400 protein-coding genes, 1 tRNA gene and 4 pseudogenes (2 of these 405 only partly in view) are annotated in these 461373 nt (G+C 71.8%); 231 read left to right on the top strand and 174 right to left on the bottom strand.

The annotated features are described in order from the left end of the window. Nucleotides 1–230: the 3' end of a site-specific tyrosine recombinase XerD gene (locus ACIA8L_RS26390; protein WP_395908987.1), read on the top strand. 703 nt of this gene lie to the left of the window's left edge; only the last 230 of its 933 coding nucleotides appear in the window; the start codon falls outside the window, past its left edge; its stop codon occupies nt 228–230. Between the two features lie 212 nt (nt 231–442). Further along, on the top strand, nt 443–1009 hold the full coding sequence (locus ACIA8L_RS26385; protein WP_395908986.1) for a TetR family transcriptional regulator: 567 nt from the start codon (nt 443–445) through the stop codon (nt 1007–1009). A gap of 10 nt (nt 1010–1019) precedes the next feature. On the opposite strand, the gene ACIA8L_RS26380 is transcribed toward ACIA8L_RS26385, so the two are convergent. The 4 genes from ACIA8L_RS26380 to ACIA8L_RS26365 all read right to left on the bottom strand — a co-directional run bounded on the left by ACIA8L_RS26380 (nt 1020) and on the right by ACIA8L_RS26365 (nt 4894). Further along, nucleotides 1020–1211, bottom strand: a complete 192-nt coding sequence (locus ACIA8L_RS26380; protein ID WP_395908985.1) for a hypothetical protein — start codon at nt 1209–1211, stop codon at nt 1020–1022. A gap of 240 nt (nt 1212–1451) precedes the next feature. Beyond that, nucleotides 1452–2666: a hypothetical protein gene (locus tag ACIA8L_RS26375; RefSeq protein ID WP_395908983.1), complete on the bottom strand. Its 1215-nt coding sequence runs from the start codon at nt 2664–2666 to the stop codon at nt 1452–1454. Beyond that, the gene (locus ACIA8L_RS26370; RefSeq protein WP_395908982.1) at nt 2596–3225 is read right to left on the bottom strand and encodes a SigE family RNA polymerase sigma factor; all 630 of its coding nucleotides are present in this window, start codon (nt 3223–3225) and stop codon (nt 2596–2598) included. Before ACIA8L_RS26370 ends, ACIA8L_RS26375 begins: the two co-directional genes overlap by 71 nt. A gap of 367 nt (nt 3226–3592) precedes the next feature. Further along, a complete protein-coding gene (locus tag ACIA8L_RS26365; RefSeq protein ID WP_395908981.1) occupies nt 3593–4894 on the bottom strand; it encodes a protein kinase in 1302 nt (433 codons plus the stop codon). 175 nt (nt 4895–5069) lie between these two features. On the opposite strand from ACIA8L_RS26365, the gene ACIA8L_RS26360 reads away from it, so the two are divergent. From ACIA8L_RS26360 to ACIA8L_RS26340, 5 genes are all read left to right on the top strand, one after another. After that, nucleotides 5070–6011: a ParA family protein gene (locus ACIA8L_RS26360; RefSeq protein WP_395908980.1), complete on the top strand. Its 942-nt coding sequence runs from the start codon at nt 5070–5072 to the stop codon at nt 6009–6011. A gap of 37 nt (nt 6012–6048) precedes the next feature. Next, the gene (locus tag ACIA8L_RS26355; RefSeq protein WP_395908979.1) at nt 6049–7077 is read left to right on the top strand and encodes a segregation and condensation protein A; all 1029 of its coding nucleotides are present in this window, start codon (nt 6049–6051) and stop codon (nt 7075–7077) included. A gap of 329 nt (nt 7078–7406) precedes the next feature. Further along, the gene (gene scpB / locus ACIA8L_RS26350) at nt 7407–8261 is read left to right on the top strand and encodes an SMC-Scp complex subunit ScpB (RefSeq protein WP_395909050.1); all 855 of its coding nucleotides are present in this window, start codon (nt 7407–7409) and stop codon (nt 8259–8261) included. After that, a complete protein-coding gene (locus ACIA8L_RS26345; protein WP_395908978.1) occupies nt 8248–9048 on the top strand; it encodes a pseudouridine synthase in 801 nt (266 codons plus the stop codon). Before scpB ends, ACIA8L_RS26345 begins: the two co-directional genes overlap by 14 nt. A 181-nt stretch (nt 9049–9229) precedes the next feature. Then, nucleotides 9230–10192: a helix-turn-helix transcriptional regulator gene (locus tag ACIA8L_RS26340; RefSeq protein WP_395908977.1), complete on the top strand. Its 963-nt coding sequence runs from the start codon at nt 9230–9232 to the stop codon at nt 10190–10192. Nucleotides 10193–10200: 8 nt separating this feature from the next. Here the strand turns inward: ACIA8L_RS26340 and ACIA8L_RS26335 are convergent, their stop codons facing one another. Then, a complete protein-coding gene (locus ACIA8L_RS26335; RefSeq protein WP_395908976.1) occupies nt 10201–10761 on the bottom strand; it encodes an NADPH-dependent FMN reductase in 561 nt (186 codons plus the stop codon). 89 nt (nt 10762–10850) lie between these two features. On the opposite strand from ACIA8L_RS26335, the gene ACIA8L_RS26330 reads away from it, so the two are divergent. The 3 genes from ACIA8L_RS26330 to der all read left to right on the top strand — a co-directional run bounded on the left by ACIA8L_RS26330 (nt 10851) and on the right by der (nt 13480). Next, on the top strand, nt 10851–11363 hold the full coding sequence (locus ACIA8L_RS26330; protein ID WP_395908975.1) for a MarR family winged helix-turn-helix transcriptional regulator: 513 nt from the start codon (nt 10851–10853) through the stop codon (nt 11361–11363). A gap of 75 nt (nt 11364–11438) precedes the next feature. Further along, complete coding sequence (gene cmk, locus ACIA8L_RS26325; protein WP_395908973.1) at nt 11439–12110, top strand: (d)CMP kinase; 672 nt, start codon at nt 11439–11441, stop codon at nt 12108–12110. Then, complete coding sequence (gene der / locus ACIA8L_RS26320) at nt 12107–13480, top strand: ribosome biogenesis GTPase Der (protein WP_395908971.1); 1374 nt, start codon at nt 12107–12109, stop codon at nt 13478–13480. The genes cmk and der overlap by 4 nt, the downstream gene beginning before the upstream one ends. A gap of 12 nt (nt 13481–13492) precedes the next feature. Here der and ACIA8L_RS26315 read toward each other — a convergent pair whose 3' ends face one another. The 9 genes from ACIA8L_RS26315 to ACIA8L_RS26275 all read right to left on the bottom strand — a co-directional run bounded on the left by ACIA8L_RS26315 (nt 13493) and on the right by ACIA8L_RS26275 (nt 20806). Beyond that, nucleotides 13493–13984 carry a peptidoglycan-binding protein gene (locus ACIA8L_RS26315; RefSeq protein WP_395908969.1) on the bottom strand — a complete coding sequence of 164 codons (492 nt, stop codon included), beginning with the start codon at nt 13982–13984 and terminating at the stop codon, nt 13493–13495. Nucleotides 13985–14077: 93 nt separating this feature from the next. Further along, nucleotides 14078–14362, bottom strand: coding sequence for a hypothetical protein (locus ACIA8L_RS26310; protein ID WP_395908968.1), 285 nt, complete (start codon nt 14360–14362; stop codon nt 14078–14080). 96 nt (nt 14363–14458) lie between these two features. Further along, the gene (locus ACIA8L_RS26305) at nt 14459–15940 is read right to left on the bottom strand and encodes a ferric reductase-like transmembrane domain-containing protein (protein ID WP_395908967.1); all 1482 of its coding nucleotides are present in this window, start codon (nt 15938–15940) and stop codon (nt 14459–14461) included. After that, entirely contained in the window at nt 15940–16677 is a 738-nt protein-coding gene (locus ACIA8L_RS26300) for a RibD family protein (protein WP_395908966.1), read from the bottom strand. The genes ACIA8L_RS26305 and ACIA8L_RS26300 overlap by 1 nt, the downstream gene beginning before the upstream one ends. 4 nt (nt 16678–16681) lie before the next feature. Continuing rightward, nucleotides 16682–17314 (bottom strand): GTP cyclohydrolase II, encoded by a 633-nt coding sequence (gene ribA / locus ACIA8L_RS26295; protein ID WP_395908965.1) that lies wholly within the window; start codon nt 17312–17314, stop codon nt 16682–16684. An 11-nt stretch (nt 17315–17325) separates the two neighbouring features. Next, a complete protein-coding gene (locus ACIA8L_RS26290) occupies nt 17326–18354 on the bottom strand; it encodes a YbhN family protein (RefSeq protein WP_395908964.1) in 1029 nt (342 codons plus the stop codon). 55 nt (nt 18355–18409) lie between these two features. Then, entirely contained in the window at nt 18410–19438 is a 1029-nt protein-coding gene (locus ACIA8L_RS26285; protein WP_395908963.1) for a glycosyltransferase family 4 protein, read from the bottom strand. Then, on the bottom strand, nt 19435–19833 hold the full coding sequence (locus tag ACIA8L_RS26280; RefSeq protein ID WP_395908962.1) for a 6-pyruvoyl trahydropterin synthase family protein: 399 nt from the start codon (nt 19831–19833) through the stop codon (nt 19435–19437). The genes ACIA8L_RS26285 and ACIA8L_RS26280 overlap by 4 nt, the downstream gene beginning before the upstream one ends. 1 nt (nt 19834) lies before the next feature. Further along, the gene (locus ACIA8L_RS26275) at nt 19835–20806 is read right to left on the bottom strand and encodes a zinc-binding alcohol dehydrogenase (RefSeq protein WP_395908961.1); all 972 of its coding nucleotides are present in this window, start codon (nt 20804–20806) and stop codon (nt 19835–19837) included. A 108-nt stretch (nt 20807–20914) separates the two neighbouring features. Between ACIA8L_RS26275 and ACIA8L_RS26270 the strand changes: the two genes are divergently transcribed. The 6 genes from ACIA8L_RS26270 (at nt 20915) to ACIA8L_RS26245 (ending at nt 30668) form a co-directional block, all read left to right on the top strand. Then, nucleotides 20915–21625, top strand: a complete 711-nt coding sequence (locus ACIA8L_RS26270; RefSeq protein ID WP_395908960.1) for a CDP-alcohol phosphatidyltransferase family protein — start codon at nt 20915–20917, stop codon at nt 21623–21625. Further along, nucleotides 21625–23277, top strand: a complete 1653-nt coding sequence (locus tag ACIA8L_RS26265) for a sulfatase-like hydrolase/transferase (RefSeq protein WP_395908959.1) — start codon at nt 21625–21627, stop codon at nt 23275–23277. Before ACIA8L_RS26270 ends, ACIA8L_RS26265 begins: the two co-directional genes overlap by 1 nt. 123 nt (nt 23278–23400) lie before the next feature. Beyond that, on the top strand, nt 23401–24666 hold the full coding sequence (locus ACIA8L_RS26260; RefSeq protein ID WP_395908958.1) for a glycoside hydrolase family 3 N-terminal domain-containing protein: 1266 nt from the start codon (nt 23401–23403) through the stop codon (nt 24664–24666). A gap of 130 nt (nt 24667–24796) precedes the next feature. Then, nucleotides 24797–26980, top strand: a complete 2184-nt coding sequence (locus ACIA8L_RS26255) for a helix-turn-helix domain-containing protein (protein WP_395908957.1) — start codon at nt 24797–24799, stop codon at nt 26978–26980. Next, nucleotides 26980–27543, top strand: a complete 564-nt coding sequence (locus tag ACIA8L_RS26250) for a hypothetical protein (RefSeq protein ID WP_395908956.1) — start codon at nt 26980–26982, stop codon at nt 27541–27543. The genes ACIA8L_RS26255 and ACIA8L_RS26250 overlap by 1 nt, the downstream gene beginning before the upstream one ends. Then, on the top strand, nt 27540–30668 hold the full coding sequence (locus tag ACIA8L_RS26245) for a helicase HerA domain-containing protein (RefSeq protein ID WP_395908955.1): 3129 nt from the start codon (nt 27540–27542) through the stop codon (nt 30666–30668). The genes ACIA8L_RS26250 and ACIA8L_RS26245 overlap by 4 nt, the downstream gene beginning before the upstream one ends. A gap of 1 nt (nt 30669) precedes the next feature. On the opposite strand, the gene ACIA8L_RS26240 is transcribed toward ACIA8L_RS26245, so the two are convergent. Next, nucleotides 30670–31053, bottom strand: a complete 384-nt coding sequence (locus tag ACIA8L_RS26240) for a YccF domain-containing protein (RefSeq protein ID WP_395908954.1) — start codon at nt 31051–31053, stop codon at nt 30670–30672. A gap of 42 nt (nt 31054–31095) precedes the next feature. Here ACIA8L_RS26240 and ACIA8L_RS26235 point away from each other — a divergent pair, with 42 nt between their 5' ends. Both ACIA8L_RS26235 and ACIA8L_RS26230 read left to right on the top strand, forming a co-directional pair. Beyond that, on the top strand, nt 31096–31833 hold the full coding sequence (locus ACIA8L_RS26235) for an FtsK/SpoIIIE domain-containing protein (RefSeq protein WP_395908953.1): 738 nt from the start codon (nt 31096–31098) through the stop codon (nt 31831–31833). 153 nt (nt 31834–31986) lie between these two features. After that, nucleotides 31987–33846 (top strand): choice-of-anchor P family protein, encoded by a 1860-nt coding sequence (locus ACIA8L_RS26230; protein ID WP_395908952.1) that lies wholly within the window; start codon nt 31987–31989, stop codon nt 33844–33846. 42 nt (nt 33847–33888) lie between these two features. Here ACIA8L_RS26230 and ACIA8L_RS26225 read toward each other — a convergent pair whose 3' ends face one another. The 6 genes from ACIA8L_RS26225 to ACIA8L_RS26200 all read right to left on the bottom strand — a co-directional run bounded on the left by ACIA8L_RS26225 (nt 33889) and on the right by ACIA8L_RS26200 (nt 39877). Further along, the gene (locus ACIA8L_RS26225) at nt 33889–35091 is read right to left on the bottom strand and encodes a pyridoxal-dependent decarboxylase (RefSeq protein ID WP_395908951.1); all 1203 of its coding nucleotides are present in this window, start codon (nt 35089–35091) and stop codon (nt 33889–33891) included. After that, a complete protein-coding gene (locus ACIA8L_RS26220; protein WP_395908950.1) occupies nt 35088–35990 on the bottom strand; it encodes a hypothetical protein in 903 nt (300 codons plus the stop codon). The genes ACIA8L_RS26225 and ACIA8L_RS26220 overlap by 4 nt, the downstream gene beginning before the upstream one ends. Next, a complete protein-coding gene (locus ACIA8L_RS26215; RefSeq protein WP_395908949.1) occupies nt 35983–37443 on the bottom strand; it encodes an APC family permease in 1461 nt (486 codons plus the stop codon). The genes ACIA8L_RS26220 and ACIA8L_RS26215 overlap by 8 nt, the downstream gene beginning before the upstream one ends. Before the next feature lie 385 nt (nt 37444–37828). Next, a complete protein-coding gene (locus tag ACIA8L_RS26210; RefSeq protein WP_395908948.1) occupies nt 37829–38281 on the bottom strand; it encodes a hypothetical protein in 453 nt (150 codons plus the stop codon). A gap of 86 nt (nt 38282–38367) precedes the next feature. Next, nucleotides 38368–39666, bottom strand: coding sequence for a condensation domain-containing protein (locus ACIA8L_RS26205; RefSeq protein ID WP_395908947.1), 1299 nt, complete (start codon nt 39664–39666; stop codon nt 38368–38370). Between the two features lie 10 nt (nt 39667–39676). Next, on the bottom strand, nt 39677–39877 hold the full coding sequence (locus ACIA8L_RS26200; protein WP_395908946.1) for a hypothetical protein: 201 nt from the start codon (nt 39875–39877) through the stop codon (nt 39677–39679). Between the two features lie 389 nt (nt 39878–40266). On the opposite strand from ACIA8L_RS26200, the gene ACIA8L_RS26195 reads away from it, so the two are divergent. From ACIA8L_RS26195 to ACIA8L_RS26155, 9 genes are all read left to right on the top strand, one after another. After that, nucleotides 40267–41265: a hypothetical protein gene (locus tag ACIA8L_RS26195; protein ID WP_395908945.1), complete on the top strand. Its 999-nt coding sequence runs from the start codon at nt 40267–40269 to the stop codon at nt 41263–41265. Between the two features lie 92 nt (nt 41266–41357). Further along, on the top strand, nt 41358–42041 hold the full coding sequence (locus ACIA8L_RS26190; RefSeq protein WP_395908944.1) for a VWA domain-containing protein: 684 nt from the start codon (nt 41358–41360) through the stop codon (nt 42039–42041). A 135-nt stretch (nt 42042–42176) separates the two neighbouring features. Further along, nucleotides 42177–44741 carry a CHAT domain-containing protein gene (locus ACIA8L_RS26185; RefSeq protein ID WP_395908943.1) on the top strand — a complete coding sequence of 855 codons (2565 nt, stop codon included), beginning with the start codon at nt 42177–42179 and terminating at the stop codon, nt 44739–44741. Nucleotides 44742–44750: 9 nt separating this feature from the next. Further along, nucleotides 44751–46760 (top strand): hypothetical protein, encoded by a 2010-nt coding sequence (locus ACIA8L_RS26180; RefSeq protein ID WP_395908942.1) that lies wholly within the window; start codon nt 44751–44753, stop codon nt 46758–46760. A 122-nt stretch (nt 46761–46882) separates the two neighbouring features. Beyond that, nucleotides 46883–49861, top strand: a complete 2979-nt coding sequence (locus ACIA8L_RS26175) for an AAA family ATPase (protein ID WP_395908941.1) — start codon at nt 46883–46885, stop codon at nt 49859–49861. 29 nt (nt 49862–49890) lie between these two features. Next, nucleotides 49891–52464, top strand: a complete 2574-nt coding sequence (locus ACIA8L_RS26170) for a caspase family protein (protein ID WP_395908940.1) — start codon at nt 49891–49893, stop codon at nt 52462–52464. Nucleotides 52465–52538: 74 nt separating this feature from the next. Further along, the gene (locus ACIA8L_RS26165) at nt 52539–52766 is read left to right on the top strand and encodes a hypothetical protein (RefSeq protein ID WP_395908939.1); all 228 of its coding nucleotides are present in this window, start codon (nt 52539–52541) and stop codon (nt 52764–52766) included. Nucleotides 52767–53127: 361 nt separating this feature from the next. Continuing rightward, complete coding sequence (locus ACIA8L_RS26160; protein WP_395908938.1) at nt 53128–54141, top strand: hypothetical protein; 1014 nt, start codon at nt 53128–53130, stop codon at nt 54139–54141. Between the two features lie 101 nt (nt 54142–54242). Beyond that, the gene (locus ACIA8L_RS26155) at nt 54243–54461 is read left to right on the top strand and encodes a hypothetical protein (RefSeq protein ID WP_395908937.1); all 219 of its coding nucleotides are present in this window, start codon (nt 54243–54245) and stop codon (nt 54459–54461) included. A gap of 16 nt (nt 54462–54477) precedes the next feature. Here the strand turns inward: ACIA8L_RS26155 and ACIA8L_RS26150 are convergent, their stop codons facing one another. From ACIA8L_RS26150 to ACIA8L_RS26125, 6 genes are read right to left on the bottom strand one after another with little or no spacing between them, the layout of a single operon-like run. Beyond that, nucleotides 54478–55293, bottom strand: a complete 816-nt coding sequence (locus tag ACIA8L_RS26150; RefSeq protein WP_395908936.1) for a class I SAM-dependent methyltransferase — start codon at nt 55291–55293, stop codon at nt 54478–54480. A 52-nt stretch (nt 55294–55345) separates the two neighbouring features. Then, nucleotides 55346–56137, bottom strand: coding sequence for an ABC transporter ATP-binding protein (locus tag ACIA8L_RS26145; RefSeq protein WP_395908935.1), 792 nt, complete (start codon nt 56135–56137; stop codon nt 55346–55348). 46 nt (nt 56138–56183) lie between these two features. Next, nucleotides 56184–56960 (bottom strand): ABC transporter permease, encoded by a 777-nt coding sequence (locus ACIA8L_RS26140; RefSeq protein ID WP_395908934.1) that lies wholly within the window; start codon nt 56958–56960, stop codon nt 56184–56186. Further along, entirely contained in the window at nt 56953–57756 is an 804-nt protein-coding gene (locus ACIA8L_RS26135) for a class I SAM-dependent methyltransferase (RefSeq protein ID WP_395908933.1), read from the bottom strand. The genes ACIA8L_RS26140 and ACIA8L_RS26135 overlap by 8 nt, the downstream gene beginning before the upstream one ends. A gap of 2 nt (nt 57757–57758) precedes the next feature. Further along, the gene (locus ACIA8L_RS26130) at nt 57759–58781 is read right to left on the bottom strand and encodes an ABC transporter substrate-binding protein (RefSeq protein ID WP_395908932.1); all 1023 of its coding nucleotides are present in this window, start codon (nt 58779–58781) and stop codon (nt 57759–57761) included. A gap of 44 nt (nt 58782–58825) precedes the next feature. Further along, nucleotides 58826–59950 (bottom strand): ABC transporter substrate-binding protein, encoded by a 1125-nt coding sequence (locus tag ACIA8L_RS26125; protein ID WP_395908931.1) that lies wholly within the window; start codon nt 59948–59950, stop codon nt 58826–58828. A gap of 432 nt (nt 59951–60382) precedes the next feature. Here ACIA8L_RS26125 and ACIA8L_RS26120 point away from each other — a divergent pair, with 432 nt between their 5' ends. The 7 genes from ACIA8L_RS26120 (at nt 60383) to ACIA8L_RS26090 (ending at nt 66848) form a co-directional block, all read left to right on the top strand. Then, entirely contained in the window at nt 60383–62884 is a 2502-nt protein-coding gene (locus ACIA8L_RS26120) for a nitrate- and nitrite sensing domain-containing protein (RefSeq protein ID WP_395908930.1), read from the top strand. Nucleotides 62885–62964: 80 nt separating this feature from the next. Beyond that, nucleotides 62965–63372 (top strand): roadblock/LC7 domain-containing protein, encoded by a 408-nt coding sequence (locus tag ACIA8L_RS26115; protein ID WP_395908929.1) that lies wholly within the window; start codon nt 62965–62967, stop codon nt 63370–63372. Between the two features lie 12 nt (nt 63373–63384). Continuing rightward, complete coding sequence (locus ACIA8L_RS26110; protein ID WP_395908928.1) at nt 63385–63750, top strand: DUF742 domain-containing protein; 366 nt, start codon at nt 63385–63387, stop codon at nt 63748–63750. Beyond that, a complete protein-coding gene (locus ACIA8L_RS26105) occupies nt 63731–64300 on the top strand; it encodes a GTP-binding protein (protein WP_395908927.1) in 570 nt (189 codons plus the stop codon). Before ACIA8L_RS26110 ends, ACIA8L_RS26105 begins: the two co-directional genes overlap by 20 nt. A 108-nt stretch (nt 64301–64408) precedes the next feature. Next, complete coding sequence (locus tag ACIA8L_RS26100; RefSeq protein WP_395908926.1) at nt 64409–64750, top strand: YciI family protein; 342 nt, start codon at nt 64409–64411, stop codon at nt 64748–64750. Beyond that, a complete protein-coding gene (locus ACIA8L_RS26095) occupies nt 64747–65964 on the top strand; it encodes an RNA polymerase sigma factor (RefSeq protein WP_395908925.1) in 1218 nt (405 codons plus the stop codon). The genes ACIA8L_RS26100 and ACIA8L_RS26095 overlap by 4 nt, the downstream gene beginning before the upstream one ends. Then, nucleotides 65961–66848, top strand: a complete 888-nt coding sequence (locus tag ACIA8L_RS26090) for an LD-carboxypeptidase (RefSeq protein WP_395908924.1) — start codon at nt 65961–65963, stop codon at nt 66846–66848. The genes ACIA8L_RS26095 and ACIA8L_RS26090 overlap by 4 nt, the downstream gene beginning before the upstream one ends. Here the strand turns inward: ACIA8L_RS26090 and ACIA8L_RS26085 are convergent. The 14 genes from ACIA8L_RS26085 to ACIA8L_RS26020 are packed head-to-tail and all read right to left on the bottom strand — an operon-like array spanning nt 66838 to nt 78454. Beyond that, the gene (locus tag ACIA8L_RS26085) at nt 66838–67326 is read right to left on the bottom strand and encodes a nuclear transport factor 2 family protein (protein WP_395908923.1); all 489 of its coding nucleotides are present in this window, start codon (nt 67324–67326) and stop codon (nt 66838–66840) included. The genes ACIA8L_RS26090 and ACIA8L_RS26085 overlap by 11 nt on opposite strands. Beyond that, a complete protein-coding gene (locus ACIA8L_RS26080; protein WP_395908922.1) occupies nt 67323–68303 on the bottom strand; it encodes a zinc-binding dehydrogenase in 981 nt (326 codons plus the stop codon). The genes ACIA8L_RS26085 and ACIA8L_RS26080 overlap by 4 nt, the downstream gene beginning before the upstream one ends. Nucleotides 68304–68314: 11 nt before the next feature. Then, nucleotides 68315–68605 (bottom strand): hypothetical protein, encoded by a 291-nt coding sequence (locus ACIA8L_RS26075; protein WP_395908921.1) that lies wholly within the window; start codon nt 68603–68605, stop codon nt 68315–68317. A 2-nt stretch (nt 68606–68607) separates the two neighbouring features. Beyond that, complete coding sequence (locus ACIA8L_RS26070) at nt 68608–69684, bottom strand: ABC transporter substrate-binding protein (RefSeq protein ID WP_395908920.1); 1077 nt, start codon at nt 69682–69684, stop codon at nt 68608–68610. Between the two features lie 26 nt (nt 69685–69710). Further along, a complete protein-coding gene (locus tag ACIA8L_RS26065; RefSeq protein ID WP_395908919.1) occupies nt 69711–70601 on the bottom strand; it encodes an ABC transporter permease in 891 nt (296 codons plus the stop codon). Further along, complete coding sequence (locus ACIA8L_RS26060; protein ID WP_395908918.1) at nt 70598–71407, bottom strand: ABC transporter ATP-binding protein; 810 nt, start codon at nt 71405–71407, stop codon at nt 70598–70600. The genes ACIA8L_RS26065 and ACIA8L_RS26060 overlap by 4 nt, the downstream gene beginning before the upstream one ends. A 10-nt stretch (nt 71408–71417) precedes the next feature. Further along, a complete protein-coding gene (locus ACIA8L_RS26055) occupies nt 71418–72146 on the bottom strand; it encodes an SDR family oxidoreductase (protein WP_395908917.1) in 729 nt (242 codons plus the stop codon). Further along, nucleotides 72137–72763, bottom strand: coding sequence for an isochorismatase family protein (locus ACIA8L_RS26050; RefSeq protein ID WP_395908916.1), 627 nt, complete (start codon nt 72761–72763; stop codon nt 72137–72139). The genes ACIA8L_RS26055 and ACIA8L_RS26050 overlap by 10 nt, the downstream gene beginning before the upstream one ends. Then, the gene (locus tag ACIA8L_RS26045; RefSeq protein ID WP_395908915.1) at nt 72760–73788 is read right to left on the bottom strand and encodes a Gfo/Idh/MocA family protein; all 1029 of its coding nucleotides are present in this window, start codon (nt 73786–73788) and stop codon (nt 72760–72762) included. Before ACIA8L_RS26045 ends, ACIA8L_RS26050 begins: the two co-directional genes overlap by 4 nt. Before the next feature lies 1 nt (nt 73789). Then, the gene (locus ACIA8L_RS26040) at nt 73790–74674 is read right to left on the bottom strand and encodes an amidohydrolase family protein (RefSeq protein ID WP_395908914.1); all 885 of its coding nucleotides are present in this window, start codon (nt 74672–74674) and stop codon (nt 73790–73792) included. Nucleotides 74675–74677: 3 nt separating this feature from the next. Next, complete coding sequence (locus tag ACIA8L_RS26035) at nt 74678–75460, bottom strand: enoyl-CoA hydratase/isomerase family protein (RefSeq protein ID WP_395908913.1); 783 nt, start codon at nt 75458–75460, stop codon at nt 74678–74680. Next, complete coding sequence (locus ACIA8L_RS26030; RefSeq protein ID WP_395908912.1) at nt 75457–76620, bottom strand: acyl-CoA dehydrogenase family protein; 1164 nt, start codon at nt 76618–76620, stop codon at nt 75457–75459. The genes ACIA8L_RS26035 and ACIA8L_RS26030 overlap by 4 nt, the downstream gene beginning before the upstream one ends. Then, nucleotides 76620–77618, bottom strand: coding sequence for an acyl-CoA dehydrogenase family protein (locus ACIA8L_RS26025; protein ID WP_395908911.1), 999 nt, complete (start codon nt 77616–77618; stop codon nt 76620–76622). Before ACIA8L_RS26025 ends, ACIA8L_RS26030 begins: the two co-directional genes overlap by 1 nt. Next, on the bottom strand, nt 77615–78454 hold the full coding sequence (locus tag ACIA8L_RS26020) for an enoyl-CoA hydratase/isomerase family protein (protein WP_395909048.1): 840 nt from the start codon (nt 78452–78454) through the stop codon (nt 77615–77617). Before ACIA8L_RS26020 ends, ACIA8L_RS26025 begins: the two co-directional genes overlap by 4 nt. 54 nt (nt 78455–78508) lie before the next feature. Here ACIA8L_RS26020 and ACIA8L_RS26015 point away from each other — a divergent pair, with 54 nt between their 5' ends. From ACIA8L_RS26015 to ACIA8L_RS26005, 3 genes are read left to right on the top strand one after another with little or no spacing between them, the layout of a single operon-like run. After that, the gene (locus ACIA8L_RS26015; RefSeq protein WP_395908910.1) at nt 78509–79384 is read left to right on the top strand and encodes a hypothetical protein; all 876 of its coding nucleotides are present in this window, start codon (nt 78509–78511) and stop codon (nt 79382–79384) included. Further along, entirely contained in the window at nt 79381–82758 is a 3378-nt protein-coding gene (locus tag ACIA8L_RS26010; protein ID WP_395908909.1) for an indolepyruvate ferredoxin oxidoreductase family protein, read from the top strand. The genes ACIA8L_RS26015 and ACIA8L_RS26010 overlap by 4 nt, the downstream gene beginning before the upstream one ends. Next, nucleotides 82755–83570, top strand: coding sequence for a FadR/GntR family transcriptional regulator (locus tag ACIA8L_RS26005; protein ID WP_395908908.1), 816 nt, complete (start codon nt 82755–82757; stop codon nt 83568–83570). The genes ACIA8L_RS26010 and ACIA8L_RS26005 overlap by 4 nt, the downstream gene beginning before the upstream one ends. Nucleotides 83571–83758: 188 nt before the next feature. On the opposite strand, the gene ACIA8L_RS26000 is transcribed toward ACIA8L_RS26005, so the two are convergent. Continuing rightward, nucleotides 83759–84382 (bottom strand): GGDEF domain-containing protein, encoded by a 624-nt coding sequence (locus ACIA8L_RS26000; RefSeq protein ID WP_395908907.1) that lies wholly within the window; start codon nt 84380–84382, stop codon nt 83759–83761. Nucleotides 84383–84636: 254 nt separating this feature from the next. Between ACIA8L_RS26000 and ACIA8L_RS25995 the strand changes: the two genes are divergently transcribed. Continuing rightward, nucleotides 84637–84840, top strand: coding sequence for a DUF397 domain-containing protein (locus ACIA8L_RS25995; RefSeq protein ID WP_395908906.1), 204 nt, complete (start codon nt 84637–84639; stop codon nt 84838–84840). 13 nt (nt 84841–84853) lie between these two features. On the opposite strand, the gene ACIA8L_RS25990 is transcribed toward ACIA8L_RS25995, so the two are convergent. Both ACIA8L_RS25990 and ACIA8L_RS25985 read right to left on the bottom strand, forming a co-directional pair. Next, nucleotides 84854–85660, bottom strand: a complete 807-nt coding sequence (locus ACIA8L_RS25990) for an SAM-dependent methyltransferase (RefSeq protein ID WP_395908905.1) — start codon at nt 85658–85660, stop codon at nt 84854–84856. Between the two features lie 43 nt (nt 85661–85703). Beyond that, complete coding sequence (locus tag ACIA8L_RS25985) at nt 85704–86525, bottom strand: helix-turn-helix domain-containing protein (RefSeq protein ID WP_395908904.1); 822 nt, start codon at nt 86523–86525, stop codon at nt 85704–85706. Nucleotides 86526–86693: 168 nt separating this feature from the next. On the opposite strand from ACIA8L_RS25985, the gene ACIA8L_RS25980 reads away from it, so the two are divergent. The 5 genes from ACIA8L_RS25980 (at nt 86694) to ACIA8L_RS25960 (ending at nt 90638) form a co-directional block, all read left to right on the top strand. Next, entirely contained in the window at nt 86694–87182 is a 489-nt protein-coding gene (locus tag ACIA8L_RS25980; RefSeq protein ID WP_395908903.1) for a SigE family RNA polymerase sigma factor, read from the top strand. A gap of 29 nt (nt 87183–87211) precedes the next feature. Continuing rightward, nucleotides 87212–87982, top strand: a complete 771-nt coding sequence (locus ACIA8L_RS25975; RefSeq protein WP_395908902.1) for a hypothetical protein — start codon at nt 87212–87214, stop codon at nt 87980–87982. Between the two features lie 126 nt (nt 87983–88108). Beyond that, entirely contained in the window at nt 88109–89095 is a 987-nt protein-coding gene (locus ACIA8L_RS25970; RefSeq protein ID WP_395908901.1) for an endo alpha-1,4 polygalactosaminidase, read from the top strand. 21 nt (nt 89096–89116) lie between these two features. Then, nucleotides 89117–89662: a SigE family RNA polymerase sigma factor gene (locus ACIA8L_RS25965; protein WP_395908900.1), complete on the top strand. Its 546-nt coding sequence runs from the start codon at nt 89117–89119 to the stop codon at nt 89660–89662. After that, nucleotides 89655–90638, top strand: coding sequence for a hypothetical protein (locus tag ACIA8L_RS25960; RefSeq protein ID WP_395908899.1), 984 nt, complete (start codon nt 89655–89657; stop codon nt 90636–90638). The genes ACIA8L_RS25965 and ACIA8L_RS25960 overlap by 8 nt, the downstream gene beginning before the upstream one ends. Here the strand turns inward: ACIA8L_RS25960 and ACIA8L_RS25955 are convergent. After that, the gene (locus ACIA8L_RS25955) at nt 90610–91602 is read right to left on the bottom strand and encodes a LacI family DNA-binding transcriptional regulator (protein WP_395909047.1); all 993 of its coding nucleotides are present in this window, start codon (nt 91600–91602) and stop codon (nt 90610–90612) included. The two genes, ACIA8L_RS25960 and ACIA8L_RS25955, sit on opposite strands and share 29 nt — an antisense overlap. A 215-nt stretch (nt 91603–91817) precedes the next feature. Here ACIA8L_RS25955 and ACIA8L_RS25950 point away from each other — a divergent pair, with 215 nt between their 5' ends. Then, nucleotides 91818–97163, top strand: coding sequence for a GH92 family glycosyl hydrolase (locus tag ACIA8L_RS25950; RefSeq protein ID WP_395908898.1), 5346 nt, complete (start codon nt 91818–91820; stop codon nt 97161–97163). Nucleotides 97164–97211: 48 nt separating this feature from the next. Here the strand turns inward: ACIA8L_RS25950 and ACIA8L_RS25945 are convergent, their stop codons facing one another. Continuing rightward, complete coding sequence (locus tag ACIA8L_RS25945) at nt 97212–98705, bottom strand: BTAD domain-containing putative transcriptional regulator (RefSeq protein ID WP_395908897.1); 1494 nt, start codon at nt 98703–98705, stop codon at nt 97212–97214. Between the two features lie 149 nt (nt 98706–98854). Between ACIA8L_RS25945 and ACIA8L_RS25940 the strand changes: the two genes are divergently transcribed. Together ACIA8L_RS25940 and ACIA8L_RS25935 are read left to right on the top strand one after the other, a co-directional pair. Beyond that, nucleotides 98855–99625 (top strand): hypothetical protein, encoded by a 771-nt coding sequence (locus tag ACIA8L_RS25940; protein ID WP_395908896.1) that lies wholly within the window; start codon nt 98855–98857, stop codon nt 99623–99625. A 113-nt stretch (nt 99626–99738) separates the two neighbouring features. Further along, nucleotides 99739–100671: a hypothetical protein gene (locus ACIA8L_RS25935; protein WP_395908894.1), complete on the top strand. Its 933-nt coding sequence runs from the start codon at nt 99739–99741 to the stop codon at nt 100669–100671. A 52-nt stretch (nt 100672–100723) separates the two neighbouring features. Here the strand turns inward: ACIA8L_RS25935 and ACIA8L_RS25930 are convergent, their stop codons facing one another. Then, entirely contained in the window at nt 100724–102055 is a 1332-nt protein-coding gene (locus ACIA8L_RS25930) for a ricin-type beta-trefoil lectin domain protein (protein ID WP_395908892.1), read from the bottom strand. Nucleotides 102056–102340: 285 nt separating this feature from the next. Between ACIA8L_RS25930 and ACIA8L_RS25925 the strand changes: the two genes are divergently transcribed. The 4 genes from ACIA8L_RS25925 to ACIA8L_RS25910 are packed head-to-tail and all read left to right on the top strand — an operon-like array spanning nt 102341 to nt 105496. Beyond that, nucleotides 102341–102886, top strand: a complete 546-nt coding sequence (locus ACIA8L_RS25925; RefSeq protein WP_395908890.1) for a TlpA disulfide reductase family protein — start codon at nt 102341–102343, stop codon at nt 102884–102886. Continuing rightward, a complete protein-coding gene (locus tag ACIA8L_RS25920) occupies nt 102883–104745 on the top strand; it encodes an ABC transporter ATP-binding protein (protein WP_395908887.1) in 1863 nt (620 codons plus the stop codon). The genes ACIA8L_RS25925 and ACIA8L_RS25920 overlap by 4 nt, the downstream gene beginning before the upstream one ends. Beyond that, on the top strand, nt 104742–105308 hold the full coding sequence (locus ACIA8L_RS25915; protein ID WP_395908885.1) for a S26 family signal peptidase: 567 nt from the start codon (nt 104742–104744) through the stop codon (nt 105306–105308). Before ACIA8L_RS25920 ends, ACIA8L_RS25915 begins: the two co-directional genes overlap by 4 nt. Continuing rightward, the gene (locus tag ACIA8L_RS25910) at nt 105305–105496 is read left to right on the top strand and encodes a hypothetical protein (RefSeq protein WP_395908883.1); all 192 of its coding nucleotides are present in this window, start codon (nt 105305–105307) and stop codon (nt 105494–105496) included. The genes ACIA8L_RS25915 and ACIA8L_RS25910 overlap by 4 nt, the downstream gene beginning before the upstream one ends. On the opposite strand, the gene ACIA8L_RS25905 is transcribed toward ACIA8L_RS25910, so the two are convergent. The 3 genes from ACIA8L_RS25905 to ACIA8L_RS25895 all read right to left on the bottom strand — a co-directional run bounded on the left by ACIA8L_RS25905 (nt 105463) and on the right by ACIA8L_RS25895 (nt 108226). Beyond that, nucleotides 105463–106977: a diguanylate cyclase domain-containing protein gene (locus ACIA8L_RS25905; protein ID WP_395908881.1), complete on the bottom strand. Its 1515-nt coding sequence runs from the start codon at nt 106975–106977 to the stop codon at nt 105463–105465. The genes ACIA8L_RS25910 and ACIA8L_RS25905 overlap by 34 nt on opposite strands. Before the next feature lie 72 nt (nt 106978–107049). Beyond that, a complete protein-coding gene (locus tag ACIA8L_RS25900; protein WP_395908879.1) occupies nt 107050–107628 on the bottom strand; it encodes a dihydrofolate reductase family protein in 579 nt (192 codons plus the stop codon). A 10-nt stretch (nt 107629–107638) separates the two neighbouring features. Next, nucleotides 107639–108226 (bottom strand): dihydrofolate reductase family protein, encoded by a 588-nt coding sequence (locus ACIA8L_RS25895; RefSeq protein WP_395908877.1) that lies wholly within the window; start codon nt 108224–108226, stop codon nt 107639–107641. A gap of 122 nt (nt 108227–108348) precedes the next feature. On the opposite strand from ACIA8L_RS25895, the gene ACIA8L_RS25890 reads away from it, so the two are divergent. After that, nucleotides 108349–111180: a helix-turn-helix transcriptional regulator gene (locus tag ACIA8L_RS25890; RefSeq protein WP_395908875.1), complete on the top strand. Its 2832-nt coding sequence runs from the start codon at nt 108349–108351 to the stop codon at nt 111178–111180. Nucleotides 111181–111184: 4 nt separating this feature from the next. Here ACIA8L_RS25890 and ACIA8L_RS25885 read toward each other — a convergent pair whose 3' ends face one another. The 3 genes from ACIA8L_RS25885 to ACIA8L_RS25875 are packed head-to-tail and all read right to left on the bottom strand — an operon-like array spanning nt 111185 to nt 114079. Next, nucleotides 111185–111640 (bottom strand): hypothetical protein, encoded by a 456-nt coding sequence (locus ACIA8L_RS25885; RefSeq protein WP_395908873.1) that lies wholly within the window; start codon nt 111638–111640, stop codon nt 111185–111187. Nucleotides 111641–111644: 4 nt separating this feature from the next. Further along, on the bottom strand, nt 111645–112235 hold the full coding sequence (locus tag ACIA8L_RS25880; RefSeq protein WP_395908871.1) for a molybdopterin oxidoreductase family protein: 591 nt from the start codon (nt 112233–112235) through the stop codon (nt 111645–111647). Continuing rightward, complete coding sequence (locus tag ACIA8L_RS25875) at nt 112124–114079, bottom strand: molybdopterin-dependent oxidoreductase (RefSeq protein ID WP_395908869.1); 1956 nt, start codon at nt 114077–114079, stop codon at nt 112124–112126. Before ACIA8L_RS25875 ends, ACIA8L_RS25880 begins: the two co-directional genes overlap by 112 nt. A 225-nt stretch (nt 114080–114304) precedes the next feature. Between ACIA8L_RS25875 and ACIA8L_RS25870 the strand changes: the two genes are divergently transcribed. Genes ACIA8L_RS25870 through ACIA8L_RS25850 form a run of 5 tightly spaced genes read left to right on the top strand, consistent with a single transcriptional unit; the run spans nt 114305 to nt 119903 of the window. Beyond that, nucleotides 114305–115924, top strand: coding sequence for an ABC transporter substrate-binding protein (locus ACIA8L_RS25870; RefSeq protein WP_395908867.1), 1620 nt, complete (start codon nt 114305–114307; stop codon nt 115922–115924). A 57-nt stretch (nt 115925–115981) separates the two neighbouring features. Continuing rightward, nucleotides 115982–116983, top strand: coding sequence for an ABC transporter permease (locus tag ACIA8L_RS25865; RefSeq protein ID WP_395908865.1), 1002 nt, complete (start codon nt 115982–115984; stop codon nt 116981–116983). Continuing rightward, the gene (locus tag ACIA8L_RS25860; RefSeq protein WP_395908863.1) at nt 116976–117884 is read left to right on the top strand and encodes an ABC transporter permease; all 909 of its coding nucleotides are present in this window, start codon (nt 116976–116978) and stop codon (nt 117882–117884) included. Before ACIA8L_RS25865 ends, ACIA8L_RS25860 begins: the two co-directional genes overlap by 8 nt. Next, nucleotides 117884–118927: an ABC transporter ATP-binding protein gene (locus tag ACIA8L_RS25855; protein ID WP_395908861.1), complete on the top strand. Its 1044-nt coding sequence runs from the start codon at nt 117884–117886 to the stop codon at nt 118925–118927. Before ACIA8L_RS25860 ends, ACIA8L_RS25855 begins: the two co-directional genes overlap by 1 nt. Next, nucleotides 118920–119903: an ABC transporter ATP-binding protein gene (locus tag ACIA8L_RS25850; RefSeq protein ID WP_395908859.1), complete on the top strand. Its 984-nt coding sequence runs from the start codon at nt 118920–118922 to the stop codon at nt 119901–119903. The genes ACIA8L_RS25855 and ACIA8L_RS25850 overlap by 8 nt, the downstream gene beginning before the upstream one ends. On the opposite strand, the gene ACIA8L_RS25845 is transcribed toward ACIA8L_RS25850, so the two are convergent. Beyond that, nucleotides 119900–120133, bottom strand: coding sequence for a hypothetical protein (locus ACIA8L_RS25845; RefSeq protein ID WP_395908857.1), 234 nt, complete (start codon nt 120131–120133; stop codon nt 119900–119902). The two genes, ACIA8L_RS25850 and ACIA8L_RS25845, sit on opposite strands and share 4 nt — an antisense overlap. A gap of 17 nt (nt 120134–120150) precedes the next feature. Next, a complete protein-coding gene (locus ACIA8L_RS25840) occupies nt 120151–121737 on the bottom strand; it encodes a cellulose binding domain-containing protein (protein ID WP_395908856.1) in 1587 nt (528 codons plus the stop codon). A gap of 171 nt (nt 121738–121908) precedes the next feature. Between ACIA8L_RS25840 and ACIA8L_RS25835 the strand changes: the two genes are divergently transcribed. Together ACIA8L_RS25835 and ACIA8L_RS25830 are read left to right on the top strand one after the other, a co-directional pair. After that, the gene (locus ACIA8L_RS25835; RefSeq protein ID WP_395908854.1) at nt 121909–122766 is read left to right on the top strand and encodes an ABC transporter ATP-binding protein; all 858 of its coding nucleotides are present in this window, start codon (nt 121909–121911) and stop codon (nt 122764–122766) included. Next, nucleotides 122763–123560 (top strand): ABC transporter permease, encoded by a 798-nt coding sequence (locus ACIA8L_RS25830; RefSeq protein WP_395908852.1) that lies wholly within the window; start codon nt 122763–122765, stop codon nt 123558–123560. The genes ACIA8L_RS25835 and ACIA8L_RS25830 overlap by 4 nt, the downstream gene beginning before the upstream one ends. Nucleotides 123561–123598: 38 nt before the next feature. Here ACIA8L_RS25830 and ACIA8L_RS25825 read toward each other — a convergent pair whose 3' ends face one another. After that, the gene (locus ACIA8L_RS25825; protein ID WP_395908850.1) at nt 123599–123745 is read right to left on the bottom strand and encodes a hypothetical protein; all 147 of its coding nucleotides are present in this window, start codon (nt 123743–123745) and stop codon (nt 123599–123601) included. Nucleotides 123746–123921: 176 nt separating this feature from the next. Between ACIA8L_RS25825 and ACIA8L_RS25820 the strand changes: the two genes are divergently transcribed. Together ACIA8L_RS25820 and ACIA8L_RS25815 are read left to right on the top strand one after the other, a co-directional pair. Then, nucleotides 123922–124491, top strand: coding sequence for a bacterial transcriptional activator domain-containing protein (locus ACIA8L_RS25820; RefSeq protein WP_395908848.1), 570 nt, complete (start codon nt 123922–123924; stop codon nt 124489–124491). Between the two features lie 188 nt (nt 124492–124679). Beyond that, the gene (locus ACIA8L_RS25815; protein WP_395909046.1) at nt 124680–126758 is read left to right on the top strand and encodes an MMPL family transporter; all 2079 of its coding nucleotides are present in this window, start codon (nt 124680–124682) and stop codon (nt 126756–126758) included. A 74-nt stretch (nt 126759–126832) separates the two neighbouring features. Here the strand turns inward: ACIA8L_RS25815 and ACIA8L_RS25810 are convergent, their stop codons facing one another. Both ACIA8L_RS25810 and ACIA8L_RS25805 read right to left on the bottom strand, forming a co-directional pair. Continuing rightward, nucleotides 126833–128287, bottom strand: a complete 1455-nt coding sequence (locus tag ACIA8L_RS25810; RefSeq protein ID WP_395908846.1) for an ATP-binding protein — start codon at nt 128285–128287, stop codon at nt 126833–126835. Further along, a complete protein-coding gene (locus tag ACIA8L_RS25805; RefSeq protein WP_395908844.1) occupies nt 128284–128967 on the bottom strand; it encodes a response regulator transcription factor in 684 nt (227 codons plus the stop codon). Before ACIA8L_RS25805 ends, ACIA8L_RS25810 begins: the two co-directional genes overlap by 4 nt. A gap of 287 nt (nt 128968–129254) precedes the next feature. Here ACIA8L_RS25805 and ACIA8L_RS25800 point away from each other — a divergent pair, with 287 nt between their 5' ends. Then, nucleotides 129255–129749: an RICIN domain-containing protein gene (locus ACIA8L_RS25800; protein ID WP_395908842.1), complete on the top strand. Its 495-nt coding sequence runs from the start codon at nt 129255–129257 to the stop codon at nt 129747–129749. Between the two features lie 444 nt (nt 129750–130193). On the opposite strand, the gene ACIA8L_RS25795 is transcribed toward ACIA8L_RS25800, so the two are convergent. Then, a complete protein-coding gene (locus ACIA8L_RS25795; RefSeq protein WP_395908840.1) occupies nt 130194–130349 on the bottom strand; it encodes a hypothetical protein in 156 nt (51 codons plus the stop codon). A gap of 209 nt (nt 130350–130558) precedes the next feature. Here ACIA8L_RS25795 and ACIA8L_RS25790 point away from each other — a divergent pair, with 209 nt between their 5' ends. The 26 genes and pseudogenes from ACIA8L_RS25790 to ACIA8L_RS25665 all read left to right on the top strand — a co-directional run bounded on the left by ACIA8L_RS25790 (nt 130559) and on the right by ACIA8L_RS25665 (nt 164432). Beyond that, the gene (locus ACIA8L_RS25790; RefSeq protein ID WP_395908838.1) at nt 130559–132676 is read left to right on the top strand and encodes a glycosyltransferase; all 2118 of its coding nucleotides are present in this window, start codon (nt 130559–130561) and stop codon (nt 132674–132676) included. After that, nucleotides 132673–133965: a nucleotide disphospho-sugar-binding domain-containing protein gene (locus tag ACIA8L_RS25785; protein ID WP_395908836.1), complete on the top strand. Its 1293-nt coding sequence runs from the start codon at nt 132673–132675 to the stop codon at nt 133963–133965. Before ACIA8L_RS25790 ends, ACIA8L_RS25785 begins: the two co-directional genes overlap by 4 nt. Nucleotides 133966–134437: 472 nt before the next feature. Then, complete coding sequence (locus tag ACIA8L_RS25780) at nt 134438–134725, top strand: hypothetical protein (protein ID WP_395908834.1); 288 nt, start codon at nt 134438–134440, stop codon at nt 134723–134725. Then, complete coding sequence (locus tag ACIA8L_RS25775; protein WP_395908832.1) at nt 134716–134985, top strand: hypothetical protein; 270 nt, start codon at nt 134716–134718, stop codon at nt 134983–134985. Before ACIA8L_RS25780 ends, ACIA8L_RS25775 begins: the two co-directional genes overlap by 10 nt. 37 nt (nt 134986–135022) lie before the next feature. Continuing rightward, nucleotides 135023–136966: a phage tail sheath family protein gene (locus tag ACIA8L_RS25770; protein ID WP_395908830.1), complete on the top strand. Its 1944-nt coding sequence runs from the start codon at nt 135023–135025 to the stop codon at nt 136964–136966. A 30-nt stretch (nt 136967–136996) separates the two neighbouring features. After that, a complete protein-coding gene (locus tag ACIA8L_RS25765) occupies nt 136997–137497 on the top strand; it encodes a phage tail protein (protein WP_395908828.1) in 501 nt (166 codons plus the stop codon). A gap of 9 nt (nt 137498–137506) precedes the next feature. Then, nucleotides 137507–138361, top strand: coding sequence for a hypothetical protein (locus tag ACIA8L_RS25760; RefSeq protein ID WP_395908826.1), 855 nt, complete (start codon nt 137507–137509; stop codon nt 138359–138361). Nucleotides 138362–139450: 1089 nt separating this feature from the next. Continuing rightward, the gene (locus tag ACIA8L_RS25755; RefSeq protein ID WP_395908824.1) at nt 139451–140290 is read left to right on the top strand and encodes a DUF4255 domain-containing protein; all 840 of its coding nucleotides are present in this window, start codon (nt 139451–139453) and stop codon (nt 140288–140290) included. Beyond that, nucleotides 140287–142434 (top strand): ATP-binding protein, encoded by a 2148-nt coding sequence (locus ACIA8L_RS25750; protein WP_395908822.1) that lies wholly within the window; start codon nt 140287–140289, stop codon nt 142432–142434. Before ACIA8L_RS25755 ends, ACIA8L_RS25750 begins: the two co-directional genes overlap by 4 nt. After that, the gene (locus tag ACIA8L_RS25745; RefSeq protein WP_395908820.1) at nt 142431–143150 is read left to right on the top strand and encodes a hypothetical protein; all 720 of its coding nucleotides are present in this window, start codon (nt 142431–142433) and stop codon (nt 143148–143150) included. The genes ACIA8L_RS25750 and ACIA8L_RS25745 overlap by 4 nt, the downstream gene beginning before the upstream one ends. 34 nt (nt 143151–143184) lie before the next feature. Next, complete coding sequence (locus ACIA8L_RS25740; RefSeq protein ID WP_395908819.1) at nt 143185–143739, top strand: hypothetical protein; 555 nt, start codon at nt 143185–143187, stop codon at nt 143737–143739. Further along, nucleotides 143736–144845 (top strand): phage late control D family protein, encoded by a 1110-nt coding sequence (locus tag ACIA8L_RS25735; protein ID WP_395908817.1) that lies wholly within the window; start codon nt 143736–143738, stop codon nt 144843–144845. Before ACIA8L_RS25740 ends, ACIA8L_RS25735 begins: the two co-directional genes overlap by 4 nt. Further along, complete coding sequence (locus ACIA8L_RS25730; protein WP_395908815.1) at nt 144845–145714, top strand: phage baseplate assembly protein V; 870 nt, start codon at nt 144845–144847, stop codon at nt 145712–145714. The genes ACIA8L_RS25735 and ACIA8L_RS25730 overlap by 1 nt, the downstream gene beginning before the upstream one ends. Continuing rightward, nucleotides 145714–146100: a hypothetical protein gene (locus tag ACIA8L_RS25725; protein WP_395908813.1), complete on the top strand. Its 387-nt coding sequence runs from the start codon at nt 145714–145716 to the stop codon at nt 146098–146100. The genes ACIA8L_RS25730 and ACIA8L_RS25725 overlap by 1 nt, the downstream gene beginning before the upstream one ends. A gap of 2 nt (nt 146101–146102) precedes the next feature. Next, nucleotides 146103–146465, top strand: a complete 363-nt coding sequence (locus tag ACIA8L_RS25720; RefSeq protein ID WP_395908811.1) for a GPW/gp25 family protein — start codon at nt 146103–146105, stop codon at nt 146463–146465. A 34-nt stretch (nt 146466–146499) separates the two neighbouring features. Next, nucleotides 146500–148062, top strand: a complete 1563-nt coding sequence (locus ACIA8L_RS25715) for a baseplate J/gp47 family protein (protein ID WP_395908809.1) — start codon at nt 146500–146502, stop codon at nt 148060–148062. Between the two features lie 4 nt (nt 148063–148066). Then, entirely contained in the window at nt 148067–150085 is a 2019-nt protein-coding gene (locus tag ACIA8L_RS25710) for a hypothetical protein (protein ID WP_395908807.1), read from the top strand. A 16-nt stretch (nt 150086–150101) separates the two neighbouring features. Continuing rightward, nucleotides 150102–152366, top strand: a complete 2265-nt coding sequence (locus ACIA8L_RS25705; protein WP_395908805.1) for a DUF6519 domain-containing protein — start codon at nt 150102–150104, stop codon at nt 152364–152366. Nucleotides 152367–152378: 12 nt separating this feature from the next. Then, on the top strand, nt 152379–155030 hold the full coding sequence (locus ACIA8L_RS25700; protein ID WP_395908804.1) for a VWA domain-containing protein: 2652 nt from the start codon (nt 152379–152381) through the stop codon (nt 155028–155030). Between the two features lie 15 nt (nt 155031–155045). Further along, a complete protein-coding gene (locus ACIA8L_RS25695) occupies nt 155046–157508 on the top strand; it encodes a DUF4157 domain-containing protein (RefSeq protein WP_395908802.1) in 2463 nt (820 codons plus the stop codon). Further along, on the top strand, nt 157508–160291 hold the full coding sequence (locus ACIA8L_RS25690; RefSeq protein ID WP_395908800.1) for a hypothetical protein: 2784 nt from the start codon (nt 157508–157510) through the stop codon (nt 160289–160291). The genes ACIA8L_RS25695 and ACIA8L_RS25690 overlap by 1 nt, the downstream gene beginning before the upstream one ends. 277 nt (nt 160292–160568) lie before the next feature. Then, nucleotides 160569–161315 carry a BTAD domain-containing putative transcriptional regulator gene (locus tag ACIA8L_RS25685; protein WP_395908798.1) on the top strand — a complete coding sequence of 249 codons (747 nt, stop codon included), beginning with the start codon at nt 160569–160571 and terminating at the stop codon, nt 161313–161315. Between the two features lie 188 nt (nt 161316–161503). After that, a complete protein-coding gene (locus ACIA8L_RS25680; RefSeq protein WP_395908796.1) occupies nt 161504–162481 on the top strand; it encodes a glycoside hydrolase family 25 protein in 978 nt (325 codons plus the stop codon). Nucleotides 162482–163451: 970 nt separating this feature from the next. Continuing rightward, nucleotides 163452–163649 (top strand): annotated as a pseudogene (locus tag ACIA8L_RS25675) (cold-shock protein); the annotation flags it as partial. A 36-nt stretch (nt 163650–163685) separates the two neighbouring features. After that, nucleotides 163686–163877 (top strand): annotated as a pseudogene (locus ACIA8L_RS25670) (cold-shock protein); the annotation flags it as partial. Beyond that, entirely contained in the window at nt 163866–164432 is a 567-nt protein-coding gene (locus ACIA8L_RS25665) for a cold-shock protein (RefSeq protein ID WP_395909045.1), read from the top strand. The pseudogene ACIA8L_RS25670 and the gene ACIA8L_RS25665, both read left to right, overlap by 12 nt. An 816-nt stretch (nt 164433–165248) precedes the next feature. Here the strand turns inward: ACIA8L_RS25665 and ACIA8L_RS25660 are convergent. Further along, nucleotides 165249–165944, bottom strand: coding sequence for a DUF4145 domain-containing protein (locus ACIA8L_RS25660; protein WP_395908794.1), 696 nt, complete (start codon nt 165942–165944; stop codon nt 165249–165251). Nucleotides 165945–166718: 774 nt separating this feature from the next. Here ACIA8L_RS25660 and ACIA8L_RS25655 point away from each other — a divergent pair. Further along, nucleotides 166719–168296, top strand: a complete 1578-nt coding sequence (locus ACIA8L_RS25655; RefSeq protein ID WP_395908792.1) for a pentapeptide repeat-containing protein — start codon at nt 166719–166721, stop codon at nt 168294–168296. Between the two features lie 259 nt (nt 168297–168555). Here ACIA8L_RS25655 and ACIA8L_RS25650 read toward each other — a convergent pair whose 3' ends face one another. Both ACIA8L_RS25650 and ACIA8L_RS25645 read right to left on the bottom strand, forming a co-directional pair. Continuing rightward, nucleotides 168556–168981, bottom strand: coding sequence for an NUDIX hydrolase (locus ACIA8L_RS25650; protein WP_395908790.1), 426 nt, complete (start codon nt 168979–168981; stop codon nt 168556–168558). An 838-nt stretch (nt 168982–169819) separates the two neighbouring features. Further along, entirely contained in the window at nt 169820–170599 is a 780-nt protein-coding gene (locus ACIA8L_RS25645; protein ID WP_395908788.1) for a GntR family transcriptional regulator, read from the bottom strand. Between the two features lie 142 nt (nt 170600–170741). On the opposite strand from ACIA8L_RS25645, the gene ACIA8L_RS25640 reads away from it, so the two are divergent. From ACIA8L_RS25640 to ACIA8L_RS25580, 13 genes are all read left to right on the top strand, one after another. Beyond that, complete coding sequence (locus ACIA8L_RS25640) at nt 170742–171608, top strand: hypothetical protein (protein ID WP_395908786.1); 867 nt, start codon at nt 170742–170744, stop codon at nt 171606–171608. 103 nt (nt 171609–171711) lie between these two features. After that, the gene (gene ssb, locus ACIA8L_RS25635) at nt 171712–172176 is read left to right on the top strand and encodes a single-stranded DNA-binding protein (protein ID WP_395908784.1); all 465 of its coding nucleotides are present in this window, start codon (nt 171712–171714) and stop codon (nt 172174–172176) included. Nucleotides 172177–172181: 5 nt separating this feature from the next. Then, nucleotides 172182–173054, top strand: a complete 873-nt coding sequence (locus ACIA8L_RS25630; protein ID WP_395908782.1) for an FtsK/SpoIIIE domain-containing protein — start codon at nt 172182–172184, stop codon at nt 173052–173054. A gap of 32 nt (nt 173055–173086) precedes the next feature. Further along, nucleotides 173087–173554: a hypothetical protein gene (locus tag ACIA8L_RS25625; RefSeq protein ID WP_395908780.1), complete on the top strand. Its 468-nt coding sequence runs from the start codon at nt 173087–173089 to the stop codon at nt 173552–173554. Between the two features lie 166 nt (nt 173555–173720). Next, entirely contained in the window at nt 173721–175100 is a 1380-nt protein-coding gene (locus ACIA8L_RS25620; protein ID WP_395908778.1) for a hypothetical protein, read from the top strand. Then, nucleotides 175097–175774: a hypothetical protein gene (locus ACIA8L_RS25615; protein ID WP_395908776.1), complete on the top strand. Its 678-nt coding sequence runs from the start codon at nt 175097–175099 to the stop codon at nt 175772–175774. The genes ACIA8L_RS25620 and ACIA8L_RS25615 overlap by 4 nt, the downstream gene beginning before the upstream one ends. Next, the gene (locus ACIA8L_RS25610) at nt 175771–176160 is read left to right on the top strand and encodes a hypothetical protein (RefSeq protein ID WP_395908774.1); all 390 of its coding nucleotides are present in this window, start codon (nt 175771–175773) and stop codon (nt 176158–176160) included. The genes ACIA8L_RS25615 and ACIA8L_RS25610 overlap by 4 nt, the downstream gene beginning before the upstream one ends. 14 nt (nt 176161–176174) lie before the next feature. Next, nucleotides 176175–176453 carry a hypothetical protein gene (locus tag ACIA8L_RS25605; protein WP_395908772.1) on the top strand — a complete coding sequence of 93 codons (279 nt, stop codon included), beginning with the start codon at nt 176175–176177 and terminating at the stop codon, nt 176451–176453. Continuing rightward, the gene (locus tag ACIA8L_RS25600) at nt 176450–177517 is read left to right on the top strand and encodes a DUF2637 domain-containing protein (RefSeq protein ID WP_395908770.1); all 1068 of its coding nucleotides are present in this window, start codon (nt 176450–176452) and stop codon (nt 177515–177517) included. The genes ACIA8L_RS25605 and ACIA8L_RS25600 overlap by 4 nt, the downstream gene beginning before the upstream one ends. Before the next feature lie 101 nt (nt 177518–177618). After that, nucleotides 177619–177969, top strand: coding sequence for a hypothetical protein (locus ACIA8L_RS25595; RefSeq protein WP_395908768.1), 351 nt, complete (start codon nt 177619–177621; stop codon nt 177967–177969). Further along, on the top strand, nt 177963–179564 hold the full coding sequence (locus tag ACIA8L_RS25590; RefSeq protein ID WP_395908766.1) for a DNA cytosine methyltransferase: 1602 nt from the start codon (nt 177963–177965) through the stop codon (nt 179562–179564). Before ACIA8L_RS25595 ends, ACIA8L_RS25590 begins: the two co-directional genes overlap by 7 nt. Before the next feature lie 9 nt (nt 179565–179573). Further along, on the top strand, nt 179574–181280 hold the full coding sequence (locus tag ACIA8L_RS25585) for a replication initiator (RefSeq protein ID WP_395908764.1): 1707 nt from the start codon (nt 179574–179576) through the stop codon (nt 181278–181280). Between the two features lie 440 nt (nt 181281–181720). Further along, nucleotides 181721–183247 carry a LacI family DNA-binding transcriptional regulator gene (locus tag ACIA8L_RS25580; protein ID WP_395908762.1) on the top strand — a complete coding sequence of 509 codons (1527 nt, stop codon included), beginning with the start codon at nt 181721–181723 and terminating at the stop codon, nt 183245–183247. 107 nt (nt 183248–183354) lie between these two features. Here ACIA8L_RS25580 and ACIA8L_RS25575 read toward each other — a convergent pair. Continuing rightward, nucleotides 183355–183428 (bottom strand) — tRNA-Pro (locus ACIA8L_RS25575). Between the two features lie 108 nt (nt 183429–183536). On the opposite strand from ACIA8L_RS25575, the gene ACIA8L_RS25570 reads away from it, so the two are divergent. From ACIA8L_RS25570 to ACIA8L_RS25555, 4 genes are all read left to right on the top strand, one after another. Beyond that, on the top strand, nt 183537–183932 hold the full coding sequence (locus ACIA8L_RS25570) for a VOC family protein (RefSeq protein WP_395908761.1): 396 nt from the start codon (nt 183537–183539) through the stop codon (nt 183930–183932). A 64-nt stretch (nt 183933–183996) separates the two neighbouring features. Further along, on the top strand, nt 183997–184287 hold the full coding sequence (locus ACIA8L_RS25565) for a hypothetical protein (protein ID WP_395908759.1): 291 nt from the start codon (nt 183997–183999) through the stop codon (nt 184285–184287). Continuing rightward, complete coding sequence (locus tag ACIA8L_RS25560) at nt 184284–185075, top strand: hypothetical protein (RefSeq protein WP_395908757.1); 792 nt, start codon at nt 184284–184286, stop codon at nt 185073–185075. Before ACIA8L_RS25565 ends, ACIA8L_RS25560 begins: the two co-directional genes overlap by 4 nt. Beyond that, nucleotides 185066–185521 (top strand): hypothetical protein, encoded by a 456-nt coding sequence (locus ACIA8L_RS25555; RefSeq protein WP_395908755.1) that lies wholly within the window; start codon nt 185066–185068, stop codon nt 185519–185521. Before ACIA8L_RS25560 ends, ACIA8L_RS25555 begins: the two co-directional genes overlap by 10 nt. A 331-nt stretch (nt 185522–185852) precedes the next feature. On the opposite strand, the gene ACIA8L_RS25550 is transcribed toward ACIA8L_RS25555, so the two are convergent. Beyond that, the gene (locus ACIA8L_RS25550; protein WP_395908753.1) at nt 185853–187217 is read right to left on the bottom strand and encodes a diguanylate cyclase domain-containing protein; all 1365 of its coding nucleotides are present in this window, start codon (nt 187215–187217) and stop codon (nt 185853–185855) included. Nucleotides 187218–187404: 187 nt separating this feature from the next. Here ACIA8L_RS25550 and ACIA8L_RS25545 point away from each other — a divergent pair, with 187 nt between their 5' ends. Together ACIA8L_RS25545 and ACIA8L_RS25540 are read left to right on the top strand one after the other, a co-directional pair. Further along, nucleotides 187405–189303, top strand: coding sequence for a diguanylate cyclase domain-containing protein (locus ACIA8L_RS25545; protein ID WP_395908751.1), 1899 nt, complete (start codon nt 187405–187407; stop codon nt 189301–189303). Nucleotides 189304–189518: 215 nt separating this feature from the next. After that, nucleotides 189519–192176 (top strand): discoidin domain-containing protein, encoded by a 2658-nt coding sequence (locus tag ACIA8L_RS25540; protein WP_395908749.1) that lies wholly within the window; start codon nt 189519–189521, stop codon nt 192174–192176. A gap of 45 nt (nt 192177–192221) precedes the next feature. On the opposite strand, the gene ACIA8L_RS25535 is transcribed toward ACIA8L_RS25540, so the two are convergent. The 4 genes from ACIA8L_RS25535 to ACIA8L_RS25520 are packed head-to-tail and all read right to left on the bottom strand — an operon-like array spanning nt 192222 to nt 196007. Further along, a complete protein-coding gene (locus ACIA8L_RS25535; RefSeq protein ID WP_395908747.1) occupies nt 192222–192857 on the bottom strand; it encodes an acVLRF1 family peptidyl-tRNA hydrolase in 636 nt (211 codons plus the stop codon). 2 nt (nt 192858–192859) lie between these two features. Continuing rightward, nucleotides 192860–193609: a hypothetical protein gene (locus ACIA8L_RS25530; protein ID WP_395908745.1), complete on the bottom strand. Its 750-nt coding sequence runs from the start codon at nt 193607–193609 to the stop codon at nt 192860–192862. Continuing rightward, a complete protein-coding gene (locus ACIA8L_RS25525) occupies nt 193584–194084 on the bottom strand; it encodes a hypothetical protein (protein ID WP_395908743.1) in 501 nt (166 codons plus the stop codon). Before ACIA8L_RS25525 ends, ACIA8L_RS25530 begins: the two co-directional genes overlap by 26 nt. A 9-nt stretch (nt 194085–194093) precedes the next feature. Beyond that, complete coding sequence (locus tag ACIA8L_RS25520) at nt 194094–196007, bottom strand: MFS transporter (RefSeq protein WP_395908741.1); 1914 nt, start codon at nt 196005–196007, stop codon at nt 194094–194096. 182 nt (nt 196008–196189) lie between these two features. Between ACIA8L_RS25520 and ACIA8L_RS25515 the strand changes: the two genes are divergently transcribed. After that, complete coding sequence (locus ACIA8L_RS25515) at nt 196190–197215, top strand: LacI family DNA-binding transcriptional regulator (RefSeq protein WP_395908739.1); 1026 nt, start codon at nt 196190–196192, stop codon at nt 197213–197215. A gap of 227 nt (nt 197216–197442) precedes the next feature. After that, complete coding sequence (locus ACIA8L_RS25510; RefSeq protein ID WP_395908737.1) at nt 197443–199704, top strand: putative bifunctional diguanylate cyclase/phosphodiesterase; 2262 nt, start codon at nt 197443–197445, stop codon at nt 199702–199704. A 21-nt stretch (nt 199705–199725) separates the two neighbouring features. Here the strand turns inward: ACIA8L_RS25510 and ACIA8L_RS25505 are convergent, their stop codons facing one another. After that, nucleotides 199726–200226, bottom strand: coding sequence for a Rieske (2Fe-2S) protein (locus tag ACIA8L_RS25505; RefSeq protein WP_395908735.1), 501 nt, complete (start codon nt 200224–200226; stop codon nt 199726–199728). Between the two features lie 193 nt (nt 200227–200419). Between ACIA8L_RS25505 and ACIA8L_RS25500 the strand changes: the two genes are divergently transcribed. Beyond that, complete coding sequence (locus ACIA8L_RS25500; RefSeq protein WP_395908734.1) at nt 200420–201043, top strand: LuxR C-terminal-related transcriptional regulator; 624 nt, start codon at nt 200420–200422, stop codon at nt 201041–201043. After that, nucleotides 201040–201990, top strand: coding sequence for a sensor histidine kinase (locus ACIA8L_RS25495; protein ID WP_395908732.1), 951 nt, complete (start codon nt 201040–201042; stop codon nt 201988–201990). Before ACIA8L_RS25500 ends, ACIA8L_RS25495 begins: the two co-directional genes overlap by 4 nt. Nucleotides 201991–202009: 19 nt before the next feature. On the opposite strand, the gene ACIA8L_RS25490 is transcribed toward ACIA8L_RS25495, so the two are convergent. Beyond that, nucleotides 202010–202666: a polysaccharide deacetylase family protein gene (locus ACIA8L_RS25490; protein ID WP_395908730.1), complete on the bottom strand. Its 657-nt coding sequence runs from the start codon at nt 202664–202666 to the stop codon at nt 202010–202012. A 177-nt stretch (nt 202667–202843) separates the two neighbouring features. Next, entirely contained in the window at nt 202844–203839 is a 996-nt protein-coding gene (locus tag ACIA8L_RS25485) for a LacI family DNA-binding transcriptional regulator (protein ID WP_395908728.1), read from the bottom strand. Between the two features lie 109 nt (nt 203840–203948). On the opposite strand from ACIA8L_RS25485, the gene ACIA8L_RS25480 reads away from it, so the two are divergent. From ACIA8L_RS25480 to ACIA8L_RS25460, 5 genes are all read left to right on the top strand, one after another. Then, complete coding sequence (locus ACIA8L_RS25480; RefSeq protein ID WP_395908725.1) at nt 203949–205292, top strand: extracellular solute-binding protein; 1344 nt, start codon at nt 203949–203951, stop codon at nt 205290–205292. Further along, nucleotides 205289–206137, top strand: coding sequence for a carbohydrate ABC transporter permease (locus ACIA8L_RS25475; protein ID WP_395908723.1), 849 nt, complete (start codon nt 205289–205291; stop codon nt 206135–206137). The genes ACIA8L_RS25480 and ACIA8L_RS25475 overlap by 4 nt, the downstream gene beginning before the upstream one ends. Continuing rightward, complete coding sequence (locus ACIA8L_RS25470; RefSeq protein WP_395908721.1) at nt 206134–206940, top strand: carbohydrate ABC transporter permease; 807 nt, start codon at nt 206134–206136, stop codon at nt 206938–206940. Before ACIA8L_RS25475 ends, ACIA8L_RS25470 begins: the two co-directional genes overlap by 4 nt. 6 nt (nt 206941–206946) lie before the next feature. Further along, nucleotides 206947–210789: a glycoside hydrolase family 38 C-terminal domain-containing protein gene (locus tag ACIA8L_RS25465; protein ID WP_395908719.1), complete on the top strand. Its 3843-nt coding sequence runs from the start codon at nt 206947–206949 to the stop codon at nt 210787–210789. 100 nt (nt 210790–210889) lie between these two features. Further along, nucleotides 210890–211537, top strand: coding sequence for a hypothetical protein (locus ACIA8L_RS25460; protein WP_395908718.1), 648 nt, complete (start codon nt 210890–210892; stop codon nt 211535–211537). On the opposite strand, the gene ACIA8L_RS25455 is transcribed toward ACIA8L_RS25460, so the two are convergent. From ACIA8L_RS25455 to mmsA, 6 genes are all read right to left on the bottom strand, one after another. Next, on the bottom strand, nt 211534–212910 hold the full coding sequence (locus ACIA8L_RS25455) for a hypothetical protein (RefSeq protein WP_395908716.1): 1377 nt from the start codon (nt 212908–212910) through the stop codon (nt 211534–211536). The two genes, ACIA8L_RS25460 and ACIA8L_RS25455, sit on opposite strands and share 4 nt — an antisense overlap. Then, nucleotides 212907–213395, bottom strand: coding sequence for a SigE family RNA polymerase sigma factor (locus ACIA8L_RS25450; protein ID WP_395908714.1), 489 nt, complete (start codon nt 213393–213395; stop codon nt 212907–212909). The genes ACIA8L_RS25455 and ACIA8L_RS25450 overlap by 4 nt, the downstream gene beginning before the upstream one ends. A 180-nt stretch (nt 213396–213575) precedes the next feature. Beyond that, nucleotides 213576–214766 (bottom strand): ROK family protein, encoded by a 1191-nt coding sequence (locus ACIA8L_RS25445; RefSeq protein ID WP_395908712.1) that lies wholly within the window; start codon nt 214764–214766, stop codon nt 213576–213578. Nucleotides 214767–214838: 72 nt separating this feature from the next. Next, nucleotides 214839–215954 carry a substrate-binding domain-containing protein gene (locus ACIA8L_RS25440; RefSeq protein ID WP_395908710.1) on the bottom strand — a complete coding sequence of 372 codons (1116 nt, stop codon included), beginning with the start codon at nt 215952–215954 and terminating at the stop codon, nt 214839–214841. 76 nt (nt 215955–216030) lie between these two features. Continuing rightward, on the bottom strand, nt 216031–217329 hold the full coding sequence (gene mmsB, locus ACIA8L_RS25435; protein ID WP_395908708.1) for a multiple monosaccharide ABC transporter permease: 1299 nt from the start codon (nt 217327–217329) through the stop codon (nt 216031–216033). After that, nucleotides 217326–218885: a multiple monosaccharide ABC transporter ATP-binding protein gene (gene mmsA, locus ACIA8L_RS25430; protein ID WP_395908706.1), complete on the bottom strand. Its 1560-nt coding sequence runs from the start codon at nt 218883–218885 to the stop codon at nt 217326–217328. Before mmsA ends, mmsB begins: the two co-directional genes overlap by 4 nt. A 295-nt stretch (nt 218886–219180) precedes the next feature. On the opposite strand from mmsA, the gene ACIA8L_RS25425 reads away from it, so the two are divergent. Next, nucleotides 219181–220416, top strand: a complete 1236-nt coding sequence (locus ACIA8L_RS25425; RefSeq protein WP_395908704.1) for an ROK family transcriptional regulator — start codon at nt 219181–219183, stop codon at nt 220414–220416. Between the two features lie 5 nt (nt 220417–220421). Here the strand turns inward: ACIA8L_RS25425 and ACIA8L_RS25420 are convergent, their stop codons facing one another. Both ACIA8L_RS25420 and eda read right to left on the bottom strand, forming a co-directional pair. After that, the gene (locus ACIA8L_RS25420) at nt 220422–221519 is read right to left on the bottom strand and encodes a sugar kinase (RefSeq protein WP_395908702.1); all 1098 of its coding nucleotides are present in this window, start codon (nt 221517–221519) and stop codon (nt 220422–220424) included. Next, nucleotides 221516–222160, bottom strand: coding sequence for a bifunctional 4-hydroxy-2-oxoglutarate aldolase/2-dehydro-3-deoxy-phosphogluconate aldolase (gene eda / locus ACIA8L_RS25415; protein WP_395908700.1), 645 nt, complete (start codon nt 222158–222160; stop codon nt 221516–221518). The genes ACIA8L_RS25420 and eda overlap by 4 nt, the downstream gene beginning before the upstream one ends. A 29-nt stretch (nt 222161–222189) precedes the next feature. Here eda and ACIA8L_RS25410 point away from each other — a divergent pair, with 29 nt between their 5' ends. Further along, entirely contained in the window at nt 222190–222933 is a 744-nt protein-coding gene (locus tag ACIA8L_RS25410; RefSeq protein WP_395908698.1) for an IclR family transcriptional regulator, read from the top strand. A gap of 270 nt (nt 222934–223203) precedes the next feature. Here ACIA8L_RS25410 and ACIA8L_RS25405 read toward each other — a convergent pair whose 3' ends face one another. Both ACIA8L_RS25405 and ACIA8L_RS25400 read right to left on the bottom strand, forming a co-directional pair. Then, nucleotides 223204–224169 carry an LLM class flavin-dependent oxidoreductase gene (locus tag ACIA8L_RS25405; RefSeq protein WP_395908696.1) on the bottom strand — a complete coding sequence of 322 codons (966 nt, stop codon included), beginning with the start codon at nt 224167–224169 and terminating at the stop codon, nt 223204–223206. Between the two features lie 111 nt (nt 224170–224280). Beyond that, nucleotides 224281–225150: an LLM class flavin-dependent oxidoreductase gene (locus ACIA8L_RS25400; protein WP_395908694.1), complete on the bottom strand. Its 870-nt coding sequence runs from the start codon at nt 225148–225150 to the stop codon at nt 224281–224283. A gap of 413 nt (nt 225151–225563) precedes the next feature. On the opposite strand from ACIA8L_RS25400, the gene ACIA8L_RS25395 reads away from it, so the two are divergent. From ACIA8L_RS25395 to ACIA8L_RS25385, 3 genes are read left to right on the top strand one after another with little or no spacing between them, the layout of a single operon-like run. After that, entirely contained in the window at nt 225564–226739 is a 1176-nt protein-coding gene (locus tag ACIA8L_RS25395) for an AbfB domain-containing protein (protein ID WP_395908692.1), read from the top strand. Between the two features lie 29 nt (nt 226740–226768). Further along, the gene (locus tag ACIA8L_RS25390) at nt 226769–228994 is read left to right on the top strand and encodes an MMPL family transporter (protein WP_395908690.1); all 2226 of its coding nucleotides are present in this window, start codon (nt 226769–226771) and stop codon (nt 228992–228994) included. A gap of 10 nt (nt 228995–229004) precedes the next feature. Beyond that, the gene (locus ACIA8L_RS25385) at nt 229005–230282 is read left to right on the top strand and encodes a low temperature requirement protein A (protein ID WP_395908688.1); all 1278 of its coding nucleotides are present in this window, start codon (nt 229005–229007) and stop codon (nt 230280–230282) included. A 138-nt stretch (nt 230283–230420) separates the two neighbouring features. On the opposite strand, the gene ACIA8L_RS25380 is transcribed toward ACIA8L_RS25385, so the two are convergent. Beyond that, nucleotides 230421–231290, bottom strand: coding sequence for a type 1 glutamine amidotransferase (locus tag ACIA8L_RS25380; protein WP_395908686.1), 870 nt, complete (start codon nt 231288–231290; stop codon nt 230421–230423). 224 nt (nt 231291–231514) lie between these two features. Between ACIA8L_RS25380 and ACIA8L_RS25375 the strand changes: the two genes are divergently transcribed. Next, on the top strand, nt 231515–232006 hold the full coding sequence (locus tag ACIA8L_RS25375) for a DinB family protein (protein WP_395908684.1): 492 nt from the start codon (nt 231515–231517) through the stop codon (nt 232004–232006). Here the strand turns inward: ACIA8L_RS25375 and ACIA8L_RS25370 are convergent, their stop codons facing one another. From ACIA8L_RS25370 to ACIA8L_RS25360, 3 genes are all read right to left on the bottom strand, one after another. Next, entirely contained in the window at nt 232007–233335 is a 1329-nt protein-coding gene (locus tag ACIA8L_RS25370) for a condensation domain-containing protein (protein ID WP_395908682.1), read from the bottom strand. Between the two features lie 420 nt (nt 233336–233755). Continuing rightward, a complete protein-coding gene (locus ACIA8L_RS25365; protein WP_395908680.1) occupies nt 233756–233968 on the bottom strand; it encodes a DUF397 domain-containing protein in 213 nt (70 codons plus the stop codon). Nucleotides 233969–234004: 36 nt separating this feature from the next. After that, on the bottom strand, nt 234005–234856 hold the full coding sequence (locus tag ACIA8L_RS25360; protein ID WP_395909043.1) for a helix-turn-helix domain-containing protein: 852 nt from the start codon (nt 234854–234856) through the stop codon (nt 234005–234007). Nucleotides 234857–235052: 196 nt separating this feature from the next. Between ACIA8L_RS25360 and ACIA8L_RS25355 the strand changes: the two genes are divergently transcribed. The 3 genes from ACIA8L_RS25355 to ACIA8L_RS25345 all read left to right on the top strand — a co-directional run bounded on the left by ACIA8L_RS25355 (nt 235053) and on the right by ACIA8L_RS25345 (nt 237949). After that, a complete protein-coding gene (locus ACIA8L_RS25355) occupies nt 235053–235691 on the top strand; it encodes a GPP34 family phosphoprotein (RefSeq protein WP_223095356.1) in 639 nt (212 codons plus the stop codon). A gap of 50 nt (nt 235692–235741) precedes the next feature. After that, nucleotides 235742–237268 (top strand): APC family permease, encoded by a 1527-nt coding sequence (locus ACIA8L_RS25350; protein ID WP_395908677.1) that lies wholly within the window; start codon nt 235742–235744, stop codon nt 237266–237268. Nucleotides 237269–237334: 66 nt separating this feature from the next. Then, nucleotides 237335–237949: a GNAT family N-acetyltransferase gene (locus ACIA8L_RS25345; protein WP_395908675.1), complete on the top strand. Its 615-nt coding sequence runs from the start codon at nt 237335–237337 to the stop codon at nt 237947–237949. Between the two features lie 89 nt (nt 237950–238038). Here the strand turns inward: ACIA8L_RS25345 and ACIA8L_RS25340 are convergent, their stop codons facing one another. Continuing rightward, entirely contained in the window at nt 238039–238584 is a 546-nt protein-coding gene (locus tag ACIA8L_RS25340) for a hypothetical protein (protein ID WP_395908673.1), read from the bottom strand. Between the two features lie 161 nt (nt 238585–238745). Here ACIA8L_RS25340 and ACIA8L_RS25335 point away from each other — a divergent pair, with 161 nt between their 5' ends. From ACIA8L_RS25335 to ACIA8L_RS25325, 3 genes are all read left to right on the top strand, one after another. Further along, complete coding sequence (locus ACIA8L_RS25335) at nt 238746–239885, top strand: type III PLP-dependent enzyme (RefSeq protein ID WP_395908671.1); 1140 nt, start codon at nt 238746–238748, stop codon at nt 239883–239885. Nucleotides 239886–239937: 52 nt separating this feature from the next. Then, on the top strand, nt 239938–242343 hold the full coding sequence (locus ACIA8L_RS25330) for a penicillin acylase family protein (RefSeq protein WP_395908669.1): 2406 nt from the start codon (nt 239938–239940) through the stop codon (nt 242341–242343). 290 nt (nt 242344–242633) lie between these two features. Beyond that, nucleotides 242634–243977: an EAL domain-containing protein gene (locus ACIA8L_RS25325; RefSeq protein WP_395908667.1), complete on the top strand. Its 1344-nt coding sequence runs from the start codon at nt 242634–242636 to the stop codon at nt 243975–243977. A gap of 8 nt (nt 243978–243985) precedes the next feature. On the opposite strand, the gene ACIA8L_RS25320 is transcribed toward ACIA8L_RS25325, so the two are convergent. The 3 genes from ACIA8L_RS25320 to ACIA8L_RS25310 are packed head-to-tail and all read right to left on the bottom strand — an operon-like array spanning nt 243986 to nt 246416. Then, on the bottom strand, nt 243986–244651 hold the full coding sequence (locus ACIA8L_RS25320; protein WP_395908665.1) for an ankyrin repeat domain-containing protein: 666 nt from the start codon (nt 244649–244651) through the stop codon (nt 243986–243988). Further along, nucleotides 244648–245274 (bottom strand): response regulator, encoded by a 627-nt coding sequence (locus ACIA8L_RS25315; RefSeq protein ID WP_395908663.1) that lies wholly within the window; start codon nt 245272–245274, stop codon nt 244648–244650. The genes ACIA8L_RS25320 and ACIA8L_RS25315 overlap by 4 nt, the downstream gene beginning before the upstream one ends. Next, nucleotides 245271–246416: a sensor histidine kinase gene (locus ACIA8L_RS25310; protein ID WP_395908661.1), complete on the bottom strand. Its 1146-nt coding sequence runs from the start codon at nt 246414–246416 to the stop codon at nt 245271–245273. The genes ACIA8L_RS25315 and ACIA8L_RS25310 overlap by 4 nt, the downstream gene beginning before the upstream one ends. On the opposite strand from ACIA8L_RS25310, the gene ACIA8L_RS25305 reads away from it, so the two are divergent. Continuing rightward, a complete protein-coding gene (locus ACIA8L_RS25305; RefSeq protein ID WP_395908659.1) occupies nt 246334–246894 on the top strand; it encodes a heme-binding protein in 561 nt (186 codons plus the stop codon). The two genes, ACIA8L_RS25310 and ACIA8L_RS25305, sit on opposite strands and share 83 nt — an antisense overlap. 41 nt (nt 246895–246935) lie before the next feature. Here the strand turns inward: ACIA8L_RS25305 and ACIA8L_RS25300 are convergent, their stop codons facing one another. The 3 genes from ACIA8L_RS25300 to ACIA8L_RS25290 form a co-directional block, all read right to left on the bottom strand. Next, entirely contained in the window at nt 246936–247553 is a 618-nt protein-coding gene (locus ACIA8L_RS25300; protein ID WP_395908657.1) for a hypothetical protein, read from the bottom strand. 22 nt (nt 247554–247575) lie between these two features. After that, nucleotides 247576–248484, bottom strand: a complete 909-nt coding sequence (locus tag ACIA8L_RS25295; RefSeq protein ID WP_395908655.1) for a lytic polysaccharide monooxygenase — start codon at nt 248482–248484, stop codon at nt 247576–247578. A 71-nt stretch (nt 248485–248555) separates the two neighbouring features. Further along, nucleotides 248556–249365, bottom strand: coding sequence for an SAM-dependent methyltransferase (locus ACIA8L_RS25290; protein WP_395908653.1), 810 nt, complete (start codon nt 249363–249365; stop codon nt 248556–248558). 61 nt (nt 249366–249426) lie between these two features. Here ACIA8L_RS25290 and ACIA8L_RS25285 point away from each other — a divergent pair, with 61 nt between their 5' ends. Then, nucleotides 249427–250332: a diacylglycerol/lipid kinase family protein gene (locus tag ACIA8L_RS25285; RefSeq protein ID WP_395908651.1), complete on the top strand. Its 906-nt coding sequence runs from the start codon at nt 249427–249429 to the stop codon at nt 250330–250332. 85 nt (nt 250333–250417) lie between these two features. Continuing rightward, complete coding sequence (gene otsB, locus ACIA8L_RS25280) at nt 250418–251245, top strand: trehalose-phosphatase (RefSeq protein WP_395908649.1); 828 nt, start codon at nt 250418–250420, stop codon at nt 251243–251245. A gap of 203 nt (nt 251246–251448) precedes the next feature. Here the strand turns inward: otsB and ACIA8L_RS25275 are convergent, their stop codons facing one another. The 4 genes from ACIA8L_RS25275 to ACIA8L_RS25260 form a co-directional block, all read right to left on the bottom strand. Beyond that, nucleotides 251449–252405, bottom strand: coding sequence for an ARPP-1 family domain-containing protein (locus ACIA8L_RS25275; RefSeq protein ID WP_395908647.1), 957 nt, complete (start codon nt 252403–252405; stop codon nt 251449–251451). Continuing rightward, nucleotides 252402–253631, bottom strand: coding sequence for a hypothetical protein (locus ACIA8L_RS25270; RefSeq protein WP_395908645.1), 1230 nt, complete (start codon nt 253629–253631; stop codon nt 252402–252404). Before ACIA8L_RS25270 ends, ACIA8L_RS25275 begins: the two co-directional genes overlap by 4 nt. A gap of 87 nt (nt 253632–253718) precedes the next feature. Next, the gene (locus ACIA8L_RS25265; protein WP_395908643.1) at nt 253719–254207 is read right to left on the bottom strand and encodes a DivIVA domain-containing protein; all 489 of its coding nucleotides are present in this window, start codon (nt 254205–254207) and stop codon (nt 253719–253721) included. A 22-nt stretch (nt 254208–254229) separates the two neighbouring features. Beyond that, the gene (locus ACIA8L_RS25260) at nt 254230–254619 is read right to left on the bottom strand and encodes a hypothetical protein (RefSeq protein WP_395908641.1); all 390 of its coding nucleotides are present in this window, start codon (nt 254617–254619) and stop codon (nt 254230–254232) included. A 306-nt stretch (nt 254620–254925) separates the two neighbouring features. Between ACIA8L_RS25260 and ACIA8L_RS25255 the strand changes: the two genes are divergently transcribed. Together ACIA8L_RS25255 and ACIA8L_RS25250 are read left to right on the top strand one after the other, a co-directional pair. After that, a complete protein-coding gene (locus ACIA8L_RS25255; protein WP_395908639.1) occupies nt 254926–255084 on the top strand; it encodes a hypothetical protein in 159 nt (52 codons plus the stop codon). After that, nucleotides 255072–255272, top strand: a complete 201-nt coding sequence (locus tag ACIA8L_RS25250) for a hypothetical protein (protein ID WP_395908637.1) — start codon at nt 255072–255074, stop codon at nt 255270–255272. Before ACIA8L_RS25255 ends, ACIA8L_RS25250 begins: the two co-directional genes overlap by 13 nt. 16 nt (nt 255273–255288) lie before the next feature. Here the strand turns inward: ACIA8L_RS25250 and ACIA8L_RS25245 are convergent, their stop codons facing one another. Both ACIA8L_RS25245 and ACIA8L_RS25240 read right to left on the bottom strand, forming a co-directional pair. Beyond that, on the bottom strand, nt 255289–255660 hold the full coding sequence (locus tag ACIA8L_RS25245; protein WP_395908635.1) for a VOC family protein: 372 nt from the start codon (nt 255658–255660) through the stop codon (nt 255289–255291). Nucleotides 255661–255670: 10 nt separating this feature from the next. Then, a complete protein-coding gene (locus tag ACIA8L_RS25240; protein ID WP_395908633.1) occupies nt 255671–256678 on the bottom strand; it encodes a hypothetical protein in 1008 nt (335 codons plus the stop codon). Between the two features lie 89 nt (nt 256679–256767). Here ACIA8L_RS25240 and ACIA8L_RS25235 point away from each other — a divergent pair, with 89 nt between their 5' ends. The 5 genes from ACIA8L_RS25235 to ACIA8L_RS25215 all read left to right on the top strand — a co-directional run bounded on the left by ACIA8L_RS25235 (nt 256768) and on the right by ACIA8L_RS25215 (nt 263118). Further along, complete coding sequence (locus ACIA8L_RS25235; protein ID WP_395908631.1) at nt 256768–257292, top strand: PadR family transcriptional regulator; 525 nt, start codon at nt 256768–256770, stop codon at nt 257290–257292. Further along, nucleotides 257289–257975: an ABC transporter ATP-binding protein gene (locus ACIA8L_RS25230; protein ID WP_395908629.1), complete on the top strand. Its 687-nt coding sequence runs from the start codon at nt 257289–257291 to the stop codon at nt 257973–257975. Before ACIA8L_RS25235 ends, ACIA8L_RS25230 begins: the two co-directional genes overlap by 4 nt. Further along, entirely contained in the window at nt 257972–260149 is a 2178-nt protein-coding gene (locus ACIA8L_RS25225) for an ABC transporter permease (RefSeq protein WP_395908627.1), read from the top strand. The genes ACIA8L_RS25230 and ACIA8L_RS25225 overlap by 4 nt, the downstream gene beginning before the upstream one ends. A 248-nt stretch (nt 260150–260397) precedes the next feature. Next, a complete protein-coding gene (locus tag ACIA8L_RS25220; protein WP_395908625.1) occupies nt 260398–262377 on the top strand; it encodes a DUF262 domain-containing protein in 1980 nt (659 codons plus the stop codon). Between the two features lie 27 nt (nt 262378–262404). After that, nucleotides 262405–263118: an NAD(P)H-binding protein gene (locus ACIA8L_RS25215; RefSeq protein WP_395908623.1), complete on the top strand. Its 714-nt coding sequence runs from the start codon at nt 262405–262407 to the stop codon at nt 263116–263118. A gap of 142 nt (nt 263119–263260) precedes the next feature. On the opposite strand, the gene ACIA8L_RS25210 is transcribed toward ACIA8L_RS25215, so the two are convergent. The 3 genes from ACIA8L_RS25210 to ACIA8L_RS25200 form a co-directional block, all read right to left on the bottom strand. Continuing rightward, nucleotides 263261–263683, bottom strand: a complete 423-nt coding sequence (locus ACIA8L_RS25210) for a hypothetical protein (RefSeq protein WP_395908621.1) — start codon at nt 263681–263683, stop codon at nt 263261–263263. Continuing rightward, on the bottom strand, nt 263680–264600 hold the full coding sequence (locus ACIA8L_RS25205; protein ID WP_395908619.1) for a ParA family protein: 921 nt from the start codon (nt 264598–264600) through the stop codon (nt 263680–263682). Before ACIA8L_RS25205 ends, ACIA8L_RS25210 begins: the two co-directional genes overlap by 4 nt. 392 nt (nt 264601–264992) lie before the next feature. After that, nucleotides 264993–266252 carry a hypothetical protein gene (locus ACIA8L_RS25200; protein ID WP_395908617.1) on the bottom strand — a complete coding sequence of 420 codons (1260 nt, stop codon included), beginning with the start codon at nt 266250–266252 and terminating at the stop codon, nt 264993–264995. Between the two features lie 284 nt (nt 266253–266536). Between ACIA8L_RS25200 and ACIA8L_RS25195 the strand changes: the two genes are divergently transcribed. Both ACIA8L_RS25195 and ACIA8L_RS25190 read left to right on the top strand, forming a co-directional pair. Beyond that, nucleotides 266537–267160, top strand: coding sequence for a DUF1707 domain-containing protein (locus ACIA8L_RS25195; RefSeq protein ID WP_395908615.1), 624 nt, complete (start codon nt 266537–266539; stop codon nt 267158–267160). A gap of 45 nt (nt 267161–267205) precedes the next feature. After that, nucleotides 267206–267862 carry an SIMPL domain-containing protein gene (locus tag ACIA8L_RS25190; protein WP_395908613.1) on the top strand — a complete coding sequence of 219 codons (657 nt, stop codon included), beginning with the start codon at nt 267206–267208 and terminating at the stop codon, nt 267860–267862. Nucleotides 267863–268125: 263 nt separating this feature from the next. Here ACIA8L_RS25190 and ACIA8L_RS25185 read toward each other — a convergent pair whose 3' ends face one another. The 9 genes from ACIA8L_RS25185 to ACIA8L_RS25145 form a co-directional block, all read right to left on the bottom strand. Further along, the gene (locus ACIA8L_RS25185) at nt 268126–268968 is read right to left on the bottom strand and encodes a siderophore-interacting protein (RefSeq protein WP_395908611.1); all 843 of its coding nucleotides are present in this window, start codon (nt 268966–268968) and stop codon (nt 268126–268128) included. Between the two features lie 20 nt (nt 268969–268988). Then, on the bottom strand, nt 268989–269378 hold the full coding sequence (locus ACIA8L_RS25180) for a MerR family transcriptional regulator (protein WP_395908609.1): 390 nt from the start codon (nt 269376–269378) through the stop codon (nt 268989–268991). 292 nt (nt 269379–269670) lie between these two features. Continuing rightward, the gene (locus ACIA8L_RS25175; RefSeq protein WP_395908607.1) at nt 269671–270084 is read right to left on the bottom strand and encodes an XRE family transcriptional regulator; all 414 of its coding nucleotides are present in this window, start codon (nt 270082–270084) and stop codon (nt 269671–269673) included. A gap of 78 nt (nt 270085–270162) precedes the next feature. Next, complete coding sequence (locus ACIA8L_RS25170; protein ID WP_395908605.1) at nt 270163–271335, bottom strand: MAB_1171c family putative transporter; 1173 nt, start codon at nt 271333–271335, stop codon at nt 270163–270165. After that, on the bottom strand, nt 271322–271816 hold the full coding sequence (locus ACIA8L_RS25165) for a hypothetical protein (RefSeq protein ID WP_395908603.1): 495 nt from the start codon (nt 271814–271816) through the stop codon (nt 271322–271324). The genes ACIA8L_RS25170 and ACIA8L_RS25165 overlap by 14 nt, the downstream gene beginning before the upstream one ends. A gap of 41 nt (nt 271817–271857) precedes the next feature. Further along, the gene (locus ACIA8L_RS25160; RefSeq protein ID WP_395908601.1) at nt 271858–272499 is read right to left on the bottom strand and encodes a hypothetical protein; all 642 of its coding nucleotides are present in this window, start codon (nt 272497–272499) and stop codon (nt 271858–271860) included. Between the two features lie 88 nt (nt 272500–272587). Continuing rightward, entirely contained in the window at nt 272588–274141 is a 1554-nt protein-coding gene (locus ACIA8L_RS25155) for an FAD-dependent monooxygenase (protein ID WP_395908599.1), read from the bottom strand. Nucleotides 274142–274224: 83 nt separating this feature from the next. Next, nucleotides 274225–277017: an AAA family ATPase gene (locus tag ACIA8L_RS25150; RefSeq protein WP_395908597.1), complete on the bottom strand. Its 2793-nt coding sequence runs from the start codon at nt 277015–277017 to the stop codon at nt 274225–274227. Nucleotides 277018–277034: 17 nt separating this feature from the next. After that, nucleotides 277035–278990 (bottom strand): anthranilate synthase family protein, encoded by a 1956-nt coding sequence (locus ACIA8L_RS25145; protein WP_395908595.1) that lies wholly within the window; start codon nt 278988–278990, stop codon nt 277035–277037. Between the two features lie 89 nt (nt 278991–279079). Here ACIA8L_RS25145 and ACIA8L_RS25140 point away from each other — a divergent pair, with 89 nt between their 5' ends. The 6 genes from ACIA8L_RS25140 to ACIA8L_RS25115 are packed head-to-tail and all read left to right on the top strand — an operon-like array spanning nt 279080 to nt 284572. Beyond that, nucleotides 279080–279877, top strand: coding sequence for a 2-amino-3,7-dideoxy-D-threo-hept-6-ulosonate synthase (locus ACIA8L_RS25140; protein WP_395908593.1), 798 nt, complete (start codon nt 279080–279082; stop codon nt 279875–279877). A 17-nt stretch (nt 279878–279894) separates the two neighbouring features. After that, a complete protein-coding gene (locus ACIA8L_RS25135; RefSeq protein ID WP_395908591.1) occupies nt 279895–280992 on the top strand; it encodes a 3-dehydroquinate synthase II family protein in 1098 nt (365 codons plus the stop codon). Then, nucleotides 280992–281729, top strand: a complete 738-nt coding sequence (locus tag ACIA8L_RS25130) for an amidohydrolase family protein (protein ID WP_395908589.1) — start codon at nt 280992–280994, stop codon at nt 281727–281729. The genes ACIA8L_RS25135 and ACIA8L_RS25130 overlap by 1 nt, the downstream gene beginning before the upstream one ends. Beyond that, on the top strand, nt 281729–282982 hold the full coding sequence (locus ACIA8L_RS25125) for an AMP-binding protein (protein WP_395908587.1): 1254 nt from the start codon (nt 281729–281731) through the stop codon (nt 282980–282982). The genes ACIA8L_RS25130 and ACIA8L_RS25125 overlap by 1 nt, the downstream gene beginning before the upstream one ends. Further along, the gene (locus ACIA8L_RS25120) at nt 282963–283949 is read left to right on the top strand and encodes an FAD-dependent monooxygenase (RefSeq protein WP_395908584.1); all 987 of its coding nucleotides are present in this window, start codon (nt 282963–282965) and stop codon (nt 283947–283949) included. Before ACIA8L_RS25125 ends, ACIA8L_RS25120 begins: the two co-directional genes overlap by 20 nt. Then, a complete protein-coding gene (locus tag ACIA8L_RS25115) occupies nt 283946–284572 on the top strand; it encodes an isochorismatase family protein (protein WP_395908581.1) in 627 nt (208 codons plus the stop codon). The genes ACIA8L_RS25120 and ACIA8L_RS25115 overlap by 4 nt, the downstream gene beginning before the upstream one ends. Nucleotides 284573–284606: 34 nt before the next feature. On the opposite strand, the gene ACIA8L_RS25110 is transcribed toward ACIA8L_RS25115, so the two are convergent. Both ACIA8L_RS25110 and ACIA8L_RS25105 read right to left on the bottom strand, forming a co-directional pair. Continuing rightward, the gene (locus tag ACIA8L_RS25110) at nt 284607–285260 is read right to left on the bottom strand and encodes a class F sortase (RefSeq protein WP_395908578.1); all 654 of its coding nucleotides are present in this window, start codon (nt 285258–285260) and stop codon (nt 284607–284609) included. Continuing rightward, nucleotides 285260–285772 (bottom strand): hypothetical protein, encoded by a 513-nt coding sequence (locus ACIA8L_RS25105; RefSeq protein ID WP_395908575.1) that lies wholly within the window; start codon nt 285770–285772, stop codon nt 285260–285262. Before ACIA8L_RS25105 ends, ACIA8L_RS25110 begins: the two co-directional genes overlap by 1 nt. 242 nt (nt 285773–286014) lie before the next feature. Between ACIA8L_RS25105 and ACIA8L_RS25100 the strand changes: the two genes are divergently transcribed. Together ACIA8L_RS25100 and ACIA8L_RS25095 are read left to right on the top strand one after the other, a co-directional pair. Beyond that, nucleotides 286015–289659, top strand: coding sequence for a choice-of-anchor D domain-containing protein (locus ACIA8L_RS25100; RefSeq protein WP_395908573.1), 3645 nt, complete (start codon nt 286015–286017; stop codon nt 289657–289659). A 41-nt stretch (nt 289660–289700) separates the two neighbouring features. Continuing rightward, entirely contained in the window at nt 289701–290870 is a 1170-nt protein-coding gene (locus ACIA8L_RS25095) for a PQQ-dependent sugar dehydrogenase (protein ID WP_395908571.1), read from the top strand. On the opposite strand, the gene ACIA8L_RS25090 is transcribed toward ACIA8L_RS25095, so the two are convergent. Beyond that, nucleotides 290788–291891 (bottom strand): response regulator transcription factor, encoded by a 1104-nt coding sequence (locus ACIA8L_RS25090; protein WP_395908569.1) that lies wholly within the window; start codon nt 291889–291891, stop codon nt 290788–290790. The genes ACIA8L_RS25095 and ACIA8L_RS25090 overlap by 83 nt on opposite strands. A 161-nt stretch (nt 291892–292052) precedes the next feature. Between ACIA8L_RS25090 and ACIA8L_RS25085 the strand changes: the two genes are divergently transcribed. Continuing rightward, nucleotides 292053–292550, top strand: a complete 498-nt coding sequence (locus tag ACIA8L_RS25085) for a hypothetical protein (protein WP_395908567.1) — start codon at nt 292053–292055, stop codon at nt 292548–292550. A gap of 229 nt (nt 292551–292779) precedes the next feature. Further along, nucleotides 292780–293958, top strand: a complete 1179-nt coding sequence (locus ACIA8L_RS25080; RefSeq protein WP_395908565.1) for a hypothetical protein — start codon at nt 292780–292782, stop codon at nt 293956–293958. Here the strand turns inward: ACIA8L_RS25080 and ACIA8L_RS25075 are convergent. The 3 genes from ACIA8L_RS25075 to ACIA8L_RS25065 are packed head-to-tail and all read right to left on the bottom strand — an operon-like array spanning nt 293955 to nt 297141. Continuing rightward, nucleotides 293955–294902: a carbohydrate ABC transporter permease gene (locus ACIA8L_RS25075; protein WP_395908562.1), complete on the bottom strand. Its 948-nt coding sequence runs from the start codon at nt 294900–294902 to the stop codon at nt 293955–293957. The genes ACIA8L_RS25080 and ACIA8L_RS25075 overlap by 4 nt on opposite strands. A gap of 8 nt (nt 294903–294910) precedes the next feature. Continuing rightward, nucleotides 294911–295882, bottom strand: a complete 972-nt coding sequence (locus tag ACIA8L_RS25070) for a carbohydrate ABC transporter permease (protein WP_395908560.1) — start codon at nt 295880–295882, stop codon at nt 294911–294913. Next, nucleotides 295879–297141 carry an ABC transporter substrate-binding protein gene (locus tag ACIA8L_RS25065; RefSeq protein ID WP_395908558.1) on the bottom strand — a complete coding sequence of 421 codons (1263 nt, stop codon included), beginning with the start codon at nt 297139–297141 and terminating at the stop codon, nt 295879–295881. The genes ACIA8L_RS25070 and ACIA8L_RS25065 overlap by 4 nt, the downstream gene beginning before the upstream one ends. Nucleotides 297142–297475: 334 nt before the next feature. Between ACIA8L_RS25065 and ACIA8L_RS25060 the strand changes: the two genes are divergently transcribed. The 5 genes from ACIA8L_RS25060 (at nt 297476) to ACIA8L_RS25040 (ending at nt 302535) form a co-directional block, all read left to right on the top strand. After that, on the top strand, nt 297476–297781 hold the full coding sequence (locus ACIA8L_RS25060) for an STAS domain-containing protein (RefSeq protein WP_395908555.1): 306 nt from the start codon (nt 297476–297478) through the stop codon (nt 297779–297781). A gap of 55 nt (nt 297782–297836) precedes the next feature. Next, entirely contained in the window at nt 297837–298271 is a 435-nt protein-coding gene (locus ACIA8L_RS25055) for a hypothetical protein (protein ID WP_395908553.1), read from the top strand. 81 nt (nt 298272–298352) lie between these two features. Further along, nucleotides 298353–299111 carry an ABC transporter ATP-binding protein gene (locus ACIA8L_RS25050; RefSeq protein ID WP_395908551.1) on the top strand — a complete coding sequence of 253 codons (759 nt, stop codon included), beginning with the start codon at nt 298353–298355 and terminating at the stop codon, nt 299109–299111. Continuing rightward, complete coding sequence (locus ACIA8L_RS25045) at nt 299108–301408, top strand: FtsX-like permease family protein (protein ID WP_395908549.1); 2301 nt, start codon at nt 299108–299110, stop codon at nt 301406–301408. Before ACIA8L_RS25050 ends, ACIA8L_RS25045 begins: the two co-directional genes overlap by 4 nt. 77 nt (nt 301409–301485) lie before the next feature. Then, nucleotides 301486–302535, top strand: coding sequence for a cation diffusion facilitator family transporter (locus ACIA8L_RS25040; protein ID WP_395908547.1), 1050 nt, complete (start codon nt 301486–301488; stop codon nt 302533–302535). Nucleotides 302536–302557: 22 nt separating this feature from the next. Here ACIA8L_RS25040 and ACIA8L_RS25035 read toward each other — a convergent pair whose 3' ends face one another. Beyond that, nucleotides 302558–302917: a VOC family protein gene (locus ACIA8L_RS25035; RefSeq protein WP_395908544.1), complete on the bottom strand. Its 360-nt coding sequence runs from the start codon at nt 302915–302917 to the stop codon at nt 302558–302560. Between the two features lie 474 nt (nt 302918–303391). Here ACIA8L_RS25035 and ACIA8L_RS25030 point away from each other — a divergent pair, with 474 nt between their 5' ends. Then, on the top strand, nt 303392–305989 hold the full coding sequence (locus tag ACIA8L_RS25030) for a putative bifunctional diguanylate cyclase/phosphodiesterase (protein ID WP_395908542.1): 2598 nt from the start codon (nt 303392–303394) through the stop codon (nt 305987–305989). An 11-nt stretch (nt 305990–306000) separates the two neighbouring features. Here the strand turns inward: ACIA8L_RS25030 and ACIA8L_RS25025 are convergent, their stop codons facing one another. Next, nucleotides 306001–307080, bottom strand: coding sequence for a cellulose binding domain-containing protein (locus tag ACIA8L_RS25025; protein WP_395908540.1), 1080 nt, complete (start codon nt 307078–307080; stop codon nt 306001–306003). A 115-nt stretch (nt 307081–307195) separates the two neighbouring features. Between ACIA8L_RS25025 and ACIA8L_RS25020 the strand changes: the two genes are divergently transcribed. Genes ACIA8L_RS25020 through ACIA8L_RS25005 form a run of 4 tightly spaced genes read left to right on the top strand, consistent with a single transcriptional unit; the run spans nt 307196 to nt 310826 of the window. Further along, nucleotides 307196–308116, top strand: coding sequence for a hypothetical protein (locus ACIA8L_RS25020; protein WP_395908537.1), 921 nt, complete (start codon nt 307196–307198; stop codon nt 308114–308116). 9 nt (nt 308117–308125) lie between these two features. Continuing rightward, a complete protein-coding gene (locus ACIA8L_RS25015) occupies nt 308126–309295 on the top strand; it encodes a sensor histidine kinase (RefSeq protein WP_395908535.1) in 1170 nt (389 codons plus the stop codon). Continuing rightward, on the top strand, nt 309292–309933 hold the full coding sequence (locus ACIA8L_RS25010) for a response regulator (protein WP_395908533.1): 642 nt from the start codon (nt 309292–309294) through the stop codon (nt 309931–309933). Before ACIA8L_RS25015 ends, ACIA8L_RS25010 begins: the two co-directional genes overlap by 4 nt. A 38-nt stretch (nt 309934–309971) precedes the next feature. Next, complete coding sequence (locus ACIA8L_RS25005; RefSeq protein WP_395908530.1) at nt 309972–310826, top strand: hypothetical protein; 855 nt, start codon at nt 309972–309974, stop codon at nt 310824–310826. 12 nt (nt 310827–310838) lie between these two features. Here ACIA8L_RS25005 and ACIA8L_RS25000 read toward each other — a convergent pair whose 3' ends face one another. Continuing rightward, nucleotides 310839–311540: an alpha/beta fold hydrolase gene (locus ACIA8L_RS25000; protein ID WP_395908527.1), complete on the bottom strand. Its 702-nt coding sequence runs from the start codon at nt 311538–311540 to the stop codon at nt 310839–310841. Nucleotides 311541–311606: 66 nt separating this feature from the next. Between ACIA8L_RS25000 and ACIA8L_RS24995 the strand changes: the two genes are divergently transcribed. Beyond that, nucleotides 311607–312602 carry a helix-turn-helix transcriptional regulator gene (locus tag ACIA8L_RS24995; RefSeq protein WP_395908525.1) on the top strand — a complete coding sequence of 332 codons (996 nt, stop codon included), beginning with the start codon at nt 311607–311609 and terminating at the stop codon, nt 312600–312602. Here ACIA8L_RS24995 and ACIA8L_RS24990 read toward each other — a convergent pair. Next, nucleotides 312550–313344 (bottom strand): ROK family protein, encoded by a 795-nt coding sequence (locus tag ACIA8L_RS24990; RefSeq protein ID WP_395908523.1) that lies wholly within the window; start codon nt 313342–313344, stop codon nt 312550–312552. The two genes, ACIA8L_RS24995 and ACIA8L_RS24990, sit on opposite strands and share 53 nt — an antisense overlap. 75 nt (nt 313345–313419) lie before the next feature. On the opposite strand from ACIA8L_RS24990, the gene ACIA8L_RS24985 reads away from it, so the two are divergent. After that, nucleotides 313420–315780 carry a ricin-type beta-trefoil lectin domain protein gene (locus tag ACIA8L_RS24985; protein WP_395908521.1) on the top strand — a complete coding sequence of 787 codons (2361 nt, stop codon included), beginning with the start codon at nt 313420–313422 and terminating at the stop codon, nt 315778–315780. A gap of 3 nt (nt 315781–315783) precedes the next feature. Here the strand turns inward: ACIA8L_RS24985 and ACIA8L_RS24980 are convergent, their stop codons facing one another. Then, nucleotides 315784–316542 (bottom strand): alpha/beta fold hydrolase, encoded by a 759-nt coding sequence (locus tag ACIA8L_RS24980; protein WP_395908519.1) that lies wholly within the window; start codon nt 316540–316542, stop codon nt 315784–315786. Nucleotides 316543–316590: 48 nt separating this feature from the next. Between ACIA8L_RS24980 and ACIA8L_RS24975 the strand changes: the two genes are divergently transcribed. Next, nucleotides 316591–317208, top strand: a complete 618-nt coding sequence (locus ACIA8L_RS24975) for a TetR/AcrR family transcriptional regulator (RefSeq protein ID WP_395908516.1) — start codon at nt 316591–316593, stop codon at nt 317206–317208. On the opposite strand, the gene ACIA8L_RS24970 is transcribed toward ACIA8L_RS24975, so the two are convergent. Next, nucleotides 317209–318306, bottom strand: a complete 1098-nt coding sequence (locus ACIA8L_RS24970; RefSeq protein ID WP_395908514.1) for an RICIN domain-containing protein — start codon at nt 318304–318306, stop codon at nt 317209–317211. It lies immediately after the preceding gene. Nucleotides 318307–318537: 231 nt separating this feature from the next. Between ACIA8L_RS24970 and ACIA8L_RS24965 the strand changes: the two genes are divergently transcribed. The 8 genes from ACIA8L_RS24965 (at nt 318538) to ACIA8L_RS24930 (ending at nt 331262) form a co-directional block, all read left to right on the top strand. Next, the gene (locus tag ACIA8L_RS24965) at nt 318538–319290 is read left to right on the top strand and encodes an ROK family protein (RefSeq protein ID WP_395908512.1); all 753 of its coding nucleotides are present in this window, start codon (nt 318538–318540) and stop codon (nt 319288–319290) included. Between the two features lie 36 nt (nt 319291–319326). Beyond that, entirely contained in the window at nt 319327–321360 is a 2034-nt protein-coding gene (locus ACIA8L_RS24960; RefSeq protein WP_395908510.1) for an alpha/beta fold hydrolase, read from the top strand. 6 nt (nt 321361–321366) lie between these two features. Beyond that, complete coding sequence (locus ACIA8L_RS24955) at nt 321367–322461, top strand: nucleotide disphospho-sugar-binding domain-containing protein (protein WP_395908508.1); 1095 nt, start codon at nt 321367–321369, stop codon at nt 322459–322461. Between the two features lie 51 nt (nt 322462–322512). Then, nucleotides 322513–323244 (top strand): ABC transporter ATP-binding protein, encoded by a 732-nt coding sequence (locus ACIA8L_RS24950; RefSeq protein WP_395908505.1) that lies wholly within the window; start codon nt 322513–322515, stop codon nt 323242–323244. Between the two features lies 1 nt (nt 323245). Next, nucleotides 323246–325639, top strand: coding sequence for an FtsX-like permease family protein (locus ACIA8L_RS24945; RefSeq protein WP_395908503.1), 2394 nt, complete (start codon nt 323246–323248; stop codon nt 325637–325639). Nucleotides 325640–325813: 174 nt separating this feature from the next. Next, nucleotides 325814–326881 (top strand): sensor histidine kinase, encoded by a 1068-nt coding sequence (locus ACIA8L_RS24940; protein ID WP_395908501.1) that lies wholly within the window; start codon nt 325814–325816, stop codon nt 326879–326881. Beyond that, nucleotides 326878–327543 carry a response regulator gene (locus ACIA8L_RS24935; protein ID WP_395908499.1) on the top strand — a complete coding sequence of 222 codons (666 nt, stop codon included), beginning with the start codon at nt 326878–326880 and terminating at the stop codon, nt 327541–327543. The genes ACIA8L_RS24940 and ACIA8L_RS24935 overlap by 4 nt, the downstream gene beginning before the upstream one ends. A gap of 173 nt (nt 327544–327716) precedes the next feature. Then, entirely contained in the window at nt 327717–331262 is a 3546-nt protein-coding gene (locus tag ACIA8L_RS24930; RefSeq protein ID WP_395908497.1) for a choice-of-anchor D domain-containing protein, read from the top strand. Nucleotides 331263–331319: 57 nt separating this feature from the next. Here ACIA8L_RS24930 and ACIA8L_RS24925 read toward each other — a convergent pair whose 3' ends face one another. Further along, complete coding sequence (locus ACIA8L_RS24925; RefSeq protein ID WP_395908494.1) at nt 331320–332408, bottom strand: hypothetical protein; 1089 nt, start codon at nt 332406–332408, stop codon at nt 331320–331322. Between the two features lie 181 nt (nt 332409–332589). Between ACIA8L_RS24925 and ACIA8L_RS24920 the strand changes: the two genes are divergently transcribed. The 6 genes from ACIA8L_RS24920 (at nt 332590) to ACIA8L_RS24895 (ending at nt 341132) form a co-directional block, all read left to right on the top strand. Next, nucleotides 332590–333789: an ROK family protein gene (locus tag ACIA8L_RS24920; protein ID WP_395908492.1), complete on the top strand. Its 1200-nt coding sequence runs from the start codon at nt 332590–332592 to the stop codon at nt 333787–333789. Between the two features lie 40 nt (nt 333790–333829). Further along, nucleotides 333830–334321 (top strand): SigE family RNA polymerase sigma factor, encoded by a 492-nt coding sequence (locus ACIA8L_RS24915; protein ID WP_395908490.1) that lies wholly within the window; start codon nt 333830–333832, stop codon nt 334319–334321. After that, the gene (locus ACIA8L_RS24910) at nt 334318–335469 is read left to right on the top strand and encodes a hypothetical protein (protein ID WP_395908488.1); all 1152 of its coding nucleotides are present in this window, start codon (nt 334318–334320) and stop codon (nt 335467–335469) included. The genes ACIA8L_RS24915 and ACIA8L_RS24910 overlap by 4 nt, the downstream gene beginning before the upstream one ends. A 125-nt stretch (nt 335470–335594) precedes the next feature. Continuing rightward, nucleotides 335595–336821, top strand: coding sequence for a TIR-like protein FxsC (locus ACIA8L_RS24905; RefSeq protein WP_395908486.1), 1227 nt, complete (start codon nt 335595–335597; stop codon nt 336819–336821). 8 nt (nt 336822–336829) lie between these two features. Further along, nucleotides 336830–340768 (top strand): FxSxx-COOH system tetratricopeptide repeat protein, encoded by a 3939-nt coding sequence (gene fxsT / locus ACIA8L_RS24900; protein ID WP_395908484.1) that lies wholly within the window; start codon nt 336830–336832, stop codon nt 340766–340768. 16 nt (nt 340769–340784) lie between these two features. Then, nucleotides 340785–341132 (top strand): hypothetical protein, encoded by a 348-nt coding sequence (locus ACIA8L_RS24895; RefSeq protein ID WP_395908482.1) that lies wholly within the window; start codon nt 340785–340787, stop codon nt 341130–341132. A gap of 100 nt (nt 341133–341232) precedes the next feature. On the opposite strand, the gene ACIA8L_RS24890 is transcribed toward ACIA8L_RS24895, so the two are convergent. The 3 genes from ACIA8L_RS24890 to ACIA8L_RS24880 form a co-directional block, all read right to left on the bottom strand. Beyond that, nucleotides 341233–341616 (bottom strand): hypothetical protein, encoded by a 384-nt coding sequence (locus tag ACIA8L_RS24890; RefSeq protein WP_395908480.1) that lies wholly within the window; start codon nt 341614–341616, stop codon nt 341233–341235. Nucleotides 341617–341707: 91 nt separating this feature from the next. Next, entirely contained in the window at nt 341708–342181 is a 474-nt protein-coding gene (locus ACIA8L_RS24885) for a hypothetical protein (RefSeq protein ID WP_395908477.1), read from the bottom strand. Between the two features lie 16 nt (nt 342182–342197). Beyond that, nucleotides 342198–343889, bottom strand: a complete 1692-nt coding sequence (locus ACIA8L_RS24880) for a RyR domain-containing protein (RefSeq protein WP_395908475.1) — start codon at nt 343887–343889, stop codon at nt 342198–342200. Nucleotides 343890–344129: 240 nt separating this feature from the next. Between ACIA8L_RS24880 and fxsT (ACIA8L_RS24875) the strand changes: the two genes are divergently transcribed. Continuing rightward, nucleotides 344130–347699, top strand: coding sequence for an FxSxx-COOH system tetratricopeptide repeat protein (gene fxsT / locus ACIA8L_RS24875; protein ID WP_395908472.1), 3570 nt, complete (start codon nt 344130–344132; stop codon nt 347697–347699). Nucleotides 347700–347708: 9 nt separating this feature from the next. On the opposite strand, the gene ACIA8L_RS24870 is transcribed toward fxsT (ACIA8L_RS24875), so the two are convergent. Further along, nucleotides 347709–348575, bottom strand: coding sequence for an alpha/beta fold hydrolase (locus ACIA8L_RS24870; protein WP_395908469.1), 867 nt, complete (start codon nt 348573–348575; stop codon nt 347709–347711). 58 nt (nt 348576–348633) lie between these two features. On the opposite strand from ACIA8L_RS24870, the gene ACIA8L_RS24865 reads away from it, so the two are divergent. From ACIA8L_RS24865 to ACIA8L_RS24855, 3 genes are all read left to right on the top strand, one after another. Further along, the gene (locus ACIA8L_RS24865) at nt 348634–349803 is read left to right on the top strand and encodes an FxsB family cyclophane-forming radical SAM/SPASM peptide maturase (protein ID WP_395908466.1); all 1170 of its coding nucleotides are present in this window, start codon (nt 348634–348636) and stop codon (nt 349801–349803) included. Beyond that, nucleotides 349800–351524, top strand: a complete 1725-nt coding sequence (locus ACIA8L_RS24860; protein WP_395908464.1) for an HEXXH motif domain-containing protein — start codon at nt 349800–349802, stop codon at nt 351522–351524. Before ACIA8L_RS24865 ends, ACIA8L_RS24860 begins: the two co-directional genes overlap by 4 nt. 245 nt (nt 351525–351769) lie before the next feature. Continuing rightward, nucleotides 351770–351967, top strand: coding sequence for a hypothetical protein (locus tag ACIA8L_RS24855; protein ID WP_395908462.1), 198 nt, complete (start codon nt 351770–351772; stop codon nt 351965–351967). A gap of 99 nt (nt 351968–352066) precedes the next feature. Here ACIA8L_RS24855 and ACIA8L_RS24850 read toward each other — a convergent pair. The 9 genes and pseudogenes from ACIA8L_RS24850 to ACIA8L_RS24810 form a co-directional block, all read right to left on the bottom strand. Further along, nucleotides 352067–352525, bottom strand: a pseudogene (locus tag ACIA8L_RS24850) (transposase); the annotation flags it as partial. After that, complete coding sequence (locus tag ACIA8L_RS24845; protein ID WP_395908460.1) at nt 352526–354961, bottom strand: RNA repair domain-containing protein; 2436 nt, start codon at nt 354959–354961, stop codon at nt 352526–352528. A 41-nt stretch (nt 354962–355002) separates the two neighbouring features. Beyond that, nucleotides 355003–355179 (bottom strand): hypothetical protein, encoded by a 177-nt coding sequence (locus ACIA8L_RS24840; protein WP_395908457.1) that lies wholly within the window; start codon nt 355177–355179, stop codon nt 355003–355005. A gap of 55 nt (nt 355180–355234) precedes the next feature. After that, complete coding sequence (locus ACIA8L_RS24835; RefSeq protein ID WP_395908454.1) at nt 355235–355588, bottom strand: cupin domain-containing protein; 354 nt, start codon at nt 355586–355588, stop codon at nt 355235–355237. After that, the gene (locus ACIA8L_RS24830; RefSeq protein WP_395908451.1) at nt 355585–356586 is read right to left on the bottom strand and encodes a Gfo/Idh/MocA family protein; all 1002 of its coding nucleotides are present in this window, start codon (nt 356584–356586) and stop codon (nt 355585–355587) included. Before ACIA8L_RS24830 ends, ACIA8L_RS24835 begins: the two co-directional genes overlap by 4 nt. Continuing rightward, entirely contained in the window at nt 356583–357890 is a 1308-nt protein-coding gene (locus tag ACIA8L_RS24825) for a mannitol dehydrogenase family protein (protein ID WP_395908448.1), read from the bottom strand. Before ACIA8L_RS24825 ends, ACIA8L_RS24830 begins: the two co-directional genes overlap by 4 nt. Beyond that, nucleotides 357878–359161: an enolase C-terminal domain-like protein gene (locus ACIA8L_RS24820; RefSeq protein ID WP_395908446.1), complete on the bottom strand. Its 1284-nt coding sequence runs from the start codon at nt 359159–359161 to the stop codon at nt 357878–357880. Before ACIA8L_RS24820 ends, ACIA8L_RS24825 begins: the two co-directional genes overlap by 13 nt. Beyond that, nucleotides 359158–360597, bottom strand: coding sequence for a glucuronate isomerase (gene uxaC / locus ACIA8L_RS24815; protein WP_395908444.1), 1440 nt, complete (start codon nt 360595–360597; stop codon nt 359158–359160). Before uxaC ends, ACIA8L_RS24820 begins: the two co-directional genes overlap by 4 nt. Next, a complete protein-coding gene (locus ACIA8L_RS24810) occupies nt 360590–361834 on the bottom strand; it encodes a Gfo/Idh/MocA family protein (RefSeq protein WP_395908442.1) in 1245 nt (414 codons plus the stop codon). Before ACIA8L_RS24810 ends, uxaC begins: the two co-directional genes overlap by 8 nt. A 167-nt stretch (nt 361835–362001) precedes the next feature. On the opposite strand from ACIA8L_RS24810, the gene ACIA8L_RS24805 reads away from it, so the two are divergent. Genes ACIA8L_RS24805 through ACIA8L_RS24780 form a run of 6 tightly spaced genes read left to right on the top strand, consistent with a single transcriptional unit; the run spans nt 362002 to nt 367137 of the window. After that, nucleotides 362002–362982: a LacI family DNA-binding transcriptional regulator gene (locus ACIA8L_RS24805; protein ID WP_395908439.1), complete on the top strand. Its 981-nt coding sequence runs from the start codon at nt 362002–362004 to the stop codon at nt 362980–362982. Between the two features lie 38 nt (nt 362983–363020). Then, a complete protein-coding gene (locus tag ACIA8L_RS24800; protein WP_395908436.1) occupies nt 363021–364316 on the top strand; it encodes an ABC transporter substrate-binding protein in 1296 nt (431 codons plus the stop codon). A gap of 13 nt (nt 364317–364329) precedes the next feature. Further along, nucleotides 364330–365301 (top strand): carbohydrate ABC transporter permease, encoded by a 972-nt coding sequence (locus tag ACIA8L_RS24795; RefSeq protein WP_395908434.1) that lies wholly within the window; start codon nt 364330–364332, stop codon nt 365299–365301. After that, a complete protein-coding gene (locus ACIA8L_RS24790) occupies nt 365298–366146 on the top strand; it encodes a carbohydrate ABC transporter permease (protein WP_395908431.1) in 849 nt (282 codons plus the stop codon). Before ACIA8L_RS24795 ends, ACIA8L_RS24790 begins: the two co-directional genes overlap by 4 nt. Before the next feature lie 5 nt (nt 366147–366151). Then, on the top strand, nt 366152–366739 hold the full coding sequence (locus ACIA8L_RS24785; protein WP_395908429.1) for a hypothetical protein: 588 nt from the start codon (nt 366152–366154) through the stop codon (nt 366737–366739). Then, nucleotides 366739–367137, top strand: coding sequence for a hypothetical protein (locus ACIA8L_RS24780; protein ID WP_395908427.1), 399 nt, complete (start codon nt 366739–366741; stop codon nt 367135–367137). Before ACIA8L_RS24785 ends, ACIA8L_RS24780 begins: the two co-directional genes overlap by 1 nt. Before the next feature lie 70 nt (nt 367138–367207). Here ACIA8L_RS24780 and ACIA8L_RS24775 read toward each other — a convergent pair whose 3' ends face one another. From ACIA8L_RS24775 to ACIA8L_RS24765, 3 genes are all read right to left on the bottom strand, one after another. After that, nucleotides 367208–367690 (bottom strand): RloB family protein, encoded by a 483-nt coding sequence (locus tag ACIA8L_RS24775; protein ID WP_395908425.1) that lies wholly within the window; start codon nt 367688–367690, stop codon nt 367208–367210. Beyond that, nucleotides 367687–368937, bottom strand: coding sequence for an ATP/GTP-binding protein (locus ACIA8L_RS24770; RefSeq protein ID WP_395908422.1), 1251 nt, complete (start codon nt 368935–368937; stop codon nt 367687–367689). The genes ACIA8L_RS24775 and ACIA8L_RS24770 overlap by 4 nt, the downstream gene beginning before the upstream one ends. A 67-nt stretch (nt 368938–369004) precedes the next feature. Further along, nucleotides 369005–369346 (bottom strand): hypothetical protein, encoded by a 342-nt coding sequence (locus ACIA8L_RS24765; RefSeq protein WP_395908419.1) that lies wholly within the window; start codon nt 369344–369346, stop codon nt 369005–369007. Between the two features lie 251 nt (nt 369347–369597). Between ACIA8L_RS24765 and ACIA8L_RS24760 the strand changes: the two genes are divergently transcribed. The 6 genes from ACIA8L_RS24760 (at nt 369598) to ACIA8L_RS24735 (ending at nt 375986) form a co-directional block, all read left to right on the top strand. Continuing rightward, the gene (locus tag ACIA8L_RS24760; protein ID WP_395908417.1) at nt 369598–371589 is read left to right on the top strand and encodes a polysaccharide deacetylase family protein; all 1992 of its coding nucleotides are present in this window, start codon (nt 369598–369600) and stop codon (nt 371587–371589) included. Between the two features lie 10 nt (nt 371590–371599). Continuing rightward, entirely contained in the window at nt 371600–372796 is a 1197-nt protein-coding gene (locus tag ACIA8L_RS24755) for a sensor histidine kinase (protein ID WP_395908414.1), read from the top strand. Continuing rightward, the gene (locus ACIA8L_RS24750) at nt 372793–373458 is read left to right on the top strand and encodes a response regulator (protein WP_395908411.1); all 666 of its coding nucleotides are present in this window, start codon (nt 372793–372795) and stop codon (nt 373456–373458) included. Before ACIA8L_RS24755 ends, ACIA8L_RS24750 begins: the two co-directional genes overlap by 4 nt. A 72-nt stretch (nt 373459–373530) precedes the next feature. Next, nucleotides 373531–374214 carry a class I SAM-dependent methyltransferase gene (locus ACIA8L_RS24745; RefSeq protein ID WP_395908409.1) on the top strand — a complete coding sequence of 228 codons (684 nt, stop codon included), beginning with the start codon at nt 373531–373533 and terminating at the stop codon, nt 374212–374214. A 61-nt stretch (nt 374215–374275) separates the two neighbouring features. Further along, a complete protein-coding gene (locus tag ACIA8L_RS24740; protein ID WP_395908407.1) occupies nt 374276–375067 on the top strand; it encodes an alpha/beta fold hydrolase in 792 nt (263 codons plus the stop codon). A 61-nt stretch (nt 375068–375128) separates the two neighbouring features. Beyond that, the gene (locus ACIA8L_RS24735) at nt 375129–375986 is read left to right on the top strand and encodes a helix-turn-helix transcriptional regulator (protein WP_395908405.1); all 858 of its coding nucleotides are present in this window, start codon (nt 375129–375131) and stop codon (nt 375984–375986) included. A gap of 212 nt (nt 375987–376198) precedes the next feature. On the opposite strand, the gene ACIA8L_RS24730 is transcribed toward ACIA8L_RS24735, so the two are convergent. The 3 genes from ACIA8L_RS24730 to ACIA8L_RS24720 are packed head-to-tail and all read right to left on the bottom strand — an operon-like array spanning nt 376199 to nt 378925. Continuing rightward, nucleotides 376199–377224: a nitronate monooxygenase gene (locus ACIA8L_RS24730; RefSeq protein ID WP_395908402.1), complete on the bottom strand. Its 1026-nt coding sequence runs from the start codon at nt 377222–377224 to the stop codon at nt 376199–376201. Nucleotides 377225–377236: 12 nt separating this feature from the next. Beyond that, nucleotides 377237–377980, bottom strand: coding sequence for a vancomycin high temperature exclusion protein (locus ACIA8L_RS24725; RefSeq protein ID WP_395908398.1), 744 nt, complete (start codon nt 377978–377980; stop codon nt 377237–377239). A gap of 24 nt (nt 377981–378004) precedes the next feature. Beyond that, entirely contained in the window at nt 378005–378925 is a 921-nt protein-coding gene (locus ACIA8L_RS24720; protein ID WP_395908397.1) for a carbohydrate kinase family protein, read from the bottom strand. A gap of 82 nt (nt 378926–379007) precedes the next feature. On the opposite strand from ACIA8L_RS24720, the gene ACIA8L_RS24715 reads away from it, so the two are divergent. Together ACIA8L_RS24715 and ACIA8L_RS24710 are read left to right on the top strand one after the other, a co-directional pair. Next, the gene (locus tag ACIA8L_RS24715) at nt 379008–381032 is read left to right on the top strand and encodes a substrate-binding domain-containing protein (protein WP_395908394.1); all 2025 of its coding nucleotides are present in this window, start codon (nt 379008–379010) and stop codon (nt 381030–381032) included. After that, the gene (locus ACIA8L_RS24710) at nt 381022–382380 is read left to right on the top strand and encodes an extracellular solute-binding protein (RefSeq protein ID WP_395908392.1); all 1359 of its coding nucleotides are present in this window, start codon (nt 381022–381024) and stop codon (nt 382378–382380) included. Before ACIA8L_RS24715 ends, ACIA8L_RS24710 begins: the two co-directional genes overlap by 11 nt. Here ACIA8L_RS24710 and ACIA8L_RS24705 read toward each other — a convergent pair. From ACIA8L_RS24705 to ACIA8L_RS24685, 5 genes are all read right to left on the bottom strand, one after another. Further along, the gene (locus ACIA8L_RS24705) at nt 382368–383456 is read right to left on the bottom strand and encodes a helix-turn-helix domain-containing protein (protein ID WP_395908389.1); all 1089 of its coding nucleotides are present in this window, start codon (nt 383454–383456) and stop codon (nt 382368–382370) included. The two genes, ACIA8L_RS24710 and ACIA8L_RS24705, sit on opposite strands and share 13 nt — an antisense overlap. Before the next feature lie 161 nt (nt 383457–383617). Beyond that, nucleotides 383618–384682 carry a hypothetical protein gene (locus tag ACIA8L_RS24700; RefSeq protein WP_395908386.1) on the bottom strand — a complete coding sequence of 355 codons (1065 nt, stop codon included), beginning with the start codon at nt 384680–384682 and terminating at the stop codon, nt 383618–383620. A gap of 361 nt (nt 384683–385043) precedes the next feature. Continuing rightward, nucleotides 385044–385703, bottom strand: coding sequence for a response regulator (locus ACIA8L_RS24695; RefSeq protein ID WP_395908383.1), 660 nt, complete (start codon nt 385701–385703; stop codon nt 385044–385046). Continuing rightward, nucleotides 385700–386797 carry a sensor histidine kinase gene (locus tag ACIA8L_RS24690; protein WP_395908380.1) on the bottom strand — a complete coding sequence of 366 codons (1098 nt, stop codon included), beginning with the start codon at nt 386795–386797 and terminating at the stop codon, nt 385700–385702. Before ACIA8L_RS24690 ends, ACIA8L_RS24695 begins: the two co-directional genes overlap by 4 nt. 30 nt (nt 386798–386827) lie before the next feature. Continuing rightward, nucleotides 386828–387349 (bottom strand): hypothetical protein, encoded by a 522-nt coding sequence (locus ACIA8L_RS24685; protein WP_395908377.1) that lies wholly within the window; start codon nt 387347–387349, stop codon nt 386828–386830. Nucleotides 387350–387427: 78 nt separating this feature from the next. Here ACIA8L_RS24685 and ACIA8L_RS24680 point away from each other — a divergent pair, with 78 nt between their 5' ends. Further along, nucleotides 387428–387910: a GNAT family N-acetyltransferase gene (locus ACIA8L_RS24680; protein ID WP_395908375.1), complete on the top strand. Its 483-nt coding sequence runs from the start codon at nt 387428–387430 to the stop codon at nt 387908–387910. On the opposite strand, the gene ACIA8L_RS24675 is transcribed toward ACIA8L_RS24680, so the two are convergent. Together ACIA8L_RS24675 and ACIA8L_RS24670 are read right to left on the bottom strand one after the other, a co-directional pair. Continuing rightward, nucleotides 387848–391051, bottom strand: a complete 3204-nt coding sequence (locus ACIA8L_RS24675) for a BTAD domain-containing putative transcriptional regulator (RefSeq protein ID WP_395908372.1) — start codon at nt 391049–391051, stop codon at nt 387848–387850. The genes ACIA8L_RS24680 and ACIA8L_RS24675 overlap by 63 nt on opposite strands. Before the next feature lie 33 nt (nt 391052–391084). Next, on the bottom strand, nt 391085–391465 hold the full coding sequence (locus ACIA8L_RS24670) for a hypothetical protein (protein WP_395908369.1): 381 nt from the start codon (nt 391463–391465) through the stop codon (nt 391085–391087). A 30-nt stretch (nt 391466–391495) separates the two neighbouring features. Here ACIA8L_RS24670 and ACIA8L_RS24665 point away from each other — a divergent pair, with 30 nt between their 5' ends. Both ACIA8L_RS24665 and ACIA8L_RS24660 read left to right on the top strand, forming a co-directional pair. Next, a complete protein-coding gene (locus tag ACIA8L_RS24665) occupies nt 391496–392314 on the top strand; it encodes a haloalkane dehalogenase (protein ID WP_395908366.1) in 819 nt (272 codons plus the stop codon). Beyond that, the gene (locus ACIA8L_RS24660; protein ID WP_395908363.1) at nt 392311–392691 is read left to right on the top strand and encodes a PPOX class F420-dependent oxidoreductase; all 381 of its coding nucleotides are present in this window, start codon (nt 392311–392313) and stop codon (nt 392689–392691) included. The genes ACIA8L_RS24665 and ACIA8L_RS24660 overlap by 4 nt, the downstream gene beginning before the upstream one ends. 52 nt (nt 392692–392743) lie before the next feature. Here ACIA8L_RS24660 and ACIA8L_RS24655 read toward each other — a convergent pair whose 3' ends face one another. After that, nucleotides 392744–394804: a M4 family metallopeptidase gene (locus tag ACIA8L_RS24655; protein ID WP_395908360.1), complete on the bottom strand. Its 2061-nt coding sequence runs from the start codon at nt 394802–394804 to the stop codon at nt 392744–392746. A 368-nt stretch (nt 394805–395172) separates the two neighbouring features. Here ACIA8L_RS24655 and ACIA8L_RS24650 point away from each other — a divergent pair, with 368 nt between their 5' ends. Then, on the top strand, nt 395173–396618 hold the full coding sequence (locus ACIA8L_RS24650; RefSeq protein ID WP_395908358.1) for a bis-aminopropyl spermidine synthase family protein: 1446 nt from the start codon (nt 395173–395175) through the stop codon (nt 396616–396618). After that, nucleotides 396615–397817, top strand: a complete 1203-nt coding sequence (locus tag ACIA8L_RS24645) for an MFS transporter (protein WP_395908356.1) — start codon at nt 396615–396617, stop codon at nt 397815–397817. Before ACIA8L_RS24650 ends, ACIA8L_RS24645 begins: the two co-directional genes overlap by 4 nt. On the opposite strand, the gene ACIA8L_RS24640 is transcribed toward ACIA8L_RS24645, so the two are convergent. Continuing rightward, nucleotides 397768–398334 carry a TetR/AcrR family transcriptional regulator gene (locus ACIA8L_RS24640; RefSeq protein WP_395908354.1) on the bottom strand — a complete coding sequence of 189 codons (567 nt, stop codon included), beginning with the start codon at nt 398332–398334 and terminating at the stop codon, nt 397768–397770. The two genes, ACIA8L_RS24645 and ACIA8L_RS24640, sit on opposite strands and share 50 nt — an antisense overlap. 81 nt (nt 398335–398415) lie before the next feature. Between ACIA8L_RS24640 and ACIA8L_RS24635 the strand changes: the two genes are divergently transcribed. Then, a complete protein-coding gene (locus tag ACIA8L_RS24635) occupies nt 398416–400584 on the top strand; it encodes a glycoside hydrolase family 3 C-terminal domain-containing protein (RefSeq protein WP_395908352.1) in 2169 nt (722 codons plus the stop codon). Here ACIA8L_RS24635 and ACIA8L_RS24630 read toward each other — a convergent pair. Both ACIA8L_RS24630 and ACIA8L_RS24625 read right to left on the bottom strand, forming a co-directional pair. Continuing rightward, nucleotides 400568–400981 carry a protein phosphatase gene (locus ACIA8L_RS24630; RefSeq protein ID WP_395908350.1) on the bottom strand — a complete coding sequence of 138 codons (414 nt, stop codon included), beginning with the start codon at nt 400979–400981 and terminating at the stop codon, nt 400568–400570. The genes ACIA8L_RS24635 and ACIA8L_RS24630 overlap by 17 nt on opposite strands. Beyond that, nucleotides 400978–403467, bottom strand: coding sequence for a serine/threonine-protein kinase (locus ACIA8L_RS24625; protein ID WP_395908348.1), 2490 nt, complete (start codon nt 403465–403467; stop codon nt 400978–400980). The genes ACIA8L_RS24630 and ACIA8L_RS24625 overlap by 4 nt, the downstream gene beginning before the upstream one ends. A 240-nt stretch (nt 403468–403707) precedes the next feature. On the opposite strand from ACIA8L_RS24625, the gene ACIA8L_RS24620 reads away from it, so the two are divergent. Both ACIA8L_RS24620 and ACIA8L_RS24615 read left to right on the top strand, forming a co-directional pair. Then, complete coding sequence (locus ACIA8L_RS24620) at nt 403708–404262, top strand: hypothetical protein (protein ID WP_395908347.1); 555 nt, start codon at nt 403708–403710, stop codon at nt 404260–404262. A 29-nt stretch (nt 404263–404291) separates the two neighbouring features. Next, a complete protein-coding gene (locus tag ACIA8L_RS24615; protein WP_395908345.1) occupies nt 404292–404618 on the top strand; it encodes a PadR family transcriptional regulator in 327 nt (108 codons plus the stop codon). Nucleotides 404619–405006: 388 nt separating this feature from the next. On the opposite strand, the gene egtD is transcribed toward ACIA8L_RS24615, so the two are convergent. From egtD to ACIA8L_RS24580, 7 genes are all read right to left on the bottom strand, one after another. Beyond that, nucleotides 405007–405978: an L-histidine N(alpha)-methyltransferase gene (egtD, locus tag ACIA8L_RS24610; RefSeq protein ID WP_395909042.1), complete on the bottom strand. Its 972-nt coding sequence runs from the start codon at nt 405976–405978 to the stop codon at nt 405007–405009. Nucleotides 405979–405980: 2 nt separating this feature from the next. Beyond that, the gene (gene egtC / locus ACIA8L_RS24605) at nt 405981–406733 is read right to left on the bottom strand and encodes an ergothioneine biosynthesis protein EgtC (protein WP_395908343.1); all 753 of its coding nucleotides are present in this window, start codon (nt 406731–406733) and stop codon (nt 405981–405983) included. Continuing rightward, nucleotides 406733–407980: an ergothioneine biosynthesis protein EgtB gene (locus ACIA8L_RS24600; RefSeq protein WP_395908341.1), complete on the bottom strand. Its 1248-nt coding sequence runs from the start codon at nt 407978–407980 to the stop codon at nt 406733–406735. The genes egtC and ACIA8L_RS24600 overlap by 1 nt, the downstream gene beginning before the upstream one ends. Beyond that, nucleotides 407973–409181 carry an ergothioneine biosynthesis glutamate--cysteine ligase EgtA gene (gene egtA, locus ACIA8L_RS24595; RefSeq protein WP_395908339.1) on the bottom strand — a complete coding sequence of 403 codons (1209 nt, stop codon included), beginning with the start codon at nt 409179–409181 and terminating at the stop codon, nt 407973–407975. Before egtA ends, ACIA8L_RS24600 begins: the two co-directional genes overlap by 8 nt. 84 nt (nt 409182–409265) lie before the next feature. After that, nucleotides 409266–410282 (bottom strand): hypothetical protein, encoded by a 1017-nt coding sequence (locus ACIA8L_RS24590; RefSeq protein ID WP_395908337.1) that lies wholly within the window; start codon nt 410280–410282, stop codon nt 409266–409268. Continuing rightward, nucleotides 410275–410763: an RNA polymerase sigma factor gene (locus ACIA8L_RS24585; RefSeq protein ID WP_395908335.1), complete on the bottom strand. Its 489-nt coding sequence runs from the start codon at nt 410761–410763 to the stop codon at nt 410275–410277. Before ACIA8L_RS24585 ends, ACIA8L_RS24590 begins: the two co-directional genes overlap by 8 nt. A gap of 31 nt (nt 410764–410794) precedes the next feature. Next, the gene (locus ACIA8L_RS24580; RefSeq protein WP_395908333.1) at nt 410795–411241 is read right to left on the bottom strand and encodes a DUF3307 domain-containing protein; all 447 of its coding nucleotides are present in this window, start codon (nt 411239–411241) and stop codon (nt 410795–410797) included. Nucleotides 411242–411392: 151 nt separating this feature from the next. Here ACIA8L_RS24580 and ACIA8L_RS24575 point away from each other — a divergent pair, with 151 nt between their 5' ends. Further along, the gene (locus ACIA8L_RS24575; RefSeq protein ID WP_395908331.1) at nt 411393–412331 is read left to right on the top strand and encodes a sulfotransferase; all 939 of its coding nucleotides are present in this window, start codon (nt 411393–411395) and stop codon (nt 412329–412331) included. Here ACIA8L_RS24575 and ACIA8L_RS24570 read toward each other — a convergent pair. After that, the gene (locus ACIA8L_RS24570; RefSeq protein WP_395908329.1) at nt 412294–413568 is read right to left on the bottom strand and encodes an MFS transporter; all 1275 of its coding nucleotides are present in this window, start codon (nt 413566–413568) and stop codon (nt 412294–412296) included. The genes ACIA8L_RS24575 and ACIA8L_RS24570 overlap by 38 nt on opposite strands. Before the next feature lie 51 nt (nt 413569–413619). Between ACIA8L_RS24570 and ACIA8L_RS24565 the strand changes: the two genes are divergently transcribed. After that, on the top strand, nt 413620–414546 hold the full coding sequence (locus ACIA8L_RS24565) for a GNAT family N-acetyltransferase (protein WP_395908327.1): 927 nt from the start codon (nt 413620–413622) through the stop codon (nt 414544–414546). On the opposite strand, the gene ACIA8L_RS24560 is transcribed toward ACIA8L_RS24565, so the two are convergent. The 3 genes from ACIA8L_RS24560 to ACIA8L_RS24550 all read right to left on the bottom strand — a co-directional run bounded on the left by ACIA8L_RS24560 (nt 414509) and on the right by ACIA8L_RS24550 (nt 417357). Next, entirely contained in the window at nt 414509–415105 is a 597-nt protein-coding gene (locus ACIA8L_RS24560) for an FMN reductase (protein ID WP_395909040.1), read from the bottom strand. The genes ACIA8L_RS24565 and ACIA8L_RS24560 overlap by 38 nt on opposite strands. Next, a complete protein-coding gene (locus ACIA8L_RS24555) occupies nt 415102–416187 on the bottom strand; it encodes an LLM class flavin-dependent oxidoreductase (protein ID WP_395909038.1) in 1086 nt (361 codons plus the stop codon). The genes ACIA8L_RS24560 and ACIA8L_RS24555 overlap by 4 nt, the downstream gene beginning before the upstream one ends. A 318-nt stretch (nt 416188–416505) precedes the next feature. Continuing rightward, a complete protein-coding gene (locus ACIA8L_RS24550) occupies nt 416506–417357 on the bottom strand; it encodes a helix-turn-helix domain-containing protein (RefSeq protein ID WP_395908325.1) in 852 nt (283 codons plus the stop codon). A gap of 69 nt (nt 417358–417426) precedes the next feature. On the opposite strand from ACIA8L_RS24550, the gene ACIA8L_RS24545 reads away from it, so the two are divergent. The 4 genes from ACIA8L_RS24545 to ACIA8L_RS24530 all read left to right on the top strand — a co-directional run bounded on the left by ACIA8L_RS24545 (nt 417427) and on the right by ACIA8L_RS24530 (nt 421073). Continuing rightward, a complete protein-coding gene (locus ACIA8L_RS24545; protein WP_395908323.1) occupies nt 417427–418419 on the top strand; it encodes a hypothetical protein in 993 nt (330 codons plus the stop codon). Between the two features lie 62 nt (nt 418420–418481). Continuing rightward, on the top strand, nt 418482–419489 hold the full coding sequence (locus ACIA8L_RS24540) for an ATP-binding cassette domain-containing protein (protein WP_395908321.1): 1008 nt from the start codon (nt 418482–418484) through the stop codon (nt 419487–419489). Beyond that, on the top strand, nt 419486–420283 hold the full coding sequence (locus ACIA8L_RS24535; RefSeq protein WP_395908319.1) for an ABC transporter permease: 798 nt from the start codon (nt 419486–419488) through the stop codon (nt 420281–420283). Before ACIA8L_RS24540 ends, ACIA8L_RS24535 begins: the two co-directional genes overlap by 4 nt. A gap of 4 nt (nt 420284–420287) precedes the next feature. Beyond that, on the top strand, nt 420288–421073 hold the full coding sequence (locus ACIA8L_RS24530) for an ABC transporter permease (protein WP_395908317.1): 786 nt from the start codon (nt 420288–420290) through the stop codon (nt 421071–421073). Here ACIA8L_RS24530 and ACIA8L_RS24525 read toward each other — a convergent pair. Further along, complete coding sequence (locus ACIA8L_RS24525; protein ID WP_395908314.1) at nt 421052–422251, bottom strand: hypothetical protein; 1200 nt, start codon at nt 422249–422251, stop codon at nt 421052–421054. The two genes, ACIA8L_RS24530 and ACIA8L_RS24525, sit on opposite strands and share 22 nt — an antisense overlap. Before the next feature lie 57 nt (nt 422252–422308). Here ACIA8L_RS24525 and ACIA8L_RS24520 point away from each other — a divergent pair, with 57 nt between their 5' ends. Then, nucleotides 422309–423418: an LCP family protein gene (locus ACIA8L_RS24520; protein WP_395908312.1), complete on the top strand. Its 1110-nt coding sequence runs from the start codon at nt 422309–422311 to the stop codon at nt 423416–423418. Here ACIA8L_RS24520 and ACIA8L_RS24515 read toward each other — a convergent pair. Beyond that, nucleotides 423415–424104: a GNAT family N-acetyltransferase gene (locus tag ACIA8L_RS24515; RefSeq protein WP_395908310.1), complete on the bottom strand. Its 690-nt coding sequence runs from the start codon at nt 424102–424104 to the stop codon at nt 423415–423417. The two genes, ACIA8L_RS24520 and ACIA8L_RS24515, sit on opposite strands and share 4 nt — an antisense overlap. A gap of 59 nt (nt 424105–424163) precedes the next feature. On the opposite strand from ACIA8L_RS24515, the gene ACIA8L_RS24510 reads away from it, so the two are divergent. From ACIA8L_RS24510 to ACIA8L_RS24490, 5 genes are all read left to right on the top strand, one after another. After that, complete coding sequence (locus tag ACIA8L_RS24510) at nt 424164–424721, top strand: TetR/AcrR family transcriptional regulator (protein ID WP_395908308.1); 558 nt, start codon at nt 424164–424166, stop codon at nt 424719–424721. A gap of 31 nt (nt 424722–424752) precedes the next feature. After that, nucleotides 424753–425001 (top strand): hypothetical protein, encoded by a 249-nt coding sequence (locus tag ACIA8L_RS24505; RefSeq protein WP_395908306.1) that lies wholly within the window; start codon nt 424753–424755, stop codon nt 424999–425001. A gap of 107 nt (nt 425002–425108) precedes the next feature. After that, nucleotides 425109–426545, top strand: coding sequence for an NADP-dependent phosphogluconate dehydrogenase (gene gndA, locus ACIA8L_RS24500; protein ID WP_395908304.1), 1437 nt, complete (start codon nt 425109–425111; stop codon nt 426543–426545). 879 nt (nt 426546–427424) lie between these two features. Beyond that, nucleotides 427425–428279 carry an IS110 family transposase gene (locus ACIA8L_RS24495; RefSeq protein WP_395909036.1) on the top strand — a complete coding sequence of 285 codons (855 nt, stop codon included), beginning with the start codon at nt 427425–427427 and terminating at the stop codon, nt 428277–428279. Then, complete coding sequence (locus ACIA8L_RS24490; RefSeq protein ID WP_395908301.1) at nt 428276–428764, top strand: hypothetical protein; 489 nt, start codon at nt 428276–428278, stop codon at nt 428762–428764. The genes ACIA8L_RS24495 and ACIA8L_RS24490 overlap by 4 nt, the downstream gene beginning before the upstream one ends. 323 nt (nt 428765–429087) lie before the next feature. Here ACIA8L_RS24490 and ACIA8L_RS24485 read toward each other — a convergent pair. From ACIA8L_RS24485 to ACIA8L_RS24475, 3 genes and pseudogenes are all read right to left on the bottom strand, one after another. Next, nucleotides 429088–429220: pseudogene (locus ACIA8L_RS24485) on the bottom strand (IS3 family transposase); the annotation flags it as partial. 29 nt (nt 429221–429249) lie between these two features. Further along, nucleotides 429250–430281 (bottom strand): LacI family DNA-binding transcriptional regulator, encoded by a 1032-nt coding sequence (locus tag ACIA8L_RS24480; RefSeq protein WP_395908300.1) that lies wholly within the window; start codon nt 430279–430281, stop codon nt 429250–429252. 59 nt (nt 430282–430340) lie between these two features. Next, on the bottom strand, nt 430341–431390 hold the full coding sequence (locus ACIA8L_RS24475; RefSeq protein WP_395908297.1) for a LacI family DNA-binding transcriptional regulator: 1050 nt from the start codon (nt 431388–431390) through the stop codon (nt 430341–430343). Between the two features lie 294 nt (nt 431391–431684). On the opposite strand from ACIA8L_RS24475, the gene ACIA8L_RS24470 reads away from it, so the two are divergent. The 6 genes from ACIA8L_RS24470 to ACIA8L_RS24445 all read left to right on the top strand — a co-directional run bounded on the left by ACIA8L_RS24470 (nt 431685) and on the right by ACIA8L_RS24445 (nt 440992). Then, complete coding sequence (locus ACIA8L_RS24470) at nt 431685–432608, top strand: carbohydrate ABC transporter permease (RefSeq protein ID WP_395908295.1); 924 nt, start codon at nt 431685–431687, stop codon at nt 432606–432608. Continuing rightward, on the top strand, nt 432605–433426 hold the full coding sequence (locus ACIA8L_RS24465; protein ID WP_395908292.1) for a carbohydrate ABC transporter permease: 822 nt from the start codon (nt 432605–432607) through the stop codon (nt 433424–433426). The genes ACIA8L_RS24470 and ACIA8L_RS24465 overlap by 4 nt, the downstream gene beginning before the upstream one ends. A 2-nt stretch (nt 433427–433428) precedes the next feature. After that, nucleotides 433429–436089 (top strand): family 78 glycoside hydrolase catalytic domain, encoded by a 2661-nt coding sequence (locus ACIA8L_RS24460; RefSeq protein WP_395908290.1) that lies wholly within the window; start codon nt 433429–433431, stop codon nt 436087–436089. Then, complete coding sequence (locus ACIA8L_RS24455) at nt 436086–437345, top strand: ABC transporter substrate-binding protein (protein WP_395908288.1); 1260 nt, start codon at nt 436086–436088, stop codon at nt 437343–437345. The genes ACIA8L_RS24460 and ACIA8L_RS24455 overlap by 4 nt, the downstream gene beginning before the upstream one ends. Nucleotides 437346–437412: 67 nt before the next feature. Continuing rightward, a complete protein-coding gene (locus ACIA8L_RS24450) occupies nt 437413–438642 on the top strand; it encodes a glycoside hydrolase family 1 protein (protein ID WP_395908285.1) in 1230 nt (409 codons plus the stop codon). A gap of 61 nt (nt 438643–438703) precedes the next feature. Continuing rightward, the gene (locus ACIA8L_RS24445) at nt 438704–440992 is read left to right on the top strand and encodes an alpha-L-rhamnosidase C-terminal domain-containing protein (RefSeq protein WP_395908283.1); all 2289 of its coding nucleotides are present in this window, start codon (nt 438704–438706) and stop codon (nt 440990–440992) included. 126 nt (nt 440993–441118) lie between these two features. Here the strand turns inward: ACIA8L_RS24445 and ACIA8L_RS24440 are convergent, their stop codons facing one another. Next, complete coding sequence (locus ACIA8L_RS24440) at nt 441119–442801, bottom strand: glycoside hydrolase family 27 protein (RefSeq protein WP_395908280.1); 1683 nt, start codon at nt 442799–442801, stop codon at nt 441119–441121. Between the two features lie 227 nt (nt 442802–443028). Here ACIA8L_RS24440 and ACIA8L_RS24435 point away from each other — a divergent pair, with 227 nt between their 5' ends. After that, nucleotides 443029–443832: a class I SAM-dependent methyltransferase gene (locus ACIA8L_RS24435; protein WP_395908278.1), complete on the top strand. Its 804-nt coding sequence runs from the start codon at nt 443029–443031 to the stop codon at nt 443830–443832. Nucleotides 443833–443850: 18 nt separating this feature from the next. Here the strand turns inward: ACIA8L_RS24435 and ACIA8L_RS24430 are convergent, their stop codons facing one another. Then, the gene (locus tag ACIA8L_RS24430; RefSeq protein ID WP_395908276.1) at nt 443851–444759 is read right to left on the bottom strand and encodes an MBL fold metallo-hydrolase; all 909 of its coding nucleotides are present in this window, start codon (nt 444757–444759) and stop codon (nt 443851–443853) included. Between the two features lie 177 nt (nt 444760–444936). Between ACIA8L_RS24430 and ACIA8L_RS24425 the strand changes: the two genes are divergently transcribed. Beyond that, complete coding sequence (locus ACIA8L_RS24425) at nt 444937–447111, top strand: discoidin domain-containing protein (RefSeq protein ID WP_395908274.1); 2175 nt, start codon at nt 444937–444939, stop codon at nt 447109–447111. A gap of 106 nt (nt 447112–447217) precedes the next feature. Then, nucleotides 447218–448255, top strand: coding sequence for a LacI family DNA-binding transcriptional regulator (locus ACIA8L_RS24420; protein ID WP_395908272.1), 1038 nt, complete (start codon nt 447218–447220; stop codon nt 448253–448255). Nucleotides 448256–448279: 24 nt separating this feature from the next. Here the strand turns inward: ACIA8L_RS24420 and ACIA8L_RS24415 are convergent, their stop codons facing one another. After that, entirely contained in the window at nt 448280–450340 is a 2061-nt protein-coding gene (locus tag ACIA8L_RS24415; RefSeq protein WP_395908269.1) for a phosphocholine-specific phospholipase C, read from the bottom strand. 83 nt (nt 450341–450423) lie between these two features. Between ACIA8L_RS24415 and ACIA8L_RS24410 the strand changes: the two genes are divergently transcribed. Then, complete coding sequence (locus ACIA8L_RS24410) at nt 450424–451629, top strand: PQQ-binding-like beta-propeller repeat protein (RefSeq protein WP_395908266.1); 1206 nt, start codon at nt 450424–450426, stop codon at nt 451627–451629. A gap of 198 nt (nt 451630–451827) precedes the next feature. Here ACIA8L_RS24410 and ACIA8L_RS24405 read toward each other — a convergent pair whose 3' ends face one another. Then, entirely contained in the window at nt 451828–452100 is a 273-nt protein-coding gene (locus ACIA8L_RS24405; protein WP_395908263.1) for a GlsB/YeaQ/YmgE family stress response membrane protein, read from the bottom strand. Nucleotides 452101–452213: 113 nt separating this feature from the next. Here ACIA8L_RS24405 and ACIA8L_RS24400 point away from each other — a divergent pair, with 113 nt between their 5' ends. From ACIA8L_RS24400 to ACIA8L_RS24390, 3 genes are all read left to right on the top strand, one after another. Next, the gene (locus tag ACIA8L_RS24400; protein WP_395908260.1) at nt 452214–453707 is read left to right on the top strand and encodes a CehA/McbA family metallohydrolase; all 1494 of its coding nucleotides are present in this window, start codon (nt 452214–452216) and stop codon (nt 453705–453707) included. A 160-nt stretch (nt 453708–453867) separates the two neighbouring features. Further along, nucleotides 453868–454497 (top strand): hypothetical protein, encoded by a 630-nt coding sequence (locus tag ACIA8L_RS24395; RefSeq protein WP_395908258.1) that lies wholly within the window; start codon nt 453868–453870, stop codon nt 454495–454497. 4 nt (nt 454498–454501) lie between these two features. Continuing rightward, nucleotides 454502–455374 (top strand): TIGR03560 family F420-dependent LLM class oxidoreductase, encoded by an 873-nt coding sequence (locus tag ACIA8L_RS24390; protein ID WP_395908255.1) that lies wholly within the window; start codon nt 454502–454504, stop codon nt 455372–455374. A gap of 76 nt (nt 455375–455450) precedes the next feature. Here the strand turns inward: ACIA8L_RS24390 and ACIA8L_RS24385 are convergent, their stop codons facing one another. Further along, nucleotides 455451–456341, bottom strand: coding sequence for an SAM-dependent methyltransferase (locus ACIA8L_RS24385; RefSeq protein WP_395908252.1), 891 nt, complete (start codon nt 456339–456341; stop codon nt 455451–455453). 189 nt (nt 456342–456530) lie between these two features. On the opposite strand from ACIA8L_RS24385, the gene ACIA8L_RS24380 reads away from it, so the two are divergent. From ACIA8L_RS24380 to ACIA8L_RS24370, 3 genes are all read left to right on the top strand, one after another. Beyond that, the gene (locus ACIA8L_RS24380; protein ID WP_395908251.1) at nt 456531–457529 is read left to right on the top strand and encodes a LacI family DNA-binding transcriptional regulator; all 999 of its coding nucleotides are present in this window, start codon (nt 456531–456533) and stop codon (nt 457527–457529) included. Between the two features lie 160 nt (nt 457530–457689). Next, the gene (locus ACIA8L_RS24375; protein WP_395908248.1) at nt 457690–459888 is read left to right on the top strand and encodes a ricin-type beta-trefoil lectin domain protein; all 2199 of its coding nucleotides are present in this window, start codon (nt 457690–457692) and stop codon (nt 459886–459888) included. Nucleotides 459889–459917: 29 nt separating this feature from the next. After that, nucleotides 459918–461373, top strand: the 5' portion of a protein-coding gene (locus tag ACIA8L_RS24370; RefSeq protein WP_395908245.1) for a carbohydrate-binding protein. Its footprint extends 737 nt past the window's final position; 1456 of the gene's 2193 nt are visible here — the first part of the coding sequence; it begins with the start codon at nt 459918–459920; its stop codon lies off the right edge, out of view.

The following is a 461373-nucleotide window of genomic DNA, read 5'->3' as shown; positions in this document are numbered from 1 at the left end:
TGCGCAAGGCCGCCGAACGCGCGGGCCTGCCGGTCGACGGCTCGTCGGGAGTGTCACCGCACACGCTGCGTCACTCGTTCGCCACCCATCTCCTCGACGGCGGCGCCGACATCCGGGTCGTGCAGGAACTGCTGGGCCACGCTTCAGTGACGACTACGCAGGTGTACACGCTGGTGACCGTCGACCGCCTACGCGAGGTGTACGCCACGGCCCACCCACGCGCACGTTAAGCCGAGCACTCGGTCCCAGCCACGCGCACGAGCGGTCGGACACTCCGTCCGAGCCGAGCGCACGTTCCGTCGGCCGCCTGGCGCATGTTGAGCTGAGCACTCCGTGCTGCCCACGATAAGTCGGGAGCTCCGTGCCATGACTTATCGGACATATCACGATTTATCGTGGTTGAATTTGTCAGGCCAACGCTTGTTGGCTTATCGTCGTCGGCATGACTGGTCGCCGCTCCGACGCCACGCGGGCGGCGATCCTGCGGGCCGCTCGGGTCCGGTTCGCCGAGGACGGGTATCAGCGGGCGACGATTCGGGCCATCGCGGCCGATGCCTCCATCGATCCGTCCATGGTCATGCGGTACTACGGCAGCAAGGAGCGTCTTTTCGCGGCCGCCGTCGACATCGATCTGCGGATGCCGGACCTCGCGGGGCTGCCGGCCGGGCGGATCGGGCCGGAGCTCGTCCGGCACTGGGTGCGGCGCTGGGAGGATGACCCGACCGGCGATGTGCTGCTGACGCTGCTGCGCTCGGCGGCCACCGACGACACCGTCGCGGAGCGGGTGCGGGGCGTGTTCCAGCAGCAGATCGTGCCGGTCGTGCGGAAGCTCAGCGGGGCCGGGGAGGCGGAGGCCCAGGAGCGGGCCGGGCTGCTGGCGACGCAGATGCTCGGCCTGGCGATGTGCCGGCACATTCTGCGCATCCCGCCGGTCGCGGCGATGACGACGGAGCAGGTGGTCGAGCGAGTGGGGGCGACCGTGCAGCGGTACCTCACGGCCGCCCTCTGATTTTCGCTCGTTACTTGTGGCGGTTGTACATCTTCGGGGCCTTCGGGTTGCTGCCCTTGCCCATGCCGCGGCCGCCGGCGCCACCGTGGCCCGGGTAGGTGCGGTTGGCCTGGGCGCGGCGGAGGGCCTCGAGCGGGTTGGTGGGCTCGGTGTCGTCCGGGGTCTCGGTGGTGTCGTTCGGCTCGTCGTTCACGGCAGGCATGAGCGTCTCCTTCGCGGGACTGACTGCGACTATGCGCCGATCCGGGGCGCGTGAACAGGCTGCGGCCGCGCGAGAGCACGAAGCGGGAGGTGAAGAACCCACAACGGGGGCCGTCGAGCGGCACCGGGATCAGCGGTGGGGCGACGGCACGCGCGGCGTCAATGGGCTCAGAAACGCATGCCACAACGGTAGCAGCACCCCGGCCCCGCGCGCACGCGAGTTCTCCGGGGTGCCGCTGCGCTACTCGAACACCTTCGTGGCCGGGGGCCAGCTCTCCGCGTTGTCCAGGTTCTGCGGCTTGATGCTCAGCGTGATCTGGGTGAGCTGGGCACCGGACGGATTCTTCAGGCCCACGGTCGACGCGACCGTGTAGGCCGAGCCGCTGTCCAGGAACTTGGTGCAGTGCTGCCGGTCCGGCTCGCATTCCAGCCGGCCGGCCAGCTTCGAGTTGCCGTCGCCGCGACCGACCGCGAGCGTGAGGACACCGATGTTGTCGAAGTCGTACGGCTCGATGATGGGCAGGCGGGCCGGGGTGGGACTCAGCCGCACCGCCGAAACGATCTCGCCCTCATCGAGCAGGTCGCGGCCGTTGCTCACCGCCACCAGCTGATAGCCCCGGACCGGGCTCGCGGTCTGGAACGCGACCGGGAACGGCCGCGGCGCGGCGGGTGACAGGCCGTCGGCGATCGCGATCAGGTCGTCGAGCGGAGGTACGTCCTCCCAGCTCGACCAGTAGATCGCCGCCCACGCCCCGTCCATGTACTGCCAGGCCAGGGTCGGCACCATCTCGCCGTGGTCCATCGCACCCTTGCCGGCCAGGGGTGGGCCGGACGGCGAGGTGGAGCCGCTGCCGGCGTAGGCGAGCAGCGCCACCTGGCCGTGGGGCAGCTGGAGCTTGTCGCCGCCCTTCTCGAACACGGCGGGGTCGAAGGCGTCCGGGCGGTACACGACCAGGCTTCCACCAGGGGTCAGGTCGGCGATCCGGCTGGGGGTCGCCCCCGGGGCCCCGGTGCGGTTCGTCACCGACGGCTGGGCGGCGGTCTGCGCCGGCGACGGATCGAGGAAGAGGCCGCTGCCGCTGATCGCGGACTCCTGATAGGCGACGGTCACCACATCGGGGTCGCTGACCTGGTAGCTCGGGGTCTGATAGCCCTTGTACGTCGTGGTGAACGGTGGCGCCGCGGCGAACGCCGTCGGGGCCGGTGAGGCGGCGCTGGGCAGCGAGCTCGGGTCGACGGCCGGGCCCAGCGCCGCCGGCCCGCCCGCGAACATGAACGCCGCGGTCACCGCCGCGATCGCCGTGACCACGCCACCGCCGGCCGAGGAGAGCAGGGCGTTACGCCGGCGGCGCCGCACCAGATGCCGGCCCGCGGCGGTGATGTCGTCAACGCTGAGCCGCGGTGGCGGCGCGTCGTCCCGGACCGACGTCAGCAGCGTGCGCAGATCCCGTTCCATGCCCTTCCCTCCCATCCAGCTCGTGGCCGACACCCTTTGCAGTGCCCTCCGAAAGGTCGTCCGAGACGCGGAGCTCTTCCGTGCCGAGCAGCGCTCGGAGCGCGGTGAGCCCGCGGGCGGTCTGACTCTTGACGGTCCCCGGCTGGCGGCCGAGCACCTCGGCGGTCTCCTCAACGCTCAGCCCCTCGTAGTACCGCAGCACCAGCACGGCGCGCTGGCCGGGTGCCATACGAGCGAGGGCCGCGCGAATCCGGAGCCGTTCGTCGACCTGATCGGCGTGGTCCGGTCCGGGCAGCTCGGGCAGCGCATAGCCGGCCGAGCGCTCCCGACGCCGCCAGGGCCGCCGCGACTCGTCCACCAGTGCGTGCACGATCGCCCGCCGCACGTACGCCAGCGGTGTGTCGACCTTGGTCCAGCGCACGTACAACTTCGCGAGCGACGCGGCCACCGCGTCCTCGGCGGCGTGCCAGTCCCCGCACGTCAGGTAGGCGAGCGAGCGCAGACCGTCGAATCGCGCGGTGACGAATTCGCGGAAGTGCGCCTCGTCGTCTTGGTTCACCCGTTCGGGCTCCCTTCGTCCGGGGGTAGACGGCACTGCCCGGGGAAGGGTTGCACACGATCGGGGGAATTTTCGTCGGCCGTTTGCCCGGTTTCCTGGCGTTTCACGCCGCGCTCGGTGATCAACGGCGATATGTCCGGCACCGCCGCGCCCCACTTCGCTCGGCGTATCGGACATGTCGCCTGTCGGGGTATAAATCCGAAAAGTCGTGGACACGAAGTGTTCGGACTTTTCGGTCCACGCCGCCGGCATCGGCATGCGGCCGGGCCGGCATCGGCATGCGGCCCGGCCGGCAATGGCATGCGGCCTGGCCGGCAGCGGCATGCGGCCTGGCCGGCAGCGGCATGCGGCCTGGCCGGTGGTGGGGTCAGGCGTTGCCGCCCACCACGATCGTCGCGTCCACGGAGGCCGGGGGTGGAGTGGCCGGGCCGGTGGTCGGCGGCGGCGGGGTGGTGGGTCCGGTCTTGTCCGGGGTGGGGGAGGCCGGGGGCTGGGTGCCCGGGGCCGGCGAGCTCGGCGGGGCGTTGTTGGTCGGGCTGGCCGGGGCCGTCGAGGTGGTCGGCGTCGCGTTGTGGGAGGCGCCCGGGTTGGCCGGGGCCTTGTTGGTGGCGGACGGCGTGCCGGCCGGCGACGACGGGGGCTTCGCGTCGGGAACCTTCATGTCGAAGACGTCGCGGGACAGGGCGACGATGGCCAGCACCACGCCGGTGATCAGGGCGATCGCGGCCAGGGTGGCGACGATCGGGACCCAGGCCGGGCGGCGGGGCTTCTCGTCGGGGTCGCGCGCGGGCGGGGTGACGATGACGGTCGGGGCGGCGGCGCGGACCGGGGCGGCGATCGGGTCCTCGATCGTGCCGTTCTGGGCGGCGCGGGCGGCCGAGGCCATGGCGGCCGCGGTCGGGTAGCGGTCCTCCGGGGACTTCGACATCGCGCGTTCGATCAGGGCGCGGATGGCGGCGGGGAGGGTTTCCGGGAGTGGGGGCGGCTCGTCCTGCAGGTGCTTGAGCGCGATCTCGAGGGGCGAGTTGCCGTTGAACGGCGGGGCGCCGGTGACGCAGTGGTACGCGACCACGCCCAGCGCGTAGATGTCCGCCGACGGGGAGATCGGCCGGCCCGACGCCTGCTCCGGGGACATGTACAGCGCGGTCCCGATGACGGCGTTCACCTTCGTCACCGAGGTGACGTCGGACGAGCGGGCCACGCCGAAGTCGACCAGGGTGACCTCGCCGGAGTCGCTGACCAGGAGGTTGCCGGGCTTCACGTCGCGGTGGATGATCCCGCGCTCGTGGGCGGCGTGCAGGGCGTCGGCGGCCTGGGCCACGATGTCCAGGGTCGTGCCAACGGGCAGGCTGCCGTTCGCGTTGATCAGCTCACCCAGCGGGTGACCGTCGACGAAGGCCATGACCAGGAACAGTGTGCCCTCTGGCGTCTCGCCGTAGTCGTAGACGCCGACGACGCCGGGGTGGCCGATGGAGGCCATGATCCGGGCCTCGGAGCGGAACCGCCGGCCGAACTCGGTGTTGCTCATGTGCCCGGGCAGCAGCACCTTCACGGCCACGGTCCGGCCGAGCGTCTTGTCGGTGGCGCGGAACACCTGCCCCATGCCACCGCTGGCGATGAACTCGTCGAGGCGGTACCGGTCGCCGAGCACGTCCCCTGGTCCCAACACGGCAATGACCGTACCCAACGATGAGCTTCGCGACACGCCGGGCGCGCGGCGCGATATGTAGCCCGTGGGGACGGTACAGTCGGGCAACGGCTGACTCGATCCCCCCAACAAGGCCGGCGCCGATTTCGGCTCCCCCGGGTGGAGACAATGCCGTCGGGAGGGGCGAAGACCAGCGATGACAGGCATGGGCAGCCAGGCGGAGTCGTGGACCACGACGATGCGCGCCGAGCAGGAGCGGGCTTCGCTGGACCTCGGCGCTGAGCTGGGGCCGGCCGACCCGACGGCCTACACGATGCGCAAGCCGATCCCCGAGCCGATGCCGATGGACCGGCACGGCCCGGCGCGGATCATCGCGATGGCCAACCAGAAGGGCGGCGTCGGCAAGACCACGTCGACCATCAACCTCGGGGCGGCACTGGCGGAGTACGGCCGGCGGGTGCTCCTCGTCGACTTCGACCCGCAGGGCGCCCTCTCGGTCGGCCTCGGCGTCAACCCGCACAACCTCGACCTCACGATCTACAACGTCCTGATGGACTCCGACGTGACGGTCGAGGACATCCGCATCAAGACGGACATCGCCGGCCTGCACCTGCTGCCGGCCAACATCGACCTGTCGGCGGCCGAGATCCAGCTCGTCACCGAGGTCGCCCGCGAGATGGCCCTGGCCCGGGTGCTGCGGCCGGTGCTCAAGGAGTACGACTACATCCTGATCGACTGCCAGCCGTCCCTCGGCCTGCTGGCGATCAACGCGCTGACCGTCGCGCACGGCGTCATGATCCCGCTGGAGTGTGAGTTCTTCTCCCTCCGCGGCGTGGCACTGCTGCTCGACACCATCGACAAGGTGCGCGAACGGCTCAACTTCGACCTGGAGCTCGAGGGCATCCTCGCGACCATGTACGACAGCCGGACCACGCACTGCCGCCAGGTCCTGCAGCGCGTCGTGGAGGCGTTCGGCGACAAGGTGTACCAGACCGTCATCACGAAAACCGTGAAGTTCCCGGAGTCGACGGTCGCCGGTGCGCCCATCACGACCCTCGACCCGTCGTCGTCCGGGGCCCGCAACTACCGGCAGCTGGCCCGTGAGGTCATCGCCCAGGCGGCCGAGCGGCGGCTGTAGTAGCGGCTTTTCGCAGTTCGTGCGCTAGGTTCTTCGGGTGACTGAGCCGGTGGTGGAGACGCCTGCGGTCGTGGCGGCCGCGGAGGCGCCGGACCCGGTCGCGCCCGATTTGTCCGCCGAGCCGGTCGCCGCCCTGCCGGTCGCGGCCGAGACGACCGGCTTCAAGGTCAAGCTGTCCAACTTCGAGGGCCCGTTCGATCTGCTGCTCCAGCTGATCGGCAAGCACAAGCTCGACGTCACCGAGGTCGCGCTGCACACGGTGACCGACGACTTCATCGTCTACATCCGGGCGATGGGCGACGCCTGGGACCTCGACGAGGCCTCCGAGTTCCTGGTGATCGCGGCGACCCTGCTCGACCTCAAGGCGGCCCGGCTGCTGCCCTCCGCGACGGTCGAGAACGAGGAGGACCTCGCCCTGCTCGAGGCCCGCGACCTGCTGTTCGCGCGGCTGCTGCAGTACAAGGCGTTCAAGGAAGCGGCCGCGCACATCCAGGGCCTCGAAGCCGTCGGCTCGCGCCGCTACCCGCGCGCCGTCTCCCTCGAACCCCGCTACGCCGAGGCCCTCCCCGACCTGGTCCTGCACGTCGGGCCGCAGCGGCTGCTCAAACTCGCCGTCAGAGCGTTCACGCCCAAGGTGCCGCCGGTCGTCTCGGTCGCGCACATCCACCAGGTCCGCGTCAGCGTCCGCGAACACGCCAACCTCCTGCGCGACCGGCTCATGGAACAGCGCGAAGCCACCTTCACCGCGCTGTGCATCGACTGCGAGACGACCCTCGAGGTGGTCGCGCGATTCCTGGCCCTGCTCGAGTTGTACCGCGAGAACCTCGTTAACTTCGAGCAGCCCCAGGCCCTCGGGGAACTGCTGGTCCGCTGGACGGCCACCGAGGACGCCAACGTGGAGATCCAGGTCGACGAGTTCGAAGGCGCCCCCGCCGACGCCAAGCCCGCCGGTGACACGCCCGAGACCGACGCGCCCGAATTGGCGGATGCCGGGGATTCGTTGGATGCTTCGGAGCCGGACCCGGACGACGAGGGCCCGGACCTGGACGACGAGGTGGAATCGTGAGCGCCGAGGACGAGAAGCCGACGGGCTCGCTGGCCGACCAGGCCGCGAGCTGGGTGCCGCCGTGGGCCCGCCCGAAGGCCGAGGCCCCGCCCCAGTCGTTCCCGGAGCTCCAGTGGCAGTCCGACGACGCCGCCAAGGGCGAAGAGCCAACCGCGGAAGAGCCGGCGTCGGTACCTGACACAGCCGCGGACCCTCAACTAGACCTCGAGACCGAGGCGCCACCAGCACCCGAGCCGGCACCGGCATCTGCAACCGGCACGGAGCTCGAGCCACCCGCCGCCGGCGAGGACGAGCCCGAAGCGCAGCCGGTAGCGGAATCCGCAACTCTCGTGGAGCTTGAGCCGGCCGTAGGAGTCGCGGAGGAGCCCGAGCCCGAAGCACGGCCGGCGGTGGAATCTGAAACTCTAGTGGCGCCTGAGCCGACCGTCGGAGTTGCGGAGGAGCCCGAACCCGAGCCTGAGCCCGAGTCCGCGAAATCTGATGGCGGGGCTGACGGTCAAGTTGAGCTTGAGGCTGCGCCCCAGACGCCCCAGACGCCCCAGACGCCCCAGACGCCCCAGACGCCCCAGACGCCCCAGACGCCCCCGGAGTCCAAGGCTTTGCCCGGTGTCGCGGCGGCGGCCGAGAACGTGGAGATGGGGGATGCCGAGCTTCGGGCGGCCCTCGAGGCCATCCTCCTGGTGGTTGACGAGCCCACCGGTGAAGTGATGCTCGCCCAGGTGCTCGATCAGCCGGTCGAGCGGGTGGTGCGGGCGCTGGAGGCGGCCTCCGAGCAGTACACCCGAATGGGGTTCGGCTTTGATCTTCGGCGGGTGGCTGGGGGGTGGCGGCTCTACACGCGGCCCGAGTATGCGAGTTATGTCGAGAAGTTCGTGCTCGACGGGCAGCAGATCCGGCTCACGCAGGCCGCGCTGGAGACACTCGCTGTAATCGCTTACAAGCAGCCTGTTACGCGGTCGCGGATCTCGGCCATCCGCGGTGTGAACTGTGACGGGGTTGTCCGTACGCTGGTACTGCGGGGGCTGATCGAAGAGATCGGCAGTGAGCCGGAGAGCGGTGCGTTCCTGTATCGCACGACCTCGCTGTTCCTGGAGAAGCTCGGGCTCAACAGTGTTGAGCAGCTGCCCCCGCTCGCCCCGTTCCTGCCCGACGACATAGATGAGATCGCCGATGCCCAGCGTTGACCCGTCCGTAGAGTCCGAGTTCGAAGGTTCGGCGTTCGACGCGCCGCCCGACGCGGTGCCGCCACGCAACGAGGAGCGGCTGCAGAAGATCCTGGCCGCGGCCGGGCTGGGGTCGCGGCGGGCCTGCGAGCGCATGATCGACGCCGGCCGCGTCACCGTCAACGGCAAGGAGGCGACGCTCGGCGACAAGGCCGACGCGTTCCGTGACGCCATCCACGTCGACGGGTCGCGGCTCATGACCGACACCCGGATGGTGTACATCGCGCTGAACAAGCCGGCCGGGGTCGTCTCCACGATGGACGACGAGAAGGGTCGCAACGCGATCTCGGACCTCGTGCCGAACATCAACACGCGGGTGTTCCACGTCGGGCGGCTCGACCAGGAGTCCGAGGGCCTGCTGCTGCTGACCAACGACGGCGGGCTCGCGCACAAGCTGATGCACCCGTCGTATGAGGTCACGAAGACCTACCAGGCCGAGATCCCCGGTCCGGTGCCGCGGTCGATGGGGCGTGAGCTCAAGGCCGGCATCACCCTCGAGGACGGGCCGGTGAAGGTCGACTCGTTCCGGGTCGTCGACGCCTACGGGAAGGTCGCGCTGGTCGAGGTCGTCCTCCACGAGGGGCGCAACCACATCGTGCGGCGCATGTTCGAGGCGGTCGGGCACCCGGTGCAGCGGCTCATCCGCACCCAGATCGGGCCGATCCGGCTCGGTGACCTGCGGCCCGGGCGGACCCGGCACCTCAATCAGGGCGAGATCGGGGCCCTGTTCAAGGCGGTCGGGGAGTAGTCGCGGCCGGCGTGGCGGCGCTTGCCACGGACTGACATCAGAGCACGTGGCAGGGGTGCAGGGGGCGGCGAGCCCCTTGCCCGGGGCGGGAGCGAAGCGGCCTCGGAATCCCCTGCCTTCTGCTTGTCGGCTTTTGCTTTTCAGGACTGATCCTGTCCGCTTCCTGCAACATAATCGGTGCATGCTCGAGACTTCGGCGCGGTTGCTGACGTTGCTGTCGCTGCTGCAGGCGCGGCGGGACTGGCCCGGGCAAACGCTCGCCGACCGGCTCGAGGTGAGCCCGCGCACGGTGCGGCGGGACGTCGATCGGCTGCGTGAGCTCGGCTACCCGGTGCAGGCCACCCGCGGCCCTGACGGTGGGTATCGGCTCGACGCCGGTGCGGATCTGCCGCCGCTGCTGTTCGACGACGATCAGGCCGTCGCGGTCGCGGTGGCACTACAGACGGCGACCATGTCGGTGCAGGGCGTTGAGGAGGCGGCGCTGCGGGCGCTCGCCACGGTTCGCCAGGTGATGCCCGCCCGGCTGCGCCACCGGGTCGACGCGCTGCAGGTGACGCGGGTGCCGAAGAGCTCGTGGCGCGAAGGGGACATCGACGCCGAGCAGCTCCTGGCCATCGGGACCGCCGTCCGGAGCCGGGAGGTGTTGCGGTTCGACTACGCGGGGCGACGGGAGATGGTCGAGGGGGACGGGCCGCCGCGCCGGGCCGAGCCGCACCACCTGGTGACGTGGGGCGGGCGGTGGTACCTCGTCGGCTGGGACCTCGACCGCCAGGACTGGCGCACGTTCCGTGTCGACCGCATGACGCCGCGTACGCCGAACGGGCCGCGGTTCGCCCCGCGCGAACTACCCGGCGGAGACATCGCCGGCTTCATCGCGGAGCGGTTCGAGCGGCACGATCCCTGGCCGTGCCGGGGCACCGCCGTCCTGCACGTGCCGGCCGCGGCCGCCAACGAGTGGATCCGCGGGCAGGGGCTGGTCGAGGACGACGGCCCGGATCGCTGCCGGGTGACCGCCGGGTCCTGGTCGTGGACCGGGCTGGCGGCCTGGTTCGGGATGTTCGGGCACGACTTCGAGCTGGTCGGGCCGCCGGAGCTGCGCGCGGCCGGTGCCGAGCTGGCCGCGCGCTTCTCCAAAGCGGTCTAGCGAAAGACCTAGCCTTTGCGGACCGTTTCGAGGGCCTTGCCCCACGCGATCGTCTGGTCCAGGACCGTGTTCAGCGTGGTCTCGTGCTGCGGGCCCGGCTTGAAGGTGCTGAAGTTCTCGAAGTCGTGGAAGAGCGACAGCGCCACCTGGGCCCGCACGTCCGCGATCTGCAGCTCGGCCGCGATGAGCCGCAGGTGCTCCACGGCCCGGGTGCCGCCGGCGGAGCCGTAGCTGACGAAGCCGGCCGCCTTGTTGTTCCACTCGGCGTAGAGGAAGTCGATCGCGTTCTTCAGCGCGCCGCTGGTCGAGTGGTTGTACTCGGGCGTGACGAAGATGTACGCGTCGAACTCCGCGATCTTGGCCGACCACTGCTTGGTGTGGTCGTTGGCGTACTGCCCGAACGACGGCGGGGCGGCCTCGTCCAGGTGCGGCAGCTTGTAGTCGAGCAGGTCGACGAGCTCGAACTCCGCGTCCGTGCGCTTGCTCGCGATGTCGTGCACCCACTTGGCCACGGCTTCGCCGTTACGGCCCGGGCGGGTGCTGCCGAGGATGATCCCGACCTTCGTCATGATGGTTCCTTCACGCATAGGGTGACGTGTCACCGAGACCATAGCTCACGCGCAGGGTGATGTGTCACCCATGGCCGTAGACTTCGGGTGTGACGGATGCCCCTCATTGGCTCGACGAGCGCGAGCAGCGGGCCTGGCGCGCCTTCAACACGCTCAACTCGGAGCTCCAGCGGCGCACTGCCCGGCAGCTGCTGCGGGAGACGGGGCTCACGCTCTCCGAATACCTGGTGCTCTCCAGTCTGTCCGAGGCGCCCGGCGGCCGCCTGCGGATCTTCCAGCTGCGCCTGGCCGCCGACTGGGAGAAGACCCGCCTCACGCATCAGATCACCCGGATGACGGCCCGCGGGCTGGTCGCCCGGGAGCCGTGCGCCGACGACCCGCGCGGGGCGTTCGTCGTGCTGACCGAGGCGGGCTGGGAGGCGGTCACGGCCGCGGCCCCGCGCCATGTGGCGCACGTGCGGCACTGGTTCTTCGACGCGCTGCGCCCGGAGCAGGTCGACGCGCTGCTGGAGATCGCGCAGACGGTGCTCGCCCGGCTGCCCGAGGCCGACAAGACCATGGGGGAGCCCTGTATGCCCGATTCGTGCGCCCCTTGTGAGTAGCGCCTCCCGTGGGCGGTGGTCATCGGCGGGTCAAGTACTGTTTTGCAGGGCTTCATCGAGTCAGAGGAGACGGACGTGCACGACGAGGGCCGGCAACTGGTGATTGCCGTCGACGGGCCGTCCGGCTCCGGCAAGTCCACCATCTCCCGCCGGGTCGCCCAGGCGATCGACGCGCGTTACCTGGACACCGGGGCGATGTACCGCGCGGTGACCTACGCGGTGCTGCGTGACAACGTCGACCTGGGTGACGCCGACAAGATCGCCACGGTCGCCGAGGTCGTCGAGCTGACCATCGGCACCGATCCGACCACCCCGCACATCAGCGTCGACGGCGTCGGTGTCGACCGCGAGATCCGCGGCCCCGAGGTCACCGGCGCGGTCTCGGCCGTGTCCGCCGTGCCGGCCGTGCGCCGCCTCCTGGTGGACCGCCAGCGCGAGATCATCGCCGAGTCCGACCGGATCGTCGTCGAAGGGCGCGACATCGGCACGGTCGTCGCCCCCGACGCCGACCTGAAGGTCTACCTCACCGCCGACGCCGAGGAGCGGGCCCGCCGCCGCAGCTCGGAGAACGCGACCAGCCAGGCCGCCACCGCGGCCGACCTCGCCCGCCGTGACCGCCTCGACTCCACCCGCGCGGCCGACCCGCTGCGCCGGGCCGATGACGCCGTCGTGCTCGACACGACCGCGCTCGGCATCGACGAGGTGGTCGAGCGGCTGCGACGCATGCTCGACAAGGTGACCGCATGAACGAAGTGTCAGAGGACGTCTTCGACGAGTCGGTGGACACGGACGAGGACGTCGAGTTCGCCCTGCCCATCGTCGCCGTCGTCGGCCGCCCCAACGTCGGCAAGTCGACGCTGGTCAACCGGGTTCTCGGGCGCCGCCAGGCGGTCGTCGAGGACGTCGCCGGGGTGACCCGCGACCGGATCGCCTACGACGCCGAGTGGACCGGCCGCAACTTCACCATCGTCGACACCGGCGGCTGGCTCCCCGACGCCCGCGAGCGGGCCAAGGCCATCGCCACCCAGGCCGAGATCGCCGCCCAGACCGCCGACGTGGTCCTCTTCGTCGTCGACGCCACGATCCCGCCGACCGCCGACGACGAGGCCGCCGTCCGCATGCTCCGGCGCAGCGGCCGCAAGGTCATCCTCGTGGCCAACAAGGTCGACAACGAGCGCCTCGAGCACGAGATCTCCAGCCTGTGGGGCCTGGGGCTGGGGGAGCCCTTCCCGGTGTCGGCCCTGCACGGGCGCGGTTCCGGGGACCTCCTCGACAAGATTCTCGAAAACCTTCCAGAAGCCCGCCCGGTGACACCGCGAGAGGCCGGCCCGCGCCGCATCGCCCTCGTCGGCCGCCCCAACGTCGGCAAGTCCTCGCTGCTCAACAAGCTGGCCAAGGAGGAGCGGGCGGTCGTCGACTCGGTCGCCGGCACCACGGTCGACCCGGTGGACAGCCTGGTCGAGTTCGGCGGCGAGACCTGGCACCTGGTCGACACGGCCGGCCTGCGCAAACGGGTCTCGCACGCCAGCGGCACCGAGTATTACGCCTCCCTGCGCACCAACGCCGCCATCGAGGCCGCCGAGGTTGCCATCGTCCTGCTCGACGCCGGCGAGGTGATCTCCGAGCAGGACCAGCGGATCATCACGATGGTCATCGAGTCCGGCCGCGCCCTGGTCGTCGCCTTCAACAAGTGGGACCTGGTCGACGACGACCGCCGCTTCCAGCTCGCCAAGGAGATCGACCGCGAGCTGCGCCGCGTGCCCTGGGCCATCCGCGTCAACGTGTCGGCGCTGACCGGCCGCGCGGTCGACAAGCTCGCCCCCGCGCTGCGCACGGCCCTGACCAACTGGGAGCGCCGGGTCCCGACCGGCCAGCTCAACCAGTGGCTGACGGCCCTGGTCCAGGCCACCCCGCACCCGATCCGCGGCGGCCGCGCCCCCCGCGTGCTGTTCGCCACCCAGGCCGGCGTCTCCCCGCCGAAGTTCGTCCTGTTCACGACCGGCGTCCTGGACCCGGGCTACGTCCGCTTCGTGGAGCGCAAACTCCGCGAGGAGTTCGACTTCACCGGCACGCCCATCCACATCACCGTCAAACCGCGCAAAAAGAACAAGAAATAGCCGGGGGTACTGTCAGCAGACCTCCACGGCGGCCGCGTGCTGGATGCCGACCACGAACTCCAGCGCGCCCAGCGCACTCCAGGTCTGCGCGCCGACGACACCGTCGGCCCCGATCCGCGCCCACGCCTGAAACGCGCGCACCGACGCCTCCGTGTTGCCCCCGAACTCCCCGTCGACACCCTGCGGGGTGGTCTTCCAGAGCTCGGCCGCGCCCATGGTCAGGATCGTCTGCAGGTTGCGCACGACATCGCCCTCGTCGCCGCGCCGCAGGACCGGCATCGGCAGCCCGCTCGGCAGCGCCTCCCAGGTGGCCGCGTCCACGACCCCGGTGACCGCCAGCCCGGCCTGTTGCTGAAACTCCTTGGTCGCGGCCTCGGTCGCCGGCCCGAAGTCGCCGTCGACCTCGAGCCCGAGATTCGGCGTGCGCCGCAGTCCTCGCTGCGCCTGCGCCACCGCCTCGCCCGTGTCACCGCGCCGCACCGTCGGCATCCCTGGATTGGCCATGATGATCAGCCGCCTTCCTCAAGGCTCGGCTGTGCCCGAATTCCATCGAAGCCTGTCTACATCTTGATCGGCTTCGTGTCCAGAGTGGTCCGCTCAGGTGCGCTCGGTCTGCAGGCGGTCGGCGAGGACCGTCAGCTTGTCGGCGTGGTGCTCGATGGCGCGGATCATGCGGCGGTCGTCGTCGGCCTCGGCCCGGTCGGCCAGGATCTCGGCGTAGCCGCGGATGGGGGCCAGGCCCGAGCGCAGGATGAACGACAGGTCGTTGTTCATGATGTGGTGCAGGTCGGCCGGCTCCGGATGCGGGCGGCTGCGGCGCGGCAGCAACGCTTCCGCACCCGCGGCGAGCACGACAAGTACCACGAACACGGTGAGCGCCAAAGTCGTGCCCTCTCGATCGCCGCCGGCTGTCGGAGCTGACTTCGGCGCCGGCGGCCCGTCCGTGAGCACCGGCACCGAAGCGCACCCGGCCGGTGACTAGTCCGCCATCGCGAACACCTCGGCGTGCAGCTGCGTCTTCGGTACCCCCAGCTGGCGCAGCGTCGCCAGGACGGCGTCGGTCATCGCGGTCGGGCCGCAGACGTACACGTCGCGCTGCTTGATGTCGGGGACGACGGCCAGGAGGTGCTCCGGGCTCAGCGGGGCCGGCGTGGTGTCCCTGGTGCGGCCGGTGACCAGCTGCAGCTTCGCCCGCCGGGTGACGGCCAGGTGCCGCAGCTCGCTCAGCAGCGGGGCGTCGGCCTCGGAGCGGGCCCGGTACAGCACGATGATGTTGCCGTCCAGGGACTCCATCAGGGACCGGATCGGCGTGATGCCGACGCCGCCGGCGATGAGCAGCGAGGCCGACTTCATGCGGTGCCGGCTGGTGAAGGCGCCGTATGGCCCCTCGACGAACACGCGCGTGCCGACCTTGAGCTTGCGCAGGCCCGCGCTGCCGCCGCCGACGGCCTTGGCGGTCAGGCGGAGGCTCTGGCCGTCCGGGGCCTTCGACAGCGACCACGGGTTGACCTGCCACCAGCGGGTCGGGGTGAGGAAGCGCCACAGGAAGAACTGGCCCGCGTCCAGCGGCATCTTGTCCAGATCCCGGCCGGTGACATACACCGAGGTCACGTCGTCGGACTCGGCCACGATGTCGGAGATGCGCAGCCGGTGGCGCAGGTTGCGATACAGGGGCAGGAGCACCCGGCCGGCGACGAACAGCCCGATGGCGACCGTCCAGAGCAGCCACCAGTACACCTTCGCCCAGGTCGCGGGCTGCGAGATCGGGTTCTCGATGGTCTGGTGGACGATGGCGAAAGCGACAACGGCATAGGTTCCGAGGTGTACCGCATGCCAGAGCTCGTAGGGCAGCCGGCGGCGCATGAACCGGGTCGAGGCCAGGACCACGACCAGCAGGACGGTGCCCGAGATGATGCCGGCCAGGGTGCCGAGCGAGCCCAGCCACTTGTCCTTGAGCGTGTCGAAGGGCCAGTGATTGATCCGGGCGTACGCCCACGACGCGAGCGTGGCATGCACGATGATCGTCCACGCGAGCGTGATCCCGACCCACCGGTGCCAGACGGTGAGCTGCCCCATGCCGAGCCGCCGGTCCAGCCACGGCACCCGCGCGACCAGCACCAGCTGCAGGGCCAGCACGACGGCCGCGTGCAGGCCCAGGAACCGGCCCACCGACAGCATCAGGCTGGGCGCGTCGGAGGCGGTGAAGAACAGCACCTCGACCACGATCGCGTTGGCGATCGCCACGGCCAGCAGTGTGAACGACGCCCGCTGCGGGCCGGTGCCGCTCCGCGGCCGCCGGTGGCTGCGCACGCGCTCGGTCACGGCGGCCCGGGGGTCGGGCGTGCGCACCGGCGGCAGGGCTCCGGTGAGCACCGAGATCGACGAGCCCCGGTCCGGGACCGCACCGAACGTGGCCGGTGGGGGCGGGGAGCTCGGTGCGCGGCGCGGCAGGGGGTCCATCAAGCCTCGAATCGGTCGGAGAGGGCGTAGCGAAGCAGTACCACGTCATCCATGCGCCGTACATCCACCATCGTCGCCCGGTTGCCGGGGTGCCACGGAAACTGCCCGTCGCCGACGAACCTCGGTGCCCGCCCGTCGCCGACGAAGAACGGTGCGACGACCAGCTGCAGCTCGTCGACCAGTCCCGCGGTCAGGAACATCGTATGGACCGTACTGCCGCCCTCGACCAGCAGCCGCCGCACCCCCCGGCCGGCCAGATCCTCCAGGGCCCGTTCGAGGTCGACGGGCTCGCCCCCGTCGACGACCTCGGCCCGGCCGCCGAGCCGGGTCCGGTTGCGCCGGGCCGTCTTCGTCGCGCAGTACACGATCTTGTCCGTGTCGCCGTCGGTGAAGAACCGCGACTCCGGGTCGACGTCGCCGTGCCCGAAGATGGCGACCTTGACCGGCTGCGGCGACAGCCCGTGCTCGGCCCGCTGCTCCCGCCGCTCGGGCGCGCGCACCAGCAGCCGCGGGTTGTCCCGGCGGATCGTGTTGGCCCCGACCAGGATCGCGTCGCAGCCGGCCCGCATCGCGTCGACCCGGTCGAGGTCCTCGCTGTTGGACAGCACCAGCCGCTCGTCGGTGGCGTCGTCGAGGTAGCCGTCGAGGGACATCGCACAGCTCAGCACCACATACGGCCGGGCCTTCGGGGTCACCGCCGTATTTTCCATCCAGTTGTGCAGTTCAGGGGCGAGCATCAGGTCACCGGGCCGCGGCCCGGCTCGCCTTGGCCGCCAGGTAGCTCGCGTTGGCCGGGCTCAGGAAGATGCCGGTCGGGACCACGCTGGCCACCGTGACGCCGAGGGTGTCGAGCTGGTCGGCCTTGTCCGGGTTGTTGGTCAGCAGCCGGATCCGCTGCACGCCGAGCGCGTCGAGCATCTGGGCCGCGGCCGAGTAGTCGCGCTCGTCCTCGGCGTGCCCGAGGGCCACGTTGGCCTCGAAGGTGTCGAGGCCGGTGTCCTGCAGCGCGTACGCGTCGAGCTTCGAGTAGAGCCCGATGCCGCGCCCCTCCTGCCGCAGGTACAGCAGGAACCCGCCGGCCTCGGAGATCCGCTCGATCGCCTCGCGCAGCTGCGGCCCGCAGTCGCACCGCTCACTGCCGAAGATGTCACCGGTCAGGCACTCGCTGTGCAGGCGCACGAGCGGCGCGGCGCCCCCGCCGGCGGCGCGGCTGACCGCACCCGCCCAGTCACCGAGCCCGAACGCCACGTGTTCACGGCCGTCGACCAGGCCGTGGAACGAGAACAGGCGGGCGGTGGTGGAGTATCCGTCGAGGAGCCGCAGCGGCACGGTCACCTGCGTGCGCATGGTTGCCCCGGGCAATGTCTCGAACATCGTTCTCCTCTTCAGCTGGCTACTGTGCGTCGGCGGAAGAGCAGGACCGCGACGCCGGGAAGACTGGCTACCAACACCAGTACCCCGTAGACGGTCGCGGTTGCGACCCCCTGGTCGGCGGTGAGCCCGGCGGCGGCGAAAGCCCAGGCCGCGACGCCCTCGCGCGGCCCGAACCCGCCGATGTTGGCGGGGATTCCCATCGCCAGCAGGGCCAGGAGCGTGAGCGGCAGCAGCTGCGCCGCCGGGACGGTGAGGCCGGCGGTCCGCGCGGCCACCAGGAACGTGACGAGGTGACCGCCGACGGCGACCACGGAGAAGCACACGACGCCGGGCCAGACGCGCCGGGACAGCAGCACCTCACGCACGTCGGTCCGCATGGTCCGCACCGCCTGCCGCCACCACCGCGGCCCGCGCCGCCCGGCGACGAGCGCCAGCACGACGACGACCACCGCGACCGCTCCGGCGACGGCGGCGATCCGGGGCATGAACGGCCGCACCGGCGAGGGCAGTGCCAGCAGCAGCGTCAGCGCGAGGGCGATCTGCACGACCTGCCCGGCGCTGCGCTCCCACACGACGGCCCGGATGCCGCGGGACACATCCCCTTCCGCGCGGCCGTGCCCGACGGCCCGGTCGACGTCGCCGAGCACCCCGCTCGGCAGCGTCGAGTTGATGAGGCACGCCCGGTACAGCTCAGCGGTCGCGGTCCGCAGCGGCAGCCGCAGCCCCAGCCCGCGGGCGACCAGCCGCCACCGCCAGGCACACGCCACGATCGTCGCCCCGCCGACACTCAACGCGGCGAGGACCGCCCACGCGTCGATCAGCTTGAGCCCGGCCAGGAACGGCCCGCTCCCGAGCCGCCAGACCAGCATCCCGAGCACCGCCACGCCGCCGACCGTCTGCACCAACCCCCAGTTGACCCGCCGCCCGGCCTTCGCCGTCCTGGTCCCTGGCCTGTTCGTCTCCGGCGTCTCCGCCTGCGCCGGCGCAGCGTCGGCCGGCACCTCGGCGGATGCGGGCGCGGGCGCGGCGGCGGTCGGCATGGCGGACTCCTTCCGGACGATCTCTTGTTTCATACGCCGCCCGGCCTGATCCGGTTCAGTTCCGCGCTGCCAGCACGGCGGAGACCTCGCGGGCGGTGACGTTCCAGTCGGTCAGCGTGGCTCGGCGGGTGCGGGCGGCGGCGCGGAGTCGTTGCCGCAGGGCGGCGTTGGTCAGCCAGCGGTGGAGGGCTTCGGCCAGGGCGTCCGGGTCGTCGGGTGGGACCAGCCAGCCTGGTGGAGCGGCCACGCCGATCGCGTCCGGTAAGCCCTTCGCCGTCGTGGCCAGGACCGGGATGCCGCGGGCCAGGGCTTCTACGGCGACCATGCCGTAAGTCTCGCCGCGGGACGGGTGGATCAGCAGATCCGTGCTCTCGTAGTAGGCGTCCAGGTCGGCGGGGGTTTTCGGGCCTGCGAGGCGGATGCGATCCGTCAATCCGAGCGCGCTGATCCGGGTGGTGAGCGCGTTGACGAAAGCGCGGTCGCGGTCCAGGGCGCCGACCAAGGTGCAGGTCCAGGTGGTGTCGGTCAGCTGTCCCAGGGCTTCCACCAGGACGTCGTGACCCTTGTGCGGGCCCACCACGGCTACGCACAGGAAGGCTCCGGCGGCCCCCGAGCCGGGCGCCGGCGGGGCCGGGGCCACACCTGGTGTGACGCTCACCGAGGCCAGGCCGTAGAGGTCGGTCAGGCGGCGGCTGCTCCACGGGCTGGTCGTGATGATGGCGGCGGCCGACCGCAAGGCCCTCAGCTCGGCGGGCCGGGCGGCCTGGTCGACGTCGCCGAACGGCATGTGGACCAGGACGATCAGCCGCAGCCGGTGCGCGTGCGCCTCCAGCACCGTCGGCGTGCAGGACGCGATCAGGCCGTCCACCAGCACCGATGAACCTTCCGGGAGGGCGGACAGGAGCTGGTCCAGGGCCGTTCGCTCGGCCGGAGCGGGAGCCGGCCAGGCGCCCGCGGCTGGAAGTTCGCGCACCTTCCAGCCCAGGTCGGCCAGCCCCGTGCAGAGCTCGCGGTCGTAGCGGTTGCCGCCACTGGGGGTGGCGGGATCGTCGATGTCGTTCGGGAGGACGGCGAACAGCGTCACAGATTTCGCTCGTACGTCGCCCAGGCCACGTGGGACTCGCGGAGCGTGACGGCCAGCCGCTCCAGGCCGCTCGCGCCCGGCCCCAGGGCACCGGTCCTGATCCGGTCGGCCAGGCGGTCGGCGACGACCGCGGCCAGCATCTCGGTCGACGTGTTGGTGCCCGCGAAGTCCGGTTCGTCGTCGAGGTTGCGGTAGTTCATGGCCGACAGGACGTCCTTGAGCTGCTCGGACGCGAGGCCGATGTCGACGACCAGGTTGTCCGCGTCGAGCTGCGGGCGGAAGAAGGACACGTCCACCACGTAGGTCGCGCCGTGCAGCCGCTGGGCGGGGCCGAAGACCTCGCCGCGGAAGCTGTGGGCGATCATCATGTGGTCACGGACGGTGAGGCTGTACACGTCACTCGCTCCTGTCGTAGGTGATCAGATGGCACAGGGCCGGCAGGCTGCCGTCGGCCAGGCGGGGGAGGACCGCCGGAAGATCCTCGAACATCGAGCGGCCGGTGATCAAGGCGTCGAACGCCGGGTCCCGCAGCAGGCGCAGGGCCAGGGCCAGCCGGTCGGCGTAGCCGCGGGTGCCGCTGCGGGCCGGGGACACGGTGCCGACCTGGCTGCTGCGGACCGTGAGGCGGCCCGAGTGGAAGGCGCCGCCGAGCGCGAGGGTGACCGGGCGGTCGCCGTACCAGCTCAGCTCCAGCACCGTACCCTCCGGGCGGAGCAGCTCGAGGGCGCGCCGCAGGCCCGGCTCGGTGGCGCTGGCGTGCACGACCAGGTCGCGGCCGGGCGAGGCGGCGTCCGGGTGGGCGAACGTCACACCGAGGGCGGCGGCGATCGGCTCGCGGGCCGGGTCGGTGTCGACCAGCTCCACCTCGGCCCCGGGGAAACGGGCCAGGAGGGCGGCGACGCTGCAGCCGACCATGCCGGCCCCGACCACCGTGACCCGGTCGCCGAGCAGCGGGGCCGCGTCCCACAGCGCGTTGACCGCCGTCTCGACGGTGCCGGCGAGAACTGCCCGATTGGCCGGAACGTCCTCGGGTACGAGGGTGACCGACCCGGCCGGCACGACGTACTCGGTCTGGTGCGGGTACAGGCAGAACACCGTCCGCCCGGTCAGCTCCGGCGGGCCCGCCGCCACGACCCCGACATTGAGGTAGCCGTATTTGACCGGGTATGGGAAGTCGCCGTCCTGGAACGGCGCGCGCATCACGCTGTGCTGGTCGGGCGGGACGGCCCCGGCGAAGACGAGCGTCTCGGTGCCGCGGCTCACACCCGAGTACAGCGTCCGGACCAGCACCTCGTCCTCACCCGGCGCGGGTACCTCGACCGGGCGGATCTCCCCGCCGGACGCGGTCGTCCAGAACGCTTTCGCCATCTGCTCCTGCTCTCTGTTGGTGGAATGCGATCGAACCGATCCGCCGCCTTGAGCGTATGCACTCACGAGTTCATGGTCAGCCAGCACAGCCTCGTAGACGGAGCGATGATGCCGAGCGTTCGAACGGGTCCCACCATCGGACTGATCTTCCACTTCGCGGTGCTCAACGTCCTCGCGGGGACCGTCGGGCTCGGTACCGCGGGCTGGGTGGTCGGCTTCACGAGTGGTGTCGTGACCTTCATCGCGCTCGGGCACGGCCTGCAGCGCTCCGGCGCGGAGGCGTTCGGGGCGGCGAACTGGGTGACGCTGCTGCGGGCCGGGCTCATCGGCGGCATCGCGGCCCTGACCGCGGACTCCTTCACGCAGCCCGTGTCGATCTCGGTGCTGGTCACGCTCAGCGCCGTCGCCCTGGCGCTCGACGCGGTCGACGGGAACGTGGCCCGGCGCACCGGCAGCTGCACCCCGCTCGGCGCGCGCTTCGACATGGAGACCGACGCCTGGCTGATCCTGGTGCTGAGCGCGTTCGTGGCCGAGTCGGTCGGGGCGTGGGTGCTGGCGATCGGGCTGATGCGGTACATCATCGGCCTGGCCACCGTGCTGGTGCCGTGGCTGCGCGGCCCGGTGCCGCCGCGCTACTGGCGCAAGGTCGTGGCCGCGATGCAGGGCGTCACCCTCGCCGTCGCCGCCTCCGGGCTGCTGCCGCTGTCGGTGACGACGACCGTGGTCGCGATCGCGCTGCTGTTCCTGGTCGAGTCGTTCGGGTCCGAAGTGCTGTGGCGCTGGCGGCGGCAGTCGCTCACGGTCGCGGCGGCCTCCTGATGGCGCTCGACGTCGACGTAGCTCCACCCGTCCCGGCCGCGGTGCCGCCGGAGCCGAAACGGCACCGGGTCCGGCAGGTCCTGGTGTGGATCGGGACACTGCTCGGCACGGCGGTGGTGCTGTTCACGCTGATTACGCCCGATCGGCTCACGCAGTACACCCTCGGCGGCTTTGTTCGAATCCCCATCGAGGGGCTCCTGCTGGTCGCGCTCTTCCTCGCGACCCGCGGCTGGGCCCGCACCCTCGTCCTGGTCGTCGCCGGGGTGGTCCTCGGCCTGCTGTTCATCATCCGGCTGTTCAATCTCGGCTTCTACACCGCACTGTCGCGGCCGTTCGACCCCGTGCTCGACTGGGTCCTGCTCCAGCCGGCGTACGGGCTGGTCAGCTCGTCCCTGGGCCAGCCGGCCGCGATCCTGGTCACCGTGATCCTGGGCCTCGTCATCGTGGCCGTGCCGGTGGTCATGACGCTGACGCTGCGGCGGCTGGCGAAGCTCGCGGTGCGCCACCAGGTGGCCGTCACGCGGGCCACCGCCGTGCTCGCCGTGGCCTGGGCGGTGTGCGGGGTGCTGAGCCTGCAGGCCGCCTCCGACGGTGCCGTCGCCGCGATCGGGACCCAGGTCTCGCTGGTCCGGCGGGACATCAACGACGGGGAGAAGTTCGGCCAGCAGGCGCAGGTCGACGCGTTCCGCGACGTGCCGGGCTCGCAGCTGCTCACCGGTCTGCGCGGCAAGGACGTGCTGCTCACGTTCGTGGAGAGCTACGGGCGCGACGCGGTGCAGAACCCGCAGTACGCCCCGCAGGTCAACGCCGTGCTCGACGAGGGCACGCGGAAGCTCCAGTCGCTCGGGTTCGGGGCCAAGACGGCGTTCCTGACCTCGCCGATCACCGGCGGCGGCAGCTGGATGGCGCACGAGACGCTGCTGTCGGGCCTGTGGGTCGACAACAACCAGCGCAGCTCGTCGCTGCTGGCGGGCGACCGGTTCACCCTCAACGCGGCGTTCCGGCGGGGCGGGTGGCACGTCGGCGGGATCTTCCCGGCCAACGACCGGGACTGGCCCGAGGGGAAGTTCTTCCAGTACCACGACCTCTACGACTCGCGGAACATGGGCTACAAGGGCCCGAAGTTCAGCTACGTGCCCGTGCCCGACCAGTTCACCCTCGCGGCGTATCAGCGGCTCGAGCGCCAGCCCGGCCACCAGCCCACGTTCACCGAGGTCCCGCTGGTCTCCAGCCACGCGCCGTGGACGCCGATCCCGCAGCTCGTCGGCTGGGACCAGGTCGGCGACGGCACCGTCTACAACACGATGAGCACCGACGGCGACCCGCCGGACGTGGCCTGGCGGACGTCCGACAAGATCCGGACCGCATACCGCAATTCCATCGTGTACTCGCTCAGCTCCCTCATCTCCTACGTGGAGACCTACGGTGACGACAATCTCGTCCTCGTGTTCCTGGGCGACCACCAGCCCTCGCCGATCATCGTCGGCGACACGGCCAGCCACGACGTCCCGATCACGATCGTCGCGAAGGACCCGAAGGTCCTCGCCAAGATCTCGAGCTGGAACTGGCAGGACGGGCTGCGGCCCAAGGACGGCGCGCCGGTGTGGCGGATGGACCAGTTCCGCGACAAGTTCCTGACCGCGTACCGCTGACGGTTTCGCTTTCTGACGGTGCACCGCTGACGGTTTCGCCGATGGGCGGGTCTGGCGGGGCTTGCGTATTGTCGTGAGCGCCTGCCTTGTTGCCCTGCTTGCCCTGTGGATGGAGTCGAACGGATGCCGAGAGGAACGCGCCGGTTTGCCGAGCGCGGGAGGATCGGGCCGTTCCCCGCGTGGGCGGTCGTGGCGTTGGTCGCCGTGGTGCTGATCGGTGGCGGGGTGGCGTTCGCGGTGTCTGGTTCGTCCGACAATTCCGACAATTCGGATAAATCCGGAAAGCCGCCTGTGAATGCCGCGCCGGGGCAGAGCGCACCGCCACCCGTGTCCTCGGCCGCGGCCGCCGGCTGCGCCGAGCAGCTGGTGGGCAAGCTGTCCCTGGAACAGCAGGCGGCGCAGCTGCTCATGATCGGAACGCCGCTCAGTTCGCCGCTCGGGGCTGCGCAGACGATCCAGAAGTACCATATCGGCGGCATTTTCTTGGCGGGCCGCTCGTCCGCCTCCGCCGCCACCCTCCGCCAGCAGATCGCGCAGCTGCAGGACGCCGCCAAGCAGAACGGTGGCACAGCCCTGCAGATCGGCATCGACCAGGAGGGCGGCCAGGTCCAGACGCTCAAGGGCGACGACTTCCCGGCCATCCCGACCGCCGTCAACCAGGGCAAGCTGGACAACGCCACGCTGAAGGCCCGCACCGCCGAGTGGGCCGCCCTGCTCAAAGGCATCGGCATCACGATCGACCTGGCGCCGGTCGCCGACGTGGTCCCGGCCGACGTCGGCAAGAACAACCCGCCGATCGGCGGCTTCGAGCGGCAGTACGGCTCCACCCCCGACCCCGTGGCCGACGACGTCGCCACGGTGGTGCAAGCAATTCAAGGCGCGGGGGTACTGACAACGCTCAAACACTTCCCAGGCCTCGGCCGGGTCCGCGTCAACACCGACACGTCGACGGGCGCCCAGGACGCCGTCATGACCACCGACGACCCGTTCCTGAAGCCCTTCAGCAGCGGCTTAACCGCCGGCTCGGCCGCGGTGATGATCTCCTCCGCGACCTACCCGAAACTGGACGCGAAGAACGTCGCCGCCTTCTCCCAGCCGATCGTCACCGGCCTGCTCCGCGAGAAACTCGGCTTCAACGGCCTGGTCCTCTCCGACGACCTGGGCGCCGCCGTGGCCGTCGGCTCGACCCCGGTCGGCCAGCGCGCCGTGAAGTTCATCCAGGCCGGCGGCGACATGGCCCTCAGCGTCCGCCTGGCCGACGCCGCCCCGATGACCGAGGCCTTGGTCACGGCCGCGAAGGCCGACCCAGCATTCGCCGCCCGCGTGAAGCAGTCCGCCACCCGCGTGCTGCAGAGCAAGATCCAGGCCGGCCTCGCCTCCTGCGGCTAAGTTGCCGATAGCCGGAACGGGTGGCCCGAACGGCTCGCCCGTCCTGACGGTTGTCGATGCCATTCCCAACCGTCCGTCAGTAGCGTGACGTCCACATCGGTGGTCCACCCGCGAGGGCCGGCGATTGGGGGTGAGCCCGCTGACGCCCGAATCAATGTTCGACCCCGCCCGCGCCCGGACGAGAGCCGAGCTCGGTGCGGCCCTGAACGCCCTGCGCGACACCCGGGGACTCTCGCTCACCGAGATCGAGCGAAGAACCCGGGACCGGCCGCTGCCGCTGAAGAAGACCACGATGAGCGCGGCACTCAACGGCCGGACCCTGATCAGTGCCCGAATCCTGCTGGCCCTGCTCGTTGTCTGCGACGTTCCGGAGCCATCGCATCGGCCATGGCTGGACGCGCGGCAACGGATCGGGGCCGCGGAACGGCGCATAGCCGCGCGCCGGTCCACCCTGGACCGGTTCGACGCCGCGCTGCCCCGGGCCTTGGGCATCCACAGCGCGATCGTGGACCGGGCGGCCGACGACCTTCCCACGTACGTCGAGCGCGACTTCGACTTCCTGCTCCGGGCCGCGCTGGCCACCGACAGCACGAACCGCGGCCGGTTCGTGGTGCTCGTCGGCGGTTCGTCGACCGGGAAGACCCGCTCGCTGTACGAGGCGGTCCTGGAAGTCGCGCCGAACTGGTGGCTCGTCCTGCCGGGCAAGACGGAGGAGCTGCTGCAATTTCGGCATGAGCCACCCAGCCGGACCGTCTTCTGGCTCGACGAGCTCCAGCTCTACCTGGGCAGCCGCCCGCACCTTTCCACAGACTGCATCCGCGGCCTCCTGAGCAAGCCCAACATCGTCGTCGGCACCCTGTGGCCGGACCAGTACGACGCACGGAGCACGCTCGGCGTGCGCGACACGGACGAGGCCGCCGACGTGCGCCGCCTGCTGCAGATCGCCACCATCATCGACGTCCCCGACGCCTTCACCCAAGCGGAGTTGCACGACGCCGACCACAAGGCGACGAGGGACAACCGGATCCGGATCGCGCTCGACACCACCGACGCCGGGGTGACCCAGGTCCTGGCCGGCGGGCCCGCCCTCGTGCGCGCCTGGGTCAATGCCCCCAATGTCTACGCCAAGGCGATGATCACCGTGGCGGCCGACGCGCACCGGCTCGGCGTCCAGTCGCCGCTGAACGAGGACACGCTGGCCGCGGCCATGTTCGGCTATCTGCCCGGCCAGTACCGCGTCGCAGCGCAGGATGTGTGGCTGGGGCAGGCCCGGCCGCACGCGACCCGGCCGTTGCGCGGCGACGTGGCGCCGCTGCGGAGGATGGACGACGGACGGCCCGGGACGTTCGCCGGGTACATCGTCGCCGACTACCTCGCCCAGCATCTGGGCCGGCACCGGCGGACGGAGCGCGTGCCGCACGAGGCCTGGCACGCGCTCGTCACCCAGCTCAAACGCCCCGCCGACCTGCGCCGGCTCGCCGACAGCGCCACCGCCCGGCTCCGATTCGTCTACGCCGAGACCGCACTCGAACGGCTCGCCAATGATTTCTACGACGGAGCGGCCGCGACCGAACTCGCCCAGCTCCTGATCCGCCAGGACCGGTTCGAATCGGGGATCCGGATCCTGCGCTGGCGCCTACAGACCGACCCGCGGGACCGCACCGCGGGCTGGCACCTCATCCGGGCCCAGGAGCTCTGGGACCAGGTCGAGCGGCTACGCCCGGCCGCGGCCGCCGATCCGGCGGTCCGGCAGCGCCTCGACGACATCCTGGCCGACGGCGGTGTCCTCGACGGCCTGCGCCAGCGCGCCGCCACCGGCGATATGCCCGCCGGCGAGGACCTGGTTGACCGCCTGGTCCACCTTGGCCGCCTCCGTGAGCTGGAGGAACGCGCCAACCATGGCCAGACCTACGCCGCCGAGGCCCTCGCCGACCTGTACCTCGCGCGCGGCGACCTCGACCGGCTCGAGGCCCGCGTCCGCGCCGGCGACCAGGCCGCGAACCTGCGCCTGTCGAAGGCCCACGCCGGCGACGTCCACCCCGTCGGTGACGCGTCCCAACTGGCCGCGCTCCGGACCGCGGCCGGAACGGACCCGGAGGCGGCCCGCCAGCTGTGTGCGCTGCTGTTCGCACTGCGCGACGTGGCCGGCCTGCAGGCCGAACTGGAGGCCGGCACGCTCGGCGCGGCCGACCGGCTGCTCGCCCTCTACACGGCCGACGAGCTCAAGACCCCGGCGCAGGTGGCTTATCTGCGCGCTTTCGGCCTGTCCGCCGACGGAACGCCCCTCCCACCCCCGATCCGGAAGGACCATTGATGTCTGACGAACTGACCCCGACGGACTACGCGTTCCTCATCCTCCTGCAGCTCGCGGGCGGCGAGATCTCGAACACCGAAATGGCCAAGGCCCACGGGGTCCGGCTGCTCCGCGACAATTACGGCCCGCTCAACGCGATCGGTTACATCGAGTCCGACACCAAAAGCCGGCCGTACAAGCACAGACTGACGTCAGAGGGCCGGAAGGTGCTGCAGGGCCCGTTGCCAGTCGCGGCAAAGGCGATGCCGGTTTGGATCGCCCTGGCCGCCCTGCATGCCTCCTACCTGCCGGTGGTTCCCCAAGACCTGGAGCGGCGGATTCGATCGGCCTACATCGAACTCGCCGCCGAGCCTGGTGCGTGGGTGAGCCTGACCCGGCTTCGGCCACTGTTCGGCGATGTGTCGAAGGGCGACCTGGACGTGGCTCTCGAGCGCTTGTATGACGCTCCGAACGTCCAACTCGAGCCCGAGGCCAACCAGAAGACGCTCACTCCAGAAGATCGTCGTGCGGCCGTGCGGATCGGCGGCGAACCCAGGCATCTCTTGGCGATCGGCATGCGATGAACAAACAAGAACGCGCCGCCCTTGCCGCCCTTCGGTTGAACTGGGCGCCGGTGCCCGACGACGTGTGGAGGCAGTCGCCGCTGCACGTCAACGGCCTGCACGGGGATGTGGCGGACGAACTGCTGGCCGGCTTCGATGATGCTGAGGCCAGTTCCGGTCCCAGCGCAATGAGCCTGGCCATGCTGGGCCGGCGTGGCTCCGGCAAAACGCACATGCTCGGCTGGCTCCGGGAACGTGTACAGGCCAGGGGCGGATATTTCTTCCTGGTCAGCCTGCTCGATGAACAAGGTTTTTGGCCCAGTGTGCTGGCGTACATGCGGCAGAGTCTGGTCCGGCCGGTCCCGGGTAGCGAGACGACCCAGCTGCGTCTTTTGCTGCGGAGGCTGACCTCCCGTATCGGAGCGCCACGGGCGGCCCGCCGGGCGGTGATGGGAGAGACCGAGCTGACTCGCGAGGCATTGGAGGCATTCATCAAAGGGCTCCTGGCGTCCTATTCCTATGAGGCGGGTCAGAGCCGGGACACAGCGCGCGCGTTGGCCCTCAGCGCCTCCACCAAGCCCGAGCACCGCGACATCGCCGATAGCTACTTCATCCCGAGCGATGAGCCGGTCGACGGCGAGCTCGTCTCCTGGGGCATCCGGCGCCGGCATACTGCGGAGGACATCGTCAACGAGCTGTCGCTGCTGTTGGCCCTCACCGGTCCATCGGTGATCGCGGTGGACCAGATCGACACACTGGTCGCCCAGTCTCACCTCAGCGGCGATCTGTTGCGCAATACCGACGCACCGGCCGCCTATAGGCAGGCGATTGCCCTCGAGAGCGTCGCCGGTGGGCTTCTGCTCCTGCGGGAGCGAACTCGCCGGACGCTGACCGTCGTGGCGTGCCTGCCCAATACCTGGACACTCATCGATAGACGAGCGACGAACACTGTCGCCGATCGGTTCCGCACTACCCCGGTGCTCCAAGGCGTCATTGACGCGCGTCTCGCTCGGGAGATTGTTGAGCGACGATTCACCGATCGCTACAAAGAGCTGCGGTTCACTCCGCCCTATCCGACCTGGCCGGTCCGGCCGACGGCGTTCTCCGAGGCCGGCAAATACACGCCACGCCAGCTCCTCATCGAGATCGACAGCCACGTCCGGGCTTGCCTGAGATCGGGCGATCTTCGAGAGCTGAAGCATCTGAACACGATCCAAGACGTTGAGCCTGGAATCGCGGTCCCGGTGACGCCCGAGGCCTCCGACGAGGTGCATGAGCGGTTTGAGGAGCGGTTTGAGGAGTTGCGGCGTCGGGCTGAAGTCGCGGCGGCGTTGGACGGGGCTACCGAGGATTCGGTGTTCCCGGAGTTGCTGGCCGCTGGGCTCACGGCGTGGATTCTTGAGCATGGGGAAGGGGCTGAGGTGTTCACGCTCGACCCGCCGCCCAGTGCCAATCCCGACCTGCACGCGCGGCTGCGGCGGACGCTCGACGAGGGGACCGAGGACCAGGTGCACTGGTGTTTCCGCGCCGTCAGCGACACCCATCAGGCTATCGCGGCACTGAACCGGTTCCGCCGGGCGAAGCGGGCCGCCGGGCTCTCCGCAGACGTGCCCAAGCGCAAGCTGATTCTGGTTCGCAACGGGGCCTGGTCGGCCGGGGCGAAGACGCAGGAGGAGGTCAAGGAATTTCATCGGGCCGGTGGGCTGACCCTCGGCGTCGACGATGCGGATCTGCGGACGCTCTGGGCGCTGCGGGAGTTGCTGCGCGACGAGAGCCCGACGGAGTTGCAGGCGTGGCTGGTCAAGCGGCAGCCGACGGCCGAGGTCGGGTTGTTCCGGCAGGCGCTGGGCGATGCCGACCAGTGGGACGAGGCGGAGGCCCGGGAGCGGGTGGCGCTGCGGGCGGCCGAGCCGGTCGCGGCGGAGATTGTGGTCGGCCGTGACGAGGACGGTGGGCGGCCGGTTCGGGTGCCGTTGGAGGCGTTGCGCAAGCACGTCGCCATCTTCGCCGGGTCCGGGTCCGGCAAGACGGTGCTCATCCGGCGGCTGGTGGAGGAGTGCGCGCTGCACGGCGTGTCGGCGATCGTGCTCGACCCCAACAACGACCTGGCCCGGCTCGGCGATCCGTGGCCGGAGGCGCCGGAGGCCTGGGGGAGCGGGGACCGTGAGCTTGCCGCCGAGTATCTGGCCGGGACCGAGGTCGTGGTCTGGACGCCACGCCGGGAGGCGGGGCGGCCGCTGAGCTTTCAGCCGCTGCCGGACTTCGGGGCCGTGCGTGGCGACCCGGACGAGTTCGCCGAGGCGGTCGAGGCGGCGGTGGCGGCCCTGGCGCCGCGGGCCGGGCTCGGTGGGCGCACGACGAAGGCGCACCTGGGCCTGGCGGTGCTGCGCAAGGCGACGGAGCACTTCGCCCGCCAGGGCGGCCGTGACCTTCCCGGGCTCATCGGGCTGCTCGCCGAACTGCCCGACGGGGTCAGCGGCCTGGCCGACGCGGACAAGATCGCGGCCGGCCTGGCGCAGTCGCTCACTGCGGCCATGGACAACGATCCCATGTTCGGGGGCCGCGGCGCGCCCGCCGACCCCGGCGTCCTGCTCACCCCGGCGCCCGGGAAGCGGGCCCGGATCTCGGTGATCAGCCTGATCGGGCTGCCGTCCGAGGAGGCCCGGCAGGGGTTCGTGAACCAGCTGCAGATGGCACTGTTCGCCTGGATCAAGAAGCATCCGGCGCGGAACCGGCCTTTGCTCGGCCTGTTCGTGATGGACGAGGCGCAGACCCTCGCACCGTCGGGCGCGATGACCGCCTGCACCCAGAGCACCCTGGCGCTGGCCGCGCAGGCCCGCAAGTACGGTCTCGGCCTGATCTTCGCCACCCAGGCGCCGAAGGGGCTGCACAACCGGATCGCGGGCAACGCCACGACCCAGTTCTACGGGCTCTTGAACGCGCAGGTGCAGGTCGACGCGGCGCGGGAGCTGGCCCGGGTCAAGGGTGGCGACGTACCGGAGGTCGGCGGCCTGAAGACGGGACAGTTCTACGTTGCGGTGGAGGGGGAACCGCCGCTCAAGGTCCGCACGCCCCTGTGCCTCAGCCATCACCCGGCGGCGCCGCTCACGACCGAGGAGGTCGTCGAGCGGGCCGGGCGGCGCTGACTCAGTCGAGGTCGACGACCTCGCGGCCGAGGGGCCAGAAGGCGACCGGGACCAGCTTGAAGTGGGCGATGCCGAACGGGATGCCGATGATGCTCACGCACAGGGCGATGCCGGCCGTGATGTGAGTCAGGGCCAGCCACCAGCCGGCGACGATGACCCAGATGATGTTGGCTGCGCCGGTGATGGCGCCGCCGCCGCCGTTTTTGGCCTGGACGGTGCGGCCGAACGGCCAGAGGGAGTAGATCGCCAGGCGCCAGGATGCGATCGCGAACGGGATCGTGATCACCAGGACGAAGCAGATCAGGGCGGCCAGGGCGTAGCCCAGGAACAGGACCAGGCCGCCGCCGAAGATTACCCACAGGACGTTCAGGACGAAGCGAATCACACTCAGATCATCGCGTACCGCCGCAATGTCTATGCTGTGGCGGTGCTCGAGGTGCCGATCGGGGTCGCGGCCGACAAGCGGCCGGTCGCATTGTCACTCCAGCATGCGCTGGTCGTCGGGGCGACCGGGTCCGGGAAGTCGGAGCTGCTGCGGGCGTTCGTGCTGCGGCTGGCCGAGCGCTACCCGCCGGACGAGGCGGTGGTGCTGCTGGTCGACCACCACGGCGGGGCCACGTTCCGCACCTTTGCGCGGCTGCCGCACCTGGCCGGGCTGGCCGTCGAGATGTGGGCGCCGGGTGACGTTCCAAGGCTGGCGACGGTACTGCGGGACGAGTTGATCCGCAGGCAGACCGTCGGTCCGAAGCCGGAGCTGGTCGTCGTCATCGACGAATTCACCGAGGTGCTCACGAGTGACCCCGAGTTCGTCCACACGCTCATCGCGATCGGGCGGGTCGGGCGGTCGCTCGGCGTGCACCTGGTCATGGCCGGCCAGCGGTTCGACGCCGGGCGGCTGCGCGGGCTGGACACGTACCTGGCGAACCGGATCGTGCTGCGGATGTTCACGGCGGCCGAGTCGCGGCTCGTGCTCGGCACGGATGACGCCTTCGCGCTGCCGTTCGAGGCGGGGCTCGGGTTCCTGGTGCGCGGGGCGGAGGCGCCGGTGCGGTTCAAGGCCGAATACGTCCCCGATCTGGACGCCCGGCTCGGCGCCCTCGTCGCCGGGCGGGTGCGCGAACGTCCGCTTCTATACACGTCCACGAATGGTGGATTGAATGAGTGAGTGGCCAACGCATTCATAAACTCGCAGGGATGAATTGGTACGGCGGCCCAGCGCTGCCCGTACAAGAACCACTTCGATCGCACAAGTGCTGGCCCCGCGCACAATCGCATTGCTTGACTCTTCTCGGGTTTGCCGAACCACGAGGAGGAGCACGTGTCGTACCCCCGCAAAACGGCATCCGTCGCGGCGCTGGCGCTGGCCGCCGGCGCCCTTGTCGCATTCACCCCCGTCGCGGCAATGGCCGCGCCCGGCGTCACTCCGGGGTTGGTCAACCTGGCCCTCGGGCCCGGGCAATCCGCGGACGTCGCCAAACATGTGGAGACGGCTCCCGTACCGCCGAAGCCGGACATCGTGTTTCTGGCCGATACCACCGGCAGCATGTTCGACCCCATTGCCGACGTGCGGGCCAACGCCGGCTCGGTCATGGGTCAGATCGCCGCGGCCCAGCCGTCCGCGCAATTCGGGGTGGCCGAGTTCAAGGACGTCGACGACTCGGCGCCGTTCACGGTCCGCCAGGACATCACCGCCGACCAGGGCGCCGTGCAGGCCGGGATCGACCAGTGGTCGGCCGACGGCGGTGGCGACCTCCCCGAGGACCAGCTCAACGCGCTGTACAAGCTGTCGACGGGGGCCGTGAACTTCCGCACCGGCGGCACCCGGATCATCGTCATCTTCGGCGACGCGCCGTCGCACGATCCGAGCATCGGCCACTCCCTGGGTGACACGATCGCCGCCCTCAACGCCGCGCACATCCGGGTCGTGGCGGTCGATGTCGGCGGGATGAACGCCGGCGGCCAGGCCGAGGCCATCACCTCCGGTACCGGCGGCGTGTACCTGCCCAATGTGCCGGCCGGCGAGGTCAGCGCGGCGATCCTGGCCGGCATCTCGGCGATCACGGTGAAGGTCGCACCGTCCACCTTCGACTGCGGCCCGAGCCTCGCGGTCACGTTCGCGCCGGCCGAGCGCACCGTGGACAGCGGGGCCACCGCCGACTTCACCGAGCACGTCGCGGTCGCCCCCGGTACCCCGGCCGGCACCTACCAGTGCAAGGTCGACTTCAAGGTGGACGGCATGAGCCAGGGCGCCGCGTTCGTGGAGACGATCGCGGTCGTCGTGCGCAACCTCAGCATCAACGACGTCTCCGTCAACGAGAACGCCGGCACCGCGAGCTTCACGGTCGCCCTGAGCGGGCCCGCGTCGCCGCTGCCGGTGACGGTGCAGTACGCCACCGCGAACGGCACGGCCACCGCCGGCGCCGACTACACCGCGACGAGCGGCTCGCTCACGTTCGACCCGGGCCAGACCAGCAAGGCCATCGTCGTGCCGATCGTCAACGACACGACCGACGAGCCGGCCGAGACCTACACGGTCGCGCTGGCGAATGCGAGCGGCGCCGGGATCGCCGACGGCAGCGGTCTCGGCACGATCGTCGACGACGACCGCAACGGCACGTTCTCGTGCACGTCGCGGGTGCTGCGGGTCGGGCCGCTGACGTCGCCGGCCGCGAACCCGGCGAACGTCCCGTGCGCCGACGACGCCAAGACCGCCGCCTCGCTGTCGCTGACGTCCGGGCTCGTCACAGTACAGTCGACGACCTTGAATGCCACGACGGCGCTCACGCCGGACGATCTGACCACCGCGCCGGCGGCCGGTGACAACGGCACGGCCACCGCGTCGGTCCAGACGGTGAAGATCACGGTGGCCGGCCTGACCCCGACGACGATCGAGGTCGGCGTCATCCAGGCCAAGGCGTCGGCCACCTGCGGCAGCGGCGGGACGGCGACCTTCGCCGGCTCGTCGTCGATCGCCTCGCTGAAGATCAACGGACTGGCGGTCCCGGTCGGCAGCGCGCCGCTGACCGTGCCGCTGGTCGTCGGCTCGCTGAAGCTCAACGCCACGACGACGACGGCGACGAGCGTGACCCAGGAGGCGCTCGCGCTGCACCTGCCGGGGACGGACGTGGTGATCGCCTCGGCCCACGCCGACGTGGAAGGCAACCCCTGCCGCGTCTGACACTGTGAACGGAAGGGCGGGCCGGCCTCCGGTCCGCCCTTTTCAGGAGGCCAGGGCGTCCGGGACGAGACCGACGCCGGAGGCGACCCCGAGGGCGTTGTGCAGATCGGTGACGAACCGGTCGACGCGTTCCCGCGGAACCCCCGGCATCAGTACCGCGTGTGCGTTGCCGAGCTCATCGGTGGCCAGGGGCCAGCGTTCCAGCAGCGGCTGCGGCGGCCGCGGGAAGACGACGGTGAACGCCCGGGACTGCGCCCGCCAGGCCGGCCAGCCGATGCCGCGCAGCTGCTGCTCCAGGTAGCGGGCCAGGGCGCGGGCGTTCTCGGCCCGGATGCGCAGGCCCGGGCGGCCCCAGTAGCGCAGCAGGTACCACAGCCACAGCGGTGCGTGGCCCGAGCGGGAGCCGGTGATGGTGCTGTCCGGGGCGGCGGTGTACGTGATGTCGCCCCGGTCCGTATGGCGGTCCGCGAGGGCGACCACCACCCCGCACGGAAACGGTGTCGCCAGGAACTTGTGGCCGCTGACGGCGATGCTGTGGGCGCCGTCGGCGAAGGTGAACGCGGGCCGGCCGATCGGGTCGTCCAGGCCGAGCGGGACGCCGGCGAGGGCGGCGTCGGCGTGGACCCAGCGCTGGTCCGCGTCGACCCCGGCGGCGTCGAGGGCCCGGCCGATGCGGGCCACGTCGTCGATCGCCTCGGTCATCGTGGTACCGACCGAGGCCACGACGATGACGCCGGTGCCGCGCCGGTGCCGCTGGTGGCGGACCACGGCCGCGTGCAGCAGGTCGTAGCGGATCTCCCCGACCGCGTCGGTGGGGATGACCCGGACCCGCATGCGCAGCAGCTCGGCCGCCTTGGCCACGCTGTAGTGCGCGGCCGCCGAGCAGTAGACGGTCGGCGCGGCCAGCTGCCGCCGGGCCTGCCACAGCGCCCAGTGGGTGCTCTCGGTGCTGCCGGTGGTGACGTACCCGTGCCGGTTGTCCAGCGGCGCGTCGAACAGGTCGGCCAGGAACCCGATGACCTCGTACTCGAGGTGCTTGGTGTGCATCCGGTAGGCGCCGCCGGGCGCGAACGGATGCCCGACGTTGTTGAGCAGCAGGCGCTCGAACGGCGCCAGCGGGCTCATGTCGGGCAGGTCCGTCGCGCCCGGGAAGCCGAGGTCGTAGTCGCGGTGCTGGAGCAGGTCCGCGTGTAACTGGTCCAGCCGGCCGAGGACGGTCGGGTCGCCCGGCAGGAGGGGGTTCATCGGGGCCGCGATCCGTGGTCGATGATCCGGCCGATCTCGCCCATCCACCGCCACACGTGGTACATGGGGTCGGACTCGGGCGTCTCGGCGATGGCCGGGTTCCAGCGCCAGTGCATGCTCGGCGTGCCGTACTGCAGGTTGCCGTCGCGCACCGAACACTCCACGGTCATGGCGTTGAACTGCTGTTCGCCGCCGCGGTCGAGGACCAGCATCGTGCCGTCGATGAGCCGGGCGTAGCAGCGCCCCGGCAGGTCGGCCTCGCTGCGGGCGGTGCGCTGCGCGGTCGGCCAGTCGCCGTAGGGCGTGTCCAGCGTGACCACCCCGATGCCGGCGAACACGGCCTGGCCGGACATGTCGTCGGTCTTGTTGCACATGTTCGTGCGCGGGTCGAACCGCGGGTCACCGGCGAAGCCCTCGCGGGCGTGCTGGGCCAGGCCGTAGAGCAGGTGCGGCAGCGACGCGGCCTCGTCGTCGGCGAGGAAGATCCGGGTCGCGGTCCGCAGCTGGTCGTAGAGCTGGCCCGACGGTTCGCAGTAGAACAGCGCCATGCCGTGCGGGGCGAGCGGGTCGCGGCGCCGGCGCTCCCAGGCGTGCCGGGCGTGCAGGAACGAGAAGCGGCGCAGCCGGGCCACGATCGCACCGCGGTAGGTGGGCGTGATGTCCACCGTGGGCGGGGCCGGGGGCTCATAGGCGCTCGGGCCCGGGCCCGGCGGCTGTGAGTGCCGGGGGCCCGGAATACGCGGCTCGGCCTCATACGGGTACCCCTGCGAAGGCGGTTGCACTTCACTGGTGCGCTCGATGGCCCACCACGGCACCCCGGAGGAGTCGCGGGGGTTCTGGTTGGGCTGCGGGCTCTGCGGATTCCAGTCCGACGACATGGTTGCGCGCGGCTCAGACATCGAGGTCCTGGAGGCGCTGGTCGAGCACCCGCAACGGGTCGGGCCGGCCCTTGCCCACCTCGGCCAGCACCGATGCCCGCCGGGCCCGCATGGTGAAGCCCCAGACGACGCCGACGACGATGGTGAGCACGACCGCGGCCGGGATGATGGCCTGCGCCGGGGAGTCGTCGGCGATCGCCAGCAGCGACGACAGGTGCGACACCATGATGGCGAGGACGCCGACGCCGCCGATGACGCCGAGCGAGGGGAGCACGGTCGTGGTGAACAGGCCCTCGGTGCTGCCGCCGCCGCGGCGGTAGAAGCGGATCGCGCCGGCCGAGATGAGCACCAGCATGACCAGGATGCCGACGGCGCCGGCGGCGGAGAACCAGGTGAAGATGACGCCGATCGGGTCGGCCCCGGCCGCGGCGAACAGGCCGACGACGACCAGCGCGGAGATGCTCTGCACGATCGAGCCGCCGGTCGGCGCGCCCTGGGCCCGGCCGCTGGTGCCGGTACGGGCCAGCCAGGCGGGCAGGACGCCCTCGCGGGCCATGGCGAAGAGATACCGCGCGATCGTGTTGTGGAACGAGAGCATCGCCACGGTGACGCTGGTGACCAGCAGGAGGGTCGCGAGGAGGCTCAGGCCGCTGCCGTACCACTGGTCGAAGAGCCCGAACGGCAGGCCGGCGTCCGGGTCGGCGGCGGTCGCGGCGATCTTCTGGTCGCCGACGGCGACCGCGAGGGCCCAGGCCGAGAAGCCGTAGAACAGCGCCATGAACAGCACGGCGGCCAGGGTCGAGCGGCCGATGCTGCGGCTGGTGCGGACCTCTTCGGAGTAGGCCGGGGCGGTGTCGAAGCCGATGAAGGCGGCGATGCCCAGCGCGAACGCGCCACCGATGCCGGGCGCCCAGAGGCCGCTGACGCTGATCGGCGCGGTGGTGATGGAGCCGCCGAACGGGTGCGTGAAGCTCGCGATGTCGAACAGCGCGATGACGGCGAGCTCGACGCAGAGCACGGAGCCCACGACGAACGCCGACAGCGAGACGTGCAGCAGCCCGCAGACCGACACGATGAGCCAGATGAGCGCCGACCACAGCAGCCAGGGGCCGCCGACCAGGCCGGCGATCGTGACACCGATCAGGCCGTACAGGCTCATCTGGATCGCGGAGTAGAAGACCAGGGCGAGCGCGCCGCCGGTGAGGCCGGCGACGGGCCCGAAGGCGTGCGCGAGCAGCGCGTAGGCCGGGGCGGCGTGCGGCACCGTGCGGGACATGGCCACATATCCGACCGCGAGCAGCCCGAGCAGGCCGCCCAGCAGCGGGAAGGTCAGCGGCGTCGCGGTGAGTCCGGTCGCGGCGTAGGTCGCGACGATACCGCCGGCCAGGACGGCCATCGGGGAGCTCGCGCCGACCTGGAAAAGCCAGACGCCGCCGCCGCTCATCTTGCGGCGGGTGAGGCCCTGCGTCGTCACCGAGGACCTCCGTCCACAGTGGTCTTGACCTGGGCATACGTGGGCGCGGATGTTGCGGAAGGACGCATCGCGGCGCGTTCTCCAGTTCCAGGCTGGGGGCCGAAAAGCATCCGACCACGGCAGTCAATGTGATAAATGTCGCTGCGCAGTCTATCGGTGTGGATCTCGAACCGGATACCTAGCTGAACCGAGGGGAATTTCACATTGCGCGCCGCCATGATCACCATCTGTCGACCTCGATGTTCGCCAAGTGGAGATCCTTTGTCGAGTCGGCGATCCGATCGGAAAACCGGTACGAACGTCGATCAAAGGAGTCCGTCCGACGGGAACATGCCCAAGATCCAGCTGAATAATCAGGGGTCTCGAACCGTCTCCGCGAGGGTCGCTACTCGTCCAGCCAGTTGAGCGTGCCGGGCTCGACCGGCGGCGGCTGCGGTGGCTTCGGCGCGAGCGGCGCGAACACCGGGCGGCGGGGCGGCGGCGGTGGCAGCGGGGGCGGCTCGGGAGCGGGCTCGGGCTCTTCGTACTGGTCGTACTGCCACGGCTCGGCGGTCTCGAACTCGAAGCCGTCGACGGGCATCGCCTCGACCCGGATCCGGGTGACGGCGGGCGCGGGGGTGCGCAGCGGGCGCAGTGACAGGCGCGGTGCCGCCGGCCGGGGCGGCGGTGCCACCGGCGGTGCGGCCGGCGGTGGTAGTGGTGGTACCGGCCGGTTCGTCGACGGCGGCCGGCTGAACACGCCGGCGGCGGTCTCGCGGGTGACGAACTGGTCGCGCACGGGCCGGGGAGGATCGGCGGCTTCCCGGTCCTCCTCGCGGTGTCGCCTGAACCTGACCACGCGCGGCACCTCCTCGGCGTCGGTTTCGGCGTGAGGCGTGGTGGCTTGCCCTGATGTACGGACGCGAGCCGTGCCGGGATCAGGGGTTACGCGACCTCGCTGACCGTGACCGCTTCCATACCGCGCACGACGGCCTCCAGCATCGCCGGCGGGATGTGCCCGGTGTCGCCGCAGATATCCAGGTCAACGGTGTGCGGGTCGGCCTCGATGGTCAGGAACAGGCGCTCGTTGGGCCGGTCCTGGCGGGCGATCCAGGCGAACGTCGACTCGCCCGCGGCGGCCTGAAAGTTACCCGGCTCGGCGTCCACGCTCGGCGCCCGCCGGTCATTGAAGTAGCACGCTATGTCGATCGGCGCACCGCGCTCCGCACCGACCCGGGCGATGAGCGCGTCCAGGTCGTCAGGGTCGAAATACGCGTGTTTGTACGCCACGAGCGTGCGCTGCCCCGTGAGTTGGACGGCCTCGGCGAACGGCCGGTCCGCGACGTCGAGGACGCACAGGGCGGGCTGGCTGACCGGGCTCACCGACTCCGCGAGCGCCCGCCGGAACCGGTTGTTCACCACCACCCGCACGACCACGGGATGGATGCCGGTCGTCTCGGCCAGAGCAACCGCGAAAGCCGTCAGCAGTACTGTCGAACGGTCGGCCCCGGTCCGGCGAGCGATCTCCTCCGCGGCCAGGTGCAGCGCCCGCGACCGGAACCGGGCCTGCCAGTGCCGGGGCGTGCGGGCGTCGACCGGCCCCGGGAAGCGCTGCGGGTCGATGGCCCGCAGGACCTTCTCCCAATACCGCAGCGCCGCCGCCGACTGCCGCCGCCCCGCGTCCGACGCCTGCCACTCGGCCTGCTCCAGCGGCGACATCGCGGTCGGCTCGGGCAGTGCCTCGCCCGCGTGCCACTTCGCGACCTCGCCGGCCAGCACGAGGCCCCCGAAGCCGTCGTTCACCAGGTGGCACACGACGGTGACCTGGTGCGTGAGGACGCCGTCGCGACGGATCACCGCGGTCCGGACGGGCCAGTCGCGTTCGAAGTCGAACGGGGTGTCGTGCAGCCGCCGGCTGACCCGCGCCGCCACGGCCTCGGGCTCCTCGGCGCCGGCGTCGACGACCTCGAGCTCGACCGCCCCTTCGGCCGCGAGGACCTGCAGCGGCGGACGGCCCTCCCGCCGGCGCAGGCGGGTCCGCATCGACGGGAAGCGTTCCATGATGAACCGCAGCTCGGCCGCCACGTCGTCGAGCGTGCGGCCGGGCGGCAGGGGCAGGACGATGCCCATCGGCATCCAGGTCTGCTGGCGCACCATGCCGCCCCAGAGCTCGCGCTGGCCCCAGGACAGAGCGGCGGTACCGCTGCCAGGTCCTTGAAACGACACCACGATCGACTCCGCCATTCACGGGAGTCTACGTGGGCGCGCTCCCACGGTCGGTTTCCACCTTCGCGTTGTTGAGCTCGCGGAGGCGTTGAATGCGCTCCGTCAGGTCGGCCGTTATCTCGTCCGGGTCGGCTCCGCCCTCGATCGCGTCGGACCGCGCGGTGCGCAGCTCGCGGTGCAGCAGTTTGGCGAGCCGGTCGTCCGGCGGGTCCGCAGCGTGGGAGGCCATGCACTCATGCTGGCAGATCCCCGGCGGCGTGGGCACGTCCCGCGCGCCATCCCGCCCGCTGATCGAGTTGTGCACGAACGGCTCGCGCGCCCGGCCTTTCGGTCATCGACCGCCGCCGACGCCATTGCCGGAACCGGTGTGGCCTGCACCGGATCTGGGAGCGGTCCCGGACGGGGTCGTTCGTTCGCCAACGACCGATCCGGAGAATCGGGGGCGGCACTGGCCCGTATCGGTGCGCTCACCGTCCGGAAGGATGAAACCGGCCCGGCTGACTGTGCGCGCATGCACCGAAACGGCCCGTGCATTCTGAAAAGGCGGAATGCCAGACTGGGCTCGCCATTCACCAGGCAATACCCACCAACTCCGACCGCGTGTCGAAGGGATTCGCCATGCCTCGATCCGGGGTGGCCACGGCCGACGAGATCCGCCGACTGGCCCGGCACGGCGAGCTCGCCGTGAGCGTCGCGAACGCCGACTCGCAGGAACGGCACCGGCTCGTCGGCGGCACCTACAGCGTCGCGTTCCCGGTCGTCTACAGCGGCCTGACCCGCGGGCTGGAGAAGCGCCGCGGCCACAACGGCTGCGCGATCTCCGTCCGCCACCTCACCGCCGACTGCCTCGACCGGTTTCAGGACGACGTCGAAGCGGTGGTGCACGACGTGGTGCGCCGGGCCGTCGAGCCGATCGCCGACCTCGACGCCTGGATCGGCGGCCTGCTCACCTCGGCCACCGTCGACGGCCACCGGCGCCGCCGCGGCGCCATCGGCGCCCTGCAACGCCCGCGGCCGCCGAAGTGGCTGGTCGCCGCGATCGGCGCCGACCGGTGGCTGGTGCACCTGGCCGTGCAGATCCTCGTGTGGGCCGGCCACCCGTCGACCGCCGGCGCCGAGGTCTGGCCCACCGCGACCTGGGCCGAGGAGCGCGCGCTCATGACCGGCGACTGGGGCGCGGTCGCCGACGTCCACCGCGACATCGACACGGTGCTGCGGGCGATGCGGACCCGGCCCGCGTGGTACGAGCGGTACGTCGAAGGCCCGCTCGGCCACAAACGCGCACCCGTCCCGTGGTTCGAGCCCGAGACCGTCGACGGGACGGCCGAGCGCGCCCTCGACCTCGTCGGGGCCGGGGAGCGGGATGAAGTACACCTGCGGGATCTGGCCCATGAGGCGATGACCGCGATCCAGGCCCGGCTGCGCTCCGGCGAGGACGCCCCGGCCGCCGTGGCCGACGTCGTCGAGCTCGTCTTCGGCAGCGGCGGCCGCCCGTCGATCGATCGGCTGCCGTTGGACGCGGACCTCGGCGGCGAGCACGTCTCCCGGATGATGCGCGACCGCGCGGCCCGCGACCGCATCACGGCCGCCGTCCTGACGATCCTCGCCGACCTCTGAGTTTCCTCCTGGCTGTTTCCGATCCGTCAGTGACAGCTCGGCGGGTGCTGCCGCATCCGCCCTGTGACGGCGAAGGAACGCCAGGAGGAACTATGCGGGAACCATCCGAACTGATCACGATCTTTCCGGTGTTTTTGCTCGTCGACGTCAGCGTCTCCATGGCCGGTGCGCCGATCGAGGCGCTCAACAAGGCACTGCCCGAGATGCGGCGGGAACTGCAGTCCGCGCCGACCGTCGGCGAGACCGTCCGCATCGCCCTGGTCACCTTCTCCGACGAGGCCCGCACGGTGATCCCGCTGTCCGACCTCGCCCACACCGAGATCCCCGAGGTGCTCATCGAGGGCGGCACCAACTTCGCCGCCGGGCTGCGCGGCGTGCGCACCGCCATCGAGGCCGGGCTCGGCGCCCTGCCGAAGGGGACCCCGGTGTACCGCCCGGTGGTCTTCTTCATGAGCGACGGCGCCCACCAGGCCCGCGAGGACTGGGGCCCGGCGCTGCAGCAGCTGCGCGACCCGCACTGGCGGTTTCGCCCGGAGGTGGTGAGCTTCGGCTTCAACGCCGCCCAGGACGACGCCCTGCGCCAGATCGCGACGAAGTTCGCCTTCCGCGCCAAGGACGCCGACCCGGCCACCCAGGTCCGCGCCATCATGACCGCCCTGACCGGCACCATCGCCACCACCTCGGCCGGCTTCCGCGACGCCACCCGCGCGGGCGGCGCCCTCCACCTGGAAACCCCGCCCGACCACTTCACCCAACTGCCGCCCTTGACGGTCTGACCCCCGCCCGACGACTTCGCACCAGACGACTTCGCGCCCGGGCGCCGACGAGGGGGCGGCACCCGGGGCGGCGGGAGCGGTCCGTCAAGGATTGATGTGAGTGATGCGCGCGGGTTTGGGCGTAGCGACGAGGATGTGGCCGCTGCGGTTGTCGAGCTGCGGCGGATGGCGGTTGAGCGGCCCGAGCGGGGGTTGCGGGCGGCGGCGCTGGTCGGGTTCATCATGGGGGCGGAGCCGGGGCGGATGACGGCTCGGATCCGGCACCTCGACGAGTTGCTGGAGATGACGGCGGGGCGGGTGCCGGAGACGCCGGAGTGGGTGCGGGTGCGGGGCTGTGCCCGGGCCATGGCGCTCATGTCGGCGGTGGCCGAGCATCGGGTCACGGATCTGGGCTGGGCGCTGCGGCGGCTGGACGAACTGCGGGTCGAGGCGGACGGGCAGCCCGGGGCGGAGCAGCTGTTCGCCATGGCTCGGGCCGGGCTGGAGACGCAGCAGGCCATGGCCGGGGGTGACATCGCCGCGATCCGGGATCTGCCCGCCACCATCGCGAAGATGCGGGCGGGGGCGGCCGGGAACACGGCGGCCGAGGCCATCGGGGTGGTGCTGGGCAAGGCGGCCGAGGTGGCGGCGGCTCAGCAGCGGGGGGAGGACTTCTTCGGGCCCCTGGCCGAGCTGCGGGCGGCGGCCGATGCGCTGCCGGAAGGGCATCACCTCCGGGAGCTGGTCGAGCAGATGACCTCGCTCATCGGTGAGCCCGGACCGGGCGGGCCGCAGAGTCCGGCCGGTGGGTCTGACCCGGCCCTGGTGCACGCCGCGGCCGGTGGGCGGTTGTTCGACGGTGGGGCCGAGACCGACCTGGGCCGGATCGACCTCGGGATCGAGGAGTTCCGGCAGGCCCTCGCGGTGTCGGGGGCCGGACCCGGGCAGCGGGCGTTCTTCCTGTTCTCGCTCGCGCTGGGGCTGCTGCGGCGCAGTGAGCTGACCAACTCCCTGGCCGACCTGCGCGAGGTCGAGGAGCTCGTCCAGCAGGCCCTCGTGGCCGCGGGCGGGCCGCAGCACCAGCTCTGGCCCGAGCTCAACGAGATGCTCGCGCACACCCGGCAGCGGCTCGGTGCCGAGAGCTCGCGCAAGCAGGCCCTCGAAGGGCTGCGGGCGCACACCTGGCAGGTGCTGGTGCAGTCGGACCTGCCGGCCCGCAACACCGCCGCCCGGGACGCCGCCACGAACGCCGTCGACGTGGCCCGGCTGTGCATCGCCGAAGGCGACCCCGACGACACCATCCAGGCCCTCGACGCCGGCCGGGGGCTCGCGCTCTACGCCGCGACCGCCACCGCGGACGTCAGCGCCCGCCTGGCCGCGGCCGGGCTGTCCGACCTCGCCCGGCGGTGGCGGGCGGCGGCGGCCCTGGGGCCCGAGCGGGTGCCGGCGGGCCTGCGGCGGGAGGTGCTGGCCGCGCTCGGCGAGCACGACGCGGCCGGTGGGCTGCTCGACCCGCCGAAGCCGGCCGAGATCCGCGACGCGCTGCTCGCCCTCGATCTGGACGCCCTGGTGTACCTGCTGCCCGGTGCCGCACCCCACCCCGGCCACGCCATCATCACCACCGCCGCGGGCGAGTCCGGCATCATGCCGCTGCCCAGCCTCATGCTCGGCTCCGGCCTGGCGGTGGAGGCCGACCTGGCCGCGCTGCGCGTCCGCGGCCTGACCGACCGGGACCTGGCCCCCACCGACACCGACCGGCTGGTCGGCGGGGTGAGCCGGCTGTGCGACTGGGCCTGGCGGGCCGCGATCGGGCCGCTGCTGGAGCGGGGTCTCACCGGCGTCGGGGTGGACCGGACGCTCCCGCGCGTCGTCCTCGTGCCGGTGGGCGAGCTGGCCCTGATTCCCTGGCCGGCCGCCCGGCGACCGAGCGACGGCACCTACGCGGTCGAGCTGGCCGAGTTCTCCCAGGCCGCGTCCGCGCGGATGCTGTGCCACTCGGCCGGGCTCGCGCCCGTCCCGCCGTCACCGGTCGGGCTGGTCGTCGGCGACCCCGACACCGAAGGGCACGGCATTGACCTGCCGGCGGCGCGGCTGGAGGCGTTCGCCGTGCAACAGACGTTCTTCCGGGCCGGGCGATACCTGGGGCGCCGGCCCGATCTGAAGGCCAACGCGGGCGGGACGGGTACCGCCGGGCAGGTCCGATCGTGGTTGACCGACACCGGGCCGGCCGCCGGGGCGATGCTGCACCTGGCCTGCCACGGCCTGATCCGGTCCGACCCGGGCGCGGCCACGTCCTACCTGCTGCTGGCCGGCGGGGAGCGGCTGGCCGCGGAGGAGCTCGCCGGCCTGATGGCGGCCGCCCCCGCGCGGGCCGTCGGCCTGGTGGTGCTGGCCGCCTGCCGGACCGGGCAGTCGATGTTCGGCTACGACGAGGCCTACAGCCTGGGCACCGCGTTCCTGGCCGGCGGGGCCCGCACCGTGCTGTCGACCCGGTGGCCGATCCCCGACCTGGCCACGTCCGCGCTGATGTTCATGTTCCACCGGTACCGGGTGGTCGGCGGGCTTCCGCCGCGGGCGGCGCTGCGGGCGGCCCAGCTGTGGATGGTCGATCCGGGTCGCGAATGGCCGCCCGAGATGCCGGCTCCGCTGCGCCGGGTGCTGGACCCGGCCCACCTGCCGAAGGTGGCCGCCTGGGCCGGCTTTGTCCACTGGGGACAGTGAGGAGCGATCATGACCGACGCGATGGACGCGCTGCGGGACGACCTGCGCGGCCTCGAAGGGGCGGCCCGGACGCGCCCGCTGATGGAGCTGGGCCGGCTGCTCGCCGACGACTACTGGCGCAAGGGGCCCGGCTCGCCGGCCGCGCTGCCGTCGCTGCACGAGGCGGTGGACGTGCTGGACGAGGCGTACCAGTACCTGGACCCGGCCGACGTCCTGCGCGGCAACGTCGCCGGCATGCTCGGCGGCCTCTACGCGGTGCGGCACGTGGCCCACGCCGGTGCGGTCCAGGATCGCGAGCGGGGCATCTTCCTGCTGGAGGAGACCCTGTCGTTCCCGACGCTGCCGGCAGTCCTGCACAACTTCTCCCGGGTGTACCTCGGCCAGCTGTACATGCGCCGCGCGATGGACTCCATGCAGGGCGAGGCCGTCATGCAGGCGATGCTCACCGGCCGGCCGCCGGCCACGGCCGCCGACGCCGACCGCGCGGTCGCCTGCTTCCGCGCGATCCTCGACGCGCCCGTGCGCAACGCCGAGCTCATCAAGGTGGCGGAGGCGATGCTGACCGCGGCCGAGGCGGTGCAGACCCTGATGGGCGGCTTCGGCGGCGGCCCCGGCGGCTTCGACCTCGGCCGGATGATGGCTGCCGTGGAGCGCATGCAGGGCCTCCAGCAGCAGGCCGCGGGCGCCGGCGGGGTGCCGTTCATGCCGTCCGTGCCCAACATCTTCGACGCCGACGACCTCGCCCGCCGCGACCCGCTGGACCGCCCGACGACCGTCATGACGGGGGCGGTACCGGCGCCGGAGTTCGTCCCCAAGCCGCGCCCGGCCCCGGTGGCAGTGGACGTCGACGGCGCCCGCCGGGACCTGGCCGCGCGGCTCGACCGGGCCGGTGGCGCCCGCGCGGCGCTGGACTCGGCCGGGCCACCGGACCTCGACGACCTGGTCGCCCTGGCCACCACGGTCGTGCACGGCGGCGGCACCGGCGCCGATCGGGTGCGGCTGGCGCTCGTCCTGCACCTGCGCGCGGTCGCGGCCGAGGACGACGAGTGGGGCGGCGCGGCCCAGGACACCGAAGCGGCGGCGGAGGCGCTGGCGGCGGCCGGGGCGGTGCCGGACGGCGACGTGGAGCTGGCGCTGGAGCTGGCCGCGCGGCTCGGACGCCCGCAGCTCGCGGCCGGTGCGGTCGCGCCGGTGGCCGCGGCGCTGCGGACGATCGGGGCCGGGGCACTGGTGCTGCCGCTCGGCGGGCGCGTGCTGGTCGTGGACGCGGCGACCGGCGGGGTGGCCGCGGCGCCGGCCGAGCTGCCGGAGCGGATCGTCGTGGTGGGCGACGACGCGGCCGGCTGGGGCGGCGACCGCGTGGTCTCCACCGTGGCCTCGCTCGCGCAGCTGGTGCGCCTGGCCGCGCGGGCGCCGCGGCCGGTGACCGGCGACGCCGTGTTCGTCGCCGACCCGCGCGGGGAGCGGGGCGGCCTGGAGTGGGCGAGCGTCGAGACGATGCTGCTGCGGCGGCTGCTCTATCCGCGCTCGATCGGGCTCGGGCACACGGTGGAGTACGTCGACGGCCCGGGTACCGCCGACGAGGTGCGGGCCCACCTCGGCGCGTCGATGCTGTTCCTCGGCTGCGGGATCGCGCCACCGGGGGTGCTGCGGCTGGCCGGGCCGACGGAGCTGGACCTGACCACCCTGACCGGCGCACCGAGCGGCGGCCTGGCCATCCTGCCGCCGCTGGAGGGGTTCCCGGCCGTCGCCGACGCGCTGCTGGCGGCCGGATTCACCGGCGTCGTCGGGTGGCGCCGCCCGGTCCCGGCCCCGGTCGCCACGGCGCTGCTGTTCCTGCTGCACCTGCGACTGGTCGACGACGGGCTCGCGCCGGCCGAGGCGGTCCGGGCGGTGCGGGCCCACGTGTGCGCGGCCGACCCGAAGCCGGTGCCGGGCCTGCCCGATCACCACGCGGCCACCCTCGCCGCCGGGGACGCTTCGGAATATCTCGACGATTTCGAGTACCGCGGAATCTGAACGCTTGTCCCCGACGGGCAGCCGGAATGGCTCGTCCGTTCGGTGCGAAGGTGGCGATGACCGAGGGTGGGCCCGGCCGCGCGCAGGATGACAGGTGCCGGAAGCCGCGAAAGGATGGCCCCATGACGGGACCCAGCCAGATCTTTGTCGGCCGGGACTCCGAGTTGGCGCAGCTCGAGGCGAGCCTGGCCGATGCGGTCGCCAACCGGCCCGCGACCGTCATGCTCGGCGGCGAGGCGGGCGTGGGCAAGAGCCGGCTGCTGCGGCGGTTCGTGGAGGTGGCGCGGGGGGAGCGGTACGGCGCCTTCGTGCTCGTCGGCCGCTGCATGGACCTGGCCGGGGGCGCGGTCCCGTACGCGCCGCTCGTGGACGCGCTGCGGCGGGCCCGGGCCGGCGGGGCCGAGGCGCTGAGTCTCGGCGGGTCGGCCTACACCGCGCTGTCCGGGCTGATCGCGGACTTCACCGGGGAGCAGCCGGCCGTCGGGGCGACCGCGCCGGGCGGGTCGCAGCTGCAGGTGTTCGGGGCGGTGATGCGGCTGCTGGAGCAGGTCGGTGAGCAGGCGCCGGTGGTGCTGATCTTCGAGGACGTGCACTGGGCCGATCCGTCGACATTGGACCTGGTGGCGTTCCTGACGCAGGCGAAGTCGGCCGAGCGGCTGCTGCTGGTGTGCAGCCACCGCACCAACGACCGGCACGGCAACGCGCGGCTGGCCACGCTGCTGGCGGAGCCGCAGTTCGGGCTCTCCACGACGCCGATCGAGCTGGGCCGGTTCAGCCGCGACGAGCTGCGCGCCTTCCTGACCGCGGCCGGTCCGGCGGTGCCGTCGCGCTCGGAGGTGGACCAATACTTCCAGCTCTCCCAGGGCAATCCGCTGTTCGCGGCCGAGCTGCTGCGCACCGGCGCGACGGCGGCCCCGGGGGCGGCCTCGGTGCCGGAACGGCTCCGCGCGATCGTCCTGTCCCGCTATCAGGAGCTGTCGCCGGACGCCCAGCAGCTGATGCGGGTCGCGGCCGCGGCCGGGCAGCGCATCGGCGGGCCGCTGCTGATGGCCACCAGCGGGCTGCCACCGCAGCGGCTGCTGGAGGCGCTGCGCGAGTGCGTCGACGGGCACGCACTGGTCGTGGACCGGGCCGACGGCAGCTACGTGTTCTGGCACGCGCTGCTGCGCGAGGCCGTCTACGAGGACCGGATCCTGCCGCTGGAGCGGGCCCTGCTGCACGCCCGGATGGCCGAGGCGATCAGCGCCGACAACGACCTCGGCCAGGTCGCCGGCCTGACCGCGAAGGCCGCGCTGGCCTACCACTGGTATCAGGCCGGGCGGAAGCGGGAGGCCCTGGCGGCCGCGATCGACGCGGCCGAGGCGGCGGTCGACGCGCGGGCGTATCACGAGGCGCTGCTGCTGTACCGCCGGGCCGTGGAACTCTGGCCGAAGGTGGCGGAGCGGGACCGGCCGGGTGTCGAGTGGACCCGGCTGCTGACCGACGCCGCGGACGCCGCCCGCTGGGCCGGTGCGGTCGCCTACGCGGTCACCCTCATCGAGGCGGCGCTCACCGCGGAGCCGGGCGCGGAGCTGTGGGAGCGGCTCGGCAGCTACCGGTGGGAGGCGGGCGACTATCCGGGCTCGGCCGAGGCCTACGAGCGGGCGGCCGCGCTGATGGAGGGCCGCCCCGGCGGGACGGTCATGGCCCGGGTCCGCAACGGGCAGGCGACCGCCGCGCTGCACGACGACCGCTGCACCGAGGCGCGCGACCTGGCCGACACGGCCCGGGCGATGGCGGCCGAGGCCGACGACCGGGCCACGGAGAGCCGGGCGCTGGGCATCGCCGGGCTCGCCCTGGCCCTGCTGGGCGAGCCGGAGGAGGGCGTCGAGCGGCTGCGGGAGTCGATCCGGATCGCCCAGGCCATCGAGCACCTCGAGCACCTGTTCCGCGGCTACGCCAACCTCGGCGTCGCCCTGGAGATCGCGGGCCGGCTGCGGGAGTCGGTCGACATCGCCATCGAGGGCCGCAACCACGCCAAGCGGCTGCGGCTCGACCGGGCCAAGCAGGGCGCCGTGCTGGCCAACAACGCGGCCGCGACCCTGGTGCTGCTGGGCCAGTGGGACGAGGCCCTCGACATCATCGTCGAGGAGCTGGCCGACCGGCCCGTCAGTGAGACCCTGTTCCTGCGCCTGACCCTCGCCGACATCCAGGTCGCCCGGGGCCAGTTCGACGCGGCCCGGGCCACCCTCGGCGAGATCGGCGGCCAGGCCTCGCCCCGCTTCGGCGGGCTGCGCGCGGTCTGCGCGGCCGAGCTGGCCTACTGGGAGCGCCGACCCGCCACCGAGGTGCTCGCCCGCGTCGACGAAGGTCTCGCGGCCCTGGAAGGCGCGCAGAACCCGGCCGTGCGGCTGCAGCTCTACGCGGCCGGCCTGCGCGCCCGCGCGGACGAGAGCGACGCCGGGTTCCGCCCCGGCAGTCCGGGCTCCCGGGAGCCGGCCCGCGGGCACGCGGCCGAGCTGCTGCGCCGGGCCGAGGCCGAGGCCACGCCGGTCGCCCGCGCGCTGCCCGAGGTCCGGGCCCTCATGGCCTGGTGCGAGGCCGAGCGGGACCGGGCCGCCGGGATCGCCACCCCCGAGCTCTGGGCCGCCGTCGCCGCCGCCTGGGACGAGTTCGGCCGCCCCTACCCGGCCACCTACGCCCGCTGGCGGGCCGCCCTCACGGCCTGGCAGAAACAAGACCGAAGGACGGTCCGGGGGTACTGCCGGCAGGCCCTCGCCACCGCCGACGACCTCCGCGCCCGGCCGCTGGTGGCCCGGCTGGAGGAGCTCGCGAAGGCCGCCGGGTTCGACCCGCGCCCGCGCGACCCGGAGGCCACCACGGCCCCCACCGGCCAGGCGGCCGCGCCCGCGCGCCCGCCCAACCCGCTCACCCCGCGGCAGCGCGAGGTGCTGCTGCTCGTCGAGCGCCCGCTGAGCGACCGCAAGATCGCGCTGGAGCTGGGCCTCTCGGTCAAGACCGTCAACCGACACGTGAGCGACGCCATCACCAAGATCGACGGCGCCGCGGACCGTCAGGATGCCGTAAGGATCGCGCGGCAGCGCGGTTATCTCGACGACTAGCCACGGCGGCTACTGCAGAGGGGAACATCGTGCGGCGGACGGCATTGCTCATCGGCGCGCAGACCAGCGGACTCACCGGTGTCGACTTCGACGTGCAGTCGATGGCCGGTGCGCTGGAGCGGCAGCGGTTCACGACGGTCACGTGCACCGGCCCCCAGGCCACCCGGGACGGCATCATCGCCGCCTACGACCGCCTGATCGACGGGGCCGGGCCGGACGACGTGTGCTTCGTCTACTACAGCGGCCACGGCGGCCTGGTCCGGCCGCCGGTCGACGACCCGGACGGGCCGGACGGACTGACACTGCCGGAGCGGCAGTTCATCGTGCCGAGCGACTTCGAGGAGACCAAGGACGGCGACTTCCGCGGGATCACCTCGATCGAGCTGTCGGTCAAGCTGGCCGAGCTGACCCGCCGGACCGGAAACGTCGCGGTCGCCTTCGACTGCTGCCACTCCGCGCACATGACCCGCGATCTGGACCTGCGGCCGCGCGCCCTGCTGCACTCGACGCACTACGACGCGATCGGGGAGCACCTCGCCGGGCTGGAGCGGCGCGGCCTGCGCAAGATCGCCCGCGACCTGGAGGGCAACCGCGAGGCCGTGCGTCTGATGGCGTGCGAGCCGCAGCAGTCGGCCTACGAGTACACCAACGCGAAGAGCGTCCGCACCGGCGTCATGACGGAGTCGCTGGTGCTCGCCCTCGACGAGGTGGGCGCGTTGCCGGTCACCTGGTCGACCGTGGCCGAGGTGGTCCGGCGGCGGGTGACCACGCTTGTCGCGGCCCAGTGGCCGGCCGTGGAGGGGCCCTCCGGGCGGCTGCTGTTCACCACCGAGGAGCTCGGCGCGCTCGCCTCGCTGCCGGTGGTGCCGCGCGGGCGGGACGAGATCGAGCTGCGCGGCGCGGCGCTGCTCAACGTCCAGGTCGGCGACGAGTTCGCGATCATGCCGGCCGGCGCGGAGCGGGCCGACGACGCGACGAAGCTGGCCGACGCCGAGGTCACCGCGCTCGGGCCGATGACGGCGATGGCGACGCTGCGGCCGGTCGCCGGGCGCGTCGAACCGGCCCGGCTGTCGAACGACACCGGCCTGCCGGAGGGCGTGCGGGCGCACCGGACCCGGTCGCTGGCCCCGGAGCTCCCGGTGCGGCTGCCGGACGCGGGGTCGTTCGCCGCCGACCTGCGCCGGGCCGTCGAGTACAAGGCTCTGGTGCGGGTGGCCGCACCGGGGGAGGAGACCACGGTCGAGGTGCGCGCGGACGCGGAGGGCCGGATCGCTGTGCACGACCGGATCGGGCGGCTGCACCCGTGGTACGTCGCCACCGAGGCCGGCATCCTGGACGTCGCCGACAACCTGCAGCGGCTGGCGAAGGCCACCGCGCTGCGGACCCTCGGCGACAGCGAGGCCGTCCGCGAAGGGTTCGACCGGGTCACCGTCGAGTGGGGCCGGGTCGTCGACGGGCAGATGGTGCCGGCCGAGCCCTCGGGCAGCGTGGTGTACGTGGGCGAGAAGGTCTACGTGCGGGTGCGCAACGACACCGACGAGAAGGTCTACGTCTCCCTCGTCGACATCGGGCTCACCGCCCGGATCACCCTGCTGACCTCGTCCGACACCGGCGGCATGCGGATCGGCCCGCACCGGGAGTACATCTTCGGCCGCGACGCCTTCGACAACTCGGTGCCGGGCGTGGCCCCGGACTGGCCCGTCGGCCTGGACACCGACGCCGCCCGCCCGGAGCTGATCCTGGCCATCATCACGGCCGAGCCGCTCGACGTGTCGATGCTGGAGCAGCTGCCGATGCGCGAGGCCAAGAAGCAGCTGGTGCCGTCCGGCGGCTCGAGCCTCGAGCAGATGCTCACGCAGCTCGGGACCGGCGAGACCCGGGACCTGCGCAACCGGCCGCCGAGCATCCGCTACGCCGTGCGCGGCATCGACTTCACGCTCAGCCCGGCCCGGCCGCCGGCGCCCGAGGCCGGTGGCTTCCTGGTCGACGACCGGCCCGAGCCGTCGGTGCGGATGTTCGTGCCGCGCGGGCCGGCGCAGCGGTCCCGGCGGGTCGCCGTGCGCATCGACGACCTGGTGGTGCACAAGAACAAGGCGCTGTTCGGGGCCGACGTGCGCCTCGACGCGCTGGTGCTGACCGGCGGCGACAAGCCCGACGAGCCGGTGTACCACGTGCGCACGGAACGGTTCCCCAACGTCCGCGACGGGGATCGGCTGCCGCTGGACCAACTGCTCATGTATCACGGCCCGGCCACCGACTTCCTCGACCTGGCGGTCTGGGTCACCCGGGACACCTCCGGCAGCCTCGCACTGAGCGACATGCTGCGCCAGGAGTTCACCAGCCACGATGTGCAGGTGGCGGGGGTACAGCTGGCCAGTCTCGCCCTCACCGCGCCGCACGCCGCGCTGGCGGTGGGTGCGCTCGGTGCGGCCACCGTCATCGGCAACGTGGCCTACAAGCTGCTCCTGGGCGTGACCGGGACCAGCATCGGGCTCTACCGCACGTCGCTGCTGGCCCACGAGGACTTCGGGATCGGGCCCGTGCCGCACTTCCGGCACGCGCAGGACGTCTCATTCGCCTTCAGCGTCACCGACGTGTCCTGAAGCCGGCCGGACCCGGGCCGGCTGTCCGTCAGGAACACGCGTAAGGACATGACCCCCACCGAAGGGAGACAGCCGTGAGCGGCAAGCAGCTTATCGTCGGGGACTCGCACTGGGGCATCGCCGACGAGGACGCGTTCGAGGTCGCGAAGAAGGTCCAGGACGCGTTGGCCAACGGCACCGTGGCCGACCTGGACCTGCTCAACGACGCCGGCCAGCCGGTCAAGGTCTTCTTCAACGGCAAGGTCGTGGCGACCGCCGTCATCGACAACGGCGGCGACCCGCGGCCCAGCGAGTACTCCTGATCCTGCTTCCCTGACGCAGGCGGCGGCCCGGGCATCCTGCGAGCCCGGGCCGTCGTTGTCCCACCCCCGCAGGGCCGGTTGCCCACTACCCAGCCCGGTACCGGCGCCTGTCCGATTTGCCGGAATTGATAGCCTTCTCGGCTCGGTCCGGCCTGGGTAGTTCTTCCCGACGAATGCGGCCCGGAATCTCCCTAACCTCATCGCCATCACAGCGATTCCCGGTTAGGCCCCGCCGGCCCTCGCGGAATTCCCGGCCACCAATTGCTCAGCGTTGCGCGCACCGGCCAGAAGGTGCGCTGATGCACGCTGCCCGAAACACCTTCCCCCGGCGGGGCGGACCGGCATGCCGAAGGAGCACGCCGTGCACGTCCACAACATCAGTTACGGCGACTGTCTGCTGCGCGAGCTGGCCAGTTCGGGGCGGCTCGCCGACTACTACGAGGCGGCGCCGCCGGCCGTGCGCCGCCAGCTGCACCGGGCGGCCTTCCCGATCGTCGGGCCGATCGTCTTCCAGCGCATCACGCGGCGGGTCGAGATCAAGCGCGGCCACCTCGTCTGCGCGGGCTCGATCGACCGGCTCGAGCCGGAGTGCCGGGATCGCCACCACGACGACGTCGAAGCGGTCCTCTTCGATCTGTTCCGCAAGGCCCGCGTCCCGGTGGCCAACCTGGAGGGGTGGATGGTCGGCCGGCTCAACGCGGCGACCGTGGACGCCCACCGCCGCCGCCGGGGCGACCGGGGCGGGCTGCAGAAGGTCCGGGTGCCGCAGTGGGTGATCAAGGGCCTGGCCGGCGACGCGTGGCTGACAATCCTCGCCCACGAGCTGCTGACCTGGGTCGGCGTGGCCGCGACGGCCGGCACCGACCTGTGGCCGATCGACGCGTGGGTCGAGCGGCGGGCCCGGGAGACCGGCGACCACCGCTCGGACGAGCGGACCGTGCGGCAGGAGATCGAGACGGTGCTGAGCGTGATGCGCAAACGGCCCGGATGGTACTGCGACTACGTCGAACGCCCGCTCGGGCGCAAACAGGCGCCGGTGCGGGCGGTGCCGGCCGCGCTGCGGGACACCCCGGGGCGCCCGGAACGCCCGCTGCCACTGGTCGAGCGGCACGACATCGACGAGTCCTACCTACTCGACCTGGCCGCGCTCGCGATCGACGCGCTGCGCCGGCGCCTGCGCCGGGGCGAGGACCCGCGCGCGGTCGTGACCGAGGTGATGACGCTGGTCTTCGGCGACCAGACGGGGGCCGACGAGCTCGACCTGATCCCCGGCACCGGCTCCCTCACCACCCAGGCCGCGGAGCTGGTCGCCGACGCGGCCACGGTCGACCGGGTGGTCGCGATGGCCCTGGAGCACCTCGGCCTCGCCGACTGAAGGACCGCCCACGACGCCTTGCTGACGGACCGCTTTGATCACCATCCGGTCCGTCAGCAAGGAGGGTGCCGCAAACAGCGTCGAATCGTGGGGGGTGGCCGGTGGAGCCGCAGCGTTTGGCCGAGCTGAAGGAACTGTTGCTGCGAGAACTGCGCGCCGCCTGCTCAGCGGCGATCGCCCGCGGCGCCGGACCGGACGAGGTCGCGGCCGACCTGGCGGCCCGGGTGCGCCGGCTGCGCGTGGTCGGCGCCCGGCTGGCCCGCCCCGACCGCCATCAGGTGCCCCACCGGGCGAACCGGCGCCGGCGCTCAGGCCGGTGACGGGCCGTCGCCGGGGCTACGGCTTGACGGCGAACGCGCCCACGAACGACGGGGTCCAGACGACGGCCTCGCGGGCGACCGCGTCGGCCCGGATCCGCTCGGCGAGGGTGTCGACGTCAAGCGCCTCGGCCACGCCGAGCTTGACGGTCAGCGGCGCGAGGGCCCGGGCGACCTCGGCGAGCCAGGTGTATCCGCCGAAGGCCGGCCCGCCGCCGGTGACCGCCTCGTCGCGCATGATCGGCGGTGGCAGGCCGGCCGCGAGGAACGCGCCGAACAGCTGGCGCCCCATCCGCACCTGCGTCCCGGCGCGGCGGAAGGTCTCGATCACCGTCCGGCCGGTCTCGTTCCACAGGGACGTCTCCGGCAGCGAGCGGCTGGCGACGGCCGGGTCGAGGTCGAGCTCCTGGAAGACGATCAGGCCGCCCAGCCGGACCCGGTCCACGATCCGGCGCAGGGTGTCGGCCGGGTCCGCGCGGTACATCAGGACCAGTCTTCCGACCGCGGCGTCGAACCCTTCGCCGAGCTCGGCGCTGCGCTCGTCGCCTTCGACGAAGCGCACGTTGCCCAGTCCGAGCGCCTCGGCCCGGCCCCGGGCGACGTGCAGCGCGTCGCCGTCGACGTCGACGCCGACCACTTCGCCTTCGGGGCCGACCAGCTCGGCGGCGAGCAGGGCGACGTCGCCGCTGCCGCTGCCGAAGTCGAGCACCCGCATGCCCCGCGCCAGGCTCGCGGCCCGCAGGAGGCGTTCGGTCAGGCCGCGCAGGAACAGCGCCTGGCGGGCGAGGCGGTCGTACTCGTCCCGCGTGCGCGCCAGGGCATAGGCCGGGTCCACCGCCTCAGCGTGGCACCGCCGGCGAGATCGACACACTCGGTTGATCGGATGTTCAGCGGGGCGAGCCGGGGATGTGCAGCGGGGCCGGGGCGTCGGTGGCGTGCAGGAGGTCGGTCAGCTCGGCCACGTGGGCGGCGACGTCGGTCAGGTGGGCGTTGTGGCCGAACGAGCGCGGGCGCGGGATGTCGACGGTGATGATGCGCTGCACCCGGCCCGGGCGGTGGCTGAGCACCGCGACGCGGTCGGCGAGCAGCACGGCCTCCGGGATGGAGTGGGTGACGAAGACGGTCGTCGGGCGCATCTCCATGTGGACCTGCTGGAGCTGCCCGGCCAGCTCCTCGCGGGTCAGGGCGTCGAGGGCCGAGAACGGCTCGTCCATGAGCAGGACGCTCGGGCGCTGGATGAGGGCCCGGCACAGGGCGACCCGCTGCTGCATGCCGCCGGACAGCTCGTGCGGGTGGCGGCGGTGGAAACCGGCCAGGCCGACGGCGTCGAGCAGGGTGCGGGCCCGGTCGCGGTCCGGCGGGTGGACGCGGCCGCGGATCTCCAGCGGCAGCAGCACGTTGGCCAGCACCGAGCGCCACGGCAGCAGGGCCGGGCGCTGGAACATCAGCGCGACGTCCGGCCGGGGGCCGGTGACCGGCCGGCCGCCGACGGCGACCTCGCCCGCGGTCGGGCGCAGCAGCCCGGCCACCAGGCGCAGCAGGGTCGACTTGCCGCAGCCGGAGCGGCCGATGACGGCCAGGAACTCACCGGCCGCGATGGTCAGGTCGATCGACCGCAGCGCCTCGACGTCGCCGGAGCGCGTGCGGAACGTCCGGGAGGCCCCGGAAAATTCGATCATGGTGTACTCCCCCCGATACTGCGCAACAGACCCACCCGAACCAGACCTATGCGGTGATCGCGCGCGCCCACGGCAGCAGCAGCCGCTCCAGGCCCACGACGAGGTAGAACAGCACGATGCTCAGGGTCGCCAGCAAGGTGATGGCGGCGAACGCGAGCGGGGTGTCCAGCGAGGCGCCGGACAGCACGACGACCGAGCCGAGCCCGCCGTTGGGGCTGCTGATCTCCGCGACCACGGCCCCGATGACGGCCAGCGAGATGCCGAGCTTGAGCCCCACGAAGACCTGCGGCAGCGCCCAGGGCAGGCGGACCTTCAGATAGGCCTGCCACCACGACGCCGACAGGGAGGTGGCCAGCTCGCCCAGGTCGGCCGGGGTGGACGACAGCCCGGCGGCCGCGGCCACGACGATCGGGAAGAAGCTGATCAGCACGACCATGACGAGCTTCGGGCCGGGGCCGTAGCCGAGCCAGACGATCAGCAGCGGCGCGAGCGCCACCTTCGGGATCGAGTTGAGCGCGACGAGCAGCGGCAGCGTGGCCCGCTCGATCGCCCGGGACGCGGTCAGCAGCACCGCGATGAGCAGGCCGGCGACGAGCGCGATCAGGAAGCCCAGGCCCGTCATCGCCAGCGTCGCCCAGGCCTCCTTGAGCAGATACTCGGGCTGCGCCCGGAACGCCTCGACGACGTCCGGGGGTGACGGCAGGAAGAACGACCGGATGTCGAAGAGCGCGGTCACGCCCCACCACAGGCCCACGGCGGCCACCACCCCGGCGAGGGGCAGGGCCACCGCGGTCCAGCGGGGCGCGCCGCGCTCGTCAGGCATGGCGGCCGATGGTGGAGTAGGTGAAGTGGCTGCGCACCACCAGGCGCGGGTCCTGCACGGCCGCGTAGAGCCGCTCGATGTGCCCCTCGGTGAACCCGGCCGCGATGAACTCGTCCCGCAGTTGGGCCACGTTGACGGCCAGGAGCACCGCGCCGGGCGAGCCGCCCGGCCAGGAGCCCGCGCTGATCTCGGTGTCGACGTCGACCAGCCCGTTGGCGAGCATGGTGCGGTGCACCCGGGCGGCCCAGGTCGGGTCGTTGCCCCGGCCGGGCAGGACGGTGTTGACCAGCGTGTCGCGGTACTGCTCGATCAGCTCCGCCGTCTCGTCGTCGGGCGCGGCGAGGCAGAGGTTGCCGAACTCGGTCGCCCAGTCCTCGATGAACAGCGCCCCGCCCGGGGCCAGGGCGGCCGCGAGCCGGGCGAGGACGGCCTCGCGCTGCGGGATGTGCAGCAGCACCAGCCGCGCGTGGATGAGGTCCCACGGCCCGTCCGGCACCGGCTCCGTCACCAGGTCGTGCTGGTGGACGCGAAATCCGGCGTCCGGCGGGATGTGCCGGACGTTGAGGTCGGTCGCGAGGACGTCGCCGGTCGGCCCGGTCAGCTCCGCGAGCCGGCGGGCGACGCTGCCGCCGCCCGCACCCACTTCCAGGCAGCGCTTCCCGGTCAGGTCGCCGAGGGAGCCGAGCCGGGCGAACGTGAACTCGTCGAGGATCCCCGACAGGTGGCTGTGCCGGCCGACGCTCTCGGGGTCGTCGTTGTTGAAGGAGTACCGGGAGGGTTCGAGTTCGGTGGTCACGCTCAGGCCTTCGGGGTGATCGCGAAGTCGACGATGGAGTCCGGGGTCAGGCCGGCCGGGATGAGCTCGGAGGCCTGGAGGGTGGCGATGGCCCGGGCGACGCGCTCCTGGTCCATGGCGCCGATCGCGCTGCCGGAGGTGACGTACGGGGTCATCAGCGTGATCTCGCCGACGGCGGCCGTGATGTCGGCGGCCGGCTGCGCCTTCTTGAGGATCTGGGCGGCCTCGTCCGGGTGCTCGATCGTGTACTTGAGCGCCTTGAGGGAGGCGTCGCGGAACCGCTTGGCCAGGTCCGGGTTCTCCTTGGCGATCTTCGCGGTGGTGATGATGCCGTTGCCGTAGAGGTCGCCCAGGAACTTGCTGTAGGGCAGCACGACGGCCTTCTTGCCGCCGGCCGCCTTCTCGATGCCCTTGGAGCCGATGAGGAACGTGCTCAGCGCCTGGACCTGGCCGCCGGCCAGCAGCGCGGGCAGCTGGGCGGGCTGGGCGTTGACCCACTGGATCTTGGTGGCGTCGATGCCGGCCAGCTTGGCGTAGCCGGGGAACAGCAGCTGGTTCACCGAGCCGGTGGCGGCGCCGAGCTTCTTGCCCTCCAGGTCCTTCGGCGCGGTGATGCCGCCGCCCTCGAGCGCGACGATCGACACGAGCGTCTGCTGGTGGATCGCGGCGATGGCCCGGAAGTCCTTGTACTCGCCCTTGCCCGCGAGGATCCACGCGCCGATGAGGTCGAGGTTGGCGAACTGGGCCTTGCCGGACGCGAGGCCCTTGAGGTTCTCGCCGGTGGCCGCGCCGAGCTGGATGTCGACGTCGAGGCCGGCCTCCTTGAAGTACCCCTTCTCCTGCGCCACCCAGGCGAACGCGTCGCGGCCGACCGCGCCGAACGCCGTCAGGTAGGTGACCTTGTCCGGCGCCTTGTTCTCGGCGGCCGGCGTCGTGCTGTTGTCCTTCGTGTCCGACGAGCACCCCGCCACGCCGATCAGGACCACGGCGAGTGCCGAGGCGAGCAATGCGCGATAGCGCTTCACGGTCTGACCCCCATCAGAAATTGAGCTGGTTATTGAACGCTCGACTAACCCAGCAGCCGCCAGCGGCCGCCGCGCGCCTCGAGCATCGCGAGGGATTGCGGCGTGAGCCCGGAATGGTTGTCGGGTGTAAATCGAATGGAGCCACTCAGCCCGTCGACCTGTGCTGTTTCCAGCCGGGTCCGCAGTGTGGCCCCGTCGGTCGCGTCCGACTGGGCCACGGCATTGGCGATGAGCTGCAAAGCGTCGGCCGCGAATGACGCGTGCCCGTGATACGTGCCGTAGCGGGACGTGTAGTCCTGGAACCATTGCCGTCGCGCCGCCTTCGCGGGCGTGGTCGCGATGACATCGTCGATGGCCAACGTCGGCGTGAAGACCATGGAGGTACTGTCGCTGCCCGCGAACGGCCCGCCGAGGAAGAGGTCGCCGGCCGCGGCCGCGTCGAGGTAGACCTGGCCGTGGTAGCCCCCGGCCCGCACGGCGCCGACCGCGAGGGCCGCCTGCTGCGGATAGGCCCAGATCACGACCGCGTCCGGGGCGCCGGTCAGCGCCGAGCGGGCCGCCTTGGACAGGTCACTCTCGGCCGGGCCGTACTGGCCGCGCCCGACGATCTTGGCCCCGGTGATCTTGCCGGTCTCGCGGGTCAGGGCGTCCGAGCCGTGCCGGCCGTAGGCGTCGTCGCTGGACAGCAGCGCCACCTTGCGCTGGCCGGCCCGGCCGAGCTCGCCCGCCAGCACGAGGGCGTCGTCGTCGGCGCTGGGTGCGAGCCGGAAGATGTACTTGCGGTCGGCCGCCGGCGCGATGACGTCCGCGACCGGCGTCAACGCGATCGTCGGCACCTGCCGCTCGTTGATCACCTTGGCCGCCCCGCTGGTGCAGTCGGCGCAGGTCCCGGTGATGATCGCGGCCACCTCCGGGTCCGCGGTGAACGCGGTGATCTGGGTCAGCGCGGTCGCGGGGTCGCCGCGGTTGTCCTGGACCTTCACGGTCAGCCGGCGGTCACCGAGCAGCCCGCCGGCGTTGATCTGCGCGGCCCTGAGCTCCAGGGCCCGCTGATAGGCCACGCCGATGTCGGCCGCGCTGCCGGAAAGTTCCAGGCTGGCCGCGACGACGATATTTGTCTGACCTTTTGCATTTACTGATGTGCATGCGCCGGTCGATGCCAGGGACATCGCTGCCAGCATCGCCGCGAGCAGGCGCCAGCGCCGCAACTCGATTCCCCTCGATCGAAGTCCGTTCGTTCGGATGCGCACCTTGCCATCCCGGACGAGGGGTGGTCAAGGGGCATGAAATACGCATCCAAGTGACGTTGCTGAATCTCGTGTTAACGGCTTGTTGCGATTACCCAGGGACCGAACCGTGATCTACTCAGTGGTAATAGTGAATGTGCTGGTCCGGTGGTTGATCCACTTCGCGGGGCCGGTCGGCGGCGGCGGGAAAAAGGCGGACGGGGTTTCCGCAGCGGTGACGTTCATGGTGGAATGCCCTGTCCTGCGCCTCGGTCTCGTGGTGAGTCCGGCCCCCCGGCCGGGATCGACCAGCCCGACCGCCGCAGCCGCCGGGACGGTCATTGGCGACCCCACACGATCACGCGGAGATTGCTCATGCCCGCTTCGAAGAGGCCTGCCGGTGGCGGCTTCCGGTTCCGCCCGCCGCGGCTGGCCGATGCCCGGATCCGGTCCAAGCTCGGCCTGATCCTGCTGGTACCGCTCCTGGCGATCGTCACCCTCGCGGTGCTGCGACTGCAGGACGCGAGCAGCCGGGCCGGTGACGCCGACACGGTGGGCGACCTGACCCGGCTCTCCGCCGACGTGTCCGCGCTCGCTCAGGAAGTACACCTGGAGCGCATGGACGCCGCGGCCCTGCTGTCGGCGCCCGACGCGAAGGCCGACGCCTACAACCGGCAGATCGTGCGGACCGACGCCGCGGTCGCCGGCTACACCCAGCGCCGGGCCACCCTGGGCGACGTACCGCCGGGGGTCGGCGACCGGCTGGAGCGCATCGACGACCAGCTGGAGGTCCTCGCGGCGATCCGCAAGGACGTCGGTGACCGCCAGAGCGTGTCGGTCGCCGAGGTCCTGCTGCGCTACGGGGTCGTCGCCGAGGACCTCGTCTCCTTCCGTGAGGCCGTGGCCCAGGTGCGCACCGACCAGTCCCTCGCCGACGAGCTGCGGGCGGCCGCGGCGTTCTCCAAGGCGAAGGCCCGGGTGTCGGAGCAGGAGGCGGTGAGTTACGCCGCGCTCAAGTCCGGCACCGTCGACTCCCATCAGCTCTCCGCGCTCGTGGCCACGCTCACCGGCCAGCAGGAGGCGTTCGTCGCGTTCTCGCTGTCGGCCAGCGTGCCCCAGCGCCGGATCGTCGACTCCGCCATCGCCGGCGACGCGACCCAGATGGCCGACGATCTCACCGCGACCATCCAGCGCACGGCCGGCCAGGCGCCCACAGTGGACGCCGAGGACGCCGTGGCCGTCTTCGGTGCCGTCAACGACCTGATGCGCTGGACCGAGGCCCGCCTCGACGAGCAGCTCATCGGCGACGCCGCCGAGATCGGCTCCACGGTGCGCCGCCAGGTCGTCATCGAGTCGGCCGTGCTGTTCTCGATCCTGGCCCTCGTCGTCGGCCTGGCGTTCGTCACGGCCCGCTCGATGATCCGGTCGCTGCGCCGGCTGCGCCAGACCGCGCTCGGCGTCGCCGAGCACGACCTGCCCGAGCTGGTGATGCGGCTGCGCGACGCCCAGACGGTCCGGGAGCGGTCGCCGCAGGAGATCGCCGAGCAGATCCGCAACCCGGCCGGGTTCGACAGCAAGGACGAGATCGGCGAGGTCGTGCGCGCGTTCGACACCGTGCACCGCCAGGCCGTCCGGGTCGCGGCCGAGCAGGCCGTGCTGCGCAACAGCGTCTCGGCGATGTTCCTCAGCCTGGCCCGGCGCAGCCAGACGCTGGTCGACCGGATGATCGGCCAGCTGGACCGGATCGAGCGCGGCGAGGAGGACCCGAAGCGGCTGGCCCAGCTGTTCCAGCTCGACCACCTCGCCACCCGGATGCGCCGCAACGACGAGAACGTCCTCGTGCTGGCCGGGGCCGACACCGCGCCGCCGCGCCGCCAGGACGCCCCGCTCATGGACGTGATCCGGGCCGCGCAGTCCGAGATCGAGCTCTACGAGCGCATCGAGTTCGGCGAGCTCGACGACGGCGTCTTCGTCGCCGCACCCGCCGTCAACGACGTCGTGCGGCTGCTGGCCGAGCTCATGGACAACGCGACCCGGTTCTCGCCGCCGCACGCGCCGGTCATGGTGTCGGGGCAGCGCGTCGGCGACCGCACGATCGTCTGCGTCGACGACCGTGGCCTGGGCATCCCGCGCGAGTCGCTGGCCGACTTCAACCGCCGGCTGTCCGAGCCGGCCCCGGTCGACGTCGGCGCGTTCCGGCTCATGGGCATCGCCGTCATCGGCCGGCTCGCCGCCCGGCACCAGATCCTGGTGCAGCTGAGCCCGAACGCGAGCGGTGGCACGACGGCCGAGGTCATGCTTCCGGGCTCGGCGTTGGTCATGCAGCGCCCGTCACTGCCGGCCCGGCGCCCGGCCGCCCCGCTGCCGGAGCGGCCGCAGGTGTCGATCCCGCAGCCGCCGCCGGCGATCCAGCGCCCGCAGCCGCCGATCCTCCCCGCGGCGATGGTGAGTGCGCCGATCGCGACGGCCGAGGACGACACGACGGAGCTGCCGATCTTCCGCGAGATCGAGGAGACCTGGTTCCACGAGCGCGGCCACAGCGTCATGGCCGGCCCGGAGCCCGAGCCGGTCTCCGCCGCGGCGGCCGCCGACGGGACGGGCATGTGGCGCACCCGGGCCGACGACGGCTGGCGGGCCGCGGCCGCGGCGCAGAAGCCGCGCTTCCAGGGCAGCACCGAGTCCGGCCTGCCCATCCGCGCGCCGCAGGCCCAGCTGGTGCCGGGCGGGGTGCCGGAGAAGCCGACCAAGCTCAAGCGGCCCAGCGCCGAGGAGCTGCGCGGCCTGCTGTCGTCGTATCAACGGGGAGTCCAGCGCGGACGGCAGGCCGGCGGGGCCGGGCCGAACCGCGCCCAGGCAACGGAGGAGAAGCGCACATGACCGGTGCGGAGCGCAGCGGAGGGGCCGGTCATCATGGGGGCAGCTCGGACGTCGGGCGGCCGGAGCGAAGCGGAGGTCGCATGACGGGGTCCGGGGCACTGGAGAGTTTGAGCTGGCTGCTCGACAGTTTCGCCGCGCCGCTGGACGGGGTCGCGCACGTCATCGCGGTCTCGGCCGACGGGCTGCTGCTGGCCGCGACCGGCGAGCTCCCGCCGGACCGGGCCGAGCAGCTCGCCTCCATCACGGCGGGCCTGGTCAGCCTCACCTACGGCGTGGCCCGGCACTTCGAGGGCGGCGAGGTCCAGCAGACGATCGTGCACATGGAAGCCGGCTACCTGATCCTCATGGCGATCAGTGACGGCTCCTCGCTCGTGGTGCTGGCCGCCCGCAGCTGCGATGTGGGCCATGTGGGCTACGAAATGGCGTTGCTGGTCGAGCGGGTGGGCCAGTCGCTGGTGTCACCGCCGCGCGAGACCGTGTCCCCGTAAAGGCGGGCGGGGATGGCTGGCGGCGAGGACGACCCGCGCGGGGCTCTCGTGCGTCCCTACGCGGTGACCAAGGGCCGGACGGAGCCCACGCAGGAGATCGCGATCGAGGCGCTGATGCTGACCATGCAGCGGGGGGTGGAGGCGAGTCGTTACGCGGGCCGGGACTGGCAGTTCATCGCCGGTCTGTGCGCGGACCGCCCCCTGTCGCTGGCCGAGATCGCGGCGAGCATGCGCGTGCCGCTCGGCGTCGCCCGTGTGGTGGTGGCCGACATGATCACGGAGGGCATCCTGACCCTCCACGAGCCGCTCGAGGCCGGGGACACCCAGGAGCGGATCAACGTATTGGAAAGGGTTCTCATTGGACTCCGCAACCTCTGAGCGGGCCACCGCGGTGAAGATCATCATCGCGGGCGGCTTCGGCGCCGGCAAGACCACGATGGTCGGCGCCATCTCGGAGATCACCCCGCTGACGACCGAGGCGGTCATGACCGTGGCCGCCATGGACGTGGACGACCCGGCCGGCGTGCCGCAGAAGACCACGACGACGGTGGCGATGGACTTCGGCCGCATCACGATCGCCTCCGACCTGGTCCTGTACCTGTTCGGCACCCCCGGCCAGACGCGCTTCTGGTTCATGTGGGACGAGCTGGTGTTCGGCGCGCTGGGCGCGGTGGTCATCGTCGACACCCGCCGGATCGAGGACAGCTTCGCCGCGCTGGACTTCTTCGAGCACCGCCGCCTGCCCTACCTGGCCGCGGTCAACTGCTTCGACGGCGCCCCGCAGTACGAGGCGTCCGAGGTCCGCCGGGCCCTGGCGATCTCCAGCCACGTGCCGCTCGTGCTGTTCGACGCCCGATCGCGGGAGTCGGTGAAGCAGACGCTGGTCGCCGTGGCCGAACACGCACTGTCACTGATCGCCACCGGCTAAGTTCTCCTGGAGGAATTTCGGTCGTGTCTGTCGGATCGCGCCGGCGCCGTTCGTAGGTGGGGTGACGGCGGCCCGACGGCGGCCGCGCGACGACAGGAGATGGTTGCGATGGCGCAGTACCTGATGTCCGTGCTCACCGACTCGACCGAGCTCGCCACCGACGCGGAGGCGGCCGCGATCGACGCCTTCAACGCCGGCGAGCTGCAGGCGAAGGGGCACTGGGTGTTCGCCAACGGGCTGGCGGCGCCGAGCAGCGCGACCGTGGTGGACGCCCGGGGCGGGGAGCCCGTGTTCACCGACGGGCCCTACGTGGAGACCAAGGAGTTCATGATCGGCTTCTGGATCATCGAGGCGGCCGACCTGGACGTGGCGCTGCGGCTGGCCGCGCTCGGCTCGAAAGCGTGCAACCGGCGGATCGAGCTGCGGCCGATCCTGGGCCCGGCCGAGTGACCGACGTCGGTGCGGTGATCGCGCGGGTCCACCGGGAGGAGTGGGCCCGGGTGGTCGCCACCCTGGCCCGGCGGATCGGGGACCTCGACATCGCCGAGGAGATGGCGGCCGAGGCGTTCGCGACCGCCGTCGAGCGGTGGCCCGCCGACGGGGTCCCGCCCAACCCCGGGGCCTGGCTCACCACCACCGCCAACCGCAAGGCCATCGACCGGCTGCGGCGCGAGGTCCGGCGCGAGGAGAAGCACCAGGAGGCGATGATGCTGGCCGGAACAGACGCCCCCGAGCCGGTCGGCGTCATCGACGACGACCGGCTCCGGCTGGTGTTCACCTGCTGCCACCCGGCGCTGGCCATGGAGACCCGGATCGCGCTGACCCTGCGGATGGTCGGCGGGCTCACCGTGGCCGAGATCGCCCGGGCGTTCCTGGTCCAGGAGCCGGCCATGGGCCAGCGGATCACCAGGGCCAAGGCGAAGATCAAGGCCGCCCACATCCCGTACCGCGTGCCCGACCGCGAGGACCTGCCGGCCCGGGTCAGCGGGGTACTCGCCGTGCTGTACCTCATCTTCAACGAGGGCTACCTGGCCTCGGACCCGGACCGGGCGATCCGGGCCGACCTGACCGCGGAGGCGATCCGGCTGACCCGGCTGGTCCGCGAGCTGCTGCCGGACGACGGCGAGGTGACCGGGCTGCTGGCGCTGATGCTGCTGACCGAGGCCCGCCGCCCGGCCCGGGTGTCGGCCGGCGGGGACCTGGTCGCGCTCGACGAGCAGGACCGCGGCGCGTGGGACCGGGAGCTGATCGCCGAGGGCCACGCGCTGGTCCGGGCCCGGCTCGCCACCGGCCGGGCGCCCGGGCGCTACCAGGTGCTGGCGGCCATCAGTGCGGTACACACCGATGCCGCCGACGCCCGGGACACCGACTGGTCCCAGGTCCTCGCGCTCTATGATCTGCTGGTGCGCCTCGACCCCTCACCGATCGTGCGGCTCAACCGGGCGGTCGCGGTCGCCGAGCTCGACGGGCCCCAGGTCGCGCTGGCCGAGGTCGACGGGCTGCCGCTGGGGGGCTATCACCCGTTCCACGCCACCCGGGCCGACCTGCTGCGCCGGCTCGGCCGCCGCGACGAGGCCCGGGCCGCCTACGACCGGGCGATCGCGCTGGCCGGCAACAACGCCGAGAAGGTGGAGCTCACCCAGCGCCGGGACCGGCTGCGGTGAAGCTGGCCGCCGGGGACGCCGTCGCCATCATCGCGCCCGCGTCGCAGCTGACCGCCAAGAATCGCGAGCTGCTGCCCCGCGCCGTCGACCTGCTCGAGTCCTGGGGCCTGCGGGTGCGGGTGGCCGTCGACCACGGCCACCGGTTCTACCTGGCCGGCCCCGACACCGAGCGGGCCGGTCACCTCGGCGCCGTCCTGGCCGACCCGGACGTGCGGGCCGTCTTCTGCACGCGCGGCGGCTACGGCACCACCCGCCTCCTGCGCCGGCTGACCGGCCCGGTCACCGAGAAGGTCGTCGTCGGCTGCTCCGACATCACCGCGCTGCACGCCTACCTGGCGGTGCACCACCCGGCGGTCGTGTCGATCCACGGCCCGAACGTCGCGACCCACCAGCTCCTCGACGACACCCCCGACGCCGAGGCCAACCGGCGCAGCCTGCACGCGGCCCTGTTCGACCGCGGTTATCGGCTGACCGAGCCGGTCGAGCCGCTGCGGCCCGGCGTCGCCACCGGCCCGCTGGCCGGCGGCTGCCTGACCCTGCTGACCGCACTGCTGGGCACCCCGCACATGCCGGACCTGAGCGGCCGCCTCGTGTTCCTCGAGGACGTCGGCGAGGTGCCGTACCGGATCGACCGCCTCCTGACCCAGCTGATCGACGCCGGCGCCCTCGACCGGGTCACCGGCCTCGTCTTCGGGCGGATGCACGAGTGCGCGGACCCGTACAACGACATCCGCGACGTGATCGCGGACGTGGTCGGCCCACTCGGCGCGCCGGTCGGGTTCGGACTCGGCAGCGGCCACGGCCCGGTCAACCTGTCGCTGCCCCTCGGCGCCCGCGCCGAGCTGGATGCCGATGCCGGGGTGTTCACCGTGGTCACGGACTGATCAGGCGGTCCCGGAGCCGGTAGATGTGGTCCTCGCGGTCGCGGCTGCCTTCCGGGCCGGGCGCCTCACGGGGGACGAACCGGTCGGCGCGGGTCCACTCGCGGGAGGCGAACCGTTCCAGGATCCGCCACTCGCCGTCGCGGCGCTCCAGGACGTCCACGAAGCGGAAGCCGCTGGTGAAGTTCAGCTGCGGGTCGTCCGCGGGCGGGCCCCAGTGCACGGCCATCCCGTACGTCTCCGCCAGCGCCCGCTCCCCGACGACCTCGACGAGCTGGTTCCCGACCAGGTGCATGGTCCCGTCGAAGCCGCGCAGTTTCGGCTCCACCCAGGCGACGTACTCCTCGATCGGCCCGTCGAACCCGGTGTGGTGATCGACCCCACCGGGGTGGTAGCAGTCGCGTACGAGGTCCATGTCCAGCCGGTCGATGCCCCGGCAGTACCGGTATACCAGCTCGCGGATCGCCTCTTTGTCACTCATGCCTCGACTACCACCTTCAGCTGGCCCGCCCTCGGTGTGGCGGCGCGGTCGTAGGCCTCCTGGACGCTGGTCATCGGCAGGCGGTCGGTGACGTACGCGTCGAGGATGGCCGGATGGTCGTGCAGGTACTCCTGGGCCAGCCGGAGGACCCGCGGCCGGTCCTTCGTCGTGCCGGCCTTCAGCGTCAGGTCCTTGCGGAAGAACGCGTGCATCGGCACCGGGTACACCAGGTCGTCGGGGACCCCGAAGTAGTAGACCAGGCCGCCCACCGCGGCTGCCTCGATCGCGCAGGTCAGGGTGCCCACCTGGTGGCCGATCGCCTCCACCACGATCTCCGGGCGGTCGTCCGGGCCCAGCGAGGCGGCCCAGCGGTCGCAGGCGGCCTGGACGAACTCGTCGACGCCGAAGCGTGGGGCGGTGTCGGTGCGGTTCAGGCGGTCCACGCCGACCACGTGGGCGCCGCGGGTCTTCAGGACGTGGCTGAACAGCATGCCGATCGGGCCCAGGCCGAGGACGGCGACCCGGCGGCCGCAGACGTCGCCCATTCGCTCCACGGCGTAGATGGCGCAGGCCAGGGGCTGGGCGACGATCGCCTCCGCGGGGGGAAGGCGGCCGTCGTGCGGTACCAATGAATCGCCTTCGGTTATGCACAGCTCGGCGATGGCATCCTGGGCCAGGGCCCAGCCGACCACGGTCACGCCGGGCTCGAAGCCGGGGTGGCGGGAGGCGACGACATCGCCGACGACCTCGTGCATCGGGCAGCCCGGGCCCGGTGGCGCGCCGTCCGGATGGTTGCCGAGGCCGCCCCGCAGCTGCACGGCCCCCTTGAACAGGGGCATATCGCTGCCGCAGATCGCGCCGGCGCGCACCCGCAGCAGCACCTCGCCGGGGGCGAGGGCGGCCACGAGCGGCGCCGGCACGCGCACGTGGGCGAACGTCGACGGAGCCACCAGTTGGGCCGCCCACATGTCGGTCATCACGAAACTCCTTACGTGCGCATCGAGTCGACGTACTTGCGGATGACCTCGATGCCGTCGAACAGCTCGGTGAACGTCCATTCGCGCTCCGCGTCCGGAGCCGCCCGCAGCAGTGCGAGCAGCTCCTCCTCGCTGTCCGCGTTGGCGACGATCAGCCGGCCGCCGCCGGCCATCGAATACAGGCCGTCGAAGGTGCCGTCGGCCAGCCGGGCCGTGATCCAGTCGACGGCCTCGGCGGCGATGCGCAGGCCCAGCCGGGGGTCGACCGGGCCATGGTGGCCGACGGCCAGGAACTTGCGCATCGCTACGCCGATACCGCGGTCGACCGCGGGGTGTCATCGAAGATCTGCGCGTCGGTCAGCGGCTTGTCGAAGTTCACGATGCCGCCGATCTGGGCCCAGGCGGTCTCGATGGGGGAGATGTTGGCGACCGGGAACTTGAAGTCGGGGTCGAACACCAGGCTCGACGGGCCGGTCAGGGCCGCGTCGGTGGTCTCCATCGCCTTGATGAGCCCGGCTCGGACCTCCTGGTTGCTGCGGTAGTCGCCCTGCAGGTAGGTGCGGGTGGTGCGGACCAGGGCGCGCAGCACGGCCGCGGCCACGTCGGGCTTCGCGGTGCGGATCTTGCCCATCCAATAGCTGGTGATGGAGGCGGTGAAGGGGATGATGAGCTTGTGTCCGGACTTCTCGGCGGTACTCCAGACCGGGTCGCTGAGGTTGCCCGCGTCGACGGAGCCGGAGTCGAGGCCGGCCAGCAGGTCGGCCCCGCCGAGCGGGACGATCGTCACGTCCTTCACCGTGAGGTTGCAGGTCTTGAGGTAGGCCGCGAGCTCCACCACGGCCGGCGAGCCGAGCCCGGTGGCCGAGCCGGTCGACACCTTCTTGCCCTTCAGGTCGCAGGCGGTGAACGTCCCGTCCGGCTTGAGCAGGGACTTGCGCACGTAGTAGCCCTGGTGGTTGGCCGACGTCCAGCCGACGCCGCCGCCGATGCCCTTGATGTCGGCGCCGCCCGCGATGGCATTGAACAGGCCGGCCGAGGGGGCCGCCGGGGCGAAGTCGATGTCGCCCTTCTGCATCAGCACGACCAGGTTGTTGGTCTGGACGAGCTGGATCTTGATGTTGATGTTCTCCTTCTTGAACTCGCCGAAGTACTCGGCGAGCAGCAGCGGTGCGTACGCCTCGATGTTGCGGAAGGGGATCGAGGCGTTGACGGTGACCTCAGTCGGCAGCGGCTTCGGCGCGGGGGTGTTCGGGCCGGTGGGGCCGGCGCTGAGCGCGGTCGTGGGCTGGTTCGCGGTCGGGGCGGCGGCCGGGGTGTCGCTGCCGTCGCCGCAGGCGGTCAACAGCAGGGCGGCGGCGGCGACCAAAGCTAATCGACGCATGGCGGGGTGTCCTTTCCAACAACGAGTCACAGAAGGTTGCGGTCGCCGCCCTCGATCTCGACGCGAGCCCAGGGCAGCACGAGCAGGGAGATCCACTTGACGATGTTCGACAGCAGCAGGCCCATGAGCGCGACGGCGACGATCCCGACGTACATGCGGGGGGCCTGGAAAAGTGTCCAGGAGTACCAGATGAGGTAGCCGATGCCCTGGTTCGCCTGGGTGAACTCGACGCCGACCATCATGAGGACGGCGACGCTGATCGACATGCGCAGGCCGATGAACATCTGCGGCAGCGCGGCCGGGAACATCACGTGCCGGAAGGTCGGCCACGGCCCCGCGTTGAAGCTCTGCGCGACCTCCCGGTGCCCGGGGCTCACGGCCAGGAACGCGGTCATCGTGCTGACCCACATGAAGAAGAAGACCGTCATGCCGATGGCCACGTTCAGGGCGGTGTCGGTGAGGCCGAAGATGAGTAGCAGCAACGGAAACACGGCCAGCTTCGGTACCGTGTACAGCGCCGACAGCAGCGGCTCGAGCGTGGCTCGAACCCAGCGCGAGGCACCGAGCGCGACCCCGGCGGCCACGCCCGTCACCACGCCCATCGCGCAGCCGATGAGCACCCGGGTCAGGCTGACCCACAGGTGCTTGAACAGTTCGCCGCTCTTGATGAGCTCGAGCGCGGCGGCCCAGACCTTGGTCGGGGCCGGGAAGAACAGCGGGTTGACGGCGCCGCTGGTGGCCGCGATCTGCCACAGCACGAACAGCAGGATCGGGGCGCCGAAGCCGAGCGCGATCTCGATGACGCGGCGCCGGCGGCGGCGGACCGCGGCCCGCTCGGGCGTCGCTGAGGCCTCGCGCCGCACCAGCCGGGCCCCGTCCGCCGCGGGCCGGTCCACCGGCGTTGTCACCTGGGTCATGTCGACTCCTTTCCGGCCGCGAGGGAGGCCTGGACCTCGTCGCGCAGCACGTCCCACACGTCCTGGTGCAGGGCCGCGAACTCGGGCGTGCCCCGCAGGTCGCCGGCGCGGGGCCGGTCGAAGGGGACGGTGATGTCGGCGACCACCCGGCCGGGCCGGGCCGACACGACGACGACGCGGTCGCCCAGCACGAGGGCCTCCTCGAGGCTGTGCGTCACGAAGATGACCGTGCGGCGGTCCTCCTCCCAGACCTTGAGCAGGACCTCCTGCAGTACCACCCGCATCTGGGCGTCGACGGCCGCGAACGGCTCGTCCATGAGCAGGATCTGCGGTTGTACCGCCAGCGCCCGCGCGATCGCGACCCGTTGCCGCATGCCACCCGACAGCGTCGCCGGATAGGCCTTCTCGAAGCCGGCCAGCCCCAGCCGCCGGATCCAGTCGGCCGCCCGTGCGTTGGCCTCCTTGCGCGGCACCTTCGCCAGGTCCAGCCCGAACCGGACGTTCGCGAGGACCGTCTTCCACGGCAGCACCCCGTAGTCTTGGAAGACCATCGACGTCGCCGCCCGGCCGTCGTCGAGCCAGAGGTCGAGGGTGCCCGCGGTCGGCGGCAGCAGGCCGTTGACGATGCGCAGGAACGTCGACTTGCCGCAGCCGGACGGCCCGACGAGGCAGACGAACTCGCCGTCGCGGACGGTCAGGTCGAGCGGGCCGAGGGCCTGCACCTTGCTCTTGCCGGAGATGAACTGCCGCTCCACCCCGTTCGCGCGCAGTTTGGTGGCGGTGTCCGGCCGCGTCTTCGCGTCCACGGTCCTCCTTTCAGCCGAACCACTGGCCGGCGTTGACGTCGAGGGTCTGCCCGGTCACGCCGGCCGACAGAGGGGAGCCGAAGAAGGCGACGACCGCGGCCACCTCGCGGGCGGTCACGAACCGGCCCAGGCAGGTGCCGGCCTCGGCGTCCCGGCGGGCCTGCGGGTCGGCGAAGAACGCCTCGAGGTTGTCGGACTCGATGTAGCCGGGGACCACGGCGTTGACCCGGATGCCGGCCGGGCCGAGCTCGCGGGCCAGGACCTGGACGAGGGTGAGCATCGCCGACTTCATCGCCGCGTAGATGCCGGACCCGGGATGGGGCCGCCGGGCCGAGATGGAGCTGATCAGCACGACCGAGGCCGAGCGGCCCCGCATGCGCGGCAGCAGTTCGTACAGCAGGTTGGTGGCCGACAGGATGTTGCCGTCCACGGCCGCGTGCCAGTCGGCGGCCGTGCGCTCGCCCAGCGAGCCGAGCGGCGGGCGGGTGAACGCGTTGTGCACCAGGACGTCGACGGCGCCGATCCGCTCGGCCGCGGCGGCGCACTGGGCCCGGTCGGTCAGGTCGGTGGGCAGGCGCAGCACGCCCGGCGTCAGTTCGGCCGCGACCTCGTCCAGGTGAGCGGCGTTGCGGGCCAGGAGGGCCACCTCGGCTCCGGCGGCGGCGAACGTCAGGGCCAGCTCGCGGCCGAGGCCCGGGCCGACCCCGGCGATCGCGGCGCGGCGTCCGGTCAGGTCCATGCGGCCACCACCTCGTCCACTGTGGACAACCAAGCCAGATGGCGCAGGCTGTAGCGCAGGACGTCGGCCGCGTAGTCGGGCGGGGAGCCGGCCACGGCGTCGGCCGGGACGACGACGTTGTACCCGAGCCCGATCGCCTCCACCGACGCGCCCAGGATGCCCATGTTCAGTGACACCCCGACCAGCACGACCGTGCGGATGCCGAGGCCGCGCAGGGTTGCGTCGAGCTCGGTCGCGGTGAACGGGGTGACGCCGTGGTGCCGCTCGACCACGACATCCCCGGGCTCCGGCCCCAGCTCCGCCAGGACCTGGGCCGAGACCGAGCCGATGTGCAGGTTGGCGCCAGGCACCGCCTCGGCCCGGCGCAGGATCGGCGCGTTGGCCCCCGCGGGGCGGCCGCCGGGGCGGTGGGCGACGGTGGCGTGGACGACGGCGACCCCGGCGGCGCGGGCGGCCTTGAGCAGGCGGGCCACGGCGTCGATGCCGCCGGCCGCGCGGAGCTGGTCGCCGAGGTCGGGCACCAGGCTCTCCGGCCCGACGATGCCGCGCTGGAGCTCCATGGTCAGCACTGCGGTGTCCGCGGGCCGCACGAGATCGGGATCGAGCGTTCGGCTCATCTGGGCACCTCGATCCAGCGGCGTTGCGCGGCCGACGTTTCGATCGCCTCGATGACGCGGAGCACGGCCGAGCCGTCAGCGAACGATGCCGGTCGGGGGAAGCCCGGTGTGGGATGATTGAGCCATCGCGCGAGACCTGTGTAGGCGGCGATCTCGTGCGGGGTCCAGGGGCGCGGGCCGACGTCCGTGGGGCGGACCACTTCGGGCGTGAGCCGGCGCGTGCCGTCCGTGGTGGCAAGGTATGCGTCGCCGTCCACAATGGATAGCGTGCCGGTGGTCCCGGCGACCCGGGTGACTTCCGCCGGCTCGCCCCAGACCGCGGCGCATTCCTGGAGCACGCCGGCCGCGCCCGACGGAAACGACAACATGGCGCTGTATCCGTCGTCAGCGGCGCCCGTCGAGCGGGGCACGGCCTGGCCGAGGGTCGCGGACACGGACACGATCGGACCGAGCCAGAGCTGGAGCTGGTCGATCAGGTGGGTGCCGTTCGCGCGCAGCCACCCGCCGCCCCGGGCCGCGTCGAACCACCAGCCCGGGGCGGGCGCGTCGGCGGCGGCGAGGATCGGATAGGAGCGGATCACCGTGGCCGTGTGCGGGCGGCCGATCAGGCCCGAGGCGATCGCATCCCGGACCGCCTCGACCGCCGGGTCCCAGCGGAACTCGGTGCCGACCAGCGCGACCAACCCGGCCGCGGTGGCTGTCTCCGTGAGTGTCTCGGCCTCGGCGGCGGTCAGAGCCAGGGGCTTCTCGCAGATCACGTTGCGACCGGCGGCTATGGCCAGGGCGGCCAGTTCGGCGTGGGTGTCGGGCGGGGTGGCGATGGTGACGACGTCGGCCTCGGTGACATCCAGGGCGGCTCGCAGGGAGTCGAAGGAGGCGGGCACACCGAGCCGGGCGGCGCGGCGGGTGGTGCGCTCGAGGTCGGTGCCGACCAGCGCGGCCACCTCGAACCCGGCCGCGCGCAGGGCCGGCACGTGCACGCGCAGGCCGAAGCCGGTGCCGCAGACGATCGCCCGGCGGCCCATCTCAGGCCCCCTCCTTGGCGAGGCCGAGGACCTTCAGCGCGTTGGTGCGCAGGAACTTCTCCCACACGTCGTCGTGCAGGGGGAGGTCGTCGAGCTCGGTGAAGATGCGCTCCAGGGACAGGCCCATCGGGAAGTAGCCGGCGTAGAGGACCTTGTCGGCGCCGCGGGTGTTGGCGAAGTCGACGATCGCCTTCGGGTAGTAGCGGGGGGCGAAGGCGCTCGTGGAGTAGTACAGGTTGGGCCACTTCAGCAGCAGCTTCACGGCCAGGTCGACCCACGGCTCGCAGCCGTGCCGGGTGACGAACTTGAGCTCGGGGAAGAACCAGCAGACCTCGTCGATGAGGGCGACGTCCTGGGCCGCGAACGGCACCCGAGGGCCGGGCACGCCGGCGCAGACGAAGATCGGGATGTCGAGGTCGACGCAGGCGGCGTAGAGCGGGTAGAAGCGCTTGTCGTTGATCGGCACCGGCGGGTTGCAGCCGCTGGGCATCGCGCTGGCCGCGACGACGCCGAGCTCCTCGACGGCCCGGCGCAGTGCGCGGACGCCTTCCATGCCGGCGTTGGGGTCGACCGGGAACGACCCGAGGAACCGGCCCGGGTGCTCACGCAGGGCCGCGACCGCGAGCTCGTCGTCGAAGCTGACGGTGATCATGCCCCGCTCGACGCCCCAGCGGTCCATCTCCAGGAGCACGGCCTTGGCCCCGTCGGCGCTGAACCGCTGGCCGGGCAGGTCCTTGTACATGTACTCGGCCGGGAACCGGTACGTCTCCCGGCTCTCCTTGTCGCGCAGCTGGCTGCCGAGGAAGCGGCGCCAGCTGTCGTCGCCGCCGCCCTTGGGGATCCCCATCATCAGGTCGACGACACCGATGTCAGTCGGTCTTGGCATCGCTCACCGCCCCCGGAAGACCGGGTCGCGCTTCTCGGCGAAGCTGCGCAGCCCCTCGGCGCTGTCCTCGGTCCACACGTTCATGGCGACGGCCATCTCCTCCCGGTCGAACGCCGCGACGCGGTCCGCGTCCAGCGAGTGGTTGAGCAGGCGCTTGGCCAGGCCGATGGCGACGGTCGGGCCGGCCGCGAGCCGGGCCGCGAGCTCGCCCGCGGCGGCGTCGAGCTCCGCGGGCGCCACGACCCGGTGGACGATGCCGAGCCGTTCGGCGTCGGCGACGGACAGGTCGCCGCCGAGCAGCAGCAGCCGTTTCGCGGTGTGCAGCCCGAGGATGCGGGGGAGCAGATAGGCCGCCCCGGCGTCGGGCACGATCCCGCGGGTGATGAACAGCTCGGCGAAGCGGGCCTGCTCGGAGGCGACGATGAAGTCGGCGGCCAGGGCCAGTTGGGCGCCCATGCCGGCCGCGACCCCGTTCACGGCGGCGATGACGGGCTTGGGGCAGTCGAGGACGGCGGCGATGAGCGCCTGGGCGCTGCGGACGCCGGCTGCGGTACCCCCGACGACTTTGGCTTTTGGCACTGCCGTGCCGGTGAGGTCGCCGCCCGCGCAGAAGGCCCGCCCGGTGCCGGTGAGGACGACGGCCCGGATCTCCACCGTCGAGGCGGCCTCCGCGAGCAGCGCCATGACCTGTTCGCGCTGGGGCGGGCCGAGGGCGTTGCGCTTCTCCGGGCGGTTGAACACGATCCGGGCCACGCCGTCCGCGACGGAATACAGGATGTCGGTCATGACCGGCTCCGGGGCAGGCCCAGGTGGCGCTCGGCGATGATGCCGCGCTGGATCTCGCTGGTGCCGGCGTAGATGGTGGTCACGACCGAGTGGCGGAACTCATGCTCGATCCAGCCGTCGGCGGGCGCCCCGGTGCCGTGCCCGGCCAGCAGCCCGTCGGCGCCGAGCACGTCCTCGAACGATGCCGCGGCCCGCGTCAGCGCCTCCGAGCTGAACAGCTTCGCGAGGGAACCCTCGGTGTGCGGGAGGACGTCCTGGGCGGTGAGCCAGGTCATGCGGTACCCCATCAGCCGGCTCACCTCGAGGTCGGTGGCGGCCCGGGCCAGGGCCGCGCGGACCTCGGGCCGCTCGATGGGCCGCTGCCCGTCCGGGCCGGGGGTGCGGGCCCAGTCGGCGGCCCGGCCGACCAGGTGCAGCAGGGCCCCGGCCGCGGCCGGCTGGCGCTCGAAGGCGAGGGCGACCATCATGACGTCCCACCCGCCGTCGACCTCGCCGACGCGGGCGCGGTCGGGGACCCGGACACCTTCGTAGAAGGTGGCGTTGGTGCGTTCGCCGCCGAGCGTGGGCACCGGGCGGATCTCGACCCCGGGGGCGTCGAGGGGGACCAGGAACATGGTCAGGCCGCGGTGCTTGGGCACGTCGGGGTCGGTGCGGGCGAGCAGGAAGACGTGGCTGGCCTCGTGGGCCATCGTGGTGAACATCTTCTGGCCGTCGATGACCCAATCGTCGCCGTCGCGGACGGCGCGGGTGCGGGCGGCGGCGACGTCGGAGCCGGAGTCCGGCTCCGAGTAGCCGAGGCTCATGAGGGCGCGGCCGCTCAGGATGGCCGGGATGACCTCGCCGCGCTGCTGCTCGGTGCCGACGATCTGCAGGGTCTTGGCGACCAGCTCGGAGATGAGCCAGCCCTCGATCGGGATGCCGGCCCGGGCGAACTCCTCGTTGAGGGTGGCCATCTCGAACGGGTCGCGGCCCTGCCCGCCCTGCTCGACCGGCCAGGCCGCGGCCAGCCAGCCGCGCTCGGTCATGGCTCGGTGCACGTCCCAGCTGTGCAGGGTGCCGGAGTCGTGGACGGCGGCCGACGTGTGCGGGGGGAGTGCCTTGAGGAACTCGCGGACCTCGGTGCGGAAGCGCTGCTGCGCCGGCGAGAGCTCGAAGTCCATCAGGCCCGCCCCTCGTCGACGTCGGCCAGGGCGAGCTCCACGACGGCGTCGGCCGCTGCCCGCTCGCCGCCGCCGAGCAGGTCCAGGGCCTTCGCCCGGCGGAAATACAGCTGGATGTCGTACTCGCTGGTGTACCCGTATCCACCGTGTGCGTGCAGGGCCCGGTCGGTCGCGCGGCGGGCGGCCCGCCCGGCGAAGGCGACGGCCATCGCGGCCAGGCCGCGTCGGCGACTGCTGCCCGAATCCGCGGCCCAGGCGGCCTCGAAGACCAGCAGCTCGGCCCCGTCGACCAGGGCGGCGGCGTCGGCCAGCTGGTGGGCCAGGGCCTGGAAGGAGCCGATGGGCCGGCCGAACTGGTGGCGGGTCTTCGCGTAGTCGACGCCGAGGTGCAGCCCCGCCGCGGCCACGCCGGTCAGCGCGGCGGCGGTCAGGACTCGCCAGTCGGCCAGGGCGTCCGCGAACGGCTCGGCCGCGTCCGGCTCGGCCGCGAGGACCGTCGCGTCGGCCAGGTCCACGTGGCCGAGGGCCAGCCCGGCCAGGGTCTGCTTCGGGCACTCGACGGCGGAGCCGGGCCGGGAGGCCACGATGAGCCCGTCGTCCCAGGCGATGACCCGGTCGGCGACCGCGGCCCAGGGCGCGGTGCGGGCGATCCCGGCCATAGCCGGCCGGGGCGCGAACGTGACCAGGCCGGTGAGGTCGGTGCGGCCGAGGCGGTCCAGCAGCCGGGTCGCGACCAGGGTCTCGACGAGGGGGGCGGAGGCGAGCGCGGACCCGGCGGCCCGGGCCGCGACGGCCAGGTCGCTCAGCCCGGCCGGGTCGGCCTCGCGGGTGCTGGCCAGGTGCGGGAACCCGAAGTCGCCGAGCACGGACCACAGCTCGGGGTCGAAGCCGAGCGGCTCGGCGGCCCGGACCCGGTGCGGGTCGCAGTGGTCGGCCAGCAGTTCGGTGAGGCCGGCGCGGAGGTCGAGCTGGTCCGGGGTGAGCGCGAAGTCCATCATCGGAGCCGCCACTTCGGCCGGTCGCCGGTGCGGAACGTCTGCTGGCCGGCGGCGATGGCGGCCGGGTCGGTGCCGGCCGCGACGAGGGCGTGGGCGACCCCCAGGGCCTGTGCCGGGCCCAGGTCCGAGCCGGTCCAGATGGAGCGCAGCGTCGCCTGCACCGCCAAGGGGGGCAGGGCGGCGATCGTCGTGGCGACAGTACCGGCGCAGGCTCGAAGCTCGTCCGGCGGCACGACCTCGGACACCAAGCCGATCTGCAGGGCGCGGGCGGCCGACATGCGCTCGGCCGAGCCCAGCAGGGTCAGGCGCAGGACCTCGCCCAGCGGCATCCGGCGCAGCAGGTGCAGCGGCTCGAACACGGCCGGCATCCCGAACGTCGTGTGCGGGTCGAAGAACGTGGCGGTGTCGGCGGCGACGATGATGTCGGCCTCGCCGAGCAGGTAGAAGGCGCCGCCGCAGGCGATGCCGTTGACCGCGGCGACGACCGGTTTCCACAGGCCGCCCGACTTGGGCCCGAGGAACTCGCCGACGTCCGCGCGCAGGAACGGGCTGGCCGCCTGCAGCAGCGGGTCCCGGTCGGCGCCGGCCGCCTCCATCCCGGCCCGGTCGTAGCCGGCGGTGAAGGCCCGGTCGCCCGCGCCGGTGACGACCACGACCCGCACCTCGTCGTCCAGCCGCAGCCGCGTCCACAGCCCGGCCAGCTCCCGCAGCATCGCCTCGTTGAAGGCGTTCAGCACCTCGGGCCGGTGCAGCTCGACCCACGCGACCCCGGCGTCGACGGAGACCCGGAGCGTCGAGTACGCCGGGCCCGCTTCCGAAAGTGGTGTGTTGTGCATCACAGCGCGAAGGTTATAAGGTTATATCCTTAGCGTCAAGGGAGGTGGTCTTCGGTGTTCACCGATGAGGAGCTGCGCGAGCTGTCGCGCTCGCCCCGGGCCCGGCTGGAGCGGGCCACCGCTCCGGCTTCGATGCGCGACGAGCTGGCCGCGCTGGAGCGCGAGCATCTGGGCCAGCGCGACCGCTACCTCGACTGGGTCTCGACGATCCTCGCGACCGCGGCCGAGCGCCACGGACCTCCGGGCCTGCGACTTCTGACCAAACGTACGCTTGTTTTCTTCGCCGCTTACCCGGGCGTCGAGCCGGTGCTGGCCGAGCCGCCGCCCCCGATGGCCGGCGAGGTGGCCGCCGCGGCCGACATCGAGCGCGCACTGGCCATCTTCGACCGGCGCGAGGCCGAGTGGCGCTCGGTCATCGACGTCCTGCGCGACTGGCTCTCGGCCCTGCTGTCCGAGGTGTACTCCCAGTGGGGCCCCGACGAGCTGGAGGCCTTCCATCGCCGGCGCGGGGAGGACTCGCTGCGCGGCCTCATGGCCGACATCGAGCGGCCCGCTGAGGAGCGCCTGCTCAACCTGGTCCGCCTCCTGCGGGGGCACTTCACCGAGCTCGAGGTGAGCCAGGACGACGAGAAGTTCACGATCGTCCAGGACCCCTGCGGCACCTGCGCCCGGCAGGTCCTCGACGGCCGGTTCGCGGCCGGGCTCGGCCTGGCCGTCGTCGCCGACGAGCACCCGGTGACCTGGGGCGGGCGGCCCACTACCATCTACCGCACGCACGTGCCGATCTGGCACGTCGAGATGGCCCGCGAACGGATCGGCGCGCCCTGGCCGGTCAACCTGTGCCCGTCCGGCCTGGACGGGGGCGCCTGCACCATCCTGCTCTACAAAAACCCCAGCGACGCAGCGACGAAGGGCCCGAGACTCCCATGACCGACGTGGTGAGCCGGCCCTCCGGCTACCGGCTCGAGGACCGCTACGACGCCGAGGACGGCACCGTCGTCCTCACCGGCACGCAGGCGATCACCCGCATCCTCCTGGACCGGCGCCGGCTCGACGCGGCGGCCGGGCGGCGCACCGGCGGCCTCGCCTCCGGCTACCCCGGGTCCCCGCTCGGCGGGCTCGACCTCACCCTGCACCGGGCCGCGCAGACCCTCCAGGCGCAGGACATCCGGCACGTGCCCGGCGTCAACGAGGAACTGGCGGCGGCCGTCGTGTTCGGCACCCAGCAGCCCTCGCCGGGCGGCCTGCGCGACGGGCTCCAGGGCATTTTCGGGCTCTGGTACGGCAAGTCGCCCGGCGTGGACCGCTGCGGCGACGCGTTCAAGCACGCCAACCAGTTCGGCACCGACCCGCTCGGCGGCGTCATCGCAGTGGCCGGCGACGACCCGGGCGCGAAGTCCTCGTCGCTGCCCAACCAGAGCGAGACCGCGTTCTACGACGCGCTCATGCCGGTGCTCGTGCCCGGCTCCACCCAGGAACTGCTCGACTACGGGGTGACGGGCCTGGAGCTGTCGCGGTACTGCGGCTGCTGGGTCGGGCTCAAGGTGGTCACCAACGTCGCCGACTCCGTCGGGTCGGTGAACCTCGACCCGGGCCGGCTGTCACTCGTCCGACCCGAGCTGGAGATCGACGGCGAGCGGTGGGAGCACCGGCAGCGCCTCGAGCTGGTGGCCACGATCCTCGTCGACCGGGAGCGGGACCTGCTCGAGCGCCGCCACCTCGCGGCCGTCGCGTTCGCCGCCGCCAACGGCCTCAACCGCATCGAGGGGGCCCGGGCCGGCGCGCGGATCGGGATCGTCGCCGCCGGCAAGACCTACTACGACGTCCGGCAGGTGCTGGCCGACGTCGACCTGGAGGCGCGCGGGATCCGGCTGCTGAAGCTGGGCATGATCTACCCGCTCGACCCGGCGATCGTGGAGCGCTTCGCCGACGGCCTCGAACACGTCGTCGTCGTCGAGGAGAAGCGCGACTTCATCGAGTCGGCGCTGCGCGGGGCGCTGTACTCGACCCCGCACCGCCCGACGATCGCGGGCAAGCGGGACCGGGACGGGCGGCCGCTCGTGCCCGCCTCCGGCGAGCTCACCGTCGACCGGCTCAAACCGATCCTGCGCCGCGAACTCGGGCTCCCCGTGCCGGTCAAGGTGCCCTCGAAGGGCCCGATCGCGCTGCCGCTGCTGAACCGCACCTCCGCGTACTGCAGCGGCTGCCCGCACAACCGCTCCACCGTCCTGCCCGCGGGGGCCGTCGTCGGCGGCGGGGTCGGCTGCCACGGCATGTCCTACTTCGACCCCCGGCTCACCTCCAACCAGAAGCTGCCGGTCGTGCCGATGGGCTCCGAGGGTGTGCCGTGGATCGGGATGGCCCCGTTCGCGCGGACCCGGCACATCTTCCAGCAGCTCGGCGACGGCACGTTCACCCACTCCGGGCTGCTCGCCATCCGGGCCTGCGTCGCGTCCGGCGTGAACATCACGTTCAAGCTGCTGTACAACGGCTACGTCGCGATGACCGGCGGCCAGGAGATCGCGGGCGGGATGCCGGTCCCGGCGATCACCCGCGAGTTGGCGGCCGAGGGCGTCAAGCAGATCATCGTCTGTGCCGACGACCCGTCGCGCTACCGCGGCGTGCGCGACCTCGCCCCGGGCACCGTCGTGCTGCCCCGCGCCGAGGTACTGCCCGCGCAGGAGCGCCTGGCCGCCGTCCCCGGCGTCACCGTGCTCATCTACGACCAGGTCTGCGCGGCCGAGGCCCGCCGCCTGCGCCGGACCGGCAAGCTGCCGAAGCCCGACCGCCGGGTGGTCATCAACGAGCGGGTCTGCGAGGGCTGCGGCGACTGCGGCGTGCAGAGTAACTGCCTCTCGGTCCAACCGGTCGACACCGAGCTCGGCCGCAAGACCCGCATCCACCAGACGTCGTGCAACTCGGACTTCAGCTGCCTCGACGGCGACTGCCCGTCGTTCGTCACCGTCCGCGCTGTCGCAACCGGACCGAAACGCCGCCGCGCCAAGGTGGAGGAGCCACCCGCCGAGCCGGCCGGCAAGGCGGTCGTCGGCGACCGGACCTACGGCATCTACCTGGTCGGCATCGGTGGCACCGGCGTCGTGACGGTCAACCAGGTCCTGGCCACCGCCGCCCGGCTCGACGGGCTGCACACGGCCGGCCTGGACCAGACCGGGATGAGCCAGAAGGCCGGCGCCGTCGTCTCCCACCTGCAGATCGGCTCCGGCCCGGTGCAGTCCCGCACCGCCGCCGTTTCTGACGGTCAGGCCGACCTGTTCCTGGTCTTCGACGCGCTCAGCGGGGCCGCGCCGCAGCACCTGGCCCGGGCCGGCGCCGAGCGCACGGTCGCGATCGTCGGCACCTCGCTCACCCCGACCTCGGCGGTCGTGACGAACACGGCGATCGGCCTGCCCCCGGCCGGCGAGCTGCTGGAGCGCATCCGGGCCGCGGCCGCGCGCACCACCGCGGTCGACGCGGCCGCCCTGAGCCGGGAGCTGCTCGGCAACGAGGCGACCGCCAACGTCCTGCTGCTCGGGGTGGCCTACCAGGCCGGGGCGGTGCCGCTGACGGCCGCCTCGATCGAGGAGGCGATCCGGCTCAACGGGGTCGCGGTCGACGACAACATCGCCGCGTTCCGGGCCGGGCGCCACCACGTGTCGTCGCCGGTCGCGGTGGAGGCGGCGGTGCAGCCCTCGGCCCTCGACCCGTCGAAGGGCGCCCGCGCGGTCGCGGCGAAGCTGCTCGACGCGGCCGGGCTGCCGGCCGCCGTGCGGGAGATCGCCGAGCCGCGGGCGGCCGAGCTGTTCGACTACCAGAATGCGCGACTGGCCGAGCGCTACGTGGCAGCGGTGCGCGAGGTCGCCGCCGCCGGTCCCGTGGACGTGACGCAGGAGTTCTCCCGGTATCTCTTCAAGCTGCTGGCGTACAAGGACGAGTACGAGGTGGCGCGGCTGCATCTCCAGGTCGACCACGGCAGCGGGGCGCGGTACCACATCCACCCACCCTTCCTGCGGGCGCTCGGTCTGCGCCACAAGCTCGCCCTCGGCCCCTGGATCCGGCCCGTGTTCGGGGTGCTGCGGGCGATGCGTCCGGTGCGCGGCACCGCCTTCGACCCGTTCGGCCGGGCCGTGGTCCGCAAGGTGGAGCGGTCACTGCCCGGGGAATATGTGGAAGCCATGCTCGCCGCCCTGCGCGCCGGCGACCACGAACGGTGCCTGACCGTGGCGCGGGCCCCGGACGTCGTCCGCGGATATGAGAGCATCAAGCTGGCCAATGTCGCCGAGTTCCGGGCGTTGCTGGCGGCGTGATCGAGGGGGACAACGTGGCGGAGGGCCATGGGATCAAGGGGCCGCTGGTGGCGCGGCGCCGGGTCGGGGAGCGTCTCGCCGACGAGCTGCGCGACCGGATCCTGCGCGGCGAGCTGACCACGGACAACGGGCTGCTGAAGCAGGACGAGCTGTTCGAGGAGTACCGGGTCAGCATGCCGTCGGTCCGCGAGGCCATGCGCACGCTGGAGACCGAGGGGCTGATCACCATCCGGCGCGGCAACCGCGGCGGCGCCGAGGTGCACCCGCCGCAGATCGAACGGGCCGGCTACGTCTTCGGCCTCGTCCTGCAGTCCCGCACCATCAGCGTGCAGGACCTGGGCCTGGCCGTCCGCCGCCTCGACCCGATGTGCGCCGAGATGTGCGCGACCCGCCCGGACCGCCTGGAGACCGTGGTCCCCGCGCTGCGCGAGATCCACGAGCGCACCGAGGCCGGCGTCGGCGACTTCGCCAAGTTCGTGGCCTGCATGCGGGAGTTTCACGAGGCGCTGGTCCGCAACTGCGGCAACCAGACGTTCGAGCTGCTCGTCGGCATGCTCGAGGGTTTGTGGTACGCGCACGAGCAGGAGTGGGCCGCGCACGCGGAGCTGCAGGGCGACCTGCCCGGCACCGAGGCGACCCGGCGCAGTATCGAGAGCCACGCCGAGCTGATCCGGGCCATCGAGCAGGGCGACGGCCCGGGTGCCGCGATCCTCGCCCGCCGCCACCAGGAGGACACACAGCCGCAGGCGAACCTCGGCGTCGACCCCGCCGTGGTGGTCAACGCTCAGCTCATCCGCCCGCCGGATTACTGAGACCCGCGGGCGTCACCCGCCCGCGGCCGGGGTATCGACCCGCACGGTCTCCAACGGCGTCCCCGGCTCGCCGAACATGCCGCCGGGCCTTCGCACGGCCAGTGCGACGCCGCCGTCCGCGGACTGTGACAGTGATGGTTGTGCTTGGGGTTGGCGGGTACGTAGCAGGCCCACGTGAGGGTGGGGCCTCAGTCCCACACGATGTTGGAGCAGTAACGGTCGGCCTTGGCCCGATACATGGCCAGGTCGGCGCGGCGCAGCAGTTCGGCGATCGCCGCCGGGCCGTCGCTGGTGGTCGCCACCCCGATCGAGGCCGTGACCCGCAGCTCGCGGCCGTCGATGACCATCGGCTCGGCGATCGCGGCGGCGATGGCGCCGACCCGGGAGGACCAGTCGCAGCCGTGGCCGGGCAGGGAGGACTCGGTCAGGATGGCGGCGAACTCGTCGCCGCTCAGGCGGACGGCCAGGTCGTCGCCCAGGCAGTGGGACAGCCGGCGGGCGACCGTGCGCAGGACGTCGTCGCCGATCGCGTGGCCCCACTGGTCGTTGATGGGCTTGAAGCCGTTGAGGTCCAGGACGGCGACCGCGCACCGGCCGCCGCTGCTCAGGAGGGACGGGCCGACGTTGATGAGCATCCGTCGGTTGGCCAGGCCGGTGAGGTCGTCGTGGTTGTTCTCCCACCACAGGGCGGCCCGTTCGGACTGCAGGGAGGCGACCTGGGCCCGTAACGCCATGAGCTCCGCCTGCACCTGATCGGCCTCCGAGGTCGCGGCGGCGGCCAGGATCGTGTCACTGAAGACGTCCACTGACATGCCCCCTCACCGCAGTGACGTGTGGCCGATCTCGCACATCATCATGGCGCCGGATCTTCCGGCGTGCAAGATTTCACGATGGAAGTCTTCCAGGTGACATCTTGGCGCCGACGCTTGATCAATTACGCTCGGTGCGCAAAAATTTCACCGCGAAAGAAGAAGCGGCATTGGTACTGCAAATTTTGAGCGTCTTGCCCGTTTTGACGGCACCTGACGCTGATTCGAGTTACAGCCCGTAAGGAAGGATCACCACGATGCTCAGCGACAGGGACTGGATGATGTCGAGCAGGTCGACCGGCAACGGTGGCAGCTGCGTCGAGGCGCGCCGCCACGCGGGCCTGATCGAGGTGCGCAACAGCAAGCGGCCCGAGGAGAGCACGGTCCTGTTCACCATCGAGGAGTGGGACTCGTTCCTGGACGGCGCGAAGAAGGGCGAGTTCGACCAGCTGCTCGGCTGATCGGCCAGGGGGATCAGACCTTGCGGGCGACCCCGGCCCAGACGCCGCCGGGCCCCAGGGGCGTCACGTCCGTGACCGTGGCCCCGGCCTGCCACTGCTGTGCCCACACGACACCGGGCTCGACCAGCTCGAGGCCGGCGAAGAGCCGCTCGACCTCCGCGCGCGTGCGGACCGTGCCCGGGGTCGAGGTGCGGCGCTGGTAGACGTTCTCGTCGATGGTGCTCCGGTCGATCAGCGCGAAACTTTCCGTCCCCGTGTGCGACAGGACGACGAAGCTGCCCGCCGGCAGCGCGGCCACGAACCGCTCGGCGACCCGGTCGGCGGTCGCGTGGTCGGGGATGAAGTGCAGGATCGCGGCCATCAGCAGGCCGATCGGCGCGTCGAAGTCGAGGGTCCGGCGCACGTCCGGGTGGCCCAGCACGGCCTCGGGGTCCTGCACGTCGCCGCGGATCGCGACCGCGTGGCGGTCGCCGCCGAGGATGTCGATGCTCTCGGCCACCGCGTCCGGGTCGATGTCGACGTAGACGACCCGGGCGTCCGGGTGCGTGCGCCGCGCGACGGTGTGCACGTTGTCGACGGTCGGGATGCCGGAGCCGAGGTCGAGGAACTGCCGGACGCCGGCTCCGGCCACGTGCCGCACCGCGTCGACGACGAACGCCCGGTTGGCCCGGGCCGCGTCGCGCAGCGACGGGTACTGCCGCAGCACCATGTCCGCGGCCGCGCGGTCGGCCTCGAAGTTGTGGATGCCGCCGAGGAAGTAGTCGTACATCCGCGCGGCCGTCGCCGCCTTGCGGGCGGTCCGCGAATTGTTGTCCTGCATGCCGGTCATCCCCGCCCGTCCGGTCGCCGTGGTGCCGTCGTCGTCATCGGTAGTCCGCGATCGGGATCGCGGCCGCGCAGATCAGGTCGAAGATCCGCCGGTATTCGGCGACCTCCGCGTCCTCTTCCAGATACAGGGCGCCGAGGTGCGACTCGAGGTAGACCACGTCGGGGTCCTCGGGGTCCTCGAAGTCCATGATGCGAAACGCGCCCGCCATCGCCGCGTGGGCGCCCGCCGTCCACGGCAGCACCAGCACGTCGATGTGGTCCTGCTCGGCCACCTCGCGCAGCTTCTCGATCTGCGCGGCCAGCACCGCCGGCCCGCCGACCTGCCGGCAGAGCACCCCCTCGCCGAGCACCGTGACCAGGCGGGGCTGGGGCTCGCGGGCGGCCAGCGCGGACTGGCGCTGCATCCGCAGCTTCACGTGCCGGTCGGCGGCCTCGGCCTCCACGGCCTGCTCGGCGCCGTATATGGCCCGCGCGTACTGCTCGGTCTGTAACTCCCCGGGGACCACTTCACCCTCATAGGTGCAGATCCGCCGCGCGCTGGCCTCGAGCCCGACGTAGAGCTTGAACCAGTCCGGAATGACCGGGTTGGCGTCCCACCACTCCTCCTGGGAGGTGCCGAGCGCCAGGTCGGACAGGGCCTCGGTGATGCTGTCGTCGACGCCGTATAGCCAGCACAGGGCCCGCACGTTGGCCACGGTCACCGGGACCTTGCCGGTCTCGATACGGTGCAGCGTCGGCTCGGAGATGCCGAGCTTGGCCTCGGCCACTTCGCGCCGGCTCTTCCCGGTCGCCACCCGTAACCGTGTCAGCCTGCGGCCGAGTGTGCGACGAACGACCCGCTGACCGGTGACCGGCATGCTCCCACCTCCGCCGCGCACGCTACGAAATCGACCGGATGCTGCGGGCAACACCATACCCCCGGGAGATCCGCTCCGCGAAACACCTCCTGCTCAGGTGTGCAACCTTCCGGCCGGGGTGTCCGAGTCGTACGGAATGGAAGCCATCGACACCCCCTGGGAGGCGCCTTGCCCGACCTCGACGAGGAGTTCCACGCCTACGCCGCCGCCCGGCTGGAGCGCTGGCGCCGCGGCGCGTATCTGCTGTGCGGCGACTGGCACCTGGCCGACGACCTGGTCTCCGAGGCCGTCATCCGGCTGCACCGGCACTGGGCCAAGGTGCGCCGGGCCGACAACGTCGACGCCTACGCCCAGACGATCCTGACCCGCTGCTGGCTGACCGAGCGCGGCCGCGGCTGGCGGCGCCGGGAACGGTCCACGGCCGAGCTGCGGCACCCGGCCTACCAGCCGCCGGACGAGCGGATCGTCGACCGGCTGCCGCTGGCCGAGCTGCTGCGCGCGCTCGGGCCGCGGCAGCGGGCCGTGCTGATCCTGCGCTTCTACCTCGACCACTCGGTCGAGGAGACGGCCGAGATCCTCGGCATCACGACGGGCACCGTGAAGAGCCAGTGTGCCCGCGCCATCGAGCAGCTCCGGTCCGACCGGGTGACGCCATGACCCACGACCCGCGATCCGAGGGAGAACCCATGCAGCGACTGTTCGACGAGCTCATCGGCACGCCGCCGCCGGCCGCCATCGACACCCGGGCCCTGGTCCGCCGGGACCGCCGCACCCGGGCCACCTACCGCGCGATCGGCGCCACCGCGACCGCCGGCGCCCTCGGCATCACCGCGGTGCTGGTCACCGGCACCGGCGGCCCGTCCGGCGCACCGCCGGCACCGACCGCACCGCCGGCGGCGGTGGGCTCCCCGAAGCCCGCCCCGGTGGTCAGCACCGACACCCGCTTCGAGCTGACGTCGGCCACCCGGGCCGAGGCCGAGCAGAGCGCGGCCAAGCTCGCGGCGGCCCTGGACGACGCCGTGCGCACCGCGGTCCCGGGCGCGGCCTGGGTGCCCGGCCCCGGCCTCGAGGTCACCGTCATCGACTACGTCTCCCCGCCCGGCTGGTACGGCGCCAGTGATCTGCGCGTCGACGGGCACAGCGGCGGCCTGACGGCCATGGCCCACACCGTGCCCGGCTTCGACGGCACCTGCGCGACCCTGCCCGCGCCGTTCTACCCGAAGGGCCGCGAGCCCAAGACGCCGCCACCGCCGCGGCCGTGCCAGGACGTGAAGACTCCGGGCGGCGCGCCGGCCGTCGTGCTGACCGGCGACCCCGGCCCGGGGCAGCGGTTCGAGCTGCGGACCCGGCTGCCGGCCGGCCGGGTCCTGACCCTCGTCGTGACCGGCGAGCCGCCCGTGCTCACCGTCGACCAGGCCCTGCACGTGGCCCAGGCGGTGACCGAGCGGATCCGCTGACGCATTGACGCGTGGGTACGTTGCGTGACGTACCCATAGCTGAAAGAAGTTCTGATTTCCCGGCAGCGGGCGGGCGGCTCCACCGCGTTCATGAGGCGGAGTCAACCCGAGCCGAGGAGTCATCGCATGGGGTTTCGCATCAAGCTCGCTCTGGCCGTGACGGCGGCGGTGGCCGTCGCCGTCGCGGTCGGCATCGGCACCGCCGACGCGAGCACCCGCCGGCATTGGTGGGGCGGCGACCGATACCCGCAGCCGAAGCCGACGGCCAGCGCCTCGCCGGCCGCGACCCGCACGACGGGCGCGCCCGCGCCGACCGCCGGTGCGAGCCGGACCACGTCGGCCCCGCCGTCCGCGACCCGGACGGCGACGCCGGGCACCACGGCCGCCGGCACGTTCGCGCCGCCGCCCGCCAACGCCGGGTTCGACTACCAGATCGGTGGCCCGTACACGCCCCCGGCGGGCGTGGGTGTCGTGAGCCGCGACCATGACGCGAGCCCGGCCGCCGGGCTGTACAACATCTGCTACGTCAACGCCTTCCAGGCCCAGAGCGAGGCGAACTCCTGGTGGAAGTCCAACCATCCGGAGCTGCTGCTGCACGACGCCAAGGGCAACCTGGTCATCGACAAGGACTGGAACGAGATCCTGCTGGACTTCTCGACCGACGCCAAGCGGGCCGCGCTCACGGCGATCGTCGGCGGCTGGATGGACGGCTGCGCGAGCAAGGGCTTCAAGGGCGTCGAGCCGGACAACCTGGACTCGTGGACCCGCTCCGGCGGCCTGCTGACCAAGACACAGGCCGTCGCCTACGCCCAGTCACTGGTCGCCTACGGCCACGGCAAGGGCCTGGCCGTCGGGCAGAAGAACACCGCCGACCTGGGGGCCGCGAGCGCCCGGCAGATCGGGTTCGACTTCGCGGTGGCCGAGGAGTGCGCCGACTACAACGAGTGCGGGGACTACACCGCGGTGTACGGCAACCACGTCATCGTCATCGAGTACAGCCAGAGCCAGTTCACGAAGGCCTGCAACAGCTACGGCAGCACGCTGTCGATCGTGCTGCGTGACGTGGACGTCACCACCCCCGGCTCCGGTTCGTACGTGTTCAAGACCTGCTGAGCCGCGCTATACAGGGCGACGATGATTTCCCGCGAGGTGACGAGCTCGGACCTGGCGGCCGGCGCGGACGCGCGCCGGCCGGAGGGCTTCGACGACTTCGTGCGCCTCCGCGGGGCCGCGCTGCTGCGCTTCGCCTACGTGCTCTGCGGTGACGCGCACCTCGCCGAGGACATCGTGCAGGAAGTGCTCGCCCGGATGCACCCGCGGTGGGGGCGGGTCACGGTGATGGACAGCCCCGAGGCCTACGTGCGGACCGCGATCGTGCGGCAGTTCCTGTCCTGGCGCCGGCGGCGCTCGGCGGGGGAGGCGGTCGTGGCGGAAGTACCGGAGCCGCCCGGTCTTGACGAACCGCAGCAGCGGGTGCTCGCCCGCGACCAGATGTGGCAGCTGCTGGCCGGGCTGCCCCGGTCCCAGCGGGCCGTGCTCGTATTGCGGTTCTACTGCGATCTGCCGGACGCGGACATCGCGGTGCTGCTGGACTGCCGGGAGACGACCGTACGGTCACAGGCGGCGCGGGCCCTCGCGCGGATGCGCACGATGCTCGGGGAGGTGCACGGCGATGGATGAGCTGGACCGGCTGCTCGCGCAGACCTTGCACGGCGCCGCCGACCGGGCCCCCTCCGACGCCGGGCTGCTGACCGGCGTGCACGGCCGCGCCCGCCGCCACCGCCGCCGCAAGGTCGCCACGGTGCTCTCGGCAGCGGCCGCCGCGCTGGCGCTCGGCATCCCCGCGGCGGTCGGGCTCGCCGTCCGGCCCGACGTGCCCGCGCCGCCGGCCGCGGTACCCACGACAGCCGCACCTTCGGAGTCGGCGACGGCGGCGGCGATGCGGCTGTCAGCGGGCTACACGGCGCCGGCGTTTCCTTACACACTCCCGGCCACCAACGGCATGCGGGCGCCCATAGCGTGGATGGACGGCGGGAACCTGGTCGCGTTCTTCGAGGCGATCGACATCCGTCATCACTCCGACACGACCGTCACCGTGTCGAGCCGCCGGCCGGCGTTCACGACAGCGGGGACCGAGACGCAGCGGACGGTCCGGGGGCACGCCGGCACGCTGCGGACCGTCGACGTGCAACCGGCGAAACAGCTGACGCTGTATTGGCCGGAGTCCTCGACCCAGTGGATCACACTGGCCACCGATGACACGTACACACCGCAGCAAGTCGTAGCCTTGGCCAACTCGCTGACGGCCGCGTCCATTGCGGTGTCGCCGCCGTTCGAGCTGGACCTCAGCCCGGCCGGCTTCAGCACGGAGACGGTCAGCTCGTCGACGATGAGCTTCCGTGATGCGGGCGGTGCGCAGTTCCGTGTCGTGCTGTACAAACGGCGCGCATTGCAGCAACCGAACCAGACCGTCGGCGCCTACAAGGCGCAGCTCACCCGCGACGCGGACGGCGCGACCCTGGACGTGGACGTCACCGACTGGACCGCCACCCTGCGGGTGACCGCGGCCGCCGGGCTCAATGTCAGCGATGCCGACCTGCTCCGCTTCGCCGCCGGCGTGCACGTCCTCAACCGTTCGGACCCGGCCGACTGGTGAGGCCGCGGGCGACCAGCTCGGTGGGGAGCACGACCGTGCGCGGCCACGACCGGTCGCCGTCGATGCGGCGGAAGAGCAGCTCGGTGGCGGTCCGGGCGAGGGTGCGGGTGTCATAGGCGATGACGGTCAGCGGGTACGGCACCAGCCGGGCCAGCTCGAAGTCGTCGAAGGCGAGCAGGGCGGCGTCGCTGCCCCGGCGGTGGAGCTCCTCGATCACGCCGAGGGTGATCCGGTTGTTGAGGCTGAAGAAGGCCGTCGGCGGGTCCGGCCGGTCGAGGAGCTCGGCGACGACGCGGCCGGCGGCGGACGGGTCGCGCACGCCGTCGCGGACCAGCCGGTCGTCGTAGGGGGCGCCCGCCTCGACCAGGGCGTCCTGGGCACCGTCGAGGCGCTCGCGCATCGTGTAGACGCCGATGGAGTCGAGCAGGACGGCGATGCGGCGGTGCCCGGCGGCGACCAGGCCGCGGACGCCGTCGCGGGCGCCGCCGCGGTTGTCGAGCAGGACCGTGTCGGCGCGGAGGTTGCCGGGCGGGCGGTCCAGGAAGACGACGGGGGTGCCCTGCTCGACCTCGACCCGCAGGAAGGAATGGTCGTGCCCGGCCGGCACGACCAGCAGCCCGTCGACCCGGCGGGCGCACAGGTCGCGCAGGAGCTGCTGCTCGCGGGCCGGGTCCTCCTCGGAGCTGGCGATGATGAGCATCGTGTCGCGCTGCCGGGCGATCTCGGCGGCGGCCCCGGCGATCGTCGCGTAGAACGGGTTGGCGATCTCCTCGATGAGCAGCCCGACGGTGGCCGTGGCCTGCCCGGAGCGCAGCGAGCTGGCCAGGTGGTTGCGCCGGAAGCCCAGCTCGGCCACGGCCGCGAGGACCCGCTCGGCGACCTCGCGCTGGACGTAGGGCGCGTCGTTCACGACTCGGGACACGGTTTTCAGGCTCACCCCGGCCCGGGCGGCCACGTCCGCCATCGTGGGGCGCTTGGCGCGGCCCGAGTCGCTCGTCACGCGACAGACGATAACGGCCCGGCGGCCATCCGTGACAACGTTGGCAGAAATTCGGTGTTCACATGGCTGGATATTGACAACGTTGTCACACGGCGACAGGCTGGCCCTCGCCACCGGGCGTCCCCTGCGCCCGTGCTGAACCGTGGAGTTCCCGCATGAGAACGCTAGCAGCGCTTTCGATGGCAGCCGCGACACTGCTGCCCATCGGCCTGCTCGTCGCCGCCAACACGGCGAGCGCGGCCGCACCGCCCGGAGACTTCGCCTCCTCGTTCGAGACCACCGACCCGCAGCCGGCCACGACCACCGTCGAGACCAACGCCAACGGCCAGCCGATCCAGGGCAACCTCTCCGGATCGAGCCCCAACGGCCTGCCCGGCAGCCTGCTGGCCCAGGTCGCCGCCGTGACCGCCAGTGCCGAGAACCCGCCGAACGAGGTCGCGGCCCGGCTCGCCGACGGCAACCCGTCGACGAAGTGGCTGGCCTTCAACCCGACCGGCTGGGCCACCTACCAGCTCAAGGCTCCGGCGGCGGCGGTGAAGTACTCGCTGACCTCGGCCAACGACGCGGCCGGGCGGGACCCCAGGGACTTCACGGTGCAGGGGTCGAACGACGGCAGCCAGTGGACCGACCTGGACCGGCGCACGGGCCAGACGTTCAGCGGCCGGTTCGCCACCAACACCTACAGCTTCGCGAACACCACCGCCTACTCCTGGTACCGGCTGAACGTCACCGCCAACTCGGGTGACTCGCTGGTGCAGCTGGCCGACTGGGACATCAGCGACGGCACCGACACCCGCCCGCCGGCCACGCCGATGGTCAGCGTCGCCGGAGCCGGGCCCGTCAGCGGGTACAACATGAAGCCCAACGCGGGCTTCACCGGCCTGGCCTCGCTGCGCTACTCCGGCGGCGCCGAGGCCGACGGGCGCTCGTTCGCGACCAACCGGCTCTTCGACGTGAACATCCCGGTCGGGCCGAAGACGCGGCTGTCCTACAAGATCTTCCCGGAATACACCGGGCAGGACGCGCAGTACCCGTCCACCTACGCCGCCGTCGACCTGCACTTCACCGACGGCAGCTACCTCAGCGCGAAGTCGCCGCTCGACCAGCACGGCTACCCGCTGACCGGGGCCGGGCAGGGCGCGTCCAAGGTGCTCTACGCCGACCAGTGGAACGCGGTGCAGTCCGACATCGGTACGGTCGCCGCCGGCAAGACCATCGACCGCATGCTGCTGGCCTACGACAACCCGCAGGCCACGGCCGCGACCCGGTTCCAGGGCTGGGTCGACGACGTCACCGTGACGGGCACGGCGGCCGCGATCGACGGCGCCGACCGGACCAACTACGTCGACACCCGGCGCGGCACCAACGCCTCGGGCTCGTTCTCGCGCGGCAACAACCTGCCGATCACCGCGCTGCCGAACGGCTTCAACTTCTTCACGCCGGTCACGAACGCCACGTCGGACTCGTGGGAGTACGAGTACCAGCGGGCCAACAACGGCGCCAACCTGCCCACGCTGCAGGGCCTCGCGATCTCGCACGAGCCGAGCCCGTGGATGGGCGACCGCAACCAGATGTCGGTCATGCCGGTCGCGGCCGGCGGCAACCTCACCGGCGACCCGGCCAGCCGGGCGCTGTCGTTCAGCCACGCCGACGAGACCGCGCAGCCGGACCTCTACCGGGTCAGGACCGGCAACGGCCTGACCGCGCAGGTGACGCCGACCGACCACGGCGGCGTCATGCAGTTCACCTACCCGGCCGGCCAGACCAGCGGCAGCCTGGTGTTCTACAACGGCTCTTTCGCGTTCGGCAGTGAAGGCACTGCCGCCACCTTCACCGGCTGGGTCGACAACGGCAGCGGCCTGTCCGCCGGCCGCAGCCGGATGTTCGTCGCCGGTACCTTCGATCGCGCGCCGACCGCCACCGCGGCCACATCGGCCACGTTCGACACCTCGGCCGACGCCACCGTGACGATGCGGATCGCGACCTCGTTCATCTCGCTGGACCAGGCCCGCAAGAACCTGGCGCTGGAGGTCACCGGCCGCGGCTTCGAGCAGCTCCACGCGGCCGCGACCGCGGCGTGGAACGACCGGCTCGGCCGCATCGACGTCCGCGGTGCGAGCGAGACGCAGCTGGTGACGCTGTACTCGAACCTGTACCGGCTGAACCTGTACCCCAACTCGCAGTCGGAGAACACGGGCACCGCCGCCGCGCCGCACTGGCAGTACGCCAGCCCGGTCTCGGCCCCGACCGGCTCGTCGACCGCGACGAACACCGGTGCGAAGCTCGTCGACGGGCTCATCTACGTCAACAACGGCTTCTGGGACACCTACCGCACCGTGTGGCCGGCCTACACGCTGCTCTACCCGGACGTCGCCGCGAAGATCGCGGACGGATTCGTGCAGCAGTACCGCGACGGCGGCTGGATCGCCCGCTGGTCCTCACCGGGGTACGCCGATCTGATGACCGGTACCAGTGCGGATGTCGCTCTGGCGGAGGCGTATCTCAACGGGGTGGCGCTGCCGGACGCGATGAGCGCGTACAACGCGGCGGTCCGGGACGCGACAGTAGTTTCGACGCAGAGCGGCGTCGGCCGCAAGGGCATCCAGACCTCGCAGTTCCTGGGCTACACGCCGACCTCGACCGGCGAGTCGGTGTCGTGGGCGCTCGAGGGGTACATCAACGACTACGGCATCGGCAACATGGCGGCCGCTCTCGCGAAGGACCCGAAGACGCCGAAGGCCGACCGGGACCGGCTCGAGGAGGAGTCCGAGTACTTCCTGCAGCGGGCCCGCAACTACGTCAACCTCTTCGACCCGGCCAGCAAGTTCTTCCAGGGCCGCGACGCCGCCGGCAACTTCCTCAACGGCAACCCCCTCGATTGGGGCGGCGTCTACACCGAGACCGACGGCTGGAACTTCGCCTTCACCGCCCAGCAGGACGGCAACGGACTGGCCAACCTGTACGGCGGCCAGGACGGTCTGCGCCAGAAGCTCGACGAGTTCTTCGCGACGCCCGAGAAGGCCGACCACCCCGGCGGCTACGGCGGCACCATCCACGAGATGCTCGAGGCGCGGGCGGTCCGGATGGGCCAGCTCGGCATGAGCAACCAGCCGTCGCACCACATCCCTTACATGTACGACTACGCCGGCGCCCCGGCCAAGACCCAGGCGATCGTGCGGGAGCTGCTGCAGCGGCTCTACGTCGGCAGCGAGATCGGCCAGGGCTACCTGGGCGACGAGGACAACGGCGAGATGTCGTCCTGGTACGTCCTGAGCTCCCTCGGCCTCTACCCGCTGCAGGCCGGCTCGTCCAACTGGGCGATCGGCTCACCGCAGTTCACGAAGATGACCGTGCACCGCGAGAGCGGCGACATCGTGGTGAACGCGGCGAACAACTCGACCAAGAACGTCTACGTGCAGGGCGTCAAGGTCAACGGTAAGAAGCAGAAGGACGTCTCCATCGACTCGGCCGTGCTGACCCGCGGCGGCACCATCGACTTCGACATGGGCTCGAAGCCGTCCTCCTGGGGCAGCGGCAAGAACGACGGCCCGCCGTCGCTGACCCGCAACAACGACCGGCCGCAGCCGCTGCAGGACACCACCGGCCCGGGCCTGGGCACCGCCACCGCGACCGGCGGCGTGGACGCGGCCAAGCTCTTCGACGACTCGTCGGCCACGCAGCTGACGTTCGCCACCGCCACGCCGCAGATCACCTGGGTGTACCGCGGCGGCAAGCAGAAGCCGACCTACTACACGATCACCTCGGGCGCCGGCCCCGGCGACCCGGCCGACTGGAAGCTGCAGGGCTCGAAGGACGGCACCAACTGGACCACTGTGGACACCCGCACCGACCAGGTGTTCACGTGGCGCGACCAGACCCGGCCGTTCCAGATCGAGCACCGCGGCAACTTCACCCAGTTCCGCCTGGTCGTCACCAGGACGGTCGGCGGCGCGCAGACCAACCTGGCCGAGATCGAGCTGCTGCGCGGCGGCGACGTCGAGCTCGGCGGCGGCGACGTCACCGTGACCCCGGCGGCCACGGTGCCGGCGACGTCCGGTGCCGCGATCTCGGTGCCCCTGGCCACGGTCACGGGCGGGACGGCGACCGCATACCAGGCGAGCGTCGACTGGGGCGACGGGACGCCGGCGACGACCGGCACCGTCACCCTGAGCTCGCGGGCGGTGTACAGCATCAGCGGTTCGCACACCTACGCCCAGCCCGGCTACTACCAGGCCGCCGTCACGGTGACCGACGGCGGCAGCCAGGACTCGGCGACGGTCGGCGTCGACGTGGCCTACCGGCCCGCGTCGGGGCTGCCGGCCGCGTCCGACACCGTCTGCATCGGTGACGAGGGCGTCCTCGCGGCCAACTGCGACGCCAAGAACTGGGCCTACTCCCGGGCCGCGCTCGCGGCCGGGGGCGTCACCCAGGGCGTCGCGAAGGACGTGCCGGGCACGGCGCTGCACTTCACGCTGCCGGGCACTCCGGCCGGGCAGCCGGACAACGCCACCGGCAACGGCAAGACGGTCGTGCTCGACCTGCCGGCCGACGCGAAGAGCATCTCGTTCGTCGGCGCCGGCACGCAGGGCAACCAGTCCACGACCGGCACGGCGACGTTCAGCGACGCCACCACGGCGAGCATCCCGATCCAGTTCAGCGACTGGACCCTGGGCGGCAACCCGAACGGCACGCCGTCCTACGGCAACATCGTGGTCGCGAAGACCGCATACCGGCTGCAGGGCACCGGCCGGGACGGCGCGCAGCCGTTCCTGTTCGCCACCGCGCCGTACCAGATCCCGGCGGGCAAAACGCTCGTGTCGGTAACCCTGCCCACGCAGACCGGTGACCCCGGCTCGGCGGGCCGGATTCACGTGTTCGCCATCGCCGACGACGGCACCCCGCCGCCGGCGCTGGCCACCACGGCTCCCCAGAACCAGACGGCGACGGCCGGCCAGGCCTTCACGGCCGCGCTCGGCACGGTCACCGCCGGTGTTCCCGACGCGAGCGGCTACCACGCCCGCGTCCAGTGGGGCGACGGCACGGTGCCGCAGGACGCCACCATCGGCGCCGGCGGCGCGATCGGCGGCCGGCACACCTACGCGGTGCCGGGCACGTACACCGCCCACGTCACCGTCTGGGACAGCCGGTCGAGCACGACGCTGACGTTCACCGTGACGGTGGGCGGCGGCAAGCAGCCCGGGCTCTCCTCGCGGGCCGCGGTCACGGCCGACGCCGAGGTGGTCACCCCGGCCGCCGGTCCCAAGCCGCAGATCACGCTGTCGGCCACCGAGGGCGGGCGCGGCACCGCGCTGGTCCTCGACGCCTCCGGGTTCAAGCCCAACGAGGCGGTCACCATCACCTTCGGCAGCTACACGCTGACCGTTCGCGCCGACGCCCGCGGCATCGTCTCGGCCGCGTCCTTCAGCGTGCCGGCCAACGCCGCCGTCCCGAGCTCGGCCGGCATCCAGCTGGCCGGCGCCGACTCGAAGATCCGGGTCGAGGTGCCGTTCACGGTCACCTACTGATCCGCGTCTGATCCGAGGCCGCCGGTGGGTTCGCCCACCGGCGGCCTCTCACTGCGTCGGCACGGCCACCAGCGTGTCGTGCAGCGCCCGGGCCACCTGGCGCGGGATGAGGTTGCGGGTGACCAGCTCGTCGACCGAGGCGAGCGAGCCGCGGTGGTAGCGGTCGTCCAGGATCCGCCGGGCCGCCTCCGGCCCGATGCCGGGCAGCGAGGCGATGACGATCTCCGGAGCGGTGTTGACGTCGACCAGCCCGCCGTCGTCGAACGCGCGGGGCAGGTCGGGCCGGCCGATGCGCAGCTCCCGTGCGATGCCCGGGTGGTGGCTGACCAGCTGCCGAGCCTGGTCCCGGCGGACCTTCTGGGACAGCGCGAACACGACCGACGGGTCCGGCTCGCTGTCGGCCCGGCGCGGGCTGATGGTCGCACCGGCCGCGATGCCGCCCACCATCGCCACGATGAGGGCGAGCAGCCCGACGTCCGCCCACGGGCCGGGGTCCTCCTGCGGGCCGTCGGCCTCCATGCCGTACGCGAAGAGGACCACCAGCGAGAGCAGCCCCAGCGCAACGCCGCCGAGCTTCCAGCTGCGCCGGCGGGCCGCGAAGATCGTGACGGTGGCCCAGCTGCCGACCCCGAGGGTCAGCACCGGCACGACCAGGGCGACGACCCGGATCACCCAGTACCGCACCTGAGCCGACTGCGCCGGCGGGGGCGGGGGCGGCATGAGCGGCGCGACCGGCTGAGCCATCACCGGCCCGGCCAGCGCGGGGTCCGCGCGCAGGATCGCTCGGTGCAGCTCCTGGAGCCGCTCGCCGGGTTCGACACCGAACTCGTCGGCGAACAGCTGCCGGGCGGCGCGGAAGGCGGCCAGAGCCTCCGGCTGGCGGCCGCACCGGTAGAGCGCCAGCATCAGCTGGTATCGCAGCTCCTCGCGCAGCGGGAACTCGGCGACCAGCTCGGCCAGGCGCGGGGCGAGTGGCACGTGGTGGCCCAGGCGCAGCTGCAGCCCGGCCCAGGCCTCCAAGGCGCTCGCCCGGCCCTCGGTCAGCCGGTCGCGGGCCGCGTCGAACAGGGCGCCGGACAGCCCGGCCAGCGCCGGGCCCCGCCACAGTCCCAGGGCTCGCACCAGCAGCGCGCCCGCGTCGGCCGGCCGCCCCGCCGCCAGCATCGCGTGGGCCTGGCGCACCAGGCCGTGGAAGACGTCGGCGTCGAGCCGGTCGGGGCCGACGGAGAGCTGATAGCCGGCGTCGGTCAGCGTGAGCAGGCTGCCCGGGCTACGCGGCGACCGGTCGGGCTCCAGCACCCGCCGCAGCCCGGCGACGTACTTCTGGACCACGTTGGCGCCGTTCTCCGGCGGTTCGTCGGCCCACACGGCGTCGACGATCCGCTCCGTCGGGACCGGCCGGTTCGCGTTGATCAGGAGGGTGATCAGCACCGCCCGCTGTTTGGCCGGGCCGAGATCCAGTTCGGTGTCGCCGCGCCAGGCGCGCACCGGCCCGAGCATCTCAAAGCGTGGCAACTCCGGCTCTTCCGGTGTCACGGTCATCGTGACCTCCCCCTGCGACGCCGGAGAGTGTACGACGGCAGCGTGATGGCAGTGGGCGGCAGTGCGGCGGCAGCCGGTCGGCAGTGCGCTCGCGGCATGATGTCCCGGCGGCGGCCCGCCGCGTCTCCCGCACTGCCTGAGAGGGACGAATGCTGTCCAGATCCATCGTCGGCCCGCTGCTCGGCGCCACCCTGCTCGCCCTGCTGGCCGGCTGCTCGGTCACCGGAGGGGCCGATGACACCCCACCGGCGGCGTCCACCTCGCCCGCCGGGTCGCCGCCGCCGAAGGCCACGGCCCTCCTCGCCGCCGCGGTCACCAAGACCACCGGGGTCAGCCTGAAGCTGGTCCTCGATGGCGGCACGGCCGACGAGGACGTGTCCGGCAGCTACGACGCCACCCACAAGATCGGCACGATCGCGCAGACGACCGGCACCGACAAGATGACGGTCACCGTCACCCCCGACGACCTCTACCTGGCCGGCCTGAGCGACTTCAAGGGCAAGACCATGCACCTGAAGATCACGAAGCTGGACCCGAAGAGCCCCCTCGCCGTCTTCGCCGACCTGCTGACCCCGCTCACCCTGCTGACCGGCGTCAAGGACGCGAAGGCGACGGCGCCGAACACGTTCAGCGGCACCCTCGACCTGACGAAGGCCCAGGCCACGGCGACCGGCGCGAAGAAGTTCCTGGAGTCGGTGGTGACCATCGCGGCGGCCAAGGCGAGCGCGGTGAAGTTCACGGCCGCGGTCAACGCGGAGGGCTACCTCACCGACTTCACCGCCACCCTGCCCGGCATCGACGACGGCAAGGACGGCGACTACACGGTGAAGTTCTCCGACTTCGGCGCGAAGGTCAGCCTCACGAAGCCGACCGGCTCGAAGGTCGTCGAGGCCCCGTCCGCGATGTACACCGCCCAGTGAGGCCAGTGTGCGCATCGGCGACACGGGGCGCCGATGCGCACACCCGCGCACACCAGCGTTCACTCAGCTTCACCGCACGCGGATTCAATCGATACTCGTCGTAGCGTCGGGGGATGACTGGACGCAATCTCGTCGCGGTCCTGCTCCTGGCCGCGCTGGTGGTCATCCCATCAACGGCCGCGACCGCCGTGGCGCCGTTCACCGTCGGCGCCACCACCTCCGTCAACGACACCGTCGGCAGCGGCAACACCTGCGCCGGCTTCCTCGACGAACGGGGCCACCTCGGGCCCCTCGCCATCCGCCGGGTGTTCACCGCCAACGGCTCACCGCCGACGGCCGACGCCGTCAACTGCCAAGTGCAGCAGGGCGGCATCCTCTGGTACTCCTTCAAGACCTCCTGCACCCCGACCGGCGTGGCCGCGGGCCTGTGCGACAGCGAGATCCAGGCGATCGCGACGGCGATGCCGGCCGGCAGCTACCTGACCTACTTCCACGAGCCCGAGGACGACATGACCGGCGTGCAGTTCGTCGCCGCCTTCACCCGGGTGTACCAGCAGGTCAAGGCCGTCAACGCGGCCGTGAAGGTGGTGCCGGTGCACATGTCGTACCAGTGGCGGGCCGGCTCGACGAAGGTGACGAACAACGGCACCGGCGGGGATCGCGAGGTGCAGGACTGGATCGTCCCGCCGGCCTACGCCGACGCGTACGGGTTCGACCTGTACTGGCAGGCCAGCACCCGCGGCAGCGAGCCCGACGACCCGGTCAGCGTGGGCCTCGACCCGCGGATGATCCGCTGGTACAACGCCTTCGGCACCCAGGGCCGCCCGCTCGCGCTGGCCGAGTGGGGCATCGACGACGACCAGGGCGTGCGGGCGTCTCGCGGGCCGGCCATCCGGGCCTCGCGGACCTGGCTGGCGACCCACGGGTTCACGGTCATCGGCTACTGGCAGCACGACAACTGGTATCTGGGCACGGTGGCCGGCCCGCCCGGCAGCTACGCCGACCCCGACGGCGTGGCCGCCTACAACGAGCTCACCGCGCCCTGACACCGGTGCGGGCGGCCACTGCGCTCGAGTGGCCGCCCGCCGGCTCACGAGCTCAGCGGTGCCACTTCTGGTTGCTGGCGCCGTTGCAGGTCCACAGGTGCAGCTTCGAAGCGTTGGCGGTGGCCACGTCCTTGACGTCCACGCACTTGTTGGCCTGGGTGTTCACGAGATCCCCGGCCGCCGTGAGGGTGAACTTCTGCGCGCCGGTGCCGTTGCACGTCCACAGCTGCACGACCGTGCCGTCGGCCGTCCCGCCGCCGGACGCGTCCATGCACTTGCCCATCGCGCCCACGGAGCCGTCGGCGTTGAACGTCCACTGCTGCGCGTTGGTGCCGTTGCAGTCCCAGATCTGCAGCTGGTTGCCGTCGACGGCGTTGGCCGAGGGGATGTCGATGCAGCGGTTGCTGCCGTTGCCGACGATCGCGCCGCTGCCGCCGGTCGACCCGCACGCCGGCGCGGTGTCGAACGTGTCGGTGAACGTGTTGCCCGCGGCCCGGTAGGCGGCGACCTGGGCGGTGGCCTGGGCCGGCGACAGCACCTGGTTGCGCGCGAACAGGAACCAGTCGACCTGCTGGTTGTAGGTCGCCGTGCCGCCCGAGTGGGTGGCGGTGTCGATGAACCACAGGTTCCAGTTCACGGTCATCGTCTGGCGCGGGTAGAACTTGCCGGAGTGATCGCCGACCAGGGTGCCGTCGATGTAGTACTTGACGTGCCCGCCGGCCACCTGGACGACCAGGTCGTGCCAGCCGTCGTAGCTGCGGCGCTGCTCGGAGTGGGTGTTGTCGGCGACCCACGGGTCGGGCTGGTAGGTGTACCAGCTCGTCTGGTAGTTGATCGGGCCGGTCTCGCCCCAACCGCCGTTGGGCAGGTACTCGGAGAAGTCCAGCTCGCTGTAGGTCGGGTCCATGTTGCCGTTGAGCGGGCTGATCGCGAAGAACGTCTCGTTGACGTGGTCGCCGTCGTTGCCACTGGCGGGCGCGTCGGCGAAGCGGATCCGGCTGGCGTAGGTGCCCTCGAAGTAGCGCTTCTGCGCGGAGAGGACCTCGGCCTGCCGCGTCCCGGCGCCGGTGCCGTCGGTCGACGCGGTCAGCTGCATGACCTTCTGCCCGGCCGACGTCGGGAACGTGATCTGGGCCGGCGACCAGGTCGCGCCGGGGACGCCCGGGCCGCCGGCGTTGCCGCGCGGCACCCAGCCGTGTCCGGTGAACCCGCCGTCGCTCGACGAGGCGTAGTTGAAGTCGTCGAACACGTTGCCGCAGCTGTTGGCGGCCGCGTCGGCCTGACCGGCGGTCATGACGCCGACGACGACGGCACCGGCGGCGGTGGCGAGCACGAGCGCGGCACCGGCCAGCAGCGAGCGTGGCGGGGCATGGTTGATGGGCATGGCGGACCTCCCGGGGACACTCCGATGGCGGTCGGAATTTTCATCGACGATCGATGTCCATGAAAAATAGGCCCGTCGATGGCGCCCGGTCAACGGTCAAAGTCAGGGGTAAGATCGCTTTAAGGCCGCCGTTAAGGGCGGGCGGGCGCGCGAGCTGCCGCCGGACACTGCCGCAGTTCTGCCGGTGCACCCGGCCGGCCGGTCCTGACCTGCGGTTTCTTGGCCGAGGTGGGCTCAAGTCGACGTTCAGTGATGGACCCGGCGGCCCCGCGTAGCGTCCGCGGCATGGTGTATCTGACCGCCGGCCTCGTGCTCGTCGGGGCCGTCTCGCTGCTGAACCTCGTGCTGCTGATGGGCATCCTCCGGCGGATGCGCCAGGGCGAGGCCGCGGCCGCGCCCCGCGGCCCGCAGTCGCCGCCGGCCCTGGTCGAGGCCGGGAGCATGCCCGACGCGTTCGCGACCGTCACCGACGAGGGCGAGCCGGTCGACCGGGAGACGGTCGCGGGCGGCCTGGTCGGGTTCTTCACCCCGACCTGCTCGGCCTGCCACGAGCGGATGCCGGACTTCCTGGCCTACGCGGCCCGCAACGGGTTCGGCCGCGACCGGGTGTTCGCCGTCGTCGTCGGGAAGCCGGACGAGGTGACCGCGATGCGGGCCGAGCTGGCGCCGGTCGCCCGGATCGTCCAGGAGCCGCACGGCGGGGCCGCGATGTACAAGGCGTTCGGGGTCTACGGGCTGCCGGCCTACGCCCTGCTGGACCACAACGGGGTGGTCGTCGCCTCCTCGTCGCTCCTGACGGACTTCCCGGCGCTGGTGGGCGGGGCCAGGTGAGACCGGCGGCCCGCATCGGCCCGGCCGGCCCGGCCCGCCTGGGGCCCCGGGTCGCGCTCGGGCACGCGCGGGCCGCGTTCGCGCTCGCCTGGCGGGCCGCGCCCGGGTGCGTCCTGAGCCTGGTCGCCCTGGCCGCCGTCGGTGCGGCGGCGCCGGTGGCCACCGCCTGGCTGCTCAAGGGCGTCCTGGACCGGCTGGGCGGCGCGGGGGCGGGGTGGCCGGTCCTGCTGCCCTTCGCGGCCGGGCTCGCGCTGACCGCCCTGGTGAGCGGCGCCCTGCCGCACGCGACCCGCTACGCCGCGGCCGAGCTGGAGCGGCGGGCCGGGGTCGAGGCCCAGGCCGGGCTCTACGCCGCCGTCAACGCGCTGCCCGGCCTGGCCCGGCTGGAGAGCCCCAGCTTCCAGGACCGGCTGCTGCTGGCCGAGCGGGCCTGCAAGGGCGGCCCCGGGCTGCTGGTGACCAGCGCCCTGGTCCTGGCCCAGGCCCTGCTCACCGCGGCCGGGCTGCTCGTGTCGCTGGCCTCGCTCAGCCCGCTCGTCGCGGTGATCGTGCTCGTGTCGGCAGTACCCGTGATGTGGGTGCAATTGTCGTTGAGTGGAGCGCAGGCCGCCCTCATGTGGCGGGTCGGGCACGGTCAGCGACGGGAGTTCTTCTACGCCCGGCTCCTCGGCCTGCCGAACGTGGCGATGGAGGTCCGGCTGTTCGGCCTCGGCGACTTCTTCGGCCGCCGGATGCTCGCCGAGCTCTCCGCCGTCAACGCGGCCAACCGGGCGCTGGGCCGGCGCCAGCTGCGCTCGCAGGGGGCCCTCGCGCTGCTGGCCGCCCTCGTCGGCGCGATCGGGCTGGCGTGGTCGGTCGCGCGGGCGGCCCGCGGGGACGGCAGCGTCGGCGACGTGTCGATGTTCGTCGCGGCGCTGGCCGGTGTGCAGGGCGGGCTCTCCGGTGCGGTGCAGAGCGCGAGCGGGGTCCACCAGGCGCTGTCGCTGTTCGATCACCTCCGCGCGGTCCGCGCCGCCCCCGCCGACCTTCCGCTGGCCCGGTCGCCGCGGCCGGTGCCGGCACTGCGGCACGGCATCGAGCTGCGCGACGTCTGGTTTCGTTACGACGAAGAGCAGCCGTGGGTACTGCGAGGCGTCGACCTGTTCATCCCGAGTGGACAGACCGTGGCCCTTGTCGGGCTGAACGGGGCCGGCAAGTCCACGCTCGTGAAGCTGCTGTGCCGGTTCTACGACCCGTCGCGCGGGTCGATCGCGTGGGACGGCATCGACCTGCGCGACCTGGACCCGGCCGACCTGCGGCAGCGGATCGGCGCGCTGTTCCAGAACTTCGCCGAGTACGACCTCAGTGCGGCCGAGAACATCGGGGTCGGCGACCTCGGCTCGCTCGGTGCCGCGCACGTGATCGAGGGCGCGGCCCGCCGGGCCGGGGTGCACGACGTGCTCAGCGGGCTGCCGCGCGGATACGACACACTGCTGACCCGGATCTTCCTGCGCGGCGCCCCGGACGACGACCCGCAGGCCGGCGTCATGCTCTCGGGCGGGCAGTGGCAGCGGGTGGCCCTGGCCCGGGCCCTGCTGCGGGACGGCCGCGACCTCATGATCCTGGACGAGCCCAGCGCCGGACTCGACGCCCGGGCCGAGCACGAGGTGCACACCGCCCTGCGGCAGCGGCGGGCCGGCCGCACCACCCTGCTCATCTCGCACCGGCTCAGCGCGGTCCGCGACGCCGATCGCATCGTGGTCCTGGACGGCGGCACGGTCCTCGAGGACGGCCGCCACCCGGACCTGATCGCGCTGCGCGGCCGCTACGCGGAGCTGTTCGAACTGCAGGCCCGCGGCTACGTGGAGCAGCCGGCATGATGCTCGCCGCCGCCGCCGTCGCTCTCGCCGTGCTGACCGCCGCGCTGCTCCTGCTGCGCCGCCGGCTGCTGTTCGTCACCGTCGCCGGGCTGAGCATGCAGCCGACCCTCGAGCACGGCGACCGGGTCCTGGTCCGGCGGGTGCCCCTCGACGCGGTCCGTGCCGGCCGGCTGGTCGTGCTCACCGAGCCGGACGAGGGCACGTTGATGGTCAAACGGGCGGCGGCGGTACCCGGAGATGCGGTGCCCCGCGCCTCCTTCGCCGCCCTCGTCGACTCGACGGACCCGGTCGTGCCGCCCGGCCGCCTGGTTGTCCTGGGCGACAACGCCCGGCTCAGCCGCGACTCCCGGCACCTGGGCTACCTGCCCGGCTCCGCGCTGGTGGGCGTGGTCATCCGGCAGTGGCCGGACCGGGGGTCGCTGGAGTCGCCCGCGGTTCTTGAGGCTCCCGGGGCTTTTTCTCAGGCTCCCGGGGCTTTTTCTCAGGCTCCCGCGGCGCGCGTCGCCGCGGGCCGGCCGCCGGCACCGGGCCGGCGGATCGGGTCGGAAGGAGGGTCAGAATGATCAAGGCTCTGGAGCGCATGGGTGAGCGCATGCTCGGCCGGGTGCTGCCCAACGCCACCGCGAAGGCTTTCTGCACGCCGTGGTCGCAGTGCGTGTACTGCGGCGGCAGCTGCTACCGCGAGGTGTACCACGCGGCCGACTGCTCGACGGACTACTACGCCTGCTGCGACCACTCCAGCCACTGCTGATCGGCTGACGTGACCGGTTCGGGCTGACGGGCCTCGTCCGCGGCGGCCTGCTTGCGTGCGACCTTCTCCGCGTACATCGCGGCGTCGGCCATCGCGAGCAGGCCGTCCGGGCTCGGGCGCTCCAGCGGCCCCCACACCGCGAGCCCGACGCTGACCCCGAAATGCATGGCCTCGCCGTGCCACCGGACCGGCTCGGCGGCCAGCCCGCGCAGCCGGTCGGCCAGGTCCCGGGCGCCCCGCTCGTCGGCGGCCCCGGTGGCCAGCACGACGAACTCGTCACCGCCGAGCCGGGCCGCGACGTCGCCCGGGCGGACGGCCGCCGACAGCCGCCGGGCGAACTCGACGAGCACCCGGTCGCCGGCCGCGTGCCCGTAGCGGTCGTTCACCTGCTTGAAGCCGTTGAGGTCCATGTAGACGACCACCGGCCCGAACCCGGACGCGCGCAGCAGCTCCAGCTCCAGCGCGGCCCGCAGCGCCGTCCGGTTGGCCAGCCCGGTGAGCTGGTCGTGGTCGGCCTGGTGGACCAGCGCGGCCCGGATCCGCTCCTGCTCGCGCACGACGGTCACGAACCGCACCAGGACGAACGACGTCAACAGCGCGATCGACACCAGCAGCGACACCCGGCCGATGACGGTGCCGAACGAGTGCAGACCGGTCACCGTCGGCAGCACCACCAGCGCGATGCCCAGGAACACCACCCGGGCCGGGTGCAGCCGCTGCTGGGCCGCCGTCGTGTCGGGCCGGGCCACCCGGGCCGCGTCGCGGTGCACGACGGCCGCCGCGAGGAGGCTGTTGGCCAGCAGGAGCAGCCCGTCGAACCGGTCGGCCTGGCCGGAGCGGGACAGATCCGGGAACAGGATGGGCAGCAGCGAGATGCTGACGTCGCCGATGAGGGTCAGCGTCAGCGCCGAGACCAGGTAGCCGGCCGGGCCGCGGGTCGAGCCGGGCGCGAACACCAGGATCGCCGTGGCCGCGAAGAACATCACGTCGCCGAACGGGTACGCCGCCCCGACGAACATCCCCAGCGACAGGTGCTGCTCCTCGGCCGCCGGCAGGATCAGGAACTGCCAGAACAGCCAGGCCACCACCGTCGTGAGGGCGGCCGCGTCGAGCATCCCGTCGCGCAGCCGCCCCGGTGCCCGCAGCCGCACCAGCTTCATCATGCCGATCACCAGGAAGGGGTACCCGGCCAGCCACAGGACGTCGGACGGGGAGACGTCACCGAGCGGGCCCACGATCCGGCTGAGCACGTCGTAGAGGACGTCCCCGGCCAGCCAGACGGTCAGGGCGCCGGCGACGAACCGGTAGGCGGCCCGGCTGGGCCCGGCGATGCTCCGCAGGCCCAGCCAGGCGCACGCCACCACGGCGGTGAAGCCGATGAGGTACGCGATGTGTGCGGCGGTGGTGCCCGGCGCGAACACGGACACCGACCCCGCGACCGCGGCGAACACTGGCACCGCGGCGGCCGGGACACGTCTCATGCGCCGCCTGTCGGCCCCCACCGCCCCGGGGTGAGCTCTTGCCCCCGCAGGTCGTTTGCCGCACGGCAAGGATCACGCGAGGGTGTAGCGGAGCAGGACGCTGTCCGAGCCGTCCAGCGGGCGGCACCCGGCCCGGGTCAGGCCGGCCACCGGCCCGGTGAACGCCGGCGTGCCGGTGCCGAGCGCGGCCGCGCCGACGATCAGGTGCAGCTCGTCGACGAGCCCGGCGGCCAGCAGCGCGTTCCAGGTGACGCGGCTGCCGAACGTGACGACGTCGCCGTCGACGCTCGCCTTGAGGCGGCGCACGTGCGCGGGCGCGTCGCCCCGGCGCACCACCGTGGTCCGCTCCCGCCAGGGTGCGACGTCGTCCGGCGTGAGCGCGTCCGACGCCACCGTCACCGGGATCGTGCCGTAGCGGACGCCGAACTCCCGGTGGACGGCGCCGGCCTGAGGATTATCGGCCTGGGCGGGCCAGAAGCCCATGAACATGCGGTACGAGTTCGCGCCCAGCAGCAGCGCGTCGGCGGCCCGCAGGCGCTCCAGGTTGTACCGGTCGAACGCGGCGTCCATCGGCAGGACCAGCGGGTTGCCGGCCGCGTCGGCGGTGAAGCCGTCCAGGGACATGATGTTGCAGACGATGAGGCGACCCATGACCGTCCTCCTATCGCTCGTAGATCAGGCACAGGGCGCCGCTGTCGGCCGGGGTGCTCTCGACCAGCCGCCACGAGGCCGCCGGGCCGTCCGCGAACAGCCGGGCCCCGCCGCCGACCAGCTCCGGGCACAGCGTGATGCTGAGCCGGTCCACCTCGCCGGCGTCCAGCAGGGCCTTGATGACGCTGCCGCTGGCCAGGACGATGATGTCGCCGCCGGGGCGGGTGCGCAGGTCCTTGACGACCGTGGCCGGGTCGGCGCCGGCCAGCCGGGCGTTGCCCCATTCGAGGTCGGTCAGCGTGGTCGAGAAGACGACCTTCTCCACGCCGTCGAGCCACTGTGCGAACGCCCGGTCGTCCGGGTGGGCGTTCTCGTCGCCGGCGACGGCGGGCCAGAAGCCGGAGAAGCCCTGGTAGTTCTTGCGCCCGAGCAGGGCGGTGGTGGCCGGGGCGGTGACCTTCACCATGTGGGCCCGGGCCACCGCGCTGAGGGCGTGCGGGACGATCCAGGCCATGTCGTACTCGCCGCCGCGGCCCGAGACGCGGCCGTCGAGTGACAGGGCGATGTTGGCGACGACGCGCCGGTGCTGCTGTGTCATCGTTCGTGAGCTCCTCGTTCGGGTGCGGTCCGGTCGTTGCCCAGGTACCTTCTCCCGCGGGGCGGCCCGGTGTCGTCGCCAGACCTGATGACATCGGGACCGGGAATCGGAGGTGGCGGGGCATGGCGGTGGTCAGTCCGGTGCTGGTGGGCCGGGCGGCGGAGACCGCGGCGCTGCGCCACGCCTACGAGCGCGCCCGCGCGGGGCGGCCGGTGACGGTGCTCGTCAGCGGCGAGGCCGGGATCGGCAAGAGCCGGCTGGTCGCCGAGGCGTTCGCGGGCGGCCCGTTCGTGGTGACCGGGGCCTGCCTGGAGCTCGGCGCCGGGGCCGCGCCCTATGTGCCGTTCGTCGCGATCGTGCGCGACCTCGTGCGCCGGCTCGGCCGGGACGCGGTCCGGGCCCTGCTGCCGCCGGACGCCTCGGCCCTCGGCGACTGGCTGCCGGACCTGGGGCCGGCGCCGGCCCGCTACCCCCGGACCCGGCTGCTGGAGGAGGTTCTCGCCCTGGCCGGCCGGGTCGCCGAGAGCCGGCCGCTCGTCCTCGTCGTCGAGGACCTGCACTGGGCCGACGCGTCGACGCGGGAGCTGTTCGCCTACCTGGCCCGCAACCTCGCCGGGCCCGTCCTGCTCGCCGGCACCGTGCGCACCGGCGGGCGCACCGACCGGCGGCTGTTCGCCGAGCTCGGCCGCCGCCCCGACGTCGTGTCGATCGCGCTCGGGGCGCTGGGGCCGGCGGACGTCGCCGAGCTGCTGGCGGCCGTCGACGGGCGGCCCGCGGACCCGGGGCGCAGCCGCCGCGTCCACGGCCGCAGCGGTGGCAACCCGCTGTTCGTGGAGGCGCTCAGCGAGGGCGAGGGGGCGCCGGCCGACGATCTGCGGGAGCTGCTGCTGGCGCGGGTCGCGGACCTGGCCGAGCCGGCGGCGGAGCTGCTGTCGGCACTGGCGGTTGCCGGTGGGGGTACCGCCGAGGCCGTCCTCGCCACCGTCAGCGCTCGGCCCGATCCGGCGCTGCGCCGCGGCCTGCGCGAGCTGACCGAGCGGCTCCTGGTGAGCGCGCGCGATGACGAGTACACCATCCGCCATGATCTTCTTCGGGAGGCGGTGTATGCCGCTCTGCTGCCGTCGGAGCGCCGCCTCCGGCACCGGGGGTTCGCCGCCGCCCTGGCCCGGCACGCGCCCGCCGATCCGGCGCTCGCCGCGCACTGGGCCGCCGCCGGTGAGCCTGACGCCGCGGTGCCGGCCGCCTGGCACGCCGCCGCCCGGGCCGCCCGCCAGCACGCCTACGACGAGCAGCTGCACCTGCTCGGCCTGGTGCTGGAGCAGTGGGAGCGGGCCGCCGACCCGGCCGGGCTGATCGGGGCCGACCACGGCGCCGTCCTCGAGCTCGGCGCCCGGGCCGCGTTCGCCGCCGGGCGGAGCGCCCGCGGGGTCGCGCTGAGCACCGCCGCCCTCGACGCGCTCGACCCCGGCGTGGAGCCCGAGCGGGTGGCCGGCCTGCTGGGGCTGCGCGGGCGGCTGCGGCAGCGGGTCGACGGCACCGGCGCCGAGGACCTGGCCGCCGCCCTCGCGCTGCTGCCCCCGCACGCCCCGCCGGCCCGCCGCGCCCGGCTGCTGTCCGCGCTCGCGTTCGTCGGGGTCGGGGCCCACCGCCGCGCCGAGAGCCGCGCGCAGGCCGCCGAGGCCCTGCGCATCGCCGACGAGCTCGACGACGACGCCCTGCGCGCCCCGGCCCTGCTCGTGCTGGCCACACTGCGCGGCGCCGACGGCGACCCGGACGGCGCGAGCGCGGACTTCGCCACCGCCCGCCGCCTGGCCCGGGACACCGGCGACGAGCACACGTTCCTCACCACGTTCCAGTGGGAGGCCCTCATGCTGGGCGCCGCCGGCCGCTACGGGCCGGCCGCCGAGCTCGCGATGGCGGGCCGGGCGGCGGCCGAGCGCCGCGGCCACGGCCGGTCCCGGGGCACCATGCTGGCCGTCGCCGAGGCGCTGAACCGGCGGGCGCTGGGGGAGTGGGACGCGGCCGGGGCGGTGCTCGAGGCGGGCCTGGCCGCGGAGCCGCCGCCGCTCTATGCCGCCGCCCTGCGCCTGATCGGCGCCGACATCGCCCGCGCCCGCGGCGAGACCGACCGCTTCGAGCTCCTGCTGCGCCGGCTGGTCGAGTTCGCCCGGCACGCCCGCGCGGCCGACGACATCAAGTCCGACATCGCCATCCTGCGCCTGGAGTGGGCGGCCGGGCGCGGCGAGCTCGACGCGGCCGAGGCGATCCTGGCCGAGCACCTGCCGGCCGCCCGCGAAACCTGGCTGCCGGCCCAGGCGCTGGGCCTGGCGCTGGCCGGGGCGCGCCTGCAGCGGGCCCGCCGGGCCGCCGCCCCGCGCAACCGGAAGGTCGCCGCCGCCGTCAGCGCCCGCCTGGCCGAGCTGGGGGCGTTGGCCGCCGCGGTGCCCGGGCCGGACGCCGGTCGGCTCACGGTCGCCGCCGACGACCTGGCCTCCTGGGACCGGGCCGCCGCGGCGTGGCGGGCCCTCGGCCACGTGCACGAGACCGCGCTCGCGCTGACCGAGGCCGCCGGCTGCGCGCTCGCGTCCAACAACCGCGCCGGCGCCCGCTCCCGGCTGCGCGCGGCCCGCGACCTGGCGGCCGGGCTGCGCGCGGCGCCGCTGCTGGAGCGCATCGACGACCTGGCCCGCCGCGGCCGCCTCGACGACCTCACCGCGGTTCCCGCCTCGGCGCGGTCGGCGCCGGCCGGGTTCGGGCTGACCGCCCGCGAGCTCGACGTCCTGCGCGTGCTGGCCCGCGGCCGGTCCAACGCCGACATCGCGGCCGAACTGTTCGTGAGCGTCAACACGGTCAACACGCACGTGGCCCGCATCCTGGCCAAGCTCGGCGTCGCGACCCGCACCGAGGCGGCCGCGAAGGCCCACGCGCACGGCCTGGCCGGGCTCGCCGGCTGACGGCTCAGGCCACGACGAGGGCCTGCGGGGCGGCCTGCTTCATCCGGGTGCGCAGCCACCGCAGCTGCACCGCGGTCTCGCCCTCGCAGCCCCGCACCACCTGCTGCAGCCGCTCGTCGCGGACCCCGCGGGCGGCCTGCCCGACCACGGTCCAGCAGATGTCGCACTCGGCCGCCATGAGGTACAGGTCCTGCAGGTCGCGCAGCAGGCCGATGCCGCCGGTGCGGGTGCCGCCGAACAGCTCGGAGTGCAGCCGGTCGGGCTCGTCCGGGGCCTGCTCCCGGTAGCGGCGGGCGAACGGTTCGAGCCGCTCGGCGTGCTCGTCGCACTGCTGGGCCAGGCGCTCGCACAGGTGACGGACGTCGGGCTCGTCGGCGTGGGCCGCGGCGACCTGGCGGAACGCGTCGGCGAGGTTGGTCTGCGCCCGGTGCAGCAGGCCGAGGTAGTGCGCGAGGTGCATGATGTCAGACCTCCTGGAGCACGGACGTGGCCTCGGCGTCGGCGCCGCCCGCGGTCGGTGGCACGGCCGCGTCCACGGGTGCGCTGCCGCCGACGGTGGGGGCCGGGGCCGGGCCGTGACCGTTCTCGAGCTTCGCGACGCGGACCGCGGCCACCTTGAACAGCGGCTGTTTGGAGACCGGGTCCCAGGCGGTGATGGTCAGCTCGTTCGCCGCCCGCGGGACCCGGTCGGCGCGCTCGACGTCGAAGTACCCGTAGTGGAACGGCACGAACACCACACCGGGGCGCACGTGCCCGATCCGGGCCCGGGCCTGGATGCCGCCCCGCGGCGAGGACACGCCGACGAGGTCGCCCTCGGCGATGCCGAGCCGGTCGGCGTCGGCCGCGTTGAGCTCGACCCAGGCGTCGGGGGCGGCCGCGTCGAGCTGCGGGGCGCGGCCGGTCTTGGTGCGGGTGTGGAACTGGTAGACGGTGCGCCCGGTGGTCAGCAGCAGCGGATATTCGTCGCTGGTGACCTCCGGCGACGGCTGGTAGTCCGTGGCGTGCAGGAACGCCCGGCCGCCGGGGCCTTGGCGCGGTACTCCGGCGGCGTGCACTCGGCCCCGGTGACCAGGTCGTGGCCGTAGGTCTCGCAGTAGTCGGGGTCGGTGTTGAAGACCCCGTCGGTGTAGAGGCGCTCGGTGCCCTCGGGGTTGGCCGCGTCGCACGGCCACTGGATGCCGCTGCCGCCGCGCAGCTTGTCGTAGGTGATGCCGGTGTAGTCGCACGGGCGCCCGGCCGAGCACCGCTTCCAGGCCTCGAACGCCTCCTCCGGGCCCTTCCACCGGATCAGCGGATCGCCGTCGCGGTCCCGGAAGTCCATCCGGCGGGCGTAGTCCAGGAAGATGTCCAGGTCGGAGCGGGCCTCGCCGGGCGGCTCGACGGCCCGCTCGCTGAGGTGGACGGTCCGGTCGACGCTGGTGAAGGTGCCGAGCTTCTCGCCCCACGTGGCGGCCGGCAGGACCACGTCGGCCAGCTCGGCGGTCTCGGTCAGGAAGAGGTCCTGCACGACGACGAACAGCCCGGGGTCGGCGAGGATGCGCCGGACCCGGGACAGCTCCGGCAGCGACACCGCCGGGTTGGTCGCGCTGATCCACAGCAGCTTGACGGAGCCCTGCTCGGCGTAGCGGAAGATCTGCATCGCGTGGGTCGGCGGCGCCCAGTGCGGGATCGTGCCGGGCTCCACGTTCCACAGCTCGGCGAGCTCGCGGATGTGCTCCTCGTTGTCCCAGTTGCGCAGGCCGGGCAGGTCGCCGTCGGCGCCGGACTCGCGGGTGTTCTGCGCGGTGGGCTGGCCGTTCATCTGGTAGATCCCGGCGCCCGGCCGGCCGATCTGGCCGCGCAGCAGGTGCAGGTTGTTGACCGCGCACGCCGCCGCGGTGGCCTGGTTGGACTGGTAGAAGCCCTGCAGCACGGTCGACAGCAGCCGTTCGGAGGTGCCGAGCAGCTCGGCCGCGCGCTCCACGTCGGCGGCGGGGATGCCGCAGATCTCGGCCACCCGCCGCGGCGGATAGCCCTCGACGGTCTTGAGCAGCTCGTCGAAGCCGATCGTGTGCGCGGCGACGTAGGCCTCGTCGTGCCGGCCGCGCCGGATGATCTCGCGGAGCAGCCCGTTCATGAGAGCCAGGTTGGTGCCGCTGCGCACGGCCAGGTGCAGGTCGGCCTCCCGCGCCACGGGGGTGCGGCGCGGGTCGACGGCGAGCATCGCCGGCGGGTCGGTGCCGCGGCGCCGGTCGAGCATCCGCATCCACAGCACCGTCTGCGTCTCCGCGACGTTGTGCCCCCACAGCGCGATCGCGTCGCACTCGTCGACATCGGTGTAGGAGCCGGGCTGCCCGTCGGTGCCGAAGCTGGCCTTGAGCGCGGCGGCGGCGGTGGCGGTGCACAGGCGGGTGTTGCCGTCCATGTGTGGAGTACCGATGCCGGCTTTGCCTATGACACCGAGGGTGTAGTACTCCTCCAGGAACAGCTGGCCGCTGGTGTAGAAGCCGAAGTGGCCCCAGCCGCCCGGCCCGCCGAGCAGCTCCTTCGACCGGGCGACGATCCGGCCCATCGCGGTGTCCCAGTCGGTCTCGACGAGCCGGTCGCCGTCGCGGACCAGGGGCCGGGTGAGCCGGTCCGGGCTGTTGTTGGCCTGCCAGCCGTAGAGGTCCTTGGGGTCGAGCCGGCCGTGGTTGACCCGGTCGGCCGCGCGGCCCCGGACCCCGGCGATGCGCCCGTCCTTGACGGCGATGTCCATCGCGTCGCCGTTGGAGTGCAGCACCGACGCGCTCTGATGCCAGCCGTCGACGTCGTCCTCGGCCAGGCCCGGCCGCAGGTAGGTGTCGACCCGCACCGGCCACCGCTGACCGGCCGCGTACGGCGTCCGCGGCCCCCAGGGGTCGGCGATCCGATCAACCATGGCGTACCTCCGGGACTCCGCTACCCGGGTGCCACACCGCCAAACGACAGCCCGACGATCGAGCGCCGCCGGATTGCTGGGCAGCAACTTTTGCGTCCATGGGCGCCAATGTCTTCATGATCGGTATAAGTATCGATTTGGTTACGGGGAGGGGCCGTACGCATTGATCCGTGTCACAGTTTTGGCCATTCGCGCGACCCGTCGTTCCCACAAGGAGACCTGTCGATGCCTGCGAGAAGTGGCCTGATCGTGGCCTTTGGTGCGTCCGTGCTGATGATGATGATGTCCGCGTGCGGCGGTGGTGATCCGGCGCCGGCCACCTCCGGGGGCGGCGGGGACATCAAGGACGGCGGTGAGTTGCGGGTCTACATCAGCGAGCCGCGGCACCTCGTCTCCACCACGACGACCGAGACGGAGGGCAGCGCCGTGGCGCGGTCCATCTACTCGGGTCTCATCAACTACGGCAACGAGGACTACAAGATCAACAACGTGATGGCCGAGTCGATCACCTCGACCGACAGCAAGACCTTCACGGTCAAGATCAAGGACGGCTGGAAGTTCCACAACGGCGAACCGGTCAACGCCGACGCCTACCTGCGCGCGTGGAACATCGGCGCCTACGCGCCCAACGCGCAGACCGGCTCGCACTTCTTCGAGCGGATCGACGGCTACGCCGACCTGCAGGGCACCGCGCCCAAGGCCAAGGAGATGTCCGGCCTGAAGAAGGTCGACGACACCACCTTCACCATCACGCTGCGCCAGGCGTTCGCGGGGTTCCCGGTCATGCTCGGCTACACCTCGTTCATGCCGATGGCCAAGGCCTGCGCCGACGACCTGAAGGCGTGCGACGAGGCGCCGATCGGCAACGGCGCGTTCAAGATGGACGGCAAGTGGGAGCACAAGCAGCAGATCAAGCTGGTGCGCAATGAGGACTACAAGGGCGACAAGGCCCACCTGGACAAGCTGACCTTCAAGATCTACGACAAGATCGACACGGCGTACAACGACATGCTGGCCGGCAACATCGACCTCATGCCGCGGCGCGTGCCGCCGACGAAGATCGCCGACGCCCGGGCCAAGTTCGGCACCCGGCTCATCGAGCAGCCCAGCCCCAGCTACACCTACCTCGGCGTGCCGGTCTACGTCGACGCCTACAAGAACAAGCTGCTGCGGCAGGCGATGTCCCTGGCCATCGACCGCAAGGCCATCGTCGACGCGGTCTACCAGGGCAGCTACACGCCGGCCAAGAGCTTCTCGCCGCCCAACTTCCCGGGCGGGCGGGACAACACGTGCAAGTTCTGCGAGTACGACGTGGACAAGGCCAAGCAGCTGCTGAGCCAGGCCGGCGGCTGGCCGGCCGGCAAGAAGGTCGAGCTGTGGTTCAACGCCGGCGCCGGCCACGAGACGTGGATGCAGGCCATCGGTGACCAGCTCAAGCGCAACCTGGGCATGGACTACGAGCTCAAGGGTCAGCTGCAGTTCGCCGAGTTCCTCACCACCCGCGACGCCAAGAAGTTCACCGGCCCGTTCCGGGGCAGCTGGACGCCGGACTACCCGCTCAACGAGAACTACCTCAAGCCCCTGTACGGCACCGGCGGCTCCTCCAACGGCCCCGGCTACAGCAGCACCGAGTTCGACAAGCTGATCGACATCGGTGACAACGGCAAGTCGCTCGAGGAGGCCGGCAAGCTCTACGGCGCGGCCGAGGACCTCCTCGCCGAGGAGATGCCGGGCATCCCGCTCTGGTACGAGAAGACCGCGATCGTCTACGCCGACGGCGTCACCGGCGTCGCGTACAACGGCATCCAGGGCATCGGTTACGCCAAGATCGGCTTCAAGAAGTAGCGCCCCGTCCGGGCCGCCCGCAGCCGGGCGGCCCGGACGCACATCCGGAGGTCTTCATTGGGGCGCTATCTCGCGCGCAGAATCCTGCAGTTCATCCCGACCCTGCTCGGCGCGTTGTTCATCCTGCACTACCTCATGACGCTGGGCATCCAGCTCAACGGCGACCCGGCCCGGGCCGTCTTCGGCGACCGCACGCCCACCGAGTCCCAGCTGCGCGCGATGCAGGAGCTGTTCGGCACCGACGACCCGTGCTTCCAGCGCACCGGCGACCCGTGCCTGGGCGTGTTCGTCGAGCGCCTGGGCAACATGGCGCACGGGGACTTCGGCGTCGACTCGCGCGAGCGGCCCGTGCTGACCCTCATCGCCGAGCACGCCCCGATCACCGCCCGGCTCGCGCTCATCGCGATCCTCATCGAGCTGCTCGCCGGCATCACCGCCGGGGTGCTGGCCGGGCTGCGCGGCGGGAGCTTCTGGGACTACCTCGTGAAGATCTCCACCACCCTGCTCATCTCCATCCCGATCTTCGTGCTCGGCTCGCTCAGCCAGCTCTACCTGGGCGTCGAGTTCGGCTCGTGGCTGCGGCGCAGCGGCGTCTCCTCGGCCCTCTCCGACCCCTTCTCCATCGCCTATCGCCCCGAGAAACCCTGGTCCAGCCTCCTGCTGCCCGGCCTGGTGCTGGCCACCCTCGCCCTGGCCACCACCGCGCGGCTGACCCGCACCAGCCTCATGGAGAACCTGCGCGGCGACTACGTGCGCACCGCGACCGCGAAAGGGCTCACCCGCGGCCGGGTCGTCGGCGTGCACGCGCTGCGCAACTCGCTCATCCCGGTCGTCACCAACCTGGGCATCAGCTTCGGCGGCCTGCTCGCCGGGGCCGTGGTCACCGAGGGCATCTTCAACATCCGGGGCATCGGCGGGCTGGTGTTCGGGGCCGTCCGCTTCGGCGAGGCCGCCACCGTGGTCTCCGTCGTCACCATCCTGGTGCTGGTGTACCTGCTGTTCAACCTCATCGTCGACGTGCTGTACGCCGTCCTGGACCCGAGGATCCGCCTTGACTGAGCAAGTGGAGTCGGTCGTCGGCAGCGACCCGGGCGCCGAAACCGGCATCGAGCGCAACGCGAGCCTCTGGGCCGACGCGTGGCGCGACCTGCGGCGGCGCCCCATCGCCATCCTGTCGTTCGTGGTCATCCTGCTGGTGAGCTCGATGGCGGCGGTACCGGGCCTGTGGACCCGGGCCGACCCGCGGGACTGCGACATCCGGCTGAGCAAGGTGAAGCCGAACGCCGCACACATCTTCGGCACCAACGAGCTGGGCTGCGACTACTACGCGATGACGATCCACGGCGCGCGGGCGTCCATCATCGTCGCGCTGTTCGCCACCGCGCTGGTCGTGCTGGTCGGCGGCCTCGTGGGCATGACCGCCGGCTTCTACGGCCGGTGGGTCGACTCGCTGCTGTCCCGGGTCACCGACATCTTCTTCGCGCTGCCGTTCCTGCTCGGCGCGCTGGTCTTCCTGTCGATGCTGCGCACCCAGTCGGTGTGGACGGTGGTGCTGGCGTTCGCCGCGCTGGGCTGGCCGACCCTGGCCCGGATCGTGCGGGCCAGCGTGCTGGCGACGAAGAACATGGACTACGTCCAGGCGGCCCGCTCGCTCGGGGCGAGCGACCGACGGCTGCTGCTGCGGCACATCCTGCCCAACGCGGCGGCCCCGGCCATCGTCGTGGCGACCATCGCCCTCGGCGGCTACGTCGCGGCCGAGGCGACCCTGTCCTACCTGGGCATCGGCCTGCAGCCGCCGACCATCTCCTGGGGCATCATGATCGCGCAGGGGGAGGGCTGGGTGACGTCGGGCTATCCGCACCTGCTGCTGTTCCCGGCCGCCTTCCTGTCGGTCACGGTGCTGGCGTTCATCCTGCTCGGCGACGCGCTGCGCGACGCCCTCGACCCGAAGCTGAGGTGATGGGCGTGTCCGACCTCTCCGCAGTACCAATGGAGGTCCTTCCGGGGCTGGACCCCGGCGCCGATCTCCTGGACGTGCGCGACCTGAAGGTCGAGTTCCGCACCCGCGACGGTGTGGCCAAGGCGGTCAACGGCGTCAGCTTCACCGTGCGCCCGGGCGAGACTCGGGCCATCCTCGGCGAGTCCGGCTGCGGCAAGAGCGTCACCGCCCAGGCGGTCATGGGCATCCTGGACACGCCGCCGGCCCACGTCACCGGCGGCGAGGTCCGCTACCGCGGGGTCGACCTGCTGAGGCTGCCGGCCGAGCAGCGCCGGCGCATCCGCGGCAACCACATCGCGATGGTCTTCCAGGACGCCCTGTCGGCGCTCAACCCCGTGTTCACCGTCGGCTTCCAGATCGGCGAGCAGTTCCGCAAGCACCGGGGCATGTCCCGCGCCGACGCCAAGCGCCGGGCGATCGAGCTGATGGACCAGGTGCGCATTCCGGCGGCGAAGCAGCGGGTGAACGAGTACCCCCATCAATTCTCCGGCGGTATGCGTCAGCGCGTGATGATCGCCATCGCGCTCGCGCTCGACCCCGACGTGCTGATCGCCGACGAGCCGACGACGGCGCTCGACGTCACCGTGCAGGCGCAGATCATGAGCCTCCTCGGTGAGCTGCTGCGCGACCGGCGGATGGGCCTGGTGCTCATCACCCACGACATGGGCGTGGTCGCCGACGTCGCCGACGACATCTCGGTGATGTACGCCGGGCGGATCGTCGAGGAGGCGCCGGTCCACGACATCTACGCCCGCCCGGCCCACCCCTACACCAAGGCGCTGCTCGAGTCGATCCCGCGGGTCGACGTGCAAGGGCGGCGGCTCAACGTCATCAGCGGGCTCCCGCCCACGCTGACCCGGGTCGCGCCCGGCTGCGCGTTCAACCCGCGCTGCCGCTACGCCCAGCCGGTCTGCCGCGAAGACCCCCCGCCACCCCTGTACGACGTCGGCCACCGGCGCACCAGCGCCTGCCACTTCCACGCGGCGGTGACCGGCGATGCCTGAGGTCGTGCTCGAGGTCAAGGACCTGGTCAAGCACTTCCCGCTGACCCGCGGGGTCGTCTTCAAGCGCCAGATCGGCGCCGTGCACGCGGTCGACGGCGTCAACCTGACCCTGCACCGCCACGAGACGCTCGGCCTGGTCGGCGAGTCCGGCTGCGGCAAGTCGACCCTCGCGAAGCTCATCATGGGCCTGGAGCGCCCGACGTCCGGTGAGATCCTGGTCCAGGGCCGCCCGCTGACCAAGACCGGCCGGCGCAACATCCAGATGGTGATGCAGGACCCCTACACGTCGCTCAACCCGCGGATGACGGTCGGCGACATCGTCGGCGAACCGTTCCAGATCCACCCCGACGTGGCTCCCCGCGCCGACCGCCGGCGCCTGGTCGGGGAGCTGCTCGAGCTGGTCGGGCTCAACCCGGACCACATCAACCGCTACCCGCACCAGTTCTCCGGCGGCCAGCGCCAGCGCATCGGCATCGCCCGCGCCCTGGCCCTGCGCCCGGAGATCATCGTGTGCGACGAGCCGGTCTCCGCGCTCGACCTGTCGATCCAGGCCCAGGTCATCAACCTGCTGGAGCGGCTGCAGGAGGAGCTCGGCCTGGCCTACATCTTCATCGCCCACGACCTGTCGGTGGTCCGGCACATCTCCGACCGCGTCGCCGTGATGTACCTCGGGAAGATTGTCGAGGCGGGCGCGGACACCGACATCTACGACCACCCGACCCACCCCTACACGCAGGCCCTGCTGTCCGCGGTACCGGTGCCCGACCCGGCCCGGCGCGGCCGGCGCCACCAGGTCATCCTCGAGGGCGACGTGCCGTCGCCGGCCGACCCGCCCAGCGGCTGCCGCTTCCGGACCCGCTGCTGGAAGGCCGCGGAGGTGTGCGCCGAGCAGGAGCCGGCCCTGGAGGTCCGGGCCGGCTCCGCCCATCCGAGCGCGTGCCACTTCGCGGAGGGCCGCGACGTCGTGCACGCCTAAGCGCTGAGGCCGCCGTCGCCGTCGACCTTGGTGTCCATGATGCCGTCCTCGTCGAGGTCGACCATGGTGACGTTGACGGCGCCGTCACCGTCGCTGTCGAGCTGGAACAGGTCCGCCTTGCCGTTGCCGTCGGTGTCGATGGCCAGGACGTCGTTGCGCCCGTCCCGATTGGTGTCGACGGCCAGCAGCTCGACGCGCTGATCGCCGCGGGTTTCCACAGAGTCGGTCATGCGCGGCATCCTACGGCTCAGCCCTTGGCGCAGGCGGCGCCGTTGAGGGTGAACTGCGCCGGCACCGCGTTCGTGCCGGTGTAGGACGCCTGGAAGCCGAACTGCGTGTTGCCGCCCGCGGGGATGGTGGCGTTGTAGGACGCGTTCGTGGCCGTCAGCGCGGTGCCCGACTGCGTGACGGTCGCGTTCCAGGCGTTGCTCACCGTCTGGTTGCCGGCGAAGGTCCACTTGAGCGTCCAGCCGGTGATCGGCGCGGTGCCCGTGTTGGTGACCGTCACGGTGGCGGTGAAGCCGGAGCCCCAGTCGTTGGGGGTGTATCCGACTTTGCAAGCACCGCCGGCCGGGGCCGAGGGCGACGATGAGCGCGAAGGCGAGGCCGAGATCGACCGGGACGGCGAGGGGCTGCTGGAGGTCGGGGGGTTGCCCCCGCTCTTGGAGACCATGTACGCCGAGTGCGCCTTGAACACCGACAGCTCCGGCGCCCCGTGCTTGACGCTGTAGTTGTCGCCGCCGGCCTGGGCGTCCGGGAACCACCAGAAGGCGCTGCCGGCGACGTCCTGGGTCTGCAGGTCGTTGTAGATGGACGTCCACCAGGTGCTGCGGTCCACGCCCATGGTGTTGAACTCGCCGAGGAAGAACGGCTTGCCGACCACGTTGTGCGAGTCGGCGACCCAGGCGTTGATCAGGGTGATCGTCTGGGCCAGGGTGAGGTTGGCCCAGCTCTCGTTCGGATACGGGTGCGCCGAGGTGAAGTCGATGTACGGCGACTGCTGGATCGCGACGAACGGGTTGCCCTCGTCGCCACCGAAGCCGTACTTGGTGCCGTGGCCCTCCAGGCCGGCGTCGACCATGTGGTTGCCGTCGATGCCCTTGATGTAGGAGGCCATGGTGTCGACCCACTTGCGCAGGGTGGTCCCGTTGACACTCTCGGACGTGCCCTGGCCCTCGTACCGCGGCTCGTTCATCAGCTCCCACGCGAACACGGCCGGGTCGTCCTTGTACTTGACGCCGGTGTAGTGGTTCGTGCGGTTGAGCGCGTACGACACGTAGTTCTTGTACTGCGTGAAGCAGCCCGGGCACGCGGACTCGTTGAAGAAGCGCCATCGGTTGGCCTGCCCCGTGCCCAGGCCCTCCCACGACAGCCGCGTGTCGATACCGCCGTACGCCTCCCAGTAGTTCTCGAAAACGGGAATCACGCGGATGTTGTGCTGCGCGGCCGAGTAGAGGATGTAGTCGAACTCGGCGAACTGCTGCTCGCTGTACACCCCCTTGCTGGGCTCGAAGCCGTGCCACTGCTCGTGGTCGAACATCCACGTGCGCAGTACCGTGACCCCGTCGGCGGCCATCTCGGCCATGTGGTTGTCGATGCGGGCCTTGTCCATCCACTGCGTCTCGGTGTCGCCGTAGCTGCCGCCGTAGGTGAACGTGTCGTAGACGTTGGCGCCGGCGAAGTAGTACGTGTGCCCGCCCAGGCAGAAGTGGATGCCGCAGCGGCTGACGAACCCGGCGGTGGCCGCGGATGCCCGCACGAGCGGCACCACGACCAAGGCCGCGATCAGGGCGGCACAGGCCGCGACGACGAACGCGAACCGGGACTTGTGCATGAGGGTTGCGCCTCCTGGTGTGGGCTACTGAACCGCTTCAGTAGGCCTACGCCGCACGTCCGTCGTCAACGAACGGGCGGCCGCGGCCCCCGCCACCTGTCCGGCGGGCCTGAAAGTTCCCCGGCCGCATCCACCGACCGGTTGACCCGCGGGGGTCGCGCGGCGGCCACGATGGCGATCGTGACCGATGCATATGCCATCGAGGCCAAGGGCCTGCGCAAGACCTACGGCGCCCACCAGGCGGTCGACGGGCTCGACCTCACCGTCGAACGGGGCGAGGTGTTCGCCCTGCTCGGGCCGAACGGTGCCGGCAAGACCACGACCGTCGAGATGCTGGAGGGCTTCCGCCGGCGCAGCGGCGGCGAGGTCCGGGTCCTCGGCGTCGACCCGCAGCGCCGCCCGCTGGACTGGCGCTCCCGGATCGGCATCGTGCTGCAGTCCACCGGCGAGTTCGAGGAGCTCTCGGTGCTGGAGGTGGTCCAGCATTTCGCCAGGTACTACCCGAACCCGGACCGGCCGGACCGGGTGATCGAACGGGTCGGGCTGCAGGAGAAGCGCAAGGACAAGGCCAAGGTGCTTTCCGGGGGGCAGCGCCGCCGGCTCGACGTGGCGCTGGGCATCATCGGCCGGCCGGAGCTGCTGTTCCTCGACGAGCCGACGACCGGCTTCGACCCGCAGGCCCGGCGCGAGTTCTGGGACCTGATCCGCGACCTCGCCGCGGGCGGGACCACGATCCTGCTCACCACGCACTACCTGGACGAGGCGGAGACCCTCGCGAACCGGGTCGGCGTGATCGCCCGCGGCCGGCTGATGGCGGTCGCCACGCCGGCGACGCTCGGCGGCCGGGGCAGCGCGGCGGCGAAGGTCCGCTGGACCGCCCCGGACGGCCCGCAGGAGCACGACACCGACACCCCGGCCACGTTCGTGGCCGACCTGGTCACCCGCTTCGGCGGCGAGGTGCCGGAGCTGACGGTCACCCGGCCGTCGCTGGAAGACGCGTACCTCTCGATGATTCAGGAGCCGGCATGACCCTCACGCTGCGTCTCGGGCTGCTGCGCAGCGGCCTGGAACTGCGCCAGTTCTTCCGCGGCCGGGAGTCGGTCATCTTCTCCTTCGCGCTGCCGATCCTGCTGCTGGTCGTGTTCGGCTCGGTCTTCGGCGGCGTCGACGTCGCGCCCGGGGTGACGCTGACGCAGTACTTCGTGGCCGGCATGATCGCCGCCGCGCAGCTCACCAACGGCTTCCAGACCCTCGCGATCCAGATTCCGATCGAGCGCGACCGGGGTGTGCTGAAGCGGCTGTACGGTGCGCCGATGCCGGCCGGCTCGTACTTCATCGGCAAGGTCGTGATGGTCTACCTCGTCGGCCTGGGCGGCTGCGCCCTCATGCTGGCCATCGCGACCGCGTTCTTCCACGTGTCGCTGCCGTCGACGGGCCGGCAGTGGTTCACGCTGCTGTGGGTGTCGCTGCTGGGCATCGCCGCCTGCACGCTGTGCGGGATCGCGTTCTCGTCGGTGCCGCGGGAGGCCAAGCGGGCGCCGGCCGTGGTCACCCCGGTCGCGCTGGTGCTCCAGTTCATCTCGGGTGTCTTCTTCGTGTTCACCGACCTACCCGGGTGGATGCAGCAGGTCGCCGCGGTGTTCCCGCTGAAGTGGATGGCGCAGGGCATGCGGTCGGTGTTCCTGCCGGACGCGTTCGCCGCGAACGAGCCCGCCGGCTCCTGGGAACTGGGCCGGGTCGCCGTCGTGCTCGGCGCGTGGGTGGTCGCCGGGCTGGCGCTGTGCCTGCTGACGTTCCGCTGGACCGGCCGGGAGGACAACTGACCAAAGCATTTTTCGCAGTGGTACCGGTGGATCGCCGATCAGCCTGAGAGCGTCACCACGTCCGGCGCCAAGCCGATCCGGCCGGTGATCCAGCGGTGGAACAGCACACAGCCGGCCACGTCCGGATCGTTGCGCCCGGCGCAGTTGGCGGCCCCGCTGTCGAGGCCGACCACCCGGAGCGTCATCCACACGACGCCGGTGTCGCATCCCCGACCCGGGCCCGATCCACCTGCGCCGGCCGGAGGTGCTGCGCCGGCTCGACGACGCGAGCGCCCGGCCCGTGACGCTGGTCTGCGCGGGACCCGTCTACGGGAAGTCGGCGCAGCCGCCGGGACACGCTGCTGGCGCAGGCCGCGGACGCGTGGCTGGCGACCGGCGCCGGCTGGGCACCCGGACCAACGCGTACCTGCGGGTCCGCCTGTCCGGGGCACTGTCCACGGTGCGCGCCGTCCTGGACCCCGGCCGGCGCTTCCCGGCGGACCACTTCATCGGGGCCGACAAGACGAGCATCGGCCTCGGCGCCCTCGACGTCGAGGTGCTCGCCTTCCTGCGGGCCACCGGCGACGCGCTGCGCGGCGGGGACGGCTCCGGCCGGCGGGAGGCGCTGCGCGACGCGGCGACCGGATACCGCGGCGACTTCCTGCACGAGGACCCGTACCTCGACTGGGCCGCACCCCTTCGCGACCAGGCCCGGGCCCGGTACCTGCATGTGGTGCGCGCGCTCGCCGAACTCGCGCTCGCCGCGGCCGACGTGGACGAGGCGGTGGAGCACCTGCTGCGCCTGCTCGAACACGACCCCTACGACGAGGCCGCGCACCTGCGGCTGATGGCGGTGCTGCGGGACGCGGGACGGCACGGTGAGGCCCGCCGCGCGTACCGCCGCTACGTCCTGCGGATGACCGACCTCGGTGTGACCCCGGCCCGGGGCTGAGCGTTCGTGCGCCTGATCGGCCGACCAGCCGGAGCGCCCTTCTCACGGTCGTCTCAGATTCGCTCGGTAGGAAGTCCGCATCAGACAAGGGATGTACCGCATGGAGGAGGCTCGTGATGGCAGTCGACGCAGCGCCGTCCGCCGCGAGGCCGGCCGGTCGGTTGGCCGGCCGGTGGGTGCCGTGGTTGGTGATCGGCTTGTGGGTGGTGCTGGCGGCGGTCATCGTGCCGCTGAGCGGAAAGTTGAGCTCGGTCACCACGGACCGGGCCGTGGACACCCTGCCGGCCGGGGCCGAGTCCACGAAGGTGGCGGTGCTGGAGGACAGCCTCCCTGGCGGCGAGGACAACACGTTCGTCTTCGTGTACCACCGCGCCGGGGCCATGACGGACGCCGACCGCGCGACGGTCGAGCGGCACTACGACACCCTCACCAAGCGGTACCCCCCGAAGATGGCGGCCCCGGCCGGTGAGGACGGCGACGGCCCACCGGCGCGACCCTCCACCGACGGCCGGGCGATGATGTTCACCCTCGACGTGAGCACGACCTACGGCGCACCGGAGACCCTCGTCGGCCCGTTGCGGGACGCCGCGAAGGACCGCCCCGCCGGCCTGGAACTCGACGTGACCGGTCCGGCCGCGATCGACGGCGACATGGACGCCGTCTTCGACGGCATCGATCTGCAGGTCTTCCTCACCACGGTCATCGTCGTCACGCTCCTGCTCATCCTCACCTACCGCAGCCCGGTGTTGTGGTGCATCCCGCTGGTCGTCGTGACCGCGGCCGCATTGACCTCGATGGCGACCGTCTACCTGCTCGTCAAGGGCTTCGGCATCGTGATCAACGACCAGAACTCGGCGTTGCTGACGATCCTGGTCTTCGGCGTCGGCACGGACTACGCGCTGCTGCTCATCGCTCGATATCGGGAGGCGCTGCACCACCACGAGAACGTCCGGGTCGCGATGGTCCACGCGCTGCGCGGCGCGGCGCCGGCGATCGTCGCGTCCGCCGCCACCGTGGTCGCCGGCCTGCTCTGCCTGCTCGTCGCGGACCTGAACAGCACCAGCGGGCTGGGCCCGATCGGTGCGGCCGGCATCCTGTGCGCGCTGGTGGCGATGCTGACGCTGTTCCCGGCGGTACTGGTGGTGCTCGGCCGGTGGATCTTCTGGCCGGCCATCCCGCGGTTCAGCACGACCGTGGTGGAGAAGCCGGGACTGTGGGGACGGCTCGGCACCACCATCAGCCGCCGCCGGTGGGTGGCGACGCTCGGCTCGCTCGGCATCCTCGGCGTGCTCGCCGCCGGGCTGTCGGGCAACACCGGCGCCTTGCGGGAGCAGGACCAGTTCCTGTCCGCGCCGGAGTCGGTCACCGGCTTCGCCGTGCTCCGCCAGCACTTCCCGGAGCTCGGCGGTCAGCCGATGACGATCTTCACGCGGCCGGCCTTCCAGGAGCGGGTGCTCGACGTCGTCAAGGGCACTCCAGGCGTGGCCATGGCGATGCCGGGTCAGACCAAGGGCGGCTGGTCCGACATCTCCGTGTTCCCGAAGGACGCACCGGACACGGTCGCGGAGTACGACACGATCAAGCGGGTGCGCACCGCCGTGCACGCGGTGCGCGGGGCGGAGGCGATCGTCGGCGGCCCGAGTGCGGAGAACCTCGACACCGAGGTGACCACCAGCCGCGACGAGCGGCTGGTGATCCCGCTGGTGCTGACGGTCGTCCTGATCGTCCTCGGGCTGCTGCTGCGCGCGATCGTGGCCCCGCTGATCCTGATGGCCACCGTGGTCGTCTCGTTCGCCGCCGCCTTCGGCGGCAGCGTGTTCGTCTTCGACACGATCCTCGGGTTCAAGGGCATCGACTACGCGGTGCCGCTGCTGGCATTCCTGTTCCTGGTGGCGCTCGGCGTGGACTACAACATCTTCCTGACCAGCCGGGCCCGGGAGGAGACCGTCCGTCTCGGCACCGGCGACGGCATGCGCAAGGCCCTCTCGGCCACCGGCGGTGTCATCACCTCGGCCGGCCTGGTCATGGCGGCCACGTTCGCGGTCCTCGTCTCGCTCCCGCTGGTGATGCTGGTCGAGGTCGGGTTTCTGGTCGCCTTCGGCGTGCTGCTCGACGCCCTGCTGGTGCGGTCGGTCCTGGTGCCCGCGCTCACCCTGCTGATCGGCCGGCGGATCTGGTGGCCGAGCCGGCTGTCCCGCCCGCCGGCGGAGCCGCCGAGCGGGCGGCCCGCGCCGGCCGGCGACGAGGAGCCCGCGCTGCAACGGTGAGCGCGGCCGCGGGGGTCGCTTCGTGGGCCCGGCGATCGCCGCCCGTTGATGCTGACCCGCCCCGACGGGGCGGGTCAGCGCGCCGGGGTGTCCTTCCCGCCGGTGCGCCGCGGCATCGGGGCCGCGGGCGTGCCCGCGGCCGGAAGGTCGACCCGCAGCAGCGCGCCACCGCGGGCGGAGCGGGCGACGGTGGCCCGGCCGCCGTGGGTGTCGACGACCCGCTGCACGATCGACAGCCCCAGACCGGACCCCGGCAACGCCCGGGCGCTGTCGGCCCGGTAGAACCGGTCGAACACCCGCGGTACGTCGGCGGCGTCGATGCCCGGCCCGGCGTCGTCGACCTCGAGCACGGCCGAAGCGCCCTCGGCCCGGAGCCGGACCTGGACCGGCTGGTCCGCGGGGGACCACTTACCGGCGTTGTCGATGAGGTTGAGGACCGCCCGCTGGAGCGCGGCGGGCCGCCCGCTCACCCACACGGAGGTCACGTCGAGCGCGATCTCGATGTCGGGCACGCGGGAACGTGCCCGGGTCGCGGCGGCCACCACCACGTCGGCGAGGTCGAGCCGCTCGGTGCTCTCGTCGCTGACATCACCGCGCGCCAGGTCGGTCAGCTCGGCGGCCAGGGTGCTCAACTCGGCCACCTGGGCGCCGAGATCGTTGAGCAGCCGGGTCCGGCTCTCCGCCGGCAGCGCGGTGTCCAGGGTGCCGCGCCGATCGAGCCGGATCAGCAGCTCGACGTTGAGGCGCAGGCTGGTGAGCGGGGTCTTGAGCTCGTGCGCGGCGTCCTCGGCGAGCAGCCGCTGGGCCTGCCGGGAGTCCCGGAGCGCGGCGAGCATGTCGTTGATCGACCGGATCAGCCGCCGGATCTCCCCACCGCCCTCATCCGGGATGCCGGCGTCGAGGTCCCGGGTGTGCGCGACGTGTGCCGCGGCGTCGGCCAGCCGGTCGATCGGGGCCAGCCCCGTCCGCGCCACGGCCCGCCCGACGAGGGCGCCGCCGGCTACGCAGAGCAGCCCGATCAGCAGCATGCCGAACCCGAACCGGTTGATGGGGCTGTCGTCGGCGGCCCGGGCCACCTGGACCGCGCCGTCGCCCACCCGCAGCGTGTAGATGAGGTAGCCGTCGTCGTCGGTGTCGACCGACTCCATCAGGTCGCCCGACGCGCCCTGGGCCACGCGCCGGGCCTGCTCGCTGACGGGCGGCAGCGCGGGTTGGCCGGCCGGCGTGCGGGCCGAGCCGTCGGGCCGGATGACCCGGACCAGCCGGCCGGGTCCGGCGTACGGCGGCAGCTGGACCTGCGCCAGGCCGGCGCGCTCCGCGTCCGTCGCCAGGGTGCGGGAGTCGGCGCGTAGCTGCTCCTCGACGGTGCCCCGCAGCTCACGGTCCAGCAGCTGGCTGGCCACCTGGAAGGCCACGAACACGCTGACCGCGATGGCGGTCGCCGCGATCACCGTCAGCCTGGTCCGCAGGGACCGCCGGCGCCACCATCGGGTCAGCCGGCGCGGGGCCCGGCGGGCGCGCCCGCTCACGGAGGGGTCTCCCGCAAGGTGTATCCCAGACCGCGCAGCGTGTAGATCATTCGTGGCTCGCCTTCGGCCTCCATCTTGCGGCGCAGGTAGCTGACGTACACCTGGAGGTTGTTGGCGGTGGTGCTCATGTCGAAGCCCCAGATCGCCTCGAACAGCGCGTCGCGCGTCAGGACCCGGGTCGCGTTGCGCACGAGGACCTGCAGGAGGGAGAACTCGGTCCGGGTCAGGCGCAGCGTCCGCCCGTCCCGCCACGCTTCGAAACGGTCGGGATCGAGCCGGACGCCGGCGTATGACAGGATGTGCGACTCCCCGTCGACCGGCGCACTGCGGCGCAGCAGGGCCCGCACCCGGGCCAGCAGCTCCTCGGTGGCGAACGGCTTGGGCAGGTAGTCGTCGGCGCCGGCGTCCAGCCCCGCGACCCGGTCGGAGACCTGGTCCCGGGCGGTGAGCATCAGCACCGGCAGACCCCGGCCGGCGGCCCGTAATCGCCGGCAGGTCTCCAACCCACCGAGGCGGGGCATCATCACGTCGAGGATCAGCAGATCCAGCGGGTCACCGCCGGCCCCACCGACTCCGTCGAGCACGGCGAAACCGTTGGCGACAGTGACGGTGTCGTAACCCTCGACCTGGAGCACCCGCTCCAGCGACTCACGGATGGCCGCGTCATCGTCCGCGATCATGATTCGCACGTCGGCCCGCCCCCTTCCAGCCGATGCCTTTGCCGCTCATGGTTCCCGATCAACCTGAGGAAAGGCTTAGCGGCCGGCCGGCCCGGGCGCCACGGCGGCGCGGGCGTCATTACTCCCAAAGCCGATCGGTGTCAACACCGCTTTAGCGTTTGTATAGTGGGTTTTCTCCGTATAGATTCGCCCCGATGCGACGGAGGTCAATCGGGTGGCGGCGGTTCAGCATGCCATTGTCACCCCGGCTCCGCCAATCCCGCATTCCGAACTACGGGGAGAATTACATGCGTTTGATCCGCTACGGCGTTGCCATTCTGGCCGCGCTTGTTCTGGCCGTCGTTGCCAGCAGTTCTCCGGCGGCCGCCGCCACGCAGTATTTCGTATTCCACAGCGGCAATGGCGTTGCCAACGGCAAGTGCCTCGACTTCCACGCCGCCACCCTCAAGGTGCAGATGTACACCTGCAACAGCACCATCAACCAGTACTGGTACGTCGAGAACACCTCCACCTCCGGGCGGGTCGTGCTGCACTCCAAGAACGGCGGGAAGTGCGTCGACGCCTGGCAGGGTGCCAACGTGCAGCTGGTGGCGATCGGCTGCGACGGCACCACGACCCAGCAGTGGAATCTGCACGTGAAGGGCAGCGGCTACGACACGTGGGAGAATGTCGCCTTCCCCGGCAAGTGCATGGACATTCACACCGTCGGTTCGACCATCATCACGCAGCTGTACACCTGCAACAACACGGTGTCGCAGTATTGGCTTCCGATCAGCGCCTGAGCAGCCTCCCACTCGAGGAGCCCGGCCCCGCGGGGGCCGGGCTTTTCCTTTGCGCGGCGGAGCGAATGGCCCGAGCGGTAAAGGCGCTCTCAAGTCCGAAGCGCACGAGGTGCTCCGGCACGTATGCCGCAGCGATCGGGCTGCGCACGGTCCAGCCGAGGTTCCGGTACAGTTCGCGGCCGTCGTCCGTGGCGACGAGCACCCCGGTATGCATGCCAAGGTCGGTCAGTGTCTGGCCGTCAGCCGTTGGCAGTACATATCGGATGCGATGACCAGCGCTGCCCACATCGAGGCGCCAACCGCCGCCGACGGCCACTGGTTTCGCGATGCGGCGGGACACGGCCCAGCCGTGGACCCACTTGCAAGAAGCCCGCCCAAGCGCGTGACACCGGGGGCGCTCAGGACCTGCAGGCGGCCGGCTGAAGCGGTTCAACCCTGCTCTGATCAGTCGGTGTCACCGGGCGTCGACCGGTGAGCGGCGTCGCGGTCCTCGGTCTCACGATCGGCGTCGTCGGTGGCCGCGGCGTCCTCAGGATCGGGGACGCGGCTGGGAAACCACAACGCGAGCGGGCCGAGGGCACTGGTGAAGACGGTGAACATAGCGCTCCCTACGACGGCAATGTCACTGTCCCCGGTTCGGCATGGGTGCGTCCAACATCGACGCAGTGAAGCTCCACGGGGCCTCAGCAGCGGTGGTGTGGGCCGGGCCGGCGCCGGCGGAGCGCTCGGGCGTGACGTAGTTGACATCGCGCATCCGCCCGGCCCCGCCGATCCGAAACCCTTGGCGACTGAAGCGAGAGGGATTGTCTGTGAATACCGTGCACTCGGCGCCGGTCAAGTCAGCGCTCGATCGGCTACGAACCGCGCCCTCCATCGTCGACGTGCTGAACATCGCCGAAGACCTGGACCGCGCGGTCGCGGACAGTACCGGCAGCGACACCGTGCGGTTGCTGGCCCAGGCCATCGACGATCCTTCGGATGAGCCGACAGGTATCGCGGCGGTGCACGCACTCGGCCGAGCCTTCGACGACGAAGCGGACGCGGCGCTGTCCGAACTGCTGTCCCACCCGCGGGCGTGGGTCCGGGAACACGCGGCGTGGGCGCTCAGTTCACGGCTGCCGCGACTCGACGCGATCGGCCGCCTGGTGGCCGTCGTCAGAGCCGGTGGTTTCTCCGGCGTCCTGGCCCAGCGCACGCTGGAGACGTGGTCGGCCGCGGCCGCCGAGCACGTAGCGCTCGCCGTCGAGGGCGCGCTCGCCGCCGCGCAGGAATCGGCGGTACGGGCCCGGCTGGTCGAGACCCTCGGTCTGGTCCCGGGTCCGATCTCCGGCCGGGCACTGCGGCAGGTCGCTGCCCGCGGCGACGAGTTCGAGCTCGTGCGGATCGCCGCCGTCGGTGCACTCGGTGACCGCACCGCCGACAGGTCCGCGGCGGCCGTCCTGACGCAGCTGGCGGCCGGGCCGGGGCTGCTGGCGGATACGGCCCGGCTGGCGGTCGCCGATTGCACACCCTCGGTGCCGGCGCCCGGCGACGGCCTCACGATCGCCCAGTTGTTCCTGCACGCCGACCTCGACCGCCAGCTCACCTGGACCGGCAGGGGAGACAACGGCGGCATCGCCACGCTGCTCGTGCGGCTCGGCGACGCGCTGGAGCAGCTGCCGGATGTGCGACGGGTTCTGACGCTGTCGCGGGGCAGCCTGGCCGATGCCGCCACGGCGGCCGCGGATCTGCCGCGGGCCGGCCATCACCTGCTGGCCGTGCCGATGCCGTCCGACGCGCGAGACATCGCCGCAGCGTGGCCGGCGCGGGTGACGGTGCGTCGGTACATCCGCCGCTTGTTGCGGGCCGGCGCCCCGGTCGACGTGCTGCACCTGCGCATGGCCGACGTGGGGACGCTCGTGGCGGCCGAGGTTGCGAAGGAACTGAACATCCCGGTCGTGTTCACCCTGGCCCCGGACCCCCACGCGGTGATCCGCGCGCTGGAGCAGGACGGCGGGCTGACCCGCACGAACTTCGGCGAGGCCGACGAACGGGAGCACTTCTGGTTCCGGGCCCGGCTCGTCCGCCGCCTGGCGCAGAGCGCCGACCGGGTGGTCCTGCTGCCCCGCCCGCAGTTGCGGTCCGCCCTCCAGGACCTGCTCCGGCTCGACGTTGTGGACGACCCGCGGTTCACCGTCGTGCCGGAGGGCATCGACCTGTCCATCACGGATGCCGCCCGGGCCGCCGCGACCGGCCCCGTCACCCCCGCGCTCGCCGAGCTGGACCAGCTGGTCGCCGCGCTGCCGGCCGAGCGGCTGGGGTTGCCGCTGGCCGTCAGCGTCGGTCGCCTGCACCGGGTGAAGGACATGCCGGCTGTCGTGGCCGCCTGGGCCGGGGACGCCGAACTGCGGGCCCGGTGCAACCTGCTCATCGTCGGCGGTGACCTCACCGATCCGTCCCCGGAAGAGCAACGGGAACTGGGTCGCATCACCGCGGCGACGGGCGGCCGGCAACCCACTGACGGCCTCATCCTCGCCGGGCATCGCCCGCATGCCGTCGTCGCGTCCTGGCTCGCGGCCGCCCGTACCGGCCGCCCCGGGCTGGTCGCGCCCGGCGGCATCTACGTCAGCGGCAGCGTCAAGGAGGAGTTCGGGCTGGCCATCCTCGAAGCGCTCGCGGCCGGCCTGCCGGTCGTCGCCAAAGCGGCCGGCGGCCCCGCGACCTACATCGACGACGGCGTCACCGGCGTACTGGTGGACGGCACCGGCCCGCACGAGCTGGCCCGGGCCATGTACCGCACGCTCGACCTGGCCACGGCCGTGAACACCGATGCGCGGGCCGCCGGGGCGTACCAGATGGTGCGCGACCGCTTCGCCGTGCAGTCCATGGCCGGGGCACTCGTCGAAGTGTACCGTGCCGCCGCCCCACGCACCCGGGTCGTGGCATGACGCTGCTGGTGATCAGTCCGGACTATGCTTCGCACCTGCTGCCCCTGGCCACCCTGGCCACCGCGTGGAGCGACGCCGGCGAACGAGTCGTCGTCGCGACCGGACCGGCCACAGACCACATCGTGCGATCGTTCGGCTTCACCCGCGCCGATCTCCGGCTCGGGCGAGGCTCCAATCCCGGGGTGATCCGCGCCGAACAACAACCGGCCGGCGAGGACGACGCCCTGCGTGGATTCTTCGCCGCCACCGCCGCCGGCATGGTCGCCGCGCTGCAGTTCCAGGCCGACGCACGCCTGACCGACCTGCTGTGGCAGCCGATCGACACCGCGCGGGCCGTCCTGCGCATCCTCGAGGCGGTGCGACCCGACCAGATCCTCGTCGACCACCTCGCCTTCACGGCCAGGCTCGCCCTCACCGCGAGCGCCACCCGCTACGCGGACGTGGTCCTCGGCCATCCCACCGCCCTGGTCGTCGCCGGCGAGCTCTACGGCTACCCGACAGCCTGGCCGGCCGTCATGCAACCGGCCGAAGCCGCTCTTGACGCACTCCGGCGCCGCAGCATCGAGGTTCGGGAACAGTTCACCGCCGGCTGGAACCAGGCGCTGCACACCCTCGACCCGGGGGCAACGGCCGTCGACGACGCCTTCGCCACGGCCGGACCCGACCTCCTGCTCAACTATCCCGAAAGCCTCCATGACCCGGCGCGCACCGCACTGCTCCCGCCGCACACGTTTCTCGGCTCGGCCGTCCGCAGCGAAACACCTGATGCCGACGTCACCGCCTGGCTCGACCATGATGATCCGCGACCGATCGTCTACGTCAGCTTCGGCAGCTTCCTGTCCGCCCGCAGCGACGTCCTGGCCCGCGTGGTGACCGCCCTTGCCCCACTCGACGTGCGGGTCGCCCTGGCCACCGGCTCCGCCGAGACCGCCGCCTGGGGCACGTTGCCGCCGCACTGGCTGGCCCGCGAACACCTTCCGCAGGTGGCTGTCCTGGACCGCGCCGCGCTCGCGGTGACCCACGGCGGCAACAACAGCGTCACCGAAGCCCTCAACTGTGGTGTCCCCCTGCTCGTCCTGCCGTTCTCGACGGACCAGTTCGCCGCCGCCGCCGCCATCGAGCGCGCCGGGCTGGGACTGGCGCTCGACCCGAACACCGCCACCGCCGAAGCATTAGGTACCGCTATCAACGCGATGTTGCGCAGCGATGCGGCCGCCGCGGCCCGCAAGCTCGGCATTGAACTCCGCGCCCGTCCAGGTCGCGACGTCGCACGCGCCGCGCTCACCTGACCGGCCTCAGGGCCTGGTGCCGTCGAAGGTGACGGGAAGGTGGCGGGGGCCGCGCAGGACCGGGTTGGGCCGGTACGGTGGCGGGTCGCTGCGCAGTCGCGGATTGTTCGGTCGGCCCAGGCGTGGAAGCGCGGCTCGTCGGCGACCGGGACGCCGAGCAGGCGGCAGATGGCGGTCACCGGCAGTGGGCAGGCGAAGTCGTCGACCAGGTCGGCCTCCGTACTCCCGGCCAGACCATCGACGGGGCGGTTGTCGACCGGTTGTCGACGGGTTGTCGACGTGTGCTGGCACGGTTGCCGTGTGCTGAGATTTCGGGACCAGGTGCTGCTGGCGCTGAGTGGCCCGGCGGTGTTGGGGTCGGTGCTGCCGCCGCCCGGTGGCGCCGGCCGGGCGTTTGTGCGGAGCGTGTCGGCGGCGGGCGGCGGCCTCTCCGGGGCGCGTTTCGACGCGTCGCGGGCGTGGTGGTGCGGGGGTGGAGCTGCGGCGTTCGCTGTTCGACACCGATCGCACCACCGGGACGTGGACCCGCACGGTGCCGGGCTCCCCCCGCGCGCATGCGTGTGACGTGGTGCTGCTCGCGATGACAACCGCGAACAGCCTCGCGTTCGGCCGTGAGCTGGTCGCCTCGACGGGATCCGTGCCGATTGTCGCGCTGAACACGATGCTCCATTCCCCCCGGGCGGTTGCCGACCGTGGCGTTCCAGTTCTGGATTCATATTTCACGGCCGGGAAACCGGCGAGGAGATTGTCATGCCGATAAAGATCAGAAGCCTGCTTACCTCCGGTCCGGTCTGGGTACCGCTGGCCACCGGCAGCAACCTGCGGCTGTCCCCGGGCGAGCTCTCCGCGGACCTCCCGGATGTCGCGGTCGCCGGAAGTGCCGCAGTGGACGCCCAGCGGCAGCGGGGCGTGATCGACGTCGAGCCGGTCTCGGATGTCGCCGACGGCGCCACGGTGGGCACCGAGAAGGCGGCCGCCGAGCCGGCCAGGACGCGCAAGCAACCCGATTCCGCCGGGTGATCCGTCACCTGTCCGACAACGATAGGAGGAAAGCACCATGCCGACGCTGACCTATCCGGGCGTCTACATCCAGGAGATTTCCGGCGGGGTAAGGCCACTGGACGTCGCCAGCACCTCCACCGCCGCATTTGTCGGGCTCACCGAGATGGGCCCCGCCGCGGCGACCCGGGTGACCAGCTGGACCGAGTTCCAGCGGACCTATGGCTCGTACATCATCGACAGCTTCCTCGCCCACAGCGTTTTCCAGTACTTCAACAATGGTGGCCGCCAGTGCTACATCGTGCGGGTCACCCGCTCGAACGCGACGGTCGCCAGCCTGACCATGAACAACCGGGGCGGGGCGGCCGGCCTGGTCTTCTCGGCCAAGAACGCCGGCGTGTGGGGCAACTCGCTGGCGTTGCAGATCGAGAACGGCACGCTGGACCCGAACAACGAGTTCAAGGTCAGCGTCCGCCGGCAGGCCGACCCGGTGGTGCTGCCGCCCAACTTCAAGGACATCACACCGCTGGAGGTCTTCGACAACCTCAGCATCGACCCCGCCGCGCCCAACTACGCGGTGGCCGTGCTCGCCCGCGACTCCACGCTGATCAATCTGCAGGTTCTGTCGGCCAACAACAGCAGCGCCCAGAACGGGGTGCACCGCGGGGACTTCATCCCGAACGCCGCGCTGCCGCTGGGCGGCAACGTCAACCTCCAGGTCAATGTGGACAACGACGGGTTCCAGCAGGTGACCCTGTCGGGCCTGGCTACTACCAGCACCACCCTGTCCGACGTCGCGACCGGCATCAAGAACGCCGTCAAGGCCCTGGTCAAGAAGAAGACCTCCACCCCGGACGCGGCGTTCGGCAGCTTCGACTGCGTGGTGGAGACGATCGCCGGGCTGTCCCGCCTGGTCCTCAAGTCGGGCACCAGCAGCGAGACCTCATCGGTGCGAGTGCAGGCCGCCCCGGACCACGACGCGACCGCGCAACTGCGGCTCGGCGCGGCCTTCGGCGGTCAGTCCGAGGACGGCCGGGCGGTGCGCCGTCCCGCCACCGCCGACGCGCTGCAGATCGGTGACGCGGCGCTCGCCCCGCCGGTCACGGTCGTCGTGGCGGGCAGCGACGGCACCGGGGCGCTGGCCGAGTCGGCCTTCAGCGATACCTTCAGCCGCCTCGACAACGTGACCGACTTCAGCCTGCTGGCCGTGCCGGGGGAGAGCACCCCGGCGATGATGAGCCAGGGCATGGACTACTGCGGCCGGCGACCGCTGCAGGACGTGTTCTACATTGGAGAGACCGGTCCCGACGTCCTCACCACCGCGGCCGCGGCCGCCTTCCGCAACGGCTTGACCACTGCCAACTCCTACGGCGCACTGTACTTCCCGTGGGTCAAGGCGCAGGATCCGACCGGCCGTTCCCAGGAACCCATCCTGCTACCGCCCTCGGGCTACCTCGCGGGGCTCTATGCCCGCATCGACGCCTCGCGCGGGGTGTGGAAGGCCCCGGCCGGCATCGAGGCGAGCCTCAGCGGCGTGGTTGGGCTGGCCGCCGAGCTCAGCGATGTGCAGCAGGGCAACCTGAACCCGATCGGCGTGGACGTCATCAGGCGGTTCCCCGGCGCGGGTGTGGTGGCCTTCGGCGCGCGCACCATCACGTCGGATGCGGCCTGGCGATATATCCCGGTCCGCCGGACGGCCATCATGCTGCGGGTCAGCATCTACACCGGCATCCAGTTCGCGGTCTTCGAACCCAATGACGAGCCACTGTGGTCCCAGCTGCGGCTCACGATCGGGTCGTTCATGATGACCCTCTTCCGGCAGGGCGCGTTCCAGGGGTCCACGCCCTCGCAGGCGTTCTTCGTCAAGTGTGACGCCGAAACGACCACGCAGGCCGACATCGACGCGGGAGTGGTCAACGTCCTGGTGGGCTTCGCGCCGTTGAAGCCGGCCGAGTTCGTCGTGGTCAAAATCAGCCAGAAGGCGGGACTGGCGTCCGGATAACGGCGACGCCCGAGGAAGGGAGAGCGGCCGATGGCCAGGTTCACCGTGAACAGCACCCGGTTCGACCCTTACATGGGATTCCGGTTCCAGATCAAGATAGATGGCAAGCCGGTGGCCGGGCTCAACAAGTGCAGCGCGCTGAAGAAGAGCACCGAGGTGACCCCCTGGTACGAGGGCGGGGACGCCAGCGGGCCGCACCAGATCCCGGGAAAGACGAAGTACGACCCGATCACCCTGGAAGCGGGCGTCACGCAGGACACGACGTTCGAGGAGTGGGCCGACAAGGTCAACAACTTCACCGGCGACGCGGCGATGTCGCTGGCGACCTTCCGCAAGGACATCAGTATCGAGGTCTTCAACGCCCAGGGGGCGAAGGTGTTGGCGTACAACGTCTTCCGGGCCTGGGTGTCGGAGTACCAGGCACTGCCGCAGCTGGACGCCAGCAGCAACGCGGTGATGATCAGCACCATCAAGCTGGAGAACGAGGGCTGGGTGCGGGACACCTCGGTGACCGAGCCCAAGGAGACGTAGGAGGGGTCGATGGGCCTGCTGCCAGGCGGATACTGGGACGCCACCGGGCGGCTGCATCGCGAGTTCGAGCTGGCGGTTCTCACCGGACGGGAGGAGGAACTGCTCGCCACCACTCGCGGGCGCAGCGCCGCGCTGGTGACCGAGGTGCTCAGCCGGTGCGTGTCGCGGTTGGGTGACATCAGCCCGGTTCCACCGGCGGTGGCCCAGCGGTTGCTCGTCGCGGATCGGCAGTATCTGCTGCTCGCGCTGCGTCAGGCGAGCTTTGGCGACCGGGTCCAGGCCAACCTGATCTGCCCCTGGCCGGACTGCGGCGAGCGGGTGTCCGTCGACTTCTCCATTGTGGACGTCCCGGTTTACCCGGCCGAGAATCCGGCCCCGGTGCACACGATGACGCTCGCGCAGGGGCAGGAGGTCAGTTTCCGGCTGCCCACTGGTGCGGATCAGGAGGAACTCTCCGAGGGGCTGGCGGACAACGAGGCACAGACGCTGACCCGGTTGTTGACCCGGTGCGTGCAACGCATCGGCCCGACCGGCCCGCCGAGCGAGCGGCAGATGGCCGAATTGCCGGCGGCGGATCGGTTGGCGATCGAGGAGCGCATGCGGCAGGTGGCGCCCCGGGTGGAGCAGACGATTGAAGCCAAGTGCGCCGAGTGCGGCCGCACGTTCGTGGCGCCCTTCGACATTCACCGGCTCTTCTTCGGTGAACTGCGCACGGACGCCAACCTGCTGTACCAGGAAGTGCACTATCTGGCGTACCACTACCACTGGAGCGAGCGCGACATCATGGACATGAACCGTGACCGGCGGCGCACGTACATCGAGTTGCTCGCGGACGCGATCGAGGTGTTGAACGGTGACACCTGACGGCTATTTGCGCGAGATACTGGCGGACGGCGTCCGGCCGTTCCAGCATCGCGCCGGGGTGTGGGAGCTACTGGGCCGGCCGGACGAGACAGGGGTGCGGGTCAGCTTCGGATCGGCCCTCCCACGCTCGGGTCGCCCCTATCGGCGGCGGTCTTCCGCCGCTGCGCAGGAAGTCCAGGCGGCGCCAGGCGGAGTGTGGTGGCGGCAGACGACGGACGGCTTCTCCGACCGGCCGGGTTCAGTGTCCAGTATGGATGGGCAGTGGATGGCCGGCGGCACTGGCTCGGCGGCGCGGCGAGGGTCGGTGGGGTACCGCGAGCGGTCGTCCGGCGAACCGGTGGGGTCGGAGGCGGAGCCGTCCATGATCATTCCCGGGGTCACGAGCCGGCGACAGGTGCCGCCAATCACGGCCGTCGACGCCGGTGGCACGGTCGATCCCGCCAGCTCTGCGTTTCGGCATGAAGACGAGACCGAGGTACTGCGCCGCACGGAAGCCAATCCCGTTGCGGCGGCGGCGAGAGATGGTGCGGCCGCGCCGTCGGATCGACGGCAGGCGCCGAACGCAACGGCCATGCCGCCCACCGTGGACAGTACACGAGCGATAGGCCCGGGAAGTGATCACCGAGCCCCACTGGAGCACGCCGCGAGCGGGTCGGCTGGTACTTCCACGACTGGGCCAACTCGGCCTTCTGCGCCAAAGACTGCGACGTGGCCGGGAAGGCCTCCGGCGCCTGTGGCGGCGCGGGCATTGGTCATTCGCGCCGAACCGGAAGCGGCCGACGTACAGGTGCCGGCGACTGCCTCGCCGATCCCAGTGCCTGACGAATCGATCTCAATGGGTGACTTGCCGGCGTCGCTAGCTGGCTGGTCGGTCTCGGCGATGGATCCGCCGGCTGCCGCTCCGCGGCCAGCGGATCCGGGGACACGACCGTCGGCTCCGGCGGCGCAGGAGGCACCAGCGGCCCCAACGGCTCCCGCGGCGCCGGCGCAGACGGTGGTGGTCCGGGAGGCTGCGGTCGATGCTGGCGTGGCCGCGTTCTGGGAGCGCCGCTACCTGGGCCGGTTGAGCCTGCGCCCGGGAGTCCTGCGATGAGCGCCGCGACGGCGATCGGCATGGTCAGCGCCTCGCTGCGCAGCCTGCTGGTCGGCGAGATGCGTATCGACCCGGCGGTGGACGTGACCATCCTGGCGCCGGATGAGGTGGGTGGCGCCCGACGCGTCAACCTGTTCCTCTACAAGGTCGCCGAGAACTCGTTCCTGCGCAACGAGGACTGGACGGTCAGGCCCGGCGCGCCCAACCAGCTGGTGCCCGCGCCGCTCTCGGTCAACCTGTACTACCTCCTGACGCCGTACGCCCCCAACGACCCAGTGGAGGGCAACGCGACCGCACACAAGATCCTCGGCGAGGCCATGCGGGTGTTCTTCGAGAACGCGGTGGTCCCGAAGACCTACCTCGACCCGGGCCTGCTCGATGCCCGCGAGCAGCTCCAGATCACCTGTAACGCGCTGGACCCGGAGGAGCTGAGCCGGCTGTGGACCACCTTCGCGCAGCCGTTCCGGCTCTCCGTGCTGTACCAGGTGCACACCGTGCAGCTGGACCGGCTGCCGGCGAGCCAACGTCCGATGCCCAAGCGGGTACGGCGGGTCGGTGTCCCCGACATCCGCTCGCCGCTGAACGCGCCGGCCGCGGTGGAGATGATGCCGGCCGGCGGCCCGGCCGGCACGGTGCTCACCTTCACGGGCACGCATCTGGCCGGCTGGCGGGCCGGCGTGTCCCTGGGCTCGCACCCGATCCTGGCCGGTCAGCTGCTGGCCGATGACGAGTTCACCGCAACGCTCCCGGCCGACCTGCCGCCCGGCTTCTACGACCTGCGCGTGGACGTGGCCGGCCTGTTCCGCCGGACGTTCCTGTTCGAGGTGACACCATGACCGCGCCCGCTTTCCGGGACAACCTGGAGCACCTGGCGGCCGAACTGATCCGGCTGGACATGCTGATCCGGCTGCTGCTGGACGCGGCGGACCGGCTGAGCGCGGCGGCCCCGCAGGCGCAGGCGAACCGGGCCATGTACATCACCCGCGACGAGGTCGAGTGGCTGCTGACGACCGGGCCGGCCGCCGAGGTCGGCGCGCCGGGTGGACGGCCGGCGGTGGAGCTGTTCTCGGCGGAGCTCGACGCCCGGGTGCGGCGCAGCCTGGCCGCCGGGGTGGAGCTCCGGCTGCCGCTGCTCGGCCGGCTGTTCGGGCTGTCCGAGCTCGAACAGCTGGCGGTCCTCGTCTGCCTGGCCCCGGAGCTGCGGCGCAAGTACGACCGCCTGTACGCCTACCTGCAGGACGACATCACCCGCCGGCGCCCCAGCGTCGATCTGGCGCTGGAGTTGCTGTGCCCGACCGAGCGGCAGCGATGGGCCGCCCGGGGCGTCTTCGGCGCCACCGCGACCCTGTTGCGGGCCGGCATCCTGCGGACGGTGGACGACCCGCAGAGCCCGTCGGGCTCCTCGGGCCTGGCCCAGTTTCTCGCGCTCGATCCCCGGATCTGCCAGTTCCTGCTCGGCATCGACCAGCTGGCCGCTCCGCTGGCCGGGCATGCCCGGTGGGTACCGGCGTCGAGCGCGCCGCCGGCGGCCCAGGCGGACCCGGCCACCACCGATCGCCTGGTGCGGCTGGCCGGGCACAGCCTGGCCGGCGGCGAGGGCGGGCGCGGGCTGGTGTGCTATCTGCACGGGCCGGCCGGTGCGCTGGAGCTCGCCGAGGCCACGTGCCGGCGACTGGGTGTCGGGCTGGTGAGCCTCGACCTCGCCACCCTCGGCGCGGATGCCGAGGAACTGCTGCGGCTGGCCCTGCGGGAAGGGCTGCTGTGCCAGGCCGCGGTGCACGTGGCGGGCGCAGACCTGTTGCTGCAGGATGCCGTTCGGCCGATGCTGGCATCGCTGACTGCCGGTGTATCGGACTTCGGGTGGCTGGTCTTCCTCAGCGGAGAGTCTCCCTGGACCGCCGTCGACGCGTTTGCCGTCGCGCCGGTCGAGGTCTCGTTGCCGGATCCGGACCGTAGCGCCGCGCTGTGGCGGCAGCACCTGGCCGGGTACACCACCGAGGCAGCCGCCTGGGCCGACAACCTGGCCGCCCGGTTCCGGCTGCCGCCGGCCACGATCCAGGCCGCGGTCCGCCTGGCCGACGATCAGCGCCTGATGGATCACGACGGGCCGGCGCTCACGCTGGCCGACGTATCCGCCGCGTGCCGGCACCTGTCCAACCAGAACCTTCGGGAGCTGGCCACCGTGGTCCACCCTAGATACGGATGGGCCGATCTGGTACTGCCGGCGGACCGGGTGGCCGCGCTGCACGACATCTGCGACCAGGTCCGCCATCACCACCGCGTGTTCCACAGCTGGGGATTCGGCGCGAAGGTCGGTCACGGCCGCGGCCTGAGCGCGCTGCTGACGGGACCGCCCGGCACCGGCAAGACAATGGCCGTCGAGGTGATGGCCGCCGACCTCGGGCTGGACGTGTACAAAGTGGACCTGTCCGGGGTGGTCAGCAAGTACATCGGGGAGACCGAGAAGAACCTGGCGCGGGTGTTCGCGCAGGCCCGGTCCGGCAACGCGGTCCTGTTCTTCGACGAGGCCGACGCGCTGTTCGGCAAGCGCACGGAGGTATCCGATGCGCACGACCGGTACGCCAACATCGAGACGAGCTATCTGCTGCAGAAGATGGAGGAGTTCGAGGGCCTGGTCGTGCTCGCGACCAACCTGCGGCAGAACCTGGACGAGGCGTTCACGCGACGAGTCCGGTTCATCGTGGAGTTCCCCTTTCCCGATGCGGACAGCCGGCGGCGCATCTGGCGGACGCTGGTGCCGCCGGCGGCGCCGGTGGCGGTGGACGTCGACTTCGCCGCGCTGGGCCACGAGTTCGCGGTCGCCGGCGGAAGCATCAAGAACATCGTGCTGAACGCGGCCTTCTTCGCCGCGGCCGACGGCGGCGTCATCGACCGGCGGCACATCCTCAACGGCACCCGCCGCGAGTTCCAGAAGATCGGCAAGCTCTGGCCCTATGACAGCAAGGCGGTCCCGTCATGAGTAGTGGATTCCCGAACCGGCCCAGGATCCTGCGCGGTGCCTTCGTGGAGTTCGGGCTCAGCGTGCCGCCGCTGTTCGTGGTGTTCCAGTTCAACCCGGTCCAGCTGACCCGCAACCGCGCACTGACGTTCGCGTTTCCCGGCGCGGCGGGTTCGGGCTCCGGCGGCGATCAGTCCGCGACGGTGCCGCAACGCACCGCGCGCGAGTGTCGCGCCGAGGTATCCAACCTGCGTGACCTGCAGAAACAGCAACTTGTCACGGTGGGCGACCAGACGATCGGGTTCGACATCAGGCTGGATGCCACCGACAAGCTCAACGACGGTGACACCCTCACCGGGCAGTTCGGGATCGCACCGCAGATCGCCACGCTCGAGCAGATGGTGACCCCGAAAGAGGAGAGCCTGCTCGGTACGGCGGTGGACACCCTGCTGGGCGGGAACTCCGGGTTCAGCTTCACCCGCAGCGCCAACCCGCCGATGATCCTGTTCATCTTCGGGCGTCAGCGGGTGTATCCGGTGAACATCAACGCGTTGAATATCACGGAGACGGAGTTCAGCGCGAGCCTGAACCCGATCCGGGCCACGGTCTCGGTCAACCTCACGGTGATCGAGGGCAAAAGCGCGCCGTACGTCTACACCAAAGCCACGACCGAGGTGATGTCGGTGCTCAACCTGGCCAACGTCGCCGACATCGCCAACGTCGTCATTCCGGGGTGAGGCCATGTTCAGCGATCTATCGCGCTACCGCGCGGTGCCGGACGTCGTGACGCCGGACCCGCGTGGACGAACGCTGGCGGCCAAGGACATCCGGCCGCTGCCGGTGGTGACGGGTGTCTTCACGCACACCGTCGCGGCCGGCGACCGGCTGGATCAGCTTGCCGCCACGTACTACGACCAGCCCCAGGAGTACTGGCATATCTGTGACGCCAATCCGGATTTCCTGTCGCCGCTGGCGTTGCTGGGCCGGGACGTGGTGGTCGTGACCCGGTTCCCGCTTGTCGCGCCGACAGGCGATGTCGCATGGGCGGCCCTGCTGGACACGCTGTCGGGGACCGTCGGCGTGCGCGACGTCGCCGTGTCCGACGAGGTGGTGCTGGCGGCCCAGACCGAGCAGCTCAACGGCGCGCCCCGCACGGTGTACCGGCAGCAGTACCGCCGAGCCGTGCTCGTCACCCACAATCGGGTCAGCATCGACGCGCGGGCTTTGCGCAACGCGATCATCGCGACCGGCCTGGCGGTCGGTACTCCGGTGGAGGGTGGCCAACTGGGCCGGCGGATCGTCATTCCCGCGGCGGTGGAGGGATGACCGGCACCCGGCCGGACAACCTGCGCATCGAGGTCGACGGCAAGGCACTCACGGATCTGCACTGCGACCTGATCAGCCTCGAGGTGGAGCTGGACGAGGAGTTGGCCGGGATGTTCCGGCTGACCCTGGCGCTGCGGCAGAAGGCCAACGGTTCGTGGCTCTACCTGGACGACCCGCGCTTCGCGATCTGGCGCAGTGTGGCGGTCACCGCCGGCCTCAAAGGCAACACCCGGCGACTCGTCAGCGGCTACATCACCCATCTGCGGCCCGACTTCGGCGCCGGGCTGGAGCAGTGCCGGGTCGCGGTCTGGGGGATGGACGCCAGCGTGCTGATGGACCGCGAGGACCGGCTCAAGGACTGGCCGGGCAAGTCGGACAGCGACATCGCGACGGAAGTGTTCAGCCAGTACAAGCTGACGCCGAAGGTCACCCGGACCGAGGTGATCCACGACGACAAGGTGTCCACCATCATCCAGCGGGAGACGGACATCCGGCTGCTCAAGCGGCTGGCCTTGCGGAACGGGTTCGAGTGTTTCATCGACGGCGACACCGGCTACTTCCGGCCGCCCGCGGTGGATGACGCTCCGCAGCCGGTGCTGGCCATCCAGTTCGGCAAGGACACGAACATCAACAAGCTCAGGCTCGCGGTCAACGCATTGACGCCGACGACGGTCACCATGACCCAGCTGGATCGCGCCACCGGCCGGATCAACCAGACCACTGTGGACACCAGCAAGCAGACGCGCCTGGGAGCCAGGCCCGCCGGCAGTTACCTGAACGCGAAGGTGCGGTCCGGCGGTATCCACATCGGACAGACGGTGACCACGGGGCAGCACGAGATGGACGTGCTGTGCCAGAGCCTGTTCGACCAGGGGGAGTGGTTCGTCACCGGGGAGGGTGAGGTGTCGGCCAACCGGTACGGCAGCGTGCTGATGCCGCGCGCAACGGTGACCGTGAAGGGCGTCGGTGCCCCGTACAGCGGCGTCTACTACGTCAGCCATGTCACGCACCGGTTCACCGCGACCGGGTACACCCAGCTGTTCCGGATCAAGCGCAACGCGCTGATGCCCACCGGGACCGAGAACTTCAGGTCGGGAGGCCGATGATGGAGACGGGTGCGGGCGCGTTGAGTCTCGATCGGGTGGTCGCCGGTCTGGTGGAGAAGGTCGAGCGCCGCTTCTTCGGCAAGTACCGCGGCATCGTGGTGGAGAACGAGGACCCCTACCGGCTGGGCCGGCTCAAGGTCAAGGTGCCAAGCGTGCTGGGCCGGGACGTGGTCACCGGCTGGGCCACGCCCTGCGCCCCGTACGGCGGCGCGGTGGATCGGGGTTTCCTGTTCATCCCGGAGCGGGAGGCCCAGGTGTGGGTCGAGTTCGAGGAGGGTGACCTGGAGTTCCCGATCTGGGCCGGCACCTTCTGGACCGGATCGAGCCCGGACAACACCCCGGTGCCCAGGCCGCAGGCGGCCGACGGCCAGGAAGAACAGCAGGCGCAGGACCCACCGACTCGCAAGATCATCAAGTCGGCGAAGGGGCACACCATCCAGTTCGAGGACAAGGACTCGGCGGAACTGGTCACCATCGTCGAGGCGGTCAACGGCAACGTGATCACCATGGACAAGCAGGGGATCGCCATCACGTCGGCCGACGGGCACACGATCACGCTGGACGGCTCGGGGATCACCGTCACCGATGGGAAGAACAGCGGCAACGCGATCACCATGTCCGGCGGCGGGGTGGTCGTGAAGACCTCCGGCACCCAGGTCGCGATCGGCAGCAGCGGCGTGCAGGTCGGCGGGTCCGGGGCCACCGAACCGTTCGTCCTGGGCAACAAGTTCGCGGCGAACGTCCAGGCGTTCATCAGCGCGCTGTCGACCCACACGCACATCGGCAACCTGGGCGCGCCGACCTCGCCGCCCGCCCCTCCGCCGATGACCCTCCAGGTTCCACTGTCGACCAAGCACAAGGTGGAGTGATGTCGCTGTCGGCCGGTACCGTCGATGCTGATTCGGGGATGGCCCTGGCCATCTTCACCCAGGTCGACCAGCTGCTCTCGCCGCCGCTGCAGGCGTCGGTGGACGGCGCCAGCGCGGAGGCCAGGCCGGCCGCGCAGGCCGCCCTGGACGCGGCGCGCGGCGGGTGGCGCAAGCTCGCCTTCGCGGTCGCCAAGGGCGTCGTCGAGCACCTGGTGAGCAACCTCGAGATCAGTGGCGTGACCGTCTCGGGGTCGGTGAGCCTGCCGGTCAGCGGTAACACCGGCAGCACCGCCGCGCCGACCGCGCACACGCACACGGTGGGCATCACGCCGTCCGCCACGGTGACGCTGACCCAGAACAACGGCGGCACCGGAAGGGTGAGCTGACCGTGGCGACCACCTTGCGGTTTCCGTTCAGCGCCAACAGCGCCGGCGCGATCGCGGTCGAGCTGGACGAGGACGCCCAACTGCGCGGGAAGGTCATCCAGGTGCTGTTCACCGCCCCCGGGGAGCGGGTCAACCAACCCGAGTTCGGCTGCGGCCTGTTCAACCTGGCCTTCGACCCCAACAACACCATCATGGCCGCGGCCACCGAGTTCTCCATCGGCCAGGCGCTGAGCCGCTGGCTCGGCGACGAGCTCGTGGTGGGCGCGGTGGGCGTGCGGTCACTCGACGAGCAGGTGGCCGTCGAGGTCGCCTACGTGCGGCGCAAAGACCTTTCCCGGCAAGCGGTCCGGGTCCAGTTCAAGTAGGCGCGGCGAAGCGGACACGGAAGGACGGCGGGTCATGGCTGACATCATCCAGGTACACGGGCAACCGGTCATCGACTACATGGCTCGCGACTACGAGAGCCTGCTGCAGGCCATGCGCGAGCAGATACCGACGAAACTGGCGGAGTGGACGGACTTCGCCAACGAGGCGGACTTCGGCAACGTGCTGCTGCAGCTGTTCGCGCACATCGGCGACATCCTCAGCTACTACCAGGATCGGGTGGCCAACGAGAGCTTCCTGGGCACCGCGCGGACCCGCCGCAGCGTCATCGAACACCTGCGGCTGATCGGCTACGAGCTGGGCACCGCCGCGCCCGCGGCCGCCAGCCTGCGGCTGAGTGTGCCCGGCACGGTCTCGGATGTGGTCACCATCAAGAAGGGCGACGCGTTCGCCACGATGAGCCAGCAGGATCGGTCGAGCGTCCGGTTCGAGTACAGCCGCGAGGCGCCACTGACCATCGACTTCGGCGCGATCGCCGCCAGCCAGCCGGGTGGCCGCAAGCTGTTCTCCGGCATCCCGGTGGAGGAGGGTCGCCTCATCAGCGGTGAGGTGCTCGGCGCCTCCGACGGCAGCCGCAACCAGCACTTCACCCTGGCGCACGCCGGCTTGATGCTGAACCCGACGAGCCAGGCCCAGCAGGCCGGCCGGGACCTGGTCGTCTCGACGCAGCTGGCCGGCACCATCGACCAGTGGACCCGGCGGGACAGCCTGGCCTTCAGCCAGGCCGGCCAACTGGACTATGTGGTCCTGATCGACGAGGACGACCGGGCCGCGGTCATCTTCGGCGACGGTGCACTCGGCAAGGTGCCGCCGGCGGGATCGACCATCACCGCGACCTACCGGGTCGGGGGCGGGGTGGCGGGCAACGTCCCGCCCGACACCGTGCAGATCATCGTCGAAGCGCCGCAACTCGTCGGGCTCGGCGCCCAGGTCACCAATCCGGGCGCGGCGACCGGCGGCGCGGAGCGGGAAGACATCGCGCACGCCGTCCAGCACGCTCCGGCGGTGTTCCGGTCCCTGCGGCGGGCGGTTACCGCCGCCGACTACGAGGCGCTCGCCCGCAGCTACAAGGGTGTGGGCAAGGTGCGGGCCGTCGGCACCGGCTGGAACCGGGTGACCCTGTACGTCGCACCCGAGGGCGGCGGCAAGGTGAGCGACACGCTGGAGGCCGGCCTGATCGGCTTCTTCGAGGACAAGCGCCTGCTCAACCAGGTCGTGGAGATCGCCGACGTTGACTACGTGCCGATCTACGTGACGGCGCAGCTCGCGATCGAGAGCTTCTTCCTGCCCAACGACGTGGTCGCCCAGGTCCAGCGGGCGGCGGCCGACCTGCTGGCCTTCGACCGGGTCAACTTCAGCCAGACGGTGTACCTGAGCAAGTTCTACGAGGACATCCAGAGCGTCCCGGGCGTGATCTTCCTGAACATCATCGAGTTCCGCCGAGGCGACGAGCCGCCGCTGCTGGTCGAGCCAAGCGGCACGATCAAGCTCGGCCCCAACGAGGTCCCGGTCATCCCGGGCGACCCGGCGTTCCAGGCGGGCCTGCGGGTCGACGTCATCAGCCAGGCCGGGCGGTGACACCATGCGACTGACCAACCTCACCGCCGTCGCGCACTCCGGCGGCAACCGGATCGACCTGAGCTGGACCTACCCCGACTCGGCCCAGCATCCCGGCGTGCGGGTGGTGCGCCGCGAGGACAGCCACCCGGTCGACGTCGACGACGGCGTCCAGGTCGCGGGCGGCGCCGGCATCACGTCGGTGTCCGACCTCGGTCTGCAGGGAGAGCGGGTCTACTACTACTCGCTGTTCCCCTTCAGCGGCGATCCGCCGAAGGACGACCCGGATCCGCACGGCCGGGCCAGCGCCATGGCGCTGTCACCCTATGACTTCGGTGGCCAGATGTACGCGCTGCTGCCGGCCATCTATCAGCGATACGACGCCGACCGGCTGCCGGCTGCGGGCACCGTTGCGGAGGCCGACAAGGACAAGGGCGAGTTGCGGCGCTTCCTCGACCTGCCCGGTGCCGAACTGGACCGGCTCTACAGCCTGGCCCGCGCGGCGCTGGACCTGACCGATCTGGACCGGGTGGACGGGCGGCTGCTGCCCCTGCTTGCCCAGTGGATCGGCTGGCGGACCAACTTCGGCCTGGCGGTCGGCGCGCAGCGCGGCGAGATCCGGTTCGCGCCGCGGATCTACCAGACGGTGGGCGGGGTGCCGGCGCTGGACGCGACGGTGGCGCGGGTGACCGGCCTGGCCAACAGCACCAAGGAGTTCGTGCACAACGTCGCGCGCAGCAACGAGCCGGAGCGGCTCAACCTGTGGTCGGCGGTGCGCGACCCGGCCGGAAACTGGGCGGCACCGGCACTCGCCTCGGTGAACTTCGCCTACGACGGGCGACCGGCCGCGGTCCGGGATACCGACGGCTCGGCGCTGTTCTTCTACCACACCCGCCGGGAGCACGGCTGGGACATCTGGGCCAAGCCGTACACGACGGCGGACGGCTGGGGGGCGAGCCGGCCGGTGGTCGACCGGCCCGGCGTCGACAAGAACCCGGCAGCCGCCCTGCAGGGCGACAAGCTGTGGCTGTTCTGGCAGAGCTACGACACCGAGCTGCGGCGGTGGCAGGTCTGGGTCGCCACCCGCGCGGGAGGCGTCTGGTCACCACCGGAGGTGTTCGGCGACAAGGACACCCCGCGACGGCTCCCGGCCGCCGTGGTGGACAACGCCGGTGGGCTCTGGCTGTTCTGGCTGGAGCGGCTGGCCGGGATCTGGCAGCTGCGGTACAACCGGAACAACGGCACGGGGTGGCTGGACACGCCGCAGACCATGCCGCTGGACGGCGGGGTGGCGCCGCGAGTCGAGGACGACCTGTTCGTGCTCTTCCACCCGACCAGCTCCGCCGGGCGGCTCTGGCTTTTCTGGGCGCGGCAGGAGCCCGGTGGACCGGCCGGTCAGACCCGGTGGCGCATCGTCTACCGCGTCAAGCAAGCGTTGGACCCGCGGGCGGCGGACTGGTCACAGATCCGCCCGCTGCCGAAGAGCGGATCGGGTGGGTACCACGACCGGCAGCCGGCCGCGTTGCTGGCCGGCGGCGGCAACATCGAGCTGTTCTTCAGCTCCACACAGGACGGTGGCTGGGGCGTCAGCCGCAACCTGCTGACCACCAGCTCGGTCACCTGGGGCAGTAACGAGCGGCTCGGCACCGGGGCCTACACCCGGCGGGCCCCGCTGGCCTTCGACACCGGCGCGGGCACGCTGCTGGCGTACCGGTCGAACCAGAGCATCGCCTACGGCAGTGACGTGTACGGAGCCACGCACACCTTGGACAACCGGTACGCGGGATCGACCACTGTGGACAGCACAGCGCAGCCCAAGCGACTCCTGTTCGGCAAGCTCGACGACTTCCAGACCTACACCTACGACACCGGATCGAGCGGCCGGCGCAACGACGACAACCGGATCGCCCGCGACACGGTCGGCGTGTACCTCGGCCCGACCAAGGCTGTACCGCAGGTGACCGACGAGGCGATCTCCCGGCTGGCCGGTGTGCTGGCCGACTACCTACCGGTGACCGCGCGAGCGGTCTTTGTCAAGCCGTGACACTCAAGAGGACTCCATGGGCGACTTCTCGCGCGACACATTCGACAGGGTCAAGCACTACGTCGGCGTCCGGCTGCAGCAGGGTGTGCCGCTGGTGGATGCCGACTGGAACGAGCAGGAGGACATCCGCCGCTACGAGGTTCAGGCATTCCTGAAGTGGTTTGTCGGCGACGGGGTGCCGTTCAACAACGACGGCTTCCGGATCGATCCGCTCGCCGGCGGCGGCGTCAACACGATCCGGCTCACCGCGCCGGCGGCGGGCGCGGGCCGGTCATCGGTCACCGTGGACGTCGCCGCGTCCTCCGCGGCGGCGGCGCTCGGCTTCACGAACAACAACCGGCGGGCGGCGCGCCTGTCGGCGGCCGCGCAGCTGACCGGTGACGCGACCCAGCCGTTCGCTCTGAGCGCGGGGATGACCCTCAAGGTCACCGCGGAAGGGGGCGCGGCGCAGACCGTCACGTTCGCCGCCGCGAGCTTCGCGAACATCGCCGCGGCCACGGCCGCGGAGGTGGTGGCCGTGCTCGGTGGCGCGCTGACCGGCGTCACAGCCTCCGCCGGGGCCGGCGACGACTTCATGGTTTTCGGCGGCAGCGGGACTGCGGAGACCGCCGGGCGCTGCCTGGTGGACGGCCGCGACGCGGTGCTCGAGGACCGGCTGTCCTATGCCGCGCAGCCGCTGTATACGAATACCGCGTTGGCGACCGCCTGGGGGGTGCCCCCGGTGGCGGCGTTGTCGGCGCCATCTACTGGTACCCGCACCGACCTGGTCTATCTCGACGTGTGGGAGCGGGAGGTCACCGCGGCCGAGGACGACTCGCTGATCAACCCGATGATAGGGGTGGAGTCGGCCGTGCGGCTGCGCCGGGAGTGGGCCGTGCGGGTCCGGCCGGGCAGCCTCCAGGCGCCACAGCCCGCCGACGGCGACTTCCTGACCGGCCACTCGTACCTGCCGCTGGCCCAGCTGGCCAGGACGGCCGGGGTCACCGCCATCCTCGGCGGCGCGCTCGCCGATCAGCGGGCCCGCAGCCTGCTCATGCCGCCGAGCACGCTGATCGAGGACGTCATGGGTTTCGGGTCGCTGGCGGCGTACCGGCGCGGCGAGAACCGACCGGCGATCAGCCTGCGCGTGGCGATCAACGCGCTGCTCGCCGGGCAGCTGCCGGCCAGCCAGGAGTTGGCGGTGTCCCCGGCCGCCGGCTTGGACACGCTGGGCAGGGCGAGCCTGATCGACCAGGCCGGCGCTCTGGTCGCCATCTGGCATTCGCCGCGCGTCAGCGCCACCAACACCAACGGCCTCAACCAGATCATCGCGGCCCGTCTCGACCCGGCCCACGTCGACCAGGGATTCACCACCGTGCCGGCGATCACCGGCGGCAACACCGTCCACATCGAGCCGTCGGCGGTGCTGCTGCCGACCGGGGAGATCCTCGTCGCCTACCAGACCGGCAACGTCGAGGCCGCGGGTAGCGACGTGGTGATGAAGCGCGGCACGCTGGCCAATCTGCCCGGCGCGGCCCAACAGGATGTGGCGACGACGACCGGGGTCGCCGACCAGCTGGCCCGGGTCGCGCTCGCCGGGGACCACGCGGTGTTCTTCACCCACCAAGGTGGCACTGCGGGGCCGAAACAGTGGTTTTACAAACGCTACCGGCACACCGACAGTACCTTCATCGATGCCCTGCCGGTGCAGCTGTCCACCGGCGCGGCAATTTCGCCACGCGATCTGCACGCGGCGGGTGCCGGGGGGAAGGTCTTTGTGGCCTGGGCGGACAACACGGGCCTGCAACTGCGGCGGTTCAACCCAATCCCCGCCACGAGCAACCCGCTGGATCCACCGGTCATCGACTTCCCGGGATCGTTCACCGCGACCGGCACCTTGGAAATCTTCGTGCTGGCGATCAGCGATACCGCGGCGATGGTGTTCTACAACGACGGCGCGGGGCTGTCGATCGCCTCATGCACCTCCTCGGGCAACTGGACCTCGACGCGGCTCGCCGACACCGATGCCGGTGACGGCCAGCCGGCCGCGGTGCGCGACCAGGACGGCACCGTCTACCTGGTGAGCAGCCGGCCGAACGATGCCGACCCCAATCTGACGCTCCGCCGGCGCAACCCGATCAGCGGCCAGTGGGGCGCGCCCCAACGGCTGACCTTCAACTCGGCATCGGACATCAAACCGCATCCATTCATCATCCCGGGCCTGGGCCTCTGGGTCCTGTGGAACAGCAATCGAAACGGGGATTTCGATCCGTTCTACCGCCGGATCATCACCGCTATCTGAGGGGAGTGGGCCATGGCGCCCAGCATCGATCCACTACTACCGAACCAGACGAACCGCATCCACGAGGCCAGAGCGTTCATCGCCGGCTTCGACCTGACCATCCAGGCCACCGAGACGAAGACGCTCACGGTGACCTATCCGTCGGGTGGTCCGGGCCGGACCATCAAGCTCGTGCACATCCAGGTCCAGCCGGCGCAGCGGGTCCAGTTGCCGATCCCGGTGCCGCTCGGCACCGACACGTTCACCGGCACGCTGTCGCACTATGGCATCGACGCCTCCGAGGCCACCCTGCCCAATGGCGACATCGAGCTGGGCATCAGCATAACCGACAACGGCGGTGGCACGGTCACGAACGAGTCGTGGGAGCTGCAGGCCAGCGCCAACGATCCCGCGGAGTGGTCGGTGACGCCCGACGCGATCGGCGGCATGCCCATCACCTGGGTCGCCTGCGACCCGGTGGCCGAGCTGAGCGTGGCCCCGAACGTGCTGGAGGAGCAGACCGTGCGGCTGCACGCGACGCCCGCCGACCAGAACACGATCAGGCCGGCGCCGGGCAACAACTCTCCGACGCCGAACTTCACGGCCGGCTACACCTGGCGGCAGGTGTCCGGTGCGATCCCGCTGAACGACCTGAACGGCAACGTCGGCGTCACCACGCCGGACACGTTCAAGGACGTGACGACACCCGGCGTGTACGAGCCGGTCGGCGCCGGGCTGACCGTCACGACGCAGTTCAGCGACGACCAGAATCTCTACCCTGGCTTCTTCCGGAACGTGAGCCCGGTGACGACGATGACGGTCTCCCAGCGTCCGCAGCTGCTCGTCCTGGTGATCGACCGCTCCGGCAGTATGGCGTCGGAGAACCGGTTCGAGAACGCGAAACTCGCCTGCCGGTCGCTGGTGCACCTGTTCTACGGGCTGCGCAGGGGCGTCAACCCCGACGACCGGGTGGCCATCGTGGCCTTCGAGGACGAGCAAGCCGGGTTCCGGGGCGGCGAGCCGTCCAAGCGCATCCAGGCGTTGCTGGAGTTGAGCCCGCTCGAGGTGGCCAAGGACGCCGTCGAGCAGGACACCATCGACTTCGGGGCGCCCGGCAACAGCACCCCGATCGGCGACGGACTGCTGTTCGCCCTCGACCTGCTGGTCCACCACGCACCGGTGGTCGACCAGCGGTACACCTGCATCGTGTGCACCGACGGCCAGGACAACTCCGGTACCTCGCCGCTGGACCCCGCCCAGGCGACCAACGGCGCCGTCGCCCTGGCGAACAGGCTCACCGACGTCCGCAGGGCCGTGCTGGCGAACATGACGCTGGGCGCGATCGCGCTCGGGCCCACGGCGGACCAGGAACTGCTGAAGAAGCTCGCCACCCTGCCGGTGGAGCGGTTCGCGGAGTTCCCCTTCGTGCTCGACTCGGCGGACCTGGCCAGCAAGTTCGGCGACATCCTGGCCAACACGCAGAAAGTCAACGCGCTGATCAAGTCGAGCGCGGCGCCGGCGGACGCCCCCGACAGCGCCCCCGTCCCTGCCGGCAACGCGGTGTACTTCCTCACCGACGCCACCGCCGACCGGCTGGTGGCCGCGGTAACCCCAGGTAGCGACGAGACAGCGTTCAGTGGCAGCATCCAGCTCGCCAAGCACGACGGCGCCGACTACGTCGCGGTCCAGGACGGTCAGGAAGACAAGGTCCACTACCTACAGTCGCTGTCGGACCGGGCGGTGTTCGTGGAGAAGCTGCCCGAGTTCGACCACCGGACCGTCGGCCACTGGCGGATGATCCGGGGTGCGGACGTGCACAGCACGCAGCCACTGGACCCGACCGAGGTACTGGCCTACGTGGACCTGCACCTGCTCGCGGACGTGCTGCTGGACCAGCCCTCCTACGAGACCGGCGACCGCATGGTCCTGACGGTCCGGATCCGGCACGACAACAACGTGGTACTGAACGCCAACGTCCGGGCCGAGCTGACCGCACCGGCGGCCGGGCTCGGTGAGGAGCTGTCGGCCCTGGCCGAGGTGTTCGTCCCCGAGCCCGCCGCTGCGACGAGCCTCGACGCGGGGGACCTGGACACGCCGACCCTGCGGGAACAGCGCATCCGGGATCTGTTGCGGTACCGCAACTGGCACACGCTGCCGCAGTGCGAGCCGGCCGGCCTGTTCGTGGACCACACGGACCGGCTGTTCGACCGCGACGGCGAGGGCAACTACACGAACACCTTCGCGCAGGTCTTCAAGGAAGGCACCTACAACTGGAAGCTGTTCATCGACGGGCTCGACATTGACGGCAACCCGTTCACCCGGACGCTGGAGATCTCCACCTTCGCCTCGATCAAGGTCGACCCGCGGGCCACCACGACCAAGGTCACCAAGATTCGCAACCACCCCAGCGGGCAGCAGGCCGCCCGGGTGATCATCACGCCGCAGGACCAGCGGCATGAGCGGCTCGGCCCGGGCAAGGACGAAGAGGTCGTCTTCGCGTTGCGGGACGGCACCTTCGAACACGTCCTGCAGCATCAGCCGGCGCCGGTCTTCGCTGACGGCACCTACCAGCGGGTGGTGCTGTACACACCGAAGCAGCGGCCCACCCTCCAGGTGCGGGCCGCCGGGGTACTGCTGCCGATGTTCGACGTGCGCCGGCAGCTGACCGGCCCGGATCGCGACTGAGCCGGCGAGGTCGACGTGGCCGGATACGAGAGGGTGGCCCCGCCGGTGCGGGACCGGCCACGGATCGGCTCGCTGGACTCTCCGGGCGCCCGGCGCACGCCGCCGCACCGCCCGGAGACGCCGAGCAGCCCGCAGCGGCTGCTCGGCAACCGGCTGGTCACCGAGGTCGGCGCGGTACTGCAGCGGTGCGCAGAGCACGCCTGCCCGCCGGACGGCTGCGATCCGGACCTGCAGCGGCATCCGGAGACGGGGTCGGCGGCGGGCCGCGACGGCGTGCCGGACAGTGCTCGGCAGGCGGTGAACGGGACCGGCGCGCCGCTGGACGCGCACGTCCGCGCGATGCTGGAGCCGCGCTTCGCCACCAGCTTCGCCGACGTCCGGGTCCACACCGACGCCCACTCCACCAGACAGGTCGCGGCGGCGGCGTACACCATGCGGCGGGATATCGTCTTCGCGCCGGCGCGGTATGCCCCGGACACGCCGGCCGGGCTGCGCCTGCTCGCCCATGAGCTGACCCATGTGATCCAGCAGCGCGGCGGTCCGGCCGCGCCGCAGCGCGGCGGTGGGATCAGCCGGCCGACCGGCGCCGATGAGTGCGAGGCCGACGCGGTCGCCGATCGGGTGCTGGCCGGGCGACCGGCCGGGCCGGTGCTGGCCGCGCCGGCCGCGATGCAGCGGTCCATCGACGCCGACCCGATCGAGATCATCAAGCCGGACGCGCAGGTGTGCCTGGTCCACCTGCACGGCGATGAGGGCAACTCGCGGCAGGTGGCGAGCCAGTTGCAGGCGTCGTTCTGCGCGAACCTGGTGGATCTGCCCAGCCACGACCGGAACATCACCGTGACCGGCCTGCCGGGCGGCGGCACCACGTCGTTCGATCCGAATCGGGTCTTCACCCCGGCGGGCATCGCCGGGCCCGCGTTCGAGGCGACGGGCGCCACCGACAAGCAGGCCAAAGCCGCCGCACCGCAGGTCACGGCCTGGGTCAACAGCAAGCTGATCCCGGCGATCAGCCGGGGCCGCGGCGGCGGCGGTAGTTCGCTGACCGACGGAAAGCTGCCCGTTGTGGCCTTCCACAACAACTCCGGGCTGGTGATCACGCAGTACGCGCCGAAAGGGAAGGAAGCGACCGCCACGGAAATCCACCCCGACCGGCTGCGCGGCGGTGCAACCGCGGGCCCGGTGCCGACCAATCCCAGCCGGCTGCCGGCCGGTGCCGCCGGGCACCCGCACCCGAGCGACTACCTGCTGGTGACCGATCCGCGGGACCTGGCGACGTTCCGCCCGACCTTCAACGTGGTGCTCCAGGACGACATCGCCGCCGCGCCCGGCAAACCGGGAGCGCCCGGCGCCGTGCGTGATGACGGCTCGCTGTCGGTGGCCCTGCGAAACGATCGCTATGTCAACATCGAGGCCTTCGGCAAGAAGTTCACCGGCAAGACCGATCCGCTGTTCGTGGACAACCTGGACGCCGGCACCGACGTGCTGACCGGTCTGGGCATCCCGCGACTCTGCGCGGCCCCGGCCGGCCCGTCGAGCGCCCAGCCGACGGGCGGGCCAGAGCGCAAGCCGGAGCTCGAGCGGGTAGCTGCGCAGAACGCGACGCTCCCGCTCCCGCTGCCCCGCGAGCCGGTACCGGCGCCGGCACCCAAAGGCTGCCAGGTCTTCGCCGACCAGAGCGCCCTCGACGCGGAGAAGGCACACTTCGCCACCCTGCTCGCCGGCATGGCCGACATCGACGTGATCGAGTGGCTGATCGGCGTCACCCCGCCGCCGCCGTCGGTGACCAAGACCGTGGACGCGCAGCGCGACTGCATGCTCGCCGCCTTACGCAGGGCCGCCAAGGCACCCGGCTCTTCGATCAGCATGACCGCGCTCAAACCAGAACGCTCCGGGTACCGCGGCTTCAGCGCCCAGGAAGGCATCTGGTCCCGCAAATTCGCCTTCACCAAGGGACAGGGGACGTTCGGGCAGATCACCGCCGACACTCGGCGACGCTGCCCGGCGCTGGGGACCGCGGCCGAGTGGAATCCCGACCTGCCCGCCCACCGGACCTGCTGGGCCGGCCTGAGCGACGACCAGAAACAGCAGGAAATCATGCGTACGTCGAGCGGGCCCGGCATTTCCCGGCACCACTGGGGCACGGATGTGGACCTGTGGAGCGTCTCGCCCGGCGACTTCGTTGCCGGTGCGTCGCTGGCCGACGAGTATGCCTGGCTGGCCGCCAACGCGGCCACCTATGGGTTCATCCAGACCTTTACCCCGATGTCGACGTTTATGCGGCTCGGCTACACCGAGGAGCGCTGGCACTGGTCGTACTATCCGGCGGCGCAGGCACTGCTGGAGTGGGCGGACGCACACCGGGCGGCGGTGGGCGCCCGGTTGACGGCGCAGTGGGGCGGCCGGCCCGAGTTCAGCTTCCTGCGCGCGCACTGGCAGGAGTTCGTGTTCAACGTCAACCAGGCCGGACATTTCTGATGGGCGACTTCGCGGCCGAGCAGGTCCGCACGGCCGAGGCGGCAGGCCCGCGCGATCGCGCGCCGGCGGGCCGGCAGTCCACGGCGCTCACCCGGCTGCAGCGCGGCGTCGGCAACCAGGGCACCCAGCGCATCCTGCAGGGCTCCGCGCCCACGCTCAAGGCGGGTGACGACATTGTCGTGGTGGTCTACGCCAACCCCACCGACACCGCCCCACAACCGCGATTCTCGCGGACGTACCGCCTCGATGCGAGCGGCGCGATAGCGGTCGGTGGCAGCCGTGATGCGGTACCCGTCGACGTGCATGGTCTTTCACCACAGGACGCGGCGCAGCGGATCGCCGATCGGCTGGTCGAGGCGGAGCTCTTCCGCGGACCGCGGGTGTGCGTGACGGGGCCCGGCATGACCGCACCGGCGTGTGCGGACGCGAAGACCGCGATGCGTCCGGACACCTCCATCGCCTACGACAACTTCGTCGCGTACATCCGGCCCTTCACCCAGCCCGCCGATGCGATCCAGCGCTATCACCAGTGGATCGAAGACCATCGGGATACCCCGGAATTCACCCGGACAACGCCCGCGGAGCTCTGGGCGCAGAGCCAGCGGCCCGCGGAGCAGGCCGGCGAATCCGAGGCACAGCGATGGAGCCGCTTCATGAAGGACCGGCTGGCGCTGGACGCGAAGCTGCCGGCGCCGGAGCGGGCACCGGCCGCGCAGACCATGCGGCGGTTTCAGGACTGGTACGACAAACACCACCGGGACCCGGACTTCGCGAAGGCCGACCCGGCCACGGTCTACGCGGACATCGCCATCGCGGTCATCAAGGGCGAGGTCGAGGCGGCGGTCATGCAGAAGGTGGCCGCGAACGCGCGGGCGGCCGCCGACTCGCCCGAGGTATGGCGGGCCCGGGGCGCGAAGTTCGACGAGTTCTTCGCGCTCGGCCGCAAGTTGTGGGGCTACTCGGCCCGCCGGTTCCCGTACTCGATCCCGATCGACTCGGAAGGCAAGGACATTCTCGTCACCGGCGACCCGGCGCTGCAGGCGGTGCTGGACGCGCTGGCCGCCGACCTGACCCGCTGGGCCGGCGAGCACCTGGCCGACCCGGACTTCCTGCGGAGCTCCGCCGAGCGAGTGCTGACCGACCTGCTGCACGACGGGTACGCGGACCTGATCGCGCTCGCGCGGACCAGACCGGAGCAGCACGAGACGATCGACCGGCACGAGATCCTGGCCCGGACGGCGCTGGCCGCGTTCGGCGAGTCGGTCGGCACCGTGCTGCTCACGGTCGCGCTCGTCGGCGCGTTTGTCGGCGCCAACATCATCACGGGCGGCACGGCCACGGTGCTCCTGCTCGGGCTCGGGGCCTACGGCGGCGTCCGGTCCTACCTGGACCGACGTGAGGAGATCGAGAACTCCGGCTACAACGTCTCGGTGCCGGAGTCCATGCTGGACTCGGTCGGCGACGTGGTCGGGGCCAGCCAGCTCATCGAGGGCCTCACCGGCCAGCGCCTCGGCACCGGGCGGCCGCTGAGCAGTGTGGAGCGATCGAACCAGCTCGGGGCCGGCGCCGGGAACGTCGCGACGATCTTCCTCGGCAGCCGGGCCTACCGGGCGGGCGAGGCGCTGGGGCAGCGGGTGCGGTTGAACCGGCGGGCGCTCGGGCCGGGCGGTCCGGAGCCCGACGCCGGTTCCGGCGGGACGAACCGCAATCTGCCGGTCCTGGACCCGGCGCCCCGGGTCCGCACGGTGGCGCCGGGCGTCATCGAGGTCTACCAGCTGGGCCGGCCCGGGCTGGTGCGGATCACCGAGCACGGCTGGGAGGTGTTCGCGCGGGCCGGGGACAGCCGGCCGATCCTGGCGGAGCGGTGGGTCGAGGGTCAGCATCCGCCGGTCAGTCCCGAACTGCTCAAGCAGGCGCCAGTCCTGGCGGATGTGCGCGCCGTCGCCAAGGTGTCGCTGGGGGGTCGGCTGTTCGGTGTGGGAGTGACCGCCGAGGGCTGGTTCGTGTATTCGCCGGGCACTGGTACACCGGTGCTGTCGGGGCGCTTCGGCCCGCGGGTGTCCCGCACTCCGCTGTTGTCCGCGCCGACGCCGACGACGACCCTGACGGGGCGACCGCGATCCACCGTTTTCGTACCGGGTCTCACGTCGAGCCCGGACTTCGCTGCCGACACGATAGGTGAACTCCGGATAACGGGGCCGCGGATACCATCCGATGTGGACGATCTAGCCGATGTCGAGCTGCGCATCACCGCCATCGGGTCGGACGGCGCCCGCGGCAGCGTCGTACGCCGTTGGAACCGGGCGACCAACACCTTCACCTATGTGGAGGCGGACCTGACCGGGCTGCCGAAGTTCGTCCCGACGACGCCGGAGTTGGTGCCCGGCGAGGGGACGCCGCTGGAGGCGTACCTGACACTGCGGTTGATGAACGCGTTTATGCGCCTTGGCGCGGACTTTTCCGGGGCGCGGGAGGTTCGCCTGGAGAACATCACCAACGTGCCCGCCGTCGCGCAACTGGCCGAGGCGCTCATGAAGGACAAAAACGTATCGATGGATGTCGCGCTGCGTCAGACCAAGACGGTCCAGTACGCCGAGAATGCGATCATCCAGAGCGGCGGACGGATCACCAACGCGAGAATCGAGGGCGGCGAGCTCATTCGGTGGGATGTGTTCGCGAAGAACGAGAACCTGTCCCGGCTGCCGCAGCTGCCCCCGGACCTGCTGGTGCGCTGGAAATACCGGGTAATTCTGACCGTCGAGCCGGCGGCCGGCGGGCGCTGACCCGAACCGTTCACGAAGGCGGTCGTGGTTCATGGCCGATGTGGCGGAGCTGAGATTTCCGTCAATTTAAGTCAGGTTCCGACGATCTTTTGGAGTTGGCGCTCGGTGGGTTCGATCGAACCCACCGAGCGCCTGCCTATCTGGGCTGCCGCCGATTGGCCGGCCGCTTTTCGCGGCCCAGTCGGTATTCCGACTGGAGTGGCAAACGGCACGTGTTGGAACGCCCAGGAATTGATTGTCAAGAACGCTGAATCTTGGGGGAGATGTGCGATCCGACATGGTGGTGGAATGGCGGGTGCTCGGTCCGTTCGAGTTGGTGGTCGACGGCCGCCCGGTGCATCTGGGCGGCCCGAAGATCCGAGGGGTCATGGCCCGGCTCGGGATCGTTGCGGGACAGACGGTCAGCGTGAGCGCGCTCGTGTCAGAGCTCTGGGGGGAGCGGGCGCCGGCCGACGCGCACCGTACTGTGCGCACCTACATCTCCCGGTTGCGCCGGGCGTTCGTGCGGCGCGGCGTCGCGGCGGAGGGGTTCCTGCTCACCCGGCCGTCGGGCTACGAGGTGCGGGTCGACCCGATGCTGTACGACGCGGCCCGGTTCCAGCGGCTCGTGGCTGAGGGCCGGCGGGAGAGCGATCCCGAGGCGGCGGCCGGGCGGCTGGGTGCCGCGTTGGCCCTGTGGCGTGGCGACGCTCTCGCGGAGTTCGCCGAGCTGCCTGCGCTCGCCGCCGAGGGGCTGCGGCTGGACCGGCTGCGGCTGGCGGCGGTCGAGGACCGTATCGATGCGTTGCTGCGCGCCGGTTATGGTGCCGACGTGGTGGGGGAGTTGGAGTCACTGGTGGTGCTCAACCCGACGCGGGAGCGGTTGTGGGGGCAGCTCATGACCGCCCTGTATCGCACCGGGCGTCAGGCGGAGGCGCTCGCTGCTTTCCGTACGGCCCGTGGGCTGTTGATCGGTGAGTACGGTGTGGAGCCTTCGCCGTGGTTGAGCGAGGTGCACCGGCGGGTGCTGCGGCAGGCGGCGTAGCGGTTGTCGACCGGTTGTCGAAGGCCTGTCGATGTGTGCTGGCACGGTTGCCGTGTGCTGTCGATCGCGTTCCGGCTGGTGCTGCACCTGCTGAAGTGTGTGAACGACCGGTCCAGCCGCACCCGCTCCATTCCTGCCCGCCGGCGAACCCGCCGCGGGTGTTTCGCACGCCCAGAAAGGCCAAACCGGTGACCATCTTCGGCGTCGACATCGCCGGCTCCTACCAGGCCGGCATCAACATCCACCAGCTCAAGAACGAGGGCTACGCCTTCGTCGCGTGCAAGGCAACCGAAGGCACCACCTACCAGGCGCCGCACTTCGACGAGTGGATCCCGGCGATCAAGGCCGAAGGCATGATTCCCGGCGCCTACCACTTCCTCCGCAACAGCGACGGCGCGGCACAGGCCAGGTTCTTCCTGGCCCGTCTGGCGAAGCACGGCGGACCGGCGGGAATGCTCGTCCAGCTCGACTGCGAGGCCGACGCGAGCTGGGCCGTCGTGCAGGCGTTCGTCGCCGAGTGGAACGCCAGGACGGGCAGCTACCCGTTCGCGTTCTACACCGGCGACTGGTGGCTCCAGCCGCGTGGCTGGAACGTCGCCTCCCTCACCCCGTATCTGTGGGCCGCGCCGAACCGCGGCTACACCGACTCGTACACCGGCGACACCGCCAACGACTGGAACGCCGGCTATGGCGGGTTCACCCGCATGTCCATCGACCAGTTCACCGCCAAGGGCACCGCCGGCGGCATCCGTGGCAACGTCGACATCGACGCCGTCCGTGACCCGGCCGTCCTGGCCACGTTGGTCCGCGGCGCCGGCCCAGTCCCGGCACCGAAGCCCTCGACAGGTCTGGCGGTCGACGGGCAGCTCGGCCCCGCCACGGTTCGCCGCTGGCAGCAGGTGATGGGCACTGTCCAGGACGGCGTCATCACCCAGCCGCCGGGGCGGTCGTCGTTGGTGGCGGCCGTCCAGCGGCACCTCAACTCGCACATCGGGGTCGGGCTCACGGTCGATGGGCAGGGCATCCGGCAGGACGGCCATACCGTCTCCCTGACCACCCGGGCGCTGCAGCGATACCTCGGCACCCCACAGGACGGCGTGCTGTCGCTGCCGTCGTCGGAGTGTGTGAAGGCGCTCCAGCGGCGGCTCAACGAGGGGCGCTTCTGAGATGATGGACACGTGTGCGCCGGCGATCTTTGAAGTGCCCGTCGAGCGTACCGATGTTCGTCCGTGCGAGGTGGACTGCTGTTGGTGATCACAGTACGGGCGTACGTGTCGGCGCGGTGTCGTGATCATCCACAGTGGACTGTGTAAGTGGATCTTTGGAACGGGGCGAGTAGAGGGTTCGCTGAGCGGCGTGCTGGCTGCGGGAACCGTGAAACCGCAGGTCAGTGTCGTACCCGGGGCGGATCTCCGCAGGCGTTGGCGTGTTGCCCGTGACCGTAGAGCTGCAGGTCAAAGCGGTGGCGGAGGGCAAGCGTACGCCCGTGCGGGACAAAACTCGTGTCGTGTGACGATCGCTACATCGACGGGCGACAACAGAAAAGGCCAGCTGGGCTGGCCTTTTCCTCCGTCGGGACAGCGGGATTCGAACCCACGACCCCAGGATGCTCGTCGCGTTCTAGGCATGGCAGCTCGACGGGGTGATTTGTCAACGAACATCTGATGCGCCGGGTGGGCGGACGGTAGCTCCGGTGGAGATCATCTTCCTGTGGTGTAGTGGATCTTGTCGGGCAGTGTGCGGTTGGCGCATTGCCTTTGGCCCGCGGCATACCGGGCCACCTACCAGCTCGCGGCCGCGACACCGGTGATGGCGCAGCCATCTTCGCGACGAGATGGCCGCCCGGGCCCGCGTCCAGACCCCCGCAACTCCGGGCTGCGCCAGGCAGGCGTCGCCGCCCGCGATCGTGGGCAGGCGGCCGCGCGGCAGGCGAGCTGGTGGCGGTGTCGACCTCTACCGCGCACCGCCTACAACACAGCCACGCCAGCCCGGAATAGCCCCGAGCGACCGCCATCCGCGTCCTGGCCGGCTACGACCTCCTGATACCGGCTGACCGTGGCCGGTCCCGGTGGTCCCAGGCACGACGCCGTGAGCGAGACTGGGAGCAATGCCGCTTCTACAACCTGGAGCTTTCCTATGCCGCAGGGGATCGTCCGCTGGTTCGACGCCGAACGGGGGTTCGGCTTCCTCGCGCCTGAGGACGGCTCGCCAGACATGTTCGTGCACGCCTCCGAGATTGTGGGTGAAGGCGGCCCGAAGGTGCTCCGCGAGGGCCAGGCCGTCGAGTTCGAGGTCGGCGAAAACGACCGCGGTCCCCAGGCGCTGCGCGTCCGCGTCACCGCCGAGCAGGCCGCCGGCGGCGCCGTGGGCCTGCTCGGCACGGTCAACTGGTACGAGCCGGCCAAGGGGTACGGGTTCGCCTCGCCGGACGGCGGCGGCGTCGACATCTTCGTGCACAGCTCGGCCATCGTGACCGGCGGTGTGGTCAGCGACGGGCAGCGGGTGGCCTTCGTCGTCGTCGAGGGCGAGCGCGGCCCGCAGGCCGCGCACGTGATCCCGCTCGGTCCCGGGGCCGGCCTGTCCGCCACGGCAGGCGGTGCCGACGGGGCGGACGGAACCGTCTCCTGGTATGACGAGGACAAGGGCTTCGGCTTCATCGCTCCCGACTCCGGCGCCGGGGACGTCTTCGTCCACGCCCGGTCCCTGGTCGAGGGCCTCACCTGGCTGGCCGAGGGCGATCGCGTGGCGTACGAGGTCGTCAGCGGCGACAAGGGCCCGCAGGCCCGCGATGTGCAGCTGGTCCGAGGGGTCGAGCCGGTACCGCCACCGCGACGGCCGGCGCCGGTCGGTCCGGCACCCGCCAGGAGGGAGTCGCCGTCACGGGGCGTGCCCGCACGCGCGGGCGAGGGCGTCGTCGCACGTTACGACGGCGACCGCGGGTTCGGGTTCATCACCCCGGACGCCGGAGGTGACGACCTGTTCGTCCACGTGTCCGTGGTTGCGGGGTCGGAACCGCTGCAGCAGGGCGACCGGGTCCGGTACACGGTGCGTCAGAGCGACCGGGGCCCGCAGGCCGGCAGCGTAGAGCGCCTCCGAGGCGCTCCTGCTCGCACTTGATGGTGCGGGTCTGATTCGACGGCTGGCCCAGTTAACTCTCATGCCGCCGATCGTGCGTGCCGGCCCGTCCGCGTCGGTCACGCGGGGCGACGAACGTCGAAGCCCTGCGGGCCGAGGATGCCGGCTACGCAACGTAGCCGCGGCGGGCGCTGTGTCCTTCGTGATCGGATGGGTTCGCTGTCTGTCGCGGAGGGCAGCTGTACGCGTTCGTCAGTCGCGTGGGCGTGGTCCTGCACGGTGCTGAGGCCCATGACTTGGACGACAGTCTCCGGACCGCGCTCTGCATTGGAAGATCACCGTACGGGCGTACGTGTCACAGATGTGTCGTGATCATCCACAGTGGACTAGCGGCGCCCCATTGCGATAAAGGGGCCGTTTCACAGATGGGCGTCAACAAGGAGCAGCCGCGAAATTCCTGCTCAACCGGCATTTGCCCGACGGCCACGGCGCCTGTGCTGGTGAACGCGTGCCTGCGCTCTAACGGGTCTGGACGAGATCAACAGGCCATCTGTCAGCGGTTTCGCCGAACAGTACGCGCGTACGTGCAAAATCTAGTGTCATGACACCGGCACTACATCGACCGCAGTCAGCAGAAAAGGCCAGCTGAGCTGGCCTTTTCTCACGTCGGGACAGCGGGATTCGAACCCACGACCCCTTGACCCCCAGCACCGTTCGCGGATGTTTGCCACGTGGTCATCGGTCAATACGCGCTGGTCGTGCCGATGGTGGTTGTTGGTTTGGAGAGGTGCGTTCTGGGCGTACACGCAAGATCGTCTCCCAAATATCTCCCAGGGCGTGGCCACGACGCCCGTCCAACTACGGCGCCGAACTTGTCGTAGCGTCCCGTCTGCCGACCTGGTCTCGCGCCGCCTGCGGCAGGCTGTTGTAGAGGGACTGAGCGTGCTTCGGGACGCTGACCATCTGATCAACGACTACGTTGATGAGTCTGAACAAACCAGGAAGCAATGCGGGATCGTCATCCACATTGATCTGCCCCGGATGGACAGCGTGATTGCCGACCACTCGAAGGACATCCATGGCCTGTTGAATCTGCGGATGAAGACCCTTTTGTACGAGCCGTCCTATTTTAGTATTGATGTCGCCGGAACCTGGCTCAAGGTGGTCCACGATCATCTGCAGGACAAGACGCAACAGAGCCGCAGCACTGCGTTTGGATACGCGTGCGACGAGTCGAGCCTCTTCATATACGTCTCGGGCGGCAGTGGGCATGTCGTCGGCCGGCGGCTCCCCGACGGCGCCCATCGGGTAGGCCATGACCATCCCGCTGCCGTTGTTAACCCAAAAGATCGGACGACGGCACGCGTGGCAGCGGTTGGCTGTCCAGCCTTCGATCCACGAATGGCTGCCCACCGTCTCCAGCTCCCAGAGGATGCCGCCGCTGGGCTGAAGCGCGTATGTTGCGCAATCTGCATAAGGACACACGAAGCTCGGCTTACCCGCGTCCGGTACGCCGCGCTGCGCCTGGTCTTCCCGATCCGCTTCAGCTGTCACCGGAACATCGTCCCACCGAGGGCAACCGAGTTGGTGCACGGTCGATCCTCGGAAACCGTTCGGACGACCGCGGCAGCGGTGGAGCGTGGGCTTTCGAAGGACTCTTCGTCCCGAATTAAAGGCCAATCCGGCAAGTCCGCCTGCAGGCTTGTCATTTCTGCTGGTGGCGCTGTTGGTCCTTGTCGGTCTGGCGTGGTCTGTGAAGGGGATGGAGAGGGCGTCTGCTCCAGAGCCGCTCCAAGGCGGGCCGCTCGCGCTCGACGCCTCAACATCCGGGTCCAGGGCCGGAGGTCCTGGCCGCCGCAGGCGGAATCGCAGTTCCTCTCTCAAAGCTCTCCCCTCAGGTCGTTCTTCCCGTCGCGTGGGCTTTGCCCTGTCGTGCCGTGCCTGCCCGGTCACGGTGGAGCGCCCCGCTGGACGAACGACCGTGACCGGGCAGGCACGGTGTGGCTGCCTTCGGTACGCGACGGGAAGTGCGACCGAACCCCGCTCCTGCGTCTTCCCGGAGCGTCGGGTCCAGGTGCCGGAGGCCCTGGCCGCCGGAGGCCGACTCCCGGGTGCAGGGCCGGAGGTCCTGCCCGCCGGAGGCTGGAGAGATCGGAGCGCGGACCTGGCAGCGAGCGGAGCGAGCGGTGTCTGGCGGGAGCGACGGGTTGTGCCCTCGATGGACCCGAGTTCCAGGATGTCGGTCTCATTTGGCGTGTTGACGGTGACTGCTCGGATGACCACGTTTGGCGCAGCGGTTGGCCACTTTCGTGGACCATGGTGGTCACAATGACGGTCGTGGCGTCTCTGAAGCATCTATGGCCTGCGCGTCGAACCGTCGATGCGGTTGTCCGCCCGGTTAAGTCGGATGACGAGCCGCTGCGTCCGATGCCGTTCTGGCCGGTCATGGCCGTAGTGGTGGGGGTCGTGCTGGCTGGTGGTGGGCTGGCAATGTGGCTCATCGGGGTGTGGACACCGATATCGGCGAGTCCAGCCAATGTGGCGAATCTGGAGTCGTTGAGGCTTGATCGGATCAAGACGGGGTTGACCGTTGCGGCTGGTCTGGCTGCTGGGGCGACGCTGTTGATGACGTTGCGTCGGCAAGCGCTGAGTGAGCGGGCGCAGCGACAGGCGGAGAGGGCGCAGCGCTTCGCTGAGGAGGCACAGCGGTTCGCTGAGGCTGATGCGTTGGAGCAGCGGACGACCGCGTTGTATGTGGCGGCGGCGAATCAGCTGGCCAGCGACAAGGCCGCGGTGCGGCTGGCTGGCTTGTACGCGTTGGAGCGGTTGGGTCAGGATGATGCAAAGTTGCGGCAAACGGTGGTTGACGTGTGGTGCGCCTATCTACGGATGCCATTCGAGCCACCCCTCGAGGTATTGCGACGCAGTGTGAAAGGTTCCCCGGCGTCTCTAGCGGCGGACGCCGAAGTCCTGGACCCTCCCAAGGATGCGGAGCGTCGCCAGGAGCTTGAGGTTCGCCGGACTGCCCAGCGGCTACTCACCACCCATCTCAAGGTTGGTTCGTATCGTGGCCCGTACCGCGAGACTTCGGATAGCCGGTATTGGTTTACCGGCGACGGCGCTCGGCTCGACGTAGATCTCACTGGGGCGGTACTGGTCGACTGCAGGCTGGAAGGCTGCTGGGCGAACCAGGTGAGCCTTAGCGCGGCGCAGTTCCACGGCTATGCCGACCTGAGTGGGGCGCAGTTCCATGGCGTTGCCAATCTGATCGGGGCGCAGTTCTACAGCCCCGCCAACCTGCGCGGAGCGCAGTTCCACGGCATCGCCCACTTGGGCGGCGCGCAGTTTTACGGCTCCGCCGAGCTGATCGGGGCGCAGTTTTACAGCGATGCCAACCTGATTGGGACACGGTGCCATGACGATGCATTCCTGGGCGATATCCAGTTCCACGGCAACGCATACATGATCGAGGCGCAGTTCGACGGCCCCGTTGATCTCAGTGCGGCGCGGTTCCACGGCTCCGGCAATCTGAGCGGAGCGAAGTTCCACGGTCCCGCTTACCTGAGCGAAGCGCAGTTTCACGGTGACGCTGACCTAGGCGGGACGGAGTTCTACGCCTACGTCGACCTTCGTAAGGCGCAGTTTTACCGCGCCGTCGACCTGGGCGGGGCGCAGTTCTACGGCCGCCCCAACCTGAGCGGGGTGCAGTTTCACGGCGAAGCCGACCTGAACGAGGCGCTGTTGGAAGGCGACGCCATCCAAGACGCAAGTGCGACATCGAAGGCGCAGTTGCCCGCGGGCTGGAGGCTGTCAGATCGTCCTGCGCCAGTCGAAGGCTTGTTTATGGTCGAGAAGCTAGGATCAGGTGACCAGCGCGAAAGCGATGTCGACGATCCAACCACTTAAGCTACGAGAACCACGAAACGTAGCTTCGTATCCTCGGATGCCCAGCCTCGACCCGCCTGTCGAGCGCTGGGCATCGTCGTGCCGGCCGGGGTGCGCGCGGTCCGCCGGGGCCGCCGCGCCGGGAGCGAAGCGGCGAGGCGCGGCGAGTTCCGAGCGGTCCGCGCAGCGGCCGAAGGCCGCCTTGAAGACGTATGGAAAGTTTGCGCCCGGACCGCTGGTACGGCTGTGAAGCAGTGAGCGGGATTGGGTCTGTCGCGGGCTAAGGCTCGGACAGGAGTTGGACGCCGTCGTGCAGCCGTACGGCTACCTCGCCGCTGTCGAGGGCGTCGAGCACTCGGACGGCGAAGGTCTCGGTCATGCCGGTGGCGACCCTGTCCGGGGACCACCATTCGACGGCGGTGCTCTCGTCGGTGGTCTGTTCCCGGCCGCCGATCGGTCGGCCACGGAACACGAGAGCAACTACTCCGCGCTTGACGTTCTTGTAGACGCCAGTGAGGCGGTCTACTTCGATCAGGAGTCCGGTCTCTTCCTCGACCTCTCGTCGGACGCCAGCGGGGATGGACTCGTCGATTTCAAGTACCCCGCCTGGGATCTGCCACTCGCCGTTGTCGCGTCGCTGGATGACCAGCACGTGGCCGATTTCGTTCGTGACGACAGCGGCGACGCTTACTGAGTGCAGGGTCATTGCGTCTCCTCGCTAAACAGGCATGTGGCTATCGTGGCGTCGTCGTGGCGCTTATGCCGGGTGTAAGCGCGTCCGTCCGGGTCGGTGCGTTCGGCGGCTCTCACCGTACGTATAAGTTCGGCTGGTCCAGACTCGGTGACCAGGTCGAGCAAGGCCGACCAACTGAGCAAGCTGTAAGGATCTACGGCGCATGAAGCCCCGTCACTCATGAGAGCAGCCCGGCGCAAACGTGCTGGTCCGGATGTGGGGACTTCACCGTGGATGGCTTCAAACGCTGCCTGTGGGTCAGCTGCAGCTATCCAATACCCGTCCGGGCGATTGGTGAATTGATACTTCCCCGGAGTCGAGGCGAGAAAGCCTCCGGCCGCAGCAGGATAGGTCTGGCCGGCCGATGTAATCGGCTGCTGACGCAACCGCTGGATCGTGGCCTGGATTCTGTTGTCTGAGATGACCGTAACGTCAGCACCGGTGTCGAGGACGATTGAGCTGTCGCAAAGCACTAGATATTCGACCCGGCCGTCGCAGACCTTCAGAGCACACACGGTGGACGCTGGAGTCCCGGGATGGGTCAGATCGCATTGCTGGCCGTGGTCGCCCCGAACTGCGTCTATTGCGTCGGCTAACAGCTGGGCAAGCGTACGCCCAGGTGCAGCGACATAGCCTGCGCATAGGCGTGCCGAAAGGCGGCGTACGTACCAAGCCGGTCCGTGCACACAACCGCTGGTCGCGTCCGCTAGTTGTGTCACTCCGTCGAACACCACGACCAAATCGCCGATGGCGAGCGCATAGTCCTCGTTAGGCCGGCCGGGTGCGGCTGCCGTCGCGAATCGAACCTCCATCACGATGGACCTGCGGCTAGATCGTCGTCCCAATCATATCGGAGCGTCCACAGTGCGCCGGGCATAACGTGAATGCAGACCTCTACGGGTCGGTCGCCCTCGGCATACGCGACATGCCAGATCTCAAAGACCGGCTGATTCGCGTCAAGTTGTAGTGTCTGCTGCTCGGCGTCGTTGGGCAGCCGAACTGTAACGTCCTCGGTGAAGCGCACGGGAGCATAGCCGAGGTCAGCGAGACGCGAGTAGGACCCGCCCTTTCCGGCGTCCTCTCGCAGTAGGCTCCCGTCGCCCTTGACTATTGTCCAGGGAAAGTAGGAGTCGGCCATCTGAGTTGGCTCGCCATCTGCGTAAAGCACACGCCGCCGAACGAGAGTGTCCGCACCTTTGCGCAAACCCAGGATTTGCGCGACACGCTCTGGGCTACCAACCCGGCCGATCTCGCGGTATTTAGTGGTCGATGTCAAGTTAAGCTTGCGGACCTCTACCTCGCCGGCCCCGGTGCCGAGGCTGCGAGCGGCGTAGCGACGTTTGGCGTCTCGCATGATGCGCGGGAAACTCCGCACGTAAGTGCCCAGACCACGTCGGACTTTCACGTCCCCTGAGGCGCGAAGCAGCGTCACTGCTTTGTTGACTGTCACTCGCGACACGCCAAGTTCGTCAGCGAGGCGAAGCTCGCTCGGCAACGGGCTCCCCAATGGGTAGACGCCACGTTCGATCCGTTTGCGAAGTTCGTCCGCAATCTGTCCGTATTGCGACTTCGGCGCCTCGATCGCTGCCACTCGTCTGTCCTCGACTAGTACGACGTCTTACACCACACCCTACGCGTGCCGAGGTGGAGCACATGCAATTGGGGATGTAAGACGTCTTGCGTCTCATGGGAGCAGGCCGTACCGTCGATGTAAGACGTAATACATCCTCTGCATGGGAGTACTGATGGCGCTCGGGAAGCTGTTCGGTGCGCGTCCGGTGACGGCGATGGCGGTGGTGGAGCCGCAGGTGGCGGCGTCGTATGCGCAGCGTGCACGGACGACGGTGATGGTGGCGTCGCCGTTGGCGGTGCTGCTGTCGTGTGCAGCGTTCGCCTCGGCGCACGTGGGTATGCCGGGGCTGCTGCTGGGGGTGCCGCTCGGTTTGGCGCTTGGCCTGGTGTCCGGTCTGACGGTGTTGTTGTGGCCGATCCTGCGGGCGGTGTGGTGGTGGGCACTGGAGCTGTCGGTGTTCAACGGTCTGCTCGCGGTCTGGCTGTGGGTGTCGCAGTGGCTGGCGTGGTGGGGCGGTCTCGCGGTCCTGGTTCTGGTGTCGGTCGGTCTTGGTTTGATCGGCGCTGTCCGGCGGGGTCTTGCGGCGGCGGCGTGGTGTGCGTGGGATCGGCATCGGCTGCGGTTGTCGTTCGCGCGGATTGTGCGGGCGACGGGCCGGGGTGGGATGCCGGTATATCCGCTGATGTTGTGGGCGCGGCCGACGCTGGCCGGCGAGCAGGTGTGGGTGCTGCTGCGTCCGGGTCTGGATCTGGGCGATCTGGAGGGTAAGACGGGCAAGCTCGCGGTCGCGTGCTGGGCGTCGGAGGTACGGGTGTCCCGGGCGTCGGAGCGGTCGGCGGCGCTGTTGCGGATTGATGTGACGCGCCGGGACCCGCTGACGGCGGTGGTCAAGTCGCAGCTTGCGGAGCTGTTCGCGGGGCTGCGGAAGCCGAAGGTCGCCCCGGATGGCGGCTTGGAAGGCCTTGCCCTCGACTTCGATCAGGTTCCTGATCCGGCGCCGGTGGTAACGGGCCGGGCTCGCCGCTGACCGCTTCCGTCGTGCCCGGCCGAGGGAGTTCCGGGTGTGGCGGTGGCCGCCAGTGGTGGCGACCAGGGCTGATGGCCCGACTCGACGATCTAGGGAGTGTGTGATGTCGGGAGAGATTTCGGTGACGGTGGTCGGGAACCTGACCGCTGACCCGGAGTTGCGGTTCCTGCCGGATGGCAAGGCGATGGCCCGGTTCTCGGTGGCGTCGACGCCGCGCCGGTTCGATCAGAAGACCGGCGGCTACGCCGACGGGAAGGCGACGTTCATGCGCTGCACGGTGTTCGGGCCGATGGCGGAGCACATGGCGGAGTCGCTGAACAAGGGCACGCGGGTGGTGGTGTCCGGCAGGCTGGAGCAGTCGCAGTGGCAGACCGACGAGGGTGACAAGCGCTCGGCGATCGGGATGCTGGTTGACGAGATCGGCCCGTCGCTGCGGTTCGCCACGGCGAAGGTGCAGAAGCTGACCCGGTCCGGTGGTGGTGACGGGTTCGTGCCGTCTGACCCGCCGGATGACCCGTGGAACTCGGCCGCGCCGGCCGGGGCCAGCACAACGCTGCGGGCGGTGTGAGGGCCGTGAACCTGCGGACGGTCTGGCGTCGCCGCAGTAGTGGTGCGGTCTTTCCGGACCGTGACCTGTCCATCTTCGACCCGGTCGAGCTCGGGATCACTGATGTCGGTGCCCGCAAGCGGGTGCTGTTCATCTACCGCAACATGCTCATCGGTGGTGAGCCGGGCGGTGGGAAAAGCTCGCTGCTGAACCTGGTCGTCGCGTATGCGGCGCTGTGCATGGACTGCACGCTGGTCCTGCTGGACGGCAAGCAGGTCGAGCTGGGGCAGTGGGAGTCATGCGCGTCGGCGTTCGTCGGCCCGGACATCGACGCCGCCCTGGCCGTGTTGCAGCGGCTGCAGACGGTGATGGACAACCGGTACCGGTGGCTGCGGTGGCACCTGCGCCGCAAGATCAAGCCACGCGACCAGTTCAAGCCGATCCTCCTCGCCATCGACGAGATCGCCTACTTCTCCGCGACGGTCCTCGACAAGACCAAGCGCGAGATGTTCAGTGCGCTGCTGCGGGACCTGGTCGCCCGGGGCCGCGCGATCGGGATCATTGTGGTCGCGGCGACGCAGCGGCCGTCGTCGGACATCATCCCGACGTCGCTGCGGGATCTCTTCGCGTGGCGGGCGTGCTTCCGCACCACCAATGACTCCTCGTCGGACATCGTGCTCGGGCACGGCTGGGTCAGCCGCGGCTGGAGCGCGAACACGATCAGCCCGCAGAACCAGGGCTGCTGCCTGCTCATCGCTGAAGGTGGCAGCCCGGAACTGCTGAAAGTCGCGTGGCTCGACGACGACGAATGTGCGGCGATCGCCGCCTACGCCGCCGAGCTGCGCGGTGTCCTCGACAGCACCGAGGTCCGGCCGAAGCTGACGGTCGTGGCCGCATGACCCCCGAAGCGTCAACCCGGAATGGAGCAATGATGAGCAAGCGTCTTCCCGCGCAGCGGCCGCCGGTGCGCTACGTGGCGTACCCGGACGTGGCACGGCGCACGCCGGGACAGGATCAGGAACTGCTGCAGCTGCTGGCGGCGCAGGCGGTCAGCAACGGCGCGGTCAACATCGAGATTGCCGCGACGGTGCAGCGCCGGGTGCAGGCCATGGAACGCCGGGATCAGGAGCAGCGTGCCGCGTACCAGCGGTGGCTGCTGCGGCGGGCGGAGATCGACCGGCAGGACCGGCGCACGCAGATGCTGCTGCTCGGCGGCGGCGCGGTCGTCGCGGCAGCGGTCCTCGGCGGTGCCGGGTTCGTGCTGTACCTGGTCGCGCACGCGGCGGCGTCGCTGGCCCTCGGTGTGCTGGGCGCTGTCGTGGCGGTGGTGCTGCTCGGCGCGGCCGTGACCGGGGTGGGCCGGCGCTGCATCACGGTCGTGAACCACTGGCACGAGTGACCGGGGTGGCCGCTTCTGTGCGGGCCGTGCCCCAAGCGGTACGGCCCGGGCGGTGGCCGCCACAGACGGTCTGACCGACGACACCAGTAACGCCCTGGAAAGCACCTGATGCCGCCGGTTCCCAACCACCACACAGCCATCCCGAACAGGAAGGGAGGTGGCTGCCATGCAGCCTACCCAAAACACGCCCGAACCCCGGGCAACCCACCCGACCCGCCGTCTCGACGGCAAGCCGGAGACGCCCGCCGACATCCGCTTCTTCGCCCTGCGCGAGTCCGGCTACACCGGTTGGATCGACCAGGACGGCTATGCGGTTCCGGACTCGAACCCCGCCTGCCCTGACTGCAACGGCCCGACCGTCTACCGGATGGGCAAAGCGGTCCTGTGCTGGTCGTGCACCCACCGGGAGCCGAATTTCGTCGCCCCCGCCGCGCAGGTGTGCACGTCGTGCGCGCTGCGCCACGGGCCGGACCAGCCGTGCCTGTACGACACGTGCAGGGACTGCGGCGTCTGGTACGACGAGCTGTTGCCGTCCCCGACGTGCAACCCGTGCGTCACACCGCCGCCGGTGTTCGACAAGCAGGCCGCGGCCCCGGTGGTGCAGACCCTGCAGGACGCGCAGCTGTACCTGCGGCGGCACGGCTGGATGCAGGGCGGGTACTACGACGGCACCTGTCGGCGGTTTACGCCTGCGGCGTGTCTGGTCGGTGCGGTCGGCATCGTCTGCTACGGCGGACCGGTCGACGCTCCGGCGCTGATGTTCGACGATCCGGGTTTTGGCTCGTTCGAGGCTGCGGTCGGGTTCCTCGACGTGTACCTCGGGCGGCGGTTCGGCCTCAACGTCTACGACTATAACGACGTCAAGGGCCGCAGCGCGGCTGAGGTGCTCGCCATGCTCGACGACGCGGCTGCGGCTGCACGGTCGGGGATGTTCCCGATGTGCTGTGACCGGTTCATGGCCGCCGGCGCGTCGCAGGGCTACCCCGACGACCTTCAGGTCGGGTGCCTGGGCGAGGCGGAGCCGTTCGTGTCGGTCGTGCACGTGTGCAGCGTCTGCGGCGTGGAGGACGAGGTCGAGATCACCGACCCGGACATCCGTGAGCGGCTCGTCGCCGAGTACCGCACGCGGGCGGCTGCAGTGTTCCACGACGGGCACGCGCCCGGCACGTCCGACGACTGCGACGCGTGCGATGTGTGGTGCTACTGCACGGCGGACTTCGCGTGTGTCAACCACGGCGGTCCTTCTGTGGCCCTGCTGATCGACACCTTGCCGCAGTACAGCGACACGGAGCAGATCACCGTCGACGGTGAACTCGCCTACCTCGACGAGCGCATGTCGCATCAGGGTCGGCCGTGGCTGACGGCGACGCTGCACACCAGCGACGGGCTTGTGCCGCTGCAGGTCTGGCCTGTGGCGTATGAGCGCCTGTGCGGCGTGCTGACGTTGGGCCGTCACGTGACGGTGTCCGGCACGGTGGACAAGCGCAGCGAGTCCGCGCACCTGCGGGTCGCCGACGTCGTACCCGGTCAGGGGGCGACGGCATGAGCAAGAACACCGTCAAGCCGGGTTTGACGCCGCGCCGTGCCAAGCGTGCGAAGCGGGTCGTCGAGAACGACGCGTTCGACGCGTTCGCCCGGCGCATCCTGCGCGCTTACGCCCGGCGGGTCGCCGCTGGCGACATCGAGGCCCTGGCCGGTCTGAGCATGCTGTCGTCCGAAGTGGACGGTGTGCTGCGTCAGGCGGTCAACGGTTTGCGTAAGGCGAATCCGCCCTACTCGTGGGACGACATCGGGAAGCGGCTCGGGGTCACCCGTCAAGCCGCGCAGATGCGCTTCGGCGCCAAGGATGATCGTCTCGAACTGGACCGGCGTCTCATCGAGCCGGGCCTTGCCCTGACGGTAGCGGCTCTGGTCGACGTATGGATCGACCACTTCCCCGGTACTCCGGCCACAGAGCTGTGCCCGGGCTGTGGATACCGCTACCAGGTGGGGGAGTTCGACTGCCCGAGCATCGCAACGGCTCGTCCGCTGCTGCGCCGTCGACACGGCCAGAACCCGGACGAGTTCGCTCGGCTGACCGATGCCCTCAAGGCCTACCTGCTGAAACCGAAGTCGGTTCACCCGAACCGCACCACGGTCAGGCAGCCGGCCGCTCTCGCGTCCTGTCCTGACCGCGGACCAGACCTGTTCGACCTTCTCGGAGAGGACACGACGCGATGACTGCTGACAACCTCGATAACCCGGCACCGGCCGTGGTGATCGTCCATCGGCTGGGCGAGTACCTGCTGGACCTCTACGTCCTGGCTGACCGGGTCACCGGCCGTCCGGGCGCGTCCGAGGTGCTGGACGACCTGGCCTCGGATCTGGAGGACCGTCTCGCCCCGGTGCTGGATCGGCTCGGGCTCGTGCAGCGGATGATCCCGGCTGGCGCTGCGTGCGTTCAGGCGTGGTCCGAGCTGCAGCTGGGTCTGGCGAACCTGTACTGGGACGCGACGCAACTTCTGCGGTGCCCGCATGGCGTCGATGACGTATGTCAGGCGAGCGCTGTGCTTGCCCGGATGTTCGACGCCGCTGTCACGTGCCTGCTCTGGCCCGGTGGCGCCTGATGGGTGTCGTCGGTGTGATCTATCTGCTGCATTTCGACCGGCCGTTCGGCCACGCCCGGCATTACACGGGCTGGACGAAGGACCTGGCGGCTCGGCTCGCCGAGCACGCCACCGGTCGTGGTGCCCGTCTCCTCGCGGCTGTTCACGCCGCTGGGATTCGCTGGGAACTGGCCCGTACCTGGACCGGGACCCGCAATGACGAACGGGCGCTGAAGCGCCAGGGCGGTGCTTCGCGCCGTTGCCCGCTGTGCGGTGTCAAACCGCGCCCGGGTACGGAAGGCGCCTGCCGATGAACCCGCAACGCGGCCGTAACTGGGCCTACACCGGAGCGACGCTCGGCGGGACGGTCTCCATCGCCGCGAACGTCGCGCACTCCTACATCGCACCGTCCGGTGCTGGTGCCGGCTGGTCTCCGGAGTTCGGAGCCGTGATCGGCGCTGTCTGCTGGCCGGTGTTCCTGTTCGTCGCCGTGGAGATCCTCACCCGGGTGGCGTGGCCACACGGCTGGATCTGGCACGTCGTGCGCTGGGTCGGGCTCCTGCCCGTCGCCGGTGTCGCGGCACTGGTGTCCTATCGGCACCTGTCCGGGCTCCTGGAGCACTACGGCGAAGAACACGTCGTGGTGTACCTCGGCCCCGTCGCGGTCGACGGACTCATGGTGATGGCCACCGCCGCCCTGCTGGCGACCGGCCGTCGCGAACCTGCCCACGTGGGAACCGGCGAACGTGCCGCAACGCAGCACACCGACCCGGTACCCGCACCGTCGATGGCACCCGTCATCGACGCGAACCCGATCCCGAACCCGACTCCTGCTACTCCGATTCCTGCGATTCCGGCCACGGTGGTGGCAGCACAACCCGCCGTCACCCCGGCTCCTTCTTTGCGACTGTCCATTCCGGACGACACACCCTCCGACCCGGTCGTCACTGATGGCCTGGCCCCGGCTGTGCCGGTGCCGCCGACCCCGGCGGACCTGAAGGCCCGGATCACCAAGGCCCCCGCCGCCCCGACGGCTCCGGCCGCCGAGCCCGCCCGGCCTGCCCGTGTCGACCGTCCCGAGCCTGCCGCGCAGGCCGCGACGGCATGGCAGTTGGCACCGCCCGCCACCGACATTGTCACCAGGCCTGGCGCTGCCCAACTGTCACTGCCGATCGTGGACCCGCAGCTGCTGGCCCAGGTCCGGGAGCTCGCGGAGCAGTACCGGACGCAGCACGGCATCCCGATCACCGCCGGTCAGCTCGCGGTCCGGCTGCGGATCAAATCCGATCTCGCCGCTCAGGCCCTCGCCGCGCTCGACGATGCCGCCGCACCGGAGTCTCCGGCCGTCAACGGCCACCAGGTTCCGGCATCCCGGTGATGACGTCCCGACTCTGACGCGTCGTGCCCGAAGCGAACCCCGCTTCGGGCACGGCCCGGTCCTGTTCTGACAAATTTCGCTGCCTTCGGAGGCATCTGCTCATGTCGCACATCACGATCACGCTATCCACCGAGCTGGTCCCGGCGGTCCTCGGCGAGCCGTTCGGGCCGCACCTCGCGGTTGTGCCTGGCGTCTCCCTGGACTGCACCGGCCCGACCATGCAGGTCTTCTATCACGGCGACTGGTCGGTCACGCACGTGCCCAGCGGTCAGCCGCTGGTACAGGCGGACCGTGTCGACCTGGCCCGGACCGTGGCGGCGAGTCTCGCCGAATCCGGGATCGACTGGAGCCGCCCGTTCCTGGACCTGCGCGCCGACCGCGCGGTCCGGGACACCATGGACGCCATCTGCGCGACGCTCTTTCCCGCCGGGCGATCGGCAGCGGGATGCTGACCGTCGCGGACTACTTCTGCGGGGCCGGCGGCTCCTCAACCGGCATGGAACAGGTCCCGGGTGTGCGGGTGGTGATGGCCGCCAACCACTGGCAGCTGGCCGTGGACACCCACAACGCGAACTTCCCGCATGCCGACCACGACCGGGAGGACATCACCCGGATCGATCCCCGCCGTCACCCGCGCACCGACCTCGGCTGGTTCTCGCCGGAGTGCACGAACTGGTCGGTCGCGAAAGGTAAGCGGTGCGACTACGACGGCCGACCGGTCCAACTGGACCTGTTCGGCGACGATCCCGAGCCGCTGCCGGACGAAGCGGCGCAGCGGTCCCGGATGCTGATGCAGGACGTGCCCCGGTTCACCGAGGTCCACCGCTACCGGGCGGTGGTCGTCGAGAACGTCACCGACGTGCTCAAGTGGGAGCACCTCAGCGAGTGGCTGCGCCGGATGACCAATCTCGGCTACCGGCACCGGATCGTCATTCTCAACAGCGCTTTCGCCACGATCCTCGGCCCGGGTGCGCCGCAGCTGCGTGACCGGGTGTTCTTCGTCTTCTGGCGGGACACGTACCGGACCCCGGACTTCGGCAAGTGGACCCGGCCCCGGGCATGGTGTGCCCGCTGCGGTGACGTGGCCGGTGTCTACACGGCGAAGCCGGGACCGCGGCGCATCATGCGCTACGGCGCCCAGTACGTCTACCGCTGCCCCAACGCCACGTGCCGGGGCCGGGCGGTGCAACCGTACGCGCTGCCCGCCGCCGCCGCGATCGACTGGCGGGTTACCGGGCAGCGCATCGGCGACCGGGCCACACCGCTGAGCCCGAAGACGATGGCCCGCATCGAAGCGGGCTTGCGCCGTTACGCCCGCCCGATCACGGTCGAGGCGGCCGGGAACACCTTCGAACGGCGGCCCGGCGTGCGGACCTGGCCGGCCACCGCCCCGCTGACCGTGCAGACCACCACAGCGACGAAGGGCCTGGCCTGCCCGCCGCTGCTGGTCCCGTGTGGCGGCGGACGCAACGAGACCGTCACCACCGTCGACACACCGATGCGGGCCAGGACCACCCGTGAGATCGAAGGCGTGACCACGGTTCCGCTGGTGGTGCCGGTGGAAGGCCGTGACGGCAAGCAGGCCCGCCCGGCCGACGCCCCGCTGCGGGCGCAGACGGCCCGGGCGGAGAACGCGCTCGTGGTGCCGCTGCGCGGGCAGAACGCCAGCAAACCCGCCGGGACCGACCCGCTTGATGCGGTCACGGCCAGCGGCAATCATCACGGTCTGCTCACCCCGGAGCTGCTCTACTGCTACGACTCCGGCGACGTGCGCGAACTCGCCGTGCCCCTGCCCGTGCAGACCGCGGTGCAGGGCGACGCGGTCCTCGGCGGCGCCGTCGTGGCCGAGGACTGCACGTTCCGGATGCTCGGCGTGGACGAGATCCGCGCCGGGATGGCGTTCACCCCCGGACACATCCTGCTCGGCGGCTCCAACCGGGCCAACGTGCGGATGCTCGGCAACGCCGTCACCCCGCCAGCGGCCCGCGACCTCATCGCCGCGCTTGTCGAGGCCATCACCGGCGACCCGATCGACCTTCCGGCCTGACCAGAACCGATGACAGCCGACCTGCTCACCAGCCAGCAGACTCAGGAAACCCTGAGCCTGCTGGCCCGGTCGCATGACGTGCGGCTGCAGGCCATCGGCCGCGCCGCCCGCCCCGACTTCGAAGACTGGCTGTCCCACGTCCGCCCGGCCGCCGCCTGCGCCCGCCCGATCCGCCTGGCCGGGACGATGGAACGCATCGAGGCCGAGACCGGCCGCCTGCTGTCCCGGGAGTTCACCCGGGACCTGCCCGACGGGGTCATCTACAAGGCGTGCGGCAACCGCCGCGCTATCGTGTGCCCCGCCTGCTCAGCCCGGTACAAGCGCGACGCCTACCAGATCATCCGGGCCGGCCTGGTCGGCGGGCGCGGCGTCCCCGAGGACGTGTCCGCGCATCCGGCGGTGTTCCCGACGTTCACCGCCCCAAGCTTCGGCGAGGTCCACACCCGCCACGTCAAACGGCACACCTGCGGCGGCCGGCACCGCTGCGACTGCCGCCCCGACCCCTGCCACGCCCGCCGCGAACTCGTGCTGTGCCCGCACGGGCGGCGCCTGGTCTGCTTCGCCCGCCACGAAGTCACCGACGCGATCCTCGGGACCCCGCTGTGCCTGGACTGCTACGAATACGACGGCCAAGCCGTCTGGAACGCCTTCGCCGGGCAACTGTGGGCCCGCACGACAACCACGATCCGTAAGTTCCTGCGCCGCCGCGCCCGCGACCGTGGCATCGACTTCCCGATGGTCCAGACCGCGGACGGGACGTTCCGGGAAGTGGACCCGTTCCGGCTGTCGTTCGGCAAAGCCGCCGAGATGCAACGCCGCGCCGTGGTCCACTTCCACGCCATCATCCGCCTCGACGGCGTGGACCCCGACGATCCGGCCGCGATCGTCCCGTCGCCACCGGAGTTCACCGCCCGGGATCTGGTCGACGCGGTCGCGCACGCCGCCTACGTGACCGGCGTGCGGACCCCGCCGCACCCCGCCCGGCACAGCGGCTGGCCGATCCGCTGGGGCGAGCAACTCAAAACCAAAATCGTCACCGTCGGCGCGGACGGCCAGGTCACCGACGAACAGGTCTCCAACTACCTGGCCAAGTACGCCACCAAAGCCACCGAGGACGCCGGGTTCAGCGCCGGACGCCTCACCGCGACCAGCATCGACCTGTACGCCGACCCGGACGGCGACCACGTCGCTCGGCTCCTCGACGCCTGCTGGCGCCTCGGCATCTCCCGCTGGCCTGCTCCGGTCCAGGGCCCTCGGTGCCCCGGCCCGTGCGAGCATCGCACCTGTGCCCGGGCGTTCACCCCGCCGCTGCCCGCTCAGCCCGTCAGCGGCCCAGTGTGCGACACCGGCTGCGGCCATCTGAGTTGCCGCCTGATCCGCAACACCAGGCAGGACCCCGCCGCCGTCTTCGCCCGGCTGCGCCGCTGGGCCCACATGCTCGGATTCGGCGGGCACTTCCTGACCAAATCCCGCCGCTACTCCTTCACCTTCGCCATCCAACGCGAACGCCGGATCGTCTTCCGCCGCACCGAAACCTCCGGCCCGGCCACCGACCGGCCCGACGACACTCCGACGGTTCTGGTCGTCAACTTCCTGCAGTTCGTCGGCGCCGGATGGCACACCACCGCCGACGCCATGCTCGCCAACACCTCCGCCGCACTCGCCCGGGAACACCACGAAGCCGCCCTCGCAGACCTCGCGGCCCTGGCCGCATGAACATCGATTCCCCGTCAAGCCCGCCTTGACACCAGACCCAGCGGAAGGAAGTGCACGACATGCAACAACCGGCGGGGGCACCCGGACGCGACACAACCGCGTCAGCCCCTCTGCTGTACACGGCGGCCGAAGCAGCGCTGCAGCTGCGCTGCTCGGCCTGGTGGCTCAAGAAAGAGGCCCGGGAGGGCCGCGCCCCGCACACATTTATCGGCGGCAGCTACAAGTTCACCGCCGAGCACATCGCCGCGATCGTCCGACTGCACGAGGTCGCCGCGAGCAAGGGCCGTCCGGTCGTTGCTCCGGTGGGCCCGGTTCGCCGGACGCCTGCGCCGTCGTCGAGCCCGGCGCGGCTACTGCAGGCGCGGGCGCCTCGGCGGCCCCGGGGCGGGGCTGGCGGCGGCCGGGCTGCGGCGTGACTCGGGCAGGAGAGGAGCAGGGACGTGGGTTTCGCTGAGAAGCGCGGGGACTACTGGCGTGCGCGGTACAAGCTGTCATCGGGCAAGTACGGCACGGTCCAGGACGAGGACGGCGCGACGGTGCGGTTCCGGACGCGTCGTGCCGCTGAGCAGGCGGCCGATGCGGAAGAGGTGAAGGTCCGGGAGGGACGGCGCCGGCCTGCGGTGAACGCATCCATGCTGTTCATCGACTATGTGAACCGGTGGTATGCCGAGCAGGATCTGGCTGCGTCGACGATGCAGACGTACCGGCGGCATATCGAGGCCCACATCTTGCCGGAGTTCGGGCACCTGACGATGGCCGAGCTCGAACGTGATGGGCGGGCGGCCATCGTCGAGTGGGAGCGGGCGGGGCGTGCCGACTACGCGACCCTGACCGTGCAGGGGTGGCGCAGGGTGTTCCACGTCATCCTCGCCGATGCGGTCCGCGAGGGTCTGCTGCCGTTCAACCCGGCTTCGCGACCACGGGGCCGAGGCCGGGTCGCCGGGCGGTCGCAGGCACGGGCACCGGAGAAGACGATCACGAATGCGCTCGGGGTCGTGCTCATCGCGGAGCGGATGGCATTGCTGTCCGGGCGGGACGACGAGTTCGTGGCGACGGTCGGCATGGGGTTCTCCGGGATGCGCTTCGGCGAGACGGTCGGCCTGGAGGCGGAGTTCGTGCGGCCGGGCGCGATCCGGGTGGAGTGGCAGTTGCACGAGCTGGACGACGGGGTGTTGCTGCGTTGCCCGCCCAAGGACGACTCGTACCGCACCATCGCCGTGCCTTCGTGGCTGACCGCGCTGCTGCGCGAGCAGATCGACCGGGCCGGCCCGAAGCCCTGTTCCTGCCACGGCCGGACCTACGTGTACCGCGGGCACCGGCCGCCGCGACAGGGAGCCCGGCAGGTAGGGCCACGGCTGACGGACGTGGGACGCCGGGCCGGGGTGTCGGCGGGCACGGTGTGGAATGCGCTGCATCGGCGCGACCAGGTCGCGGACGCCACCCTGCAGCGGGTGGACGCGGCGGTGGCGGAGCTGGGCTACCTGGTGGGCAGCCTGCCGGACGGGCCGACCGCGCCGCACTGGCGCCGCAACGGGTTCGCCACGTGGCTGTTCGGGCCGGCCGTCTCGGGCTGGTATCCGGCCAAGGCTCCGTCTCCAGCACGGCCGGTGCCGGTGCTGGCCGAACCGTGGCCGGGTGTGCCGATCCGGGGGCGTAACGCCGCTAACCGGGCTGACGCCTGCTGGGTACCAGTCGCGCGGGACCTGACACCGCATGGGCTGCGCCACACCTACAAGACGCTGATGCTGGGACTCGACACGCCGCGCCCGCTGATGGACCTACACATGGGGCACGCGAAGAAGACGGTGTCGGACGCCTACGACCATGTCACGGCGGACATGGTGGCGCGGCTGCTGGAGGGCCTGACCGTACTCTGGCAGAACGCTTTGGCGGCTCGCCGAGCGATGCATCCGAGGTCACCGGTCGCGGTGCTGGACCGCTTGCTCGGTGAGGAGAGCCCGGCGTGATCACCACGACAAGATCGTCTCCCAGAATTCTCCCCGGGAGTGTCAGAGAACGACAGAAGCCGATCTCCTGTTTGCAGAAGACCGGCTCTGACCTGCGATTTCTCCGGTCGGGACAGCGGGATTCGAACCCACGACCCCTTGACCCCCAGTCAAGTGCGCTACCAAGCTGCGCTATGTCCCGGTGCACCGCGCGTTCCCGCGTGGCAGCCGCTACAGCCTAGCCTATGCCCCCGCCCCCCGGCCACGCAGTATCCCCCTCCCGCGCGGTGAGGGTCGTTACGCTCCTGGGATGCATCTTGAGCTGGTCACCATCGTGGTTGACGAGTATGACCCGGCGGTTGAGTTCTTTGTCGGGGTGCTTGGGTTTGAGCTCGTCGAGGATTCGCCCTCGACGACCAGTGTTGGGGGGCGGGCCAAGCGGTGGGTGGTGGTGCGGGCTCCTGGGGCGCGGACCGGGATTCTGCTCGCGCAGGCTGATGGGGAGCGGCAGCGGGCGGGGGTGGGGGAGCAGGCGGCTGGGCGGGTTGGGTTCTTTTTGCGGGTTGAGGACTTCGACTCCGCTTATCGGAGGCTGGTTGCGCACTCTGTGGTGATCGAAGAGTCACCGCGCGTAGAAGCTTACGGCAAGATCGTGGTCTTCCGGGATATTGCCGGGAATCGGTGGGACCTGCTCGGACCCGCTTAACAAGTCCGCAAAAGGGGCAAATCCTCGTGGCCAAGGTGGCGGGAGCGGGCCTAGTGTCCGGCCTGTGCTTGGTGTGGAGTTGTTGGAGCTTTGGCGGGCGGGGCGGGTGCAGCTGCCGGCGCTTGCGCACGTATACGACGTTGCTGTTCGAGAGCTTGAAGGTGTTGCGCATGACGATGCTGACTGGGTGACGTTGCGGCGGGAGTTGGCGGGGGTGCTTGACTCGGCCGGGCGGCAGGTGCTCGAGGCCGGTGTTGCGGTCTGCGTTGCGGTGGCTCGGTATGCCGACGCCGATCGGGTCGCCGGGGTGGAGTTCGCGCGACTGCGGGGCGATGCCAGCCGGAGTCAGTTGTGACCTACGAGATGCTCATGCGGCACGCCGAGGACATGCGGGTGGCGGCGGTTGCTGTCGCCATGGGTGGGCGGCCGGCTGGGGATCGGGCCGTCGTGGAGCGGGAGTTCGCTGACCTTCCGGCTGCGTTTCGGCCGCTGCTCGGGCTGCCCGATCCGGCCAAGTACGACCCGCGGATCGAACGGCTCGCGGGCGTCCTCAGTGGACTGTCGACCGGCGGTGGGGAGCAGCGGGCCAATCCGGGGCTGCGCGACCTCACCAACGTGTTGCGGAACTGGACCGGGGAAGCGGCCGAGCGGTTCCGGGGCGGCTTTCTCGAGCCGTGGCCAGCCTTCATTCGCAACCAGTACACCATCGGCGTCGTGCTGCGCAAAGCGCTCGAAGCGCAGCGCGAGATCTGGGAACTCGCGCGCCGGGACGCGGATCAGATCGGGGAGCAAGGGCTCAAAGCGATGCGAGCTTCCGGCGACTGTACCCGCACAGAATGGACGATCACCTTCACCGTCGTCGCCTCGGTTGCCGCTGTGGCCGCGGTGCCGATGACCGGTGGACTGGCGCTCGCGGCGGGTGGCATCGCCGGGCTGGCTCAGGTCGCGGCGGCGACCGGGCCCGCCGAAGCGCCCCAGACCACGTTCAGCGCCGACGACCCGGTGGAGGTGGCCGACCGCATCCGGGAGGCCATCACCCAGCTGCGGCAGCACATTCACGAGCGGTGGGACGCGACGGCGGCGGCGCTGCGCGCGACGACACGCACCATCCAGAATGAGCCGGAGTTGTTCGGATGGCAGTGAACGTCGACGCCACGCTCGTGGACGACACCGTCAAAGTCACCCTCCGCGGGGCGGTGAGCCAACGCGACCTCGAGGGGCTGGCCCGGACGCTGTGGGCCCGCCGGACGAAAGCGTTCCTGCGGCAGGCCGGCCTGACGCATGAGCCGCCGCCGCAAGGGTGGCGGGCCGAGGCCTACGTCAGACGACGAGCTCGGATGGTCGCATGTGGACAGTCGAGCGGTATTCGCATCCAGGTCCGAGGTATGCGCGCCTGGAACGTCACCATCATCGGACCCGTAACGGAAGCAGTCATCGAGGAGGCGGCCAATAACCTGATCCGAGACCAGCGCGAGAAAGTCGCGGCGCTCAAACGAACGATATGGCAATCGCCGGGAGACCTCGCCGCACGACGACGGGCCCAACCACGAACGGCGTCAGCGCAGGGCCACAACGCCGGACAGCGCTGAGCGGGTGGCGTTGGGCGGTGTTGGGCGGTGCTGGGTGCAGGGCTGCAACGCCGAGCGCCGTCGAGCGGGCGGCGTCGGGCGCGGGGCTGCAACGCCGAGCGCCGTCGAGCATCGGCGGCGTCGAGCGAGCGGCGTCAGGCGGGCGAGCCGCGTCGGGCGGGCGAGCCGCGTCGGGCGGGCGGCGTCGGGCGGGCGAGTGGCGTCGGGCAGGCGGCGTCGGGCGGGTGGCGGCGGCGTCCGGCGGGCGAAGTCCGGGTGCGGGGCGGCAACGTCGAGCGCCGTCGAGCGCCGGCGGGTAGACGGCGTCGGGCGCGAAGGGCACAACGCCGCGTCAGACCTCGGCCGTTGCTATGAGTGGGGAGCCGAAGACCGCCAACCGGCCCCGGCCGGCCTGTTTCGCGGTCTGCAGGGCGGCGTCGGCGTCGTGCAGCAGCTGGTCGATCTCGGCGTGGTTGCGCCAGGCCGCGATGCCGATGCCGGCCGACGGGGACAGCGGCACGCCGGCGACGTTGAGCGGGCCGGCGATCGCGGTCTGCAGGCGGGCGGCGACCAGGACCGCGTCGCCGGTCGAGCCCATGCCGTCGAGGATCACCGCGAACTCGTCGCTGCCGAGGCGGGCCGGTACGTCGGCGCCGCGGAGGGTGTCGCGGAGGCGTTGGGCGACGGCGGCCAGGAGCTGGTCGCCGACGGCGTGGCCGTAGGTGTCGTTGATCTTCTTGAAGCCGTCCAGGTCGATCAGCAGGACGGCCAGCGGGCTGCCGCGGCGGGCGCGGGCCATGGCCCGGTCGAGGTGTTCGCGCAGCAGCTGGCGGTTGGCCAGGCCGGTCAGGGTGTCGTGGAACGCCTGGTACTGCAAGGCGGCCGCCCGTTCGGCGCACGCCAGGCCCAGCGCGGACTGCGCGGCCAGCGCCGCGATCGCGGGGCGGGCCTCGTCGGCGAGCGGGCCGGCGACCAGCGTGCCGTAGAGGACGTTCGACACCCGGAGTTCGAAGCCCTGCGGGCGCAGCGCGACGACACCGGCCGGGGCCGGGCCGGTCGCGGCGGTGACCTCCCCGCCCGGGGTGATCATGGCGGCCCACGCGCCCGGGGCCCCGGTCATCAGGTCGACCGCAGCCTCGACCGCGTGCCGGCTCACGACGTTGGCGTCGGTGGTGATGCCGAGCGACGCGCCGAGCCGGGCGAAGACCCGCTCCCGGGCGACCGCGCGCTCCTGACGCCGCGTGGTTTCGGCGATCACCGCGGTGAAGAGCGCCAGTACCGGTACCCCCGGAGCCTGTCGCAGCATGTGCAACAGCGCGTCCGGCTCGGTCAGCGCGACCACGGTCGTGACGGCGGCCAGCACGGCGACGGTGTACACCAGGACCTGCGGCCACGCTCCGTACAGCCCGCGATACGCCACGAGCACGCACGTCAGCCCGAGCGTGCCGGTCCATTCGCGCACCCCGAGCCCGATGACGCCGAGCGCGACCGCCTCAAAGACAAAGGACCAGAGCGGGAAACTGCCTCGGGGGTACCGATACAGCCACCACGATCCGAGCAGCACCGCGGCACCGGCCGCCGCCAACCGGGCCGGCCCGGCCGAGCCCGCGGTGAGCACCCGCGGTAGCACCAGCATCAGGCAGAACACCCCGAACACCAGGAACAGCCAGCGGATCCGCCCGTCCAGTGCCCCGGGCACGCCGAACCGTCCGCTCATGTCAGCCCGATCGGCCGCGGAGGCGCGAAGGTGAGCAAGGTGTACTGGCCAGTGCCCAGCACGGGACGCTACCCTGTCCGCACTGCCCGCGATCAATGGGCGATACCGCTCATCTCGGCCCTGGATCGGCCGAAGGTATAGCGGCCGGATTTCCGCACGGCCGGTGGTGAAGGCGGTGATGCGGGCGGTGAGGATCAGTCGGCTCATCGCCGTGTACGCACCCCTGTTCGCGATCGCCGCCGGCTGGGCCCTGTTCCGGCTGGCCGGCTTCGAGGGGGCGCTGTTCCTGGGGTGGCTGCCGGGGGCGGCCGGGATCGCGGTCGGCGGCGTCTACCTGCTGGCCGCGGCCAACGCGCCCGGGCTCGCACCGGCCGGTCGCCGGTTCTGGCGCCTGCTGGCCGTGTCGGCGCTGCTCATCGCGCCGGCGACGGGGCCGTTCACCGAGGCCAGCCTGGGTGGGCGCAAGAGCGGCCCGCTGCTCTACGCCGCCGTCGGCCTGCTCGCCGTGGCCCTGCTGCTGGTGCTGTGGGCGCTGCTGCGGCTGCCGGCCCGGGTCCGCGGCCGCTCCGGCTGGCTGCGGCTGGGGCTCGACGCGGCCACCGTGCTCGTGTGCTCGGCGACGTTCCTGTGGCAGTTCGTGCTGCGCGGCATGGCCGGCGCGCCGCTGCCGAAGGTCCTCGGCCTGGTCGTGCTGAGCGTGCTGTGCCTGCTCGCCGTGCTGGCGGTGGTGAAACTCCTGCTGGCGGGTACCGCCGCCGTCGACTCCCGGGCCCTGTGGGCGCTCGCGCTCGTGGTCCTGATCGGCTCGGTCGGCTCCGCGCTCGTCCCCGTCCTGTCCGACCCCCGCTTCGCCGGCCTGTCCGATCTGGTCACCATGTGCGAGGCCCTGATGGTCGCGATCGCGGGCCTCCTGCAGTTCCGCCGGGCCGGTTTTGTTTCGGGGGTACTGACTGAGCGCCGTCGCCCCTATTCGGTCCTGCCATACCTCGCCGTCGCTGCGGTGAGCCTGCTCCTCGTGGCGGTCAACGTCGGCGGGGCCGGCACGCTGCCCGTCGTCGTGGGCGCGGTCGCCGCCACCGGCATCGTCGTCGCCCGGCAGCTGCTCGCCTTCCGCGACAACGACGAGCTGGTCCGCTCGCTGCGCGACACCCAGCGGCTGCTGCACGAGCAGGCCACCCACGACGCGCTCACCGGCCTGCCCAACCGGACCCTGTTCAACGAACGGCTCGGGGGTGCGGCCGGGGCGATCCTGATCGACCTGGACGACTTCAAGGCGGTCAACGACACGCTCGGCCACCCGGTCGGCGACGGCCTGCTGGTCGAGGTCGGCCGCCGGCTGCGGGCCGCAGTCCGCGAGACGGATCTGGTGGCCCGGCTCGGCGGCGACGAGTTCGCCGTCCTCACCACCGACCCGCAGCCCGGCGACGTGGTGGCGGAGCGGATCCTGGCCGAGCTGAGCGCGCCGGTGCACACGCACGGTCACGTGCTCACCGTGACCGCCAGCGTGGGGGTCGCGGCCCGGGGCGCCGGCGACGACGCGCAGGCGCTGCTCCGCCACGCCGACATCGCCATGTACGCGGCGAAGCGGCGGGGCAAGGGCACGCACGCGCAGTACACCCCGGATCTCAGTGGTTTGCTCATGACACCGGAGTCCCGTCGGGCCGATCTCCGGCGGGCGATCGCGGCGAGCCGGCCGCCGTGCACGCTCGAAGTGGGGCGGGCCGCGCTGGTGTCGCCCGGGTTTCCGGCGGAGCTGGCGGACCTGCTCGCGGCGGCCGGCCGGACACCCGACGGGCTCACGCTGGCGATCCCGGCGGCGCAGCTGGCCGACGACGGGGCGGTGCGCCGGGCCATGGACGAGCTGCGGGCGGCCGGGGTCGGGCTGGCCCTGGACCACACGGGCACGGGCACGGTCCGGCTGGACCTGCTGACCGCGCTGCCGTTCACCGCCGTGATCGTCGACCCGCTCCCGGCGGACGACGACCGGACCCGGGCCTTCGGGGAAGCCGCGGCCCAGTTCGCGCGGGATGCGGGCATCGACTACCGGGTCCGATCCGAGGCCTCGGTCCTAGAGAGCGCTCTCTAGATTTTCAGTTCCGGAACCGCCGACCTCTTGACACCAGGGCTGCTGGGGATGACGCTCGTGGTTGGAGAGCGCTCTCCCAACCCCACCCCGGTTCCCGGGCCGCCCGTTCCCGGTCTCGTGAGCCTGACACCCCGGCTGCCGGAACACAAGGCCCGTCGCCGCACCCCCGCGGAGACGGTCCCGGGCTGCCGCCATGCCCTGAATCAGGAGCAGAGATGCACACCGCCGCACCGCCAACGGCGAACCACCGCCGCCGAAATCTGATCATCGCCGCCATCGCCGCGTTCGTGGTCCTGGCGACGTACGCGATCACGACGACCCTGTCCGCCTCGGCCGCCGACACGCTGATCTCGCAGGGCAAGCCGGCCCTGTCGTCCGCCGACGAGAACGCCGGCACCCCCGCGTCCGCCGCGTTCGACGGCAACACCACCGGCACCCGCTGGTCCAGCCCGTTCACCGACCCCCAGTGGATCCGGGTCGACCTCGGCGCCAACGCCACGATCTCGCAGGTGAAGCTGTTCTGGGAGGGTGCCTACGGCAAGTCCTTCCAGATCCAGACCTCGCCCGACGGCAACACGTGGACGAACGTCTACTCGACCACGACCGGCACCGGCGGCACCCAGACGCTGAGCGTGACCGGCAGCGGGCGGTACGTGCGGATGTACGGCACGGCCCGGGGCACCGGCTACGGCTACTCGCTGTGGGAGTTCCAGGTCTTCGGCTCGTTCACCGGCACCAACCCGACCGGCGGCCCCTGCAACACCGCCACCAACGCGGCCCAGGGCAAGACGGCGACCGCCTCCAGCACCGAGAACGCCGGCACCCCGGCCTCCGCGGCCGTCGACGGCAACGGCGGGACCCGCTGGTCCAGCGCCGCGAGCGACCCGCAGTGGCTGAGCGTCGACCTCGGCTCGGTCCAGTCGATCTGCCAGGTGACCATCAACTGGGAGGCCGCCTACGGCAAGGACTTCCAGATCCAGACGTCGACCGACAACGCCGCGTGGACGACCATCAAGTCGGTCACCGGTGGCACCGGCGGCAACCAGGTCCTCAGCGGCCTCAGTGGATCCGGGCGTTACATCCGGCTGTACGGCACCGCCCGCGGTACCGGCTACGGCTACTCGGCCTGGGAGTTCATCGTGAACACCGGTGGCAGCGGCCCGACCAGCACCTCGCCGTCGCCGAGCACCAGCCCGACCCCCAGCACCAGCACCGGCCCGCAGCTGCCGGGCGGCGGTGACCTCGGCTCGAACGTCATCGTCTTCGACCCGAGCCAGTCCTCGGCCACGATCCAGGCCAAGCTGGACCAGGTCTTCACCCAGCAGGAGACCAACCAGTTCGGCACCGAGCGGTACCAGCTGCTGTTCAAGCCGGGCTCCTACAGCGGCCTGAACGCGCAGATCGGCTTCTACACGTCGATCAACGGCCTCGGCCAGAACCCGCAGGACGTGCAGATCCACGGCGACGTCACCGTCGACGCGGGCTGGTTCCAGGGCAACGCGACCCAGAACTTCTGGCGCTCGGCCGAGAACCTGTCGGTCTACCCGGTCTCCGGGGTCGACCGCTGGGCCGTCGCCCAGGCCGCGCCGTTCCGCCGCATGGACGTGCACGGCGGCATGACCCTCGCCAGCCCGAACTGCGGCTGGGCGTCGGGCGGGTACATCTCCGACTCGCGGGTCAGCGGCAACATCAACCCCTGCTCGCAGCAGCAGTGGTTCACCCGGGACTCCACCATCGGCAGCTGGAACGGCTCCGTGTGGAACATGGTGTTCTCCGGCGTGCAGGGCGCCCCGGCGCAGAGCTTCCCGAACCCGCCGTACACCACCCTGCCCACCTCCCCGGTGACCCAGGAGAAGCCGTACCTCTACGCCGACGCGTCGGGCTACCGCGTCTTCGTCCCGTCGCTGCGCACCAACAGCAGCGGTGCGACCTGGATCAACGGCCAGACCCCGGGCACGTCGCTCCCGCTCAGCCAGTTCTACGTGGCCAAGCCGGGCGTGAGCGCGGCGACGCTGAACCAGGCCGTCGCGCAGGGCCTCAACCTGCTGTTCACGCCCGGTGTGTACCACCTGGGCTCGACGGTGAACATCAACCGGGCCGGGACCGTGGTCCTGGGTCTGGGCTACGCGACGATCGTGGCCGACAACGGCGCGCTGCCGATGCAGGTCGGTGACGTCGACGGGGTCAAGATCGCGTCGCTGCTGTTCGACGCGGGCCCGACGAACTCCCCGGCGCTGCTGCAGGTCGGCCCGACCGGCGCGTCGGCGAGCCACGCGGGTGCCCCGAACCTGATCTCCGACGTGTTCCTGCGCGTCGGTGGCGCGGGCGCGGCGAAGGTCACCAACGCCCTGGTCGTGAACAACAACAACACGATCATCGACCACATCTGGGCCTGGCGGGCCGACCACGGCGCGGGAGCGGGCTGGACGTCCAACCCCTCCGACACCGGGCTCATCGTCAACGGCCAGAACGTGACCGCGTACGGCCTGTTCGTCGAGCACTTCGAGAAGTACAACGTGATCTGGAACGGCAACGGCGGCAAGACCATCTTCTTCCAGAACGAACTGCCCTACGACCCGCCGTCGGCCGCCGCCTGGTCCCACGACGGGATCACCGGCTACGCCGCCTACAAGGTCGCCAACAATGTCACCTCGCACGAGGCGTGGGGCATGGGCAGCTACTGCGTCTTCACCAGCGACGAATCCATCGCCGCCTACCACTCGTACGAGACGCCGGTCAACGCCAACGTCAAGTTCCACAACATCCTGACCGTCTCGCTGGGCAAGGGCTCCATCACCCACGTCATCAACGACACCGGTGATGCCGCGCTGCCGAGCGCGGTCGTCCCGCACAACGTGATCAACTTCCCGTAAGACCGTCGATGTGGAGCGGGCCGTCCTCCGGGGCGGTCCGCTTCGCTATGGCACCAGGTGGATGCGCACCTTGCGGGCGGCGACCGCGGCCTCCTCGAGGACGACCAGCCGGGGCTCGGCCACCTCGAGCAGCCGCTCGTGGCGCAGGGCGGCCAGCGGCGCGAGCCGGCGGTCCTCCAGGATCGCCTCGACCGTCCCGCGGTCGCCGCCGCAGACGAGCGCGGCCAGGGTGGAAGCCTCGGGCAGCAGGACCCGTTCGGCGATGTCGGCGGCCTTGGCGGCGACCTGATCGGCCTGGTTGTCGCGGCGGCGGGCGTAGCGCTGCTGCGACCAGCCACCGGCGGCGGTGCGGCCGTGCACGTGGAAGCGTTCGACCTTGGAGGACGTTATGGCGGTACCGTCGGCGATTCCCGCTGCCATCGCGCCCTTGCGCGCGAGGAGGAGCCCGATCCGGGGCGGGGTGGCGATGCCGGTCAGCAGCGCGTCGATGTCCGCGACCGCGCCGAGGCCCGGCGGCGGGTGCAGGGTCGCCGTGTCACCGTTGTTGAGCCCGGTGAGCACCAGCCCGGACTCATCGGCGCCCTGATGGCGCCCGTAGAAGCCGTCGAGCCAGCCGCGCAGCCGCTCCGGCGAGATCTCCACCCAGCGGCCACCGCCGGCGGCTGGTTTGGCCGTCACCATGCCTACAAATCTGCCACAGGCTCCGCGCGGACCAGCAGCACCCGCAGCTCCAGGCCCTTCATCAGCCAGGACGCCCCGAAACCGGCGACGGCCAGGGTCTCGCCGATGAGCAGCGAGTAGTCCGCCAGCCAGCCGGTGAGCTCGGTGACGACGATGAACACGACCGCCACCCCGATGACCGCCGCGCACGCGAAGTGGAACCGCCGCCAGAACGCGGGTGAGCGCCGCCCCCGCAGCTGTGTCCGGTTGCCTTCCCGGACCCCGAAGTAGAAGCTGATGACCCCGAGGCCCGCGATGAAGACCGCCGCGCAGGTGTAGTGCACGATCGCCACCGGCGTCTCACCCAGCCGCTCCTGCAGCGGGGTGAGCGGCAGCGCCGACCCTTCGGGCCGGTCGGTGCAGAACAGCGCGACCCCGAGCGCGGCGACCCCGGCGACGTTGCTGAGCAGGTTGTCCAGGTTGTGCTCGAACGCCTTGTAGGTGACCAGGAACAGCCCGGTGACACACATGGCCCCGACGAACACGTCCCGCAGCCCGGTGTAGAAGTACTCGCTGAGCGACCCCCTGACCGGGCCGCCTTCCAGCAGCGCGTCCCCGCCCACCAGCAGGACCGGCAGGGCCAGCCCGATGAACCCGATGACGGCCCGCATGAGCAGGTAGGAGCGCAGGTAGAGCACGCCCGCGTCGGGGTGCTCCAGCCGCTCGGCGCTCGGCCGCGGTGGCCCTTCAGTCTGCGGATCCAGGTAACCCACGGGACTCATGATGCGGCACGGACATCGCCCGGGCGTAGTACGTGACCTCAGCGACATGGTGGACGACCTCCCGCAGCGTCCACGTCCCGGGATCGGGCCGCTCGTCCAGCACCTCGGCCGCCGTCCGGGCGAGGGTGGCCCGGTAGGCGATCGCCAGCCTGGTCAGCCGGCTGGTCGCCTCGTCCAGGTCGGTCTCGGTGAACCGCGCGAAGTCGGCGTGCGTCGTGACCGCCCGCCCGTGCCAGTGGTCGGGCAGCGGCGCGATCCCGGCCAACCGGCACTCGATCTCGGCGAGGTGGTCGACGAGGTGATCGGCGACCCGCCGAAGCGCCTTGTGCGGCGTCCACGCGTTCCCGTCGAAGCGGACCGGCCGCCCGTCCCACCCCAGCCACCCCGCCGCCAGGCCCAGCACCTCCTGGACGGCGGTGTCGATCAGCGTGGTGACATCGGCGTCGGTGACATCCGGATACTCCATGCCGCGACGCTAACGGCGTGACCGTTCGGCCCCGGCCGAACCTTCCGCCGCCTCCTCTGCGTGCTCCTCCACGGGCTCCGCCGCCGGATCGCCGTCGCCGCCCGGGCCGGGCAGCGTCTGGACGATGAGCACGTCGCAGGAGGCGGCCTTGACGATGTCGCCGGTCACCGAGCCGAGCAGGGTCCCGGCGACCGCTCCCATACCGCGGTTGCCGACCACGATCAGGTCGGCCCGGTGCAGGTCGGCGGCGTCGACGATGGCATGGGCCGGGTCACCCGGGAGGACCAGCCCCTCGGCCAGCCGGACCCGGGCCGTGTTGACGCGCTCCCTGGTTTCGGCGAGCACCTGCCGCCCGTGCTCCTCACCGCGGACCTGACCGGCCCGGGTGTCACCCGGCGCCGTCAGCGCCAGGCTGGCTTCCTGGCGGGCGGTCATGGGGTTGTAGACGGTCGCGATGATCAGCTCGGCCTCGGACGCGGCCGCGACCTCGGCGGCCCGGTCCACCGCGCGCAGCGCCGACGGTGAGCCGTCCGAGCCGACCAGCACCCGGCCATAGCCCATGATCTGGCGGAAGGTCAGCGGCACCACCGGGGACTGCCGCTTCGGAGGCCGGATCCAGGTCATGGCCACGGCCGCGAGCAGGAAGAGCGCGCCCGAGAACATCAGGGCGTTGCGCGGCTCGTCGCCCAGGAGGTGCTTGAAGATCCAGCCGAACGTCACCGTCTGGATGATCATCGGGACCACGATCATCATGTTGACGATGCCCATGTAGACGCCGTAGCGCTCCTTGGGCACCATCGAGACCACCATGATGTAGGGCACCCCCATCATGGAGGCCCAGGCGATACCCAGCCCGATCATGGGCAGGATCAGCAGCCACTGGCTGCCGATGTGGGGGAAGACGAACATGGCCGCCGCGGCGAGCCCCAGGGCGAGGGTGTGCACCCACTTCGCGCCGTACTTGCGGGCCAGTCCGACCAGCAGGAACGCGGTGGAGAAGGTGACGATGTTGTACAGCCCGTTGGCGAGGCCGTTGACCCCGACCGCCTGGGCGTAGAGCGCCTTGTCGTCCTCGGTGGCCCCGAAGATGCTGCGGACCAGGCTGAGCGAGGCGAACTGCCAGTAGATCACGATGGCGTACCACTGGAACATGTACACCAGCCCCAGCTTGTGCAGCGAGGCCGGCATCGCCCGCACGGCCGCGACGATGTCGCCGATCGCGTTGCCGTGCTCCCGCTTCTGCCGCAGCTGCTCGAGCTCGGCCGGCGTCGGCGGATTCTCCTTGGTGCTCAACGTCGTCACCAGGATGGAGCCGATCGAGCAGACCGCGCCGAGCCAGAACGAGATGAACACCCAGTATGGGATGCCGGCGTCGGTGGACCCCGACAAGAGCTTCTGGAACACCCACAGCGACAGGTTCGCCAGGGTGATGCCGAAACCGGTGAAGAAGGACTGCGTCAGGAAACCCTTGGCCAGCTGCGAGTCGGGCAGCTTGTCGGCCAGGAACGCCCGGTAGGGCTCCATCGCGGTGTTGTTGCTGGCGTCCAGCAGCCACAGCAGCAGCACCGCCATCCACAGGGCGGCGGCCATCGGGAAGAGGAACAGGCACACCGCGCAGCCGATGGCACCGAGGAGGAAGAACGGCCGCCGTCGGCCCCATCGCGGGCTCCAGGTGCGATCGCTCAGCGCCCCGATCAACGGCTGGATCAGCAGCCCGGTGATCGGACCGGCCAGGTTCAGGATCGGCAACTCGTCCGGGCTCGCGCCGATGAAGGTGAAGACCGGGTTCACCGCCGTCTGCTGCATCCCGAAGCTGTATTGAATGCCGAAGAACCCGGCGTTCATCAACAGGATCGCTTTGCTGGTCATCAATGGCTTGCGCGCGTGCTGGGCTTCCGCCGGGCGTTCCGCGATCGCTGTCATGGCAGCCTCCACTGCAGCGTGGGGCACCGCTTTCCGGCCTCGCACGGCGGCGGAAGCGGGCGTGTGGCTGACGGTACTCACGCTGGAAAGGCTGTCAATAGTGCCAATTACCGGGCATTTTGCCGATAGCGCTTCCGGAAACGCTTCCGCCACTGTTCCGTGCGAAGTACTACGTTCGCACCATGCCATCAGCACTGCCGACGATCTCGGATGTGGCGCAGCGGGCGGGCGTGGGAATCGCGACCGTGTCGCGCGTGCTGAACGGCGGTCAGGTCCGGCCGCAGACCCGGACCCGGGTGCTGGCGGCGATCGAGGAGCTCGGCTACCGGCCCGCCGACAACGCACGGTCGCTGGCCCGCGGCCGCCGGGAGACGCTCGGCGTGATCGTGCCGTTCTTCACCCACCCCTCGGCCGTGCAGCGGCTGCGGGGCGTGCTCGAGGTGATGGGCGACGATCCGATCCAGGTGGTCGCGTTCAACGTCGCCACCGTGGAGCAGCGCGACCGCCAGCTGAACCAGCTGCGAATGCTGGAACGCACCGCCGGCGTGATCATCGTCAATCTCTGGCCGAGCGACGACGACGTCGCGGCCCTCCACCGCGCCGGCATCGCGGCCGTCCTGCTCGACGCCGAACACCCCGACCTGACCCGCATCACCGTCGACGACGTGCACGGCGGCGAACTCGCCACCGACCACCTGCTGAGCCTCGGCCACACCCGCATCGCGTTCATCGGCGACGAATGGCCGGCCGGCTACGGATTCCGCTCGTCCGATCGCCGCCACCAGGGCTACGAACGCGCCCTGCACCGGGCCGGCGTGGCGGTCCGGGCCGAGTACCTCCGGCAGGGCCCACACGGCCGCGACACCGCCCACCGCCTGACCCGCGAACTGCTGGCGCGGCCCGAGCCGCCGACAGCGATATTCGCGGCCTCCGACACCCAGGCGCTGGGCGTGCTGGAGGCGGTCGCCGCAGCCGGACTCCGGGTGCCGCAGGACGTCTCGGTGATCGGCTTCGACGACCTCGAAATCGCCCCGTACGTTGGTCTCACGACGATCCGCCAGCCCCTCGAACACAGCGGCCGCCGCGCCACCGAACTCCTGATGCGCTCCCTGCGGACCGGCCACGACCCGATCGAGGAACGCCTGCCGCTCGAACTGATCGTCCGCCACACCACACAACGGCTCCGCGCGGGCTCGATCGGCCGGTGATCAGGGCTCAGCGTGTGGGGTTGTGTTGTCGGTGCGGAGGATGGGGCAGTGGTGGGTGCCGGGGCGGCTGCGGCCGTGATCCTTGCCGGGCGCTGAGAGCATCGCAGGGGGTGCAGGGGGCGGGAGCCCCCTGCCCGGGGCGGGAGCGAAGCGGCTCCGGAATCCTTGGAATCTTGGGTTTGGTTCATAAAAGCCTCGGTTTTGCCGATCTCGGCGGCGTGGAGAGGGTGGCGCCCTGGCGACCGACGCGGCTGCTGATCGCGGCCTCGGTTCTGGCGCTGCTGGCCGAGGGGTGGTTCGCGGTCGGGTTGGTGCGGCCGACGCCGGCGGCGGTCAGTTGGATCGCGGTGCCGTGTGCGGTCGGGTTCGGGATCGCCGGCTGCCTGCGGGCCGCGGCGGCGCCCGGGATCGCACCGGGGGCGGCGCGGTTCTGGCGGCATGTCGCGCTCGCGATGGCGTTCATCGGGCTCGGTGCGCTCAGCAACGGGGTCGACATGATGCGCGGGATCGCTCGCACCGGGCATGTCGGGTCGTTGACCGCCGGCATCTACGTGGGCGGCCTGGTGGTGCTGCTGTGGGCGATGTTCCGTATTCCCGGCGCCCAGCGGACCCGCGGCGAGTGGCTGCGCTTCGGGCTGGACTGCGGGACCGTGCTGGTCACCGTGGCCACGTTCGCCTGGCACTTCCTGCTCAGCGACTGGCAGACGTGGTCCGGCGGCAACGTCACCGGCGTGCGGGCCGTGGTGGCGCTGCTCGGGTGCGTCGCCGTGTGCGTGTTCGCGTTCGTGAAGATCGCGTTCACCGGCACCGGGCCGCTGGATCGGCGGGCGCTGTATCTGCTCGCCTCGGCCGGCGCCGTCGGCGGCCTCGGCGGGGCCCTCGCGCCGCTGCTCGGGCCGCGGCCCTACCTCAACGGTACCCCGATCCTCCTGCCCATCACCTGCCTCGTGCTGACGATCGCGGCCGACCGGCAGCGCCGCGCCGCCCGGGTCGTCCCGCCGACGCCGCGGCAGCGTGAGCGGCCCGGGTTCGTCTCCTACGCGGCCGTCTCCGCCACCTGCGTGCTGCTGCTCACCGACGCCTGGACCCACGGCGCGGACATCCTCGGCGTCGCCATCGGCGCCGTCGTGCAGGTGCTGCTGGTGGCCGCCCGCCAGGTCACCGCCCTGCGCGACAACGCCGGGCTGGTGCGCTCCCTCGCGTGGCAGGCCGGGCACGACTCGCTCACCAGCCTGGCCAACCGGCGGCTGCTCACCCAGCACATCGCCGACGTCCTGGGGCTGGGGGAGCGGGTCGCGGTCGCGCTGGTCGACATCGACGACTTCAAGGCCATCAACGACGACCTCGGCCACACCACCGGCGACGCGCTGCTGCGCGCGGCCGCGGCCCGGCTCGACGAGCTGCACCGGGGCACCTTCGTGGCCCGCCTCGGTGGCGACGAGTATGCCCTGGTCTTCCCGGCCGATGGCGAGGCCGGCGCCCTGCGCGTCGTGGGTGCCGTCGCCGCCGGCCTGCGCCGCCCCCTCGACGCGGCCGGGCACGCGCTCGTCGTGGAAGCGAGCATAGGAGTGGCGGTCGGCGGACCCGATGCGACCGCCGACGAGCTGCTGCGCCGGGCCGACGTGGCCATGTACGCGGCGAAGGTCCAGGGCAAGGGCCGCCAGGTCGCCTACGACCCGGCGATGGACCAGCGCGGCGCCGAGCAGGCCCGGGTCGCGGCCGAGCTGCGCACCGCCCTCGATCAGGGGCAGCTGCGCGTGTTCTACCAGCCGATCGTGCGCCTCGACGACGGCGGCCCGGTCGGGGTGGAGGCCCTCGTACGGTGGGAGCACCCCGAGCGCGGCATGATCCGGCCCGACCTGTTCATCCCGGCCGCCGAACGCACCGGGCTCATCGTGCCGGTCGGGCAGTGGGTGCTGACCGAGGCGCTGCGGCAGGCCGCGCGGTGGCGGCGGGAGCTGGGGCCGGAGGCGCTGCGGTACGTCTCCGTCAACGTCTCCCCGCGCCAGCTGCGCGAGACCGGGTTCGCCGCGACGCTGCACGACGAGCTGCGGGCCGCCCGCCTGCCACCGGACTGCCTCATGGTCGAGGTGACGGAGACGGCGGTCTTCGACGGCGGCTCCGCCCTGGACGAGCTGCACGCGGTGAAGGCCCTCGGGGTGCAGGTCGCCCTCGACGACTTCGGCACCGGCCACTCGTCGCTGGGGCTGCTGCGCACCTGCCCGGTCGACGTGCTCAAGGTGGACAAGTCCTTCGTGGACAACGTGACCGACGCCGGTGAGCGCTCGGTCATCGCCGAGGCCCTGATCGGGATCGCCGACGGGCTGCGGCTGCGCGCGGTGGCCGAGGGGGTCGAGACCGAGGAGCAGGCGGCGGCGCTGCGGCGGCTGGGGTACCAGTACGCGCAGGGTTACCACTACGGCCGCCCGGTACCGGCGGCCGAGCTCACGACCCTGCGCCGGGCCGCCCAGCCGGTCGGGCGGCCCTGACGCGGGGTCCCACGGCCTCCGTCACTCCATGCGCATGATGGTGGTGCCGTCGATCTCGGACTTGAGCTCCTTGAGCCCGCTGGGCGTCGGCCCGGAGATCTTCGCGCCGTCGGCCGGGTTGAACTTGGAGGCGTGCGCCGGGCACAGCACCACACCGTTCTCCGGCGCCTTGACGAGCACGCCCTTGTGCGGGCAGGCGGCGTCGAACACCTTGAAAGTTCCACTCACCGGCTGCACGATGAGCACCCCGTTCTGCACGACCCCGCCGCCGACCGGCACCTCGCCGGTCTGGCCGACCGGGCCGGTCCTGGCGCTCGCGCCCGTGCTCGCGCCGGCGTTCGCGCCCGTGCTCGCGGGCGGCTTCCCGGCCGCCTGCTCGGCCGGGGGCGCGGCGGGTGTGTTCGCGGTGGCGCCGTCATCGCCGCAGGCGGCCAGGAGCGAGACGGCTCCCAGTCCGCCGATCCCGGCGAGCAGGGCCCGCCGGTGGGCGCAGAGCGCCGGTTGCACGCGGTCTTCGGTCATTGCCACGATGTCCCTTCGGTGTGCGGGCAGGGCACAGCCCGCCACCGCTCTGTGGCGCGCTTTTGTTGAGGGCTTGGCAAGACTACATAGACATATGGAAGATTATCTAGACATTCGCTCCGGTGAACTGCCGCGGAGCGCGCTTTGCGCACCGCCTCGCGAAAGTTGCAGATCCGCGGAGTAGAAACGAGGGGTGACGACCTGGCGGATCCTGCTGGCCGACGACCATCTCGTCGTACGGGCCGGTCTGCGGGCACTGCTCGCCGCCGATCCGCGCTGCCACGTCGAAGGCGAGGCGGCCGGACTCGCCGAGCTGCGGGCGGTGGCGCACCGGCTCCGGCCCGACCTCATCGTCCTCGACCTGAGCTTCGGGGCCGACAGCGCGCTACCGGTGCTGCCCGAGCTGCTCGCGGCCGACCCGCCGCCGCGGATCGTGGTGCTCACCATGCACGACGACGTGTCGTTCGCGCGTGAGGCGTTCGCCGGGGGCGTGCACGGATACGTGCTGAAGGAGGCCGCGGCCGACGAGCTGCTGCGCGCGGTCGAGACCGTGATGCACGGGTCGGTGTACGTCGACGCGGAGCTCGGGGCGCGGCTCGCCCGCAGCCGGCCGGGGCCCGCCGACTCGCTCAGCCCGCGGGAGCGCGACGTGCTCGCGCTGCTCGCCGCCGGGCACACCAACGCCGAGGTCGCGCAGCGGCTGGCGGTCAGCCTGCGCACCGTGGAGACGCACCGGGCCAGCCTGCGGGCCCGGCTCGGCCTCGGCAGCCGGGCCGAGCTGGTCGCGGCCGCGCACCGGATGGGGCTGCTGCCGTGACCCGGGTGGCCGCCCTCACCGCGGTCGGTGTGGTGCTGCTCGGCACCGCGATCGTGCTGGAGCTCGGCGGGCTCGCGCCGCGGGCCGAGCTGTGGGCCGGTGCGGCCGCCGGCGGGGCGTTCCTCCTCGCCCTGGCGGTCAGCCCGCGCCGGTCGGCGGTGCGGGCCCGGCTGCTGGTGGCGGCCGGGATCGCGGCGCTCATCGCGGTCGCCGCGCTGTGGCAGGGCCGCCGGCGGCCCGCCCCGGAGGTACTGCTGCTGCTCATCCCGGTCGCGCTGCTGTTCGCGACGGCCGGGCTGGCGCTGCGGGAGGCGGCCCTGGAGCGGCGGCGGGCGCGGCTGCGGGAGGCCGGGTCGCGGCTCGACGGGGCCGAGGCCGAGCGCCGGCGGTGGGCCCGGGAGCTGCACGACGACACGCTGCAGGAGCTCGCCGCGGTGCAGGTGCTGCTGGCGGCGGCCGGTGGCGGCCCGGCGGTCGGGGAGGCCCGGGAGATCGTCGGGCGGCAGATCCAGTCGCTGCGCCGGCTCATCGCCCAGATGCGGCCCCTCGCGCTGGACGCGCTCGGGCTGGCGGCCGCCCTCGAGGACCTGGCCCGCAACGCCCGGGACCGCGACGGGGTCGACGTCGAGGTGGCGGTCGACGGGCTGCCGCGGCTGCCGCCGGGCGCGGAGACGGCCGTGTACCGGATCGTCCAGGAGGCGCTGACCAACGCGGTCCGGCACGCCGGGGGCGGCCGGGTGCGCATCGAGGCCGCGGCGCACGGGGGCGGCGTGCGGGTGCTGGTGCGCGACGACGGCCCGGGGGAGCCCGCGGGCGGGTTCGCGGCCGGGCACGGCCTGCTCGGCATGCGGGAGCGGGCCGAGCTGCTCGGCGCTGAGCTCTTCGTGGGTGCGGACGATGCCGGGGGTACTGTGGTGCGCCTGGATCTGCCGCCTCAGCTGACGTAGTCCTCCAGGGACGCCGGGGTCAGACCGGCGTCGGCGATGGCCTTGAGCACGGCCAGGAAGTCGTCGACGAACGCGGGCCGGAAGTGCATGAGCACGATGTCGCCGGCTTGACCTTCGACCCGGCCTGGTAGTGCACGACGCCCTTGTCCGTCGTCTCCTTCCAGAAGAACGCGGCCTTCATCCCGCAGTCGTGCACGACCCGCAGCGTGGTGGCGTCCTTGTCGCCGAACGGCGGCCGGAACAGCAGCGGCCGGCGGCCGTAGAGGCGGCCGAGATCGTCGGCGGAGCCGCAGATCTCGTGCTTCTGCGCGTCGTAGGACTTGCCCTTGAGCTCCGGGTGGCTGATCGTGTGCGCCTCGATGACGGCACCGGCCTGTTGCAGCCGCGTGAAGTACCCCGGGTCGTCCTTGATCGCGTTGATCTCGAGGAACAGGGTGATCGGCACGTGCGCGGCCTTGAACAGCGCCAGGGCGTGCGGGTCCTTGGTCCAGCCGTCGTCGATGGTGATGAACGCGACCGGCTGCGTGGTCGGGATCGCGCTGTACCAGCCGGCCGAGTTGCCGGCCGGGACGGTGACCGGCTGCGGGGCCGGGGCCGGCGGGAAGTGCGGGATCCGGGCCAGCGACGCAGGGCTGAGCCCGGATCCACCGGCCGCGTCCGGATCTGAAGCCGACATCGACGGACCGGGCCGCCCCTGGGCTTGCGCCTCGCCATGGGCCGCACACCCGGTCGCGAGCAGTGCCACGGCGACTAACACCAGGAGTCGTGACCGCACCGCCCAAGCATCGGGGGTACCGCGATGCCCGGCCTCGGTACCGGCCCGCACGACGGTTGCGGGTTTCCCGCAAGGTCCTCAGGCACCGCCACGCGTGACGACCGTCGTGGGCAGGACCACCCGCCGCGGCGGGCCGCCGACGCCGCCGATCCGCGCGAACAGCAGGTCCGCGGCCCGCGCGCCCAGGGCGGCGGCGTCGTAGGTGACAAGCGTGACCGGCGTCGGCAGCAGGTCGGCCAGCTCCAGGTCGTCGAAGGCCGCCACCCCGGTCGCGCCGCCGTGCTCGCGGACGGCGTGCAGTACCCCCACCGCCATGCGATTGTTGTCGGCGAACACGGCGTCGGCTCCGGCCGGGCCGCGCAGCAGCTCCAGGGCCGTGGCGTGGGCGTCGGCGACGGTGTGCACGCCGACGTGGACGAGGGCCGGGTCGGCGGCGACGCCCGTGGACCTGAGGGCCTGGCGATACCCGGCCAGCCGGCGCGCGCCCGTGCCGACCGAGGGGTCGCCGCCGATGTAGGCGATCCGGCGGTACCCCAGGGAAAGCAGTCGCAGCACGGCATCGCGGGCGCCGCCGTGGTTGTCCAGCACCACGGAGTCGGCCGCCACCCGGGGCGGGGCCCGGTCGATGAACACGATCGGGGCCCAGGCGGTGAGCTCGTCGTGCAGCTCGCGCTGCGCGTGGGCGGTCGGCACGACCAGGAGGCCGTCGACCCGGCGGCGCAGGACCAGGTCGTGCAGCAGGTCGCGTTCGGCCTCGAAGCTCTGCCGGGTGCTGCCGACGACGAGCATGTGCCGGTGATGCCGGGCGACCTCCTCGGCGCCGCGGGTGATGCCGGACCAGAACGGGTTGGCGACGTCCTCGATGACCAGCGCGACCGTGTGCGTGGTCTGCCCCGGGCGCAGCGTGCGGGCCGACTCGTTGCGGCGGAACCCCAGCGCGGCGATGGCCCGCTCGACCGCCTCGCGGGTCTCGGCGCGGATGTACCGCTCGTGGTTCACCACCCGCGAGACCGTCGCGACGCTCACGCCGGCCGTGCGCGCGACGTCGTGCATGGTCGGCCGCCGCTGCGACATATCGAGCTCCCTCTCTTGACGAAGGGTACCGTACCTGATTACGTTTTCTGAAAACGTTCTCATAGACGTTGATCTCTTGAACCAGGTCCGCCACCTGGGGAGGTAGCCCATGTTCAAAAGAGGAGCCGTTCTCGCCCTACTGCTCGCCACGGCCACCGGATGTGGCTCGTCAAGTGGCGACGACGCCAAGACCATCACCGTCGCCTACCAGAAGTTCGGCGCCTTCATCCAGCTCGACGACCAGCTCAAGCGGGTCAAGGGCGAGTACGAGGCGGCCCACCCCGGCTACACCGTGAAGCTGCTGCCGATCGAGGCGACCGAGAACGACTACTACACCAAGCTGTCGCTGATGAACCGCTCGCCGAAGACGGCGCCGGACGTGCTGTACGAGGACACATTCCTGGTCAACACCGACATCGCGGCCGGGTTCCTGGCGCCGCTGGACGCCGAACTGGCCGGCTGGGCCGACTGGGGCCAGTTCAGCGACGCGGCGAAGAGCGCGGCCAAGGCCCTCGACGGCAAGACCTACGGCGTGCCGATGGGTACCGACACCCGCGCCCTGTACTACAACAAGGACCTGTTCAAGCAGGCCGGCCTGCCCGTGCCGTGGGCGCCGAAGAGCTGGGACGACATCCTGGCCACGACCCGCACGCTCAAGGCGAAGCTGCCCGGGGTCATCCCGATGAACGTGTACTCGGGCAAGGCCGCCGGCGAGGGCGCCACCATGCAGGGCTTCGAGATGCTGCTGTACGGCACGAAACACACCCTGTACGACGAGAGCTCCAAGCAGTGGGTCGTCGCGAGCCCCGGCTTCAACGACTCGCTCGGCTTCATCAAGACCATCTTCAGCGAGCGGCTGGCCCCGCAGCCGCAGGACGCGCTCGACCCCAACTGGGGCACCCGGGTCTCGACGGAGCTGATGCCGACCGGCAAGGTCGCGATCAACCTCGACGGGTCGTGGCTGTCCAGCACCTGGCTCGACACCGGCAGCAAGCCGTGGCCGCAGTGGAGCACGGTCCTCGGCCAGGCCGCGATGCCGACCCAGCACGGCGAGGCGCCCGGCACGACCAGCATGTCCGGCGGCTGGGTGCTGTCCGTCGGCGCGCACACGAAGGACAAGAGGGCGTCGTTCGACTTCGTGACGACGATGCTCAACAAGGACAACACGCTCGCGTATGACATCGCCGCCCAGCAGATCGCGGAACGGGCGGATGTGGCGGCCGATCCGAAGTACCAGAGCGCGAATCCGGCTCTCGGGTTCTTCACGGATCTGGTGAAGGTCACGCATTTCCGGCCTGCGTATCCGGACTATCCGCACGTGTCCGACGCCATTCAGGTCGCGATGGAGTCGGTGATGACCGGGCAGGCCACACCGGAGCAGGCGGCGAAGACGTTCGCGGACAAGGTGCGGGCGGACGTCGGCGGTGACGACAAGGTGACGACGGCGTCATGAGCCGGGCCTTCGCGGCGCGGGCGCTCGCGTATGCGCCCGCGCTGCTGCTCATCGGCGTCTTCTTCGCCGGGCCGGTGCTGTGGAGCTTCTACAGCGCATTCACCGACCTCGCGCTGACCGGGACGTCGCAGGTGCGGTTCGTCGGCGCCGACAATTTCGTCACCATGTGGCACGACAAGCAGTTCTGGAACTCTCTCGAACTCACGCTGATGTTCGTCATCGGCTCCGCGGTCATCGGCCAGAACACGCTCGGGCTGCTCATCGCGCTGCTGCTGAAGAGCGCCGGGCGGGTGTCCCGGGCCGTCGTCACCGGCATTGTCGTGGCCGCGTGGACGGTGCCGGAGACGGTGGCCGGGTTCTGCTGGTACTCGTTCCTGTATCGCGAGGGCACCCTCAACGCGCTGGGGTTCGACCAGAACTGGCTCTACACCGCGCCGATGTTCGCGGTGACCCTCGCCAATGTGTGGCGCGGCACGGCGTTTTCGATGCTGGTGTATCAGGCCGCCCTGGACGACGTCCCGCCGGAGCTGCACGAGGCCGCCGCGGTCGACGGGGCGTCGGTGTGGCAGCGGCTGCGATACGTGACCATTCCGCTGATCCGCCGCTCGATCGTCAGCAACCTGATGCTCATCACGCTGCAGACCCTGGCGTCCTTCGGCCTCATCTACGTGATGACGAAAGGCGGACCCGGGGACCGCAGCCAGACGACGCCGATCTACATGTACCAGGAGTCGTTCCAGTTCTACAAACTCGGCTACGGCACCGCGATGGCCCTGGTGCTACTGCTCATCGGCGCCATCTTCTCGCTCGTCTACGTGCGCGTCATCCGGCTGGAGGACGCATGAGAATCGCGGCCCGGGCGGTGCTCGCGGGCGTCGCCGTACTGTTCCTGCTGCCGTTCCTGTGGCTGCTCGTCGCCTCGGTCCAGCCCGGCGCCGCCCTGTCGGCCCACATCGACTGGCACTTCACCACCCGCAACTTCGCCGACGTGCTCGACGCCGACACCGTGTTCGTCCCGATGCTCAACTCGCTGATCATCTCCGGCGGCACCGCGCTGCTGACCGTGGCGGCGGCGGTCCTGGCCGCGTATCCGCTGTCGCGCCACCGCAGCCGCGCCGGCCGGGCCCTGCTGTACACGATCCTGTTCTCGACCTGCCTGCCGATCACCGCCGTGATGGTCCCCGTCTACACGCTGTACAGCCGGTTCGAGCTGACCGACAATGTCCCCGCGCTCATCCTGTTCATGGCGGCGTCGTCGCTGCCGTTCGGGATCTGGATGATGAAGAACTTCATGGACTCCGTCCCGGTGGAATTGGAGGAGGCCGCGTGGACCGACGGCGCCGGCTGGGCCCAGTCGCTGCGCCGGATCGTCCTGCCGCTCATGGTGCCCGGTGTGACGGTGGTCTTCGTGTTCACGTTCGTGCTGCAATGGGGCAACTTCTTCGTCCCGTTCATCCTGTTGCAGGCCCCCGAGAGCCAGCCGGCCTCGGTCACCATCTACACGTTCTTCTCCACCTACGGCCAGGTCGCCTACGGGCAGCTCGCGGCGTTCGCGATCCTCTACACGGCGCCGGTCGTGCTGATGTACTCGGTGTTGTCCAGGGTGTTCGGCGGGGCGTTCAGCCTCACCGGCGCGGTGAAGGGTTGAGCTCGCATGCGCATTGAGAACACTGAACTCTTCATCGGCGACCGGCAGATCGTCCAGGTCCTCGACGTCTCCGGCCCGGCGACGATTCGCGGCTCCGGGGTGTTCGGTTCCGGGGTGTTCGGTTCCGGTGCCGGGGAGGTTCCCGTTTCGGTTGATGCGCCACCGGGGACCGTCATTCCCATCACGGTCGAGGCGGGCGGCGAGACCGGACAGGCGGACCTCATCGTGGCCGAGCCGGGCTGGACGGTCTGGATGGTCTCCCATTTCCACTACGACCCGGTGTGGTGGAACACGCAAGCCGCCTATACCGCCACCTGGGCGCCGGGCGGGGAATTCCGCGCGGACTTCCAGCGCACGGGCTTCGACCTCGTTCGATTGCATTTGGAGACCGCGCGCCTGCACCCCGAATACAAGTTCGTCCTGGCCGAGCTGGACTACCTCAAACCGTACTGGGACGCCCACCCGCAGGACCGGGCCTACATCCGCCGCCTGCTCGCCGAGGACCGCCTCGAGCTCGTCGGCGGCACCTACAACGAGCCCAACACCAACCTGACCCTGGCCGAGACGACGATCCGCAACTTCCGCTACGGCATCGGCTTCCAGCGCGACGTCGTCGGCGGCGACCCGCGCACCGCCTGGCAGCTCGACGCGTTCGGGCACGACCCGAACTTCCCCGGCCTCGCCGCCGCCGCCGGCCTGGACTCGTCGTCGTGGGCGCGCGGCCCGTTCCACCAGTGGGGGCCGATGCAGACCACCCACCACCCGGGCGAGAACGGCTGGGGCGACCCGACGACAATGCAGTTCGACGCCGAGTTCGAGTGGCTTTCGCCCAACGGCCTCGGGGTGCTCACCCACTACATGCCCGCGCACTACTCCGCCGGCTGGCACATCGACGCCCAACCGACCCTGGAAGGCGCCGAGCAGAACATCTACCAGCTCTTCCTCCTGCTGAAACAGGTGGCCCGGACCCGCAACATCCTGCTGCCGGTGGGCACCGACTACAGTCCGCCGGCGAAATGGGTCATCGACGTCCATCGCGATTGGAACGCCCGCTACACCTGGCCGCGTTTTCTGTGCGGGCTTCCAAAAGAATTTTTCGCGGCGGTACGTCTTGAGGCCCGCGATTTCACGGCGCAGACGCGTGACATGAATCCCGTCTACACCGGCAAGGACGTGTCGTTCATCGACACCAAGCAGGCCCAGCGCCACGCCGAGGCTCTGCTCACGGACGCGGAGCTGTTCGCGACGCTGGCCTCGCTGAGGGGTGCGCCGTTCCCGCACGAGCGGGTCGACATGGCGTGGCGGCAGCTCGTGTTCGGCGCCCATCACGATGGGATCACCGGTTCGGAGTCGGATCAGGTGTACCTCGATCTGCTCACCGGGTGGCGGCAGGCGCACGACCTGGCCTCCGGTGTGCTGGACGAGGCGTTGTCCGCGCTTGTCGGTTCGGTTGGTGACGGTTCCGCCGGCGACGTCGCGGCCGGTGGCGGATCACCTCGGGTGGTCGTGTTCAACCCCTCGTCGTGGCCGCGGACCGATGTCGTGCGGGTGGGTTCGCTGGAGTTCCTGGCTGATGACGTGCCGGGGGTCGGGTACAAGACGTTCGAGCTCGATGCGGTGTCCACTGTGGATGGTGCGGGTTGGCACATGCGTTCGAACGTTGGTAGCATTGCCAACGAGTGGTTTCGGGTCACGGTCGACGGGGCGCGCGGCGGGGCCGTGTCGTCCATTGTGGATCTCGCCGGCGGGCGGGAGTTGATAACTGCAGGAACGGTCGGCAACGAGCTGCTCGTCTACGACGAGTATCCCGCACACCCGCAGGTGCACGAGGGGCCGTGGCACCTGCTGCCCAAGGGGCCGCCGAAGGTGGGATCGGCGCAGGCTCCGGCGTCGTCGGTCACCGTCGAGACGGGGCCGCTGGGGGAGCGCGTGACCGTCACCGGGGTTGTGGGGCCGGTGCGATACACGCAGCGGCTCGTGCTGTGGCGCGGGGTCAACCGGCTCGACGTGCGGACCACACTGGACGAGTTCGACGGGTCCGACCATCTCGTCCGGGTCCGCTGGCCGGCCGCGATCGCCGGCGCCCTGCCCGTCAGTGAGGTCGGCAATGCGGTCGTCGGGCGGGGCTTCGGGCTGATCGACGTCGACGCCGACCCGGCGCCGTGGACGCTCGACAACCCGGCGCAGCACTGGTTCGCGCTGTCGTCGACGGCCAGGATCCGCGTCGGCCCGCACACCCGGGCGATCGGCGTCGCGGAGATCATCGGTGGCGGGGCGGCGGCCCGGGACCTGGCCCTGGCGCTGATCCGGCGCGGGGTGACGGCCACCTGCTCCGACACGGCCGGGCCGCGCTACGGTTCCCTCGCCGTAGACTCCAACCTGCCCGACGTGCGGATCCGCATCGAGGAGGGTGCTGGTGCGGACGCGGACGCGGACGCGGCGGCGGCGCGGAGCTGGGTGCCGGCCGAGCGGCCGCTGACCGCGGTGTGGACGCCGAACGCCGACCTCACCGGCGATCGGGACCTGCCCGTGCTCGTGCTGGCCGCGGCTGAGGTGGCGGCCGTCTGCGCCGAGCTGGCAGCCACCGGGGAGATCACGGTGGCGTCGGGGGAGTCGCCGGACCCGGATCTCGACGACTACACCTTCGGGATCGTCAACCGGGGCCTGCCGGGGTTCGCCGTCGATCCCAGCGGCGCGCTGCACCTGTCGCTGATCCGGTCCTGCACGGGCTGGCCCTCCGGCGTGTGGATCGACCCGCCGCGGCGGACCGCACCCGACGGGTCCAACTTCCAGCAGCAGCACTGGACCCACGTGTTCGACTACAGCATCGTCGCCGGGGCCGGGGACTGGCGCGCCGCCGGGCTCGTCGCCGCCGGGCACGCCGTCAACCATCCGATGCACGCCCGGCTCGCCCCGCCCGGGCCGGCCGCCTCGGCGCGGCTGGTCGACGTCACACCGTCCACTGTGGTGCTGACCGCGCTCAAGCCCGCCGGCGACCCGCTCGCGTCCGGTGCGGTGCCGGAGCCGGTGTCCGACGTCGTGGCCCGCTACTACGAGTCGACCGGCGCCCCGGCCGAAGTCCACATCGGACTGCCGGTGCCGGTGACCGCGCGGCAGCCCGTGGACCTGCTGGAGCGGCCCGTCGACGGCGGGTTCACCCTGGACGGGGCCGGGATCGGGCAGGTGCGGCTCACCGTCGATCGGGTCCTGGCCGCGGCCGAGCCGGTGAGGGCGCCCGCATACGCGCGGTACTGGCTGCACAACACCGGGCCGGCGCCCATCGGCAACATGCCGGTGTCCGTGCACATCGCCGCCGACGGGCTCACCGTGACCGGGACCGTCTCCTCCGACCTCGTCGCCGACGCCACGGCCGGGACCGTCACCTTCGACGTGCCCGACGGCTGGACGGTCTCCCCGCCCGCGGTGGCCTACGACCTGCCGCCCGGCGGGTTCGCCGAGTTCACCGCCGTGGTCATGCCCGCCCCATCGCCGGCGCCGGGGGAATACCGGATTCGGGCCTCGCTGCCCTCCGGGGTCTACGACGTGGCCCGCATCCCGCTCGGAGGCGGCGGCGAGGAGCTGACCGGGGCGCTGTCGCCGTCGGCGCTGCGGCTGCACCGCGGGGAGTCCGCGGTCGTCCGGCTCGAGACGTCGGCCGTCGGCGCCGAGATCCACCTCATCGGGCCCTGGCACACGTGGGAGCTCACCCCGGCCGTCACGGCCGCCGGGGAGTTCACGGTGCGGGTGCCCGACGAGCACCCGCCGGGCACCTGGTGGGTCCTGGCCCGCATCGCCGACGCCGGCCGGCTCCACTACACCGAGCCGATCACCGTGACGGTCGAGCCATGAGCGCGGGTGTCGCGGTCGCCGCAGCCGCCGCCGTCTTCGCCGCCGTCTTCGTCTTCGCCGTCTACGTCGGCGCGGAGCCGATCACCGTGACGGTCCGGCCATGAGCGATGGTGTCGCCGTCGCGGCCTATGTCGGCGCGGAGCCGATCACCGTCGCGGCCGTCGAGGAACGGCTCGCCGCGATGCGCTCCGGACCGTACGCGGCCCGGCTGCCGCACCCGGGCAGTGCCGAGGGCCGCAACCTGCGCCGCTGGCTGGTCCAGCTCCTCGCCACCACCGCCGTGCTCGACCAGGAGGCCGCCCGCCTCGGCCTGCCCGCGGGTGGTGCGCCGACGTCCAGCGGAGCAGCTCCTCGACGGCGACCGGCAGCCGCGTCGGCTCCCGGCGCGGCCGCTCCCAGCGGTCCCGCGCCGCCGGCCGCCGGGCCGCCCGACCTGGCCCGGGCACTGCGGCTCGGGGGTGTCGCGGCGTCGGCCGCGGCCGCCCACCCCGGCGTGTACGCGGCCGTCACCGCCGCCGTGACCGTCGACGAGGCCCAGGCCCGCGACTACTGGGGCCGCAACCGTGACCGGCACCCGGGGCCGTTCCCTTCGTGCCGGGCCGAGATCGAGGACCTGCTGCTGCGGGCCGCCCGCGACCGGCACTTCACCCGCTGGCTCGACGGGCGCTGCGCCGAGCTGGTCCGGTTGTCGCCCGGGTTCGAGCACCCCGGCGACCCCGCCCAGCCCGACCACACGCACCACCATTAGTCCCAGTCGGAGATGATCGGCTGGCCGGCGATGAAGCTGTCGGCGTTCGCGGGTTCGGCGACCCCGGTCGTGGCCAGGACCTGGCCGGTGCTGTCGAGCGCTTCGACGGTGAGCGTCGCCGGGACCTTGGCCAGGACCACGCCGACGCCGCCGGTGAGGGTGACCCGTGGGTCCTGGCCGCCGGTCACCCGCAGTTCGGTGGCGGCCGGCGGGGCGACGACGAGCAGGCGGTCGGCCAGCTCGAGGTTCTTGTCGGCGGGTAGACGTACCACCACCAGGGCATCGCTCTTGGTCGCGGCGGTCGTGAGCGACGCCGGTGGGAACGACGGATCGGCGGGGCGGGGCTCGCCGTGCACGGTGGAGATCGGGTAGGCGTCGCCGTGGCCGGTGACCGCGCACACCTGCGCCGAACCGTCGGCGAGCATCCCGAGCTCGACGACCGTCGGGCGGGTCTCGCCGGGCGGGGTGCCGCCCCAGAGGATGCGCCGGGAGCGCACGTCGAGGCCCACGTTGTCCGGGCAGCCCCACAGCACCTCGCGGACCATCGCCGGGTCGGCCGTCCCGCGTTCGGTCGGCGGCGAGTCGCCCTTCCTGGTGCCGGTGACCATGTCCTGGAAGCCGACCTCGCGCACCACGCCGGCGCAGGTGACCTGAAACAGCCAGGAGGCGGCCGGCCGCTCCAGGAAGTCGCCGCCGGCGGTCCAGGTGTGCTCGACCGTGCCGTCGGCCCGCACGGTGGTGGTCGCCGCCGACTGGATGGCGCACCCGGGGGGAGCGAGGGCGATCGTGTACCTGTCCTGCTTCCCGATCACCGCGAGCGGGAACAGCCCGCCCACCTGGGAGCCGAACTCGCCGGTCGCGAGGGCCGACACCGGCGCGTCCAGCGGCCCGGCCGACGAGACGAACAGCAGCTCGCGGTCGTTGTGGTAGGCGACGCCGAAGGACCACTCCCCGGCGATCCTGACCACGAACAGCACGGTGATCCGGTCGAGGTCGGCCGGTGCCCCCCAGTGCGCGCGGGCCTGGTCCATCGCCGCCGCCACGTTCGTGACCAGCCGCGGGTCGTCCTTGGCGGCCTGCCCGCGGACCGGGGCGTCGAGGATCTGCCGGGTCCACGGCGTGAGCGGGACGATGGCCTCCTGGTAGTGCCCGTAGTTGTCGGTCGGCGGCGGGCTGGGGGCCGGCCCGGCCGGGGCGAGGGCCTGCACGCCGAGCAGCGCGGCGACGACGGCGGCGGCGAGCCCGGCGCCGCTCCACCGCCAGGCCCGGCGCCGGTGCCGGCGCAGCAGCCGGCCGTAGGGGTCGGGGGCGGGCCGCACCTCGGCGACCGAGCGCGCCATCTCCTCGCGCAGCCGCGTTTCCAGGTCGCTCATCGCCCGCTCCTCTCGCCCGACTCCAGCAGGGCCCGCAGCCGTGCCAGCCCGCGCGAGGCCTGGCTCTTCACCGTCCCGGCCGAGCAGCCGAGGATCGCGGCCGTCTCCGCCTCGGAGAGGTCCTCCCAGTAGCGCAGCACGAGCACGGCCCGCATCCGCTCCGGCAGCCGCCCGAGCTCCGCGACCAGCGCCGAGCGCTCCGTCAACGCCCCGGCGGGATCGCCGCCGCCCCCGGCCGGCTCCGGCGGCTCCGCGCTCAGCCGCTCCCGCCGCAGCGCCCGCCACCAGCTCGTGCGCTGGTTGACCATGGCCCGCCGCAGGTACGGCATCGGCTCCGCGACCCGGTCGAACCGCGGCATGATCTTCAGCAGCGCGCTCTGCACGAGGTCCTCCGCGGCCGCCGGGGCCCCGGTCAGCAGATACGCGGTGTGCAGCAGCTCCGCGTATCGCATGCGCACGAATTGTTCAAAGCCCTCACCCGGCACCCCGCCGCCTCCCGTCCGGACGCTGTCACAGCATGCACGCCGCAGCGGTACGAAACGTTGAGAGGCAGTTCGGCGAGCAGCTCCTCCGCCGCGTCCGGTCCGGCGGGTCGGCTACGGCTCGTCGTTCGCGTTCGCGCACGCCTTCAAACGCACCCACGGCACCGCGCCCGGGGCGTTCCGTCAGAGCTTGGCGGCGTAGAGCGGGTCGGCCAGGAGCGATTCGAAGGCCAGCTCGGCCGCGCCGACCAGGGGTGCGTCGGCGCCGAGCTGCGGCGTGTGCAGGGCCACGTGGGCGCGGCACGCCGGGAGGGCCATCGTGTAGAGGCGGTGGCGGACGTGGTCGGCGGCGGAGAGGTACAACTCCCGCAGTGTCCCGCCGAAGACGACGACCGTCGGGTTGAAGATGTTGACCAGGTTGGCCACGCCGAAGCCGAGCCAGTCGGCGGCGTGGGCGACCGCGGCCCGCGCCCCTTCGTCGCCGTCCTGGGCGGCGATGACGGTGGCCGCCACCGCCGCGCCCGCGGTCGGCACGGTGCGGCCGGCCAGGTGCAGCAGGGCCCGCTCGCCGATCTCGGTTTCCCAGCAGCCGCGGGAGCCGCACCCGCACAGCCGCCCGCCGGGGTTGACGACCATGTGGCCGACCTCGCCGCCGTGCCCGCCGTAGCCGGTGATGCGGCGGCCGCCGGCGATGATGCCGGCGCTGATGCCCGCGTCGCCGTGCAGGTAGATGACGTTGTCGGCGCCGGCGGCGGCCCCGCGGGTGTGCTCGGCGAGGGCGGCCAGGTCGGCCAGGCCGCCGACGAACGGGCCTGCGGCCGGGGCCAGGTGCGGCGCCAACGCCGAGGCCAGCGCCGGTTCGATCGTTTCATCGGCCCAGCCGAGGTGGTGCCGCACGGACGCGGAGACGGCCAGGCCGGAGCCGACGAAGACGGCGTCGGCGGCGTCGATCACGACCGAGTCCTGCAGCTCGGCGACGAGGCCGGCCAGGGCGGCGAGTGTCGGGGCCGGGTCGGTGCCGCCGGGGCGGGCGGCGGTGCGCTCGTCGAGGATCCGTCCGCCGAGGCCGACACGGGCGGCTCGGAGCCGGTCCAGTTCCAGGCTCATGGCGTATCCGTAGACGCGCGACGACCGCGGCCGGACCACGATCGACGGGCGGCCGGCGCGGCCGGTCTCGTGCGGTACCCCCTCGTCGATCAAACCGGCGGTGGCCAGGTCGGCGGTGAGTGCTCCGATGGTGCTGCGGTTGAGGCCGAGCCGGTTCGTCAGCTCCGCCCGCGAGGTGGCACCGCGGACGTGAATGTAGCGGAGCAGGGCCCCCAGGTTCTGCCGGCGCACCGACTCCTGCGGGCTGCTGCTGGTGGAGGAGGACACGCTTCTACGCCTCCAGAACGAACGTGGGTCCCCGGAAAGGTGCTCCGGGGACCCACGATGCTGTTGCCGGTGTTACTTGGTGAGCGGCGAGAGCTTCGGGTCGTTGGCGTAGGCCTCGGCCGCGTTCGCCTTGGTCACGATGACCGGCGGGAGCAGGTACGAGGGGACGATCTTGACACCGTTGTTGTAGGACTTGGTGTCGTTGACGTCCGGCTCGGAACCGGCCTGCAGCTTCTTGACCATCTCGATCGTCTGGGCAACCAGCTTGCGGGTGTCCTTGTTGATCGTGGAGTACTGCTCGCCGGCCATGATGCTCTTGACCGACTCGACCTCGGAGTCCTGACCGGTGACGACCGGGACCGGCTTGCCGGCGGCCTTCACCGAGGTGATGATCGCGCGGGCCAGGGTGTCGTTCGGGGAGAGCACGCCGTCGAGGGTCTTGCCGCCGGTGGCGTAGGTCGAGGTCATGATGGTGTCCATGCGGGCCTGCGCACCCTCGGCCTTCCAGCCCTGGATGGCGGTCTGCTTGACGTCCTTCTGGCCGGAGCCGACGACCAGGTCGCCCTTGTCGATCAGCGGCTTGAGCACGTCCATGGCGCCGTTGAAGAAGACACCGGCGTTGTTGTCGTCCGGCGAGCCGGAGAACAGCTCGATGGTCCACGGGCCGGTCGGCTTCTTGGCCTTCATGCCGTCCAGCAGGGCCTGGCCCTGCAGCTGGCCGACCTTGAAGTTGTCGAACGCGACGTAGTAGTCGAGGTCGGCGGTGCCGGTGATCAGGCGGTCGTAGGCGATGACGACGGCGCCGGAGTCCTTGGCCTGCTTGACCTGGGTGCCCAGCTGCGCGGCGTCGGTCGCGCCGATGACGATGACCTTCGCGCCCTTGGTGATCATCGAGGAGATCTGCGACTGCTGGTCGGCGACCGTGGTCGACGCGCCGGCGTACTGCACGTCGCCCTTGAAGCCGGCGTCCTTGAGGCCGTTGGTGAAGAGGTCACCGGCGAGGACCCAGTTCTCCGAGGTCTTCGACGGCAGGGCGACACCGATCGTCGCGTCCTTGGCGAAGCCCTTGGCCGCGCCGGACGTGCCGGTGGAGGCGTCGTCGCGGTCGCTGCTGCCGCACGCGGCGGTGCTCAGCGCAACCAGCGCGATGGCGCTGACCGCGAGGCTCCTGGTGAGGAACTTGCGCATGGCTTTGAAAGCCCTTTCTTTCGGGATGTTACTGGGGATAGGGGCGTCGTGCCGCCAGGGTGCGCGGCGAGGTGTTTCAGCCGCCGACGGGAGCCTTGATTGACTCCTGGCCGGCTTGGTTGGGCGCGGCCGGATCGGTGTTCTCCTGCCGCTGGAAGGGGCGCATGATCGATCCGATGATCGAGAACCGCCCCTGGCTCTTGTTGTAGACGTCCAGCGCGACGGCGAGCAGCAGGAACAGGCCGCGGATGATCTGCTCGCGGTCGGTGCCGATGCCGAGCAGCTGCAGGCCGTTCTTCAGCACGGCCATGACCAGACCACCGACGATGGCGCCGCTGACGGTGCCGATGCCGCCGGCGACCGCGGCGCCGCCGATGAAGACGGCCGCGATGGCGTCCAGCTCCCAGCTCAGACCGTCCTGCGGGCCGGAGGCACCGGAGCGGGCCACGAAGATCATGCCGGCCAGCGCGGCCAGGATCGACATGTTCATGATGACGAAGAAGTTGACCTGGCGCAGCTTGACGCCGGAAAGCTCGGCGGCGCGGGCGTTGCCGCCGACGGCGTAGATGTGCCGGCCGCCGGGCGTGTTGCGGGTGTAGAACGAGTAGGCGAGGACCAGCGCGGCCAGGATGCAGCCCGAGATCGGGAAGCTGGTGCCGACGCGGCCGCCGGCGAAGCGCAGCGTCGCGAAGACGATGACCGCGACCATGATGGCCATCCGCAGCACCGACACCCACATCGGGGTCGGCTCGGCGTCCATCTGCCGGCGGGTCTTGCGGGACTGGAACTCCCGCCACACCACGGCCAGACAGGCGACCAGACCCAAGAGCAAGGTGCTGTTGTTGTACCCCGTGTTGGGGCCCCACTCCGGGAGGTACCCGGCGCCGATCTGGGTGAAGGCCTTCGGCACCGCGACGGTCTCGGCGTTGCCGGTGTACTGGTTGGCGCCGCGGAAGATCAGCATGCCGGCCAGGGTGACGATGAAGGCCGGGACGCCGATGTAGGCGACCCAGAAGCCCTGCCACGCACCGATCACGGCACCGACGCCGAGGCCGATCAGGATGCCGACCCACCACGGCACGCCGCCGTCACGCATCGCCTTGGCCACGATGATGCCGACGAACGCGGCCACCGAGCCGACCGAGAGGTCGATGTGGCCGGCGACGATCACCATGAGCATGCCGATGGACAGCACGGAGATGTATGCGTACTGCTGGGTCAGCGAGATCAGGTTGCCGGAGTTGAGGGTCAGCCCGCCGGTCCAGATCTGGAACAGGATGATGATCGCCACGAGGGTGAAGATCATCGTGAACTGGCGGGCGTTCGAGGTGGTGCCCCCGAACAGGTTCTTCTGCAGGTCCTTGAGTCGGCTCATCGCGTCGGCATCTTCTTCGTTGAGGTCATCTGCTTCATGAGGAGTTCCGGGTTGGCCTCGGCGCGCGGGACGTCACCGGTGATGGTGCCTTCGAACACGGTGTAGATGCGGTCACACAGGCCCAGCAGCTCGGGCAGCTCCGAGGAGATGACGATGACGCCCTTGCCCTGCTCGGCCAGCCGCTGGATGATGCCGTAGATCTCGTACTTCGCACCGACGTCGATACCGCGGGTCGGCTCGTCGAGGATCAGCAGGTCGGGGTCGGTGAACATCCACTTCGCCAGGACGACCTTCTGCTGGTTGCCGCCGGAGAGCTTGTTGACGCCCTCGTCGACGGTCGGCGCCTTGACCCGCAGGGCCTTGCGGTACTCCTCGGCGACCTTGTGCTCGGCGACCTCGTCGATGACACCGTGGCGGGTGATCTTCGACAGCTTGGCCGCGACCGTCGAGGTCTTGATGTCGTCGAGGAGGTTGAGCCCGATCGACTTGCGGTCCTCGCTGACGTAGGCCAGGCCGTGCCGGATCGCCTCGGCCACCGAGCGCAGCTGGATCTCCTGGCCGTCCTTGAAGATCTGCCCCGACTGGTAGACGCCGTAGGAGCGACCGAACAGGCTCATCGCCAGCTCGGTGCGCCCGGCGCCCATCAGGCCGGCGAAGCCGACGATCTCGCCGCGGCGGACGTTGAAGTTGGAGTGCTTGCAGACCAGGCGGTCGGCCGCGATCGGGTGGCGGACCGTCCAGTCGCGCACCTCGAAGAAGATCTCGCCGATCTTCGGCGTGTGGTCGGGGAACCGGCTCTCCAGGTCCCGGCCGACCATGCCGCGCACGATCCGGTCCTCGTTGACGCCCTGGGCGCCGACCTCGAGCGTCTCGACCGTCTTGCCGTCGCGCAGGATCGTGATCGAGTCGGCGACGTCCTCGATCTCGTTGAGCTTGTGCGAGATCATGATCGAGGTGATGCCCTGCGCCTTGAACTCACGCAGCAGGTCGAGCAGGTGCTTCGAGTCGTTCTCGTTGAGCGCCGCGGTCGGCTCGTCGAGGATCAGCAGCTTCACGTGCTTCGCGAAGGCCTTGGCGATCTCGACCAGCTGCTGCTTGCCGACGCCGATGTCCTTGATGAGGGTGTCGGGGTCGTCGCGCAGGCCGACCTGGGCCAGCAGCTCGTGGGCCCGCCGGTTGGCGCCCGTCCAGTCGTAGGAGCCGTTCCTGCGGGGCTCGTTGCCCAGGAACAGGTTCTCCGTGATGGACATGTGCGGCACCAGGGCGAGCTCCTGGTGGATGATCACGATGCCGGCCTTCTCGCTGCCCCGGATGTCGCTGAAGCGGACTTCCGAGCCCTGGTAGAAGATCTGGCCGTCGTATGAACCGTATGGGTACACGCCGCTGAGAACCTTCATCAGCGTCGACTTCCCGGCGCCGTTCTCTCCGCAGATCGCGTGGATCTCGCCCTCACGGACCACCAGGTTGACGTCGGCGAGCGCCTTGACGCCCGGGAACTCCTTGGTGATCGACCGCATCTCGAGCAGGATCGGTGCGTCGCTTCCCGGGCTGCTCATGAGGCGAGCCGCCTTGTCACCGACATCATGTTGCCTCCGAGGGGCTGTGTCGCCAGCCAGGTTTGTTGTGACGACCAACTTATTGCAAGTGTGGCGACCCTGCCCAGTCCCGTCCGTTGTTTCTTGGTAACAATCCGGCAATGATCTAGCACCCGGGCGGTCGCCGCAGCCGTCCGGGAAGCGCTCTCACGTGTCCGGGATGTTAGCTGCGCGTGTCGGACTCTAAATCCAATTGCTTTACTAAGTCAACGGCGCAGGGCATCATGTAGGTAACGGTACGTAGGCAGGAGGCTGGGTGCGGCAAGTCGGGACAAATCTCCCCAAGGTCGGGCAGTACAACCGGGCGGTCGTGCTGGACCAGATCCAGCTGGCCGACGGCACCAGCCGCGTGGAGATCGCTGAGCACACCGGCCTCACGCCGCAGACGGTCTCCGGCATCGTGCGCCGGCTCATCGACGAGGGAATCGTCCGCGAGGACGGCGCCCGCTCGTCCAGCGGCGGCAAACCGCGCACCGTCCTGCGCATCAACGCCGACGCCGGCCGGGCCGTCGGCCTGCACTTCGACCCGGTCGAGCTGGCCTGCGTGGTCGTCGACCTGCTCGGCCGCCCGCTGGTCACGGCCCGCCGCCCGACCCCGGCCGACATGGACCCGGCCAAGGTCACGGCCGCGATGGCCGGCCTGGTCGGCGAGGTCCTGGCCGAGGCCGGGGTGGCCCGCGACAGCGTCCTCGGCCTCGGGCTGGCCGCGCCCGGGCCGATCGACCAGTCGCTCGGCGAGGTCATCTCGCCGCCGCAGCTGTCGGACTGGACCCGGGTCCCGCTCAAGCAGATGGTCGCCGACGCCACCGGCCTGCCGGTCACGCTGGACAACGACGCGACCGCCGCGGCGATCGGCGAGCGCTGGGCCGGTGCCGGCCGCGGGGTGGCGAACTTCGCCTACTTCTTCCTCGGCACCGGTGTCGGTGGCGGTCTCGTCCTCGGTCACCAGGTCCACCGGGGCGGCTCGATGAACGCCGCGGAGTTCGGGCACACCTCGGTTACGGAGAGTGGCCCCGACTGCTACTGCGGCAACCGCGGGTGCCTCGAGAGCCTCATCAACCCGGCGGCGCTCGTCGCCGACGCCCGCTCCCGTCTGGCGGCTGGCGGTGAGAGCGCTCTCACGAGGGCCTTCAACCGGGCACCGTCCACTGTGGATCACCAGGCCCTTTGTTACGCGGCCGCGGCGGGCGATGCGCTCGCCGCGGAGGTCATCGGCACGGCCGCCGAACGCCTCGCCGCGGTGGCCGTCAACGTCGTCAACATCGTCGATGTCGAGCTGATCATCCTGGGCGGCCACGGCATCCGGCACGTGGAGACCCAGTTCCGCCAGGCGGTCGTGCGGGCCCTGGGGGAGCGGGCCATCGCCCGGCGCATCCGCACCGTCGACGTGGCCCTGTCACCCCTCGGCGACGACGCCGCCGTGATCGGCGGCGCCGCCCTCGTCCTGCACGCGACCTACTCCCCGCAGGTCTCGTCGCTCCTGGCCGGGTGAGCCATTTATCGCTGTACCCTCGCGCCGGCGCCCTTCACCAGGGCCTCGACCTCTTTGAGACTGGCCATCGACGTGTCGCCGGGCGTGGTCATGGCCAGCGCGCCGTGCGCGGCCCCGTACTCCACCGCCGTCCGCAGCTCCCCGAACGTCATCAGCCCGTAGATCAGCCCCGACGCGAAGCTGTCGCCGCCGCCGACCCGGTCCAGGATCTCCAGCGCCGGCCGGTGCGTGGCCTCGGCGAAGTCCCCGTCGGCCCAGGCGATCGCGCCCCAGTCGTTCACCGTGGCCGTGCGCACGCCCCGCAGCGTCGTCGCGACGACCTGGAAGTTCGGATACGCCTCCACGGCCGCCGCGATCATCGTCCGGAAGTTGGCCGACTCGAGGGCACCCCCGCCGTGCAGATCCGTCTCGGGCACCTCGAGGCCGAGCGACGCCGTGAAGTCCTCCTCGTTGCCGATCATCACGTCGATCAGCGGGGCCAGGCGGCGGTTGACCTCGCGGGCCCGCTCCTGACCGCCGATCGCCTTCCACAGGCTCGGCCGGTAGTTGAGGTCGTAGGAGATCACGGTGCCGTGCCGGCGGGCCGCGGACAGACACGCCTCGATGACGTCCGGCGTCGTCTCCGACAACGCCGCGTAGATCCCCCCAGTGTGCAGCCACCGCACCCCGAGCGTGCCGAACAGGTGCTCCCAGTCCACATCGGACGGCTGCAGCGCACCGGCCGCGGTGTGGCCCCGGTCCGACACGCCGACCGCGCCGCGCACACCGAAGCCGCGCTCGGTGAAGTTGAGGCCGTTGCGGACCGTCCGGCCGATCCCGTCATACGGAACCCACTGCACGAACGTCGTATCGACGCCGCCCTGCAGGATCAGGTCCTCCAGCAGCCGGCCGACCTCGTTGTCCGCGAACGCGCTGATCAGCCCGGTGCGCAGCCCGAAGCAGCGGCGCAGGCCGCGGGCCACGTTGTATTCGCCGCCGCCCTCCCACGCGCGGAACTGCCGGGCGGTGCGGATGCGCCCCTCGCCCGGGTCGAGGCGGAGCATGACCTCGCCGAGCGAGATCAGGTCGTAGCGGCACTCCTCGGCCGGCCGGACGGCGATCACAAAACCTCCAGGGCGGCTTTGGTACGGGCGGTGACGGCGGCCCAGTCCCGGGCGGCGAGCAGCTCCGGGGCGACCATCCACGTGCCACCGACGGCGAGCACCGATGTGACCGCCAGATACGAGGCGAGGTTCGCGGTGTTGACCCCACCGGTCGGGATGAACCGGACATTGCGAAAAGGTGCGGAAAGCGCCTTCAGCATCGGTACTCCACCCAGCTGCTCGGCCGGGAAGAACTTCACGATGTCCAGGCCGGCGTCAAGCGCCTGCATGATCTCGGACGGCGAGGCGACACCCGGAAACACCGGCACGCCCCTGGTCTGCGCCCGTGCCACCACGGTCGCGCTGAAGCCGGGGCTGACGATGAACTGCGCGCCGGCGTCGACAGCCTGGTCGACCTGGGCGGCGGTGAGCACGGTCCCCGCACCCACGAGCATCCCGGGCCGCTCGGCCATGGCCGCGATGGCGGCGGCCGCGGCGGCGGTCCGGAACGTCACCTCGGCACAGCCCAGCCCACCGGCGACGAGCGCGTCAGCCAGGTCCGAGGCGTCGGCGGCATCCTCGAGCACGACAACGGGCACGATCTTCTTGGCGGCGACAACTTCAACCACGGGGGTCTGTTCAGTATGATGAACGTCGGTCACATATGTGACCATAGTGCACCGGAGGTCGCGTGACCACACCCGTGAAGTCCGCCGACCGGACCCTGGACATCCTGGAAGCCCTGGCCGCCGCGGGCCCGTCGACGCTGTCCGAGCTGACGAGGAGCCTGGACATCCCGAAGAGCAGCCTGCACGGCATCCTGCGCACGATGACCGCCCGCGGCTGGATCGAGGCGACGGAGACCCGCTTCCGCCTGGGCCTGAAGGCACTCCAGGTGGGCGCCGCCTACCTGGACGCCGACGACACGGTGGGCCTGCTGTCCGGCATCCTGGACGACCTGGCCGCCAGGTTCGGCGAAACCACGCACCTGGGCCGCCTGGACGGCCCCGACATCACCTACGTGGCCAAACGCGAATCGGTCCACCCACTGCGCCTGTACTCCGCGATCGGCCGCCGCCTGCCCGCCCACGCGACCGCCCTGGGCAAGGCGCTGCTGGCCACCCGCCCGCCGGCCGAGGTGGACGCCCTGCTCCCGACCCCACTACCACCCCTGACCCCGCACACGATCACGGACCGCGCGGCCTTGCACGCCGAACTGTCCGAAATCCGGGCCCGCGGCTACGCCGTGGACCGCGAAGAAAACACCGAGGGCATCGTCTGCATAGCCCGCACCGTCCCCATACGCGACCCGATCACCGACGCGATCAGCCTGTCCATCCCCAGAACGAGAATCGCCCCGTCCACAGTGGACGAGATAGCGACCGCCCTGGAGGAGGCCGTGAGCAAGGCTTCCAGCGCCAAGCGTTTCCTCTAGGACCTGCCCGACAGTGCCACGCCGGTCGGCTGAGCCAAGGCGTTCCGTGCGTGGCGCGGGGAGGTCGGCTACCGAGGTCGTATCCGGCCGTTGCAGCGCTCCGCCCGATGTGTGCGCAGCGCCTGGTGTGGCCCGACCGCGCAGCGTCGCCGGCTCGCCGGCCTCGCCGGCCCGGCCCCGGCGAGGGATCGGGGCCCTCCGCAGCGTTACCTTGGTTGCGAAACAGGCCACAGCCCGCAGCCGGTCCGAGCCCTACCGAGGTCGGCTCCGTCAGGGCAGGACCGAGGCCAGCCGGGCGAGGGCCGCAAGCGGGTCAGGCTCAGCCGGAATCAACACACAACTGGTCGCACCGGCGGCCTGCCGATCCGCGATCTGCCCCCACACTTCCTCGGCCGTCCCGGCCAGCGCCAGCGCCCGCACCCACTCGTCGGGCATCGTCGCGGCAAACTCCGCCCGGCTCCCCGAGGCCTGGCGGTGCCGGGCCAGGTCGGCCGCGAAGGGCAGCGGGGCCAGATGCGGCGCCCAGTCCGCCTCCCCGATCCAAGCCAGCCCCGGCCGCACGAGATCACGAGCCGCCCGGCCATCGAGCCCGACGGCCGCGGCGTCGTACGTGATCACCTCCGGCGCGCCGACACCCGAATGCTCAGCCGCCGCGGCCATGCGCTTGATGGACTCCGCGACGTACGCCGGCGCCGCCGGCTCGGCCAGCAACAGCCCGTCCGCCACCGCCCCGGCGACCGCGATCGACTTCGGCCCGCGCACGCCCAGGACGACCGGCGGCGCCACCGCCGGTACCTCCCCGATGGCGACCCCTTCGACGTTCACGTACCGCCCCGCCGCCGGCCCTGGCTCACCCCGCAGCAGCGTGCGCACGGCGACCGTGAACTCGCGCAGCAGGGTGAGCGGGCTGGCCGGGTGGGCGCCGACCGACCGCATCCAGTCGGGCATGCCGTGCCCGATGCCGGCGATCAGCCGGCCCGGGAACAGCTGGCCCAGCGTGGCGAGCTCCATCGCGGCGAACGCGGCGTTGCGGGCCCCGGCCGGCAGGATGCCGATGCCGACCACGATCCGTGACGTGGCGGCGAGCACCGCTCCGGCCTGGGCCACCCCGCCGCGGAAGCCGAGATCCTCCACGACCCAGAGTTCGTCGAACCCGAGCCGTTCGGCTTCCCGGGCGTAGGTCAGGACCTGGTTCGCGGGCAGGTCCCGCGGGAGCATCACCCCGACACGCGCCATCGCTGAACCTCGCCTGCCTTCTGCATGAGGAGAACGAGGCGTGCTCGGATTGAACAACACAGTGCGGGTCCGGTGCCGCCGTTCCGTCTCTCAACACCGTAACAGATGAAACTAATTCGCACTTTCGCCCATCACGCGCTGCGACAATCCCTCACTCGCCGTGTTCGCCAAGGTTTCTACCTGGTCGGGGTGGTCGGCGTAGCAGTACAGGATCAGTTCGTCGGCGCCGAAGGCAGCGTACGCGGCTACGGTGTCGGCCAGCTGGGTCGGGGCGCTGATCGGGGCGCCCCAGCCCTCGCGGCCGGTGAACGCGTAGTACGACGCTGCGGCCGCTTGGGCTCGGTCGGCGGTCGCGGGGGTGGCGGCGTTGATCTGGCACACCAGGCGGGGGCGGCCGGGGCGGTCGGCGGCGGCCCATTGGTCCTGCACGGTGCGTACCAGGCCGCCGGCCCACTGCAGCGGGGCCGCGCACAGGAAGCCGTCCGCGAAGCGGGCGACCCGCGCCAGTGCTTGTGGTGCGAAGCCGCCGATCAGGATGGGTGGGCCGCCGGGGGTGGCGGGGGTCGGGCCGATCGGGGTCTGTGGATAGGGCGCGCCCGACCAGATCGTCCGCAGGTCGGCCAGCATCTCGTCCATCAGCGCGCCCCGCCGCCGCAGCGGCACGCCGACGGCGGCGTGGTCGTCGGCGCGGCCGCCGATGCCCACACCCAGCGTGAACCGACCCCCCGACATGCGGTCCAGGGTGGCCACCTGTTTGGCCAGGACGGCCGTCGCGCGCAGCGGGGCCAGCAGGACCTCGGTCTGCAGCCGGATGCTCGTGGTGGCCCCGGCCAGGACGGACAGGGCGATCAGCGGCTCGGGATTGTCGTACGTGAGCCGGTCCAGCAGCGCGACGGAGGCGAATCCGGCCGCCTCGGCGCGGCGGGCCCACTCGGGCAGGCGCGCGGGGTCGCTGATGGGCAGGCCAAGACCGATTTTCATGATTCGGTACTCCCAGAGAGTGAAGATGGGCAGCAAACAGCGCTGTCGCCACCTCCTCCCCGCGACTGCTGCGAATCGCAGCCGGCCGACGACGCCTCTATCGACGAGGCCGGTGCCGCCCGAGGGGTCCCGAGCCCACCTGCGACGTCCATCCAGGGCCCGGAATTCGGAGTTCCGCCGAAAGCCTACCCCAACCCACAGCGGCGACTCCAACACACGGCGGCGACTCCAACGCACGGCGGCGGCTCCAACGCACGGCGGCGGCTCCAACGCACGGCGGCGACTCCAAACGCACAGCGGCGAACCCTGCGACCCAGCAGCCGACCCCACGACACAAGCAGCCCTACAAGATCACACAAAATTCAAATATTTACAACAATGAAACGAACGCATAGCTTCACGCCATGCGCCGGATGTTCACGAAACCTCTGCTCACCGTGCTCGCCGCGACCGCCGCCACCGTCGCGGCGCTGCTGGTCGCGCCGGCCGCGGCCCACGCCGAGTCCAACGGCGGCGTGCGGGTCATGCCGCTCGGCGACTCGATCACCGACGGCTTCAATGTGCCCGGTGGGTATCGGATGAACCTGTGGCGCGCCCTCGCGAACGCCGGGCACCCGGTGGACTTCGTCGGCTCGCAGTTCAACGGGCCGGCCGACCTGCCCGACCACGACCACGAGGGGCATCCGGGCTGGCGGATCGACGAGGTCGACGCCAACGCGTCCGCCTGGGTCGGCGGCACCGCCCCGCGCAGCGTGCTGATCCATCTCGGCACCAACGACGTGATCCAGAACTACAACCTCAGCGGCGCCCCCGCGCGGCTGTCGGGGCTCATCGACAAGGTGCGCGCGGCCGCGCCGAACGCCGACGTGTTCGTCGCGTCGATCATTCCCCTCGCCGACGCGGCGCGGGAGGCCAACGCCAGTGCGTTCAACGCCGCCCTGCCCGGGATCGTGGCCGGCAAGGGCGCGAAGGTGCACTTCGTCGACATGCACGCCGCGCTCACCCCCGGTGACCTGGCCGACGGCGTGCACCCCACCCGCGGCGGCTACGACAAGATGGCGGCGCGCTGGGCGTCGGCGATGGCGGCCGTGCCCGGTTCGGCCGGCGACGACGGGAACGCGACCACGCTGCCCGCGAACTCGTACATCTCGCTGCGGGCGACGACGGCCTGCTGCACGACCCGGTACGTCCGGCACCAGAACGGCCTCGGCTACACGGAGGTGGTGTCGGCGGCCGGCGACGCGCTGCTCAAGCAGGACGCCACCTGGAAGGTGGTGGCCGGGCTCGCCGGTGGCTGCTACAGCCTGCAGTCCCGCAACTTCCCGGCCTATTACCTGCGCCACCAGAACGGCCGAGTCAAGATCAGTGCCGATGACGGTACCGCCCTGACCCGCGCCGACGCGACCTGGTGCCCGAAGACCGGGTCCGGTGGCGTGCGCCTGGCGTCCTGGAACTTCCCGGGCTCCTACCTGCGCCACATCAACGCCGAGCTCTGGCTGGCGACGCCGGGCGGCACCGCGGCGCAGGACGGCACCGGCAGCTTCGTCCCCGACATCACGTGGGCCGTCGCATCACCCTGGGCACCATAGGGAGCGCTCCCAATGAGAAGCTGTCAAGCATGGCTCTCGGGGTGGTGGCGAGGATCGGGCGGTTCTGCTTCCGGCACCGGTGGACGGTCATCGGGGTGTGGCTGGTCGTGGTCGTGCTGGGCGGGCTCACGTTCGGGCCGGTCTTCAGCGCGATCGCGGACCCGGGCACCCCCAAGCACGTCGAGACGTTCGAGGGCATGGACGCGATCGCGACCGGGGACGGCTCCAGCGGCACCGTCATCGGTCTCGTCGGCGGCGTCGACCCGCAGGCCCCGGCCGTGCGCACCGCGATCGACACGGCCGCCGCCGACCTCGGCCGCTCGGCCGGCGTGACGTCGGTGGCCACCCCGTATTCGGTCGAGCCGGCCAGGGCGCCCGCATACCTGGCCACCGACCAGCGGGGCCTGCTCGTGGTCGTGGCCCTGGAGAAGCTGGACCGCGGCGATCGCGACAAGGTCCTCGACGCGCTGCGGGACCGGCTGCACAAGGTCGACGGGGATCTCGACGCGGCGGGGGTGCCGCAGGCGACGGTCGAGGTCGGCGGCAACCCGATCCTCAACGCCGACCTGCGGGCCGCGCAGCAGGGCGACCTCGGCCGGGCCGAGCTGATCTCGCTGCCGCTGACCCTCGTCGTGCTGGTGTTCGTGTTCGGCGGGCTGGTCACGGCCGGGCTGCCGGTGCTCGCGGCCACGGTGTCGGTGGCCGCCGCCATGCCGCTGCTGTGGCTGTTCAGCCGGGTCACCGACCTGGACCCGAACGTCGTCACGGTGGTGACGCTGCTCGGCCTCGGCCTGTCGATCGACTACGGGCTGCTGCTCGTCGCCCGCTACCGGGAGGAGGTCGCGGCCGGCTTCGAGCCGCAGGAGGCGATCGGCCGGGCCTGGGCCACGGCCGGCCGCACGATCTTCTTCAGCGCGCTCACCGTCGCCGCCGCCCTGTCCGGCCTGCTGATGTTCTCGATCCACCAGCTCAGCGCGCTCGGCGTGGGCGGCGTCTCGGTCGCCGTGGTGGCGATGCTGGCCGCGCTGACGTTCACGGCCGCGCTGGTCGGCGTCCTGCACAAACGGATCCGGCCCAAGGCGGCCAAGGCCCGCGACCCCGACGCGGCCAAACCGCGGGAACACGAGGCGGGCGAGCAGCGCGACGACGAGCGGGGCTTCTTCGCGGCCCTGTCCCGGTTCGTCCAGCGCCGCCCGGTGCTCGTCGCCGCCGGGGCCACCGTCCTGCTGCTCGCGGCCGGCGCGCCGCTGCTCGGCGCCACGATCAAGCTGCCGAAGCTGGAGGGTGTGCCGCGCAGCATCGAGTCGGCCCGGGTCGCCGACGAGCTCGCCGCGCGCTACGGCCGCACCTACAAGCCGGTGGTCACGGTCGTGGCCCGCACCGATGCGGCGTCCCTCGACGCGTATGCCGCCCGGTGGACGTCCGACCCCGCGGTCGGCGGCGTCCAGCCCGCCAAGCCGGCCGGCGACGGGGTCGCGACGGTCGACCTGACCCTCAAGGGCGGCTCCCAGGACCAGGCCGCGAAGGACCTGGTGCACCGGCTGCGCGCCGACCGTCCCGCCGGCGTCCAGTCCTGGGTGATCGGCGACGCCGCCACGCTCGTCGACCTGGTCGGGCTGATCGTCGATGACCTCCCAGGGGCCGTCACCGTGACCCTGATCGCGATGATCCTGCTCCTCTTCGCCATGACGGGCTCTGTGGTGGTACCGGTGAAGGCCGTTCTTGCCAATGTCGTTTCCCTGGGAGCGACGTTCGGTGTCATGGTCGCCGTGTTCGAGCACGGCTGGGGCTCGGGCGTCCTGCACACGCTCACCACCGGCGGGCTGGACCCGTTCGTCGTCGTGATCGTGTTCGCGTTCGCGTTCGGCCTGTCCATGGACTACGAGGTGTTCCTGCTCGGGCGGATCAAGGAGTATGTCGAGCGCGGCGACGACACCGACACCGCCGTCCGCCGCGGCCTGCAGCACACGGGCCGGATCATCACCTCGGCCGCGCTGCTGATGGTCGTCGTGTTCGCCTGCTTCGCCGCCGCCGACCTCGGCCAGATCGAGCAGGTCGGGCTGGGCCTGCTGACCGCGGTCGTGATCGACGCGACGGTCGTGCGCTGCCTGCTGGTGCCGGCGACGATGACGCTGCTCGGGCGGTTCAACTGGTGGGCGCCCGGACCGCTGCGGCGCCTGCACGACCGCGTCGGCCTGCGCGAACACCCCCTGCCCGCACCGGCCCCGGATCGGGAAACCGTCACCGTCGATTAGGGTGACGATCATGTCCGAACCCGCCGCGGCCGCCGCACCGGCCGAGGAGCGCCACGCGACCTGGCTCGAGCTCTTCTTCGACCTGGTCGTCGTGGCCGCCGTCGCCCAGCTCGCGCACCTGCTGCACGAGGACATCACCTGGGAGAAGGTGCTGGTCTTCGGCGTCGCCTACTACGCGATGTGGACGGTCTGGACCACGTTCACGCTCTACGCGAACGTCACCGGGGTCCGCACCCGCCAGCGCTCGATGCTCCTGGCGATGTTCGGCATCGCCGTCATGGCCGCGTCGGTCCCGCTGATGGAGCACGGCGAGGTGCACGCGTTCGTGATCGCGTACATCGCGTGCCGGATCCTGGCCAACATCTCGTTCAACCGCACGAACCGGCTCATGACCGAGTGGCCCACCGCCCAGCAGGCCGCCGGTCTCATCCCGTGGTTCGCCTCCCTGGGCGACTACGAGGACGAGCGGGTCCGCTACGGCCTGTGGATCACCAGCATCGTCCTGGACGTCTTCTTCTCCGTCGTGCGCTCCCGCGACCCGAAGGCCCTGCTGGAGGAGGAGCGCAGCGAACGGGTGCGGTCCCTGCGCCGCCACCACCGCGAGCGCGAGGTCGGCCGGGTCCTGCAGCTCCAGGCGGCCGACCCGGACCGCCCCCACCTGGGCGAACGCCTGGGCCTGTTCGTCATCATCGTCCTGGGTGAGGCGGTCGCCCAGCTCGTCAACGCGGCCGCCGACGTCACCGGTGACGTCGGCCAGTGGCGCCGGCCCGAGTTCACGGTCCTCGTGCTGGGCTTCGGCCTGCTCGTCGCCCTGTGGTGGCTGACGCTGCGCTACGGCCCGAGCTCGGCCCCGACCTACGGCGTCCGCGTCTTCGCCCTGCGCCTGACGATGCCGGCGCACTACCTGACCACGGTCTCGATCGTCGTCATCGCCGCCGGTCTGGGCTCCCTGGCCGCCCACCCCGAGGGTCACGTGGAGCCGTCGGCCCGGATCGTCCTGTGCACGGGCGCCGCCCTGTACTTCCTGACCGCCACGGTCCTCGGCGCCCGCGGCGGCGCGCCCTGGCGCTGGGTCCTCGGCTGGGGCGTGCCCTCGGTCCTGGTCTGCACGGCCGCTGCGGTCTTCGCCGGCCCCCTGCGGGCCTGGGCCCTCCTGGCCGTCGTCCTGGCCACGGCCCTGTGGCACATCGCCTACCGCCGCGTCTCCGGCGGTGCTACCTCAGCCGAAGCGGACGACGACCCGCCCGAGATTGCGCCGGGCGGCCACGAGGTCGAGGGCCCGGTTTAGCTCGGCGACCCGCATTCGCGCGGGAACTCCGCCCTGCCGCCCGATCCGGTCACGGCCACCACGCGGTCGCTGCCGAGCGCTCGGACCAGCCGCACCGCGAGGTGCCCGACCCCGCCGGCGGCCAGCTGGGCAACAGGTCTAGCCGTGCAGCGCGCCGATCGCCGGTGGGGACAGGACCGGGGCGATGTAGTAGCGCATCCAGTTGTCCAGCAGCGTGCGCATCCGGGCCCGGATCTGGGCGTCGGCCCAGTCCAGGGATTCCAGGAAGGCGGCGTAGTCGGCGTCGGACGGGCCCAGCTGGCCCTCGGCGACGAGCTGCCGGCGGCGGACCTTGGCCAGGGCGGCGACCACGCCGGCGGTCATCTCCGGGTGGAACTGCAGGGTGCGGGCGGTCGCGCCGATGGCGAGGGCCTCGTTGCGGTAGGCGCCGTAGGCCAGCTCGGTCACCGGGCCGAACTCGCTGACCGCCGGCACGTCGTAGACGACGTCGACGTGTGACGTGAACGTGTCGAACGCGTCCGGCAGGCCGCGGAACAGCGGGTCGCGGCGGCCGGCGGGGGTGAGGGTGAGGCGTTCGATGCCGAAGCGGCGGCCCTGGTGGCCGACCTTCGACAGGGCACCGGCGATCTCCGCCTTGGCCTGGTGCGACCAGCAGATGTGCAGCTCGGGCACGCCGCGGCGCTGGGCCGTGGCCAGGAACTCCTTCGTGCGCCGGATCCACGGCAGCTCCTCGTAGGAGGAGTGCCCGGAGCCGCTGCCGATGATCCCGTGGGCCTCGATCGTGTCGGGCAGTGCCTCGCCGTCGGCGACGTTGACGCAGTGGATCTGGTCCGGGTCCAGCCGGGTGACCTCGGCGATCCAGTCGCGGTATGGCGTCAGGCCCATCTCCCGGAGCGGCGCCTGCTCCTGCATGTTGAGGAACAGCAGCCGGCACCGCTGGCGGACGTGGAGCGGGCGCCGGGCGCCGGTCAGCCGTGCGGCACGGTGGTCGATGGCGTGAGCCGTCATGCTGGGCATCGCCTCCACGGCGGATCGTCGGCTGGGTCGGGGCCGATTGTGGAGCATAGCCCTAAGGTTGCGCTTCGGTTTCCGCAAATACCCGATAGGCGGAACAGTCCTGACAAGACCTGACGTCACCCGACCGCGGGCCGCGTCCGGCCTGCGTGGCGGGCGGTCCACGGGAGCTGTATTGGACCTGCGGGTCGGCCGGGCGGGCCGGTACCGTGGCCGCCGTGGATCAATGCGTGGAGTGCGGCTTCGGCTACACCGCCCGGGCGGACGAGGTACCCCCGCGGCTTCGTGGTCTGGCCGGCCGGTTCACGGAGGCACTGGCCGGTGTGCCCGACCTCCGGCGGCGGCCCGCCCCCGAGGTGTGGTCGGCGCTGGAGTACACCTGCCACGTGCGCGATGTGCTGCGGGTGCAGCGGGAGCGCCTGGACCTGGCGCTGCGCACGGACGTCCCCGAGTTCGCGCCGATGGGCCGCGACGAGCTCGCCGTGACGGCCGCGTACAACCGGCAGGAACCGGCGGCCGTCCTCGACGCGCTCGGGGCCGCCGCGGAGGTTCTCGCCACGGCGTTCGCCGCGCTCGGGCCGGCGGAGCTCGCACGGACCGGGCTGTATCCGTGGCCGCATCCGGTCGCGCGCACGCTGCTCTGGCTGGGGCAGCACACCGTCCACGAGGGCGAGCACCACCTCATGGACGTCCGCCGGCAATGGGGCTGATCACACCAGTGCGAGGGCGTGGTTCACGATGAGGTCCTCGATGCCGTAGAGGAAGCGCTCCATGTCCGGGCGGGGCAGTACCGCCGCATCGGCCGTCATCGCCAGCTCGAGGCTGCCGGGGGCGTCCTGGACGTCGAGGGCGAAGGTGGTGCCGGGCCGCGGCGCGTGCTCGACGGGCCAGGTCAGGGTCGTGCGCTCGCGGGCCGCGGTGAGGGGCTCGGCGGCCGGGCGGGCGTAGCCGAGGATCGGCATCAGCCCGCGGACGTCGTTGACGAAGCAGGAGTGGTCGGCCGGGGCGCCGAGGCCGGCGATGTCCCGGCCGAGGGCGAGCTTGTCGTAGTACGCGTGCCGCTGGGCCGACAGGGCCGCGCCGAACGTGCGCCGGACCAGGTCCGCGAAGTCCGCCCCGGACTCGGGCAGGAGCAGCAGGCCCTCCTGCGCGATCGTGTTCACGGCGCCCGCCATCCCCGGCCGGAACCGGTTGTTGACCACGACCTGGAACACGGCGTCGGGCGCCCCGCCGAGCGCGCCGGCCGCGGCGGCCGTGGCGGCGAGCAGGACCGCGCTCTGGTTGACCTCGAGGCCGGCCGCGACCCGGTCCAGGGCGAGGCCGAGGGCGGGGGAGTTGAGCACGGCGTTGGGGAACGCGGCCGAAGGTGGGCGCTCAGCCCGATGCACCGTCCGGGCCGGGAACTGGCTGGCCGGGCCGCGGGTGAGCTTGTCCAGCCAGGCCCGGCGGGCGGCGGCGTCGCGGCGGCGGCCCTTGTCCGACGTCTGGAACGCGGCCTCCTCCAGGGGCTGGGTCCGCTCGCCGGCGGCGAGGGGCAGCCCGGCGGCGAGGGCGGCGGCGTCGGCCAGGAGGGTGCGCAGGCCCCAGCCGTCGGACGCGGTGTGGGCGAGGGACAGGATGAGGTACCGCACCCGCCCGCCGCTCGTCACGACCCCGGCCCGGATCGGCAGGTCCCGCTCGGCGTCGAACGGCCGCCCCTGCAGCTCGGGGTAGAGGGCGTAGGCGGTCTCGACGACGTCGCCGGGCGCGCACTCGCGGGTGTGCAGCGGCACCGCCCCGGCCGCGGCGACGACCTGCTCGAGCCGGTCGCCGTCCCAGCGCAGGGTCGTGCGCAGCGAGTCGTGCCGCAGCAGCAGCGTGCGGATCAGCTCGGCCAGCCGGTCGGGCGGCAGCGGCGGGTCGATCGGCAGGCCGCCGCTGACGTTGTATCGCGCCGCGTCGTCCCCGAGCGTGCGCACCACGTCCCAGATCGCGCTCTGCCCCCAGGTCGCCGCCCCGGTCCCCGATCGCGCGCCCCCGAAGGCGACCTTCGACTCCACATGTGCAGTCTCATATATCGATACGAAGGTTGTCGACGTCCGTCCAAAGCCCATATACCGGGCAGCAACCCATGTGGCGGGCTGTCCGGCTCGTCGGTCCTTACCCTGAGCGACCCGTCCGGTGGTGGTTGGGTAGAAATCGCAGATGCTGCGAAACGGCGTGCTGGGCACGGGCCAGGATAAGCAATAGCATCGATGAGTCCAATTGTGGAGGACCGATGCTCGCGCACCGGCCCTCCGTTATCGCGCCGTCAGGCGTACCGGTTCGACCATGGCACGGTGTAGTGCCATGAGCGGCGAGTCGACGTGCCTGGCACGGTGCCGTCATTCCTGGCGGCGCTGTGTCAATGTGGCACGGCGATCTGCCGTTGCACAATTCAATGACGGTGTTCGCAGCACCGCCATCGATCTAGCACGTCGTTAGTGGGCGGAATCGAAGCGACCGAGCTTCGTGCCGTCCACGAACGACGCCCAATCCACGGGCGTGAATGTCAAAACCGGCCCCGTGGGATTCTTGCTGTCGCGGACCCCAATTTCTCGGGAGACGACCGCGACCTCCACACAATTCGCGCCGCCGTTTCCGTTGCTGCGGCTGCTCTTACGCCAGGCTGCGTTCTGAAAATGCGTTGCCATGCATAGCACCTCCTCCCCGGCGGAATTCCCCAGCCGTCAGAGGCCGTCGAGCAGGCGCTTGATCATGCCGACCGACTCCTCCTCCGTGAGTGCTCTCGTGCTGAGGCGCTCGAACTCGACCCGGTAACGCTTGACCTCTGCAGGCTGCTCCTCGTAGTAGTCCCCGGCAAGTCCTTCGAGGTAGACGACGTCCAAGTGGGCGACGTCGGGGAACTCCAGCAGTGCGACCGAACCGCCCAGGAACGCGTGTTGACCAGCGTCATAGGGCAGCACCTGCAGCGTGACGTTGGGCAGAGCAGTGGCGTCTATGAGCCGTTGCCACTGGTCACGCATGACCTCCGGGCCACCGATGAGCCGGCGGACCACGGCCTCGTCAACGATCGCCCAGAAGTTTAGCGGTGATACCCCGGTCAGGCGGCGCTGCCTGGTCTTTCGCAGCTCGACCCGGCGGTCGTTGGCCTCCTGGGGGTCGTGGCTGCGGCCGGTGTCGATGAGCGCGCGCATGTAGGCCTCGCTCTGCAGCAGCCCGGGCAGCACGATGGGCTCCCAGACCTTGGCCGAGGAGGCGTCGGCCTCCATGCCCACGAAGTTGCCGGGCCGCATGACGTCCTTGTAGTCCGTCCACCAGCCGCGCTGGCGGGCCAGCCGGGCCAGGGTCATGAGGGCGTCGCGGTAGTCGCTGTCGGCCACGCCGTACAGCGTCAGAAGATCGTTGACATCCCGGGGAGTGACCGGCACCCGCGCGTTCTCGATGCGGGTGACCTTGGCTGAGTGCCATTCGAACTGGCGCGACACGGCTTCCTGGGTAAAGCCGGCGTCTTCGCGGCACTTCTTCAACTCGGCGGCCAGCCGACGACGGCGAAGTGTAGGCCCCTCGTCGACAGCCACCGGTCCCTCTTCGGGTGTTCTGGTGGTGTCCGTCTGCACGTCCGCGATCCTATGCAATTTGTGGTTGGCTCATACTCCGAGTCTAGTACTCGTTGCACTACGCGCAGTGCTTGGTACATGATGCTGGGGACATCGAGGATGAACCTCCATTCATTCATGATCTCCTTTTGCCTAGTGCCGGGGAGCGTGATTTGCAGTGCTGGCCAACAGCTACTACCTGATTGCCCACGACGATCGGACCGGACGCACCCGGCTGCACCCCAGGGCGACCGGCCTCGGGCTCGCGGCGGGGCTGCTCGGCGAGCTCATGCTCTTCGGACGCCTCCGGGCCATGACCGGCGATCTCTACGTCGTCAGCCACGAGCCGCCGGGCGACTCCCTCTGCCACACGCTGCTCGACCTGCTCGTCGCCCAGCCGCAGCACAAGGAGATCCGGACCTGGCTCGCCTACCTGTCCCAGGACGCGGCCGACCAGGTCGGTGAGCGGCTCCTGCGGGCCGGGGTGGTCGAGCCGGTGACGAAGCGCAAGCTGCTCGGCGCGCAGACCCTCTACATGCCCGTCAACCCGGACCAGCGCAACGCCGCGGCCTGGGAGTCGATCCGGCTGGCGGAGGCGCTGGGCCGGCGGCGCTCCATGAACCTCTCGGACCGGGTGCTCGTCGCGCTCGTCGTGGCGACCGGCCTGACGCGCTACGTGTTCTTCAGCCCTCAGCAGCAGCGCGACTGCATGCAGGCCATGCCCGGGATCCTCAGCTCGCTCCCCGACGACCTCGTTCAGCTCGTGCAGTACACCGAAGCCGCGGTGGGTTCAGCCCTCGCCGCCGGCCGCCGGTAGTCCGCCGCACCACCACGGGCCCAGCAGGCCCGCGTGAGGAGAGACGAACCATGGCGCGTACGACCATGACCGGGCCCGACATCGTCGCGCGCGGACTGGCCAACAACCGGCTCGGCGTGCCGTCGGTGGTGTTCTTCGGCGTCGCCGGCGCCGCACCCCTGACGGTCATCCTGGGCTCGATCTCCACGATCTACGCCGTCGTCGGCAACACCGCCGTCCCGCTGGTCTACTTCGTGGCCGCCCTCGTCCTGTCCCTGTTCACCGTCGGCTTCGTGGCCATGAGCCGCCACATCGTCAACTCCGGCGCCTTCTACAGCTACATCAGCCACGGCCTCGGCCGGATGATCGGGGTGGCGGCCGCGTTCATCGCGCTGCCCGCCTACGCGGCCATGCAGATCGGCCTGCTCGGCCTGTTCGGGGTCGTGGCCCAGAGCATCCTGTTCGCCAGCGGGATCAACGTGAGCTGGTTCGTCTGCTCGCTCGTCGGCTGGTTCCTGGTGGCGATCCTCGGCGTGCTCTGGGTCGACCTGAGCGGCAAGGTCCTCGCGGTCCTGCTCACCGTCGAGATCGCGATCGTGCTGATCTACGACTTCGTCATGCTGGCCCACCCGCACGGCGGCCGGGCCGACTTCCAGGCGCTCAACCCGGCCCAGCTGGCCACCCCCGAGGTGGTCGCGATGCTGGTGCTGGCGATCGCGGGCTTCGTCGGCTTCGAGGCCACGGTCGTGCTCTCGGAGGAGGCCAAGGACCCGAAGAAGACCATCGGCCGGGCCACCCACTGGGCCGTGCTGCTGCCCGGCCTGCTCTGCGGCGTCTCGGCGTTCGCGATGTCCAGCAACGCCGGCGACATCGTCGGCGAGGCCCGGGCCGACACCACCAACCTGGTGTTCAACCTGGTCACGCCCTACGTGCCGGAGGCCCTGGTCAACATCGGCTACATCCTGTTCCTCACCAGCGTGTTCGCGGCGATGCTGGCCTTCCACACCTCGGTGACCCGCTACCAGTTCGCGCTCGGCCGCGAGCGGGTGCTCCCGCGGATCTACGGCTCGGCGCACCCCCGCACCGGCGCCCCCATCGCGGGCTCGGTGACCCAGAGCGTGATTGCGCTCATTGTGCTGATTCTGTACTTCGTGACGAAAACCGACCCATTGGTGCATCTCTTCGCGTGGATGACCGTGGCCGGTGGGCTCGGGGTGCTGATGCTCATGTGGGCCACGTCGGCCGCGGTGGTCGGCTTCTTCCTGCGCAACCGGCGCCGGGAGAACGTCTGGCGGGCCCGGATCGCGCCGCTGCTGGCGTTCCTGCTGCTGACCTTCGTGCTGCTGGCCACCGTGATCGGCCTCGGCGACCTGCTGCAGGTCGACGACGACTCGCCGTTCAACTGGCTGTTCTCCACCATCTACGCGCTCTGCGCCCTCTTCGGCATCGGCTGGGCCGCGATCATGCGCGGCACCCGGCCGGATGCCTACGCCGGGATCGGCCGCGGCACCGAGGGCTTCGTGGCGGCGGAAAGCGTCTTCGGGCGGCCCACAAGGCCGCACCGCGTCACCGCCGACGTCGCACACCATGCGGCCTGAACCGGCACCGTCCACCGGCCGTTTCGTTGAGTAGAGCCCCGCACGGCTCGTTCGGGAGAGGATCACATGACGCACGCCATTCAGGACGTGGTCGTCCGTGACATCGATCCGGTCGGCTCCGAGGAGATCACCGACGTGCTCGTCGCGGCGATGAGCGACGGGGCGGTCGCCCGCTGGCTGATGCCGGCCGACGCGCTGCGCCGCCAGTCCAGCCCCGAGTACTTCGCGATCTTCGCCGAGCACGCGGTGCACCACGGCGAGGTGTACGCCAGCGTCGACCCCATCGACGGGAAACTTTCCGGGGTCGCGCTGTGGTTCCCGCTGACGCACGTCATCCCGGCGCCGGTCGACTACGACAGCCGGCTCAAGGACGTCGCGGGATACGCATACGACCGCGTGTGCGAACTCGACGCGGCATTGGAGGCCGAACACCCGCTCGGGCCGCACCACTACCTGGCGTTCGTAGCGGTGCGGCCCGACCGGCAGAACCTGGGAATCGGCAGCGCGCTGCTGGCCCGGCACCACGCCAGGCTCGACCGCGCCGGCCTCCCCGCATACCTGGAGGCGAACGATCCCCGTAATCGCGAGCTGTACCTGAGGCACGGCTATCAGAGCCGCCGTCCGATCATGCTGCCGGACGGCCCCCCGGTTTGGCCCATGTGGCGGGAACCGTTGCTGTAAAAGGGATGAGCGCGGCTGCGATGCTGCTCTGCTCTGAGCAGGACCCCCGACAGGTCCAGCCACGTCGAGGTGCAAGCTGTTCCGGCGCGTTAAACCGCCGGAAACTCATACAACCAGAACTGTTGCTCGTCGATTCGCTGAGCTTTCACATCGCCGGAGAGGCGGTGGAGCATCAGGCGGACGACGCGGGACATGCGCCGCACCTCGTCGGTTCGGCTGCAAAAGTCGAGGGCGATGAGACCGTTCTGCGCCGCTGCGGTCAGGTACATCGCGGTTACCAGCTCGCCGAATGCCGTGGCCGCCCGGGTGTCCGCCTGGGTGGCCACGAAGCCGCAGTACCAGATGCGCTTCTCGGTGAAGTGCTCCGGCCAGCGGCGCTGGAAGTACGGCGGTGAGATGAGCGGCACCGCGTCCAGCTGGTTGGTGTAGATCGAGACGCCCCGTACCGTGTCGTCGTCGTCGAGGCACAGGTACTTGTGCACCCTGGGGTCGTCCATCACGTCGTCGAACTCGTTGCGGTACATCAGGTGGCGCTGGACGGCCAGCGCGTTGAGCTCGGCGAATGCCTCCGAGTAGAGTGTCCACGCCTCTTCTCGCAGGTCACCCTGCACCAGATCGACAATCTTGACGTTCATGTCGAGCACTCCGATCGCCGTCGGCTGGGCACGTGGTTGGGTCGTAACCCAAAAGTCGATCAACATTTTTCGATCGATGGTGTATTGAGAGTAGTCCAAGAGTCACCGAGTGCAATATGGTGACTTCATTCCGTCGCCATCCGCGATCTTCGGGAGGGTCCATGGACCGCCTCGACGCCTTCCCGCCCCCCGCCGAGCTGGTCATCGATCTTGATCGGGTGGCCGCCGCGTATCGCGAGCTCACCGCCGCGCTGCCGGGCGTGGCGGTGCACTACGCGATGAAGTGCAACCCCCATCCGGAGATCCTCGCCCTGCTCCAGGCCCTCGGCGGCCGCTTCGAGATCGCCTCCGCGACCGAGCTCGACGCCCTGGTCGCGATCGGCACCGACCCCGCGACGGTGCTGTCGAGCAATCCGGTCAAGCCGCTGCCGCACATCGCCCGTCAGCACGCGGCCGGGGTGTGGCGCTTCGCCGTGGACTCCGAGGACGAGCTGGACAAGCTCGCCGTGGCCGCGCCCGGTGCGGCCGTCGTGGTGCGGCTGGCCGCGCACCAGATCCGCAGCGGGGTGCCGAGCGAGGGCAAGTTCGGCATTGACGCCGATCAGGCCGTCACGCTGATGCTGGCCGCACGCGAGCGCGGGCTGATCCCCTACGGCGCGGCCTTCCACGTCGGCTCGCAGATGCTGCTGCCGCACGCGTGGCGGGCGCCGCTGCGGGCCGTGGGGTACGTGATGTCTAAATTGGCGGCCGAAGATCTGTTCTTGCAAATGGTGAACCTCGGCGGTGGTTTTCCCGCGAAGTACACCGGCAAAATCCCGCCGCTGGCGGACTACGGCGCGACGATCGGCGCCGCCCTGCGCGATCTTCCCTACCCGGTTTCGGCGGTCTGCGAGCCGGGCCGGGCCCTCGTCGCGGCGGCCGGAACGCTGCGCACGACCGTGATCGGCACCGCCGTGCGGGGCGGCCGGCGCTGGGCGCACCTCGACGTGGGCGCCTTCAACGGGCTCATGGAGAGCCTGGAAACCGGCAATCAGCTGCGGTTTCCCGTCTCCGACTCGCGGGCCGGCGCGGTCCGCGACCGGTTTCACCTGACCGGGCCGACGTGCGACAGCCAGGACACGATCATGTTTGACGTGGAATTGTCGGCGGATCTTCGCGCCGGTGATCAGGTGTACATCGGCGGCACCGGTGCATATACCACTGTCTATGCATCGAGATTTAACGGTTTCGATGCTCCGGTGCAGCGCTGTGTGACTGGTGTGGCCATTGAAACCAGTGATGACGCTGCGTACTGTGGTTGACGCGCTCAGTTCCAACGGGGCTTCATCATTCGGCCGCTCCAACGGAGGAATAGTGTCCCGAACCCGCCGGGTCGTCACCGCGCTCGCCTCAGCGGCGCTGTTATCCACCGCCGTCGTCGCCGTCAGCGCCAATCCGGCCCTCGCGGCCGCCGATCAGGTCGCCGCCGGCGGATACGCCGCCGTCATCAAGCGCACCTCCTACGGGGTGCCCCACATCACCGCGTCGAACGTCGGCTCCGTCGCCTTCGGGCAGGCCTGGGCCTACGCCGAGGACCGCTTCTGCGACCTCGCCGACCAGATCGTCAAGGTGCGCAGCGAGCGCTCCCGCTACTTCGGCCCCGGCCCGGACGACGCCAACCTCGCCACCGACTTCGCCTACGCCAACCTGGGCGTGATCGAGCGGGCCCAGGTCCAGGCGGCCACGATGACCGGCGACACCCGCGACATGGTCAACGGGTTCGTGCGCGGCTACAACGCCTTCCTCGCCAACCGCGGCGCGGCCCGCGTGCCCGGCTGGTGCGCCGGCCAGCCGTGGGTCAAGCCGATCACGGCCGTCGACCTGCTCGCCTACGACCGCGACATCGCCCTGCTGGCCAGCGGCGGCGCGCTGATCTTCCCGATCGCGGCCGCGACGCCCCCGTCGACCGCCGCCCTCGCGGTGTCGAAGCAGCAGGTGAAGGACGACGTCGCCCAGCTGATGGACCAGAGCAGCGCCGTGTCCAGCAACGGCTGGGCCCTCGGCGCCGACAAGTCGCAGACCGGCAAGGGCATGCTCATCGGCAACCCCCACTTCCCGTGGGAGGGCGAGCTGCGCTTCTGGGAGTCGCAGCTCACGGTGGGCAGCAGCCTCAACGTCTACGGTGCGAGCCTCGGCGGCCTGCCCGGCGTGCAGATCGGCTTCACCGACAAGGTCGCGTGGACGCACACGGTCGCGGCCGGTGCCCGCTACACGTTCTACTCGGTGAACCTGGTGCCCGGGCAGCCGACGCGATACACCGTCGACGGCGTCCCCGAGGCGATGACCGGCAAGAGCGTCACCCTCCAGGTCAAGCAGCCGGGCGGCACCCTGGCCCCCGTCACCCGGACCATGTACTCGACGCGCTACGGCCCGGTCCTGGACCTGTCGGCGATCGACCCGTCGCTCGGGTGGAACGAGTTCTCCGCGATCACCTACCGCGACGCGAACATCGACAACGACAAGCTCATCCCGACCTGGCTGGCCATGGCCCGGGCCACCGACACCAACGGCCTGCGCAACGCCATCGCCGCCAACCAGGGCATCCCGTGGGTGAACACGATCGCCACCGACTCGGCCGGCAACGCGTTCTACACCGACTCCTCGCCGACGCCGAACCTCTCGCCGGCCTCGATCGCGGAGTGGGCGAGCAACCCGCTCGGCCTGCTCGACGGCAGCAACAGCGCCAACGCCTGGGTCAACGAGCCGGGCGCCCGCTCCCCGGGCCTGGTGCCGTTCGCCCGCCAGCCGCAGCTGACCCGCCGCGACTACGTCTTCAACTCCAACGACAGCCACTGGGTGCCCAACGCCAACCAGTTCCTGACCGGCTTCACGCCGCTGCAGGGTCCGGAGGGCACGCCGCTGAGCGTGCGGACGCGGCAGAACGCGAAACTGATCAACAGCAAGGCCAAGTTCGCCCTGGCCGACCTGGGCCCCACGATCCTGTCCGGTGACACCTACACGGCCTCGCAGCTGGCCGCCTACACCGTCTCGGCCTGCCAGGCCCGCGGACACACACCGGTCGTCGTCGACGGCACCGCTGTCGACATCGCCCCCGGGTGTACCGTGCTGGCGGCCTGGGACAAGCAGATGGAGCTCGCCAGCCGGGGTGCCGTGCTGTGGCGCGAGACCATCGGCGCGGTGGTCGCGGCCAACCCCGGCGCGCTCAACGAGGCCGGACCGCTCTTCGGCGTCCCGTTCAACCCGGCCGACCCGACGCGCACCCCGCGCGGCGCACCGGCCTCCCCGAACGAGATCCTGGCCGGCCTGGCCCGCGGCATGCAGCGGATGCGGACGGTGGGCCTGCCGCTCAACGTGCAGATGTCGCAGATGCAGTACACGATCAAGAACGGCGTCAAGATCCCGGTGCCGGGCTCCACCGAGAACCTCGGCATCGCCAACATGGCGCAGTATCAGGTCGCCCCCGGCACGTCGCTGGAGCCGTTCATGGACCCGGGCACGTTCGTGCCCGGCAGCGACCTGACCGACAAGGGCTACGTGGTCAACTACGGCACCAGCTTCCTGCTGACCCTGGCCTACACCAGCAGCGGCCCGTCCGCGAAGTGCATCCTCACCTACAGCGAGTCCGGTGACCGCGCCTCGCCCAACTATTCGGACCAGACGCAGCTGTACTCGCAGAAGCGGCTCCGCGACTGCTCGTACTCGGCCGCGGCCATCAGCGCCGACACCAAGTCGGTCGAGGTCATCGCGGCCACCGCCTGATCGCGCGCTCAGCCTGTGACCCCGGGGCACCCACCCGGGGTCACGGCGTGAGCGTTGCGTAATCTTCACCTCGCTCGATGTTTGCGGAGACCCACCCCTGAGCTGCTCGGCTGGTTTGCCAGTGGATCAGGGCTTAAGGTGTGTCGCGGGGGCACATGGCGGTGTCGAGCCGGGAGGTTGGCATGCAGGCCCAGGAATGGCCGAGTGTTCCTCCCGCCGCTACCACTTCTTCACCCTCCGTGTCGATCCCAGCACAGGCATCGCTGCGGCCGTCGTCGTTCCGCTCCCGCGTGACGCGCACGCTCGCCTCGCGCAATGTGCTGCGTGCACGCCGTACCAATGCCGCCGTCCTCGGTCCTGAGGACGACACCGTCGAGGTCACTCCGTTGGGGATGCACGACGAGCACGCGGGCGCCACCGGCACCCGCGCGGCCGTGCTCGAGCTGGCGTTCCGCGAGTCCGACTGGACCATCGAGCGCATCCTGGCCGAGCGGGCCGTCGAGCCTCTGTTCCAGCCGATCGTCGACCTGCGCGACCTGCGCCCGGTCGGCGTCGAGGCCCTCGCCCGCGGCCCCGTCGGCAGCCCGCTGTGGCGGGCCCGCGACCTGTTCACCGCCGCGATGGCCGCCGGCCGCCTGGCCGAGCTCGACACCCTGTGCGCCGAGCGCGCCCTGGAGACCGCCCACGCGCACGAGGTCCCGCTGGTCTTCGTCAACGCCGAGCCGGCCGTGGTCGACCAGCCACTGTCCGAACGCCTCGAGCGGCTGATGCGCGACGCCCCGTTCCGGATGATCCTCGAATACACGGAGCGCGCCCTCGCCGCCCACCCGGCCGCCCTCCTCCAGTTGGCCGCCGCGGTCCAGTCCCACGGCCACGGCCTGGCCCTGGACGACGTCGGCGCCGACCCCATGTCGCTGGCGTTCCTGCCGCTGCTGGAGCCCGAGGTCGTGAAGCTCGACCTGCAGCTCCTGCGCACCCCCCACGCCGCCCGCACCATCGAGGTGGTGGCCGCGGTCAACGCGGTCGCCGAGCAGACCGGCGCCACGATCGTCGCCGAGGGCATCGAAACCCCGCAGGACCTGGCCAACGCCCGCGCCCTGGGCGCGAACTGGGGCCAGGGCCTGCTGTTCGGCGGCCCCGGTCCGCTGGCACCCCAGCCGTTCGCGGACGCCGGGGCGCTGCGCCGGTCCCGCCCGCAGCTCCACCTCCCGACCGGCACCCCGTTCGAGGCCGCCGCGGCCCGCGGCCGGTCCCGCCCCGCCACCCCCGAGATCTTCACCACCCACCTGGAGCACGTCCTGCGCCGGGCCGGCGACGGCGCCGTCGTCCTGGCCCGCTGCACCAGCCCCGACACCGCCCGCACCTGGCTGCCGGCCCTGACCACCCTGGCCGAGCGGGCCGCGTTCGTCGGCCTGGTCGCACCGCTGCACCCGGCGTCGGTGGGTCCGGGGGTACGGTTCGCACTCGGCGGCAACGCCCCGGTGGAGGAGTGCGCACTGGTGGTGGTGGCGCCGCGCTACACGGCCGCGGTCAGCGGCCGCGGCTCGGCGGCGGCGCTGGAGTTCGCCCACACCGAGGACCGCGCCCTGGTCACCGAGATGGCCCGGATCATCCTGCAGCAACTGCCCCGCTGACGGCCGGGTCAGCGGGCGAGGACGGCGACGATCTCGGCGTAGCCGCGGTCGCGGGCGTGCTGCAGGGCGTCCACCCCGTCCTTGTCCGGCTGGTGGACGTTCGCGCCGGCGTCGAGCAGAATCCGCGCGATCTGCTGGTATGCGGCCGACCCGTCCCCGAGCAGGACGCACTCCAGCAGCGCCGTCCAGCCCAGGTTGTTGACGTGGTTGACGTTGATGCCGGTCCGCACGACGCGGCGGACGTACTCGACGTGGCCGCGTTCGCTGGCCGGAATGACCGAGACCCCGCCGTAGCGGTTCACGACGGTCAGGTCCGGCCCGGCCGGGAGCAGCGCCTCCAGCATGGCCACGCTGCCGGTCACGCCGGTCACGAGCCACGGCGTGTCGTGCCGGTCGTCGAGCGCGTCCGGGTCGGCGCCGGCCGCCACCAGCACGCGCGCGGCCTCGACGCGGTCGTTGGCCGCCGCCAGCAGGAGCGCCGTGCGCCGGTGCTCGTCGCGGGCTTCGAGGTCGGCGCCGGCCGCCAGCGCCGCGCGGACGCCCTCGGTGTCGCCGGCGGCCGCGGCGGTGAGCAGGTCGGCGGTCATAGTGCCCTCCGGGGCCGGAGCCGGGGCGGAGCAGGCGCCCAGCGCGAACAGGAACGACAGCAGCAACGGCAGGGATCGGCGTCTCACCGGCGGATCAGCTTCCGTTCGACGGCGGCGTGGACCGCGGCGGTGCGCGAGTCGACGCCGAGCTTCGTGTAGATGTGCACCAGGTGCGTCTTGACCGTGGCCTCGCTGATGAACAGCGCTCGGCCGATCTCGCGGTTGGAGCGGCCCCGGGCGAGCAGGCCGACGATCTCGATCTCCCGGGCGCTGAGCGTGTCCTGCGGCCCGCGCAGCCGGTTCATGAGCCGGGCGGCGATCGGCGGCGACAGGACCGTCTGCCCGGCCGCGGCGGCATGGACGGCCCGGAACAGCTCCTCGGGCGGGCAGTCCTTCAGCAGGTAGCCGGTCGCGCCGGCCTCGACCGCGCGGACGATGTCGGTCTCGGTGTCGTAGGTGGTCAGCACCAGCACCCGGGGCGGGTCGGGCAGCGCGCGGAGCCGGTCGGTGGCCACGACCCCGTCGACGCCGTCCCCGAGCTGCAGATCCATCAGGACCACCGCGGGGCGCAGGGCGGCCGCCAGCCGGACCGCGTCGTCCGCGGTCGCCGCCTCCGCCACCACCTCCAGGTCCGCCTGGCCGCTGAGCAGCGCCAGCAACCCGGCCCGCACGACGGGATGGTCGTCGACCACCATCACCCGCAGCGTCATGCCGCCTCCCGGAATTTGAGGTGTACCGCGAGCGCCGTGCCCTCGCCGGGCGCGCTCTCGACACTGACCGTGCCACCGAGCCGGGCGATCCGCTCGCGCATGCCGGTGAGCCCGAACCCGCCGGTGACCGCGGCCGGGTCGAAGCCGGCGCCGTCGTCGTAGACGTCGAGCATCACCTCGTCGTCGCCGTAGGTCAGCGTCACCGCGGCCTGCCCGGCCCCCGCGTGCGCCCCGACGTTGGCCAGCGCGCTCTGCGCCACCCGCAGCAGCGCCACCTCGTAGTCCAGGTCCAGCGCGAGCGGCGCGCCGGTCACGGTGAAGCGGACGGCCGTGCCGGTGTCGCGTTCGGCCGCCGCGCACAGCCGCGACAGCGCCTCGGTCAGCGTCGCGTCATCGAGCGCGGGGGAGGCCAGGCCGCGCACGAACCGCCGGGCCTCGGCCAGGTTGTCCCGCGCCGTGGCCGCCGACGCCCGGACGTGCGCCCGGGCCTGGTCCGGGTGGGCCGTCCAGTCCCGGTCGGCCGCCTGCAGCAGCAGGTTCATGCTCGACAGCCCCTGGGCCAGGGTGTCGTGGATCTCCCGGGACAGGCGGGCCCGCTCGGCCAGCGCGCCCGCCTCCCGCTGGCTGCGATCCAGCTCCTCCCGCGCGGCGACCAGCTCGTCGAGGGCCAGCCGGCGGGCCCGGTTCTGCCGGTCCAGCTCGAGGAAGACGGCCGCGGTCAGCACGGCGACGCCGGCCGGGCCGAGCAGCAGGCTCAGGTCGAACCGGTCGGCCAGCCGGACCTGCGCGATGACCACCGCGGCGGTGAGCAGCGCGACCAGCGGCCAGATCGCTCGCCGCGGCAGCTGGAGCAGCCCGGCGAAGAACAGCGGGATCGCGCACCAGGCGAAGCTCGGCGCGGCGAAGACCAGCGCGAGGAACGCGCCCGTCAGGACCGCGAAGCGGATCACCGGAGCCCGGTTCGTCAGCTCGTTCAGCAGGAAGGCGCTCAGCAGCACACCGGCCAGCAGCAGCGGACCGGCGCTGCCGGCGTCCCACCCGTGGTAGGCGATGTAGCGGGTGCTCGAGGCGGTCAGCAGCAGCAGGCCCCGCCGCCGCCGTCTCGCCCTGGCCGCCGGCGCCGCCGGAGCCGCCGCCGTCATCGGCGTCACCGGCCTGACGGTCAGCGCGAACGCGGCCCCCGGTACCCCCGCCGCCGTTGCCTCGAAGAACGTCACCGTCGACAACCGGTCGCTGTCCATCGACGCCGCGGTCAAGGCCGCGCAGGCCGCGCTGAAGGCCGCCGAGCAGGGCGGCCACCGCGTCACGGTCGTCGTGCTGGACCGCGCCGGAACCGTCCAGGTCGAACTCAAGGGCGACGGCGCCGGCCCGCAGACCGCCGAGTCCGCCCACCGCAAGGCCTTCACCGCGGTCTCCTTCGGCCAGCCCACCTCCGTCCTGGCCGGCCGCGTGACCGGCGGCGGCGCCACCCTGCGCGACATCCCCGGCACCCTCTTCCTCGCCGGCGGCGTCCCGATCACCGTCGACGGCCAGCCCATCGCCGCCATCGGCGTCGGCGGTGCACCCAGCGGCGACCTCGACGAGCAGTACGCCACCGCCGGGGCCGCCACCCTGCGCTGAACCGGACCGCATGGGGCGATGGCCGTGGCGGCGGTCGAGGGTCACGGGGTGCTCTGGGGGACTTCCGTGTGCAGGATCGCGTCGCGGTGGGTCACGCCGGGGCCGGTGATGGTGAGTTTGAAGTCGCCCGCCCGGCTGGGGGTGTCCACGCTGAGGCGGTGGCCCGCGGGGATGGTCAGGCCCGGTGCGCGCAGGCGGTCCGGGCCTTTCGCGGCGGAGTCGCAGTCGCCGCTCAGGCCGAGGCAGACGGTGACCGGGGCGCCGGTGGTGTTGTACAGCGTGAACCGCGCCTCGGTGCTCGTGCCGTACCAGTCGTCGCCGAACCCGTCGGCGACGATCTGCGCCTCGGCCCGGGGCACGTAGAGCCCGACCGCGACCAGGGCGACGATCACGAGCAGCGCGGCGGCCGTGAACCAGGGTGTGTCCGCGTCGGCCCACAGTGCCCGGGCTATCAGGAGCACGACGGCGACGCCGACGATGACGAGCAGGACGTGGAGGTTGTGCACCCGCGCCGGGGTCCGGTACGGGCCGGCGCCCTCGTCCGGCGGCACGACCAGGCTCCACCGGAACACGCATCCGCCGCACACGACGAGCACGCCCAGGCCCGCGATCCAGGCAAGAGCCGCATCGACTGCGCTGTTACCCGCCCCCCGCCCCATGCCTCGAGAATAGCGACGAAGGTCAAACTCGCCGGCGCCGCCGCAGGAAGAACGCGCCCGCGGCCAGCGAGAGGGCGAGCACCCCACCGGCCCCGGCGAGGACCGGCGTCGAGGTGATCTCGGACGCGGCGGTGAGCGGCGGCGGGCTGCTCGACGGGGCCGCCCCACCGGAGCTGGGCGCGGCATCGGCACCGGCGGCGTTCGCGATGGCGGCGGTGGGGTTGCCGGCGTCGGTGGGGGCGGCCAAGGGGGAAGCCGCCCGTGACGTGCTGCTGCCGGCGGAGGTGGTGGTGGCGGCGGCCGCGAAGACCACGTCGGAGCACGAGTAGTACGTGTCCTCGGTGCTGGTGTTCTGCCAGATCGTGTACATCACGTGCGGGCCGGACTTGCCCTTGGGCAGCGTCGCCTTGATCGTGTAGGCCTTGTTCTGCAGCGGCGGGTCGGTGGCGGTCGCGAACGGTACCGTCTCCAGGTCCGACCAGCGAAGCGTCCGGCTCGGCGAGTAGCCGTCCTTGGTCAGGTAGATGCGGAAGCTGCCCTGGTGCGGGATCCGCTCGGCGTACTGGAACGTGAAGGCCGCCCCGGCGGTGAGCTTCGTCGCGGGCCAGTCGGTGCGGGCCAGGTCGAGGCCCTTGTACGCGGCGATACCCCCGCTGCACAGCCGGCCGTCGGGGATGACCTGCCGGTCGCGGCCGTCGACGTTCGCCACCCGGATGTTGTCCCAGTCGGCGACGTCGGCCCCGGCCGCGACCGCGGCCTTGCACGCGGCGGAGCTCTTCTGCTGCGCCGTGCCCGCGCCGCACGCGTACGCGCGGCTCACCGGGTTCGACGGCGCGCCGTGCGCCTGCGCCGCGGCCGGCAGCAGGGCCGGCGACCCCAGGGCGCCGAGCAGCGACGCGGCGATCACGGCCGACGTACGGCGTACGGTCATCCAGGCAGCCCCAACCCTCGAGTCATCCGCCGGGTGGTACGGGCGGCGGGGCCCCAGGGTTCAGCCGGAAGTCAGCGGATGCGGGCGACCGCGCCGAAGCAGGCGACCTCTTCGGCGGACGGCCGCGGGCCGGGGACGTCGGCCGCGTGCCAGTGGGCGACGGACTCGATCCCCGGCGGGACCAGGTCGAACGCCGAGAGCAGCTCCGCGAAGCGGGCGCCGGTGCGGGCCTGGAAGCGGCCGTCGGCGTTGTTGCGGGTCAGCGTGGCGATGACCTCGGGCGGGAGAAACTCCCAGGTGGCGTGGGACGCGACCAGGTAGCTGCCCGGGGCCAGGGCCGACGTGAGCCGGTCGATGATCTCCTGCGGGTGCTCGTCCTCGCGGATGAAGTGCAGGACCGCGACCAGCAGCAGCGCGACCGGCTGGGACAGGTCGAGGGTGGCCGGCAGGTCGGGGTGGGCCAGGATCGCGGCCGGGTCGCGCAGGTCGCCGTCGATGTAGGCGTTGGTGCCGCCCGGGGCGCTGGTCAGCAGGGCGCGGGCGTGGGTGAGGACGATCGGGTCGTTGTCGACGTAGACGACGCGGCTCGACGGGTCGACCGACTGGGCGATCTCGTGCGTGTTGTTGGGCGCGGGGATGCCGGTGCCGATGTCGAGGAACTGGCGGATGCCCTGCTCGGCCAGGTAGCGCACGGCCCGGCCCATGAAGGCGCGGTTCTCCACGGCCATGAGCTTCACGCCCGGCATGGCGGCGGCGATCGCGTCGCCCGAGGCGCGGTCCGCGGCGAAGTGGTCCTTGCCGCCGAGCCAGTAGTTGTAGCGCCGGGCCGGGTGCGCGACGCTGGTGTCGATGCGCGGGCGGGCGTCGTCCGTCGTGTCCATCAGGTCACCATCGTAGCCACCAGCGCGTGCACTCGGTCAATGCCGTGGTTACGCTCGCGCCGTGAGCGCGGTGGATGCGGTGCGAGTCGCGGTGGTGGCGCACCGGAAGAAGACGTTCGGCGGCGGGCTGGCCGAGCTGCGGCGGGAGCTGGAGCGGGCCGGTGTCGAGACCGTCGACTGGCGTGAGGTACCCAAAAGTAAAAAGGCGCCCAAGCAGGTCCGCCAGGCCGTGGACGCCGGTGCGAATTTGATCTTCGTGTGGGGCGGGGACGGCATGGTGCAGCGCTGCATCGACGCCCTGGCCGGGTCCGGCGCGCAGGACGTCACCGTCGCGATCCTGCCGGCCGGCACCGGCAACCTGTTCGCCTCCGCGCTGCGCATCCCCCGCGACGTCCGGGCGGCCGTGGACATCGGGCTGCGCGGCGGCCGCCGGCAGTACGACCTTGGCCGGATCGACGGGGAGCACTTCGCGGTGATGGCCGGGGCCGGCTTCGACGCCGAGCTGTTCGAGGACGCCGACCGGGGCATGAAGCGCCGCGCGGGCCGCTTCGCGTATTGGCGCACCGCCCTGCGCCACGTCGGCGACGCGCCCGTGCACACGATCGTGCACCTCGACGACGAGCCGTGGTTCGAGGGACCGGCGACGTGCCTGCTCATGGGCAACATCGGGACGATCTCGGGCGGCATCAAGGCCTTCGACGACGCCAGCCCGTTCGACGGCCGGCTCGAGGTGGGCGTGACCACGGCCCGCGGCGCGCTGCAGTGGGCGCGCACGATCGGGACCATGGCGACGGGCCGCACGGACCGTTCCCGGTTCGTCAAGATCGGCAGTGCGTCGCGGGTGTACGCCGAGTTCGCCGAACCGGTCCTCCTGGAGCTGGACGGCGGCGCCCGCAAGCGCGTCAAGCGCCTGGAGGCCGAGGCGGTCCCGGCCGCGGTCACCCTCGCGGTGCCGGCCCCGAAGTGAGATCCGCACCCGGTGTGACGGGTCGGCATGTGACGTGGACCCGGGTGGCCGGATTCTGACGCATTCGTCCGGTAGCCTGGCGTTCATGGTGCTGAGGACCCCCGATTCGGAGGCCGGCGCCGCCGGGCTCACCGCGATCCTGGAGCAACCCCAGGAGGCGTCGCTGGCGTTCGACTTCGACGGCGTGCTGTCGCCGATCGTGGCCGACCCGGGCTCCTCCCGGCCCTATCCCGGGGTCGTGGCCGCCCTGGGCCGCCTCGCCGAGCTGGTCGGCTCGGTTTCGATCATCACCGGGCGGCCGGTCGCGGACGTGCTGCGGCTCGGGGATCTCGGGGAGCTGGCGGTGCTCGAGCATTTCTCGATCTACGGGGTCTACGGCATGCAGCGGTGGGACTGGGCGTCGCGCTCGGTCGTCTCGGAGCCGGTGCCGGCCGGGGTGGCGGCGGCGCGGGCCGAGCTGCCGGCGGTGCTGGACGGGGCCGGGTTCGGCGGGGTGTCGATCGAGGACAAGGCGATGTCGGTGGCGGTGCACACCCGCCGCGCGGACGCGCCGCACGAGGCGTTCGCGGCGCTCCGGGAGCCCCTGGCCGAGGTGGCGGCGCGGCACGGGCTGGCGGTGGAGCCGGGCCGGATGGTGCTGGAGCTGCGGCCGCCGGGGATCGACAAGGGCCACGCCCTGGAGTCGATCGTGTCGGCGCATCGGGTGCGCGCGGTCGCCTACTTCGGGGATGATCTCGGCGATCTGGCCGCGTTCGACGCGGTGGAGCGGCTGCGGGAGACCGGTGTCTTCGGGTTGAAGGTGTGCAGCGGCTCGGATGAGGTGCCGCGCCTGGCGGAGCGCGCGGATCTGATCGTCGACGGCCCGCCGGGTGTGCTCGAGTTCGTGGAAGGTCTGAACGAGCGCTTGAAGTGAACTGCGCCCCGGTCCGAATCGGGCCGGGGCGCACTTCGTATGCGGGCAGGCGGCCAGCGCCGTGGCGACATTTGAGCGGTTCCATCGCGTGCTAGCGCAATTCCGTTTGAACCCCGATGTGGAATCGGAGGGGCTACCGCCGGGCCTGGCTCAGTCCCGCATGGCTTCTATTCCACCGCCGGATCCGCTTGCGGTCAAAGCATTTACGCCGCCGCTGCGAACAGCGACGCGTAGACGAGCCGCTCGCCGTCGGTGACGACCTGACCGGCGACCGTGCCGCTGTCCACGGTGGACAGTCGCAGGCCGAGGTACTGCTCCTCCTCGACCAGCTCGCCCGGCGGCCACGGCGCCGCCGCCAGCCAGCCCCGGACCTCGTCGGCCCGGTCCCGCCGGCGTCCGGCGAGCTCGGCCCGCAGCCCGTCGACGCTGCCGGCGCGCAGCGGTGCCTCGGCCCGCTCCGGTGCGGCGCTGAACCACGCGGCCGGCCCGTAGGCGAAGCAGACCAGCGCGGTCCACACGTCGGCGAAGTACTCCGGGTCGGGCGCGATCTCGACGCCCGCGAGGGTGTCGCCGACGAAGAAGAGCGCGCCGAGCTGCCCGTCCAACCGCTCCAGCCGGCTCTGGTACTGCGTGAGCCCGGCCCGCTGCCGCGTGAGCACCTGCTCGAGGTGGCCCCGCGCCGGCAGGCCGTAGCGCCGGTTGAACGTGGCGATGTCGCCCCACAACTTGCTGAAGTTGGCCGTGGTCCGCAGCCGCAGGGCCGCGGCCCGCAGCTCGACGGGGAGCACGAAGAACCACTGGTCGTCGCGGCCGGCCAGGTATCCGCCCTGCGACTCCTGCACGCAGCAGGCGTCCTCGAACCGCAGCGTCTGCCCGGCCGCGATGAACGCGGACCGGCACAGGGCGTGGTTCTGGGCGGCGTCCTGGATGTAGCCGACGTGCAGGGGCACGATGGCGACTCCGGACGCGGCCGGGTTGGCCAGTTCGACCTGGCCGTAGGTGACGACCCGGCCGAGCTTGAGCCCGTGCCGCGGTGGCACGATCCCCGGGTAGGCGGGTCCGAAGACGGGCACCATGGTGAGCGCACCCGCCCGCTGCGGCTGGCCGAGCCGGTATCCCGACCCGTCGACCGCGCGCGGCAGCATGTCGAGCGCGTTCATGGCAGTACACCTTCCAATATCTTCTCGATCGCGGAAAGCCGGCGCCGCAGCTCCAGCCCGACCCAGCGGTCCGCCTCGGCACCGTCCACATGGGACAGTGTCCAGAGCACGAGCGGGGCGAGGTCGGCCGAGTGCCAGAAGGTCCGCAGCGGCAGCCCGTCGGCGGCCCGCCGCAGCGTCAGGTCGTCGGCCCGCCCGAACACGGCCTGGCAGAACACGACCGGCGCCGCGACCCCCGCACCGGGCAGGGCGGCGGCGACCCGGGCGAGGTCGCCGGGGTATACGTTCTCGTAGCCGTCCGACGCGACCGCGATGACGTCCGGCGCGGTGGCGGCCGCCTCGAGCACAGCGCCGGCGAGGTCGGTGGCACCCGCGGGCATCGACCCGCCGGTGGGGATGACGACGAGCCGCGAACAGACCCGCTCGAGCACCATCCGGAGCGCGCTGACCTGCGAGAACACCGCCCATTCCCGGCTGCCGTAGCCGCGCATGGAGGCCGAGCTGTCAACGACAAGCGCGAGCTTTCCATGGTACTGCGGCATCCCGTCGGTCAGCACCCGCACGTACTCGTCAGCCGCCGCCGCGAGCTCGGCGCTGGCCCCGCCCCGGTAGAGGTGCACGAGCGCGGCCGCCGGCTCACCCCGATTGGTGGCGGTGACGGTATCCGGTCGCTCCCCGACCAGATCGAGGTCAGCCCCCGCCGCGGGCAGCACGGCATCCACAGTGGACCGCGCGTAGAGCGCGACGGCCGACCCGCTGGCATACCGCCCCCGAGCCGTAGCCTGGCCGAGCGCGTGCTCGAAGCAGTCGACCGCCATCTTCCGCCGGGCCGCGACGATAGCGGCCGCCTGCGGATGCTCGAACAGCAACGCCAACGTGGCCCGCGTGACATGCCGATGATTGGCCCGCCGCCGCCGAGCCGCCAGCAGCACGGTGAGCACATCAGCCGGCGGCAGCCCGAGTACGAGAACCCGGACGACCCGATTGAGGGTACTGCGAACACCCGGCTCGACCCCGCCCCAGGAGGCGGTCAGCAGCCGCAGCAACACCCGGGCCCGCTGCCCGGCGGAGACGCCCGGCATGAGCGCACCGAGCGCGTACCGCTCCGGATCAGCGAGATGGGCCGCGACGTGAAGCTCCTCGTCATCCCAGACGACCGCCCCACCACGAGGCACCCGCAGCACCCCGTCATGGCGCCGCAGATGATGCACGAAGATGTTGGTCACGCCACCGAAGATAAGCGCGAAAAAATCGGTGGATCGACACGTTTTCCATGTGCTCCATCCCCGCCTCCGGTGACTACAGCCCACGGGCTATGCGAGTTCCCGCGCTGCCTGTCGCAGGAAGAGGTCGACCTGCTGGCGCGAGTAGCCGCGGAACGTGACCGGGAAGGCCGCTCGGCGCACGGCCGCCGCGGTCTCGGCCCGGGTGGTGGCGCTGCCGGAGGTCAGGGCCTGGTTGACCCGTTGTACCAGCCGGTCCACGGCGGCCGCGTCGTAGCCGCGCAGGGTGACCTCGAACTCCGCCACGGGTGCCGGCGAACCGGTCGCCGTGTGCGGGCCCGGATCCGCGCCGGGTGCGCCCGCAAGCTGCCCGGTCAATGTTGCGATCGCGCTGTCGACCTGGGCTCGGTCGAAGCCGCGCAGTACGACGGGCAGGTTCGCTCGGCGCAGTGCGGCGGCCGCATCCGCCCGTGCACCGGCGTCGGTGGACGTGAGGGCGGTGACGGCCGGGGCCAGGAGGGCGTCCACGGCTTGCGGGTTGTATCCACGCAGTACCACGGAGAATGTATAGGCGGTCATCGACCCAGTGTTGTGGACCCGGTCAAACGTCGCCGCCGGTCGGATGGCGGTCGGCTTCGGCTTCCCGGACCCGGGCCCGGTTGATCTTCGCGTCGAAGCGGGCGTGGCGGTCGATCAGGGCCTGCCGGTCGATGTCGATGTATGCGCGGTCGGCCGGGTCGTAGCGCATCGGCAGGACGGAGCCGACGGTCTCGTCCTGCAGCAGGAAGTGCGTGCGCTCGACGCGGGTGATGGTCGTGGTGTGGCCGTCGCCGAAGTGCACGCGCAGCCGGAGCTTGTTGTTGGGTCGGACCACGCCGCTCGCCCAGCCCCACGGGCGGGACTCCAGCACTGTCGCATCGGCCTCGGCGCCGTGGCGCATGATCCGGCGGTGGCGCGGCAGCAGGCGTAGCGGCCACGGACGATATATCACCGGCCAATCGTAGGAGCCGCGCCGGCGTCCTGCCGCCGGCGTGACCGGGACCGGACATCCCGTACCCCGTGAACGCCGGCCGATCGGGTGTCGACGTCGGGTCGCCCTGGTCTCGGGGTTCGCGCGCCGGGGTCGCGCCGTCTGCGCCTGCGTCCGCGCCGTCTGCGCCTGCGTCCGCGCCGTCTGTGCTCGCGTCCGCGCCGTCCGCGTCCGCGCCGCCTGCCTCAGCGCCGGTCGGTGGTACGGGGTCGGTGGCGTCGGTGCGGACATTCGTGTGCTGTTCGACGGGTCGCCGCTGCTGCGTCGGTGGTGTTCGCCGACGCCGACGGGCGGATCGCGGTCGGCCGGGATGCGGTGCACCTGGCCCGTGCCGTGCCGGAGCGGTTCGAATCGGCGCCGAAGCGCTGCATCGACGGCGGGCACCTTTGCTGCTCGGCGACCGGGAGCACGCCGTGGCCGACCTGATCGCGGGGGTGCCGCGCCGGGTCGTGGACGAGGCGCGGCGGACGGTGGACGGGCCATGTCGCGGCCGGTTACGTCGCGGAGGACGGCTGGGCGGCACCGCGCCGCACCGTGCGATCGCGGTGGACCCGATGACGCTGGAGTGGCCGGAGACGGTCGTGGCCGAAGGCGTGCTCGTCCTGCCCCGCTAGAGCCCCGCCGCGGGTGTCAGTTGATCGGTGGGGCCCAGCCCGGCCGGGGGATCAGGCAGAACGGGTGGCCGGCGGGGTCGGCGAAGACGTGGTCGCCGGGGAGGGGCCGGGCGCCCAGGTCGAGTACGGCTTCGGTGGCGGTGGCGAGGTCGTCGACCATGACGTCGTGGTGCAGCTGCTGTGGGACGTCCGGGGCGGGCCAGGTGGGTGGGCGGTGGTCGGGTATGCGGCGGAACGCGATGCCGGAGGTGGTGTCGTCCCGCGCGACGACGACGAAGTCGCCGCCGTCGTAGGTGATGGGCCGGTCCAGCAGTGCGCTCCAGAAGCGCGCCGACGCGGCCGGGTCGGCGCAGTCGAAGATCAGGTGGTGCAGCCGGCCGATGGGCATGGCGTCCCCCTCACGTGGTCTTCAGCGAAGCGGTCACGGCGCGGGGGAGGAGGCGCAGTTCCCGCTTGTACTGCGGTGTCCGGATCGCCTTGCGGACGCGGTCGAGGGTCGCCTGCTCGCCCATCGCCGGCCACAGCGAGAACAGTAGCCAGTCGCGGGTGCGCATGGTGGCGCGGTCGGTGGACGGGTCGACGGCGATGATGCGGTCGGCGAGTTCGTCGAGGTACGGGTGGTTGCGTTCGGGGTCCTTGCCGCTGGCCTGCCGGACCGCTTCGGCCAGGAGGGTGAGCTGGTCCAGCTCCGGCAGCCCGGGGGTGGCGGCCAGGACCCGGCGGAGGCCGTCGACGTCGGCGCCGAACGCGGTGAACGCGTACATCGCGAAGGCCGGTCCGAGCCGTCTGTCGGCGGTCAGCGCGAGCGCCGCCTTCCAGCCCGCGGTGCGGGCGACGCCCTCGACCAGGCGGCGTTTGAGGGCGGCCAGGCCGTGGCGGTCCTTCGTCGCCGCGTAGTACTTCCAGCCGGCCAGGAAGCCGGCGGCGTCGCCCCGGTCGGCCAGCGCGGCGGCGATGTCGCGGTGGCCCTTCCAGGCGGTGCCGCCGGCGATCCGGTCGGCGGCGGCCCGGGCGGCGGCGATGTCGTCGGCGGCGAGCCGGTTGAGTACCTGCTGGCGGCCGATGCCGCAGGCGGGCGGCAGGTGCGGCCGGAGCGTGTCGGCGTCGTCGTCGGTGAGGGCGCCGATCGCGAGCAGCGCGCAGGCGGCGTCGGCGAAGTCGAACACGCCGCGCCGGCGGAGCCGGTCGACCTCGACGCGGTAGGGCTGCACCGGCCCGAGCACCCGCAGGACCGTCATCGGGCCGTCGCCGTCGGCCGGGAGGCGGGCCTCCAGTTCGCGCAGCACGGCGTCCCGGGGCCCGACCAGCGCGGCCGGCGTCGGGTAGGGCGGGCTCAGGGACGCCGTGCGCTCCGCGTCGGGCACGGCCGCGGTCAGGGCCTCGACCAGGACGTCGACCAAGGTCATGACACGGCAGTCTGGCATACGACGCCCGGCGGCTCCGGTATCACCCGGGGGTATATACGCGGTGTATATCCGCAGTGTATGTTGTCGGCATGAGTGTTCCCCTGACCCTGCTGGGCCTGCTCGAGCGGGAGCCCAGCCACGGATATGACCTCAAGCGCGACTACGACGCGTTCTTCGGGCGCGGGCGGCCGCTGCCGTTCGGGCAGGTCTATTCGACGCTCGGCCGGCTCGCGCGGGACGGCAAGGTCGTCATCTCCGAGGTCGAGGCCGGGGAGGGGCCGGACCGGAAGCGATACGTCATCACCGAGCTCGGCGCGACCGAGGTCGACGCCTGGCTCACGCAGCCCGTCGAGCCGGAGCCGCACCTGCAGACAGTGCTGTTCTCCAAGGTGATGCTGTCGCTGATGCTCGACCGGCCGGCGGGGGAGTACCTCGACATGCAGCGGGCCGCGCACCTGCGGCGGATGCGGGAGCTCCACGAGATCAAGAAGGGGGATGATCTCGTGGAGGCCCTGCTGGCCGACCATGGGCTGTTCCATCTCGAGGCCGACCTGCGCTGGATCGAGCTCACCGTGGCCAGGCTGGACCACCTCGCCGGGCTGGTGCGGCGATGAGCACCCTGATCGAGGCCCGGGACGTGCACATGGCGTTCGGCGAGACCCCGGCGCTGCGCGGGGCCGAGTTCGACGCCGGGCCCGGCGAGATCGTCGCCGTCATGGGGCCGAGCGGCTCCGGCAAGACGACGCTGCTGCACTGCCTGGCCGGGATCCTGGTGCCGGGGCGGGGCGAGGTCATCTTCGACGGGCGGCGGATCGACCGGCTCGGCGAGCACGAGCGCAGCACGCTGCGGCGGGAGCGCTTCGGGTTCGTGTTCCAGTTCGGGCAGCTGGTGCCCGAGCTGACCGTCGAGGAGAACGTCGCGCTGCCGTTGCTGCTCGGCGGGGCACGGCGCGGGCCGGCCCTGCGCGACGCGCGGGGCTGGCTGGAGCGGCTCGGGCTCGGCGGGCTGGAGCGGCGCCGGTCCGGGGAGCTCTCCGGTGGCCAGGCCCAGCGGGTGGCGCTCGCCCGCGGGATGATCAACCGGCCGCGGGTCCTGTTCGCCGACGAGCCGACCGGGTCGCTCGACTCGCTCACCGGCGAGCTCGTCATGGACCTGCTGGTGGCGGCGGCGCGCGAGCACGGCACCACCGTCGTGCTCGTCACCCACGAACCGCGCGTCGCGGTCTATGCCGACCGGGAAGTCATCGTCCGGGACGGCCTCGTGCACGCCCTCGCCGCCGGGCCGGGTCGCTCGTGATCCGGTTCGGCCTGCGCCTGGCCCTCGCCGGTGGGCGGGAGGCGGTGCTGCGCTTCGTCGTGCTCGCCGTCGCCGTCGCGCTCGGGACGGCGCTGCTGCTCAGCACCGTCGCCGGGGTCCGCGCCCTGGACGCGCAGACCGGGCGGGGCGCCTGGCTGCGGGGCACGCAGGCCGCCGCCGGTGCGCCGAGCGGCGACCCCGTCGTCTGGTCGGGCCGCGAGGACCGCTTCGGCGGCCGCGGCATCTGGCGGATCGACGTCGGGCTCAAGGGGCCCAACCCGCCGGCCGTGCCCGGCATCCCGCGGCTTCCCGGCCCCGGCGAGTACTACGTCACCCAGGCCCTGCACGACCTCATCGCCACCAACCCGACCGACCAGCTGGCGGCCCGCTTCACCGGGCACGAGGTGGGGATCATCGACGCGTCGGCGGTACCGTCGCCGGATGCTCTTGTCGCCGTTCTCGGCCGCACCCCGCACGAGGTCGGCGGCATCCCGGGGGCCCGCGAGGTCACCGCGGTGTCCAACCGGCCGCTGCGGCTCCCGGTCGCGGCCCTGGATCTGATCCTGTCCGTGATCGCCGGCGGGCTGCTCTTTCCCCTTCTGATCTTCATCGGCACCGCCACGCGGCTGTCCGCCACCCGGCGAGAACAGCGGTTCGCGGCCATGCGCCTCATCGGTGCCACGCCGCGCCAGGTGACCCAGCTGGCCGCCGTCGAGTCGGCCGCGGCCGCCGTCGTGGGCACGGCCGTGGGTTTCGCGCTCTTTCCGGCATTGCGACAAGCGATGGCGGCGGTACCGCTCACAACCGAGCGTTTCTTCACCGACGACCTCTCGCCCGGCGTCGTCGGCTACGTCCTCATCGCCCTGGGGATCCCAATCGGCGCCGCCGTCGCCGCGGCCCTGGCGATGCGCCGGGTGCGGATCTCCCCGCTCGGGGTGGTCCGGCACGTCACCCCGAAGCCGCCGCGGGCCTGGCGGCTGATCCCCGCCACCGCCGGCCTGCTGGAGCTGGCCTACTTCATCGGCCGCCGCCCCGAGACCTCCAACGGGCAGACGGCCGCGTTCCTGCCCGGCTTCCTGCTCGTCATGGTCGGCCTGGTGATCGCCGGCCCGTGGCTCACCATGGTCGGCGCGAGCCTGCTGGCCCGCCGCGCCCGCCGCCTCCCGGCCCTCGTCGCCGCGCGGCGCCTGGCCGACAACCCGCAGGCCGCGTTCCGCTCCATCAGCGGCGTGATGCTGGCCCTGTTCGTCGTCAGCGTCGCCACCGGCGTCATCGGCACGATGAACTTCGAGCGCGGCGTCCACTACGGCGCGCTCGAATCGATGACGCTCGTGCAGTACGCCGATAGAAGCGGCATCCCGGCCTCCGTCGGCTCACCCGAGCGGCTGCGCTCCGTCGAGGGTGTGACGTTCGCCGTCGCGCTGCCCGACAACCCCGACGACGGCCCGAACAGTCCGTCCAACCTCATCGCCTGCGCCGACCTGGCCGCCATCCCGCAGTACGGCCGCTGCGCGCCCGGCGCCGAGTACGCCCAGATCTGGGGCAACCTCGTCGGGTTCGACCGCATCCGCACCGGTGTCGGCGCGGACACCGTCTGGCCGGCCTCCCCGGTCACCGCCGAGCAGGCCAAGACGCTCACGGTCGACACGTTCGTCCTCGGCGTCGACGGCAGCGCCGCCGGTCTCGAGCGGGCCCGGACCGCGCTCGAGCTGCTGTATCAGGACTACGGGGTGCCGCCGCTCACCGAGGTCGAACGCGGCAGCGACTCCCGCAGCCAGATGATGCTCTTCCAACGCCTGGCCGACGTCATCATGCTGTTCAGCCTGCCGATCGCCGGCTGCAGTCTGGCCGTGAGCGTGGCCGCGGGTATCGCCGACCGGAAGCGCCCCTTCAGCCTGCTGCGCCTCACGGGAGTACCGATGCGGGCTCTGCGTTCTGTCGTTGCTCTTGAGTCGGTGGTGCCGCTGCTGGCCGCCACCGTCCTGGCCGCCGGCACGGGCTTCCTCGCGGCGCAGCTGTTCGTGCGGGCGCAGCTGCACTACGACCTGAAGGCCCCGGACTGGACGTACTACGCGTTGACCGCCGCCGGCCTGGCCGTGTCCCTGGCCATCATCGCCGCCACCCTGCCCCTGCTGCAGCGCGTCACCGGCCCGGAGACCGCCCGCAACGAATAAGGCTGTGCTTCCGAAAAGCGCGAGGGGGAGGCGTTGCCTCCACCCACACCCCCGCACAATCGCCGCCCGCGGCGGCCGGCCGCGCGGGGCTGAGGCACAGACCTGTCTCGGCCCCGCGCATACGTCGGCCGGCAACGGGCATCGCCGGAATGCAACGTCTTTCGGCCGGAAAGCCTTGCCGGACCGTCCCTCCCGGGCCGCGCGACCGGGCGCTACCGTGCCCGCCGCGCCCCGGGAAGGATTGTCTGATGCACATCGATCAGGCGACGTTCCAGGTCGGCGAGCTCATGAAGCGGGTCAGCCGCAAGGAGATCCGCCTGCCCGAACTGCAGCGCAGCTACGTCTGGCGCCCGACGCAGGTGGCCAAGCTCGTCGACTCGCTCTATCGCGGGTTCCCGTTCGGGTCGCTGCTGTTCTGGCAGTCCGACGAGGCGCCGGTGACCCGCGAGCTGGCCGTGGCCGGGACGGTCGAGCAGCCGCAGCAGCCGCCGGTGTACCTCCTCGACGGGCAGCAGCGCCTCACATCCCTGCACCGCGTCTTCCACGACCACCCCGAGGCCCAGATCGTCTTCCACGTGGAGAAGGAGCGCTTCCAGAACCAGAGCGCGGCCACGTCGGTCGACCCCAACTGGATCAAGGTCCACGACCTGTTGAACGGGGCCTCGATCTTCGGGACGATCAAGCGGTTGCGGGAGGCGAACTGCGAGCTGGACGACCGCGAGGTCGAGCGGCGCATCATCGGGGTTCGTACGCTGGGGGAGCGGACCTTCCACGTGGAGACGCTGCGGGAGTGCAGCTACCAGGACGTCTCCGAGATCTTCGTCCGGGTCAACAGCGCCGGCCGCCACCTGAGCCGGGCCGACCTGGCGATGTCGACGTTGTCCGCGAAGTGGCCGGGCGTGCTGGACAAGTTCCAGAAGGAGGCCCTGCACTGGCTCGGCGTGGGGTATGCCGACCTGGACGTGGATTTCCTGACCCGGGCGTTCGCCGGGGCGTTGTTCGGCGGCGGGATGTCGTCGTGGTCGGTCAACGATCTTTCCCGGGTCGACGAGGCCGACCTGGCGAAGGCGTGGGCGACGGTGCAGCGCGGGCTCAAGGATCTGGTGCCGCTGCTTCGCTCGAATCTGAGACTCACGCGTTCCGAACCGCTGCCCTCGCTGAGTGTCCTGATCCCGCTGATCGTGCTGCTCGGCGAGCGCCCCGACCAGCCCATCGGCGGCCAGAACGCCAACGCGCTGATCTACTGGCTGCTCATCGCCACCGTCCGGGCCCGCTATTCCACGTCGTCCGACACGAATCTCACCCGGGACATCGCCGCCGCCCGCAAGCCCGAGCCCGCCCGCGAACTGCTGCGCAACCTCGGCGTCCTGCAGGCGCAGCCGGCCATCACCGCCGACTCCCTGGCCGGGCGCTCGAAGGAGAGCCCGTACTTCTTCCTCAGCCTGCTCGTCGCGCAGCGCAACGGGGCCCGGGACTGGTGGTACGCCACCGAGATCATGCCGGGGGAGAAGGGCGACCACCAGCTGCAGTACCACCACGTCCACCCGGTGGCGACGCTCGACCGCTACGACAAGGGCGAGATCAACGACCTGGCCAACCTCGCCTTCATCTCCCGCCGGGCCAACCTGAAGATCAGCGATCGCTCGCCGGTCGACTACTTCCCGACGGTCGAGGAGCCTGACCTCATCGCCCACTACATCCCGCTGGGCGCCGAGTTGCGCGCGGCGGAGGCGTTTCCGCGGTTCCTGGCCGAGCGGCGGCGGATGCTGGCCGCGGCGATGACCGCGCTGCTAACCTCGTTTCGTCCACAGTGGATCGACCAGGTGCCGAGCGTCCCGGCCACGTCGAGCGACGGGTACAAGCTGACGATGGTGTACTACGGCAGCGTCTGGAAGCCCGGTGTGCTGCTGTTCCGGGCGTCCGGGGCGGGTGTCACGTGGAGCGGGTCGGCCGAGATGCAGGATTTCGAGGACGTGATCGTGGCCGCGGCCACCCGGGGCAATCCCGGGGACGTGGTGATCAACGGGGAGTCGGTGCCCGTGCAGGTGGTCGAGGACGCGATCGAGGTGCCGATCGGGCCGTTCCTCGTCTCCGGTACCGCGGCCGAGTGGCTCGACATCCTGGCCCGGGAGAAGGCGTCCATGCAGTCGCCGCTGCGGATGCCGGCCGTGGAGGACAAGCCGTGGGCCGGCGAGCGGATCGCGCTGCCGGCCAGTAGCACCGACTGACGGATTGCCTTCCCGGCGGATTGGGCAATGGAGCCTGAGGCGATCTACGGGGAGGGCCGACATGTTCGTGGTGACCGGGGCCGGTGGGAACGTGGGCCGGGAGGTGGTCGCGGAGCTGCACGGGCGGGGGTGGCGGTGCGGGCGCTCGTGCGGGACCCGGCGTCCGTGGCGGCGCCCGAGGGGGTCGAGCTCGTCCGGGGCGACCTGGCTGATCCGGCCGCGCTGGGCCCGGCGATGGAGGGGGCCGATGCCGTTTTCCTGCTGCCCGGATACCCGGGGCTGGCCGCGGCGGCGCGGGCGGCCGGGGTGCGGCGCATCGTGCAACTGTCCGGTGGGTCGGCCGGGTCGGCGGACCGCTCCAACGCGGTGACCAGCTACATGAACGACGCCGAGGCCGAGATGCGCGACAGCGGTCTGGAGTGGACCGTGCTGCGGCCGGCCGCGTTCATGTCCAACGCGCTGCGGTGGAACGAGCAGATCCGGGGCGGCGTCGTGCGACTGCCGTTCGCGGACGTGCCGCTGGCCACCGTGCACCCGCGGGACATCGCCGCGGTCGCGGCCGTCGCCATGACCGAGGACGGGCACCAGTCGATGATCTATCGGCCGACCGGGCCGGTCGCGCTGTCGCCGCCGGAGCAGGTAGCGATCCTCGGCGAGGCCCTCGGGCGCTCGCTGCGGTTCGAGGCGCAGCCGAACGGCGAGGCGCGGCGGGAGATGCTCACGACCACGCCGGCCGCGTAACGTCGCGGCGTTCTTCGACTTCTACGTCAACGGCTCGATCGACGAGACCACCGTGCGCCCGGCCGTCGAAGACGTCACCGGCCGGACGCCGCGGACGTTGCGGGACTGGGCGCGGGAGAACGCCCACCGGTTCGGGTGACGGTCAGCTGTCCCAGCTGCTCGCGAAGACGGATGCGGGGCGGTTGAGCAGGCCGGCAGTACCCGCGGCGATGTTCTTGCGCAGTTGGGCTTTTGACTTGGCGCCCTTCGACGTCACCGGCGGGCCGATGCGGTCGGCCAGTTCGCGCAGCTTCGGGAGCGGGAGGTCCTTGTCGCGGGCGATCAGGTAGCGCTCGACGTCGTCCTCCTCGGTCATCGCGCGGATGTCGGCGACGACCGCGTCGAGGTCCACTCCGGCCTTGGCCGGCTTCGCCGAAGGAGCGGTGGCGGGGGTACTGCCGGCCGCCCGGAACTCGACCTGGGCCCGGCCCTCGGCCAGGGCGGTGAGCTGCTCCTCGCTGAGCGTGCCGAGGAGACGGCCGATCTCGTTCAACGCGAGCGCGGCCAGCTTGGGGGAGGGGGTCACGGGGTCAACCTTCCGAAGAACGTGAGCAGTTCGTCGACGCAGTCCTGCAGATTGGTGCGCACCTCCGGGGCCACCCCACCGGCGAGGATGGTGGGCACGCCATACCGGCCGGCCGCCGCGTACTCCTTGTTGCGGTCCCGCACGAGCGTCTGGAAGACCGGCACGCCGAGCGCGGCCACCTCGTTGATGTATTGGGCGTGCACGTCGATGGGGTGGCCGTTGTACCACTGCACCATCGTGAACAGGACGGCGACGCGGGGCATGCGCATCTCGGGGGCCTCGTCCGGGGCCGCCTTGCGGTGGTGGTTGAAGTCGCGGGTCAGGTCGAGCAGGCGCTGACCCATGACCTGGATCGCCTCCGTCGACAGGAAATCGGGCCGGGCCGGCATGACGAGCATGTCGGCGGCGATGGTGGCCATCTTCGTGGTCAGCGAGAAGGCGGGGGCGCAGTCGACGAGGACGACGTCATACTTGGAGAACACCGGATCGGCGAGGTCGTCGGCGAGCCGCCGGTGCAGGGCCACGAACTTCGCGGGCCGGATGTTGCCGGTGCCGTCCACGGCCCCCGGGATCAGGCTCTCGGAGCTCACGATCAGCGGGTCCGACGGCACCAGGTCCAGCCACCCGCCGTGCTTGCTGACCAGTGCGTTGCACCGGGCCGGGCTGAACACGATGTCGGCCAGGATCTGCGCCCGATGCTTGTCCGGCGCCCGGAACCACGCGCCGATCGTCTGCATCCCGTTGAGGTAGGTCTGCGACTCCTCGACGGTGAAGAACGACTTCGTGAGGCTGGCCTGCGGATCGAGGTCGATCATCAGCACTTTCTGCCCGCGCGCGGCGAGCCCGGCGCCGAGGTTCGCCGTGACGGTCGTCTTGCCCACGCCGCCCTTGTTGTTGACAACGGCCACGATCCGCACGCCCACCACCTCCGCAACCGACTCACACCAAGACAGGACGCTAGAGCAATCCCGCCCGCCCCGGCACCGGCCCGCGGCCCCCTCACGTCACCCGTTCGACGACCCCGATCGATCCGCCCGCCCGATGCATTCCGGCTGTGCTCGCGAGAAGCGCGGGCCGCGCGCGGTTGAGGCCCGCCAGGGCCGAGCTTCTTCCTTGCGCTCGGCGGAGTCGGAAGGGAGGCGCCCCGGCGCCGACCGCGGCCTCGCGGGAGGAGCGGACCGCGAGTTGTGCGGACCCGAGCAATGCAATTGCTCCGGCTCTTCCGTCTTCCTGCTCTTCCGCCTTCGGCGGGCTCGGAACGCGAACGACCGCCGCGCAGACGCGCGGCGGTCGCTGGTGGAGCCAAGGCTCAGGCCTGGTCCGGAGACTCCTCGCGGCGCGCGTCCTGGGCGTTGTGGCTGTCCGGCTGGGTCGGGAGCTGCTCCGGGACCTGGCGCATCGGCGCCGGGGCCGGGACCTTCGGGTACTCGCCCGTGTCCGCGCCACCGCCCGCCGCGGCCGCCATGACGGCGGCGGCGGCCAGGTCGGCCACGCGCTTCGCCTCGCGCTGGACGCGGGCCCGGACCTCCTTGGCGTGCCGCTCGGCCGAGTCGGCGGCCTGGCGGGCGTGCTCGAGGCGGGTCAGCTCGCTGGTGAGGCTCTGCTTGGTGTCGGTCAGGCGCTGCTGCAGCTGGGTGACCTCGCGGCCCAGGGTCGTGGACTCCTGGCGGGCCTCGCCGAGCTGGGCCTGGGTCGTCTCCAGGTCGGAGCGGAGCTGCGCGAGGGTCTTCTGCCGGCTCTGGATGTCCGTCTGCACCACGGCCAGCTGCTGCTGGTGGCGCTGGTTCTCCTCGTCGGCGCGCTTGCGGATGTCGGCGGCGTACTTCTGCGCGTCCGCGTGCAGCGCCGCGTTCTTCTGGTCGGAGGCCTGCTTCTGCTCGCCGATCTCGCGGTCGACGGCGGCCTTGATCTCCTCGATCTCGCGCTGCGCGGTCGCCTTCCACTGGGCCAGCTCCTGCTGGGCCTGGGCGCGGCCGGCCTTGACCTCCTGGAGCACCTGCTGGCGAGCGGCCTCGGCGAGGGCGTCGGCCTCGGACCGGGTCTTCTCCATGTGCTCGACGCTCTGCTCGTGGACCCGCTTGGCCTCGGCCTCGGACGCCTCGCGGGCGGCCTCGCCCTCGGCGACGAGCTTCTCGGCCCGCTCCTTGGCCTCGGCGAGCAGCTTCTCGGCGCTGGCCTGGTGCTCGGCCGCCTTCTGCTCGGTGTTGTCGATGATCACGCCGGCCTGCTTCTCGGCCAGGGCGAGGATCTGGTCGACCATCGGGCCGAGGTGGCGGAAGGAGGCGCGGTCGACGCGGGCGGGCCGCTGCCGTACCTCGTTGAGCTCCGCCTGCAGCTGCTTGAGCTGCGAGGTCAGGTCCTGCACCTGATTGGCGAGATCCTGGGCCTGGCTGCCGGCGCGCTTGCGGTCCGTCGTCAGGTTGGCGATCTGCCGGTCGAGCTGGTTGAGATACTGGTCCACCTGGCGTTTGTCGTAGCCCCGGACCTGCTGGGTGAAGCTGGGCCGCGCCTCGGCCCCGTCGCGCTGCGTCAACAGATCCCCGCCGTGGGTCATGAACGGATCCTCCATACGATCGGGAAGCTTTGACGCCGCCGCTGACGGACGGTGGCGGCGTACGGGTCCGCCAGCACATCCAAAACGCTACCGAGCCCCTAGCGCAAGTCTTCGCTTGGCTAAGGGGTTCTTTCGGGCAGGATATGTCGCGAGACCGTTTTATACCGTTTTTTCACTACGTGTCGCGACCGCTGTGGACAATCAGTCACTCTTCCGGCACTCAGCGTGGCGACATGACGCACCGTTGCAGTAAGGCCACGGTTGTACTGCCAACCTGCGTACGGCCTACGCTGTTCGCCATGGCCGACCTCCCCGAGCGCCTGGACCCACGACAGCTGCGTGCCTCGGACGCCGACCGGGAACGCGTCGCCGAGGTCCTGCGGACCGCCGCCGCCGAGGGTCGCCTCGACCTGGACGAGGTCGACGAGCGGCTGCACACGGTGTACTCGGCCCGCACCTACGCCGACCTCGAGCCCGTGCTCCATGACCTGCCCGCCGCCGGCTCCACCCCGCTGCCCCTGCCGCTGCCCGACAACCAGCCGTCCCGCCCCGGCGAGGCCCCCGCGACCGGTTCGGCCACAGCGGTCATGAGCGGCTTCACCCGCCGCGGCCCATGGATGGTGCCGCGAGTGTTTACGGGCATCGCGTTCTGGGGTGGGGGTACAGTCGACCTCCGCGAAGCCCGCATGCTCCACGGCGAGGTCACGATCCGAGCGTTCGCGATCATGGGCGGCATCACCGTCATCGTCCCGGAGGACGCCGAGATCCACGTCACCGGCACCGGCATCATGGGCGGCTTCGCCCACGACGCCTCCGGCCCCGGCCGCCACGGCGCCCCCCGCATCCACATCACCGGCCTCGCCTGGTGGGGCGGCGTCAACATCGAACGCCGGCGCCGCAAACGCCGCACCCCGGACGCGTAGCCCGCCACCGCCAACCCCCCGACCATGAGCCCTACGCTGTCGGGCATGACGACGGTTGCGGTGCGCGGCGAGGCGGTGCGTGAGGTCGACCCGGAGCTGGCCGAGTTCACGGTGGTGGTGTCGGCGCGCGACAAGGACCGGGACACGACCCTCGGGCGGCTGCGGGAGCGGGCCGAGGCACTGCGGCAGCTCCTCGAGGGCTTCGGCGAAGCCGTCGAAAAGCGAGAGACGGGAATGCTGCATGTGTACCCCGAGAGCTCAGGCAAGCGCGGGGAGCGGATCACGGGGTACCACGGCAGCGTCTCGACAACCGTCACCGTCACCGACTTCACCGCCCTCGGCGAGCTGATGCTGACGGTGGCCGGCCAGGACCAGGCGCAGACGCACGGCCCGAGCTGGTCGCTGCGCCCCGGCAGCCCCGTACACGCCGAACTGCGCCGCGAGGCGGTGGCGGCCGCGATCGCCCGGGCCCGGGAGTACGCCGACGCCCTCGGAGCCGAGGTCGTGGAACTCGTCGAGCTGGCCGACCCGGGCCTGGGCCGCTCCGAGGGCATGCAGTCGCACGCGGTCGGCTACGGAGGGGGCATGCTGCGCGGCAAGTCCTCCGGCGGTGGGTACGCCGAGCTCCAGCTCGACCCCCAGCGCCAGCGCGTCGAAGCCACCGTCGAGGCCCGCTTCACCATCACCGCGCCTGTGCTCTGACCGCTGAAGCCGGACCCGCCTCGAACGTGCGCCGGCTCGCCCCGCCCCACGCCCGCCGCAACGCGCAGCCAGCGCCGAACCCCGCTCGTGCTCCGCCGAACCCCGCTCGTGCCCCGCCGCGCGACTGGACGCTCGGCACCGGCTGGATGGCTGTCGACGCGCAGGCTCGCCCGGCCCGCGACCCGGTCCTGCTACGAGACGCTGATCGGTGCGGCCGGCCTGTGTGGAGCGTGCCGGCGGTGCGGCGAGCCGGTGCGGGCCCGCTACGAGAAGGCGGGCTCCTGTTCGGCTTCGATCTGGGCGTTCCAGTCGCGTTTCGAGGCCTGCCAGCCGTCCTCGTCGTGGCCGAGCCGCCAGTAGCCGGACACGGACATGCGTTCGCGGGGCAGGTTGCGGTCGACGCGGAGGTACCGCCGCAGCTCCTTCACGAAGGTCGCCTCCCCATGGACGAACGCGTGCGCCTGCGAAGGGTCGGCCGGGAACGGGGCGGCGAGGACGGCGGGCACGAGGGCGGAGCCGACGGGGCCGTGGCCGCGGTGCAGCCAGGTGACGCCCGGAATGTCCTGGCGGTCGGCCAGGTCCGCGACCTCGACGAACGCGTGACAGGCGGCACCCTCCGGCACGTACGGCATGGCGGCCGCGATGGCCGGCAGGGCGCTCTCGTCGCCGGCCAGCAGGTGCCAGCCGGCCTGCGGGTCGGGTGCGTAGGCGCCGCCGGGGCCGCCGAACCGCAGTTCGTCGCCGGGCTGGGCGCGGACGGCCCACTGTGCGGCCAGGCCCGTGTCGCCGTGCAGGACGAAGTCGAGCGTGATCTCGCGGCGGATCGGGTCCCACTCGCGGACGGTATAGGTACGGGTCACCGGCCACAGCTCCCGCGGCAGCGTGGCCCGGGCGGTGGCGGCGTCGAACGGCTGCGGGTAGTCGACCCCCGGGCGCGGGAACATGAGCTTCACGTAGTGGTCGGTGAAGCGGCCCGCGTCGAACCGCGCGAGTCCTTCACCACCGAGCACGACGCGGTGCATGTTCGGGGTCACGCGCTCGGCGCGCACAACCCGGCCGGAATGGGTCACGGGTGCGGGCCGCGACGGCCCGGGATCGGACGACACATGAATGAGGGTAGTCTCGCCTAACCTCGATTGCCCGTGTGATCCCGACCCTGTTTCAGGGGGCAGGTGGCCTGGGCGAGTTCGCGCTCCACGACACCGCGGACGGCCACCAGGCGCGTGATGCACCCGTCGAGGTCGGCGAGCTTCCGCCCGAGCGCCTCGATCGAGGCCGGGCACTCGGCGCCGGACGCGCGACCCGAGCGCAGGCACTCCACGAACGGCCGGGTCTCCTCCAGGTTGAAACCGATGTCCAGCAGCGAGCGGATCTCGCGGACCAGTCGCAGGTCGGACTCGTCGTACTCGCGGTAGCCGTTCCCCGCCCTCCGCGCCGCGATCAGTCCGTGCTGCTCGTAGTAACGCAGGGCCCGAGCACTGGTCCCGGCCCGCTCCGCCAGCTCCCCGATCCGCATGCCGCTCACGCTAAACCCTGACGCCCATGTCAACGCCAGCCATGCTCCAGCGCGGCGGTACGAGCGCTCCGCCCGGTCAAGCTAAACCCTGACGCCCGCGTCGACGCCAGCCAAGCACCAGCGTCGTCGTGCGTCGCTCGTTGAACGGTCGCCGTGGAACGCGACGGTCCTCAAGGTCTGCGGGCCGTAGTAGTTCGGGACGTGCGCGAAAGGCGCAAAACGTACACGGGATCGCGTGCGTGGGTGGGTGGGTGGAGGGTGCTTGGCGGGAGCGGGGGAGCCTGGGGGAGGCCTACGGGTCGGGGGAGAGGCCTTCGATGCGGCGGGCGTGTTCGATCATGCCGTGGATGGCTTCCAGGCTTGGGGCGGACAGGCCGGCGGCTCGTAGGGCTACCGAGCGGACCGCGCTGTCGCGCAGGGCGGCCAACAGGTCCAGTTGGTCCTCGATGCGGCGGACGGTGGCGGGGTCGTCGTCCAGGAAGTAGGCCGCGTTCACGCCGAAGAATTCGGCCAGCGCCTCCAGGTGACGCTTCGTGGGGTTGTCGCGGGTGCCCTTGCGCAGTTGCCACACGTACGTGTGCGAGATCATCACGCCGCGCTCGCGGATGGCCGCGGCTACCTCCTCGTACGTGTACTCGCCGCGGCCGGCCGGGTGGACCGTGCGGAACAGGCGGTCCAGTTTGGCCGCGAGTGTCGTGTCGCTCATCGCATCAACCCTTGACAATCCCACCGGTTGGATGGAAATCTCCATCATAAGCTCAGATTTACGAGCACGGGGCGCCCATCAACTCACGTTTACGGCTGAGGGTGCATCGGGTGGATCGTTGTGGCCGGGTCGCCTGATCGGCGCCAGCTCGGGGGTGGCCACAACGTTTCCGGCCCGCAGCAGCTCGCGGGCCTGCTCGGTGAGGCTGGTCTGAGCGTCCGCGGGCGGCTGCCGGTCCACCGTCGCGGCCATCCGGCGGCCCAGCAAACCCACACCCTCGGCCGGGTCGCGCCCCGAGACACCCTCGGCCGGGTCGAGCTCCGAAGGACCCTCGGCCAGGCCCTGCTCCCACTGGGCGTCGCGGATCTCGATGATCCGGCGATACAGGCGCAGGTCGACCCCGCGAAGCGTCAGCAGGTCCGCTAATCGGCTCGGCGGGTCGCCGAGGACCACGTGCGGCGTCGCGGAAACCGAACGCAGCCACAGCGGCCGCAGCCGCTGCAGCGCCGAGTAGTGCGCCACCCACCGGCCGATCCCGCCCAGCGCCGGCAGCAGCGCCCCGGCCGCGAAGGCCAGCAGCATCGCGGCCAGCAGGGCCCGGCTGGTGCTCTCCCAGACCGGCCCGTTCATCAGGTCGCTGCCCACGGCATTGGTCACCTGGAACGCGACCCGGTTGAGGATGAACAGCAGGCCCACGAACGGCGCGACGGTCAGCAGCCGCAGCCCGACCCGCATGAGGCCCGGCGCGGCCCGCTGCGCCGCCGGGTGGAACAGTGCCACGCAGCAGGCCAGGCCGACGAACAGGCCGAACTGGGTCAGCACCCCGTAGGCGGTGACCAGCGGCGTGCCGGCCTGCTCGGCCACGAAGTCGCCGTGCTCGGGGCTGCGCGGCACCAGCAGGAAGATCACGACCATGGCCACGGCGGCCGCGCCCAGGAGGCCGTAGGCCCAGCGGCGCAGGTTGGGGCGCTCGGCGACCGGGCCCGGCATCAGGCTGGTCAGGTGCACCATGGCGGCGGACGCGGCCGCCGTTGTGAGCGTCTTTCCGGGTACTGCGATGTCGGGCACGTGCAGCAGACTGTCCGCCGCGAACGCGATCTCCCGCCGGTTGATCGTGAACGAGAGGGCGACGAACAGCGCGACCAGCCGGATGGCCCGGCCCCGGGGCGGCTGGGGAGTGACGAAGCGCCAGATCGTGAACGCCCAGAAGGCGGTCAGGACCATGAACTCGAGGGTGTCAGCGAACGCCATTGGCCGGTCCCGGGATGAGCATCTCGCTGAGCCCCTGCAGCAGCGGGTCGTCGGAGCGGGGCAGCGGGGCGCTGCGCAGCGCCTGGCCGCTGATCATCGTGGCGATCATCTCGGCGACCTGCTCCTGGGGCGCCGAGTAGGTGGAACGCATGAGGACCCGGGCGATCGTCGACGGGTCCAGGTCCGGCAGCACGAGACCGGGCGCCCGGTGGTCGCACAGGATGTGCCCGATCTCGTGGAGGATGATGTGCCGCCGGTGCAGCGGGTCGGTGCCCGCGGCGTAGAAGACGTGGTCGGCCTGGTCGGTCGCGAGCCACAGCCCGCACGGCGCCCCCATCGGCGCGGGCTGTGGATGCAGGTGGAGGTCGCGGCCGCGGCGCGCGGCGACGTACGACAAGAACACGGACAGGTCGAAAGGTTCAGGAACCTCGATGTCCGCGATCAGCCGCCGGCACTCCCGCTCAAGCCGCCGCAGTCGCACGCCGCCAGCGTAGCCGCCACCGGCCACGCGGCGAAAAGCCGTTACGCAGCGCGACGGAGGTGTTCGGTCAGCTGCGCCACGGCCCGCACCGCGGTGATCCGGCCCTTGCGGATCAGCATGAGGTCCTCGACCGCGCACACCGGCGGGGTGTGCCCGAGGGCGGCGGCGAGCTGCGGGTGGGTCCGCGACCACTTGGTCAGCGACTCGCAGACCTGCGCCTCCAGGGCCTCCGGGGTCAGCGGCCCGAGGGCGCCGAGGCCGTTGACCATGCGCTCGCGGAACGGCCAGTAGGACCAGACCTTGGTCTCGTCGAGCAGCTGGGCGACCGCGTCGGTGCGCCGGTAGTACATCGCGACCTGGATCGAGTCCGTGTAGTCGTCGTCGATGAACGCGCTGACCAGGGGGTGGCGCGCGTGGGCGCCGGCGACTTCGTAGAACGTGCTGCGGCTCCCGTTGGGTGCGGCCGCATCCACGATGCTCTTCCACGTGAGCTGGCTCGCGGGGACGGTGGCGACCAGGCTCGCGACGGCGTCGAAGTAGACCGTCTTGGTCCGCCAGTGGCTGCGCTTGGCCGTCGGGTTGGCCGACAGCCGCTTGTGCCACCGGCTCACGACGGTGTTCGCGAGTTCCTTGCCGAAGTCCGGGGTGGCCGTGGGGTGCGGCGCCAGGGTCGTCATGCTCATCGGCCTGTCCTGTCGTCGGGTTGCGGAACGGGATTGCCAGGGGTCCTCAGAGCGTCGCCGCCAGGGATGCCCGGCGGCCATCACGTATTCACGTGGTCTTGCCGCTGACCAGGTCGAGGACGGCGTCCCAGTCGGCCGGCACGGTGTCGGCACACCACGCCACGTGCCCGTCCGGGCGGACCAGGGCCAGCGGCCGATCCCACTGGGAGCGGACGCTCTCGTCGGCCACCGGCAGGTGGGTCACCGGGATGCCGCGCCGGGCCGCCGCCGCGGCCAGCCGGGCCCCGGCCAGCTCGCCGGTGAGGTCGACCAGGGTCAGCTCGCGGCCGAACCGGTCGGCCAGGGCCTCGCCGCCGTCCAGCCGCGCGGCCGGGGCGCGGCCGCCGGACCGGACCCGGCTCCCGGCCAGCACCCCGGAGCCGGCGAGCGCACCCGCGTCCGGGCGGTGCGCCTCCTGCCGCAGCACCCCGGCCAGGATCTCGGGCGCGGCCCCGGCGGCGCTGAGCCGGCCGAACCGGCGGCGGGTCTCCAGGGTCCGGGCCACGAGCTCCCGGTCGAGCAGGGCGCTCGGCCGCCGCTCCGACTCGTAGCTGGCCAGCAGCCCCGGGCCGGCCCAGCCGTTGATCGCCGCGGCCAGCTTCCAGCCCAGGTCGACGGCGTCGGCCAGGCTGGTGTCGGCGTGCTCGCCGGCCGGGTGGAAGCGGTGCGCGGCCTCGCCGGCCAGGAACACCGGGCCGCGCCGGTACGCCACGGCGACGGCGAGCGCGTCGTCCCACTGGGCCACGCCGAGGATCTCCGGCACCTCCAGGCCCTCGCCGAGCCGGGCCCGCAGCATCGCGACCGGGTCGGTGCTGACCGGCTCCTCGGGCGCGACCGGCAGGTGCGCGACCCAGCTGTCGCCGTCGCCGTGCGCCGCGTCGCCGACCCGCCCCAGCCAGGCCGGGCCGCCGGCCCACCCCAGCCAGACCGGCTCACCGACCCGCTCCAACCAGACCGAGCTGGTCACGCCGCCGACGATCACGGCGACGGGGGTGCCGTTCTTGGCCGGCAGCCGCGGGTCGGTGCTGCGGAAGAACACCGAGCAGTGCCGGGCCGGGCGGCCGAGGCTCTCCATCGGCACCTCGAGACAGCGCCGCACCGTGCTCTGCGCACCGTCGCAGCCGACCAGGTAGCGGGCCGGCACCGCGTGCCGCACGCCGGCCGCCCCGTCCAGGATGGTGGCCACGGCCCCGTCCGGCTCGACCCGCAGCCCGGTGAACGTCCAGCCCTCGCGCAGGTCGACGAGCGGGTGCCCGCGCAGCTCGTCGCGCAGGCGCCGGGTCAGCTCGGCGGCCGGGATGCGGTGGTCGGCGCCGGTGCCGGGCGGCTGCGGCGAGACCAGGACCGGTTCGTCGTCGAGGCGGGTGCGCCACTCGACGTCCTCCGGCTCGGCCGCGCCGGAGCCGTAGCGCCGCACCAGCCCGGCCAGGCCGAGCCGCCGTAACAGGCCCATCGCGTGCCCGGTGAGCCGGTCGACGCCGGGGTGGCGGGGCGGTGCGACGGCCCGCTCCACGACCAGGGAGGGCACGTTGTGGCGGGCGAGCTCCAGCGCGAGGACGGCGCCCGTGGGGCCGGCCCCAACTATCAACACCTGAGTCGTCACCGGACGTTCCCCCATCGAATCGACCCTTGGCGACGCCTTCGTCGCCAAGGGTCATGCTCGGGGCCGGGGACCGCCCGCCGATATCACGTAATCAAGCGATCCCGGTTGACGAGGTTGGCCAGCTCGACGCGCCCGCGCAGCTCCAGCTTGGTGAAGATCTTGCGCAGGTGGCTGTCGACGGTGTGCCGGGACAGGTGCAGGGCGCTGGCGACCTGCCGGTTGGTCATGCCCTCGGCGACCCGCAGGGCGACGTTCTGCTCGGCCTTGGTGAGCTGGTGCAGCGGGGAGTTGGGGCGGAACACGGCTCTCCCGGTGGGTGCCTTGGGGCCGCCGAGGCTGAACTCGAGGCGGCGGCGGGCGCGTTCGGCGCGGCAGTCGGTGACGATGGCGATGGCCTCGCCGGCCCAGGCCCGGCCGTTGGCCTCCTCGGCGGTGTTGAGGGCGGCGTCCTCGAGGGCGCCGGCGAGGGCGAGGCGGCGGGGGGTGCGGCGGAACCGTTCGACGGCGCCGCGCAGCAGCCAGGGGTCGCCGGTGAGGACGCCCTCGGCGTGGTCGGCCGCGGCGGCCAGGGAGAGCTGGCCGGGGTTGCGCCCGGCGAGGGCGCGGGCGGCGGCGACGACGGTGCGGGCCTTGTCCTCGGCCCCGGCCCGGATCGCGATGTGGACCAGCGCGGGGGCGGCGGTCGGGTCCTGCGCGATGAGGACGGGCCGGTCGGGCAGGGCGTCGATCAGGCCGGACAGCACGGTCAGGGCCTTCTCCGGGCCGGCGATGGCCTCCTGCAGGACGCCTTCGGGCCAGTCGATGTCCTCGGGGGCGCAGGTGGTGCCGGCGGCCATGCGCCGGTGCATGTGGGCCAGGTGGGCCTGGGCCTGCGGGAGGTCGCCCTGCAAGACGGCGAGCCGGGTCAGCTGCCCGAGCAGGGGTACCGCCAGTGCGTAGGCGGTGAGATTGAGTGCGACGGCGACTCCCGCTTCCGCCTCGGCGACAGCGTCGTCGAGCCGGCCGCGGGCCGTGAGCAGGGCCGCGTGATAGTAGTGCCAGAGGGGGGTGGACCAGGCGGTGCCGAGGCGTTCGGACTCCTTGCGGCCGCGGCGGTAGGTGGCCTCGGCCTCGTCGAAGCGGTCGAGGGCGGCCTGGGCGTCGCCGAGCCAGATCCGGGGGTGGCGGTGGGCGGCGTCGCCGCGGACCTTGTCCGCGATGCCGGTGGCGTGCTCGGCGTGGGCGTAGGCGTCGTCGAGGCGGCCCTGGGCCTGTGCGACCAGGCTGCGGCCGGTGAGCCCGAACACGGAGGCGGCGTATTCGCCGGTGGCCAGCCCGGCGGCGGCCGCGGCCGCGCCGTCGGTGTCGGCGCCGGGCAGGTCGCCGTGGTAGAAGCGGGCGTGCGCGCGGATGGCGTGCAGCTTGGCCCGCACCGACTCGGGGCCGTCGGGGACGGTGAGGCCCTGGTCGGCGTACTCGACCGCGATCCCGTTGTGCCCGGCGTGCTTGAACGCCTCGGCCAGCCCGAGCATGAGGGTGGCCTCGGTGCGCGGGTCGAGCCCGGCCCGCAGCGCGGTCTCGCCGAGGTCCTGGGCCTGTTCGAGGCGGCCGGCGGAGGCGAGCAGCCCGACGGCGTCGGCGACGAGCGGGACCCGGCCCGGGTCGCCCTCGCCGATCACCTTGAGGGCGTGCACGATCAGGTCGGCGGCGGTGCTCGGCGCGGCCGGCGCGACCTCCAGGGCCGACTCGTGCAGGATCGTCACCGCTTCCCGGCGGCCCGTCCGGCCGGTCTTGAGCAGGTGCTCGGCCACCTCGAGGGCCGGGCGGCCCTCCTCCCGGGCGATGGCCGCGGCCTGCCGGTGCAGGACGGTCGCGACCGCGCCGCCGAGGGTGCCGTAGACGGCCCGGCGGACCAGGTCGTGGACGAACTCGAGCTCGCCGTCGCGCTCGATGAGCACCCGGGCTTCCTTGGCCTCGCGGACGTGCTTGAGCAGGGTCGTCGGGGGCCGGTCGAGCAGCTCCCCGACGGCCTCGACGGAGAACGGCCGGCCGAACACCGCCCCGGCCTGCAGCAGCTCCTGGGTGTCGCTGGACAGCCCGTGCAGCATCTGGTCGACGATCGTGATGAAGCTCGACGGCAGCTCCTCGCCGACGACCGTGGCGACACCGTCGGCGACGACCAGCTGGCCGGTCCGGTGCAGGGTCCGGACCAGCTGCTCGACCTGCAGCGGGTAGCCGTCGCAGCCACTGGCGAGCGCGAGGACCGTGTTGTCAACGTCCGCCCCCACGACTTCGACGCACAGCTGGCGCACCGCTTCGTCGTCCAGGGTGCCGAGCGTGACCTGCTCGTGGCCGTCCCTCGTGAGCCGTTCCATCAAGTGCTGTCCGGGGGTACCGGCCGGGGCCGGGCGATGCAGGAAGAGCCAGTGGACCGGGGACGAGGCGAGGGCGGGGACGAGCTCGGCGACGGCCAGGGCGGACAGCTCGTCCATCCACTGGGCGTCGTCGATGGCGATCACGATCGGCCGCTGGGCCGCGTAGTCCTCCAGGGCCGCACCGAGCCGCTCCAGGGTCCGGTACTGCGCGTCGCCCTCCTCTCGCAGCCAGCCGATCGCGGGCTCGGGCGGCCGCAGCTGCTGCAGCGTCGACGCGAGGGTGATCAGCGGGGCGGCCCGGTCGAGCTCGAACGCGGCCCGGGAGGCGATCGAGACACCGCGCGCCTCCGCCCACGCCGTCGCCGCCCGCATGAGGTGGGATTTGCCGATACCGGCCGCGCCGGTCACGATCGTGCAGCCGCCGAAACCGTCCGCGGCGCCGGACACGGCCGCACGCAGGACGGACAGCTCACGATCCCGCCCGAAGGTCCCGACGGGGTCCGGTCGCGTCAGCAGAATCACCTCATGACGTCAGACGTTTATGCGGGGAACAGCCAGGTTCCCGATTGCGATCCGCGATGATTCTCGCGGCCCTTGAAGATCCACTTGAACAGCCATTCGGGGGACCCTGACGGACCCGGACGGCATCCTCCATCGGCCCGATATTGTGCTGGTCCCGGCCCGCTCGGCGGTGCGACCAGGATTTCAGCCAGCAGGCGCCGCAGAATCTCCGGCCCGTGCTCGGTCAGCACCGATTCGACGTGGAACTGTATTGACCGCGCTCGTCCGATACGCATTGCGTGCACCGCGCCGGTGTGTGCATCCCGCAATATCCCAATTGGTTCCGTTGATCGATTACTGACCGTGGCTACATGAATAGATTTCACTCGATGTCCGGGTATGTCCGTCGCAGTCTCGCACATCGCGGCGAAGGTGTTGTAGAAGCCGACCTGACCAAAACCGGTGATATTTCGCGGCTCGCCCTGGGCCGGTCGGTCGAGGCGGCGGATCGGCAGCCCGAGCTCGTCCGCGAGGACCTGGTGGCCCAGGCAGACGGCGAGAGTCGGGGTCCGGTCGGCCAGGAGCCGCCGGGCGATCGTGTGCAGGCGGTCGATCCGGGGGTCGCTGCGGTCGCGGGGATCGCCGGGCCCGGGACCGAGGACCACGGCGTCGTAGCCGTCGCGGAGGTCGGGACCGATGTCGACCCGCAGGCCCAGAGCTTCCGTGAGCCGGGCCAGCATCGCGGTGAAGTCGTCCTCGTTGTCGACGATCAGGATCCGGCCGTGCAGCGGCGGGAGGTCGATCGGGCGGCCGAGCCAGAACGGGGACAGGCCGGCGTTGCGGCGGCGGAGGGCGCGCTCGACGTTCGGGAGCCTCGGCGGCACCGCCGCGATCCGCTCGCCCCACAACGCGCTCAGGAGGGCGGCCGCCTTCGCGCGGGTCTCGGCCGCCTCGGCGGCCGGGTCGCAGTGGCGGACCAGCGTCGATCCGACGCCGATCGTGACGGAACCGTCCGGTTCGATCTCCGCGGTGCGGATCAGCAGCGCCGAGTCCAGGGCGCCGGGGGCCAGCAGCGCGATCGCCCCGCCGTAGTAGCCGCGGCCGGTGCCCTCCCGGGCCGCGATGGTCCGGCAGGCGGCGGCCAGGGGGCTGCCGGTGACCGTCGGGGCGGGCAGGGTCGCGCGGAGGACCTCGGCCGGGCCGAGGGTGGTGGGGCCGTCGATGATGTACTCGGTGTGCGCCAGCCGCGACATCGGCCGCAGCCACGGGCCGCGCAGCCGGCCGCCGCCGTCGCAGATCCGGGCCATGGTCTTGAGCTCCTCGTCGGCGACCATGTACAGCTCCTCGGTCTCCTTGCGGTCGGCGAGGAACCGGCGCAGGCCGCGGGCCGTCGGGCCGCCGGGTGGGTAGCGATAGGTGCCGCTGATCGGGTTCATCGCGGCGATCCCGCTGTCGAGGCGGGCCTGCGACTCCGGGGTCGCGCCGAGCAGGGTGCGGCCGCGACAGTACACCAGGAAGCTCCAATAGGTTCCCCGCTCGGCCCGGAGCAGCCGTTTGAAGGCCGCGAGCCCCGTGCTGGGGCCGTAGCGCTCGATCCGGGCCCGGTAGGTGCGCCGGATGACGAAGTTGGAGCCGATGCCACCGCCGATGTCCTCCTCGACGACGGATCTGACGGTCTTCTCGTAGTCGGCGTCGCTGGTGTCGAAGTCGCCGGTCATCCGCGTCTCGCAGTCCGGGAGCAGGGCGAGGACCTCCGCCACCGGCAGCGACTCCGACCAGGTGACCGCGAAGGCCAGCAGCGGCGCCCCGTCGTCGACGCACGCTAGGCCGCGCTCGGCGATCGTCCGGTACGGCAGGGCGGCCACCACCTCGCCCTCGACGCACTCGGGGAGTTCGTCGAGCGCGGTGCCGGTGCGCAGCTCGACGCGATCGTTACGGCAGATCAGGGCGTAGGAGTCGGCGCCGGCGATGCGCCGCAGCCACGGATGCGTCATGGTCGTCACCGTCGCAGCGGGCGCGGAAGGGTGGCCACTACCCATTGAGGTAGTGGGGCGTGTACCGGGCCGCGCTTAGCGTTCGATGCGTGGTTCTCAATGACTGCTTCGCCCGCCGGGTCCGCCTGGACCGGTTGTACCGCAACGGCTCCGGCGGCCTCCTGATCGTACCGCTCGATCATCCGATCAGCGGCGACCCCATCATCCACAGTGGACTGGGTGGCGGCCTCGACCGGCTCGTCGGCGAGGTCGCGGCCAACGGCGCCGACGCCGTGGTGCTGCACAAGGGCGCCGTCCGGCAGGTCGACCCGCAGCGGTTCCGCGACCTGTCCCTCATCGTCCACCTCTCCGCCGGCACCGGCCTGACCGCCGACCCCGACGCCAAGGTCCTCGTCTGCTCGGTCGAGGAGGCGCTGCGGATGGGCGCGGACGCGGTCAGCGTGCACGTCAACGCCGGGTCCCGGACCGAGGCGCGGCAGCTGGCCGACCTGGCCGCGGTCAGCGCCGCGTGCGCGCGATGGGGCGTGCCGCTGCTGGCGATGGTGTACGCCCGCGGGCCCGACATCGCCGACGGCCGGGCCCCGCGCCTGGTCGCGCACGCCGCCGCCATCGCCGCCGAGCTCGGCGCCGACCTCGTCAAGACCGCGATGCCGCGGACCCTGGCCGACCTGGCCGAGCTGACCGCCGCGAGCCCGATCCCGGTCCTGGCCGCGGGTGGCGACGCCCGGGACGCCACGGCCGCCCTGGCCCACCTGGCCGACGCGATGCGGGCCGGCGCCGGCGGGGTCGCCGCGGGCCGGCTCGTCTTCAATGCCGCGGACCCCGGCGCTGTCGTGCGCCGGCTCGCCGCCCTCGTCCACGACCGCATTCCGGTGCACAGCCGGTGATAAGGAGTACCCCCGACATGAAGCAGTGCTGGCTCGACCTCCGCTCCGCCGATGCCCTCCGATCCGCCCTGTGTCAGGAGGCGATCCACCGGCGCTTCGACGCCATCGTCGCCGCCGACCCGGCCGACCTCGCCGGCCTCCCGCCGACCGTGCTCCGGGTGCTGCTGCCCGGCCCGGACCTGCCGGAGACGTTCGGGGACGCCGATCTCGTCCTGGTCGATCCGGCCCGGCACCCCGTCGCACCGGCCGGCATCCCGACCGGCACGTACATCGAGGTCTCCGACGCCGCGACCCTCGAACTGGCGTGCGCGAGCGTGACCCGCGACCCGTACACGGTGCTGCGGTTCACCGACCCGACCAACATCCCCCTGGAGATCGTGCTGGCGGCGGCGGCCGACGCCAAGGGGGTCGTGATCACCACCATCGAGAAGGCCGCCGACGCCCCGGTGTTCCTCGGCGTCCTCGAGCACGGCCCGGACGGGGTCATGCTGGCCCCGCAGGCCCCCGGTGAGGCCGGCAGGCTCAAGGACGCCGTCGAGCAGCGGACCCCGGACCTGGAGCTCACCGAGCTCACCGTCACCGCCATCACGCACGCGGGGATGGGGGAGCGGGCCTGCGTCGACACGTGCACCTACCTGACCCAGGACGAGGGCATCCTCGTCGGTTCGCGGGCCAAGGCTCTTGTCCTGTGCGTGAGCGAGACCCACCCGCTGCCGTACATGCCGACCCGGCCGTTCCGGGTCAACGCCGGCGCGATCATGTCGTACACGCTCGCCGACGCGGAGCACACGCGATACCTGAGCGAGCTGCGGGCCGGCAGCACCGTCCTGGCCGTCGGTGTCGACGGGCGCACCCGCCCCGCGGTCGTCGGCCGGGTGAAGATCGAGACCCGGCCGCTGCTGTCCATCGACGCGGTGGCTTTCGCGGCCGACGGCGGCCCCGGCGAGGAGGTCAACGTCATCGTCCAGGACGACTGGCACGTGCGCATCCTCGGGCCGGGCGGGGCAGTGCTCAACTCGACCGCCCTGCGGCCCGGCGACAAGATCCTCGGGTACCTCCCGCGCCGCGAGCGCCACGTCGGGTATCCCATCGACGAGTTCTGCCACGAGCAGTGATGTTCGACTTCCATGCCCGGTTGACACCGGGCCCGGGCGCGACCGAGGCCCTGCTGACCGCCCTCGACGAGGCCGGGGTCGAGCGGGCCGCGGTCTGCGCGGGCGGGATCATCGGCCTCGACCGGCTCTCCGTGCAGATCGTCGACGGCGGCCGCAGCAAGGCCCTGGCCGACAACGCGGGCGTGCTGCGGGCCTGCGAGGCGTCGGGCGGGCGGCTCGTCCCGTTCTTCTTCGCCGACCCCTACCGCGACACCGCCGGCTACGCGGAGGCCGCCGACCGGTACCGCGGCCTGGAGATCTCTCCGGCGGTGCACGGGTTTCGGCTCGACGACCCGCGGGTCGACGCGCTCGTGCGGGTCGCGGCCCGGCACCGCCACCCCGTGTATGTCGTCTGCCTGGGCCGCCCCGGCACCCGCACCGAGGACCTCGTCGTCCTCGCCGGCCGGCACCCGGACGTCACGTTCGTCTCCGGCCACTGCGGCCACACCGGCCTCGACGCGGCCGGGCTGAGCCTGGTCGCCCCGATGCCGAACATCGCCGTCGAGCTCTCCGGCTGCTTCACGGCCGTGGCCCGGCTGGCCGTCAGAAGACTGGGCGCGCACCGGGTGCTCTTCGGCACCGAGCATCCGTTGCAGCACCCGACGGTCGAGGTCGCCAAGCTGCGCGCCCTCGGCCTGCCCCCCGACGAGCTGGCGCTTGTCGCGTCCGGCAACGCGGATCGAATCCTGGAGTGTTGATGGAACTGCCCCAGATCGGCGACTGGCACGACTTCGCGGGCCTCGAGCGCCTCCAGCAGGACCGGCTCCCCGCGGTGCTGGCCGCGGCCGAGCGCTCACCCTTCTACCGCAAGCGCGGCATCTCCGCGCTGCCCGAGCAGCCGCTCACGACCAAACACGATCTGCGCGAGGGCTACCCGTTCGGCCTCCTCGCCTGCGACCGCGCGGACCTGGCCACGTATCACGAGTCGAGTGGCAGCAGCGGTGAGCCGACGGCCTCCTACTACACCGAGGCCGACTGGCTCGACCTGGCCGAGCGCTTCGCCCGCAAGTGGACCGGCATCACCCCCGGCGACACGATGCTGGTCCGCACCCCCTACGCCCTGATGATCACCGGCCATCTGGCGCACCGGGCGGCGCGGCTGCGCGGAGCGACCGTCGTGCCCGCTGACAACCGTTCGCTGGCCACACCGTACAGCCGCGTCGTGAGGCTTCTGCACGACCTCGGGGTCACGCTCACCTGGTCGCTGCCGACGGACACGCTGCTGTGGGCGGCGGCCGCGCGGGTCGCCGGGTATCGGGACTTCCCGGCGCTGCGGGCCCTGTTCGTCGGTGGCGAGCCGGTCTCGCGGGCGAAGAAGGCGCGGATCGGGCGGATCTGGGGGGCGCCGGTCGTGGAGGAGTACGGCGCCACGGAGACCGGCACCCTGGCCGGCGAGTGCGAGCACGGCGCCATGCACCTGTGGGCCGACCGCGCCGTCTTCGAGGTCCAGGACCCGGCGACGGGGGAGCTGCGCCCGGCCGGCCGCGGCTCGCTGGTGGTGACACCGCTGTTCCGCGAGGCGATGCCGCTGCTGCGCTACGCCATCGAGGACGAGGTCGAGGTCGAGTATCGGGACTGCCCGTGCGGGTGGCACCTGCCGACGGTCCGGCTTCTCGGTCGTGGCAACAACGGCGGCCTGACCCAGCTCGGCCTGGAGGAGCTCGTCTTTGCCCTCCCCGACGACTTCGGCGTCTGGTTCTGGCGGGCGCTGGTCGACGGCCCGTCGGTCCGCGTCGAGATCGAGGTCCCCGACCGCTGGCGCACCGCCGCCGTGGCCACGCTGACGTCCGCGCTGCATGCTGCCTTCCCTTCGTTCGAGCCGCTGGTCGTGCCGGTGCCGCCGGGTGGCCTGGTCCCGCACCGGCTGCTCACCGCGCCGGCCGAGGTGATGAAGCCCCGCGGCCTGTTCCGCGCCGGCGAGGACTGGGACCGTGCCCTCCAGTACTACTGACCGCCTGACCGTCGCCGGCGCCGGCGTCGGCGGTCTCACCGCGGCCGTCTCCCTGGCCGCGCACGGCGTCGCGTGCACCGTCGTGGAGCGCGCGCCCGCGCTGTCCGCGTCGGGTTACGGCATTCAGTTGCCGCCGAACGCGACCCGGGTGCTGTCGGCGCTCGGTCTGGCCTTGGAGGCCTTCTCCTCGCGGCCGGTCGCGCGGGAGATCCGCCGCTGGTCGGATGGTGCGTTGCTGGGCCGGGTCCCGCTCGGGGACGCGGTGGTGGAGCGATACGGGGCGCCGTACCTGACATTGCGCCGGGCTGATCTGCTCCTGGCTCTGTATAACAGGTTTCCGGGCGTCCACTTCGGACGGTCTTGGAATAGTGACGCTCCGGTGATCGGCGCTGACGGGCTGCACTCGGCGGTGCGTGGTTCGCTGTTCGCGGACCCGCTGGTGCCGGTCGGGCACACCGCATACCGGGCCGTACTGCCGCCGGTGACCGGTTTCCCGCCGGTGGTGACGGTGTGGCTGGGGCCGGGCGCGCACGTGGTCGCGTATCCGATCCCGGGCGGGCTCAACCTCGTCGTCGTCGGCCACACGTCGCTGGACGGCTGGCATGCGCCGGTGCGGGACCTGGTCCGGGCGGCCGGGCCGATGCGCGGCTTCGCCTTGTACACGCGGCCGCCGCTGCCGGCCTGGCACCGCGACGGGGCCGTCGTCATCGGCGACGCGGCCCACCCGATGCCGCCGTTCCTGGCCCAGGGAGCGGCGCAGGCGATCGAGGACGCGTTCGCCCTGCCCGGTTTCCTGTCGGACCTCGCGGCCTTCGAGGCACTGCGGCGGCCCCGCACGGACCGGGTGACGGCGGCGAGTCTGGCCGGCGGGGAGGAGTACCACCTCCCGGATGGTCTTCTGCAGCAGCGCCGGGACGAGCGGATCGCCGCCGCCGAGCTGCCCGGACAGGATTGGTTGTTCACGTGATTCCCGTTGTGGCTCCATACCCGATGCCGGCACCGCCCCGCGAGGGCCCGGCCCCGTGGAAACCCGACCCGGCCCGCTGCGTCCTGCTCATCCACGACATGCAGCACTACTTCGTCGACCGGTTCGACCTGTCCTCATCTCCGGGCCGCGAACTGCGCGCCAACGTGTCCGCGCTCCGGGCGGCCTGTCTTGAGAGCGGCATTCCGATCCGGTACACCGCGCAGCCCGGCCGCATGACCCGAGCCGACCGGGGCCTCCTCCACGACGTGTGGGGCGACGGCATGACCGACGAGGACGCGAGCCGCGGCATCGTCCCCTGGCTGGCCCCGGCCGGCCTGACGGAAATCCTGACGAAGTGGCGGTACAGCGCCTTCTTCCGCACACCCCTGGCGTCGACGCTGCGCACCCTGGCCCGCGACCAGCTCATCATCTGCGGCGTCTTCGCACACCTGGGCTGCCTCCTGACCGCGGCCGACGCCTACGCCCACGACATCGAGCCGTTCCTGGTCGCCGACGCGATGGCCGACTTCACCGCCGCCGACCACGCGATGGCCCTGGACTACGCCTCCCGAAGCTGTGCCGCCACCCCCACGACCGCCGACGTCCTGGCCGACCTGACCTGACGTCAGGCCGGCCGGCGCCAGCTCCGTCGGAGCGCTAGCCGGAGCTCAGGCGGGCGTAGACCAGGGTATTGCCCTTGTAGGTGTGGCGCAGGTGGTCGAAGGTGCCGCCGCAGGTGACCAGGCGCAGGGCCGGGTAGTTGACCGGGCCGTAGACGTCTTCGGTGGGGAAGTCGGATTTCGGTACCTCCACCACCCGCTCCACCACGAACACGGCCACGCTCCCGTCGGCCCGCCGGACCGTCACCGGGTCGCCCGGGCGGAGTTCGCGGAGCCGGTAGAAGACCGCGGGGCCGTCGTGGGCCGTGTCGACGTGGCCCAGGATGACCGCGGGGCCGACCTCGCCCGGGGTGCGCAGGTTGCGGTACCAGCCGGCGGGGGCGTCGGTCCGGACCGGAGGGACCTCGACGGTGCCGTCCTTGTTCAGGCCCAGCGACATCAGTGACGTGTCGAGGCCGATCGCGGGGATCGCCAGCCGCACGGGGACGGAGGCGGCCAGGCCGCGGGTCGGGACCGGGCCGGGGGCGGCCGAGCTGGCGATCGGGATCGGCGAGAACGACGGCAGCGGGGCCGCGGCCGGGCGTTGCGGTGGTGGTGCGGCCGGGGACGCGCCGACCACGAGCAGCGTGAGGCCGCCCGCGGCCAGCAGCCCGGTCAGGCCGTCGATGAGCAGGCGGCGGCGGAGGGCCATCAGCGGCGGGCCGTGGCCGGGCGCATCCGGAAGACCACCAGCGCGGCCGCGGCCAGCAGCAGGACGATGCCGCCGCCGGCCAGGACCGGACTGCGCATGCCCAGGCCGTCGCCGCCGCCCGTGTGCGGGGCGCCGCTCGGGGTCGCGCCGGCACCGGCACCGCCCGCACCCACGCCGGCCGAGCCCTCGTCGGAGCCGGCGGTCGCCGCGGCGGAGGCGGAGCGGGCCGCGGCCGCCGAGCGGGCTGCGGCGGCCGAACGCTCCTGGTCAGCCGCGGCCGCGGCCGAGCGGGCGGCGTCGGCCGATCGGCTCGCGGACACGCTGGCCGAGGCCCGGACGCTGGCGGAGACGGAGACGGAGACGCCCGGGTCGGCGTTGTCGGACCCGCCGGAGCCGTTGCTGTACTGGCAGTACGCCAGCAGGGACAGCAGTATCACGATGAGTGCGGCGCCGCCCGCCGCCACCGCGGTGCGGTTGTCGCGGAGGCCGCGCCGTCCAGCCGGATTGGTCATCGCACCGTCCCCTTCCGGGCCTGCTCTGTTCGAGTGTCATACCCATCCGGCACATACGGGTAACGATCCGTGACCCGGACGAGGTAACGCGCGCCAACGGAGAGTTTTGCAACGAGGCTTGCAAATATTTCTGGCATTCGTTGGCATCTTGCGCACAGATGTCGATGGAGTTACGGTGCTGATCCAATCGAGTCCCGCGAATCCACACCCCAGCGAGACCACACCCCCCACCTGGAGCCGTCATGGCCGCACGCCGGCTGGTCGCTGCCCTCCTCCCGCCCCTCCTGGCGATCGGCGCCGCCACGCTGATCACCACGCCGGGACACGCGGACGTCACCACCGCCTCCGTCGACACCCTGCGCACCGGCTGGGACCCCAACGAGCCCGCGCTCGGGCCGTCGGCCGTCTCCGCCGCCGACTTCGGGCCGCTCTTCGCCACCGACCTCAACGGGCAGATCTACGCCCAGCCGATCGTCGCCGGCGGCACGCTCATCGCGGCGACCGAGAACAACTGGGTCTACGGGCTCAACCCGCAGACCGGGGCGATCATCTGGTCCCGCAGCGTCGGGCCGGCCTGGCCGGCGTCGGCGATCGGCTGCGGCGACCTGGTGCCCAACATCGGCGTCACCAGCACCCCGGTCTACGACCCGGCGACGCAGTCGGTGTTCTTCACGGCCAAGGTCAACGACGGCGCGGACGCGAACCACCCGCACTTCTACCTGCACTCGATCAACCCGGCGACCGGGGCCGAGCGCGGCGGCTGGCCGGTGACGATCCAGGGCTCGCCGACCAACGACCCGGCCAACACGTTCAACCCGAAGACCGCCGCCCAGCGCCCCGGCCTGCTGCTGCTCGACGGCGTCGTCTACGCCGGGTTCGCCAGCCACTGCGACTACGGGCCCTACGTCGGGTACATCGCCGGCGTCAAGACGACCACGCCCGCCATGTCGACGCTGTGGTCCACCGAGGCCGGCCGCTCCACCGGCATGGGGGGCATCTGGCAGTCCGGCGGCGGCCTGGTCTCCGACGGGCCGGGGCGGATCATCGTGGCCACCGGCAACGGCGTGTCACCGGCGCCCGGCCCCGGTACCAGCCCGCCCGGTACCCTCGCCGAGTCCGTGATCCGCCTGCAGGTCAACGGCGACGGCTCACTCACCGCCCGGGACTTCTTCAGCCCGGCCAACAACGGCAAGCTCGATCAGGACGACACCGACTTCGGCTCCGGCGGCCCGGTCGCCCTGCCCGCGTCCTTCGGCACCGCCGCGCATCCGCACCTGCTCGTCCAGACCGGGAAAGACGGCCGGGTGTACCTCCTCGACCGCGACAACCTCGGCGGCATGGCCCAGGGCCCAGGCGGCACCGACGCCTCCCTCGTCCCGCCGGCCGGGCCCTACAGCGGCGTCTGGGGCCACCCCGCGGTCTGGGGCGGCGACGGCGGCTACGTCTACCAGGTGGAGAACCAGGGCTTCCTGCGCGCCTTCAAGTACGGTGTCAACGGCTCCGGCCTGCCCACCCTGACCTCGGCGGCGACCAGCCCCGCGACCTTCGGGTACACCTCCGGGTCCCCGATCGTCACCTCGTCCGGCACCACCTCGGGCTCCGCGATCGTCTGGGCGGTCTACAGCGACGGCTCCACCGGCGCCAACGGCCAGCTGCGGGCCTACGACGCCCTCCCGGCAAGCGGACAGCTGCGGCTCCGGTACTCGGCCCCGATCGGCACCGCCACGAAGTTCGCGATCCCCGCGAGCGACAACGGCCGGGTCTACGTCGGCAACCGGGACGGGCGGATCTTCGGCTTCGGCCGCCCGACCACGGCCGCGCTGAGCGCCCCGCCGACCGACTTCGGCAACGTCGCCGTCGGCGGCACCGCCAGCGCGACGGTCACGGTCACGGCGACCCGCGCCGTCCGCATCACCGCCGTGACCGCGGCCGCCCCCTTCGGCACCACGCCACCCGCACTGCCGGTCAGCCTGAACACCGGGCAGACCCTGAGCGTCCCGGTCCGCTTCACGCCCACGGCCACCGGCGGCGCCACCGGAAGCCTGACGTTCACCACGGACGCGGGCACGGTCGCACTCGATCTGCACGGCACCGGGACCAGGGCGGGCCTGGGCGCGACTCCGGTGTCGCTGTCCTTCGGAACCGTTCCGACCGGCGCCTCGAAGACTCTCGGGGTCAGCATTGCGAACACCGGCACCAGCGCGGTGACCATCACCGGCTCGACCGCGCCCGCGGCGCCGTTCACCGCGACCGGGTTCCCGGCCAACGGCGCGACGATCGCGGCCGGCGCCTCGGTGTCCGTCGCGGTCAAGTATGCGCCGACGACCGCCGGTTCTCAGGCCGGTTCACTCACCGTCACCAGCTCGGCCGGCCCGGTCACCGTCCCGCTCAGCGGCACCGCGGTCGCCGGAGCGGCCCACCTCACCATCACCCCGAACCCGGTCGCGTTCGGGTCCGTGACCGTCGGTACCACCGCGACACAGACTTTCGACATCGCGAACACCGGCAACATCACGCTGACGTTGACGAAGGCGGCCCCGCCGGTCGGCGCGTTCAACACGACGACCCCCGTCTCCGAGGGCCAGCAGCTCTCACCCGGTGACGTCATCCACCAGACCGTCACCTTCACACCGAGCACGCAGGGCGCCCAGTCGGCGGTGTACTCGATCACCGGCGACGACGGCCAGGGCGCGGTCGCGGTGCAGCTCACCGGCACCGGCGTACCCGCGTCGAGCACGACCAACCTGGCCGCCGGCCGGCCCGCGACCGCACAGTCGACCCAGGGCGGCTACCCGGCGTCGAACGTCACCGACGCGGATGCGAGCTCCTACTGGGAGAGCGCCAACAACGCGTTCCCGCAGTGGATCCAGGTCGATCTGGGTGCCTCGGCGAGCGTCGGCAAGGTGACCCTGCGGCTGCCCCCGGCGACCGCCTGGGCCACGCGCCGGGAGACACTGACGATCCAGTCGAGTGTGGACGGTGCACAGTGGAGCTCCGCCGTCGCCGCCACCGACTACCTGTTCGACCCGGCCACCGGCAACACCGCGAGCGCCACGTTCCCGGCGGTCACGGCCCGCTACGTCCGGCTGAGCATCACCGGCAACACCGGCTGGCCGGCCGGGCAATTGTCGTCCTTCGAGGTGTACGGCACGGGCGGCGGGACGGCCACCTTGGCGCTCAGTCCCACGTCACTGCGTTTCGCCGACACGAACGTCAACGAGAACAGCGACTGGCAGACCGTCACCGTCACCAACACCGGCACCGCCCCGGCCACGGTCCAGTCCGTCACCGCGACCGGCGACTTCACCGTGACCACGACGTGCGGCACCACCATCGCCGCGGGCGCCAACTGCACGGCCACCGTCACGTTCCACCCCAGCGCGGCCGGCAACCGCACCGGGACACTCAGCATTCGCAGTACCGCCGCCAACGCTGAAGCGACAGTGGCTCTGGCCGGAGCCGGAGTCGCGGCGACGGTCACGAACCTGGCCCTGCGCAAGACGGTGACCCAATCGTCGAACACGCAGAACTACGGGGCCGGCAACGCGGTCGACGGCAACGCCGACACCTACTGGGAGAGCACGAACAACGCGTTCCCGCAGTGGATCCAGGTCGACCTGGGCGCGACGAGCGCGGTCGGCCGGGTCGTCCTGCGGCTGCCACCGGCGACGGCGTGGGCGGCCCGCACGGAGACGGTCACGGTCACCGACTTCACCACCGGCGCCACCCTCGTCGCGGCCCGCCCCTGCGCCTTCGACCCCGCCACCGGCAACACCGTCGCCCTGACGTTCCCCGCCGCCGGCGTGCGCTACCTGCGGATCACCGTCACCGGCAACACCGGGTGGCCCGCCGGGCAGCTGTCGGAGCTGGAGGTGTACTCCTCGTGATGTGAGGCCGGCTCATCCCGGTTCGGCGCACCGTCGGCTGTGTGCGTCGAACCGGGATCGCGCTGCTGACACTCTGCCTGCTGGCCGGCTGCTCACCGGCCCGGGCCGCGGGCCGCGACCTGCCGCCGATCAATCCCACCGACTTCCGCCACGCCCCGGCCGACCCGTCCGGCGGCGCCGACGCCCGGCTGAGCACGGCGACGATCGCGAAGCACCTGGACGTCCCGTGGGGCCTCGCGTTCCTCCCGGGCGGCGACGCCCTGCTGACCGAGCGCCGCACGCTGCGGATCCTGCGCGTCACCCCCACCGGCACCGTGACACCGCTGCTGCGCGTGGGCGAGGCGACCTCCGACAACGAGGGCGGACTCCTGGGGATCGCGGTCTCCCCGCGGTACAAGTCGAATCATGTGGTGTTCGTCTTCTACACCACGGCCGTGGACAACCGGATCGCGAAGCTCCGCCTGGACGGGCACTCCCGCCCCCAGCCGATCGTCACCGGCATCCCGAAGGGCGGCATCCACGACGGCGGCCGCCTGGCGTTCGGGCCCGACGGCTACCTGTACGCCACGACCGGCGACGCCTCCCACACGGAGGCCGCGCAGAACCTCGGCAGCCTGGGCGGCAAGATCCTGCGCATGACCGAGGACGGCAGACCCCCGCCGGGCAATCCGTTCCCGCGCTCACTGGTCTGGTCCTACGGCCACCGCAACCCGGAGGGCCTGGCCTGGGACGAGCACGGCACGCTGTACTCGGCGGAGATCGGCGAGGCGGTGTGGGACGAACTGAACATCATCCGCCCGGGCGCGAACTACGGCTGGCCCGTGGTGGAAGGCATCGGCGGCAACCCGCGCTACGTGGACCCGGTAGTAGCCTGGCACCCGGAGGTCGGCGTCAGCGCCGGCGTGGCCGTCGTCGGTTCGACCGCGGTGGTGACATGCCTGCGCGGCCAGCGCATCTACCTCGTGCCGCTGGGCCGAGCCCCCGCCCCCTCCGCGTCCGCCACAACCGACTCCGCCCCGGTCCAGTGGCGCACCGGCGTGGGCGTGGCCGCCAAACCGCTCGAAGCCATGACCGAACGCTACGGCCGCCTGCGAACCGCGGTGACCGCCCCCGACGGCAGCGTCTGGATCACCACGTCCAACCGCGACGGCCGCAACGAGAAGGGTCCCGCCCCGGACGACGACCGCCTCCTGCGCCTGACCTTCCGCTGAGCCGGTGATCAGCCCGGCCGCGCGTCCGTCGCGGGCTCGGTGTCGTCGTCGAGGACCGACACGGCGGTCGCCAGGGCGGCCAGGGCGCGGCGGGGGCATCGGCGGCCCGGAACACCCGCTCCGCGACGGCCTCGTCGTCGGTGTCGAGGTACAGCTCGATCCGCGCCTCCGCCGCTGCCGACGCCGATGCGGCCGCGGCCGCGGCCGCGGCCGCTCGAGCGACGATCGCGGCGGCGCTGGACACCACCTCGTCCGCCGCCCGCTCGTCGCGGTCCGCCGGTGTGGCCCCGTGCGCCGACGCCGGGCCGGCGGGCACCAGGATGCGGCCGCCGCCGCGCTCGGGCCGCCGATACCGGAACCCGCGGTGGCCCACGGACTGGATCGGCGCGTTCTCGGCGTCGACCCAGCCGAGCTTGCGGCGCAGGCGCAGCACCTCGAACTTCACCCGCTCCGGCCCGGCACCGGCCGGGTCGTCCCAGACCTGGGCGAGGAGCTGGTTCGGCGAGAGCCACGCGTCCGCATGCCGGACGAGCACGTGCAGGAGCCGGAACTGGGTCGGCGTGAGCCGCACCTCGTCGCCGGCAACGAACGTCCGGCGGGCCGCCGGATCGATGCGCAGGACGCCGTCGTCGTACACCTCGTCGGCCCACGACGCCGGACCGGCCGACCGCCGCAGGAGCGCCTCGACCCGAGCGACGAGCTCGGCGTTGGTGAACGGCTTGGTCAGGTAGTCGTCGGCCCCGCCGCGCAGGCCGCGGACCTTGTCCGACTCCTGGCCGTGCGCGGTGAGCAGCAGCACCGGCACGTCACTGACGTCACGCAGCCGCTCCAGCACCTGCCAGCCGTCCATCCCCGGCCGGCCGATGTCGAGGATCACCAGCTCCGGGCGCTCGGTGTACGCGTACCGCAGGCCGGTCCGGCCGTCCTTCGCATGCGCGACCTGATGCCCCGCCCGCGTGAGGAGCAGGCGAAGCGCCATGGCGATATCCGGATCGTCCTCGACAACGAGGAGTCGACTCATCCCACAGGCCAACGCCACATCGCCGCGAAGGTGACGGACCACGGGAGCGCCCTCCGGCAGTACATCGGCCGGGGTGACGGGTAGGTGACAGATCACGGGTCCTCTCCGCGGATCTGTCGGGTGTGGGGCGAACGCTCCGCGTGCTCGACGAGGGAGGGGCGATGTTCGGTATTCGACGGGTTCTGCCGCTGGTGGTGGCGACCGTGGCGGCGGTTGGAGCGGTGCTGGCGGGTGGTTCGCCGGCCAGTGCCTGGACCTGGACCAACGGGGCGACGGTGTACAACAGCGGCAACCTCTGTGTGCAAGGGGACGCCGGGATCGACCACACGGGGGCCACGTTCTCCGGGAACCTCGCCTACGCGAACGTCTACGCGCGTGGGGCGGGGTGCGGGGCGGGGCTGGTGAACAGTTACGCGGCGGTTCGGCTGGACGTGTTCAAGTGGAACGGGTCGAGCTGGTACCTGTGCCGCAACACCGACTGGCTCTACGGGTACACCGGGGTCAATCAGTGGGGGCCGTACGGGCCGTCGCAGGTCTACAACTACGGGGGAAAGGCATCCTGCGGGGTGGGCTGGTACGCGACCCAGGTCTATGCCTACGTCTCGGACGGTTCGGTCTGGCGGGGCGGCACCGTCTGGGCGCAGGAGTACGTCGCATAGCAGGCGGTTCGGCCGATGCCGGGGGTGCGGTGGTCGCCCAGGCTTGCTGTCATGGTGCCGTTCGTGTTCGACAAGGCGCTGAACTACCGCAACCCGCGCCTCACGAACGTCTTCGTGACCCAGTGCTACGGGATGTACGACTTCGGCAGTCTCGGGGTCAGCCAGTAGCCGGTCCGGTCCTGCGGCATCATGGGCCCCGACCATAGCGGGGGATCGCTATCTTGAGGCGGTGCCCGATCCGATGCGTCCCTCGATGATGACGAAGCTGCGCGCCTCCTTCGCCAAGGAACGCGACGCCATGGTGCTCGAAGCCCTGCGGACGGCCGGGAAGGCCGCCTACGACGAGCTGATCCACGCCGACCAGGCCCGCGAGCAGCTCGTCGCCGACGGCCGCACGCTGTGGGACACGCCGCCGGCGACCGGGAGCCTGCTGCTGGCGGCGTGGAACGGGTACCTGCTGCAGACCCTCGGCGAGCAGTTCCTCGACGCCGACTACGCGGCCCGGCCGGGCACCGTCGGCTACGTGCCGGCGGTGACGTTCGACCAGGTGTCGGCGTGGCTGGCGGCGGTCGAGGGCTGGGTGTCGCGGGCGCGGCAGGCCCGGGTCAACCCCGACTACGACATCGCCAAGGAGCTGGACCTGCCGGCCGCGCTGCCGGAGTGGGCCGAGGCCGACCCGTGCCCGCCCGAGCACCTCGCCGCGCTGCTGGCCGCCATCCCGCTGCTGCGCCAGCACATCGACGTGGCCCTGTTCGCCCTGGAGCACGCCGGCGTGCCGGACGAGCACCGGGCCGCCGTCAACAAGCTCCAGCAGCTCAACGCCGAGGCGTGCGCGGCCGCCGACTACGCGGTGGCGCTGCGCACCGAGCGGCACGACGCGCGGCTGCACGAGCTCATCGAGGGCAACCTCAAGAACGCGATCGAGCTGTGGTTCCACGTGGGGCAGCTGGCCGCCCGGCCGCGCCTGCTGGGCGACTACCGGACGCTGCGCCCGGCCCCGCGCCCCGACGTGCGGACCCTGCCCGGCGCGGACCGTTTCGACGCGTGGTGCCTGACCGACCCGGTCACGCTCGGGCGGTGGCAGCAGGACCCGAAGGCGAGGAGGGCGATCGCCGCGCTGTGGGACGACGACCCCGACTCGGCCGCCACCCTGGCCCTGAAGGCCGAGATCGACGCCGCGATCGCGGTCGGTGACGTGGTGGCGTTCCGGACCCGCGACGGCAGCAGCTGCTACTTCGAGTGCCCGTGGGCGCCGCTGTACGAGGTGCGGCGCCCGATCCGCATCGCCGGGCGCCCGCTGCGGGTCCTGCAGCAGTTCACGATCCACGTGGGCCGCGTGCAGGGCGGCCCGTTCCGCCGCAACCTCGTCGTCGGTCCCTTCGCGGCCACCGATGACGTCGACTACTAACGCTCCTGGAGTGTCCCCGCCAGCAGCCCGCGCATGAAGAACCGGCCGAGGAGCACGTAGATCGCCAGGGTGGGCAGGCTGACCAGCAGCGCCCCGGCCATGGCCTGGCCGAACGGCACCGACTGGCCGCCGGCCACGTTGTTCAGGGCGATGGTGACCGGCCAGGAGTCGCGGCTGGTCATCATGGCGCCGAACATGAAGTCGTTCCAGGTCGACGTGAACTGCCAGATGACGGCGACCGCGAAGGCCGGTTTCGCCAGCGGTACCGCCAGATCGACCCACGTCCGCAGCACGCCCGCGCCGTCCAGGCGGGCCGACTCCAGCAGCGCGTCGGGCATCGACACGAAGTGGTTGCGGAAGATCAGGGTCGTGATCGGCAGGCCGTAGATGATGTGGATCAGCATCAGGCCGAGCAGGCCGCCGGTCGCGTCGCCGGAGCCGCGCAGGCCGAGGCCGGTCATGGTCTGCGAGACCGGGATGATCACCGCCTGGTAGGGCACGAAGATGCCGAACAGGATCAGCGGGAACACCACGTTGGACAGCGGGAACCGGAACTTCGACAGCACGAACCCGTTCGCGCAGCCGAGCAGGGCCGAGATGAGGCTGGCCGGGATCGACAGGGCCAGGGAGTTGCGGAAGCCGGAGGAGAGCTTCGGCAGCACCGCGCTGAAGTTGTCGAAGGACAGGCTGGTCGGCAGCTCCCAGATCCGGGTCACCGACACGTCGGCCGGGTTCTTGAAGCTGGTCACGATCAGCACGTACACGGGCATCAGGAAGAACGCGGCCAGGGCCCAGAGGATGACGTACCGCAGCGTCGTGCGCACCGGGCCCGGGCGCTGCCACTTCGGCATCTCGCGCTCGGGCACATCGCCGGGCTGGGGCAGGCGGGTGGGGCGGACGGGCGGTGGGACGACGGCGGTGGCGCGGGCCAAGGGACGACTCATGGGACCGGTTACCGCCGTTCCGAGCGCAGGCTGTACCAGACGTAGGGGCCGACCACCAGGGCCACCCCGAGGAGCAGGACCGTGGCGATGGTGGCGCCCCGGTCGTAGAAGCCGCCGTCGAACGTGGTGAACCACATGTACAGCGACGGGGTGTCGATGCGCAGGTTGCCCTGGTCGAGGGCGTAGAGCAGGTCGAAGGTCTTCAGCGAGATGTGGATCATGATCAGCAGGGCGCTGAACGTGACCGGGCGCAGGGCCGGGCGCACCACGTGCCAGAAGATCTGGGTCTCGCTGGCCCCGTCCATGCGGGCCGACTCGCGCAGGGTGTCGTTGACGCCGCGCATACCGGCCAGGAAGAGCGCCATGACGTACCCCGACAGCGCCCACCCGGCCGGGAGCGCGACGGCGGCGATGGCCCAGATCGAGTCGGACTTGTGCCAGTCGCTGCGCAGGAACCCGAGCCCGACGTCGGCCAGCAGCTTGTTGAGCCCGGCGGTGTCGGGGCCGGAGCCGTTGTCGAGCAGCCAGCGCCAGACGATGGCGGTGGCGATGAACGAGATCGCCATCGGGAACAGGAACACCCCGCGCAGGAAGCCCTCGCCGCGCACGCCCCGGTCCAGCAGCATCGCCATGAAGAACCCGAGCAGCAGCGCGCCCGTCACGAACACGAACGTGAAGACGACGAGGTTGCGCATGTCGGCCCGGAAGCGCTCATCACGCAGCAGCGCGGTGTAGTTGTCCAGGCCGACGAAGTGGTATTTGGGGGAGAGCCCGCGCCAGTTCGTGAACGAGACGCGCACGTTCCAGCCCAGGAACCCGTAGACGAACACACCGATGAGGATCAGCGAGGGGGAGACCAGCACCAGGCCGGGCAGCCAGCGGGGCCCGCGCTGCTTGCGCGGCCGGCGCTGCTTCGGCCGGAAGTCGGGCCGTTGCGGCTCGGAGGAGTGCCGGGCCCGGTGGACAACCTGCTGGCTCATTGGGTCTCCCGGTACTGCGCGTCGACGGTCCGGGCGAACTTGCCCTGGTCGCCGTCCTGCACGAACAGGCCAAGGGCCGAGTCGATCTCCGCGTTGTACGCGTTGTTCGCCACCACGCCGTGTGCGAGGGACCCGACGATCCGGGTCTTCGGGTCGCGCCACTGCTGCAGCGCCCAGGCCAGGTAGTCCTTGTAGAGGCCGGCGTCGGCGTCGGTGCGCGCCGGTATCGAGCCCTTCAACGGGTTGAACAGGTTCTGCCCGGCCGTCGAGCCGCACTCGATCAGCCACTGCTTGGCCAGGTCGGGGCGGCGGGCCCCGGTCGGCAGCGTGAACGTGTCGGACAGGAAGTCATACACGCCGTCGCTGCCGGGGGAGGCGGCCACGCTGTAGCCGCTCTGCCAGCGCAGGCCCTTCGTCTGCTCGAGGTAGCTGGAGGACCAGTCGCCCATCACCGCGTAGACGGCCGAGCCCGACACCACCCGGTCGAGCTGCGGCTGCCAGTCACCGGCGGCGGACTTGACGTCGGACACGGCGAGCACCTTGGCGTAGGTGTCGAGGGCGGCCGACACGTCCGGCGAGAGCCAGCTGATCTGCCCCGCGAACAGCTTGTCGTACTTGTCCGCGCCGAGCTCACCGAGCAGCACGGTCTCCAGGAGGTGCTTCTGCGTCCACTCCGGGCCGACCGCGAGCGCGACCTTGCCCTTGGCCTTGATCTGCTCGGCCTGCTGCAGGAACTCCGCCCACGTCTTCGGCGGCCCGGCGAGCCCCAGGTCCTGGATCGTCTTCGGGAGGTACCACATCAGGTTGGCTCTGTGGATGTTGACCGGCACCGCGTAGATCTTGTCGTCGATCGTGAGGTTCTCCACCAGGCCTTTCGGGAAGACCTTGGCCCAGCCCTGCTGCCGGTAGAGGTCGGTCAGGTCCTCGACCTTGCCGGAGCGCACGTCGTCGAGCAGTTCGAGCCCGGCGTGGCGCTGGTAGGAGTCCGGCGGATCGTTGGCCAGCAGGCGGCTGGCGAGGATCGCCTTGGCGTTGGAGCCGGCGCCGCCGGAGACGGCCGCGTTGACGAACCGCACGCCCGGGTTGGTGCCCTCGAAGGACTTGGCCATGGCGGCCAGGCCCTCTTCCTCACCCGGCCCGGTCCACCAGGAGTACACCTCGAGCTGGTCGTTACTCGCGCCCCGCACCGCGAACATCGACAGCCCGCAGATCAGCGAGACCACGAGAATGGCCAGGATCGCGACACGACCCTTCCACACGCCAAACCCCTCCTGAGATTGCTCCTCCAGGACGCGGCGCGGCGACTCCTTCGGCGGGGCGGCGCACGCATGACCGTGGGGACGGTATGCGCGTATGTAGTGCTTGTTGATTGCACCTTGAGCTGCTACCCAGCGTCGATCGGTCACTTACGGGCGCCGAACGGGGGAGCTTTTATCACGGCGTGATGGAAATGTGGCCGACCGTGTTGTCTGATGATTTCCCGCAGGTCAGGCGCCGGTTATGGGAGCGCTACCAATTTGGTTGTTCACAGGGCGGTGCCGGTTCGTTAATGTGGCGGCGGGTGCAACAACTACCGACACCTCGGAGGCGAGCGTGCCGCACGAGAGTTCCCCGGTCAGTCTCCTGCACGACCCGCAGAGCCCCGTCGCCATCCGATTCCAGGGCGAGATCGACGCGTCCTGGGCCGCCGCGGCCCAGCACCGCCTCGTCGAAGCCCTCCTGGACCACCGGCCCGACCCGATCGTGATCGACCTGCGGGGGGCGACCCGCCTCGACCCGCGCGTGGTCGGGGCCATCCTCGCCACCATCGACGCCGCCGACGACCTCGACGTGCCGGTCCAGGTGCTCCTGGGCGCCGCCGACCCGACCGGCGGCCTGCTGGCCACCGCCGTGCTGTGAACCCGGGTCCTCCCACGGCGTCCCGCGACGCCGGATATCTGCTAACAATATCGGCATGAATCGACTCGGGTGGGCGGCGGTCACGGCCGCGGCGGTGGTGCTGGTGTGTGGCGGCGGACCCTTCGCCGTGGGCTTCCCGCAGCGCTCGTCGTTCCTGGCCGACCAGGAGCGGCAGGCCTGCTCGCTGTTCGCGCAGTCGTCGCCGTTCGGCGAGGTCAGCAGCTGCATCGATCTGGGCCGCCGCACGCCGCCGCTGTCCGGGCCCGGCCACGTGTTCCTGCTGCTGGAGACCGTGCAGGGGCCGACCGTCGTGCGGATCGACTACTCCGGGACCGACAAGCAGCAGTTCACCGCGACCGCGGTCGAGGTGCCCACGTTCGAGTCGCCGGGCATCTCCCACGAGACCAGCGAGCGGCTGAAGACCGGCATGGACTCCCGCGGCGGCGTCAAGAGCACCCCCTGGACGGTGTACCCGGTGCCCGCCCGGTAGGGCGGAGTAGGGCTACCCCTACCGCGAGGACGCCAGCCGCCGGGCGTGCTCCGGGGCCGCCGGACACGGTTTCATCGACGCATGACCGAAGCACGGGGTGCGGCCGGGGACGTCGTGTCACTCGACGGGGTACAGAAGCGGTTCGGCGGTGTCGTCGCGCTCGACTCGGTGACGCTGGGATTCGCACGGGGCACGTTCACGGCCGTGATGGGGCCGTCCGGGTCCGGCAAGTCGACACTGCTGCAGACGGCCGCCGGGCTCGAGCGGCCGACCGCCGGCGCCGTCCGGGTCGGCGACATCGACCTGGGCACGCTCAACGAGACCGGGCTGACGCTGCTGCGCCGGGACCGGATCGGCTTCGTGTTCCAGTCTTTCAACCTGCTCTCGTCGCTGACCGCGGAGCAGAACGTGGCCCTGCCGCTGCGCCTGGCCGGGCGCCGGCCGGCCCGCCGCGACGTGCGGGCCGTGCTGGCGGCCGTCGGGCTGGCCGACCGGGCCCGGCACCGCCCGGCTGAGCTCTCCGGCGGCCAGCAGCAGCGGGTCGCGATCGCCCGGGCCATCATCACCCGGCCCGACGTGCTCTTCGCCGACGAGCCGACCGGCGCCCTGGACTCGCGGACCGGCCGCGAGGTCCTGGCCCTGCTGCGGTCCATGGTGGACACCCAGGGTCAGACCGTCGTCATGGTCACCCACGACCCGTTCGCCGCCTCCCACGCCGACCGGGTCGTGTTCCTGGGCGACGGCCGCGTGGTCGCCGAGATGCGGGCCCCGACCCCGCAGGCCGTGGCCGAGCGGATGACCGCCCTGGAGACCGCCTTCGACACGACGCTGGGAGTGTGACGGCCGTGTTCGGTATCGCGCTGCAGACGGCCCGGGCCCGCTGGACCTCCTTCGCGGGCGTCTTCATCGCCGTGGGGCTCGGCGTCACCCTGCTGGCCACCACGGGGCTCACGCTCGCCTCCAGCGTCGGCGGCGACCGCCACCCGATCTGGTACGACACCGCCGACGTCGTCGTCGCCGGCCCCAACACGATCACGGTCCGGGTCGCCCCGGGGACCGAGGACGAGTACACGAGCACCACCGCGACGCCGCGCTCCCAGCCGCTCCCGGCCGACCTCGCGGCCAGGCTGCCGGGCGCGATCGCCGACCGCTGGCTGCCCGGCAACGCCCACCCCTGGGCCACGGCGGCGCTGCACGGGCTGCCCGCCGACGCCGGCCCGCGCACCGATGACGAGGTCGTCGTCGCCGGCGGCGGCTACCGGCCGGGTCAGCGGCTCGTGCTGCTGGGCCGCGAGTTCACGGTGGCCCGGATCGTCGGCGGCCCCGAGGCCGTGTACCTCACCGACGCCGTCGCCGCCCAGCTGAGCGACGGCCGCGTCGACGCCCTCGCCGTGCGGGGCCTGACCGCGGAGCAGGTGCGGGCCGCGGTCGGCGCCGGGCCGCGGGTGCTGACCGGCGACGGGCGGGCCGAGGCCGAGGTCCAGGGCGACGCCGACCTGCTGGCCGTGGCCGCGTCGATCATGGGTACGACGGCCGGGGTGGCCGCGTTCGTGGCCGTGTTCGTCGTCGCCGGCACGTTCGCGTTCGCCGTGCAGCAGCGGCGGCGGGAGCTCGCGCTGCTGCGGGCGGCCGGGGCCACGCCGAAGCAGGTCCGCCGGCTGGTGCTGGGGGAGGCGGTCGTCGTCGGCTCCGTCGCCGGGGTCGCCGGCTGCGCGGCCGGCCTGTGGGCGGCGCCTCCGTTCGCGCACTCCATGGCGGCCAACGGCTTCGCGCCGCCCGGGTTCACCGCCGGGTTCGTGTGGTGGCCGCTGCTGGCCGCGTTCGGCACCGGCCTGCTCGTCGCGCTCAGCGGCGCGGCGGTCGCGGCCCGGCGGGCCGGCCGGGTCCGGCCCATCGAGGCACTGCGGGAGGCGGCCGTGGAGCGGCGGGTCATGACCGCCGGGCGCTGGGTGGCGGGCCTTGCCTTCCTCGGCGGCACCGCGGCGATGCTGATCTGGGTGCCGGTGCAAGGACCGGAAGGCATCGCATTGGTACTGCTCGACGCCCTGCTCGCCATTACGTCCGTGGCGATGTTCGCCCCGCTGCTCGCCCCCGGCGCCGCCTGGCTGGCCGGTCGCCCGCTCCCCGGGGTGACGGCCGCACTGGCCCGCGACGGCGCCCGCACGGCCGTGCGCCGCACCGCGTCGACGGTCGCCCCGATCTTCATCACCGTCGGCATCGCCGCGTCCACGCTCACCGTCACGGCCACGATCTACCAGGCCGAGACCGACGCGGCCGCCGCCCGCCTGAGCGCGACCGGCGTCGTCGTCGACCCGGTCGGTGTGCCCGGCGGCGGTGTGCCGGTGGCCAACGGCCTGGTGTACGTCAACGCCGACGAGACTCCGGAGCAGTTCAACGCGGTCTTCGCCGGCCCCGGCCTGAGCCGGGCGATGCGGCTGAACGCCGAGCCGGCCGAGGGCACCGTCGTCGTCGGCCACGGCCTCGCGGCGGCCATGCACTGGCAGACCGGCGGCCCGGCCGACTTCTGGCTCAGCGACTCGACCCCGGTGCACCTGCGCGTCGCCGGCGTGCTGGACCCGTCGATCGACCTCGACGACTCGCTGCTGCTGCCGTGGTCGCTCGGCCCCGGCCACCCCGACGCCGTCCTGCTCACCGGCGCGGCCACCGCGGCGCCGGGCACGGTGCTGACGCCGGCCGAGTACTTCGCCGGCCTCGAGTCCGGCCAGCGCCGCATGAACGACCTGTCACTGCTCACGGTGCTGGGGATGGCGCTGCTGTACACGACGATCGCCATCGCCAACACGCTGGTCATGGCCACCGCCGACCGCGGCCGCGACCTGGCCGTCCTGCGCCTGGCCGGCACCACGCCCCGCCAGGTCCTCGGCATGATCGGCCTGGAGGCGCTGCTGGGCGCGGCGGCCGGCCTGATCCTGGCCGCGGTCGTCACCGGCGCGATGCTGCTGACGATGGTGCCGAACCTGCGCACGTACGGCGCGTCGGTGACGCCGGCCGTGCCCTGGGAGCAGGTGCTGGGCGTCGCGGGGGTGTGCACGGTGGTCGCCCTGGTCGCCGCGCTGATCCCGGCCGCGCTCGCCCTGCGCACCCCGGCGGCGCGGATGGCCGCGATCCGCGAGTGAGGTGGTTGCGCGGTGGAGTATTCTTACGACATATGCGTGACTGCGCATGAGTCGGGGGAGTGGAAGGGCCGCTGGTCATGGGCAACAGCGACACCGGGCGTCACGAACCGCACGATCACGACCATGAGCACGAGCACGGTGGGCACTCGGGGCACAGCCACGGCGTGTCGGCCGACGCCGACCGCCGCTGGCTCACCCTGGCCCTGACCCTGATCGGCGTGTTCATGGCCGGCGAGGTCGTCGTCGGCTTGATCGCCCGGTCCCTGGCCCTGCTCTCCGACGCCGCGCACATGCTCACCGACGCCGGGGCGATCGCGCTCGCGCTGGTGGCCATGCGGCTCGCGGCCCGGCCGCCGAAGGGCGGATACACCTTCGGCCTGAAGCGCGCCGAGATCTTGTCGGCCCAGGCCAACGGCCTCACGATGATCCTGCTCGGGATCTGGCTGGCGGTCGAGGCGGTGCGCCGGCTCATCGACCCGCCCGCGGTCGCCGGTGGCCTCGTCCTCGTCACCGCCCTGGCCGGCATCGTCGTCAACGTGGCCGCGGCCTGGGCGATGTCCAGGGCCAACCGCTCCAGCCTCAACGTCGAGGGCGCGTTCCAGCACGTCCTCAACGACCTGTTCGCGTTCGTCGCGGCCGCCGTGGCCGGCGGGATCATCCTGCTGACCGGCTTCAGCCGCGCCGACCCCATCGCCACCCTGGTCGTGGTGGCGCTGATGTTCAAGGCCGGCTACGGGCTCATCAGGGCCTCCGGGCGGATCTTCCTGGAGGCGGCCCCCACCGGCATCGACCCGCCCGCGCTGGGGGCGCAGCTGGCGGCGGTACCGGACGTGGTCGAGGTCCACGACCTGCACGTCTGGGAGATCACATCGGGCCAGCCGGCGATGTCCGCCCACGTCCTCGTCGCCGCCGGCCGCGACTGCCACGCCGTGCGCGCCGTGATCCAGTCGATGCTGCGCCGGCAGTACCGCATCACGCACACCACCCTCCAGGTCGACCACGCCGACACCAGCCCGGCCGCCGCCCCGCCCGGCCACGACCTGCTCCTGGACGACCCCCACTGCGAGGACTCCCACGGCGAGTCCTACCGGCCCGCGGCCGCGACACCTCCGAACCGCCGGTCCTGAGGACGCCCGCCGTCACCCTGACCTACGCGTAGTACTGCACGACGCAGAACTCGTTGCTCTCCGGGTCGGCCATGACGAGCACGGCGCCCTCGGCGTAGTCGTGCCGTTCGCCGGTCCACCGCCCACCCAGCGCCTCGACGCCGCCCACCGCCTCGTCGACGTCCGCGACGGCGACGTCGAGGTGCAGGCGCGTCTTGCCGACCTTGGGCTCGGGCACCGGCTGGAACGTCAGCACCGGAAAGCCGTCGGCGACGATGACGCGCCGCCAGCCGGGCAGGGACTCCGTCACCCGCCCTCCGAGCACCGCGGCCCAGAACTCGGCCAGCCGCCGCGGATCCCGGCAGTCGATCGTGACGCCGGCGAGCCGGCCCAGTGTCCCCACGACACGAAACATAGCGTTGCCGGAGCGGCTCCGAGACCGGGGGCCCAGCCGTCGGCGCCGATGTGCAAGACCGGCCACCTGATCAACGGTCGAGGACGACGGCCGCGCGGACCAGTGGCCCCAACGCGGTCGGGCACCGGCTCGGCGCTCGGGCCGAACGTTGCCGCATCGCCGAGGCTGCGGGTGCGCGCTTGTCCGCCCAATGACTTCGCCGTGTCGCCGATGCTGCTCGCGGCCCCCGAAGAGCACAGCAGCGCACGTTAGTCCAAACAGCTGGTGGAAATGGCGCGGCTCGGATGTGTCCTGCTTTCGTGCGAGGTTCGCCGGTGGCCGACCCCGGCGGCCCGAGCGTGGTGGCGGGGATCGGGAGGGGGTGTGGGTGGAGGCGAAGTCTCCCTCACGAATCAGGAAAAACAGTAAGGAGGGGCGTAAGCGGGTCGATTGGGCGGTCGGGTGCAGTTCGAAGGGGGCCGAGTGCTGCTGCGCGCCTATGCCGCGATCGGTGTAGTGCTGGGTGTCGTCTACTTCGTGACGCCCGACTCGCCGCTGCGTACCGTGCTCTGGGCCGCCATCGCCTTCTCGTCCGTCGTCGCCATCGTCACCGGGATCGCGGTGCACCGGCCGGCGCGGCCGTTGCCGTGGTGGATCGCGGCGGCCGGGCTCGGGTCGTACAGTGTCGGCGAGTGCCTGTTCTACTGGCCGCAGCTCGTCGACGGACAGCCCGCACCGTCGCTGGGCATCGCCGACGCGTTCTATCTGGTGCTGTATCCGTGCCTGGCCGGGTCGCTGGCGATCCTGGTCCGGCGGCAGAATCCGGGCGGCGACCGGGCCGCGGTGCTCGACGGCACCATCGTGACAATCGGCTTCGCGCTACTGACCTGGGTCTTCCTGATCGAGCCGTACCTCACGGTGCCGACGATCACGATCCCCGAGCGGGTCCAGGCGGTCGCCTATCCGTTCGGTGACGTGCTGGTGCTCGCGGTGATGGCCCGGCTCGGCGGGGGGCGGACCGGCCGCGGCGCTCCACTGCGCCTGTTGTTCGCGGGTCTCACCTGTCTGCTGGTCTCGGACACCGTCTACACCTGGCAGTCGCTGCGGGGCGACTTCCACGCCGGGAGCTGGGTGGACGCGTCCTGGGGCGCGTTCTACCTGTGCGTCGGGTGTGCCGCGCTGCATCCGGCGATGCGCACCGTCGACGAGCGGCTTCCGGCGGCCCCGCCGCGGCTGTCCAGCGGGCGGGTCGCCGTGCTCCTGGCCGTCGCCGCGCTGCTCATCCCGGTCGTCATCACCATCAAGTCGGCCGCCTCCACCGAGCTCGCCGTTTTTCTGACCGCTTCCTGTGTACTGTTCGTGCTCGTTCTGGTGCGCCTGGCCGACGTCGTGAACGTCCTGCGCGAGGTCCAGCGGCAGCGCGCGGAGGGGCGTTTCCAGCGGCTCACCGAGCAGGTCACCGATCTGGTGTCGATCTGCCGGCCGGACGGCGTGATCCAGTATGTGACGCCGTCGATCGAGTCGCTGGTGGGCCTGACCGCCGCGGACGTCGAGGGGCGGTCGCTGCTCGAGCTGGTACACCCGGATGATCGTGACCGCGTGCGGCTCCTGCTGGCCACCCGCGACGGGGACGGCCTGGTCGGTCCGGTCGAGTGCCGGTTGCGGCGGGCCGACGAGCGGTACGTGATCACCGAGACCACGGGGCGGGCGGTCGACGACGGCGACGGCCGCGGCTACCTGCTCACCACCCGCGACATCACCGAGCGCAAGGTGCTCGAGGACCAGCTCACCCACCAGGCGTTCCACGACGGGCTGACGGGGCTGGCGAACCGGGCCCTCCTGGCCGACCGCATCCATCACGCGCTGGAGCGGCGGGGCACACCGTACCGCCACATCGCCCTGCTCATCGTCGACCTGGACGACTTCAAGACGGTGAACGACTCGCTGGGCCGGGCCGCCGGGGACGCGCTGCTGCGCACCACCGCCGACCGGCTGCGTTCGTGCCTGCGCTCGGCCGACACCGCGGCCCGCCTCGGCGGCGACGAGTTCGCGATGCTGCTCGAGCACCTCGACGACGCGGCCGAGGCGGCGCGGGTGGCCGAGCGGGTCCTGAGCGCCGTGCGCCGGCCGATCAGCGTCGGCGGCCGGGAGATCCAGCCGCAGGCCAGCGTCGGGATCGCGCTGCCCGACCCGGACCGCCCGCCGGACGCCGACGAACTGCTGCGCAACGCCGACGTCGCCATGCACATGGCCAAGCGCCAGGGCCGCAACCGGTTCGCCTACTTCGCCCCGAGCATGCAGGCCGGGCTGCTGGAGAAGCTGGACCTGGCCGAGGACCTGCGGGGCGCGATCGAACGGCACGAGCTCGTCGTGTACTACCAGCCGTTCGTCGATTTACGGGACGGCTCGATCACCGGGGCCGAGGCCCTCGTGCGCTGGAACCATCCGACGAAGGGGCTCATCCCGCCGGACCGGTTCATCCCGCTCGCCGAGGAGACGGGGCTGATCCTGCCGCTCGGCTACGAGGTGCTCGGGATCGCGTGCCGGGCCGCCGCCGCCCTCGACAAGAAGATCAGCGTCAACCTGTCACCGCGTCAGGTGCAGGACCCGGCGGTCACCCTGTACGTCCAGCAGACCCTCCGGCACAGCGGGCTGGACCCGGACCGGCTCACCCTCGAGATCACGGAGTCGCTGCTGAGCGAGGACGCCGAGGTCGCCGCCAGCCGCCTCGCCGAGCTCAAGGCGCTCGGGGTGCGGTTGGCCGTCGACGACTTCGGCACCGGGTACTCCTCCCTGTCCCGCCTCCACGCCTTCCCGATCGACATCCTGAAGATCCCGAAGCCGTTCGTCGACGGCGTCGCCCGCGGACCCGAGCACTCGGCCCTGGCCCGGGCCATCCTCGACCTGGCTCAGGCCCTCGACCTGCAGGTGGTGGCCGAGGGCATCGAGGACGCGGCCCAGGCGCGCGAACTCGCCCGCCTGGGCTGCCCGGTCGGCCAGGGCTTCCACTTCTCCCGCCCGGTGCCGGAGCGGGAGTTCGGGGAGCTGCTGGCCCGCGGCGCGTTCGCCCTGGTCTCGTAGCCGTTTGCTCGTCAGCCGGCGGTGCACGTCACGGCCGGGGCGCCGCTCGTGCCGTTGCCGATGAAGCCGTACGTCGCGGACGCGCTCGGGGCCAGGGCGCCGTTCCAGTTCACGTTCGTCCCGGTCACCACGGACCCGGACTGGGTGACGGTGGCGTTCCAGGCCTGGCTGATCGTCGCGCCGCCGGTGAAGGTGAACCGGGTCGTCCAGCCCTTGATGGCCGCCGTACCGGTGTTGCGTACCGTGACCTCGCCCTGGAACCCGCCCGGCCACTGGTTGGTCAGCGTGTAGGTCGCGGTGCAGCCACCGGTCCCGGTGCCGGCCGAGCGTGACGGCGACGGCGACGTGCTCCTGGACGGGGTCGGGCTGATCGTGGGGATCACGCCACTCAGCATGTTGGCCAGGGGCGGGTACCAGCGGGCGGCCATCTTCTGGATGCCGGAGTCGTTCGGGTGCACCCCGTCGCCGGTGTCGGTCGCGGTGTTGAAGCCGGTCCACTGGTCCACGACGACGATCGGCGACGCGGACGTCGACTTGCCGGCCGCCCACCCCGGGATCGCCGCGTTGAGGTTCACGACTCGCTGCGCGCACTCCGGGCACGTCGACGGGTTCATCGGGATGATCTGCGCGACCAGGACGCGCATCGAGGGGTTGCTGGCCCGCATCTGGTCGACCAGCTTCGAGTAGGCCGCGAGGATCGTGTCGGTGCTCCGGTTGCTCCACACGTCGTTGGTCCCGAAGTGCATGAGCACCACGTCCGGGAGGGTCGCGGCGAGCCAGCCGGGCAGCTGGTTCTGGTCGGCCACCGCGGTCACCAGCGCGCCGCCGTGCCCTTCGCCGTCGCCGTCATACGGGACCGCACACCCCTGCGGCGCCTGCGTGCCGACAAAATCGATATTGGTGTACCCGTTCGCCTGCAGCTGCTGCCACAGCAGCGCCCGCCAGCAGCCGGGTGAGCCGGTGATCGAGTCGCCGAGCGGCATGATCCGCACCGGCGCCGCCGCCACGGCCGACCCGGGCCGGGCAAGGGCGATCGACCCGGCCAGCAGGGCCGCCACCGCCGCGATCGTGGACACCAGACGCCATCGCATGGCCGGATTAGAGCAAGCGCTTCGATACAGCTCAATGGCGCATCCTGCCACCGGTCCGGCGACCTCCTGCTACGGCAGGAGGTGCGGTGAAAGGTTCACACGGATCGTGTCCGGCATGACCGCTCCTGTTGTTGCTCCACTGCGGCTGGCCTGGCGCGGCAGCGCGCCGCTCACGGCCCTGGCCGTCCTCATGGCCGGGCTCCTCGCGGTGTGCGCGGTGGGCCTGGCCGTCGACGATCGCACCGTCCTCGGCCAGCCCGTCTGGCTCAAACCGGCGAAGTTCGCCGCCTCCTTCGTGATCTACGCGCTGACCCTGGCCTGGCTCCTGGCCCGGCTCCGGCGCGGCCGCCGCTGGGCCCGGTGGGCGGCCACGGCCGTCGCCGTGATCTCGGTCCTCGAGGTGGCGATCGTGGCGTTCCAGGCCGCCCGCGGCCGCCCGAGCCACTTCAACGAGGCCACGCCGCTCGACGCCGCCCTCTGGCAGAGCATGGGCCTGATGATCATGGTGTTGTGGGCCGGCACCCTGCTCATCACCATCGCCCTGTGGCGCGACCCGCCGACGGATCGGGCTCTCGCCTGGGGTGTGCGCCTCGGGCTCGTGCTCCTGCTCCTGGGCCTCCTCGAAGGGCTTTTCATGGTGGTACCGACACGGGCCCAGCTGGACCTCGACGCCCACGGCGCCGAGACCCTGATGGGCGCCCACGCGGTCGGAGTGGCCGACGGCGGCCCGGGCCTGCCGCTGGTCGGCTGGAGCACGACCGGCGGGGACCTGCGCATCGGCCACTTCGTCGGCATCCACGCGCTGCAGGCGACGATCCTGGCCGCGATGCTGCTCGGCCGCCTGGTCGCCGACCCCGGCCGCCGCACCCGCCTGACGTTCGTCTTCGCCGGCGCCTACGCGGGCCTGCTCGCCCTGGTCACCTGGCAGGCGCTGCGCGGACAGCCGCTGCTGGACCCGGACCGGGCCACCCTGATCGCGCTGGCCGCCCTGGTCGCGGCGGCCGCGGGGGCCACCGCGCTCGCCTGGCGCCGTTAGGCTTCACAGATGCTGTCAGGCGACACAGGCCTCGTCGGCGCAGACGCGGTCGGCCGGCGGCGGCTCTGGTTAGGGCGGCTGTTCGAGGAGCGGTACACGGCCGTCCGGCTGCATCTCGTCGCGCTCTGCGGTGTGGGCTACCTGCTGCTCACCCCCGAGGGCCGCTCGATGTCCACAGTGGACCACTGGGTGGCCGTGGCCGTCCTGATCGCCTGCCTCCCGGCGATCAGGTGGCCCCTGGCATCGGTAGCGGCGCTGGCCGTCATCTCGTCGGCCGGCTGGTTCGCGGGCGCCGACAACGACACCATGCCCACGGTGGCGACGGCGTGGGTGCTGTTCGAGCTCGGCGCCCGCCGCCGGGGTCGCCAGGTGCCGGCCGGGCTGCTCCTCGGCATCGCCGGCACCGTCCTGTCCGACCTCGACGAGCTGCTGACCACGCCGTTGACCGTGCTCTTCGGCTCCCTGACGGTGACCGTGACGCCGCTGCTGTTCGGGCTGCAGGTTCGGGCTCTCGGGGACCGCGGCCGGGAGGTGGCCGAGCGGGCCGCCGCCGACGTGGCCCGGGCCCGCGCCGACGAGCGCACCGCCATCGCCCGTGAGCTGCACGACCTCGTCGCCCACCACGTCGCCTCGATCGTGCTGCGGGTCGGGGTGGCCCGCAACGTGCTGCCCCTGGAGGACCCCCGCGTGCGGCAGGTGCTCGACGACGTCCACGACACCGGCGCCGGCGCCCTGGCCGACCTGCGCCGCCTCGTCGCCGTGCTCCGGGAGCCGGGCGCCCCGCCACCGGTCGCGCTGGTCGACCCGGACGCGCTGCCGGTCGCGCTGGCCGCCGCCGTGGACCGCGGCCGCCAGGTCGGGCTCGCGGTCGCGGCCGACATCGACCCGGCCGTCGCGGGGCTCGAGGCGCGCACGGCCCTCGCGTTGCTGCGGATGACGCAGGAGGGCCTCGCGAACGCCGCCCGCCACGGGGGCGAGGCGCCGGTCGCGACCCTGCGCATCCACCGGGCCGCCGACCGCGTCGAGTTCGACCTGCACAACACCGGCGCCCGGGCCGGGACCGGCACCGGGGGCGTCGGGCTGATCGGACTGCGGGAGCGGGTCGACGGGCTCGGCGGTGCGCTCGAGGCGGGGCCGGAAGGCGCCGGCTGGCGGCTGCGCGCGTGGGTGCCCGCATGATCAGGGTGCTGCTCGTCGACGACCAGCGGCTGGTCCGGGCCGGGCTGCGGATGCTCTGCGAGTCCGTCGACGACCTCGAGGTCGTGGGGGAGGCGGCCGATGGGGCCGCCGCCGTCCGGCTCGCCGAGCAGCTGCGGCCCGACGTGGTGCTCATGGACCTGCGCATGCCCGGCGTCGACGGGACCACCGCGACCGCGCGGATCCTCGCCTCCCGGCCGTCGGCGCGGGTCGTGGTGCTCACGACGTTCGACGACGACGACCACCTGTACCCGGCCCTGAGCGCCGGGGCCTGCGGGTTCCTGGTCAAGGACGCGGCACCGGCCGAGCTGCTCGACGGCGTGCGGCGGGCCGCGGCCGGGGACAGCCCGTTCACGCCCGCGGTGCTGCGCCGCCTGGTCGAGCGGGCGGTCCTGGCGGCCACGACACCGCTGGTGGAGCCCATGACGGCGGCGGTGCCGGGCCTGACCGGCCGGGAGCGGGAGGTGCTCGCCCTCGTCGGCGAGGGGCTGTCCAACCCGGAGATCGCGGGCCGTCTCGGGCTGGCCGTGACGACCGTGAAGACGCACGTGGCCAACCTGATGATCAAGACCGGAAGTGCCAACCGGGTACAGCTCGCGGTCTATGCGGCGCGCTTGTGACATCCTCGTACGCGAATGTGTTTTTACGGGGAGGAATCATGTCGCAGCCGGGTCCGCCATATGAGCACTACCAGGTCTCGCCGCTCGGCGAGGAGTACACGGGGCAGTACAACCCGCAGCCGCAGCACCCCGCGCCCCAGCACTCCGCGCCCCCGTACGCCAACCAGCCCTACTCGGCCCCGCCCCAGCAGGCCTACCAGCCGCATTACGCCCAGCCCCAGCCGCCCCAGCCGCCCGCGCAGCCGCCGCGGCGCAACGGCAGCCTGATCGTGCTGCTGGCCAGCCTCGGCGTCCTCGCGGTCGTGGCGGTCGCGGTGGTGATCGTCGTGCTGGTCCAGAAGCGGGATGACCCGGCGGGCGAGCCGAAGGGCCAGGGTCCGGCCGCGACGACCGGCGCCGCGGCCACCACCGGCGCCCCCGCCAGCGCCGCCCCGGCCCAGGTCGGCCCGGTCGACCCGTGCCTGATCGGCAACTGGAAGCAGACGACCTACAGCTCCGAGATCGACCTGAGCAGCATCACCCTCGACGGCAAGAAGCTCGGCGACGTCAAGGTCAGCGGCGACGGGCGGACCTGGAAGATCGCCGTCGACGGCAAGGCCACCGAGGACTTCAGCAAGGCCGTGTACCGGGGCAAGACGGACACCGGCAAGGCCGTCGAAGTGTCCTTCACCGGCAAGAACGAGTGGGACCTCAAGACCGCCAACAACCAGATCCTCTTCACCTCGACCGGCAGCACGGTGTCCATGACCGTCAAGATCGAGGGTGCCAACCCGCTGACCGACACCGTCGCGCCGCACAACAACCCGCAGCCCTACGAGTGCTCGAAGAACTCCTGGACCGCGAAGTCCCTGACCGACGAGAACGCCGCGACGGTGTACACCCGGGCCGACTGACCCGGATTCGCGTCAGCCGATCCGGTCGAGGAGTTTCGCGAGGTCGGCCGGGCGGCTGAACATCGGCCAGTGCCCGGTCGGCAGCTCGTGGATGCGGTATTCGCGGCGGTCGAGCCCGGCGAAGAACGGGTGGCCGGCCGCGATCATCCCCTCCACGTCGGCCTTCGTGAACGTGGAGACGACCAGGTCGGTTGGCGGCTGCTCGGGCTGCTCGAGGTGCAGCTTCGCGGCCACGGTGGCCTGAGGGTGCGGGGTGGCCCGCTCCCGGATCCACGCCGAGCGCCCCTCCAGGCCGGCGAAGAGCACCGGGTCGTCGGCCGGGTCGAACGAGGGCGGCGGCACGTCGGCCGGGGTGGGACCGTCCGGGTCCGGCCCGCCGCTGAAGTCGGCCTGCGCGGTGCCGTCCGGGACCGGACCGCTGTCCACGTACACCACCCGCGTCACCCGATCCCCGAGCCGCTCGACGGCCCCGCGGACCGGGAAGCAGCCGTAGCTGTGCGCGACAAGCGTGACCGCGCCCCGGTCGCCGGCCGCGGCCACCACGTCGCCGATGTGCGATTCGAGCGTCGCCGACCCGGCCTCGGCGGCCCGCTCGGCCAGCCCGCCCAGCGTCACCGCCGTCACGTCGTGCCCGCCCGCCCGCAGCGGCTCCGCCACCGCGTCCCACGCCCACGCGCCGAGCCACATGCCGGGCACCAGGATGAAGTTCGTCATGCCACCGACGCTAAAGTCGAATCCGGGCAGATCCGGCCCTGATTCGTCACGGCATTGGAGTGGCCCGTGTCACAGTCCACCGGCCGGGTCCTCGCGCTGCTGGAGGTCCTCCAGGCCCAGCCCGGCCTGACCGGCCCGCAGCTGGCCGAGCGGCTCGGCATCGACGAGCGCACCGTGCGCCGCTACGCCGCCGCCCTGGCCGACCTGGGCCTGCCGGTGTCGGCCGACCGCGGACGCTACGGCGGCTACCGGCTCGCCCCCGGCTACCGCCTGCCGCCGCTCATGCTCGGCGACGACGAGGCCGTCGCCGTCGTCCTGGGCCTGCTCGCCGCCGAACGACTCGGTCTCGGCGTCGGCACCGCGGCCCGCGCGTCGGCCCTGGCGAAGATCGAGCGGGTCCTCCCGGCCGCCCTGCGCGAACGGGTCCGGGCCGTCCGCGAGACCCTCGGCTTCACCCAGCCGGCGAGGGCGAGCGGCCTGTTCGACGTCCAGCACCTCCTGGCCATCGGCGAGGCGGTCCGCGACAACCACCGGGTCGGCCTGGCCTACCGCAACTGGCGCGGCGAGGCGACGACCCGCGACTTCGACCCCTACGGCGTCGTGTTCCACAACGCCCGCTGGTACACGACCGGCTTCGACCACCGCAGCGGCGAGGTGCGCACCCTGCGCCTGGACCGCATCGCCACCGTCACCGCGACCGCGGAGCACTTCGAACCGCCGTCGTCCTTCGACCCGGCCGCGCACGTGGTCGACGCCCTGGCCGCGGTCCCGTACCGGCACGAGGTCGAGGTCCTCCTGCACGCTCCCGCCACCGAGGTCCGCCGCCGCGTCCCCCCGACCGCCGGCACCGTGACCGAGGCCGAGGGCGGCCGGGCCCGCCTGATCTGCCGGGCCGAACACCTCGGCGGCATGGCCCGGATGCTGGCCGGCCTCGGCTGGGACTTCACCGTCGTCCGCCCGCCCGACCTGCGCGAGGAGGTCGCGGATCTCGGACGCCATCTGGTGGAGCTCAGTGCAGGACCGCACCGTCCGGCAGATCCCACAGCCGGGCCGCACCCGTGAGGGGAGTGCTCGCGGCCGGCAATACCCGCACGCGCTGATACGTCAGGATGCGCGCGAGCGCCGCCCGCAACAGCGGCCACAGCGCCGGCCGCCCCAGCGCGATCGCACCGCCGACCGCCACCGCATCCAGCCCCGCCGCGAGTGCGAAGTTCGCGATGCCCAGGGCCAGGGACTCGGCGTACGACGCCCAGAACCGCTGACCCTCGACCTCGTCGACGTCCGCGACCGACTCGAGGGGCCGCCCCAGGCGCCGGCGCAACGCGTCACCGCCGGTCAGCGTCTGCAGGCATCCGATCTGCCCGCAGTCACACCGCCGGTCGTTGCCGGCCACGAGCTGATGCCCCGCCTCCGTGGTCAGCCACACGCCGCCCAGCCGCAGCGCCGCCCCGACCCCGGTGGACAGCGTGAGGTAGCCGCAGCGTTGGAACTGTTCCAGCGCCCCGCCCGTCGCCTCGCCCAGCAGCCCGCAGGTGGCGTCGTGCGCGACCCGCACCGGAACACCGAGCCGCGCGGACAGGTCCGCACCGAGGTGGCGGCCCTCGTAGTCGCGCAGGTTCAGCGCCACCCGGACCTCGCCCGCCGCGGTGACCCGGCCACCGAACGAGACGCCGACGGGCTCTGTAACACGCGGCAATGCCGCGGCGAGACATTCGAGCTGGCGGTCGTAGTCGCCGAGCGTGCGGAAGCGGGCGCCGGTCGAGACCCGCGTCCAGGTGCCACCGATGTCCAAAGAAATCGACATGTTTCAGTGTAGAGCTATGTCGATATATGTGGGAATCTGGTTCGTGGTTCACCCCACCGCCATGGAGGACCACACATGCGACCACGTCCAACCCTGCTCGCCGCCGCCCTCGTCCTCGTCGCCGCACAGCTCGTCAGCCCCGGCGCCGCGGCCGCCGCGACCACCGTCACGATCAACGGGACCGCCGCCGGGCGCACGTTCGACGGCGTCGGCGCCATCTCCGGGGGCGGCGGCAACAGCCGCCTGCTGTACGACTACCCGGAGCCGCAGCGCGGCCAGATCCTCGACTACCTGTTCAAACCCGGCTACGGCGCCGCCATGCAGCTGATGAAGGTCGAGGTCGGCGGCGACACCAACTCGACCAGCGGGGCCGAGCCCAGCCACCAGCACACCGCCACCGACCTCAACTGCGACCGCGGCTACGAGTGGTGGCTGGCCGAGCAGGCCCGGGCCCGCAACCCGCGGATCAAGCTGTACGCCCTCGCCTGGGGCGCGCCGGGCTGGATCGGCAACGGCAACTTCTGGTCCGACGACATGATCAATTACTACGTGAAGTTCCTGGACTGCGCGAAGAACAGCCACGGGCTGACGTTCGACTACATCGGCGGCTGGAACGAGCGCGGCTACGACAAGGGCTGGTACGAGCGGCTCAAGGCGTCCCTCACCAGCCACGGCTACGGCAACGTGCAGGTCGTCGCCGACGACACCAGCTGGGACCCGGCCAACGACGTGGTCAGCGATCCGGCATTCGCGGCCGCCGTGGACGTGCTCGGCTCGCACTATGTGTGCGGGTATCGCGGGTCGCAGTCGAGCTGTCCCAGCAGTACCAATGCGATCAACAGCGGCAAGAAGGTCTGGGCGAGCGAGAACGGCTCCGACGACTACAACCTGGGGGCCGTCGCCCTCGCCCGCGGCATCAACCGCGGCTACCTCGACGGGAAGATGACCGCGTACATCAACTGGCCGGTCATCGCCGCGATCACGCCCAACATCCCGTTCCCGACGATGGGGGTCGCCCTGGCCGCGCAGCCGTGGTCGGGCAACTACTCGATCGGCAAGAACACGTGGGTGATGGCGCACACGACGCAGTTCACGGCCCCGGGCTGGCGCTACCTCGACTCGGCCTCCGGGTATCTCGGCGGCAACCGGGCCAACGGCTCGTACGTGACCATGCGCGACCCGGGCAGCGGCAACTACAGCGTCGTCATCGAGACCATGGACGCGACCGCGGCCCAGCCGTTCACCGCGACCGTCACCGGCGGGCTGTCCACCGGCGCGGTCCACGTGTGGTCGACGCTGTTGTCGAGCGCGAACCAGGCCGACTACTTCGCGAAGGGCGCCGATGTCACACCGGTCAACGGGACGTATTCGGTGACACTGCAGCCGGGCCGGGTCTACACCCTCAGCACGACCACCGGCCAGGGCAAGGGCACCGCGACGTCCCCGGCCGCCGGCTCCCTCGCCCTGCCGTACTCGGACAACTTCAACGGCTACGCGATCGGCCGGGAGGCCAAGTACCTGGCCGACATGCAGGGCGCGTTCGAGATCGCGCAGTGCGGCGGGACGACGTGCGTACGCCAGATGTCGCCGCGGGCCCCGATCACCTGGGACACCCTCAGCGACCCCTACGCGCTGCTCGGTGACCTCGGCTGGAGCAATTACAGGGTGTCGACCGACGTGCTCCTCGAACAGGCCGGCTACGTCGAGGTGATCGGCCGCGCCGGCACCCAGCACGCCTTCGGGCCGGCGGGCCTCAACGCGTACTACTTCCGGCTCGCCAACACCGGTGCCTGGAGCGTGCTGCGCAATGACGTCAACAACACCATGACGACCCTGCGCAGCGGGACGGTGGCCGCCCCCGGGACGGGGACCTGGCACAACATTGCGCTCACGATGTCTGGAACCACCATCACCGCCCAGGTCGACGGCACGACGGTGGCGACGCTGACCGACTCGGCCTGGTACACCGGCCAGGTCGGCATCGGCACCAGCCAGGGCGAGACCGCGCAGTTCGACAACCTGTCCGTCACCGCCGTCGCCGGCCCGCCCCCGCCGGTCAGCGGCCAGCTGGTCGGCGCCCAGTCCGGCCGCTGCCTCGACGTGCCGAACCAGTCGACGACCAATGGCACCCAGGTCGAGATCTGGGACTGCAACGGGGGCGGCAACCAGCAGTGGACCCAAACTGCGGGAACGCTGCGGGTGTACTCCACCAAGTGCCTCGACGTCCTGAACGGCGCGACCACAGCCGGTGCACCGGTGGCGATCTGGGACTGCAACGGCGGGGCCAACCAGCAGTGGACCGTCGGCTCCGACGGCACGATCAAGGGCGTCCAGTCCGGGCTCTGCCTCGACGTCACCGGCCAGGGCACCGCGAACGGCACCCTGGTCGAGCTCTGGACCTGCAACGGCGGCGCCAACCAGCGCTGGACGCGATAACTCCTACGGCCGGGGCGCCTTCGCGGGCGCCCCGGTCAGGAAATCGGCCACGAGGTTCGTGAAGCGCGGCCGGCCCAGGCAGGGTTCGTTGTGGCTCGCGCCCGCCAGCACGTGCGTCCGCGCGTCGGGCATCGCGGCGGCCAGCTTCGCGTTCATCTCCCGGTAGTAGGCCCCGCTCTTGCCCCCGGCGACGAGCAGCGTCCGCGCGGTGACGCCCGCGTAGTCCGCACCCGTCGTCGGGGTCGCCCCGATCTCCTCGGTCTCCAGCATCGTGCCCGGCAGGAGCTCGCCCATCATCTTGCCGACCGGCGTCTTCAGGAACAGCCGGCAGACCGCCACCCGCACCCCGAACGGCAGCCCGCTGAGGTTCAGCCCGCCGCTCATCACGGCCAGGGCCCGCGGGATGTCGCCGGCGTCGACGTACGCCCGCATCCGCGGGATGTAGGCCGTCGGGAACACGTTGTCCACGTTGACGGTCCCGTCGTACAGGATGATGTTGTCGAACTGCAGCTCCAGCGCGGCCCGCATGACGACGAGCCCGCCGAAGCTGTGCCCGAGCACGCTGCGGGCCCCGGTCCGCTCCAGCACCGCGGCCAGGTCGGCGATCTCGTCGTCGACCGTGTATCCGGGCGGCCGCGGCCCGGCGTCCTCCCGCCCGCGCCGGTTGTACAGATGCACGTTCACCCGCCCGGCCAGCCGCTTGGCCAGCGGCTCGTAGTACCGCTTCGTGATAGCCCCGCCGTGCACCACCACCAGATCCATGGCACCTCCCGTATCTGCGAACAGCGTTTGCAGTTTTAGAGTAATGCCATGGGGACACGAGGTCCAGTGCCAGGCTTCAGCCGGGAGCAGATCGTGACGGTGGCCATAGCCCTGGCCGACACCGACGGCCTGCCCGCCGTCTCGATGCGCGCGATAGCGGCGAAGCTCGCCACCGGCGCCGGCTCCCTGTACCGCTACTTCCCCTCCCGCGACGCCCTGCTGGACCAGATGGCCGATGCGGTCATCGCCGAGATCCCGCCGTTCCCGGCCGCCGCCGACCCGATCGACGCCCTGATCCGGGTGGCCCGCCGCCAGCTGACCGTCTACAAGCGACACGCCTGGCTGATGGAGGCGATCCAGCACGTCAAGGCCCTCGGCCCCAACGGCCTGACCTACTTCGATCACTGCCTGGGCGTCCTGGCCCCGGTCAAGGCCACGACAACGGCCAAGTTCGAAGCGGTGGCCATGATCACCGGCGTGGTGACGATGTTCGCCCGCCCCCAGCCCGAGGGCCTCTCCTTCGCCACCGCCGACCTGAGCCGCTACCCCAACCTGGCCGCCGCCATCCAGGAAGCGTCCTCCGGAGCCCTCACACCCCCGGAGGACGTCCCCGACCTCTTCGAGCGAACGATCCGCAGCCTCCTCAGCGGCCTGCTCGGACTCTAGCTAGCGGCGGGCCCACCGCTGGGCGCCGGTGGAGTTGCACTGGTAGAGCTGGACCAGGGTGCCGTTCGCGGTGCCGCTGCCGTTGACGTCGACGCACTTGCCGGAGCCGGCGCCGACGATGGTGCCGTCGGTGTTGAAGGTGAACTTCTGGGCGCTGGTGTTGTTGCAGTCCCAGATCTGGACCTTGGTGCCGTTCGCGGTGCCGTTGGCGTTGATGTCGAGGCACTTGGTGCCATACAGGCGCAGCTCGCCGGCGGCGGTGCGGGTCCAGGACTGGTTCGTGCCGGTGTGGCAGTCCCAGATGTGGACCTGGGTGCCGTTGGCGGTGCCGGCGCCGGACGCGTCGAGGCAGCGGCCGGACTGGGGGTTCGTCACGTTCGCGGCGGTGCCGGTCGGGATCACGCCGCCGCCCTGGAGACTGGCAGGGACGGACTGCAGGGCGGAGTACCACCGCGCGCCCATCTTGTCGTATCCGGCGGCGTTCGGGTGCACGCCGTCGGCCAGGTCGGCGGTGGTGATGGCACTGTGCATGTCGACCAGGTGGGTCTTGCTCCCCTTCTGGGCGACGATGCCGGGTATCGCGGCGTTGTAGGTCTGCACGCGGGCCTCGTTCGTCGCGTTGCTCTCCGGGGTGATCTGGGCGACGAAGAGCTCGACGTTCGGGTCGTTCGCCCGGATCTTGTCGATCAGCGCGGACAGGCGGGCCGGGGCGTTGGCGACGTCGTAGTTCTGGTTGATGTCGTTGGTGCCGATGTGCAGCAGGATGGTGCGCGGCGCGGAGGCCTGCAGCCAGCCGACGATGTTGGCGTCGAGCTGGTCGATGCGCCAGCCGGAGTGGCCCTCGTGGTCGTGGTCGCCGAGGTTCGACGGGCCGTTGAAGCCGGAGCCGACGAAGTCGACCGTGTAGCCGCCGGCGGCGAGGCGCTGCCAGAGGTTGACGCGGTAGCCGCCGGGCACGTTGTAGCCGTCGGTGATCGAGTCGCCGAGGGGCATCACCTTGACGCCGCCGTTGGACTCGGCGTACGCGGGCGTGGCGGCGCCCAGCGCGGCGATGATCATGGCGGTGATCAGGCCGGCGGTGGTCAGGAGTCGTCGCACAGCGTCCTCCCTTGGATGGGGGAATGGCCTGCACGCCGCCCTGGCGGAGGCGGCGTGCAGGTGTCTCAAGGCGGTTGCCGGCCCATTGATTGTTAGCGATGTGAAAACACAACGTAAACCCGCGCGCGCCGAGCGGTCGGCCACTGCGCCGAGCGGTCAGGCGCCGGTGATCAATGTGGCTTTTCCGCCGTCGGTGCGGCGGTTTCCAACAAGCGGGGGCACACTGCACCGGTGGGTGACACGCTGACCATCGACTGTGGCGGCGGCGGGCTGAAGGCGGCCGTCGTCGACGACTCCGACGCGCTGGCCGGCGGCCCGATCCGGATCGCGACGCCATACCCGTTCTCGCCCGAGCGGTTCATCCGGGCGATGCTCGACATCGAACGGGAGCTCCCGCCGGCCGACCGGGTCACCGTCGGCCTGCCCGGCATGATCCGCCACGGCCGGGTGGTGGCCACCCCGCACTACGTCAACCGGGCCGGCCCGCACACCCCGGTCGACCCCGAGCTCTACGCGGCCTGGACCGGCTACGACGCCCGGGCCGCGCTCAACCGCGCGTTCGGCCGCCCGGTGCTGGTCCTCAACGACGCCGAGGTGCACGGGGCCGCCCTGGTCCTCGGCACCGGCCTGGAGCTGGTCATCACGCTCGGCACGGGCCTGGGCAACGCGCTCTTCGACGACGGCGTGCTCGCGCCGCACCTGGAGCTGTCACACGGCCCGATCCGGCGCAAGAAGACCTACGACACCTACATCGGCGAGATCCAGCGCCGGGAGCTCGGCAACGCCCGCTGGTCGCGGCGGGTCCGGCGGGTGGTGGACGGGCTGCGGCCGGTGTTCCGCTGGGACCGGCTCTACATCGGCGGCGGCAACGCGGCCCTCATCGACGCCGAGTCCGTCGCCCGGCTGGGCGAGGATGTGACGATCGCGCCCAACACCGCGGGTGTGCTCGGCGGGGCGCGCGCGTGGAAAATGATCGGCGCGTAACCGTACAAAACGGGCAGAAGCCTTTATTGTGGTACTGTGCTCACGCTCAGTGACTCCGAAGTCGTCCTCGACACCGCCCGCGGGCCGGTCGTGGCGCTGGTGCACCGCCCGGTGGCGGACACCGACCGCAACGCCGCCGTCGTGCTGTGCGCCGGTGTCGTCGGGTCGAAGGAGGACTTCCTCCCCGTCCTCCCGGCGATCGCGGCGGCCGGATACCACGCGTACGCCTACGACTATCGCGGCCACTACACCGAGCTGGCCGAGGAGTCCCCGGAGGCGCACACCATCGCCGAGCACGCCGAGGACCTGGTCGCCGTGGTGGAGAGCGCCGGCCGCCCGGTCCACCTCGTCGGGCACTCCTACGGCGGGTTCGTCGCCCGCGCCGCCGCCCTCATGCGCCCGGAACTGCTGCTCTCCGTCACGCTCATCGGAGCCGGGCCGGGGATGGACGGGGCCAAGCACCGCAGGCTGCTCGCCGGCTTCGACAAGACCCTGGCCCTGCAGGGCGCGGCCGTCATGTGGCCGGTCGTGCGGCGCCTCGTCCCCGAGCGGGACGTCGACCGCCGCGAGTTCTGGCGCCGCCGCCTGGCCGGAATGCGGCTGGCGTTCCTGCACGGCGCGCTGCGCTCGCTGACCGCCGAGGGCGACCGCGGCGCCGACCTGCGGGCCACCCGGCTGCCGGTGCTGCTCATGCACGGCTACCGCGACCAGCGCCTCTGGTCGGCCCAGGACTTCGCCGGCTACGCCACCCGGATGGGCGCCGAGCTCGAGATCATCCCGGACGCGTCGCACAGCCCCAATCTGGAGCAGCCCGGGCGGACGGCGGCCGCCCTGGCCCGGTTCTGGGCCGACGCCGAGCGCCGCCACGCCGAGCGGCTCGTCCTCGACCTGGTCCGGCCCCGCGCCCTGACCGACCCCTACGCCACCTACCGCACCCTGCGCGAGCGCACCCCGGTCCTGCGCATCGACCTGCCCGGCAAGGCCGCCGCGGTCGTCCTCAGCCGCCACGCCGACGTCGCCCGGATGCTCCAGGAGCCGATCTTCGCCAGCCCCGGCGAGGACCCGGCCCGGCTCACCCACAACTGGCGCGACGTGCGGATCGTACGCTGCCTGTACCAGTCGTTCGGCTGGCGCGAGGGCGCCGTCCACACCGACCTGCGGGCGGCCCTCGCCCGCCGCCTGGTCCCGCGCCGGGCCGAGGAGCTGCGCGCGGACACGATCGCCACCGCCGAGGCGTGCCTGGACTCCTTCGGCGAACGGCTCGCCGGCGGCGCCGCCGTCAACCTGGTCGAGGCCCTGGCCATCCCGTTCGCCTCGCTGGTGACGGGCCGGCTGCTGGACATCCCCGACGCCGACGCGCTGCGGCTGGGGGAGGCGGCCCGGGTCGCCTCGGCCGCGTTCGAGCCGTTCATGACGCCCCGGCAGCGCGGCGAGATGGCCACCGCCGGCGAGGAGCTCATCGACGCGCTCGAGGCCCTGGCGGCCGAGCGCGAGACGGGGCTGCTGCCGGTGGTCCGGCGGCTGCGGCCGGACCTGGGCGAGCAGTACCTCGGCGACCTGGTCCTGCTGTTCGGGGCCGGCTACGACTCACCGGCGAGCCTGGTCACCCTCGGCGCCCGCCTGCTGCTGTCGTACCCCGACGAGGCCGCCCTGGTCCGCATCGGCGACGACGACGCGGCCGGCCCCGCGGTCGAGGAGATCCTGCGCTACGAGCCGCCGGTGCAGATCGCCGTGCGCATCGCCACCGCGCCCGCCCGCTTCGGCGACGTCGAGGTCCAGCCCGGCATGGCCGTCCTCGGGCTGGTCGGGTCGGCCAACCGCGACCCGGCGTACGTCACCAACCCCGACCGCTTCGACGTCCTGCGCCGCCCGGCCCGGGCCGCCTTGAGCTTCGGCGCCGGCCGGCACTTCTGCCCGGGCGCGGCCCTGGCCCGCCTGCACGCCCAGGTGCTCTTCCCCCGCCTGCTGCGCCGCTTCCCGGCGCTGCGCATCGCCGGCCCGGTCCGCTACCGCGCGCCCGGCACCATGCTGCGCGGCATCGAGGACCTTCCCGTGTCGAACGGAGCATAGAAAAACATGCGCGTGCTCTTCACCATGAACCCGGCCCCCGGCCACCTGTTCTCGATGGTGCCCCTCGCGTGGGCCCTGCACCTGCGCGGCGACCAGGTGCTCGTCGCCGTGCCGCAGCCGCTGCACCAGCAGGTCCGCCGGGCCGGGCTGACGGCGGCCGTCGTCGGCGGCGACGCCTCGTTCTTCGAGCTCTGGCCGTCGGACCGGCACCTGGGCGGCAACGAGGAGCTCGACCTGGACGTGTTCGTCGCCCTGGCCGAACGGACGCGGGACGACATCGACGCGCTCGTGCGGGCCTGGCGGCCCGACCTCGTCGTCACCGAGCCGGTCGAGTACTCCGGGCCGCTCGCCGCGACGAAGGCCGGCATCCCCTGGGTGCTGCAGCACTGGGGGCTTCCGGTCCCGGCCGAGACGCACCGCAAAGCCCTGGCCGGCGTGCGGAACCGTCTCGAAGCCCTCTACGCCGGCGTCACGGTCGACCCGCCGGCCCTCACCATCGACACCTGTCCACTCAGCCTCGGCGGCGTGCCGGGCGGGACCCCGATGCGGTACGTGCCGTACAACGCGGCCTGCACCATCCCCAGCTGGCTGCTGCGGACCCCCGAGCGCCCGCGGGTGTGCGTGTCCATGGGTACCGTCCCGATCCCCGAGGGCGTCGACGGCCTCACCGCCGCCGTCCATGGCCTGGCCGGCCTCGACGTCGAGATCGTGGTGTCCGGGGCCGGGGTGCACAACGTCACCGACCTTCCTGAGGGCGTGAAGCGCATCGGCTGGATCCCACACAACCAGCTGCTGCCCGGCTGCGCGCTGTTCGTCCACCACGGCGGCTCCGGCAGCTCGATGGCCGCACTCACCGCCGGCCGCCCCCAGCTGCTCATGCCCCAGATGTGCGACCAGTTCGCGATCGCCGAACGCCTCACCGCGGCCGGGGCCGCCCGCAGCATCCCGTTCCCGGAGCGCTGCGCCGCGGCCGTGCGCATCGAGGCCGGCAAGCTGCTCGCCGACGACGGCTACCACATCCGCGCGGCCGAACTGGCGGCCGAGATCGCCGCGATGCCGTCCCCGGCCGCCGTCGCCGACGCGCTCGTCCTCCTCAGGTAGTACAACCTGACGCAGACGACGCGGGAGTTTCCGAAACTTAGCGTCACTGCCGTGACAGTCAACGTGGCGGTGCGGGCCGCCGATGTGGTGAAGGTGTACGGCTCCGGCGACACCGCGGTGCGCGCGCTCGACGGCGTCGGGGTCGAGTTCCCGGCGGGGGAGTTCACGGCCGTCATGGGGCCGTCCGGCTCCGGCAAGTCGACGCTCATGCACTGCCTGGCCGGCCTCGATACGGTCGACAGCGGCTCGGTGCGGATCGGCGGCACGGAGCTGACCGGCCTGTCCGACCGGGCACTGACCCGGCTGCGGCGGGAACGCATCGGGTTCGTGTTCCAGTCGTTCAACCTGCTGCCGACGCTGACCGCCGAGCAGAACATCACGCTGCCGCTCGACCTGGCCGGCCGCAAACCCGACCCCGGCTGGCTGCGCGAGCTCGTCACGACCCTCGGGATCGCCGACCGGCTGCGGCACCGCCCGTCCGAGCTCTCCGGCGGCCAGCAGCAGCGGGTCGCCTGCGCCCGGGCCCTGCTGAGCCGGCCCGACGTGGTCTTCGCCGACGAGCCGACCGGCAACCTCGACTCCCGCACCGGCGCCGGCGTGCTGGAGTTCCTGCGCCGCAGCGTCCAGGAGCTGGGCCAGACCGTCGTCATGGTGACGCACGACCCGGTGGCGGCCGGCCACGCGGACCGGGCCGTGCTGCTGGCCGACGGCCGCATCGTCGATGAAATACCGAAGCCCACGCCGGATCTGGTACTGGCTGGGCTCCGCCGGCTGGGCGGCTGACATGAGCAACCCGCGCCGTTTCATCCCGACCCTGGTCGCCGTGGCGCTCGCGGTGGCGTTCGTCGCCGGCACGCTGATCTACCGCGACACGGCCGAGGCCGCGCTCTACGACGAGTACGCCCGCGCCGCCCGCAACGTCGGCGTGGCCGTCACCGCCCGCGGCGACACCCGCCTGGAACCGTCCACCCTGGACCGGCTGCGCACCGACCCCGGCGTCGCCGCGGCCGACGGCCGCCGGGCCGAGCGGCTGCCGCTGCTGGACCGGCGCGGCCGGCTCGTCACCGACCTGGGCGCGCCCGGCTTCGGCATCAACGCCGGCACGGTCGCGGCGCTGCGCCCGTTCGACGTCCACAGTGGACGCCTGCCGGAGGTGGGCGGGGAGGCGGCGCTCGACACCCGCACCGCCGGGCGCATCGGCGTGGCCGTCGGCGACACCGTCACCGTCGTCGACCCGAAGGAGCAGCGGCAGACCGTCCGCGTCGTCGGCCTGGTCGACGTCACCGGCTTCCAGGGCGGGCGCTCCTCCACCGTCGTGCTCACCGACGCCGAACTGACCCGGCTCGCCGGCGGCTCCGGCTACCGGGAGGTGGTCGCGGCCCTCCACCCGGGCGCCGACGCCACCGCGGTCCGCGACCGGATCGGCGGCGGCGTCGACGCGAAGGCCCGCACCGGCGTGCAGTTGCGCAAGGACCTGGCCCGGGAGGCGTCCGGGCAGCTCGGCGGGCTGCTCGTCGGCATCGGCCTGTTCGCCCTGGTCGCCGTGCTCGTCGCCGGGTTCGTCATCGTCAACACGTTCACCATCGTCATGGCCCAGCGGCTGCGCGAGACCGCCCTGCTGCGCTGCGTCGGCGCCGGCCGCGGGCAGGTGTTCCGGATGGTCCTGGCCGAGGCCGCGAGGGTCGGCCTGGCCGGGTCCGTCATCGGCACCGGCCTCGGCGTGCTCGTCGCCTTCACCCTGTCGCGGCTGTCGTCGCTGGTCGGGCTGCCGGCCGGGGGACTCGTGCTGACCACGCTGCCGCTGCTGGCCGGCCCGGTGCTCGGCCTGGTCGTCACCGTCGGCGCCGCGGTCGCACCGGCGGCGCGGGCGTCCCGGGTCCGGCCGATGGCGGCGCTGCGGGCGGCGGTCCCCGAGTCCGGCTCGTTCCGCCGCCTCACGCTGGTCCTCGCCGTCCTCGCCGCGCTCGGGGGCACCGCGCTGACCGTGGCCGGGGTCCGCGGCACCGGCGGGGCGCTGGAGGCGATGGTGCTCGTCATGGTCGGCGGGATCGGCAACTTCCTGGCCCTGCTGCTGCTCACGCCGCGCCTGGTCGGGCCGGTCGTGCGGGCGCTCGGCTGGCTGCCGGGGCGGGTGTTCGGGGTGCCGGCGAAGATGGCGGCGGCGAACGCCGCGCGGAACCCGGCCCGGACCGCGGCCACGACCGCCACGCTGCTCATCGGGGTGGCGCTGATGGCCGGCGGCGGCACCGTCGCGGCCACCGTCAACCGGACCGCCGAGCAGCAGCTCAACACCGCGTTCCCGGTCGACTACATCCTGACCCCGTCGGTGCCCGGCGACCTCGTGCCGGCGGCCGTCGCCGGGGAGATGCGCGGGGCCGGGTTCCCGATCGCCGCCCCGGTCCGCCAGGGCCGCTCCGGCGACATCCTGGTCGGCACCCTCGACCCGGCGGCCGGGCTCATGCCCGTGCGCCCCGGCACGGCGATCGTGCCCGCCGCCGGTGACGTGCTCGGCGACCGCGCGGCGGGCTCGCGGATCGACCTGGTCGCGGGGGACAGGCACCTGACGGTGACGGTGGCCGAGGTCGCACAGAGCGCCAGCCTCGTCGGCGACGTCGTCATAGCCGAAACCGACTTCGCCGCGCTGTTCCCGGACGTCCACGACGACGCGATGGTCCTCGTGAAGGCGGCACCGGGCCGGCCGTCCGCGCAGACCCGGGCCGAGCTCGACACCGTGCTGGCCGACCACCCGCTGGTCCAGGTGGCCGACCTGGCCGAGGTGCGCGACGAGCGCAGCGCCGCGATCGACCAGATCGTCGCCATCATCGCCGCGCTGCTCGGGTTCGCGCTGGTCATCGCCGTCATCGGGATCGGCAACACGCTGTCGCTGTCGGTGCTGGAGCGGGCACCGGAGACGGCCCTGGTCCGGGCGCTCGGCCTGACCCGGGGCCAGCTGCAGGGCACGCTGCTGACCGAGGCGCTGCTGATGGCCCTGACCGGGGCGCTCGGCGGGGTGGCGTTCGGGGTGCTCTACGGCTGGCTGACCGCCACCGCCGGCTTCGGCGCGATCCACCCGCTGCTGCGCGTGCCGGTCGGGCAACTGGCCGGCTTCGTCCTCCTGGCCGCGGCCGCCGCCGTCCTCGCGGCCGTCCTACCCGCTCGCCGCGCCGCCCGTGCTTAGGCCCCGCCCGGCCGACCATGCCGGCCTGCGACGGGCCCAGGCTCCCCCTGCGCGCACCCCACGAAGGCCGGGTCACAACACCGGTAGCCAGGCCTCCGCGGGGCACACGCAGGAGAACCCTGGACTCTGTCTCGGCTCGACATGACCCGCCGGGCGGGACCTAGGCTGGACGTCGTGAGGTCGAGGCTGTTCGACGCGGCGGGGGTGGCGTGCGTCCTGGCGCTGCTCTACCTCGAGCGGCACCTGGCCCCGGTGCCGATCCTCGTCATCGGCACCGTGATGGCCCTGACCCTGCTGCTCCGGCGGGCCTATCCGGTGCCGGTGGCGGCCGCGGTCTACGGCCTCGCGCTCGTCCAGCTGGCGGTGCGCCCGGCCGTGCGGATGGTCGACGTCTGTGTGCTCATCGCGATGTACAGCGTCGTGAAGTACCAGAAAAAGCTGCTCTGGGGCATTGTCGCCGGAGGCGGAGCGGCCGTCGGTGTGCTGATCGCGGCCGTCACCGAGTGGCGCAACCACACCGGCAGCTTCTGGATCGTGTTCAGCGTGGTCGGCGCGGTCACGGCGACCGTGTGGGTCAGCGCCTACTCGGTGCGGACCCGCCGCCTCTACATCGCCTCCCTGGAGGAGGAGCGCGACCAGCTGGCCCGGCTGATCGCCGCCGACGAGCGGGCCGCGATCGCACGGGAGCTGCACGACGTCATCGCCCACAGCCTGTCGGTGATGATCGTCCAGGCCGACGGCGCCGCCTACGTCGTGGAGACCTCGCCCGCGGAGGCCCGCCAGGCCCTGGACACCATCGCGTCCACCGGCCGGACCGCGCTCACCGACATGCGCCGGGTCCTGGCCGTGCTGCGCGGGCCGGCCGTGGCGCCGGAGGATCGCCGCCGCCCGCGCCTGGCGGACCTCGCCGAGTCCGGGCTGGCGCTGCGCATCGAGGGCTCGGCCGGCGAGCTCGGCGCGGCCGAGGAGCTCACCGTGTTCCGGATCGTGCAGGAGTCGATGACGAACACGCTGCGGCACGCCGGCCCGGGGGCCTCCCTGGTGGTCCAGCTCGAGCGGTCCGGCAATGATCTGCTCATCACCGCCACCGACGACGGGACCGCGTCCACCGGCGGCGCTTCGGACGGGCACGGCCTGGTCGGCATGCGGGAGCGGGTGGCGATGCACGGCGGGACCTTCGCCGCCGGCCCGCTCGACGGCGGTGGGTGGCAGGTGCGGGCCGCGATCCCGGTGTCCGGATGATCAAGCTCTTCCTCGTCGACGATCAGGACCTGGTCCGGGCCGGGTTCAAGATGATCCTGTCCGCGCAGGCCGACATGACCGTCGTCGGCGAGGCGGCCGACGGTGCCCATGCGCTGGGGCTGCTCAAGACCGTGGCCGCCGACGTGGTGGTCATGGACATCCGGATGCCGGTGATGGACGGGGTGGCGGCGACGGCCGAGATCGCCGTGTGGCCCGACGGCCCCCGTGTGCTGGTGCTGACGACCTTCGACACCGACGAGGACGCGTTCGCCGCCCTGCAGGCCGGGGCCAGCGGGTTCCTGCTGAAGAACGCGCCCCCGAGTGACCTGCTCGCCGCGATCCGGGTGATCGCCGCGGGGGACGCGGTAGTGGCGCCGCGCGTGACCAAGCGCTTGCTCGATCAATTCGTCGTGCCCGCTCCGGCCGCCTCGCGGGGGTCGGTCGGATCGGGCCGGCTCGATCTGCTGACCGACCGGGAGCGGCAGGTGCTGCTGCTCGTCGCCGAGGGGCTGTCCAACGCCGAGATCGGCGACCGGCTGCGGGTCGCCGAGACGACCGTGAAGACCCACGTCGGGCGCGTCCTCACCAAGCTCGGCCTGCGGGATCGCGTGCAGTTAGTGGTCCTCGCCTATGAGAGCGGGCTGGTGCGGCCCGGAGGATGACCGGGTTCCGTCATGCTCTTGCGGAGATGCGTCTGGATATTGCGCACTCGTGTCACTCGGGTTACGGTCCCTCTTGCGCCGACCATCCGCCGACCGGTGCACACCCCCGATCGGGCCCCGCCGCGACCGCCACCGCCCGGGGCTCGTCCCAGCTCATCGAAAGTTGGCAAGCCATGCGCATACCAAGAGCGCGAACCGCGGCGCTGGTCGCCGCGGCCACGCTGGCCGCGGCCGGCGTGGCCGTCTGGGTCGCCACCCCGGCTCTGGCCGCCGCGACCGGCGGCGTCGGCGCGACCCTGCCCTACGTCGAGGTGCAGGCCGAGAACGCGGCCACCAACGGCACCCAGATCGGGCCCAGCGCGGCCTACAACACGCTGCCCGCCGAGGCGTCCTACCGCAAGGCCGTGACCCTGCAGGGCCAGGGCAAGTACGTCGAGTTCACCACGCCCGTGGCGACGAACTCGATCGTGTTCCGCTACAGCATCCCGGACACCTCCGGCGGCTCGGTCTACACGGCGCCGCTCTCGCTGTACATCAACGGGACCCGCAGCACGAACTTCACCCTGACCAACGCGTACAGCTGGTACTACAGCAGCTACCCGTTCAGCAACCAGCCGGGCGGCAACCCGCACCACTTCTACGACGAGGTCAACCGGCTCTTCCCGACGACCTACCCGGCCGGCACCAAGTTCAAGCTGCAGGTCGACTCCGACTCGACCGCGTCGTCGTACACCATCGACTTCGCCGACTTCGAGAACGTCGGCCCGGCCCTGTCCCAGCCGTCCGGCTCGGTCTCCATCACCAGCAAGGGCGCCGACCCAACCGGCGGGCAGGACTCCACGTCGGCCATGAACGCCGCGATCGCGCAGGCGGGCGCCGGCGGCACCGTGTGGATCCCCGAGGGCACGTTCAAGATTCTCGGCCACATCGCGGTCAACAACATCACCATCAAGGGCGCCGGCATGTGGCGCTCCCGCACGACCGGTGACCGCATCGGCTTCTACGGCAACTACGCGCCGACGCCGAGCGCCAACGTGCACCTGGCCGACTTCGCCATCTTCGGCAACGTCCAGGAGCGCAACGACTCCGACCAGGTCAACGGCATCGGCGGGGCGATGAGCAACTCCACCGTCGACCGGGTCTGGATCGAGCACACCAAGGTCGGCGCCTGGATGGACGGGCCGTTCACCAACCTGGTGATGAGCGGCCTGCGGCTGCGCAACTTCACCGCCGACGGCGTGAACTTCCACAACGGCGTCACCAACTCGCGGGTCACCAACAGCGACGTGCGCAACGCGGGCGACGACGGCCTGGCCACCTGGGCCGAGCAGAACGCCGACTCCGGCGACTCGTTCGACCACAACACGGTGCAGTACCCGATCCTGGCCAACGGCATCGCGATCTACGGCGGCCACGACAACTTCGTGACCGACAACCGGGTCGTCGACGCCGGCCTCACCCAGGGTGGCGGCATCCACGTCGCGCAGCGTTTCGCCTCCACGACGCTGGGCCGCACCGACGTGCTGCGCAACACGATCATCCGCTCCGGCAGCCTCGACCCCAACTGGCAGTTCGGCGTGGGCGCGCTGTGGTTCGACGCCCGCGACGGCGTGATGAGCGGCCTGACCAACGTCGACAACATCCTGATCCAGCAGAGCCCGTTCGAGGCGATCCAGTTCGTCTCGGGCTCGCAGATCTCCAACGTGAAGATCAACAACGCGACCATCCAGAACACCGGCACCTGGGCGATCCAGGAGCAGGTCGGCGGGGGCGCGACGATCTCCAACTCCACCGCCACCGGCGTGCAGGCCCCGGCCGCGATCTACAACTGCGGCGTCGGCTTCACGCTCACCGACGGCGGCGGCAACAGCGGCCTGTCCACCAGCGCCTGCTCCAACCTGCAGACGCCGACGTTCCCGCCGTACCTGCCGGACAACGGCTCGAACATCAACATCAGCCCGAGCGCGCTCGGCTTCGGCTCCGTCGTCACCGGCTCCACCAGCGCCTCGCAGGCGGTCACGGTGACCAACTCCGGCTCGGCCTCGGCCCCGATCGGCACGATCGCCGTCACCGGTGACTTCGCCCAGACCACCACCTGCGGCAGCAGCCTGGCCGCGGGCGCGTCCTGCACCGTCACCGTCACGTTCAAGCCGACGGCCGCGGGCTCGCGCACCGGCTCGCTGTCCATCACCGCCTCCGGCATCGCCAACTCGGTGCCCCTCTCCGGCACCGGCGTCGCCCCGGGCCCGATCGTCAACGCCAGCCCGGGCGGCCTGACCTTCGGCGGCACCGTCGTCGGCGCGTCGTCGGCGACCCAGACGGTCACGCTGAACAACTCCGGCACCACCGCCGCGACCGTCTCCGGCATCGCGACGTCGGGCGACTTCAGCCAGACCAACACCTGCGGCAGCAGCATCGCCGTCGGCGCGTCCTGCACCGTGACGGTCAAGTTCACGCCGACCGCCTCGGGCTCCCGCACTGGCTCGCTCACAGCCACGACCAGCGCCAACAACAGCCCGGCGGTCGTCAGCCTGTCCGGCAGCGGCATCGGCACCGACACCAACATCGCGCTGAACAAGACCGCGACGGCCAGCAGTCAGGTGAACGGCACGCAGGCCGCGACCACCGCCACCGACGGCAACGCGGCCAGCTACTGGGAGAGCGCCAACAACGCGTTCCCGCAGTGGATCCAGGTCGACCTGGGCGCCGCGACCAGCATCGGCAAGGTCACGCTGAAGCTGCCGCCGGACACCGCGTGGGCGACCCGCACGCAGACGCTGTCCGTCACCGGCAGCACCGACGGCACCAACTTCAGCACCCTGTCCGCCTCGGCCGGGCGCACCTTCAACCCGGCCAGTGGCAACACCGTCGCCATCACGGTGCCGGCGACGAGCGTGCGGTACGTCCGCGTCAACGTCACCGCGAACTCGGGCTGGCCGGCCGCGCAGCTGTCCGAGCTGGAGGTCTACCCGAGCGGCGGCGGCACCCCGAACGCCCCGGTGCTCAGCTCCTCCCAGTCGTCGCTGACCTACGCCACCCAGGCGCTCAACACCACGAGCGCGGCGCAGTCGGTCACGATCACCAACACCGGCACCGCGGCCGCCACGGTCTCCGGGGTCAGCGTCTCCGGTGACTTCGCCCAGACCAACAACTGCGGCGCGATCGCGGTCGGGGCCTCGTGCTCCGTCAGCGTGACCTTCCGCCCGACGGCCTCGGGCGGCCGCACCGGCACGCTCACGGTCACCAGCAACGCCAACAACAGCCCGACGACCGTCGCGCTGAGCGGCACCGGGGCCGGCAGCGCGCCGACCGACCTGGCCGCGGGCAAGGCGACCGGCGAGTCCAGCCACAACGACGTGTACCCGTCGGGCAACGTGGTGGACAACAACCAGAACACCTACTGGGAGAGCGTCAACAACGCCTTCCCGCAGTGGGTCCAGGTCGACCTCGGCTCGGCCCAGACCGCGTCCCGGGTCGTCCTGCAGCTGCCCGCCGGCTGGGGTGCGCGCACGCAGCGCATCCAGGTCCAGGGCAGCACCAACGGCTCGTCCTTCACCGAGCTGAAGGCGGCGACCGACTACAGCTTCACGCCCGGCGCGAACAACACCGTGACCATCACGTTCACGGCCACCACCCAGCGGTACTACCGGGTGACGTTCACGTCGAACTCGGGCTGGCCGGCCGGCCAGCTCTCCACCTTCCAGGTGTGGAACTCGTAACACCCCCGCACGACGGCGCCGCCGGAACCTTCACGGGCTCCGGCGGCGCTGTCGTGTTCAGGCGCTCGACGAGAACGTGATGCTGAACGGGTTGGCCTGCGGGACGCCCGCGTTGGAGAAGCAGGCCACCGGGACCGCGGCGTCGCTGGCCAGCTGCTGCCACAGTGAATGGATGGTGCAGTAGCCGGGGCCGTCGCCGATCGCGGTGACCTGGGTGGTGGTGGCCTTCTCGTGCAGGGACGGGAACTTGACCACGTAGACGCCGGTGCCCAGGCTGGACGCACCGTTGGCGCCGACGCCGAGCGGGTAGTTGAAGTTGGTCGGGCCGGTGTACGGGATGGACAGGTAGCCGAAGTACTTCGGCGGCGCGAACGAGCCGTAGACCGAGCGCTGGCGGTGGAAGGAGGCGGTGAAGTCGCTGGAGATCGGGGCGCCGGAGACCGGGTCGTGGCAGGCGACGTAGACGATGACGTCCGGGCCCGAGGTGAACTCGCGCATGATCTTGCAGCGGCGCGGACCGGCGTTCGGCTGGGCCGCGGTCACCTGCACGTTGCCGGACAGCAGGCCGCTGGTCTCGCCGACGCCGCCGAAGAACACGCTGTAGATCCCGACGCCGATCGGAGTGATCGACACCGCGCCGGCCGTCGAGTTGTAGGACTGGATCAGGGTGTTGGACATGACCTGCACGGAGGCGTACGTGCCCGGCACCGGGGAGATGGCGCCCGAGCTGACCGTCCACAGCACCGTGAACGGGGTGTCGGCGGGCGTGCCGCCGGCCTTGAAGCACTGGACGTCGACGATCTGGTCGGCGCCGGAGGCGTACCAGCGGACCGTCTCGCAGAACCGGCCGTCCTTCGCGACCGCGGTGACGTGCACGTTGCCCTTCGGGCCGGTGGCGACGTTGGGGAAGCGGACCAGGAACCGCCCGGTGGCGACCTTGCCGCCGGTCGCGGTGAGCGCGGACGACCAGGTGCCGTACTGGTACGGCGCCGGCAGTGCGGTCCACGTGGGTACCGCCGGATTGTCGACGTACGCGAACCCGAACCGGTCAGCGGTGGCGGCCGCGGCCGGTGCGCTGGGGACGAGCAGGACGGCCGCGAACACCGCGGCGATGAGCGCCACGACCTGGCGGGGGCGGGGAAGCATAAGGCTCCAATCGACTTGGGTCGATGCGGAGTCCTACTGTGCGGCCCGCCGGGCGCGGTCCGCTGTCGGCTTGCGTACACCGGACATCGGACCCGCGCAAAGGCGCAAAAGGCCGCGTGTGGGCGACGAGGTTCGGTAAGGCCTTGACATAACTATTGACGGCCATGAAGTATTACGCGCCGTGGCGGCGCAGCAGACGCATCCCCGCGACCTGTGGCGCCGCGAGCTCGGCGGGACCGCCAAGCGGGTCGCCGAGACCTTGCGGCTTTACGGGCCGCGGACCCGGGCCGAGCTGGTCACCCTCAGTGGCCTCTCACGGCCGACCGTGTCCGCCGTCCTCACCGACCTCGGCGGGGCCGGGCTCGTCAGCGAGAAGGTCGGCGCCGCGGCCCGGCCCGTCGGCGGGCGCCCCGCATCCGTCGTGCAACTTACCCGCCGGGCCGGCGTCGCCGTCGGCGCCGATGTCGGGCGGCGCCACGTCCGGGTGGCCGTCGCCGACCTCGGGCACGCGGTCATCGCCGAACGGGCCGCCGTCACCGACTTCGACATCGACGACCGGCCCGCCGACGCCCTCGACCTGGCCGTGACCCTCGTCGACACCGCCCTCGGCGACGTCGGGGCGACCCGCGACGACGTCGTCGGCGTCGGGCTCGGCGTGCCCGCCCCGATCACCCGGGACTGGCGGATCGGCTCGCCGCCGATGCTGCCCGGCTGGGCCGACCTGCGCCCGGCCGACGAACTCAACGCGCGGCTGGGACTGCCGGTGCGGGTCGACAACGACGCCAACCTGGCCGCCCTCGGCGAATACGTGTGGGGCGCGGGCCGCGGCTGCACCGACCTCGTGTACGTCAAGCTGGCCACCGGGATCGGCGCCGGCATCGTCCTGGACGGGCGGCTCTACCGGGGCGCGGCCGGCACCGCGGGCGAGCTCGGGCACGTCACCCTCGACGCGCGCGGCGCGGTCTGCCGGTGCGGCAACCGCGGCTGCGTCGAGCTGGCGGTCGGCGGCCGGGCGCTGCTCGCCCACGCCCGGCAGAGCCACCCGGAGCTGCAGAACCTCGGCGGGCTGATCGAGTACGCGCACGCCGGCGACCCCGGCTGCCGGCGGCTCATCATCGACGCCGGGACGCAGCTCGGCTACGCGCTGGGCAACCTGGTCAACCTGATCAACCCGCAGCGGGTCCTGCTCGGCGACGAGCTCGGGGCCGCGACCGAGCTGCTGCGCGAGCCGCTGCAGCGCGGGCTGGCCGAGACCGCCCTGGCCGCGGCGGCCGAGGCGGTCGAGGTCGTGCGGAGCGCCCTCACCCCGCGCGCGGCCGCCCTCGGGGCCGTGGCCCTCGCCCTGGGCATCGACACCATCCCCTTTGCCACCGCCCAATAAAGAGCAGAACAGAACGCACCGCTCGCGGCGTCTGTAGACAGTGACGTTCGAGGAGTTCGTGCACAGCCGCGGCGCGGCGCTGGTGCGCTTCGCCCGCCTGCTCACCGGCGACGACCACCGGGCCGACGACCTGGTGCAGGACGTCCTCGCGAAGGCGTTCGTGCAGTGGCGGAAGGTGTCGCGGGCCGACCGGCCGGACATCTACGTGCGGCGCATGCTGGTCAATGCCAACGCGTCCTGGTGGCGCAAGCGATCCAACGGCGAGGTGAGCGTCCCGGAGCCGCTGGAGGCGGCCAGCCCCGAGGACATCGGCACCGCGATCGCCGAGCGTGACCGGCTGCTGCGGCTCGTCGCCCGGCTGCCGCCGCGGCAGCGCACGGTGCTCGTCCTTCGCTACTACGAGGACCTGGACGACCAGAGCATCGCCGAGATCCTCGGCTGCTCACCGATCACCGTCCGCACCACCGCCCAGCGCGCGCTCGCCGCCATGCGGGCCCGGACCCGACGACCCGAGACGGAGCAGCCGGCATGATCGACGAACTCGAGCGGGACCTGCGCGACGCCTTCGGCACCCGGGCCGCCGCGCCCGTGGACACCGCGACCCTGGCCGCGAACGCGGTCCGGCGCGGCCGGCGGCGCCGGGCCTGGATCCTCGGCGGCCGCGCCGGCGCCGGCACCGTCCTGGCCACCGTCGCGGCGCTCACCCTGCTGCCGGGCGGCGGGCCCGGCCTCATGTCCGACGGGCCGCCCTCCCCGTCCCCGTCGCCCTCCTCGTCGCGCGCGGTCACCCTGTTTCCGCTCCCGGGGACCTTCGAGCGCGGCGCGGCGGCCGCGGGCCGGGTGCCGGACCTGCCGCTCGCGGCCGGAGCGCCCGCGGGCGCGGCCGCCGTCGGCACCGACCCCACGCTGCTGCACTTCACCATGGCCGGCTGGCTCGACCAGGCCGGCATCGTCACCTGGACCACCGGCGGGGGCGTCGAGACCCTGGACCGGCTCCGCTCCGACCAGCTGCGCCTCGGCGCCGGGCTGGCCCGCGACCCGGCCGGCCTCGACGCGTTCTTCGCCGAGCGGGCCCGCACCGAGTGGGCCGCCGTGGCCAAGGTCCCGCTGACGGTCGGCGGCCGCCCGGCCCAGGGGTACGCCGGTGATCACGAGTTCTCGGTGCGCTGGCAGCCCGCCGACGGCCTGTGGGCGCAGGTGTACCTGGCCCAGGCGAACGGGTCGCCCGACCTGGCGGCGGCCGTGGCCCTGACCGGCGACCTGCGCTTCGACCGGCCGCGCCGCTGCGCCTCACCGCTGCGGCTGGGCCACCTGCCACCCGGGGCCGCGGTCGTCGCGTGCTCGGCCGCGCTCACCGGCTACGACTTCCGCGACAGCACCGGCCGCCCGTCGCGGATCCTGCAGTCGGCGATCCAGGTCGGGGCCGGCCCGGCCCGCACGAAGGTCTTCCTGGACACGTTCTACGGGCCGCAGCCGGGCGCCGGGATCTCCCCGGGCCCGGGCATCTCCCCGGGCCCAGGCGCCTCCGCGGGCACCGGCCCGGCCGCGGCGACCAGCCTGGTGAACGGCTATCCCGTGGCGGTGACCGGCGGCGCGGAGCAGGCGGCGATCGCGGCCGGGCTGCGATGGCAGGGCGACGCGCGGGACCCCTCGACGTGGCCGGAACGGCTCGCCGGTTAGGACAATTCGCGACCGGACCCCGCCGATCGAGTGATCGGCGGGGCTGTTGCCGCGCATGTTGATCTATATACTGAGATCCTGTCAGGCGGCTCGGGGGTCGGATTCAAGATGTCCGCGGAGGCTGTGTGCTCTACTTCTTCCTCAGCTACGCGCGCGGTCCGGACGACCTCTTCGTAAGACGCTTCTACAACGACCTCTGCAGTGAAGTGCGGGTGCACGCCGGCGTCGGGCACGACGTCGAGGTCGGTTTCCTGGACAACCACAACATCGAGCCGGGCCAGCTGTGGCCGCAGGCCCTCGTCAACGCGATCGGCGAGTGCTCGAGCTTTCTCGCGCTCTACTCGCCGGCCTACTTCCTGAGCCGTCCCTGCGGCAAGGAGTGGCGACTGTTCGAGCAGCGGTCCAACGGCGCCCGGCCCGAGGACCCGAGCCGCATCCAGGGCCTGATCCCGATCGTGTGGCTGCCGCCGCGGGAGCTGCCGCCGGTCGCCCAGGCCGTGCACTACGACCTCGACGTGCCCGAGGACGACTACCGCCGGCGCGGCCTGCGCCAGCTGCTGCGATTACAGCGGATGCACGACGCCTACATCGACTTCCTCTCCACCGTCACCGAGCACATCGTCGCCGCCGCCCGCACCCCGCCACCGCCGCTGGCCTCCCTCGACCTGGACTTCGACCGGCTCGAGAGCGCCTTCCACGGCTCCGTCCGCGGCGCCGAGGACGGCGGGGAGCTGCCGGCCCGGTTCGGCACCGGGCAGATGATCCACTTCGTGATCGCCGCGCCGACCCGGGCCCAGGCCGAGACCGTGCAGCGCGACGGCGGCTTCTACGGCGCCGACGTGCTGGACTGGGCGCCGTTCGGGCCCGGGCAGCCGCAGCCGCTGCGGGACTACGCCCAGAAGGTCGCCTCCGAATACGGGTTCGAGTCGATGTTCACCGGGGTCGACCGGCTCGCGGACCGGGTGAAGGTGGCACAGCAGTACAACCACATCGTCGTCATGCTCGTCGACCCGTGGAGCGCGGACATCGCCGCCCACCGCGAACAGCTGCTGGAGTACGACCACCACCGCGATCACGTCTCCGCGATGCTCGTCGTGATGAGCGCGGCCGACCCGCAGACCCAGGCCCACCGGGCCCGCCTGGCCGACCTGATGCACGACACCCTCGGCAACAACGAGCGCCGCCTCGACGAGGTGATGCTGCGCCGCAGCGTGCTCACGTGGCCGTCGTTCGAGGCCGACCTCGCGGTCGTGCTGGCCGAGGCCCGCAACCGGCTCGTGGCCGACGGCCGCGTCTACCGCCGCCCGCCCCCCGGCGACTACGCCCCGCGCCCCATCCTCGAAGGACCGTAGGAGACACGATGACCGTGACCGAGCGGGCGCCGGCGGCGTCCGGCCAGATCGTGACCTTCTACTCCTACAAGGGCGGCTCCGGCCGCACGATGACCCTCGCGAACGTGGCCTGGATCCTGGCCAGCAACGGCTACCGGGTCCTCGTCGTCGACTGGGACCTGGAGTCGCCGGGCCTGCACCGCTACTTCCACCCGTTCCTGCTCGACAAGGAGCTGCGCAACTCCCCGGGCGTCATCGAGATGCTCACCGGCTTCGTCACCGCCGCGCTGCAGCCCGACCGCGACGACGAGCTCGGCTGGATCGACGCCACCGCCCAGGTCCTCGACCACGCCGTCTCCCTCGAATGGCGCTTCCCCGGCAAGGGCGGCGTCGACCTGCTCCCGTCGGGCCGCCAGACCCGCTCCTACGCGGCCGCGGTGAGCACGTTCGACTGGCCGAAGTTCTACGACCGGCTGCCCGGCGCGGCCTTCATCGACGCCCTCGCCCGCAACATGCGCCAGCACTACGACTACATCCTCGTCGACAGCCGCACCGGCCTGTCCGACGCGGCCGGCGTGTGCACCGTGCTGCTGCCCGACGTCGTCGTCAACTGCTTCACGCTGAGCATCCAGAGCGTCGACGGGGCCGTCGCGGTCAGCGAGTCGATCCGCCACCAGCGCCGCGGCCGGCCGCTGCGGTTCCTGCCGGCGCTGATGCGGGTCGAGGACGCCGAGCAGCTCAAACTGGAGATCGGCCGCGACTACGCCCGGCGGCGGTTCCGGCCGTTCCTGGAGCACGGCAGCCCGGACGAGGCCAACCGTTACTGGGGCGACGTCGAGGTGCCGTACAAGCCGTACTTCGCCTACGAGGAGATCCTCGCGACCTTCGCGGAACGGCCGCGCCTGGAGACCTCCCTGCTCGCCGCCTTTGAACGGCTGACGGGGGTACTGACACAGGGCGGCGTCCGCGAAATGCCCGCGATCGACGAGGCGGAGCGGCGCCGCTGGCTGCAGAAGTTCGAGCGGCCCCGGCCCAGTAGCGCCTCCGACGTGCTCATCAGCTACGCCGCCGTCGACCGCATGTGGGCCGAGTGGATTCAGCAGCGCCTGGTCGACGTCGACATGCGGGTCATGCTGCTGGACATCGACTCCGTCGCCGGCCCGCACTTCACCGGGGAGCTGGAGCGGCGGCTGGCCACCGTCGGGCGGACCCTGGTGCTGCTGTCCAAGGACTACGTCTCCTCGCCGCAGGCCGCACCGCTGTGGGCGCTGCTGGACAGCCGCAGCTCGGCCGGCACCCCGGCGGTCGTGCCGATCCGGCTGGACAGCACCCGGCTCAGCCCGCCGTTCACCGAGCGGCTCCCGGCCGAGCTGGCCAACCAGCCCCGCGACCGGGCCCACGAGGCGCTGCTGAGCGCGCTCGGCGTGCCGCAGCACTCGCCGAGCGGTGGCGTCCTGCTGGAGGAGACCGGGCCGCGGTTCCCGGGGGTACTGCCGCCGATCTGGAACGTCCCCCAGCGCAACCCGGGCTTCACCGGCCGCCGCGACACCCTCGAGCAGCTGCGCGACCGGCTGTCCGCGAGCGTCACGGTGGTGGTGCCGCAGGCCCTCTACGGCCTCGGCGGCGTCGGCAAGACCCAGGTGGCGATCGAATACGCGTACCGCTTCGCGGCCGACTACGACCTGGTCTGGTGGATCTCCGCCGAGCAGGTCTCCCAGGTCCGCTCGGCCCTCGGCGAGCTGGCCCGGGAACTCAGGCTGCAGGAGACCGACACCCTCGGCGAGAGCGTCCGGCAGGTCCGCGACGCGCTGCGCCAGGGCCGCCCCGGCCGCTGGCTGCTCATCTTCGACAACGTCGGCGACCCCGAGACGATCCGCGAGTTCATCCCGCAGGGCCCCGGCCACGTGCTGCTGACCTCCCGCAACCAGGAGTGGACGCAGGACGCCACGGTCGTGGAGATCACCACGTTCAGCCGGTCCGAGAGCATCACGTTCCTGACCCGGCGGGTCCAAGGCCTGGCCGTCGCCGACGCGGACGCCGTCGCCAACCGCCTCGGCGACCTGCCCCTGGCGATCGAGCAGGCCGCGGCCTGGCTGTCGGAGACCGGCATGCCGGTGATCCGCTACCTCGAGCTGCTCGACACCCAGCCGCTGCGCATCCTCGACGAGAACCCGCCCGTCGGCTACGACCGCTCGACCGCCGCGACCTGGCAGCTGTCCCTCGAACAGCTGCGCAAGCAGTCCCCGGCGGCCGCGAAGCTGCTGGAGATCTGCGCGTTCTTCGCGCCTGAGCCGATCCCGACGCGGCTGCTGTACACGCCCCGGTTCACGCAGCCGCTGCTCGAGTACGACCCGGCGCTGCACGACCCGATCCGGCAGGGCCGCCTGATCCGCCAGATCGGCCGCTACGCCCTGGCCTCCGTCGACTCCGGCCAGACCATCATGCAGATCCACCGGCTGGTGCAGGCCGTCATCCAGGACAGCCTCACACCGGCCGAGCGGGAGGAGAACCGCAAGCACGTCTACCGGGTCCTGGCCACCGCCGAGCGGGCCGACCCCGACGAGGTCGCCAGCTGGCCCGCCTACGCCCGGCTCCTGCCGCACGTGCGCGGCTCCCGGGCCAACCACTCCTCGGACATGCAGGTGCGGCTGTTCGTCGTCGACGTGGTCCGCTACCTGTGGTCCCGCGGCGACTTCTCCAGCAGCCAGGAGCTGGCCGAGGAGACAGTGCAGCAGTGGCGGGGCGACTCCCGCATCGGCGAGGACCAGGTGACGCTGCTGCTGGACTTCCACCTCGGCAACGCGCTGCGCTCCCAGGCCATGTTCGACCGGGCCCTCGACATCGACCAGCGGGCCCTGGAGCGGCTCAAGGAGACGGTGGAGGAGGAGGACGACCCCTACATCGTCATGACCGCCGGCGGCGTGGCCGCGGACCTGCGGGCACTGGGCCGCTTCGAGGAGGCCCGGGTCCTGGCCGAGGACGCCTACGAGCGAGCCCAGCGCACGTTCGGCGAGGACCACGACCGGACGCTGTCGGCCGCCAACAACGTGGCCGTGTCGCTCCGCCTCGTCGGCGACTTCAACGGCGCGGCCAACTACGACGAGGACACCCTGAGCCGCCGGCGCCGGGTGTTCGGCGAGCGGCACCTCTACACGCTGCTGGCCGCCAACAACTACGCACACGACCTGCGGGCCATCGGGCGTTTCGAGGAGTCCAAGGAGCTGCTGGACAAGGCCCTGCAGTCATACCGCGCGCTGCTCGGCGACTCCGCCCCGGCGACGCTGCGGGCGGCCAAGAACATGGCGGTGACGCTGCGCAAGCTCGGCGACATCCGGGCCGCCCGCCAGCTCACCGGGGACACCCTGCAGCGCTACCGCGACCTGCACGGCGAGGAGCACCCGGACACGCTGTCGTGCCTCATGAACGCCGCGTTCGAGGAGTCGGCCCTTGGCAACGGCGAGGCCGCCGAGCGCATCGCCCGGCAGGTGCTGGCCGGCTACGAGACCCTGTACGACGAGCGGCACCCGTTCCGGCTGGCGGCGCTGAACAACCTGGCCATCTTCGTCCGCCTCAACGGCGCGGCCGAGGCCGCCCGGGCGCTGTCGGACCAGGCGGCGGTGCTGTTCGAGCGGGCGCTCGGCGCCGAGCACCCCTACACGCTGTCGAGCCGGATCAACCTGGCCAACGCGCTCGTCGACGCCGGGGACCTCGAGGCCGCCCGCGCGATCGACGAGAGCGTGACGGCGGCGTTCGACCGGGTCCTCGGCCCCGACAACCCGGACTCGCTCGCGGCCGCCGCGAACCTCGTGGTGAGCCGCCGCAGCACCGGCGACGGCCCCGGCGCCGACGAGCTGCTCACCGCGACGCTGGACCGCAGCCGCCGCCGGCTGGGCGGGAACCACCCCAACACGGTGGCGATGGAGGAGGGCCGCCGGCTCAACTGCGACATCTCCCCGCCGCCCACCTGATGTTCTTCGTGGGCAAATGGCGGCCCGCAGCGCCTACCGCATCGTGCAGGTGTCGGCGGCCACCGGACTGGCGCTGCTCGTCGTCGCGTTCGCGGTCTGCATGACGACCTCGCAGGCCAGCCTGCAGATTGTGGCGGCCGGTCTCGCCGCGATCGGCACCGCCGTCTCGGCCTACGTCGGCGCCACCTCACTGACCGTGTGGAACCGGGCGCTCTCCCAGTTCAACCTGTTCGACCTGCAGCCGCTGATCATTCGCCAGCTGGCCGCGGCCCGCGAGGTCCTGGACAAGTTCGAATCGCCGGAGCGCCACGACGCCGGGCTCGAGCGGATCATCGCGACCCGCCCGAGCACCAAAGCCGGCTGAACGCCGGCCAGGAGTCCCCCGGCCGCCCGGCCGCCGCGCCCTGCGATCCGGGTGGCGCCACGCTCGAGCGCGTGCTCCAGCGCCGACGCCAGGGGCACCGTCAGCGCCAGGTCGACGGTGAGGCGAGCCGCGGTGGCCGCGCAACGCGACCGGGGCCCGAAGCCGTGGCCAGCAGCTCGCCGACGCTGTCGAGCAGGACCTTCGTCTCCCGCCGGGCCGGGTTCAGCAGGGGCGCCAGCCCATTCGGCACTGGCGTGCACCAGCGGATCCGGGTCCAGGGTGCGGTGAGCTCCGGCGGCCGGCCGGTGCGGCGGACGAGCACGTAGTCGTGCCGCGGCGGGTGAGGGGCGAACAGCAGCCAGGACGGGATGAGCGAGCACGCGTCGAGCGCGCGGAGCCGGCGGGACAGCGGGCCGGGCACCTGGCACAGCAGCGTTACCGCGGTCCACACCGTGAGGACGGCGGCGAGCAGTCGTTCCGCCATGCCGGCCAGCGTATGGCCGGCCTGGCCGGTCGCGGGCCGGATAGTCGCCGGCCCACGCTGATGGGCGAACGGGCGCGCCGAAGCGCGCGCTCTACGCGCGGCGGGCGCCGGCGGGCCAGATGACTTTCAGTGGCAGGGCGGCGGCGCGGGCTCGGGTCACGACGTCGGCGGTGCCGCCCGGGGGGCCGTGGTCGTGGCCGTCCCAGACGGCGAGCAGGCGGTCGACGCGGGCCAGCATGATGTGGTTGGCGGCGACGTAGGCGCGGCGGCCCGCGTGGCGTTCGCCCGTCGGGACGACCGTGGCCGCGGCGGCCAGGAGGGTGTCGAAGTCGTCGCGGCGGTCGGGGGCGACCAAGCGGCGGTAGTCGGGGGCCGGGAGGATCACCTCGTAGGTGCCGCCGACGGCGTCGACGGCGCGGGCGAAGAGCTGGTCGGCGCCGTCGGCCAGGCAGGTCACGCCGATGAGGCCGGGGCCGGCCGCGGACAGCTCCGCGAGCAGGGCGGCGTAGATGGCTTCGGCGGTGCCGTCGGTGAGGTTGGTGTGGCCCGTGATGCCGATGCGCATGCGGTCCCCCCAAAGGTCAGCCGGTCGTGGCGCGGATCGGTTCGTGCAGCCGGACGATGGTGAAGCCCTCGTCGGCCAGCATCTCGGTCATGTAGCGCACGGCGTCGCGGGCCTTCTCGCGGCCGGGCTCGGGCAGATCCTGCCATGCCACCAGGTCCGGGTGGCGGCGGCGGCGGTCGTCGCGCCGCGTGTCGTGGCGCCAGCCCCGGCCTTCGCGCTCCGCGCACCAGCGGCCGTGCTCCAGCTCGGCCAGCTGCTCCAGCTCGCGCTCGGTGATCAGGCCGTCCTCGCCGTTGCGCACGGCGATCACACAGCCGATCGCCTGCATCTTGGCCGCGATGCCCTGGACCTGGGCCCGGTTGGCGTTGCGCATCGACTCCGACAGCTGCGACCAGGCGACGGCGCTGGTCGGGCTCGCGTTGCCGTGCGTCGTCTGGAGGTACCGCTGATGGAAGCGCATCGCGAGGCGCTCGGTGAGATCCTCGGCGATCAGGTGCGCGTCGCACGCACGGGTCGTGATCGGGTACACCCGCAGTTTGCGCCCGACCTCGTCGAGGAGGTCGTTGTGCTCGCCCCCGTGGAACGCGTCGGCGAGGGCGGTGGCCCGGTAGGTGCAGACGAAGACGGCGTCGCTGACCGCCAGCCACAGCTCGGTGCTCTCCAGGGCCAGGTCGAGCATCCGCTCCTCGTCGCGGTGGCACAGGTAGATGCGGTCGTAGCGGGCCGGCCGGGTGATCCGCGGCAGCCAGGTATCGAGGAGCTCGTTGTGGGCGCGGACCCGGCAGACGGAGTCCAGGAACGGGAACCGGGCCAGGAGGGTGGCCAGGGTGCGGCCGGCGTCGGTGCCGATGACGTCGATCTGCAGCTGGTCGCGGCGGCCGCCCCGCGATCGCCAGTAGCGGGCCGTCTCCACCAGCAGGACCCGCGGGAACGAGCCGTCGCCGGAGATGAGCAGGCGCACGGGCGGGCCGCCGGGCTCGGGCGAGCGCAGCGGGTTGAGTCGGTAGAGGGTCCGGGCGGCGGCGTCGTCGACGTGGAAGTAGTCGAGCCGGAAGCGGTTGGAGCCGGCCGCGCCGAGCCGCCGGGCCTGCAGCAGGTGGCACGTCTGCTGGCGGTTGAGCTGCACGTAGATCCACGGTGAGGAGCGCCGCAGCTGCAGCTCGGTGCCGGCGGTGACCGACACGGCGTGGTTGAACTGATCGTCGTCGCCGCAGATGTAGAGGTATCGGGCCCGGCGCAGGCCCGCGGCCCGCAGCACCTCGGACGAGCGCGGGTCGCCGGAGACGCCGAGGAACCGGCGGTGGCGCAGTTCGAACGCGCGGATCGGCGCGGACCGCACGACCACGACCCGCTCCCCGGTGGCGAACAGCTGCTCGGCCAGGGCCTTGGCGAACGGGGTGTCACCGCAGACCACGGCGTGCCGGCGGGCGGTGCGGGAGCGCAGTTTGCGCAGTTCCCCGGCGAGCAGCAGGCGGATCGTGTCGACCAGGGTGGCGAGGGTGAACAGCGGGGCCAGGAACCGCGCGTACTGCAGCTCCCACGGCAGCGGCGCCTGCGGGTCCTGCAGCGGATCGGAGCCGAGCACATAGAGCTGGAATGTGTAGTAGAACGTGTCGAACCAGTCCCGTTCCGCCCGTTCCGCGGCGAGAAACTTCCGCATGCCGATCAGGCCCAGAATCAGCGCGACGATTCCGGCAATACCGAACACGGTCCGCAGAATGGTCGCACCCGGCCGGCCCCCGCCCCGCTCCGGCCCTGCCACCGCCCACCCCTGTCAGGCGACACCGGCCTCGTCGGTTGAGACCTGGTCGGCCGGCGCCAACTTTCCTAAAGGACTATCCCGGATCTCCAGTGTGCGGTAATCGAAGCCTGACTCATAGATGCCGATGCGTGAGGAATTTCGCATGAATGTTTTGGCGACGGCCCGGATATCGGGGACGATCGACGGGTGCCGCAGCAGCCAGAGGGTCGCGTCGTCACGTTCCACTCCTTCGCCGGCGGCTCGGGCCGCACGATGGCGGCGGCCAACACGGCCTGGATCCTGGCCGCGGCCGGGCGGCGGGTCCTGGTCGTCGACTGGGATCTGGAATCACCGGGCCTGCACCGGTACCTCCACCCGTTCCTCGACACCGCCGAGGTCGACCGGGCCGGCGGCGTCACCGACCTCTTCCGCCGCTTCGAGCGGGCCACTGTCGACCCCTTCGCGGTGACCCCGCCGGTCACCGTGCACTGGCCGCACTTCGCCGGCGGCATCGACTTCCTCCCGGCCGGGCGCCAGGACGCGGCCTACGCCGGCACGCTCGGCGGCCTCGGCGGGCTGGACTGGGACGACTTCTACCGCGCGGGCGGCGGTGAGTTCCTCGACGCGCTGCGCCGGCACATGAGCGTCCGCTACGACTACACGCTCATCGACAGCCCGGCCGGCATCGGTGACCTGGCCCAGATCTGCCTCGCGCACCTGCCTGACGACGTGCTGGCCTGCTTCACGCTCAGCGCCAAGAGCATCGAGGGGGCGGCCCGGGCCGCGGCCGCCACCCGGGAGGCCGAGCACCCGCCGCGCGTGCTGCCGGTGCCGATGCGGGTCGACCCGGCCGACCGGGCCCGGGCCGAGGCGGGGCGCCGGGCGGCCCAGGAGCGGCTGGCCGGCCTGCCCGCCGGGCTGAGCACCGACGAGGCCGACGCCTACTGGCGCGACGTGCAGGTGCCCTACCAGTCCGCGTACGCCTACGAGGAGGTCCTCGCGACCCTGACGGACCTGCCGGGGCAGCCGGACTCGCTGCTGGCCGCCTACGAGCGGCTGGCCTGGTACCTCACCGACGGCACCGTGAAGGGCCTGGCGCCGGTCGATGAGCAGCTGCGGTACCGGGCCGCCGCGCAGTACCTGCGGCTCACCACGACCCGCGAGGACCGGGTCCTGCTCCGGCACACCCCCGAGGACCGGGTATGGGCCGAGTGGATCGCCGAGACCCTGGCCGCGGCCAAGGTGACCGTCATACACGGCAACGGCACGCCGGCCACCGGGGCGCCCCGCGAGCTGATCGTCATCTCGGCCGGCCGCGGTGCCGCCGACGCCCAGCGCCGCTTCGCCGGCCGGGCCGCCGGTCGCCCGCCGCTGGCCGTCTACACCGACGGCGTGGCCGAGCTGCCCGCGTTCCCCGACCACGCCTCGGCCCGCCTCGACGGCCTCGGCGAACCGGAGGCCGCCCGGGCCCTGCTCCGCCTGGTCGGCCGGGACGAGGAGCCCCGCCGGGCCGGGGCCCTGCGCTACCCGGGTGTCGAGCCGGCCTGTTTCCAGGCCCCGGCCCGGCCCGCGGGGTTCACCGGGCGCCAGGCCGACATCGACCGGCTCCGCGACCGGCTGCGCCCGGACGAGCACGGCGGGCCGCGGCCCGGGCCGGTCGTCCTGCACGGCCTGGGCGGGGCCGGGAAGTCGACGATCGCCGCCGAGTACGTCCACCGGTTCCGGGCCGCCTACGACCTCGTCTGGTGGCTGGACTGCGGCGCGCTGGACGCGGGCGTCGAGGGGCTGGCCGGCGCGCTGGGGGTGGCGCCCGCGGCCGTGCTGGGGGCCCTGCGCCGGGGTGAGCCGCACCGGCGCTGGCTCGTCGTGCTCGACGACGCCGAGGACTACGAGCAGGTGAAGCGGGTGCTCCCGCAGGGCGGCGGGCAGGTCCTCATCACCTCCCGGAACCTGTCCTGGGGCGGCGGCTTCGCCTCGGTGCCGGTGGCGGTCTACGGGCGGGAGGAGAGCATCGTGTACCTGCGCCGGCAGGTCCCGGAGATCACCACCACGGAGGCCGACGCGGTCGCGGAGGCCCTCGGCGATCTCCCGCTGGCCGTCGCGGCGGCGGCCCAGGCGCTGCGGGCCCCGGGCGCGACGGTCGCCGGCTACCTCGCCCGCATCGGCCGCGACCGCCTCGAACTGCCCGCCGTCGAGGGCGCGTTCGACCGCTCCCTGGCCCGCCTGCGGGCCCAGTCGCCGGGCGCGCACCGGCTGCTGCAGCTGTTCTCCGTGCTGGCACCGGACACCGCGACCGGGGTCGTGTACAGCGACGCCATGGCCGAGGTCCTCAAGCCCTACGACGAGTCCGTCGCCGACCGGGTCATGCCGGCCGCGCTGGTGCAGCAGATCAGCCGGCTCGGCCTGCTGCGCCCCGACCTGCCCGGCGGCCGCATCCACATGCACCCCCTGCTGCAGCGGGTGGTCCGGGAGCGGATGACCGCCGAGGACCGGCGCGAGGCCCGCCACCAGGTCCACCTGGTCCTGGCCGGGCTGAGCCGCGGCCACGACGTCGACGACCCGCGGTCCTGGCCGCAGTACGAGCTGATCTGGCCGCACCTGGACACCTCCGCCGCCGCCGAATGCCGCGACGAGACGGTCCGCGGCCTGGTCGTGGACCGGGTCCGGCGGCTGCGCCACGCCGGCGACACCGGCCGCGGCGAGCGGCTCGCGCTGCGGGTCGAGGCCGAGTGGACCGGGCCCGAGCACCAGCGCCGGCTGCAGCAGCTGCGCGGCGTGCGGGCCGGGATCCTGCGCGACCAGGGCCGCTACACCGAGGCCCTGACCCTCAACCAGGAGGTGGCCCGGGAGCAGGAGCGGCTGCTCGGCCGGCACCACCCGGCGACCCTGGCCACCCGCGACCGGCTCGCCGCCGACCTGCGGGCGCTGGGGCAGTACGCGGACGCGCTGCACCTCGCCCGGCGCACCTACCGGGCCTGGTCCCGGGTCGTCGGGGCCGAGCACGCCCGCACCCTCAACGCGCTCAACGGCCTGGCCACCGCCTACCGGGCGGCCGGGCGCTACCGGGCGGCCCGCCGCTGCGACGACCGGGTCCGCACGTTCCGGCCGTTCCCGGGGCCGGACCGGGACCCGGCGGTCCTGCGGGCGGCCGCGAACCTGGGCCGCGACCTGCGCGACGCCGGGCTCTACACCGAGTCGGCCGAGCTGCTGCGGGCGCTGGAGCCGGTGTGCGCGGCCACGTTCGGCGAGCACTCCCGGGCCGCGCTGAAGGTCCGCACCAGCCGCGCGGTGTCGCTGCGCCTCGACGGCCGGGCCGCGGAGTCGGCGCCGCTGCTGGAGAGCGCCTACGAGCAGCTCGCCGACGGCGGCGGGCCGGCCGGGCCGGAGACCCTCGCCTGCCGGCACAGCTGGGGGCTCACCCTCCTCGCGACCGGGCACGTGGAGCGGGCCCGGGCCGAGCTCACCGGCGTCGCCGAGCGCTACCACGACCAGCTCGGCCCGGACCACCCGCGCACGGTCACGGCCCGGGCCAACCTGGCCCTCGTCGCCTGGGCGGCCGGCGAGCGCGACCTCGAGCCGGCGGTGCGGGCCGCGGCCGAGCTGGAGGCGGCGCTGGGCGCCAGCCACCCGCACGCGCTGACCGCCGCGATGAACGCCGCCCTCCTCGCGGACGAGCCCGATGCCGTCGCCGGCCTCGCCGAGCGCCTGCGCCGGGTCCTCGGCGACGACCACCCGCTGGCCGCTGTCCGAAATCCGACAACCATCGATCCCTACTGAGCGTCGGGCTCAGACCTCCGCGAGCCAGCGGATCATCCGGGGCATGACCCGCAGCGCGCCGAAGTGCGCGGCCCCGTGCTCGACCTCCAGCTGCGCGTGCGGGATGTGCTCGGCCAGCCAGCGGGTGTGGCTGACCGGCGCGAACCGGTCGTCGCTGCCGTGCCACAGCCGCACCGGCACCTCGATCCCGTCGAGGCGGAAACCCCAGTCGGCGCGCAGCGCGAGCAGGTCGTCGATCCAGCCGTAGGGCCCGTCGCCGAGCGCGGCCGCGTAGGTGCGCAGCAGCAGCCGCTCGATCGCCATGTCGTCGACCACCCGCAGGTCGGCCGCGGGCATCTCCTCGCGCAGCTGGCGCAGCAGGTGGGCGGGGTCGTCGCGGACCCGGTTGGCCCGCAGCCGCAGCTGCTCGACGATGAGGTCCTCGTCGAGCGCGGCGGCCCGGAAGGAGCGCTGGTTGGAGGGGACCATCTCGCCGTACCAGTCCAGGCCCACCGCGTCCGCCGGGGCCAGGCTGACCAGGGCGGCGGCCCGCGTGACCCGGTCGGGCAGCAGCGCCGCGCAGGCCAGCGCGTGCGGGCCGCCGCCGGAGCGGCCGAGGACCGCGAACGTCTCCAGCTCCAGGGCGTCGGCCAGCGCGCGCACGTCGGCGGCGGCCTCGGCGACCGTGCGGCCCGCGTGCCGGCTCGACCCGCCGTAGCCCGGCCGGCAGTAGGCGATCAGTCGCACGCCCAGGCGGTACAAAATCGAATGCCGTGGCTTTGGTCCGTCGCCGCTGCCGGGCGTCCCGTGGTGCAGGAACACCGGCCGTCCCGCGGGCTTGCCCGAGTCTTCGTAGGCGATCGAGCGGCCGCTGCCCAGGTCGAGGAACTTGAACACGGTCCGCCTCCTTCAGCGCTACGCGCCGTCGCGGGAGCGTTCAGAATACCGAGCGGGAATGAGCTTGGGACGATTCGCTGGACAACGCCTGACCGCGACCCCACCATTGGTCCACGTGGGCCCGCCGATGCGCCAGCTGATCCTCAAGATTCACAGTCGTTGCAACCTGAGCTGCGACTACTGCTACATGTACGAGAGCATCGACCAGAGCTGGCGAACCCGGCCGACGACGATGAGCCCGGCCACGGTCGCCGCCGTCGCCGGCCGTATCCGCGAGCACGCCCGCGCCCATGACCTGACGGACCTGCAGGTGGTGCTGCACGGCGGCGAGCCGCTGCTGGCCGGGCACGCGGGGCTGGGGGCGGCGCTGGCGCAGATCCGGGCCGCGTTCCCGGCCGTGCGGTTCGCGATGCAGACCAACGGCATCCTGATCGACGAGCGGTTCCTGGAACTGTTCCACGAGTACGGCGTCCGGGTCGGGGTCAGCGTCGACGGCGATCGGGCCGCGACCGACCGGCACCGCCGCTACGCCAACGGCCGCGGCTCCTACGACCGGATCGCGGCCGGGATCGAGCTGCTCATGCGCCCGGAGCACGCGCCCGTGTACGGCGGGCTGCTGTGCACCATCGACGTCGACAACGACCCCGGCGCGGTCCTCGACGGCCTGCTCGCGTTCCGCCCGCCCCGGGTCGACCTGCTGCTGCCGCACGGCAACTGGACGACGCCGCCGCCGAAGCACGACCGGCCCCTGGCCTACGGCACCTGGCTGATCGAGGTCTTCGAGCGCTGGTACGGGCAGCGCCCCGAGCCGACCCGGATCCGGATCTTCGAGTCGATCATCGCCCGCCTGTTCGGCCTGCCGAGCGGGACCGAGTCCATCGGCGGCGAGGAGCCCGGGATCGTCACCGTCGAGACCGACGGCACCTACGAGCAGTCCGACGCGCTGAAGACCACCGAAGCGGGCGGCCCGGCCACCGGCCTCGCCGTCACCGGCCAGAGCCTCGACGACGTCCTCGATCACCTCGCCGTCGCCGCGCCCTACGCCCTGTCCGCCCAGTGCCGGGCCTGCCCGGTCGTCGCCGTGTGCGGTGGCGGCCTGCGGGCCCACCGGTTCTCCGCGGACAACGGATTCGACAACCCTTCCGTCTACTGCGCGGACCTCCTCGCGCTCATCACCCACATCGGCGCCCGGGTGCGCGCCGACCTCACCCAGGCGGCGGCCGGATGATCGGCGCCGAACAGTTCGCGGGCATCGCGTCCGGCTACGGTGACGCCACGGCCATGGCCGTGCTCGCCGACGGCCAGCTGGCAAAGCGCAAAGCCCTGGTCGCCATGGTACTGCGAGCAGCACGCACGACACCGTTCGCCGACTCGTCGCAAGCCGCCGCGGAGCTGCTCACGCGGGCCGAGGACGCCGCCGGGCCGGCCGTCGCGGGGCCGGCCGTCCTGACCCACCCCCACCTCGACGCCTGGGCGACCCTGTGCCTGCACCGCCTGGCCGACGGCGACGCCGACGCGGACCTGCTCGGGCACCTCGCCGCCTATGGTGCCGCCGCCGCGATCGAGGCCGGGCTGCCGTTCGACGTCACCGTCCCGACGGTCGACGGGGCCGCCTGCCTGCCGGGGCTGGGCGCCGCGGCCGGGCTTGGACCAGGACCGGCAAGCGTCTGTGGTACAGCCGGGACGGTGCGCTTCACCGGCTCCGGCGGCACCGTCGTCGAGCTGGACGGACCCGGCTGGCGGCCCCGCCGCACGGTGACCCTGCCCGGCTGGACGGTGGTCATCGAGGACCTCGACCCGTACCGCAACTCCTATCAGTGGCAGCCGCTGTCGTACCTGCCCGACGCCCGCGCCCAGCACCTCGAGAAGCTCCTCGCCGATGCCTGGCAGCTCATCGAGGCCGGCCACCCGGGGCACGCCGAGGGCATCCGGCACAGCGTCCGGGCGATCGTGCCCCTGGCGACGCCCGAGAACGGCACGATGATCAGCGCCGCGTCGCGCCACGCGGCCGGCGCGATCGCGGTGTCCATCCCGGACACGGCGGCCGATCTGGCGCTGTTGCTGATCCACGAGTACATGCACGCCAAGCTCGGCGCCCTGCTCGACCTGGTCGACCTGCACGAGCGGCCCGGCCCCGGGGCCCCCGGCTTCCACGCACCGTGGCGCCTCGATCCCCGCCCGACCGGCGCCCTGCTCCAGGGCGTCTACGCCCACACCGGCGTCACCGACTACTGGCGGGTGCGCCGGCACAGTCCGGATGCCGACACGCGCCGGGCCGCCGCCCAGTTCACATATTGGCGGGCCATGAATCGGCTCGCCGTCGACGGCCTGATCAACGGCGGTGAATTGACCCCGGCGGGCACACAATTCAGCACCATCCTGCGGGCGACCCTCGACGACTGGGAGACCGAGGAGATCGCACCCGACATCAAGGCGAAGACCCTATTGTTCGTCACCGCGCAAACAACTCGCTGGCTGCTCATCAATGCACAGGCAAGCCCGGGTGAGATCGAAGAACTGACCCGATTCCTGCGTTTCGGCACGCCGCCCCGCTCGTTGGCCGATCGGGGCGCGATCACCCCCGGCGCCGTCCGCGGCCCGGCCGACGCCCCCGGCCTGCTCGCCGACCTCCATCAATGGCTCGACGGCCACACCGGCCCGGCCGAGCCGAATGGCCCTGACCGGCACACACCAGGGTTTATGCTGCTCAACGACGACCCCGGCGGCGCCGAGCGGGCCTGCCTGGCCCGGCTCGACGCGGACGCCGAGGACGACGACGCCTGGATCGGCCTGGCCGTCGCCCGCACCCTCGCGGCCGATCGCGACGGCCACCGCGACCTGGTCACCCGGCTCCTGACGACCCGGCCGGAGTTACTTCGTGCCGCCGTTTCCGCGGTGCAACGCGAAGGAAATACAAACGCCGCTTCTGAACTGGTCAAACGCAGATAACAAGTCGGGGTGGACCGCAGTCCGTCACCCCGATTGCTGTGCCATACTTCTGCCGTGGTTTGTGCTTGCACACAGCTCGTGCTGTGCCGACGGTGTCGTCACCCGCTGCATCCGTAGGGCCCTCACAGGGTCACCCGGGCTAGTGAAGCACCACCCCCTGGCTCCAGGTCATCTTTGACGAGGTCTTGCCGCCGCCGCCGACCATGGCAACCACGCTCTCTCCCAACACACCCATAGGTGGAAGCATGCACAAGCCAGGCGCTGTCGCCGTGGCCGAGGACCCCAGCGAGGGGTTACTCGATCTTGCGGCGGTCCGGTTGCGGACACTGCTGTCCGAGCCCGACGAGGCAACCGCCTCGACGCTCGACAGCGTGATGAAACGACTGTTCGACCCGCGTGAGCGAGACCTGCTCACGGTGTCGGCGTTTGCTTCCGCACTGTAGAACCTTCACACGGCTTCACCACGGTTCTGTACGGCGAAAGGGCCGGAGCGAGATCATCGCTCCGGCCCTTCGCTGTGCCGTGGACTAGCTTGATCTTCAGCCCGGCACGCCCGGCAGCCGCGGTGGGGTGGCCCGGCGCAGCACCCGGTCCGAGCGCAGCCGGGCCACGACCCGCACCGGCAGGCCCCGTAGCAGCCAGGCGAGGCGGGCAGCGTCGTAGCCGGCGTCCATGACGACCCACATCTGCGGGTCGCCGGAGCGCCAGTACCCTGCGGCGATCAGCCGGCCGAGCACATCGCCGGACCGGCCCGGCGGTAACCGCGGCCAGGTCCGCGCCCGGCGTCAGGCGTCCGCAGCCAGCAGGTGACGTCCACCGCGAGGACGATCCGGCCGTCGCCGGCCCGAGGCAACGGCACCGACGTCTGCAGCCCCTCCACGTCCCCTCCCGGCCGCGAGCGCGTTATACAGCGCGCCGCGACCCCGACGGTGCTCCGCCACCAGCGACAGCGCCGGCAACGACCGCACCCGCCCGTCCGCGCACAGCACCGCATCCGCCAACTAGAGGTCGATGCCGAGCTGGCGGTGGCGGGGGTAGGGGCGGACGGTGGCGCCGGTCTCCTCCAGGGCCAGGATGCGGCCCAGGACCTTGCCGTCGAGGTCGTCGTCCGGGGGGAGGGTCTCCAGGCGGGCGTGTGACCACGGGGCGGGTAGGGCGCCGTCGGTGAAGGCGGCCGTGAGCAGGGTGGCGGTGCCGCGGGTCATGGTGCGGGTGGTGTTCACGCCCGGTGGGGTGGGGGAGTAGACGGGCCAGTAGGCGTGGCGGTCGCCGGCTCGGGGGCGGCGGGGGTGGGTGGCGCAGTGGCGGAGGAAGGCCGGCAGGTCGGTGGCGTTGTGGCGGAGGGCCTCGGCGACCAGGCAGGCCCACGTGAAGCCGCCGACCAGGCCCCAGGCGGCGCCGTCGAGTTCGCGTTCGCGGGACCAGCGGCGGACCTCGGTCAGCAGAGCTTGGAACGTGGCCGGGTCGAGGCCTTCCAGGAGGGCGTCGGCGTCGTGGACGGCCAGCATCGCGCGGTGGCCGGGGCCGTCGGGGGCCGCGTGCTGGACGTCGACGTTGACGCCGGCCACCACGGCGCGGACCACGGGCACGACGGTGCCGACGAGTCTGCCGTCCAGCGCGGCGGCCAACGACGGCAGCGGGTCGTCGCCGGCGGGGCCTTCCCACACCAGGTCCAGGTCGGTCGTGTCGCTGTAGACGCCCAGGCGCACCGAGCCGACCACGTGGACGCGGGAGCCGGGGCGCAGCGCCGAGCAGGCGTCGGTGACCAGGGCGCGGGCGGCGGCGTGGCCCGCGGCCAGGGGGACGGTGTGGCGGACCTCGAACGGGCGGTCGGCGCGGCGGCTGATCAGGTCCAGGGCGGTGACCGTGAACTCGAGCGGAGTCCAGGCGCCGCGCAGCTCGGCGTAGACCTGGTCGGCGTTCTTCGTGAGCTTCGCGATCGTCAGGTGCGGGGTGTACGCACCGGCTGTACACCCGGGAAATCTGGACGCGAGAGCCGAGCGCAACCGTTGCAGCGCGTCCGCCGGCGTGGTCTCCGGCTCGGCCCAGACCGTCGTGGAACCGCGGTGGTCGAAGCGGCCGAGGCGGTGCAGGCGGATCCGGATGGGGCCGGTGCCTTCGACGGTGGCCGCGACCACGCGGGCGGCGGCGTCGAACGACGCCTCGGGGACGAAACCGTAGATCAGGTTGATGTGCGGCATCCATCGGCGGTACGCGGGGTCGTGGGCCGCCCGCACGGCCTGAATCGACGGCCAGGTGTGCTGCGGCGGGCGGATCACCAGGGCCGACGTGTGCACGGGGGCGGCGTCGACCGTCTCCTGGGCCGGCTGCAGCAGCGCGGTCACGCCGAAGTGGTCGGAGGCGTACCGCGGCGGGTCGGCGGCGAACGGGCGGTCGGCGAAGCGCTCGGCGACCACCGGGGTCAGCGGGCCACGCACGAGGATGCGGTCCAGGCGGGCGGCGCGGCCGGTGCGGGACCCGATCGCGGCGAGGGGGTTGACGGCCGGGTCGAAGGTGAAGCCGGCGTCGTGGGGATGCACGGCCCGCCAGGCGTCGACGTAGCCGGGGACCGCCGGGGCCGCGTCGTCGCCCGCGTTGAGGTCGGTGAGCACGACCGCCGCGTCCAGGTCGCCGCGGGTCAGCCGCTCGTCGATGACCCGCAGCTGATGCTCCCGGCGCTGCTCCGCGCCCTCCGTGTGGTCGCTGGTCAGGTGGGCGGCGACGAAGCCGACGGTGCTGCCGTTGACGGGCAGCAAGCCCAGGACGAGTCGTTTGTACGCCGAGAGCCGCTGCACTTCGAGCGTGAGCGGCCACCGCGACAGCAGTGTGGTGCCGTAGCCGATGTCCTCGTCCGGTCCGGCGGACACGCAGTATCCCGCGCGGATCCAAGGCGCGGCCAGCAGCGCGGTCCACAGGTCGTGCGTGACCTCGTGCAGCGCGACCACGTCGGCGCCGAGGCCCTCCAGGAGCTCGACGCAGGCCGGGATGCGCCGCTCGGGATAGGTGAGGTCGCGGTCGTAGGCGTCGGAGAGCACGTTGAACGTGGCCACCTGCAGCGCGTCGACGTGCACGGGCGCGGGCGGGCCGGCCGGTGCCCAGCCGCCGTCGAAGCGCAGGCACTCGGCCGCGGCGAACGACGACACGGACCGCTTCGGGGGCTTCACCGCCGGTGCGGCCGCGGCCGCCGTGAGCGCGGCCAGGTCGGCGGCGCCGGGGCCGAAGACCAGGTCCACCCGGGCCTGGCGGTCCCAGACGGTCGTCGTGCCGGCCTTCACGTAGCGGACCCGGTGCCACGGCACGTCACCGCCGCTGACGAACACCAGCAGCGGCGTCTCCCGCGTCCCGGCGCCGCGGTCCTCGTAGCCGACGGTGAACCGGGCGGCATCGAGGGCGGCGTCGTAGCGGATCCGCGAGACGACGTCCTGCACGGGTCTCATGCAGCGAGGTTAGGCCCGGTGCCGGCGGACAGCGACCGAATTCAGTAAGGGCCCTGCTGGCGCAGGCGGCGGTCCTTGCGGCGGCGCAGCAGGATCACGAGCACCGCGACCAGGATGACGATGACGATGAAGCAGCAGCACGCGGGCAGAAACCGGCCGACCATCTCACCCGCCTGCACCGCGGGGTCATTGGGGTCGAGGGTCGAGGTGGGCTCCATGGCCGTCGATGCTAAACCGCGGCACCCATGTCCCGGGTGCCGCGGTCACAGCTTGTTACTCGGAGGTGATCTCGTCGATCGGCGAGAGGTGCATCCAGGTGAAGACGAGCGGGACGTCGCCGTCGCTGATGAGGTGGTGGTTCTCGCCGGGTTCGATGATGAGGATGTCGCCGGCGACGAACCGGGTCTCGGCGGCGCCGTTGAGCTCGAGCACGCCGGCGCCCTGCACGATGGTGAAGATCTCCGGGACGTCGTGGACGTGCACGTCGGACTCGGGGTGGGTGCGGTGGCCGGGGTCGTCGTAGCGGCTGATCCCGCCGCGCTGGACCGGGCCCCAGCCCTCGCCGATGGCGGCGAGCGTGGCCGGGGTACCCCCGTCGGGCAGGTCGGCCAGTGCCAGTTTTCTCATTGGAAGGCTCCGATCTCGCGGAAGTGGGCGCGTTCGGCGGCGGCCCGGCGCACCAGGCCGGCGGCGCCGGGGATCTCCGGGCCGTCCTCGCGGCGCACCAGCCGGGCGGGCGGGAGCAGCACCGGGTCGGGGGCGGCCAGGACGGCCTCGGCCAGGGCGACGAACGGCTCGGTGCGGGCCAGGGGGACGAGCAGCGGGGCGTCGTGCTCGCGGTGGTCGAGGAGGTTCTCCAGCAGGCCGATGCGGCCCGGCAGGACCTCGCCGTCGAGCCGGTCCTGGGCGTAGCCGACCTCGGCCGTGCCCTCGCTGCCGGTGACGGTGATGTCGCCGGGCACGAACGCGCCGGAGCACAGCGTGACGGCCACGAACACGCTGCGGCCGTCGGGCACGGTGAGGCGCAGGGTCGCCGTGTCCTCGGCCTCGATGTCGGGGCGGGTGCGGTACCGATCGAGGCTGAGTGTCCACGGTGGACGGACTCCGGTGATCGCCAGAGCCTGCATGAGGGCGTGCGCGAAGGGGTTCACGAGCGCCCCGTCCAGCCCGCGCCGGCCCGACCACGAGGAGCGGCGCCAGTATTCGTCCGGCCGCCACCACGCCCCGGCGACGGCGGCCGAGCGGACCGCGCCGACCCGGTCGGCCAGCATCGGCATCGTCGGCGAGCCGAGGGCCTGGAAGTTCACCTGCACGACCCGGCCCCGGGCGGCCTCGGCCAGGGTGTCGTAGTCGGCCGTCCGCAGCACCGGCGGCTTCTCCAGCAGCAGGTCGGCGCCGGCGTCGAGGACGTCGAGGGCGATCGGCAGGTGGGTGTGCGGCGGGGTGCAGACGATGACGACCTCGGGCTTGCGCTCGGCGAGCATCGTGCGGTGGTCGGTGTAGTCGTAGCCGGGCCGCACGTCGCAGGTGGCGACGAGGCGGACCCGCTCGCCGAGGGCCTCGATCGCGCGCAGGTGCCAGATCCCGTGCCCGGCCGCCCCGATGAGCGCCACCGTCGCGGTCACCGCAGAGCCGCCAGCGTCTTGACGACCCCGTGCCGGTCCAGGTCGGCGCTCCACGACGACAGCTGGGCGCGCAGCTCGGCGTCGTCGGCGAACCCGGGCGGGAACACGGCGTCGAGCTCCAGCAGCGACGGCGTGGCCCGCAGCCGGTCGGCCAGGGGGTCGTCCAGCGGCAGGGCGGTGCCGTCGTCGGCGACCCCGCGCACGAAGCGCATCCAGGCCGCGAGGACGAGCGTGGCGTACACCGGGACGCTGCCGGCGGCCCGCCGGTCGGCGATGGTGGCGAGGAGCCGCTGCGGGAGCTTCTGCGAGCCGTCCATGGCGATCTGCAGGGTCCGGTGGCGCAGTCCGGCGTTGGAGAAGCGTTCCAGAGCGCTGCGGCCGTACTGTTCGACCGTCACCCCGTCCGGCGGGCTGAGCGTCGGTGCGATGTCGGTCGCGATGAACCGCTCCATGGCCGAGCGCATCCCGGGCAGTGCCAGGGCCTGGTCGACCGTGCGCGCGCCGGCGAGCGCGCCGAGGTAGGCCAGCGCCGAGTGCACCCCGAGCAGGGCCCGCAGCTTCAACCCCTCCCACGGGGCCACGTCGTCGGTGATGATCGCGCCGGCCTGGTCCCACGCGGGCCGCCCGCCCGGGAAGTCGTTCTCCAGCACCCAGGCGTTGAACGGCTCCGCGGCCACGCACGCCCGGTCCTCCAGGCCGAGGACTTCCCGGGCGGTGGCATAGGTGGCGTCGGTACTGGCCGGGACGATGCGGTCCACCATCGTGCTCGGGAACCCGATGAAGCTCACATCGTCGAGCTCGGCCGTGATCAGCTCCCGCAGCCGGCGCCCGTTGGAGGGCAGGTTGTCGCAGCTGACCAGCGCGATCGGGGCCTGACCGGCGGCCCGCGCGCGCAGCCCGGCCAGCAGCAGCCGCATGATGCCGGAGTCGGGCCGGTACGCCTTCTCGGTCACCGTCAGCGTGACGATCCGGACCGCGGGGTCGGCCAGCAGGCGCTCGACCGCCTCCGGCTCGCCGGCCGCGTGCAGGGCCTGGCTGTGCACGCCCAGCACCCGCGGCGTGACCCGTTCGCCGTCCAGCGTCAGCACGCTGTAGAGCAGGTCCTGGTCCAGGAGCGGGTCGAGCACGGTCCGGGACCGGGGTGCGACGGCGGCGATACCCCAGTCCCCGCCGGCCTTGCGGATCGCGTCCTCGGTGAAGACGGCCTCGTGGGCCCGGTGGAACGCGCCCAGCCCGAGGTGCACGATCCCGGTGCCGGCCGGCTCGATCACGTCGCGGAACGTGGCACGGCTCAGGCGTTCCATACGGGCCCCTCCGGGAAGCGGTACTGCGCGATGGACTCGGGCCGCAGCTCGACGCTGTAGCCGGGCCGCTCCGGCAGCACGTAGCGGCCGCCCGCGATGCGGACCGGGTCGGTGAAGTGCTCGTGCAGGTGGTCGACGTACTCCACCATCCGCCCCTCCATCGACCGGCCGACCCGCAGGTAGTCGAAGAACGACAGGTGCTGCACGTACTCGCACAGCCCGACGCCACCCGCGTGCGGGCAGACGGTGACCCCGAACTTGGCCGCGAGGAGCAGCTCGGCCAGGACCTCGCCGACGCCGGCCACCCGGCACGCGTCGACCTGCATGATGCCGATCGCCCCGGCCTGCAGCAGCTGCTTGAAGATGACCCGGTTGGCGGCGACCTCGCCGGTGGCGACCTTGCACCGCTCGCCCAGGGCGCGCTGGATCGCGGCGTGGCCGAGCACGTCGTCGGCGTGCGTGGGCTCCTCGATCCAGTACGGCTCGAACTCGACCAGGCGCTCCATGTTGGCGATCGCGACGCCGACGTCCCAGACCTGGTTGGCGTCCATCATGAGCAGCGCGCCGGGGCCGATCTCGGAGCGGATGATCCCGGCCCGGCGCACGTCGTCGTCGATCGGGCCGCCGACCTTCATCTTGAACGCGTTGAAGCCGTCCTTGACCGCCTGCCGGGTGAGGGCCCGGACCTTCTCGTCGTCGTAGCCGAGCCAGCCGACGGAGGTGGTGTACGACGGGAAACCGTGCTCGGCCGCGTAGGCCAGCCGGTCGTCATAGCCGTCCCGCCCGGCGTCGAGGATGGCGGCGGCCTCCTCCGGGGTGAGCGCGTCGGTGATGTGATTGAAGTCGATGGCGGCCACCAGATCGGCGGTCGGCATCTCCGCCAGCAGCTGCCACAGGGGCTTGCTTTCCAGGCGCGCCCGAAGATCCCAGACGGCGTTGAGGATCGCGCCGGCCGCCATCGCCACGACGCCCTTCTCGGGCCCGAGCCAGCGGACCTGGACGTCCGCCGTGATCGTTCGCTGGCCTTCCGCGGTGCACAGGTCTTCGACGTGGTGGCCGACGACGTGGTGCTGGAGGGCCTCCACCGCCGCACAGGTGATCTCGTTGCCGCGGCCGTTGGTGAACGTCAGGCCGAAGCCGTTGTGGGAGTCCGTCTCCAGCACGACATAGGTGGCCGAGTAGTCGCCCTTGTTGATGGCGTCCGAGCCGTCACCGGCGGCGGCGGTCGGGAACCGCACATCGTGGACGGTCAGGCCGGTGATGAGGGTCACGCGTTCACTCCAATGACCGGAGTAGCCGGGGACTGGCTATTGGGGACGGTGCGTGCGTAGACGCGCTTCGGCAGGTGGTAGGCGAGGTCGGCGATGGTCTCGGCGGCCTCGTCGAGCGGCAGGCGGTGCTCGGCGACGAGCCGGGCCAGGAAGCCGGCGTCGACGCGGCGGGCCACGTCGTGGCGGACCGGGATCGAGCAGAACGCGCGGGTGTCGTCGACGAACCCGGCGGTGTTGTAGAAGCCCGCGGACTCGGTGACGGCCTCGCGGTAGCGGCGCAGGCCCTCGGGGCTGTCCAGGAACCACCAGGGCGCGCCGAGGAAGACGGCCGGGTAGCCGCCGGCCAGTGGCGCCAGCTCGCGGGTGAACGCGGTCTCGTCGAGCGTGTAGAGCACGATCCGGAACCGCGGGTCGGTGCCGAGCTCGTCCAGCAGCGGCTTGAGCGCGCGGACATACTCGGTCGGGCTGGGGATGTCGCCGCCGACGTCGCGGCCGTGCCGGGCGTGGAGGGCCGCGTTGTGGTTGCGCACGGCCCCCGGGTGCAGCTGCATGACCAGGCCGTCCTCGACCGACATGCGGGCGAACTCGACAAGCATGTGGGCCCGGAACGTCTCGGCGTCGCCGGCCTCGGCGCGCCCGCGCAGGGCGCGGTCGAACAGGGCGGTGACCTCGTCGCGGGGCAGGGCGAGGGTGGCCGCGGTCGGGTGGCCGTGGTCGCTGGAGGTGGCCCCGGCGGCGATGAAGGCCTGGCGGCGCGCGCGCAGCCGGTCCAGGAACTCGGCGTAGGTGCCCGCACCGAGCTGCGCGACCCGGTCGGCCCAGCCGGCCCAGTCGAGGTCGACGAGGTCGTCGGGGCGGAAGGTGGTGATGACCCGCCCGCCGGGGCCGCCCCAGCCGTCGGCGGCGAGCTTGGCGTGGGCGCCGAGGTCGGACAGCGGCGACTCGGTGGTCGCGAGGACCTCGAGGTTGAACCGCTCGAACAGGGCCCGGGGCCGGAACTCGGGGCTGGCGAGGCGCTCGGCGATGGTGTCGTAGACGTCGTCGGCGGTGCCCGCGTGCAGCGGGCCGTCGACGCCGAACACCTCGGCCAGGACGCGCTCGGTCCACAGCCGCGACGGGGTGCCCCGGAACAGGTGCCAGTGCTCGGCCAGCCGCCGCCAGATCGTGCGCCCGTCCGTCTCCACCGGTGAACCGTCCAGCGCCGGCACGCCCAGGTCGGCCGGGGGGACGCCCTGGCTGGCCAGCATGCGGGTGACGTAGTGGTCGGGCACCACGATCAGCCGGGCCGGGTCCGGGAACGGCTGGTCGTCGGCCAGGATGGCGGGGTCGACGTGGCCGTGCGGGCTGATCAGCGGCAGGCCCTTGGCGTGCCCGTAGAGCTCGCGGGCGATGGCGCGGACCCCGGGGTCGGCGGGGAGCAGGTGGTCCTCATGCATGAACGTTTCCAGCCTTGAGCTCGGCGGTGCGGACGGGCCGACCGGTATTGATGGACTCGTTGGCGGCGAGCCCGACGAGCAGGGCGCGGGCTCCGGCGGCGGCGTCCGCGGAGCGGCCGAGCGGGTCGGGTGGCGCGTGCGGATCCAGCAGCTGCGCGAGCATCCGCACGTCGGCGCCGCCGTGGCCTTCGCGGCGGTACCCCTCCACGGGCACTTCCACCGGGGAGCCGAAGAACGGGCGGATGCGCAGGCTCGCGGTCCCGGGCTCGCGATGGCCCTTGAGCGAGTCGGCGGCGTCGGGCGAGACGTGGTCGGTCTCCGTCACGTCGAGCTCGAGCCGTCCGCGGCTGCCGTTGAAGGCGATACGGCACCCCTCCCAGGGCGCGTAGGCCGTCAGGTGGTACGTGAGGGTCGCGCCGCGAGCGTAGCGCACCAGCACCGCCAGATCGTCCTCGATGGTCACGCCGGGGGCGAAGACGTCCTGATCGCGGCGATACCCGTCGGCCTTGACGGCCCGCTCGCCGTAGAGCGCGTCGAGGTCGGGGTCGGCCATGTCGATCGCGAACTTCCCGGCGCCGTGGCCCGATCCGTCAGTACCGTAGAAGAAGAGTCTTCCATCGGCGTAGACGGACGCCGGGTCGTCGGCCAGCCACCAGTTGACCAGGTCGAAGTGGTGCCCGGCCTTGTGCACCAGCAGGCCGCCGGAGTCGGACTTGGAGCGGTGCCAGCGCCGGAAGTAGTCGGCGCCGTGCCGCACGTCGAGCAGCCACTCGAAGTGCACCGAGCCGACGTCGCCGATCTCGCCGTTCGCGATGATCCTTTTCACCGCCTCGTGCAGCGGGTTGTATCGATAGTTGAATGTAACTTGCACACGGCGGCCGGTGCGCTCCACGGCGTCGAGGATCCGCGCGCAGCGGGGCGCGTCGATCGTCATCGGCTTCTCGGTGAGCACGTCGCAGCCGGCCTCGAGGGCCGCGACGATGTACTCGTCGTGGTAGCGGTCCACCGTGCACACGATCACCACGTCGACCCGCTCACGCTCGATCATCTCGGTGAACGCGCTGGCCGGATAGGCCGGGACGGGCTTGTCGAGGCGGTCGTTGTGCACGGCGACGCGGACCGGGTTCGGGTCGGCGAGGGCGACGAGCTCGCACGTCTGCCGGTGCTCTCCGGTGAGCGCCCGCACGAACATGGCCGCCCGCGATCCGGTGCCGACGATCGCATAGCGCTTGTTCAAGGAACCCCCTTGGGGCTGCAAAGGTTTGCAGCAAACTATGCGCAAAGGGCCCTGGCGGGGTCAATACCAGCGCGAAACTTCCATTGAGGGGCGTTGACACGGGAGCAAACGTTTGCATAATTGGCTGCACCCGGTGACCCGCATCACCGTCTTCGAGAGGACGCCACGTGCCCGCCACGATCCGAGATGTCGCCCGCGCCTCCGGCGTCCATGTCTCCACCGTGTCGCGCACGTTCTCCGCCCCGCACCTCGTCAACCCCGACACACGCAGCCGCGTGCTGTCAACCGCGGAGAGCATGGGCTACCGGCCCAACCGCGCCGCCCGCGCCCTGATCACCGGCCGCACGCACAACATCGGCCTGATCGTCGCGGACATCGCGAACCCGTTCTTCCCGCCGCTCATCAAGGCCGCCGAATCCCAGTCGCGCCAGCGCGACTACCACCTTTTCGTCGCCGACACCAACGAGGACCCCGTGGTCGAGGAGCAGCTCGTCCACGCCCTCGCCAAGCAGGTCGACGGCGTGCTGCTGTGCAGCCCGCGCATGAGCAACGACCTGATCGAGAAGCTCCGCAAGGAGGTGCCCCTGGTCGTGGTCAACCGGCCCGTCGAGGGGCTGCCCGCGGTCGTGATGGACGTCGCCAACGGCGCCCGGACCGCGGTCGAACACCTGGTGTCCCTCGGCCACCGCGAGATCGCCCTGCTGGGCGGGCCGCGCGGGTCGTGGACCAACCGGGAGATCCGCCGCTCCGCCACCGCCGCGGCCAAGGCCGCGGGTGCCACGCTCACGGTCCTCGGGCCCTTCCAGCCCACGGAGGCGGCCGGATCGGCCGCCTGCGCGGCGGTGCTGGCCACGGGGGCGACCGCCGTGCTGGCCTACAACGACCTCATGGCGATCGGCCTGCTCGAGGGCCTGCACGACCGCAATGTGAGCGTGCCGGAGGAGATCAGCGTCGTCGGCATAGACGACATCATGCTCAGCCGGCTCGTGCGCCCGAAGCTCACGACCGTGGCGACACCGACCGCGGCCGCCGGACGGGCGGCCGTGGACATGCTGTTGCACCACGAAGACGAACAGCGCTCAACCGCACTTGTCACGCTCCAGACCCAGCTGGTCATCCGCGACTCCACCGGCCCCGCGCCGGTATAACCCCAGTTGTCGCGGCCAATGCCTAGGAGTGTCATTCGATGTCCGGAACACCCCGCCGCCGGTTGCTCGCCGCAGCCGTCGCGGCCGCTCTGCTCGTACCCCTCGCCGCCTGTGGTGACGACTCCGGCGGCTCGCCGTCGGCCGACTCCACCAAGCCGGTGGAGCTGAGCTTCTTCTGGTGGGGCGGCGACGCCCGCGCCAAGCTCACCGAGGACGCGCTGAAGGCCTACACCGCCAAGCACCCCAACGTCACGTTCAAGACGACGTGGCAGGCGAACCAGGGCTACTTCGACAAACTGGCGACCCTCACGGCCGGCAACGCCGCGCCCGACATCTTCCAGATCGACGACAACTTCCTCACCGAGTACGCGTCGCGCAACGTCACGCTGGACCTTTCGTCGTACCAGAAGTCCGGCAAGCTCGACACCTCCAAGTTCCCCGAGAGCCTGTGGAAGTACGGCGAGGTCGACGGCAAGCTGGCCGGCGTCGCCTTCGGCGAGAACACCCAGGGTCTGGTCTACAACAAGACAAAGCTGGCCGCGGCCAACCAGCCGGAGCCGAAGACCGGGATGTCCTGGCCGGAGTTCATCACCTGGGCCCAGGCGGCCGGCGCGGCCACCAAGGTCCCCGGCACGCAGGACCCCAGCGCCGACTACAAGGCGTTCTGGGTGTGGCTGCGCCAGCAGGGCAAGGACCTGTACAAGGGCAAGGAGCTCGGCTTCACCGCGCAGGACGTGACCGCCTGGTTCGACCTGTGGAAGGGCGCCCGCGACGCCAAGGCGACGCCGACCGCGGACGTGATCCGCGAGGGCAACGCGACCGACGTCACCAAGCAACTCGTCGTCACCGGCAAGGCCCTCACCTCCTGGGTCTGGGTCAACCAGCTGCCGGAGCTGCAGAAGAACACCAAGGACGAGCTCGGCGTCATGGCCTACCCCGGTGACCCCAAGGCCCAGTGGGCGCGCGCCTCGATGTACTTCTCGGTGTACCGCGGCAGCGACAAGAAGGACGTGGCCGTCGACGTCATCAACTTCCTGGCCAACGACCCGGAGGCGGGCAAGATCCTCGGCACCGACCGGGGCCTGCCGTCCAACCTGGACGTCCGCACCGCCGTCGAGGGTGCCGTCACCGACAAGGCGATGAAGACCTCCATCGACGTCGAGAACACGCTCGGCAAGACCTTCGGGCCGTCGCCGACGGTGCCGCTCAAGGGCCACAGCACCCTGCGCTCGGAGCTGATCAAGGCCGCGGAGTCGGTGCAGGCCGGCAAGGCGTCCTCCCAGCAGGCCGCCGACGCGTTCATCAGCGCCGTCAAGACGGCCATCTCCAAGTAGGGAAACGCTTCCAGTGGCTGTCACCACGACGGCACGGACAGCGGCACGGCACTCCGCTCGGGTCCCCTCGGGGCCCGGGCGGGGCGTCCGCCGCGAGGGCCGGGCCGGCTACGTCTTCCTCTCACCCTGGCTGCTCGGCTTCGGCGCGTTCACGCTCCTGCCGATGCTGGGCTCGCTCTTCCTGAGCTTCACCGACTACGACATCCTGTCGGACTGGTCGGAGCTGCACTTCATCGGCTTCGACAACTACGTGCGGATGTTCACCGAGGACCCGGCGTTCTACCACGCGGTCACGGTGACCGTGCTGTTCGGCGTCATCGCGGTCCCGCTCAAGCTGGCCGCCGCGTTCGGCGTCGCCCTGCTGCTCAACCGCCAGATGCGCGGCGTCGGGCTGTTCCGCGGCCTGTTCTACCTGCCGTCGCTGCTCGGCGGCAGCGTGGCCCTGGGCTTCGTGTGGTATTCGATGTTCAACCGCGAGGGCTCGTTCAACCGCATGCTCGCGCTGTTCGGCATCCACGGTGAGGGCTGGGTCAACGACCCCGACTGGGCCCTGGGCACCCTGATCCTGCTGGCGGTGTGGCAGTTCGGCGCGCCGATGGTCATCTTCCTGGCCGGGCTCAAGCAGGTGCCGGTCGAGCTCTACGAGGCCGCGGCCGTCGACGGCGCCGGCGCGTGGCGCAAGTTCGTGTCGGTGACGATGCCGATGATGTCGCCGGTCATCTTCTTCAACCTGGTCCTCGAAACCATCCACGGCTTCCAGGGCTTCACCTCGGCGTTCGTCATCTCCGGCGGCACCGGCGGCCCGGTCGACTCCACCCTCATGTACACGCTCTACCTGTACATCAAGGGCTTCACCGACTACGAGATGGGCTACGCCTCGGCGCTGGCCTGGGTCTTCCTCGCCGCGATCGGCCTGCTGACGGTCGTGCTGTTCAGCACCGGCCGCTTCTGGGTGCACTACTCCGACGGAGGCGACGACCGATGACCGCGATCAAGGCGAGCGCCCGGTACCTCGTCATCCTGGCGATCCTGCTCATCATCCTGTACCCGCTGCTGTGGATGGTCGGCAGTTCGTTCAAGAGCCAGGAGGAGGTCCTGAACAACGTCTCCATCTGGCCGGAGAGCTGGACCCCGTCCAACTACCCGGACGGCTGGGCCCACTTCCAGAGCGCCGCGGTCACGTTCGGCCGCTTCTTCTTCAACAGCGCCCTGGTCTCCCTGCTGGTCGTCATCGGCAACGCGGTGTCGTGCCTGCTGGCCGCCTACGCGTTCGCGCGCCTGCGGTTCAAGGGCCGCCGGGTGTGGTTCGCCATCATGATCGGCACCCTGCTGCTGCCCGGCCACGTCCTCATCGTGCCGCAGTTCATCCTGTTCAAGCAGCTGGGCCTGGTCGGCGGCGAGTTCCCGTACCTGCCGCTGATCGTGCCGCACTTCCTGGCCACCGAGGCGTTCTTCGTCTTCCTCATGGTCCAGTTCATGCGCGGCATCCCGCGCGAGCTGGACGAGGCCGCGAAGATCGACGGCTGCTCACCGTTCGGCGTGTTCCGCAGCGTGATCCTGCCGCTGTCGCGCCCCGCACTGGTGACCACCGCGATCTTCTCGTTCATCTGGACCTGGAACGACTTCTTCCGTCAGCTGGTGTATGTCTCGGAGACCACGAAGAACACGGTCCCGGTGGCGCTGCGGGCCTTCATCGACTCCTCCGGCCAGGTCTCCGTCGGCCCGATGTTCGCGATGTCGGTCCTCTCGCTCGTCCCCGTGTTCCTGTTCTTCCTGGCCTTCCAGCGGATGCTGGTCGAGGGCATCAACACCTCGGGCCTGAAGGGTTGAGCACTGTGAAACGAGACTGGCAGGAGACGATCACGGTCGCCGCGGACGTGGCCCTGGTGGGCCTGTTCGTGACGGCGGCATCGGTACCGCTGGTAACCCTCGGCGCCGCGGTGCGCACGGGTTCATCGGCGGTGGGCGTGATCGCCCGCGGCGAGAAGGTCTCGCTGCCGGCGATGTGGCGGCTGTTCCGCGCCTCCCTGCTGCGCGGCTTCGTCGCGTCGCTGGCGGTGCTCGCCCTCGCCCTCCTGCTGGCCTTCAACGTCGACGCCGTGGCCGGCGGCCGGGTCCCGGGCGGGTCGCCCGCGCTGGCCGGCACCGGCGTCGCGGTCGTCGTGCTGCTGTCGATCGGCCTGCTGGGCCTCGTCCGCCTGGGCCGGGACCCGTCCCCGTCCAGCTGGCGCGAGGCTCTGCGCTGGGCCGCTCGCACGGCATGGCGGCAACCGGGCGCGGCGGCGGCGGTGGCCGGGGTGTCGGCCGTCGCCGCCGCGCTCGCACTGTTCATCCCGCTGACCGCCCCGCTCCTGGTCGGCTACGCCCTGTACGCCGCCCACGCGGTCACCGCCCGCCTGGTCAAGACCCCGAGCCCCGCGTAGTGCCCGACTGGAGCCTGGCCGACGCCTGGGTGTTCACGGCCGTCGAGGGCACCGGCCCGCACGACGGCTACACCCTCACCCAGCTCATCGCCAAGGCCGACGCCATCAACCACGCCGTGCTCCTGGAGAGCGAGTTCGTGGCGGCGGTACCGAGACTGATCGCGGCCGGCCTCGTCGCCGCGACAGCCGACGCCGACCGCTACTGGCACACCGAGGCCGGCCGCGCCCTGTACGACCGCTGCCTCAAGCGCGGCGGCCTGTTCCGCTGGACCACCGCGATCCCACCGGCACTCGACCACCTCGGCCCGCCGCAGGACCAGGACGTCCCCTGGTCGCTGCCCGCCGGCGCCTTCCAGCGCGCCGTCAAGGCCTACCTCGATCCGGGCCGGGACACCTAGCCCTTGCGTCGCCGCTTGCGGTCGTGACCCGGCTGGATGTGGGTACTCGCTTCGGGCTCCTGGCCGCCTGTTATGACCAACAGTTGTTGCAGGAGCTCGTGAACGCTTGTCCAGGGATTGCGGTCCACGAGCGAGGGCAATCCTGGATTCTCTGCTGGTGTAGCTGGTCCGCGTTCCTGAGCGCGGTGTCTCGATGGGGCCAGAGTTCGAAGCACGGATGCGAGATGGCACAGCCGATCCCGGCCCGCGTGGCCCTCGCGACCGCGGCGTCGAGGGAGAGGTGCCGTTGCGCGTGGGGTCCAGCTGCTTCGACGTCGAAGACCGCCCATGTGTAGTCGTAGTCGGCCTGCAGCTGCTCAGCATGCCGAACGACGGTAAGCGGATCCGCGCCGAGCCCTACGAAGTTGATGCGGGCGGTGGCCAGCCGATACTGCTTTCGGATGCCGTTGAAGTAGATGTCTTCCGTCTTCACGCCTTCGCATACGATCGCGATGGTCTTCGCCTCGGTGGCTGTTCCCGCCCGCCTGGCAAGGGGTCGGCTGCTACGGGTCATGTCTCGTCGGCACTGACGGTGAGGTCGTCAAGCAGCGACCGGTCGAAGAACGGCACAGCACCGTATCGGCCTTGAAGGTAGCGACCCTCCACGTCATCGACGCCGTCGCGCACGCGGCCATATTCTGTCAATGGATAGAGCTTGGTGGCACCGTCCGCTTCCTTGTCGGTCAGCCATACCTGGTCGCGGTGTAGGCGATGCTCGACATGCCGGCCGAGCAGGTTGACGTCGTGGCCGGTGAAGATGAGCTGGGCTCCTCGTGGGTTGGTCCGAGGGTCTTGGAACAGGCCCACCAGCTGCGCGGTCAGCAAAGGGTGCAGGTCGCAGCCGAGATCGTCGACCGTCAGTGGCGAGCCTTGGCGCAGGCTCAGCGTGGCCACCTGGCTCAGACGTAGCCAGGTTTGGGTGCCGGAGGACTCCCATTGCCACGGCAGCGACTCACCGCCGCTGTCGGTCGCGGCTTGATGCACGAGTTCCAGCCGCGGCGACCGTTTGGTCGGCTCTTGCCGGAGTCGCCGCACTCCACCGAAGCCCAGAACCGCTTCGTCGTCGGACCGCTCGACGATCGCGGCGCCGATCACGCCGATGTCCGCATATCGCAGCGCCGCCATGGTCTGTTCGTCGAGCAGCCGGTCCGGGGCCGCCGCGACGCCGGCGGTCGACACTCGTCGCCACGTGTTGAACCAGGACGCGACGGAGCGCAGCCGCGGGTGGTTGTTCGCCGCGGCCGCCGACAGGAACAGGCTGTTCTCCCTGACGAGCTCGGCGATCGTCGCCTTCTGCCCCGTCAGGCTGGGCCCGAAGTCAGTTGTCATCCCGTGGCGTTCGAAGAGTGTGCTGCGCTTGCCCCGGGGCCAGGAGTACAGCCATTCCTCATGGATCGCCGTGTCATCGAGCCGGAATCCGTACTCGTATCGAATTTCCTCGTGGACGAAGTCGAAGAGGAACGTGCTGGGTGCGGTCCTGCTGCCGGTGTCCAGGCGGAAGGGCCAGCGCGGGATCGGCTCTTCCGGCAGCCAGTATTGGTGCGACTCGACCACGACCGCGCGAGCGAAGTCCATGGCCTTCAGGACGTTCGACTTGCCGGAGGCATTCGGCCCGAAGATGCCGACGGCCGGCAGCACGCGTTCCTTGCTCAGCGGTATCCCCGAGGTCGCGAGGTCGGCGTGATGGTCGAGCGCGACCAGGGAGAGTTCTTGCTCGTCCCGGATCGATGCGTAGTTGGTGACACGGAACCGGAGCAACACGACGCCATGATATCAGTTTAGGCCTCGCCAGCGGCAATTTTCGCCACATGCGCGAGATAAATTGTATCTACCGGCCGACCCAGAAGTCGCGGAGCTCGTCCGGCAAGGCGACCGCGACGCCCTCGCCCGCGTAGCACTCGAGTTCGTGCAGGCGCCCCTCGATGACGTGCAGGACCACGTCGGCGCCGTCGCCGGTCGCGTTCACCGACAGCCATTCGGTGTCAGGCAGCTTGGGACCCGTGGTCGAGAGCTGGACCGACGCGCAGCCGCAGTCGCACTTGCCGATGACCTGGGCGGAGGCCAGCTGGGCGCGCAGGCCGGGCCGGTCGGCGTGCTCGACCAGGGCGGTCAGGGCGCGCCGCTCGCCGGGGGTCAGCGGGCGCGGCTGCGGGATGCGGACCAGTTTCACGGCCTCAGTGTGGTGCGGGCACCGCCGTCGGGCCACCACTTTTGGGTGACTCCGAGTATCACCTCCCGCGCGTCGGAGTTAATCCGAACGTGCACTCTCCGAGGCGCTAATCTGCGACTCATCGCAGGTCACGGCGGCGGGGTCGGGGGATTGTCGTGAGCGCGTCCCCACTGTGCGTTGACTCGATATGGGGACGATTGGTCTGATACCCCGTCCGAAGTTGCTCAACGGGAAAAAAGGGGTATCGGCCCGTGCGACTGTACAGATTACTGATAGGCACGGTCCTGGCGGCCGTTGTCTCCGCGCTGTTGCCGAGCGTCACGGCGTTCGCGGTCGGGGCCAACCTCATCGGCAACCCCTCGGCCGAGACGGCGTCCGGGGCCGGGCCCGCGAGCTGGACGTTCGACAAGTGGGGGACCAACACCACCACGTCGGCGTGGCAGAACACCGGCAAGGACGGGCAGAAGAGCCTGGCCGTCACCATGACCGCCCGCACCTCCGGTGACGCGAAGTGGATGGCGGCGCCGGTCACGGTGAAGCCGAGCACGAAGTACGTCGTCTCCGACTGGTACATCGGGACCGTCAAGACCTCCCTCGAGGTCGTCTACACCAACGCCGCCGGCAAGCAGACGTTCGTCTGGCTGGCCGACGCCCCGATCTCGGCCGCCTGGAAGCAGCTGTCGATCGAGTTCACCACGCCCGCCGACGCGGTGAAGGCGTCCGTCTACCACGTGCTGGCGGCCAAGGGCACGCTGCAGACCGACCTGTACTTCCTGGCCGAGTCCGGCGCCTCCGTCCCGACGCCGACGCCCGCGTCGGTCCAGATCACCGCGCCCGCCGAGGGCGCCACCGTCTCCGCCACGCAGCAGGTCACCGCCACCGCCAGCGCCGACGTGCTGGGCGTCAAGTTCGCCGTCGACGGCGTCGACCTGGCCGCCGAGGACACCGCGGCGCCGTTCACCGCCAGCTGGGACTCGAAGAAGGCCACCAACGGCGTCCACACGGTCACCGCCACGGCCCGGACCGCCTCCAGCGCCACGGCCGCGCAGTCGAAGGTCACGGTCACCGTCAACAACACCACCACGACACCGCCGCCCCCGACCACGCCCGGGAACCTGATCGCCAACCCGTCCGTCGAGACCGCGAACGGCACCGCCCCGTCCGGCTGGACCAGCTCCACGTGGGGCACCAACACGACGGTGTTCAGCTACCCGACCACCGGGCACACCGGCGGCCGCAGCGTGAAGACGCAGATCTCGAAGTACACGAACGGCGACTCGAAGTGGAGCCCGGCCGCGGTCACCGTGACGGCCGGCAAGACCTACCAGTACTCCAACTGGTACCAGTCGAACGTCGACAGCGAGATCGACGTCGAGGTCACCATGGCCGACGGGTCGGAGCAGTACGCGTACCTCGCCGCCGCCCCGGCCTCCGCCGCGTGGGCGAAGGTCAGCGCGCAGTACACGGTCCCGGCCGGCGCCACGAAGATCACGGTGTTCCAGGTGCTGGCCAAGGTCGGCTGGGTCACCTCCGACGACTTCGGCCTGGCCGAGTACACCCCGGCCCAGCTCAACCGGGCGCTGGTCAGCCTCACGTTCGACGACGGCTGGAAGTCGCAGTACTCGGCGGGCCTGCCGCTGCTGGACAAGTACAACATGGACGCCACCTACTACGTCCTGACCAGCACCACCGACTATCCGGACTACATGACCAAGGCGGAGATGCTCAACCTCCCCGCGCACGGCATCGAGGTCGCCTCGCACACGGTCGACCACCCGCACCTGCCGACGATGACCGCCGCGCAGATCGACGCCGAACTCAAGGACAGCCAGGCGACGCTGCGGCAGTGGTACGGCAACAACACCGTCGCGAAGAACTTCGCCACGCCGTTCGGCGAGTACAACGCGAACGTGCTCACCAGCAGCAAGAAGTACTACCGCTCGCACCGGTCGACCGACGAGGGGTACAACACCAAGGACAGCACCGACGTCTACAACATCAAGGTGCAGAACATCCTCAACACCACGACGCCGGCGCAGGTCGGCCAGTGGATCGACCAGGCGATCCGGGACAAGAGCTGGCTCGTCCTGGTGTACCACGAGGTGAGCGCGACCGCCGAGGACCCGACCTACGCCGTCACGCCCGCCAACCTGGACAAGGAGCTCCAGCTGATCCAGTCCAAGGCCATCACGGTGAAGACCGTTGACCAGGCCCTGGACGAGGTGGTACCGCAGCTGGCATAGCATGTCGACCGTGGGGTGGATCGCGCGCGGCTTCTGGGGGCTCATCGCCGCCAAGGACCCCGTGGTCCACCCCCGGACCAGGGTCGGCCGCGCGCTGCCCCTGGCCGGCGCGATCGCCGGCATCCTCAGCGGGCTGCTGGCCTTCCAGTACTACCTCGGCAACGTGCCCGAGGCCGAGGGCAGCCACTGGCTGCAGGTCATCGCCTGCTCGATCCTGATCGCCGGGCCGATCGGGATCGTCGCCACCCGCCCGCTGCTGGCCTGGCGCATCGCCTTCTTCGCGGCGATCTACACCACCCTCGCCCTGCAGATCATGCAGGGCACGCCGTGGCCGTTCCAGCCGGTGCAGATCATGAGCTACCCGCTGATCCTCTTCGTCGTGGCCGTCCGGCACCGCCGCGAGATCGTGGTCGCGGTCGGCCTCAGCGCCTTCCTGCTCGTCCTCGCCTACGTCGACCCGGGTAACGTCGCCGGCCTGTTCCTGCTGGTGCTGGCCGTGCTGGTGATCGGCGACCAGATCCGCCGCCGCCGCGAGGTCCAGCGCGAGCTGGCCCAGGAGGCCGAGCGCACGGAGCTGGCCCAGGCCCGCCGGGCGGTCGCCGAGGAGCGCAACCGGATCGCCCGCGAGATGCACGACATCGTCGCGCACCACATGTCCCTCATCGCCGTGCGGGCCGAGACCGCGGTCTACCGGATCGAGGGCGTGCCGCCGGCCGTGGCTGAAGAGCTTCAGGCCATCGCGGGTACTTCCAGAGAGGCGCTCACCGAGATGCGCCGACTGCTCGGGGTCCTCCGCGACGACTCGGTCCCGCTGACCGAGCCGCAGCCGACGCTGGACGAGCTGGCCGGCCTGATCCACGAGGCCCGCGCGGCCGGGGTCCAGATCGAGTTCTCGCCCGCCCCGGGCATCGAGGTCCCGCCCGGCGTCGGCCTGGCCGCCTACCGCATCGTCCAGGAGGCGCTGTCCAACGCCCGCCGCCACGCCGCCGGCGCTCCGGTCGCCATCGTCATCTTCCGCGACCAGGCCGAGCTGCGCGTGTTCGTGCGCAACGAGCCGACGGGCCGCCCGCCGGCCCCGGAGGGCAAGGGCCACGGCCTGATCGGCATGCACGAGCGGGCCACCGCGATCGGTGGCACCCTGCGCGCCGCCCCCGCCGCCGACGGTGGCTACGAGGTCGTCGCCACCCTGCCCCTGGGAGACGCATGATCAAGATCCTCATCGTCGACGACCAGGCGATGGTCCGCCAGGGCTTCGCCGCGCTGCTGGCCGCCCAGCCCGACTTCACCGTGGTCGGCGACGCCCCCGACGGCGAGCAGGGCGTCACCCTGGCCCGCGAGCGCGCCCCCGACGTGGTCCTCATGGACATCCGCATGCCGGTCCTCGACGGCCTGCAGGCGACCCGCCGCATCCTCGACGTCGCCGCCAACCTGCACCGCCCGCGGGTCCTCATCCTGACCACGTTCGACCTCGACGACTACGTCTTCGAGGCGCTGCGCGCGGGCGCGTCCGGCTTCCTGCTCAAGGACGCCCCCGCGGCCGAGCTGGTCAACGCCGTCCGCGTGGTCGCGGCCGGCGAGGGCCTGCTCGCCCCGTCGGTGACCCGCAAGCTCATCGAGGAGTTCGCGGCCCGCCCGCGGGCCGTCACCCACCAGCCGGCCAGGCTGCGCGACCTGACCCCGCGCGAGGTCGAGGTGCTGCGCCTCATCGCCCGCGGCCGCTCCAACGCCGAGATCGCCGACACCCTCGTCGTCGCCGAGCAGACGGTGAAGACCCACGTGAGCCGGGTCCTGCAGAAGCTCGACCTGCGCGACCGGGCCCAGGCCGTCGTCTTCGCCTACGAGACGGGCGTAGTGACGGCGGGGGAGTAGTACCCCGGTAGCACGCCCACATGGCTCCCCGGAGTGACGCCCGCACCCCGGTGCCGGTCCTACCTTCGCGCCATGTTCTCCGTGGACACGATCATCTCCTGGTACCGCGAGCACGCCGCCGACCTGCGCACCGCCCGCGAGGAGCAGCGCGAACTCCTGGCGCAGACCCCGATGCGCCCGAAGCTCGACGACCTCGAGGCCGAGATCGTCTACCTGGCCGTGCGGGCCCTCCGCCCGCACACCGTGCTCGAGGTCGGCACGTTCCACGGCTGGTCGACGTCATGGCTGCTGCGCGCCCTGCGGGACAACGGCGACGGCATCCTGTACAGCTACGACCGCATCCCCCACGCCCGGTACACGCTCCCCGACGACCTGACGAAGACCAGGTGGCGCTTCACGCAGGGCGACGTCCGCACCGCCGACCTCCCGCCCGACCCGGGCTTCGTCCTGATGGACGCCCTGCACACGGCCGGCTTCGCGAAGTGGTACACCGGGGCCGTATTCGACCATTTGAAGCCCGGCGTGGCCGTGGCCGTCCACGACGTCTACCACGGCCGCCGCCCCTGGCCCAACAGCGAGGGCGCCGTCCTCCTGCGCTGGCTGCGCGACCGGAACCTGCCCCACCTGACGGCGTCCCGGCACGGCGACCCGGACGTGCACGACCACCTGACCGGCGTGAAGCGCCGCCTCCGCATGGCCGCCCCGGTCCATAGTGGAAAAGCCGACCCAATGGCCTTCTTCGGTACTGCGGAGTGACCGCGATGACCACTCCGCAGTATGACGATCCGGGTGCTGCCGCATCCCTACGGTCCAACCCATGCGAACGCTCCTGCTGCTTCCCGTCGTCGCCGCCGCGCTGACCGTCTTCGGCCCGACCCGCGCCCCCGCGACGCCGGCCCCCCTGGCACTGCAGGACGTCCGCCTGGCCGACGGCCGCGCCCTGGAGATCGTCGGCGACCTGCAGTCCGCCGAGACGGTGGTAGTCCTGGTCCCGGGCGTGGACACGACCGCCAAGAACTTCGACCGCGGCCTGGCCGGCGTCCAACGCCGAGCCCCGGCCTGGCAGGCGAGACAACTCCACGCCGCCATCGAGTCCCGCGGCGCTCACAACGTGGCGGTGGTGGCCTGGCTCGGCTACCACCCCCCGCACGGCGTAGGCCTGGACGCCGCCCGCGAGGACCTGGCCGCAGCGGGCGCCGCCGCGCTGCGGGAGTTCGTCGCCCGCCTGCCCGGCGAGCGCATCGTGGTCGTAGGCCACAGCTACGGCTCGACGGTGGTAGGCCTGGCCGCTCACAACCTGGACCGCCGCGTGACCGACATCGTGGCCCTGGGCAGCCCCGGCATGGGCGTCGAAAAAGCCACCGACCTCCACACCCCGGCCCACGTGTGGGCCGGCACCGCCGCGAACGACTGGACGAGGCGCGTCCCGGGCCTCAAAATCGTCGGCGCCGGCCACGGCACCCACGTCTACGACCCCGCCTTCGGCGCCACCCCCATCCCGGTAACCGGCGTAGACGGCCACGACGGCTACTTCGAACCGACCTCCGAAGCCCTCCACGCGATCGCCGCGCTCACCACCAGTACCCCCGCCGCCGCTTCTCGCTTGTAGCTTCTGTCCCTGGGACCGGGAGACCTACCCTGAGCTGCGGGGACCCGGGCACACTGGGAGTATGGCGAGCGAGCATCCGTATGCGCAGGAGCTGGGGGAGTTTCTCCGGGCTCGGCGCGGTCAGTTGCGGCCGGAGGACGTCGGGCTGGAGCCGGGTGGGCGGCGGAAGGTGGCTGGGCTGCGGCGGGAGGAGATCGCGCTGCTGGCCGGGCTGAGCACTGATTACTACCAGCGGATGGAGCAGGGGCGGGAGGTGCGGCCGTCCGACGATGTGCTCGACGCCATCGCGGGGGCGCTCGAGCTTGACGGGGCGGAGCGGCGGCATCTGTTCGCGCTGGCGCGGGCGGCTCGGCGGCCGGGGCACAGCCATCCGCGGCGGGAGGCGGAGGTCGTGCCGGACAGCACGCGGCGGTTGTTGCACGTCATGAACACGCCGGCGCTCGTGTTGGGGCGGCATCTGGACGTGCTGGCGTGCAACTTCATGGCCGAGGCGCTGTTGGGGGACCCGGAGTCGCTGCCGCCGGACGAGCGCAACATGCTGACCGTCATCTTCAGCGATCCGGAGTCGGCGCTGCGGTGTGCGGACTGGGAGGACATGGCGATCCAGTACATCGGGATGATGCGCGCCGCGGTCGCCGCCGACCCCACCCATCCGCGGGCCACCGCGATCGTCGGGCGGCTCAGCATCGGCAGCGCGGAGTTCCGGCGGCTGTGGGCGCGCCACGACGTGGCCGAAGAGGTGCACGGGACGAAGACGTTCCGGCATCACGAGGTCGGCGACATGACGCTCGACTGGGACACCTACCCGCTGCCCGGCAACCCCGGGCCGGTCATGCTCGTCTACACCGCCGAACCCGGGTCGCCCGACGCTGAGCGGCTGCAGTTGCTCGCTTCGCTCCACGCGACGCGGCGAAGCTAGGCCTGCCCGGCGAGGTGTTCGAGGATGGCGGCGGCCGGTCTGCGCGGGCGGACCCCGGGTCGCCTGATGCTGAGCGGCTGCAGTTGCTCGCTTCGCTCCATGCGACGCGGCGAAGCTAGGCCTGCCTGGCGATGCTAGGCCTGCCCGGCGAAGCTGAGTCTGCCCGGCGAGACCAGGCCTGTCCGGCGACGCTAGGCGTGCCCGGCAAGGTGCTAGGCGTGCCCGGCAAGGTGCTCGAGGGTGGCCTTGGCCGGGCCGGTCCGGGCGTGGCGGAAGCCGGTGCCGGCCCACAGGTTGACCCGGTCGGCGTCACCGGCCTGGGCGGCGGCCCGGCGCAGCGGGGTCGTGAGGTGGTGCACGGCCGGGTAGCCCAGCGGGGCCGAGTCGTGGTGGCGGTTGACGAAGCCGTTGCGCAGGGCCCGGGCCGGGCGGCCGCTGAACGCGCGGGTCAGAACGGTGTCGCCGGCACCGGCGGCGAGGGCGGACTTGTGGACGGGCGAAGCGCCGCTCTCGTCGGTGCGCAGCAGAACCGTGCCCACCATGACGTGTTCCGCACCGGCGGCGAGGGCGGCCGTCACGTCCTGCGGCGTTCCGACGCCACCGGCCGCGATCAGGGGTAGGTCGACCACTGACCGTACCGATGCCACCAAATCCGATAAATTACGAAAAGTCGGAAATGTTCGGGGCGTGAACGTGCCCGAATGTGCCCCCGCGGCCGCCGACTGCACGATCAAACCGTCCACGCCGAGCCGCGCCGCCGCCTGAGCCTCCACAGTGGACGTCACCGTCTGCAGGACCACGGTGCCGGCCCGGCGCAGCGCTGTAACAGTTTCAGCCGGCGGCAGTGCGAACGTGAACGACACCACCGGGGCCGGGCGGGCGAGCAGCAAACCGACCTTCGCCGCCCAGTCGTCGTCGTTCTCGACCAGCGCGGCCCCGGCCAGGTCGAGCCCGAACACGTCGGCCTCCGGCCGCAGCTCCTCCGCATACCGCCGGAACGCCGACGGGTCCACCGGCACCGGGTTGGGCGCGAATACGTTCACCCCGAACGCGTTCCCCCCGAGCGCGCCGCTGACCTGGTCGAGCTGCGCCGCGAGTGCCACCGCGGTCCGGTAGCCGGCGGCCAGGAACCCCAGCGATCCGGCCCCCGCGGCCGCCACGACCAGCTCGGGCGTCGACGGGCCCCCGGCCATCGGCGCGGCCAGCACGGGTGACGAAACCTGCAGCAGCGAGCTCATTCCGGCATTCTGTCAGCCCTGCTGCAACGCGTCCTCGACGCTTGTTTCAGTACGCCCCAGAAACACCGGATCTCGGCCGCTGAGCACGTCGAACGCCGCCTTGTCGGCCGCGCCGTACTCCCGTAGCGACGCCTGCCACCACGGCCCGTGGAACTGTTCCATCGTCCGGTCCCCGACGCCGTCCGCATGGATCCCCAGGTGGCGGCAGAGGGCGACGGCGCGCGGGACGTGGAAGGCCTGTGAAACGACGATCAGCCGGTCGACGCCGAAGATCCGCTTCGCGCGGGCGCAGGAGTCGTAGGTGTCGAAGCCCGCGTGGTCCTCGATGATCCGCCCGGCCGGGACGCCGCGGGCGTTGAGCCACAGCCACATGGCGCCCGGTTCGTCGTAGCCCCAGTCCATGTGGTCGCCGGAGACCAGGATGGCCTTGACCTTGCCGGCCGCGTACAGCTGCCGGGCGATCTCCAGCCGCGCGGCCAGGAACGGCGAGGGAGAGCCGTCGTCGTACACCTGCGCGCCGAGGACCAGCGCGACCGGCGCCGCCGGCACGTCGTCGACGCTGTAGACGTGATCGTGCGCCGCCGACTGCAGCCACATGCTCGCCTCGGCGGTCATCAGGCCGCCCGCCACAGCCACCGCGACGCCGAACCTCATCACGCCGCCGAGCCTCCTCGCGACGCGAAGCCTCCACGCGGTGCCGAGCCTCACCATGCGCCGCCGCCAGGTCCGGTACATGCCCCCGAGGATCGCGTTCACCTGCGAATTCTCAAGGGTACGGCGTCAATCCGACAGGGGCCTCCACGAATTCTCCACACGCGCGATCCCGGCCGCCAGCTCGGCCTCCGTGATCAGCCGTTCGTGGGTGCCGGCGAACCCGCAGGCGAACGCCCCGGCGACGGCGCCGGCCCGCATGCACTCCGCGAGTGGGCGGCCGCGCAGCCAGCGGCTCATGAACGCGGTGCTGAACGCGTCGCCGGCGCCGTTGGAGTCGACGGCCGCGTGTTCCAGTGGCACGACGGGGCAGCGGAGCCGGGTCGCTCCGGTCAGGACGCGGCTGCCGCCGGCCCCCTCGGTGGCGACCACCGTCGACGCGCGGCCCTCGGTCAGGATGCGGCGCATGACGTCGTCGACGCGGTCGGGTACCCCCTCCGAGGAGAGGAACACGAGATCCGCTTCGCCGGCCATCGGCCACGCCCAGTCGTCGGTGCCGTTCCACGTATGGACATCCGTGGACGTGGTGATGCCCAGCTCCCGGGCCCGGGCCCAGACGGCCGGGGTGCGCTGGGTGGCGACGTGCACGTGGGCGGCCCGTTCGACGAGGGGCAGATAGGAGTCCTCGGGATAGACGTACCCGGCTGGGTAACGGCCGTCGAAGAACGAGAACCGGCGGCCGGCGGCGTCGACGAAGTTGACGCTGCGCGGTGTTCCGTTCGGGGCCGGGTGCGAAACAAAGTCAAGGCCCGTCTGCCGGTACCGCGCCCGGATCGACTCGCCCTGCGGGTCCTCGCCGAGCGCGTCGGCGAACCGGGTCCGCAGGCCCAGCGCGTGCAGCCCGAGGGCCACGCCATTGCCCGAGTGGGCGACGTAGTCGTGGATCGGCGGCACGGGCAGGCTGTCACCGGGCGGGAACGCGAACTCCGGCACCCGCACGATGGTGTCGATGCCGGCTCCCCCGAGGACCAGCACATCACTCTCGATCATGCGGTCGAGCATATTCGGCGGGATTGGACATCGAGGGGGATGATGGACGGACAACCCAACCGCCAGGGGGTGCGCCGCCGGCATGGCCGATACGGGGGAAGACGGCAACAACGGGAACACCAGCAACAACGGCGAAAGCGGCAACAACGGGAACAACGGCAGCAACGGCCGCGAATCGGCGCGGCCGCTGGTCTCGGTGCTGGTGGCGCTGTTCACCGGGGCCGGGATCGCCCTGCAGCAGCTCTCCACCGGCGAGCCGGCCTCGTTCGCGCAGTGGGCGATGCTCGTCGGCGGCTCGCTGATCGGCGGGCTCGGCGGCCTGCTCGCGGCCGGGCTGTTCGAGTCGCTGCTGCACTGGTCCGGTGACGTGTTGCAGAAACTCCGGTCGCTGCTGCGGCCGCGCGTCATCGCGTTCGTCGGCGGGTTGTGCATCACCGCCCTGGCCGTGGGCTACTTCGTGCCGCCGGTCATCGACTTCACCGACCGCTGGCTGCACGGCTGCCCGCGGCCGGCCGGGGTCCGGGTGCTCACGTCACAGGAGCAGCTCGACGCGGTACGGCAACTCGCCGACGCGTACGAGTCGGCGACGGCCGCGGCGGGCCACGGCTGCCCGGCGGCCGAGCTGTACGTGTACGCGGCCCGCCCGGCCGACGCCCGCGACGCGATCGGCTCCGGCTGGACCAATGACGCGCTCGGCCAGATCGGCCCGCGGCCCGACGTGTGGCTGCCCGACTCCACCGCCGACGTCGACGCGGCCCGGGACGCGGCCGCGAAGTTCGCCGTCCCCGTCCCCATCGCCGAGCAGCGGGTCATCGCCGCCTCCCCGATCGTGCTCGGTGTGCCGGCCGCCGCGGTTCCCGGCGATCTGGCCGACCGGCGCGAGGACCTGACCTGGAAGCAGCTGTGGGACGAGGTCGCGCGGCGCGGCTGGGACGTGCTGCGCCCCGACCCGGCGGTGTCCGGGGCCGGGGCCCTGGCGACGACGGTGCTCTACGACCGCACGCACCTCGATGGCCCGGCCGCCCGCACGGTCGAGCAGCGCATCGAGCGGTCCCTGGACGCGGGCGGGTTTCCGCTCGGCGACAGCACCGAACTCCTGTGCCGCAAACGCGCCGAGGACCCGCACCGAGCCGCGGTCCTGACGACCGAGCAGGCGCTCGTGCGGTACAACCAAGGCTTGGGCTGTGGCTTTGACCAGGGGCCGCCGGGCACCGGGGACAGTCTGGTCGCGTTCTATCCGACCGACACCGTCGGCGCCGATCATCCCCTCGTCCGGCTCGGCTGGGACACCACCGCGGCCACGACCACCGCCGCCGTGAAGGATCTGGAGAGCTGGCTGGGGCGGGACGAGGGCAAGCGGGCCCTGGTCCGGGCGGCGCTGCGGCCGCCGCCCCTGTTCGACGTGGCCGAGCCGCTGACCGAGCGCTTCGGCGCGCACGCCGGCGTCGTGTTCGAGCGCCGCCCACCGCCGCCGGACACCATCAGGACGACCCTGCGGCGCTACTCCCAGGCTCGACGCCCGGGCCGGGTCCTGCTCGCCATGGACGTCTCCGGCTCCATGCAGACCCTCGCGGGCGGCCGGCAGACCCGGTTCCAGATCGCCACCGCCGGTGTCGGCAAAGCCCTTGACCTGATGAGCGGGCGCGACGAGTTCGGCCTGCGGGTGTTTCCCGGTGCCGGCCCCGACATCGTCGCGCTGGGCCGGGCCGACGTGCCGGTCGACGGGGTACCGCGGGCCAAGGCGGCCGTCGACGGCCTGGCGAAGGTGAAGCCGGGCGGCGACACGCCGCTGCTGCCCACGATCGCCGACGGCGTCCGGGATGCGGCCGCCGGCAAGGACGAGCAGATCGCCGGCCTGGTCGTGCTCACGGACGGCAGCGACACCAGCGGCGTGGACCCGGCGAGCATCGACGCCCAGGTCCGCGGCAAGGGCGTCCGGGTCTTCGTCATCGCGATCGGCGAGGCCAGCTGCGGCGCGTTCGCCCTGCGCGACATCACCGCGCACACCGGGGGCGCGTGCTACGACGCCGCCCCGGACGCGATCGGCGACATCCTCCAGGATTTGTTCGGCCTGCTCTGGGGAGGCGAGCCCACGAATGGCACGTAAGGTTCTGCGCTTCCTGCGCCGGCACTGGCGCCTGCTGACCGCGGCCGCCGCCGGTGCCGTGCTGGCCCTGCTGGTGAACGCGTTCGTGGTGCCGTGGTTCCACGACGACCACGCGCCGGAGGACGGCGAGCTGGTGATCCTCAGCGGCCGCGACGACGGCTACGGCAACCAGCGCCAGGCCCTGGTCGACCAGTGGAACGCGCTGCACCCGCGCAGCCCGGCCCGCATCGAGCAGCTCGCCGCGGTGGCCGACGCCCAGCGCAGCGAGATGGTCGCCCGGGCGCAGGGCAGCGGCCGGGGCGACGCCGACATCTACAACCTCGACGTGACCTGGACGGCGGAGTTCGCGTCGCAGGGGTACATCCGCGCCGTCGACGACGCCGACACGACCGGCTTCCTGGCCGCCCCGCTGCGGACGTGCACCTACGACGGCCGGCTGTGGGCGCTGCCGTTCAACACGGACGCGGGCCTGCTGTACTACCGCGACAACTACGTGGGCACCGCCCCGACGAGCTGGCCCCAGCTGGTCGCCCAGGCCCAGTCGGTCCTGACCGGCTTCGGCGCCCTGAGCAGCGACGGCACCCGCCCGACGGCCGGCTACGCGGGCCAGCTGGCCGACTACGAGGGCCTGACCGTCAACGCCCTGGAGGCGATCTGGGCCGCCGGTGGCGACGTGGTCGACGGCGACGGCAAGGTGGTCATCGACTCCGCGGAGGCCCAGGAGGGCCTGCACCGCCTGGCCGAGGGCCTGAACCGCTCCGCGCCGCAGGTGATCCTGCCGGAGTCGGCCAACTTCGACGAGCAGGCCGCCACCCAGGCCTTCGCCGAGGGCAAGGTCCTGTTCATGCGCAACTGGCCGGTCGCGCACCGCACCCTGGACCCGCCGCCCGCGCTCGCCCCGCCGCCGGGCGCCACGCCGGGCCCGGCCGCGACACCGGCGGACACCCGCCCGGCGCTGGAGTTCGAGGTGACCCGCCTGCCGGGGCCGAGCGCGCTCGGCGGGCAGAACCTGGCCGTCTCCGCACACAGCCGCCACCCGGACGCGGCCCGGCAACTGATCGCGTTCCTGACGAGCGAGCGCAGCCAGCAGATCCTGTTCGAACGCGGCGGCTTCGCGGCGACCCGCGAGATCGTCTACCGCGACGCCGAGGTGATCCAGCGGTACCGCTATGCGCCGACCCTGCTGGAAGCGATCCGCAACGCCCGCACGCGCCCGGTGACCCCGCACTACGCCCAGTTCTCGGAGACCTTCCGCGCGATCGTCCGCCAGGCCCTCGCCGACGGCGGCCAGCTCCCGGCCGACGCCAAAGCGAGGCTGGAGGCCGCGCTGCAGGGCTACAAGCGCTGACGCTTCGCCCGCGGGGTGGACGGGGGCCGGTGCTGATGGCCGCCGGCGCGGAGGTGCCCGGGGGCGCGCTGGGCGGTTCTCGGGGTGGACGGCGTGGTCGGCGAGGTGCTGACGCAGACCGGCCAGGCCCGGAAGTCGCGGTGCTCGGCCCAGATCCAGTGCGCGGCCTGGATGTTCCACTCCGGGTCGAGGGCGACGCGCTGCGTGCCGTCGTAGCGGCCCAGCACCTCGTCGCTCAGCTGGAACACGCCCCAGCCGCCGTCCGGGTCCGGGCCGACCCACAGGGCGTCCAGGTGGGAACGGCAGCGGGCGACGTGGACGGCCTCGTCGCCGGCCGTGGGGTTGCGGAACACCTCGCGGATGCGCCGCTCGATCCGCTCCTCGGACCAGGTCCGCATCGAGATCCGGCCGGATACCAGGGCCTTCCTGGTGGCGTCGTCGACCCGGCCCGTCGGGGGCAGCCCGGCCAGCACCTGGAACGCGATCACCCGGCGGCGGGTCTCGGTGCTGAAGTTCGCGTCGACGGTGAGCGAGGTGCCGCTCTGGATCAGCAGGACCTGGATCTCCCGGACACACTCGCCGTGCTCACCCAGGCCGACGACGGCGGCGCAGGCCGCGGCCTTCAGCTCGGTGGCCGCACCGCCGCCCCGCGGCGGGCCGGAGCCGCTGAGCGCGTTGAGCACGAGCAGGCCGAACAGGGCGAAGATCGCCACGGCGGCCCGGTCCGGTAGACGGCGGTTCCAGCGGCGGCGTGACGGCGGCGGCCGGTCGGCGGCCGGCGGAGGCGCGGGCGCGGGCACAAGGGCGGGCTCGGGCGGCTTCCCCGGCGCGGGCCGGGTCGTGGCCAGCACCCACATCCGGTGCAGGTCCAGCAGCTCCCCGCGGCCGGCCCCGCAGGCGCGGGCCAGCCGGCTGACCGTGTCGAAGTCCGGCGGCACCCCGGTCCCCGAGCAGTAGCGGTGCACGCTGGACCGGCTGAGCGCGGCCCGGGCCGCGAGCTCCGTGTAGCTACATCCGGTGGCCTCCTTGAGGGTGGTCAAACGCTGGGCCAGTTCACTTGACGCATCGACTGCCATTGCTACCCCGTGATGTGCGTAAGTGGGCAATGTAGCCGATCCGGCCGTCGGGTACCGACCCCCTGACAAAGACCTCCGAACTTCTATAAAAACCCCCGAACCATGGCAAACGGCCCCGAACCGTCAGGGACGGTCCGGGGCCGGTGGGGGAGGTGGGGACGTCAGTCGCGGATCTTGTTGTACCGCCAGGGCTTGTAGCCGTTGTTCTTGGCCGTGCTGACGTAGAGCTTGTAGTGGTTCATGTCCGAGCTGGGGTTGCCCTCCTCGTACAGCCAGAACCGGGTGTGCGCCTTGTTGGCCCACTTCTCGAACAGCTGCACGTGGTGGCCGCTGCGCAGGACCATGTCGCCCGGCTTGAGGCTGGACCAGTTGATCCGGTGCGACACCCCGTCGAGCGTCCGGGTGGTGCGGCTGGAGGTCAGCGCCCACGACATCGACACGAAGCCGGAGCAGTCGGTGCGGAACTTCTTGCCGTGGTTGACGTCCCACGCGTAGGCGCTCTGGCTGTACTGCACGTTGCGGCTGTACCAGTTCTTGGCCCGCGCGACCACCTTGCTGCGCTTGATCGGCTTGCCGTACTTCAGGGCCGCGGCCGCCGCGGCCAGCGTGGTCGTCCCCGCGTCGGGGGCGTCCTCCTCGCCCTCGGGCGCCACGTAGTCGGCGTCCGGCTCGACACCCTTCTCCGCGCCGCCGACCGCCGGTACGGTGGCGTCGACGTCGGTCGCCGGGTCGTAGTCGGCCGGGGGCAGCGCGTCGTCCGCGTCGGCCGGCGGGGCCTGCTCGACGATGCGGTCGGCGCCGTCGATGGCGTCGGGGTCGGCCGGTGCCTCGCCCGGGCACCAGCCGTCGTTGCCGGTGGGGACCTCTTCGACCTGCTTGGCGTGCTCGATGTACATCCAGCCCTGCTGCTGGGTCCCGTCGATGCGGCCCCAGATCCAGGTGTTGCCGTAGTCGTTCTCGATCGTGCACCAGGTCCAGATCTTCGTGTTCGCCGCGACCGTCTGGAACACGCCGCACGTGTTGTACGGGGCCTTGTGCAGCGGCGCGCTCTCGCCCAGGACGATGAACCCGTCGTCGTTGTTGGCCACCGGCTGGCTGCCGCAGCCCGCCGCCGCGTAGGCCCAGTTCTGGATGGCCAGGCTCGGCACGACACCGGCGAGCAGCGCTCCCACGGCCAGCGGTACGGCACGGCGCGCCCAGCGCCGCCGGGATGCTTGGTGAGTCATCCGTCAGTCCCCTCTGCCGGCCCCCGTGATGGTGCCGGCCGGTCATCGACATGCCCGGTGGTACCGGGCCGGGCGGCCGACGGGATTCCATCGACCGCGATGAGGACCGTGGCAGGGCCGCCGGTAGCGTGGCAACGGCTGGCCACCAACTTGGGACGCCGGGACGCCGACCCGCTTGTGACCAGCGGTGGGACGCCGACCGTGGGACGCCGCCCGGGACATGGGACGCGCGGGCTTCGACCGGCCGTTGCGTCACAGAGCCAGAAGCGGCGGCGGGGGTACTGCCGACAGGCCCGGCGAGTCCCGCCGAGCGCTGTGCCGCCCGGCGCCGCCGCCGGTCGTGGCCCGGGCCGGACCGGGTCTAGGACTTCAGGCCGCGCTCGTAGGCGTAGCGGACGGCCTGGGCGCGGTCGCGGACGCCGATCTTCGCGAACAGGCGGTTGATGTGGGACTTGACGGTCACCTCGGTGACGTAGAGGCGTTCGGCGATCTCGCGGTTGGACAGGCCGGCCGCGATCAGCGTCAGGACCTCGGTCTCGCGGGCGGTGAGGCCGTCCACGGTGGCGGGAGTCGCGGCCGGGGGCTCGGCCGCGCCGCCGCCCTGGATCGCGGCGGCCAGGAGGCGCTGCTGGACCTGGGGGTCGAGGACGGACTGGCCGGCGGCGGCCGCGCGGACCGCCTGCGCGATCTGGACCCGGCCCGCGTCCTTCGTCAGGTAGCCCAGGGCGCCGGCCTGCAGGGCGGCGAGGATGTCGGCGTCGTCGGCGTAGGTGGTCAGGACGACGACCCGGGTCTCCGGGTGGGTGGCCCGGATCTCGGCGGTGGCGGAGACGCCGTCGCGGCGGGGCATGCGCAGGTCCATCAGGACCACGTCGGGGCGGTGGGCGGCCACGAGCTCGAGGGCGGCCTCGCCGTCGGCGGCCTCGCCCACCACCTCCACGTCGTCCAGCAGGCTGAGCATCAGCGCCAGCCCTTCGCGTACCGCCGTCTGATCGTCGGCCACGACAACCCGGATGCTCATCCCGGCATCCTGACATCCACCTGCCAGCCGTCCTCGCACGGGCCCGCCGCGAAGGTGCCGCCGGCCAGCTCGGCCCGCTCGCGCAGACCCTGCAGGCCGTATCCGGACGACAGGCCGGTGGTGGGCGGGCCGGCCGGGCCGGTGTTGCGCACGCGCAGGCGGACGTCGGCCGCGGCGTATTCGAGGCGGACCGTGACCCGGCTGCCGGGGGCGTGTTTGCGGACGTTGGTCAGGGCCTCCTGGGCGCTGCGGTAGAAGGCCAGGCCGGTCTCGGCGGTGAGGTCCCGCACCGCGCCGACCAGCGTGAACTCGTGCTCGGAGGCCAGTTCCCGGAGCAGCTCCGGCAGTGGGACGGGGTCGCCGCGCAGGGCGCTCACGGCGCGGCGGGTCTCGGTCAGGCCGTCGCGGGCCAGGCGGCCGGCCCGGTCGACGATGACGGCGGCGTCGGCCGCGCGGTCGCGTTCCAGGAGGGCGGCCGCGGTCTCCAGCTGCAGGGACAGCGCGGACAGGGAGTGGGCCAGGACGTCGTGGATCTCGCGGGCCAGCCGGGCCCGCTCGGCCAGCGCGGCCGCCTTCGCCTGCTCGTCGGCGAGGAGCTGCTCCTGCTCGGCGCGGCTCTCGCGCTCGCGGCGGATGGTGCCGAGCAGCAGCAGGAGCACCATCGCGCCGGACCAGATGACCACCGTCTCCAGGGGCGCGCCGACGAGCGCGTAGGCGCCGGCCAGGAGCAGCGCGCCGGTGCCGGTCAGGATCGCGGCGAGGACGAACGGCAGCGTGGAGGCGGCGATGGTCACGGCGGCGAGGGCGTAGCCGCCGGCGAAGCTGCCGTGGCGCAGCAGCGTCAGCACGACGGCCATGGCCATGCAGACGCCGATGGAGTACGGCTGCAGCCGCGGCGCGCGCAGCCGCAGCGTCATCGCCACCCAGGCCGCCGCGGCCACGGTCATGGCCGCGAGCAGGGCGACGCCCCGGCCGGTGAGCCCGGGCCGGGGGTCGTCCTGGAACATGGCGACGGTGAGGATGGTCAGGACCACCAGGCTGCGCAGCTGGCGGTAGCGCGACAGGCGGCGTTCGGTGAGCAGCTGCTCCAGCACGGCCCCAGTCTGCGCCATCGGCATGGCCGGTCAGCCCCGGGCGCTGCGGCGGGCGGCGCGGCGGGCGCCCTGGGGCGCGAACGGTGCGCCGGTGGCGATCGCGCGCTTGCCGACGATGGCGGCCTCGCCCAGGAAGCTGAGGCTGAGCACGACCAGCAGGCCCGCGGACAGCACGGCCTGGTCGGCGTGCAGGGCCCGGCCGGCGAAGAGCTGACCGACGCGCAGCACCGCCATGGTGAGCCACACGCCGATGGTGACGAGCGTGTAGCGGTACCAGACATGGCCGTTCTGCACGAAGACCCTGACGGTGAGGCCGCGCACGATGCCGCCGGCGACGGCGAGGATGGCGCCCATCGCGAGGACCGCGCCGTCGATGACCGGGTGGGTGGCGGCGGTGGCGAAGTCGACCTGGGCGAGGGTGTAGCCGCCGACGATCAGCAGGATGACCGGGGGCAGGATCAGGCGGCGGGCCTCGAGGGGCTCCCCGGCGAAGCGGCGGGCCATGAGCAGGACGATGGCGGCGACGGCGATCAGCAGCGTGGTCGTGTTCATGCCGTTGAAAGTAGGGATTCGGGGCGCGACAAGCCGCCACCCACGGGTGGAAGTCCGGGTGGAACGTAGGCTCCACCTGTGAGCGAGTGGATCATCGAAGAGCGAGCCTGGGACGACCCGGCGGGGGTTGCGCTGCGGGCGGCGCAGGAGGCGGAGCTCGACGCGCGCTACGGCGGGGAGAACCACGAACCCGGCGAGCACCCGAGCGCGGACGACGTGGACGTCTTCCTGGTCGCGGCCCGCGATGGAACACCGGTCGGCTGCGGTGCGTTACGGCGCCTCGACGCGTCCAGCGCCGAGATCAAGCGCATGTACGTCGTGCCCGCCGCCCGGGGTTCCGGGGTCGCGACGGCGGTGCTGCGCGCGCTGGAACACCGGGCCGTCGCGCGCGGCTGGCCCGTGCTGCGCCTGGAGACGGGCACGGAGCAGCCGGACGCACGGCGATTCTATGAGCGGGAGGGGTACCGTCAGATCCCGCGCTTCGGCGTGTATGCGGGCTCAGAGCTCTCCGTCTGTTACGAGCGCACGCTCGGCCCGGACCGTGGCGTGGGCGTGATGTAGGTCCCGCGCCCGCTCCCGGGCCGCGTCCGTCGGCTCGTCGGTGGCCAGGGCGTGGACGCGGCGCAGGTCGGGCTCGGCGAAGCCGCTCTGCCCGGGCAGTCCGGCGCTCAGGGCGGCGGCCGCGACCGCGCCGGCCTCGTCCCGGCGCCCGACGGTGAGCAGCGCCTCGGCGTACAGGGCCTCGAGCCGGCCGAACCGGCGCATCGCCGGGCCCAGGTGCTCGCGGGCGGCGGTCATCCGGTCCAGGCCGGCCTCGTCGCCGGTGCGGGCCTCGGCCCAGCCCAGGACCAGCCCGGCCAGGTCCTGATACTCCCGGTGCCCGCCCCGCTCGGCCAGCGCGAGGGTCTCCCGGGCGGCCGCCGCGGCGGACGCGGGATCGTCCCGGTCGGCCGCGACCACGGCGGTGAAATGCGCGACGTACATGTCGAGGAACAGCTCGCCGATCCGGCCCGCCCGGTCCCGGGCCGCCCGCAGGTGTTGCTGCGCCGCCGCGTCCTCGCCGAGCAGCCCGCAGACCAGGGCGGCCGGGGCGAGGGCGCCGATCACCGGGTCCCAGTTGACGATCGGGAACACCGGCAGGTCCCCGCCCGGCAGCGCGTCCAGGGCGTTCTCGAAGTGCGCGCAGGCCCGGGGCAGGTCCAGCTCGGTCAGGGCGGCGTGCCCCTCGTGTACTTCCGCCACGACGACCGCCCACGGATCGCCGGGACCGTAGGCGGGCGAGCGGGCGATGGAGACGGCCCGCGGCACGTCCCCGGCGGCCGTGTGGAACGACGCGTAGCCCCACAGCGCCGGCAGCACGTCGAGCACCGGCCGGCCGCGCAGCCGCAGCAGTAACGGTTCCATCGCCGCGTACTGCTCGGTCGCGCCCGCCGCCAGGTAGCCGTCCCGGGCCTGCACCATGTAGGCCAGGCGGATCCGCACGTCGAGCTCGGCGACGTCGCGCCGCTCGCTCACCGGGGCCCGCTGCAACAGTTCCAGGGCCTCGTCCAGCAGCGCCGACGCCTGCTCGTGGGCGGTGCGGTCGTACGCCTCCCGGGCCGCCGCGGTCAGGGCCGGGACCACGTCGTAGGGCGACAGGACCGGCAGCGCGGCCCGCAGGTGCCCGGCCCGCTGGGCGGCGGTGCCGAGGCCGGTGTCGAGCAGCGCCTGGGCCGCGCGGGCGTGCAGCCGGGCCCGGCGCAGCGGCCCCTGGTCCTGATACGCCGTCTGCCGCACCAGGTCATGGGAGAAACGCAGCAGCCCCGGGTCGTCGGTGGCGGTGAGCAGCCCGGCGACGACGGCCGTGTCGAGCGTGTCGAACAGGTCCAGCTCGTCGATCTGGACGACCTCGCGCAGCACGGGCACGGCCACGTCCCGCCCGAGCACCGCGGCGACGGCGAGGACGGCGTTGACCTGGCCGGGCAGCTTCGTCAGCCGCCGCCGCACGACCTCCTGCACCCGGACCGGCACGTGCTCGGGCGCGAGGGTGTGCTCGGCGGCCAGGACCTTCAGCAGCTCGACGACGAAGAACGGGTTGCCGCCGGTCCGGTCGGCGAGCATGGCGACAGTTTCCGGGGGTACCGCATCGCCGGTGACCGATCGCGCCAGCGCCGCGATCGCGTCGGCCCCGAGCCCCTCCAGCGGGATCCGCACCGCGGCCGGCGCCGCGACCAGCTCGGCGAGCACCCCGGCCAGGGGCGCGTCGGCCGCGAGCTCGGCCTCGCGGTAGCCGACGGCGAGCAGCACCCGCCGCCCGCGCAGCGCCTTGGCCAGCAGCGTCAGCAGCACCGTGGAAGGCGCGTCGAGCCAGTGCGCGTCATCGACGACGAGCACCAGCGGCGTCTGCGCGGCCAGCCGCCCGAGCCCGTCGACGATGCCCTGCAGCAGCCGCGACCGCGCCATCTCGGGGTCGGCGATGCGCTCGGCGGCCGGCAGCGGCAGCACGTCGCCGAGCGTCGGGTCGAGCACGGCCGGCAGGTTGCCGTAGGGCGCGAAGGCCTCGGCGAGCGCACCGGCCGCCCCGTCGCCGGCGGCGATCCCGCGCAGGATCTGCGCCCAGGGCAGGAACACGGGCGGCGCCTCGCCGTCGACCCCGACCCCGGTCCCGACCAGCCCGCCCGCCCGCGCGCAGACCGCCCGCAGCAGCGCCGTCTTGCCGATGCCGGGGCTGCCGGAGACCAGCAGCAGCCGCCCGTGCCCGGCGGCCGCCTCGGCGATGAGCCGGTCCACGGTCCGCAGCTCGGCATCCCGCCCGACGAGCGTGTCGTCCTCGGGATCCCCCTCGTCCGAGATATCCGCAACGCTCGGCGGGACGGACATTTCGGGTGTGTCGGCTCTGACCGGGATGGTGGGTGCGGGTGGTGCGCTCGTGACCGGCGGTGCCGATGTGGGGGCGGCGGGGACCGGGCCGTCGAGGTGCGCGGCCTGGCGGAGGATGTCCTGGGCCAGCTGCTGCAGCGCCGGGCCGGGCTCGATGCCGAGCTCGTCGATCAGGCCCTGGCGGGCGCGGCCGTAGGCGGCCATGGCGTCGGCCTGGCGGCCGGTGCGGTACAGGGCGAGCATGAGCTGGGCCCAGAGCCGTTCCCGGTAGGGGGCCTCGGCCAGGGCCGACTCGGTGCGGTACACCACCTCGGCGGCGCGGCCCAGGGCCAGCAGGGCCTCCGAGTGCCGTTCGATCGCGGTCAGGCGCAGCTCGACCAGCCGGCTGCGCTCGGCCCGCGCGAGGGGTGACTCGCCGAGCTCGGGCAGCGGGTCGCCGCGCCACAGCTCCAGCGCGGCGGTCAGGGTGGCCAGGGCCGCGGCCGGGTCGGCGGAGACCTGCTCCACGGCGGTGGCGAAGCGGGCGGCGTCGACGGAGTCGGCCGGGATCTGCAGGACGTAGCCGGGGGCGCGGCTGACCAGCACCGCGGAGCGGTCCCGGGCGGTCCGGCCGGGCTCCAGGGCGCGGCGCAGCCGGGAGACGTAGGCCTGCAGGGAGGCGATCGCCCGCTCCGGCGGCTCCTCGGACCACAGCTCGTCGATCAGCCGCTGCACGGAGACGGTCCGGCCGGGCTGGGTGGCCAGCATGACCAGGACGGCCCGCTGCTTGGGGGTGCCGGTGTCGACCGGGCCCGCGTCCGACTCGACCTCGAGCGGGCCGAGGATGCGGAACCGCAGGACCACCCGCGACCTCCAGACCGCGAAGGGCCGGGAGTGTTACAGCTCCACGGCGAACGAACCGTCCAGCGGGCCGAAACCCGCGCGCCGCAGCACGTCCTCGTCGTGCGCCCCGGGCGCCGCGACGAGCCTACGGGCCGGGCTGGCCCGGAGGGAGTCCACGAGCGCGATGAGCACCTGAACGGCGAGGTCGCTGCGCCCGCCCGGCGCGGCAAGTCCAACCAAACGGGCCTTGCTGCCACTCTGCAGGACGGCCGCGACCGCCGCTGCCGGGTGTTCGTCGCCTTCGGCCGGGTCGATCAGCTCGTACCAGTCCAGCTCCTCGAACAGCCGCGCGTCGAAGACGTAGAAGCCGAGGGCCCGGCTGGTGACCGCCCTACGTGCCGGCGGGACTCGCCGTACCACTCGCATCTCTGTCACGCTTCCAGGAAACCCGAGGGCTCTTGCAGAATGCTTGCCGTGAAGGTGCTCGCCAGTTACATCCACTACCTCGACACCGGCGGCGACGGCCCGCCCGTCGTCTTCCTGCACGGCAATCCGACCTCGTCGGAGCTCTGGCGGGGCGTGCTCGACCACGCCGATCTCGGCGGGCGGCGAGCCGTGGCCCCGGACCTGATCGGCATGGGCCGGTCCGGGCGGCCCGACCTGGAGTACCGCCTGGCCGACCACGTCGAGTACGTCGACGCGTTCCTGGACGCACTCGGGCTGCGCGACCCGATCCTCGTGGCCCATGACTGGGGTGTGGCGATCGGTATGGCCCTGCTGCGCCGCCGGGCCGGGCAGATCCCGGCATTCGCCTTCATGGAGGGACATTTCCGGCCGCTGACCGGCTGGGAGGAGTTCGACGAGGGCGGCCGGGAGGTGTTCAAACGCCTGCGGACCCCGGAGGTGGGGGAGCGGATGGTCCTGGACGACAACTGGCTCATCACGGAGGTCGCCCCGCAGTACGCCGAGCACTATCCCGATGCCCGGTCCCGCCGCCCGCTGCTGCGGTTCACGCGCGAGATCCCGATCGCGGGGGAGCCGGCCGACACCGCCGCGCTGATGGCCGCCGGCTGGAGCCATCTGCGGCAGTCGCCGATCCCGAAGCTGCTGATCCATGGAACGCCGGGCGTTGTCGTGAACGCGGCCAAGGTCGCCGAGTGCCGGCGGGAACTCCCGGCGCTCACGGTCGCCCAGGTCGGTGCCGAGGGACATTTCCTGCCGGCGGACGCGCCGGAGGCGGTGGCGGCGGCGTTGAGCGGCTGGCTCCGTACATTTGACACATGAGCGCAGTGCAGGAGCTCGGCCGGGCCGGATACGTCAGCCTGACCACCTATCGCAAGGACGGCACCCCGGTCGCGACGCCGGTGTGGCACGCGGTGCACGACGGCGAGGTCTTCATCATCTCCAACCTCGACGCCTGGAAGGTCAAGCGGATCCGCAACAACGGCCGGGTGGAGCTGCGGCCGTGCAACGTCCGCGGCACCGTGGCGGAGGGGGCGCCGACGGTCCCGGGGACCGCCCGGCTGCTCGACGAGGCCGGGACGGCGGCGGCGCGGCAGCACATCGCGCACAAGTACTTCCTGTCCCGGGCCGGCAACTTCTTCGCCAAGGCGCTCCGCCTGAAGCGTCCCCCGGTGATCGGCATCGCGGTCGCGGTGTAGACGGAGAAGAGCCCGGGCGACGCGCGGCCCGGGCTCTTCCCTGCAACAAACGTCAGCCCAGCGCGACGGCCGCGTCGTCGATGACGAACGAGGTCTGCAGCGAGGAGTCCTCGGTGCCGCTGAACTTGATGGCGACGGCCGCACCGGTACCGGTGAAGGTGTAGCTCTTCAGCTGGTAGCCGGAGGCCTTGTTGAGGTTCGACAGCGTGGCCAGGGTCGTCGAGCCGGCCGTGACGGTCAGTTTGTCGTAGGCCGTGCTGGTGGTCGTCTCCGCCGAGTCGATGTGGACGTAGAAGGACAGCGTCGCCCTACATCCGGACGGGACGGTCACCGACTGCTGGATCGCCTCGGTGTGCGTCGAGCCGTAGCCGTCCAGCCAGGAGCTGTACGTGCCGCCGTGCGCGGCCTGGCCCTGGCTGGCCCACTGGCCGATGGAGCCGGTGGTGCCGCTCCAGTTGGCCGTTCCCGACTCGAAGCCGCCGTTCAGGAGGACCTGGCCGGAGCAGTTGCCGGTGGGCGGCGGGGTGGTCGGACCGCCGGTGGTGGGCGGCGGGGTGGTGCCACCGGTGCAGGTCGGGTCGCCCGACTGCGCCGGCACGGAGACGGCGTCCCACGCGGCCTTGACCGTGTTGAACTGGGTGCAGCTGCCCGGGAACAGGTTCTTGGCCGCGGTCAGCGTCCAGGTGCGGTACTTCAGGTACGACGACGACGAGGTCTTCATCAGCATCGCGTTGTACATGACCTTGATCGCGTTCTGGATGCCCAGCGGGTTGGAGACCGTCGAGCTGTTGCAGGTCGGGCTGGCCGGCTGGCCGTTGCCCGCGGAGCCCTGCGCCATCAGGTAGAACCAGTGGTTGCCGGGGCCGGCGGCCGCGTGGACCTCCGAGCCGGGCGTGCTGCTGGAGTAGCAGTTGGAGTCGCCGACGGCCGACGGGTTGTACATGTTGCGGATCGGGCCGCTGCCGACCAGGTTGATCTCCTCGCCGACCAGGTAGTCCGGCGGGTCGTTCGGGTTGTTCGCGAACCACTCGGTGGCGGCGCCGAACGTGTCCGCGACGAACTCCTGGGTGCCGCTCTTGGAGATGCCACCCGGAGTGTTGTCGTCGATGCCGTGCCCGGCCTCGTGGCCCACGACGTCGGCGGAGGCGATCCACTGACCGGCGGTGTTCTTGCCGATCTGGATCTGGGTGCCGTCGTAGTAGGCGTTCTGGTCGTTCAGGCCGACGCGGATCGGCCAGCCGCCGCCCGAGCCGTTGAAGCCGTTGCGGCCCAGCCACGACGACAGCATGGCTTCTTCCTTCTGCGCGACGTAGAGCGCGTCGACGCAGCCGGTCTCGCGATTGGTGCCGGTGCCGTTGCCCCACACGTCGTCGGAGCCGGAGAACGTGGTGTTGTTCGCCGCGTCCTGGCAGGAGACGTTCGTGTAGTTCGGGTCCTTCATGCTGTACGTGCTGCCCGACTGCGTGGTGTTGATCGTCACCGAGCCGTTGATCCAGCCGGTGCCGGTACCCGCCATGACGTGCTCGGTCTTGTCGAGCACGGCGCCGGTGTTCGCGTCGACGTCAACGGTGAGCCGGCTGATGCCCTCGGCGCCGACGCCGTTGATCGTGGTCTCGTACGCGAGCTTGGCCCCGCTGTCGGCCGTGAAGACGACGAGCGAGGTGCCCTCGACGTTGTTGACCGTCTTGAGCTGCTGCTTCGCGACGGTCTCGGCGGCCGCCGAGGTGATGGACGGGGTCGTCGAGATGTTGCCGATCGCCTTGGTCTGCGCGACCGAGGTGTACTGCGTCGCGCCCGCCTTGTCGGTGGCGACGACGAAGTCACCGCCCTTGACGTGCAGGCCCTTGTACGTCCGGTCGTAGGCGATGTACTTCGAGCTGCCGTACGCGGTGACCGACTTCTGCACATACGCCTCGTCGGCGCTGGGCTGGATCACCGCCGGCTTGCTCTTGACGTAGCTGTCGACGGACTGGGCGGCGACGGCGTTGGAGACCTCGACGGCATCCGTGGACGCCGATGCGGTCGTGGCTTGCACGGCCGCGGCGGTGCCGGCTGTGACCAGCCCGACCGCGAACACTCCGGCCGCTGTAGCGAACCGTGGGGAGAGCTTCAAAGGGTGCCTTCTTTCAGCAACGACCCAACCTCACCGGGGGAATGTTTGACGGGGTGGGCCGGAACCAACGGAGGTCACGCGCTCGTCGAAGTGTCTGAGGGCCCCTGTGCGCGCCGTACGGAGGCCAGCGTTCTCATCGACTTGCAGCGATGCGGTGACGATCACACACATCGAAAGAGTTGGACAAGAGTCGATGCCCTAACTTCACCCTCGCCCCCACCCTGTACTTCCGGCCTGGAAACACGCGGGAAATCTTGCGCTCCGTAGATCCCCGGCCCGGACTACCGTTACTGCGGGTTAACTTTTAACTGTCAAGTCACTCGGTGTTGGGCGCCGATCACGAATCGCCGCGATGGTAGGGTGCCCCGGTGGAACCCGGGGGGATCGATGCGGTCGCCGCCGTCGTCTCAGCATCCGGGATCGCGGGGCGTCGGCTGCGCGAAGTGATCGCCGCCCTCGCCGCCGGCCCCACCACCCTCGACGACCTCGTCCGCGACCACGCCGTCCCGCGCCGGACGGTCGAGGCCCTCCTGCGGGCGGCCGGCCCGGACCTGCGCGACGAGCGCGGCCGGGTCTTCCTCGATCCGATGATGTCCCGGGGGTACCGCGACCGCCTGGCCCTGCACACCCTGGCCGACGAGCCCGAGGCCGGTGACCTGGCCGCCCTCATCGCCGCCGCGCCCGCCCCGGACCAGGCCCTGGACCACGTCGCCGCCACCGCCGAGACGGCCGGGCGCCGGGCCCGCTGGCTGGCGAGCACCTACGACCTGGCCGGCGCCCGCGTGGTCTGCGTCGGCGACCACGACCTCACGTCCCTCGCGCTGCGCCGGGCCTGCCCGGACACCGAGGTCACGGTCGTCGACGTCGACGAGCGGCTCCTCGCGTACATCGACGCCCAGGGCGCCGGGGTCGCCTGCTACCACGCCGACCTGCGCTTCGGCCTCCCGCCCGCGGTCACCGGCAGCGCCGACCTGATCTTCACCGACCCGCCCTACACACCCGAGGGCGTGCAGCTGTTCCTCGGCCGCGGCGCCCAGGCCCTGCGCGACCGCACCAACGGCCGGCTGGTCATGGCCTACGGGTTCAGCCCCCTGACCCCGGCGCTCGGCCTGAAGGTGCAGCGGGCGGTGCTCGACCTCGACCTCGTGATCGAGGCGATGCTGCCGGCGTTCAACCGGTATCACGGCGCCCAGGCCGTCGGCAGCGCCAGTGACCTCTATGTCTGCCGCCCGACCCCGCACACCTGGCAGGTCCTGGACCGCCGCCTCGGCAAGCTCGCCGGCTCGGCCAACATCTACACCCACGGCGAGCGGTCCCTCGAGGGCGCCGCGGCCAAGGGCCCGGCCCGCATCCTCGGCGGCGGCCCGCTCCCGGCCGACGAGCTGACGGTCGACCTGTCCGGCGACCCCGGCTCCTGGCTGGCCCGGGTGCTCCTCGCGGTCAACGCCCCGCGGGTCACGCTGCTGGTCGCCAACAACCACCCCGACCTGCGCGACGAGGCCGGCCAGGCCGCCCTCCGGGACCTGGTCGGGGCCAAGTGGGACCTGCGCCTGCGCCGCAGCACACCCGGCCCGAAACAGGCGACCGTCGAGGCCACCCTGCGCCCGGCCGAGGGGGTCGCGGGCTGGCTGCTGACCCACGCCCACGGCAGGCTCGGCAACGTGCTGCGCGAGGCCCTCGTGCGCACCGCGGGCCTGGGCCGGGCCGCCGCCGAGGCCCGGGCCGCCGAGATCGTCGGGCGGCCCGAATACCTCGACGCGCGGCTGCTCGATGTTCCACGCCACGCGATTGTGCCCGTGCTCCAGCCGCGGTGAACAGCCTCTGGCGAAGCCGCGACTTCCTGGTCCTGCTCGGCGTGCAGACGCTGTCCGCGTTCGGCGACGCGCTCACCTTCGCGGCCGTGCCGCTGCTCATGCGCACCGGCGCGATCTCGATCACCGACCTCGGCTGGATCCGGGCCCTCACCGCCGTCGCCACGCTGCTCACCGGCATCGTCGCCGGGGTCATCGCCGACCGCTTCGACCGCCGCACGGTGCTGCGCATCTGCGACGTGGCCCGGTTCGTGCTGCTCGGGTCCATACCGCTGACCTGGCTCACCGGGGCACAACCCTGGCTGCTGTACCTCGTGCTCCCGGCGGCCGCGGTGTTCTCGATGGTCTTCGAGGTCACCTACGTCGCGGTCGTGCCCGCGCTGGTCCCGGCCGACCGGATCGCCGAGGCCAACGGGCTGCTCTACGGCGCGTACTCGGTCGCGTTCCTGGCCGGGCCGGCCGTCGCCGGTGTCGTCTCCCAGGTCGCCGGCCCGGTCGCCGCGATCGGCCTCGACGCCGTGTCCTTCCTGCTCTCCGCGGCCGGGCTGGTCCTGATCCGGATCGCGCGGCCGGTGGCGGACGGGGCCGAGCGCGGCCTCGGGGCCGGGGTGCGCTTCATCCGCCGCCACCCGGTGATGCTGCCGCTGACCGTGCTCCTGGCGGTGCTGATCTTCTTCACGTCCAGCCTCAACGACGTCGTCGTCTACCACCTCATGAGCGGGCTCGGGCAGTCCGACGCGGTGATCGGCCTGGTGCTGACGGCCGGGGTGCTGGGCTCGACGTTCGCCGCCGCCGCGGTCGCTCCGCTGCGCCGCCGGGCCGGCTTCGGTGCCACCTGGATCGGCGCGTTCGGCCTGTGCGGGCTGCTCGTGGCCGGGATCGGGCTCGCCTCGAACGTCCCGCTGATCGCCGTGCTCGCGGCCGCGGTCACGCTGTGCACGGGGATCGCGGGGATCTCCTCGGTGTCGCTGCGCCAGGAGGTGACGCCCGGGCATCTGCTGGGCCGGGTCACGGCGGCGTTCTGGACCCTGCAGCTCGTGCTCGCACCGGCCGGTGACGCGGCGCTCACGTTCTCGGCCAAGCATCTGGGAGTACCCCTGACGCTGTCCGTCGCGGGGGCCGCCGTCACGATCACCGCGCTGGCGGCGCTCTTCACCCCGATCCGGCGCCGAACAGCGACTCCTCCGCCGCCGCCCACATAGCGACCAGGTCGGTCGCCGGGTCGCGCAGCCACTGCAGCTGCAGCCCGTCCATGGTGGCCATGATCTGCCGGGCGAGGGCGCCGGGGCGGTCGCTGACGAGCCGGGCCCGCTCGGTGAGCGCGGCCAGGACATCGCGCTGGCGGGCCGCGAAGTAGTCGTGCGCGGGATGCTCGGGCGCGAGGGACTCGGCGGCCAGGACCGCGAACAGGCGCACGATCTCCGGCTGGGTGGCGTTGCGGCGGACCAGGGCCGCGCACAGCGCCCGCAGGTCGGCCGGGGCCGGCTCGCCGATCGATCGGTGATCTTCTCCGTCGCGGTGCTCGAGCACGGCGACGAGCAGGCCGTCCTTGGACCCGACGTGGTGCAGCAGGCCCGGCACGGTGAGCCCGCACGCGTCGGCCACGTCCTGCATCGACAGGCCCCAGAAGCCGCGCTCGGCGACCAGCGCCGTCGCGGCCGCGATGATCCGCTCCCGCCGCTCGGCGGCCGGCAGCCGCTCGCGTTCCCGTCGTGCCATCTGCGCCACCACTCCTTGCCGGGCCGCCTCCGGCGAGTCTACGGTACTTACTACTTTATAGGTACTCAGTAAGGGGTTCGCATGGAGCTCGAGGAGCAGGCCGCGCTCACCAGCGGCGCCGACTTCTGGCACACCCGCGCGGTCGGCGACGTGCCCGCCGTCACGGTCACCGACGGCCCGCACGGCGTGCGCAAACAGATCACCGGCGAGGGCGTCGACCTGTTCGCGAGCGAGCCCGCCACCTGCTTCCCGCCCGCGGTCGCGCTCGGCTCCACCTGGGACCCCGAGCTGGCCCGCCGGGTCGGCGAAGCCCTGGCCGCGGAGTGCCTGGCGATGGACGTGGCGGTGCTGCTCGGCCCCGGCATCAACCTGAAGCGCACGCCGCTGGGCGGGCGCAACTTCGAGTACCTCTCCGAGGACCCGGTCCTCACCGCCGCCCTGGCCACCGAGTGGGTCGCCGGCCTGCAGAGCCGCGGCGTCGGCGCGTCACTGAAACACTTCGCCGTCAACAGCCAGGAGACCGACCGGATGCGGGTCAGCGCCGACGTCGACGAGCGCACGCTGCGGGAGGTGTACCTGCGCGCCTTCCAGCGGGTGATCCAGCACGCCCGGCCGTGGACGGTGATGTGCGCGTACAACCGGATCAACGGCGTCTACGCCAGCCAGCACCACTGGCTGCTCACGACGGTGCTGCGCGACGAGTGGGGCTACGACGGCGTCCTCGTGTCCGACTGGGGCGCGGTCGTCGACCGGGTCGAGGCGGTCCGGGCCGGGCTCGACCTGACCATGCCCGGGCCCGACGACGCCGGGGACCGGGCCCTGGCGGCCGCGGTGCGCGCTGGAACATTGCCGGCGGCCGCGCTGGCCACGGCCGCCGGGCGGGTCGAGGCCCTCGTGCGCCGGGCCGTCGACGCCGCGCGGCCGGGCGCCACCTACGACGCGGACGCGCACCACGCCCTCGCGCGGGAGGTGGCCGGCCGCGGGATCGTGCTGCTGAAGAACGCCGATTCGCTGCTGCCGCTCGCGGTGGACGAGCCGGTGATCGCGGTGCTCGGGGAGCAGGCGCGCACTCCGCGGTACCAAGGAGGCGGCTCGTCGCTCATCAACCCGACCCGGCTGGACGACGCGCTGTCGTCCATCACGGCCCTGGCCCGGGGGGCCGTGCACTTCGCGCCCGGGTATGACGACGTCGAGGCGGCGGTGGCCCTGGCCCGGGACGCGTCCGTCGCCGTGGTGTTCGCCGGGTCGCAGGAGGAGACCGAGGGTTCGGACCGGGCCGATCTGGACCTGCCGGCCGCGCACCTGGCCCTGATCGAGCGGGTCGCGGCCGTGAATCCGCGGACCGTTGTCGTGCTGTCCAACGGCGCCGTCGTGCGGACCTCGCCCTGGGACGCCAAGGTGGGCGCCCTGGTCGAGGGGTGGCTGCTCGGGCAGGCCGGCGGGGCGGCGATCGCGGACGTGCTGTTCGGCTTGGTCAACCCGTCCGGGCGGCTCGCTGAAACAGTGCCACTGCGCCTCGCCGACCACCCGTCGCACCTCGACTTCCCCGGCGAGCAGGGCCACGTCCGCTACGGCGAGGGCGTCCACGTCGGCTACCGCGGGTTCGACGCCCGCGACCAGGACGTCGCCTACCCGTTCGGGTTCGGGCTCTCCTACACGACGTTCGCGTACTCGGACCTGTCGGTGTCCACTGTGGATGACGGCCTGGAGGTGCGGGTCGCGGTCACCAACACCGGCGCCCGGGACGGCCGCGAGGTCGTGCAGGTCTACACCGCGCTGCCGTCGTCGCGGGTGCGGCGGGCACCGCGGGAGCTCAAGGCGTTCGCGAGCGTGCCGGTCGCGGCCGGGACATCGACGCCGGTCGTGCTGCGGGTTCCATTCGCCGACCTCGCCTACTGGGACGTCGAGCTCGGGCGGTTCGTCGTGGAGGCCGGCGACTACGACGTGTTCGCCGGCTCCTCGTCCCGGGACCTGCCGCTGTCGGCCTCGGTGACCGTCGCCGGCGACGACGAGCGGCGGCCGCTGACCGCCGAGTCGACGCTGGGGGAGTGGTTCGCCGACCCGCGCGGGGCGGCCGCGCTCACCGAGGCGTTCGCGGCCCTCGCCGGGGCCGGCGGGATGGCGGCGGCCGCCACCGACCCGGCGATGTTCACCATGATGGCGAACATGCCACTGTCCCGGGTGGCCGCGTTCATCGGCGACGCATTCGGTCCGGACACCCTCGCGGGGCTGCTCAAAGCGGCGAACTGAACTCCCGCACGAACCGCTTCTGCCAGGGCGTCTCGACCGCACCGTGGTAGTAGTGCCGGCGGACGTAGGCCACGGCCTCGTCCGCCGGGACCCCGTCGATGATCGCGATACAGGCCAGGGCGGTGCCGGTCCGGCCCCGCCCGCCGCCGCAGGCGACCTCGACGCTCTCGCGCTCGGCCCGCCGCCACGCCGTGACGAACGCCCCGGCGGCCGCGGCCCGGTCGGTGGGCAGCCGGAAGTCGGGCCACCGCACCCACACCGACTCCCACGGGAACGGCGGCGGCGGCTTGCCCAGCAGGTACAGGCCGAACTGCGGGTCCGGGACCGGCTCGCCCCGCTCCCGCAGCCCCCGGCCCCGTATGCGCCGCCCCGACGGCAGCTCCAGCCAAGCGGTCACGGCTTCGGCCGGAAGCTGGCGAAGATCACGTCGAGGTCGGCCTTGGCGTTGTTCCAGTCGCCTTCCGGGGTCGCCCACCAGATGGCGTACGCCTGGTGGTCCGACGTCACCAGGCCCCGGTTGTTGACGTGCTGGCGGTTGCCGTTGCCGTAGATGAACTCCCAGTCGGCCGCGACCACGAAGTAGTTGTCGACCTTGTCGATGCGCACGCCGGTGTAGTTCTTGTAGTAGCTGCCGCCCCGCTCCGACTCCTGCTGCCGCCAGTCCGCGACCGGGTCCATCTTCGGCTTGGTCGACTGGTCGATGCCGAGCGTGCGGCCGTTGCCCCGGAAGTACACCATCGTGCCGTCCAGCGACTTGGTCCAGCCGGCCGGGACGTACACCTGGAACCCGGTCGGGTCCCTGTAGTCCTGCCACCCGGCCGGCAGCGGCGGGAGGGTGCCCGAGGCGGTGCCGGCGTTCTGCTGTTGCTGCTGCGTCGAAGACGTGCTCGGCACGTTCCCGGCCGGCGCGCTGCTGGCCTCGCCGGTCGCCGCGGCCGACGTGGCCGCGGCCGAGCTGGGCGCGGGCCCGGCCCCGGCCGCCGTGGTCCGCACGGCCCCGGAGTTCGCGGCCGTCGGCGCGGCCCCCTCGTCGTCGGAGCGCACCACCAGCCAGACCAGCACCGCCGCGACGAGCACGGCGGCAACGCAGCCGACCAGGACGTTGCGGCGTCGCTTCCCCGCATCGGTACCGCCCTGACCCGGCACCACCACCGCCTGCCCGGCCACCCGAGGCGCCGCCGCGGGCGCGACCTGCGTCGGCCGCTCCCGGACGGGTGCCGCCCCGGCCGTGAACGCCCCGACCGCGGCGGCCGGCTGCGCGCTGACCGCCTCCCGCACCGGCTCGGGTTCGGGTTCGGGTTCGGGCGTGACCACGGTGATCGGCTCGGGCTCCGGTACGGCCTCCGCCTCGACCTCACCCTCGTCCTCGGCCTCGTCCACCACCGCAGCGCCCGGTTCGGGTTCGAGCTCGGGTTCGGGCTCGGTCTCCTCCACCGCCTCGGGCTCGGTTGACGTCTCAGCCGCAGACTCGGTCGTGGTCAACGACGCAGCTTCGTCGGCTTTGATCTCGGCATCAGCGTCTGCGTCTGCGTCGTCGTCGGAATCGGTCTCGGTAGCGGTCAGCGGCTCGGCGGTTTCGGCTTCGAACTCGTCCTCCGCCGCCTCGTCGTCCGCTGCGGCACCGAAGATCGGCCCCTCGATGATGCCCGACTTTCCGGAAATTTGCCCATCCGTCGGGTTCTCGTCAGCGGGCGGTACGGGCGGCCAGGTCGACGGCGGCACCGCCGCCTTGCCCCGGACCACGGACGGAGCGGCCTCGGCGGCCAATGCACCCCCGACCGCCCCACCGGCGACCGCGGCCCCCGCCGATCCACCGGCCGGCGAAGCGAGAGGCGGCGCGACCGGCGCCGCGGCACCTCGGGCCACCGGCGCGACCGCCCGCCCACCGGACACGGCACCCGCCCGCCCACCGGACACGGCACCCGGCTGGCCGCCGGACCCGGACTCGGGCAGCGCGACCGGCTCCGGCCGGGTGCGGGGTGTGCGCTGGGCCGGTACGGCGGGCGCGGCCGGCTCGGCCCGCCCCCAGCCGCTGAGCCAGGAGCGCTTCTTCTTCGCCGGCTCGCGCTGGATCAGCGCCTTGCGCAGCAGTTCGTCGGTCTGGACGAAGTTGGCCCGGGTCTTGGGGTCCTTGCGCAGCAGGGCGCGCAGCACCGGGGCGAGGGGGCCGGCGCGCTGCGGCGGGTCGGCCTCCTCGGAGGCGAGGGCGGTCAGGGTCTCCATCGCGGAGCCGCGGCCGAACGGTGAGCGGCCCTCGACCGCGGTGTACAGGGTCGCGCCCAGGGACCACAGGTCGCTCGCCGGGCCGGCGATGCCCTCCCGGGCCCGTTCGGGGGCGATGAACTCGGGCGAGCCGAGGACCAGGCCGGTGCGGGTCACGTGCCCCTCGCCCTCGACGCGGGCGATGCCGAAGTCGGTGAGGACGACTCGGCCGTCCTCGGCCAGCAGGACGTTGCCGGGCTTGATGTCGCGGTGGTCGACGCCGACCTTCTGCGCGGCGCGCAGGGCGTCGAGGACGGCCAGGCCGATCTCCGCCACCCGCCGCGGCGGCAGCGGCCCGTCCTGACGGATCACCTGATCGAGCGACCGTGACCGGACGTACTCCATGACGAGCCACGGCTGCCCCTCGGCCGCGAGCACGTCGTAGACCCGCACCACGTTGGGGTGGCTCAGCCGCGCCGCCGCCCGCGCCTCGCGCAGCGTGCGCTCCATGGCCACGTCCCGGGCCGTGTCCAGCAGCTCGGGCGGCAGGATGATCTGTTTGACCGCGACGTCGCGGTGCAGCGTCTCGTCGCGGGCGCGCCACACCCGCCCCATGCCGCCGACGCCCAGTGGCTCGAGCAGACGATAACGATTGGCAACGACGGGGGGCGCGGCGGTCATGCACCATTGTGTACCCGAAGGATCTCGCCACCACGCACCGCCCTCGCCGGTGTGTGGCGCCGGACAGATTTCAGACTGTGCCAACCGGGATCACCCCCTGCGGCGTCGGATCCGCCTCCGTCCGCCGCGGGGCTGTCCTCCGGTCGCGCCGGGTCCCGGCCCGATCTCATGACAGTGCGCGCATGATCGCTCGCCTACCGTGGTTGCGGAACGGTTGCTCGCAGGTGGCGGAGGAGTTCGGTGAGCGAGGGTCTTTTCAACGTGCTGGGTGGCGGCGCGGACCGGGTGGCGATGGTGTACCTCATCGTGGGCCTGGCCGTGTTCGGGGCGGCTTTCCTGCCCGGGAACTCCCCGCTGTACAAGGTCGTGTCCCTCATCGTCGGCGGCGCGATCTCGGTGGCGGCGGCGAAGTTCCTGATGTTCGGCGGCATGGTGTACGTCAGCCTGTTCGCCTTCCTGGCCCCGTTCGCCCTGCTGGTCATCGGCGCGATCGGCGCGCTGCGCAGCGTGCTGCGGCGTCCGGTCCGCCCGGCGATGCGCCCGCACCCGGCCGCGCGGCAGTTCGGCCAGTCGTACCAGCCGCACCTGCCGGGCGCCTATCCCGCGTACTCCACCGACCCGTGGGCCGGCCAGTACGCGCCGCGGCCCGACCTCGAGGCCCGCGCCCACGCGCCCGCCGACCGGCCCGGTGCGCACGCGGCGCAGCCGACCGGCCACATCCCGCGACAGCCGGGCCCGCGCCAGGTCGAGGTCGTGAATCCGTACGCCGGAAGGGCTCGGCACCGGGCCTCCTGATATCGGCACATGGCCGTATAAAGATCGGTATGACTCCGATGCGGGAGCCGACGTTCCTGATCCTGACCGCGCTCGCGGTGCGGCCCATGCACGGGTACGCCGTGATCCAGGAGGTCTCCGAGCTCTCCGGCGGCCGGGTCGTCCTGCCGGCCGGGACGCTCTACGCGGCGCTCGACCGGCTGAGCGCCGAGGGGCTCGTGGAGCCGGAGGGCGCGGAGGTCGTCGACGGCCGGCACCGCCGCTACTACCGGCTCAGCGACGAGGGCGTCACGGCGCTGGCCGCGGACGCCGACCGCCAGCGCCGCAATGCCGCCGCGGCCGCCCAGCGCCTCCACCTCCGCACCGCGACCCAGTGAGCGGCGCGCTGTTGAGCAATGCATGTGCAGGGCGAGCGGGCGGCTGAGGCCCGCTCGGCCGGGTCGTCAACGGGTCGGTCCGGCCCATTGGTTGCGCATCGTGGTCATCCTCTCGGTGCGAGCGTGTGGGGCTTGATCGTGGCGTGGTCCGCCGATCCATACCTTGCCCGAACGCCCTGACGCGGCGCTGAAACCGGACCAGCAGCCGGCCGTCAGCCAACCTCACAAAAGCAGCAAGCAACCACCAAACCGACAAGCAACTACAAAAGTGACAAATCCGGATTAAGGCCGATGGCCAGCGAAGCGCGCATATACGAAATGTCCGATATGTCGAGCGCAGCGCGGCGCGTAGCGCCCGACATATCGCCGAACATCCTCTGCGTTGGGGCTAGACGGCTGCGGCCAGGGTCAGCGCGAAGCGGTCGGCTTCATCGGTCCACCAGTCGCGGACGGCGAAGCCGGCGGCGGCCAGTTCGGCGGTCAGGCCCTCGCGGCGGAACTTGGCTGACACCTCGGTGCGCAGCTCTTCGCCTTCGGCAAACGTGACGGTGAGATCGAGAGCACGCACGGCCACCTCCATCGGGGCCAGTGCTCGCAGGCGCATCTCGATCCACTCGTTCGTCTCGTCCCACACGGCGACGTGGGCGAACAGCGTCGGGTCGAAGTGGGCGGTCAGTTCGCGGTTGAGGACGTGCAGGACGTTGCGGTTGAACTCGGCGGTCACGCCGGCCCGGTCGTCGTAGGCCGGTACCAGCACCGCGGGGCTCTTCACCAGGTCGGCGCCCAGCAGCAGGAACTCGCCGGGGGACAGCTGGGACCGCAGGGCCGCGAGGAACGGGGCCCGTTCGGCCGGGGTGAAGTTGCCGATGGTGCCGCCCAGGAACGCGACGAGCCTCGTGCCGGCCTCCGGTATGACGTCCAGGGAGTGCACGAAGTCGGCGACGATGCCGTGCAGGTGCAGGTCCGGGTACTCGCGGCGGAGGTCGGTCAGGGCGCCGCGCAGCGCCGACTCGGACACGTCGAGCGGGGTGAAGGAGCCGAGGGTGCCGTGCTCGCGCAGGGCGTCCAGGAGCAGCCGCGTCTTCTCCGAGGAGCCGGAGCCGAGCTCGACGAGGGTCTTGGCGCCGGTGACGCGGGCGATGGTGGCGGCCCGGGCGGCGAGGATCTCGCGTTCGGCCCGGGTCGGGTAGTACTCGGGGAGGCGGGTGATCTCCTCGAACAGCTCGCTGCCGCGGGCGTCGTAGAAGTACTTCGGCGGCAGCTGTTTCGGGGTGGCGGTGAGGCCGGCGCGGGCGTCGGCCCGCAGTCCGGCGGCCAGGTCGGCGTCGGTCAGGTGGATTTCGAGATCAATGTCCGGCAGCGTCACGAGGTTGTGCCTTCCAGTGCGATGACCGTCACGGCCGACGGGGCCGCGACGAGCAGGGACAGGTCGGGGACGGCCTTCCAGGCGGGGTCGGGGGACAGCGGCTCGGAGGCGACGAGCACCGCGCCGTCGCCGGTGGCCAGGTAGGACAGCGAGTGGCCCACCGTCGTCGCGGCGATCGTGTCGCCGTCGGTGAGCAGCAGGTTGAGCCGGGAGCCGGGCGCGGCCGCCCGCACCGCGGCCACCACCGCGCCCAGGGCGTCGGGCGGCGCCGCCCCGGCCCGCAGGCGGGCCCGCACCAGCGCCCACAGCAGGGCGCTGTCGGTCGGGGCGTCGAGGGTGAGCAGGTCCCGGACCGGCAGTCCGGCGGCGAGCGCGGTCACACTGTCGGGCCAGCCGGTGACCTTGCCGTTGTGGGAGAACAGCCAGCGACCCTCACAAAAGGGCGCGGCGGCCGTCTCGACGACGGGCATGCCGACGGTCGCCGAGCGTACGGCGGCCAGGACGGCCCCGGACCGGGTCGCGGCGGCGAGCTGCGGCAGGGCCGCGTCGGTCCACAGTGCGACGCTGCGGCGGTACACCAGCGGCGTCTGGTCCTGCAACCAGCCGACACCGAAGCCGTCGGCGTTGATCGTCCCGCCGCCGCGCATGTCCTGTGGCGCCCAGGACTGGCGCTCCAGGGAGTGCGGCGGCGTGAACAGCAGGTCCGCCAACCGGATCGGCGGGCCCAGGTAGGCGAGGTGCCGGCACACTAAGCGAGCTCCGCAGGTGTTGCGTCGCGGGCCGTGCGGAAGCCGCTGAAGATCTGCCGGCGGATCGGGTAGTCCCAGTTGCGGAACGTGCCGCGGCAGGCGGCCGCGTCGGTCCCGAACGAGCCGCCGCGCAGGATCTTGTAGTCGGGGCCGAAGAACACCTCGGAGTATTCGCGGTACGGGAACGCGGCGAAGCCCGGGTAGGGGCGCAGGTCGCTGTCGACCCACTCCCACACGTCGCCGATCAGCTGGTGCACGCCGAGCGGCGACGCGCCGGCCGGGTAGGCGCCGACGGGGGCCGGGGCGAGGTGGCGCTGGCCCAGGTTGGCGTGGTGCGGGGCGGGGTCGTCGTCGCCCCACGGGTATCGCCGCGACCGCCCCGTCGCCGGGTCCCACCGGGCCGCCTTCTCCCACTCGGCCTCGGTCGGCAGCCGCCGCCCGGCCCACTGCGCGTAGGCCTCGGCCTCGTGGAACGACACGTGCACGACGGGCGCATCGGGCACGATCGGCGCGGTCCGCCCGAACTCCGTGGCCAGCCACCCGCCCGGGTCCCGGCTCCAGTGCAGCGGCGGGTTCGCCCCGGTGGCGTCCAGAAACTCCGCATATCGCGCGTTCGTCACCGGCGCCCGGTCGATGCGGAACGCCGGCACGTCGACCTGATGCGCGGGCCGCTCGTTGTCCAGGGCCCAGGCCTCGGTCGAGGTGCCCATGGTGAACGGCCCGCCCGGGACGAGCACCTCCCCGCTCACGTCCACTGTGGACGGCGGCGGCGGGGCCGCGGACAGCACGGGGTCGCCGGTGCGCAGCTGGTGTGTGGCGAGCATCGTCTCGTCGTGCTGCTGCTCGTGCTGCACGATCATGCCGAACGCGAAGGCGTGCTCGGTGAGCCGGTCGCCTTCGAGGTGTACCCGCTCCAGGACGTCGAGGGCCTTGTCGCGGACGGTCGCCACGTAGGCCCGGGCCTCTTTCGGGTTGAGCAGCGGCAGCGCCGGCCGGTCCTTGCGGGCGTGCTTGAAGGCGTCGTAGAGGTGGTCGATGTCGGCCCGGACCGGCTCACGCCCGCCGACGTCGCGGACCAGCCACAGCTCCTCCTGGTTGCCGATGTGCGCCAGATCCCACACGAGCGGCGACATCAGTGGCGAGTGCTGCCGGATCAGGTCACCGTCGTCGACGGCCTCCGTCAGTACCGTCGAACGCTCCCGGGTCCTCAACAGCTCCCGCGCGACACGTTCCCGCAGGTCAGTCATTGCGTGTACTCCCTTCGACGACGTCGGCGAGCAGGTGCGGCGGCAGGTCCAGCCGGGCCAGCCGGTCGAAGGCCAGCGCGCGCACGGCCCGGGCGGCCCCGGCCAGGACCGGGTCGGCCAGCCCGTCGCGGGCCGCCTCCACCCAGCGCCCGGCCGCCGGCGCGCACAGCTCGAGGACCCGGGCCACGGTGGCGGCGTCGTCGAGCAGCACGGTCAGCAGCGCGGCGGGCGCGAACCAGTGCCGCCCGGGCTGGGTGTCGAGGTAGCGGATCTCCAGGTAGCCGCGCGGCCGGACCGGCGGGAACAGGGTGCTGAGGTGGTAGTCGAGGTCGGCGTAGGTCGGCCGCCGGCCGAGGGCGCCGCCGACCCAGTCCGCGAACGTCACCCCGGCCGGGGTGGCCCAGGCCCCGTCGTCGCGGCGCACGCACAGCACCTCGGCGTCCAGGGCGTAGGCGGTCCAGTCCGTGGCCGGGTCGGTGCCCGTGGGGGCGGCCCGGGTGCGGGACGGGTCGATGCCGTGCCAGGCCCGCTGCCGGGCCGAGGCCCAGCCGGTCCCGGCCCCGGCGAACCGGCCCGAGTTGGCGAACAGCGCCATGAGCGGCGGCCCCAGCGCGTGGACCGCGGCCCAGCGCGCGGGGAGCTCGCCGGCGGGGCCGGGGTCGAGGCAGACCTGCAGACCGGCCGTCGAGCACATCATGATCGTTCCGGCGTCGCCGCGGCGGCTGAAGGCCGCCTCCATGGCGTCGTAGCGGGGAGTGTGGAGCAGTCGCCGCGGTGCGCGGTGCGGGTCGGCTCCGGTGTCGCCCAGGACCAGCCCGGTGCGGGCCAGCAGGGCGGTGAGCTGCTGGAGCTCGGCGCTGACGGCCTCGTGCAGGGCGGTCAGCGACGGGTGGGGGCGGCTGGAGAGCTCGACCTGGCCGCCTGGTTCGAGGGTGACGGCGCTGCCGTGGCGCAGGGGCAGGGCCGGGGAGTCGGCCCGCAGGGCCGGCGGCGCGTGGTCGCCGAGGGCCTGACAGAGCCGGTCACGATCCAGCACGGCGGCCGGATCGTCACGGTGGTGCACGGTGAACTCGAGTTCGACACCGACCGCCGCGGGTGGGCCGGTCTTGAAGCAGATCGATGCTATATAGCCCTCGGCCTGCTCCAGATCGGCGATGACCGCGTCGTGGTCGGCCCTGCGGAGGTTCTGCAAGGTCGCCATGGGAGCCGACGCTACCTCGGGATCAGCGCTTCGGCGAACGCTCAAGTTGAACAAATGGTTACCGTCTGACTACACGCTGCGTGATCAACTTGTGACGTAGCGGACCCAGCCCCCGTCCTCACCCCCGACGATCAGCGAACCGTGCAGGGCCACGGAGATGGCGCCGTCGGGCAGGGCGACCGCGAGCTCGGCGTCCCGCAGCGGCTCCGGCAGCAGGGTGAACTGCCCGTCCCGCCAGATGCCCTGTCCCCGGCCGGGAACCATGGTCAGCAGCCCGCCGTTGTCGAGCGTCCCGATCGCGCCCGGGGTCGCCGTGATCGGGAAATTCGGCTCCTCGTAGGCGCCGTCGGGCCGCAGGCGCCACACCCGGGTCGGGTTGCCGGCGAACGCCCAGGCGTCCCGGCCGTCGGGGGACAGGCGCAGGGTGGCCCCGGTGCCCAGGGCCGGCCGCAGCACGCTCCAGGTCGTGCCGCCGTCCGCGGAGTACGACGCGTAGGTGTCCAGGCCCTCCCGCACGACCCTCCACGCCGTGTGACCGGCCCCGGTCAGGGTGTCGGGCGGGAGCGTCAGGAAGATGCCCTCGACGTCGCCGGTGGGCCGGTGGAACGTCCGGGCGCCGTCGGTCGACTCCCACAGGTCCTCGACCGGGCTCGTCACCCCGAACACGATCGAGTCCGGTCCCCGTACCGCCAGCACCGGCCGGCCCCGGTCCGGCAGCCCGGCCACGTCCACCCGGGTCCACGTCCGCCCGCCGTCGGTGCTGCGGCCGACGACGTTGGCGCAGACGTTGTCCGTCCCGCAGTCGCTGGCCACGGCCCAGCCGTGCTGCCGGTCGGCGAAGCGGACCTGCAGGTCGCCGCGGGCCCCGTCCAGGTGCACCACCCGGTCCGTCCACAGCGGCCGCTCACCCCCGGCCCCCGGCTGCAGCGCGTTCACCGACAGCGCCGCGGCGACCGCCGCGGCCAGCCCGCCCAGCCACAGCGCCCCCCGCCGCCGGTGCCGCCGCCAGCGGGGCATCGCCTCGACCGGCACCGGCCGGAACGTGCCCGAGTAGGCCGCCTCGAACCGCGCGAACTCGTCCTCGACCGCCGTGTCAGGCATGCCACACCTCCACGGTGAGCCGGGCGGCCAGCTTGGCGCGGCCGCGGGTGAGCCAGGAGCGGACGGTGCCCTCGGCGACACCCTCCTGCTCGGCGATCTCGGCCACCCCGAGCTGGCCGAGATGATGGAGCACGAGGGCGCGCCGCTGGGCCGCGGGCAGCTCGGCGAGGGCGGCGACGAGCACGACCCGGTCCGGGGTCGGCCCGTCGACGTGCTGCTCACGCTGGCGGGCCAGGAACCCGATCGCGGTCCGCAGCCGGCGCAGGCGGCTCGTCGCCAGGTTCCAGGCGACGCGGCGGACCCAGCCCGCCGGGTCGGAGTACCCCGAGATCCGGGGCCACTGCTCCAGGGCCCGGCAGAACGCCTCCTGGGCGAGGTCCTGCGCCTCGGCGTGGTCGCCGAGGTAGGCGTAGAGCTGCACGGCGATGCGCTGGAAGTGCGCGCCGTAGAACTCGGTGAAGGGCGGCTCCGGCATGTCCATGTCACGCATGAACCCGCCCGGCCGCTGCACCTCAGATCGCGGCGATCAGCAACGCGGCGATGAGCAGGAACAACTGGTGCAGCGCCTGGTCGGCGACGTACATGCCGCAGACCGGCGACTGGGTCTTCGCGAACTCCGGCGACCGGGTCGCGGTCAGGATCGCCCGCACCGGCCACCGCCGGTCGAGCAGGCCGTGGGTGACGGCCGAGAACACCAGGCCGGCGACGACGCCGAGCGGGGAGAGCGGCAGCCGCAGCACCGCCGCGGTGAGCAGCAGCACCACCGTGACCGTGACGTGATACCCGATGAGGTGACCGGCCATGGCCCGCCAGGCGGTCAGGCCCGGGCCGGCCTTGAGCCCGGCCTGCCGGTCGGTCTGAAACACGTGGTCGCCGAGGTTGTGGCCGACGAACAGCGCCACCAGGGCGACGGCGAACACCACGGCCCGGGTCAGCGTCTCATCCGGCAGAGCTGCCATATGACCGCCTCCTCACATCGACGGGAGTTTCGATCATCCGCCCACCCGATGGTCCACCACCACGTCGAACGGTGCAGAACACATGTGTCCTCGGTCGCCCCGGACCTGCATATTTCAGTAACTAACCGGACATGTCGACCGTTAGGCCAAGGTGCACAGCGACCCGAGTTCGACGACCCGAGTGCTCTACCTGGCCGGGTGGGGACGCAGCGGCAGTACCCTCGCCGAACGCCTGCTCGACCAGGTCCCGGGCCTGGTCGGGGTCGGTGAGATCAAGTTCCTCTGGGAGCGCGGCCTCCTGCAGAACCGGCGCTGCAGCTGCGGCACCCCGCTGCGCTCCTGCCAGTTCTGGGTCGACGTCCTCGGCGAGACGTTCGGCGGGCTGCCCGACGACGCGACCGCGCAGGCCCTCGACGCCGCCTCCCGCCGGTTTCGCACCCGGCACCTGCCCGGCCTGCTGCTCAAGCCCACCAGCGCGTCGGACGCCGGCCAGATGCGCTGGTACTACGCGACCCTCGAACGGCTGTACCGGGCGGTCGCCCTGGTCAGCGGGGCCGAGGTGGTCGTCGACTCGTCGAAGTTCCCGTCGTACCTCACCGCCCTGCTCCAGCGCCCCGGCCTGGACGTGCGGGTCGCGCACATCGTGCGGGACCCGCGCGCGGTCGCCTACTCGTGGCAGCGCCACCGCGCCGACCCCGACGCCCCCGGCGACGCCCAGATGCCGCGGATGCACCCCGGCTTCACCGCCCTGTACTGGTCGGCCTGGAACCTCGCCACCGAGCGCATCGCGACCCGCTCCGACCGGCCCTACCTGCGCTTCCGCTACGAGGACCTGATCGCCGACCCGGCCGGCACCCTGGCCGCCATCACGCGACTGAGCGGCGTCCCGGCGGCCGCGCTGCCCGTCGGTGACCGCGGCGAGGTCTTCGTGCCCCGCACCCACCAGGTCTCCGGCAACCCGATGCGCTTCCACACCGGCCCGGTGGCGCTGCGCCTCGACGACGAGTGGACCACCGGCATGGCGTCGCGCCACCGCTACCTGTGCGGCGCCGTCACCGTGCCGCTGCGCCACCGGTACGGCTACCACTGAGCGCCACCACGGCTCCGGCGGCGGCCGCGGCGGCGGTGAGGCCGAACGCGAGCCCGTACCGGTCGTCGCGCAGCGGCAGGGTGAGCACGGCCACGGCGACCGCGCCGGCCAGGTACTGCGCGGTGGTCATCGTCGCCCCGGCCGACGACTGCCGCTCGGCCGGCACGTCCCGGCCGCCGAGCACGAACATCGCCGTGTAGATCACCCCGTGCGCGGCCCCGCTGATGAGCAGCCCCGGCAGCACGCCGATGACGTATGTTCCACGTGCGGTGGCGGCCAGCAGGCCGAGGCCCAGCGCGGCGGTCGCGAACCCGCCGGCGAGGGTCGGAGTCAGGCCGAAACGCCGCACCAGGCGCTCGGTCAGCGAACTGCCGACGGTGACGAGCACGGCCAGGGGCAGGAACGCGAGGCCGGCCTCGAGGGGCTGATAGCCGTCGCGGTTCTGCAGCATCAGTGTGACCACGTAGAACTCGGAGCCGACGCTGGCCATGTACAGCGCCGCGGCGAGTGATCCGGTCCGCAGCGACCGCGGCCGCAGCCTGACCACCGGCCTGATCAGTGCGGTGCCGAGCAGGACCGCGACCGCTGTGAGCGGGACGTTGCCGAGGGTGAGGCCCAGCGCCAGGGCGATCGTGGTCGCCGTGGCGATGAGCGTTCGTGTGAGCGGTACCCCCGCCGCATCGGCTTTTGTCGTGGTCCGCAGCCACACGGCCGCACCGGCCGCGCAACCGGCGGTGACGGGGACATTCACGAAGAAGGTCCAGCGCCAGCTGTACAGCGTCAGCAGGCCTCCGAGCACCACGCCGGCCGCCAGACCGGACGCCCCGACCGCGCCCCACACCGACAGGGCCCGCGTCCGCGCCGGACCCGCCTCGAACTTGGCGCCGATCAGGCCCAGGATCGCCGGCTGCAGCAGCGCCCCGGCCAGACCCTGGACCGCGCGCGCCCCGAGCAGGACCGGGCCGCTGGAAGCCAGCCCGGCCGTCACACACGACAGGCCGAACAGCAGCATCGCGGCCAGGAACACCCGCCCCGCCCCGAACCGGTCCGCGAGCCGCCCGCCGAAGATCAGCAGCCCCGCGAACGGCACCGCGTAGGCGCTCACCACCCACTGCGCGGCCCCCAGCGACAGGCCCAGGTCACGGGCGATGACGGGCAGCGCGACGTACACGATCGAGTAGTCGAGGGCCAGCAGGAACTGGGCCGCCGCCAGCACGGCGAGCATCATGCTCGCCATGGTCTGACCCTCTCACTAGTGTGAAGGTCCAACGGCTGGGAGGCACGTCACATGCGCATCGGCGAGCTGTCCGCCCGCACCGGGACGCCCGCGCGCCTGCTGCGGTACTACGAGGAGCAGGGCCTGCTCACCCCCGACCGGCGGGCCAACGGCTACCGCGACTACGGCGAGCACCTCGTCGACCGGGTCCAGCAGATCCGCGGGCTGCTCGAGTCGGGGCTGCCGACCCGGCTGATCAAAAACGTGCTGCCGTGCCTCGACAACCCCTGTAGCATCACGATCTCCGATGCCGGGCCCGAGGTCGTCGCGCTGCTGCGCCACGAGCGGGAGCGCATGGACGCCCGGATCGCCTGCCTGAGCCGCAACCGCGACGCCATCGACGCGTACCTGTCGAAAGTGGAACAACGCATGCCTGAGACACACGTCACCGTCGCCACCCCGGACGATCGGGCCGCGGTCGTGGCCACCGTCGTCGCCGCGTTCGCCGCCGACCCGGCGCTGCGCTGGTTCCTGCCGGGCGAGCAGTACGACGCCGAGGCCGCGACGATGTTCGGCGCCCTGTTCGACTCCCGGGTCGGCCACGGCTCCGTGTGGGTCGCCGACGCCGGCGCGGCCGTCGCCATGTGGGACCCGCCCCGCGCACCCGGCGGCAACGGTGTGGAGCACGCCCCGCAGAGCGGGCGCTTCGGCCGCTACCAGTCGATCGTGCACACGAAACTGCCGAGGACGCCGCACTGGTACCTCGGGGTCGTCGCCGTGCACCCCGAGCACTGGGGCCGCCGGCTCGGCCGCACCGTCATGGCCGCCGGCCTGCGGCGCGCGGCGGCCGACGGGCTGCCCGCCTACCTCGAAACCTCGAACCCCAAGAACGTCCAGGTGTACCGCACGGCCGGCTTCGAGGTCGTCGAGGAGCTCCACGTCGACGACCTCCCGGTCTGGATCATGAGCGCTTCAGCAGGTCCTCGAACGACGTCGTGAGCTCGAACGGGTCCCTGGCCTTCACCGGCTGTGTGTTCGTGATGAGGGCCGCCAGCTCGGCCCCGGCCCGCGCGACGCGGTCGTGCAGGGTGTCCGCCCCGCCGGCCGCCCAGTCGTCGGTCGCCGCGAAGACCGCGGTCGGCGCGACCACGGCGCGCAGGTACACGAACATCGGCCGCAGCGCGTGCTCCAGCGCCAGGGAGTGCCGGGCCGTCCCACCGGTCGCGCCGAGCAGGACCGGCTTGCCGCGCAGCACGTCCTCGTCGAGGACGTCGAAGAAGGACTTGAACAGGCCGCTGTAGGACGCGTTGAAGATCGGCGACACGGCCACCAGGCCGTCGGCCCCGGCGACCGCGTCGACGACCTCCTTGAGCCGCGGCGGCGGGAAGCCGGTCAGCAGGTGATCGGTGATGTCGTGCGCGACGTCGCGCAGCTCGTAGGTCTTGGTGCTCGCTGGCAGGTTTTCGGCCACCGCGGCGCTGAGCCGGTCCGCCAGCAGCCGGGTCGACGACGGCTGGCTCAGCCCCGCGGTGATCGCGACGATCGAGCTCATGGTTATGCGTCTACCTTCTCCGCGGCCGCTTTGAGCGACTCGTGGGTGGGGGCGTCCGGCACGTGCACGGGCCGGCCGATCGCGAACTCCTTGCGCAGCACCGGCACGACCTCCTCGCCGAGGATGTCGAGCTGCTCGAGCACCGTCTTCAGCGGCAGCCCGGCGTGGTCGAGGAGGAACAGCTGCCGCTGGTAGTCCCCGACGTACTCGCGGAACCCGAGCGTGCGGTCGATGACCTCCTGCGGCGAGCCGACGGTCAGCGGCGTCTGCGCGGTGAAGTCCTCCATCGACGGCCCGTGCCCGTACACCGGCGCGTTGTCGAAGTAGGGCCGGAACTCCCGCTTCGCGTCCTGCGAGTTCCTGCGCATGAACACCTGCCCGCCGAGCCCGACGATGGCCTGGTCGGCCGAGCCGTGCCCGTAGTGCTCGAAGCGGCGCCGGTACAGTTCGACCATGCGCTGGGTGTGCTCCTTGGGCCAGAAGATGTGGTTGGCGAAGAACCCGTCGCCGTAGTAGGCGGCCTGCTCGGCGATCTCCGGGCTGCGGATCGACCCGTGCCAGACGAACGGCGGCACCCCGTCCAGCGGCCGCGGCGTGGCCGTGAACCCTTGCAGCGGGGTGCGGAAGTTCCCCTCCCAGTCGACGACGTCCTCGCGCCACAGCCGGCGCAGGAGGGCGTAGTTCTCGACCGCGAGGTTGATCCCGTTGCGGATGTCCTGCCCGAACCACGGGTACACGGGCCCGGTGTTGCCCCGCCCCATCATGAGATCGACGCGCCCGTCGGCGAGATGCTGGAGCATCGCGTAGTCCTCCGCGATCTTCACCGGGTCGTTGGTGGTGATGAGCGTGGTGGCCGTGGACAGCAGCAGCCTCTGCGTCCTGGCCGCGATCCACCCCAGCATGGTGGTCGGCGACGAGGGCACGAACGGCGGATTGTGGTGCTCACCCAGGGCGAACACGTCGAGCCCGACCTCTTCGGCCTTGAGCGCGATCGTGGTCATGGCCTTGACCCGCTCAGCGTCGCTCGGCACCCGCCCGTTCGTAGGGTCCTGCGTAACGTCACCGACAGTGAACACACCGAACTGCATCACGAACGCCACCTTCACCAGCTGGGCCCGGACTCTCCCGACCTACGCGCCCTACAACATAGCTGCGGCGTCAAACATTCCGCCAGTGAACAATCAGTATCAGTGACTGTTTCATGGCTCGCAAGCTCGCGGCAGGGGAGGCTTCGCCTCCACCCGCACCCCCTCACAATCCGCGCCGACACGTCCGGGCCCAATCGGGTCGCCCGCAGATCCGCGCCGATTCCGCCCGGGCGCGGCTGGGTCGCTCGCACCTCGCCGATCTGCAGCGACTGGCCGCCGCGCGCGACTGGCCGCCCGCACGAGGCGCGCGTAGGAGTGTCAGCCCGCGACCAGTCGCAAGGGTTGTGGGGGCGGGGTTGTCAGGCGGGCCAGGGCCGTCTCCGTGGCCGGGTCGGCCGGCAGGTAGACGAGGAGGCGTTGGTCGTCGTCGGCGGGCAGATCCAGGGTTTCGAAGGACAGTCGCAGGGGGCCTGCCGACGGGTGGGTCAGTCGCACGATGCCGGTCGCTCTCGGCAGGCCTGGGATGGAGTTGACCCTCGCGGTGAACGCCTCGCCCGCGGTCACCGTCAGTTCGTCGGCCAATGCCGCTGCGGCCGGGTCGGCGCGGAAGGGGCCCTGTTTCAAGGCTGCCACCTGGTCGTCCGCCATTCTGGGCCAGTCGGGGAAGGCGGCTTTGGCTCGCGGGTCGGACAGGACGTAGCGGACCAGGTTCGGGACCGGGGCGTCCAGCAGGCCCAGTGGGCCCACCAACGCTTCGAACGCCTTCGTGCGGGCTACCACGTCGCCCGGGCGGTTGAGGATGGCCGCGGGGGTTGGCTCCAGGCGGGTCAGCAGCGCGAGGACCGGCGGGCGGATCGAGGTCGGAGGTTCGGAGCCGGCCGGGCGGCAGGTGAAGCCGGGGTCGGCGGCCTTGGTCAGGCGGTGCAGGTGCACCCGTTCCGCCGTCGACAGGCGCAGGGCGTCCGCCAGCGACGACAGGACCTGCGGGGAGGGGTGGCGGTCGCGGCCCTGTTCCAGGCGGGTCACGTATTCGACGCTCACGCCGGCCAGGGCGGCCAGTTCGGAGCGGCGCAGGCCCGGGGTGCGGCGCCGCGGGCCCGTCGGCAGACCCACGTCGGCCGGGAGTACCGCGGCGCGACGAGTGCGCAGGAACAACCCGAGCTCGCTCACGGCACTGACGGTACCGCCGAAACGGGCTCCTGATCGTGGCCCCGCTGCTACCACCCTATGATCGCGGGCGTGCTGGGACGACACTTCGGCCGCGGGCTCGACGGACCCGTCTTCGACACCGACGTGGCGTTCGACGACCTGGAGCTGCGCCACGCGCGGGATCTGGTGCGCGAGCATCGCGAGTGGCGGGCCGGGCGGGACATTCTCGCGGCGGCGCGCGGGCAGCATGAGATCCGGGGGCGGCGGTTCGCGGTGCTCGCGGACGAGGCGGCCGAGGACGACGGGTGGCTGGTCGCGTGGATGACCGCGGAGCCGGGCAACGCGGACGCGGCGGTCCTGTTCGCCGCGCAGCTGCTGACCCGGGCCGGGAACGCCCGGGGCGGGGCGACGGCCGCGAAGACCAGCGCGGCGCGGTTCGCGGCGTTCCACGATCTGAAGGCGGCGGCGCAGGAGGCGAGCCGCCGGGCGATCGCGCTCGCCCCCGACGATCCGGTGCCCTGGACGGACCTGGTCGGCTCGATGGTCGGGTCCAGTGCCGGTGACGCGTTCGGCGTGGCGATGGGCGAGGGGCTGCGCCGGGACCGGTACAACTTCGACCTGCACCTGACGGCGGTGACGTACCTGTGCCAGAAGTGGCACGGTTCGCACGCGCGGATGTTCGCGGCCGCGCGGATGGCGCACGACGGGGCGCCGGCCGGGGCGAGTGCGCACGTCGTGCCGGTGTTCGCCCATTTCGAGTACGCGATGCGGGAGTTCAGCTGGGACCTGCGCACCCCGGCGACGCTGCGGGCGGTCCAGGGCTACTTCCGCCGGCCCGACGTCCTCGCCGAGGTCGACGCGTGCGCGCACCGGTTCGCGGCCGGCCCGCGGCGCCGCTACGGGCGGGTGCCGGCCTGCCGCAGCTGGCTGACACTCGCCTATGTGCTGGCCGGGCGCAAGGCCGCGGCGAGGGCGTGGTTCGCCGAGCTCATGCCGCACCGGGCCGGGGTCCTGCCGTGGGAGTACTTCTATCCGAGCGCGAACGAGGGCTTCCGCTCGGCCTGGCACTGGGCGAACGGCTAGCGAGGTCGGACGGAATGTAATTAGTTCGAGTGCTGAAAAAAGATCCACTAGGGTCGGTATCGATGGCACTCGTGGAAGCAACCCAGCTGACCAAGGTCTTCCGCCGGCCGGAAAAGGATCCGGGCCTGCGGGGGGCCGTCAAACATCTCTTCACCAGGCAGTTCACCGACAAGGTGGCGGTCGACCACGTCGACCTGTCGATCGAGGCGGGGGAGGCGGTCGCCTACGTCGGGCCCAACGGGGCCGGCAAGTCGACGACCGTGAAGCTGCTCAGCGGCATCCTGGTGCCGACGTCCGGCGAGGTCCGCATCGACGGGCTGTCGCCGCGCAAGGACCGGATGGCGGTCGCGCACCGCATCGGGGTCCTGTTCGGGCAGCGCACGCAGCTGTGGTGGGACCTGCCGGTCTCCGAGTCCCTCGCCGTGCTGCGCGACGTGTACGGCATCGACCACGCCACGTTCCGCCGCCGGCTGGAGCGCTTCGACGAGGTCCTCGAACTCGGCGAGGTGCTGCCCGTCCTCGGGCGCAAACTGTCGCTCGGGCAGCGGATGCGGGCCGACCTCGCGGCCGCGCTGCTGCACGCGCCGCCGGTCGTGTACCTCGACGAGCCCACCATCGGCCTCGACCTGGCCGTGAAGGACCGGGTCCGGGAGTTCTTCCGGACCGTCCGCGACGCCGGCACCACGGTCATGCTGACCAGCCACGACCTCGGCGACATCGAAGGCTTCTGCCGCCGCCTGGTCATCATCGACTCGGGCCGGATCATCTTCGACGGCGATCTCGAGGCGGTGAAGGACGAGTTCGCGCGCGAGCGGATCCTCAACGTCGAGGCCGAGTCGGCGGTACCACTGGAAACACTGCAGGCGGCCCTGCCCGGGGCCACCGTCGAGCCCGGGGAGACACCGCTGCAGTTCGCGGTCCGCTTCGACCGGTTCACGATGACCGCCGGGCAGGCGGTGACGGCCCTGGCGCCGCTGACGAACCTCGTCGACTTCCACGTCGACGAGCCGTCCATCGAGGACGTCATCCGGCGGGTGTACTCCGGCGAGCTCCAACTGGACACCGCATGAACCGGCTCAGGCCGTACACCGCGCACGCCCGCGCGGCCGCGTTGAGCGCGCTCGCCTACCGGGGCAGCTTCCTGCTGTCCATCGGCGGCATCGCGTTCCAGCTCATCGCCCTGCTCGCGGTCTGGAAGGTGCTGCTCGGCGGCGGGACGCCGGTCGGCGGGTTCGACTGGCCGCAGATGCGCAGCTACCTGCTGGTCGCGTTCGCCTCCGGGGCGCTGGTCGGCTCGTTCGTCGACTTCCGCATGTCCTGGCGGATCAAGTCCGGGCTGGTCGCCCTGGACCTGGTCAAGCCGGTCGACTACCAGCGGGCCCGGCTGTGGGAGGCGATCGGCGGCGTCTGGATCGAGATCGCCGTCGTCGCGCTGGTGGCCGCGGTGTCGATCGCGTTCAGCGGCCCGCCGGCCCTGCCCGCGGGACCCGAGCTGGCCCTGTTCGTGACGAGCATGGTCCTGCTCATTCCCTTGAAATTCATCGTGGTGTACTTCTCCACGCTCGCCTGTTTCTGGACGCAGAACGACGTTGGGGTCCTGTGGGCCCGCCAGGCGATCACCGGCCTGCTGTCCGGGGCCCTCGTGCCGCTGGCGTACTTCCCCGGCTGGCTCGCCACCGCCGCCCAGTGGTCGCCGTTCGCCGGGCTCACGTCGACGCCGGCCCTGATCTTCATCGGCCGCGCGTCGGGCGGGCACGCCCTGCTGCTCGTCGCGGTGCAGCTGGGCTGGGTGATCCTGCTCTGGTACGCCGCCCGCGCCCTCTTCAGCCGCGCGCTGCGCCGGCTCACGGTACACGGGGGATAGACGAATGCGAATCATGCGGCTCTATGTGCGGCTCCTCGGCGCGCACCTGCGCTCGCTGCTGGAGTACGAGGGCGACTTCTGGGTCGTGATGGCCGGTACCGTCATCATGCAGGCCGTCAACGTGGCGTTCCTGTCCGCCATCTTCGCGAAGGTCCCGGCCATCAACGGCTGGACGTTCTGGGCGGTGGTGGCGATGTTCGGCATGGTCGCCGTGGCCGAGGGTGTCGGCTCCCTGTTCTTCGAGGGCATGTGGAACCTCAGCTGGCAGATCAACCAGGGCGAGATCGACTACAAGCTGGTCCGCCCCTACCCGGTGGTCCTGCAGGTCAGCGCCTCCAACATCGGCATCAACGGCCTGTCCAACATCGTCAGCGGCGGGCTCATGCTCGGCTTCGCCGTGGCCCACCTGCCGGTGCCGTGGACGCCGCTGCGCGTCGGGCTGGCCCTGGGGATCCTGCTGTCCGCGATCGCGGTCAAGGTCGCGGTCAACCTGGCCACGAACGCGGCCGCGTTCTGGATGCAGAGCCCCAGCCCCCTGTTCGCGTTCGCCGTCCACCAGGCCGGTGACCTGGCCCGCTTCCCGCTGAGCGTCTACCCGTGGGCGCTGCGGGCGGCGCTGGGCTTCGCCGTGCCGTTCGCGTTCGTGAGCTTCTTCCCGGTCGCGTTCCTGCTCGACACCGGCCAGGCCTGGATCGGCCTGCTCACCCCGGCGGTCGCGGCCTACGCCGTGCTCATGGCCGCCTGGATCTTCAACCGGGGCCTGCGCCGCTACGAGAGCGCCGGCAACTGACGCCGCTCAGCCCTTGCCCCGGATCGCGGCGAGGAGCTCCCGCACCGCCTGGACCTGCAGCCCGAACTGCGGGTCCAGGGCCATGAGCAGCACCGCGACGGCCCACACGGCGGCCGCGGCGGCGGCCCCGCGCCCGAGCTCGTCCCAGGGCAGCAGCCCCTGAACGTGCAGGATGAGGATCGCGGCCCCCGGCACCAGCGCGACGGCGACCGACCGCAGGAACGCCAGCCCGGCCAGGACCCGCCGCCGCACCGGCCGCGGCTCGGCGTCGACGACCCCGGCGAGGCTGCCGAGCCGCCCGGTGGCGACGGCACCGGCGCAGGCCAGCAGCTGCCGGCGGAGCCGGCGACGGTCCCGGCGTCCGGCAGCGCGATCGCCACCTGCTGGGCCCGGATGCCGGCCGCGATCCGCCGCAGCCGGCCCCGGATCTCGGCGCCGGCCTCGGCGTCGGATGTCCTGAGCGCCCGGGCGAAACCGGACTCGAAGATCACGGCCAGCCGCTCGAGCCCACGGGCCACCGCCCGCCGGTCGGCCGCCCGCCGCAGGTCCCGGGTGTTCAGCGCGTTGAGCAGCCACCCGAGCCACTCGGCCGCCGCGACCTCCGCCGCCGGCCCCCGATGCAGCAGCGCATACGCCGCCATGATCAGCAGGAACACGACAGTGAACACGGCCCACTGCACGAACATCACCGGGAACAGCGGGAACGGCACCACGGCCGCGAGCGCGCCGGTCAGGGTGAGCATGACGAGCAGGTACCAGCCGCCGAGCCGCCGCCACATCAGCGGATAGGGCAGGAAGCCGGCCGCCGTGCCCACGGCGATGAGCGCGACCTGCTCCATCGGATGCACCCCGGCCCGGGTCAGCACGACCGCCGGCCCCCCGAACATCGCGGCGGCCATCGGCACCCCGCAGACCACCAGCAGCCGATCGAAGAGCCGGTCCGGCTGCGCGGCCCGCCACGACAGCCGCCGCAGGCCCGCCCACACGTCCGGGCGGGCCAGGACCCCGCCGGCGGCCGCGGCCCGGACCCGGGCCCACCGCGCCTGCCGGGCCCGCAGCACGGCCCCGACCCGGGCCAGCTCCGCCCGCCGGCTCGACTCGCGCAGGGCCCGCAGCTCGCCCGCGGCCCGGCGGGTGTCGGCGCGGATGGTGCGGACCGGACCCGCGAACATCTCCACCCGGCCGAGGCTAGCGATTGCCCTCAACCGGGGCGCGGCGCCGCCGATGGGGCCGGTGTGAAGGCGTGGCTCGTCACGGCCGCCGTCGTGCTCTCGGTCGCGCTCGGCGGGACCCTGACCTGGCAGCACTATGTCGGCGCGGTGGAGAACGCCGACCTGCTCGGCGACACCGGGCGGGACCGGGCCGGGGAGCCCCGCCAGATCGACATCCAGAGCGCGCCGCGGCTGCCGGGCCAGCCCCTGGGCGGGCCCAGCGCCGACGTGCGGCGGGCGCTCGACGCGGAGCCGGGGCGCAACATCCTGCTCGTCGGGCTCGACGCGCGGCCCGGGGAGGACCGGGCGTCCGCGCGGGCCGACACGGTGATCGTCGTGCACGTGACCGAGGCCGACGACCGGGCGTTCCTGGTGTCGCTGCCCCGTGACACCCGGGTCGCGATCCCCGGGCACGGGACCGACAAACTCAACGCGGCGTACGCGTTCGGCGGGTTCGAGCTCCTCGCCCGGACCGTCCAGCAGCTCACCGGGCTGGTCTTCGACGCCGGTGCGATCATCGACTTCGCGGGCCTGCGCAAGGTCGTCGACGCCGTCGGCGGGGTCGAGCTGTGCGTCGACGAGGAGACGACCTCGGTGCACATCGGGTGGGACGCCAAAGGCCGGGAAACCCCGCCCTACCGGCTGATCCCGCCGTCGTTCCGGCCCGAGAGGATTCCGGGGGTACGGGCACAGGTCTACCACGTCGGCTGCCGGCACTTCGCCGGCTGGGAAGCCCTCGACTACGTCCGGCAGCGCGAACTGATCCCCGACGGCGACTACGGCCGCCAGCGCCACCAGCAGCAGCTCCTGCGGGCCCTCGCCGAGCAGGTCACGTCGGCCGGGGTCCTCGCCAACCCGCTCGCCCTCAACCGGGCCGTCACCGCCGTCGGCGACTCCCTGACCTTCGACGGCAACGGCGCCTCCGTCACCGACTGGATCGTCCGCCTCCGCGCGATCGGCCCGTCCGACCTGACCCTGCTGCGGACCAACGCCGGGCAGTTCCACATCGAGCAGCGCGACGGCCGCGACTACGAGAACCTCGACGCCACCACGGCCGAGCTGTTCACCGCCGCCCGCGACGACCGCCTCGGCGAGTTCGCGGCCTTGCACCCCGACTGGGTCATCGGCCGTTAGCGGACCCACCACGTGGACTGGGTGACGTGCTCGAAGCCCAGCGACTCGTACAGGGGCCGGCCCAGCTTCGACGCCGTCAGGGTCATGGGGCGGTCGTCGAAGCGGCGCAGCAGGGCGTGCATGAGCGAGCGGCCGACGCCCCGCGAGCGGAACCGGGTGCCGGTGGTCACCCAGTAGACGCCGACGGCCTCCGGCTGGGGCACCGCGACGCTCGCCCCGACCGGCTCCCCGTCGAGCTCGGCCAGGTAGAACTCGAAGTCGTCGAGGAGCCGGTCCGGAAAGACGATGCCGCACTGGTACGGCTGGAAGGCCTCCAACGCGAAGTCCTCGACCACGAGCCGCTCCACGGTGCGCAGCTCCGGCGGCGTGCTCACGCGGCGCACGGGGACGCGGGGCGGGTCGGCGGGCTCGTGGGGGTACCGAATCATGATCGGCAGTTGTCGTTCGGCCAGGCCCGCCGTTGTCAGGTCGAGCGCGCCGAACGCGTCCTCGACCACGACGCGTCCCGGCCGGACCGGGACCGTCCCGGCGGCCCCCAGGGTCAGGGTGCGGGTGCCGTACCGCTCGTCGCCCACGATCGCCAGCCAGCCGTCGCCGGTCTCCGTCGTGTAGCCGCGGGCCCGGGCGATCCTGGTCCAGAACTCGGCCGCGTTGGCCACCGCCCGCCGCAATGCGTCCCCGTCCATCGGGGGAGTTTATGGCACGGTGATAAACTGGAGGCGTACCTCCGATCAGGGCAGGGTGGATGACGACGCAGCCGGGTGTGCGACGGCCGCAGCGGGCCGACGCGCGGCGCAACTTCGACGCGCTCATCGCCGCCGCCCGCGACGCGTTCGCCGAGCACGGCACGACCGCGTCGCTCGAGGACATCGCGCGGCGGGCCGGGGTCGGGATCGGGACGCTGTACCGCAACTTCCCGACCCGCCAGGACCTGTTCGACGCCGTCTACCTCGGGGAGCTCGACGCCCTCTGCCGCGCCGCGGACGACGTCGCCGGCCTCGACCCGTGGGACGCCCTGGCCGCGTGGCTGCGCCGGTTCGTGGGCTACGTCGCCACCAAACGGGCCATCTACGAGGAGATCAACCGCGACTCCGAGATGGTGCGGGGCGCGCGCGAGGCGATGTACGCGGCGTTCGAGCCACTGCTGGCCCGGGCCCAGGACGCCGGTGCCGCCCGGCGCGACGTCAGCACCGACGACCTGCTGCGCCTCGTGTCCGGGCTGACCGCCGGCGGCTACGTCGACGACGCACAACGCGAGCGCGTCCTCACCGTCGCGCTGGACGGCGTGCGGGCCCGGAGTTAGTTTTTTCCCGCGCCGGGGTATTACCGCGCGCATGGGTGTCGATCTGCTGCACAAGCCGGTCGTTGATCTGGCCGGTATGCCCGTCGGGACGGTCGACGGGGTCGAGACGGTGGTCGGGGTGGACGGCACGCGCGAGATCTCGGCGCTGGTCGTGGAGCCCCGGCGGTTGTTCGGGTTCGGCAACTCGGCCACCCGGATGCGGATCTCGTGGGATCTGGTGGCCTTCTGTGATCGGAGCATCACGCTGATGGTCCGGAAAAGTCGCCTCCAGCCGTCCTGATCCTTGGAACAGGTAGCGTCTTGTCCAACGTGCGCTTCGAGCCGTGATCACGGGGTAGTGATCGGCGGTCCGGGGCATCGAGCTCGACTGGATGAGGTGCATCGCAGATGTCCGACCTGGCGCAGATCGGCGTGACCGGTCTCGCGGTGATGGGCCGCAACCTGGCCCGCAACCTGGCCCGCAATGGTTACACCGTCGCCGTGCACAACCGCTCATACGAGCGGACCCGCCGGCTGGCCGACGAGTTCGGGCACGAGGGCACGTTCGTGCCGAGCGAGTCGATGGCCGACTTCGTCGCCTCCCTCGCCCGCCCGCGGGCCGTCATCATCATGGTCAAGGCCGGCGGCCCCACCGACGCCGTCATCGACGAACTCGTCCCCCTCCTCGAAGAGGGCGACATCGTCATCGACGCCGGCAACGCCCACTTCGCCGACACCCGCCGCCGCGAGGCCGCCCTGCGCGAGCACGGCCTGCACTTCGTCGGCACCGGCGTGTCCGGCGGCGAGGAAGGCGCCCTCCTCGGCCCCAGCATCATGCCCGGCGGCTCCCCGGAGTCCTACGAGAAGCTCGGCCCCATCTTCGAGAAGATCTCGGCCAAGGTCGACGGCACGCCCTGCTGCGTGCACATCGGCCCCGACGGCGCCGGGCACTTCGTGAAGATGGTCCACAACGGCATCGAATACGCCGACATGCAGCTCATCGCCGAGGCCTACGACCTGCTCCGGGCCGGCCTGGGCGCGACACCGGCCGAGATCGCCGACATCTTCCGCACCTGGAACACCGGCGACCTCGAGTCGTTCCTCATCGAGATCACCGCCGACGTGCTCTCCCAGATCGACGGCGACACCGGCCAGGCGTTCGTCGACATCGTCCTGGACCAGGCCGAGCAGAAGGGCACCGGCCGCTGGACCGTGCAGAGCGCCCTCGACCTGGGCGTGCCGATCACCGGCATCGCCGAGGCCACCTTCGCCCGCTCCCTGTCCGGCCACGCCGACCAGCGCGAGGCCGCCCGCGACGCGTTCGGCACTGCAGTTGGTGTTTTGGATATTGCTGACCGCGACCAGTTCATCGAGGACGTGCGGGCCGCGCTCTACGCCTCGAAGATCGTCGCCTACGCGCAGGGCTTCGACCACATCCAGGCCGGCAGCGAAGAGTTCGGCTGGGACATCGACCGCGGCCAGGTCTCCACCATCTGGCGCGGCGGCTGCATCATCCGCGCCCGCTTCCTCAACCGCATCCGCGAGGCCTACGACGAAAACCCCGGCCTTCGCAGCCTGATGGTCGCGCCATACTTCGCCGACGCCGTCAACGCCGGCGTCCCCAGCTGGCGCCGCGTGGTGGCCGCGGCCGCCGCGGCGGGCATCCCCACCCCGGCGTTCTCCTCGTCCTTGTCCTACTTCGACGGCCTGCGCGCGTCCCGCCTGCCCGCCTCGCTGATCCAGGGCCTGCGCGACAACTTCGGCGCTCACACCTACAAGCGCACCGACCGCGAGGGCACCTTCCACGTGGAGTGGGCCGGCGACAAAAAGGAACACACCGCCTAGCGGTCGCTGCCTTTGATCTCTGGTCTCTGTCTCTGCCTTCAGTCTCTGGTCTCTGTCTCTGTCTCTGTCTCTCTCTTTCTGTCGCTAGTCTCTGTCGCTGTTTCTGGGTAATCTGTTCGCGCACTTTGTTGCTTGTAGTCGTCCGGTGGCGCTCCGCTTTCTGACCCGTGATCAATTAGAACGGGTGTGTTACGGTGAAGAAAGCGGAGCGCACCGGTCGCCGAGGTTTCCCCTTAACTCGTGATCGCTGAGCGTTCCTATGTTGCCCGCTTCGTATGGGTCCTGTTTTGCGTAGTACGAAGCGCTCTGCGAAGCACGAAGCGCACGAGCCGCGTTGCTCATTTCCTGCGCTCAGCCTGACCTCGTGCGCGCGGCGTGGTTGGGCTTCGTCGGGCTTGGTCTTGTGCGCGCGGCGTGGTTTAGCCTTCGCCCGGCTTGGTCTTGTGCGCGCGGCGTGGTTTAGCCTTCGCCGGGCTTGGTCTGGCGCGCGTGGCCTGGTTGGGCTTCGCCGGGCTTGGCCTTGTACGCGCGGCGTGGTTTGGTTTCTTCTGGCTTGGTCTTGTGCTCGGCCTGGTTTGGCTGAACTGGAGCTCCGGTGGGTTCGGGGCTTACCCGTTACCTTTTTGATCGTCCCTAGCCGGGGACTCCTCGGTCGCCCGGGCTGGTATGACTTACTGCCCCTCTCGTATGGATGATCCGGGGGTGTTGTCGCCAGGTCGGGTGGCGTCGGCGGACCGCTCATCGGGACCCGGCCACCCGCTGGGGTAGGTCTCCTCGTAACGTGACTGCCGGCCGTCCGACGCTCAGATCGGTCCTCGGACCGGCGGCCGAGGTGGTGCGACGAGGAGGTAGTGCGTGCCCGGCGGGTTCCCGGTGTTCATGGGCTTGGACGTCGGCAAAGACGGCCACCACGCGGTCGGGCTGGCGCCGGCCGGGAAACGGCTGCACGACGCGGCCCTGCCGAACACCGAAGCGAAGCTGCGGGCACTGTTCGACAAGCTCGGCCGGCCCGGAACGGTGCCGGTGGTTGTCGACCAGCCCGCCTCGATCGGCGCCCTGCCGGTGGCGGTCGCCCGCGCCTGCGGGCACGAGGTCGCCTACCAGCCCGGGCCGGCCATGCGGCGCATCGCCGACCTGCGTCCGGGCACGGCGAAGACCGACGCCCGCGACGCCTCCGTCATCGCTGACGCCGCCCGCACGCTGCCGCACACGCTGCGCCGGGTCGACAGCGGTGACGAGACGTCGGCCGAGCTGGGCGTGCTCGTCGGCTACGACGACCTCGCCGGCGAGGTCACCCGTGTCGGCAACCGCATCCGTGGCCTGCTCAACCAGATCCACCCCGCGTTGGAACGCGTCCTGGGACCGAAGGTGCAACCCCCCGCTGTGCTGGAACTGCTGTCCCGCTGCGGTGGCCCAGCCGGGCCGCGCCACGCCGGTCGGGCGAAACTCACCGGTATCGTCACGACCCGCGCGCCTCGCTCCATCCGCGGCGAACATCCACCCAAGGGCGGGAACAAGCAGCTCAAACTTATGTTCTTCCGGTCCGCGTTCGCCTCCCTCGCGCACCCGCCCTCCCGCGCCTACTGCGACCGTGAACGGGCGCAAGGCAAGCGACACAACGCAGCCCTCGTCCGCCTGGCCCGCCGACGCGTCGACATCCTGCACGCCATGCTGCGCACCAGGATCACCTACCAGCCGCCGCAACCGGGCGAACCCGCGACCCGGGCAGCATGAACAGGGTCGTGATCCTCGGCCGCGGCGGCGCCGGCAAGTCCACCCTCGCCACCCGCCTCGGCGCCGCCCTGACCCTGCCAGTCATCGAACTGGACAAACACTTCTGGGCACCCGACCTCACTCCCACGCCCACCGAGCAGTGGGTACAGATCCAACGCCAGCTCACCGACAGCAGGCAATGGGTCATCGACGGCGACCTTGGCCCGTACGACGACCTCGCCACCCGGCTGCACGCCGCGGACACCGTCATCGTGCTGGACTTCCCACTCTGGCTCTGCGCCTGGCGCGCGTTACGCCGCTCCCGCGAGAACCTGGCGTTCTGGCGCTGGCTCATCACCTACCGACGCCGCAGCCTACCCACCGTCATGACCGCCATCGCCACCCACGCTGAGCACGCCGAACTCCACGTACTCCACAACCCCCACGCCGTCGAACGACTCCTCACCCAGGCCGGCACGACGACACCGCCCGACCCCACCCCTTGACTGAACCCAGAGGGACACCCCCGGATTTGGGACACGGGGTTTATGCGGCTGGGGTCAGCGTGGCTGGTGTCGTTCGGATGCTGTTTGCGTAGGCGTTCGGGGAGCGTTGGCCGCGTCGGGAGTGACGGCGGATGGTGTTGTAGCGGTGCGGCCAGCGGAACGAGGCCAGTCGTGCCTCGTGCTCGCCGGTGAACGCTCGGCGAGTGCGTCGTCGGCGGAACTGCCGACCTTACTCATCGACTGCCGGACACACTCATCGACTGCCGGACACCCGCCGCCTTCCACGCTTCGGCGAATCTTTCGATGTGTACCGACCGGTTTCAAGGCGCCGTCGAGGCTGCCGCGGGTCCGTTCGGCGGCGTGCAGGGCGTCGATGACGAGGTCGGTGCGCATGTGGCCCCCGATCGCCCAGCCGGCCAGACGCCGTGAGTGCAGGTCGATGACCGTTGCCAGGTCGAGGAATCCGCGTTCACCGACCGGCAGGTCTACGGCGCGGCGGTGGTCCGGCGGACGACCAGGGTCGGTGTGAGCGTCATGTGGGTGGCCGGTCGGGCGGGGTCGGCGATGCGGTCGAGGATGAGGCGGGCGGCGTTGCGGCCCATCTGGCGGCCGCCCTGGTCGACGCTGGTGAGCCCGACCGGGGCGAAGTCGGCGAACATGGTGTTGTCGTAGCCGGCGACGGCGATGTCGCCGGGGACGGTGTGCCCGGCTTCGGCGAGGGCCTGCATGGCACCCATGGCGACGATGTCGGCGCCGGCGAAGATGGCGGTCGGCGGGTGGAGCCGGGTCAGCAGCTGTTTGGTGCCGAGATAGCCGCCCTCCCGGGTGTAGGTGGTGGAGGCGATGTCGACGTACTCGTCGAGCCCGCGGGCGTGCATGGCCTGGCGGTAGCCTTCGGCGCGCACGGCGTTGGGCATCTCGGCGAGACGCTCGCGGTCGCGTTCGTGGTGTTCGATGTGGGCGATGCGGCGGTGGCCGAGGTCGGCGAGGTGGTTGACGACGAGGGCCGCACCGGCGAGGTCGTCGTCGGCGACGGAGTCGTGGCCGGCGGAGCGACCGTGGCGGCCCACGATGACGGTCGGAACCCGGGCGGCGACGTGTTCGAGGTGGCGGCGGGAGGAGACCGGCGCGACGAGGATCAGGCCGTCCATGCTGTGGTCGATCATGTTCTCGGTGACGCGGGCTTCCGCGGTCTCGCCGTTGCTGCCGGGGCCCATGAGTAGTTGGTAGCCGGCGTCGTCGAGGAGTTCGGCGATGCCGTCGAGGACGTCGGCGAAGAACGGGTTGCGGATGCTGGGCAGCATCACGCCGATGGTGTAGGTCTGGCCGCGCATGCCGCGGGCGGAGGCGTGCGGGCGGTAGCCGAGCTCGGCGATGGCCTTGCGCACCTTGGCGCGCATGTCGGGGCTGGCACCGTAAGCGTTGCGCAGCACCTTCGACACGGCGGTGGTGGACACGTTGGCGTGCCGGGCCACGTCGATGATGGTGACCCGCCGGGCCGCCGCTGGTTTCGGCATTCGGCCTCCTCGCCGGTGCGGGCAACGTTGGGCGGCAGTGTACGGCCCGCCGGGTGCGATCAGGCCGATGGCGCCGCCGGCGGCGCGGTGGACCGCCGGGCCACGAGCGTGGGGGAGAGCTTGATGTGGGTCGCCGGGGCGTGCCGGTCGGTGAACCGCTCCAGCAGCAGCCGGGCGGCGTTGGCGCCGATCTGGTGGCCGGCCTGGTCGACGGTGGTCAGCGAGAGCGGGGTGAAGGCGGCCAGGGCGATGTTGTCGTAGCCGGCCACGGAGATGTCGGCGGGGACGCGGCGCCCGGCTTCGGTGAGGGCCTGCAGGGCGCCGATGGCCACGACGTCGGCGCCGGCGAAGACCGCGGTCGGCATCCGGGGGCGGGCGAGCAGTTGCTGCGCGGCGAGGTACCCGCCGTCGTGGGTGTAGGTGGTCGGGACGATGTCGATCTCGTCGGCGAGGCCGTGGCGCCGCATGGCGTCGCGGTAGCCGCGGGCACGGATGGCGTTGGGCATTTCGGCCAGCCGGGCCGGGTCGGTCTCGTGGTGGTCGATCAGCGCGATACGCCGGTGCCCGAGGGCGATGAGGTGCTCGACCACGAGGTGGGCACCGGCGTGGTCGTCGTCGGTGACGGTGTCGTAGAGCGCGGAGTGGCCGTGCCGGCCCACGACGACGGTCGGCGCGGCCCGGGCGATGCGGTCGAGCGCGGTCCGGGAGGACAGCGGGGCGATCAGGACCAGCCCGTCCATGCCGTGGTCGATCATGGCGTCGATGACGCGGGCCTCGGTGTCCTCGCTGTTGTAGCTGCTGCCGTGCAGCAGCTGGTAGCCGGTGCCGTCCAGCCGCTCGTGCAGGCCCTCGAGGATGTCGGCGAAGAACGGGTTGCGGATGTCGGGCAGCATCACGCCGATCGTGTAGGTGCGGCCGCGCATCCCGCGGGCCGCGGCGTACGGGCGGTAGCCCAGCTCCGCGATGGCCTGCCGGACCCGGGTCCGCGCCGCGGGGCTGGCCCCGGCGGCGTTGCGCAGGACCTTCGACACCGTGGTCGTGGACACCTGCGCCTGCCGGGCGACGTCGACGATGGTGACCCGGCGGGCCGGCGCGTCCGATGCGGTCATCAGGACCTCTCCGATGGATAACGTTGCCCTCGGCAGTGTAGGGGTGAGCTTCGCGGGAAGGCCAGTTTAAGCCCGTTGCTTTCCGGGAAGCCGGCGCCGACCCTTGACGGAACAGTCGGCCGAATCTATGGTCGGCGTCACCCATTTGGAAAACGTTGCCCACCGCGTCCGCCGCTGGTTCGTTCAACCGGCGGGACCGCGGACCGGGGCCGGTGCCGCTCGGCGGGGCCGGCCGATCGCCGCCACCTGCATTGACCGGCCTGGATGAAACGTTTTAGAAGGTAGTTGCCGCCGATGACTGCTGTTGCACCCCCAGCGACGCCGCCCCACGCCGGGCCGCGACGGCGCCGCCGGACCGGCCCCCCGTGGTGGTTCGCGGCGCCGGCCCTCGTGCTGTTCGCGTTCGTGGTCCTGCTGCCCAGCGGCCGGGGTGTGTACTACGCGTTCACCGACTGGGACGGGCTGTCGCCGGATCTGGCGTTCGTGGGGCTGGACAACTTCGCGGCCATGCTGGACGACCGCAACGCGATGCAGGCGATCTGGCACACGCTGCTGATCGCGGTGGCCGTCACGGTCATCCAGAACGGCGCCGGGCTGCTGCTCGCCCTCGGCGTCAACACGATCGTCAAGTCGCGCAACGTGCTGCGGGTGTTCCTGTTCGCCCCGGCCGTGATCACGCCGATCGTGACCGCCTATCTGTGGCGCAACCTGCTCGGCCCCGACGGCGCGGTCAACAGCCTCCTCGCGGCGGTCGGGCTCGGGTCGTGGCGGCCGGACTGGCTCGGCGACCCGCAGCTGGCCCTGTGGTCCGTGGTCGCGGTCGTCGTGTGGCAGTTCGCCGGCTACTCGATGGTGATCTTCCTCGCCGGGCTGCAGTCCATCCCGAAGGAGATCTACGAGGCGGCCGCGATGGACGGCACCGGCCCGGTCCGGCGGTTCTGGTCGATCGTCCGGCCGCTGCTGGCGCCCGCGATCACGATCAACCTGATGCTGTCGATCATCGGCGGGATCAAGCTGTTCGACCAGGTGTACGCGCTCACCGGCGGTGGCCCCGGGCACGCCTCCGACACGCTGTCCACCCTCATCTACAAGGACGCGTTCACGCTCGGCGAGTTCGGCTACAGCATCGCCCTGGCCGTGGTCCTGACCGTCATCGTGGCCGTGGCCTCGACCGGGCAGTACCTGGTGCTGGCGCGCTCCGAACGGGCGGCGTCATGAACAAGTACACCTGGCGGACCTTCGCTCTTGAATGCGTGCTGATCGGCGCCGCCGCGGTCGTCGGGTTCCCGGTCTACGTGCTGGTGAATCTGGCCGTGCGGGCGCCGTCGGACACCAGCTCGCCGATCCGCCCGACGACCGCGCCCACGCTGTCCAACTTCAGCGCCGCCTGGCAGCAGGCCGGGCTCGGCGGCGCGCTGATCAACAGCGCCCTGGTCACCGCCGTGAGCGTCGCCGTCGTGCTGGTCGTGTCCGCGCTGGCCGCGTACCCCCTCGCGCGGGTGGCCGCGGCCTGGTCGCGGGGCAGCTTCCTGCTGGTCATGCTCGGGCTGGTGCTGCCGTTCCAGCTGGCGGCGCTGCCGCTGTACCAGACGATGCGCGACCTGGGCCTGCTCGGCTCGGTGTGGGCGCTGGTGCTGTTCTACTCCGGGCTGCAGGTGCCGTTCACGACCTTCCTGTACGTCGGGTTCCTGCGCTCCCTGCCGCGGGAGTTCGAGGACGCCGCCGCGATCGACGGAGCCTCGCCGATCGGGACGTTCCGATACGTGGTGTTCCCGATGCTCAAGCCGGTGACCGTCACCGCGCTCGTGCTGAACGCGGTGGCCGTCTGGAACGACTTCTTCACGCCGCTGCTGTACCTCTCCGGCGGCACCCAGCAGACCGTGCCGGTCGCGCTGGCCGGGTTCTTCGGCCAGTACGTGTCGGACTGGAACCTCGTCTTCGCCGCCCTGGTGATCAGCATCGTGCCGGTGCTGGCCGTGTACTTCGCGCTGCAGCGCAGCATCATCAACGGCTTCGCCGGAGGGCTCAAGGGATGACCATGCGCATCTACGGACTGCAGACCGAACAGGTGGCGGAGCCGCTCGGCCTCGACCGGCCCCAGCCGCGGCTGACCTGGAAACTGGCCGGCGAGCGGCGCGGGGCGGCGCAGTCGGCGTACCGGATCACCGCCGCCCTGCGCCCGGACGACCTCGACCGACCGGACCGCCTGATCTGGGACTCGGGCCGCCGCGAGTCGGATGAAGGGTTGCTGATCGCCTGGGGCGGCCCGCCGTTGCAGTCGGCGACCCGTTACCACTGGCGGGTGGAGGTCTGGGACGAGTCAAGCGATTTCGGGGGTACCGCCCAGAGCTGGTTCGAGACCGCCCTGCTGCACCGCACCGACTGGGCCGCGGTGTGGATCGGCCGCGACCCGGCGACGCTGCCGCCCGTCGATCCGCCCGGAGCCGACGACATCGCGGGCGCCGACCTGTTCCCGGCACCGCTGTACCTGCGCCGCGAGTTCCACGTCGAGGACCACCTGGTCCGGGCCCGGCTCTACGCGACCGCGCGCGGCGTCTACGAGGCGCGGCTCAACGGGGCCAGGGTCGGCGACCGCGAGCTGGCCCCTGGCTGGACCGAGTACCACACGCGGCTGCAGTACCAGACCTACGAGGTGACCGGCCAGGTGCACGCCGGCGCGAACGAGCTGGCCGCGGTCGTCGCCGACGGCTGGTGGAGCGGCTACGTCGGGTTCGACCCGCGCCGGGCCGCCCAGCACTACGGCGATGCCCCGGCGTTCCTGGCCCAGCTGGTCCTCGACTACGCCGACGGGACGCGGCAGGTCGTGGCGACCGACGCCGCGTGGACGGAGGGGCCCGGCCCGATCGTCGGTGCCGACCTGCTCATGGGTCAGGTCGTCGACGCCCGGCGGGACGGGAGCGAACAGCACAGGCCGGTCGCGGTCCTGGACGCGGAGCCGGGCCCGCTCGTCGCGGAGCCCGACCACCCGATCCGGGTCACGGCGGAAGTCCCGGCCGTCGCCGTCGGGCCGCGCGGCGACCGGCGGTACATCGCCGACTTCGGGCAGAACCTCGTCGGCCGGGTCCGGCTGACGCTGCGCGGCGCACCGGCCGGGCAGCGGGTCACGGTCCGGCACGCCGAGATGCTGGCCGACGGCGAGCTGTACACCGCCAACCTGCGCCGGGCCGCGGCGACCGACGTCTACGTGGCCGCCGGCCGGCCGGTCGAGGTCTTCGAGCCGCAGTTCACCACGCACGGCTTCCGCTACGCCGAGATCGACGGCCACCCCGGCGACGTCGTCGCGCGGGTCGTGCACAACGACACGCCGTTCACGGGCCGGTTCGAGTGCTCCGACCCGCTCACCAACCGGCTGTACGACAACATCCGCTGGGGCCAGCGCGGCAACTTCGTCGCCGTGCCGACCGACTGCCCGCAGCGCGACGAGCGCCTCGGCTGGCTCGCCGACGCGCAGATCTTCGCGCCGACCGCCAGCCGCAACGCGGACGTCGCCGCGTTCTTCGCCCGCTGGCTGCGCGACGTCGTGGCCGGCCAGGACCCCGGCGGGGCGTTCCGCGACGTCGCCCCGGTCATCACCGTGCACCGCGAGGCCGCGCCGGCGTGGGGCGACGCCGGCGTCGTCATCCCGTGGCACCTGTGGCGCACCTACGGCGACCGGCAGGCCCTGCGGGATGCGTTCCCGGCGATGCGGGCGTGGATCGCGCACATCCGCCGGCACAACCCCGGACTGCTGTGGCGGTACCGCACCGGCAACAACTACGGCGACTGGCTGCAGATCGACGCCGACACCCCGCGGGACCTGCTCGCCACGGCGTACTTCGCCCGCAGCACCGGGATCGTCGCCGACGCCGCCGAGGTGCTCGGCCAGCCGGCCGTCGCCGCCGAGCACCGGGCGCTGCACGCCGCGATCCGGGAGGCGTTCATCGCGGCCTACGTCGGCGCCGACGGCCGCGTCGAGGGCGCGACCCAGACCGGCTACCTGCTCGCCCTCGGGTTCGGCCTGGTGCCCGGGCACCTCGTCCCGGCGGCCGTCAAGCACCTGGCGGCCGACATCGAAGCGCGGGACAACCGGCTCACGACCGGATTTGTCGGCGTACCACTGCTGGGTCCGGTCCTGACCGACCACGGCCGGGCCGACCTCGCGTATGCGCTGCTGCACCAGGAGGAGTTCCCGTCCTGGGGGTACTCCATCCGCCACGGCGCCACCACGATCTGGGAGCGCTGGGACGGCTGGACCGAGCACGGCGGCTTCCAGGCGGCCGCCATGAACTCCTTCAACCATTACAGCCTCGGCAGCGTCGGCGACTGGCTGTTCGGCCGGGTCGCCGGCATCGACCAGGCACCGGACTCGGTCGCCTACCGGAAGCTGCTGCTGCGCCCCACCCCGGGCGGCCGGCTCACCTGGGCCCGGGCCGAGCAGGACACCGCCCGCGGAACCGTCGCCTGCGGCTGGGCCATCACCGACGACCGGATCACCGTGACCGCCACGGTGCCACCGGGCAGCACCGCCACGCTCACATTGCCCACGGCCGACCCCAGCGGTGTCCGCGAGGACGACCGGCCGGTCGACACCCAGCCGGGGGTACTCCGGGTCGAACCCTCACCCACCGGCCTGACCGTGTGGCTGATGTCCGGCCGCTACACCTTCACCGCCACCACACCCCACAGGGAGACACCATGAGACGCACGGCAATCCTCGCCGTCGCGACGGCGGCCACCGTGACCCTCGCCGCCTGCAGCAGTGGTACCAACGCCGGCTCCGGCGACACCGACAGCAAGACCCTCACCCTCGCCTCCGTCGACCAGGGCTCCATCGAGGACGTCGTCAAGGCGTTCGAGGCCGCCAACCCCGGCGTCAAGGTCCGCTACACCACCAGCGGCGCGGACCAGTACCAGCAGCAGATCCGCACCCAGCTCGCCTCCGGTACCGCGCCCGATGTCATGACCGTCTGGCCCGGCAACGGCAACCCCGGCGCGACCTACGTCCTGGCGAAGCCCGGCTATCTGCTCGACCTGTCCGACCAGCCGTGGGTCGCCAAGCTTCCGGCGGGTTTGCAGAGCGTCACGCAGTACAACGGCAAGACCTTCAATGCGGTGTTCGGTCTCAACGGTATCGGTGCCGTCTACAACCAGCAGGCCCTGGACCAGGCCGGGCTGAAGCCTCCGACGACGTGGACCGAGCTGCTGACGTTCTGCCGTGCCGCCGCCGGGAAGGGCACACCCGCGTTCGCGCTCGGCATCCAGGACAATTGGGTGACCCAGCTCGCCCTCTACGCGCTGGTCGCCACCCTCGTCTACGGCCCGGACAAGGACTTCGACACCAAGCTGCAGGCCGGGTCGGCGACGTTCGCGCAGTCGTCGTGGACGGCGGCGATGGCGAAGTACCAGGAGATGAACAGCACCGGCTGCTTCCAGAAGAACCCGCTCGGCACCGGCTACGAGGCCAGCCAGGAGCTCGCCGCCACCGGCAAGACCCTCGGCATCATCCAGGGCAACTGGGTCGTCGCCCTGCTCAAGGGCAAGAACCCGAGCGGTACGTTCACCTTGAAGGCGCTGCCGGCCACCGACACCCCGGCCACGTTCATGATGCCCGCCGCGGCCGGCGCCGGCTACGGCGTGAACGCCAAGGCGAAGAACAAGGACCTGGCCCTGAAGTTCATCAGCTTCATCATGTCGCCCGAGGGCATGAAGGTCTTCAACACCAAGCAGGGCAGCCTGGCCGCCATCCCCGACAACGGCGCCGGCGCCGACCCGGCCTTCACCGAGCTCACCACCTACCTGAAGGACAACCGCACGGTCCCGTTCATGGACCAGCTGTGGCCCAACGCCAAAGTCCAGCAGACGATGCTCTCCGGCCTGCAGGAGATCTTCAGCGGCCGGTCCACGCCGGACAAGGTCCTGGCCGCGATGGACACCGACTACAAGGCCGGCGCCTGACCTGACGCACCACCCCGCCGGCCGGCCACCGGCCGGCGGGGCGGCCACCTGGAGCAGCAGCATGCCCATGCCACGGCAATTCCCCGACGGCTTTCTCTGGGGTGCGGCCACCTCCGCGCACCAGGTGGAGGGCGGCAACACCAACAACGACTGGTGGGACTTCGAGCAGGCACCCGGCACCTCGGCGGGAGAGTCGTCCGGTGACGGCATCGACCATGTCCACCGCTACGCCGACGACTTCGCGTTGCTGGCCGCGCTCGGTCACAACACGCACCGGCTGTCGCTGGAATGGTCCCGGATCGAACCCGCTCCCGGCGCCTACAGCGCTGCGGCGATCGGCCACTACCGGCGCGTCCTGACCGCTGCCCGCGACGCCGGCCTGACCCCGTTCGTGACCCTGCACCACTTCACACTGCCGCGGTGGCTGGCCGCCGCCGGTGGCTGGCTCGCCCCCGACGCCGTCGACCGGTTCGCCCGCTACTGCCGGCACGTCACCGCCGCGCTCGGCGACCTGATGCCGTTCGTGTGCACCATCAACGAACCGCAGATGATCGCCCTGCACGGCTACCTCGAGGGTTACCACCCACCGGGCCGCACCGATCCGGTGCTGTGGCAGCGCGTCGGCCGGGTGCTGCTGCACGCCCACCACGCCGCCGTGCGGGCCGTCCGCGACGCCGGCGGCGGCCGGTGCGGCACCGGCCTCGCCGTGCAGCTGCCGCTGCTGGCCCCCGCCCGCGACGACGACGCCTGCCGCACGCTGCACCGGCTGCTGCAGGCCGAAATCGTCGATCTGTACCTCGACGGGCTGCACGGCCCGGACCGCGGCGACTGGCTCGGCGTGCAGTACTACCGCAAACAGTGGGTCGACCCGGCGGTGCCCGGCCGGTTCGCCGACCCGCCGGCCGGCGTCCAGCGGACCCAGATGGGCTGGGCGGTGTATCCGGACGGGCTGCGGCAGATGCTGCACCACGCCGCCGCCCGCACCGGGCTGCCGCTGTATGTGACCGAGAACGGCATCGCCACCGGCGAAGACACCGAACGCGTCGACTACCTGCACAGCCATCTCACCGCCGTCGCGCAGGCGCTCGCCGAGGGCGTCGACGTCCGCGGCTACCTGCACTGGTCGGCGTTCGACAACTTCGAATGGGCCGAGGGCTACCGCCCGACGTTCGGGCTCATCGCCGTCGACCGGGACCGCGGCTTCACCCGCATACCCAAGCCCAGCGCGCACACGTTCGCGCGGATCGCCGCGACCGGCCGCCTCGACGTCGCCATCGACCCGCGGGCCCAACCATGACCGCACACCACGACCTGCCGGCCCTGTCCATCGCCGCCCAACTCACGGAAGAGGAGGCAGCATGACACACACCCGCCACCGGACCCACCCACCGGTCCGCCAGCCGATCCACCGCCAGATCCACCGGCCGGTCCTGCGGCTGGCCGTCGCCTGCGCGGTCGCCGCCACCGCCATCGCCGCGACCCCGGCGCCGGCGGAGGCCACCGCACCGCCGCCGGCCTGGCACCGATACGTCCTCGGCCCGGCCACGCCGACCGTCACCCCCGTACACGCCGAGGGACGCGGCGATGCCCAGCACATCGACACGCTGGTGAACGGCCGTGGCCGCCCGGCCACGCTCAGCACCACCGCCGGGACGACCCCGGCCTCGGTCCTGCTCGACTTCGGCCGCGACATCGCCGGCACCCCGGCCATCGACGTCACCGCCGTCACCGGCACGCCAGCCCTGACCCTGGTCACCGGCGAAGCCCGGCAGTACCTGCGCCGCCCGGCCGTCACCACCATCACCCAGCCGGCCGCCGCCGGTGCGACCACCGTCCCGCTGGCCTCCACCGCGAACCTCGAGACCGGCAACACGATCACGATCGGCGCCGGGTCCACGGCACAGACCCGCACCATCACCGCTTTCGACGCCACCGCCGGCACCGTCGGCGTCACGCCTGCCCTGCAGGGTGACGTCCCCGCCGGCGCGGCCGTCACGACCAGCCCGGGCGCTCCCGCCTCCGACGAGTCCCGTGGCCTGGCCGGTGTCGGCGGCCCGGACACGTTCCAGCCCACCGCCGCGGGCCGGCTCACCGGCGGCTTTCACGGCGGGTTCCGGTTCATCCTGCTGACCCTGACCACGCCCGGCTCCGTCACCATCGCCGGCGTCACCGTGGACTTCCAGGCCTACCGGGCCACCCCGGCCGACTACCGCGGCTGGTTCCTGTCCAGCGACGACCAACTCAACCGGATGTGGTACTCCGGCGCGTACACCCTGCAGCTCGACATCAAACCCGCCGGACTCAACGGGCTACCCGAGACCCGCGTCTACGACGGCGCCAAACGCGACCGCAGCATCTGGACCGGCGACCTGCTCGTCCAGGCCCCCACCGCGATCAGCACCCTCGGCCCGCCCGGCGCCGACGCCGTGCGCTCCTCACTCGACGTCCTGCTCGCCACCCAGCGAGCCGACGGCGCCCTGCCCGGCTCCCCGGACTTCTCCAAAGGCCGCAACCCGTCCGGATCCCCGCTGTTCTACTCCAACAACTACTCCGGCTACGGCGCCCGTGCCGTCATCGACTACTACCGCTACACCGGCGACGCCGCCTACGCCACCAGCGTGCTGCCCGCACTGCGCCGAGAACTCGCCTACAACACCACGTTCCTCGACGCCAACCACCTCGTCGCCTCCAACGACCGCGACTTCTGGCAGGCCACCCAGACGGGCGAGGTGACCAAGTACAGCATCGACTTCTACATCCTGCTCCGTGCGATGGCCTGGCTGGAACGGCACGTCGGCTCCACCGACGCGGCCGCCGGCTACGACGCCACCGCCGACGCCGTCAAGACGGCCGTCAACGAACGGCTGTGGAACCCGACCCTCGGCGCCTACGGCCAGAGCAGCGACCACCCCGACGTCCTCGTCGAGGACGCCAACGCCCTGGCCCTGCAGTACGACATCGCCCCGGCCGGCCGTCGCGCCGGCATCCTCAACGCCCTCAAACAACTGTGGACGCCCTACGGTGCGATCCTCGGCCCCGGCCTGCAGGACCCGACCGGGCACACCATCGAGCCGTTCGGCAACGGCATGGAGACCGCCGGCCGGTTCGCCGTCGACGACACCGCCGGCGCCCTCGACCTGATGCGCCGTACCTGGGGCCCGATGGTCGACCCGGACGACCCCCTCTACACCGGTGGCCTGTGGGAGTTCAAGAACACCACCGGCGGCGTCAACCGCGCCACCGCCAGCCTCGCGCACGGCTGGGCCGCGTCCCCCACCGTCCAGCTCACCGAACAACTCCTCGGCGTCAGCCCGGTCGACCCCGGCTACGCCACCTGGCGCATCGAACCGCACCCCGGCAATCTCACCTTCGCCCAAGGCGCCGTGCCGACGAAGTACGGCACCATCACCGCCGGCTGGGCGTCGGTCCTGTTCGGCAACGTCTTCGCCCTGCGGGCTGACACCCCGAAGGGCACGAGTGGCGTCATCGCCGTCCCGGCCACCAGTCGGACGGTGGTCACCGTCAACGGCCGCATCGTCTGGGAACATGGCCACAGCCACGCCTACCAAGCCACCCTCGCGGGCGGCTACGTCCAGCTCACCGTGCCCGGCGGGCCCGCCTACACCGTCGCCGCGCTCGGCCGTTGATCCCGGCCACCTGAGCCGCCCGATCGTCGCCAGTTCCGCTGCTCCGGCCGCCCGAACACGTGGCCGGAGCAGCGGCCGGCTTTCGACCGCGCGCGACGGCTCAGCCGCTGATCGGCCCGGCCGTGCTTACCCCAGGGTCCACTTCTGGTTGGCGCCGCTGCCGCAGGTCCAGAGGATGATTTTCGTGCCGTTGGCGGTCGCCGCGCCGGAGGCGTCCACGCACAGGCCGGACTGCGCGCCGCTGATGGTTCCGTTGGCGTTGACGTTCCATTGCTGGTTCGTCTGCCCGTTGCAGTCCCAGATCACGACGGTTGTCCCGTTGGTGGTGCCTTTGTTGTACGCGTCCAGGCACTTGTTGCCATAGATCATGAGCTGCTTGCTCGAGGTGTACGTCCACTTCTGGTTGGCCTGGGCGCTGCAGTCCCACAGCTGCGCCTGGGTGCCGTTGGTGGTGCTCGAGTTGTTGATGTCGAGGCATCGGCCGGACTGGGTGCCCACGATCGAGACGCTTGCCGGGCTGCCGCCGTCGGTGCCGGTCACGGTGAGCAGGACCGCTTCGTGCGCTGGGACCGAGGTGGTGTAGCTGCCGCTGAAGGTGCCGGCGTCCGTGGCGGTCCACAGGTTGCGTACGGTGGCCGAGCCCGTCAGGCCGAGATCCGCCCAGCGAACGGTGATGTTGCCGGCCGAGCCGGTGCGGTTGAGCAGCAGCACCGCCCGGCGTCCGGAGCCGGACAACGTCTTGCTGTACACCTGGCGGCCCGTCTGATCCTCGGCGACCCTCGTGCCCTGGCGGCCCAGCGGGTCCTGGTCCACCGCGATGACCTCGCGATTGGACAGGATCGCGCGGGTCTCGCCGCTCATCTGGGTGAGGTTGTTGCCGGCCAGCAGCGGGGCCCCCGAAATGGCCCACATGCCGACGTGCGTCCGGTTCTGTGCCGCGGTGAAGCCCGGCATCCCGGCGATCAGCATGTCCGGGTCGTTGTAGTGCCCGGCGGACTGCGCGCTCGAGTGCTGCGCGGCGTCGAAGTTCGTCAGCACCCGGTCCATCGACGGACTCTCGCCGAAGTAGATGATGTCCGCGCTGGTGCGCCACAGGCTGGACATCGCCGGCGCCCAGTCCCAGGGGTTCTGCTTGCCCCAGTTGCAGATCGACAGCACCATCGGCCGACCGGTCTGGGCGGTGGCCCGCCCGATCGCGTCGCTGATGGCCTGGTATGCGGTGCGGGCGTTGAGCCCTTCCGCGTCGCCGCCGCACCAGTCGACCTTCACGAAGTCGAAGCCCCACTGCGAGAACTGCAGGAAGTCCTGGTCGTAGTGGCCCTCACTCCCGGAGCCGGGCGCCGCCGGACGGCCGGTGGGAAAGTAGTAGCCGCAGCCGTCGCGCCCGGCGTCAGTGTAGATACCAGCCTTGAGGCCCTTGCTGTGGATGTAGTCGGCGATCGCCTTCATGCCGCCGGGCCACTCGTTCGTGTCGACGACGATGTTCCCGGCCCCGTCGCGGGTGCCCTGCCACCAGCCCTCGTCGATGTTGATGTACTGGTATCCGGCGTCTTTGAGGCCCGAGGAGACCATCGCGTCCGCCTGCGCCTTGATGACGTTGGCGTTGATCTTCGCGGCGAACGTGTTCCAGGATGCCCAGCCCATCGGGGGTGCGCTGACCACCGCGGCGGCCGCAGCCGGTACGGCGACGGCGGTTGCGGTGGCGCCGGCGGCGGGGGTCTGCCCGGCACTGACGGCGGTGGCCAGCGCGATGAGCGCACCGGCCACGACGGCGCGCGTGTGCCCCGGCCTGAACCCGACGATTCCCATGGCGATCTCCTTCGGCTGGCTGCACCGGCCGCGTTGGCGGGAGTGACCGAAACACGGTCACTGCGGTCGGCGAGCAACCCAGTGTTAGCGATCACACCGATCGATGTCAATGCTTCGATTTTTAGGAGAGACGTGCGAAGTGACCGCTCACGTGGATTGCTTGTCTGCGGAGTCGACTGGTGGAGAAACGGCTCCTGCCGCAGGGGCCGCGCTCGTATGCTCTGGTCGTGAGCGATGGTGATGAGTACGTGACGTTGCGGGAGAGGTTCGACGAGGACGCGGTCCGGTATGACCGGGCCCGGCCCCGGTATCCGGTGGAGCTGTTCGATGATCTCGCCGCGGCCGGGGTGACGGCCGGGGCGGGCGTGTTGGAGATCGGCTGTGGAACCGGGCAGGCTACCGTTTCGCTGGCCGAGCGCGGGTGCCGGATCGTGGCGGTCGAGCTGGGCGCTGACCTGGCGGCTCTGGCTCGGCGGAATCTTGCCCGGTTTGACGCGGTCGAAGTTGTCACGGCGGCGTTCGAGGGGTGGGCCCTGCCCGCGGAGCCGTTCGACGTCGTGTTTGCCGCGACCGCGTTTCACTGGATCGACCCGGCGGTGCGGGTGTCCAAGTCCGCTGACGCTGTGCGGCTCGGTGGGCTGCTGGCCACCGTCGGCACCCATCACATCGCGGGCGGGAGCTGGGACGAGGCGTTCTTCGACGCCATCCAGGAGTGCTACTCGCGCTTCGATCCGTCGACGCCTGCGGGGCTGCGGCTGCAGCGTGCTCGGGACATTGTCGAAGACGATCGGGAGCTCGTCTCGTCGGGGCGGTTCGGGGCGGCGACGTTCTCGCGATACGAGTGGGAGCAGTCGTACTCCACGGCTGAGTATCTGGACCTGCTGTTGACCTACTCCGGGCACCGGGCGCTGCCGGACGAGCAGCGCAGCGCGCTGCTGGACGCCATTGCCCGGCTGATCGACGTGGAGCTCGGGGGGCGGATCGTCAAGCGGTACCTGACGGAGCTGCGGGTCGCTCGACGAGTCCGGTGAATCGTTTCCCGCCCGTGGTCACATGCCGTGCTGCTGGGGGAGTAGGGAGTCGCGGCCGGCCCAGGGGACGACGTTCGGGAGGGGGTCGGCCTCGAAGTGGGTGGTGATCTCTTCGTCCGAGTGGCGCAGGCTGAAGTGGATCAGGACGAAGACGGTGTTCGGGTGCGCCTTGATCACTGGGCGTAGGCGGGGCCAGACGGTGTGGCCGACCCGATCGGCTCGGGGAGATTCCTCGTCGTGCAGGAACGTGCATTCGGTGATGACCACCGGGACCTCGTCCAGCCAGGTCGCGTCCTCCAGGGCGCTGGTGTGGGTGTCGCCGACGTAGGCGAACAGCGGGTGGGTCACCTCCCGGTCCACCGGGGCGCCGGCGGCTCTTCTCGCCTTCACCAGAGCGGCGAACGTCTGGTCCTTCGGGTGGGCAGCCAGCTCCGGGACCAGTTCGCGGCGGTGTTCGCGGATGATGTAGCCGACGCAGGGGATCTTGTGGCGGGCCCCGATCACCCGGGCCGAGTGGGTGCCGCGCTTGCCGAACCGGAACTCGTCGCCCGGGCGCACGCCTCGGATGGTGGTGTCCGCGGCCAGAGCCGGGTCGTACTGCGCGGACTGGTTCAGTTCCGTCGTGGCCCGCAGATAGGCGCGGACGTACTGCTCGGACTCGGCCGGGACGGAGATCTCGGCGCCGCCGGGGCGGATGGCCAGGTAGTCCAGGTCCTTCGCGTGGTCCAGGTGGGTGTGGGTGAGCAGGACCGTCTCCGGCTGGCGGCCCTCCACCAGGCCCGCGTCCAGCGCCAGCTTCAGCTGTGGCACGTGGAAGAAGGTCTTGTCGTTGGCGCGGGACAGGCCGGTGAGCGTCAGGCCGCTGCCGGGCATCGTCCACGTGCGCCACTGGCGGAAGGGGTGGCCGGGGGTGAGGAGATCGGGCACGGGCGGCACTCTGCCACACGAAAACTTGGGGGAGAGCGCTCCCCGGGGTTTGGAGAGCGCTCTCCCGTTCGTCCGAAGCCATTGACAGGGGTTTGGCCGAGGGGTCATTGTGGCTGTCTGAGAGAGCGCTCTCTCAGACACCGCCGGTTACACCCCACCCGCCAGAAGGAGTCACCCATGGATTGGTCGGTCTCCGCCCCCGGCCACGCATCCGTCCGGTCCGGTCCCAGTCGGCGCACGATTCGGTACGGCATCATCGCGCTCGCGGTGGCCGCCATGCTCTGCGCCTACATCGTCGTGGTCGTCACCCGGGCCGACGCCGCCGAGACCCTGCTGTCGCAGGGCAAGCCGACGACCGCCTCGTCGGCCGAGAGCGCGGCCACTCCCGCCTCCAGCGCCACCGACGGCAACGCCGGCACCCGCTGGTCCAGCGCCTTCACCATGCCGCAGTGGATTCAGGTCGACCTCGGCTCCCAGCAGTCGATCACCCGGGTCGCCCTGAACTGGGAGGCGGCCTACGCGACCGCCTTCACCATCCAGACGTCCAACGACGCCGCCAACTGGACGCAGATCTACTCGACCACGACCGGGGCGGGCGGCAGCGCCGTCAGCCTGAGCGTGACCGGCAGCGGGCGCTACGTGCGGCTCAACGCGACCGCCAAGGCCACCCAGTACGGCATCTCGCTCTGGGAGTTCCAGGTCTTCGGCGGCTCGCCCAGCACCCCGGGCAGCTGCGGCGCCACCAACGCGGCGCTGAACAAGACGGCCCTGGCCTCCTCGACCGAGAACGCCGGCACCCCGGCGTCGTCGGCGTTCGACGGCAACACCGGCACCCGCTGGTCCAGCGCCGCGAGCGACCCGCAGTGGCTGCGCGTCGACCTCGGCTCGGTCCAGGCGGTCTGCGGCGTGACCCTGAACTGGGAGGCGGCCTACGCGACCGCGTTCCAGATCCAGACGTCCAACGACGGCAACACCTGGACGACGATCTACACCACCACGACCGGCACCGGCGGCGTGCAGAACCTCAACGTCACCGGCAGCGGCCGCTACGTGCGGATGAACGGCACCGCGCGGGCCACGCAGTACGGCTACTCGCTGTGGGAGTTCCAGGTCCGGGTCGGCGGCGTGCCGTCGACGACGAACGACACCCCGAGCTCGCCGAGCCAGTCGCCCCAGAACCCGGGCAACTCGGTGCTGCTGTCGTACAAGAAGCCGGCCGTCGCGTCGACCTCGCAGAACGACACCAACTGCAACCCGTGCACGCCGGACAAGGCGTTCGACAACGACCCGGCCAGCCGCTGGGCGACGAGCCCCGACAACGGCTGGGTCGACCCGGGCTGGATCTACGTCGACCTCGGCGCCACCGCCTCGATCAAGCAGGTCGTCCTGCAGTGGGACCCGGCGTACGCGGTGTCCTACCAGATCCAGACGTCCAACGACGCGGCCAACTGGACGCCGATCTACAGCACCACGACGGGCAAGGGCTTCAAGGAGACCCTGACCGTCAACGGCAGCGGCCGGTACGTGCGCATGTACGGCACCCAGCGCTCCAACGGCTACGGCTACTCGATCTGGGAGTTCAAGGTGTACGGCACCGGCGGCGCCCCGACCCAGCCGCCGGCCCCGCCCGCGGACCCGATCTTCCCGGCCACGAACCTGGTCTGGCAGGACGAGTTCAACACCGGCACCAACGTCGACACGGCCAAGTGGCACGTCGACCCGGGCACCGGCCAGAACGGTGAGATCCAGTACTACTCGAACCTGAACAACACCAGCATCCAGGGTGGCTCGCTCGTCATCGAGGCCCGCAAGGAGACCGCCGGCGGCCGCGACTACACCTCGGGCCGGATCAACACCAGCACGACCTTCACTACGCAGTACGGCCGGGTCGAGGCCCGGATCAAGGTCCCGAAGGGCAACGGCCTGTGGCCCGCGTTCTGGATGATGGGCGCCGACTTCCTGCAGGGCCGCCCGTGGCCGTACAACGGCGAGATCGACATCATGGAGATCCTCGGCAAGAGCACCACGGACGTGTACTCGACGCTGCACGCGCCGGCCTACAACGGTGGCGGCGGCTACGGCCAGAAGCTCACCACCGTGGACCTCTCGCTCGACTACCACGTGTACTCGGTCGAGTGGGACAGCAAGCACATGACGTTCCGCGTCGACAACACGGTGATCCTCGTGGCCAACAAGGACACCGTCGAGACGACCCGCGGGCCGTGGGTGTACGACCACCAGTTCTACCTGATCCTGAACCTGGCCGTGGGCGGTGACTTCCCCGGCCCGATCGACGCCAGCACGCCGTTCCCGTCGCGGATGTACGTCGACTACGTCCGCGTCTACAAGTAGTTTTCACCGCTCGACACCGATTGAACTGGCCGCGGGTGGACGTGACATGAAGGTCCGTCCACCCGCGGCTCCTCATCACAACGGGGCACGATCTACCGTGGCAACCATGACGGGCAGCGACTCGCGACCGCCCACTCTCGAGCAGGTCGCCAACTACGCAGGAGTGTCACGCGCCACGGTGTCCCGGGTCATCAACGGTGTGCAGACCGTCGACCCGGAGCTGCGCCGGACGGTCGAGCGGGCCATCGCCGCGACCGGGTACGTGCCCAACCTGGCCGCCCGCTCCCTGGTCACGGGCCGGACGGACTCGATCGCGCTGGTGGTTTCGGAGCCGGAGAACCGGGGGTACTCCACCCCGTTCCTGACCCGGATGTTCACCGACCCGTTCCTGGGCCGCATCACCGCCGGCGCCCAGGAGGTCCTCCGCCCCCTCGGCATCCACCTGGTCATCTTCCTCGCCGACCCGCCCGCGCGCCCCCATCTGCTGCGGTACCTCCGCCAGGGCCACGTCGACGGGGCGCTGCTGATCTCCAGTCACGTGGACGACCCGCTCCCGGGCCAGCTGGTCGAGCTCGGCGTGCCGGTCGTGCTGTCGTGCCGCCCCGGCCATCCGGTCACCATCAGCTTCGTCGACGTCGACCAGCGCGCCGGGGTGCAGCTGGCCGTCGACCGCCTGGCCGGCCTCGGCCGCCGCTGCCTGGCCACGATCACCGGCCCGCTGGACATGCCGGCCGCGCAGGACCGCCTGGCCGCCTTCGAGCAGTCCGTGCGCGCCCACGGCCTGGAGCCGCGGCACGTCGAGGGCGACTTCACCCGCTCCGGCGGTGAGCGCGCCGCCCGCCGCCTGCTGGCCGAGCACGCCGACGTCGACGGGATCTTCGTCGCCAACGACCTGATGGCCGACGGGGCCCTGCGGGTCGTGCAGGAGACCGGCCGCAAGGTGCCCGACGAGGTGGCGGTCATCGGCTTCGACGACAGCACGGCCGCCCTGGAGTGCCACCCGCCGCTGACGACGGTCCGCCAGCCGGTCGAGGAGATGGCGGGGGAGATGGCGCAGCTGCTCATGACCCGCATCCGCGAGCCCCAGCGCACCCCCCGCTCGGTGATCTTCAACCCGGAGCTGGTGGTCCGGGCCTCGGCCTGACGGCGTCGGCCCGGACTCCGCTTCCTAGATCACGCCGCCCATGAGCGGGTCGCTGATCGACTCCTCGCCGTTCTCGACGTGGCCGGCGTACTCGACCGCGAACGCGGGCTCGCCGGGGATCGCGATCGACAGGGAGTACCAACCGCGGCTCTTGCGCAGTGAGCAATCTTGGGTCCTGGTCTCTCCGGCGCGCAGCGACAACCGCAGCGGGTGGCCGGTGTAGCGGTCGGCGACGGTCAGTTCGACGCGCTTCGCGCCCTTGTTGGCGAACTCGAGGACGAGGTCCTGGCCGTGCGTGTCGTAACGGGCGCGGACCGTCACGCCCGGGTGGTGCGGGCCGGCGGCGAAGCGGCGGAAGAAGCCGTTCGGGCCGTGTACCTCCAGGTCGAAGCCCTTGTCGGCCGGCCACACGTCGGTGACCTGCTTGTTGGGCTCGACCGTGTAGGTGCGCGGGGCGGTGGCGGCGTCGGCCGAGCGGACCTGGTAGACGCCGGTCGCCTGGCCGCAGTTGCGGAAGTCGACCGCGAACGCGCCCGCGGACGGGCGGCCGTCGGCGTGCAGGGCGTAGGGCAGGGCGCGGGCCGGGCGGACGCCGCGCTCCTGGGCCGGGACCTGGCCCGCGGCCGGCGGGACCGGCACCTGGTCGGGCCGGCGGGTCAGGTCGGCGGGCTTCAGGTCGCCGGTGCCGGGCAGGTCGACGCGGCGCGACGTGTTGGGGTCCTTGAAGTCGAACGCCGAGGTCAGGTCGCCGGTGACGGCCCGGCGCCACGGGGTGATGTTCGACTCGACGAGGTCCTGGCGGCCGTTGGCGAAGCGGCGCTCCAGGAACTGGATCAGCGACGTGTGGTCGAACAGCTCCGAGTTGACGTAGCCGCCGCGGGTCCACGGCGAAACGATGATCATCGGTACCCGCACGCCCAGGCCGTAGGGGCCGGCCGGGTGGTCGGCGGAGCCGGGGTAGATCTCGTTCGTCACCGGGACCGTCGACAGGCCCTCGGCCCGGGTCGCGGGCGGGGTCGGCGGCACGAGGTGGTCGAAGAAGCCGCCCTCCTCGTCGTAGGTGATGAACAGGGCCATCTTGCTCCACACCTCGGGGTGCTTGGCGAGGATGTCGATGACCTGCGACACGTACCAGGTGCCGTAGTCGGGCTCCCAGTTCGGGTGCTCGGTGTAGGCCTCGGGCGCGACGATCCAGGAGACGGCCGGGAGCCGGCCGTGCTCGACGTCAGCGCGGAAGTCCGCGAGGAGCGCGTCGGGGCTGCGGCCCTGCGTGTTGATCTCGGTGCCCTGCTTGGCCTTCGCCAGGGGCGTGCCGGGCGCGGCGTTCTGGTACTGGTGGAAGTACAGCAGCGAGTTGTCGCCGTAGTTGCCGATGAACGGGTCGCTGGTCCAGCCCCAGAACCCGTCGGCGGTGAGCCCGAGGCCGACGTCCTGGTAGACCTTCCAGGGGATGCCGGCCCGGTCGAGGCGCTCCGGATAGGTCGACCAGTCGTAGCCCGCCTCGGCGTTGGTGATCACCGGCCCGCCGCCCTGGCCGTCGTTGCCGACCCAACCGCTCCACATGTGGTACCGGTTGGGGTCGGTCGGTCCCAGGAGCGAGCAGTGGTAGTTGTCGCACACCGTGAACGCGTCCGCGAGGGCGTACTGGTACGGCAGGTCCTTGCGGGTGTGCATGGTCATCGTGGTGACGCCCTTGTTGGGCACCCAGCCGTCGTAGCGGCCGTTGTTCCACGCGCCGTGCGTGTCGTTCCAGCCGTGCGGCGGGTCCGGCAGGAACGTCTTGCCCATGTCCTTGACCTCGGGCCGGAACGGCAGGACCTCGCCGGCACCGTTCGGCTGGTGGAAGACCGACTTGCCGTTCGGCAGCTTGACCGGGTGCGGGTCGGCGTAGCCGCGCACGCCGCGCAGCGCGCCGAAGTAGTGGTCGAACGAGCGGTTCTCCTGCATCAGGAAGATGATGTGCTCGACGTCCTCGATCGACCCGTGCCGGTTGTGCGCCGGGATCGACAGGGCCTGCTCGAACGGCAGCGGCACGGCGGCGGCCGCCGCGAGCTGCAGAAATGTACGACGATCGACTGAAGCCATGACCCCGGACGCTAGGGCCGGATGCTGAACAATCGGCGCCCAGTCGGGGCGCACTTGTGGTGCGTTGCAGAAACAATACTGACGTGGTGATCGACCTCGACCTCCCGGGCCCGGCCGGGCCGCCGACGCCCCCGCGGGCCGCCCGGCGGCGCTGGTGGGTGCCGGTGCTGCTGGTCGCGCTGCTGGTGCCGGTGCCGAGCGGTGGGCCGGTCACGCCGCCGGCGCCGGTCGTGGTGCTGGACGGCGACGGGATCGGCGACCTGCGGGCCGACGGTGACGCGCTGGTCCTGATGCTGCGGACCGCCGTGGCCGCGTACCGGATGCCGGCCGGCGATCGGCGCTGGAGCGTGCCGGTCGAGGCCGGCACACAGCTGGTCACCGCGGCCGGTGGCCGGGTGGTCGTCGCCGGGCCGTCCGCGCTCGTCGGGCTCGACGCCGCCACCGGGGCCGAGGTCTGGCGGCGGGACGGGCTCCAGGCGACGGCCGCCTCCACCGGCGGTGTCCTGATCGCGCGGGCGGGCGAGCGCCTGCTCGGTCTCGACCTGGGCACGGGGGCGGTGCGGTGGGAGCTCGCCACACCGTCGTTCCGGCGGGTCCTGGCGGGCGCCGGTGGGCGGGTCGAGATCGCCGACCTCGACGCCGGTGGGACGCTGCGCATCCGGGACGCCGCCACCGCCGCGGTCACGCGCACGGTGTCGCTGCCCGACCTCGGGGCGATCGACGGGTTCGACATCTCCGGGGAGCGGCTGCTCGCCTACAGCTTCGAGCGCAGCACGCTGCTGAACACCGCCGTGTTCGACCTGACGAGCGGGCGGCGGCTGTGGCGGCACACCACCATGGCGGCCGGTGGCGGGCTGTGGTGGTGCGGGGCCCTGCTGTGCACCGGCAGCGTCGGGCGGACCACGGTCGTCGACCCGGACACCGGGGCCGAGCGGTGGAGCCTGTCCGGCTGGGCCGACCTCGGACCGTTCGACGCGGGGCACATGTGGGCGACCGTGCCGACCCCGAACGCGGCCGACCCCGCGGTCGGCGCCGTCGTCGTGGACGCCGCTACCGGGCGGATCGTGCGGCGGTTCGGTGCGTGGGACGTCGTGGCGGCGCTGCCCGGTCGGGCCGTCCTCGTCACCGGGCGGAACCCCGGTGGGTCGCTGATCGCCCGGCTGGACCTGGACACCGGCGCGGTGACGGTGCTGGGGCGCACGGAGCACTGGCCGGCCGCGCCGCAGTGCATCGCGACCGCCACGCTGGTGGCCTGTCACCGGGAGCGGGTTTCGGTGTGGCGGACGTGAAACAAGGAGCACCCGGGGTCGGGTGCTCCTTGTCGCAGTCGACCGCGGCCGGGGGTGTGGGGGGCGCGGAGCCCCCTGCCCGGGGCGGGAGCGAAGCGGCCTCGGAATCCTCTGCCTTGCCGTTTGTGGCTTTTTCCGTTTTGCGCCCTTGGTAGGTCGAGCGGTTTTTTGGGCGATTTGTGACTGTTGGGGGATGTGCTAACGGGCCGAGCGGCGGCTGTAGAAGCCGGCCACGGCCCAGACGCCGAGGGCGGCCAGCACGACCTGGATGACGATCTCGGTCCAGTCGACGCCGGACGTATCGGCGACGCCGATGGCCCGGGCGATCGCGGTGCCGATGATCGCGGCCACGACGCCGATGACGATCGTGAGCCAGATCGGGATGTTCTGCTTGCCGGGCACGACCAGGCGCCCCAGTGCGCCGATGACGATGCCGACGATCAGCGCGGAGAAGAAGCCAGCGACAGTCACGAGTGCCTCCTGCACCAGTAACATTTACTTTCCGACACCGCGGATGTGCCCGGACCGGCGGAAGTCAAAACCTCGTCACCCGGTGGCCACCCGCGTGGGCCAGGCTGCCATATATGGATCGTCGTCAACTGCTGCTCACCACCGCGGCCGGCCTCGCCGGCGGAGCCGTCGTGCTCGACCCGGTCGCGCTGCCGGCCTCGGCCGAAGCCACGCCGGTCACGCGCACGATCACCGGTCACATTCCGTATGGTGCACCGGACTGGGTGTACGTACCGCTCGAGATCCCGGCCGGGGTCAACCGGCTCACCGTGGAGTACACCTACGACCGCCCCGCCGCCCCGGCCGGGCAGAACGGCAACGCCCTCGACATCGGCCTGTTCGATGAGCACGGCATCGCCCTCGGCGACGAGCGCGGGTTCCGCGGCTGGTCCGGCGGGTTCCGCACCGGCTTCACCGTCGCCGCGTCCGACGCCACCCCCGGCTACCTGCCCGGGCCGATCCGCCGCGGCACCTGGCACATCATCCTCGGCCCGTACACCGTGCACCCGCAGGGCCTGCACTGGACGATCACGGTGCGGCTCGAGTTCGGCCCCGACGGGCCCGCGTTCCGCCCCAACCCGGCGCCCACCCGCGCGACCGGGCGGGGTGCCGCCTGGTACCGCGGCGACATGCACCTGCACACCGTGCACTCCGACGGCCGCCGCCAGCCGGGCGAGGTCGCGGCGGCCGCACGGGCCGGGAAGCTCGACTTCATCGTCTCCACCGACCACAACACGTCCAGCACCGCCGGGGTCTGGGGCGAGTTCGCCGGCCCCGACCTGCTCATCATCGACGGGGAGGAGATCACCACCCGCAACGGGCACTACACCGCGCTCGGGCTGCCGGCGGGGACGTGGATCGACTGGCGGTACCGCGCGACCGACGGCGCCCTGGCCCGCTTCGTGCAGCAGATCCACCGGGCCGGCGGCCTGGCCGTCGCCGCCCACCCGCTCGCGACCTGCGTGGCCTGCGGCTGGAAGTTCGGCTACGCCGGCCTCGACGCCGTCGAGGTGTGGAACGGCCCGTGGACCCTCGACGACGAGGCCGTCCTGGCCGGCTGGGACAACCTGCTCGTCGCCGCCGCCCGCGAGGGCCGCGCCGACTGGATTCCGGCCGTCGGTGACAGTGACGCCCACAGTGAGCCCCAGGTCGTCGGCCTCCCGCACAACGTGGTGTACGCCCAGGGCCTGGACCGCCGCGCCATCCTCGACGGTGTCCGCGCGGGCCGCCTGTGGATCGCCGAATCCGCGGCGGTCGACCTGTCGTTCGACGCGACCGCGCCCGGCCGCCGCGCGGGTATCGGTGAGCGGCTGCGGGTGTCCGACGACACGCCGGTGACGGTGACCCTGGCCGTCAGTGGCGCCGCCGGCTGCGCGTTCCGCATCATCACCGACCAGGGCCAGCGTTGCGCGGGGGTACTGCCCGAAGCCGCGAACGCCACCGTGAGCTGGACGACGACCCCTCGCAACGCGCGGTACGTGCGCGCCGAGGTGCGCCGCCCGCAGCCCACCCCGACCACGGCCGACCAGATGGTCGCGCTGACGAACCCGATCTTCCTGGGTGCTTGAGGTCTTCCGGGTGGTGCCGCGGGTCGTTCGGGCGTTCGGTAAGGAGCCGTATTCGCAGAACCGGTACACGTTCTGACGACCCCGAACGAGCGTTGGGTATTCGTCCGATAGCGTTCCGTCTTTCTCGGCCTTAGCGTTCGGGCTGGAGGGGAGGTGCGCGATGAGCCGGATGGGTCCGACCGCGTGGCTGGCCGTCATCGTCTCGGGCGTCGCCGCTTCCGTGGCGCTCGGCACGGCGGTGGCGGTCGCCGCGCAGGGTGAAACATTTCCAGGTGTCGCCCGCAAGCAGCCGCTGTACGCGCCGCCGGTGCCGTCGCCGACCGCGCCCGCGCCGCAGTCGGTCCGCACGGCCCAGGGCAGTGACGGCCTGGTCGGCCAGGGCGGGAGCGACGGACAACCCTGCGTGTGGGTTTCCCGGGAGTCGAAGAAACAGGCGCTGCCGTACCGCTGCCCACTGCTGTGGAACAGTTCCAAGACCAGTGCGGCCATGACGCGCATCCCGGTCTACCGCTCGCCGTGGTCCGACACCGAGCCGGAGAGCAACGAGTTGTACCGCGAGGCCGGCGAGCAGTACTTCCGCTGCCACACGCACGGGGTCGGCTACACGTTCCCGGCGCAGTACGGGTGGGGCACGGCGCGGCACACCTGGTGGGCGCTGACCCAGGGCGACCAGCGCCCGGGTGTCTGGGGTTTCGTGCCGGAGGTGTACTTCCTGGGCGGCGCCGACAACGAGCCGGACCCGGGACTGCCCGTGTGCACCGACGCGGAGATCGCGCTCGCGGCAAGATGAGCACATGCGACTTTCGATCTGGCCGGGGGCCGGGCAGCGGTACGACGACATCCTCGAGGTGGCGAAGCACGCGGAGGCGACCGGGTGGGACGGCGTCTACGTGGCCGACCACTTCATGCCCAACGCGGTGCCGGGACGTGACCCGCGCGGCCCGATGCTCGAGTGCGCCACGCTGATCACCGCGCTCGGGGCGGTCGTGCCGCGGGTCCGGCTGGGGACGCTCGTCTACGGCAACACGTACCGCCACCCGGCCGTCCTCGCGAACATGGCGGCCACCCTCGACCACGTGACCGGCGGCCGGTTCACGCTCGGCGTCGGCGCGGGCTGGCAGGTCAACGAGCACGAGCAGTACGGGATCGAGCTGCCGGCGGTGAAGCGGCGCCTGGACCGGTTCGTCGAGGCGCTGGAAGTGTTACACGGGCTGCTGCGGCGCCCGGTGACGGACTTCGCGGGGGAGTACTACCAGCTGGCCGGGGCCGTGTGCGAGCCGAAGCCGGTGCAGTCGCCGCTGCCGATCCTGATCGGGGGCGGCGGTGAGAAGCGGATGCTGGGGATCGTCGCGAAGTACGCGGACGCGTGGAACACGTGGGGCCGGCCCGACCTGATCGCGCACAAGTCGGCGGTGCTCGACTCGTTCTGCGCGCTGTCCGGGCGGGACCCGGCGTCGATCGCGCGCACGGCGCAGGCGCTCGTCGTGGTCGACGGCCCGGTGCCGGACGTGGCGTTCCCGGTCATCGGGGGATCGGTTGCGGTGTTGCGGGACGCTTTGAGCGAGTACCAGGGAATCGGTCTGGACGAACTGATCGTCCCCGACGGCCTCCTGGGTCAAGGGTCGGACCGGCTCAAGGCCATGGACACGATCCGATCCCTCGTGTAGTTGGTGGACGCCGGCTTCTTCAGCGGGCGCCGGCTTCTGCAGCGGGCGCCGGCTTCTGCAGCGGGCGCCGGCTTCTTCAGCGGGCGCCGGCTCGGAAGGCGAGGACGCGGTAGTTCAACAGGCCGTTGAGCAGGCACCACTGCAGGGCGTCGCCGCCGGCCAGCATCTTCCAGTACTCGCCGGAGAGCCGCAGCGGCCGCCCGGCGGCGACGAGGGCGGCGATGAACCGGTCGCGGGGCCGGCGCAGCTCGAGGTACGGCGTCAGGTCGATCTGCTGGATCATTTCCAGGCCGTGCTCGGCGGCCACGGCCTGGACCTGCGCCACCGTCAGCAGCGACCCGACCCGCCAGCCGTCCCGGAACTCGGCCAGCCGCCGAGCCCGCGCCGGCGGCGCGTCGGGCGCCGCGGGGGTCAGGAAGTCGTCGCAGACCATGAGCCGCCCGCCGGGCCGCAGCACGCGGGCGGCCTCGCGGAAGTACCCGGACGCGTCCGGGCTGTGCAGGAACGCCTCGATGGAGAACGCGACGTCCGCGGTGCCGTGCAGGTCGGCGGGCACGTCGAGGTAGTTGCCTTCCCGGACCCGCACCCGATCCCCGAGCCCGGCCTCATTGAGCAGCCGCGTGGCCCCCTCGGCCTGCTTGGGACTGATCGTGAGCCCTTCACCCCTGATCGGCGCGTTCCCGGCCAGGTACGTGAGGCTGGCCCCGAGCCCACACCCGAGGTCGACCACTGTGGGTAGCTGGCCGGTCGCAGCCGGTTGCTGTGAGGGCTGGGTGGAATGCAGGGGGAGGGCGGCGAGGATAAGTTCGTCGACGTAGTGGAAGGACTCGGGACGAGTCCGCACCCCCGGCGCCCAGACCGCACGGTGGATCGACGCGCCGCCCTGCCCGAGCCGGTCGAACGCGGCTGTGTTCTGGTCGTAGTAGCGCCGAACGAGGTCAGCATGCGCCGCGGTCGAAGAGGTCACACCTCTTAATACTGGAAAAGTCGAAGATCGGTTCAATGTCGCCACGACCAGTCCTCGATCCAGCGTCGTGCCGGAATCTCATCGCCCTCCTCGATGCTCAGGGGTCGTAGAGGCCATCTGCCGGTACTGTGATCGGCGATGAAACAAGTTACTGAAACAAAGCGGGACGGGCGCGTCACGATTCGGGATGTGGCGGCGCAGACGGGGCTGTCCATTGCGACTGTTTCGCGGGTGCTCAATGGGCGGGCCAACGTTGCTGCTGAGACTCGGGACCGGGTGCTGCAGGCCGTGGGTGGGCTCGGCAAACGGGCGCCGCGGCGGCGGGGGGCGGGGGTGCCCAAAGCTGACAACGGGGTGTACGTGCGGTGCCCGTATGTGCTCACGGACTACTTCGGGCTGATCGTTTCGGCGGTCACCGAAGCCCTGGACGTGCAGGGGATGCATGCCATTGTCGACGCCGGGGAGTCGGCCTGGAAGCGGACCGATGTGCTGCTCACGCTGACCGCCTGGCCGCAGGTCACGGGGGCGATCCTCATCCTGCCGCCGGAGCCTGAGGAGGACCTGGAGCGGCTGCGGGACCGCGGCTTCCCGTTCGTCGTCGTCGACCCGCGCACCGCGCCGCCGCGCAACATCGCGGCCGTCTCAGCGGCCAACTTCGCCGGGGCTCGGCGGCTCATGGCGCACCTCGTGGAGCTCGGACATCGGCAGGTCGGGGTGCTCGGCGGCCCGTTGAGCTGGATGGCGATGAGCGACCGGATGGCCGGCTACACCGCACCGCTGGTCGGGGTCGGGGTCTTCCCGCCGCCGGAGTTGCTGCGGACCGTCACCGACCCGACGGTGCAGGCCGGGCGGGTGCAGGCCCTGGAGTTGCTGGACCGGGCGGACCGGCCCACGGCGCTGGTGTGCTTCAACGACAAGATGGCCGTCGGGGCGCTGCGGGCCGCCGTCGACCTGGGGCTGCGGGTGCCGGCGGACCTCTCGATCGCGGGGTTCGACGACATCGACGTCAGCCAGGCGACCACGCCGATGCTCACGACTGTGCGGCAGCCCCTCGGTGAGATGGGGCGGATGGCGGTGTCGCTGCTCAGCCGGATGCTGGCCGGGCAGGATCTCGACGCCCTCCACATCGAGCTGGCCACCGAGCTGGTGATCCGCGGCTCCACCGGGCCGGCCCCGGACCAGCGTTGACGTGTGTTTCAGAAACTACTTCGGCCAAGAGTCAAAAAAAGTTACAGACATTCATTGACATGCGCGCTCGTCGGTTGTTTCCTGGCGGTACCCCACCCTTGCTCCAAAAGCGGTTCACCCACAGCACCCCTCCGCCACAGGGACAAAGGAAGACCCCGCCATGCGCGCACCCACACGAGTGCGGCGTTCCGTGCTGCTCGCGATCGCGGTCACCGCCGCGACCGTCGGCACGGTCAGCGCCGTCGCCATGACCACCGCCTCCGCCGCCAGCACCGGGCAGATCACCAGCTCGGCCAACGGCAAGTGCCTCGACGTCACCAACGGCTCCACCGCGGACGGCAACCAGCCGCAGATGTGGACGTGTTACACCGGCAGTGCCAACCAGACCTGGACGCTCGCCGACAACGGGTCGGTCCAGGGGCTCGGCAAGTGCCTCGACGTCGCGGGCGGCGCCACCACCGACGGTGCCGTCGTGCACCTGTGGACCTGCTACGACTCGGTGACCAGCCAGAAGTGGACGCTCAACGCGGCCCATGACCTGATCAACACCAAGTCCGGCAAGTGCCTCGACATCAAGGACAACAACCTCGCCGACGGCGCCAAGCTGCAGCTCTGGGCCTGCGGCGGCGGCGCCAACCAGAAGTGGAACTTCAGCGGGGGGACGAGCCAGCCGACCACGACCGCGACCGCCACCGGCGTGCCGAACAACCCGAACAACCCCGACCTCGGCCCGAACGTCACCGTCTTCGACCCGTCGATGTCGCAGGCCACCATCCAGAACAAGCTCACGAGCGTCTTCAACGGCCAGGTGAGCAACCAGTTCGGCAGCCAGCGCTATGCCCTGCTGTTCAAGCCCGGCACCTACAACGTCGACGCCAACGTCGGCTTCTACACGCAGGTCGCGGGGCTCGGCCTCACCCCGGACGCGGTCGTCATCAACGGTGCCGTGCACGCGGAGGCCGACTGGTGGCCGGACGGTTCCCAGAACGCGACCCAGAACTTCTGGCGCTCGGCCGAGAACCTCTCCGTCACCCCGAACGGCGGGCTCGACCGCTGGGCCGTGTCGCAGGCGGCCCCGTACCGGCGGATGCACGTGCGCGGCAACCTGGCGCTGTCCGACGGCGGCTGGTCGTCGGGCGGGTTCATCGCCGACAGCAAGGTCGACGGGCAGATCCAGTCGGGCACGCAGCAGCAGTGGCTGACCCGGAACTCGGCGATGGGCAGCTGGAACGGTTCCAACTGGAACCAGGTCTTCGTCGGTGCCACCGGCGCGCCCGGCAACAGCTTCCCGAACCCGCCGTACACGACCGTCGGCACGGCCCCGGTCGTGCGGGAGAAGCCGTTCCTGTACGTCGACTCGGCCGGCGCCTACCAGGTGTTCGTGCCCGCCCTGCGCACCAACTCCTCCGGGGTCAGCTGGGCGAGCGGCAACCCGGCCGGCACCAGCCTGCCGATCAGCCAGTTCCAGGTCATCAAGCCCGGCGACACCGCGACGACCATGAACAACGCGCTCGCCGCCGGCAAGAACCTGCTCGTCACGCCGGGCGTGTACCACCTCAACCAGACACTCGACGTGACCCGCGCCGACACCGTGATCCTCGGGCTGGGCCTGGCCACGCTCGTGCCCGACGGTGGCATCACCGCACTGCGCACCGCTGACGTGGACGGCATCAAGCTCGCCGGGCTGCTCTTCGATGCCGGAACGACGAACTCCGCGGTACTGGCGGAAATCGGCCCTTCCGGTTCGTCGGCGAGTCACGCGTCCAACCCGACGTCGCTCTCCGACGTGTTCTTCCGCATCGGCGGCGCCGGGGTCGGCAAGGCGACGGTCAGCCTGCGGATCAACAGCAACGACGTGATCGGCGACCACTCCTGGATCTGGCGCGCCGACCACGGCTCCGGCGTGGGCTGGACCAGCAACACCGCGCAGAACGGGCTGGTCGTCAACGGCAACAACGTCACGTTCTACGGGCTGTTCGTGGAACATTTCCAGCAGTACCAGACGATCTGGAACGGCAACAACGGCCGGACGTACTTCTACCAGAACGAGATGCCGTACGACCCGCCGAACCAGGCCGCCTTCATGAACGGCGGCACGCAGGGCTGGGCCGCCTACAAGGTCGCCGACAGCGTCACCACCCACGAGGCGTGGGGCCTGGGCAGCTACTGCTACTTCAACGTCAACCCGGGTGTCGTCGCCGCGCACGCGTTCGAGGCGCCGGTCAAGGCGGGCGTCAAGTTCCACGACATGGTGACCGTGTCGCTCGGCGGCACCGGCACGATCTCGCACGTCATCAACAACACCGGCGCGGCGGTGAACTCCGGGCACCAGGTCGAGTACCTGGTGGCCGGTCCGTAGATCGCCAGTCAACCAAAGGAAACGACACCGTGCGACGCATCATCACGGTCACCTCGACCGCGCTGCTCGCCCTGACCGTCGGGGCCGCGCCCGCAACCGCGGCCCCGGCGCATCGGGCTGAAACAGTTACCGGCACCTACTCGACCGGCGCCGGACAGGCCTGGAAACCATTGCCACCGGTCAAGGTCGGGAGCAACGGATCCGCGACGGCCGACGCCACCGTCGTCATCGATCCAAGCCAAATGCGGCAGCGGTACAGCGGCATCGGCTTCTCGCTCGATGAGACGAGCGTGTCGAACCTCTGGAAGCTCACCCCGCAGCAGCGCGAGGACGCGATCCGGCTCCTCGTCGACCCGCGCACCGGAGCCGGCCTGAACCGGTTCCGGCTCACGATCGGCAGCCCCGATCTCATCGAGCACCTGCCGTTCTGGTCCGAGGACGACCTCCCGGCCGGCGTCACCGACGACTTCGGGCTCAAGTACTTCTCGATCCAGCGCGACATCGACCTGCACATCGTCGACACCATCAAGCTGATCCAGAAGTACAACCCGAAGGCCACGTTCTTCGCCTCGGCCTGGAGCGCACCCGCGTGGATGAAGACCAACAACAAGTTCCTCGGCGAGGTCGCGCTCAAGCCGGGCAGCACGACCGACTACTACCAGGCCGGCAAGCTGCGCGACGACTGCATCGACGTCTTCGCCCGCTACTACGCCAAGTACGTCGAGGCCTACGCCCGCAAGGGGATCCGCGTCGACGCGCTGACGCTGCTCAACGAGCCCGGCATGGACGTGGTGTATCCGGCCATGGACATCAGCGTGGAACAACAGCAGCAGCTCGTCGTGGCCATGAAGCGGCACCTGCCGCGTGACGTCGACGTGTACATCCACGACTTCAACTTCTGGGACTGGAAGGACCCCAACAGCACCGAGACCAAGAACTACTACCGGGTCCTCAACGATCCGAAGGCGGCGCGGGCGGCCGACGCGATCGCGTTCCACCCGTACTGGGGCGACCCCACGGTGATGCGCGACGCCTACGAGCAGACCGGCAAGCCCGTGCACATGACCGAGACCAGTGACCTGTCGCCGGCCACGATCCTGAGCTACTTCCGGCTCGACGCCAGCTCCTACGTCATGTGGGCGCAGGCGACCGACCAGGACGGCGGCACGCTGCACTGGACGCCGCTGCGGGACAACAACGTGGACTGGGACCAGATCGCGGCCACCACGAAGTGGCCGGACCGGCTGGTGAAGGTCGACACGACGGCCCGCACCTACTCGGTCCGCGACGAGCTCTACGGCATGGGCCAGTTCGCGAAGTACCTCACCCCGCGGCACACCCGCGTCGAGTCCAGCGCCGCCAGCGGTGGCGTGAGCAACGTGGTGTACCGCGACGGCGACGACTTCGTGGCCGTGGTCGGCAACGCGAACGCGGCGGCCCGCACGGTTCGCGTCGTGCTCGCCGGACGGCAGTTCGTTGCAACAG

The sequence above is a fragment of the Dactylosporangium sp. NPDC051541 genome (assembly GCF_044454505.1).
GTDB lineage: Bacteria > Actinomycetota > Actinomycetes > Mycobacteriales > Micromonosporaceae > Dactylosporangium.
The sequence above is the reverse complement of the archived record's forward strand: the minus strand, read 5'-3'. Positions and strand labels throughout refer to the sequence as shown.

What these genes read in the sequence shown, in the direction of transcription:
- ACIA8L_RS25145 (WP_395908595.1), bottom strand. Translation starts at nt 278,990, where the DNA reads ATGACGCATCCGTGGCTGCGGCGCATCGCCGGCGCCGACTCCTACGCC.
- ACIA8L_RS25385 (WP_395908688.1), top strand. Translation starts at nt 229,005, where the DNA reads ATGTCCGAACCCGCCGCGGCCGCCGCACCGGCCGAGGAGCGCCACGCG.
- ACIA8L_RS26180 (WP_395908942.1), top strand. Translation starts at nt 44,751, where the DNA reads ATGACCGACGCGATGGACGCGCTGCGGGACGACCTGCGCGGCCTCGAA.
- ACIA8L_RS25915 (WP_395908885.1), top strand. Translation starts at nt 104,742, where the DNA reads ATGATGCTCGCCGCCGCCGCCGTCGCTCTCGCCGTGCTGACCGCCGCG.
- ACIA8L_RS25345 (WP_395908675.1), top strand. Translation starts at nt 237,335, where the DNA reads ATGACGCACGCCATTCAGGACGTGGTCGTCCGTGACATCGATCCGGTC.
- ACIA8L_RS24895 (WP_395908482.1), top strand. Translation starts at nt 340,785, where the DNA reads ATGGCGGCCCGCAGCGCCTACCGCATCGTGCAGGTGTCGGCGGCCACC.
- fxsT (WP_395908484.1), top strand. Translation starts at nt 336,830, where the DNA reads ATGACCGTGACCGAGCGGGCGCCGGCGGCGTCCGGCCAGATCGTGACC.
- ACIA8L_RS24735 (WP_395908405.1), top strand. Translation starts at nt 375,129, where the DNA reads ATGGCGAGCGAGCATCCGTATGCGCAGGAGCTGGGGGAGTTTCTCCGG.
- ACIA8L_RS25930 (WP_395908892.1), bottom strand. Translation starts at nt 102,055, where the DNA reads ATGCCCATCAACCATGCCCCGCCACGCTCGCTGCTGGCCGGTGCCGCG.
- ACIA8L_RS24720 (WP_395908397.1), bottom strand. Translation starts at nt 378,925, where the DNA reads ATGATCGAGAGTGATGTGCTGGTCCTCGGGGGAGCCGGCATCGACACC.
- ACIA8L_RS26315 (WP_395908969.1), bottom strand. Translation starts at nt 13,984, where the DNA reads ATGGCCAATCCAGGGATGCCGACGGTGCGGCGCGGTGACACGGGCGAG.
- ACIA8L_RS24640 (WP_395908354.1), bottom strand. Translation starts at nt 398,334, where the DNA reads ATGGCACGACGGGAACGCGAGCGGCTGCCGGCCGCCGAGCGGCGGGAG.
- ACIA8L_RS25625 (WP_395908780.1), top strand. Translation starts at nt 173,087, where the DNA reads ATGAGCAAGCGTCTTCCCGCGCAGCGGCCGCCGGTGCGCTACGTGGCG.
- ACIA8L_RS25025 (WP_395908540.1), bottom strand. Translation starts at nt 307,080, where the DNA reads ATGCGATGGCGTCTGGTGTCCACGATCGCGGCGGTGGCGGCCCTGCTG.
- ACIA8L_RS25170 (WP_395908605.1), bottom strand. Translation starts at nt 271,335, where the DNA reads ATGGCGTTCGCTGACACCCTCGAGTTCATGGTCCTGACCGCCTTCTGG.
- ACIA8L_RS25100 (WP_395908573.1), top strand. Translation starts at nt 286,015, where the DNA reads ATGGCCGCACGCCGGCTGGTCGCTGCCCTCCTCCCGCCCCTCCTGGCG.
- ACIA8L_RS26125 (WP_395908931.1), bottom strand. Translation starts at nt 59,950, where the DNA reads ATGTCCCTGGCATCGACCGGCGCATGCACATCAGTAAATGCAAAAGGT.
- ACIA8L_RS25515 (WP_395908739.1), top strand. Translation starts at nt 196,190, where the DNA reads ATGCCATCAGCACTGCCGACGATCTCGGATGTGGCGCAGCGGGCGGGC.
- ACIA8L_RS25110 (WP_395908578.1), bottom strand. Translation starts at nt 285,260, where the DNA reads ATGGCCCTCCGCCGCCGCCTGCTCATCGACGGCCTGACCGGGCTGCTG.
- ACIA8L_RS24845 (WP_395908460.1), bottom strand. Translation starts at nt 354,961, where the DNA reads ATGAGACCCGTGCAGGACGTCGTCTCGCGGATCCGCTACGACGCCGCC.
- ACIA8L_RS25935 (WP_395908894.1), top strand. Translation starts at nt 99,739, where the DNA reads ATGACTGGACGCAATCTCGTCGCGGTCCTGCTCCTGGCCGCGCTGGTG.
- ACIA8L_RS25090 (WP_395908569.1), bottom strand. Translation starts at nt 291,891, where the DNA reads ATGAGTCGACTCCTCGTTGTCGAGGACGATCCGGATATCGCCATGGCG.
- ACIA8L_RS24800 (WP_395908436.1), top strand. Translation starts at nt 363,021, where the DNA reads ATGTCCGGAACACCCCGCCGCCGGTTGCTCGCCGCAGCCGTCGCGGCC.
- ACIA8L_RS24855 (WP_395908462.1), top strand. Translation starts at nt 351,770, where the DNA reads ATGCACAAGCCAGGCGCTGTCGCCGTGGCCGAGGACCCCAGCGAGGGG.
- ACIA8L_RS25650 (WP_395908790.1), bottom strand. Translation starts at nt 168,981, where the DNA reads ATGACCCTGCACTCAGTAAGCGTCGCCGCTGTCGTCACGAACGAAATC.
- ACIA8L_RS24450 (WP_395908285.1), top strand. Translation starts at nt 437,413, where the DNA reads ATGCCACGGCAATTCCCCGACGGCTTTCTCTGGGGTGCGGCCACCTCC.
- ACIA8L_RS26025 (WP_395908911.1), bottom strand. Translation starts at nt 77,618, where the DNA reads ATGATGGACTTCGCGCTCACCCCGGACCAGCTCGACCTCCGCGCCGGC.
- ACIA8L_RS25945 (WP_395908897.1), bottom strand. Translation starts at nt 98,705, where the DNA reads ATGACCGTGACACCGGAAGAGCCGGAGTTGCCACGCTTTGAGATGCTC.
- ACIA8L_RS25995 (WP_395908906.1), top strand. Translation starts at nt 84,637, where the DNA reads ATGCTCAGCGACAGGGACTGGATGATGTCGAGCAGGTCGACCGGCAAC.
- ACIA8L_RS25175 (WP_395908607.1), bottom strand. Translation starts at nt 270,084, where the DNA reads ATGAGCGACACGACACTCGCGGCCAAACTGGACCGCCTGTTCCGCACG.
- ACIA8L_RS24635 (WP_395908352.1), top strand. Translation starts at nt 398,416, where the DNA reads ATGGAGCTCGAGGAGCAGGCCGCGCTCACCAGCGGCGCCGACTTCTGG.
- ACIA8L_RS24540 (WP_395908321.1), top strand. Translation starts at nt 418,482, where the DNA reads ATGGCACTCGTGGAAGCAACCCAGCTGACCAAGGTCTTCCGCCGGCCG.
- ACIA8L_RS24390 (WP_395908255.1), top strand. Translation starts at nt 454,502, where the DNA reads ATGCGACTTTCGATCTGGCCGGGGGCCGGGCAGCGGTACGACGACATC.
- ACIA8L_RS25710 (WP_395908807.1), top strand. Translation starts at nt 148,067, where the DNA reads ATGCGACTGACCAACCTCACCGCCGTCGCGCACTCCGGCGGCAACCGG.
- ACIA8L_RS24460 (WP_395908290.1), top strand. Translation starts at nt 433,429, where the DNA reads ATGCGCATCTACGGACTGCAGACCGAACAGGTGGCGGAGCCGCTCGGC.
- ACIA8L_RS25125 (WP_395908587.1), top strand. Translation starts at nt 281,729, where the DNA reads ATGGAACTGCCCCAGATCGGCGACTGGCACGACTTCGCGGGCCTCGAG.
- ACIA8L_RS25975 (WP_395908902.1), top strand. Translation starts at nt 87,212, where the DNA reads ATGCAGCGACTGTTCGACGAGCTCATCGGCACGCCGCCGCCGGCCGCC.
- ACIA8L_RS25890 (WP_395908875.1), top strand. Translation starts at nt 108,349, where the DNA reads ATGGCGGTGGTCAGTCCGGTGCTGGTGGGCCGGGCGGCGGAGACCGCG.
- ACIA8L_RS25340 (WP_395908673.1), bottom strand. Translation starts at nt 238,584, where the DNA reads ATGAACGTCAAGATTGTCGATCTGGTGCAGGGTGACCTGCGAGAAGAG.
- mmsB (WP_395908708.1), bottom strand. Translation starts at nt 217,329, where the DNA reads ATGAGCCGACTCAAGGACCTGCAGAAGAACCTGTTCGGGGGCACCACC.
- mmsA (WP_395908706.1), bottom strand. Translation starts at nt 218,885, where the DNA reads ATGAGCAGCCCGGGAAGCGACGCACCGATCCTGCTCGAGATGCGGTCG.
- ACIA8L_RS26345 (WP_395908978.1), top strand. Translation starts at nt 8,248, where the DNA reads ATGCCCAGCGTTGACCCGTCCGTAGAGTCCGAGTTCGAAGGTTCGGCG.
- ACIA8L_RS24840 (WP_395908457.1), bottom strand. Translation starts at nt 355,179, where the DNA reads ATGGAGCCCACCTCGACCCTCGACCCCAATGACCCCGCGGTGCAGGCG.
- ACIA8L_RS24700 (WP_395908386.1), bottom strand. Translation starts at nt 384,682, where the DNA reads ATGACTCACCAAGCATCCCGGCGGCGCTGGGCGCGCCGTGCCGTACCG.
- ACIA8L_RS25005 (WP_395908530.1), top strand. Translation starts at nt 309,972, where the DNA reads ATGTCGCAGCCGGGTCCGCCATATGAGCACTACCAGGTCTCGCCGCTC.
- ACIA8L_RS25835 (WP_395908854.1), top strand. Translation starts at nt 121,909, where the DNA reads ATGGCGATCGTGACCGATGCATATGCCATCGAGGCCAAGGGCCTGCGC.
- ACIA8L_RS25655 (WP_395908792.1), top strand. Translation starts at nt 166,719, where the DNA reads ATGACGGTCGTGGCGTCTCTGAAGCATCTATGGCCTGCGCGTCGAACC.
- ACIA8L_RS24975 (WP_395908516.1), top strand. Translation starts at nt 316,591, where the DNA reads ATGGGGACACGAGGTCCAGTGCCAGGCTTCAGCCGGGAGCAGATCGTG.
- ACIA8L_RS25855 (WP_395908861.1), top strand. Translation starts at nt 117,884, where the DNA reads ATGGGCGTGTCCGACCTCTCCGCAGTACCAATGGAGGTCCTTCCGGGG.
- ACIA8L_RS25160 (WP_395908601.1), bottom strand. Translation starts at nt 272,499, where the DNA reads ATGAGCATGACGACCCTGGCGCCGCACCCCACGGCCACCCCGGACTTC.
- ACIA8L_RS26265 (WP_395908959.1), top strand. Translation starts at nt 21,625, where the DNA reads ATGGCGCTCGACGTCGACGTAGCTCCACCCGTCCCGGCCGCGGTGCCG.
- ACIA8L_RS25230 (WP_395908629.1), top strand. Translation starts at nt 257,289, where the DNA reads ATGAGCACCCTGATCGAGGCCCGGGACGTGCACATGGCGTTCGGCGAG.
- ACIA8L_RS26145 (WP_395908935.1), bottom strand. Translation starts at nt 56,137, where the DNA reads ATGATCGAATTTTCCGGGGCCTCCCGGACGTTCCGCACGCGCTCCGGC.
- ACIA8L_RS25745 (WP_395908820.1), top strand. Translation starts at nt 142,431, where the DNA reads ATGAGTAGTGGATTCCCGAACCGGCCCAGGATCCTGCGCGGTGCCTTC.
- ACIA8L_RS25135 (WP_395908591.1), top strand. Translation starts at nt 279,895, where the DNA reads ATGAAGCAGTGCTGGCTCGACCTCCGCTCCGCCGATGCCCTCCGATCC.
- ACIA8L_RS25380 (WP_395908686.1), bottom strand. Translation starts at nt 231,290, where the DNA reads ATGACGGCTCACGCCATCGACCACCGTGCCGCACGGCTGACCGGCGCC.
- ACIA8L_RS25800 (WP_395908842.1), top strand. Translation starts at nt 129,255, where the DNA reads ATGCGTTTGATCCGCTACGGCGTTGCCATTCTGGCCGCGCTTGTTCTG.
- ACIA8L_RS25000 (WP_395908527.1), bottom strand. Translation starts at nt 311,540, where the DNA reads ATGACGAACTTCATCCTGGTGCCCGGCATGTGGCTCGGCGCGTGGGCG.
- ACIA8L_RS25180 (WP_395908609.1), bottom strand. Translation starts at nt 269,378, where the DNA reads ATGCGGATCGGGGAGCTGGCGGAGCGGGCCGGGACCAGTGCTCGGGCC.
- ACIA8L_RS25050 (WP_395908551.1), top strand. Translation starts at nt 298,353, where the DNA reads ATGACCGAAGCACGGGGTGCGGCCGGGGACGTCGTGTCACTCGACGGG.
- ACIA8L_RS25490 (WP_395908730.1), bottom strand. Translation starts at nt 202,666, where the DNA reads ATGTCGGCTTCAGATCCGGACGCGGCCGGTGGATCCGGGCTCAGCCCT.
- ACIA8L_RS25200 (WP_395908617.1), bottom strand. Translation starts at nt 266,252, where the DNA reads ATGGAGGATCCGTTCATGACCCACGGCGGGGATCTGTTGACGCAGCGC.
- ACIA8L_RS26335 (WP_395908976.1), bottom strand. Translation starts at nt 10,761, where the DNA reads ATGACGAAGGTCGGGATCATCCTCGGCAGCACCCGCCCGGGCCGTAAC.
- ACIA8L_RS25055 (WP_395908553.1), top strand. Translation starts at nt 297,837, where the DNA reads ATGAATCGACTCGGGTGGGCGGCGGTCACGGCCGCGGCGGTGGTGCTG.
- ACIA8L_RS25245 (WP_395908635.1), bottom strand. Translation starts at nt 255,660, where the DNA reads ATGCCCATCGGCCGGCTGCACCACCTGATCTTCGACTGCGCCGACCCG.
- ACIA8L_RS26065 (WP_395908919.1), bottom strand. Translation starts at nt 70,601, where the DNA reads ATGACCCAGGTGACAACGCCGGTGGACCGGCCCGCGGCGGACGGGGCC.
- ACIA8L_RS25850 (WP_395908859.1), top strand. Translation starts at nt 118,920, where the DNA reads ATGCCTGAGGTCGTGCTCGAGGTCAAGGACCTGGTCAAGCACTTCCCG.
- ACIA8L_RS24490 (WP_395908301.1), top strand. Translation starts at nt 428,276, where the DNA reads ATGAACAGGGTCGTGATCCTCGGCCGCGGCGGCGCCGGCAAGTCCACC.
- ACIA8L_RS26055 (WP_395908917.1), bottom strand. Translation starts at nt 72,146, where the DNA reads ATGGACCTGACCGGACGCCGCGCCGCGATCGCCGGGGTCGGCCCGGGC.
- ACIA8L_RS25640 (WP_395908786.1), top strand. Translation starts at nt 170,742, where the DNA reads ATGGGAGTACTGATGGCGCTCGGGAAGCTGTTCGGTGCGCGTCCGGTG.
- ACIA8L_RS24515 (WP_395908310.1), bottom strand. Translation starts at nt 424,104, where the DNA reads ATGGACGGGGACGCATTGCGGCGGGCGGTGGCCAACGCGGCCGAGTTC.
- uxaC (WP_395908444.1), bottom strand. Translation starts at nt 360,597, where the DNA reads ATGCATGAGGACCACCTGCTCCCCGCCGACCCCGGGGTCCGCGCCATC.
- ACIA8L_RS26200 (WP_395908946.1), bottom strand. Translation starts at nt 39,877, where the DNA reads ATGGCCTCCCACGCTGCGGACCCGCCGGACGACCGGCTCGCCAAACTG.
- ACIA8L_RS25895 (WP_395908877.1), bottom strand. Translation starts at nt 108,226, where the DNA reads ATGACACAGCAGCACCGGCGCGTCGTCGCCAACATCGCCCTGTCACTC.
- ACIA8L_RS24555 (WP_395909038.1), bottom strand. Translation starts at nt 416,187, where the DNA reads ATGCAGTTCGGTGTGTTCACTGTCGGTGACGTTACGCAGGACCCTACG.
- ACIA8L_RS25295 (WP_395908655.1), bottom strand. Translation starts at nt 248,484, where the DNA reads ATGACCGTACGCCGTACGTCGGCCGTGATCGCCGCGTCGCTGCTCGGC.
- ACIA8L_RS25465 (WP_395908719.1), top strand. Translation starts at nt 206,947, where the DNA reads ATGCGCATTGAGAACACTGAACTCTTCATCGGCGACCGGCAGATCGTC.
- ACIA8L_RS24885 (WP_395908477.1), bottom strand. Translation starts at nt 342,181, where the DNA reads ATGCGCATCGGCATCACGGGCCACACCAACCTCACCGACGGCACCGCC.
- ACIA8L_RS24685 (WP_395908377.1), bottom strand. Translation starts at nt 387,349, where the DNA reads ATGAACACGACCACGCTGCTGATCGCCGTCGCCGCCATCGTCCTGCTC.
- ACIA8L_RS24440 (WP_395908280.1), bottom strand. Translation starts at nt 442,801, where the DNA reads ATGGGAATCGTCGGGTTCAGGCCGGGGCACACGCGCGCCGTCGTGGCC.
- ACIA8L_RS24400 (WP_395908260.1), top strand. Translation starts at nt 452,214, where the DNA reads ATGGATCGTCGTCAACTGCTGCTCACCACCGCGGCCGGCCTCGCCGGC.
- ACIA8L_RS24730 (WP_395908402.1), bottom strand. Translation starts at nt 377,224, where the DNA reads ATGAGCTCGCTGCTGCAGGTTTCGTCACCCGTGCTGGCCGCGCCGATG.
- ACIA8L_RS24570 (WP_395908329.1), bottom strand. Translation starts at nt 413,568, where the DNA reads ATGGCGAGCATGATGCTCGCCGTGCTGGCGGCGGCCCAGTTCCTGCTG.
- ACIA8L_RS25365 (WP_395908680.1), bottom strand. Translation starts at nt 233,968, where the DNA reads ATGGCAACGCATTTTCAGAACGCAGCCTGGCGTAAGAGCAGCCGCAGC.
- ACIA8L_RS26040 (WP_395908914.1), bottom strand. Translation starts at nt 74,674, where the DNA reads ATGCCAAGACCGACTGACATCGGTGTCGTCGACCTGATGATGGGGATC.
- ACIA8L_RS24505 (WP_395908306.1), top strand. Translation starts at nt 424,753, where the DNA reads ATGGGTGTCGATCTGCTGCACAAGCCGGTCGTTGATCTGGCCGGTATG.
- ACIA8L_RS26000 (WP_395908907.1), bottom strand. Translation starts at nt 84,382, where the DNA reads ATGTCAGTGGACGTCTTCAGTGACACGATCCTGGCCGCCGCCGCGACC.
- ACIA8L_RS25460 (WP_395908718.1), top strand. Translation starts at nt 210,890, where the DNA reads ATGAGCGATGGTGTCGCCGTCGCGGCCTATGTCGGCGCGGAGCCGATC.
- ACIA8L_RS25715 (WP_395908809.1), top strand. Translation starts at nt 146,500, where the DNA reads ATGGCTGACATCATCCAGGTACACGGGCAACCGGTCATCGACTACATG.
- ACIA8L_RS24565 (WP_395908327.1), top strand. Translation starts at nt 413,620, where the DNA reads ATGCGCATCGGCGAGCTGTCCGCCCGCACCGGGACGCCCGCGCGCCTG.
- ACIA8L_RS25795 (WP_395908840.1), bottom strand. Translation starts at nt 130,349, where the DNA reads ATGTTCACCGTCTTCACCAGTGCCCTCGGCCCGCTCGCGTTGTGGTTT.
- ACIA8L_RS25940 (WP_395908896.1), top strand. Translation starts at nt 98,855, where the DNA reads ATGCTGTCCAGATCCATCGTCGGCCCGCTGCTCGGCGCCACCCTGCTC.
- ACIA8L_RS25700 (WP_395908804.1), top strand. Translation starts at nt 152,379, where the DNA reads ATGGCGCCCAGCATCGATCCACTACTACCGAACCAGACGAACCGCATC.
- ACIA8L_RS25040 (WP_395908547.1), top strand. Translation starts at nt 301,486, where the DNA reads ATGGGCAACAGCGACACCGGGCGTCACGAACCGCACGATCACGACCAT.
- otsB (WP_395908649.1), top strand. Translation starts at nt 250,418, where the DNA reads ATGGTGCTGAGGACCCCCGATTCGGAGGCCGGCGCCGCCGGGCTCACC.
- ACIA8L_RS26030 (WP_395908912.1), bottom strand. Translation starts at nt 76,620, where the DNA reads ATGGACTTCGAGCTCTCGCCGGCGCAGCAGCGCTTCCGCACCGAGGTC.
- ACIA8L_RS26260 (WP_395908958.1), top strand. Translation starts at nt 23,401, where the DNA reads ATGCCGAGAGGAACGCGCCGGTTTGCCGAGCGCGGGAGGATCGGGCCG.
- ACIA8L_RS25805 (WP_395908844.1), bottom strand. Translation starts at nt 128,967, where the DNA reads ATGATCGCGGACGATGACGCGGCCATCCGTGAGTCGCTGGAGCGGGTG.
- ACIA8L_RS26250 (WP_395908956.1), top strand. Translation starts at nt 26,980, where the DNA reads ATGTCTGACGAACTGACCCCGACGGACTACGCGTTCCTCATCCTCCTG.
- gndA (WP_395908304.1), top strand. Translation starts at nt 425,109, where the DNA reads ATGTCCGACCTGGCGCAGATCGGCGTGACCGGTCTCGCGGTGATGGGC.
- ACIA8L_RS25910 (WP_395908883.1), top strand. Translation starts at nt 105,305, where the DNA reads ATGATCAAGGCTCTGGAGCGCATGGGTGAGCGCATGCTCGGCCGGGTG.
- ACIA8L_RS25350 (WP_395908677.1), top strand. Translation starts at nt 235,742, where the DNA reads ATGGCGCGTACGACCATGACCGGGCCCGACATCGTCGCGCGCGGACTG.
- ACIA8L_RS25190 (WP_395908613.1), top strand. Translation starts at nt 267,206, where the DNA reads ATGACGACGGTTGCGGTGCGCGGCGAGGCGGTGCGTGAGGTCGACCCG.
- ACIA8L_RS24955 (WP_395908508.1), top strand. Translation starts at nt 321,367, where the DNA reads ATGCGCGTGCTCTTCACCATGAACCCGGCCCCCGGCCACCTGTTCTCG.
- ACIA8L_RS25520 (WP_395908741.1), bottom strand. Translation starts at nt 196,007, where the DNA reads ATGACAGCGATCGCGGAACGCCCGGCGGAAGCCCAGCACGCGCGCAAG.
- der (WP_395908971.1), top strand. Translation starts at nt 12,107, where the DNA reads ATGAACGAAGTGTCAGAGGACGTCTTCGACGAGTCGGTGGACACGGAC.
- ACIA8L_RS25020 (WP_395908537.1), top strand. Translation starts at nt 307,196, where the DNA reads ATGACCGCTCCTGTTGTTGCTCCACTGCGGCTGGCCTGGCGCGGCAGC.
- ACIA8L_RS26110 (WP_395908928.1), top strand. Translation starts at nt 63,385, where the DNA reads ATGGCTGGCGGCGAGGACGACCCGCGCGGGGCTCTCGTGCGTCCCTAC.
- ACIA8L_RS24750 (WP_395908411.1), top strand. Translation starts at nt 372,793, where the DNA reads ATGATCAAGATCCTCATCGTCGACGACCAGGCGATGGTCCGCCAGGGC.
- ACIA8L_RS25010 (WP_395908533.1), top strand. Translation starts at nt 309,292, where the DNA reads ATGATCAGGGTGCTGCTCGTCGACGACCAGCGGCTGGTCCGGGCCGGG.
- ACIA8L_RS25595 (WP_395908768.1), top strand. Translation starts at nt 177,619, where the DNA reads ATGTCGCACATCACGATCACGCTATCCACCGAGCTGGTCCCGGCGGTC.
- ACIA8L_RS25925 (WP_395908890.1), top strand. Translation starts at nt 102,341, where the DNA reads ATGGTGTATCTGACCGCCGGCCTCGTGCTCGTCGGGGCCGTCTCGCTG.
- ACIA8L_RS25275 (WP_395908647.1), bottom strand. Translation starts at nt 252,405, where the DNA reads ATGAACGCGCTCGACATGCTGCCGCGCGCGGTCGACGGGTCGGGATAC.
- ACIA8L_RS25840 (WP_395908856.1), bottom strand. Translation starts at nt 121,737, where the DNA reads ATGCACAAGTCCCGGTTCGCGTTCGTCGTCGCGGCCTGTGCCGCCCTG.
- ACIA8L_RS24600 (WP_395908341.1), bottom strand. Translation starts at nt 407,980, where the DNA reads ATGACTGACCTGCGGGAACGTGTCGCGCGGGAGCTGTTGAGGACCCGG.
- ACIA8L_RS24375 (WP_395908248.1), top strand. Translation starts at nt 457,690, where the DNA reads ATGCGCGCACCCACACGAGTGCGGCGTTCCGTGCTGCTCGCGATCGCG.
- ACIA8L_RS24480 (WP_395908300.1), bottom strand. Translation starts at nt 430,281, where the DNA reads ATGCCGAAACCAGCGGCGGCCCGGCGGGTCACCATCATCGACGTGGCC.
- ACIA8L_RS24495 (WP_395909036.1), top strand. Translation starts at nt 427,425, where the DNA reads ATGGGCTTGGACGTCGGCAAAGACGGCCACCACGCGGTCGGGCTGGCG.
- ACIA8L_RS25730 (WP_395908815.1), top strand. Translation starts at nt 144,845, where the DNA reads ATGGAGACGGGTGCGGGCGCGTTGAGTCTCGATCGGGTGGTCGCCGGT.
- ACIA8L_RS25845 (WP_395908857.1), bottom strand. Translation starts at nt 120,133, where the DNA reads ATGACCGACTCTGTGGAAACCCGCGGCGATCAGCGCGTCGAGCTGCTG.
- ACIA8L_RS24585 (WP_395908335.1), bottom strand. Translation starts at nt 410,763, where the DNA reads ATGGACATGCCGGAGCCGCCCTTCACCGAGTTCTACGGCGCGCACTTC.
- ACIA8L_RS25535 (WP_395908747.1), bottom strand. Translation starts at nt 192,857, where the DNA reads ATGGTGACGGCCAAACCAGCCGCCGGCGGTGGCCGCTGGGTGGAGATC.
- ACIA8L_RS24935 (WP_395908499.1), top strand. Translation starts at nt 326,878, where the DNA reads ATGATCAAGCTCTTCCTCGTCGACGATCAGGACCTGGTCCGGGCCGGG.
- ACIA8L_RS24625 (WP_395908348.1), bottom strand. Translation starts at nt 403,467, where the DNA reads ATGACCGCCGCGCCCCCCGTCGTTGCCAATCGTTATCGTCTGCTCGAG.
- ACIA8L_RS24425 (WP_395908274.1), top strand. Translation starts at nt 444,937, where the DNA reads ATGGATTGGTCGGTCTCCGCCCCCGGCCACGCATCCGTCCGGTCCGGT.
- ACIA8L_RS26225 (WP_395908951.1), bottom strand. Translation starts at nt 35,091, where the DNA reads ATGAACCCCCTCCTGCCGGGCGACCCGACCGTCCTCGGCCGGCTGGAC.
- ACIA8L_RS26100 (WP_395908926.1), top strand. Translation starts at nt 64,409, where the DNA reads ATGGCGCAGTACCTGATGTCCGTGCTCACCGACTCGACCGAGCTCGCC.
- ACIA8L_RS24980 (WP_395908519.1), bottom strand. Translation starts at nt 316,542, where the DNA reads ATGGATCTGGTGGTGGTGCACGGCGGGGCTATCACGAAGCGGTACTAC.
- ACIA8L_RS26305 (WP_395908967.1), bottom strand. Translation starts at nt 15,940, where the DNA reads ATGGACCCCCTGCCGCGCCGCGCACCGAGCTCCCCGCCCCCACCGGCC.
- ACIA8L_RS24615 (WP_395908345.1), top strand. Translation starts at nt 404,292, where the DNA reads ATGACTCCGATGCGGGAGCCGACGTTCCTGATCCTGACCGCGCTCGCG.
- ACIA8L_RS25550 (WP_395908753.1), bottom strand. Translation starts at nt 187,217, where the DNA reads ATGAGCGGACGGTTCGGCGTGCCCGGGGCACTGGACGGGCGGATCCGC.
- ACIA8L_RS26290 (WP_395908964.1), bottom strand. Translation starts at nt 18,354, where the DNA reads ATGCCGACCGCCGCCGCGCCCGCGCCCGCATCCGCCGAGGTGCCGGCC.
- ACIA8L_RS24835 (WP_395908454.1), bottom strand. Translation starts at nt 355,588, where the DNA reads ATGAGAAAACTGGCACTGGCCGACCTGCCCGACGGGGGTACCCCGGCC.
- ACIA8L_RS24590 (WP_395908337.1), bottom strand. Translation starts at nt 410,282, where the DNA reads ATGCCTGACACGGCGGTCGAGGACGAGTTCGCGCGGTTCGAGGCGGCC.
- ACIA8L_RS25395 (WP_395908692.1), top strand. Translation starts at nt 225,564, where the DNA reads ATGTTCACGAAACCTCTGCTCACCGTGCTCGCCGCGACCGCCGCCACC.
- ACIA8L_RS24580 (WP_395908333.1), bottom strand. Translation starts at nt 411,241, where the DNA reads ATGGCAGCTCTGCCGGATGAGACGCTGACCCGGGCCGTGGTGTTCGCC.
- ACIA8L_RS26050 (WP_395908916.1), bottom strand. Translation starts at nt 72,763, where the DNA reads ATGAGCCGAACGCTCGATCCCGATCTCGTGCGGCCCGCGGACACCGCA.
- ACIA8L_RS24890 (WP_395908480.1), bottom strand. Translation starts at nt 341,616, where the DNA reads ATGGCGGAACGACTGCTCGCCGCCGTCCTCACGGTGTGGACCGCGGTA.
- ACIA8L_RS25485 (WP_395908728.1), bottom strand. Translation starts at nt 203,839, where the DNA reads ATGTCGCAGCGGCGGCCGACCATGCACGACGTCGCGCGCACGGCCGGC.
- ACIA8L_RS24790 (WP_395908431.1), top strand. Translation starts at nt 365,298, where the DNA reads ATGACCGCGATCAAGGCGAGCGCCCGGTACCTCGTCATCCTGGCGATC.
- ACIA8L_RS25725 (WP_395908813.1), top strand. Translation starts at nt 145,714, where the DNA reads ATGTCGCTGTCGGCCGGTACCGTCGATGCTGATTCGGGGATGGCCCTG.
- ACIA8L_RS25555 (WP_395908755.1), top strand. Translation starts at nt 185,066, where the DNA reads ATGGCAGTGAACGTCGACGCCACGCTCGTGGACGACACCGTCAAAGTC.
- ACIA8L_RS24420 (WP_395908272.1), top strand. Translation starts at nt 447,218, where the DNA reads ATGACGGGCAGCGACTCGCGACCGCCCACTCTCGAGCAGGTCGCCAAC.
- ACIA8L_RS24475 (WP_395908297.1), bottom strand. Translation starts at nt 431,390, where the DNA reads ATGACCGCATCGGACGCGCCGGCCCGCCGGGTCACCATCGTCGACGTC.
- ACIA8L_RS24455 (WP_395908288.1), top strand. Translation starts at nt 436,086, where the DNA reads ATGAGACGCACGGCAATCCTCGCCGTCGCGACGGCGGCCACCGTGACC.
- ACIA8L_RS25525 (WP_395908743.1), bottom strand. Translation starts at nt 194,084, where the DNA reads ATGGAGTATCCGGATGTCACCGACGCCGATGTCACCACGCTGATCGAC.
- ACIA8L_RS25830 (WP_395908852.1), top strand. Translation starts at nt 122,763, where the DNA reads ATGACCCTCACGCTGCGTCTCGGGCTGCTGCGCAGCGGCCTGGAACTG.
- ACIA8L_RS24775 (WP_395908425.1), bottom strand. Translation starts at nt 367,690, where the DNA reads ATGACCCGTAGCAGCCGACCCCTTGCCAGGCGGGCGGGAACAGCCACC.
- ACIA8L_RS25475 (WP_395908723.1), top strand. Translation starts at nt 205,289, where the DNA reads ATGAGCCGGGCCTTCGCGGCGCGGGCGCTCGCGTATGCGCCCGCGCTG.
- ACIA8L_RS26340 (WP_395908977.1), top strand. Translation starts at nt 9,230, where the DNA reads ATGCTCGAGACTTCGGCGCGGTTGCTGACGTTGCTGTCGCTGCTGCAG.
- ACIA8L_RS26035 (WP_395908913.1), bottom strand. Translation starts at nt 75,460, where the DNA reads ATGACCGACATCCTGTATTCCGTCGCGGACGGCGTGGCCCGGATCGTG.
- ACIA8L_RS25215 (WP_395908623.1), top strand. Translation starts at nt 262,405, where the DNA reads ATGGAGCCTGAGGCGATCTACGGGGAGGGCCGACATGTTCGTGGTGAC.
- ACIA8L_RS26205 (WP_395908947.1), bottom strand. Translation starts at nt 39,666, where the DNA reads ATGGCGGAGTCGATCGTGGTGTCGTTTCAAGGACCTGGCAGCGGTACC.
- ssb (WP_395908784.1), top strand. Translation starts at nt 171,712, where the DNA reads ATGTCGGGAGAGATTTCGGTGACGGTGGTCGGGAACCTGACCGCTGAC.
- ACIA8L_RS25885 (WP_395908873.1), bottom strand. Translation starts at nt 111,640, where the DNA reads ATGCACCTCGCGCACTACCTCGGCCTGCTGCACCGGGCGCAGACCAAC.
- ACIA8L_RS25585 (WP_395908764.1), top strand. Translation starts at nt 179,574, where the DNA reads ATGACAGCCGACCTGCTCACCAGCCAGCAGACTCAGGAAACCCTGAGC.
- ACIA8L_RS25195 (WP_395908615.1), top strand. Translation starts at nt 266,537, where the DNA reads ATGGCCGACCTCCCCGAGCGCCTGGACCCACGACAGCTGCGTGCCTCG.
- ACIA8L_RS24925 (WP_395908494.1), bottom strand. Translation starts at nt 332,408, where the DNA reads ATGCTTCCCCGCCCCCGCCAGGTCGTGGCGCTCATCGCCGCGGTGTTC.
- ACIA8L_RS24745 (WP_395908409.1), top strand. Translation starts at nt 373,531, where the DNA reads ATGTTCTCCGTGGACACGATCATCTCCTGGTACCGCGAGCACGCCGCC.
- ACIA8L_RS25770 (WP_395908830.1), top strand. Translation starts at nt 135,023, where the DNA reads ATGCCGACGCTGACCTATCCGGGCGTCTACATCCAGGAGATTTCCGGC.
- ACIA8L_RS25755 (WP_395908824.1), top strand. Translation starts at nt 139,451, where the DNA reads ATGAGCGCCGCGACGGCGATCGGCATGGTCAGCGCCTCGCTGCGCAGC.
- ACIA8L_RS25220 (WP_395908625.1), top strand. Translation starts at nt 260,398, where the DNA reads ATGCACATCGATCAGGCGACGTTCCAGGTCGGCGAGCTCATGAAGCGG.
- ACIA8L_RS25015 (WP_395908535.1), top strand. Translation starts at nt 308,126, where the DNA reads ATGCTGTCAGGCGACACAGGCCTCGTCGGCGCAGACGCGGTCGGCCGG.
- ACIA8L_RS24985 (WP_395908521.1), top strand. Translation starts at nt 313,420, where the DNA reads ATGCGACCACGTCCAACCCTGCTCGCCGCCGCCCTCGTCCTCGTCGCC.
- ACIA8L_RS25735 (WP_395908817.1), top strand. Translation starts at nt 143,736, where the DNA reads ATGACCGGCACCCGGCCGGACAACCTGCGCATCGAGGTCGACGGCAAG.
- ACIA8L_RS25990 (WP_395908905.1), bottom strand. Translation starts at nt 85,660, where the DNA reads ATGCAGGACAACAATTCGCGGACCGCCCGCAAGGCGGCGACGGCCGCG.
- ACIA8L_RS25405 (WP_395908696.1), bottom strand. Translation starts at nt 224,169, where the DNA reads ATGGCGCGTGTCGGGGTGATGCTCCCGCGGGACCTGCCCGCGAACCAG.
- ACIA8L_RS24715 (WP_395908394.1), top strand. Translation starts at nt 379,008, where the DNA reads ATGGCCGATACGGGGGAAGACGGCAACAACGGGAACACCAGCAACAAC.
- ACIA8L_RS25505 (WP_395908735.1), bottom strand. Translation starts at nt 200,226, where the DNA reads ATGACCGAAGACCGCGTGCAACCGGCGCTCTGCGCCCACCGGCGGGCC.
- ACIA8L_RS25960 (WP_395908899.1), top strand. Translation starts at nt 89,655, where the DNA reads ATGGATGAGCTGGACCGGCTGCTCGCGCAGACCTTGCACGGCGCCGCC.
- ACIA8L_RS24470 (WP_395908295.1), top strand. Translation starts at nt 431,685, where the DNA reads ATGACTGCTGTTGCACCCCCAGCGACGCCGCCCCACGCCGGGCCGCGA.
- ACIA8L_RS24665 (WP_395908366.1), top strand. Translation starts at nt 391,496, where the DNA reads ATGCTTGCCGTGAAGGTGCTCGCCAGTTACATCCACTACCTCGACACC.
- ACIA8L_RS24465 (WP_395908292.1), top strand. Translation starts at nt 432,605, where the DNA reads ATGAACAAGTACACCTGGCGGACCTTCGCTCTTGAATGCGTGCTGATC.
- ACIA8L_RS26070 (WP_395908920.1), bottom strand. Translation starts at nt 69,684, where the DNA reads ATGCGTCGATTAGCTTTGGTCGCCGCCGCCGCCCTGCTGTTGACCGCC.
- ACIA8L_RS26195 (WP_395908945.1), top strand. Translation starts at nt 40,267, where the DNA reads ATGCCTCGATCCGGGGTGGCCACGGCCGACGAGATCCGCCGACTGGCC.
- ACIA8L_RS26220 (WP_395908950.1), bottom strand. Translation starts at nt 35,990, where the DNA reads ATGTCTGAGCCGCGCGCAACCATGTCGTCGGACTGGAATCCGCAGAGC.
- ACIA8L_RS26275 (WP_395908961.1), bottom strand. Translation starts at nt 20,806, where the DNA reads ATGGCGAAAGCGTTCTGGACGACCGCGTCCGGCGGGGAGATCCGCCCG.
- ACIA8L_RS26375 (WP_395908983.1), bottom strand. Translation starts at nt 2,666, where the DNA reads ATGGAACGGGATCTGCGCACGCTGCTGACGTCGGTCCGGGACGACGCG.
- ACIA8L_RS24705 (WP_395908389.1), bottom strand. Translation starts at nt 383,456, where the DNA reads ATGGCAGTCGATGCGTCAAGTGAACTGGCCCAGCGTTTGACCACCCTC.
- ACIA8L_RS25610 (WP_395908774.1), top strand. Translation starts at nt 175,771, where the DNA reads ATGACTGCTGACAACCTCGATAACCCGGCACCGGCCGTGGTGATCGTC.
- ACIA8L_RS25105 (WP_395908575.1), bottom strand. Translation starts at nt 285,772, where the DNA reads ATGACCAATCCGGCTGGACGGCGCGGCCTCCGCGACAACCGCACCGCG.
- ACIA8L_RS25480 (WP_395908725.1), top strand. Translation starts at nt 203,949, where the DNA reads ATGTTCAAAAGAGGAGCCGTTCTCGCCCTACTGCTCGCCACGGCCACC.
- ACIA8L_RS25085 (WP_395908567.1), top strand. Translation starts at nt 292,053, where the DNA reads ATGTTCGGTATTCGACGGGTTCTGCCGCTGGTGGTGGCGACCGTGGCG.
- ACIA8L_RS26360 (WP_395908980.1), top strand. Translation starts at nt 5,070, where the DNA reads ATGACAGGCATGGGCAGCCAGGCGGAGTCGTGGACCACGACGATGCGC.
- ACIA8L_RS25235 (WP_395908631.1), top strand. Translation starts at nt 256,768, where the DNA reads ATGAGTGTTCCCCTGACCCTGCTGGGCCTGCTCGAGCGGGAGCCCAGC.
- ACIA8L_RS25600 (WP_395908770.1), top strand. Translation starts at nt 176,450, where the DNA reads ATGAACCCGCAACGCGGCCGTAACTGGGCCTACACCGGAGCGACGCTC.
- ACIA8L_RS24990 (WP_395908523.1), bottom strand. Translation starts at nt 313,344, where the DNA reads ATGTCGATTTCTTTGGACATCGGTGGCACCTGGACGCGGGTCTCGACC.
- ACIA8L_RS26085 (WP_395908923.1), bottom strand. Translation starts at nt 67,326, where the DNA reads ATGAGTGACAAAGAGGCGATCCGCGAGCTGGTATACCGGTACTGCCGG.
- ACIA8L_RS24695 (WP_395908383.1), bottom strand. Translation starts at nt 385,703, where the DNA reads ATGAGCATCCGGGTTGTCGTGGCCGACGATCAGACGGCGGTACGCGAA.
- ACIA8L_RS25875 (WP_395908869.1), bottom strand. Translation starts at nt 114,079, where the DNA reads ATGGTTGATCGGATCGCCGACCCCTGGGGGCCGCGGACGCCGTACGCG.
- ACIA8L_RS25335 (WP_395908671.1), top strand. Translation starts at nt 238,746, where the DNA reads ATGGACCGCCTCGACGCCTTCCCGCCCCCCGCCGAGCTGGTCATCGAT.
- ACIA8L_RS25315 (WP_395908663.1), bottom strand. Translation starts at nt 245,274, where the DNA reads ATGACGCTGCGGGTGATGGTGGTCGACGACCATCCCGTCGTGCGGGCC.
- ACIA8L_RS26080 (WP_395908922.1), bottom strand. Translation starts at nt 68,303, where the DNA reads ATGACCGACATGTGGGCGGCCCAACTGGTGGCTCCGTCGACGTTCGCC.
- ACIA8L_RS24860 (WP_395908464.1), top strand. Translation starts at nt 349,800, where the DNA reads ATGATCGGCGCCGAACAGTTCGCGGGCATCGCGTCCGGCTACGGTGAC.
- ACIA8L_RS25705 (WP_395908805.1), top strand. Translation starts at nt 150,102, where the DNA reads ATGGGCGACTTCTCGCGCGACACATTCGACAGGGTCAAGCACTACGTC.
- ACIA8L_RS25310 (WP_395908661.1), bottom strand. Translation starts at nt 246,416, where the DNA reads ATGACGGCGGCGGCTCCGGCGGCGCCGGCGGCCAGGGCGAGACGGCGG.
- ACIA8L_RS25825 (WP_395908850.1), bottom strand. Translation starts at nt 123,745, where the DNA reads ATGACGCTCCGGGTGGTCGGCCTCGACAGCGGGGCCGCCAACTGCGCC.
- ACIA8L_RS25470 (WP_395908721.1), top strand. Translation starts at nt 206,134, where the DNA reads ATGAGAATCGCGGCCCGGGCGGTGCTCGCGGGCGTCGCCGTACTGTTC.
- ACIA8L_RS26120 (WP_395908930.1), top strand. Translation starts at nt 60,383, where the DNA reads ATGCCCGCTTCGAAGAGGCCTGCCGGTGGCGGCTTCCGGTTCCGCCCG.
- ACIA8L_RS25685 (WP_395908798.1), top strand. Translation starts at nt 160,569, where the DNA reads ATGGTGGTGGAATGGCGGGTGCTCGGTCCGTTCGAGTTGGTGGTCGAC.
- ribA (WP_395908965.1), bottom strand. Translation starts at nt 17,314, where the DNA reads ATGTTCGAGACATTGCCCGGGGCAACCATGCGCACGCAGGTGACCGTG.
- ACIA8L_RS26380 (WP_395908985.1), bottom strand. Translation starts at nt 1,211, where the DNA reads ATGCCTGCCGTGAACGACGAGCCGAACGACACCACCGAGACCCCGGAC.
- ACIA8L_RS25240 (WP_395908633.1), bottom strand. Translation starts at nt 256,678, where the DNA reads ATGACCTTGGTCGACGTCCTGGTCGAGGCCCTGACCGCGGCCGTGCCC.
- ACIA8L_RS25070 (WP_395908560.1), bottom strand. Translation starts at nt 295,882, where the DNA reads ATGAGCCAGCAGGTTGTCCACCGGGCCCGGCACTCCTCCGAGCCGCAA.
- ACIA8L_RS25950 (WP_395908898.1), top strand. Translation starts at nt 91,818, where the DNA reads ATGGCAGCCGCGACACTGCTGCCCATCGGCCTGCTCGTCGCCGCCAAC.
- ACIA8L_RS25765 (WP_395908828.1), top strand. Translation starts at nt 136,997, where the DNA reads ATGGCCAGGTTCACCGTGAACAGCACCCGGTTCGACCCTTACATGGGA.
- ACIA8L_RS26020 (WP_395909048.1), bottom strand. Translation starts at nt 78,454, where the DNA reads ATGCACAACACACCACTTTCGGAAGCGGGCCCGGCGTACTCGACGCTC.
- ACIA8L_RS26270 (WP_395908960.1), top strand. Translation starts at nt 20,915, where the DNA reads ATGCCGAGCGTTCGAACGGGTCCCACCATCGGACTGATCTTCCACTTC.
- ACIA8L_RS25785 (WP_395908836.1), top strand. Translation starts at nt 132,673, where the DNA reads ATGACGCTGCTGGTGATCAGTCCGGACTATGCTTCGCACCTGCTGCCC.
- ACIA8L_RS25620 (WP_395908778.1), top strand. Translation starts at nt 173,721, where the DNA reads ATGCAGCCTACCCAAAACACGCCCGAACCCCGGGCAACCCACCCGACC.
- ACIA8L_RS24445 (WP_395908283.1), top strand. Translation starts at nt 438,704, where the DNA reads ATGACACACACCCGCCACCGGACCCACCCACCGGTCCGCCAGCCGATC.
- ACIA8L_RS25775 (WP_395908832.1), top strand. Translation starts at nt 134,716, where the DNA reads ATGCCGATAAAGATCAGAAGCCTGCTTACCTCCGGTCCGGTCTGGGTA.
- ACIA8L_RS25590 (WP_395908766.1), top strand. Translation starts at nt 177,963, where the DNA reads ATGCTGACCGTCGCGGACTACTTCTGCGGGGCCGGCGGCTCCTCAACC.
- ACIA8L_RS24910 (WP_395908488.1), top strand. Translation starts at nt 334,318, where the DNA reads ATGATCGACGAACTCGAGCGGGACCTGCGCGACGCCTTCGGCACCCGG.
- ACIA8L_RS26300 (WP_395908966.1), bottom strand. Translation starts at nt 16,677, where the DNA reads ATGCTCGCCCCTGAACTGCACAACTGGATGGAAAATACGGCGGTGACC.
- ACIA8L_RS26245 (WP_395908955.1), top strand. Translation starts at nt 27,540, where the DNA reads ATGAACAAACAAGAACGCGCCGCCCTTGCCGCCCTTCGGTTGAACTGG.
- ACIA8L_RS26045 (WP_395908915.1), bottom strand. Translation starts at nt 73,788, where the DNA reads ATGGGCCGCCGGGCGATCGTCTGCGGCACCGGCTTCGGCCTGCGCGTG.
- ACIA8L_RS26075 (WP_395908921.1), bottom strand. Translation starts at nt 68,605, where the DNA reads ATGCGCAAGTTCCTGGCCGTCGGCCACCATGGCCCGGTCGACCCCCGG.
- ACIA8L_RS24535 (WP_395908319.1), top strand. Translation starts at nt 419,486, where the DNA reads ATGAACCGGCTCAGGCCGTACACCGCGCACGCCCGCGCGGCCGCGTTG.
- ACIA8L_RS25615 (WP_395908776.1), top strand. Translation starts at nt 175,097, where the DNA reads ATGAGCAAGAACACCGTCAAGCCGGGTTTGACGCCGCGCCGTGCCAAG.
- ACIA8L_RS24395 (WP_395908258.1), top strand. Translation starts at nt 453,868, where the DNA reads ATGAGCCGGATGGGTCCGACCGCGTGGCTGGCCGTCATCGTCTCGGGC.
- ACIA8L_RS26115 (WP_395908929.1), top strand. Translation starts at nt 62,965, where the DNA reads ATGACGGGGTCCGGGGCACTGGAGAGTTTGAGCTGGCTGCTCGACAGT.
- ACIA8L_RS24415 (WP_395908269.1), bottom strand. Translation starts at nt 450,340, where the DNA reads ATGGCTTCAGTCGATCGTCGTACATTTCTGCAGCTCGCGGCGGCCGCC.
- ACIA8L_RS26385 (WP_395908986.1), top strand. Translation starts at nt 443, where the DNA reads ATGACTGGTCGCCGCTCCGACGCCACGCGGGCGGCGATCCTGCGGGCC.
- ACIA8L_RS25955 (WP_395909047.1), bottom strand. Translation starts at nt 91,602, where the DNA reads ATGGCGGACGTGGCCGCCCGGGCCGGGGTGAGCCTGAAAACCGTGTCC.
- ACIA8L_RS24825 (WP_395908448.1), bottom strand. Translation starts at nt 357,890, where the DNA reads ATGGAACGCCTGAGCCGTGCCACGTTCCGCGACGTGATCGAGCCGGCC.
- ACIA8L_RS24510 (WP_395908308.1), top strand. Translation starts at nt 424,164, where the DNA reads ATGACGACGCAGCCGGGTGTGCGACGGCCGCAGCGGGCCGACGCGCGG.
- ACIA8L_RS24865 (WP_395908466.1), top strand. Translation starts at nt 348,634, where the DNA reads ATGAGCTTGGGACGATTCGCTGGACAACGCCTGACCGCGACCCCACCA.
- ACIA8L_RS25075 (WP_395908562.1), bottom strand. Translation starts at nt 294,902, where the DNA reads ATGAGTCGTCCCTTGGCCCGCGCCACCGCCGTCGTCCCACCGCCCGTC.
- egtA (WP_395908339.1), bottom strand. Translation starts at nt 409,181, where the DNA reads ATGGCGACCTTGCAGAACCTCCGCAGGGCCGACCACGACGCGGTCATC.
- ACIA8L_RS26010 (WP_395908909.1), top strand. Translation starts at nt 79,381, where the DNA reads ATGACCGACGTGGTGAGCCGGCCCTCCGGCTACCGGCTCGAGGACCGC.
- ACIA8L_RS24530 (WP_395908317.1), top strand. Translation starts at nt 420,288, where the DNA reads ATGCGAATCATGCGGCTCTATGTGCGGCTCCTCGGCGCGCACCTGCGC.
- ACIA8L_RS25750 (WP_395908822.1), top strand. Translation starts at nt 140,287, where the DNA reads ATGACCGCGCCCGCTTTCCGGGACAACCTGGAGCACCTGGCGGCCGAA.
- ACIA8L_RS26175 (WP_395908941.1), top strand. Translation starts at nt 46,883, where the DNA reads ATGACGGGACCCAGCCAGATCTTTGTCGGCCGGGACTCCGAGTTGGCG.
- ACIA8L_RS25300 (WP_395908657.1), bottom strand. Translation starts at nt 247,553, where the DNA reads ATGGGGCGGGGGGCGGGTAACAGCGCAGTCGATGCGGCTCTTGCCTGG.
- ACIA8L_RS25870 (WP_395908867.1), top strand. Translation starts at nt 114,305, where the DNA reads ATGCCTGCGAGAAGTGGCCTGATCGTGGCCTTTGGTGCGTCCGTGCTG.
- ACIA8L_RS24945 (WP_395908503.1), top strand. Translation starts at nt 323,246, where the DNA reads ATGAGCAACCCGCGCCGTTTCATCCCGACCCTGGTCGCCGTGGCGCTC.
- ACIA8L_RS24740 (WP_395908407.1), top strand. Translation starts at nt 374,276, where the DNA reads ATGCGAACGCTCCTGCTGCTTCCCGTCGTCGCCGCCGCGCTGACCGTC.
- ACIA8L_RS24660 (WP_395908363.1), top strand. Translation starts at nt 392,311, where the DNA reads ATGAGCGCAGTGCAGGAGCTCGGCCGGGCCGGATACGTCAGCCTGACC.
- ACIA8L_RS24710 (WP_395908392.1), top strand. Translation starts at nt 381,022, where the DNA reads ATGGCACGTAAGGTTCTGCGCTTCCTGCGCCGGCACTGGCGCCTGCTG.
- ACIA8L_RS25440 (WP_395908710.1), bottom strand. Translation starts at nt 215,954, where the DNA reads ATGCGCAAGTTCCTCACCAGGAGCCTCGCGGTCAGCGCCATCGCGCTG.
- ACIA8L_RS25265 (WP_395908643.1), bottom strand. Translation starts at nt 254,207, where the DNA reads ATGACCGCCTATACATTCTCCGTGGTACTGCGTGGATACAACCCGCAA.
- ACIA8L_RS25900 (WP_395908879.1), bottom strand. Translation starts at nt 107,628, where the DNA reads ATGGGTCGCCTCATCGTCTGCAACATCATGTCCCTGGACGGCTTCACC.
- ACIA8L_RS25985 (WP_395908904.1), bottom strand. Translation starts at nt 86,525, where the DNA reads ATGCCGGTCACCGGTCAGCGGGTCGTTCGTCGCACACTCGGCCGCAGG.
- ACIA8L_RS25965 (WP_395908900.1), top strand. Translation starts at nt 89,117, where the DNA reads ATGATTTCCCGCGAGGTGACGAGCTCGGACCTGGCGGCCGGCGCGGAC.
- ACIA8L_RS26190 (WP_395908944.1), top strand. Translation starts at nt 41,358, where the DNA reads ATGCGGGAACCATCCGAACTGATCACGATCTTTCCGGTGTTTTTGCTC.
- ACIA8L_RS25970 (WP_395908901.1), top strand. Translation starts at nt 88,109, where the DNA reads ATGGGGTTTCGCATCAAGCTCGCTCTGGCCGTGACGGCGGCGGTGGCC.
- ACIA8L_RS25540 (WP_395908749.1), top strand. Translation starts at nt 189,519, where the DNA reads ATGCACACCGCCGCACCGCCAACGGCGAACCACCGCCGCCGAAATCTG.
- ACIA8L_RS25400 (WP_395908694.1), bottom strand. Translation starts at nt 225,150, where the DNA reads ATGAAAATCGGTCTTGGCCTGCCCATCAGCGACCCCGCGCGCCTGCCC.
- ACIA8L_RS25390 (WP_395908690.1), top strand. Translation starts at nt 226,769, where the DNA reads ATGGCTCTCGGGGTGGTGGCGAGGATCGGGCGGTTCTGCTTCCGGCAC.
- ACIA8L_RS25570 (WP_395908761.1), top strand. Translation starts at nt 183,537, where the DNA reads ATGCATCTTGAGCTGGTCACCATCGTGGTTGACGAGTATGACCCGGCG.
- ACIA8L_RS25130 (WP_395908589.1), top strand. Translation starts at nt 280,992, where the DNA reads ATGTTCGACTTCCATGCCCGGTTGACACCGGGCCCGGGCGCGACCGAG.
- ACIA8L_RS26140 (WP_395908934.1), bottom strand. Translation starts at nt 56,960, where the DNA reads ATGCCTGACGAGCGCGGCGCGCCCCGCTGGACCGCGGTGGCCCTGCCC.
- ACIA8L_RS25760 (WP_395908826.1), top strand. Translation starts at nt 137,507, where the DNA reads ATGGGCCTGCTGCCAGGCGGATACTGGGACGCCACCGGGCGGCTGCAT.
- ACIA8L_RS25690 (WP_395908800.1), top strand. Translation starts at nt 157,508, where the DNA reads ATGGGCGACTTCGCGGCCGAGCAGGTCCGCACGGCCGAGGCGGCAGGC.
- ACIA8L_RS25290 (WP_395908653.1), bottom strand. Translation starts at nt 249,365, where the DNA reads ATGGACACGACGGACGACGCCCGCCCGCGCATCGACACCAGCGTCGCG.
- ACIA8L_RS24930 (WP_395908497.1), top strand. Translation starts at nt 327,717, where the DNA reads ATGCGCATACCAAGAGCGCGAACCGCGGCGCTGGTCGCCGCGGCCACG.
- ACIA8L_RS25455 (WP_395908716.1), bottom strand. Translation starts at nt 212,910, where the DNA reads ATGAGCGACCTGGAAACGCGGCTGCGCGAGGAGATGGCGCGCTCGGTC.
- ACIA8L_RS25905 (WP_395908881.1), bottom strand. Translation starts at nt 106,977, where the DNA reads ATGAGACGTGTCCCGGCCGCCGCGGTGCCAGTGTTCGCCGCGGTCGCG.